Source organism: Pseudomonas sp. B8(2017) (assembly GCF_002113575.1).
In the GTDB taxonomy this organism is placed as follows: Bacteria; Pseudomonadota; Gammaproteobacteria; order Pseudomonadales; family Pseudomonadaceae; genus Aquipseudomonas; species Aquipseudomonas putida_Z.
Window position 1 is genome coordinate 57029 of the sequence record NZ_NEIO01000002.1, and the last position, 461373, is coordinate 518401.

The following is a 461373-nucleotide window of genomic DNA, read 5'->3' on the forward strand; positions in this document are numbered from 1 at the left end:
GTCTTCATGGATCAGCGTGTCCAGGTCCAGGCCCTGGATCTCGCACCAGTCGTAGACATCTTCGAACAGCGGGTCGAATTCGTTGGCGGCATCGATCGAGAACGACTGGCGGCCGCTTTCGGCACGGCCGGAACGCCCCAGCGGCACTTGCAGTGGCAGGTCCGGGTCTTCGCAGCGCTGGGTCAGGTAGAACTCCATCTCCGGTGCCACGATCGGCTGCCAGCCTTTGTCGGCATACAGCTTGAGCACTTTCTTCAGCACGTTGCGCGGCGACAGCTCGATGGGGTTGCCTTGCTTGTCGAAGGTGTCGTGGATCACGATCGCGGTCGGCTCGATCGCCCACGGGATCTGGTACACGGCGCTCGGGTCTGGGCGGCAGACCATGTCGATGTCGGCGGCATCGAGCAGGTTGTAGTAGATGTCATCGTCAACGTAGTCGCCGGTGACCGTCTGCAGCAGCACGCTCTCGGGCAGGCGCATGCCACGCTCGTGGAGAAACTTGGCGGTGGGCGCGATCTTGCCGCGGGCGATGCCGGTCAGGTCGCTGATCACGCATTCGACTTCGGTGATCCGGTGTTCTTTCAGCCAGGTGGACAGCTGATCGAAGGGGGCGTTCATACAGACCTCTTGGTTGGGTTTTAGTGTGGGAGCAAGCGTGCCAGCGTAAACCGTTCTACGGTTTCGAAGGCGTCCCGCTTCCCAGGTGACGCGCTGGAGACTATCTTGGTCGCAGCCCGCATGGCTGATCTATCCACTTTCTCCGGCAATGAATGCACCAAAAGAGTGCAACTAGGACCGAGCGTGACAACCGCCAATGCCCTGCAAGTCCAGGCTTTCCACACCACCGACGTGACCGAACAAGTACGTGCCACCCCTGGGTGGCAGCAGCAGTACCGGCAGATGTCGCCCGGGCATTTCAGCGGAGAGCTGCGTTGCCTGGGGCTGGACGGGGTGGAGGTCTACGAGGAGCGGTTGAACACCCGGGTGGAGCAGTTTTTCCGCGCACCCAGCGGTTCGCTGGCGTTCTGCTTCGACCGCAGCGAGAACAGCCTGTACCTGCTGAACGAACAGAGCCGCAACATCTGGATCACCCCGGAGAACTACCAGGAAGTGGCGGTCGTGTTCGACCAGGCCTTCCTGGCCCGCCACGGGCTGGACCCGCAGCGCCTGGAAGGGTTGTTCATGGTGCCGCTGGGCAGCGGCCAGAACGCGCTGTTCGGCAGCTGGCTGAGCGCGACGCTGACCCGCCTGGGCCAGGCGGATTGCCCGCTGCAGGGGCAGGCCCTGGCGGAGCAACTGCTGGAAGACTGCCTGTTCATCCTCGACAACGCCTGCCAGCGCCTGCAGGGCGTGGCATTGGGCCGGCGTGACGAGGAACGGGCGATCATGCGCCGGGTGAGCGAGTGGGCGGCCGACTGCCCGGAGGAGACGCTGAACCTGGTGGAGCTGGCGGATGTTGCCGGGGTTTCCCTGCGTCAGTTGCAGCAAGCCTTCAAGGCGTATACCGGGATGCCGCCGGCGCACTGGTTGCGCCTGCGCCGGCTGAACGGTGCGCGGCGCGATCTGCTGCACGGCGGTGAAGTGACCGTGGCCGAGGTGGCGATGCGTTGGTCGTTCTGGCATTTGGGAAGGTTTTCAGAGAGTTACCGGCAGTTGTTCAAGGAGTTTCCCAGCGAGACCTTGAAGCGGGGCAGGGGCTGAATCTGGTGGTGTAGCTGCTGGCCTCTTCGCGGGCTCGCCCGCTCCCACAGGGACCTCACAATACCTGGCCCTGAGGTGATCCTGTGGGAGCGGGCAAGCCCGCGAAGAGGCCGGCCCAGGCAATACACAACCCAGCATTCCACAGCGAAAATTGCTATCGTGCCGCCCTGATTCCACCCGAGGTGCCGATGTTCTACCTGCCTTTGCCCAGCGACCAGGCCGACCGCCTCGCCAGCGAGCCCACCACCGACTTCTTCACCACCGCCAGCGTCCTCGACGCCGCCGCAGTGCTGTTCGTGCAGAACCTGCCGCGCCAGCCCGCCACCGCCTCGGCGGATACGCAGGAACGCCGCTTTGCCGAAATAGTGCGCATTGCCAACGAGGTCGAAAGCGCCGCGCCGGGGCGCTTCCCGGGCCAGGTGGCGCAGCACTTCGATCGCGAAGCCTTCGCCATGGGCCTGGGCATGCTGGGCGAAAACGGTATCGCACTGCTGTCGACCGAGGTGGAGTACCAGGCCGACGAACTGCTGGACGCCGAGGGCCAGTGGAACTTCCAGTTCGCCGACAGCTACCGCCAGCGGGCAACCCCGCTGCACCCGGTGTACCTGCCTTCCCTGGCCAGCGACCTGATGCTCAGCGACCAACAGAACCGCCTGCTGCGCGAATTCCTCAGTGGTATCGATGAGTCGGTGGCGGTTCAGGGCTTTGCCGGCACCGGCAAGACCTTCCTGATTCACCAGTTCGCCCGTTTGCTCGAGCCGCAGCGCACGCTGTTGCTGGCCTTGACCGAAGGCCAGCTGCGCGCGCTGCAGGCGCGGGTCAAGGATGCCGCCGCCTACACCGCACTGACCTTCGGCCAGCTGGCCGACGAGCTGCTCAACCGCGACCTCACCAGCAATGGCTGGCGCCTGCGCGACCCGTATCGCACCAAGCTTTCGTGGCGCCCGCAGGATGCGCAGGTGGTACGTTGGCTGGCCATTCCCGACATCGGCCCGCTCGCCGCGCGCGATGTGGTTGCCTTGTGCATCCGCGCGGTGCGCACGTTCTGCCACAGCGCCGACACCCAGCTGCAGTTGCACCACCTGCCCTGGGCCGGGCCGGGGACCACGCCACTGGACCAGGAAGTGTTGCTGGAAAAGGCACGGCTGTACTGGCAGGAGCTGATTCGCCCGTCGGCACGGGAAATCCAGTTGCCGGTGCGCGACTACCACCGGGTCAAACTGCTGTCGCTGACCGGTTATGTGATCGACAGCCGCTACACCCATGTCATCGTCGACGAGGCCCACGAGCTGTCGGCACCGATGCTTGCCGTGCTCGATCGCAGCCCGCAGTCGATCATTGCCCTGGGTGACGAGCTGCAGAACCTAAACGGCCTCAGCGCGCACCATGGCGGCTTCATCCGCCAGCGTTACATCGACCACTCGCTGCGGGCCGGCCCGGCGATGGACAACGTGCTCAACCCGCTGATCCAGGCCCACCCGGCGGCGATCCAGGCAGCCTTCAGCGGCAGCGCCGAGCATTACACCCGGGTCAGCTTCTTCGATGCGGTAACGGTGCCGGAACAGCCCACGGCGTTGATCGTCGACGATGAATGGGGCCTGTTTGGCTGGTTCCAGCGCCTGACCCACCAGGGCGTGCCGTTCGTGCTGCTGAAAAGCGCGCGCAAGGACTTCGAGCTGTTCGTCGAAGACTGTATCGAGCTGTACCGCCATGGCACCCGGCCGCGTCACCCGATGCTGTTCCGCTATGCCAGCTGGCAGGCGCTGGAGCAGGACAAGGGTGATGACAAGGCGTTCGTCGCCGTGGCCAACATGCTGCGCAAGGGCTACACGCCAGAGCACTTTGCCAGGGCCAAGAGCCGTTACCGTTGGGACAAGGCGCCCAAGCTGTTCCTGGGGCGGGTGCGGGATGTGAAGAACATGGAGTTCGCCCGGGTGATGGTGTCGCCGGAGCTGATGGTGGTGCCGCAGGTGGCGGGGAACCGCAATGAACGGGCGCGGATGCTGGCGGGGTTGTATACCGCCTGTTCGCGGGCGCGGCATGAACTGATCGTGCCGGGGGGGATGCTGGACTGGGTCAAGGACCAGGTTCGGGATTGAGCCCTGGGGCCGCTTTTTCAGCCCTTCAAAGTCCTTGTGGGAGCGGGTTCACCCGCGAACACCGGCGCAGCCGGTGCCGGGCACCGTGTCGCCTGATTCGCGGGTAAACCCGCTCCCACAGGGCTGCAAAGCAGCCCCAGGGTCATGAATCAGTTACGGTCCAGCCACACAGTCTGGGCATTGGTGAACTCACGCACACCAAAGTGCGACAGCTCACGCCCGAAGCCGCTCTTCTTCACCCCGCCAAACGCCACGCGGGGGTCGGAAGCGCAATAGCCGTTGATGAACACGCCGCCGGTATCCAGCGCCGCGGTCATGCGCTCGGCCAGCGCGTAGTCGGCGGTGTAGATGGTCGAGGCCAGGCCGAACTCGCTGTCGTTGGCCAGCTCCACCGCATGCTCCGCATCACGTGCGCTGATGATCGCCGCCACCGGCCCGAACAGCTCCTGCTTGAACGCAGTCATCTGCGGGGTGACGTTGGCGAACACGGTCGGCGCGTAGAAGTTGGCAACGCCATCGACCTTGTGGCCGCCCAGCAGCAGGGTGGCGCCTTCGGCGATGGTCGCCTGGACCTGGCCATCCAGCTCGTCGCGCAGGTCGTAACGGGCCATCGGGCCGATGTAGGTACCTTCTTCCAGCGGGTTGCCGACCTTCAGCTCGCGAGTGGCCTCGACGAACTTGCGGGTGAATTCGTCAACGATGCTTTCCTCGACGATCAGGCGCTTGGCCGCAGCGCAGACCTGGCCGGTGTTCTGGTAACGGCCGATCACGGCTGCTTTCACGGCGGCATCCAGGTCGGCGTCGGCCAGCACGATGAACGGGTCGGAACCGCCCAGCTCCAGCACGCACTTCTTCAGCGCGGCGCCGGCTTGTGCACCAATCGCCATGCCGGCACGCACGCTGCCGGTCAGGGTCACGGCGGCGATGCGCGGGTCGTTGATGGCGCGGGTGACGCCGTCCGGGGTCACGTTCAGCACTTCGAACACGCCTTCCGGCAGGCCGGCATCCTTGAACAGCTCGCCCAGCAGGTAGGCGCTGCCCATCACGTTCGGCGCGTGCTTGAGTACGTAGGTGTTGCCGGCCAGGATCGCCGGCACGGCGCCGCGCAATACCTGCCAGACCGGGAAGTTCCAAGGCATCACGGCCAGGATCGGGCCCAGCGGGCGGTATTCGATGCGGGCTTTCTCGACCTGGGTCGGCTCGGCGGCGAGCATGGCCGGGCCATGTTCGGCGTACCAGCGGCACAGGCCGACGCACTTGCTGACTTCACCACGGGCCTGGGCGACAGGCTTGCCGATTTCGCGGCTGATCATTTGCGCGAAGGCTTCGGCCTTGGTTTCGAGGGTGCTGGCCAGGGCAAGCAGGTACTCGCTGCGCTGACCCAGCGACACCTGGCGCCACTGGCGGTAGCCAACCTTGGCGCGTTGCAGCGCCGCTTCCAGTGCGGCGTCGGTGTCGAACGGGTAGGCGCCGATCTGCTCGCCGCTGTACGGGTCGAGGGAGATGGCGTGGGTCAGGCTGCTGATCGCGCTCATGGCGGGACACTCTCGTTGTTGTTGAACCGTGACGCCAGACTAGTGGGCTATGGCTTTAATGAAAACTGAATAATAATGAGCGAAACATTCACGTTTGGAGAAAGGCTGTGGACCTGGTGCAACTGGAGATCTTCAAGGCCGTGGCAGAGCAGGGCAGCATCAGTGCCGCCGCGCAGCATATCCATCGGGTGCCGTCGAACCTGACCACGCGTATCAAGCAACTGGAGGAGGACCTGGGCGTGGAGCTGTTCATCCGCGAGAAGAGCCGCCTGCGCCTGTCCCCCGCAGGCTGGAACTTCCTCGAATACACCCGGCGCATCCTCGACCTGGTGCATGAGGCGCGGTTGACCGTGGCCGGTGAAGACCCGCAAGGCACCTTCGCCCTGGGGTCGCTGGAAAGCACGGCCGCGGTGCGCATCCCGGCCTTGCTGGCGGCCTACAACCAGCGCTACCCCAAGGTCGACCTGGACCTGTCCACCGGGCCGTCCGGGACCATGCTCGAAGGCGTGTTGTCTGGCCGCCTGGTGGCGGCGTTCGTCGACGGGCCGGTGCTGCACCCGACGCTGGAAGGCATGCCGGTGTTCGAGGAAGAAATGATGGTCATCGCGCCGCTCAACCACGCCCCGGTAACCCGCGCCCAGGACGTCAACGGCGAAAGCATCTACGCCTTCCGCGCCAACTGTTCGTACCGCCACCACTTCGAGAACTGGTTCGTGCAGGACCAGGCAGTGCCGGGCAAGATCCACGAAATGGAGTCGTACCACGGCATGCTGGCCTGCGTCAGCGCCGGCGCCGGCCTGGCCATGATGCCGCGCAGCATGCTCGACAACATGCCCGGTTGCAGCACCGTCAGTGCCTGGCCGATGTCGGAGGATTTCCGTTACCTGAAGACCTGGCTGGTGTGGCGCCGGGGCACGGTATCGCGCAGTTTGAGCATGTTCGTGAAACTGCTCGAGGAAGGGCGCGCAACCTGATGTTCCAGCGCAATATCCACACCGTTGATGCGAATTTCATCAAGATGACCATGCATCAGCACGAACGCCGTTACGCCCGAAGGATCAGATAATAGGTAAGCCATCCTCGAAAGGAGGGTCGTACCATGCGTAACCATCACTATGCCCTCGGCGCGGCGCTGCTGATCGCCCTGGCGCTGCCATGGACCCTGGCGGCCGCCTCCGACCACAATGCCCCCATCGACATGCAGGCCGTGCAACTGCAACAGCAGGAGCAGAACGGCGTCCGCTACCTGCAAGGCGGCATCGGCCAGGATGAAGCCAACGCCCTGCGCAAGACCCCGGGCTATGACCTGCACGTGGAACTCTCCACCGGCCCGGAAGGCAAGTTCCAGAGCGGTGCCACCGTCGACATCCAGAATGCACAGGGCCAGCCCGTGCTCAGCCTTACGGATGCCGGGCCGCTGCTGTATGTGCAGTTGCCTCCCGGTAAATACAAAGTCACTGGCAACGCCCAGGGTGAGACGGTGCAGCAATTGGTGACCGTGAATGGCAAGACCCCCGCAACCGTGAACCTGAACTGGCGTTGATGGAAAAACGGGCAGGAGTACGGATGTGCTCCTGCCTGAAAGGAGCGCATCGCCATGAGCCTGGACCTTCAGCTGGAGATGTTGGACGAGCGGGGCTATGTGTTGCTCCCCGGTGTGCTCGAACCCTTGCGTATCGCCTTGTTGCGCTGCGCTATCGATGACCTGCAGCCCATCCACTGGGATTACCAGGGGCTGCTGGAACACTACAAGTGCGTGTTCAACCGCAACCCGTTGTGGTTGCCCTTTCTCGACCTGCCGCCGCTGATTGCCCTGGCCGAAGCGGCACTGGGCGCCGACTGCCATGTGATCGGCCAGACCGCCTGGCGCAGCCACCCGGGCTACCCCGGCGTGGCCCTGCACCTGGACCATCTGCCCATGCAGTTGCCCGACTGGCTCAGCGAGCGCGGCGACTTCACCCAGCCCCCGCAGATCCTGACTGCGCAGCTGTACCTGAGCGATATCGACCATCACATCGGGCCGACCTGGATTGTGCCCGGCAGCCACCGCGCGGCGCGGCCACCGCAGGCTGGCGAGCAACACTGGCAGGGCCGTGAGGCCCAGCCGGTGCTGTGCAAGGCAGGGGACGCGCTGGTGTTTCGCAGCGATGTCTGGCACAGCGGCGGGGCCAACTGCACCCAGTCACGCGAGCGCGACATGCTGCAAGTGCACTATGGCCGGCGCATGGTCGCGCAGAAGTTTTCGCCGTACCTGAACTGGCGTTTCAACCCGCAGGTGCTGGAGGAGGCCACACCCAGGCAAAGGCGCCTGCTGGGCGAACACCAAGAGGCGGAATACGACTGACCGCTGCTGTTCGGCATGGCAGATGCTGGCGCAGGGTATTAGCCAATGGTGGCAATTCACTTTCAACTTTCTGTTTATCTGGTCGATAATCAGAAAAGTATTACTTCGTGTGACCGGTCTGGATGCATCCGGTCACCACATAAGATCGAGGGGCCCAAGCCCCCACTTGCCGTATAGACCATCAGGAGAAGTCATTGATGAAAACCCGTCTAGCAGCTTCGCTGGCTGCTGCAGTGCTGGCCTTTGCCGGGGCGAATCTGGCCCAGGCAGCGCAGGTGAGCGGCGCCATTGGCGCCACTGGCCAAGGTGACATGACCTACCGTATCGGCCTGTCGTTCGACTGGGACAAGAAATGGCTGGAAAGCAGCACCGGTCATCTGACCGGATACTGGGATGCGGCCTACACCTATTGGGAAGGCGGTGAGGCCAGTGGCGCGCACTCGCTGTCGTTCAGCCCGGTGTTCACCTACGAGTTCAGCGGTTTCACCTATACCCCGTACATCGAGGCCGGCATTGGTCTGGCGGCGTTTTCCAAGACCGACGTGGGCGACCAGCGCCTGGGCTCGTCGGTCAACTTCGAAGACCGCATCGGCTTCGGCCTGAAACTGCCGGGGGAGCAGAAGGTGGGGATCCGCGCGATGCATTACTCCAACGCGGGGCTCAAGCAGCCTAACGACGGCATCGAGTCGTACTCGCTGTTCTACAGCAAAGGGTTCTGAGACCGGGGGCCGCTTTGCGGCCCATCGCCGGCAAGCCAGCTCCCACAGGGACCGCGTATGGCTGGGACGATGCGGTCGAGGTGGGAGCTGGCTTGCCGGCGATGGGCTGCAAAGCAGCCCCAAGAACGGTCAGAAGGTATACGAAACCCCAGCCTGCACCGTCCGCGGCGCACCCGGGTAGGCGTAGAAGTTGAATGCTCCCTCGTCGTATTCCTTGTTGAAGAGGTTCTTCAGGTCGAGATTGAGGCGAATGTTGTCGTTGACCTTGTAAAAGGCCAGCAGGTCGACAACGGTGTACTGGTCCATGTTGTAAGTCACTGCCTCGGTCTGGCCATTGCGGTCATCGACGTACTTCACCCCAACCCCCAGCCCAAGGCCTTTGGCCAATCCGTCCTGGAATTCGTAGGTGTTGAGCAGGCTGAAGCTGTTCCTTGGAATGTTCGCCAGCCGGGTGCCAGAGGGCAGGCGGTTGTCCTTGGTCACTTCAGCGTCAACGTAGGCATAACCACCGATCACGCGCCACTCCGGCGTCAGGTTGCCGGCGATGTTGATGTCCAGACCACGGCTACGTACTTCGCCAGCGGCAAGGTTGTAGTTGGGGTCCGCCGGGTCGCGTGTCAGCACATTTTCCTTGACGATGTGGTAGATCGCCGCGTCAACGCTCAGCTCACGGTCCGGCGCTTCCCATTTGACACCCAGCTCATACGATTTGCCTTTCTCCGGGTCGAAGCCCGAACCTTGCAGGCTGGCGCCGCTGTTAGGCTTGAACGAACGGGCGGTGTTGGCATAGACAGCGACAGTTTCGGTCAGGTCGTAGATCAGGCCAACGCGCGGGGTGACGCCATTCTCGCCTTTGCTGAAATCTCGGTTTGCGGACCGCTTGTCGTCGTAGTCATGCTCGAAACGCTCGAAGCGAACACCTGCAAGTGCCTTCAAGCGCTCAGTCAGGGCCACCTGGTCCTGGATGAAATACGCCCAGGTCTCGAGCTTCTCGCTGTCCCAGGTGGTTGGTACCGCTGCCAGCTCCGGCCTCGGCTGGCCTAGTACCGGGTTATAGATATCGATCGTGTAGGGCGCGGTGGAACGTCGAATGATCGAGCTGTAGTGATAGTTCTCGTACTCGACGCCGGTCAGCAGGGTGTGGCTGAACGCGCCTGTATCGAAATGCCCGGTGAGGTTCAGCTGCCAGTCGCGGTCGGTCCACTCCAGCTTGCGGTAATTGAAGTTGCGCTGCAGGGTACGGCCATCTGCGGGGGCACTGGTGGCCTCTACAGCATTGCCTTTGAGCGAGCCGTCAAGGTATTGGAAGCCTCCACCCAGCGTCCAGTTGTCGTTGAGCAGGTGCTCGAAGCGCACCTGGGCCATGTTGTTGTCATTGTGCAGCAGGTTGTCGCTGCCTTTCTCCCAGATGTAGGTATCGCGCGAAGCGCTGCCTGCCTGGGTCGGGTAGCGGGTCAGGCCTCGGTCCAACGGATGGTTGTTGCGCATGAAGTCGCCCTCGAAGACGATCTTCGTGCTGTCGTTGACCTGCCAGCTGACTACAGGCGCCACGTCATAGCGCTCGCTTTCCACATCGTCACGGAAGCTTTCGCCGCCTTCGCCCAGCAGGTTCAGGCGGTAGGCCAGCGAGCCGTCCTGGTTCAGCGGCCCGGTGGCGTCCAGGGTCGCACGGTGCATGCCCTGATCATCGAACTGGCTGCCCAGGGTAACTTTCGACTCTGGCAGCGGCTGCTTGCTGACCACGTTGAAGGTGCCGCCTGGGTCGCCACGGCCATACAGGCTGCTGGCCGGGCCACGGATCACTTCCAGGCGCTCGACGGTGTTGGCGTCGGGGGCGTTGGGGTAGCCGCGGTTGATCGGGAAACCATTGCGGTAGAACTCCCCGGTGGTGAAGCCACGCACGGTGAAGGTGGTCAGGCCCTGGCCGCCGAAGTTGTTGGCGCGGCCGACACCGCCGGCGTAGTCCAGGCCGTCCTGCAGGCGCGTGGCGCCGGTGTCTTCCAGTACATCCTTGGGCACCACGCTGACCGATTGCGGGGTTTCGTGCAGGGCGGTGTCGGTGCGGGTGGCGCTGGCCGAGCGGGTAGCCTTGTAACCCTCGACCGGGCCATCGGCACGTTCGCTGTCGGCGCTGCTGGTGATGTTCAGGGCCTGGAGTTCGATCTGGGCGGGTTCGCTGAGCGGTTCAGGCTCGGCAAAGGCCAGCGGAGAGACAGCATGAAGCACACAAAGCGAAACGAACGTGCGACGCATCGACGGTACGATCCTGGAGTAGGGCGCTGAGGGTAGGGTGGGCAAGCGCCGAGAAACTACTACGAATCATTATCAAGTGCATTCTTTTTATGTGGCACTGGTGTACCAGATACCAAGTGGAATTTGTGCTGGATTCTTCGCGGGTACGCCCGCTCCCACAGGTTCGTCACAGGCTCAGGCTTTGTGCATGACCTGTGGGAGCGGGCGCGCCCGCGAATAGGCCAGTTCAGGTGCAGCAGTTCTCAGCGAACCGCCTTGATCGCCAGCACATTGCACAGCGGATGCTCCAGCACATGCGCCGTGGTCCCGCCCAGGAACGTCTGCATGGCGTCATGCCGGTGGCTGCCCATCACGATCACATCCGCCCGGCTGTGCCCGACGAACTGGGCAATCGCCTTGATCGCGGCCCCTTCCAGGAAGTGCCTGCGCTCCAGCGGGATCTGGTGGTGGTCGCCCAGCCTGTTGAACGCCGCACGCTGCGCGGTGCGCACGCTGACATCGAAGCCAGGCATGGTCACCGTGCCGGCGCCGAAGTCGGCAATGTGGGTCTTGGCCGCGTCGCACACATGCAGCAGGTGCAGTTCGGCATTGCACTGCAGGGCCAGGGCATGGGCGCAATGGATCACCTGCTCATCCAGGTGCTCGCCGGCGCCATGGCTGTTCAGGTCCACCGCGGCGGCAATCTGCCGGGGCAGCGGCAGGCGGATATCGCTGACCAGGTGCACGGCGACCGGGCTGTCCTTCAGCAACTGCCAGTCCAGAGGCGTTACCAGCAGGCGCTTGAGCACCGGTTCGTGCTGCACGTCCTTGATCAGCAGGTCGCAACCCAGCCGTTCCACCCGCTCCAGCACGCTGCTCAGCGGGTCGCGGGTCAGCAGCAGTTCGGTAGATACATCCAGGCCGGCGTTGGCCAGTTGCTCGGCTTCGTCCGCCAGCCATTGGCGGTTGTCACTGAGCAGCCGTTCCCGCTCTCGGCTATCGCTCATCAAACCGAAGGTGTCGACATCGTCGACGAACACGTTGATATCCAGCAAGGCACCGCTGGATTCCGCCAGCGCCGCAGCGCGTTGCAGCGCCGGCGTGTGGCGCATCTGCGGGCCGAGCATGACGAACAGACGCTTGAACTGGCTCATCTCACACCTCCACGTGTGGCAGCCCCCCGGTGATCTGGTCTTGTTCAGTCTAGACCGCGCAGGGCCGCATGAGCAGCCGACGGAGGCTGGCGCGGCACGGTGTGTCGGGTATGATGCGGGCCCCATCATTTTCACGAGGCCCGCCCCATGTCCCTGAGTGCTGAACAGATCGGCGAATTCCGCGCCTTTGCCGAGCAGCTGGCCGATGCTGCTGCCGTGGCGATCAAGCCATACTTTCGCGCCAGCCTGGACGTCGAGGACAAGGGTGGGCGCCTGTACGACCCGGTGACCGTGGCCGACAAGGCAGCCGAGGACGCCATGCGCGAGCTGATCCAGGCCCGCTATCCCGACCACGGCATCCTCGGTGAAGAGGCCGGCGTGGCAGTCGGCAGCAGCCCGCTGACCTGGGTGCTCGACCCGATCGACGGTACCCGTGCCTTCATCACCGGCCTGCCGCTGTGGGGCACGCTGATTGCCCTGAACGACGGCACGCGCCCGGTGGTAGGGGTGATGAACCAGCCGTTCACCGGCGAACGCTTTGTCGGCACACCGGAAGGCGCCTGGCGCAGCGGTACGCCGTTGCAGACCCGCGCCTGTGCCGACCTGGCCTCGGCCACGCTGATGTGCACCACCCCGGACATGTTCGATACCGCCGCGCGCAAGGCTGCGTTCGAGGCCGTTGCCGGCAAGGCGCGCCTGATGCGCTACGGTGGCGATTGCTATGCCTACTGCATGCTGGCTTCCGGGTTTGTCGACGTGATCGTCGAGGCGAGCCTGCAGCCGTATGACGTGCAGGCGCTGATGCCGATCATTGAAGGGGCGGGCGGGGTGATCACGGCGTGGGATGGCAGCAGCGCGCAGAATGGCGGGTGCGTGGTGGCCTGTGGTGACCCGGCGCTGCATGCACAGGTGGTGGAGATGTTGCGTCACGCCATGTGATCGATGTGTTGCTTGTGCCGGCCCCTTCGCGGGCTTGCCCGCTCCCACAGGTTCATCACAGGTGCTGCGGGCTGTGCGGTCCCTGTGGGAGCGGGCAAGCCCGCGAAGAGGCCGGCACAGGTATCCACCCCCCCCGATCACCGCACTTTTTCCAATTTCCGGGCTCTATGTTTGGCCAGGCCACACTGATCCCCGGTGCGGCCGCCGAATATCGACCCGGTGCCGATGGTTGCAAGCAAGCCAAAATTCTTCCTCCGCCTGCTATTGGCAGGCACCCTCACGTGCCTGTGCGCCTGCACCCAGCAGCAGGGTCGCGACATGGTCAACCAGCTCGGCAACGGCAAGCCCAGCGAACTGTTCCAGACCAGCGTCGACCGCCTGGCCACGCTGTCCATGCGCGACAATCTGCAGAGCTTGTACCTGCTGATGAACAAGCTTTACCTGCGCAACCCCAACCAGTGGAAGCTGTCCGGCTACGTGGACGCTGCCACTGCCGAGCGGCAGATCCGTATCGCCATCGAACAACGCCAGCCCTTGCCGCAACTGGGCAACCGTCGCGACCTGGCCGCCTTGAGCTATGCCCTGAGCCCCGAGTTTCGCGGTGACCGGGTCGGCGCCTTCATCTACGCCATCGGCAGCATGCTGATCACCGCGCACGGCGGCCGTACCGAGTTCTACATGACCGATACCATCGACCCGCTGTTCATCAACAACGCGGCGCGCAATATCGAGAAGGCCACCTGGATGTTGAGCCAGCGGCAGGATGCCAACGGCGTGCTGCTGTTGTTCTCCAACGAAATCTCGGAAGAGGGCAGCAACCTGAGTTTTGCCGTGGAGTTCGGCAAGATCGTGGCACGGCTGGACTTGCTGGCGGAGTTGCTGGATGAGCGGTACAGGCGGATTGGCTTGAATTATGCGCAAAGCCTGCTGTTGATGAACTTCCTGCCAGTGCAGTGAAGTGGGCGGTTCCGGGTTGCCTGTACCGGCCTCTTCGCGGGCATGCCCGCTCTCACAGGTACTTCATCGCACTTCAGGCTGGTGATATCCCTGTGGGAGCGGGCGTGCCCGCGAAGGGGCCAGCACAGGCAACCGACATTCAGCGGGTACGCAACGACTCCAGCAACGGCTGAAACTCCGCCAGCAACCAGTCCCGCAAGCGGCAGCAACTGGAGTCATGGTCCTTGTCTTCGTTGAACGCCAGGAAGTGGAAGGTATCCTTGAGCACCAGTTCCTCTTCCACCGGCCTTGCCAGCAGCCCTTGGGCCACCAGCGGCTCTACCAGGTGGTGCCAGCCCAGCGCCACGCCCTGGCCACCCAGGGCCAGCTGCACCAGCAGGTTGTAATCGTTGGCATTGAAGAAGTGCGGGCCGGTGTTGGCGCGGCTTTTCAGGTCGATGTCATGGAACGCCAGCCAAACGTTCCAGTCCACGTGCTCGGCCACCTGCGAGCGGCCATAAGGGCTGAGGTTCAACAATGTGCCATCACGCAGCCCCTGCAGGGTACGCACCTCCGGGTGCTGCGCCAGGTACAGCGGCGTGCACACCGGGTAGATCACATCGTGGTTGAGCTGGTGCGAGCTGTAGCCCGCCTGCACCTTGCCCAGTTTGGTGATGTAGATGTCCGGGCGCACCCCGGGCTCCATGGCCAGGAAGTTCTGCGTGGTCACCAGGTTGATGTCGATGTCCGGGTTCTCATCGAAGAACCTCGGCATCCGCGGCCCCATCCACAAGGCGGCGAAGGCCGGTGAACAGCAAAGGGTGACCACCTGCTTGCTGTTGGTGTTGCTGCGAATGCGCTCGGCAGCCTGGGAAATGTTGACGAACGACAACTGCACCGCATCGAAGAAGATCGAGCCGGCCACCGTCAGCTCCACCGCACGGCCCACGCGGGTGAACAACTCGGCGCCCAGGTAGGTTTCCAGTTCGCGGATTTGCCGGCTGACCGCTGCCTGGGTCACGCACAGCGCCTCGGCGGCGCGGGTGAAGTTCTGGTACTTGGCGGCGGCGACGAAGACTTTGACCGCACGCAGCGAGGGCATCTTGATCAGCGTCTGATCGGGTTCGGAGTGTCTGACCATGTCGGTGGGGTGCAGGTCCTTTGTAGGAGCAGTCTTGTGCTGCGAAAGGGCCCCTACAGGCACCCATGGCTCAAGTGTATGAGCCGGTCTCTTCGCTGCACAAGGCTGCGCCTGCATTCAAGCGCACTGCGCCAGGCTGTGGCTCGGGGCTCAGGCCCTGATTGATAACTTCAGGTAATGGTTTGCGTGAAACAAATGTCGTTGGACCCGCTCTGGATCAAGGCCTAACGTTAAACCCACGGCGCGACATTCGAGACATCGATAGTCGGACAACTTTGAAGCAGGACATTCTGCGTGCCGGTTTTGACTCACGTTCGAATTTGAACGGACTGCCAAGCGTACTCGCACTGATCTCTACCCGCCTTATTGAAAGTGCGATGTTGAAAGATTGGTTAATAAGCATAATAAAGAGGGTCGTATGAGCCATGCCGATGAGATTCTTTCGGTAAAAAACATCTTCAAAGTGTTCGGTCCCAACCCGAACATGGCCATGGAGATGCTCCGCAAGGGGGCCGACAAGAACGAAATCTTCAGCAAGACCGGCCACGTCGTCGGCGTGTTCGATGCAAGCTTTTCCGTCAAGCGTGGCGAAATCTTCGTCATCATGGGCCTGTCCGGTTCGGGCAAGTCGACCATGGTGCGGCTGTTCAACCGCCTGATCGAGCCCACCTCCGGCAGCATTCACCTCAACGGCAAGGAAATCACCGGGCTCTCCGACAAAGCCCTGCTGGATGTGCGCCGCAAGGAAATGGGCATGGTGTTCCAGTCCTTTGCGCTGATGCCGCACATGAGCGTGCTGGAAAACACCGCGTTCGGCCTGGAAATTGCCGGCGTAGCGGAGGCCGAACGCCACAGCCGCGCCCGTGAAGCATTGAGCCAGGTTGGCCTGGCCGGCCATGAAAACAGCTACCCGCACCAGTTGTCTGGCGGCATGCAGCAGCGTGTAGGCCTGGCCCGGGCCCTGGCCAACGACCCGGCGATCCTGCTGATGGACGAGGCGTTCTCCGCGCTCGACCCGCTGATCCGCAGCGAGATGCAGGGCGAGCTGATCCGCCTGCAGGCCGAGCAGCAGCGCACCATCATCTTCATTTCCCACGACATCGAGGAAGCCATCCGCATCGGCCATCGCATCGCGATCATGGAAGGTGGCCGCGTGGTGCAGATCGGCACCCCGCAGGAGCTGATCAACCAGCCGGCCAACGACTACGTGCGCACCTTCTTCAAGAGCTTCGACAGCTCGCGGGTGCTCAAGGCCGGTGATGTGGCCAAGTTCGACCCGGCGGTGGTGTGCAAGGTCAACGGCAAGGCACCGAGCTTCCAGGCCGGCGTGCCGTTCGGCTACCTGGTCGACGACCGCGGGCAGTTGCTGGGCGTGGTCGACACCGACGCCAACGGCGCTACCGCCAGTGAGCGTTACAGCCTGCACGAGCAGTGCCCGGTGTACACCGATACGCCACTGCACGAAGTGCTCGGGGTGGCGGCCGACCTGCCGTACCCGGTACCGGTGCTCGACCGCCAGGGCGCCTTCAAGGGCACGCTGTCGAAGAACGAGCTGTTGCAGACCCTGAGCCGCCACTAATACCCAGAGGTACACCCTCATGTCCGAATTCAGCATTCTCGACCCGTTCCAGGCGGCCACCATCCCCTTGGGCGACTGGGTCACCGCCACCCTGAACTTCCTGGTGCACAACTTCCGCGAGGTGTTCCGCGCCATCCGCTGGCCGATCGACCAGGTGCTCAATGGCATCGAGTTCACCCTGCAGAGCATCCCACCCACCATCGGCATCATTCTCTCGTCGCTGCTGGGCTGGCAGCTGGCCGGCAAGCGCATGGCCGTGCTGTGCTTCGTCACCCTGACCCTGCTCGGCCTGATCGGCGTATGGGCCGAGTCGATGACCACCCTGGCGCTGGTGCTGACCTCGGTATTCTTCTGCGCGGTCATCGGCATACCGCTTGGCATCCTGTGTGCCCGCAGCGACCGCCTGGAGCGCATCATCCGCCCGCTGCTCGACGCCATGCAGACCCTGCCGGCCTTCGTCTATCTGGTACCGGTGGTGATGCTGTTCGGCATCGGCAACGTGCCCGGCGTGCTGGTGACCATCGTGTTCGCCCTGCCGCCACTGGTGCGCCTGACCAACCTGGGCATTCGCCAGGTGCCGGAAGACAAGATCGAGGCCGCCCGTGCCTTCGGCTGCACGCCGCGGCAGATGCTGACCCGCGTGCAACTGCCGTTGGCCACCTCGACCATCATGGCCGGCCTCAACCAGACCTTGATGCTGTCGCTGTCGATGGTGGTGATCGCCTCGATGATTTCCGTCGGCGGCCTGGGCCAGATGGTCCTGCGCGGTATCGGCCGCCTCGACATGGGCCTGGCCACGGTCGGTGGCGTAGGGCTGGTGCTGCTGGCGATCTTCCTTGACCGCCTGACCCAGGCCATGGGCGCCCGCACCAGCGCCGACCCGAGCCTGCGCTGGTACCACACCGGCCCGGTAGGCGTGGTCATGCGCCTGTGTGGCGTGGCGCAACCGCAAGGGCGGCGCAAGACCGCCTGAGCACTGCAAGGCTTTTGAGACGTTCGATCTGCCGCACTTGAAGATAAAAATCAGAAGAAGGTAAGCGACGATGCACGAATCCAAGTTCTCCCGCAGCATCCTCAAATGCGCCACTGCGCTGACCCTGGTGGCAGCCGCGCTGGGCGCGCACGCCTCGGCCGAAAAACCGGGGGAGGGCGTGAAGGTTACGCCGATCTTCCCCTCCATCGCCGAAGAGCGCTTCCGTGGCGAAGTGGCCATGGAAGGCCTGCGCGAGCTGGGCTACAAGGTCCAGGAGCCGAAGGAGACCGAGTACGGCGTGATGATGGTGGCCCTGGCCAACGGCGATGCCGACTTCACCGTGCACCTGTGGGACAAACTGCACAACCAGTTTTACCAGCAGGCCGGTGGTGACGATGTGATGGTCAAGACCGGCGACATTCTGCCGGGCGTGGCCCAAGGCTACCTGATCGACAAGAAAACCGCTGACCAGTACAACATCAAGTACATCACCGACCTCAAAAAGCCAGAGATCGCCAAGCTGTTCGACACCGACGGTGACGGCAAGGCCGACATGACCGGTTGCAACCCGGGCTGGGGTTGCGAGCTGGTGATTGCCCACCACATGAAAGCCTACGACCTGGACAAGAGCATCACCGTCAACCAGGGCTCGTACTTCGCGCTGATGGCCGACACCATCACCCGTTACAAGGAAGGCAAGCCGATCTTCTACTTCACCTGGGTGCCACAGTGGATCGCCAGCGTGCTGGTCGAGGGCAAGGACGTGGTCTGGCTGGAAGTGCCGAAGACCGACCTGCCGGATGGCAAGAATGATGTCGACACGATGTACCACGGCAAAAACCTCGGCTTTGCCATCGACAAGGTGGTGGCCGTGCTGAACAAGGACTTTGCCGAAGAGAACCCGGCAGCGCTGAAGTTCCTGTCGCTGGTGCAGATCAGCACCGACGACGAGAGCAACCAGAACCTGAAGATGCAGCAGGGCGAGAAGAAGCCTGCCGACATCACCCGCCATGCCAAGGAATGGGTAGCGGCGCACCGCCAGCAGTTCGACCAGTGGCTGCAGGCATCGCGTGACGCGGCTGCACAGGCCAGCAAGTAACCTGTTCCATCAGTGCTGGCTTCTTCGCGGGCTTGCCCGCTCCCACAGGATCACCACAGGCTTGAGTACTGTGGTTTCCCTGTGGGAGCGGGCAAGCCCGCGAAGAGGCCACCGCGATTTCCGCAGTAGAGTTAAAGCCATGAGCCACTTCGAAAGCATCCTCAAGAACACCAACCTGGCCCACCTGGACCCGGCCATCCGCACTTCGCTGTCGATGCCATGCCAGCGTGTCGCCTTCGTCCTGCGCGAGCACTTCTCGATGATGGCCTTCACCGCCGCCATGGACAGTCTGGTCACCGCCAACCTGATGAGTGCCACGCCGTTGTTCCAGATTCAGGTAGTGGGTGAGGGTACCCAGGTGATGAGTGACCTTGGCATCGCCCTGCCGATCAACACCCAGCTGGCCGACCTGGAGGTGCAAGGCCTGGACTGCCTGCTGGTGTGTGGCGGCTTCCGTGTGCGCCTGGAAACAGCACCGCTGCTGCGCGCCAGGCTGCGCCAGGCCGACCAGCACGGCTGCCAGCTGGGCGGATTGTGGAACGGTGCCTACTTCCTGGCCGAAGCGGGATTGCTCAACGACCATGATTGCGCCTTCCACCCCGATGGCCGGGCGATGATGAGCGAGCTGTTCCCCAAGGTGCGCATCAGCCGCCAGGCCCATGTGCTGGACCGCCGGCGCATGAGCTGCGCGGGCGCCAGTAGCGCCCTGGACATGATGCTGGCGCTGCTTGAACAGTGCGGTGGCGTAGCGTTGCGCCGCGCCGTAGAGCAGATGCTGGCGTGCGACCGGGCGCGGGTACTGAGTGATGCACCTGCCAGCTCGCCGGAAATCGACCCCAGCCTGCCCAACGGCGTGCGCCTGGCCCTGGAGCTGATGCACGCCAATATCGAAGACCCGATCGGCATCGACGAGATCGCCGAGCATGCCGGTTTGTCCAGGCGGCATCTGGAGCGCCTGTTCCGCCGGCATGTACAGGCCACACCGCCGCGTTACTATCTGGAGCTGCGGTTGACCCATGCACGGCAGTTGCTGCAGCACACCAGCAAGTCATTGACCGAAGTGGCGGTGGCCAGCGGGTTTGTCAGCTTCCCGCATTTCTACCGGCGCTTCCGTGAGCTGTTCGCCATTGCTCCGCGGCAGTACCGGGCAAGGAGCCAAGGGTGGGCAGGGCGGCAGGATGTGGCTGTGCACTGAGTTATCTACTGTTTGTGCCGGCCTCTTCGCGGGCTTGCCCGCTCCCACAGAGTCTTGCACAGGCCCAGAGGGCTGCGGCGATCCTGTGGGAGCGGGCAAGCCCGCGAAGAGGCCGGCACAGGAAAACACCGTTCGATAAACGAACACTGCCCCTGTCCTGGCTGTCCGCTATCCGCCCATCCATTCCCAAGGTCGCATTGCCCAACCCCCGCCTTTTTGCTTAAGTGTGCCCATCCACCGGTTGTCGCCTGCCCCCGCGACCCGCAGCCGGCTCGATAGAATGACCGTGACGACCGCAACCACAGCCCGCCGGGCCGTAGGAAGCGGCGACCAGAACAATAACGATCCGAGTGCCTTGCCTATGGAAAGCCGCCTGCTGAGCGAGCGCAGTAGCGTGTTTCATCACGCCGACCCTTATGCTGTGTCCGATTATGTCAACCAGCATGTAGGCCAGCATTGCATCGGTCTGTCCCGCACCACTCATCCGCAAGCCAGCCTCAGCCACCGCAAGTTCGCCGAACTCGACCTGTGCCGCATCAGCTACGGCGGCAGCGTGCGCGTTACCTCGCCGGCACTGGAAACCATCTACCACCTGCAGGTGCTGCTCAACGGCAACTGCCTGTGGCGTGGGCACAAGCGCGAGCACCATCTGGTGCCAGGTGAACTGTTGCTGATCAACCCTGACGACCCGGTTGACTTGACCTACTCGGAAGACTGCGAAAAATTCATCCTCAAGGTGCCGACCCGGCTACTGGACTCGATCTGCGACGAACAGCGCTGGCACCGCCCTGATGGCGGGGTGCGGTTCTTGCGCAACCATTACCGGCTGGACGAGCTGGACGGGTTCGTCAACCTGCTGGCCATGGTCTGCCAGGAGGCAGAGGTGAGCGATTCGCTGCCCAGGGTGCAGGGCCATTACAGCCAGATCGTCGCCAGCAAGCTGCTGACCTTGATGAGCACCAATATCCGTCGCGAAAGCCTGGGTTCGCCGGGTGCAAGTCTTGAACGGATCATCGAGCACATCGACCGCAACCTGAAGCTTGAACTGACAGCTGAAGCACTGGCGGAGCAGGCGTGCATGAGCCTGCGCTCGTTGTATGCATTGTTCGACCGGCATCTGCAGACCACGCCCAAGCAGTATGTGCGCCAGCGCAAGCTGGAGCAGGTACATGCCTGCCTGGGTGATGCCAGTTGCGCGGTACGCAGCGTGACCGAACTGGCCATGGATTATGGCTTCATGCACCTGGGGCGGTTTTCCGAGGTGTATCGGCAGCAGTTTGGCGAGTTGCCCTCGGAAACCTTGCGTAATCGTCGCTGAGCCGCACCGGCCTCTTCGCGGGTGAACCCGCTCCCCTAGGGCCCCGCAGAAACACCAGCCTGCACAAAACGGATAGCACCGCGCACAAACCGGATATTCCCGCCCAATACCAATCCCTAACCTGACCAGGTCTAAACAATAACAAGGGAGACCCTGGCCATGTCCCTGGGATTCGACTACCTCAATGCCTTGCTCGAGGACGACCGTGAAAAGGGCATCTACCGCTGCAAGCGCGAGATGTTCACCGACCCACGCCTGTTCGACCTGGAGATGAAACACATCTTCGAGGGCAACTGGATCTACCTGGCCCATGAAAGCCAGATCCCCGAGAAAAACGACTTCCTCACCCTGACCATGGGGCGCCAGCCGATCTTCATCGCGCGCAACAAGGACGGTGAGCTCAATGCCTTCCTCAACGCCTGCAGCCACCGCGGCGCCATGCTCTGCCGGCATAAGCGCGGCAACCGCTCCAGCTACACCTGCCCGTTCCACGGCTGGACCTTCAACAACAGCGGCAAGCTGCTCAAGGTCAAAGACCCAAGCAACGCCGGCTACCCCGACAGCTTCAACTGCGACGGCTCCCACGACCTGACCAAGGTGGCGCGCTTCGAGTCGTACCGTGGCTTCCTGTTCGGCAGCCTGAATGCCGACGTCAAGCCGCTGGTCGAGCACCTGGGCGAGTCGGCCAAGATCATCGACATGATCGTCGACCAGTCGCCGGAAGGCCTGGAAGTGCTGCGCGGTGCCAGCTCGTACATCTACGAAGGCAACTGGAAGCTCACTGCCGAGAACGGCGCCGACGGCTACCACGTCAGTTCCGTGCACTGGAACTACGCCGCCACCCAGAACCAGCGCAAGCAGCGCGAGGCGGGTGAAGAGATCAAGACCATGAGTGCCGGCGCCTGGGCCAAGCAGGGCGGTGGCTTCTACTCCTTCGACCACGGCCACCTGCTGCTGTGGACCCGCTGGGCCAACCCCGAGGACCGCCCGGCCTACGAGCGCCGCGACCAACTGGCTGCCGACTTCGGCCAGGCCCGTGCCGACTGGATGATCGAGAACTCGCGCAACCTCTGCCTGTACCCCAACGTGTACCTGATGGACCAGTTCAGCTCGCAGATCCGTGTTGCCCGGCCGATTTCGGTGAACAAGACCGAAATCACCATCTACTGCATCGCGCCGAAAGGCGAGAGCGCCGATGCCCGCGCCAAGCGCATCCGCCAGTACGAAGACTTCTTCAACGTCAGCGGCATGGCCACCCCGGATGACCTGGAAGAGTTCCGCTCGTGCCAGACCGGCTACGGCGGCGGCACCGGCTGGAACGACATGTCCCGCGGCGCTGCGCACTGGGTGGAAGGCGCCGACGAGGCGGCCAGGGAAATCGAACTCAAGCCGCTGCTGTCGGGCGTACGCACCGAGGACGAAGGCCTGTTCGTGCTGCAGCACAAGTACTGGCAGGACACCATGATCCAGGCCCTGAAGGACGAACAGCAACTGATCCCCGTGGAGGCCGTGCAATGAGCCTTTATGAAGCCGTGCGCGATTTTCTCTACCGCGAAGCGCGCTACCTGGACGATGCCCAGTGGGATCAGTGGCTGGAGCTGTACGCCAGTGATGCCAGCTTCTGGATGCCGAGCTGGGACGATGACGACACTCTTACCGAAGACCCACAAAGCGAAATCTCGCTGATCTGGTACGGCAACCGTGGCGGCCTGGAAGACCGGGTGTTCCGCATCAAGACCGAGCGCTCCAGTGCGACCGTGCCCGACACCCGCACCTCGCACAACATCAGCAACATCGAGATCGTCGAGCAGGGCGAGGGCAGCTGCCAGGTGCGCTTCAACTGGCACACCCTGAGCTTCCGCTACAAGACCACCGACAGTTACTTCGGCACCAGCTTCTACACCCTCGACCTGCGCGGCGAACAGCCGCTGATCAAGGCCAAGAAGGTGGTGCTGAAGAACGACTACGTGCGCCAGGTCATCGACATCTACCACATCTGATCCAGGGTTTTGCGAGCGCTGCCCGGTGCGTCCTGCGACGTGCCGTGGCCCGGCTCGCCCGCGAGGTGCAACATGAGCTACCAGATCGCACTGAATTTCGAAGACGGGGTGACCCGCTTCATCGAGGCCACCGGCCATGAAACCGTGGCCGACGCCGCTTACCGCCAGGGCATCAACATCCCGCTGGACTGCCGCGACGGCGCCTGCGGTACTTGCAAGTGCAAGGCCGAGTCCGGGCGCTATGACCTGGGCGACAACTTCATCGAAGATGCCCTGAGCGAAGACGAAGTCGCCGAAGGCTACGTACTGACCTGCCAGATGCGCGCCGAAAGCGACTGCGTCATCCGCATCCCGGCCTCGTCGCAGCTGTGCAAGACCGAGCAGGCCAGCTTCGAGGCCGCCATCAGCGATGTCCGCCAGCTGTCGGCCAGCACCATTGCCCTGTCGATCAAGGGCGAGGCCCTCAGCCGCCTGGCTTTCCTGCCGGGGCAGTATGTCAACCTCAAGGTGCCGGGCAGCGAGCAGAGCCGCGCCTATTCGTTCAGCTCGCTGCAGAAGGACGGCGAGGTCAGCTTCCTGATCCGCAACGTGCCGGGCGGGCTGATGAGCAGCTTCCTGACCAACCTGGCCAAGGCCGGCGACAGCATGACCCTGGCCGGTCCGCTGGGCAGCTTCTACCTGCGGCCGATCCAGCGTCCGCTGCTGCTGCTGGCCGGTGGCACCGGCCTGGCGCCGTTCACGGCGATGCTGGAGAAGATCGCCGAGCAGGGCAGCGAGCACCCGCTGCACCTGATCTACGGCGTGACCAACGACTTCGACCTGGTCGAGCTCGACCGCCTGCAGGCGCTGGCGGCGCGCATCCCCAACTTCACCTTCAGCGCCTGCGTGGCCAACCCGGACAGCCAGTACCCGCAGAAGGGCTACGTGACCCAGCACATCGAACCGCGCCACCTCAACGACGGCGATGTGGATGTGTACCTGTGCGGCCCGCCACCGATGGTCGAGGCGGTCAGCCAGTACGTGCGCGAGCAGGGCATTACCCCGGCGAACTTCTACTACGAGAAGTTCGCGGCGGCGGCCTGATTCCTTTTATTCCAAGTAATACGCCGACCCTGTGGGAGCGGGCGTGCCCGCGAAGAGGCCAGCAGGTTCAACAACTTTGTCTGGTCGGACGCATTCGCGGGCATGCCCGCTCCCACAGGAACTGTGGCGAACCGGAGAGATGGATATGAACAACCGATTCCAAGGCAAGGTCGCCCTGGTCACCGGTGCCGCCCAGGGCATCGGCCGTGGCGTGTGCTGGCGGCTCAAGGCCGAAGGCGCGCAAGTGGTCGCGGTAGACCGCTCCGAACTGGTTCACGAACTCGCCGGCGAGGGCATGCTCACCCTCACCGCCGACCTGGAACAACACGCCGACTGCGCCCGGGTCATGGCCAGCGCGGTTGAAGCATTCGGCCGCCTCGACATCCTGGTCAACAACGTCGGCGGCACCATCTGGGCCAAGCCCTTCGAACACTACGAAGTGGACCAGATCGAAGCCGAAGTACGCCGTTCGTTGTTCCCCACCCTGTGGTGCTGCCATGCCGCACTGCCGTACATGCTCGAACGCGGCAGCGGCGCCATCGTCAACGTCTCGTCCATCGCCACCCGTGGCGTCAACCGCGTGCCCTATGGCGCGGCCAAGGGCGGCGTCAACGCGCTGACTGCGTGCCTGGCCTTCGAAACCGCCGGCCGGGGCATCCGGGTCAACGCCACCGCTCCCGGCGGCACCGAGGCGCCACCCCGGCGCGTGCCGCGCAACAGTGCCGAGCAGACCGAACAGGAAAGGCACTGGTACCAGCAGATCGTCGACCAGACCCTCGACAGCAGCCTGATGCACCGCTACGGCAGCATCGACGAGCAGGTCGGCGCGATCCTGTTCCTCGCTTCCGACGAAGCCTCGTACATCACCGGCGTGACCTTGCCGGTAGGGGGCGGCGACCTCGGCTGAGCGGCACCCACAAGGCAAAGAGCTTTCTTTCACAACAAAAACAAGAGCGACAGATGCCATGCGAACCCTTGACGTACACCCGATCATCGATAACGCGCGCTTTACCCCGTTCCACTGGATGGTCATGGCCTGGTGCGGCCTGCTGCTGATCTTCGACGGCTATGACCTGTTCATCTACGGCGTGGTACTGCCGGTCATCATGAAAGAGTGGGGCCTGACCCCGTTGCAGGCCGGTGCACTGGGCAGCTATGCGCTGTTCGGCATGATGTTCGGCGCCCTGGCGTTCGGCAGCCTGGCCGATCGCATCGGGCGCAAGAAGGGCATCGCCATCTGCTTCGCCTTGTTCTCCGGGGCGACCATCCTCAACGGCTTTGCCAGCAGCCCGAGCGAGTTCGGCATCTACCGCTTCATCGCCGGCCTGGGTTGTGGCGGCCTGATGCCCAACGCCGTGGCACTGATGAACGAGTACGCGCCCAAGCGCCTGCGCAGCACGTTGGTGGCGATCATGTTCAGTGGCTACTCGCTGGGCGGCATGCTCTCGGCGGGTGTCGGCATCTTCATGCTGCCGCGTTTCGGCTGGGAATCGATGTTCTTCGCCGCAGCGGTGCCACTGCTGCTGTTGCCGGTGATCCTCTACCACCTCCCGGAATCGATCGGCTTCCTGGTACGCCAGGGCCGTACCGACGAGGCCCGCAAGCTCCTCAAGCGGCTGGACCCGGATTGCGACCTGCAACCTGACGATGTACTGGTCGCCCCTGTGGGAGCGGGCTTGTCCCGCGAAAGGGCCGGTAAGTTCACCGCTGTAGTCGAACTGTTCCGCAATGGCCTGGCCATTCGCACCCTGGCGCTGTGGCTGGCGTTCTTCTGCTGCCTGCTGATGGTCTACGCGCTCAGTTCCTGGCTGCCGAAGCTGATGGCCAACGCCGGCTACAGCCTGGGCTCGAGCCTGTCGTTCCTGCTGGCGCTGAACTTCGGCGGCATGGCCGGGGCGATCCTCGGCGGCTGGCTGGGCGACCGCTACAACCTGGTCAAGGTCAAGGTGGCGTTCTTCATTGCCGCCGCGCTGTCGATCAGCCTGCTGGGCGTCAACAGCCCGATGCCGGTGCTGTACCTGCTGATCTTCATTGCCGGCGCCACCACCATCGGCACGCAGATCCTGCTGTATGCCGGCGCCGCCCAGCTGTACGGGCTATCGGTGCGTTCCACCGGGCTGGGCTGGGCCTCGGGCATCGGCCGTAACGGCGCCATCGTCGGCCCGCTGCTCGGTGGCGCACTGATGGGCATCAACCTGCCCCTGCAACTCAATTTCATCGCCTTCGCCATCCCCGGCGCAATTGCCGCGCTGGCCATGGCCGTGCACCTGGCCAGCGGCCGTCGGCATGCCCAGGCCATTGCGGCGCAGGCGTAACTCCAGAACAACAACATGAGGTAACCCACCATGACCGTGAAAATTTCCCACACTGCCGAGGTACAGCAGTTCTTCGAAGAGGCAGCAGGCTTTGGCAACGATGCCGGCAGCCCGCGCCTGAAGCGCATCGTGCAGCGCCTGCTGCAAGAGACCGCGCGGCTGATCGAAGACCTGGAAATCAGCGAGGACGAGTTCTGGCATGCCGTCGACTACCTCAACCGCCTGGGCGGTCGCGGCGAGGCGGGGCTGCTGGTGGCGGGGTTGGGCCTCGAGCACTTCCTCGACCTGCTGCAGGATGCCAAGGACCAGCAGGCAGGCCTGGTCGGCGGCACCCCACGCACCATCGAAGGCCCGCTGTACGTGGCCGGTGCGCCCATCGCCGAAGGTGAAGTGCGCATGGATGACGGTAGCGAGGAGGGCGTGGCCACGCCGATGTACCTCGAGGGCCAGGTGCTCGACCCACAAGGGCGGCCGTTGCCTGGGGCCACGGTCGACCTGTGGCATGCCAATACCCGTGGCACCCATTCGTTCTTCGACCAGAGCCAGTCCGAGTACAACCTGCGCCGGCGCATCATCACCGATGGCGAAGGGCGCTACCGCGCACGCTCCATCGTGCCGTCCGGGTATGGCTGCGATCCACAGGGGCCGACCCAGGAGTGCCTGGACCTGCTCGGCCGTCACGGCCAGCGTCCGGCGCATGTGCACTTCTTCATCTCGGCACCGGGGTACCGACACCTGACCACGCAGATCAACCTGGCCGGAGACAAGTACCTGTGGGATGACTTTGCCTATGCCACGCGGGATGGGCTGGTGGGCGAGGTGGTGTTCGTCGAGGGCGAGGCGGGGCGGCATGCCGAACTGAAGTTCGACTTCCAGTTGCAGCGGGCCCACGGCGGTGCCGATGAGCAGCGCAGTGGGCGGCCGCGGGCTTTGCAAGAGGCCTGAGCCACCGGGTTGGCTTCTTCGCGGGCTTGCCCGCTCCCACAGGATCACCATAGGGCTGAAACCTGTGTGATCCCTGTGGGAGCTGGCTTGCCGGCGATCAAGGGCGCAGCCCTTGCCATACATCACCGATGCGAGAGGTGCCATGAAAACCCTGATCAAGGACAGTTCACTGTCCGCCATCGTCGCCGGCTGCATCGCCACGATGATCTCCTACGCAGGCCCCCTGGTAATCATCTTCCACGCCGCAGAAGCCGCCGGCCTGTCCCATCGGCAACTGTCCTCCTGGGTCTGGGCAGTGTCCATGGGCAGCGCCGTGCTCGGCGCGCTGCTCAGCCTGCGGTATCGGGTGCCGGTGGTGATCGCCTGGTCGATCCCTGGCTCGGCGCTGCTGGTCACCGCCTTGCCGCAACTGGGCCTGGAACAGGCCGTTGGCGCCTATCTGGTTGCCAACCTGGTCCTGCTGCTGATCGGCATCAGCGGGGCCTTCGACCGCATCATCGCGCGCCTGCCGGGCTCCATCGCCGCCGGCATGCAGGCCGGCATCCTGTTCAGCTTCGGCATCGAGGTGTTCCGCGCCTTGCCGGTGCAACCGCTGCTGGTACTGGCAATGTTCGTCACCTACGTGCTGATGCGCCGGCTGCAGCCGCGCTACGCCGTGGCGGCGGTGCTGTGCGTGGGCACGGTGGTGACCGTGGCCAGCGGGGCGTTTCGTAGCGAGGCGTTGGTGCTGGAGCTGGCGTCGCCGCAGTGGGTCACCCCGCAGTTCAGCCTGGCAGCGGTATTCAGCCTGGCAATGCCACTGGTGCTGGTGGCCCTGACCGGGCAGTTCATGCCGGGCATGGCGGTGCTGCGCAACGCCGGCTACCCCACGCCGGCCAGCCCGATCATCAGTGCCAGCGCCCTGGCCGGTGCCGCGCTGGCACCGTTCGGTTGCCACGGGCTGAACCTGGCGGCGGTCACCGCCAGCCTGTGCACCGGCCATGAAGCCCATGAAAACCCACGGCGGCGCTATGTCGCGGCGGTGGCTGGCAGTGCGGTGTACCTGCTGCTGGGGATCGCCGGGGCCACGCTGATGTCGCTGTTCGCAGCATTCCCCGCCGCCCTGGTCGCCGCCCTGGCCGGGCTGGCCCTTTATGGCGCCATCAGCGAAGCCCTGGCCCGCAGCCTGGCGGAACCAACCGAGCGCGATGTCGGGCTGTTCACTTTTCTGGTCACCGCTTCGGGGGTGGCCTTCCTGGGCCTGTCGGCAGCGTTCTGGGGCCTGCTGTTCGGCCTGCTGAGCCATGGATTGCTCAGGCTGCGCCAGCCACGTGCCCGGGAGGTGCTGCGTCGTACCCCATGAACCGCCGTGCTTCCAACGCTTTACCCATAAAAACAAGATCAAGAGAGCTTCGGAATGAACCACACCCCTTGCGTCGCCCTGGGCCTGACTTTGCTCAGCCAACCGTTGCTGGCCGCCGAAGGCGGCTTCTTCGAAGATTCGAAGGCCACCCTGAGTGCCCGTAACTACTACTTCAGCCGCGACTTCTCCGACATCGTCGGGGCCAACCGGCAATCCAAGGCCGAGGAGTGGGCCCAGGGCTTCATCCTCGACTTCAAGTCGGGCTACACCCCGGGCACAGTCGGCTTTGGCATTGATGCCCTGGGCCTGCTGGGCATCAAGCTCGACAGCAGCCCCGACCGCACCAACACCGGGTTGCTGCCGGTGCACGGCGATGGCCGCGCCGCCGACGAATACAGCCGCCTGGCGCCCACCTTCAAGGCCCGGTTGTCCAGGACCGAATTGCGCGTCGGCGAACTGCAACCCAACCTGCCGGTGCTGACCTTCAGCGACATCCGCCTGTTGCCTCCCACCTACCAGGGCGCAAGCCTGAGTTCGGCGGAAATCGACGGCCTGACCGTGCAGGCCGGGCACCTGAAAAGCACCCACCTGCGCAACGAAGGCGGCGACGGCAAGATGAACGCCATGCTCGGCCATGTGCCGATGCGCCAGGCAGAAAGCGATGCCTTCAACTACCTGGGCGGGGACTATGCGTTCAATGCCAACCAGAGCAGCGTCAGCCTGTGGTACGGGCAGCTGGAGGACATCTATGAACAGGGCTTTGTCGGCCTCAAGCACAGCAAGCCCGTAGGCAACTGGGTGCTCAGCGCCAACCTGGGGTATTTCACTGCACGCGAGGATGGCGATGCGTTGCTCGGCAACATCGACAACCAGGCGTTTTTCTCGATGTTCACGGCCCGGCATGGCGGGCACAGTTTCCATGCGGGCTACCAGGGCATTTATGGCGACAGCCCGTTCCCACGGGTATTCGCCAACATCTCGCCGCTGGGTAACGAAGTGCCGACCTATGAGTTCGCCTACACCGACGAACGCTCGTACCAGGTGCGCTACGACTACAACTTCGCGGCCATGGGCATGCCGGGGCTGACGGCCACCGTGCGCTACATCACCGGCAACAATGTCGACACCGGGCTGGGTTATGAAGGGCGCGACCGCGAGCGCGACCTGGACATCGGTTACGCCGTGCAGGGCGGGGTGCTGAAGGGGCTGGGGATCCGGGTGCGCAATGCCATGGCCCGGTCCAACTACCGCAGCGACATCGACGAGAACCGCTTGACGCTGGTGTACACCTGGCAGTTGTTCTGAATCATCCATAGAGGCATGTGCAAACCCGGTGGGAGCAGCTGTCTTATGTTGCCTGCACTGACCTCATCGCCGGCAAGCCAGCTCCCACAGGGATAGCGCATACCTTGAGGTCAACGCGGTCGGGGTGGGAGCTGGCTTGCCGGCGATGAGGCCAGTGCAGGTAGCCCGTTACAGATGCACCTTCAAGAAGAATTGCGCATTGGGCCCGGATGAAGTTAGCTTCCGGAAACCTCCCTTTCAGGAATGCCACCCTTGGACTCCATCACCCAGGCCGTACTCGGCGCGGCCCTGCAAGGTACCGTACTCGGCCGCATCCAGGGCCGCCGCTCGCTGCTGTATGGCGCGGCGCTGGGCACGCTTCCCGACCTGGACGTGATCATCCGCTACGCCGACCCGGTGTCGCAGATGACCTACCACCGCGGCTTTTCTCATTCCCTGTTCGTGCTCACCGGGCTGGCCTTGCTGCTGGCCTGGCTGGTCAACAAGTGCTGGCCAGGCAAAGGCTATACCTTGCCCAGGCTGTTCCTGGCGTTCTGGCTGGTGCTGGTCACCCACCCGCTGCTCGATGCCTTCACGGTCTACGGCACGCAGTTGTTCTGGCCCTTGCAGGCCACCCCGGAAAGCTGGGCAGCGGTGTTCATCATCGACCCGGTCTACACCGTGCCGCTGCTGGCCGCGGTGATCTACGCAATCATCAAAGGGCTGACGCGCAAGGCTACGCAGTTACTCACCTTGGCCCTGGTATTCAGCGTAGCCTACCTGGGTTTCGGCCTGGCCGGACGCATGGCGGCCGAGCAGCGTTTCCAGGCTGCCCTCGATCGCCAGGGCATCGCCGTCAGCCAGGTACGTGCCGTGCCGATAGCCTTCAACAGCCTGGTCTGGCGGGTGCTGGCCAAGACCCCGGATGGTGATTACTACGAAGGCATCAGCAGCGGGTTCGACCAGCAAGCGCCAGAAATGCAGCGTTTGCCGCGTAATCTGCAGCTGGCGCAAGCGCTGGCCGGGCACCCGTTGCACCAGCGTTTGCGCTGGTTCACCGATGACTGGCTGCGCTACGACCAGGTCGGCGATGCGCTGGTAGTCAGCGACCTGCGCATGGGCATTCCGGGGAACTACACGTTCCGCTTCAACATGGCCCACCGTGACAGCCAGGGGCACTGGATTGCCGATGTGCCGTCGATGTGGAAGGGCGCTGGACCAGGGGCGGCGTTCAACGGCGACGACCTGATGCTGATCTGGCGACGGATCGTCGAGCAGCAGCCACCTTTGCCGCTGGCTGCCTGGACCGACCGCTACCTGGGGCCCGCCACAGTCGAGCCCGGGCGCTGAGGCATGCGATCAGCCGGGCTGGACCTGGTCAAGTGGACGGCGATGCTGACCATGGTTGCCGACCACCTGCGTTTCCTGTGGCCTGCTGCCGATGGCCTGTTCGTACTGGGCCGGTTGGCGTTTCCGCTGTTCTGCCTGGCCATTGCAGTGAATGTGGGGCGTGCCAGGGGCGGGGCGCTGTATACCCGCGGCAACCTGCGTTATCTGGGGTTGATGCTGGTGTTCGCGGTGCTGTCGGAGCCTGTATACCGTTGGCTGGAAAGTGGTTCGCCAACGTTCAGCGTGATGCCGACCCTGGTGTTGGGCTTGCTGGTTGCCTGGGGCGTGCATCATCCGTCGAGGTCGGCGCGCGTTCTTGGCGTTGCCGGTCTGCTTGCAGGGTGGTTGTTCAGCGAACAGCTGATGTACGGGCTGCCGGGGGTGATGCTACCGGGCGCCTGGTTGATGGCCCGCCGCAAGGGAGGGGCGGCCTGGGTGTTGCCTTGCCTGTTGGCCATGGGTGGGAACCTGACCAACAGTTGGTTGCGGGAACATCTGTTGGCGCCCATTACCGTGCTGACGCTGATTGCTGCAGCCTTGGCGATTCCGGTCGGGTTGCTGTTGCTGCGTCATGATGATTGGCGGGTGCCAGCAGTGGGACGTTGGGGCTACCTGTTCTATCCGGTGCATTTATTGGTGATCAAGGTCCTCGCTTGATCGCTCTCGACGGTCCTGCTTGCATTTCACAAATCCATACCCATCTAAACCGGCCGCACCAGACTCAGGAACCCCCATGGAACCCAACCGCTTCGGCGACATCGCCGCCTTCGTCAGCGCCGCGAAGGCCGGCAGTTTTACCGCCGCCGCCGCCACCTTGGGCCTGACGCGTTCGGCGGTGGGCAAGAGCATCGCTCGCCTGGAGGCGCGCATGGCCGTGCGCCTGCTCAACCGCACCACGCGCAAGCTGAGCCTGACCGACGAGGGCCTGGTGGCCTACGAGCGCTGGCGGCAGATTCTGGATGACCTGGACGAGGTGGAAAGCACCATGGCCCAGCGCCGTGGCAAGCCCACCGGCACCCTGCGCCTGACAGCACCCCTGTCGTTCGGCCAGCGCCATGTGCTGCCGATTCTCGACCGCTACCTGAAGCAGTGGCCCGAGCTGCGCGCGGATATCCGCTTCACCGACCGTTTCGTCGACCTGGTCGAGGAGGGTATCGACGTTGCGGTGCGTATCGGCGCACCGAAGGAAGACTCGCAACTGTTGACGCGCACGCTGGCCTGGCAGCAGTTCGTCACCTGCGCCTCACCCGCATACCTGGACGCACGCGGCGTACCGCAGGTGCCCAGCGACCTCTACGGCCACGACAAGATCGCCTTCCTGGCTGGCGAAAAGGCCATGCCGTGGCGCTTCCATACCGAAGCGGGGCTGCACCTGTGCGAAGACCCCGGGCGGCTGAACATCGACAGCTCCGAGGCGATGCTAGACGGCGCGCGGGCGGGTTTCGGGCTGATTCACCTGCCCACCTACATTACCGGCGACGACCTGCGCGCCGGCACCCTGGTGGAGGTGCTGCAAGCCTATCGGCCGCCAGCGGACCCGATTCGCATCGTCTACCCAAGCAAGCGCCACCTGTCGCCACGGGTACGCGGCTTCATCGACCTGCTGGTAGCCAGCTGGGAACCGGGCGTGCCCTGGGAATACTGATTGGGGAATGGCAGGCCCCTATGCCGGGCCTGAAGCCGGGTTTATCACTGGCTGCGCAGCAGGGAAACTGGCAGTCACTGATAATCCCTGTGGAGACCCCATGACTGCACTGTCCGTACTGGACCTGGTCATGATCGGCGAAGGCAAGACCTTCGCCGACGCGATCGAAGAGTCCCGCCAACTGGCGCGCCATGTCGAGCAACAGCACTACAGCCGCTACTGGATCGCCGAACACCACGACATGCCGGGCATCGGCTCGGCCGCCACGTCACTGGTCATCAACGAAATCGCCAACGCCACCCGGCATATCCGCGTCGGCGCCGGTGGCATCATGCTGCCCAACCATGCGCCGCTGGTGGTGGCCGAGCAGTTCGGCACGCTCGACACCCTGCACCCTGGCCGCATCGACCTGGGCCTCGGCCGTGCGCCAGGCAGCTCCGGGCCGACCGTGCGCGCCTTGCGTGGTGCTGCGCCAGAGCGCGACTTCAGCCAGGACATCGCCGAGCTGCGCGACTACCTGGCCGACAACGGCCAGCGCCGCGTGCGCGGCGTGCCGGGCAAGCATGACATCCCGGTGTGGATCCTCGGCTCCAGCCTGTTCGGCGCCGACCTGGCAGCGAAACTGGGCCTGCCCTATGCCTTCGCCTCGCACTTTGCCCCGCGCTACCTGCTGCAGGCCATTGCCCACTACCGGGCCAACTTCCAGCCTTCGGCACAACTGGCCAAGCCGTATGTGATGGTGGGCATGAACCTGTTCGCCGGCGATAGCGACACCGAGGCGGATTACCTGGCCAGCTCCCATCGCAAATGGATGCTGGACTTGCATGTCGGGCGCTTCGGCCTGCTGCCCAAGCCGCAGGAGGGTTATGTCGAGAGCCTGCCGGACCATGAGCGCGCGGTACTTGAGCAGGTGATGGCCTGCACCGTGGCCGGCGGGCCGGAGCGGGTAAGGGAAGGGTTGCGCACGCTGATCGAGCAGACCGGCGCGGATGAACTGATGATCGACTGCCGCATCCACGACCCGCTGGCGCGGCAGCGTTCGCATGCCTATGCCGCGCAGGCCCTGGCGCAGCTGGGTTAAAGCTACCGGCCTCTTCGCGGGTGAACCCGCTCCCACAGGATCACCACAGACTTGAACTTTGTGGGATCCCTGTGGGAGCGGGTTCACCCGCGAAGAGGCCGGCACAGGTAACAAAAAAGGGAGCACATGAGCTCCCTTTTTCAGCATCAAGCCTGCTTGAGGAACGGATAATCCGTATACCCCTCAGCCCCATTGGCATAATCGAACTGCGCCCGGTGCGCATTCAACGGCGCCTGCACCCGCAGCCGCTCTACCAGGTCCGGGTTGGCAATGAAGCTGCGCCCGAACGCTACGGCATCGATCAAGCCACGCCCGATCAGGTCTTCACCTTTCTCGGCGGTGTAGGCACCGGCAGCAATGATCACCCCCGGGTAGGCCGCACGAATCGCCTGACGGAATTCGTCACGCAGCGGCTTGCCGCCGGCCCAGTCCGGTTCGGACAGGTGCAGGTAGGCAAGGTTGCGCTTGGCCAGTTCGCGTATCAGGTACAGGCCTGCGGCTTCCTGGTCCTCGCCATTGTCCACGCCATTGAAACCACCCAGCGGGAACACACGGATACCCACGCGCTCGGCACTCCAGTTGGCAATCGCCGCGTCCACTGCTTCAAGCACGATACGCGCACGGTTCTCGACGCTGCCGCCGTAGCGGTCTTCGCGTTGGTTGGCGCTGGGGGTGAGGAACTGGTGCAGCAGGTAGCCGTGGGCGGCGTGCAGTTCGATGAAGTCGAACCCGGCTTCACAGGCATTGGCCGCCGCCTGGCCGAAGTCGGCAACGATGCCGGCGATTTCCGCCTCGCTCAGCGCCCGCGGCGCAGAGGTTTCCACACGCATCAGGTTGCCGTGCTCGTCACGCAGGGTAGTGCGGGCAGCGGCCGGCAGCGCCGAAGGTGCCACCGGTGCTTCGCCGCCGGGTTGCAGGGAAGTGTGCGATACCCGCCCGGTGTGCCACACCTGCACGGCGCTATGGCCGCCATCGGCGTGGATGCCTTCGTTGACACGCTGCCAGGCGGCGATCTGCTCGGCGCTGTGGATGCCCGGCGAGCCGGAATAGCCTTTGGCCTGGAAGGAAATCTGCGTGGCTTCGGTGATGATCAGCCCGGCGCTGGCGCGTTGGCGGTAGTACTCGGCCATCAGCGGGGTAGGTACGTCACCCGGCTCGAGGCTGCGCAGGCGGGTGAGGGGGGCCATGAATACCCGGTTGGGCAGGGTGAGCGGGCCGACTTTCAGGGGTTGCAAGAGTTTCATTGCTGCTCCAGAGGTGGAAAACCAATGGTGCGCACGATACCGAGGTGATTGGGGAAAGGGGGGACCGGGAGCCCGGCATTGGGCTCCCCAATGGCTGTTCCTGATGCTTCTGCACTGCCTGTTCCGGCCTCTTCGCGGGCTCGCCCGCTCCCACAGGGACCCCACAATTCCCCAGGCTGTGATGATCCTGTGGGAGCGGGCGTGCCCGCGAAGAGGCCAGGACAGGAGAACGATCAGCTACGGGCCAACCGCCCACTCACATAATGCGCCACATCATTGAACCCCGGCGTCGACGAATGCCCCGGCGTGACCAGCGAATCAATGAACGCTTCATCCTCCGCGGTAATCTTCACCGCCAGCGCGCCGCCATAGGTATCCCACTGTTCTTCCGTACGCGGCCCGACAATCGCCGAACTGACCAGCCGATTGTTCAGCACCCAGGCAATCGCGAACTCGACGATACCCACGCCCTTGGCCTCGACATAGGCCTGGATCTGCCGCGCAATGGCCAGCGACTCCTGGCGCCATTCCACCGCCATGATGCGCTTGTCCTGGCGCCCGGCCCGGCTACCGGCATCCGGCACCGCCCCCGGCGCATACTTGCCGCTGAGCACGCCCCGCGCGAGCGGGCTGAACGGCACCACGCCCAGGCCATGGGCTGCCGCAGCGGTAAGCTGTTCCGGCTCGGCCTGGCGGTTGACGATGTTGTACAGCGGCTGGCTCACCACTGGCCTGGGCACGCCCAGGCGCTCGGCAATGTGGCAGGCCTCGGCGATGCGCCAGCCGCGGAAGTTGGACACGCCCCAGTAGCGGATCTTGCCCTGGCGCAGCAGGTCGCCGATGGCCTGCACGGTTTCTTCCAGCGGCACCTTGTGGTCTTCGCGGTGCAGGTAGTAGATGTCCAGGTAGTCCATGTCCATGCGCGTCAGCGTGGCCTCCAGGGCATTGAAGATGTGCTTGCGCGACAGCCCGCTGCGGTTGGGCAGGCCATCGGCCGGGCCGAAGCCCACCTTGCTGGCCACGATCCAGTCCTGGCGATGGCGAGCCACCGCTTCGCCGACGATTTCCTCCGCGCGCCCGGCGTTGTACACGTCTGCGGTGTCGATGAAGTTGATGCCCTGGTCCCAGGCCTTGTCGATGATGCGCAGGGCGTCCTCGGTGCTGGTCTGCTCGCCGAACATCATGCTGCCCAGGGTAAGGGCGGAAACCTGCAGGCCACTGTGGCCGAGGGGGCGGTAGATCATGCGCTTGGGTCCTTGTGCAGTCGGCTGATCTACCCGTTTTACACACAACCGGGGCGCAATGAAAGGCAGCCTCAACCGATCAGCGCCAAGGCCTCCTGCAAGGTCAACGGGCGCTTCAGGCGTTGCGACAGCGTCGCCATGGCATCGGAATAGCCCTTGGCGATGACCGCCTCGACCCGCTCATCCACGCATTGCAAGGCGATGAAGTCGCCTTTTTCCGGTTCGCCGACGAACTCGATATGGTTCCAGTCCCGGGCGTGGCCCAGTACTTCGTAGGTGCGGCCGTGCTGGTAGGTCCAGAAGAACGGCACGTCGGCATAGCGGCGCTGCTCGCCAAGCATGTTGGCGGCGGCGATCACCCCATGTTGCTGGGCCAGGCGCCAGTGTTCGATACGCACCGGGCGCCCGCTGAGCGGAAAGGTGGCGATATCCCCTGCGGCCCACAGGCCATCTGCAGCGCGCATTTCAGCGTCGACCTGCACCGACTTGTCTTCGGTCAGCAGCACCCCCTGGATGAAAGCGGTCGCCGGTCTGACCCCGGTGCCCAGCAGCACCAATGGCGTCTGTAGCCGTTCACCGTTGGCCAGCAGCACGGCCTCGACCTTGCCCTGGCCCTCGATCCGCTCGACCTCGGTGGGGCCGTGGAAGGTGACCCCCTTGCGTTCGTGCAACTCGCGGATGCTACGGCCGATGCGCTCGCCCAGCTGCCGGGCCAGGGGGACCTCATGGCGGGTGACCAGGTGCACCTGCACACCGTACTTGCGCAAGGCCGAGGCGGCCTCAAGGCCGATGAAACCGTCGCCGACGATCACTGCCGGCTGGCCGGGCTCGGCAGCGTCCAGCAGGTGTGCGGCATCTTCCCGTGAGCGCAGGGTAAATACCCCGGGCAGGTCGACGCCCGGGATATCGGGCCGCAGCGCCTTGCCGCCGGTGGCCAGCAGGCAGGCGTCATAGTCGATCTGCTGGCCGTCGGCCAGGATGATCTGGCGTTTCTGGGTGTTCAGGGTGCGGACTTTGCCATGCTTGCGCTCCAGCTGGCCTTTGCGCAGGGCGTCGGCGTCGAGCAGGGCCGGCACTTCATCGGGCGGCATCTGCCCGGCGATCACGAATTTGCTGAGGGAAGTACGATCGTAGGCTGGCTGGCGCTCCTGATCGACCCAGACCAGGCGGCCGGCAAAGCCATGGGCCAGCAGGGTGGCGACTGCGGCGCTGCCCGCGGCACCGGCGCCGACCACCACGAAACAGCGGGCGTCGCTGTGGCGGGGCGGCTCGGTTCTGGGCAGGGGTTGGTCGTCGACCCAGACCTCGTCGCCCTTGACCCAGGTTTTGTAGCGGCGCAGGTCGGCCAGGGCCGGCGGCTCGCAGACCGCGCCCTCGTCCACGGCGAACGCGGCCTTGTGCCAGGGGCACACCAGCAGGCCGCCGCACACCACGCCTTCATTGAGTGGCGCGCCTTCGTGGGGGCAGTTGCCCTGGTAGGCGTGCACCTGGTCACCCTGGCGGATGAGGATGATCTCCTCGCTGCCGGCCTGGACGCGCAGGGGGCGGTGTTCGTCGAGTTGGGCCAGGCGGGCCACGGCGTGCTGGGTCATGGGGGTTCTCCAAAGGGACCTTTGGAACCATTTGACGCCTGGGCTGGGGAGGGGATGCGTTGAGCTGACGATCGGTGGAGGGTGTGGATTTTATGTGGCCTGGGCTGGCCTCTTCGCGGGCTTGCCCGCTCCCACAGGGATACCACAGTGTTCGAGCTTGTGGTGATCCTGTGGGAGCGGGCGAGCCCGCGAATGGGTTCAACTGGCCCTTGCAGTACTCAGCGCACCAGCCCGGGTAACCCGCAAGGCCACCAGGCTACCCAGCACGATCAACGCCGCCAGCGAATACAGCGCGGCATCGGTCGAGCCGGTCTGGTCCTTGATGAAACCGACCAGGTACGGGCTGAGGAAACCGGCCATCTGGCCCACCGAGTTGATGATCGCCAGGCCCGCGACAGCCGCGCCGGCGCTGAGCAGCGCGGTGGGCATCGGCCAGAACATCGGCAGGCCGGTGAGCGCGCCCATGGTGGCGATCGACAGGCCGAGGATGGCGATGGCCGGGTTGCCGGCGAAGTTGACCGCGATCAGCAGGCCGATGGCGCCCATCAGCATCGGCACCACAAGATGCCAGCGGCGCTCGTTGCGCAGGTCGGCCGAACGCCCGCACAGGATCATGAACACGCCGGCCAGCAGGTACGGGATGGCGCTGAGCCAGCCGATCAGCAGCGGGTTGTCGAAGCCCATGTTCTTGATGATCGACGGCAGCCAGAAGTTGATCGCGTACACACCGCTCTGGATGCAGAAGTAGACAAAGCCGAAGGTCCAGATCAGCGGGTTGGTCAGCACGGCGAGCACGCCGTCGCCGGTGGTGCTCGGCTTGCTGGCGGCATCGGCGTCCAGGTCGGTGGCGATCAGCTGACGTTCGGCCGGGCTCAGCCAGGCGGCTTTCTGGTAGCCGTCACTGAGCAGGAGCACCGCCAGTACACCCAGGGCAACGGTCGGCAGGCCCTGGATCAGGAACATCCATTGCCAGCCGGCCAGGCCGTGCTGGCCGGCGGCGAAGTGTTGGAGGATCCAGCCGGAGAACGGCCCGCCGAGCAGGCCCGAAACCGGGATCGCCGACATGAACAGGGCCATGATGCGACCGCGCCGGGCCGCCGGGAACCAGCGCGAAAGGTACAGCACCACGCCCGGGAAGAAGCCGGCTTCGGCGGCGCCGGTCAGCAGGCGCAGGGCGTAGAACTCGGTGGGTGTTGTGACGAACAGCAGGCAGGTGGAGAGGCTGCCCCAGGCGATCATCATCAGCGCGATCCAGCGCCGCGGGCCGAAGCGGTTGAGTGCCAGGTTGCTCGGCAGGCCGCAGAGCACGTAGCCGATGAAGAAGATGCCGGCGCCAAGGCCGTACACCGTTTCGCTGAATTTCAGGGCGTCGAGCATCTGCAGCTTGGCAAAGCCGACGTTGACGCGGTCCAGGTAGTTGAACAGGTAGCAGATGAAAATGAACGGAATCAGCCGCAGGGTGATGCGCCGGTACAGCGCGTTGCGGTTGGTGTCCGTGCCTTGGTCAGGGGCGGGGCTGTATGCCATGATCGGGTTCTCTGTTGTTATGGTTGTCGCCGCGTCGCCTGTTCCGGCGCTCGCTCTGACGAGTCTCGGGGACTGCGGCGTGCCTGTCTTTGTGCTTTTGCACAGCACTTGCACCGGGCTGCTGTGCCCGAGCCCAAAACCCTGACACCCAAAGGACCGTTCAATGTTCGAACTCGACCATGACCTGGCGCAGGATATCGTTGACCGCGCGATGGCCATTCTGCCATGCAACGTCAATGTCATGGACAGCCAGGGGTTGATCCTTGGCAGTGGCGAGCCGGAGCGTATCAACACCCGCCACGAGGGCGCGCAACTGGTGCTGGCCAACGGCCGCATCGTCGAACTGGATACCGACGCGGCCAAATGCCTGAAGGGCGTGCAGCCCGGGGTGAACCTGCCGCTGATGCTGGATGGCCGATTGATGGGTGTACTCGGCCTGACCGGTGACCCGCAGCAAGTGCGTACCTATGGTGAACTGGTACGCATGACCGCCGAAATGCTGCTGGCCCAGCGCCATTTGCAGGCCGACCAGCAATGGCGACGGCAGCGCTGTGACGATTTGCTGGCCCTGCTGCTGGGCGGCAGCGGCGATTCTCCGCGGTTGCTCGACGAGGCCCGGCAACTGGGCCTGAAACCCCAGTTGCCACGGGTACCGTGCCTGTTCGAACTGGCCTCGGGGCCAGCCGCCGAAACCCTGGCGGCATGGTTGATGAGCCGCTACCCGGACAGTTGGTGCGTAAGCCCGGCCCGCCAGTCGTTGTTGTGGTGTCGCCCGGCAGGCGTGGTGCTGGACGAACCTCGCCTGCTGGAACGCCTGCAGCGCCATGGCTGGGAAGTGGAGCGGCTGGCCCTGGGCAGTGCCGCGCAAAGCCTGGAGCAACTGCGCCGAGGTTATCGCCGGGTGCGCGACCTGCTGGCCTATGGGCGCGAGGTACTGCCGGGCGAGCGCCTGCTCAGCCTGCAACGCTACCGGTTACCGGCATTGCTGTGGCGGCATCGCAACGATGATGCGCTGGATGAATTGCTGGAGCCGTTGCAGCGTATTCGCAGCAAGGACAGCAGTGGGCAGTTGCTCACCACCCTGCGCGCCTGGTGTGCCCATGACGGCCAGAGCCAGGCCTGTGCCGATGCCCTGGGCATCCACCGCAACAGCCTGCGCTACCGCCTGGAGCGGATTGCCGAGCTGGGCGAGGTCGACCCGCTGCGCATGGAAGGGATGCTTAGCCTCTACCTGGGGTTGCAGCTGCTGCCTGCCGATTGACATGAGACATGTAGGAGCAGCCTTGTGCTGCGAAGAGGCCCGTACTGACAATGCACATCTGTTGCCTGTACCGGCCTCTTCGCAGCACAAGGCTGCTCCTACAAAGGTGGAGGCAGCCGCGAAGGCATCTGCCCAAACAACCCGCCCGGCGTTTTGTGCATTTGACCGAGGCCTCCTTGGCAGCCACCTGTCAGCATGCCGCTCATCAGGACAGGAGAAACCCCATGAAGATCGTCATTGCCCCCGACTCGTTCAAGGACAGCCTCGACGCTGCCGGTGTCGCCCGCGCCATTGCGGCGGGCCTGGGCGAGGCCTGGCCGGAGGCCGAGCTGGTCGAGTGCCCGATGGCCGACGGTGGCGAAGGCACCATGGATGCGATTCTCGCTGCCAGCCACGGCGAACTGCGTCGTCAGACCGTGCGCGGGCCGCTGGGGCAAAGCGTGGAGGCGGGCTGGGGCTGGCTGCCGCAAAGCCGCACGGCGATCATCGAAATGGCCCAGGCCAGTGGCCTGCAGCTGGTGCCGCCAGGCCAGCGCGATGCCTGCCGCAGCAGCACCTGGGGCACCGGCGAGCTGATTGCCGCTGCCCTGGCCGCCGGCGCGCAACGGGTAGTGCTGGCCATCGGCGGCAGCGCCACCAACGACGCGGGCAGCGGCATGTTGCGGGCGCTGGGCCTGCGCCTGCTGGACGCCGATGGGCAAGCGCTGGAAGAGGGCGGCCTGGCCTTGGCCAAGCTGGCCCGCATCGATGCCAGCGACCTCGACCCGCGCCTGGCCGAGGTGCAGTTCGAAGTCGCAGCAGACGTCGACAACCCGCTGTGTGGCGCCAATGGCGCCTCGGCGATCTTCGGCCCGCAGAAGGGCGCCAACTCACAGCAGGTGCAGGCGCTGGACCAGGCCCTGGGGCATTTTGCCGACCATTGTGCGCTGCTGCTGGGTGAGGATGTGCGGGACTACCCTGGCTGTGGCGCTGCCGGCGGCATGGGGTTTGCGGCCCGGGCATTCATGGGCGCGCAGTTCCGCCCTGGGGTGGAAGTGGTGGCCGAACTGGCCGGCCTGGATGCCTTGGTGCAGGGCGCAGCCCTGGTGGTGACCGGCGAAGGGCGCTTCGACGCCCAGACCTTGCGTGGCAAGACACCGATGGGCGTGGCCCGGGTTGCCAAGCGCCACGGGGTGCCGGTGGTGGTGCTGGCCGGGACCTTGGGTGAAGGCTACCAGCAGCTGTATGCCCATGGTGTCGATGCTGCCTTTGCCCTGGCCAGCGGGCCGATGAGCCTGGAGCAGGCATGTGACAATGCCGCTGGGCTGCTGCGGGCGCGGGCTTGTGATATCGGGCGGCTGTGGCGCTGCGCAACTCGAACTTGATCGAGATCCAGATACTGGCGGTGAACCCTGTGGGAGCGGGCGTGCCCGCGAAACAGGCACTGCGGTTTCATGGCACCGGCTTCGCCGGTGTTCGCGGGCATGCCCGCTCCCACAGGTTTTATGCGAGGTTCAGAAGCGCGGTTACTGGGAGCGGGCAAGTTGGGACGCCGCCCCGCCCAGGTTCTCGAACATGGCAATGAAGTTGGCCAGCGCCGGTGAAGCATTCCGGGCGTTCCATTTCATGTACAAGCCCAGGCCCGGGGTGGGCTGGTCGTCGATTGGCAGGATTGCTCGGAACTGCACGCGCTCGCGCGGTATGGAGCCGATGAACGAGGCCGGCACCAGGGCCACGCCAAAACCACAGGCCACCAGGCCGAGCAGGGTGTGGACCTGTGCCGCTTCCTGCACCACCCTGGGGTAGAAACCCGCCGCCTCGCACAGCGCCGTCAACTGCGCGTGGTAGCCGCTGCCCAGGGCTTGCGGGGTGAAGACGAAATCCTCATCGGCGAACTCGCGCAGGTCTACCGCCCCTTCCTGTGCTTTGGCGTGGCGGGCGGGCAGGGCCATGACGATTTGCTCGTCGAGCAGCAACCGTGACTCGAGGGTGCCAGCCGGCAACGGCAGCCTGCGCATGAAGCCGATATCCGCCTCACCGGCCAGCAGGGCCTTGGCCTGCGAGGCCGATGGCATCTCGCGAATGGTCAGCTGCACGTTCGGGTACGCCTCGCGAAAGCGGCGCAAGGTGGTAAGCAGCGACTCGTAATAAGCGATGGAAATGGCAGTGATGTCCAGTTTGCCGCAGATGCCGGCGGACACATTGCGCGCATACTCGATGCCCTGTTCCAGCTCGGCCAGCGTGCGGTAGGCGGTGTCGAGGAAGGCCGTGCCCGCAGCAGTCAGCCGTACCCCGCGCTTGTTGCGCAGGAACAGGCTGAAACCGAGCTTGTCCTCGAGGCGACCAATCGCCTGGCTCAGCGGTGGTTGCGCCATGTGCAGGCGCTCGGCGGCCTTGTGGAAGTGCAGCTCTTCTGCCACGGCAACGAACTGCCGAAGCAAACGTGTCTCGATCATCCTGCGGTCCTTCGGCCCGGTGAACCGGCGGTGATATCCATGAGATATCAAAGTTACATGCTTTTAATATTAAGTCATTGATTTTTTTGTTGTTATCGTAGAAAGGAGAATCGAAGGTAGCCAGCAAATGCCCGTCACAGAGCCTTTCCACGACAACGTTGCGGTCTTCACCGATGCCGCACAGGGCCTGGGACTGGCCTGTTCCATGACGCTGGCGGAGGTGGGCGAACTGCGTAATCGCCTCAAGGCATGCAGCCATGTGCCAGTCAACGTCGCCAACACCCGCGCCGACCTGGGCGAAAGCCTGGTCTGGGATGAATGCAGCGGCGCGTTGTACTTCGTCGATATCTCAGGCGGGCGGATCAACCGCCTGACACCCGATGGCGAAGCCGAATGCCTGTACGAATCCGCGGCACGCATCGGCGCGTTGGCGTTGACCGACCAGGGCAACCTGATTTTCACCGAAGACGCCAGCGTGGCCATCTTCGACGTACCGCTGCGCAAGGTACGCCGGCATTCGGTCTCGGTTCACCCACGTTCGACCTACCGTTTCAACGACGGCGCCTGCGACCCGCAGGGCCGCTTCGTAACCGGGCTGATGGACGATGCCCTGAGTGGCAACACCGGGGCGCTGTTCCGCTTTGACGGGCAGTTGAGCGACCAGGTGATCCACGACGACATGGCGTTGCCCACCGGCCTGGCCTGGTCGCAGGATGGCCACACGGTGTACTTCGTCGATTCGGCGGCGCGCTCGATCTACCGCGCCAGGTACCTGGCCGAAGGCCGGCTTGGTGCGGTCACCCTGTTTGCCGAAACCCCTGCCGAACTGGGGCGCCCGGACGGCCTTGCGCTGGACCGCGAAGGCGGCCTGTGGGTGTGCCAGTACCATGGCAGTTGCCTGCTGCGCTATGACAGCAACGGCCACCTGACCGACCAGGTGCTGATGCCAGTGCCGTGCCCCACCAGTTGCTGCTTTGGCGGGGCGGGGATGAACACCTTGTTCATCAGTACCGCGCGCTTCGGCATGAGTGCCGAAGACCTGCACCATTACCCCGACGCTGGCGACCTGTATGCCATCAGCCCGGAAATTGGCGGCATCGCCCGCCACACCTTCAAGGAATGAGCTTTTGCGCCTGGCTGGCCGGTAGCACGGCCAGTTCGCCAAAGCGCTGTGCCGCGTCGATGTAGCGCAATGCCGACTTGGCGTCTTTCCAGCCCACATAGCTCATCAGCGCCTTCAACTCCCAACCGTTGGCCGTGGCCCAGGTGGCGAAGCCACGGCGCAGCGAGTGGCCGGTATACAGCGCCGTCGGTACCCCGGCGCGTTCCAGCATGCGCCGCAGCAGGCCGACCAGGCTGTTGCTGTTGAGCGCGGTGTCGCCGAGGTTGCCCCAGCGGTCGAGCTTGCGGAACACCGGCCCATGGGCGATGCCGGCGACTTCCAGCCATTGCAGGTAGGCCGTGACCGGGCACAAGGCCTTGAGGGCCGGGGTGCGGTGTTGTATGCCCAGGGCCTCGCGGTCACCTTTGCTGCGCGGCAGGAACAGGGTGATGCCGACACCAGCCTCGGCCTGGATGTGCTCCACGCGCAGGCGTGCCAGTTCATCACCCCGAAAACCGCGCCAGAAGCCCAGCAACAGCAGCGCAGCGTCGCGACGCGCCCGGCGCAGGGTGGCCAGGTCATGCTGTTCCCGGGCCAGGCGGGCTTCTTCTTCGAAACATTCCACTGCGCTTTGCAGGTGCTGCAGCAACAGCGGCGCGGCCTGCCTGGGCGGTGTCGGGTGCAAGGTGCGGATGCCGCGCAGCACCTGGCGCACCAGCGGCGCCTTGGTCGGGTCGGGGAAACCTTGGGCGACGTGCCATTGGCTGAGCGCCGCCAGGCGCTGGCGCAGGGTGCTGACGGCATGCTGGTCGGCGTGGTCGGCCAGGTAGCGGGCGATGCTCTCGGCCGTGGCCGGCAGAAAACCGCCCCAGTGGGTTTCGAAATGCTCGATGGCGGCCTGGTAGCTGCGCCGGGTGTTGTCACGGGTGGCGGCGCGGAGGTAGCGCTCGATGTCGGTCATGGTGCGGGGGCGAGTGGATGATGGGCACACGATAAACCGAAATGGGTTGCCTGTCCTGGCTGCGATGCTGGCGGGATTGTCGGGGGCGCTTTGCGCCCCTTTCGCGACACAAGGCCGCTCCCACAGGGTTGCGCTGCCTGCAGGTCCAGCGCTGTACCTGTGGGAGCGGCCTTGTGTCGCGATGGGCTGCGAAGCAGCCCCAATCTGGCTTGCGTTACACGCAGGCCTTGTCCTCGACACCGTTGAAGAGCGGGTAGTCACGCAACTGCGCCGGCGACAGCGGCCGGCTGAAGTGGTAGCCCTGGGCGATATCGCAGCCGGCAAGCTTCAGGCACACCACTTGTTCGCGGGTTTCCACGCCTTCGGCCACCACTTCCAGGCCCAGGCGTTTGGCAAGGATGATGGTGGACGACACGATCGGGCTGTCGTCGTGGCTGTTGGACAGCGGCGCAATCAGCGAGCGGTCGATCTTCAGTTTGCTCAGCGGCAGCGAGTGCAGGTGGGCGAAGCCGGCGTAGCCGCGGCCGAAATCGTCCAGGCTGATGCCCAGGCCAGCGTCGCGCAGGGTGTGCAGGTGCGCCACCGCCGTGCCTTCGGGGTCGAGGATGGTGGTTTCGGTGATTTCCAGCTCCAGCTGCTGCGGGGCGATGGCGTACTGCTGCAGTTTGCTCAATAGCCGTGCAGCGAAGTCCGCCTGGCGTAGCTGCAGGGCGGATACATTGACCGCCAGCCGAGTCTCCCGGCCCTGGGCGTGCCAACCCGACAAGGCCTCGCAGGCCAGGCGCAGCACCTCCCAGCCCAGTTCGACAATGAAACCGCTGCGCTCGGCAAGGTCAATGAACCGGTCCGGGTACAGCAGGCCGAACTCGGGGTGGTCCCAGCGCACCAGCGCTTCGTAGCCCAGCACCTGCTGGGTGTCGAGGCGGATCTGTGGCTGGTAGTGCAGCACGAACTGGCGCTCGGCCAGGGCGCTGCCGAAGGCCTGTTCGAGGGTGAAGGCGTGGATGTCGGCCAGGTTCAGCGACGGGTCGAAGAAACGGTACTGGGCGCGCCCGGCCTGCTTGGCCGAGTACATCGCGGCATCGGCACTGCGGATCAGGCTGTCGATGTCCTGGCCATCGCGCGGGCAGATGCTCACGCCCACGCTGGGGCTGGTGTTGACCTCCTGGCCGTCCAGCGCGTAGGTGGCCGACAGCTTCTGCACCAGTACACGGACCCAGGCATTGATCTGTTCCTCGCTGCGCTCGCCGGCCAGCAGCACCACGAACTCGTCGCCACCAAAGCGCGAAGCCTCGTCGCCTGGCTCCAGCAGACGCTGGATACGCCCGGCCACGGCCTGCAGCAGCAGGTCGCCGATCTTGTGCCCGAGCGAGTCGTTGATCGACTTGAAACGGTCCATATCGATGAACAGGATCGCCATCAGCCGGCGCTTGCCGCGTTGCCGGGTCAGCGCCTGGCTGGCCACCTCGACGAACTGGCGCCGGTTGTGCAGGCCGCTGAGGTGGTCGGTGGCCGCGGCATGGCTGCTGCGCCGGTGTTCGTCCTCGAGGCGGCCGATCAACTGCTGGTTGACCTGCTGCGCCTGTTCCAGCGCGTTGAAGGCCTCCTGGCGCTTGCGCAACAGGCGCAAGGTCCACAGCAGGCTGGCGAGGATCATCAGGGTCATGCTCAGGTTCAGCCAGAACTGCCGGGAATAGGCCAGCGTCGAAGGCGCGAGGATTTCGTCCTGGCGCTGGCTGACCACCACGCTGAAACCCCGCTCGGGCAGGCGCCGGTACAGGCTCTGGTACGGGTCGCCGGCTGCGTACTGGGTCAGCATGCCTGCTTCACTGCCGCTGTCCGGCAGCCCGGGCAGCAGGGCGTCGCCGGCCACCACCACGCCGCTGCTATCGATGCGCAACCGCTCCAGGCCGTCATCCTGCAGCAGGCGCACCAGCCCGCTGCTGCCCAGGTCGATGTGCTGTAGCAGCACCGCCAGGTAGCCGATATCCAGCTGCACCACCAGGATATTGTCGATTTCGCGGCCGGGCAGGTTGGTCAGCGGCAGCAGGAAGGGCAGGTGCCAGTTGGGCAGGGTGGCCGGTTGGCCGGCGGGCTGCACGCTGGGCAGGAACGGTTTGAAACCGTAGCGGGCAACGTGCCGCTGCAGCTGGCGCAACCAGTCTTCGGGCAGCTCGGCGGCTTCGTCGGCATGGCTGGCCGACAACAGCCGGCCTTGCCGGTCGTACAGGCTCATGCGCTTGAAGACCGGGTCTTCGGCAAGCATCCGCGCCAGGCTTGCGCTGCCCTGGCGCAGCACCTTCATGTCGTCCTGGGTGACCCGGCCCACGGCCTGGGCACGATCCACCAGCTGGCGCAGGCTTTCGCCGACGATACTGGCCAGGTTCAGGTGCTCGGCGGCCTTGGCCGACAGCGCGTCCTGGCGGGCGGCGGCCTTCTGCGAAACGTGCAGCCCCCAGAGAAAGGCCAGGGTGGCTGCACAGAGCATCAGGATCAGCAGCCGCAGAAGGCTGGCGGATGAAAGCGAACGGCGAATCACTGCTGATAGTTCCCGACCCTGGGTGATGGTCGAAAAATACGACAGTAAGATGACAGCCTAATGACTAATGGCTAATTGCCTCTAAGGATTTCCCTTATCGGCCAGCGGCGTCTGCAGGCGCGCGGTTTCTTCCTCCATGTAGCTCATCAGCGCGCTGACTTCGGTATCGCCCAGGCGCATGTTGGGCATGGCCACGCGGTTGTATTGTTCGTACAGCAGCATGGCCAAGGGGTCTTTCTGGGCCAGCATCAGGTCGGGCTCCTTCAGCCAGCGGGTCAGCCAGCTGGCATCACGCTGGCGGGTCACGCCCAGCAGGTCGGGGCCGATGCCGGGCTGCCCTGGTTCGGCGTTGCCCAGGGTGTGGCAGGACGAGCAACGGGTACGGAACAGCTGCTCGCCACTGCTGGGGGCGCGCACCTCGGGAGCCTGCGCGTAGTCGTTGGCCATGGCGCTGGCCTGTTTCCAGTTGTGCAGGCTGTTGCCCAGGCGGTCGGCGAGGATGTACGGGCTTTCGAAGGGCGAGGCTTTCATCCAGCGGCCGGTGGCCTGGTTGCCGATGATCAGGCTGAGGTTGTGGTCTTTTGAGCGGCCGTTTTCCAGGCCATCGATGTACAGGCCCAGGCTGCGGCGCAATTGTTCGATATCGGCTGGCTCGCCGGTGAGCAGCGTCCAGCCGGGGCCGATACCGAACTTTTCGGCGTAGCGCTTGAGGGTGGCGGGGGTGTCGTTGTAGGGGTCGATGCTGATGGAGTAGAGGAAGATGTCCTTGCCGACCCGGTCACCGAGGATTTTCTGCACCTGGCGCAGGCGGGCGGTTTCCACCGGGCAGGAATCGGAACAGCCGGTGAAGATGAAGTTGATGGCGACGACCTTGTCCTTGATCAGGTCGTCGAAGAAATGCACCTTTTCACCGTCCTGGGTGAGCAGCGGGATGTTGGGGAAGTAGTCGGCACCCCAGGGCGTTGCAGCTTCCTCGGCCACGGGTTGCTGCGGTTGCAGCGGCCAGAACGGGATGCTGGCGGCGAACAGCGAGAGCACTAGCAGGAAACGCCATGAGCCGGACATGATGCGGTCCTCGTCGATAACGGGATCGGGGCTGCCATGCAGCCCATCGCCGGCTAGCCAGCTCCCACAGGGACTGCACATGGCTTGCCTGCGATGGGCCGCATGGCGGCCCCCGCTTTACCCTCACTTGTATCTGACTGGCGCGGTCACGCTCTGCCCCAGCGCCGACTTCACGGTCACCGTCGCCGGCGTGGCCGGGCCGTAGCCGGACGTGGTTGCCACCAACCGCCAGCTGGCACCGCTGCCCGTGGCGGTCATCGTGGCGGTGCCCAGGTTCACCGGGCCGCCGGTAGTGGCCGCGGCCACAGTGATGCTGTTGCCCGTGGCCACCGAGGTAGTGCCAGCAATTTCCCAGGTGAAACGGTTGCTGCTGAGCACCTGTACCGTGGCACTGGTGACCTGGATCTGGTCGACCACCGCTGCCGAGCCTACCGCGATGCTGACCGTGGCCGGTGCTACCGATTCGGCGCCCTTGGCGTCACGCGCCGAGTAGTTGAAGCTGGCGGTGAACGGCGTGGTGACAGTGGCCGGCGGGGTGTAGGTCACCTTGGTGCCATCGGTGCTGGTATTGCCTTGGCCGGAGTCCGGCTGGCTGAGGCCGACGACGGTCAGCGGCAGGTTGCCTTCCGGGTCGGTATCGTTGGCCAGCACGTTCAGGGTGATCGGCTTGCCGGCCGTGGTAGCCGCGCTGTCGTTGGCCGCGACTGGCGGTTTGTTGGCCGCGTCGTCGTCGTCATGGTCTTTGGTGCGGAAGGTCGGCAGGCCAACCGAAGCGACGTACTCCACGCCATCCCAGCCTGGCAGCGGGGTCGGCATCACCTGGAACTGGCCTGGGTGCTCCAGGTCCCAGCGCAGCAGCATCGACGAGTCTTCATGCTGGGTGTTGTGGCAGTGTTCCATGTAGGTACCGGCAAACTCGCGGAAGCGGATCGCCACTTCCACTTCTTCCGAAGAATCGATGTCCGGCCCGATGCGATACACGTCCTTGCGCGCCCATTTTTCCCATTCTGGCGGTGCCTTGCCGTCGCGGCTGAGCACCACACCTTCCTCGAAGTGCACATGCACCGGGTGGCTCCAGCCATTGCCGCCGTTGATGATCTTCCACACTTCCAGGGTACCGTCGCCGCTGAAGCCGGCATCGGTGGACTGCTGGGCCAGCTGTGGCGCCGCGCTGATGCGCCGTGGGTCCATGCTGTAGCCAAAGCCGCCATCGGTCTTGATGGTCCAGGGCTGGGTGTCGGTGCCGTCGGAGCGACCGAAGATGAACTCGCGGTGGCGGGCAGCCTTGAGTTTGGCCTGGTCGGTGGCAGAGTTGCGGTCGATCGGCAGCGGCAGCATCTTCATGCCTGCGGCCTTGCCCGGTTTGGCCGGTTCATAGGCTGCCGGGTTCATGCTCAGGTCCTGGCCGCTGTAGGGCTGTACCACAAGCTGCAGGAACTTGCCGATCCCCGGGTCGCCGTTTTCCCAGCGTGGGCCTTTGCTGGTCTGCTTGATCACTGGCTTGTACTTTTCCGACAGCACGTCGGCCAGCGAGATGGCGCCTTCCGGGCCCTTGCCGCTCTGGTGTTCCTCAAGGTTGACGAAGTACAGCTTGTCGCCGACCTTGATGCCGTTCTTGGCGAAGTTGATGATGATGTCGTAGCGCTCGGCGATGCCTTGCAGCGGCAGGATACCGTTGTTGTCCTGCAGGTTGCCGTCACCGTTGAGGTCCATCGTCCCGTCGAACGGCACGGTGTGTTCCATGATGTTGCCGTCGTTGGCGATCATGTGGAACGGCACCCGCGCATACGACAGGTTGGAGCCGGTCGGGCCTTTGAACTCGCCACTGGTACCGGCAATTTCACGCACCACGGCGAACTTGAAGTAGCGCGACACCGAGCCATTGAGGATACGGAAGCGGTAGCTGCGCGCGCGTACCTTGAGCGTGGGCCGGTACTGCCAGTTGACCAGTATCTGGTCGCCGAGGAAGCCGTCGGTGTTGAACGGGTTGAACCACAGCTGGCCGTTGGCATCCCAGGCCTTGTCGGCGATCACCAGGTTGACGTCGTAGTCGCGGTTGCCCCACGGCATGCCCGAACCGCTGGGGAAACGCAGGTTGACGCCATCCTGCAGGGCCTCGTTGCCGCGGTCCAGGGCACTGTAGTAGTTCATCATCACGGCGTTGCCTTTGTAGACGTTCTGCGCCGTGAAATCCAGCATGTGGTCGTGGAACCAGTGGGTGCTCATGGTTTCGCGCCAGTCACCACGGATCTTGATGCTGCCGTTCTGGCAGGTTTTCAGGCCTGGCGAGGCGTCATTGACGAACAGGGTTTCACCCGGCGAGCAGGGGAACGCCGCGCGCGGGTCCTGGGCGCGGGTGTTGATAGTGTCGTAACCAGCCAGTTGCAACGGCCAGCGGTAATCGTAGTACTGCCCAGGGAAGAAGTAGGCGTTGGCGAAGCCGTCGCTCTCGGCTGGTGAGTGGCCGTTGTGCTCGTGAGTGGAAAGGGTGTGCAGGCCAAAGCCGTTGTTGGCCGCAGGGTCGATCGGCAGGGCGTTGTAATGGCGCATCAGGATCGGCTGGCCATAGCGCACCATCAGCAACTTGGGTGGGAAGGTGCCGTCGAAGGTCCATACCGATTTGTGGTTTTGCAGGGGCATCTTCGGATGGAAGCGGGTGTCGATGCCCTTGGTGGTGCCCAGCGTGTTCGGGATGTCAGAGGTCTGGTAGTACAGGCCGCCCGGGGCGAACTCGCCAACTGCATAGTTGTGCAGTTGCTTGCGGTCACGCAGGCCGAGGTTGATGCGCGCGCCGGCCTGGGCGGTCTTGAAGCCCGCCTGCGGGTAGAACTCGTTCCAGCGCTGGTGCGACCAGCCTTTTCCTGGTGGCCGGCCTTCCGCCGGGGAGCCGACCGGCTGGCGGTTGAGGAACATCTCGATCTGCGCCTTCCACGGGTTGCGGTCGAGCACGTTGGAATACTGGGTCGGGAAGGGGTACAGGCCCGGCTGTTTGAGGAAGGCTTCCAGGGCCGTGCCGCTAGGGCCGCTGCGCGCCACCACGTTGGGGTCCTGCGCCGGTGCTGCGCCCAGGGTGGGCACCGGGAAGGTCAGGGGCGGCTGCGGCAACGTGGGGTCGAGTTTCTCCGTGCCGAACTCCTCGAACAGCAGTAGCTGCTGGGTAAACGGCAATGCCCCGAACAGCGGGCTGGGCTTGCCATTGGTGGGGTATTTGTTGTCGGTTTGCAGGGCCGGTGGCAACACGTTGTTGGCGCGTACCGTGTCGCGGTCGCCATACACGCCATTGGTCAGCTCCAGCGAACCTTGGTTGGCCGGCGGCATGTTGAACAGGTCCAGCAAGGCCTGGGTCGGGTCGGCTGGCTGGTCGGTGTAGGCCGACGGGTCGGTCGGCGGTGGCATGCTGTTGTCGTCGAGGGGAGCGGCGGTAGCCGTGACCAGCCCGAGGCCGAGCATCAGCGTGGTGAGGGTGGACAGCTGGAATGCATGCCTGGCAGGGTGGATCACGGCAGGTGTTTTCATTGCCTTATGCCTCGCTCGCGGCCTTATGGCTTTCAGCCATCAGTGGCGTTTTGCCCGTTTCTGGGGCTGGAGCAACGGCTGTGCCAACCCAAATTCGAGGAATGTGTTTCTAAACAAATCCTTGTGGCGCCTGATGTGCGCTAAATGCCATTGCGTCAAAAATGGGTGAGGGGCCCCACTAGTGGGTCACCCATTGCCCACAGATTGGGTGGTGACAGCAGCGGCGCCCTGGGGTATACCTGAGCGCCACCAAGGGGAGCCCGGCATCGGGCTGAGAAACCGCTGGATGCTGCAGCGCGGTGACCCTTCGAACCTGATCCGGATCATGCCGGCGAAGGGATGGGACTTGAAACCTGCCTTTTTGCCGGCCTCACTGCGAGGCCCGTCCATGCCAACCATCGCGGTCTCGCTGTCACCCCCATCAAGGACAGCAACATGACCGAACGCTTCAGCCAGTCCCTGCGCCGCCGCAGCGAGCCGACCTGGTCGGCGGCCGTTGGCCACCGCTTCGTCACCCAATTGTGCGACGGCAGCCTGCCGGACCCGATCATGGTCGACTACCTGGTGCAGGACCACCGCTTCCTCGACAGCTTCCTGACCCTGCTGGGCGCGGCCATCGCCACCGCCGACACCTTCGAGGCGCGCCTGCGCTTCGGGCGCTTTGCCGGGATGATCTCCAGTGACGAGAACACCTACTTCCTGCGCGCCTTCGAGGCCCTGGGGGTAAGCCCCGCGCAACGCAGCGAACCGGCCGACACTGTGCCAACCGCAGGCTTCAAGGCGATCATGCGCGAAGCGGCGGCCACCCGGTCCTATGCGGCCGCGCTGGCGGTGCTCAACGTCGCCGAAGGCCTGTACCTGGACTGGGCGCTGAAGGCGCCAAAGCCGATGCCGGACAACTTCGTCCACGCCGAATGGATCACCCTGCACGACAACCCGGCATTCCAGGACTTCGTTGCCTTCCTGCAAGCCGAACTCGACCGCGTCGGCCCGCAGGAAGCCGCGCTGGCGGCTGACTTCTACCAGCGCACCGTGGCGCTGGAGCTGGCCTTCTTCGATGCCGTCTACCCGGAGGACAAATGAGCATGGATATCTTCGACCGCCTCAAGGCTGCCGCCACGCCGCAGTGGAACAGCTATGTCGACCACGAATTCGTGCGCCAGATGGGCGAGGGTACGCTGAGCGAAGCCGCCTTCCGCACCTATCTGGTACAGGATTACCTGTTCCTTATCCAGTTCGCCCGCGCCTGGGCGCTGGCCGCCTACAAGAGCCGACGCCCGGCCGACATCCGCGCCGCGCAGGCCGGGTTGGCGGCGATTCTGGATGAAACCGAGCTGCACTTGCGCCTGTGCGCACGCTGGGGCCTGACCCAGGCTGATATCGAGGCCGCGCCAGAACACCAGGCCACGGTTGCCTATACCCGCTATGTGCTGGACTGCGGTGCCGCGGGTGACCTGCTGGAGTTGCATGTGGCCTTGGCGCCTTGCGTGATCGGCTACGCCGAGATTGGCCGGGCGTTGTCCGAGCGCATTGGCGATCTGAGCAATCACCCGTACCGCGAGTGGATCGCCGAGTATGCCGGTGAAGGCTACCAGGGTGTCGCCACCGCGGCGCGCAAGCATCTGGACGAGCTGGCAGCGCGGAGCATGACCGAGCAACGGTTTGCTGAACTGGTGGGGATTTTCGGCCAGGCGTCCAGCCTGGAGGCGGACTTCTGGCAGATGGGGTTGGACGGAGCCTGATTTGCTGCCTGCGCCGGCCCTATCGCCGGCAAGCCAGCTCCCACAGGTACTGCGCAGACTTCAGGGCTGTGGTTTACCTGTGGGAGCTGGCTTGCCGGCGATAGGGCCAGTAGCAAATACCACAACGCTTGGGCCACTATGCTGGTAGGGCCACCCGCAAAGCCCAGGGAGAAGCATCATGAACATCATCAACGCACGCCTGCGCGGCAAGCCCGGCCTGTTCCGCATCGAGCTCAGCGGCGAACGCATCGCCGCCATCGTGCCCCAGGCCGAAGGGGTGGCGACGCGCGCTGCCGATGACCTGGATGCCGTGCAAAACCTGGTGGTAGCGCCCTTCATCGAACCGCACATCCACCTGGACGCCACGCTGACCGCCGGCGAGCCGCGCTGGAACATGAGCGGCACCCTGTTCGAAGGCATCGAGTGCTGGGCCGAGCGCAAGGCGATCACCACCCACGACGACATCAAGAACCGCGCGAAAAAGACCATCGGCATGCTGGTGGAGCATGGCATCCAGCATGTGCGTACCCATGTCGATGTCACCGACCCCACCTTGACTGCGCTCAAGGCCATGGTCGAAGTGCGTGACGAAGTGCGCCACCTGCTCGACCTGCAGATCGTCGCCTTCCCCCAGGAGGGTATCGAGTCTTATGCCAATGGCCGGGCGCTGATGGCCGAAGCGGTTGCCATCGGTGCCGATGTGGTTGGCGGCATCCCGCATTTCGAGAACACCCGCGACCAGGGCGTATCGTCGGTCAAGTTCCTGATGGACCTGGCCGAGCGTGCCGGCTGCCTGGTGGACGTGCATTGCGACGAGACCGACGACCCGCAGTCGCGCTTCCTTGAAGTGCTGGCCGAAGAGGCGCGGGTGCGCGGCATGGGGGCCCGGGTGACAGCCAGCCATACCGTGGCCATGGGCTCGTACGACAATGCCTACTGCTACAAGCTGTTCCGCCTGCTCAAGCAGTCGGGTATCAATTTCGTGTCCTGCCCGACCGAGAGCATTCACCTGCAAGGGCGTTTCGACAACTACCCGAAACGCCGCGGCGTCACCCGCGTGGCCGAGCTTGACCGGACCGGGATGAACGTGTGCTTTGGCCAGGATTCCATCGTCGACCCTTGGTACCCGCTGGGCAATGGCAACATCCTGCGTATTCTCGAGGCCGGCCTGCACATCTGCCACATGCTTGGCTACGAAGACCTGCAGCGCTGCCTGGACCTGATCACCGACAACAGCGCCCGCACCCTGAACCTGGGCGAGCGCTACGGTATCGAAGTGGGGCGGCCGGCCAACCTGTTGCTGCTGTCGGCGCCGGACGATTACGAAATGGTGCGCAGCCAGGGGCATGCGCTGGTGTCGGTACGCAACGGCAAGGTGCTGATGCGTAGAACGCCTGCCAGGGTCGAACACTACACCTGACGCTCCCTGCGTCAGCTTTTGCAGCGCCCCGCCGGCTTGAAGCCGAGCGGGGCGTTTTGCTGTCTGGCGTACTGTTTTATTCCCTTGCGCGGCGTTCATGAACCACTTACATGCGATAAGCCGTGATTATTCCACCATAGGAAATGTTTGCATGGGCAATGACCTTTCTCCATAATTGGTACGTAATTACATGGTACATAACACGGTACAAAATCGTAGGAGCAAGCATGGCCCGGGGCGGTATCAACAAGGTTGTAGTGCAGCAGGCGCGTCAGGCGCTGATTGCCCGGGGCGAGAACCCCAGCATCGATGCCATACGTATCGAACTGGGCAACACCGGCTCCAAGACCACGATTCACCGCTACCTGAAAGAGTTGAACGGTCAGCAGCCTGTGGCCGCCGAGGGCGGCATTGCGCTGAGCGACGTGCTGAGCCGAATGGTCGGGCAGCTGGCAACCCAGTTGCAGGACGAGGCCGACCTGAAGATCGAGCAGGCCGAAAGCGCCTTCACTCGACAGCGCGAACAACTGGAGGCGCAACTGGCGATTGCCCAGCAGGCACTGGCTGCGGCGCATCAGCAGCATCAGATTGACGCGGCCGCGCTGGCGGCCGAATCGGAGAAATTGCTCTCCACCCAAAGCACCCTTCAAGCCGAACAGCTGCGCAGTGCCAGCCTCAACCAGTCGCTGGGCGAGCTGCAGGTGCGCCTGGCCGACAAGGACGAGCAGGTCAAGTCACTGGAAGACAAGCACCGTCATGCCCGCGACGCGCTGGAGCATTACCGCAACGCCAGCCGCGAACAGCGTGAACAGGAACAGCGCCGCCACGAGGCGCAGCTGCAACAGTTGCAGGTGGAGGTGCGTCAGCTGCAGCAAGGCTTGATCGTCAAGCAGGACGAGCTGACCCGCCTGCACCGCGACAACGAGCGTTTGCTGGGTGAGCATCGCCAGGCTGCCAGCGCCTGCAGGGCGCAGGATGAATTGCTGGAACAGCGTGATGCACAGATCCAGGGCTTGCGCACGATCCTGGCCCAGGCGCAGGGTGCCAGCGAGGAAATGCGTCGGCAGCTGGATGTACAGGCACAGAGCCTGGAGGCCAGGCGCGACTTGTGCACGGAACAGGCTCGCCAACTGCAGCAACTCGAGGAGCAACTGAAGCAACGTGATGCAGCGTTGGTTCAATGCCGTGCCCAGCTAGCGGTGGATACAGATTAATCAAACTTTTCCTGACCGGTGATTTCTTCCCTAGACACTCACCGGAGATAGCCTCATGCCTGAACCACAACAGCCAGAAAAACATCCCCAAGGGCCCCATTCGTCCGAGCAGGCGAACAAACGCCAGGACTTGGGTTTCGACCCCGATTCGCCAGATGTGGAGGATCCGCAAGTCGACCCTCAAGGGCCTGCCAAGCCACCGCGGGACGTCGAAAAATCCCCGTGAAGGTGGCATTTGTCGCAAAGGGGCCGCTCAGCGGCCCCCGCGATCAACACGGTACTGCTTGGGGCGGGCTGTCTTGAGCCCTTGGCCAGGAAAGCTACGCTCGCTTGACTCAGGGCTCTGCCTTCCTGGCTGCCTCCACGCCCGCAGCCGAGAGCTTGATGGGGTAGTTCACGCTGATCTGATGGTCGCTGCTCACCGCCACGCTGCCATCCTGGATCAAGCCGGCCTCCTGCAGCGTCTTGAGCATGCCGGCCACGGCTTTCTCGCCCCGGTAGTTGTCCAGCACTTCCTTGCCCAGCCCCTGGGGATGAGCGTGCAGCAGGCGAGTCAGCACTTCGGCTTTCAATGCATCGTTACTCATGGCGGGCCTCACTTGCCGTGTTTGGCCTGAAGCGCCTTGGCATGCTCCAGATGCTGTTCTAGCTTGGGCAGGGTTTCGCTGGCAAAGGCCTTCAATTCAGCCTTGTCAGAAGATGCCGCTTCCTTCTTGAACAACTCCACCGCCTTTTCGTGAGCGTCGACCTGGTTGTTGACGTAGGACTTGTCAAACGACTCCTCCCGCCATTCCAGGATCATTTTCTTGACCTTGTCGGTTATTGCCGCCTCATCGGGTACGGATATATCGAGCTTGCGAGCGATGTCGCCGAGTTTCTGATTGGCCTGGGTGTGGTCGGTGACCATCTGCTGGGCGAAGGTCTTGATTTCGGCATTCTGAGTTTTTTCCAGAGCCAGCTTGCCAGTGACCACTTCGGCAATACCGGCCTCGGTGGCCGCTTCGACGAAGTCATCGGAACTCGCCGCCATCGCGTGTACCGATGCCAGGCCCAACACCATCGAAAAACCGACGCGCTTGATGAAGAGACTGCTCATGCTTCACTCCTTAAACCGTGGCGCGACCTCAGTGTCGCGTACGGTTGAGGGTGAATGGGCGGCAAAGGTTTAATCTTTTTCCTGGCCGGCTGCGCCCAGGTGGTGCTGAACTATAGTGAAAGGCGGCGAACGCGGTATGGCTAGGGATTTCAATGTGTGCAGCCAGGAAACAGGATGAAGACGGGTTCTTCGCGATAACAGGCGAGGGCCGCGCCGTGGCGCTGTTCCGCCTGGTACTGGCGTTCATGCTGGTGGTGATGCTGGCCTTCGTCGTGGTGGAAGGCTGGCGTATCTGGCGCGACTACCGGCACGCCTTCACCAACGCCGAAAACATGGTCACCAACCTGGCCCGGGCCACGGCGCAGCATGCCGAAGACGCCATCCGCCAGGTCGACGCAATTACCGCGGCGCTGGCCGAGCGCCTGGAAGGCGACGGCTTCGAGCACATCGACCGGCCGCGTCTGCATACCTTGCTGGTGCAGCAGAAAAGCATCATGCCGCAGTTGCACGGGTTGTTCGTGTATGGCCCGGATGGCAGCTGGATCGTGACCGACCAGGCGGCAGTCCCGCCCAATGCCAACAATGCCGACCGCGACTACTTCATCTACCACCGCGACCATACCGACCGTGGGGTACACATCGGTTCGGTGGTGCGCAGCCGTTCCACTGGCGACCTGATCATCCCCATTTCACGGCGCCTGCAATATGCCGATGGCAGCTTCGCCGGGGTGTTGCTGGGAACCATCAAGGTGGAGTGGTTCGTGCGCTACTACGGCGACTTCAAGATCGATGAACGTGGCGCGCTGGTGCTGGCCAAGCGCGACGGCACCATCCTGGTACGGCGGCCGTTCGTCGAGCAGGTGGTGGGCCGCAGCCTGAGCAGCAGCGAGATCTTCCGCAAGCACCTGCCGTATGCAAGCGAAGGGGTGGCCGAGGCGGTCGCCGTGGTGGACGGCACGCCACGGCTGTATGGCTTTCGCGCGCTGGGCAGCTACCCGTTGGTGGTGGAGGCGGGCTTGTCGCGGGAGTCGATCGTTGCGCCCTGGCGGCACGATGCGATCAAGTCGGTGGCGGTCTTGCTGCTTTTACTGGTGGGGCTGGCGGCCTTTGGTGGCGTGGTGTTGCGCCAGTTGCGCGAGCGTATCGTCATCGAGCGGGCGCTGCACCAGGCACACCAGACCCTGAAGGCCCTGGCACTGACCGACAGCCTGACCGGCCTGGGTAACCGTCGGCGGCTGGATGCAGTGTTCGAGCCGGAGCTGCGCCGGGCGCGACGCCAAGGCTATCCGCTGGCGCTGGTGATGCTCGACCTGGATTACTTCAAGGCCTACAACGACCGTTACGGGCACCCCGCGGGCGACCAGTGTCTGCGGCGCTTTGCCGAGGTGCTGCAGCAGGCACTGAAGCGGCCGGCCGACCTGGCTGTACGCTATGGCGGCGAGGAGTTCACATTGCTGCTGCCTGATACCGATGTTCGCGGGGCGGAACTGCTGATGCAGGAAGTGCAACAGCTGTTGCGTCGGCAGCCGCTGGAGCATGCGGGCAGCCCACTGGGGCGGGTGTCGTTCAGTGCGGGGATTGCCGTGGGTGACCTGGCGCGGGAGGGAGTGACGGCCGAGCGCCTGATGGCGGCAGCGGATGCGGCGCTGTACCAGGCCAAGCGCCAGGGGCGGGATGGGTATCGTGTGGCAGAAAGTTCGGTGGTGGGTGTAGATGAATGAAGGCCCCGGGTTGCCTGTACCGGCCCCATCGCCGGCAAGCCAGCTCCCACGGGTAATGTGCATCTCTTTGGCACGGCGCGGTCCCTGTGGGAGCTGGCTTGCCGGCGATGGGCTGCAAAGCAGCCCCGGGGTCTAATTATCTACGCCAAGGCGCATCGCACAACGGCCCGCAAGCCCATGGGCACGCTCGTCGGCCAGAATCTGCTGCAAGCGTGCATCCAGCAGCCCCTCATCAATCACCTCGAACCCCAACCGCGCATAGAACGGCGCATTCCACGGCACATCGGCAAAGGTGGTCAAGGTCAGCTCCCGCGCCCCCGCCTGACGCGCCGCATCGACCACCTGCTGCAGCAGCTTGCGCCCGACACCTTGCCCCTGAGCCTCCCGGCGCACCGAAATTTCATGAAGATGCAGCGCCTGATCCTCGAACCGGACACAGGCAAACCCCAGAATGCGCCCATCCGCCCCCTCGGCCACCCAGCTACCGCCAGCTTCGACAAATGCCTGATGGGTGCCGCAGTCCATCACATCTCCTTGCGCCAGCCATGTCAGAGCCGGCCGGGCGGCAAAAGCCTGGGCCGCCGAGCGCTCGACGTCCGGGAGCCATTGAATATCGCGCTCAAGGGTAGGGCGGATGCGCATCAATCTGTCCTTTTCAAGTTTTGTACGTCCTGGTCTGCCGCCAGCACCTGCGGCTGCAATTGCAGCGCACCGAGCTTACACCTTTCGTCAACCGGTCACGCCTGCATGGAAAAAAACGCCGGCAATCGGTACCCTTGCGCCTTCCCTCGCCATCCCCCGGACCGTTCCATGCTGTTCAATCTCGCCGTGCTGTTCGGCACCTTGGTGGCCATGGAGGGCGTTGGCACGCTGGCTCACAAGTACATCATGCATGGCTGGGGCTGGTGGCTGCACCGCTCGCACCATGAGCCGCAACTGGGCATGCTCGAAACCAATGACCTGTACCTGGTGGCCCTGGGGCTGATTGCCACGCTGCTGGTGGCCCTGGGCAAGGGTGGTTATGCGCCCTTGCAGTGGGTGGGCGGCGGGGTGGCGGGGTATGGCGTGCTGTATGTCGTGGCTCACGACGGGTTCTTTCATCGGCACTGGCCACGCAAGCCACGGCCGGTCAACCGCTACCTCAAGCGTTTGCATCGCGCGCACCGGTTGCATCACGCGGTGAAGGGGCGCACGGGGAGTGTGTCGTTCGGGTTTTTCTATGCACCGCCGTTGAAGGTGCTGAAACAGCAGTTGCGGCGTAAGCGCAGCCAGTTGTAAAAACCTGTACCGGCCCTATCGCCGGCAAGCCGGCTCCCACAAGGACAGCGCCAGCCTTCAGCCCTGCACCGTACCTGTGGGAGCTGGCTTGCCGGCGATAGGGCCACAGGCGGCACCTTCAATTGACGGTTTCACCCTTGGGCTGCGCCGCCACATGCCCGCGGCTCACCCACCAGCCAAACGCCGCCGCGGTGAAGAACATGATCAGGCTGTACAGCGCCGCCGGCACCGCCATGGTGGCGTTGTTCAGCAGCGAAGGGCTCAATGCCAGGGCAATCGCCAAGGTGCCATTGTGGATGCCGATCTCCATGCCGATGGCAATCGCCTGGCGCTTGGGAATGTTCAACAGGCGCGGCACCCAGTAGCCCACGCTCAGGCTCAGCAGGTTGAACAGCAGCGCGGCCAGGCCCACCACCGGCGCGTACGCAACCACGGTCTGCCAGTCCTTGGCCAGCGCCAGGACGATGGTGAACGCCAGGAACAACGCGGCCACCAGCTTCATCGGCTTCTCCATGCGCGCGGCAAAAGCGGGTGCGAAGCGGCGAACCAGCATGCCCAGCGCCACCGGTAGCAGGACGATGGCGAACACCTGCATCACCTTGGCAAATTGCAGCGGTATGGCCTGGTCCGATGCCATGAACCAGCTCAGCGACAGGTTCACCAGCAGTGGCATGGTCAGGATCGCGATCAGCGAGTTGACCGCCGTCAGGGTGATATTCAACGCCACATCGCCATGGGCCAGGTGGCTGAAAAGGTTCGCCGTGGTGCCTCCAGGCGAGGCGGCCAGCAGCATCAACCCCACCGCCAGGGCCGACTCCAGGCCAAAGCCGTTGGCAATCACGAAGCACACCAGCGGCAGCAGCAGGATCTGGCAAATCAGGCCTACCACCACCGGCTTGGGGTATTTCACCACGCGGGCGAAGTCGGCCAGGGTCAGCGATAACCCGAGGCCGAGCATGATGATGCCCAGGGCCAGCGGCAGAAAGGCGGTGAGCAAAGGTGAGGCTGTCATGGGCGGTCTCTCGGGCGAAGGATCCCGAGCAGTGTAGGTCGGCACTGATTGATAGCTAATTGCAAAGCGCCAGCCCTTGGTAACCGTTTGTTACCAAGCGCAGCGGCCAGCGAGGCTGTATGCCGCGTTGCAGTAGGCCTGCAGGCGCAGTAGCATTCCGGTTTTTACCGAGGATTAGCCTGTCATGCCGTTCCAGCAAGGTCTGCTTGCCACCCCGGTGCCGGCCCACGCCCGTCACCTGTTCTTCACCCTGCAGTCGCCCGAGGCCCTGCCTGCTGCCCTGGATGCCTTGCTGCCGCAGGTCGATGGCGAACAGCTGATCCTGGGTGTCGGCGCCCCGCTGGCCAAGGCCCTGGGCCGTGAAGTACCTGGCTTGCGCGCCTTCCCGCAGCTGGATGCTGCAGTGGAGAACCCCAGCACCCAACACGCCCTGTGGCTGTGGCTGCGCGGCAACGAGCGCGGCGACTTGCTGCTGCGGGCCCAGGCCCTGGAGCTGGCATTGGCACCGGCCCTGCGCCTGGCCGACAGCGTCGACGGCTTCCTGCACCGTGGCGGCCATGACCTGACCGGCTATGAGGACGGCACCGAAAACCCGGTGGACGAAGAGGCCGTGCAAGCGGCCATTGGCGCCGATGGCTCCAGCTTTGCCGCGTTCCAGTTGTGGAAGCACGACCTGGAGTACTTCAAGTCGCTGCCCCAGGCCGACCAGGACAACATCATCGGCCGCCGCCTCAGCGACAACGAAGAGCTCGACGACGCCCCCGAGTCCGCCCACGTCAAGCGCACGGCCCAGGAAAGCTTCGAACCAGAAGCGTTCATCGTCCGTCGTTCGGTGGCTTGGGCAGACCAACGTGGCGCTGGCCTGGCCTTCGTGGCCCTGGGCCACAGCTTCGATGCGTTCGAGGTGCAGCTGCGGCGCATGAGCGGCCTGGAGGACGGTATCATCGACGGCCTGTACCGCTTCAGCCGGCCACTGACCGGTGGATACTACTGGTGCCCGCCCATGAGCGAGACGGGTGTCGACCTGAGCCTGCTGCTGCAAGCCTGATCGCTAAACATCCAGATACAGAAACACCGGACGCAGCGGGGTACAGCGGCTAGCCTTGAAAGTTTCCGCTTCGTGACGGGAGCTTTTCCATGTACGCACGTCGTGATGTCCTACGTGCGGGTGCTACCTTGGGCTTGCTGGCCGCCAGCCCCTGGTTGCACGCCGCTGCCCCGGCGGGCTTGCTGACCCGCAACGTGCCGAGCACCGGTGAAGCGCTGCCGGTGATCGGTGCCGGTACCTCCGGCAGTTTCGAAGTGCAAGCCGGTTCGGCCCAGTACCAGCAGCTGAAAGTTGTACTGAAGGCGTTCTTCGAAGGCGGTGGCCGGGTCATCGACACCTCGCCCAACTACGGCGGCGCCGACAGCATTCTCGGCGAGCTGCTGGAAGAGGGCGGTTGGCACCGGCAATGCTTCATCGCCACCAAGATCGCCGCCGACAGCCGGGCAGACGCCGAAGCGCAATGGGCCGGCAGCCTCGAGAGCCTGCGCACCGACAAGGTCGACTTGCTGCAGATCCACAACCTGCGCAACTGGCAGACCCAACTGCCCTATGCCCGCGAGTTGAAGCAGCAGGGCAAGACCCGCTATGTCGGCATCACCCATTACCTGAACAGTGGCCAGGACGAGGTCGCCCGCATCGTGCGCAGCGAACCGCTGGACTTCATCCAGATCAACTACTCGGTCAATGCCCCCGACGCCGCCCGCGAACTGCTGCCGCTGTGCCAGGACAAGGGCGTCGCCGTGCTGATCAACCGGGCATTCGACGATGGTCGCCTGTTCGCCCGGGTGAAGGACCAGGCCTTGCCCGGCTGGGCCGCAGAGGCGGGTATCGGCAGCTGGGCGCAGCTGTTTCTCAAGTTCGCCATCAGTCACCCGGCGGTGACCACGGTCATCCCCGCGACCAGCCGACCCGAGCGCCAACTTGACCAGCTCAAGGCCGGGCATGGGCCGTTGCTGACCCAGGCGCAGCAACAGGCGCTGATCAAGCAGTTTGCCTGACACCATGGCAGCCTGGCGGCGGCGCCTGGACCAGGGGCTGAACATCCAGCCCGGCGAAGGGCCGGCGGTGATCGCCGGTTTGCTGCTGTTCTACCTGTTGTTCACTGGCTATTTCATGCTGCGCCCGGTGCGCGAAACCATGGGCGTTGCCGGTGGCGTGGACAACCTGCAATGGCTGTTCACCGGCACCTTCATCGCCACCCTGGCGTGCCTGCCGTTGTTTGGCTGGCTGGCCTCCAAGGTGCAGCGCCGGTACATCCTGCCCTGGACCTACGGCTTCTTCGCCAGCAACCTGCTGCTGTTCGCCGTGCTGTTCGCCCGCAATCCGGAAGCTTCGTGGACGGCACGGGCCTTCTACATCTGGTTGTCGGTGTTCAACCTGCTGAGCATCTCGCTGGCCTGGAGCGTGCTCGCCGACCTGTTTTCCACCGCGCAAGGCAAGCGCCTGTTCGGCCTGTTGGCGGCCGGGGCCAGCCTGGGTGGGCTCAGTGGCCCCATCCTGGGCACGCTGCTGGTGGCGCCGCTGGGCCATGCCGGGTTGCTGGTGCTGGCCGCGGCGTTGCTGCTGGGCAGCATCGGCGCCACGTTGTACCTGCAACGCTGGCGAACGCGGCATCCACTGCCGGCGCAAGCCGAGCGGGCAGGTTCCCGGCCACTGGGCGGCAACCCGTTTGCCGGTGCCACTGCCGTACTGCGCTCGCCCTACCTGCTGGGCATTGCCCTGTTCGTGGTGTTGCTCGCCAGTGTCAGCACCTTCCTGTATTTCGAACAGGCGCGCATCGTCAGCGAAACCTTCACCGACCGTACCCGGCAAACCCAAGTGTTCGGCCTGATCGACACCGTGGTACAGGCCTTGGCCATCCTCACCCAGGTGTTCCTCACCGGGCGCCTGGCCCGCCGCCTGGGTGTGGGCGTGCTGCTGGTGGCGGTGCCGCTGGTGATGGCTGCGGGCTTCCTGTGGCTGGCACTGGCCCCGGTTTTCGCCGTGTTCGTGGTGGTGATGGTGGTGCGCCGGGCCGGTGAGTACGCGCTGGTGCGACCGGGGCGGGAGATGCTGTTCACCGTGCTGCCCGCCGAGGACAAGTACAAGGCCAAGAACTTCATCGACACCGTGGTCTACCGCGGCGGTGACGCGCTCAGCGGCTGGGTCAAGCGGGGGCTGGATGTGATGGGCGAGTACCCGCAACTGGCGATGTTGATCGGTACGCTGATTGCTCTGGGCTGGGCGATGACCGGAGGTTTGCTGGGAAGGCGACAGGCACGCCTGGATACCACATCGCGCGACTGACAGGCGCGCCAAATATGCTGATGCCGCTTATTTAATGCCGTTGGTCCGAACGCTTCGCATTAAACCGAATCCGCCGAAATGACCGAACTCCCAACTGGTGTACGGCAGGTAATGCCGTGCATTCCGAAGTCATACGAGGTTTAAGACCATGGCCAACAAAGAGAACAGCCGCACCGGCAACCAGCAAGGCAGCCAAGGTGGCAACAAGAACCCGGGCAACTTTGCCAATGACCGCGAAAAAGCCTCCGAAGCTGGGCGCAAGGGCGGCCAGCAATCCGGTGGTGGCCGTACCAGCGAATCGGGCCGCAAGGGCGGCCGTTCGTAAGTGAGGCTACGCAGTGCCCGGGTGATCGGGCACTGCGATTCTGCACATGAGGAGAACCCCATGCGATTGATCCCTCTCATAGCGCTGGTGGGCACGCTTGGCTTGCTGGGTGGCTGTTTCGACCGGGACAACGACCACCCGGCAAAGGATGCCGACCAAAGCAAACCTTCGCTGCAGATGCAGCAACCCGACGACAAACCTGCTCCCCAACCTGCGCCGGACCCCGAGCCGATGCCTGGCCAGAAACCCAGCCAATAAAACGCGGACAAGGACTACGGCATGACGGTAATGACCCGCAAGACCGGCGCGGTGATACCGGCTTCGGCAAATGGGCCAAGCCTGAAGGAGCGTTACCACAAGTTGCTCGTGGCCCACGACACCACGAGCGCGGCGTGGCTGAGCGAACAATTGGCACGCGCGCAGCGTTTGCCGGATGACCTGCCTGCCGACCCTGCTCAGCTGGAAGCCTGGAGCGCTAGCCATGCAAGCCAGGTGGCCGAGGCCTATGCCAGTTACCTCGAGCAACGCCGCCAAGGCGCGCCGCGGCGCTATTTTGCCAACCGCGCCCAGGCGTTGTGGTTCCTGCAACAAGTGGCGCCCACCAAGGCAGTGGACGGGGCATGGCTGCACAGTACCTTGCGACAGTGGGGCGATCCGCGCTATCACGGCCTGATTCGCACCTACCTGGAAGAACTGGGCGGCGGTGATCCGCGCTGCAACCATGTGCTGATCTACCAACGGCTGTTGAGCCGGCTGGGTTGCCTGGGTATGCCAGAACTGGACGACCAGCGTTACCTGCAGGGCGCCTTGCAGTTAGCATTGGGGCGCCACGGCGATGATTTTCTTCCCGAGCTGATCGGCTACAACCTGGGCTATGAACAACCACCGTTGCATCTGCTGATCACCACCTACGAACTGGCGGAATTGGGCATCGATGGCCATTATTTCCAGCTTCACGTGACCATCGACAACGCGGCCAGCGGGCATGCGCATCTGTCCATCCAGGCGCTACGCCAACTCTGCCCGGCCGACGAAGCTGGCCAGTTCTACCAGCGGGTGCGCAGTGGGTACCGCTTGAACGACCTGGGGCTTGATACACCCAGCCTGATCAGCAGCTTCGATCTTGAATCCGAATTGCTGTCGGCACTGGAGTACAAGCGCAATTTTGGCCAGTTCATGCATTCCGACCATTGCCGCCTGCAAAAGCGTACCGTCAACCAATGGCTGGCCGAACCCGGCGCCATGCCCGCGTTTCTGCAGGCCCTGCAGGCGCAGGGCTGGATCCGCCGTGGTGAAGCACCCGCCAACAGCCGCTGGTGGGGGCTCATCGACGGCCCCTCGGCACCGATGTATGGCGTGTTCACAGCGTATGAAAAACAACTATGGTACGACTGGATCGCGGCAGGTTGGCAAGCCCGGGGGCGCCGCGTGCTGCCTGGCAGCTGGGAGGTGCAAGTGCAATCGGATGATGCGCTTTCGACTCCTGCCGCGGACGCCGATATCGAGACGTTGATCGACACGATGTCCGGTAACCGCCATGCAACACCGGAAGGCTTGCTGGCCACTCGGCGCTATATGCGTGCTACCGGCCTTGTTCAGGAGATGACCCGCTGATGCTGCTCGATCCGCAACAGATCCAGGCTGACCAGGCAATGCTGCAACTGGGCAGGCGCCTGCGCGCCGACGGCTACCGCTTCACCTGCGTCACCCCGGCAACCCATGCTCGCGTGAATGCGCGCCCGGAAGCCGGGCAGGCCAGGACAGTGCGCGATGTGTTCGGCTGGAACCGTCCGTTCCGTTCGTCACTGGTTTCTGCCGATGAGCTGGATCAGATGCGGCAGGCCCAGGTACTCGAGGAGCACGGTGATTTGCTGATCAGCAGGGTGCGCTGGTCCACGCTCGACGACCTGCTGCTGGTGCACTCTGCGTACCCCACCCAACAATCCGACGCGGTGTTTTTCGGCCCCGACAGTTACCGTTTCGCCCAGGTCATCCATGATCACCTGCAACGCACGCCGAAGCGTGTCGAGCATGCCGTGGATATCGGTTGCGGCACGGGTGTCGGCGCCTTGCTGATTGCCCGGGCGGCTCCCCATGCCCAGGTCAGCGCCGTGGATATCAACCCGCTCGCGCTGCGTTACACCGCGATCAACGCGGCATTGGCGGGCCTGAGCAATGTGTCCGTGGAGCCAAGTGACCTGCTCGGCGGCATTACCGGGCTGTTCGACCTTATCGTTGCCAACCCGCCGTACATGCTCGATGCCAGCGAACGTACCTATCGGCATGGCGGCGGTTCGCTCGGCGCGCAGCTTTCGCTGCGGATCGTCGAACAAGCCTGTGAGCGGCTCGGCTCGGGGGGCTCGCTACTGTTGTATACCGGCGTGGCGGTCGTCGAGGGCCGGGACGCCTTGCTCGAAGCCATTCGCCTGCGCCTGGCGGGCCCGGCATGGTCCTGGGTGTATCGGGAAATCGACCCGGACGTGTTCGGCGAGCAACTGAACGAACCCGGTTACGAGCAGGTCGAGCGCATCGCTGCGGTGGTGCTCACAGTTACCCGCAACAGCTGAGGCAGCATGGCCCGACCCTGCACGTTCGGCATCGAGGAAGAATACCTGCTGGTGAACCTGGACACAGGACAGGTGCCAGCTACACCTTCGCCGGCCGTGCTGGAGCGTTGCAAGGAGACCTTGGGCCAGCACTTTGCCCAGGAAATGTTCCGCAGCCAGATCGAGGTGGCTTCGCCGGTGTTCGCCAACCTGTTCGAGGCACGCGATTTCTTCCAGCACAGCCGCCAGCAGCTGAACACAGCGCTGGCCGAAGAGGGCATGGGCCTGTACGGTGCGGCGAGCCACCCCAATGCAGCCTGGCTGCGGCAGAAACCTGCTACCCCGGCGCACTACCAGCAACTCTTCGCTGACTACCGGCATGTGGCGCGGCGCAGCCTGCTCAACGGCCTGCATGTACACGTGGGCGTACCGCCAGGTTGCGACCGCATGCAATTGATCAACCGCGTACTGGGCTGGTTGCCCCTGTTGCTGGTGCTGAGTGCGTCATCCCCGCTGTGGGCAGGCCAGTGCACCGGCTACATGAGCTATCGGCGGGTGATTTGCGGGGAGTGGCCGCACATGGGCTTGCCCGAGCCTTTGCCGGATTGGGCCGCCTACGAGCGCTACCGTGCATTGCTGCAACGCACAGGGTCGCTGGCCGCGGATGGCGACTTCTGGTGGGCGATCCGGCCTTCGCGGCGCTTCCCCACGGTCGAGCTGCGCATCTGCGATGGCTGCCCGCGGCTGGAGGACGCGCTGTGCATCGCTGCGCTGTTTCGTCACCTGGTGGAGCACAGCATCGTGTACCGGCATGACCCGGCGGCCTGCAACCGCGAACAGCGCTGGATCACCCAGGAAAACTACTGGCGCGCCATGCGTCATGGGCGCCAGGGCGGGTTCATTGGCCTGCATGAGCAACAGCCGGTCACGGCCGAAGGTTGGTTGGCCCAATTGCAGGAGCAGTTGCCGATCGACACCGCAGACGCCGAGCGCGCCTTCCACCATGCACAACGCCTGCTGCGCGACGGCACCCATGCCGACCAGCAACTGCAATGCCTGGCTCAGGCCAGCGCTGCCGGCCTGGGCAGGGCGCAGGCGTTACGGGCCGTGGTGGCCGCCGGGGCTTGCAATTAGCCGGGGTTTGCCGAAAATGGCCGCGCCTTTCGCAGCCACTCGGAACCACCTGCGCCATGATGCTGATCAAGCAATTCCCCGACATTTCCCTGGACGACACGTTGTTTGTCTTCGCCCTAGAAGCCGAGGCCGGCGATGTATTCGCTGACGTCAACACCGTGTTCACCGGCATCGGCAAGGTCAATGCCGCCATCGCCCTGACCAAGGCCATTGCCGCGCGCCGGCCCAGGCTGATCGTCAACCTCGGCTCGGCCGGCAGCCAGCGCCATGGCAAGGGCGAGGTGGTGTGCTGTACCCGCTTCGTGCAGCGCGACATGGACGTGACCCCGCTGGGCTTCGCCCGCTACCAGACACCTCTGTCGGACATCCCGGTGGTGCTGGAACATGGGGCGCAAATCCCCGGCCTGGCCCTGGAAACGTGCGGCAGTGGCGACAGCTTCGAGATCAACCATGGCGATGCACCTTATGACGTGGTCGACATGGAAGCCTACGTGCTGGCGCTGATCGCACGCGGCGAAGGCATCCCGTTCGTGTGCCTGAAATACATTTCCGATGATGCTGGCAGTGACGCGGCGCAGGACTGGGCGGTGCAGGTTCACCTGGCTGCTGAGGCTTTCAGGCAGGTGCTGTTCAGCCAGGCGTGACTGCTGGCAGGCGCCGACACGTGCCTTGGCCTGATATTCGGTGTTTGGAACTCAGGCAAACCGGACTAGTCTTAATATGTGGGAATATTTCCCACGCAAAGATGCTGACTGGCTCTGAAGGATCGTGCGAAACCGAAGCTGCTCGCTGACACTGCAGATCTATGGCCGCGCCGGTTGGCTGTCCGCTCCATGGGCGGTTGCGAACTCATTGGTCATTGCGTTCGATACGGAGATGACGACGCAACTCCAAGCGGAGGTGCATCATGTTGCTCAAGAAATGTTTGTTGGCATTGGCAATAGGTGGCGTCCTGTCGGCCTCGACCGTGCTGGTGCCCGATTACATCGGTAGTTTCTCCAGCGTGTATGCCAAAGACGGTGGCAGCGGCGGCGGTGGTTCTGGAGGCGGCGGCGGTCACGGTAGTGGCGGCGGTGGCTCTGGAGGTGGCGGCGGTCACGGTGGTGGCAGCGGTGGTTCTGGAGGCGGCGGCGGTCACGGTAGTGGCGGCGGTGGCTCTGGAGGTGGCGGTGGTCACGGTGGTGGCAGCGGTGGCTCTGGAGGCGGTGGCGGTCACGGTGGTGGCAGCGGTGGCGGAGGCAGTGGTCACGGCGGTGACGGCGGTGGCGGTCATGCCGGCCATGGTGGCCCGGGGGCCGGCGATGGTGACCATGGTGGCATGGCCGGCAGAGGCCCAGGCGATGCGCATGACAACGACAACGACAACGACAACGACAACGATGCGGCAGATGCCGCCAGGGACGCAGCCCGAGACGATGCTGATGCAGCCAGAGACGCTGCAAGGGCTGAAGCAGATGCCGCCCGGGATGCGGCAAAAGCTACTGCAGATGCCGCCAGAGACGCTGCCAGAGCCGAGGCGGATGCAGCCCGTGACGCCGCAAAAGCTGCTGGCGTAGCCGGCGCAGATGAAGCCAGAGACGCTGCCAGGGCCGCGGCAGATGCTGCCCGGGACGCAGCCAGAGACGAAGCTGATGCCGCCAGAGATGCTGCCAGGGCTACGGCAGATGCCGCCAGGGACGAAGCCAAAGTCGCTGCCAATGCAGCCAGAGACGCTGCAAGGGCGGATGTGGACGACGCGCCAGATGCTCCAGACGCGCCAGATGCACCGGATGTCGACGCAGCTGAGGTACGGAACTAGTCACTTTGAGTGACGTATCGACCGCTGGTCAGTGTTTGGGCCAGTCGGAAAAAACCATCGATGGCGGTTTACCTCGAAATCGGTAGAACGGCCTTCGCGGGCTTGCCGCTCCCACAGGACTACCACCAGTTTCAATACCTGTGGGAGCGGGCAAGCCCGCGAATGGGCCAACACCGGTTTCACCAGAGGAGTGGCCCCCATGCCCAGCAAACCGCACGACCAGTTCAGCATGCAGAACCCGCTGACCCAGTACCCGCACCCTCCGTTCCCGGCCCAAGGCCAGCCAGCACCAGGGCTGGACGCCAACATGCAGCCCGAACCAGACCACGGCGAAACCACCTACAAGGGCTTTGGCCGCCTTGCGGGGCGCAAGGCGCTGATCACCGGCGCAGACTCGGGCATCGGCCGGGCAGTGGCCATTGCCTTCGCCCGCGAAGGTGCCGACATTGCACTCAATTACCTGCCCATCGAACAACCCGATGCCCGCGAAGTCATCAAGCTGATCGAAGCCGAAGGCCGCAAGGTGGTGGCCCTTGCCGGTGACCTGAAGGACGAGCAGTTCTGCAAGGAACTGGTCGACCAGGCCCACGAGCAGCTCGGCGGCCTGGACATCCTGGTCAACGTCGCCGGCAAGCAGGAGGCGCGCAAGGACATCAGCCAGGTCAGCCACGAGCAGTTCGACCACACCCTGAAAACCAACGTCTACGCGCTGTTCTGGCTGTGCCAGGCGGCCGTGCCGCTGATGCCGGCGGGGGCGACCATCATCAACACCGCCTCGATCCAGTCCTACCAGCCTTCGGCCACCTTGCTCGACTATGCCACCACCAAGGCCGCGATCGTTGCCTTCACCAAGGCCTTGGCCAAGCAGGTGATCGAGCGCGGTATCCGGGTCAACGCCGTTGCCCCTGGCCCCATCTGGACCGTGCTGCAGCCCAGCGGCGGCCAGCCACCGGAGAAAATCCCCGACTTCGGCGCGCATACACCGATGAAGCGACCGGGGCAGCCCGCCGAATGTGCGCCGGTGTATGTGTTGCTGGCCAGCCAGGAGTCCAGCTACATCACCGGCGAGGTGTTCGGCGTGACCGGCGGCAACCCGCTGCCGTAGGGCGGGGCGGCTAAACCTTCGCCGCCCGTTGCAGTCGATTCAGGTATTGGCAGGCAACCTGGGAGCACCTCCATGGCTAGGGCAATCTGGAAAGGCGCCATCAGTTTCGGCCTCGTGCACATCCCCGTGGCCTTGAATACCGCGGTGCGCACCGAGCGGGTCGATTTCGACTGGCTCGACAAGCGCAGCATGGAGCCGGTCGGCTACAAGCGGGTGAACAAGGTCACCGGCAAGGAAATCGACAAGGACAACATCGTCAAGGGCGTCGAGTTCGAGAAGGGCCGCTACGTGGTGATCAGCGAGGAGGAAATCCGCAAGGCCCGGCCCGAGGCGACCCAGACGATCGATATCTTTTCCTTCGTGGAGGCTGGCGAGATCCCGCTGCAGCACTTCGACACGCCGTACTACCTTACCCCCGACCGCCGTGGCGGCAAGGTGTACGCCTTGCTGCGCGAAACCCTGGCAAAAACCGGCAAGGTGGCGCTGGCCACGGTGGTGCTGCACACCCGACAGCACCTGGCGCTGTTGCGCCCGCTGGATGATGCGCTGGTGATGATCACCCTGCGCTGGCCTGAAGAAGTGCGCGGGCTGGAAACGCTGGAACTGGACAGCAGCGTCACCGAGGCCAAGGTGGACAAGCGCGAACTGGACATGGCCAAGCGGTTGGTGGAAGACATGAGCGGGCCCTGGAAGCCCGCGGAGTACCATGATGCATTCCGCCAGACCATCATGGACCTGGTGGAAGAGAAGGCCAGCAAGGGCAAGATCGAGACTGTGGAGAAGGGCGAGGCGACGGAAGCGGGGAAAAGCGCCGACATCCTCGACCTCACCGAACTGCTCAAGCGCAGCCTCGGTGGCAAGAAGCCGACGAAGAAGGCACGCAAGGCGTCGTGAAAGGAATCGTCACCGCAAGCCAGCTCGCATGGAACTGTACATAACGCGGGCCCCTGTGGGAGCGGCTTTAGCCGCGAACACCGGCGCAGCCGGTGCCATGCACCGCGTTGAATTCTTCGCGGCTAAAGCCGCTCCCACAGGTACAGCGTTGCTCTCGAGGTTGTCGCTGTACCTGTGGGAGCGGCCTTGTGTCGCGAAAGGGCCGCAACGCGGCCCCAGGATTGATGCGCAACAGTTGAAATCGCCGGGGCTGCTTTGCAGCCCTTTCGCGACACAAGGCCGCTCCCACAGGGATTGCGCCAACTTTAGAATTTGAGCAAGACAGTTGCTCCCACAGGGTACGCGCCGCTTGCGAACCAGGATCAGACCTGCGTCTGCAACCCCGCCAGATAATCACCAAACCCTTCGCGGGCGCGGCTGTCGCGCCGGCTGCTGGTGGCCACGCTGTGCCTGGCGGTCCATACGATCTGCGCACCACTGGCCTGCAGGTCGTTGACCAGTTGCACATCCTCATGTGCCGCCAGGGGCTGGAAGCCGCCCACTCGATCATAGGCGTCGGCACACACACCCAGATTGGCCCCATGCACATGCCGATGCCCCTCACGTGCCTGGTAACGGCTTTGGTACAGCTTGCGCAAGGCCGCTGTCTGCCAGGGTTGCCAGTACTCGACATGCACCGTGCCGCACACCACCTCGGCACCGCAGGCCAGTTGCGACAGCAGCCAGTGCGCTGGCACCCGGCTGTCGGCATCGGTGCACGCCAGCCACTGCGCGCCGCGCTCGAGCATGTATGCCGCGCCCACCCGGCGGGCCATACCGACGTTGCCGGCATCCACCGTCAGCACCTGTACACCGAAACGCCTTGCCACGGCGGCGCTGCCATCGCTGCAGCGGTCCAGCACCACCAGCACCTCCACCTGGTGCCCCGCCTGCTGCGCCTGCAGGGCGGCAGCCAGTACTGCCCGCAGGCAGCGCCCAAGGCGCCGGGCCTCGTTGTGGGCCGGGATTACCACGGCAATCATGGGCAGGTCTCGTCGAGGTCGACCACGCTGGGCTGAGAGGCCCAGTACTCCAGCACGAAGTCCGCCTCGTCATGCTGGAACTGCAGATACAGCGGCAGGTGCCGGGCCAGCATGCGGTGCACTTCACGCCCGTCCTGCGGGCAGCCGGCGATGGGATGCTTCCAGTGGCAGGCCAGCAGCCCGCCGTCGTAGGTCAGGCTGGCCACCGACTGTTCGATCACCTGCAACCAGTCGGTCGGGTCGAGGTAGTAACCCACCTCGCTCAGCACGATCAGGTCGAAATGCCCATGCGGCCAGTCCGAGGGCAGCCGCGCCAGTTCCACCGAGACATTGCTCAGTCCAGCCAAGCGTTCACCGGCCAGCGCTACCGCAGTAGGGTCCAGGTCCTGGCACAACAGGTTGGCACAACGCTCGGCCAGCAAGGCGCTGAGCTCGCCATTGGCGCAAGCCGGCTCGAACACGCGCTGGTAGCACTGGCGCGGCAGGCTGGCCATGACCAGCTCGCGCTTGCGCTTTTCGTACCAGCGGGTGCGAAAGGCCCAAGGGTCTTCACTGGTGGCGTACAGGTCGGCGAAATACTGTGGGTCGAGGCTCATGACAACTCCATTTACAGGAACACCAGTTCGAAAGGTTGCAGCAGACAATCCAGCAAGTTCGGCGGCAGTACGGGCGGGCGCTGGCCATCCGGCTCCAGCTGGCTGACATGGGCGGCCAGGGCCTTGCGCTTGCGGGCCAGGCTGGCCTCGTCCAGCTGGATGCGGTGGGCCCGCGGCCAAGGCAGGCGCGGGTCGTCCGGTTGCGCCCAGTGCCAGGCCCACACGGGTACCTCCAGGCATTGCACCTTGCGCATCCGGGCTGCCTGCGCCGCAGCCCGACCCACTGCCTCGTGGTCACAGTGGCCATCGCCGCTCCAGGTGGCCATCAGCAGGTCGTCAGGCCTGAGCAACTGGCTCAGGTGGTTGAGCAGAAACGCCTCGTCACGTGGCAACGCGCCGTCCTTGAGGTGGAGCCGCCGCCAGTCCAGGCGGCCGAGGTCGAGGTCAAGCTTTTGCAGCGCATGGCGGCTTTCCAGCGGCCTTTGCCGGCGCAGGCGATGTTCGCTCCAGTGGGTAGAGCCGGGGTGGCTGGCTTCACCATCGGTGGCGGAGATCAGCACCAGGTCGTCTTCCCGGCCATGAAAGCCCGCCAGCAGCCCGCCGGCCATGAGAATTTCATCATCGGGGTGCGGAGCCAGCAGTACCAGGCGGCGGCCTGGCGGGCACAGCTGCTGCGGGGTGATCCAGGTGGCCCTGGCCAGGTGCGCGGCCTGCTGCCAGGCCGCCCACGGCGTACCGCTGGCCGCCTGGATCAGGTTCTGCCTCATAGCTGCCATACTCCCGCCGGCCGTTGTGCCAACTGCTCGCCGAGCGCCGCCAGGTCGCGCTCGGCATGGCTCTGGCGCAGGAACACCGGCAAGTCGGCGCTCAGCCGGGCAAAGTGGTTGTCGCGGCAGAAAGGCGTGGCGCCCAGCGCCCGGCCAACGTGGTGGATCACCTGCTCCACGGCCTGTTCCACCTGGGCGCGAGTGCGGCGCACTTCGAAGCTGGCGTCTGCGCCTGGCTGGCGGTCGATCCACGCCGCGCATTCGCGCAGTGCCGCCCTGGCGCCGTACAAGGCTGCATCGACCGCGCCCAGGTGAGCATCGGCATGTGGGTCGGGGCGGGGGTTGCGGCAGTGTTCGCGCAGGTAGTCTGCCAGGGCTTCGGCGGCGCCGTACCAGCAGGCCGCAATGCCAGCACCGCCATGCCAGAACCCGGGGCGTGACAGGTATTGCCCGGGGCGGCCGATGGCGATGCCGGGGGTATGGTTGAATTCGACTTCGACACTGGCGGTGGTGGCCATGCCGATAGCCTGCCAGCGGTCTATGGCAAGGCCCTGGCTGGGATGGGACAGTTCGATGGCCACCAGCTGGGGCTGGTCGTGCTGGTCCCAGGCCGTGACCAGCGCCCGGTCGATCTGCAGTGCGCCCGAACACCAGGCCTTGCGACCCTCCAGGCGGACCTGGTCGCCATCACGGGCGACGATGCAGGCGCGGGCACCTGGCGGTTCGGCGGCCCACACACCCCATATACCCTCGGCTGCGTAGTGTGCCGCAGCGCATTCGGCAAGGATCGCCAACGCGTCGGTGTGGCCCTCGTACAGCTTGGCCAAGGCAAGGTCACAGCCTGCCACCCGGGCCAGGGTTTGCCAGCGCCGTAGCGTATTGCCCTGGCCGGGCAGGGGCAGCAGGTCGAGGTGGTCGGCTTGCAGTGCCTGGATCAGCTGCGGCAACTGGGTATCCAGGTTGAGCGGTTGCTGCCGCTCGCTGAAAGCTCGCAGCAGGCGATCGAGGTTGGTCAGGTCAAAATCCTGGACGATGCTCATGGGCTCGGCTCCTTGGTGAGGCACTGCGGGCGTAGGCGTAGCGCTGGAGACAAGCCGCCATCAGGCCAGCCCCAGCTGCTTGCGCATGCCCACGGTGATCGATTGCCTTGTCTTGCCATACTCCGCCCAGGGGTCGTCCACCTCGCCCAGGCGTTCAAGCACGTTGCCGATGTTCCACTGGTTGGCGCCCTTGAGTTGCGGCAGTTCCTCGCGCCAGATCGGCACGGATACCGGCAGGCCTTCGCGGGCGCGCAGGGTATAGGCGCAGGCGGTGGTCGCGCCCTTGCCGTTGCGCAGGTAGTCGATGAAGATGCGCCCGATGCGATTTTTGGGCCCGGACACGGCACTGAGCCTGTCGGGGAACAGCCTGGCCAGGTAATCGACGATGCTGTGGCTGAACGCCTTGACTTCATCCCAGCTGGCCCGCCGGGTCAGGGGCACGACCAGGTGCATGCCTTTGCCGCCACTGGTCTTGAGAAACACCTTCAAGCCCAGTTCATCCAGCAGCGTCAGGGCCAGTTGAGTGGCTTCGAGCATGGCCTTCCACGGCAGCGCCGGGTCCGGGTCGAGGTCGAGGACGAAGCGGTCGGGCTTGTCGAAGTCCTTGTCGGTGGCGTTCCAGGTGTGCAGCTCGATCATGTTCATCTGCACGGCACCCAGCAAGGTGTCGGCGCGGTTGACGACCATTGCCGCCTGGCCGGCCTCGGCCTTGTCGTAGCTGAGCACGTTGGGCAGATGCAGTTGGCCGGCGTTCTTCTGGAAGAACAGCTCCCCGGCCAGGCCATCCGGCGCGCGCACCAGCGCCACCGGGCGGTGCTCGAGCTGGGGCAGTATCCATTGGCTGACAGCGGCGTAGTACTCGGCGACCTCACGCTTGGTAACGCCGCTGGTGGCGTCGACCACCCGCTCGGGGTGGGTCAGGCGCAGCTCGCCCAAGGCCTCGGGGGCCTTGGCCTGCTTGCGCTTGGGCAGGGTCTTGGCGGGCATGCTGCGCTCCAGGTCGATCGCGGTAGCCGGTTTGTCATCGCGCAGGCCGTGAAACACCGAGTGGCGCACGATGCCGTCACGGGTCATCTGGGCGTAGGCGACTTCGGCCAGCAGTTGCGGTTTCAGCCAGTGCACGCCCCGGGCTTCGGCCCCGGTGGGCGGGTTGGGCAGGGCCGGCCTGGCGATTTCCAACGGTTTCAGCCGGGCATGAATGCTGGCCAGCGTGGTTGCACTGAAGCCGGTGCCGACCTTGCCGGCATAGCGCAACTCGCCGCTGTCGTTGTCGTGCAAGGCCAGCAGCAGGGCACCGAAACCGCTGCGGCTGCCTTTGGGGTCGGTGTAGCCGACGATCACGAACTCCTGGCGCTGCTTGCACTTGAGCTTGATCCAGTCGGGGCTGCGGCGGCCGCTGTAGGGGCTGTCGATGCGCTTGCCGATCAGGCCTTCGAGTTGCAGCCGGCAGGCGCTGTCGAGCAGGGATTCGACGGGCTGGTCAAAGTCGGCGGAGTACTTGAGTACGTCCGATTCGTTGTGTTCCAGCAACTGCTGCAAGGTGTTGCGCCGGTCCTGCAGCGGTAACTGACGCAGGTCCTGGCCGCCCAGGAAGGGCAAATCGAACAGGTAATAGGTGATGTGCTCGTCATGCTCGGTGTCGAAAGCGTTCTGCAGCGCCTGGAAGTCCGCCGTGCCGCCTTCGCCAGCCACCACCACCTCGCCATCGAACCAGGCCGAATCGAGGCCCAGCGCACGCAAGGCGGCAACCTGCCTGGGCATCTTGCCGCTCCAGTCATGGCCATTGCGGGTGAACAGGCGCACGTCATCACCGTCGATGCGGGCAAGGATGCGGTAACCGTCGAACTTGACCTCGTAGCGCCAGTCGCCACTGGGCGGGGAGTCGACCAAGGTCGCCAGTTGTGGCTGCAGCTGTGCCGGCAACGGCACCTTCCGGCCTTTGCTGGCGGTTTTGCGACGTGGCGCGGCGGCCTTTTTTGCTGCCGGCTTGCGCGGCACCAGCGTGCGGTCGCTGAGCACGCTGTCGGGCTGGGCGTCGACGATGCTGTAGTCGGCTTCGCTGCGCGCTTGGCTGTCGTGCGACTTGACCAGCATCCACTGTTCCTTCTTGCCGGCCAGGTGGGTGCGGAACAGGTTCCATACACCGCCGAGCTTTTCGCCTTGCAGGCGAAAACGCAGCTTGCCCTTGGCATAGGCCTCACGCGCATCGCCTTCGGGCTCCCAGATGCCCCGGTCCCACACGATCACGTCGCCCGCGCCGTAATGGCCTTCGGGGATATGGCCTTCGAAGTCGGCGTAGTCCAGCGGGTGGTCCTCCACGTGCACGGCCAGGCGGCGCACCTTGGGGTCCAGCGACGGCCCTTTGGGGATGGCCCAGCTTTTCAGCGTGCCATCGAGCTCCAGGCGGAAGTCGTAGTGCAGGTGGCTGGCATCGTGCTTCTGGATGCAGAACTGCAGCGCGTGGGCCCGCTTGCCACGGCTGCGCTTGCCGCTGGGCTCGGGCGTGGCATTGAAGTCGCGCTTGCGCGCATATTCCTGCAGGGGCTTGGCCATGGCGGGCTCCGGGCGGTTCGCAGTCTCTAATCTGGGAGGCAGCGGCCCGGGCGGTAGTTCAAAAAAACTCTGAATCTTCCAGCAGCAGGTGCAGTCGACCGAATGAAGCCACCTGACGGAGAACGCACATGGCCCGAGCAGATGAACCGAAGCCGTATACCCCCACTGAAATCGACGACACCGAAGACCGCATGGGCAGCGTGCATGAACTGGACTTCGACGAGCGCCTGGATGAACGCGAGGGGCGTGTGGGTGACGAGCGACCGGCCGCGGACGTGGCCCGCGAGTTCCCGCCGCGGCGCGTGGCCGAAAGCGGCATGACCGGCGGCGAGGCGTTGAGCGACAGCCTGCACGAGGACAACGTCACCTACGACGACCTGAGCCCGGACACCTTGCTGGATGAAACCGGCGCCCGTGACCCGCACGAACCCGGTGGCAGCGGCGGCCCTGCAGACAAGACCCTGAGGCGGGTAGAGGCCAACGAGATTGGCGGCGGCATAGGCCTGGACGAAGCCGAACTGGCCCGCTCCGCGCCGCTGGATGGCGAACCGTGGAGCGATGATGTGATCGATGACGAGGAGAACAAGCCATGAACGAGGTACGTTGTGCCTGTGCGCATTGTTCCTGCACCGTGGATGCCAATGCCTTGCAGCTCGAAGGCAAGGTGTATTGCTGCGAGGCCTGTGCCAGCGGGCATCGCAATGGCGAGCCGTGCCGGATGCCGGACTGCCACTGTGGTGAAAAGACTGGGGAAAGCGCGGTGGACAATGCGCTGGACGAGACTTTTCCGGCGAGTGACCCGATTTCGCCCTGAAGCCTGAGGGGCCCCGCGGCCAGGACATCATTATTTGATGCAACTGTCGTGGATGCCTGTTCTGGCCCTATCGCCGGCAAGCCAGCTCCCACATCGACCGCATTGACCTCAAGGGCTGTGCTGTCGCGCAGATAACTGAATTCGCAAGCGATCCTCGTACCCTGTGGGAGCGGCTTTAGCCGCGAAGAATCCAACGCGGTGCATGGCACCGGCTGCGCCGGTGTTCGCGGCTAAAGCCGCTCCCACAGGGTCCCTGCTAATTCAATGAGTTATGTGCAGTTCTATGAGAACTGGCTTGCCGGCGATAGGGCCAGAGCAGGCAATACAGTTGGCTCAGTGAGTCTGCCAGATACCGTTGCTACGCTCGCAATCGGTGCGGGCCTGGCCCAGGCTGGGGGTGTCGTAGTAGTAGGTGATCACCCGCGCATCCTTGGGCAACGCCGGCTTGTCACCGCCAGCTGCCTTGGGGTTGGCCAATGCCTCCTGGGTCAACGGCGCGATGCAACTGCCGACGCTGCCATCCGCACAACGCGCGACCTTGTGCTTTTCGCTGTTGAGCATGTCCTTGCTCTCGTTGCTGCATGACCAGTTGATCGCTTCGGCGGGCAGGTTGCTGTAGCTGTAGCAGCTGTGCCGCTCCACCGGCGTTACCGCCTCGCTGGAGGAGCGGGTGAGCACATTGCAGGCTTCGGCCAGGGCCTGGCCGCTGACCAGGCTCGCCACCATCAGTATCAACATCGGCTTCAAGACAGCGCCACGCATTTGCCACCTCCCGGGCCAGCGGCCCTCGATAGGTCTAGGCAGGCTTGTCGCGCCGGCGCATGGCCTTGGCGCGTTTCTCCAGGATCAGGTAGGTAAGCACCGCCAGCAACAGCGGCACCAGGTAGTACAGCGTACGGTAGCCCAGCAGGGCCGCCACCAGTGTGCCCTGGGCAAGCTGCCCATGCAGCAGGGCCAGGAACACCGTTTCCAGCACACCCAGCCCGGCCGGGATATGCGCGACCACACCAGCCACGCAACTGATCAGCAGGATGCCAAGTATCGACGGGTAAAAGGCTTCGCCAGGCAGCAACCAGAAGATCAGCAGTGCCATCAGCGCCCAATTGCTGGCACCCAGTACCACCTGGCACAGCGCCAGGCGCAGCGACGGCAGCGTTACCTCATGGTCGCGCCAGCGCCAGGTGCGCTTTTTGGCGAAACCACAGGCCAGCAGGTAGCCTGCGGCAATCGCCAGCAATACCAGGCCGATCAGTTGCAGGCCGCTGGCGCCGACCGCCCAGTTGGCGGGCAGCTCGACCAGGCGCAAGGCGAACACCGTGCCAGCCAGCAGCATGTAGCCCATCCAGTTGGTCAGCAGGCCCAGGGTGAGGATGCGCGTGATGGTTGCCGTGTCCAGGCCCAGGCGGCTGTACAGCCGGTAGCGCAAGGCAACGCCACCCACCCAGGTGGTGAAATTGAGGTTGAAGGCATAGCACACGAAGGCCACTGGCAAAACCTGGCGAGCCGGCAGGTGGTGGCCGGTGTAGGCCCGGGCCAGCAGGTCGTAGCTGGCGAACGTCAGGTAGCTGCACCCGGCCAGCACCAGGCCGATGGCCAAGGTGCCAGGCTTGTAGGCCAGCAACGACTGGCGCACTTCGTTCCAGTCCAGGTTGCGCGCCAGCAGGTACAGCAGCGCAGGGATCAGGATCAGGAATGCCAGGGTGAACAGCCGCTTGCCCCAGGTTTGCCAGTGTTTTCGCGCCATCAGGTCTTGCCCTCGTGATAGTCAACCTGTGCCTCGGCCTCCGGCTGCAGCGAGCGCAGGTGCTGGCGGTGCGCCGGGAACCAACCGGCAATCCGCGGGAAATGGCGGATCACGTGGAAACACACGAAAATCAGCGGCGCCCGCCACCAGTAGCCGCGAACCATGCGTTCCAGGGTGACCGGCTTGCATTGTTCGCGGGCCAGCGCCTGCAGGTGCTGGTTGAGCTGCTGGTTGAAGGCGCGGTCACGGATGAACAGGTTGGCTTCCAGGTTGAACGACAGGCTCAGCGGGTCCAGGTTGCTGGAGCCGACCGTGGCCCACTGGTCATCCACCAGCGCCACCTTGCCGTGCAACGGCCGCTGGCAGTACTCGTGAATGGCCACACCGTCGCGCAGCAGGTAGTTGTACAGCAGCCGCGACAGTGCCCGCACCCAGCGCATGTCCGGTTGACCCTGCAGGATCAGCCGCACCTCCACGCCACGGCGGGACGCATTGCGCAGTTCACGCATCAGCCGGTAGCCCGGGAAGAAATACGCATTGGCCACCACGATGCGCTGCCGGGCACTGCGAAACGCCTGCAGGTAGTGGGCCTCGATATCGGTGCTGCGCACCCCGTTGTCGCGTTCGACCAGCACGGCGCTGCAGGTGCCGGCAGGCTCGGTCAGCGGCCGTACCGCGCTGGGCGGCTGCAGCACCGGCGACATCAGGCGCTTGCTGGCGGCATGCACCTGCGCCACCACCGGGCCGGCAACTTCCACGGCATAGTCCTGCTTGGCCATGGCACCAAAGTCGCCCAGGTGGTCGGCGCTGTAGTTGATGCCGCCAATGAAGGCCCGCTCGCCATCGACCACCACGATCTTGCGGTGCAGGCGCCGGAACAGGTTGGTGCGCATGCCCACCAGGCGCGGCTGCGGGTCGAAGGCGTGGAAACTGACCCCGGCATCGGTCATGGCTGCAATGAAGGAGTCGGGCAGGTCGGCCGTGCCATAGCCATCCACGGCCACCTCGACACGCACGCCGCGGTGGGCGGCATCGATCAGTACCTGCTGCAATTGCTGGCCAACCTTGTCATCGAAGATGATGAAGGTCTCCAGCAGGATTTCCTCCCGTGCCTGGGCCATGGCCTCGAACACGCGGGGGTAGTATTGCTCGCCATTGATCAGCAACTGCACGCTGTTGCCGTCTACCCAGGGTCGGTTCACAGTTTGATCTCCGAAGCCAGAGGGGCGTGGTCGGAAAGGTGCGACCACGGGTACTTGGACAGCACCTGGGCCGTGCCGGGCATGGCGTTGCGCAGGTAGATGCGGTCCAGGCGCAACAACGGCAGGCGCGCCGGGAAACTGCGTGCCGGGGTGCCGAAATGCTCGCCGAACGCTTCCACCAGGTGTTCGCACAGCACCGCGTCGGCCTTCAGCCGCCAATCGTTGAAATCGCCGGCAACGATCACCGGGGCCTTGGGCGGCAGGCTGTTTAGCAGGTCCAGCAGCAGCTTCACCTGGCGTTGCCGGTGGGCCTCGCGCAAGCCCAGGTGCACGCACACCGCATGCACCTGGTCATGGCCAGGCACTTCCAGCTGGCAATGCAACAGGCCGCGCTGCTCGTTGCCCTGCACCGAGACGTCCAGGTTGTCGAAGCGGCTGATGGGGAATTTCGACAGCAGCGCGTTGCCGTGGTCGCCATGGGGGTATACGGCATTGCGGCCGTAGGCGAACTGCGGCCACATGCTGTCGGCCAGGAACTCGTACTGTGGCGTATCCGGCCAGGCCGGGTGGCGCAGGGCATGCTGCTGGTGGCTGCCGTGCACTTCCTGCAGGAACACCAGGTCGGCGCCGGTGGCGCGCACGGCTTCGCGCAACTCGGGCAGGATGAAGCGCCGGTTGAAGAAGGTGAAGCCCTTGTGCACGTTCAACGTCAGTACATTCAGCCGACGCACGGCGGTGATCTTGTCGATGATGCAGTGCGGGGCAGGCAGGGTCCTGTTCACAGGGTCACCTCCGGCACCACGCCAGGCTCGGTCATCAGCTCATGGTCCAGCGACAGCTTCTGCAACAGGCGCCGGGCGTCATAAGGCGCATGGACTTTCTGGTCGTTGTCGAAATAGCAGTAGACGTCACGGGCGGCGCGCCGCGGTGGCGGCCCTGGCACCACCAGCTGGGCATCGTCGGCCTGGCGGCCCTGGCTCCAGTGCTGGATGCGCTGCTTCCAGCGCCGCAGCGCCTGGGCGGTATAGCCACTGCTGTACAGCTCGACATCGCCATGCAGGCGCATGTACACGAAGTCGGCGGTAAGGTCCTCGACATAGGGCCATTTACCGGCACTGTCGGCCACTACCAGCGCTACCCGGTGCTTGCGCAGCAACTTGATGAAGGCTTCGCACAAAAAGCTTTCGTTGCGGATTTCCACCGCGTGGCGCAGCCGTGCGTTGCCCTTGATATCGGTGCTGCCGTTGTCCTTCAGGCGTTGCGCACACCCCTGTGCGCATTCGCGGGCCTCCTTGCGGCTGTGCGGCAGCAGTTCGAGAAAACGGGCGAAGCGGCCCTCGTCGAACTTCATGTTCGGCGGAAACTGCCACAGGAACGGGCCCAGCTTCTTGCCGAGCAGCAGCGGCCCGGATGCGAAGAAATTGGCCACGGCTTCTTCGATGTCCTTGAGCCGCCGTACATGGGTGATGTAGCGCGGGGCTTTCACCGCGAACACGAACCCAGCCGGCGTGTCGTCACGCCAGCCCTGGTAGCGTTCGGGCGTTTGCAGGCTGTAGAACGAGCCGTTGATTTCAATGCTGTTGACCGCTCGCGAAGCGAACGCCAGTTCGTCGTCCTGGGGCAGGCCCTTCGGGTAGAAATCCTTGCGCCACGGGCCGTAGCGCCAGCCGGAGATGCCGATGCGGATATCGCTCACGCTGCCTTCCTCATTGCCGGGTCCTTGTTCGGTCACTCTGAAGGTGCGACCGGTCAACAGCGGCCAGGGTTCAGCACGGTTGACCAACGGAAAAGGCTGATGCCGCGTGGAACTTTGCGGCCTGCGGCGTTTCCACCGCATACCTGCTACGAGGAAGGGCGCCAGGATGAAATTCGACCGTTTCGCCCAATGGCTGGCCAATTGGGCCGGCCGCCCGCTGACTTTTGGCATCGCCTGCCTGCTGATCCTGATCTGGGCAGTGACCGGGCCGTTGTTCGGCTTCAACGACACCTGGCAACTGGTGATCAACACCTCGACCACCATCATCACCTTCCTCATGGTGTTCCTGATCCAGAACACCCAGAACCGCGACAACGACGAACTGCACATCAAGATCGATGAGCTGTTGCGCACCACCCAACAGGCGCACAAGGCGCTGCTGGACCTTGAAGACATGGACCCGGCCGAGCTGCATGCCCTGCGCAAGCAGTACCGGCAGATGGCCGGGCAGGGTGATGATGCGCAGAAACCCAAGGAATGACCTGCCAACCCTGGAGGCAAGCATGGCCAGACATATCGTCCACTTCACCGGGCCTATCAATTCATCCACCTGCGGCAACCTGATCAGCACCTGTTCGCGGGCGTTGCAGCAGGGGGCCGAAGTCCTGCAACTGAACATCGCCACCATGGGCGGCGAGTGCAGCTACGGGTTTACCTTGTACAACTTCCTGCGGGCGTTACCGGTCGAGGTGCATACCCACAACCTCGGCACGGTGGAATCCATGGGCAACATCCTGTTTCTGGCCGGGGATCGGCGCACTGCATGCAGTTACAGCAAGTTCCTGTTCCATCCGTTCCACTGGACCTTGCATGGCTCGGTCGACCACTCCCGCATGGCCGAATATGCGATGAGCCTGGACTATGACCTGCGGCTGTATGCACAGATCGTCGCCGAGCGGACTGAAGGGGCGGACGAGGTGCTGGATGTACCGCGGTATCTGATGGCCTACCCGCGGATACTCGGGCCCCGGGAGGCATTGGCGAACGGGATGATCCATGCCATTGATGAAATGCCGATCGAGGCAGAGGCGTGTCAGTGGAGTGTGCATGCCTAGCGGATTCCTGTGCCGGCCTCTTCGCGGGTGAACCCGCTCCCACAGGTTCAGCACATGCTTCAGACACGGTGGAGCACCTGTGGGGGCTTGCCCGCTCCCACAGGCATTCCACCGAACCTGTGGGAGCGGGCAAGCCCGCGAAAGGGCCGGCACAGGTGAAGAAGGTCTACCTCACTGACGCCGCCGTAGCCCGGTCACAGGCCAGCAACGAGCGGATCAGCAGCTTGATCTCGTCCTTGAGCATGGGCACCTGGTCCGGGTGAGCGAACCGGCAATCAGCAATTTCATGCAGGGCCTTGGGATGCGGGGCGTCGGCGAACTCCGCCTCGAACACATAATGCATGCGCTCTGCCGTTTCATGACGCATCAAGAGGGTCAGCGATTCTGCCTGCAACCCGGTTTCCTCAAGCAATTCACGCTCCGCTGCCTGCACCGGCGTCTCGCCGGGCTCTATCTTGCCGCCGGGCAGGGTCCAGGCGGCGTTGGGCTTTCTCACCCACAACCATTTATGGGTTTGTTTGCCATGCCGGCAGATGATGGTGGCGCGATGCTTGACTGGCTTCATTCAGGCTCCTGGGCGAATCCCTCATTCCATGTAGATTCGGCCCCCGGCAGCAATGAACGTTGCGTTTAAAGCGACCAACGGTCAGTAAGGCACCGAGCCGCTCAGCGCCTCGATGGCCTCCACCAGCTCGTCATAGCCCACCGGCTTGCTCAGGTGCCGGTCGAAGCCCGACTGGCGCGACTTGTACTGGTCGGCGCTGGCGCCATAGCCGGTCAGGGCGATGGCCGGGGTATGGCGCAGGTGCACGTAGCCACGCAGGGCCTTGATCAACGCATGGCCGTCCATCACCGGCATGCCGATATCGGACAGGATGATGTCGTATTCCTCACCCGCAGCGGCGTCCAGGGCCTCACGTGGCTTGCTGAAGGCATTGACAGTGGCGCTCTCCATTTCCAGCAGCTCCTGCATCACCGCCAGCACCTCTACGGAGTCATCCACCAGCAATACGCGAATTCCGTTCAGACGGCCCTCGCTCGGCGGCTCCGAGCCCTGCGTACGCTGCTGGGGCTGCGTTTCGCAAAGGGGCAGGGTGACCGTGAAGGTGCAGCCCAGGCCAAGCCCCGCTGATGTGGCGCGGACGGTACCGCCATGTGCCTCGACCAGTTGCCTTACCAGCGACAGGCCGATGCCCAGGCCTTCGCGGCTGTGGCTGGCCTGTTGCGACGTAGCCTGGCTGAACAGGTCGAAGATATGCTCGAGGCTGTCGTGGCTCAGGCCCACTCCATGGTCGATCACCTGCAGGCGGGCGTGGTCCTCGTCGTGGCTCAGCACCAGGCGTATCTCATTGCCCGCCGGGCTGAACTTCAGCGCGTTGTTGAGCAGGTTCCAGATGATCTGCTCCAGGCGGGTAACGTCACCTTCGATCATCACCGGCAGAGTGTCGGCGGGCAGCTCCAGGCGAACCGGGCAGGGGTGTTGCTCGCTCACCACCACATCGTGGATGCCCTGCAGGAGGGCGAGCAGATCCACAGGTTCGGTCTTGAGCTTAAGCTTGCCGGTGCGAATGCGCGCCACATCCAGCAGGTCGTCGATGATCCGCGCCTGGCTGGTTACCGCGTCGCAGATGGTACCCACGGCTTTGCTCGCTGCACTGATGTTCCGCAGCGACGGCAGGCGGCGCAGGATTTCGGCATTGAGCTGTATCAGGTTGAGCGGGTGCTTGAGTTCATGGGACATGACGGCGAAGAACTCGTCCTTCATGTGGCTGGTGCTCTGCGACTCGGCCAGTTGCTTGCTCAGGCGCTCTTCGCCCAGGCGCACGCGCTCTTCGGCGGCATGGCTGCTGCTGATGTCGATGAAGGTCAGCACCGTGCCGTCGATTTTCTGCTCGCTGGAGCGGTAGGGCAGCAGGCGCGCCAGGTACCAGTGATCGCCCTGGCCGCCGATTTCACGCTCGATGATGGCCTCGCCCTGGGCCACGGCGCGGGCATCGTCGGCCAGCGCCGGGTAATCCAGGCGGTGGGTGATGTCGAGCAGGGAACGGCCGGTATCGACCGGCAACATGTTGAACAGGTCGGTGGCGCGCGGGGTGAACCAGCGGATATGCAGGTTGCGGTCGACGAACACCGTGGCGATCTCGGTGCAGGCGATCAGGTTGCTGAGGTAGTCGTTGACCTTGTCGGTTTCCTCGACTTTGTTCTTCAACTCGTAGTTGACCGTGAGCAGTTCCTCGTTGATCGACTGCAGCTCTTCCTTGCTGGTTTCCAGTTCTTCGCTGGCCGAACGCAACTCCTCGTTGATGGCCTGCATCTCTTCGTTGGAAGCCGTCAGCTCCTCGCTGGAGACCTCTGACTGCTCGATGGTTTCCTGCAGTTGCAGGCGAGTGCGCTGCAGTTCGCGTTCGAGGTTTTGCAGCACCATGCTGTCGGTCTGGCGGATGACGCCGGGCAACGGCAGGGACGGGTCGGGCGCGCGTTCCTCGAATACCACCAGCAGGCAATCGCTGGCGCTGAGGTCGTCCTTGTACGGCTGCACGGTGATCTCCACCTGCAGTTTGCCCATGGTTTCCGCCAGGTCGACAGGGCGCGAAGTCACCGCCTCGGTCCCCTGACGCGCCTGGAACAAGGTGCTGCGCAGGGCCAGGCGCAGGGGCGGCAGCACCAGGTTGAGCAGGCTGCGGCTCGGTTCGCCACCGGCCACTTGCAGGAAACGCCCCACGCCTTCACTCATGTGCAGGATATTGCCGTCGATATCGACGATCAGGCTGGGCGGCATGCGGCGCGCCAGGGCGCGGTAGTGCAGGTCGGCGAACGATGGCTTGCGCCCCGGCTTGGCCTTGGCCAGCGTTTCCAGGGGCATGCTGGCGGCAGATGTGCCGGCCAGCTGACGGCCGGAACGGCGGCCGGTATTGCTGGCATCGAGTGCGCGGAAAATGCGATTGCGCTTGTCCACCGGGGCGAACAGTTCACTGGCCATGTCGGCCGACTCGGACGAACCGAGGAACAGGTAGCCACCCGGGCGCAGGGCGAAGTGGAACATCTGCAGGATGTCACGCTGCACTTCGCGGTCCAGGTAGATAAGCAGGTTGCGGCAGACAATCAGGTCGATCTGCGAGAACGGTGGGTCCGACAGCAGGTTATGCCGAGCGAACAGCACCTTCTCGCGAACTTCTTTGCGCACCCGGTAATGCTGGTCTTCCTTGAGGAAGAACTGGCGCAGCCGGCTGGGCGGCACGTCGGTGACGATCGCTTCGGGGTAGGAACCACTGCGGGCGATACCGATGGCGCGTTCGTCCAGGTCGGTGGCGAACACCTGTACCTTGTGCGAGCGCTGCTCCAGTGCCAGCTGCTCGCAAACCAGCATGGCCAGGCTGTACGCCTCTTCGCCGGTGGAGCAGCCGGCCGACCACACGCGTATCTCGTCGGCGCCCTCGGCCGGGTCGCGTTCGCAGACCAGCTGTGGCAACACATGGCGCTCCAGTGCTTCGAACGCTTCGCGGTCGCGGAAGAAATTGGTCACGCCAATCAGCATGTCGGCCAGCAACGCCCGGGATTCCGCGGGGTGCTGTTCCAGGTAATGCAGGTAGGCCGCCAGGTCTGCCTGGCCGGTCACATGCAGGCGGCGCTCGATGCGCCGCAGCACCGTGGCGCGCTTGTAGTGCTGGAAGTCGTGGCCGGTATTGCTGCGCAATTGCAGCAGGATCTCCTCGAGCATCGGCTCGCTGGCCTGGGCATCGCCGACACGGGTGCCCAAGGCCGGTGGCAGGGTGTCGTCCTCGATTTCCGGGAGCCGGACCTGGCGGGCATTGCGCCACAGTTCCAGCAGCTTCTGCGGCATTTCTGCCGCCGGCAGCACCAGGTCGACCATGCCGGTCTCGATGGCGGCGCGGGGCATGCTGTCGTACTGGGCGTCGTCCGGGTTTTGCGCCAAGGTCACGCCGCCTTGCTCCTTGATCCGCGAAAGGCCCACGGCGCCATCAGCACCGGTACCGGACAACACCACGCAGAAGGCGTGGTCCTTGTGCACGTCAGCCAGGTCACGGAAGAACAGGTCGATGGCCACGTGGTCGCCACGGCGCCGGTTGGCCTGGGTCACGCGCAGGTAGCCGTCGTTGGTGGACAGGCGATTGGCCGGTGAAATCACGTAGATGTGGTTGCGCTCGATCGGCACCGGCTCGGTCACCTGGCGCACCGGCATTTGCGTGGTCTCCTGGATGATGCGGTCGGCGACGCTCTGGTGGTCGGGGGACAGGTGCAGGACCACGACGAAGGCCATGCCGCAATCGCTGGGCATTTGCCGGAACAGCGTACAGATCGCTTCCAGGCCGCCTGCCGATGCACCGATGCCCACCACCGGGAAATCCAGGTGGCTGGGGCTGAGCGCCGGGTTCTGGGGCGAGGCAGGTTGCTTGGGGGACGACTTCATGGACGGAGCCTTGTGCAGACCGGAACGTTCCGCCCGTAGCAGCATCATCGGGCGTGTGTGTGGCGGGATTATAGGCCGTCGCCATGTTGTTGAGACCTCCGCAGGCACAGGAAAGTGCGACCCGCCTGCTTCCGTCACGCCAACCTTTTGCCGACCCATGTTTGGTGCCACTGGTCAGTTGCCGGCAAAACCATTGAGCAGACTATGTGATCGGCGGCTCGGAACCAAGGCATGGCAAGCATCCATGCGACCCATCCATCGCAAGGAGAAACCACATGGCGCAGGATCAAGAGCGCACCAGCCAGCGCGGCGGTACCAAGGAAACCAACCCAGGCAATTTCGCCAACGACCGGGAACGGGCCTCCCGTGCGGGGCACAAAGGCGGGCAGGCTTCTGGCGGCAACTTCGCCAATGACCGCCAACGGGCATCGGAGGCCGGTCGAAAGGGCGGCCAGAACAGCCACGGCGGGGGCCGCCAGCAGTAAGTTGAAGGGTTGCTGGACACCCGGTATCCGCAGGTACCGGGTGCCGGCCAGGCCCTGCGTAACGAGGCTGCAATAGCCTCTGGTACCTGTTGTTCGACAATTTTTTGAATCTTCTGGCCGTGCCCCGATCAATCAGGGTGTCATCCATGGAGAAGAGGAGGCCCCTGCGATGCCTAGCCCACAGCTGTACATCATCGATTACCAACTGCATGGCCAGCCGCGCAGTTTCATCATTCGTCTGGAGACGCTGGACAATGCCGAGGCCTGGCATTGGGCGAGTTGCGATGCGGGCATCGGCATCATTCCCAAGTTCGGCCGGGAGAAGATCAGGAAAGTCAGCAGGCCGATGGCCGAGCGCTATGGCATTACCGCGGTGAGCTGGCGGGTATCCGGCGGCAAGCCGAACCAGTCTGCGGCGACAATGTGATTCCCGATTGCAAGACCTTGCGCAATCCTTGTATGAACAACTGTCTTGCTCAAAGCACCGCGTCGCCTGCTTCGCGGGCATGCCCGCTCCCACAGGGACACCACCAGCTCAAGGAGTGCGCCATACCTGTGGGAGCGGGCGCGCCCGCGAACACCGGCACAGCCGGTGCCATGCACAGCGTTAGGTACGCGCAGGCCGTCTAGGCACCGGACTCGGGGTCGCTGGCCGGTACGCCCGGGCGGTTTTCTTCGTCATCTGTCACATTGGGGTCGGCATCCGGGTCATCTGCCCGGTCATTGCGCCGGTCCGGCTCGAGCTCTGGCCAGTCATCCTGTGCGCTGCCGCCACCCATGCCAAGCATGTCCTTCATCTCGCAACCCTCGCTCTCGATGAAAAAAAGGCCCGCGATCAGGCGGGCCCAATACAGGAGTGAGAGGCGAAGCCATTGACCACCCCTCATTGAATGAGAGCGGCAACAGCCAGGGGAGGTCGGTTGGATCTCCACTGCCCCTGACCAACGGCACTGTCAGGGCTGTTTCAGCACCAGGGTGAGAATGTCGTAGCTGGCGACCAGCTCGCCCAGCTGGTTGGTCACCTCCACATCCCACGCCACCACGCCCTGGGGCTGGCCCAGCGGGCTGGTCTTGCCCTGGTCGATCTTGCGCTTGCAGGTCAGGCGCGCCTGGATGGTGTCGCCGATGCCCACCGGGTTGATGAAGCGCAGGGTATCCAGGCCGTAGTTGGCCAGTACCGGGCCTGCACCCGGGGAGACGAACAGCCCGGCCGCTGCCGACAACACGAAATAGCCGTGGGCGATGCGCTTGCCGAACTGCGATTGCTTGGCGGCGATCTCGTCGAAGTGCATGTAGAAATGGTCACCCGACAGGCAGCCGAAGTTGACCAGGTCGGCTTCGGTCACGGTGCGCCGGTGGGTGAGCAGCGACTCGCCGATGCGCAACTGCTCGAAATAGCGGCGGAACGGGTGCACTTCGGTTTCGATCACTTCGCCACCGCGCACGTATTCGCCGGTTACCGCCGTTAGCATGCTCGGCGAACCCTGTACAGCGGCACGTTGCAGGTAGTGCTTGACGGCACGCAGGCCACCCAGCTCTTCACCACCACCAGCGCGGCCCGGGCCGCCATGCTTGAGCTGCGGCAATGGCGAGCCATGGCCTGTGGATTCCTTGGCTGCCTCGCTGTCGAGTACCAGCAGGCGGCCATGCCAGGCGGCGGCCACCGGGATGGCCTTGGCTGCCACGCTGCGGTCGGCGGTGACCAGGGTCGCCACCAGGCTGCCTTTGCCCCGCGCGGCCAGCGCCAGGGCTTCATCGAGGTCGTCATAGGCCATCAGCGTGCTGACCGGGCCGAACGCTTCGATATCGTGGGCACCGCCTTCGGCATGCGGGTCACGGGCCTGAAGCAAGGTAGGGGCGAAGAACGCGCCCTCGGCCACACCCTCGCCACGCGGTGCAAAGCCATCGCTGGCGCCGAACAGCTGGTCGCAGCTCTGCAGCAGGCTGCGCACTCGCTCGGCCACATCGTGCTGCTGGTCGTGGGAGGCCAGGGCGCCCATGCGCACGCCTTCCAGCGACGGGTCACCGACCACCACCTTGGCCAGCCGCTCGCGCAGGCGCGTGGCAACGGCGTCGATGTGCCTGGCCGGTACGATGGCGCGGCGGATGGCGGTGCATTTCTGCCCGGCCTTGGTGGTCATTTCGCGGACCACCTCCTTGATGTACAGGTCGAACTCTTCGCTGTCCGGGGTCACGTCCGGGCCGAGGATGGCGCAGTTCAGCGAATCGGCTTCGGCGGTGAACGGCACCGAGTTGCGTACCAGGTTCGGCGTGACGCGCAATTTGGCGGCGGTGTCGGCGGAACCTGTGAAGGTCACCACGTCCTGGCCTTGCAGGCGGTCGAGCAGGTCGCCGGTGCTGCCGATCACCAGTTGCAGGCTGCCTTCGGGCAACAGCCCGGATGCATTCATCAGGCGCACCACGGCCTCGGTCAGGTAGCTGGTCGAGGTCGCCGGCTTGACGATGCACGGCATGCCGGCCAGGAAGGTCGGGGCGAACTTCTCCAGCATGCCCCAGATGGGGAAGTTGAAGGCGTTGATGTGCACTGCCACGCCGGCGCGCGGCACCAGGATGTGGCTGCCGGCGAAATGGCCTTGCTTGCCCAGCGGGATGGCCGGGCCTTCGTGCACCAGGTTGCCTGACGGCAGTTCACGGCTGCCGATGCCCGCATAGGAGAACAGCGTGGCGTTGCCGCCTTCGATGTCGATCCAGCTGTCGGCACGGGTGGCGCCGCTGTGGTGGGACAGGGCATAGAGCTGCTCCTTGCGCTCGGCCAGGTACAGGGCCAATGCCTTAAGGCGGGCAGCGCGTTGCTGGAAGTCCATGGCCATCAGCGCGGCCAGGCCGCGGGCGCGGGCAAAGTCCACGGCTTCGGCGAAGTCCGGGCGTTCTTCGTGGCTGTAGGCCAAGACGTGGCCATCCAGGGCGCTACGCAGGGCCTGGGCGCCGTGCTGGCCAAGCCAGCGGCCGGCGATGAAGCTTTGCAAGGTAGGGGCGGCAGACATGCTGTTCTCCAATGTAGAGGGGGGCGCTGTTACCACAGCGCCACGGTGTAGCCGATGATCAGGCGGTTTTCGTCCACGGCGTTGGTCAGGCCATTGCCGGAACGGAAGGTGACGTTGCGCCAGCGCAGGCTGACGTCCTTGAACGGGCCGCTCTGGATGACATAGGTGATGTCGGTGTCGCGCTCACGCTCACGGCCATTGCTGACAGTGGCGGTTTCGGCGTGGCGGCCATCGGTGTAGCGGGTCATGAAGCTCAGGCCGGGGATACCCATGGCGACGAAGTCGTAGTCGTAGCGCACCTGCCACGAGTCCAGCCCGGCGCGGGTGAAGGTGTTGTAGGTGACCAGGTTGACGGTGAACGGGTCGCCGCCGTTCACGAACGGGAAGGCACTGTCGCCGGACATCTGCTGCCAGGCGGCGGTGAACTTGTGGGCCCGTACGCCGAGGGTGAACATGGCGTTGAAGTTGCGGTTGTCGATGTTGCCGGCACGCTCGGCGCCGTCGTTGCGGCTGTCGAAGTAGCGCAGGTCGGTGCGCAGGCTCAGGCCTTCGCCCAGCGGGCGGGTATCGATCAGGCCGACGAACTGCTGGCGGTAGATGTCCTCGAGCTTGGCGTAGTAGTAGCTGACGCTGGTTTGCGGGGTGATGGCGTAGCTGCCGCCGCCGAAGTCCAGGTGGTCGCTGCTGGCGGCGCCGTAGCCGATGTCGTCGCGGCCCGAGGAATCACGCAGGTTGGCCTTGGTCAGGCGGCCGGCGTTGAAGGTCAGGCCGGCCAGGTCCTGGCTGGTGAGCAGGCCGCCCTGGAAGGTGGAAGCCAGCAGGCGAGTGTCGTTGTACACCACTACCGGCAGGATCGGTTGCAAGGTCCCCAGGCGCAGGGTGCTCTTGGCCACCCGCACCTTGCCGGTGAGGCCCAGTTCGCTGTAGTCATCGACCGGTTCATGGCTGTTCGGGCCGAAAGGCAGCAGGCCGGTATTGCGGCGGTCACGGCTGGAGTCGAGCTTGATGCCCAGTTGGCCCATGGCGTCGACACCAAAGCCGACCGGGCCTTCGGTGAAGCCCGACTCCAGCTTGGCGGTAAAGCCCTGGCCCCATTCCTCGGCCTTGGCCTGCGGTGCGTTGCTCTGGCGGAAGTCGCGGTTCAGGTAGTGGTTGCGCAGCTCCAGCCGGGCGTGGCTGTCGCCGATGAAGTCTGCCATCGCCGGCATCGGCAGGGCGAGGGTCGCCAGCCAGGCGGCCGAAATGAAGTGCGTGCGGTTCATTGTTGTTGTTTTACCCGACATGGTTGTTCTTCCCTGAGAGTCAGTGCTTGCTGGCGCCGGCAGCGCCGATTCCGGTCATGGAACGGATGAACTGGGCCAGGTAGCGGCCACGTTCCTGGCTGGCGCGTTCGGAACTGTCAGTGACCGAGAACACCCAGGCGCCGAGGAAGGCCAGGCTCATGGAGAACAGCGCCGGGTTGCTGTAGGGGAACAGCGCCTTTTCGTGATGCAGCACGTTGACCCACACCGCCGGGCCCAGCACCACCAGCAGCACAGCCGAAACCAGGCCGGCCATGCTGCCGCACACCGCGCCGCGGGTGGTCAGGCCTTTCCAGAACATCGAAAGCAGCAGCACCGGGAAGTTGACCGAGGCGGCCACCGCCAGCACCAGGCCGGAGAGGAAGGCGATGTTCTGCGATTCGAACATCAGGCCGAGGATGACCGCCAGCAGGCCGATCAGCAGGGTGGCGATACGCGACACGCGCATTTCCTCCTGCTCGCTGGCCTTGCCCTGGCGCACCACGCAGGCATACAGGTCGTGGGAAACGGCCGATGCACCGGACAGCGCCAGGCCGGCGACCACCGCCAGGATGGTGGCGAAGGCCACGGCGGAGATGAAACCGAGGAACAGATTGCCACCCACGGCCTGGGCAAGGTGCACGGCGACCATGTTGCCGCCGCCGATGATCGCGCCGGTGGCGTCACGGTAGGACGGCTCGGTGCCGACCATGACGATGGCACCAAAGCCGATGACGATCAGCAGCAGGTAGAAGTAGCCGATGAACCCGGTGGCATAGAACACGCTCTTGCGCGCTTCCTTGGCATCGCTGACGGTGAAGAAGCGCATCAGGATATGCGGCAGGCCGGCGGTACCGAACATCATGCCCAGGCCCAGGGAAATGGCGTCCACCGGGTTGGACAGCAAGCCGCCCGGGGCCATGATCGCCTGGCCCTTGGCATGCACGGCCACGGCGCTGGCAAACATCGCCTCGGTGCTGAAGCCGAAATGCTTGAGCACCATGAAGGCCATGAAGCTGGTGCCCGACAGCAGCATCACCGCCTTGATGATCTGCACCCAGGTGGTGGCGAGCATGCCGCCGAAGGTGACGTAGGCGACCATCAGCACGCCGACCAGCATCACCGCGTACAGGTAGCTGATGCCGAACAGCAGTTCGATCAGCTTGCCGGCACCGACCATCTGCGCCACCAGGTACATCAGCGCCACCACCAGGGTGCCGAAGGCCGAGGTCAGGCGCACCGGGGTTTGCGCCAGGCGGTAGCTGACCACGTCGGCGAAGGTGTACTTGCCCAGGTTGCGCAGGCGTTCGGCGATCAGGAACAGGATGATCGGCCAGCCGGCCAGTACGCCCAGGGCATACAGCAGGCCGTCGTAGCCGTTCATGAACATCATTGCCGAAATGCCCAGGAACGACGCGGCGCTGATCATGTCGCCGGCGATCGCCAGGCCGTTCTGCATGCCGGTCAGGCCCCCGCCGGCGGTGTAGAAGTCGCTGGCCGAGCGGGTGCGCATGGCAGCCCAGCGGGTGACCAGCAGGGTGAAGCAGACGAACACCATGAACATCGAGATGGCGGTCCAGTTCATTGTGCGCACTCCTGCTTGACCTTGTCGTTTAGCGGGTCGAGCACGTTGTTGGCGCGGTGCACGTAGATACCGGTCAGGGCGAAGGACAGCAGCACCATCAGCACGCCCACCAGCATGCCGACGGTGGTGACGCCACCACTGAGGGACTGGCCGAGGGTGCTGGGGGAGAACGCCACCAGCAGGACGAAGCCGTAGTAGATCACCAGCATGGCCAGGGTCAGGCTGCCGTTGAGGCGGCGTTTGCGCTGCACCAGGTGCTGGAAGTCGGGGTGGTTGGCGATGCTTTCGATGCGTTCGGGTGTCATGGGTTGCGATCTCTGGGTGTTGTAATTGTTTTGTTGAGGTCACGCGGGTGTTGCGGTGTTGCTTAGGGCCTCTTCGCGGGCATGCCCGCTCCCACAGGTGCGGCGGTGTGCTTGAGACTTGTGCTATCCCTGTGGGAGCGGGCGCGCCCGCGAAGCCGGCGACGCGGTTTCAGAGCTGGTCGAAATCGAGCACCACCTTGTCGCTCACCGGGTAGGTCTGGCACGACAGCACGTACCCGGCCGCCACTTCGTAATCCTCCAGGGCATGGTTGCTGTCCATCTCCACTTCGCCCTCGATTACCCGGCACTTGCAGGTCGAGCACACGCCGGCCTTGCACGAGTACGGCAGCTCGGCGCCGATGGCGTTGCCGGCGTCCAGCACGTTCTGGGTATTGCGTGGCAGGTCGAAGGTAAGCGCGCGGCCGTCGCTGATCACGGTGATGTGGCTGAGCGCCGAGTCCACCTGGCGCGCCGCCTCGCGGGCTTCACGACGGGCTTCGCTGCCGGCTGCGGCGAACAGCTCGAAATGGATGCGTTCCTTGGCCAGGCCATTGGCCCGCAGGCTGTCGCGCACCGTCTCGGTCATCGCCTGCGGGCCGCAGATGAATGCGGCATCCAGGTTGGCAACGTCCATCCAGCGCGCGAACAACTGGCCGCACTTGTCGGCATCGATGCGGCCGTTGTACAGGTCGACATCCTGCTGCTCGCGGCTGAACACGAAAATCAGGTTCAGGCGGTCGAGGTAACGGTTCTTCAGGTCTTCCAGCTTGTCGCGGAACAGTGCGCCAGAGCTGGAGCGGTTGCCGTACAGCAGGGTGAAGCGGCTGTGTGGCTCGCTGGCCAGGGTAGTGGCGATGATCGACAGGATCGGGGTGATGCCGCTGCCGGCAGCCACGCCCAGGTAGTTGCCCTGGCGGGCCGGTTCCAGTGGCACGAAGAAGCTGCCCGACGGCGGCATCACTTCCAGTTGCTGGCCGGCCTTGAGCACGTCATTGGCAAATGCCGAGAAGCGCCCGCCAGGCACGCGCTTTACCGCCACACGCAGTTCGCCGTCCTGCACGGCACTGCAGATGGAGTAGGAACGGCGGACTTCTTCGTTGTCCAGCTGGGTACGCATGACCAGGTACTGGCCCTGGGTGAAACGGAACTGCGCCTGCAGGTGCTCGGGCACGTCGAAGGCGATCGACACCGCGTCGCGGGTCTCGTTGCGCACTTGCTTGATGGTCAGGCTGTGAAACTGGCTCATGGCGTTCTCCACGGCTCAAATGCATTTGAAATAGTCGAACGGCTCCAGGCACTCGCGGCAGCGGTAAAGCGCCTTGCAAGCCGTGGAACCGAACTGGCTGAGCAATTCGGTATGGGCGCTGCCGCACTGCGGGCAGCACACCTGCGGCGCTTCGCCGAGCAGGCTGCGTTTGCTGGCGCTGCCCTGTGGCGGGGCGATGCCGTAGGCGCGCAGGCGCTCGCGGCCCAGTTCGCTGATCCAGTCGGTGCTCCAGGCCGGGGTCAGCCGGCGCTCCAGAGCCGGGGCGGGGAAACCGGCCTGTTCCAGCGCCTGGCGGATATCCCCTTCGATCACCTCGGTGGCCGGGCAGCCGGAATAGGTCGGCGTGACGACCAGGTGCAGGTGCCCGGCGCGCCAGTCGAGGTCGCGCACGATGCCCAGGTCGACCACGCTGACCACGGGCACTTCCGGGTCCATGACCTGGGCCAGTACCGCCCAGGCCCGGGCCAGGTCGTCGCCGCGTGGCGCGCGGGCGCCACGGTCGCCGGCAATCAGCTCACCAGGTTGCATCGGGGTACGCCCTTGGCAGGAACTGCATCTCGGCCAGCAGCAGGCCGAGGTGCTCGGTGTGCAGGCCTTTGCGACCGTCCAGGTAAAAGTGGCTGGCGGCCTTGGGCAGCGGCAGCTCGACCGAAGCGAAGGTCTCGCCAACCTGCTTGAGCCAGGCCGCGCCGACGGCAGCGGGGTTGGCGGCGATACCCGCTTGCGCCAGGTGCACTTCATTGTCGCTACCGGCAGCCAGCTCGACGGTGAAGCGCCATAGTGCCGGGATGGCCGCGAGCATGCGCTGGCGGCTTTCTTCGGTGCCACCGCCCAGGCGTTGCACCCACTCGCTGGAGCGGCGCAGGTGGTAGGTGACTTCCTTCAGGGCCTTGGCGGCGATACCGGCGATACGCTCGTCGTTCGAGCCGACCAGGCCCTGAAGCACGGCGAAATGCCAGGCGTCATAGAAGAACTGCTTGGTCATGGTCACGGCGAAATCGCCGTTGGGCTGCTCGACCAGCAACAGGTTGCGATAAGCGCGCTCGTCACGGCGGAAGGCCAGGGCGTCGGCGTCACGGCCATCATCGAGCAGCTCGGCGGCGTACTCCAGCCAGTTGCGCGCCTGGCCTACCAGGTCGAGGCCGACGTTCATCAGGGCCAGTTCTTCTTCGATGGCCGGGGCGCGGCCACACCATTCGCAGAGGCGCTGGCCCTGCACCAGGGCACTGTCGCCGAGCAGCAGCAGGTAGGGGACAAGGGTTTCGTTGTGCATGGCCAACCTCACATGTGTCCGACTTCGTCGGGCAGTTCGTAGAAGCTGGCATGGCGGTAGACCTTGTCGTCCGCCGGGGCGAACAGCGGGTCTTTCTCGTCCGGGGAAGAAGCGGTGATCAGTGCCGAGGGCACCACCCACAGGCTCACGCCTTCGCTGCGGCGGGTGTACAGCTCGCGGGCGTTTTCGATGGCCATGGCGGCATCGGCGGCGTGCACGCTGCCGACATGCTTGTGGTTAAGGCCGTGCTTGCTGCGCACGAACACTTCGTAGAGGGTCCAGACAGACATTTTCGATCTCCGCATCAATCGCCGCTCAGGCGGCGTTCTTGTTCTGTTGCTTGCGCGCGTAGGCCACGGCGGCCTCGCGTACCCAGGCGCCGTCCTCGATGGCCTTGCGCCGTGTGGCGACACGTTCCTGGTTGCATGGGCCATTGCCCTTGATCACTTCGTAGAACTCGTCCCACTGGATTTCGCCGAAGTCGTAGTGGCCGCGCTCGGCGTTCCACTTCAGCTCGGGGTCGGGGGCGGTGCAGCCGAGCAGTTCGAGCTGCGGCACGGTCTGGTCGATGAAGCGCTGGCGCAGCTCATCGTTGGTCTGGCGCTTGATCTTCCAGGCCATGGACTGGGCGCTGTTGGGGGAGTGCTCGTCGCTGGGGCCGAACATCATCAGTGCCGGCCACCACAGGCGGTCGATCGCGTCCTGGACCATGTCCCGTTGGGCCTGGGTGCCGTGGCGCATCATGGTCAGGAGGATTTCGTAGCCCTGGCGCTGGTGGAAGCTCTCTTCCTTGCAGATACGGATCATCGCGCGCGAATACGGGCCGTAAGAGGTGCGCTGCAGCACCACCTGGTTGACGATGGCGGCGCCGTCCACCAGCCAGCCCACTGCGCCCATGTCGGCCCAGCTGAGAGTGGGGTAGTTGAAGATGCTCGAGTACTTGGCCTTGCCGCTGTGCAGCTTGGCGATTTCTTCGTCACGGTCGGCGCCCAGGGTTTCCATGGCGCTGTACAGGTACAGGCCGTGGCCGGCTTCGTCCTGGATCTTGGCCATCAGCTGCAGCTTGCGCTTGAGGCTGGGGGCACGGGTGACCCAGTTGCCTTCGGGCAGCATGCCGACGATTTCCGAGTGGGCGTGCTGGGAGATCTGCCGGATCAGGGTCTGGCGATAGGCCTCGGGCATCCAGTTCTTGGCTTCGATCTTGATTTCGGCGTCGATCTTTTCCTGGAAGTTGCGCTCCTCGGGCGACATCTCTTCCAGCGACTTGACGCGCTTGACTCCGGTTTCCACTAGCTGTGCGTACATGTGTTCCGACTCCTGCTAAGGCATGAGTCATTTGTAAGCGATACAAAACATAACGTCAAACAGTTTTATGTGTATCGAATAAGTTTTGTGTATCGCTTTGCTGGTCAAGGGGGCTGCTGTGCAGCCCTTTCGCCGGCAAGCCAGCTCCCACAGGGACAGCGTCCATCTCCAGGGCAACCGCTCTCCTGTGGGAGCTGGCTTGCCGGCGAAAGGGGCGCAAAGCGCCCCCAGCAATTTCCCAGGCAAAAAAAAGCCCCGGACGATGCCGGGGCCGAAAAGGCAGCCGAATGAATCAGCTGGCCAACCGTTTGTCGAACACGTGGCAGGCCTTGCCCTCGGAACGCTTGAGCGTGCCGCAGGGCTGCAGGCGCACCTGGGTGCTGATGCCGATGTAGGTCTTGATCTGCTTGGTCAGCTCCCCGGTCAACAGCTTGCGCTGGCCTTCATCGAGGTGCTGGCACTCCGCACGCAGTTCCACATGCACCTCGACACTGTCCAGGTTGCCATTGCGATACAGATGAATCTCATAAAGCTCAGAAAGCTGTTTTATTTTTAGTACCTGCTCCTCGATCTGAGTCGGGAACACGTTGACCCCGCGAATGATCAGCATGTCATCGCTGCGGCCGGTGATCTTGCCGATCCGCCGCATCGGCCTGGCGGTACCGGGCAGCAGGCGAGTGAGGTCGCGGGTGCGGTAGCGCACCATGGGCAACGCTTCCTTGCTCAGCGAGGTGAACACCAGTTCGCCCAGTTGGCCGTCCGGTAGCACCGCACCGGTGACCGGGTCGATGATCTCGGGGTAGAAATGGTCCTCCCAGATGGTCGGGCCATCCTTGGTTTCGATGCACTCCATCGCCACCCCAGGCCCCATGATTTCCGACAGGCCATAAATGTCGAGGGCATCGATGCCCAGCCGTTGCTCGATCGAGCGGCGCAGCTCGTCGGTCCAAGGCTCGGCGCCGAATATGCCCAGGCGCAGCTTGAGGTCTTGCGGGTCGATGCCCTGGCGCTCGATCTCGTCGGCCAGGTTGAGCATGTAGGAGGGGGTGACCATGATGATGTCGGGCTGGAAGTCGCGAATCAGCTGCACCTGCTTCTCGGTCTGGCCACCGGACATGGGGATCACCGTGCAGCCCAGGCGCTCGGCACCGTAATGCGCGCCGAGCCCGCCGGTGAACAGGCCGTAGCCGTAGGAGACATGCACCTTGTCCCCCTTGCGCCCACCCGCAGCACGGATCGAGCGGGCGACCACATTGGCCCAGGTATCGATGTCGTTCTGGGTGTAGCCCACCACCGTCGGCTTGCCGGTGGTGCCACTGGAGGCGTGCAGGCGTACCACCTCTTGCTGGGGCACGGCGAACATGCCGTAGGGGTAGTTGTCGCGCAGGTCGTTCTTGCCGGTGAAGGGGAACTTCGCCAGGTCTTCCAGGCACTTGAGGTCGTCGGGGTGGGCGCCGCACTCGGCAAAGCGCTGGCGGTACAGCGGCACGTTGTCGTAGGCGTGCTTCAGGCTCCAGCGCAGGCGCTCCAGCTGGTGCTGGCGCAGGGCGTCGACACTGGCGGTTTCCATCGGGTCCAACAGGGCACGATCGGCATCATGGTACATGTTCATGGCTTCACTCGAATTGTTCTTGTACGCCGCGCGGTACCGGTTGCAGGCCGCGTGGTGAGTGTCATGGAAGCAGCATATACGGCTGCGTTCGGTTCGGTAACAAGCCTGTGGTCTGAGCCGCTCAGAGGCGTTCGATGACCATCGCGATGCCTTGGCCAACGCCGATGCACATGGTGCACAGGGCGTAGCGTCCGGCGGTTTCTTCCAGCTCGTGCAACGCGGTGGTGACCAGGCGTGCACCGCTCATGCCCAACGGGTGGCCGAGGGCGATGGCACCGCCGTTGCGGTTGACCCGCTCGTCGTCGTCAGCCAGGCCGAGCTCGCGCAGTACCGCGAGGCCCTGGGCGGCAAAGGCCTCGTTGAGCTCTATGACGTCCATGTCGGCCAGCGACAGCCCGACAAGCTCCAGCACCTTGCGGGTAGCCGGCACCGGGCCGATGCCCATCAGCCGTGGTTCGACCCCGGCCACCGCCATGCCGACGATGCGGCCGCGAGCCTTCAGGCCATGACGGCGGGCGGCGGCGCTACTGGCGAGCAGCAGGGCGCAAGCGCCATCATTGACCCCGGAAGAATTGCCAGCGGTGACGCTACCGCCCTCACGGAACGGGGTACCCAGCCTGGCCAGTTGCTCGAGGGTGGTGTCGCCGCGGGGATGTTCGTCGTGCTCGATCACTTTGGCCGGGCCTTTGCGCTGCGGGATCTCGACTGGCACGATTTCCCGTGCCAGGCGCCCGCGTGCCTGGGCGGCGGCGGCCTTGTGCTGGCTGCGCAGGGCAAAGGCGTCCTGGTCGGCGCGGGAAATACCAAACTGCTGCGCAACGTTCTCGGCCGTTTCCGGCATCGAATCGGTGCCGAAGGCCGCCTTCATCAGCGGGTTGACGAAACGCCAGCCGATGGTGGTGTCGAACAGTTCGGCCGCGCGGCCGAACGCCTGCTCCGCCTTGCCCATGACGAACGGCGCGCGTGACATCGACTCCACGCCGCCGGCCAGCATCAGCCCGGCTTCGCCGCAGCGCAGGGCGCGGGCTGCATTGCCGATGGCGTCCAGGCCGGAGCCACACAGGCGGTTGATGGTGGTGCCCGGCACTTCGATCGGCAGCCCGGCCAGCAAGCTGGCCATGTGCGCGACGTTGCGGTTGTCCTCGCCAGCCTGGTTGGCACAGCCGAGGATGACGTCGTCGATGGCTTTCCAGTCCAGTTCGGGGTGGCGCTGGATCAGGGCCTTGAGCGGGATGGCGGCCAGGTCATCGGCGCGCACGCCGCTCAAGGCGCCGGCATAACGGCCGATGGGGGTGCGCACGGCGTCGATGATCAAGGCATCGGCCAGGGTGTGTTCAGTCATCTTGGGTCTCCTGCGCCAGCACGGTGCCGCGCACTTTGTAGGATTTGCCTTGGAACATCGCCACCAGCTCACCGCGCTGGTTCTCGATGCGGACGTGGTACAGGCCGGTGCGGCCCTTGCGACTGACCTCGCTGGCGCGGGCGGTAAGCACGTCATCACGCAGCGCCGGGGCCAGGTAGTCGATGCTGCAGCCCAGGGCGACGGTGGCCTGGTCGTGACTGTTGCAGGCGAAGGCAAACGCCGAGTCGGCCAGGGCGAACAGGAAGCCGCCATGGCAGGTGCCATGCCCCTGGATCATGTCGGCGCGTACCGGCATGCGCAGGCATGCCTGGCCCGGACCGGCCTCCAGCAGGCGGATGCCCAGGCCCTGGGTGGCCTGGTCGCGGGCGTACATGGCCTCGGCACAGGCTTGTGCCAGTTCGACTTCAGTCATGCAGGGTGCCTCCTTTGGCTTCGCAGCGGCGTAACAGCAGGGAAGGGCGGTAACGGCTCTCGCCGTAGCTGCGCTGCAGGTTGTCGAGCACGCGCAGGGTGTGGGGGATGCCGATGTTCGCGGCCCAGGCCAGCGGGCCGCAGGGGTAGTTGACGCCGGCACGCATGGCCAGGTCGATGTCGGCGGCGCTGCCGACACCTTGCAACACGGCATCGGCGGCCTCGTTGGCGAGCATCGCCACGGTGCGCAGCACCACCAGGCCGGGCAGGTCGGCGACCGCCGTTACCTTCAGGCCGGCACGCCGCAGCAAGGCCACCGCCTGGTCACGAGCGTTGTCGCTGGTGTCGGCCGACCAGCTGATGGCGAGGCGGGTGGCGGTGGTGTAGTCCAGGGCCAGGTCGAGCAGCACCAGGTTGCGCAGGCCGTCTTCCCGGGCGCGCTGGCTGGCCAGGCGGCCATCGGACAGCGCCAGGGTGGCATCGCCCACCTGGATCAGGCCGCTGCCGGCGCGCTGGGTCACGGCGACGCCGCGTTGGCGCAGGCGCTCGACCAGCGGCTGCATCACCCCCAGGTCGCCTTCGACGACGCAGGCATCGACGCTGGCGGGGCTGCGCAGTTCGGCTGGCTGCGGGCGTTCGGCGCCTTCGGCATAGCTATAGAAGCCTTGGCCGGTCTTGCGCCCGAGGCGGCCTGCGTCCACCAGTTCTTTTTGCACCAGCGAAGGCTGGAAGCGGAAGTCGCCGTAGAACGCATCGAAGACCGAACAGGTAACGGCGTAATTGACATCGTGGCCGATCAGGTCGGTGAGTTCGAACGCGCCCATGCGGAAACCGCCGGCATCACGCAGCAGCGCATCGAGGCTGGCGCAATCGGCTGCGCCTTCCTGCAGCAGACGCAGGCTTTCAGCGTAGAACGGCCGCGCCACACGGTTGACGATGAAGCCCGGCGTGGAGCGCGTGTGCACCGGCTGCTTGCCCCAGGCCTGGGCGGTGGCATGAATGCATGCGGCAACGGCCGGGGCCGTGGCAAGGCCCGAGACCACTTCGACCAGGGCCATCAGCGGCGCCGGGTTGAAGAAGTGCATGCCAACCACCTGGTGCGGGCGTTGCAGCCCGGCGGCGAGGCTGGTGATGGACAGCGACGAGGTGTTGCTGGCGAGGATGCAGTCGGTGGCGCACAAGGCTTCCAGCTGGCTGAACAGCGCCTGCTTGACCTGCAGGTTCTCGACGATGGCCTCGATCACCAGGCGGGCATCGGCCAGGGCTTCAAGGGCGTCTACCGGGCACAGCCGGGCGCTGATGGCTTCCCGCTCGGCAGCCTGCAACTTGCCTTTTTCCACCAGGCGGGCAAGTTGCCGGTCTATGCCGGCCACCGCCTGGGCTGCAGCGCCCGGGCGGTTGTCGTAGAGCTTTACCGGGTGGCCGGCCTGGGCCGCAACCTGGGCGATGCCTGCGCCCATGGCGCCTGCACCGATCACCGCCACCTGGGCATTGCTTGCGAGTGCGCTCATGATCAACGCCCCTTGAATGCCGGCGTGCGCTTGTTCATGAAGGCACTCACGCCTTCGCGATAGTCCTCGCTGCGCCCGGCCAGGCGCTGCAGGTCGCGCTCCAGCTCCAGCTGTTCATCGAAACCGTTGTCGAAACTGGCGTTCAGGCTGCGCTTGATCAGGGCCAGGCCGTAAGTGGGCTGGGTGGCGAGCTGGCGGGCGAGGGTGAGGGCTTCGTCGCGCAGCGCGGCATCGTCCACCACGCGGTGGATCAGCCCCCATTGCTGGGCCTGTTCGGCGCCCAGGCGCTCGCCCAGCATGGCCAGGCCCTTGGCCCGTGCCATGCCGACCAGGCGCGGCAGCAGCCAGGTGCCGCCGGAATCGGGTACCAGGCCGATCTTGCAGAAGGCCTGGATGAAGCTGGCCGAGCGGGCGGCCAGCACCAGATCGCAGGCCAGCGGGATGTTGGCACCGGCGCCGGCAGCCACGCCGTTCACCGCGCAGACCACCGGCAGCGGCAGGTCGCGCAGGGTGCGCACCAGCGGGTTGTAGAACTTGTCGATCGATTCGCCCAGGTCCGGCATCTCGGCGCCCGGGGCGACGTTGCGGTCGGACAGGTCCTGGCCGGCGCAGAATCCACGGCCTTCGGCAGTCAGCAACAACACCCGTGCTTCGCTGCTCTGGCGTACTTGCTTGAGTGCCTCGCGCACTTCCAGGTGCATGGCGGTATTGAAGCTGTTCAGTTGCTCGGGGCGATTCAACGAGAGGAGGGCGACGCCGTCCTCGATGGAAAACAGGATGTGCTGGAAAGTCATGACAGACTCGCTCCGTCAGTCGAGGGAAAGATGATCAGCGGCCCTGGAAGCGGGCCTGGCGTTTTTCCTGGAAGGCACGGATGCCTTCGTCGCGGTCGGCGGTGCCGGCCAGCAAGGTGAAGGCATGGCGTTCGAAGCGCAGGCCGCTGGCCAGGTCGGTATCGCCGGCCTTGAGCAACGCTTCCTTGGCCAGGCGCACCGCCAGTGGGGCCTTGGCGGCGATGCTGCGGGCGATGTGCAGGGCGCGTTCTACGGTGAGTTCCGGCTGGGTGATTTCGCTGACCAGCCCGGCCTGCAAGGCATGACGGGCGGTGATGGCTTCGCCGGTCAGCACCATTTGCATGGCCAGCGGCTTGCCTACTGCCCGCAGCAGGCGCTGGGTGCCGCCGGCGCCGGGGATGATGCCGAGGTTGATTTCCGGCTGGCCGAAACGGGCGTCACTGCCGGCGATGACGATGTCGGCACACATCACCAGTTCGCAGCCGCCACCCAGGGCGTAGCCGTTGACGGCGGCGATCAGTGGCTTGGCGAAGGCGGCGATGCTTTGCCAGTGGGCCACCCGCGGGTCGTTGAGGATGCCGACCAGGTCGCGCTCGGCCATCTCGCGGATATCGGCGCCTGCGGCGAATGCCTTGCGGCTGCCGGTGAGCACCACCGCGCGGATCTGTTCGTCTCGCCCGGCCGCTTCCAGCGCAGCGGCCAGCTCTGCCAGTAGCTCGGTGCACAGGGCGTTGAGCGCCTCGGGCCGTTGCAGGGTAATGAGCTGGACGCCCTGTTCGGGCGCCTGCACATCGAGATATCGCGGCATGTCGGGTTCCTCTGGCTGCACGCACGGCACATCGTGGGGCCGGCATTTCTTGGAATTGTTTGCAGGGGCGTGATGCGGGGATCACGTCCAGGTGGAACCAGTATATGCATTACGCGATACAACTATGCAACATTCAAAATTGTTTCATGTATCTCTTTTGCGTGAGTGACAACTGCCTCAGCAAAGGGTTTCATGATGGTGAATCGCTTCATCACCTTGTATTCAACGCAAAATGCTGAATTTAAGGGAATGCGATGACTCCAGCAAAAGCGATACACGACCATGCTGATTGACGCACCACAATATTGTGATACAAGATCAGGCGCATTTGAAATCATTTCAGGAGATTTGCCATGCCTTGCTATCGACTGGACGGCCTGACGCCCGTGGTTCATCCGACAGCCTACGTGCACCCCAGCGCCGTGCTGATTGGTGATGTCATCGTCGGCCCTCGTTGCTACGTCGGCCCGCTGGCATCACTAAGGGGGGATTTCGGCCGAATCGTGCTGGAGGAGGGCGCCAACCTGCAGGACACCTGCGTGATGCATGGTTTCCCGGGTGGCGATACGGTGGTCGAACGCAACGGGCATGTTGGGCATGGCGCCGTGCTGCACGGCTGTCGCGTGGGCGAAGACGCCTTGATCGGCATGAACGCGGTGGTAATGGATGGTGCCTATGTGGCACCACGCTGTATCGTCGCGGCCACGGCATTCGTCAAGGCGGGCTTCGAATGTGCGGCACAAAGCCTGGTGATGGGTTCGCCAGCCCAGGTCAAGCGCCCACTGACCGAACAGGAACTAGCCTGGAAGCAACGCGGCACGGCGGAGTACCAGCACCTGGCGCAACGCTGCATGAACAGCATGGTCGAATGCCCACCACTGACCGAGGTCGAGCCCGAGCGCCCACGCATGGAAGACACCGGCGTCAGGCCCAAAGGCCAGGCATCGGCATGAGCCTGGCAGCGTCACGCAATGGTCAGGCGGCCCGCCGCGCAGGTATAGTCGGTGCTTTAACCGCGCACAGTTCGCCCATGAGCAATCTCGCCCCACTGAACAACCTGATCACCCGCTTCCAGGAACAGACGCCGATCCGCGCCAGTTCCCTGATCATCACTTTGTACGGCGACGCCATCGAGCCCCACGGCGGAACCGTCTGGCTGGGTAGCCTGATCAACCTGCTGGAGCCGATCGGCATCAACGAGCGCCTGATCCGCACATCGATCTTCCGCCTTACCAAAGAAGGCTGGCTCACCGCCGAAAAGGTTGGCCGCCGCAGTTACTACAGCCTGACAGGGACTGGCCGCCGGCGGTTCGAGAAAGCCTTCAAGCGGGTCTACAGCCCCAGCCAACCAGCCTGGGACGGCGCCTGGACGCTGGTGTTGCTCTCGCAACTGGAGGCCGGCAAGCGCAAGGCTTTGCGTGAAGAGTTGGAGTGGCAGGGCTTCGGGGCCATGGCGCCGAACCTGCTGGGCTGCCCACGGGCAGACCGCGCCGACCTGGCCGCCACCTTGCGTGACCTGGAGGCGAGCGACGACAGCATCGTCTTCGAAACCCACACCCAGGAAGTGCTGGCATCCAAGGCCATGCGTGCTCAGGTGCGGGAAAGCTGGCGTATCGACGAACTGGGGCAGCAGTACAGCGAGTTCATCCAGCTGTTCAGGCCGCTATGGCAAGGTTTGAAAGAGCAGCAACAGCTCGATGCGCAGGATTGCTTCCTGGCACGTACGCTGCTGATTCACGAATACCGCCGGCTGCTGCTGCGCGACCCGCAACTGCCGGACGAGCTGCTGCCTGGGGATTGGGAGGGAAGGGCCGCGCGACAGCTGTGCCGTAACCTCTATCGGCTGGTGTTCGCCAAGGCGGAAGAATGGCTGAATGCAGCGCTGGAGACGGCTGATGGGCCGTTGCCGGATGTGAATGAAGGCTTTTACAGGCGTTTTGGCGGGCTTGTTTGAGGATTGGGTGCAGAGGCGGGTTCTATATAACTACGCTAAATGAGTATTTAGTGTAGTTATATCTTATTTGCATATACAGCATGGCAAATGGGGGGTATGTCTGGCCCTCAGGTATCGCGCGGTCCTCATGTATCTTTCGTCGCTTGTACTGATCACATCGCTTGCAGGCCAACACCCACAGGGATGGTTCGTGGCTTGAGGTCTGCGTGAGATGTAAACAACTGTCTTCTCAATCCTGCAGGCCCTTGTAGGAGCGGCCTTGTGTCGCGATGGGCTGCGCAGCAGCCCCCAAGGTTTCAAAGCAGACGCATGAATTGCTGGGGCTGCCTTGCAGCCCATCGCGACACAAGGCCGCTCCTACAATTGACCGCGTTAACCGATCGACCGGGAGTTGGGTTGCCGGCGATGGGCAGCGTGGCAACCTCAATGGCGCTGGCTGACAGGCGCTAGTCGACAGGGTGGTCATGCATGCGCTGGATTTGTCCTGGCAAACAAGGTCGAGGGTAACCGTACCAGGTTTCTTTCAAGCACTCAGGGTACAGGTGCAAATGGCTGGCCTGATGTCCAAGTCGCGGTAGCCAACAGTCAAAAGGCAAGGCTAACGCATCTGGCACCAGGTCGGCGCTTGTGATCGTAAGCGAGCGATGGATCAGGGCGGATTATCTAGACCAGGGAGCTTTCCCTGGTCCCAAAGTGCCTCATCGTGGTCCGGTGACCAAATATAGACTAGCGCATAATGAGTATTATGTTAAATGACGTATTTGGAAGTGCCCGTCCGTATTCTGTCCCCATTCAAGCGCTCAGAACTAAACCTGCGAAATGTGTAAACGTTGAAATCAAAGTGGAATCCGCTGAAGTGACCGGAATCTCAGTTCCAGTGCACCCTTACGTCCCGCGCTTAAGGTCAATTCTCCATCAGGCCAAGTCAGCCGTTGAAATCAGATCGGACAGCAGATTTCGCTAACTCGTTGAAGTGAGGACGCTTTCGCAGATTCCGACGAAATTGCCGGATCCTGTGAGCGCCTTAACCTACCATGCGGAATAAAATCAGAAGAAAGATTCGTGGCGTCAGCCCACGGCCATCTAAACTGCTGAGTTTGCGGAATTCTTAGACGTAGCCATTCAATTCAAGAAAATCACCCGTCGGAATAAAATCGGAAAAATCATCGAAGGTTCTCCGCGCCAGGCGGTGCTTACGCACTATTTGCAAGGCGGTGCCGATTTCGTTTGGATATGGCTCTTGCGCGGACTTGGTTGCTGAGCTATTAATTCAAGTCTCCACAACTATTCCGCCTACGCATCTATTCTTATGAGCCAGTCACCTAGATCGATCCTCAGCGAGTCTGGAGTTCCGTTTCAGTTCGCTTCTATAAATGCTAGCGACCCTGATAGTGTCCTGGATCAGGAGCGGCTTGTGTGGGCGTACCTTGGCACTTTTCCTGAAGAAATTGATGCATTCGAGACCTATAGGCTGTTTGCCCAGCACATCAATCGTTTCTCACTCCATAACAACGCCGGTGATGTAGCTGGTAGGTTCCTTGAAAAATACGTATTGTGGCTATTATGCGTAGCGCAGAAATCCCTAAAAGAGTTAAGGCTATCCGATTTGAGAGAGTTTTCTGAATTTTGCAATTCCCCACCGCACTGTTGGTGTGGAGCGCGCGCCCCCAGGTTTACGGAAAGGCAATCAGCATTAGAGCACAACCCTGATTGGAGGCCATTTGTTCGACCGATAAACATCACGTTAAGCAGTTATGTTTACAGGTTGAATAGATTCATGAGTGAAATTTCACCACAGCTAGAGTTTCAACTGAGAATTAGTCCTTCCGAACACAAGGTCGAGTTGCAGGAGCCATATGTTGAGCAGGATGAGATAAATGCGGAGCGGTATTTAGAGTATGTGGCCACCTTTCATAGGTCTAACGAGCGAATGGAACGAAGCCTGTTCCTTTATGCGACATGCTTCTATTTGAATATACCCGCGCTGGAGCTTATTTCGAATTGCGAGATTTTTTGTATGGCCTGCTTCTGGTTTTCGGATACTGACAAAGCAAAATTCTTAATGCGAGGCGTTCAAAGTTCTTACAGCCTGGAAGTGCCGTCACCGCTAATATTCTATATAAAACGATATCGCACCTATATGCGACTTCCATTAATTCCATCATGCAGCGAGGTCGAGCCGCTGTGGTCGACTAATAATTTTAAGCGCTTCATTTCAAGATTGCCTTGGATGCAAGAGTTACCTTACTCGCCAGCGATTATCCTTAAAAGAGCTATTAGGTATCGGACAAATACCAACCCGCATGAGGCTCGGCGTAATCGTAACAGGGTCGAGGCGAATCGCTTGGGTAGAGTGCACTGGGAAAGAAAGTCGATTGCTCAAGCAAAATTGCTGCCTGAATACTCAGGAGCCCGTGCATATCCTGAAAATGCGCCCTCACCTCCTCCCCTGTTCGCCTTGGACATACGTGAAACCCTGATAATATCGTCGGAACTCGCGGACAGCTATGTGGACAAAAACTTTCCATCTCACTTGAGGGGGCGGGCACTGGAGGCCTTAGATATGATCCGCTCGTACGCTCGATTGAATAAGGAGCGATTGAAGCTAGCCGCTCTGGAGAAGTGGCTACTTTGGGCGATTTACTTCACTGACAAACCTATTAGCGCTCTCACCAAGAATGATGCCAAAGACTTTTTGAGGTTCTGTATGAGTCCGCCAGCATCATGGCGTGGCGGGAGTGCCCAACCCAGGTTTAACTCAATCTCACGGCTGGCGATCAATAGTTATTGGACTCCCTTTCATGTGTTTGAGGATTCTTGGGAAAAGTCAATCTTACGAACAGCTAGAATAAGGGGTTGGTGTAAATCAGCTTACAGAAAATTGATTGAGAATAATCATAAGCTTCTTAATGTTTTCAATGACCACTAAATAAAGCGCGTGCGAACGTGTTTTGGCCCTTCGTCGAGTGGCTTGAGGTGATATACTCAAGATCACATTCGGAAAGTGAGTAGCTCCTCCCTGCTCAACCTCTACATCATCATGCTGATCGTCTGCACGGCATTACTGTTTTTATCCAGCCTAGCCGTTGCAGCGGTCTACTGGATCATCGTAGCAGCCCCGTCGTACCTGGCTCGGCATGGCCATCCAGCTCATCCGCGTGATTTGGCTGCTCATACGTGCATGAGCTATGCCTATCGAGCGCGCAGTCAGGTATGGCGCTTCACTCATGACGATGGCAGCGAGCACGATGTAACACCTCGTGGCCCTCTACGCGTCACCAACTCGGATGCATTGGTCGCGCCCTTGCTGGCGGGGGTGGCGATTGCTGAGCTTCCGGAGTTCATCGCCGCCGAATATCTGGCCGATGGACGTTTGCAGCACATCCTGCCTGATTGGCACATGACGCAAGGCGGTCTGTATTTCGTGACCCCATCCGCGCGTGCACGGCCAAGAAAGGTTCAAGCCCTCTCTGATTTCTTTGCTGAACACCTTTCAAACCCGGCCTGGCAGCAGTAAGTGCCAGGCTTGCGCTGGGTGTTATTGAAGGACGATCGCAAGTACTCCTTTGTCCGATTCCGCATCCACCGCACTTGTCTGAGCTACGCCTTCAAGTAATCGGCGTCACTGGAAGCTCGCAATTGCGTGATTTCAGCTTCAGCGCTTGCGAGCTTCTGAACCAAATCATCTTCCCTCCGTTGCGCTGCAGTGGCCTCGGAGCGAGCTTCGCTAGCCTCTTTGGTCTTGGTTTCGAGCTGGTGCGTGAGCAGCTCTTTAGCACCATCGGCGCGTGCAGTCGCCGCGTTGGCGATACCCAGGTCGCTCCTCAGATGTTCGATAGCGTCACGATGCTGGTTGGCTTCCTTGGCGTGCTGGCGGTTCTCTGCGATCAAGCGTTCGTTGTCGCGGATCATGCGGGTGGCCTCTTCTTGTTTAACCATCAGCGTCTGCTGGAGGACACTTACTTCTTGCTGCATCTGATAGATCTGAGACTCGTGACGGTTGAGATCCTGGTCACGCTGTTCCTTAACCGCTACACGGTAGTGCTCAAGAGCTTCCCTGGCGTGCGTATGCTTTTCTTCCAGAGATTGGATCTGCGTGTCCTTCTCTTGGAGTCGAATCTCAAGGTTGCTACAGCTCTGGCTAATCCGGGCGTTACGTGTGATCTCGGATTGCAGACTGGATTGAACCGTCTTGAGCTCCTCATCCTGAGTCTGCAGTGCTGACTGCAACTTGGTGATCTCCCGCTGTGCCTGTTCCAGGTGTCCCTGAAGCGTACTGCTCTCGGCTTTCATAGCCTTTCGCTCTAGCTCGAACGCTGCTCGCTCATGCGCCAAAGCTTCATTCCCTTCCACCAGAAGACGCTCGAGCATCTTGCCCACGAGCTCTGTGAGCTCCTCACTCAAGCGCGAAGGTGAAGCCGAAGGGCGAGGATCGTGTGAATCAATCTCCTTCAAATAGCGCTGAATTGTGGTCTTTGAGCCGGTATTTCCAAGCTCAATACGAATTGCGTCGATGCTCGGGTTTTGCCCTCTAGATAGCAGCGCCTCGCGAGCTTTGCGCACCAGTGCCAGGTTAATGCCGCCTCTAGCCATCTCTGTTCCTACGATTTCGTACTGTTTTACGTGTCATGTAATTATGTGCCATCTTAACACGTAAAATTACATTCATATGGCAAATTACTGGTAAGACATAATCGAGCATTATCTCTTGTCAGCTATTTGATGGGGGGTAAAATGGGCGGTAATGCAGTATTCAGGGCTAGATAGCGCGACGGTGGCCCGTTGGCGCACCATTGCAAGGTGGGGCATGAGCAAGGCGGATCGGTATTTAGAAGCCAGCGTTCGGGTTAACACCTCAAAGAGCTACGCAGCTGCGATCAACCACTTCGAGGTGGTGTGGGGCGGCTTCTTGCCCACCACCACCGAATCTGTCGTGCGCTACATCGCTGAGTACGCCGATCAATTGGCCGTCAGCACGCTGAAGCAGCGCTTGGCAGCATTGGCTAACTGGCACCAGACCCACGGATTCCCCGATCCAACCAAGGCGACTAAGGTTCGGCAGCTCCTCAAGGGCATCCGTATGCTTCATCCCGTCCAGCCAAAGCAGGCGGCTCCCCTGCCCGTAATGCAGCTGGAAAAGGCCGTTGCTTTCCTGGAGCGGGAAGCGGTTGATGCGCGAGCCAATGGCGATATGCAGGGCGTGTTGAAGTCGACCCGGGACATAGCACTGCTCACGATCGGTTTCTGGCGAGGCTTTCGAGGTGATGAGCTGTCCAGGTTGACAGTCGAGAACACTCACGCGGAGCGTTACGTGGGGATCAGGTTCTACCTGGCGCACAGCAAGAGCGATCGACAGAACGTTGGGCGCGAATACAAAACGCCCTCACTCAACACGCTGTGCCCTGTTGAGGCCTACCTGAACTGGATTGAAGCTGCCGGCATTGTGCGAGGCCCTGTGTTCAGGGGGATTGATCGGTGGGGCAATGTCAGCAAGCAGGCTCTTGCGGCTCACAGTTTGATTCCTTTGCTAAGGGGTACTCTCGAGCGTTGTGGCCTGCCCTCCGAGATCTACAGCGCGCACTCGATGCGCAGGGGCTTTGCTACCTGGGCGGCCAGTTCGGGCTGGGACATGAAGACGTTGATGGAATATGTGGGTTGGAGTGACCTCAAGTCCGCCTTGCGCTATGTCGAGCCGGCGCAGCAGTTCGGAGGACTCGTCCGGAGGCTGGAAGGTTAGCCACGTATATCTTCGTGATGTGTAAACAAGCAGGTCATGCTTCGGTACATGATTGTTGTCCTGAGCTCCACCCGCAAACTTACCGCAAAGGTTCGCGGGTTTTCTCGATGACACCTGTCTGGCAATTCCTTAAGGATAGAAGTTCCAGGTTGGCCCAATCCAACCAGCCATCACCGCAGCTCGCCATGGTTGAGGTACCTTTCCTCCGCTGCTGAACAGCCGTTCCTCGACTTGGTGAGCAGGCCATCCGAGGCTCGCCGCCAGTCCATTCACCTGATTGCAGTAGTCCACATAATCAGCTGATGTCACTTTATCGTCGACGATTACACGAAGCACTTCAGGAGCTTTGAGTCTCTGAGCTTTCGCGGCCGAGGTGTAATCCTTACGTACGGCTGGGTACGCACCCTGGCCACTCAGTAGGTGCATGCTTCGCGCTGTCCATTGATCCAGGATGTAAGCGTTCTGCGATGGCGCGGCAAAAAACAGAATCTTGGTGAAGTAGGCGGGCCCCATGCCTGGCAGGCTTTTCTTGTCCCTGAGCAGGGAGAACGCCTGAAATCCTGAGGCGGGGGTATGCCGCCCTGCCCGCACATCGGTACAGACCGCTAGGCAGTTTTCGCGCGCAGCCCAGATCCGCCGACCGTTACCCCGCTGCATCCCTCCCCAAGCCATCGTGCTCAAAAAGCAGGTTTCGACCGAGACTGAGGTATTTGCCCAAAGCGCTCTCAATGCCGAACGGGACAGTGGGGTCTTGGACAGGCCATGCAAGCTGCCCAGTCCGGGCAGCACAGACTCCGCCCAGTCGTGCGGTGATGCGCCAGCCCAGGTGGTTGGAGGTGTAATGTTCAAACGCTGGAATAGTGAGACTTTAGCGGGATCGAGTGCGGGAATCATGGCAGGGCCTGGATCGTCCTTGTGGGTGCCAGCATTATGGCATGCCGCCTCTAGCTTCAGTACTACTAACCACTGCAGCGAAAATCATGTGGCACTCTTCATTTAAAAGAGATTGAGTCAGGCGGCAGCCGTCGGCCATACCGAAGAGTGGTTGCGTTCCACCACTCTAAGCATCAAGCGGTGATGTTACCGGGCTTTACAAGTTCGGCACCGGAAACTGGAGTATCGGGCTGCGGGAGGAAATGGTGAGCGAGTGCCTAGCCCTGGAGATGGCCACGTAGAACAGCTTTGCTGCAGCGAATTGCTGCCTGACGAAGTGGTTAGCATCCGGGATCAGAACATGATCAAACTCCAACCCTTTGAGCAACAGCGGGGTCGATATCGTTCGAGCAACAGGCGCCCTGCCTACAATGCTCAAGCGGTGCCTTACCGCTTCGCACGCTGCGACCATACTGCTATGCCTACTGGCGGCCACATCGCTGATCGCCCGCCTTGCATCACCAAGCAACTCACCACGGAAAGCGCGGGCGGTGACTTGCGCTCGCTCTAGCCTGATCACCTCAAGCGCATCACGTGCCAGGCCCGTCTGACAGAGATGGTGCCAAGCAGATGGCAGCGTGGCGTCCAGGGTAACCGCCGTCGTCGGAGCATGGGTCATGACGTCGCTCAGCAACGTCCTCAGCGCCTGACCGCGCATGTGGGGATTTTCTTGCGCCGCGTCCCATGCCGACGCGAAATCGATCAGTCGCTGCGCTGCAATTTCCTCAATGGACTGATAGGCACCACGTGTCACCTTCGCGAGCTCGTTGCATGTATTGCGCCAGCAGTAAATGGCGGCGGTCGAACCGACGCGCTCATTCATACCATCGAAGAACAGGCTCATGTCGAACGGATCACTGCTCTGTACATACGTCAGCGGCCCATCGCGCAGATCGATAGCCTGACCGTTCTGAAGCTTCAGCCTAGTTTGTGCAATCCAATCGCCCAGGGCTGGATTGCTGTTTGTCCAGCGATGAGGCACCTGCAGCTCGTAGGCGTGGCTGAAGTAGTTTTCAACACTGCCAGCCCAACTGATCCTGGAGGGTACGAACTCGAAAATACCTTGCATCGGATCCCCAAAGACCACCGTGGGGACGATGGACGATAGCTGCATCGCAATCGCGTGCTGGTATTGCTCGCAGTCCTGATACTCATCGATCAGGATCCGATCATATGAGGCCCGGATCACTCGCTGGACAACCGGGCTAGTGAGCATCGCCAAAGCGCCCAGATAGACGGCATCCCAGTCCCGTCCCCTGGGATTGAGCGGGGGCTGATTCGCACGGCGCGGGAAAGCTTGTACGTAGCGGCATGCCCAAGAAGCGATGGTGTCCACCGAGACAGCCTGGCTTGGAACAAGCAGGCGCTTGAGTCTTGCCCTTATCGCATGGACACCGGCGTGGGTATGAGTCAATACCAACGTTCGCCGTCCCAGGGCTACAGCCTTGGCGATGAGCTCTGTCTTACCATGTCCGGCTGGGGCGATGACGGCTTGGCGACTCAGCGCGAGAATGGCTTCAGGCGTCGACATAGAACCACTGCTCAATACTTAGGAGACACTGCGCCAGCGGTGAGCCAGGATTTTCCTGGATGATTTTCAGCACTACAGGCGCTATTGCTCGACCGCGCTCTTCGTTTTTTAACCATCGCTTATCGATCGCCAGGGCCGCCAAGGTTTGTCGATGTGCCCAGCCGCTACCTTCTGGGCCCCAGGCATCAAAATCTTCATCGACCGGAACCCCGGGGAACGCACCACGTAGATGATCAAGCAGGGTTGGCTCACTGATACCCTCTACAACGACGCCAAAGAGATCTTCCACACTGCGGTCAGAAGCCGCCAGAAACACGGCCTGCTCAGTATTAAGAGCGTTTACATACTCAAGCACGCGCACCTGCACGCTCGCGAGATACGCGGCCCACCTTTGATCCAACACTCTGTCCGAGTCTCTGAACAATGCGACCTGGTAGCCCAGCCCTGCCAGAGCTGCGGCCAAGGGTGGGGCCGCAGCACCCTGTCCATTAATAATGGCGCCGCCTAGTTGTTCGATCGGCACATCGGCATGCCTGCCTGCATAGGTTTCTCGTAATCCGAGCATGAGCCCTAGCTCAGTGGCCCCCTCGCAAATCAGGATCCGTCGGGCGAACAAGGCACGGGGCGCGTGCTTCATGATCCGTGATAATTCCCCTCCTTTGCTGGCCTGTTTGATTTCGGAAGAGGACTGGGGTGTTCGGTGTGCCACGAACAGCGCCGGTGGTGGGAGCTCGCCAATGACGACATCTGAGTGGGTCGTCATGAGGATCTGTCCTCTGGGGAGGTAACTCGCCTCTGCTTCTGCTTGCCACTTTCGTAGCTGTGCCATTGCCCCCATGACGCGATGCGGTTCAAGGCCCTGCTCAAGCTCATCAACCAGCACGATGGCACCTTCACTGATCGCAGAACGTTGGACGGCCAACGTGGCCAGCCGTCGCGTACCTAGACCTGCAAGCCGGAGGGGCACCACGCCATCATGCAGGGCAATTGAACCTGCATTGAATCCACCTCGGCCCAGCTCCAAGTCAGGGCCGTACTCGGAGCTGACATATGCACCGAGCTTACGCGCGGCTTTTTCGGCCTCGCTGGCCGCCTGAGAAAGCTCAGGCACCGACTTCAAGTTGGCGCTTGTCCTGGCCGTCCGATAAGCCTTGGCAAGCAACTGAGCGGTTTCGTCGTTCGCGCCAGTGATCTTTGAAAGCACGGAGCCCTGAGCCCACGTAAGGTGCCTTGCCTCATCGCCAGCCAGGCGGACGAGGCAGAACATCGCCCTGTCCCTGTTGGACAGTATCCTGGGGACAGGATAACGATCACAAACAAGCGACCAGACGGGCTCCATCGTGGCGTCGACAGACAGACGAACCGTCAGTACCGGCTGATCAGCATCCTCCGGCTCATCATTGATGTTCCCATCAGTGGCAAGGCCACGTAGGTACAGCCCGAACCTGCCGTCGGAGAGCAGCGTATTCGAAAGCTCGCTAATCGTGACCTCAACCAGGATCTCTTGGCTTGTGTCGACCTCATGGAAATCAGCTTCGTTGAAGGTGATCCAGCGCGGAGACAAAGCAGCTTCTGCAGCATCTAGAACCGTGGTCTTGGCGCTGTCGCCTACGCCGATAAGGCAGCAAATGGATTGCCCCTGCAGCGACCAATCGAGGTTCTTGATACCCCGAAAATTCCTTACCAGTAAGCGCTCGATCCGCATTGTGCACCTGACTGATGGCCCAGTGCAGTCAAGCGTAGCCGCTCATCCTTGGGATGCACAAATGGGAAACGCCTGTGGAGAGTTGGCAGTGTTGTTTAGAGCGTAATCGTCCGGCGAACTCACCTTCCGAACGCCAGCTTTAAGGGAGAGTGTCCGAAAAATCCTGTAAGCACCATGGGTGTATGGCGCGAGAAGCGGTGTTAGCTGGATGGATACGATCATTGGCCGTAGCTTGAGACTTTGACCATAGCGTCGTTTTCCGGCACTCATGACGATGCTAGACGCCCGAAAAGTTTGCGAGCGGCGTTATATCCCTAGCCTCTACGATGACACATCCCCCGTCTTTGCGTGCTGCATTGAGCATCGCCTTACCAACGCTTTCTGTGGTCACGATTGCTCCAGGCGCGATCCAGCGGACGAGCGAAAGCAACGGTCTGGCCAAGGCGTAAAAATAGCGGTAGGACGGCGTCTTGGAGCGGAGCCCATGGAGCGGTTGAATCACACCTGGGCGAAACAGGTAGACACCTTTGAACGGAAGCCTCTGCAAGGCGTTCTCCGTTCTGCCTTTCACGCGAGCCCACATGCTCCTTCCCTTTTCGCTGCTATCCGTGCCAGCTCCAGATACGTAGACGAAGGTCATCTGGGGATTCAAGCGTGCGAGTAACTCAGCTACATGCATGGTCAACCCATACGTGATTTGGCTGTATTGCTCTTCGTCCATGCCTGAGGACGAAACGCCCAGGCAGAAAAAGCAGGCGTCGTAACCCTGCAGCTCAGTCGCTCCACTCTCCAACGTCATTAGGTCAGCTTGCACAAACTGTCGGAGCTTGGGGGCATCCAGCGCAAGCAGCGAGCGGCCAGGCCTCTCGCACGAGCGTCGACATACAACATCCTCAGTTTGGCGGTGGTTTCATCGTGTCGAACGACGAAATAGACATCGAAGGATGCTCCGCATGGCATAGCTCAGCAGAGTGGGCGGCTAGCTTCTACGGTGTCTTGTAGACAGTAAACTTACGAGCATGGGCAACATACGCTAATGGCTGCCTCGGATTCGCACCCCGGGCGGCGCGAATCTGAGACACTACTTCAAACGCTAACGGAATGATGCCAAGAGCTGCCACTGCCTTACCTTGAAGCCCACCCTCACCGGAGTAACTCAACCCTGCGGCCACCATGGGGATCAGAGATGAGCAGATGATTCTTCCAAAGCTAGGCTTCATGGCGGACTCGATTTCTTTGATCTGCTCTTGGCAATCCATGATGAACAGACGCGTTCTCTCCAGCCGTTCTTCCGCGTTCGTTACGCCAGCCATCTGGATACAGTGCTGCTCAACCGCTAAGCGAAACCTAGGCAGCAGATGCCCATGACGATGCTTGAACTGGGCAAGTTGTTGAACAGAAACACCCTCTACCGGAGTAGGCAGTAAATTCTCGAGTACCACTTCACGGGCTTTCCTTACATGAGGGCTGCGTCGGATCGTGGATGGCGACGGTGAGCGACCTGGAAGCGCCCATCCATCTGTCACTGGCACAGCGTCGATATGGCCCAGCGCGCCCAACGTCACCGCAAGGTAGAACATGAAGTCTCGAGCCACATCTTCTCGCACGTTGTACCAAGTGTAATCAGCCTGAGATGCCAACTCGTGCTGGACTAGGTAGTCGGTAATTCTGTGCAGTTTTTCAGCGTGGATTCGCGTGTAGCGAAAAGGCTGTTGCGTGGATGCTTTAAAGTTGACAGCCTGGCGGTGGGCCTCAAGATACTCGATGAAATGGTCAGAAAATCCCGGGCAATCATAGAGGTGGATGCCAGGAACAACTTGCTTCACGAGCCCTTCAGACAGCAGCCCTCGCATGAATTGACTCAACTGCTCAGGTCTGTCCAGGTGATCCATAGGTACGATCGTGGCCAACCCGTCCCAGTAGAGTAGCGACCTAGCACTCCAAGCATCCTGCGGCAGATTTATGTAAGGGAAGTACAGAGCGTTATTGCTCATGAATTAATCCTTCACCATCAAGATTCGAGTCCCGGCCATGCCGGGTACCGAGAAATCTAGAAACCCATGAAACTTTATGCCATCCACCTTCCGCGAACCTGCCAGTGCTTTCTCGATATCGACATCGTCGATCGAAGCTCGAAACACTTCTTAGGTCGTCAGTGAAAGGTGTCGTCACGACGTCCCATGACCCGCTGCTGGAACTCAGAGACGGCCTGAAAGAGACTCTCAGCCTCCAGGCGTAAACGTTCAAGCTCGACCTCAGAAGCCTTCGCGGCTTGAGCCTCGTAATAGCGCTTCATCGCGTCCAACGCCTGAGTCATCAGCGGGTTGCCCGGCTCCAGAATCGAGAAGATGTGCTTGTTCATTCGCCGGAGTCCTCCTTGCTTCAAAACCTGAGACCCTAGAACCCAGCAATCCTGCTGGAGCGGATCACCCCACGATGTCACCCAGGATGCATAATGCGCGTTATGTCAGGGCATGACTCGACGCTTCATGAAATCTTCATCGATCGCAACCCCAAAGAGAAAGCCGCAGAGCAGGCGTTCCTGGCGCTCGCACAGAACGGCTATGTGCCCATCGCACCAGACCCCGCCGACAAGGCCTTCGAGATAGCAAACAAACACAAGCGTCAGGCGACAAACTTACGACCAGCCGAAGACCCAGAGTCTGATCCAGATGACACCTGATCCCCCCGCTCCCCTGAGAACGACTCAGGAGATCCCACAACGCAGCATAGACTCCTCCTGCACGCAGAGAACTAAACATGATCACTTTCGATTTGAACACAAACGACGCCGAGGCCCTGCTCCGCCATTGCGAGCAATTCATCCCTCAATCGAGCGACGCCCGGGAAGACCGTCGTTTGGAGGATGCCCTCCTCACCTTGGCAGAAGCGCTGAGAGCTCACCTCGAATCTGAGTAATTTTTTGAGGTCGGGAACCCTCGGCCCCTCTCCTCTCTCGCAAATGGCGCGACTTTGCCATAACGCGTTACCGCTGTGGCCTCGCGAACTACATCGTCTACGATTCGCTGCCACTCGACAATGCGCCAATAGCCGGCCTTAGCTCGCCCTTGAAGTCAGACCAAATCAGCACCAGCGAGGCGATTTTTCTCCCGGCTCTATGAGCTCCGCGCCCATCTGCGCCATTTCTTGTTTGGGCAAAAAGTATCGATGCCCCTAGAGTCGTTCTCCGGCGAAGAAAGCGAAGCAGTCGTCGTCAAGCACGTCGTGATCAGACCTCGAAGACCCAACGGCATAACAGGAGTACAAATGTTCTCCTTCTAGGAAAATGGCCTATACTGTATGCATCAACAGCTTCTCGACGGATGTGTAGGCCTAATGTGCCGATCGTAAAAAGATCTGAGCCGTCAACGCCGTTGATACCGAAAGCACCGTGATAGACTGCCGCAGAGCTTATTACCGGGGGGATGACAGGCTGGAATTACCTCAGTTTGAGTGTAAGGGGGCACAACTGGATGCGCGAAACGATCGAGCACTTAGGAGCATCGCATGACGCTTAGAACGTCGTTCTCTACTGTGCTACGTGCCCTCAGGGCTAAGCGGAACATCTCGCAAAGGGAATTTGGCGACACCGCCAGTCGCACGTTTCTATCCAAACTCGAGGGGGGACGAGCTAGCCCTACACTCGATAAGCTCGAACAGATCAGTCAGCGCCTAGATCTGAGCCCACTGTCGCTGTTAACTCTGACCCTGAGTGCAGATTCAGGCCTGTCTGTAAGTGACTTGATCAAGACACTCAGAGCGGAGATGGAAAGTCTGGAGCGGGACGGTGGAATCACCGGCCTGGAGTACGAAATGCGCGGGATAATTGCGCCACCGGCATCGACCGTTTCACGAAAGCGCCTCTCTGCAGTGCAATCAAGTCAGTCAGAGCTGCAATTTTTAGAGTAGGAGCCCAGTTACGGAAAATAGGCCCGACGCAGCACCAAAAAGCATGAACAGATCCGCTACAGCACCGTGCGTCAGCACATGCATGGTCTAACTCGCCAGGCAACAAACCATAACCTGGCCCAAAAGCCCCCGCCTCAAGGGGCTTTCGATGGCAGACCCCAATCTTATTTGGCTACCCAGCCTTCAACCTCATCGGCACCGTACTGGGCTTTCCACTCTTTCAACAGTTTGTGGTTGCCGCCCTTAGTTTCAATGATCTCCCCGTTGTGGGGGTTCTTGTACTGCTTCACTTGGCGGGCGCGACGCGGTGATTTCTCAGCCACAGCTGGGGCGCTACGACGACCAGCTTGAGGATCCAAGAGGTTGATGATGTCCCGCAGGCTGAAGCCGTATTTGTTCAGCAAATCACGAAGCTTTTCTTCAAATTCGATTTCCTTTTTCAGCTCGGTGCTGCCCTTCATCGCTTCGAGCTCAGCGAGCTGCGCGGCCAAGGTCTGTTCAAGCTTTCGGAATTCTGCCAAACGAGACATATATAATCCTCAGGTGCTTTAAAAAGTGCTTACAGATTAACCCAAATTTAGCATCAGGCCTAATGAATTTGATACTGCAACGCGTAGTTAGTTCACCACAACAGCAACATAGGGAACTATATCCATCCTACTAACTAGGCTCGTATCGCTTCATGCACCTACCCGAGCGAAGCGCTGCGCGTCCAAGGATGTTACCGCCGAGAAGCCAGCACCTTTTTTAAAGCTCATATTGTGAACAAAGTTGTTCACCGCATCCGAAGGGTCGATGGCTTCGAGGTTAAGACCTTCGACAGTGGCACGGGAGAATGCAACGCTGAGGATGGGCTGATCTTCCATGTGCCCGGTAGAGCTGTTCAGCACGTTATCCATCGCAGTAACGATGACCAGGTCGTCCGGCAAGATGGCCAGCAGCTCGCGGCCTACCCGCAGTGCGCAACTGCATACGTAATCCTGGTGTAGTTCGTTGAAGCGGCCTGCAGGCATCGCCTTGGTCGACAGTTTTCCGCTTTTGAGCAGCGATTTGATCTCGGTGGGAATGACGTGCGAGCCGTGAATAGCCAGCTTTGCCTCTAGCACGCCTCCCTCATGGACGATCATCTGAATGGATGAGCCGAGGTGCGCAATTTCCTCGAATGACTCGAACGCTTCGATAGCGTCGAGCTTTGCCTGGCGATCGCCATCAAGAATCCGCAGGGCAATGTCCCGCTCCTCCGACCAGTCAGAGTGCTGAGTCTTCCACTCTTCAAACTGCCCTTGGAATACCCGCTCATCTTCGGCTTGGGCAGTGGCGATTTTCGAAATGAGCGCTGCGCGCTGACGACTCTCTAGCTTGAACAACCTAGCCCAGAAGCTCGGACGATAGGTCGCCGAGGCGTGCATGGCAGCCTGCTCGAGGGCTCCGCTTTTCAAAGGCGGCTTGGGCTCCGGCTTGGATAAGATTTTTTTCCACTTCACTGGCTCGGCGCATTCCTTATGCATCGAAAGCAGGATATCGATGTGGTTCTCATACACGTCGACTTCATAGGCGGCCTGCTCTAGGGCCTCCATTTTCGCGAACTCCTTTTGACGCTTTTCAAGCTCGCGCTGCCGTCGATGCGCATTTCGCTCTGCCCGCCTGGCAGACGCATGTAACGAACGCACTGTCCCTTTCCAACCCATCACGATACTCCCTGCCGATTACGTGATAGCACATTAACATAACCAATGATCGCGCTTGAACAAACCAGCTACCCGCTCTCGCACTCCCAGACTCACTCAGCTTGGAGGCGGTTCCTCCCTCGGTTCAACCTTGCCTCATCCTGCCTGAGCTCTTTCTTGAGACCCGCCCAAGTAGGGTTGCGATTTCTCGCGGGAAGCTGGTCAGCTCTTCCCCCATCGGGGCCGGCGCGTGGACAAAAGTGATGTATAGGCCCGTTGCCCAGCATTTCATTTAGCGTTAAGCGGATTCTCAAAGCAGCTACAATGACGAAAGTCAAGAGGCCTGCTTTTTAAAGAGCGCACGAGGGAAAGCCATGGAGTGAATAGGGCCTGCCTCACTCATCAGAGATGAGCAAGGCAAATATTCGGCGTCAATTAAAATGTCAACATTGGCATGCTAATTTAAACGACTTCGCGGGTTCACTTTATGAGTTGCGCCAAAACCTGAACCGGCTTTCGCCTCTTGAAACTTTCATCCCTAGATCTCGACGAATATCTTGCCAAGCCTGTTCAAGCACATCGCTGGCTTGCGAGTTTAGTTTGTTAAGAAGAGCCCCTAGCTCGGTGCGCCCCGACTTCAATTCCCGCACGACTTCTTCGATAGTGCGCGTCAGCTGCTTTGAGGACTCCTTGCGACTGTCCAGCATGAGCTCAATAATGCTTTGGATATAGATAAGCTCGCTAAATATCTCATCCGAGGCGTCTTTATTCAAGTAATCTTTATCATTATCTAGCTTGTAGTGAATGAGCGCCACTTTGGAAGAAAATTCCGCAATTTTCGATCTAAGACCACTCTGCCATTCATTCCGGAAATTTGCGGCCGAAGATTTAATTTGGCTTTGCTGTGACTGCTTGGCAAGCCAGGCAATTGCTAGCCCAACCACAAGGGAGGCAATGACCGCTGGCCAATCGGTATCATTTTCTACTTTTACGGTATAAACTTTCTTGTCGGAAATACCCAGAGTCGATTGCAGCGCACCTTCGGCCTTTGGATTCGGTGGTAGAAGTTGGCCGATATTAATGCTAATGCTGCGGTCATCGCTCACGCTTTGGGAGTGATCTGCCGATTCTGGCGGACAAGATGGCGCTGGTGCAGCTTTGAAGACTGGCTTTTGCGGGATGGGGCAGTCCATGATTTAGCTTTGAAATCCTTCAGTGTGATTATAAATTCGATATCACCGCCTGCAACGGGCGTATTGCTTAGCGGTCTCAATTTTCAGCCAAGATAACTTCTTATCTTATTTTTGCCACCTACATCTCAGAGAGTTACTGCTTGGCACGTAGTGACCTAGAATTTCAAGCCATCGACTTACGAAAGCTGCGAAGACATGCATTATGAGCTTTCTTTTCACTCAGCATTTTTATCCACTGGGCATGTAACGACTAGTATCAATGCGCCATTATCGTGCATGGACTGGGAAAAATTCAACTGTAAATATCCGTTAACCTACTGCTAAAGGGGCCATGATCGCTCCAGTTTGAAAGCTTCCGTTGGGCTATCGATTCAACGAAGCTCCCGCATACAGACAAAAAAGCCCGAATGGATTCGACCATTCGGGCCCCAGTGGCGCTGCAACCCGACGCTAGGGAGCAGTAGATGTTTGGATCAGAGCATCACCCTTCTTTAGGGAGCTGTCCTTGCTGGCAGTCATCAAATGAGGTGCTGTCTCACGCGCAAAACTCACCGCAATGAAGGTCAGTAAACCTCCGAACATGATGTAGAGAGCCAGCGGCCAAGAACCACCTGACCAAGCGACCAGAGTGGTGGCGATGAAGGGCACAGGCCCGCTGTGGATCATGCCCCCGCCGTGATAGCCAATGGCAGAGCCGGTATACCGCAGCTGCGTGTCGAACTGTTCTGTTACGAAGCTTGCAAGCGGGCCATAAGTGGCGGCATGAAGAACTGGCAAGCAGAGCATCAGAGCCATATAGACGTGCAGCGTCTTGCCAGAGTCGACAAGCCAGAAAATGGGATAAGCAAAGATCATAGTAAGCACGCAACCGGTCATCAGCACAGGGCGGCGTCCGTACTTATCAGCCAGAATCGCAATGAACGGGATCGTGAATACTTGGATAAATGACGCTAAACAGACAGCCCCTAGGACAGTCGATCGTGGCATACCCAAGGTCTTCGAACCGTACTGAAGGATGAAGACCGTTGCGATGTAGAAGATGATGTTTGGAGCGGCCATCGAGAACATGGTGATGAGTACCGATCGCCATGCCTTCGTCACAACCTCGGTTATCGGGAACCGAGCCTCCCGCCCTTCCCGCTTGATCTCGGCGAACTCTGGTGTCTCGGTTATCTTTAGCCGGATGTAGAGGCCGAGGACAACCAAGAGTGCGCTTGCTATGAACGGAACTCGCCATCCCCAGCTCATCATCTGATCGTCAGGTAGCAACTGCACCAGATAGAACGATGAAGTCGCCAGGACGAGACCCGCGGGGATGCCGCACTGAGGCCAGCTCCCATAGAAGGCGCGCCGACCTGGAGGAGCATGCTCTACCGCCATTAAAACTGCGCCACTCCACTCTCCTCCAATCGCGATGCCTTGGATCAGACGTGCAGTCAAAAGCAGGATGGGAGCCAACACACCGACCTGCTCATAAGTCGGCATTAATCCCACGGATAGCGTGGACAAACCCATCATCAACAAGCTCAAAACCAGCATGGCTTTGCGTCCAAGCCGATCCCCGAAGTGCCCGAAAATTACGCCACCCAGAGGCCTGGCTACGAACGCAGCACCGAAGGCGCCAAATGCGGCTAGTGTACCGAGCAGCGGATCCAGTGTCGGAAAGAAGACCTTATTGAAAATCAGGGCTGCGGCGGTACCGAAGAGAAAGAAGTCAAAGTACTCAATCAAAGTCCCGATGAAGCTGGCAAAAGCCACCCTTACAATCGGTGAGCGGTGCGGTGTATCGCTGAGGTGACTCATGGGCACATCTCCACTGGAGGTCTCTTGTTGTGTTTGTGAACCGTCCTGCTGCTCGAAGTACTGAGCAGCCAAAGGGGAGATTGCAAGGGGCGTACCAGCACAAATATTCAATCTAGGTTATTGTTTTTAATAGAATTAAATTGTGACTTTATGCCCAGCCTCGGTAAAACTGTCCTCGACGAAGACACATTAATCTGCAGGGCTACATAAGCAAAAACGGCCCCGCGGGGCCGTTTTGGAAGAGAGCTGGGAAATCCTAGAGCGCCATGCCTTGCCCACCATCGTAATAGATGGTTTCGCCAGTGAAGTAAGGCATGTTTTCCTTAAAGAGCATGGCTATCAACCCTGCCACGTCCTGAGCAGATCCTGGGCCACCTACTGGGATACGGGATGCGAGGTAGTTTTTGATTTTTTCCGACTGGAGAAACTCTTTGTTCAGATCCGTTTCGATGTATCCGGGTGCGACTGTCAACACTCGAATCCCTTTGGAGGCCCACTCCACGGCCAAGCAACGCCCGACGGCAGCAATCGCTGCTTTGGAGGCGGCATAGGCCGCATTGCGTTTCACCCCCATTTTATCGAAAAACGAACCAACGTTCACAATCAAGCCACCACCGTTTTTTTCCAGAAACGGATAGACCTGCTGACAGGCAGAGAACGTCCCCGCGACGTTCGTCTGGATCACTTCGTTGAAATCTGCTAAGGGCTGCTGCGCAGAAGGAGCTTCCGCTTGGATGCCGGCGTTATTGATCAGGCCATGGATGGATCCGACTTTGGCGGTGAAAGCCTCCATCGCGCCTGCAATCGACGAAGAATCTGTGACATCGCCCTTGAGGAAGATCAGTCGGTCGCGGAGCTCATCGGGTACCAAGGAGGATTCAGGGCCCACGCCTTTTCGCGAGAAGCAACCAACGGTGTGGCCACGATTGGCGAGCTCCACCGCGAGCACTGCTCCAATGCCGCGACTCGCACCGGTAAGGAATATGTTCTTAGCGCTCATGTTCATTGATCCTTGAATTGAGGGGCACGTTTCTCAACGAAGGCACTCATGCCCTCTGCCGCGTCTGTAGTCTGGAAGGCAAGCGTGGCGAGGTCTGCTTCGATGCGAAGTCCGTCGACGAGCGTCCCGCTAAGAGCTCGCTGAACAGCTTCACGCGCGAAGCCTGTAGCGAGCTTGCTATAACCTCGGAATTGATCTGCAAAGGCTATTGCAGCTCCCACCACCTCACCCTCAATGACTTGGTTCACAAGCCCGATGGAGTGCGCTTCGCTTGCTTCTACAGTGCGCCCTGTCAGGATCAACTCCATCGCTCTAGCTTCCCCGATCAGTCTCGGAAGACGCTGCGTCCCGCCGTAGCCAGGCATCAGGCCCAGCTTGACCTCAGGCAAACCCATTTTTGCTTTCGATGAGGCAATTCTGAAGGTACATGCCAGCGCGAGCTCTAGCCCGCCACCAAAGGTGTATCCGTTAATGGCAGCAATTGATGGGACAGGAAAGCGATCCAGCCGGGAAAACACAGCCTGCCCCAGTTCCAGCCCCTTTCGTTGCTGTACAAGCGTGCGGTCTTGTAGCTCTTTGATGTCAGCGCCAGCACAGAAAGCTTTTTCTCCTGCGCCAGTGATGATCAATGCGCTGATGTCCCAGCGAGCTGCTTCGTCTAAGGCGTCCCCGATTTCGGCCAGTATTGCAAAGCTGAGCGCGTTCAGCGCTTCAGGACGATCCAGTACCAGGTGAGCATATGGCCCTTCCCGGGTGAGAGATACCGTCATCGACTTTCCTCGTTTTTGTTTGACTCAATGCGCTTCGAGTTCAGGAGTGCGATAAACCTGCCCGGCATCGGCAGGTACCCATGATGCTATCCGCAAACTACGTGCCATGCCGTGGTGAATTCCTCGAAACCAAGCCGTACGCGGTGAGCACAGGTACATCGCACGCTCCTCAAGACCAGATTGTCTTCGTTGCCGACAAAACTGCGTCTTGGCGTGTTTTTAGAGCGGACACTTTCATTCAAGAAACTCATGGTTCAGTCACTCGAGGCAAGCACAGTCGAGCCGGGTTGTCGCTTGGCACACCCCTTGCGAATGGATGCTTTGAACCCTATTGGAGAGTCCGTATGCATTCGACTAGCCCAGTGATCATCCAGCAAGAACGCTCACTACGGATCATGGAGGTAGCAGCTCGACTGTTTCATGAACAAGGATATGAAGCAGTATCGCTACGCGAGATCGCTAAAGGCTCTGGCATCAGTTCAGGATCGCTGTACCACTACATCGAAAGCAAACAAACGCTGCTTCTTGATCTCATGGATGAGTCCCTAAGCGCCCTCTTGACAGCTGTGACGGCCACAGAAGTTTTTCGCCAGAAACCTAGGTATCAATTAACAGCGCTCATGAAGGTTTTTCTGCATCAAGCAAAGAAGGATCGCCTCCCTCTTGCTCTTGCGTACAGGGAGCTTGGACGGCTGCCGAAAGATAAGCGCGCCGAGGTGGAAGAACTCCATCGTCGCTTCAGGCATCTTTTAGGACAGGCAATATGGGCACGCTGCGGTCTGGACATGTCGCAAGCCAAGCTCTCTGGCGTAACCAATAGCATCTTGGCCATTCTGAAGAGCCATCTGTATGACGATCCGTGGCTCGTGGAAGATTGCCACTGCGACTTGCTCTGTCGGCTTGTAGATACGCTGGTAGTCGAACTCGCGGAACCATAGGGCGATCACTTCGAGGCTGGGCAGCACTCGTAGCCCCGTCAGCCAGGCAGCGTGAGAACGAAGACCTGGAGGCGTTGAAAATGGCTACCCCAGCTAGCGAGTAGCTGGGGTAAGCAATAGACGCCCAATGACCTACTTGATCGTAAGTCCGCCGTCCACAACGAAGGAGGCGCCGTGGATAAATTGGGCTGCATCGCTTGCAAGGAAAAGGGCAACGTTGGCGATATCTTGAGGTGTCCCGACGCGGCCAGCAGGAACGCTTCGTACAACCTTGCCGAATTTTGAGTCACTATCGGCAAGCACATCTCTAGTCATGCTGGTTTCAATCATTCCAGGGCAGATCGCGTTAGCACGGATACCTTGGCGACCATAGTCGTAAGACAGCTGTTTGGTGAAACCCAACACTGCATGCTTGCTGGTTGTGTACGCTGCTCCTCCCCCTCCTGCAAACAATCCGGCGGTGGAGGAGATATTTACAATAACCCCAGCACCATTTGCCAGCATGTGAGGCAAAACCTCCCGGGTAAGCCGGAAAAGGCTGCCCACGTTGATGTCGATGGTACGATCCCAGAGCTCATCGTCCGTATCCAGACAGCGGTTGAAGCCGTCCAAAACTCCTGCCGTATTACACAGGATGTCTATTCCTCCTAGCTCTTGCTGAACGGCCTCGACACAGGCCTTTACCGAATGAGGTTCGCGAAGATCAACTGGTAATGTCAGCATATGATCATCCTGCGATGCCAACAGCGCCTCGAGCCCGTGAGTATCGATATCCAGAGCCGCGACTTTCGCCCCGGCTGCTCTGAACAATTCTACCTGGGCGCGTCCAATACCAGAGGCAGCACCGGTGATCAGCGCAACCTTCCCATCCAGTCGTAACAGGGTGTCAACAACATCGCGATTGATGGTCATGCGCTGGCCACCTCTGCGGTACCGCTCCAGCGAACAGCGGTCGGCTTTAGATGGCCGTCCTTGACCTGCTCAGTCAATTCTCGCTTCAGAATTTTACCGCTGGCGGTCATTGGGAAGGCTTCAACACACAGATAGTATTCAGGCATATCAAATCGAGAGAGACCAACCTCATTGAGGTGATGGAGGATTTCATCGCCAGTGGGCTGAGTACCTGGTGCTGGAATGATTGCAAGGCACACTTTTTCGCCTAACCGAGGATCGGCTACTGGAAAAGCAGCAGCTTTCGCAACCACTGGGTTTCGAAGAGCCAGGTTTTCGATCTCTGCGGGGTAGATGTTGTGCCCCCCACGGATAATCAGGTCTTTCGACCGTCCCACAATCTCGAGATTGCCCTCCTCATCCATTCGTCCTAAGTCACCACTCATGAACCAGCCGTGACGGTTGAACGACGCTTGAGTTGAGGCGTGATTTCCGAAGTACCCGAGCATTAGAGTTGCACCGCGGCCACCGATCTCTCCAACCTCCCCAGGTGAAGCTTCAATGTCGCGATTGTCGGCTTTCCAAATTTTCACTTCATAGGCCGGATTGCCACGGCCTACAGGTTTCCCAACAGTCCTGGTCAGCGTTTCAACGCTATCGGAGGGAACCGTCGCATTGTGTGACCCGTTCTCACTCATGCCATAGATGTTCTGAGGCATCACACCAAGCGCTACTAGCTGCCTTGCAACCTCTTCAGGGATCGCAGCACCCGCCAGGTAGAATGTTTTCACCCGACCAAGTTGCTTAAGCCCCCTTCTGCGCACTTCTTGAAGGATATCGATTGCATGGGTAGGCACGCCCATGACGTAAGCCGCGCCACATTCAATGATTCGGTCAAGGGGTTGAACCCCCTTGAGTTGATCGTTGACCACGAATTCACAGCCGGTAACCAAGCATTGCTCCAACCCCACCGTCGCCACATGGTGACTAAGGGGGCCCAAGCAGTACATGACCGTTTCACGGGACAGTGCCCAGTCAGCGACGAGCGCCCTGCCATTCGCCAGCAATGTGTTGTCGCTATGCATCAGTGCCTTGGGTTGACCGGTAGTGCCCGAGGTAAATGCGATGTAAACAATCTTGTCTGGGTTATCGTCGCACGGCGGTAGTTCATGTCCGGCCAGATCCCGAGGGAAATGCTCTGCGGATTGCGGCAACTCGAAATCTAAGCTCCTTGGGGCCGCAAGCGCATATGCTCGACAGAAGCCTTTAAGCCCTTGCAGCCGAGGAAAGATGTCCATCCTGTCAGAATCTGCACCGTATCCGGGCTGACCGACAAACGCCCGTACATCGCACCGTTCGATCAAGGTGAAAACTTCATCAACGGTGTGGTTCTGATGTAACGCTTGCATCGAAACATAGCCGTTGCGCGAACAGGCGAGGAACAAAACCACGCATTCGACTCGGCTTGGCAACCATCCTGCCACGCGGTCACCGCTTTGCAGACCAGCGCTATGCAATGCAGCGGCTACGCTATCGGCCCAGCTTACTAGCTGCGCCCAGGTCAGACGGTGCTGACAATCTTGAATTGCAAAGCGGTCTGGGTGCGTAATGGCATGACAGGCAGCCATTCCGTAGAGTGTCACGTCCTGCCACAGACCACGGGAATAAAAGTCCCGCGCGAGCTGGGGATCGTGCAAGGTCATCAAAGTCGAGCGCATGGTGCCTCCAATCTTATTTCTATTATTTGCGAAGGTTGAGTAGCCAGAGCGGCCTGGCGTGCAGTCAGGCTTTTTGTAAACTGCCTCCGCTCGCTGCCAAACGTCGCAACAGCGCCGATGGGCGATACCGATCTTCCTGATAGTTATCTTGCAGGCCTTTGAGCACTCGATAGATGTAACCCGTCCCTAAGCGGTCGGCCCACGCCAATGGCCCTTGGGGATAGTTCACCCCGAAACGCATCGCTTTATCGATGTCCTCGGCACTTGCAACGGACTGCAAGAGTGCGTCGGCTGCCTCGTTCGCCAGCATCGCCACAGTGCGTAGCACTACGAGGCCAGGACTGTCTTCAACTACGCTGACTTGCCAGCCAATCGACTGCAAGAAACCTGCAGCAATTTGCAGGCTGCGCGGCGATGCCTGATCAGAGGTCGCAATGGCAATTCGCCCAGGTTTTCCATAGTCAAACGCCAAGTCAAAGAGCACCAAATCAGGGACGTCGTCTTCGGCGCTACGAATAGTGGCAGTGCGGCCATCACTTAAAGCAAGCGTACAGCCCTCCAGTCGAATCACACCACTGCCTGAGCTCCGCTTGACCGCGATGCTGCTTGGAATACCCGACACCAAAGCCTCACCGGGGCCGAGGTCGCCTTCAATTATCACCACGGAAGGCGCCGGTTGAATGGGCAATTCTGCGATAACGGGGGCTTCTGCATCCGGGCCATAGGGATAAAAGCCACGCCCCGACTTCCGGCCCAGATAGCCCGCCATCACCAGCTCCTGCTGAGTGAGGGAAGGTTTGAAGCGAGGATCTTGGAAATAGGCGTTGAAGACAGAGCATGTCACAGCAAAGTTCACGTCATGGCCGATCAAGTCCATCAGTTCGAAGGGGCCCATCGGAAAACGTCCACCCTCACGGAGCAGTGCATCCAATGTAGAAGCACTGGACACCTGCTCTTCCATCAAACGTAAGGCTTCGGCATAAAAAGGACGGGCGACTCGATTGACAATAAACCCAGGTGTCGACCGCGTATGAACCGGCTTTTTGCCCCAACCCTCTGCGGTTTCGTAAAGGGTCTGAGCGACATCTGGAGCAGTGGCCAACCCTGACACGATCTCAACCAGCGCCATCAAAGGTGCAGGGTTGAAAAAGTGAAGTCCAGCTACTCGGTGAGGATGCTCAAGCTTGGCGGCAATTGCCGTGACAGAGACTGAGGAAGTATTGGTCGCAAGTAATGCTCGAGGATCAATGACGGCTTCCAGCTCAGAAAAAAGCTGCCGTTTGGCTTCGAGATCCTCAACGATAGCCTCAATTACCAAGCCCGCTTGTGCGACATCTTCGAGTGCGGTCGCGACCTTGAGAGCCTCACCTGCTAGCGCAGCGTGTTCTGAGGTCATCTTGCCCTTTTCAACCAAGCGGGAAAAAATTGCGCGTATTTGCTGACGGCTTTTCTCCGCTACTCCGTCACGAGCGTCATACAGCCAAACCGGATGGCCCGCAGCTGCGGCAACTTGAGCGATGCCACTCCCCATTGCACCAGCACCGATTACGGCGATCTGGGTCGATGTGTTCAGAGCCGCCATGTCATACCCCCCTTCCCATGGAAACCACAGCTTTGCCTTGCACCTTGCCTTCCTTTACCAAGGTCAGGGCTTCACAGGCGCTGTCAAAATCGAACAGACGCATGATGCGCGGCTTTACGGCCCCCTTGCGCCATAGCTGAAAAAGCGCTTGCTGCGCGGCCTCTACCTTCTCAGGTGTCCGATCGCGGTAATCGCTCCATTGCAAGCCACAGACGCCAATGTTCTTCAAGAGCAGGTAATTGACTTTCACTGAAGGAATTTCACCGGCGGCAAAACCGATGACGACTACCCGCCCACACCAGGCGGTAGCGCGTATAGCGCCAGCGAAAAATTGATCACCTAGTGGATCGATGACTACATCAGCACCGTACCCATCCGTGACCGCATAGACCTGCTCTCGAATAAGATCTTTGAGGTTGTTTCCAGACAGATCAATGATGTGATCGGCCCCTGAGTCCCTGGCTACCTGCGCCTCTACGTCATTTCGTACGCCCGCGATAACGGTGGCGCCAAGACCTTTGGCGATTTGAACAGCGGCCAACCCAATGCCGCCTGATGCACCGCCAATGAGTACCGTCTCCCCGGCTTTCAACTGCCCTCTTTCAGTCAGCGAGAAGTAAGCTGTCTGGTACACAAGGCCCATCGCTGCTGCTTCAGGGAAGTCGAGTCCGTCTGGCATGTGGAAGCTTTGAGCAGGCGTAGTGATTGCCTGCTCTGCAAATGCACCCCACTCGATCTGTGACATGATTCGATCACCAGGTGCATAACCCACTACGCCCGGGCCCACTGATCGGACGACACCGGCGAAGTCCTTACCAGGCGTGAATGGACGCGGTGGAAGCAGTTGATACTTTCCAGAAATGACCAGCACATCAGGAAAGTTGATCCCAGCCGCTTTTACATCGACAACGATCTCCCCAGCTTTCGGCTCAAGCTGAGGCAGCTCATCTATCTGCAAGATGTACGGCTCGCCATGTTCATGGACGCGATAACTACGCATCAGTCGTCTCCCGTTCAGATGAGCAAAAGTGGGTCTTGGGTTTCGTTCAGCCGCGGCGCATTTGCGCACGTCTGCATTGAGCGGAAGAGTGGTGACACGGGGGTCGGCAGAGCTGGAATCTTGCGACCACTCGTCTCAACCTGACGATCGAAAAGGCACCGGGCAGCGACCTGGGCATCGCGTACGCCTTCCTCCAAAGTTGCCACGATCGAGCAACAGACATCTTTGCCATCAAACACCGTTTTCCAGTGTTCAGCGGTGTGACGGGCAATACGCTCCGCCACTGCCGTTTTTACCGAGTCAGGAGCCGCGTGTTCCTCTCGCAACGACTCTGGCAGATCTATCAGTTCGCAGAACAGTGACCAGAACTTGGGCTCAAGCGGGGCTGCTGCAAGGTAACGGTCGTCTGCAGTGCGATAGATCTGATAGCGTGGCGAACCGCCTGTGACGATTTCGTCACTTGTCCCGGGCCAGCGATTCAACGCAAATCCATTACCAAGTCCCCAGTACATGAATGCATAGAGGTTGTCAGCCATGGAGACGTCAAGATGGCAGCCGAGCCCGGTACGATCTCGCTGGGCGAGTGCAAACATGATGTTCATCACTGCTGGATAGGCACCACCACCAATATCGGCAGCAAGCACCTGCGGAAGCACTGGGACTGAGTCGATCCCGCTTACGCTCAGTACCCCGGTCTCAGCCATGTAGTTGAGGTCATGCCCAGCATTGCGGGCTTTAGGGCCAGTCTGTCCCCATCCGGTTATCGAGCAGTACACCAATTTTGGGTTCATGCGGCGTACGGCCTCGAAGCCCAGCCCCAAGCGTTCCATCACACCTGGCCGGAACTGCTCAATCAGCACATCTGCGCGTTCGATGAGTGGCTTGAGTCGCTGAACCGCATCGGGCGATTTGAGGTCGATTGCGATCGACTGTTTACCACGGTTGAGTAGTGCGAAGTTGACGCTGTCGTCACCGAGTTTGGGTTCATAGGTGCGCATCTCATCACCGCGCTCCGGCTTCTCGAGCTTGACGACCCGTGCGCCGGCGTCGGCAAGAATCAAACTCGCCATAGGCCCAGGGAGCAGCGTGCTGAAGTCGAGAACCAGCAGTCCTTCCAACGGTTGCATAGCATTCACCTCTTATTGGACTTGTGGGTGAAACACGCCTTAGCGTTGTGATCGAGCCAGCGCGACTTGTGCTCGGCGGGCGGGTGCATAAGCGGAATCACCCAGTGCACGGTGCAAGGCCTCAGTAGTTACGCAGTGCTCGGCAAGGCCGCTTCGCTCCAGGAGTTCAATGGGCCCTTCCGGGTAGCCCAGACCAAGCTTCAACGTGAGGTCGAGGTCGTCCGCGGTAGCCAGACCAGAATCGAGTTTGGCAAGTGCCGCGTTGTAGTAAGGCCGAACCAATCGGTTAACGATTCGTCCAGGAAAATCCGCGCAAACCGCGGTCTTCAACCCGTGAGCCTCAAACAGAGCCTGAGCAAGCGAGACCGACTCGGACGGCGTGGCCGGCTGGCGGACGATTTCAACCAGAGGAGTCGGCTCCGCGTGCCCCAGCCGGAACCGTGCGAAGCCAAGTACCTGACTTCCCTCCAATCCTCGTGTTTCGCCGGTATGGACGCCTAAACACTCATCCCCAAGCTCGATGAGAATCAGTCGGTAGCGATCGGCATCGCTCAGTTCTGCATAGGCCTGACCAGCCTTTTCCCCGGTCAAAACGAGTATCTCTGTATTGGCCTCGTGTGCCTCGATCAGGGGATGGGCAGTTGGAAACGAACGGCTGGTGCCTGCAGCTTGGATAGTGCATTTCATGGATTAGCTCCCGAAGATTTTGTTGGAGTCGTACTCAAGGAAGCCTCGCTGTGTTTTACGACCCAAATGCTTGGCGGCTACCATCCTTCGGAGCAATGGCGGGCAAGCGGCACGCGGTTCATGGGTGACACCGTGCAACGCCTCGCACAACAGTACTTGGGTATCCAACCCGACCAGATCCAGTAACTCCATCGGCCCCATCGCATACCCCAATGCGCCCTTGATGGCTTTATCAATCTCCACAGGCGCCGCCACACCCTGCTCTACCAAGCGAATTGCGTCATTGTTGAACGGCACGAGGAAGCAGTTCAGGATGAAACCCGGCTGATCTAGGGTCTTCACCGGTCGCTGACCGATCGACTCACAAATCGCCCAAGCTTGGGCAAACGTATCGTCAGTGGTTTCGATGCCTGGCGACATTTCAACGAGCTTCATCAGCTGCGCCGGAAGGCAAAAATGCATGCCGACAAATCGATCAGGTCGACCACTGATTGCTGCGATTTCAGTAATGGACAGCGTGGAGGTATTGGAAGCAAATAGCGTCTCGGGGCTGCAGTGTTCGTTCAGTTGTTGGAACAATGCACCTTTGATATGCAGGTCTTCAAAAACCGCCTCAATTACCAGGTTGCAGCTCGCTACCTGAGAAGGGTCGGTGGTCACGCTTACGCGCCCCATGATTTCTGTGACCTGCTCGGCGGATAGTTTTCCCCGCGCAACCGATTTCTCGAAGAAGCCCGCCATTTGAGCGCGCGCGGCTTCGAGACGAGCTGGATCAAGGTCGTACAGGACGGTCGTTGCACCGCCACGGGCAGCGACGATCGCAATACCCGTCCCCATAGTGCCGCAGCCAGCTACGCAGATTGATAGGTTTGACATTGTTCTTTTCCTATGTGAAGGCCGATCAACGCTCGACGAAACTGCGGCCGATTATTTGTCGGTGGATCTGATTGGTACCTTCCCAGATCTGCTCGATTTTGGCGTCTCTGAATAACCGCTCAACTCGGTATTCCTTGCAGTAGCCGTAGCCGCCATGGAGCTGAATAGCCTCTGTAGCCATGCGCATGGCAAGATCGGAGGCACGCAGTTTGAGAATTGACGCTTCTACGCCGATATCATGGATGCCGCTATCCACAAGGCGTGCGACGTTCAGCAACCACCCTTCGCACAACGCGAGCTCAGAGGCGAGGTCAGCTAGCAAGAATTGAATTCCTTGGAACTCAATAATCCGTTTCGAGGACTGACGACGCCCGTTGATGTAGGCCACCGCGTCGTTGAAAGCGGCTCGGGCGATGCCAAGCGAGTGAGCGCCAACGCTGGGCCTGGATTTGTTCAAGGATGCAATCAGCATCTTCAGGCCATGGCCAGGCCCTCGTATCAGGTTGCTTCGCGGAACACGGCACTCATCAAAATTCAGCGTTGCAGTGCTGGAAGCACGGTGACCAAGCTTGTCTTCAAGACGGGCCACGCTCAGCCCCGGCGTACCCTTTTCGATGACCAGACAGGAGATAGCTTGCTTGGGGTCGTCTACCCCTGCCCACTTCCCAAAAACGAGGTAAATGTCGGCTACATCGCCATTGGTGATGAACGTTTTGCTACCGCTGACGACGATGTGATCGCCATGCTCACGAAAACTGGTTCGCATTCCCGTAGCATCAGAGCCTGCATCAGGCTCGGTAATGACCAGCGCACCAAGTCCGCCATTTGCGATGACGGGCAGTAACCGCTCCTTCTGTTCCTCTGTACCAAATTCAATGATTGGCTTGATCGCATGGTAATTGGTTGCCCAAATGATGCCGGTGCTTGCACAGGCAGCACTGATCTCACGAACGCATGCCAGGTAGACCAGGTAGGACAGGCCAGCGCCCCCATATTCTTCTGGAATGAACATTGCGTTCAGCCCCAGACGATTGATGGCCTCAACGTTGGCCCAGGGGAACTCCTTCGTCTCATCGTAGTGAGCAGCTCGAGGAGCGATTTCATCTCGCGCAAGCGCCTTAACAGACTCAAGAAGCATTGCCTCTTCGGGATTAAGGCCCAGCTGGCTATCCAGCCTTTCGATTACATTCATGGAAGACTCCAACAACCCAGGAAAGATGGATCAATGCCCGAACTTGCTCGCATCTGGCTTACGGCGAGCGGCGAAAGAGTCCTTGAGCTCATGAGCCTCCTCCGACTCGAGATAAGGGCGCAGTAAAAGGTCGTGTGAGACCCGCGCCAGACCGGCAACGCCGTTATGACGGGCCGTGAACGCGGCCTTCAACGATGCCAAGGCGAATGCACCACGCTCAGCCACGGCTAACGCCATTTCCCGGGTTGCGGCTTCCAATTGATCGTCCGGCACGACTTTGTTGATCAGCCCATACTCAAGTGCTTGTTGAGCGGTCAGCTTGTCGTTCAAGAACCACATTTCTTTCGCACGCCGCTTGCCGACCAGATCCTCCAGATACCATGTGCCGTAGCCAGCGTCGAAGCTGCCCACCATCGGGCCAACTTGGCGGAAGATGGCGCTTTCCTTCGCAATGGACAAATCACACACCACCTGAAGGACGTTGCCACCACCTACTGCATAGCCATTCACACTCGCGATCACAGGCTTCTGAAGGCGCTCAATCGCGTCGTACATCTCAAGGGTCGGAAGAACCCCTGCGTAGAGAAGTGAATCCTCCATTCCATCCTTGCGGCCGCCAGTACAGAAGAAGCGATCGCCAGCGCCGGTGATAACCAGGACGCGGGTGCGCGTCTCGGTGCGGATCGATTCGATGCAGTCACGGATTTCGAGGCACATCGTTTTAGTGAACATGTTGCCGTCATCGGGGCGATTCAGCGTCAGAGTGCCAATCGGGCCGTCTTCTTTGTACAGGATGGTCTCGTATTGCATGGGGTTATCCTTCAGTACTGGAACTGTTCAAATGACGTTGTCGTTACGCAGGATCTCGCATTGCGCTGGTGAGTAACCCAGTAAATCCGCGAGTACCTGCTGGGTATGTTCACCCAGCCGTGGTGGAGCGTTTCGGTATCCAGCGGCTTTGCCGTCGAGCTGGATGCCGAGGCCCACTTGTGGCAATGCATAGCCGTTGCGAGGGATCTGGAAGAAAAGATTGCGGTCATGGAAATGATCGTCTTCGGTGACTTCGTCGACCCGATAGATCGGGCCTGCAGGTACCCCAGCTTCAGCGAGCATGTCGAGCCATTGCGCACGAGGTTTTGTAACCAGGATCTCTTGGATCACAGACACAATCTCCTCTCTGCGCTCGCGTCGCTGGGCGTTGTTAGCCAGGGCAGGATCGATCCCAACCTCCGGGCGCTGCACAAGATCCCAAAAACGCTGCCAGATACGATCGGTGCCAAGGCTCAGGGTGAGTGGCTCATCAGCCGTGTCAAAGGTCTGATAAATGGCAATGACGCTGTCCCGACCGCCTGTTCGACGCGAAACCTCTCCAGAGCCTAGGTAAGGGACAATTCGAGGTGACGTAAATCGCACCATGCTCTCGGTCAACGCGATGTCCACGGTCGCCCCCTGACCGGTGTGCTGACGTCGATAAAGCGCAGCTAGCACCGCCATCGCGGCGTCACCTCCAGCCAGCATATCTGCCGCGGGAGCTCCTACCTTTTGTGGGGCTGCATCCGATGGCCCCGTGAGATCCATGATGCCGCTGTAGCCCTCGGCAATCAGGTCATAGCACGGCTTGCTCGAATTTCTTCCAGACAGCCCAAAGCCGGTAATGCTGGCCACAATCAACCGTTCACGGCTCGAACGGAGTTCAGCAGGCGTCATGCCGAGTTTTGCCTGGACGTCTTTGGTCTGGTTGGTGACGACGACATCTGCTTTGTCCAACAACGCCTCAAAGACGGCCCGGCCAGATGCGTTGGTGAAATCGAGTTTGACGCTGCGCTTGTTTCGATTGACGCTCAAAAACCACAGCGACTCACCATCTATGAAGGGCGGCCCCCAGTAACGTGCATCGTCTCCAGTCGGACGTTCAATCTTGATTACGTCAGCACCGAAATCGGAAAGCAGCATGGTCGCGTATGGCCCTGCTATCGAAGTGGTCAGGTCTAGCACCCGCACCCCTTCCAGGATGGAGAATGTCGGCTCGGAATGACCGATAGGGAGTTCGTTGGCGTGCATGGGATTCCCCTTTTGTCTTTGGGAGGTGTTTTGCAACGGCCATGCCACCCTAAAAAACCCCTTATTTATCAACGTGATGCTGATTAATTGGAGTAAACACCAGTTGACAGGTGCCTCTGAGATCATCGAAGTTGTATCTCAAGAAGACACAAAATTCCTCTAAACTGTCTACTCCATGGACAGTGCGGTGACCACAAAAATAACGAGGTGTCGTAATGCATCCTAGCTTCGAGTTGGTCGTTTTCGATGCCAACTATGCCGTCCAATTTTGCACGCCCGGCGCCGTCGACTCCGCGTTCCAACATCGGCTAAAAGACCTGATCACTGGGCTATCTGAATCGAAACAACTCATTTCACTGGGCGATGAGGACAAGCGCATCGCGCTGTGTCTGCGGCACACGAATCTGACAATGGTGATCGTCCATGACGAGCTTGCAGACCACGCCTTGTTGGATTTCATCGGCACCGTGGACATCGCTTTCGATATCCTCAAGCACTTCATCACGAATCCCTACGAAGGCATTACCGTTGTAGATCGTGACGCCGTCCTGCGATACATCAGCCCAGTGCATGAGAGGTTTTTCGGTTTCAAACCAGGAGGCGCGGTCGGCCAGCCTGTCGTCGATGTCATTGAAAACACCCGACTTCAAGATGTAGTTCGCACAGGGAAAGCAGAAATTGGTCAGGTGCAGCAAATGCGCAACACCTCACGGGTCGTGAACCGGATCCCGATCACCCGAGGTGATGAGGTCGTCGGTGCGATCGGTCGAGTGATGTTCCGTGCGCCGGAAGAAGTCCATGAACTGAGCCGGCAGATCTCCTCACTTCGAGCAGAGGTCAACTATTACGAAACGGAATTGACCCGGTTGCGGCACCGTACATTCGGCCTGGACGAGATCGTTGGGGAAAGCGAGGCCATTCAGCGACTGAAAGCGCAAATACGTAAGGTTGCGCCCCTCGATGTGCCCGTGTTCATCGCGGGCGAAAGCGGTACCGGCAAAGAGCTCGTCGCTCACGCGATCCACAATTTGAGTCGCCGTGATGAGAAGCCGATGGTGGTAGTCAACTGTGGCGCCTTACCCGACACGTTGGTGGAAAGTGAATTGTTCGGATACGACCAGGGTGCCTTCACGGGGGCGAAACGCGAGGGGCGCGTAGGTAAATTCGAGCTGGCAGATCGCAGCAGCCTTTTCCTTGATGAGATCGGCGATCTACCGCTGGAAGCGCAGGTGAAACTCCTCCGCGTTCTGGAGGGGAGCAGTTTTGAACGAGTAGGTAGCAACAAGGCGCGTACCGTTGACTTCCGTCTGATCAGCGCCACAAACCGAGACCTCAAAGAGGCCATCGCAGCCCAAGACTACAGGGCAGATCTCTACTATCGCATCAACGGCGTAACCCTCACTATTCCTCCGCTGCGCGAGCGCCGAGAGGATATCCCGCTGCTTACTCGTCATTTCATCGCCCATATCTCTCAACGAGTCGGTTCGAACGTGCGAAGCATCAATCCGAACGCCTTGGTTTTGCTGCAGCGATACCCATGGCCAGGCAACGTGCGCCAGCTCTATCATGAGGTTCAACAAGCGATCATTTTTGCCAACCATCATGAGTTGGAGGCCAAAGACTTTGCTCACCTGGGTAACGGAGACGAGGTCTCAAGCGAGAGCCAGTCGACCGAGGCCTCTGTATTGACGATGAAGGACACCATGGACAATGTTGAGCTGAACCTGATTCGCGATGCTCTCAAGAAGTACGATGGGAACAAGAAACGCGTCGCCGCGGAGCTCGGCATTTCAAGGTCATATCTCTACAAACGGCTGGCGGATTTAGGACAGGCTTGAGCGTCGTCAAATTGCTGCGAAGGCGCTAACTGCGCGTGGCAATCAACAGCGGGATGATGGACTGCATGCCCATCATCCCTCAGCACACCAACATTGATCTTTGTCTAGTGCAACGCGGCTAATACGGCGTAGCGATTGCATGTAGAATTTTGGTTACAGTAACTGCCCGCCAGAGATGTCAAAGGTCGTCCCGTTAGCCCAGGCCATGTCATCAGATAGGATTGCCGCAACCGCACTACCGACATCGTCCGGCAAACCTACCCGACGCAGCGCGATACCCTGTGCCACATAGGCGTTGACATCTTTGTTGTCACGTACCGTGCCACCACCGAAATCGGTTTCGATGGCGCCCGGTGCAATTGCATTCACCCGAATTTGTCTCGAACCTAGTTCTACAGCCATGTAGCGAGTGAGCACTTCAACGGCGGCCTTCACGGCCGCGTAAACGCTGTACCCCGGCAATGTAAAACGCACGAAGCCGGAGGAAACGTTTAGGATGCGACCGCCGTCTTCCAAGAGAGGTAACAGCTTCTGAGTTAGGAAAATCGGGCCGCGAAGATGCGTGGAGACGAGTGAGGCAAATTGGTCTTCGGTCGCGTCAATAAAGTTTGCAAAGAGGCCATTTCCTGCATTGTTGACGAGGAAGTCGAAGCGCTCACGGCCGAAGTCGGTCTTCAGCGTGTCAGTCAGGGCGCTTGAAAAAGCCTGGTAGCTGGCGGTATCAGTGATGTCGAGCGACAACATTGTTGCCTTGCCGCCCCGCTCTTCGATTTCCTGCTTCAGCGTCTCAGCTTCAGCGGCGCCGCTAAGATAGGTTCCGATGATATGAACGTCTCGCTTGGAGAGGTGAAGGGCCATGTTGCGGCCAAGGCCACGGCTGGCCCCAGTGATGAGTGCGATCTGGTTGGTCATGAGCTGTCTCTACTAGGATTAGGCGCGGTGTCCCGCGTTTTTTTGACCTGCTCAAGATAGGCAATGACCGGTTTTTAACCCACGCCCAATCAGCTCAATTTATTGCCTGATTGTCTCAACCACCTTGCTTAGAGGCCCGCCATTGGCATAATTGTCCTATGACCAATCAGCTAGCTCCGCACCTTGATATAGCCCTGCGCCATGCTGCAGCGGGCTTGACTACTACGATGATCCCGCGTGTAGACATCTGCATCGGCCAAGGCTCTACAGATAAGGCGCCATGCCTGTATCGGTCGATGATTTGTTTTATCCTGCAAGGCTCAAAGCGCGTTGCGATTAACGATGACCTTTTAAGTTACGACAGCGAGCAATATCTTATCAGCGCTTTGGATCTGCCCCTGATCGGGCAAATTCTTGATGCGGGAGACGGACAGCCCTACGTTGCAATATCGCTCGAGCTGGATGCTGCCGTACTGGCGGAATTGGCGGCAACCATGCCTTCAATTCGCGAGAAAGAACAAACTGGGATGGGCATCGCGATACATCCGATGACCGCTCCGCTTCGCGACACGTTACTCCGCTTGTTGTCATTGCTTGACACACCTGCCGATATCCCCGTTCTCGCCCCAATGGTCGAACGGGAACTGCTCTATCGTCTCCTCCTGGGCCCTCAGGGCCGACAGCTGCGCCAGATTGCCCAACCCGATGGGGCACTGGGTAGCATCCGGCGGGCTGTTGCCTGCATTAGGGACAATTACAACTCTCGGCTGCACATCGAGGCGTTGTGCGACGCAAGCGGCATGAGCCGGGCAAGTCTGCATCGTCATTTTCTGTCGATGACAGGCCTAAGCCCTATCCAGTATCAGAAACAGCTTAGGCTGCAGGAAGCTCGCCAGCTTTTGCTGGCTGGCGAGCATCGCGTTTCTGACGTGGCGTTCGCTGTCGGTTATGAAAGCGCATCTCAGTTTAGCCGCGAATACCTAAGGCAATTCGGCGCATCTCCTACCCGCGACGCGCGCGAAATGCGTCAAGCAGTCTCTGGCAAGGCTCTTCAACACGGCGACAACGCTTGAGAACCATGAGTTTCACCAAGCTTGATCAAGTAGCGCGTCAGCCTGCAGCGCCTGTTCGTTCAAATGGCTTTTGTACGCGATACGGATCGGAAAACTTGCGGTGGCGGTGGACTATCAACCGATTCTATACCCAGCGAAGACTTCGCAGAGTAGCTTGCCGTTCCAGCCGTGGTCGGTGGCGGTTTGACCACTTTCAACTCATCTCCGATAGCGGCAATATCAGTCTCGCGCAGCTCGCTTAGCAAGCCCCTGAGTGAAACTTGTTCGCTGTGCTGTGCGTAGAATTAAGCGCCCCTCACGCCAATACCATTTTGCACACATTAACTCCTTCTAGATCTTTATGGAGAAGCGATTTCGTGGTTACGCCGTGCTCCATTCGAGATGAGACACATCGAGAAACGGGAATGATCTTACCACCAAGCATTGAGTGCGAATTTTACTAAGTGAGTTGACTGACAGTCGCCAATCATTGTTAATAAATCAATTTTACTTAACTTCACTGAACGCTCAAACAAAAACAAAAACTTTTACGTCTCGATTGTGGCACTAACAAGGTCGAACCTCTCACTCGAGGTGAAAACCTAGTAACGACGGGGCTTAGAGCTTATTCAGACGGTACCCGGCATAACATTTGGAGGCTTCATCCGATGCGAAAACTAGGCGATCGGTACCTTAACTCGCTACCTTGCCCGGTTTTTTTCAGCACCTTGAAAGTCGACTCGGCCATGCACGAACAAGGCATGGATCATTGGAAGAAAATATGAGCACTTGCTTCTGAGCGGTGTTTGCCAGTACATTTTTTGCGCGCCGTATTAACACCAGCTCTCAAGCCAGATTATCCTTCTGCTCAGCAAGGAGGTGGCTCTATGAAGGTAATAAAAATGAGCGAATTAACTCCTGCAACAAAACGAACTTGGCCCGCTTTATTCGGCTTTATTCTGCTGCTGTGCGGCTTAGCGTTGTTAATTGGTGGAGTTCAACTCCTGAAATTAAGTGGCTCAGGGTATTATGCGTTTGCTGGGATTGTGTGCCTGGTTAGCGGCTATCTTTATGTGAAAGCAAAGCGCTCAGGTTTCTGGGCATTTTGCGTACTGTTCGTCGGCACCCTCCTGTGGGCCCTCACAGAGGTCGGACTGCAGTTCTGGCCACTTGTACCCCGCTTGTCTGGTGTTCTGGTACTGGCAGTACCTGCACTACTAATCGCCCCCCATCTCTCCGGCCCAGCCTCATCGACCCGCCCTTGGTACAGCGCGGCAGCAGTAACGGCGGTTGCCATCATTGGAGGGTTTGCTGCGATGTTCGTACCCCATGGGGTGATCAGCGTTTCGCAGGAAGTGACAGTAAATCCATCCGCGGAACCCTCTGCCTCCAGCGACTGGGCCGCCTATGGCCGAACCGGTGCAGGCACACGCTTCGTTCCCGCCGATCAGATCAACAAAACTAACGTAAGCCAGCTAAAGGTTGCCTGGACTTTTAGAACAGGTGAGCTGCCGGTTAACGGCTCTGAGTATCAAAATACGCCTCTGCAGGTTGGAGATACTCTGTACGTGTGCACTCCGCTCAACCGCGTGATAGCTCTGAATGCCGATACGGGTGAAGAGCGCTGGCATTTTGATCCGAAAGTGCAGAGCAACGGCAAATGGCAGCGCTGCCGCGGTGTGAGTTACTTCGATGCCACCGTCTCGCCCGCCGGAGCGAGTGTGAACGCTTCGGTTGATCAATCATCCCAAGCCTGCAGCAAACGGATTATTACCAGCACAGTGGACGCACGGCTGATCGCCTTGGATGCCGCCACCGGCAAACCATGCGAAGAGTTTGGCGATAAAGGCAGCGTCGATCTGAAGCGCGGCTTGGGCCAAATCAAAAATGCATTTTACATTCCGACGTCGGCGCCGACGGTGGCTAAAGGGCTGATCCTTGTCGGTGGTTGGGTATACGACAATCAGGAAGTGAGCGAACCATCGGGGGCTTTCCGTGCCTTCGATGCCCGCACCGGGAAGATCGCTTGGGCATGGGATGTTGGTAATCCGAATCTGCAGATGCCGCCGGCAGAGGATTATCAGTACACCCGCGGTACTCCTAACGTCTGGAGCACGCCAGCTTTCGACGAAAAATTGGGCCTGGTTTACCTGCCAACTGGCAACGCGACTCCGGACTACTACGGGGGCAAACGGCGTGACTTCGACGAGGAAAATTCATCCTCGATCGTGGCTCTCGACATTGCCACCGGTAAGGTCGCATGGCGATTCCAGACAGTTCACCATGATCTCTGGGACTATGACGTTCCCGCGCAACCGGCACTGTACGACATTCCCGCGCAAGATGGGAGCAAGACACCTGCCTTGGTGCAAGTGACAAAGCGCGGCCAGATTTTCGTGCTTGATCGTCGCGACGGGAATCCAGTCCGAAAGGTTGAAGAGAAACCTGTGCCACAAGGAGCTGCACCAGGTGATCACTTGTCGCCTACACAACCGTACTCAGTTGAGATGCCAGTCATCGGCGTCAAGCATCTCAAAGAAGCAGATATGTGGGGTGCGACGATCTTTGATCAGATGCTCTGCCGGATAACCTTCAAGAGCGTCCGCTACGAGGGTGACTTCACCCCTCCTCGGCCCGAGTCTACCGGGCTTCAGTTCCCCGGCAACTATGGTGGTATGAACTGGGGCAGCGCATCGATCAATGAAGATACCGGCACACTGATCGTCAATGACATCCGCCTTCCACTGCTTACGACTCTGGTCGAGCCGCGCGCACTCGGCGATGCACAAAGCACCGGCGTCCATGACGGCAAAAACCTCTACTCGCCACAAGCAGGACTTCCGTATGCAGTGGTGACGTCTCCGTTCATGTCCCCACTCGGTATCCCGTGTATCGCTCCGCCGTTCGGGACGGTGTCAGCAGTTGATTTGAATACCGGCAAACTACAGTGGCAGCGGCCAGCAGGTACAGTGCGAGATATCCGCATGGCCAACGTTCGCGTAGGCCTCCCTGTACCTCTCGGCATGCCTACATTGGGCGGGCCATTCACCACGCGCACTGGCCTGGTTTTCCACTCCGGCACACAGGACTACTACCTGAGGGCTTATGACCAGACGTCTGGCGATGAGCTCTGGAAAGCTGAACTGCCGGTTGGTTCACAGGCTACGCCCATGAGCTATGTCTCACCTACAACCGGTAAGCAGTATGTGGTTGTTGTTGCGGGCGGGTCTCGCCAGTCCCCAGACAGGGGTGACTACGTGATTGCCTACGCGCTGCCAGAGAAGTAATCGCTAAATGGGATGTAGCTCTCGCGGAGCTGCATCCCTATATATCACTTAGTCCTCGTCCTCCCCTCCCAGCCGCATCTGCGCCACGGCACCTACTCCTAAAACTGACCTCTGAGATCACCAGCGAGGGATCAGAATTCTGGCGAATACCCGTCGGATATGTCATATAGCCGCTACTCATATGACGATGCATGGGCACCAATGGTGTGCATGCTTACAGGGGCATTGGTAGCTGTACGCGCCAGGCGCGGCACGGACGCCAGAAATCGGGATCAAGGTAGATGTTTGGACGTATCAGGCGCGGCCTGGGCCGCTGCTGGTGGGCGCTTGTGGCAGGCGGGAGAGCTACTCGCCGGTCGTTTCTCGCAGGTCGTAACGAAGATGAGCCATTCTTCGAACCTTTGACGCCAGTCTTGGTCGAGAGTGGAAGAGTAGAGCGATACGAGCGTGAGCTTTTGCGGGCGCTGCAAAGCGATGAAGTTCTTAACCTTGCTGTCACAGGGGGTTATGGCGCCGGCAAAAGCAGTGTGTTGAAGACGTTTTTCGAGCATCACCCGTCGTTCAACCACATCTTTGTCTCCCTGGCCACTTTCAGCAAGCAGCGTCCGGCAGGTGCCCCTGAGCTGAACACCGCTGGAGCGCCTGATGCCCCCGGGGATGCTGCAGCGACCACAAGCACTACAACCGCCACCTCCGAAAACGCCGACCTGATCAATCGAATCGAAGAGACAATCGTCCAGCAACTGCTCTACGCCGTTCCGGCGAAGGATGTGCCAAAAACGCGGTTAAAACGCATCACCCAGGCTTCGACACTGCGGATAAGTTGGCAGACGATACGCATCGCGTTCATCGTAATGTGTGCCTTACGATTGTGGGCTCCGAAGCTTAAATCGCTGGCCAACGTTTCATTGGAATGGTTCCTGGAATGGCTGATGCTTGTGCCTGAGCCTCTTGCTGTGATTGGCGTAATCGGAGGCGGTTGCTGGGCGCTGTATGCCGGGCTGAGGCTTCTCTCGCTTTTCAGTATTGATGGTCTGACGCTCAAAGGTGGCAAGCTCGAGGCAACCCAGCACGGCTCCGTGCTGCACAAGAACATAGATGAGATCATCTACTGTTTCGAACGTAGCGAAATCAATGTCGTGGTGATCGAAGACCTGGACAGATTTGACATCCAGGACATTTTTTTCAGGCTGCGCGAAATCAATTTCATCATTCGGCGATCGCCTCAAATCAAGCGTCCCGTTCATTTCATCTACGCCATCCGCGACGAAATGTTCACAGTCACCGACAAGACCAAGTTTTTTGACCTCATCATTCCAATTATCCCGGTGGTGAACTCGGAGAACTCGCGGGAGAAACTGGTAGAGCTGATGAGGGATCGCAAGGTCGCGAGCAGACCGCTCAGCGATGGGCTGAAGCCCAAGCTGATCGAGACTGTTTGCTATTACGTTGATGAAATGCGACTCATCAAAAATATCGTCAACGAGTACGACATCTATGCCAATCTGCTCACGCAGGATGGCCTAGTGCTCGATCCGAACAAGCTTTTCGCAATGGTCGCCCTGCGCAATCTTTACCCTGAAATCTACGCTGACCTGCTGAAGCGCAAGGGTGTAGTTCATACGATCATCGAAGGTTACGCCGCATGGGTAATCGGCGAAACCACCAAGATGGCGATGGCCGTCACTAACCTGCGAAAACGAAGAGCGGAGCGAGAGCTTGAGGTAGCCAGCGACGTGGCTCATCTGCGCGCCTGCGTCTGGTATGAATTCATGCGCAGGGGCGAGCTTAATTCTGCCAATAGCCTGTGGCTCCAGGATCAGTCGACACTCACTTTGGTTGAGTTCGTCACCGATGAAGGATTTGAAAAGGCTTGTCGCTCAGCGAACGTTTGGCCCCTGTTTGATTTGAACAGGTATGGCAGTCCTAAGGGGAGTGCGTTGCAGCCTATGGCTGTTCTCAAAGAGCTTTCGTACGAAACACGGGAAGCTCGCCTCGACATCTCCCTGGAAGAAATCGACACAGAGCTTGCACTGCTGCAAAAGCAAATCACGAAGCTGAAAACCATGCCTTTCAGGGAAGCTAGCGTCAGCGGATATGGGGAGATCTTCGCCGAACAGCTAAAAGACTGCAAGCTCATTACCTACCTGCTTCATCGCGGTTTCCTGGACACGGATTACAGCGACTACCTCGGCTATTTCTATGAGGGCTCACTCACCCAGTCTGACAAAAACCTGATCCTGGCTTTGGGTCGGGGCGAAACGCTTGATGTAGGTACCCCAATCACTAACCCAGAGCGCGTCGCCGGTAAACTCGACCTCGATTCCCTGGACAAAGGTAAAGGGATATTGACGCATCTGATCACGGAGCTGACCCGCCATCGCGTCGAGGACGCTGAGAACCGAAATGCTCAGCTTTCATTGATACTGAAAAGCGGTCATCAGCATATGGATCGTTTGGCGACAGCATTCGACCTAGCGTTTGTTGAGGAAGACCGTAGCGCCTTCGTCAAGGCGATGTACAGAATTGATCCGAACTTGATTCTTCAGCTGCTTACCTATGAAAAATCGCTCACTGCGCACGAGGATCTCGTGGTTGCGGTGCTGCATGCCTTGACGGCGGAAGAAGCCGAGCAGCTTCAAGGTCGTCGAGGTACGTTCCTGAAGATCATCAATGAGCTATCCGATGTGTCGAAGCTGGTGCCCCACCTAGAGGTCGGGCAGATGGGCTGGCAATGGCTCAAAGACAAACCGGCGCGCTTCTTCAATATCGGAGAGAAGACTTCTCCCAATGACCTTAAGCGCCTGATCGAATGGGGCTGCATCGAACCGTGCCTAGCTATGCTTCGTCTGCTGTGTCGAAAGCTCGATCCAAATCCAGATGATGAGCAAATCACCTACTATCGACTGAGAAAGCTCGACACACCACCCCTCGACACCATCATCGCGCATTCACCAAGGGGCTTTGTGGAAGCACTGCTCAGTCAAGAGGGCAAGCTGCACGAGAACTCAGAATCGCTACTTGCGCTACTGGAACTTTTGGACAGCGAAGAGGATGAAGAGCTACGGACAAGTGTGTTTGAACGGACTACGGGCACAGTGACAAGGATGGGGTTCATTGCGCCATCTCTATGGCTACCAGCGATGAAGTCTGACCGGCTAGAGCACCCTGGAGAAGCCGTGTGGACGTTCTTCAACAGCGTCATTCTTGCGCCTGCAGATTCACCTGAACACGTAGATCTGGATGACCCGTCGAGGTCGATATTCCATGATTACGTGGAATCAAATGCGTCGACTCTAGCCGGTCAGCTCTGGGGAAAGGCCGAAGCTGACTCTGAATTGCAAAGCTTCTTCATCAACAGTGGCCGGGTCGACAACACCACGTTGAGCACCCTTTTCGCACCTATCATCCTGACAACATCAGTAGTCGTCGGAACCTCCGCATCGATGCCATCAACCCGCTGGAAGCTCTTTGCAAACGAAGACTTTGTTCCTTACAGCCCGGAGATAGCGCAGCTTTTTGCGCAAAACTCGCCTTCTTTGGAACCAATGTACATTGTCAAGCGTTGGAAGGATGCCCGTGTCCACCTCAGCCTCGACGCGATGCCGGTGCATTTGGTGACCTGGCTCAGTCGCTATGAAGTAGGCTCCATCACCGAAACCTTCAAGATGTGGTCAGGCGTGAGCCTGGAAATGTTCAGCCAATGCGAGGACTCCGTAGCCGAACTAGCCAACACGTGCGCTCGGGCGAACAGGGAGCAAATGACTTTCCCCACCAGCTACTTGCCCGTCATTCTGCATTTTATTACCGATGACAGATTGACCGCCACGAACCGACTGGAAATGCTGATCCAGGCATTGCAAATGAACTGCCACTGGGGAGATGTTGTACCAGTGCTGCCGTTGATCGGACAGGAACATGGCGCGCTATTGCATAAACGACGCGTGAGCTTTTCCACGTCAGATGATGACCGTCGCCTTGCCGAAGCCCTGAAAAATCGCAATTTTGTGGGTGCGGTGAAACCTGAGGCCAAGCGGATCATCATTTATAGCCGGCGCAACCAGCTGGCCTAGGCCTCCAAGGCTCATGCACGCGCTGGCTTCATCAAACGCAGTGGCCGCATCGGAGGCGGCCACTGCTTAGTTGCTTATACTTAAACCGAACCCACGGTTCGTAGATACGAATCGTAGTCAAGCGCCATACTTCGATCAGAAGATAGAGATTGGGTAGTCAACGATGACCCTCACTTCATCATCATCCACGTAGCGATACCCGGTCGAGGAGCGGTGTGTGGCCTGGCGAACACGGAACGAGAGGTCTTTGGCGGGGCCTGATTGCACGACGTACCGTGCCTCGATATCCCGCTCCCAGTGCCGTACATCCGCGCCGTCAGGATACACATACCGACGGGTGTAGAAGGTGTTATGGCTATCGCGGTTTTCTACTTGATCGCCCCTGACGTAACGGGTCATAAACGACAAGCCTGGTACGCCGTAAGGTGCCATGTCCAAGTCATAGCGCAACTGGAACGACCTCTCGTTCGGCTCGGTGAACGTCGCAAACTGTACAGCGTTGCCCAGTGATACCGAACCGCCCATGGTAGTAAATGCAGCCCAGTCCATAGGTTCATCGCTATCGACTTTTTGGGCAGCAACCGTGAACGTATGGGCCGAATACTTATAGGCGACCGACAGAGACCAAGTCGTGTTATTAATCACGCTGGCTAATTGCCGCCCTGTATCCAAGGTTCTATAGATATTGCCATCAACCGTGACGGACTGGGCAGGATCAATCAGATAGCGATAGTTGACGTTACCGTAGTATTGACGCCATGTATCCTCGAGCTCGGATCCGTACAGTGACACTTTGAGATTGTCGCTGATTGAATACTTACCCCCAACATAGCTTACCGAATCAATCGCGATAGGGAGACCGTAATCCGTAGTGATTGGGTCGTCATTGTTAGTAGAAGCGACACCCCCTTGCCCATAGAAATGACCCGCATCAACGTGCAGCTTCTTTATGTCCCAACCAAACATCCACCCAGTCGCCGAGCTAGGAAAAAGACGAACAGTATTGACGGAGAATACCGGGACAGCTGGGAAAAGATTTCCGTACTGAAAGAGCGCTCCATCATAGCGAACCTTGACCGAAGCGCCGGCCTTGTTAAAGTTGTCCTGCGGCCTTCCATCCTCTTGGATGGGTATCAATCGTAAGCCCGTCCTTCCCCCACCGCTGTCGAGCTTTATGCCAAGGAAGCTGTATGCATCCACACCGAAGCCTACTGCGCCCGGGGTAAATCCAGAGGTAAAGTTTGCCATGAAGCCTTGAGCCCACTCTTCTGCGTAACCATTGCGATCACTAGCTGGCTTGAAAGCGTTCGTCCCAGTGCCACTACTCGCACCATTACGATAATCGCGATTGAAATAAAAATTTCGGGCCGTGACCGTCAACTTGCTGTCACCGATAAAATCGGAATTTTGTTCTGCTTCTGCCCTTCCCTCGAAAATGACAAAGGGAATGATTGCCAAGCACGCAACTCGGTTCGCAGCCATAGAATGCACCATCTATTATTTTTGTATTGAGATACGACGAAAAAGATATTCCCTAGCCCACCTGCTACTGCCTTACAGTTTCCTGATCAACCCCTCTTGAGCAACGCTGGCGACCATTTCGCCATGCGCGTTATATATACTTCCTCTCGACAGCCCCCTCCCTGAACCAGACCACGGGCTGTCCATGACATATAAAAGCCACTCATCTGCCCTAATGTCTTGATGTATCCAAAGTGCGTGATCCAGGCTTGCGACTTGAGTATCGTCTTGTAAATCCGAAACTCCATGGGGCAGGAGTGACGTTATGAGTAAGCCGATGTCAGAGGCGTACGCCAACATGGATCGATGCAGAGCGCGGTCTTCAGGTAAAGCCCCTGCTGCCTTGAACCAAAAGCGTTTTACTGGCTCTTGAGCTACTGGCTCGCTCGGATCGATCAAGTCCACGATACGAACTTCGATCGCCTGGGCGGCAGAGAAGCGTAATCTGACCTGTTGGGCCAAGAACTCATTCCCTTTCAGCAAATCAATCTCCAGTGGAAGCCCCTCTGGCCCAGGTACCTCTGGCATCGTCGCTTGGTAACTCAAACCCTGCTCAGCTATGTGGAATGATGCCGAAGCAGTGAAGATCGGTTTTCCATCCTGGCTCGCGGTGATTTGGCGCGTGCTGAAGCTCCTTCCATCATGCAGCGAGTCGATCTGATAAAGCACCGGCCTGGATGCTCTCCCTTTTCTGATGAAGTAGCCGTGGATGGAGTGCAGTATTTTCTCACTAGAGACCGTCAGGCTCGCCGCCGTTACAGCCTGCCCAAGCACTTGCCCACCGAAAAGCTGAGGTAGGTGAAGTTCCTGGCTAGCGCCACGAAAAATGCCTTGCTCGATGGTCTCGAGCGAGAAGATTTTTACGAGCTCAGCAAGTGCGGTCGACATAGAGTACCTATTGCTGATAGAAAAACGGATAATCGGTGTAGCCCTCGGCACCTCCACCGTAGTACGTCGATGAGTCAGGCTTCGTCAGGGGCAATCCCAAGCGAAATCGCTCAGGTAAATCAGGGTTGGAGATAAACGGACGTCCAAATGCCGCTGCGTCAGCCAGATTTTGATCAAGCAGCTCCTGAGCACTCTGCGCACCGTAATGGCCGCAGTAGATCAGAACACCAGGGAACTCTCGTCTCACTGCGTGGCGGAAATCATCCCCAAGCTTGACTTCACCCCCTCGCCAATCAGGTTCGTTGATATGCAGGTACGCCACTTCTCGACGAGACATTTGCTGAGCCAGGTACAGCGTCATCTCCTCCGAATCTGTGTCGGTAATGTCGAAGATGTCAGTAAGCGGTGAGAGACGGACACCGACCTTGTCGTATCCAACAGCGATACCGATCGCATCGACAACGTCCAGGACGATCCGGGCTCTGTTTTGAAGTGTGCCTCCGTACTGATCCTGCCGAACATTGGTGCCTGTAGCAGTGAACTGGTGCAACAGATAGCCGTTCGCCGCATGAACCTCGACCATGTCGCAACCCGCACGAATGGCACGAATTGCGGCTTGGCGATAATCGTTGACAATGGCATGTATTTCTTCGACGGAGAGCTCCCGCGGCGTACTTGCAGGTGTGGGCCCGGAGGTGCCGTCAGCGAACTCGACGAAGGCCTTGGTCGTATTGCCTCGGATAGCACTCGGTGCAACAGGTTGTGCCTGTCCTGGCTGCACCAGTTCGTGCGATACGCGACCTACATGCCAGAGCTGCATCGCCAAACGGCCACCCGCGGCATGTACCGCACGGGCAACACCACTCCATCCCTTCTCCTGTTCGTCGGTATAGATCCCCGACGTGTATACGTAGCCGACTGCAGTCGGCGAGATATTCGTGGCTTCTGAGATAACCAAGCCAGCGCTAGCGCGCTGACTGTAATAACGCTCTTGCAGCGGCCCAGGGATCGTATTCGGCGTGCGAGCCCGGGTGAGTGGCGCCATCAAAATACGATTTGGAAAAACGCATGAGCCGCATTTCAAGGGTGTGAAGATGTCCATTCGAGTTCTCCTCAGATGCCCTGGTAAACGGGCGTCCGTTTTTCCGTGAATGCAGCGATACCTTCCTTGAAGTCTTCACTAAGCAGTACTCGCCGAAATGCAGTGCGCTCAAGCTCGAGCGCGGCATCGAGACCGCAGTCTGCACCGCGGCGGACTACCTGCAACGAAGCTCGTACAGCCAGCGGGCCGTTTCGGACAATAAGTTCCGCAATTTCCATTGCGCGCGGCATCAATTGCTCGGGATCAACCAACTCGCTGACCAGCCCCTCCATCAGCGCACGGTCTGCCGATATCGGCTCGCCTGTCACAATCATGTGCGTCGCCAATGACACTGGCACGGCTCGGGCAAGGCGGGTTACCCCCCCCGCACCAGCTATCACCCCCCATTTCGGCTCAGGAAGCGCAAATCGAGCATGAGTTACAGCGATTCTGATGTCGCAAGCGAGAGCAATCTCGAGCCCACCTGCGTATGCAAGACCATTTATGGCAGCAATAATTGGCTTGGTGGTAGGCGGCTTGCGATTGATGCCGCAAAAATCACCATCGTCGACTTCGCGCTGGGCCCGCTCACGCAGATACGGGAGGAAAGTACCGATATCAGCGCCCGAGCAGAATGCTTTACCGCCGGCTCCTGTGATGACAACTACATGCACTTGGTCATCTGCGTTCACCTTTGCCCAGACCTGTTGAAACGCGAGATGCGACTCCAGATCAATAGCATTCATAGCCTGAGGTCGGTTGATCGTAACCAGGCCGACATGACCTACCTTTTCAAAAATGATGGACATGGTGAGCTCGCTCAAGTGGCTGGCTGGAAGCGCTGACGCAATTCGCGCTTGAGAATCTTGCCGTTATGGTTGAACGGCATCTCCTCGTAAGTGATGTACTCGATGCGCTTCGGTACCTGATAGCTAGCCAGCAGCTCCCTGGCATGAGTCACCAGAGACTCCTGATCCGGCTGCCTGTCTGCTTTCAAGACGATGATTGCCGTAACCTCTTCTCCCCATCGCTCGTTGCTCAGGCCTACTACCGCGACCTCTCGAACATCGGGGTGCTTGGCCAACACCGCTTCCACTTCTTGCGAATACACATTGAGCCCGCCTGTTTTGATCATGTCTTTGAGGCGGTCGTAGAAGTAGACGTAGCCATTGCTGTCCATGTGGGCCAGGTCGCCCGTATGCAGCCACCCATTAGCGTCGAGGACTTCAGCTGTGGCATCCGGACGATTGTGGTAACCCAGCATCACTGTCGGCCCACGCAATACGATCTCACCAATTTCGCCAGGTGCTGCCACTTGGCCGTTGGCGTCGTGGATCTCTACTTCGATGTTTATGAACGCCCTGCCAATCGAGTCAGGCGCTTTGTGGTAATCCTCTTCCTTGAGCACAGTAGCGATCGGGCCAGCCTCAGTAAGGCCATATTGATAAAAGATCTCTACCCCGGGGATGCATTCCTTCATTGCCTGACGATCAGCAGCGGTCAAGATGCCACTACCAACGTACCAGCGCTTGAAACTCGAAAGGTCGAGGGACTTGGATAGGGGGTGAAGGATGAATTCTCGTGTCAGCGAAGGCGGCATGAACGTGTTGGTAACACGCTCTTGCGCAATCACCCGCAGAACATCCTCGGTCGAATATTTTTCGAGAATGGTGGCAGTGGCCCCCAGGTAGAGATGTGGTAACAGCCAGCAGTTAAGCGCGGCCGAATGATGCAGAGGGGTCGCGATGAGCGTGTTGTCACTCTCGATCATCCGGGTATCGATGATCTCATCCATGCTGTTCCAATACAGATTTGCATGGCTCAACAAAACCCCTTTCGATCTGCCAGTCGTACCGCCGGTATAGAGAATGACAGCTGGGTCGTTCGGATCGATCGAGGGAGAGGCGAATTGATCGCCAGCAGCCTCCTGAGCAAAATCGGGCAACGCTTCCAAGGCCACAACTGGAATTGTGAGATTGGTCAGCAGCTGTGCGAATGTCTCCTGATGGTGGTGTGAGACAAAAAGCAGCTTCGCTTCACAGTCATCCAGCAAAGCGGCGAGTTGCTCGCCTGTCTCTCGGTAGTTCAAGGGCACGGCGACCGCGCCAGCCTTGACGATTCCGAAGAACGCCTCAATCCAGTTGCGACTGGCTGAGGCAATGAACGCCACCTTGTCGCCGTAGCCTATCCCGGCAGCGCCCAAAGCATTGGCGACCTGGTTCGCGCCATGCTCAAGCTCTGCGTATGTGGAACGTCCATATTTATCAACCAGAGCCACCTTATCCGGGTAACGCCGGGCATTGTGGGTGATGTGACCACCAAGCAGCATACGACTCGACATGAGATCTCCTTTTTAATTGTTATGACGCCGGCGTCTCCCGCACGCAGGGACTCCACAAATCTCTAGCGCCAAGAATACCTAACGCACGTTCGTTTTCAAGCCCAAAATTTGAAAACGTCGACGAACAGCCTTATCACGGGCTTTTGATGGGTATTTGCCTCATCCGCCAATGCAGATGCTTTGAACGGTTGTAAAAATCCTAAAAGCAGCTAAAAATAACGCTTGTTAGTTTCCACACAAAAACAATAGAGGCTTGCCAATGGATTCTCTCTCCTTCGATTTCGCAGACCAGGTCGTACTGATCACCGGCGCAGGCCGTGGCAACGGAGCAGTTCTGGCTCAAGGATTTGCGCAGGTAAAAGCCACCGTCCTGGTTGCGGATATTGACTATGAAACTGCGACCCACACTGCAGCCGCGATAAGGGAGGCAGGTGGTTCAGCCCACGGCTACGCGCTGGACGTCACGGACGAAGCAGCCTGCCGTAACTTAGCGGCGGAGATAGCGCAGCGTCATGGAGCTATCCATGTCCTCATCAACAACGCTGGCGTGCTCTTCCGGGCTCGCTTTGAAGAGCCTGAAGCACTCAAACACTGGAAACAAACCGTCGACGTCAACGTTACAGGTGTCATTAACGTGACTCATGCATTCCTGGCACACCTCAAAGAAACGAAAGGATCCATCCTGAACATCGCTTCAATTTGCTCCTACACACCCGGCGACACGCTGTCGATGTACAGCACATCGAAAGGAGCGGTGCTTCAACTGACCAGAGCAATGGCTGCCGAATTTGCAGACCACGGAATACGGGTCAACGGCCTTGCGCCGGGCTCATTCCCGACTGCAATGTCGGCAGCGACCTTGGCCAACCCTGATAAATTCCAGAACTATCTCAACCATACCCCCATGGGGAGAACCGGCAAGGCCGATGAGCTTGTCGGCCCGTCCGTATTCCTCTCCTCCCCGCTGGCAAGCTATATTACTGGCGCGGTGGTTCCTGTGGATGGCGGCTATCTCACACGTTGAGCCGCTACCCTTTTTTGAAAGAGACCCTTAGATGCGACCTGTAGGTGCGAAACGAGAAGTCACCGAATTAGCCATTCATACTGCTGGCGTGGATCTGATTGCCACGTATGGCTACGAAGCGATGACGCTTAGGACGCTTGCAGAGAAGGTTGGCATCAAAGCCGCCTCTCTCTACAACTATTTCAGCAACAAGCAGGAATTTCTGGCCACCGTTCTCAAAGCCGTGATGCGCGACTTGCTGATGGAGTTCACCGAAAAGGTGGATTTTCAAACCACCACCTACAAGCGCTTCGAAGCCATGATCGGGGTGCACATTCACTTCCATACGGAGCGTCGGAAGGAGGTCTTCATTGGCAACATGGAGCTTCGCAGCCTTGATGAAGACAACTACCGAATGGTTACTCGGTTACGCTCGGAATATGAGCGCCGTGTTCGTCAAATCATTGAGGACGGTGTGAAGGAAGGAATTTTCAACGTTTCTGACTGTAATCTGACGACCAAAGCGCTGATTTCCATGCTGACGGGAATTTGCACGTGGTATCAGCCTCAAGGGCGTCTCGGCCTGGAAGAGCTGGAGAAGCAGCACGTCGAGCTTGCCCTGAGGATGGTCGGTTTCTCACTGACGTAAATGCCCCCCCCCACCTGTTCAAGTGGGGGGGGGTAAGCGGTTAATCAAGCATTCCGATATCGGCTCAAGCTACCACCGTGCATGACCTTGCCAGGCAATTGGCGACCAAAAATATCTTCTGCCAGATGCGCCACCTTGATCAGCGCGTCGAGATCCACACCAGTTTCGATGCCCATTTCTTCACACATAAACACCAGGTCTTCGGTGCAAATGTTACCTGCTGCACCACGATGCCCTGCGAAGGGGCAACCACCCAATCCCGCGCACGAGCTGTCATATTTGGCGACACCCATTTTGAGGGCAGCATAGACGTTCGCCAGCCCTGTGCCGCGCGTATCGTGCAAATGAAGCCCCAGAGCGAGATCGGGCCACCGCTCTCGAACAGCTCCGATAGTTCGCTCCATCATCAGGGGGTTGGCCCACCCAACAGTGTCGGCCAGATATACGCCCTTCAACTGGACATCTGCCTCGGCAGCCAGGTTAAGCACCTCATCAACCATCCGCACAACCTGTGGAATGGGCATATAGCCCTCGTAGTTGCAGCCGAAAGCGGTCATGACGTACCCCCACTCGACAGGAACGTCATGCTCTGTGTATGACCTCAGCCAGGCACGCTGCTCATCAAGGGTTTCCGAAATATTCTTGTTGGTGTTGTTGACGGAAAACGCTTCAGATGCAGTTACCCGGATCGCTCCGATGATGTCCAGCTGTGACTTGTAGGCACGCTCAAGCCCCTGTTGATTGAGCCATAAGCCGGTATAGCGCACACCCGTTTTTTTGTGAATACCGGCTGCGAGCTCGTCCGCATCCGCCATCCCCGGGACACGCTTCGGGTTAACAAAGGAAACACAGTCGATCTGCTTCAAGCCTGTCTCTGCCAAGGCCTCGATCAGCTCTACCTTACGTTGCAACGGAATGGGGGTTGGCTCAATCTGGAAGCCTTCACGCGGCCCTTCTTCGTTGATCCAAATTTGTTTGGGCAGGTCGCTCATTTTATTACTCCAAATTTTGGCCAGCGTGTTCGCCTTCAAGGAATTTGTTCGGGCGAAGGAAGAATGAGAGAACAAGCGCACCATTCGGTGAGCGTGCAAGGTGGCGGTTACCCCGAGGCCTCCAAACAAAATCGCCCGCCACCACTTCTCCTTCATCATCCACAATGCTGCCTTCCAGCACGTAGGTCTGCTCTACCTCAACATGCTCATGCAGAGGCAGACGCGTGCCCGGCGCCCATCGAAAAAGTGCGGTCAGTAATCCACTCTCTTTGTCCTGAAGCAGAATTTTCATATCGATGCCAGGCGTAGGGGTCGGCTTCCATGGAAGGGACTCCACATCGATGTAGCGTGATGCCAACTCAGCAAGGCCTTCGATCCCGGGTACGTTAGGCGTAGTAACAGCCATGGCTTTCTCCTTAAACCGACTGAGCAGCGGCAACCGCGAAAAGACTATCGCTGTGCTCATCAATGAAACGTGTGTGGACTTTGGCTTCGAGGTAGGCAGGCTCTGCGAGTACGCGAAGCAGGAACTGACGATTGGATTTGAGCCCTGATATCCTTAGCCCTGAGAGGGCTTTCTCCAAGCGAGAGACCGCTTCAGCTCGATCTCTGCCATGAGCGATGATTTTCATGATCATCGGATCGTAGAACGGCGTGATGCGATCGCCGGCGACAAATCCGCTGTCAATCCGAACGCCTTCTACCTCGGGCACGACCAGTTCCTCAATGAGGCCAGGTGCCGGCAGGAATTTCTTCTCGGGCGACTCGGCATACAGCCGCGCCTCAATGGCATGACCACGTCGCTGAATCGACTGCTGCGTCAACTTTGAAGCAACATCCTCTCCTAGGGCGTGGCGAATTTGGGCTTCAACCAAATCAATGCCGGTGACGGCCTCAGTGACTGGATGCTCGACCTGGATACGGGTATTCATCTCCAGAAAGAAGTACGACTTTGTCTTGTCGTCATAGAGAAATTCGACGGTACCAGCACCATCGTAACGGCAGAGCTTAGCTAGGTTCACTGCGGCATCCGCCATGTGAGCCAACACCTCCTGCGGCACGTTAGGTGCGGGCGATTCCTCGAGCACCTTTTGGTAGCGGCGCTGGATGGAACAATCTCGCTCGAACAGGTGCACTGCTTCACCATTGCCGAAACCGAAGACTTGTACCTCGATATGACGTGCGCTTTCGATCAGCTTTTCCAGGAAAACTGTACCGTCCCCGAATGCGCGCTCGGCCATCCGCTGAGTCGCGGCGACCGCCTCCACCAGGTCGGCTGGTGAGTGGACAGGCTTCAGACCAATACCTCCGCCCCCTGCAGATGCCTTCACAAGAAGCGGGTACCCCACAACCCTTGCCGCGTTGATCAAAGCCTCTGGATCCTCGGCCGTCACGTTCTCCGCAGCGGGTTGAACCGGCACCCCCGCTTTGATCGCAAGGTGTCGCGAACGCTGCTTGTCGCCCATCGCCTTAATGACTTCAGCAGTTGGGCCAATGAAGGTGATCCCGGCTGCGGCGCAGGCCTCAGAAAAAACTGTGTTCTCAGAGAGAAAGCCATAGCCTGGATGTACCAGAGTTACGCCGTTTTCCTTGGCCACACGAAGCACTTTTTCGGCATTAAGGTAACTATCAGCGGCCTTAGACGGCCCAATTAGGAATGCCTCATCTGCTGCTTTGACGTGCTGCGACTCCGCATCTGCCTCGGAATACACAGCCACGGTTGGAATCCCGAGAGCTTTGGCGGAGCGAATCACCCGGCATGCGATCTCGCCGCGATTCGCGATCAGTAGTTTTTGTTCTGTCACGATCTTCTCCTAGAAACTAACAGTTGTAAGTCACCCGCCTCGCTGCGCCTAATCCCTGGAAAGCTCAACAAACCCAGCATCAATAGCTGTTACGGCGCTGGACTGGAAAATTCGCAACCAGGCTTGTGCTGGATTGGAAGCCTAGCTATATTCTCGGAAACTAACAACGGTTAGTAAAACAAAAAAGGAGATTCCCCTTGAGCACAACCAAGCTCTTAGTCGAGCGCCAGGGCCCGCGTGCAACCATCGTCTTTAGTAACCCGCCTAAGCGAAACGCAATCGCTACCGCGACTGCGAGCGCACTAGTTGAAGCATTGCTGATGCTGGATGGAGAGCAGGACGTCCGGGCGATCGTGATCACTGGCGAAGGTGACTGCTTCTCTTCCGGAGGTGATCTGGATGAGTTTCTTTCGACTGTTGACGCAGGTGGAACTCAGCTTTGGGAAACGGGTGATGCATGGCAGCGCCTGTTCAGCGTCATTCCCACCCTTACCAAACCTGTCATTGCACGAGTCGTAGGCTCGGCAATGGCCGGCGCTTGCGGTCTGGTCGCCGCAAGCGACTTCGCATACTGCACCGATTCTTCCAAATTCGGATCACCGGAAATCAAAATCGGCCTCTTCCCTCTCTTCATCCTGCCAGCACTGGTAAATCGCTTGGGTGAGCGGCACGCCCTGGATCTTGCATTGACTGGACGAACCATCGACTCGCAAGAGGCCTACCGCATGGGCCTGGTCAACCGGGTCGTCTCGACTGATGAGATCGACGACGTGGTTGACCAGATGGTTGCTAGTTTCTCGGCCCTGGAACCGGCCACGGTTCGCCGAGGCAAGCACGCATTCAACAAAATCTCGTCCGTCAACCTGACAGAAGGCTTGGAGCTGGCACGGGGCATGCGCCCCGCCTTCATGTGCTCCGAAGAACTGCGTCGCGGTATTGAGAAATTTTTTGCCAAAAAAGAGGTGAAGGCATGAGCGGTTACGAGAACGTGAAAGAACTACAACGTCGTGTTGAGATTGCGCGCGCTGGGGGTTCTGACAAGGCAAAAGAAAAACACCAAGCTCAGGGCAAGATCCTGGTTCGCGATCGCCTCAACATGCTCTTCGACAATGGCGAATACCTTGAGGACGGCCTACTGGTTGGCGCCTCCCGCGGCATGCCAGGTGACGCTGTGGTCACTGCGATCGGCAAGATCAATGGCCAGGAAGTCGCGGTCATTGCAAACGACATGACTGTCAAAGCCGGCACCTGGGGTTATCACACCTTCCGCAAAATCGTGCGCATGCAAGAAATTGCCGTCGACGCCAAAATGCCCATCATCTACCTGGTGGACAGCGCCGGCGCACGGATCGACAGCCAGTTCGATTGCTATCTCGGACGTATCGCCTGGGGGAATATTTTCTATACCCAGGTGCAGGTATCGGGCGTAGTACCGCAGGTCTGCGTGATGTTTGGCCCTTCGCCGGCGGGTTCGGCCTATGTGCCAGCACTCTGCGATGTAGTAATCATGGTTGATAAGCAGGCTACTGCTTACCTGGGATCCCCACGACTCGCTGAAGCAGCCATTGGCGAGAAGGTGACCGAAGAACAAATGGGCGGTGCGCGCATGCACTGTGCCGTTAGTGGCCTGGGCGATTACCTCGCGCAGAATGAAGAGGAAGCGCTTAAGGCCGCTGCCGATTACCTACGTTATTTCCCAAGCCACAATAGCCAGCTGCCTTCACTGCGCGAGGCTAAACTACCTGCCTCTAAACGATCCATCACCGAGATCGTACCTGTCGATCAAAACCGCCCCTTCGATGTGAGAGAGCTTGTCGAATCCCTGGTCGACGAAGGCTCGATTTTTGAAATCAAAGCGCTTTTCGCCAAGGAGATGTTCACAGCATTCGCCTATTTGGGCGGTCGCCCTGTCGGCATAGTAGCGAACAACTCAAAAAACAAAGGCGGCGTATTGTTCAACGATAGCGCAGACAAAGCCACACGGTTCATTTGGGCCTGCAATGCGTTCAACGTGCCTTTACTCTTCCTTCAGGACATCAGCGGCTACATGATCGGCAGCGCTGTCGAAAAGGCCGGCATCATCCGCCACGGTGCCAAGCTGCTTCATGCCGTATGCGAGGCGAAAGTGCCGCGGATCTCGGTCATGATTCGCAAGGGCTACGGCGGCGGCTATCTCGGCATGTCTGGCGCCCCCACAATGCCAGATGCACAGCTTGCCCTACCTGGTGCGATGCCAGCACTCATGGGCCCAGAAGCGGCCATCAACGCTATCCACTTCAACGAAATCCAGGCACTGGAAGGCGAAGCTCGGGCAGCGTTTATCGATGAAAAGCAAAAGGTTTACGCTAAAGACATCAACGCCTATGACCCCGCTGACCAGTTCTCCTTCGAAGCCGTCGTTGAACCTGATCACTTGCGCGATGAGCTGATTCAACGCTTCACCCTCTATAGCCGCCGGGAGATTCCACGAATCGATCGTCGTAACGGCATCTATCCAGTTTAACTACATATAAAAAGGATTTAGCTGATGAGCGCAATCAAAGCTCCCATGGCAGGTAACATCTGGAAGATCAACGTGCAAGTAGGGCAAGAGGTCAACTTCGGGGATGAGGTCATCATCATGGAGTCGATGAAAATGGAGATTCCTGTCGAAGCAGATGATTCCGGCATCGTTAAGGAAATCAAGGTAGCCGAAAACGACACCGTCGATGACGGGCACATCCTGATCGTGCTCGGCTAACTGCGAGAATACTGCCCATGAAAATTGCATCGTTCGTACACGACGGGCGTCGTTCGTATGGCGTCGTCCAGGAAAGCACCATTCTGGACGCAGGCGCCGTCTTAGGCCAGCAGTTTCCTGATCTACGCTCTTTGCTTGATTCCAGTGAGGGGTTGGTAAGACTCACTGATCTGCAGCACGCACCATTGCTGGCCATACAGGATGTTCAATGGCTGCCGGTCATCCCGAATCCAGATAAAGTATTGTGCGTAGGATTGAACTACCTCAAACATATTGTGGAGACAGGAAGAGAAGTACCGAAACACCCTACCCTCTTTACCCGGTTTGCCAGCGCTCAAGTAGGACATGAGCAGCCAATGATCATGCCCAAAGCTTCCACCTCTTTTGATTTTGAGGGCGAACTGGCGATCGTCATCGGAAAGGCTGGTCGCCATATCGCCAAGGGTGACGCGCTGGAGCATGTTGCTGGCTACAGCTTGTTCAATGACGGCTCCATTCGTGACTGGCAACGCCACACGTTGCAATTTACTGCAGGTAAGAATTTTGTCGGCAGTGGCAGCTTCGGGCCATGGTTGGTAACCAAAGACGAGATCCCCAACGTGGATCATTTAGTACTGGAAACTCGATTGAACGGCGAGGTGGTTCAACGGGAAGGTCTCGATGATCTGCTGTTCAAGATTCCTGATTTGATCGAGTACATCTCGACCTTCACCGAACTGCTGCCTGGCGACGTCATCGCTACTGGCACCCCCGGCGGCGTTGGCGCCTTCCGGGAACCTCCTCTCTGGATGAAAGCTGGTGATCTGGTTGAAGTAGAGGTCAGCGCCATAGGCGTGCTACGGAACCGAATCGCCGCCGAGCAGTAGTTCACCAGTTCAGCGTGGGGCCAACAGGCCCCCCTTTGCAGTCCAAGACAATAACAATACGGGACACTGAAATGGAACCCACCACTGATAGCTCTCAGTGGGTGCATGCGGACGCGCGCACTCCCTCATCTCCAAAAGCTTTATTCCGCAAAATCACTTGGCGTGTCATGCCACTAGTGTTCATCGCCTATGTGTTTGCATTTTTGGACAGGGTGAACATTGGCTACGCTAAGTTACAAATGGCACCAGAGCTTGGGCTCTCTGATAGCCAATATGGCCTTGCGGCTGGAATATTTTTCATTGGCTATGCCCTTTTTGAGATTCCTAGCAATATCCTGCTCGACAAGGTCGGCGCACGAAAAACGATGACTCGAATAATGATATTGTGGGGGATCACGTCCGCCATGACCATGTTCGTTACGACATCCCAACAGCTGTATGTACTGCGCTTTTTCCTAGGCGTTTTTGAGGCAGGATTCTTTCCTGGAGTAATTCTGTACCTCAGCTACTGGTATCCAAGCTACATGAGGGGGCGAGCTACAGCGACGATCATGATCGCCACGCTGGTAGCACCGATTTTGGGAGGCCCGGTGTCAGCGCTGATTATGGAGCACTTTCATGGCGTCGGCGGCTGGTCAGGATGGCAGTGGTTGTTCCTTCTCGAAGCTCTGCCGATCATCATCATTGGTGTCGTTTGCTTCTTCGTACTGTGCGATAGACCTTCCCAAGCGCGCTGGTTATCAAAGGATGAGCAGGCCCTCCATTACCAGGTCATGCAGCAGGATATGAAAGGCCTAGAGGTCAGCTCTGGTTCTCACCAAGACAAGGATGCGCTTCTCGCAGCCTTCCTTGATCCAAAGGTCTACGTGCTCGCATTCCTCTATTTCAGCAGTGCTCTAGGTACCTACACATTCAATTTTTGGCTACCCACCACCATTCAAAAAATGGGCGTAACTGATTTAACCCACATTGCACTGTATGCCATGTTTCCCTTTTCTTGCGCCGCACTCGGAATGTTTCTGGTTGGCCGAAGCTCCGATCTGCGTCGAGAGCGACGCTGGCATTACACCTTTAGCATCCTTTTCGGTGCATTGATGCTGACGCTATCAACCCTCTGGGACGACTCTTTAGTGCTGACTTTGTTGATCTTGGGCGCCGCCGCCTTTGGGTTCAGTGGGGCGATCATTGTCTGCTGGGCAATCCCATCCACGTATCTCAAAGGCAAAGCTGCACCGGCCGGCATTGCGTTGGTAAGCAGCCTCGGAGTCACGTGTGGCTTCGTGGGGCCGGCCCTCATCGGGTTCGTCAGGGATATATCGGGGAAAGACCATGCAGGGCTGTACGTGATCAGTCTGATCATGGTGGTTGCTGCATTCGCAATGGTATTCCTCACGCCGAAGCGGGCAATCCATGTGGGTAGTTCAGAAAGCTGAGCTTACCGCCATTAAAAAAAACGGCACGCATTGCGTGCCATTTTTTATCTCCTACATCGCGGCTGATTTGTTGTTCAGCCATACACATGCCCTATCTAGCAGTCTATGGCGTCCACCCTTGGTTGCGCTCGATACGCTGGATAGTCGATGTAACCTTTTGAACCGCCACCGTAGAAGGTTTCTCGATCAGCTGGGGTGAGTGGCCAGCCATGTTGGAGGCGAGCGACCAGGTCAGGGTTGCTAATGAACGAATGCCCAAACCCTGCTAGGTCAATAAGTCCCTCCGAAAGAAGTTCTTCAGCTCGAGCTCGTGTCAGCCCGCCCGCCAGGATCAGCGGAATACCTTTTAACTCAGCCTTGATTTTCTTGAGCAAAGCGAACAAGCCCCCGCCTACTGAACCTTGGACACCGCGGTCAATCCGCTCAAAGCTATCTTGATTCATTACATGCACGTAGGCGAGCTTGCGCTTTGCAATCTCACGTGATAGCGCGAGGTAGGTTTCTTCAATCTGATCGTAGAGTGGCATGTCGAAGAGTTGGCCGTAAGGCGAAATTCGTATGCCTACCTTATGAGCGCCGATTTTTGCGACCACGGCGTCGATCACCTCAAGAGTGAAGCGCAGCCTATTCGCTAATAGATCCCCCGAATATTTATCGGTGCGATCGTTCACCTTAGGATTCAAAAACTGCTCGTGGAGGTATCCGTTCGCGCCATGGATTTCGACACCATCGAAGCCTGCCTCAACCGCATTCACCGCAGCTTGCGCGAAGTCATCAACAATACGCTCAACCTCGGCGGTCTTGAGTTGACGAGGTGCAGGAGGCTCGACACGATCGGGTTCTCCTTGCTCGTTAAATCCGTAGGCCGTCGCTCCCTCTGCTTTCCTAGAGCTTGGACTCACGGGTAGCTTGCCGTTCTCTTGAATTGAGGGATGCGATATACGCCCCACATGCCACAACTGGGCAAAGATATGGCCGCCTACCGCATGAACTGAATCAGTGACCAGCTTCCATCCTGCGATCTGTTGGGCGGTATGGATAGCAGGGTTGAAAAGGTAGCCTTGCCCCTCCCTCGAGATGCACGTGCCCTCGCTCACAATCAGACCTGCAGTTGCACGCTGGGTGTAATAAAGCGCAGTCAGTTCATCTGCGGCATCGTTGGTAGCTCTCGAGCGGGTCATAGGCGCCATCACAATTCGATTTCGAAGGGTCAGGCCAGCCAGGTCATATGGATTGAATAATTTGGTCATTTGGTAACGTTCCTGTAGGTCGCAGGCGAGAGGAGTTGGCACCATCGTAGGCAGGCACAATTGATGCAACAACAGCTACAGTTAACAAAATTCAATTGCTAAAATAGCAATTTATATCTCCCCCTAAAGAACACAGGGAATTCATGCAGATCAAAGCCCTACGCTATTTTCTCATGGTGGCAACGACGGGAAGCTTCCTCGCTACGGCTAGGCATTTCGAGGTGCCAGCGTCATCAGTCTCCAGGTTCATCGCAGCCTTAGAAAAAGACCTTGGTCGCCAGTTGTTCTACCGCAGCACGCGGGCGGTGAAACTCACTGAGGATGGGGAGCGGTTCTACCTGCAGGTGCAGGAAGCCATTGGTATGCTCGATGCTGCAGCGGAAGACCTGGCGCAGGCAGACGAAGGATTGAAGGGACTCATCAGGATCAATGCGCCTGTCGCACTGGGTCGGCTTCACGTGGCCCCTCTTCTAGCCCTCCTGCAAGAGGAATACCCTGAGATCGTATTGGAGCTTACTCTCACAGACGCTCTCATTGATCCAGTCCAGGAAGGAGCTGACATCACCATCCGGGTTGGCCATGTCATCGATTCAGGTTTGATCGGGCGCACTATCAGTGGTCAACGCTACGTGCTTGCCGCCAGTCCCGCCTACCTCGAAAAACACGGCGAGCCCAATTCTCCCGATGATCTAAGTGATCACGCATGCCTGCTCTATAAGGGTGAACAGGGCGCACAACGCTGGTATTCCAAACGCCCTCTCGAGGAGACGTTTAAAATGTTGGAGGTGAGCGGCCCGCTAAGAAGCAATAACGCCGAGGTATTGGTTGCTGCCGCCATGGCAGGTCAGGGCCTCGTTCTATTTCCAAGCTGGTTATTCGATCCGTTGAGCTTCCGAGAGGGTCGTCTTATTGAGCTCCTCACCGAATGGGAGGTTTCTGCTTCTGCCGAACAAATGCAGGTACAAATCCTTTCCCCAGAGAATAGACTTCGCTCAAGGAAAGTACGTGAGGTATCTAACTTTATCATCGAGAAAATCGGCTCTCCGCCATATTGGGAGAGCCTTTAATTTGTGCTAAGTGGCCCGAGCGCGACTAGACGGCCTTTTTGCTTTGACTCCACGAAAGCATCGTTTTTCTGGTAGGTCGCCTAACTCGGCACCAATGCCCGAACCCTCAAAAGATCGATATTGGATAGTCGATGATCACGCGAACTTCGTTGTTATCCGCATATCGATACCCTGCCGTTCCTCGGTGGGTAGCCTGCCTCACGCGAACGGAAAGCGCCTTGGCTGGGCCAGATTGTACGACGTACCTTGCTTCAATATCTCGCTCCCAATGGCGCACGTCGTCACCTTCGGGATAGACGTACCGACGCGTATAAAAAGTATTGTCGCTGTTCCGGTTGCTGACATTATCCCCTCTTGCATACCGCGTCATGAACGAGAGACCTGGTATTCCAAACGGTGCCATATCGATGTCATAACGAATCTGAAAAGAGCGCTCATTAGGTTCAGTGAATGTCGAGTACTGGATTGCATTTGCAAGCGAAACTACGCCCGGGGATGTTCCAAATCCCAGCCAGTCCATGGGCTCATCGCTCTGAACCTTTTGATACGCGACCATAACTGTATGAGCGTTGAACCGATACGCAAGGGATAACGAGTAGGTTGTGTTATCAATAACGCCAGCTAGTTTACGACCAGTATCAACCGTACGGTATAAGTTGGCGTCAACCGTAACGGACTGAGCAGGATCGATCGCATGGATGTAATTGCCATTGAGGTAGTACTGCTTCCAAGTATCCTCCGCTTCAGAAGCATATACAGACGCTTTCAACGCACTTCCAAAATTATACTTTGCGCCTACGTAGCTGACGGACTTGATTGCGATTGGCAAACCATAGTCCGTCGTAAAATCATCATCATTGTTCGATGAGTCGACACCACCCTGCCCATCAAAGTGAGCCGCGTCGAGATGCAGTTTATCTATATCCCATCCCAGCATTGTTCCTGTAGCCGAGCTAGGGAAAAGCCTGACTGTATTAACCGACAATACTGGAACGTTTGGAAAGAGGTTTCCGTATTGAAGCAGCCCACCACCATAACGCAACTTTAACGCTGCCCCTGATTTACTGAAGTGGTCGCGGGGTTCGCCATCACTGGCTAACTGTGTCAGCCGTACTCCTGCTCTGCCGCCTCCACTGTCTAATTTCAAGCCCAGAAAGCTGTATGCATCAAAACCTAAGCCGACGGCACCAGGTGTAAAACCTGACGAGAAATTGGCCATAAATCCCTGCGCCCACTCTTCGGCGTAACCGTTCCGCTCCCCAGATCCTTTGAAGGCATTGGTACCACCGCCATTGCTCATCCCGTGTCGGAAATCCCGATTGAAGTAGAAGTTTCGGGATGTGATAGACAGCTTACTATCCCCAAAAAAATCAGGAGAAGATTTTTCGTCAGCCTGGACTTCGGAAAAGCAGACAGAAAGCAGTACAAAACAGGTTGCTTTATTTAAAGCCATCTTATTCATCCATCTATTGTTTTTGTAGTTTGGAGGGCAAAGCAGCACATATGTGGCAACTGTGAAAACTTAGATCAATTTATTCGCATTGGCCGTGCTCACCGGATTTACCGGCGCCTGAAAACTCTAAAGCTTATTATTTCGATGACCCTGAGCGGCTCAGCCTATAAAGCTGATGGCGGGCTCAGTGAACTTGAACTTAATTAAGTAATACTCACGCTGCTCGCTTCCATTTTTTCGGCCCAAGGTATAAGAGTGCCTGCAGCACCGTAGGAACTGCAGGACGATCTTGTGCCGAGTCGAGTAACGTCGACTTAAGGATACTTTGGCCGGCTATTTTGGACTTCACGCGGTTGTACGGTATCGGACACTGCCTCCGCCTTCTCAGGTGACACTGAACTCGGACTGGCGATGTTCATAGCAAAGATGCCCGAAAGCACCGCAGGAACAGCCGCAAGCAGCATTACACCTACGAAGGGGATGTGCATGGCTATTAGCATTGCTCCAACGAGGGGGCCCGCGATTGCGCCCAGCCTCCCTACACCCAGCGCCCAGCCCACACCAGTTGCGCGAATATGGGGCGGGTAGAAGTTGCTGATGACCCCGTTCAATGTGAGCGAGCCTCCAATCAGACAGAAGCCGGCCACCATAACGGCAATGACGGTGAGGGTGGGGTTCCCATGCTCGAAGCCAACCAAAGCAGTAGCGATGCCGCAGATCACCATAACTTTACCTACCAACCAAACCTTGCTTCTCACCTTATCTGCCAGGTATGAGAGCGAGACCGCTCCAAGCGTACCTGATGCCAGGAAAGCAGAAGTGGTAAGGCTTGCAGCGCTGGACGAGAAACCAGTATCTCGCAAAAGTGTAGGGAGCCAACTTACTGTGAAATACAAAACGGTGAAGCTGGCAATGCATGAGCCCCAGATGAAAATCGTAGGTTTCAGATAGCCATAGCGGAACAAGTCAACGATAGTAACCTTCTGAGGCTTCCCGTCCGACACAGGGGCTGGCGGCGTCCACTGCGGCAAGAATTTGTCGAGCATAACCCCCAGCGCAGCGCGCAAATGTGTTGCCCTGAACAGCCTCGAAAGAGACTCTGGTAGCCAGAGGTAGAGGAAAGGCATCAACAGCAGAGGCGCCACACCACCGACTATGAAAATGCTATGCCAGCCGTACGTTTGCATGATGCTCGCAGCGATAAAACCGCCAACTGCTCCACCGAATGCAAAGCCTGCAGCAGCCATTGTCACGAAAAACGTCTTCATCCTTGGCGGCGAATAATCTGCCATTAAAGCCATAGCGCTTGGCATCGCGCCACCCATCCCGATCCCGCAGAGAAAGCGTATGGCTGCGAGGGTATAGATATCGTCTGCCCACGCAGACAAAAGCGTCAGCCCAGAAAACAGCAATACACAGGTCAGGAGTGTTTTTCTGATACCGAAGCGATCAGCCAAAGGGGTCAACAGCAGAGAGCCAACGGTCAGCCCAAGCAGGTTACAGGTAAAAACAATACCGAAGGCCGCTTTCGGCGTTTCCCATACTTGCGCAAGAGTGGGGACAACAAAGCCCAATAGCTGAGCATCGTATCCATCACAGATAAGTAATAGAACCAAGAGTACAAGTGTTTGGATCTGATGCCGCGATAGCGGCCGTTGATCCAGTGCAGCACGAAAGGCGTCAATTTGGTTATTCATCATGGCATTCCGATTATTTTTGTGAGGCCACGTAAGAATTTGTCGTCACTTCTACGACGGTCGGGTGTTGGCCTGCCCCTCAGGGCAGGGAAACTGAAATACAGGGTGCATGGCCGCCGGATGGTGGCGACCAGCATTTTGGAAACGCAGCACTGCTGGGATCTGAGCGCCTGGCACACACCATCCAGGCAGGTCTCATCACCTAGGCCCCTCCAATAGGCCCGCCTAATGCCTCTACCGCTCCAAATCCGCCGCAGAACCTGCCTTGGATCAATGAATTGAGCGACGCGTCCTCATCCTGCCGATCATAGACCGATTTCCCTATACACACCCTGAGAAGGCGTTTACTACTACGGGTCGCGTATGCACAGCTGGAGAGCTTTCCAGCACCAGGAGCCACAAATGAGAGCAGCGAAGCTGCTCCCATTGCTAAAGCATGACGCCAAACAACTTCTTGATACTGATCAGAAAAGCGAGTGGGCGTATGCACGGTGGGCACGTAGTTAGTCGCCCTGCAGTTCTGCCCAGATTTCTTTGTCCAGCTTATCTGTCCAAATAACTGGCCAGTCAATTTTCGAGCACTCGTCCCATACCCTTTTGACGTCGAATGGCAGGCAATGCTCAAAGATCGGCCAGTGACCATATTCAGCATTAAGCTTATTATGGGTGGCTTCGAAAGCCTCCTTCAAAGAGCCACCGCGCTTATGCACCTTTTCCACTTCTTCAATCATGCTTAGAATAAAGTGGCGCGTTTGCTCAATAGCTGCGTCGGTGTTAGCAACAGTCTTTGCTACTGGCCCACGCCCGCCGAGGAGGAATTCAGCCCGGTAGGCTTTAACCGCATCCAACGTTTTTCCTGACCAGTCGTAGTGGAAAGCATCACCCGTATACAAAGCGGCCTCGGCTTCAACCAAATCCCCTGCGAAGAGTGTCTTGCTCTTCTCATGCCACACCACCAAATCACCAGCGGTGTGCCCACGGCCAACAAATTTGACTTCAAGTTTGCCGCGATCGCCACCCAGATCAATTGTGTAATCGTCGGTGATTTTAGTTGGTCGAGTAAGCCCAGGAATACCTTCAGGTTGCTTGAACAGTCGCGGCATGCGGCCAAATTCACTGTCCCAGTCCTGCTGGCCACGCTCTTCAATCAGCTTCGCAGTATTGGTACTAGCCAGGATATGTTCTGCATTAAAAGCGCTAGCGCCCAAAACCCGGACGGCATGATAATGGCTCAGAATCAAGTATTTGACCGGCTTGTCGGTGTGCTTACGCAGTTCGCTCAGCCAGATATTAGCTGAGGCGGGAGTTGCGCGAGCATCAAAGCAGACAACAAAGTCCTCACCTTCGAAAGCACCGACGTTTGGATCCCCTTCGGCGGTATAGGCGTACACACCATCTGCAAGGACTTCAAGGGTTTCGATTTTTTCAGCAGTGTCATTTGACGAAGCAAAGGCTTTGGCCATGGATCTTCTCCTTAGAATAATTAAGAACACACCTGTTTTTAGGGGCCCTCGGCGCCACGTACTATGACGAGGGAGCGGGCCCGGTTTAGTGTCCTGAATCCATACTAAAGAGCTAATCTGGTGAGATATATAGGGTCACCATCGCAAGAGTGTTGACTGCCAGTCGTCAATGGGCAGCGCTGCACAATCTCTTCCTTAGCCCACGCCTACGGCCTAGAGACGATGCGATCTAGATGGCGCTTAGCCGTGATAATGGACGCGGGCAGTTCCTCCACACAATCGATCGTGGTTCAGCTTGACGACAAGCCAATGCATCCCTGATTTTTCTCGACTGGGCCAGACGTTCGACGGGGAATAGTGAGTCGTCCCCTCCCCAGTCGAACATAGCGGCTCCCGGCCCCATGTGGATGGCTCCCGCCTAGCTAATCCCTCACCTCCCAAGGTTGTTCGGGCAAGAATCGTTCAGCCAGGAGGTCGACTACATGCCGAACCTTTGGCGACAGCAGTTGGTTACGTTGCCAGACCGCATGGATTGGAAAACCCACGGTTCTTACTTCCGGCAACACCACTGAGAGCCTGCCGGCAGCGAGATGCTCGTTCACCAGCCAGTCAGCAATCAGAGCAATACCGAAGCCTGCGAGAGTGGCGATCAGGATGGCGCCGCTATCGTTTAATCCCACCCGCCCTCGTATCGCCATTGAGTGGCTGTGTCCGCTTTCATCGAGGAAGTACCACGACCGTGATTGCCCACCACTGCCGAAAGTGATGCACGCATGGGAATGCAGATCGTCAAGCGATGCCGGTGCTCCATTGGCCGCGAGGTACTCTGGAGTGGCGCACAACACTGCTCGTTGGACACCCAGCGGCTTGGCAATCAACGTGGCGCTATCGTGCAGTGGGCCAATCCGGATCGCAAGGTCAACCCCCTCCTCCACCAAGTCGACCAGTCTGTCCGTGAGGTTGATGTCGAGCTCAAGCGCCGGATGCTGTTTAGCAATATCAAGCAGCTCAGGGAGTACCCAACGCTTTCCCAGCACCATAGGGAGCGTAACCCGCAAACGACCGCTCAATTCCTGCTGCTGAGCTAACAACTGCGTTTGCGCTTGTTTGAGTTCATTCAGAGATCGTCGACATCCTTCACTGAATCGAGCGCCCTCGTCTGTCAGCGTCAGACTGCGGGTCGTTCGGTGAAAAAGGCGAGTACCAAGCGTGCTCTCGAGTTTGGAAATGCTTTTCGCCACGCCCGATTTGCTCATGTCCAGGCGTTCAGCGGCGTCCGTGAAGCTCCCTGCGTCCACGACCTCGAGGAAGATGGAAATACCACGGAATGGATCTGACGTATTCATTGGATAAACCCGATTGACGACCAGTAGTCAACTCTATTGCGATCACAGCATGGTATATCGAAATCAAAATCGTCAATAGCATATGCACAACAAGGCGCCCTTTCCTCGGCGCGCCACTGTAAGTGAGTAACGGAAGGAAAATGAACGCGGCAACACCCTCGAAGCTACCCCTGAACATTGAGCTTTTTCTGCTCGCCGTTTGTTCAGGTCTTGGCGTAGCGAACGTCTATTACCTCCAGCCGAGCCTCCAATTGGTGAAGTCCGACCTGGGCGCGACCATTGAGCAGATAGGCTGGGTACCTACCCTTACACAGATCAGCTATGCCTTGGGCATGCTTCTCTTGGCACCGCTTGGTGACGTGATCTCTAGACGCAAGCTGATCATCATAAAATCACTCATCCTGGTGTTGGCACTCATCGCAACAGGCTTGGCGCCCAACCTCAATATCCTGCTTCTGTCATGCATGGTGGTAGGTTTGCTCGGGAGCGTTGGCCAGGACTTCATTCCCGTCGCGGCTCAGGTGGCACCGGAGAAATCTCGTGGCCATGCTGTGGGAATGGTGACAACCGGACTACTGACCGGCATTTTGCTCTCTCGAACGCTTGGCGGCTTCGTTGCTGACAGTTTGGGTTGGCGCGAAATGCAATTCTTGGCTGCAGGGTTGATGCTGGTTGTCATTCTCATCACGTCATTGACGCTTGCCCCTACTCCGCCACCGTTGCGTACGCCCTACTCCAGGCTGCTCACCAGTCTATGGACGCTATGGGGTGAACACCGCGCCTTAAGGCTCTCCATGGTTGTGCAAGGACTGCTGGCGGCGACATTGGGTGCGTTCTGGTCGTGCCTTGCGCTAGTGCTTGCGGCGGAGCCGTTTCACCTTGGCGCCAGTGTTGCTGGGGCGTTCGGTATAGCGGGTGCAGCCGGCGCCTTGGCCGCACCACTGTTTGGGCGTCTGGCTGATCGTCGTGGGCCGCTGATTGCAATCCGCGCTGGATGCGCCTTGGTAATTGTATCGTTCATTGCCATGGCAGCCTTGCCACCGAGCCTCATGTTGCTGGGCATAGGCGCTGTCTTATTTGACTTGGGCGTCCAAGCGGGTTTGGTATCGCATCAGAGCATCATCAACAGCCTCGATCCACTCGCCCGAAGCCGTTTAAATGGTCTGATGATGGCCGGCGCTATGGCCGGCATGGCGGTGGGTGCAGCCTTAGGTACCGTCGCATTCACTCACTATGGGGCCCGCGGCATGTTCACGTTTGCTGCAATCGCTGGCATTGCCGCCTTGGCCATAACTTATCTTCACCATGCACCGAAACGGGAACAGCGTTATGCATAAAGACACACAGGATCGCCTGCTGCGTACCCCTTACATCGAGCCCAAGTTGGCCGGCAGGAAACCGCTAACCGTCTTGTTCTCGCTGCTCTCCCGCTCTGACAATACACCGCTGAACGAACGCAGCCGAGCTCAAGGATTTGGTCTGGATAACGATGGCAATGTCATTGAGGATCCCGCTGCAGAACCATCGAGTAACGCTCTTGAAGGCAACCCTAATCTTAGCTTCGAGCATTGGGGAGAATACTGGCGCAAAGTGCATGGCCCGCGTTTTGTGCATGTCGAGGAGTCAGATGATAGATCGCTGGAGCGGCTCCTAAGGTATGAACAGCTACACCGTTTTGCACCTGGGCCGACCAGTTTCAATGCGCCACCCTATCGATTCCCGACGGACGACGAAGGAAAGCTATGGCCAACGATCGTGGGACATGTGCCCCCATATCATCGCCCTGCATGGGACGGCGTCGCTTACCTGCATTTCGAACGCATGGAAGACATGGGTGTGGTTTTCGGGAATGAGCGTATACGTGAAAAAATCGCTCCTGAGGATCATGCGATGTTCAGGAATATTGCGCCGATCCCAGCGAAACAATTCATCGTTCTACCCAGCATATCGGACAATGACCCGATCACCCTAGTTAAGCTCCATGTCAGGAAGGCCGGTACGACCCGTGCTCAATTCCAGCACTGGTGGCTGCACGAACACGCTGCGGTGGTCATGCAGCATACCGGAGGCTTGGTGCGGCGCTATGTTCAGCTGCATAGCATTGGCCCAACCGAACCAGGCGAGCCTTTCTACCATCCAGACGCGAGTAAATTCGACGGGGTGAGCTTGCTGAACTTTGCGAGCATCAATGACTTGGAAGACTTCCTGCGCAACGAGGACTACTTGGCGATTTCACGAGATGAGCAACTGATGATCGACACCAGCGCCGGCGAATGGTGGACATCCATCAGCATGACAATCGTCAACCGCATCAGCTATGAGAAGACCACTTCGGTCGACGATCAGGCCCTGATATTCAACGGTTTGGATTCGCTTTGATCACAAACGGGTGAAGGTAATCCCTTCACTCCATAGAGTTCATGCTCTCAACCTGAGGTCGCTTACCACGCATTTGCGGCATCAGGATGAGAGCGTGGCGTTAGAGCCTCTTGGCATCAGCCGGTCGCCAACACTCCGCGCGCAAGCACCTGGCAGAGCACGTGATTCTGATATCGTTGTGTCCGAGCAAGAATGCTCCGTTCTACACTGCACGTTGCAAGAAAACCTGGATCAGAATTTGTGCGGTGTATTCAGCATGATCTTCTTTAGGTAGATGTCAATAGATCGCAACATCCAAGATCATGATTCAGTTCCCTAGCTGCTTGATCATAGATCTGAAATTCCTGACTGTTCAACGCTGCGCCAAAGCAAGATACTTGATTAACCACATGGATAACCCAGATGGTTAGAACAAAGCCCTAAGTACAACGCTGATAGATGATTTGAAATTGCCAGCAATCACACTGTTTACGAAACCATGTGACTAATTACACTGCAGGCTCGACTTTGGTCATCGTGGTGCCTTCGCCCCCTTCACCACCAGGAACAGCTTTCTCCAATAGTTTAACTTAGGTCACTAGCGCCCCACCATCGCCGCGATAGCCATTCACGCTGCTCAAACAAGGCAGCCAAGAGCTTACCACCCAAAACAATATTGGCTCGTCTCATCATCCTGATCCGCAAACCTGCTTATGACAAGCGCTGTAAATACCCATAGTTTTTGGCCGCTGCCATATCAAGGTACTGCGACAATAAACTGAGCGAGATCGATAGTAAGGGCTGGGAGTGCGGTCGAGGGATCTCAATTCCTAGCTCAGACATGGCACAGCCTCTTATTTAGCAGGTATCGCTGGCATCTTATCTACAACTCAGATATTGAGATGATAAAAATACTCAGAAGAGCCTTGAGATGACTTCAAATAAATAGCGCTTTACATTTTCGCCGTGCCCCCTTACTCGTCTCAACTTACACGAAACGATCAAGTATAAAATCCTGGCAGGAATAAGCTAAAATCACTTGCCGCCACTTGCTAAGCAGCCTTCACTTCGCGCTGATTCGACGCTAAGAAATCGCAATTCAGATTAACAGGGATTATTAGTTAAAAAAAGAGCGGCCGAAGCCGCTCTGTTGGGACAAAGCCCGAAGCTCATAGCCGTCAAAACTTCAAGCCATCCACAAAATATGTACTAACATCCTTCAGCTTGCTACACCAGGCCATTCAAATTTCCACATTCGCCCCACACGCAATGAAGGTCAAACGGCGGATATTGTCCCGTGACCTTGTCGCCCCTGAATCTCTATGAGTTATTTAACCGAAATTTGGGGTCGCGATAAGTCTAGGCAGCGTAACTTAGACCATTCTAATACAACGACCGAATGAGATACACACTGCAGATTTCGCAAGAGTGTTGACCCCGAGCCTTCGCTTCGCACGCCCATTAGTTTTGGCTATTTTTCACAAACAAGCACACTTAGCGTGCAAATAAAAAACCCCGCCGCGAACAAAGCACGACAGGGCGAGGTAAATCATCTGTACAGTGCCTGCTCACGCTTGGAATTGATTACTTAAAAGTTCCAAGCGCGGAATCAGGCTCATCGAGCTCTTTCAGCTTTTTTGACTGTGAAGCCTTCGGATGTGAGATCTTAATAACAAACAATGCCGCCAAAATCGCTGGAACCGCTGCCAGCAACATCGTTTTAGTCATCGGCAATTGCATAGCGATTAATATTGCCCCCACAAGCGGGCCGGAGATAGAGCCTAAACGACCAATCCCGAGCGCCCACCCCAGCCCTGTGGCGCGGATATGAGGGGGATAAAAATTACTGATTACAGCGTTCAAAGTAAGCTGGCCACCGATTAAGCAGAAGCCCGCCACCATAACAGCCACTACAGTCAACGCAGGTGTTCCATGGTTGTACCCAATAGCCGCTGTAGCGATGCCGCACACAAACATGATCTTGCCCAGCAACCTGACCTTACTCGTAACCTTGTCTGCGAGATACGAGAAGGCAATGGCACCCACCGTACCTGATGCAAGGAAGGAGGACGTGGTTAAACTCGCAGCGCTGGACGAGAAACCTGCTTCTTCCAGCAAAGTCGGCAACCAGCTAATAATGAAATAAAGCAGGATAAAACTTGAGATACATGTACACCACATGAAGATAGTGGGTTTCAAATAACCATCGCGGAACAAATCAACGAAATTAACCTTCTGAGATTTTCCATGCTCCATAACAGGCGCAGGAGGAGTCCATTGAGGTACGAGAACGTTGAGCATTCTGTTGAGAGACGAACTCAGATGCTTGGCGCTGAATAGCCGGGCAAGCGATTCTGGCAACCACATGAACAGGAAGGGCAGCAGCACCAAAGGCGCCATGCCACCAACGATAAACACGCTCTGCCAGCCATAATGTTCCATCATCGCAGCAGCAATGAACCCTCCGGCAGCTCCGCCTAACGAGAAACCACAAGCAGCCAAGGTAACGCATAACGTCTTCCACCGCGGTGGCGCGTAGTCGGCCATGAGAGCCATCGCACTAGGCATCGCGCCGCCCATACCGATGCCGCATAAGAACCGGATGGCTGCCAAAGTCTCAATATTGTGAGCCCAGGCAGATAGTAGGGTTAGTCCTGCAAACAGCAGTACGCAGGACAGTAAGGTTTTCCTGATTCCAAACTTGTCTGCGAGCGGTGTCAATAAGAGCGACCCTATGGTCAAGCCGATCAAATTACAGGTAAAAATAATGCCGAACGCAGCTTTCGGCGTATCCCAGGCTTTTGCCAAGCTTGGTACAACGAAGCCAAGAAGTTGGGCGTCGTAACCGTCGCAGACCAGCAACAGAATTAGTAGCGCAAGGGTTCGGATCTGGAACCGCGAGAACGGTCGTTTGTCCAGTGCCGCACGAAAGGCTTCAATCTGGTTATTCATCATGGCAGTCCGATTATTGTTGTGAGGCCACGCGACTTATTAATGCTGTCCGTTATCGTGGAGGTGAATCTATTTGATTGGCGGGATGCGCCTTCTGGAAAGCTGGATGAGTCTTGGCAAGCTCAGCAATGCGGGCTATTCGCGGGAAGGGGGTCAGATCTAGGCTAAAACGTTGTGCGGCATACACTTGAGGCAATAAGTAGACATCGCATAATCCCGGATCATCACCCAGTGCCCAACCTTGGTCACCAATCAAGTTTTCGACGGCAGTGAAGCCATCAGTAATCCAGCTATGGATCCATTGATTGATAAACCCTTCATCATGACCCGACGCCCGCAGCTTGTTCAGCACTGACACGTTATGCAGCGGATGGATGTCACATCCAATAAGGCTGGCAACCGAACGAGCCAGGGCCTGATCGGCCTGGCTCCCTTTCAGCAAAGGGCTCGCCGTATACACGGCCTCCAGGTATTCGATGATCGCAGGCGACTGAATGACCGTAACGTCACCATCAACCAAGGTCGGAACCCGACCTTGGGGGTTCAGTTCAAGGTAGCCGCTACTGCGATGCTCGCCACCATCCTTGATCAGGTTCACTGGCTTTACGGTGTAATCCAGCCCCTTCAATTCCAAGGCGAGACGCACACGGTATGAGGATGTCGACCGATAGTAGGAGTACAAAATCACGAGGCATGCCCCCGCGCCGGAAGGACAACTGCTCGACACTCACCGAATCCAATGGAGCCAATGCCTTCACGGCTGCAGCGGGCTTTTATGATGATCTCGTCACCGTCTTCCAGGAACGTCCGCGTTTCGCCAGTAGGAAGCTCTACCGGATGTTTACCGCCTTCGGTCATCTCAAGCAGCGAACCCATCGAATCTCGATCCGGGCCAGACAGCGTGCCAGTACCGAACAGATCACCTGGATTAAGTTGGCAGCCGTTGACGGTATGGTGAGCTACCATCTGAGCGAACGTCCAATACATGTTGCGGGTGTTGCTCAAGCTCAACCGCGCAGGCGCTACACCCTTCTCTCGCATCGCTGGAGTGAGGATGAACACCTCAAGGGCAATATCGAACGCGCCAGTGCTTTGATCTTCAACATCCAGCAGATAAGGAAGCGGACTAGGATCACCCGCGGGCCGTGCAGGTTGAGCGCAGCGGAACGGTTCCAGCGCTTCTGGCGTCACGACCCATGGTGAAATAGTGCTAGCGAAACTCTTCGAGAGGAATGGGCCCAACGGCTGATATTCCCATGCCTGAATATCTCGTGCCGACCAGTCGTTCAACAGGCAGAACCCTGCAATGTGCTCACGCGCATTGGCGATGTCTACTGGCTCGCCCAGTGTGTTCCCTGGGCCGACCCACAGTCCGACTTCAAGCTCATAATCGAGTCGACGGGAAGGTGCATGAATGGGTGCATCGCTGTCCGGCAGTTTGATTTGCCCTGACGGTCGGACGAACGCTTGCCCAGAAGCGACGATGGTCGAAGCCCGGCCGTGGTACCCAATCGGAACGTACTTGTAGTTCGGCATCAAGGGGTTATCTGGACGGAACAGCTTGCCCACGTTTTCTGCGTGATGGATCCCTACGTAGAAATCGGTGTAGTCCTGAATACGAGCAGGTACGTGCAGAACGCATTGGGTGGCATCAACCAACAAACGATCACTGATTTTTCGTTGAGCGGCCGCTTCCTCACTTCCTTCAACCAAAAGTTCGGTCAGTCGCTCGCGCAGAGCCTTTCGCACTTCGCGCGGAAGTGCGAAAAAGTCATTGAGTTCTCCACCGACAGCGGCGCTCGCAGCATCCAAAGATGCCCCCTTGAAAAGACCGGCATCGAGCGCGACTTGAAGATCGTAAATCTGGTCGCCAACCGCGACGCCGGTGCGCCGCTCACCACCCAGCAGGCTGTAAACGCCAAAGGGAAGGTTTGCCAGAGAGAAATCAGGATGGCCATTGGCCGAAGTAACCCAGCTATTCATTTACAACCCTCTCAAATAGGAATCAGTTATCGAACTTTCCGACTAGCCCTTCCCAACAGGCATCGTAGTTCTTCTGCAAAGCGGCGGTTGTCATCGCGAACTCAGTTGCACGAAGCACCTGGGAGGTCTCAAACATGAATGCCATGGTTCCATCCAGCTTTTGCGGCTCAAGCGAGGCAGCCATAGCCTTTTCGGAGGTTTGCGCGTCAGGGCCGTGTGCGCTCATGCAGCTATGTAAAGAGGAGCCTCCAGATGTAAAGCCGTCGGCCTTCGCGTCGTACTCACCTTCGATCAAACCCATATATTCGTTCATGAGGTTGCGGTGAAACCATGGTGGCCGGAAGGTGTTTTCTGCCACGAGCCAGCGTGGCGGGAAGATTACGAAGTCCAAGTTGGCAAGCCCTGGCACGCTGGTTGGCGAGGTGAGAACTGTGAAGATGGATGGATCGGGATGATCGAAGCTAATCGAGCCAATTGTGTTGAAGTGACGGAGGTCATACTTGTACGGCACGTTGTTGCCATGCCACGCGACGACATCAAAGGGTGAATGATCGAGCTCAGCCTCCCAGAAACTTCCTTGGAATTTCTGCACCAGACGGGTTGGCCCTTGGTTCTTTTCAAACCATGCATTCGGGGTCAAGAAGTCACGTGGATTAGCCAGGCCATTGCTGCCTATAGGGCCAAGGTCAGGCAGGCGAAGCGGCGCCGAATGGTTCTCAGCCACATAGCCGCGCGCAGTTGCATCAATCAGCTCAACCTTAAACTTCAACCCGCGAGGAACAACGGCGATCTCGAGAGGCATCAGCTCAATACGCCCCAACTCCGTGACCAGCAGAAGCCGACCCTGCTGGGGAACAATTAGTAATTCTCCATCAGCACTGTAGAAGGCTCGCTCCATCGAGCGATTGGCCACGTAGTGATAGACAGTTACGCCATTCGGTCGGTCTAGGCTGGAGTTCGCCACCATCGCGCGCAGGCCGTCGATGAAATCTGTCGGCACCGATGGAATTTCCAGTGCATCCCAACGCAGTCTGTTGGGGTTTGCAGGCGCCAAGGAGGTTTGAGGGATCGGCGACCCGATTGCCTTGAAGGTTGGGTGCGCCGCAGATGGGCGAATGCGGTACATCCAAGTGCGACGACTCTCATGACGAGGCATCGTGAAGGCAGTCCCAGAGAACAGCTCAGCATACAGGCCGTGGGCCACACGCTGCGGTGAGTTCTGCCCAATTGGTAGCGCGCCTTCAACTGCTTCACTGGAAAACTCGTTACCAAATCCAGACTGGTAACCGATGCTTTGGTCGGTGCTCATCGTTCCTCCTGCGGCGCTACGTGCGTTTTATTTATCGTAATTCAATTACGCTAATCGTAATTACAAGCCAGGGTGCGGTCAAGCGTCGCAGGTGTGATTTCACCCGTTTGGCTCTGCGCCAGGTTCTACGCAGTCAATGTCGTCCCATTCGCTCAGGCGCAACGTTGGTGAAGGACATAGCGGTCTTCCTTCACTGAGTCAGTCAGCAAAGGGCCTATCGATGAGAGGTGGGAACGGGTGTGTGATGAGAAGGGTGATCGCGATTCGCTACCTTCGTCGGCCGGCGTCCGCTGACTGCGTATGTAGATGGTCAGCATTGCACCGATCCATCATCCCAATGAGCATTATCGCCTAACAGGCTGTCAGCGCTTCAGAGTGACTAGCCGACAACGGTTTGGCGGTTGGGTCACCAGTACCAAAAAGGGCGCCTTATCAGCGCCCTTCTCTCTCCTACTCAGCAGATTGTCGTATCGCCCTTTCAATGCGTTGGCGGCCCGCGTGAGCGAGCTTGTTTACTCCAGCTTCTTTGGCGACTGCGTAAACGAGCGCATCCCCTTGGAACCCCCTGTTTAGCATTTCGTCTACCAACGCTCGAAGCTCCTGCAGGCAGATCTCGGCCAATCCTCGCACTGGATCATCGTCACCAGGTCGGCGGAACGTGACTTCACTGTCAGAGCCAAGATGATCAGGCCAATAGAAGGCACCGATCTGTTCTTCGTCGTGAGAGCGGAATCGTGCTCTGGCAATCTGATCGACGCGATCACGAATGCGCGACCCCGTTCTTACCCAGCCATGAGCGCGAGCAATTCGACGGGCAAGTGCGATATCCAGGACAGGCCCCTCCTCAGAAACGACCTGCGCAACCAATTTCTGCAGCGTCGGATCGTAGCTTTCGTCGAAGAACTGGTCAGGGTTGATCCCTTCGGCTCCTTCCGAAAGAACCGCCTCCCTGTAAACCAGTTTCTCAGTTGGAGGAGCCAGGGCTACAAAATCTTCAGATACAGCCGCAGACGCTGCCTTCGCATACTTGAGCTCAGGCAGCGCGCCTTGCGGATCCTTGGCCTCAGTGGCAATCGATGCACCAGCGACGACCGTGAGGTGATCTACAACCTCAATCACTTCAGCCGTTAACGCATCGACTCTCAGACGCTCAGCTTCATGGGCTGCGTCGATGACTGCCTGCTTGACCCGCGACTCAGCGAGCAACTCTGTGAGGCGCTGATGCACTTTCTCAGCAGTACCCACGGCATCAACCCACCAATCGGTCGACCAGATTCGGACGATTTCCCAGCCAAGTCCACGCAGCACAAATTCACGCAGCTTGTCACGATCTCGTGCGGTGGCACTGCGGTGATAGGTAGCCCCATCGCACTCCACCCCAGCAAGGAACCGTCCAGGTGCATCAGAGTCAACAACTCCCAAGTCGACTCGGAACGACGACACCCCAATTTGGGTATGGATCTGCCAACCTTTTTTGGCCAGGGCTGCAGCCACCGCTTCTTCGAACGGGCTATCGAATCCACCCACGCTGCCAAAGTTAGCCTCTGCCAAGGCCTGTGGCCCACGCTCGGCAAATTCCAAGAAGTGCTTCAGGTCACGAACACCAACGGCCTGCGTGCGGGCAAGGTCAATGTGCTCAGGGCGCAGAGTGGAGAACAGTACAAGTTCCTGACGAGCACGCGTGATCGCAACGTTGAGTCGGCGCTCGCCTCCAGGACGGTTCATCGGGCCGAAGTTCATCGACATTACGCCGGCAGCATCCTTGCCGTAGGTGGTCGAGAAGTAGATGATGTCTCGCTCATCGCCCTGCACACTTTCCAGGTTCTTGACGAACACAGGCTCAAGCTCAGATTCAGCGAAATACGAGTCAAGCGACGGATCTTTCCGACATGCATCATCGAGCATGTCCATGATGAGCTTCTGCTGCTCACCATTGAACGTCACAACACCCACGGTACGACGGCTCTCACGGAAGGACGGCGACTGGAGGCGCGCCACGAGGTCAGCGACCAGCGCTCTTGCTTCAATAAGGTTCGTACGTGAACCGCCCTTGTCGTAGACACCAGCCACTGGGCACAACCGCACGGCCTTGTCAGCTGTGAACGGCGATGGGAAGGTCACCAGCTTCGAGCCATAGTAACGCTGGTTTGAGAAGGCGATCAGGCTCTCGTGGCGGCTGCGATAGTGCCAGTTCAGGTTACGCATCGGCAGGTTCGCGCTGATGCATTCATCCAGGATGCTCTCGAGATCGGCTTCGACATCCTCATCATCAGCCGTGGACTCGGCACGGTCGAAGAATGAGGTCGGCGGGAGCTGTTTCGGGTCGCCCACCATTACCACCTGCTTCCCTCGCGCCATCGCACCAATCGCATCCCAGACCGGAATCTGAGAGGCCTCATCGAAGATGACGAGGTCGAACGGTGTTGAGGCTGGCGGCAGGTATTGGGCAATCGAGAGCGGGCTCATCAGCAAGCAAGGCGTCAACTTGGTGAGGGCTTCTGGTGCCCGTGTCATCAACTCACGCAATGGAATATGCTTGGTCTTCTTGCCCATCTCATGGCGCAGCAAGCCCCACTCAGAGGAGCGGCTCACGCTGTCCTGACTTGGCAGGTCAGCACACAGCCGAGCACGGAGCCAATCCTTCGTCAGCTCGGTGAATTTGTCATCCAGCGCTCGGAAATCGCGAATACGCTGTTCGTGCTCAACGCTGACAAATGTCCGGATCACTTCCTCGTTATCAACAGTGGTATTTAGCCACCAGCGAGCGTAATTCACCTCAAGGACGCGGCGGACTTTTCCGGAGGTGATCGCTCCACTTTCCATCGCCTGGACAATTGGGGCGAGGCCAACCGCGAAGGCCTCATCGCGCACCTTCCGCCAAGCGCACCATGCCTTGAGTCGCGCCTCGGAAGAAACTACGGTCTCGCAATTTTTCTTGAGGTCATTCAGCGAAAGGTGAACAGTCTCATCAGCACCGGCTTCGGTGAAGTGACCGATCGAAGTCAGATGGGATGAACGCTCCTGCAACACCCCAAGCTTCTCACGCAGGCCAACGCCCGCGAGTGCTATCGCACCTTCCGGCTCCAGCAGCGCGTTGCCATCGCCCAACAGTGTTTGCAGGGGAGCTTTGTAAGCTGCAATCTGCTCCGGGTTCAGCGCGAGCTTCGCAACAGCAGTCGCTATCTGCCCTTGAAACGCAACAGCCTGGCGGGCTATCTCAAGCTTGGTCTTCAAGTCGCTCCAGACAGGTACCAACTCTCGCAGGTCAGCCAGATCGGATAGATCACGCTCAACCGCTGCCCGCTGCTTCAACAAGTCGAAGTCGGCTTTCAGCAACGAACCACAGCGGCCCTCTTGCACATCGGGGTGATCATCAACAAGGCGACCGCGCTCTTCGATATCCCTACGCTCGGCCTGGAAGCGCAGCGCTGCGTTGAGGTGGTCAATGTTAGTGTCCTGACCGCTCCATAGCTGTTGAGTGCTTGAGCCAAGGTCGGGCAAGGCGGCCATATCGGCATCAAGGCGAGTCAAAGTGCGAAGGCGCCGGAGCTCTTCCTTCAGTGCCTCTCCCAACTGGCCCTGCTCGACCAACTGGAATCCATCATCGATCCAGTCCGAGCCTGCTTTCTGGAGGCGAATGGCTTCTTGAAGCTTGATCGACGTCGAAAGCTGCTCAGCCTCAGACTTTGAACCTTGCCAAACGGCAATGCACTGATGCCCGGGCTCAAGCTCATTAATAGCGCGGCGCACGGCGCGGATTTCTGCCCAGATGGCCAAATCTTTACCGTGATCAGCCTCGCTCGCAGTGGTTTGAGTTAGGGCTAGCAAACCCGCAATACGACGCTTTCCGAACCAGGATTTTGGCCAGAACGATTCCTCAGCCTCCTTCCACTCGCGCAGCAACAGATCGATGTCGAGCGATTCGATCGTATCGCCATAGGTCGCACTGAGCTGCTGCTTGAGCTCTACTATTTGGCCAAGCAGTGCCACCGCCTGAGCAAGCACATCGGTGACACTTTCCGGCCAGGCCGGGCTGAGTTCACCGAATACGGTGCGACGTTGCTGCAGCAGTTCAATACCCTGCTTCGCATCCGCCACAACGCGAGAAGGCCAGAGCGGCGAAAGCTTAGTGTTGAGCTCTCGGTGCTGTTCAACCCACGCACAGCCATCGCTCAACCGTTGAGAAATGGAGCGGGCATCAAGCCGCAACGCGAAGCGCCAATCCTGTCCTGCTGCCGCGGGCAGTACCTGGGAAAGAACTGACAGCCCCTCCAGTACACTCGGGGTGTATTCCGAAGCTGGAAGCCCAACTAATTCAACGAACCGATCAGCCGCACGCTGCACATCCAGCACAGCAGGCAACACATCACGAGCTGCCTGCACGAACTGTTGCTGCCAATGAGGTGACCATTCCGCTTGGCCAACCGCAGACAACGCATTGCCAGCAAGCTGGCCGTAGCCCACAGCCTGCGCGTTTACTTCGAGACGATCGGCCAACTCCCGTAGCTCGAGCATGGCCTTCTGGTCATGCGTGTCAGGTGACACCCAACCAACAGGAGCAACAGCTTCATCGCCACCCGAAGTGACGGTGCCAATCGCATCGTAAATGGTGTAACCGTTGCCATGGCGCCGATGCAGTCGCTCAACGTAAATGTTCAGGCTGTCGCGCAGCGTTGCGAGACGCTGAGCCTCAACCTCCCATGCAGCCGAATCGACCTGCCCTTTCGCCTCCCAAGCGGACTGCAGTTGAGCAAGCACATCAGTTTTCCGAGCTTTGCTTGAGTGAAGCTCCAGACAGAATTCACCTAAGCCTATCTCACGCAGGCGACGGTATACGACATCGAGCGCGGCGATCTTCTCCGAGACGAACAGCACGCGACGCCCTTGAGCGATCGACTGGGCGATCATGTTGGAGATTGTTTGGCTCTTACCGGTACCAGGTGGGCCGATGAGCACGAAGTCTTTGCCCTTGGCTGCCGCCATCACTGCAGCCAACTGAGATGAGTCAGATGGCAGTGGGCAGAAAACATCGGTCGGGCCGTAATCACGATCCAGTGATTGCGCCTCTGGGAACGGTGTATCCGAAATGAACGAGTCGCGTGGGGTATCCAGGAGGTGCTGAACCACTGGGCTCTGCCGCAGGTGCTCGGCGTTCTCGGCCAGATCCTTCCACATGAGGTATTTGGCAAACGAGAACATCGACAGCACGACGTCTTCGCTCAACTCCCACCCAGGGATGTCCTTGATGGCATGGCCGACCTTGTTCCAAATGCCGGCGATATCAAGACCAGAATCGTCCCGAGGCAACTCGTGCTCCAGGGAACCCAAGCCCAACTCGAAGTCCTGCCGAAGCATCTCGATAAGGGTTGGGTTGAAGCGCGGCTCATCATCGTGGAGCACCATGGTGAATCCGGAGCGAGCGCTCTTGCGCTCCAGCGTAACCGGAACCAAAACCAATGGCGCCTTGTACTTCTGCCCTGCCCTGTCCTCACGAGTCCAACTCAGGAAGCCGATGGCCAAGAAGAGCGTATTGGAGCCGCCTTCCTGCAGCGCAGTGCGAGCACCTCGGTACAGTTCGGTGAGTCGAACATCCATCTCGTTGGATGTCAGCGCAACGAACACCTCTCTGCGCTTAAGCGCATCCTCGGCATGCCGGCGACGAACATCCTCACGCTCGCGTTGCTCATACAGAGCGCGCTCCCTCGGATCAGCACCATCCATGAGGTCTGGACGGGTGAGCAGCTTCAGCGACTGACCACTGGCCAATACATCCTCAAGAGCACCCGGATCTGGGGACTCGATCTTCAGCGCCCGCTTGCCCGTCTTGAAATTCAGAAGGTTGTTTCGAAGCGAGAGATCCAGGAGCTTGCGCTGCCAACGGCCAAGCCGATCTGCAGGGTCGAGCTTAGAAAGGTCTTCTACCACCACCTCGTGGATTTCATCAGGGATGTCCGCGCCTTTCTCAACCAGGAGCGGTGGAGCTTCGTCCGTCACCTCTGAAGCAACTCGGGCGATTTGAGCTTCGGAGCTTGCCAGCGGTTTAATTCGTTGCAGTCGAGCCCGGCGAATGTCCAGGAGCATTTCAAAGGCGCTGTCCGCGTCTTCGGCAATCTGCTTCTCCCCTCTCTCAACTGCATAGGAGAAGGATGGGACGAGGTTCTGGGTGATGAGCGTGGTTTCAAATAGCACCAGCTCACGCAGCTTCACCCGTTTGCGCACTGCTGTCACATCATCGACCAGAGCAGTGGTGAACTCTTCCGGCTTCATCCACAGGCCCGTGAAGGCGTGCCCCCGGGTAAACACGATCACCGGGTTGAGTCCGATCTGTTCGAGAGCTGCGCAGAACAGCAGGGTGAGATCCATGCAGGTGGCCAACCCGGTATCTGCAATCTGGCTAGGGCTACGTACCTTTTGTCCTGACTGCTCAAAGCTTGCCGGCGGTAGCGCGTAATCAAGTTTCATGCGCGCCACAGCGCCCCAGACGGCAGAAGCCAGCTGCCAGGCCCGCTTAGCCCCGCCTTCATATCCATCGAGTGACGAAGGCAACTCACTGAGCCGAAGCAGCTCAGCCGTCTGCTTCAACAAGCGATCGACAGCAGGATCGTTGGGCTGGACGAAGGCAGCGGTCATATCGGGGATATGGCGCAGACCACCCCACTGATTTCGCGGCAAAAGGTCTACAACCTGCTCTAGGCGAGCAACTTCCTTCCGACCACTCTCGGACGCCTTGTGATCAGCCTCAAGTGCAAAGGTAAAAGTGGAAAGCTCGGCCTCTGTAAGGCGACTGAGCAAGGGGCCATCCAAGACCAGATCAAGCCCCGGAATAATTCGAAAGCTGTCAGGTGCGACTTCGTCGATTCGCCAGACCTTGGCCTTGAACACCTCAGGCTCTGAGGTCAATGTCAGGGTCACATTGACGAAGCGGTCTTCGGTCTCGTTCGCGATGCGAAGCTCGCGAATCACGGGAATGGCGTTCTGGAAGTCGGCAAGGTTCAGCTTCGCCACCAACGTGGCCAGAATCTTGACTTCTTTAGGCGGGATTTCTTCTTGAGCAGCGAGGGGCTGAACGATGTCGTCCATGCGCAACCTTCCTTGTCGTTATGCCCAAGGGAGTGCCGGAATAGGCCGGCCAAGGAGCCCCTCTTGAGCTGATGGCGGGATGATAGCGCTTCCAGCTTCAGGCGTAATGATCCTTTGGTCGTTGTAAAGCGCTCGAATCCATCCAACAGCCAGGATAGGCAGGTGAGCCAAGAAGAGAAATCTGGGGCATGTCGATCGGCCAGGTGACCGCAGCCCCCTATCCGTGACCGACTTCATCCAGAATAAAGAAAAGTGTGACAAGCATCACACTTTGAAAATAAGTCGCCGATTTGCCCTGTCAATTTTTTTTGCGAGACGGAGTTCTATATTTGAGACCCAAAGAAAAGCGAGATCTGCGCCGCTCCATTTCTTCCGTCTCTTCCGCGATCTTGGCGATATGCTTTTCGGTACAGTTTTGCTTCTGATCTCGTGATGCAACGATGGTACTGATGCAGATCGGCCCCTTGGGGCTCGGGGCAGTCGCTTCTTTGGCCGCAGGCCGCTGCTTTTCATTTTGCGTTCAAAGCCAAGGCGCGCAGCGCTCGATGGATCAATCCGTTCACAATGAACTGAAATTTCCGGTCGGTGACAGACAACAGGATATAAGCCTGGCGATGATTTGCTTAGAGCTGCCATGAATACCGCATCCCGCCCAATGGATCGCATCAAACGCCGATTTCGAAAGCCAGGAGATCCTCAGTGATGGCTTCCGGCGCGAACCCACTCAACACAAGTCGATGCTGTATGCCCCTGCAGATGTGCGCCCAGAGACGTGATCGCAACTCGATGTGCCATCCATGGTCGAAATACCTGACATTCCGCCGAGACTTCTCATTCAGGGCTATGACTAGGGAAGAGTAACCATCCTGGCCTACCCATTCGGCAGTGATCCGAACAGGCTCGTCCTTGCCGGGTTTGCGCTCATATTCGTCGAGCAACCCGTTCAAAACATGAACGAATTCGTCGCCGCAACAAGCCGAGGCGCGCCTCCAGATTTCAGTGAGGATGGTGCTATCCATTTCACGAGCTCGGTCGCCCAGGAGGCCATGATGGCTGCGCAGGGCAAAAGGCCATCAATATACCCCAAAACATTGCTTTCCAATCCGCTAGGGAGATTTTGAAAAAACCTACCGGAGACAGCCAACTCAAGCTCGCCCAGCTTAACCTCTAACAACACCAATGAAAGCGCGAGATTGCACTAATGCAGCATGCCTATCTCAAGTGGAACGTGACCGATTGGTACCCCCCTCTAAGGCATTAGCCAATTCACCAAGCGCATCACGCAAATGGCAATCTTCCTGGGCATGATAAGGCTCTGACAGTAACTGGCGCGCGTGTGTGATTAGCGCTTCGAGGTGCTTGGCACTCAGCTCTAGTTCAATCAGGACGGGGGGATCATATGTGAATTCACCAACATGCTCGAAGAATATAGGGATCACACGAGTGTTACCGAACCCCGCAATTTTTGGCGATCCCAGTAAAAAGCCGTAGCAAACATTGCCTTGGATCACGACCACAATTAACAATTTGTTAGGCTCGCGGTTCCTGTCCATAACCCAAGTCTCCAGAAACCTCGGCGATTCGGTAAGTTTCGCGACAAAGGCATCTAGTTTGTCCATCGAGGTGGGCCATACGTCATGCGCCCACCTGAGGTCGTCAGGAATACGGAGCAACAAGGCATATCCATCCCTTAAGGTCGCGACCACCCCCATCTGGCGGGGGGTAGGGAGCGGTTCGCTTTCACCCGCAGGTACTGTAAACAGTGTACATCTCATTTGCTTACCGCCAGAAAAACTGGCCGCAATCCTAACCTCTGTAGGCCCATCAATTTGTGGAAGCTCAACGCGAGCACTGGTAATTTCGGAGGTTTCTCCAACCGCTCGATGCCGAAGGCAAAACCGGGCCCACTCAGCGTTTCTGACCTCGCCGTCGTCTTCGCCGGAAAGGGTGTCTAAGCTAGCTTCGTTCAAAGGGCTTGCAGTGGCAGACAACTCGTTTTGCAGATCAGAGGATTCATTAGCTTTCATGCTGGTTCGAAGAGCCTCGTCTTTGTAGTTACGATGGTGCGAAGCACAACTTCACAAGCGGGATTTCCTGTAGTTTTTAAGCTATCGGGCCAATCAGACCAAAAGCACCGTTCACATCAACAGGCATAGCCGTGATCCAGTCGATCGAGTAGCGCTTTTACTCTCAAATATCCAACCTCATTGCCAGCACATTCCAGAGCGGTTAGGCCACCGAATTCGTCACGAGGGGCAGCCAGCCAAACATCTGCTTTGGCTTTGCTGCCAAACACTTGCTCGGCTTGATGCTGAATTAGCTTCTCAAAATTCATGGCTGCTCCGAGCACGCTAACGTCGAGCATGGGGGTGGATGAATTCCAAGAGTTTTCATGACGCCACCTTGCTTCATAGCTCTAAGAAGTCGATAAAGCGATAAAATTTGGCGCAGTGTATGGTCAGATCTCTATCACGAAATCAGGAGCAAACCCCGTTCTCTCACCTGGATAGCCCTTGGGATTCGAGACCAAGCGGCAGCCCAAGACTTCAGTGTCGATAGCATGATGTGTGTGACCGAAAAACCACGCATCCGCCTGCTCGATCAAGTCGTGCCATTGGTTGTAGTAAGCCGCCGCAAGGTGGCCTTCATGGCCATTTCCGGCTACCTCTGCAATCGGGCAATGGTGTGTAACCACTACGGTCTTGCCGTCAAAATTCTTGGCCAATTCAGCGAGCAGGAACTCACGACTGGCGATGTTCCTAGCAATGAGGTCGGCTGGCCGAAGCTTTCTGTAATCCTGTCCGATTCGGATACGCCTGAAGTCACTCATCCACTCAGCACAGCCTCTCATCGCAGCTTTGTAGTCGCCCGTCGAGGTAAAGTCTGTCCACGCGGTCGTCACCAGAAACCGGGTGCCACCGATGATCAGACTTTGGTTATCTAGGACATGGACGTGCTCCTCAGCTGCAGCTCGCATTTTGATCAGCGTTCGATCAATGTGCGATTTGTAAAATTCGTGGTTGCCGCAGACATAGATCACCGGGCATCGGAACGCCTCATTTGCCCATGTCACCCCGCGACAACGCACCGATATGTCGCCAGCTAATACGACCAGATCAACCTCTACCGGAGGTGGCTCAAAGCCAACAAACTCCAAGTGCAAGTCTGAGTAGATCAGAATCCTCATCAGGTGCCCGTGCTCCGTGTGGCTTTGGGTGAGTCGCCTCTTCAAGTCGCGTCCTGGACAACCTCGCCCACGTTATCGAGCGTAAGCACTGCCGTTAGACTCGTGTGCTTTCGAAAACCCGGCCCTGCCAGGTAGTAAAGCGTGTCCTTGCTCTCGAATACCGACTCAACCAGTGCATGCATGAAGCTCGATCTCAGCCCACCTGGCCGTGAGCCTTGCGTGCGACTGTCGAAAACGATCTCGCGTCCTAGCATGACTGTAGGATGTAGGCCCTGATCCCCCAGGGTTCTTTCGTCTTTGTCCGAGACCATCACGTCGAGCAGTATCCAGCTCCTTATCACGCAGAAGGGTTTTGCTCCGGAGCGCTTCTTGGCCACCTCAACCAGCTCGTCATCCGCCAATGGCAGCCCCTCCACTTGCTCTGCGCCATCGAGAAAGAAATGCGCCAATTGTGCTGCTTCCACATACCCACCTTTCTTGTTCTCAGAACCGACGCCTGAGTGTTTAGACGTCGCTGTCATTCGCGATTTGCCAGAATTATTTCCACCGGCTATCAAGGGCTCGCGCGAGTTTTCAACGCTTTGTCTGCGATCAATCCGCCGACCGTGCTCGCTGGTATCCGTGCCATAAAGGCTGAAACTCGCAGCCTCAGTGCCGCTGGGATCCATCAGATCTCAACCTCGAATTCAGGACGGAACTGCAGCCCCTCACCGGGATAGCCCCTGGGGTTCGAAACCACACGGCAACCATATTTGACGAGGTCGACCGGGTGATGCGTGTGACCAAAGATCCACAGATCTGCCTGCGCAACGAGATCCGACCAATGATTAGCGTAAGCTGCCATCAGGTGATCTCGTGGCCCACCGACTAAACCGATCAGCGGGGCATGGTGTGTTACCACTACCGTACGCCCGGGAAACGGAGTGCATAGCTGCTGGGCAAGCCAGGCGCGCGATGCTGCATTACGCACGACCAAATCTCCAGGCGTTAAGCGGCGGTCGCTGGTATCGACGCGAATGGCCATAAAGTCGCTCATTCGCTCATAGGCCGTTCGCATCCCAAGATCCCTGGAGCCCGTTGATGAAAAGTCAGTCCAAGTGGTAGCGCCCAGAAACCGGGTTCGTTTCGAAATCCAGCATTCCTTCTCCAACACGTGCACGTGTGGTGCTGCGACCGCCTTCATTTTTTCGAGAGTTTTGTCCAGGTGACCACCGTAAAATTCGTGGTTTCCACAGATGTAAATGACCGGGCAACTGAACGTCTCGTTGGCCCACTCTACTCCCTGTGCTTTAGTGCCGATGTCACCGGCCAGGATTACCAGCTCAGCGTCCGTCGCCGGCGGCGTGAAATCTTCGAATTCGGTATGTAAATCGGAATACACCAAAATTTTCATGCAGCTACCCGCAGGACTGACTTTCAGTCCCGTAACTTCGATTAAGCGATATATTGAAATCGCCCCTGGCTTGCGTGTGGACAGGCCGATCTGGTCTTCCGGACGCGCAGCAAATCGCAACAGTTCCAATCATTTGACTATACGACATTGAGTGGAACTGCGCAAACCGGGCATACAGTCGGATTTTAGGGATACGCCCGAATGCTCAGGCAAGCGATCGCCGCAGCGCTGACCCACGTTCGCCAGCAACAGCAAATACTGCTGACCGATCTTGAAGAAGGCGTAACCGCAGCCCACCTTAGTCGCATCGAGCGCAGTGAGCGTGGGGTTACGGTTGAAAAGCTCGATGCGATCGCGCGGCAGCTTGGTGTGCATCCCCTCACCCTCCTCGCACTGGCATACGGCGCCGATGAGGTCGTTCGCCCTACGGAGCTGTTGAAGCAGGTGTCTAAAGAGGTGGCTACCCTAGGTGGGTCGATAGCCCCGCTCGCGATCAAGCCAGAGTCCAGGACACACTCACGGGTGGCAGCGGCCAATGAACGCCGGGAAGAGGTTCAACGCCTGAGGGGCCAAGGGCTGACCAAGGCTGAGGTGGCTCGGGAGCTAGGCGTTTCAAAACAGACGGTGGCGAGGCATTGGTAATTACGGCAAACACCACCACCCAGTAGTCATTGCTTCTGGACACCAGGACGGCACAACGGATTGTCAAGCAGCCACACCAGTGCTAGTCTCCGCGGCCAGGTACTCGGTAGGTGCCTGCAGTCCACACCCGCGAAGCTCTAGCACTATCGTGACAGTTGAATTACCCGACCTGACATCAATCAGGTTGCCTCGTAGTGGACGCCAGGCCAGCCCTCCCGAGAGCTGAAAAAATGCAAGTCACCTCCAGCCACATCAAGCAAGTCAAACGTGTCGCCAAGGAATTGAAAGACACCTACCCCTGGCTAAAGCTGGGTCAGCGTCAAGACAAAGCTGCAGTCCAGGAATTAGGCGTTAGAAATTACCATGAGGCGATCCGCCTTTATGACAAGTGGATCATGCTCCATGTGCACGTCTCTCCTGACCCTCATGGCGTTAGCAAGTGTTCCCTCTGCGATTACAGCTTCGCCTTCGACCTCAAAGAAGATCGCGAATCTCACCGTGAAGTGCATGAGCAATTTCATGAGGCAAGCAAGGCGATGGGCTATTGCCCAGCAAATTTTGTGCTGCGCGAGCAGATGAAAGACAGGGGAAGTAAACAGGCTTTCTCGGATCAGGGCTTGGAGGCACGGATCGAAGGCGTGCTACTGCTTGTGCGTGGTTGGTATGACCGCTCCCTCGCCCATGCGATCTATGGTAACTACTGGCGCAAGCACCCGTCTTTCGAAGCGTATGTTTCCATGATCCAGGATACCCTGGGGGGCATGTATCAGGAGCAGAAAGCCGAACTCAGAATCAGATATGGGTACTGCCCAGGCCATATCCGTCCTGGCGACAGTAACTGGTACCCACGCCCTCACTAAACCTCCCCCAATGGTAGGGGGCTTCCCAGACCTCACTCTGTAACCGGAGTGGGGTCAACAGATCCCACCCTGCCTGAACCTTCACGATCGACGCCTCAGCTATCCAGACGATGCGCCTGCATTCAGTCGCATGTGAAGCCAGTCAGCGGCCAAGCAGCCGGTGCTGTCCACGCAGCGCTCGCGCTACCTTCTTAGCTTGTGCAGTGATCGCTACTACCAATGCGCAGCAGACGATGTAGGGAAGTGTTTCAGCAAGACCCTGCTCAACCGTCAGGCCGTACGTTATGCGTATGAGGTTACGAGATTCACCTCCCGCCTGGATGAGACATAGCGGGATCAAGGCCCAGGCCACAAGTCGCTTGGCCAGACGGTTTTCTATAATGCGGTTAAGGATGGCTTTCATGGTCATGCTGCTCCTGTTAGCGATGCTAGGGTTTGTACGAAAAGTCGCCGAGCGGCGATCAGGCAAGGCGAAAACAGGCGAGGAACGGTCAGAGTCGCGCTCGACTTTGCTGGTGGCAAATGAGCATTTCGAGCCTGTTTTCAACGCAGCATGATCGGCGCGCAGGCACTTTTCGTACAAAGCCTAGGGCATTCATACTCACACGCTAAATCCTGCTATGCACGCCAAAACAGGCCCTCCAAAATCACGGTACAGAGCAATGCTCTCATTGCCTGTTACGTAGGCTTGGCCAGACATCAAACCGTCATAGTGGTAAGCGTTTGTGTCTGCGACTTGAATACCAGCAGATAGCCACCACGTCTGGCTTACCGGATGCGATAAGGATTTCCCAGGATCGCCCGGCTCAGGAACGTAAGACATGGCCAAGGCTAAGACCATCAGCGACATCAACGCCAAATACAGCTACAAGGATGAGAACCCAGGCGGTAAGCGAGACGCCTCACTGGTGTCGTGCGCTCAGTGTGAGGATTACAACGAGTTGAGCTACATCTACAAGACGAAGCTCAAGCCGTTGATCGATGATGACGAGATCACCCACGACGAGGCAATTCAGGCGCTGGACGAAGCCTGTGCCGAACTCAAAAATCCTCGTAGTCGCGAGAAGTTCTACGAGCTGTTAACCAGCAAGCTTGGCCAGACCATCGACGAATAACCCATGCACTAACGCCTTCAAACTGGGGGCTGCCGCAAGGATCTGCTCCCAGTCTCGTCCACGCAAACCTCTTCCCTGCATAGCACCTTTGCGCGCCATATAGTGGCTCGCTCCTTCTCCATTAGAGACCCGCTTGCCTGCTGACTCAGGCTGTCGGATTATGCCAAACAGCCACCATCCCTTAACACATTGGAAAATGAGAGCGTCACATGGAATACGACGAAGGCCGGGAGATCACTCGCCTGATCGCTGAAGAAATGCTTAACGTAGGACGTAGCTTCCCAAACATTTCATCAGAGAAAATCAATCTCCTCGCCGCGTTGCACCTGACAAAGGGGCTGATCCTGGAAGACAGGTACCGAAGCATTTTTGAGGATGCCAGGGTACATGTAACCGAGTTGATGAAGCTGAACGAATTCGATGATACAGACGTCAGGGCAGCGTTCAACGAAAAGCTGCTGCACATCCGAGCGGTGTCTAGTGGCACGATGGATCGGGAGGTCAGGGTAAAAACGGCGACACATCTCATCGATCTCTTCATCTTTGAGTTCTACAAGATTGCCCCGAGCCATCCAATGGTGGTCGCAGCCTTGGTCGGAAGTATTCATTCCACCTTGTACTCGCCTATTGTCGAGATTGCGCCGACGACGGCTGAGCTGTCTATTGGAAAGTCCTCTGAAATAGACAGCAGTTCGTTCCCGATGCTGTCCCCGACCTCTGCTGGTTTGAAGGCGCTGATTTCCTTAAAACTCATCATCAACCAGATCTACCCTGATTTTATTCATCGTCACGTTCCTGACAGGGTCGCCGACAGTCAGCCGAGCTACCTCGTTGACGCTGGCCCGCAATTCAAATTCATTGCCGTGACGGGACTCACGAACCTCGCCGCATTTGCCTTACAGTACCCTCAAGCTGCGCGATTCATGCTCGTACTGCCAGCCAGCAAAGCGAAGTACGCCGGGCTACGCAAAGAGCTTGCACCGGCGATCCCCAACGGTCTGCGCTTTGACGCTGCTATCTGTTTTAGCTCCAGCGAAGCGACAGCCGCCGCGCATGACCAAGTCCTGCTGATTTTTAGCCAGCATATTCACTTGATGCGCAAGCCAGCGCTGTACATCGACGTCTCAAACGCTAATAAATCCCTGGAGCGGCTGGATCTTGAAGAACGCGCGATCCTAGCCGGTCATATCTTTAACATCCATGAATCACGCAACATCGACGACCTGCCCAGGAGCATTCCTCCGAAGGTCGAAACTATCTTGAATGCGCAGTTTTCAGAAGGTTTCAAGGATGTAAAGGGGCTGTGTATCGAGGACAAAAGCGAGCATCAGGAAGCCTGGAAAATCTATTCGCCCAAAAACTTCATCCGAACCAATCAGCTTCAGGGAAGTGTTTTCAACCTCGCGGCCAACCCACAGGAGATTCTCAAGCTTCTGAGTGATCCGACTGAGCCTGCCTGCATCTATATCATTGGTAACAACGGTGCAGGGAAGACCCAGTTGCTGTGTGAACTCATCGACAGGGTCGGTGAGCTTGATCGCAGAACAGTTGGCATTTCGACAGGGGTACATGATCGTTTCCCGCTCGGACGCAGCCAACAATACAAACGTTTTGAGTATCGCGGTGCCCGCACCAGTGCAGATGCCATCTCACCCTCCAGGTTGACCAAAGCCGTAACCGCCTTGGCGGCCAGGGTCTTCGTCGATCAGCACATGCTTGAGGCCTTGAAAGAGTGCCAAACGTGCCTGGGCTTCGCCCCACGCTTCTACTTCATGCTTCGGCCAGAAATGGCACTGGACAATGCCCCTAATGAAATTCGCACCTTGAGGATGTCAGATCACGCTGCGGATAACCATGTTCCTGACGAGCTGGCCAAATACGAGTTCGGCGTCGTGCGCCCGGCAATTGACGATCAAAAGGAGCGGATTGTCTCCTACTCATCGCTGAGTTCTGGAGAGCAAAACATCAACCAGTTGCTGCTCAACATCATCACGTCAGCCGAACCAGGGACGGTCTTTCTGGTAGACGAGCCAGAAATCAGCTTGCATCTGAAATGGCAGCAGACACTTCCAAGGGTGTTCCACCTGCTCTCCCGCCGCTTCGGTTGCTCATTCGTCGTCGCAACCCATGCTCCGACCCTCATCACCAATGCGAACGACCAAGGCAGTCACAGCTTCATGCTCGACACGGGCAAATTGCCGAAGCTGAATGACAAGGAGCGGTACTCCGTTGAATCGATCATTCTCGAAGGCTTCGGTACCTACACCCCGCACAACCGCGCGGTGCATGAGGCCTGTGCTCGTATCGTTGCCAAAACGATTGAAACAAAAGGCAAGCTTCGAGCTGACCAGCCCTCACCTCTCAAAGAGCTGAATGACATGCTCAAGAAGATGCCGACTCAACCTGGAGCATACGTACCTCCGGGTCAGGAGGAAGACATCGACCTGATCAAGAAAGCCTACACCGCGATTGAGCTACTACTGCTCGACCAGGAAGCGGCAAGCAAACGTACCGACGAGGCTCAGGTGTAGCATGGCGGATTACTATGTGCTGAAAGATGCCGACATGAAGCCTGCCTACGACGAGTACAAGGCGCAGTGCCATGCCGAGGAGCGCTTCCATAAGGTCGTAATGTTCAACATCCACCGTTTCCACCTAATGGCTCTGCAGCGATTCAAGGCAAAACAGGCTGGCGAAGCGATCAAGAAGCGAAACCTCTGGAACGAATTTTCGAATCCTAAAAAGCCGGTGCCTGCAGCTACAGTGGCCGCAGCGCCTGGCGCGATCGCCGCCCCTGGCACGGTCGCTGCACCCGGCACGATCGCTGCACCTGGCTCACCTGGGGCTGAAGCTGCAGGTTCCCCTGCACCTGCTGAGACGCCCAAGCGCAAGCGAGGCCCAGCGAAGCCGACCGTCAGTGACATCAAGGGGGCTTTCAGGCAGTACATCGCTAAGCAGCAAGGTAACCGTTGCTGCTACTGCCGGCGGTGGTTATTCAACAGCGGTTACTCGAAGCCAATCGAGCACATCCTTCCACGCGAAAGCTACGAACAATATTCCTTCCACTTTTGGAACCTGTCGGTCGCCTGCGTTGACTGCAACAGTCTGAAGACTGACGACGACTGGGCTAGCCCCACCAAACAGGGCTTGGAGGCGTACCCTGCGCCCAATTCTTTCACGGAAATGTTCCACCCTCGCTTCCATCGCTTCGACGATCATGTTCGCTTCATTCGGGTGCAAACCAATGATCACAGCGTCACGCTATACCGAGGCATCACGCCGCAAGGGCAGAAGCTGTGTGAGGATCTGCTGAACAAAATCGCGGGTAAGGAAGTGATTGTGAACGCGAACGCCGACCTCAAAAGCTCGCTGGAAACCATTGAGCAGTTCGAGGTTGAGGAAGGCAGTGAACTGGAGAGCGCCTTGAAAAGCCTGCATGGTGCCCTATCGGGTCGCACGTTCGAGCTGGTGCAGAGCTAATGGGCCAGACGAAGCGAAACGGGTGGGAATTTTTCCACCCGTTTCGCTTCACCATGCCTTCCCGTGAGATCAACGATGATGACAATGTCTCCGGGTTTTACCGGACATATCAACCGTGGGTCAGCTTGCCGCTCTAGCATCCAACTCATTAATCACCCAGCCCTGTGCCTGCAGGGCCGCCCTTCGCTCAACTCTCGCCTCCCCCTCACCCAGCGCGCTGCTTCGAATCGCTAGACAAAGCAGATGCGTAGGCCGGGTCATGCCGACATACATGAGCATCCTGTTTTTCCGGTAAGTCACCTGATGTTCTTTCTTAACCAAGGGCTTTCCTTCAAGCCAAGGCAACATCATTTCCAGAAAGTGCTGTCCACTGAACGTTTCCAAGATCAGCGTCGCCGAATGCGTCTTCCCTTTGACGGAATGCATGGACGCCAACTGAACGTCGACAGGCTCGTGCCCCCCGGCCTCCCAGCGGTATGTGTTAATGGTTTTGCGGGGCACCTGCGACTCGACCTCGACCGTATCGCCTGGTTCTGCCCACGCCAGATAGGCTTCCACATCGGTAGTCATTGAAACCTCCTCCCCAGGATGGAGCTCCTGGATCAGCCGCTTGAGGAGCCCAACGTGGGTCTCAACCCACCGTTTCTCTCGTAGTGGATGCGGATAGAACAAGTAGAGGTAGATACCTCGCTGGTAGGCTTTCAGAAGCTTCGCGTTAGCTGCCAAGCTTCGCTCGATGTAGCGGTGTAGCCTTGTTCTGATCTGGACTGGCTTCCTCAACCCAGCACGCTCAGCGAGATGGAGCAGGCACCTCGCGATCATCTCAACGCTTTCGTGCGCGTGACCGCTGATCGCCAGGTGGGCTCTGGCCCTGCGAACACCCTCAATGAATGTCTTGGGCGCATACGTCGAGCCATTAGCGTCTGAGCGGTAGGCGCTCCAATAGTGCTCCAGGGCCTTCGGGAATTGGTTGTCTTTGTACTTCCTCAGTCGGTGAACAGCACCGAGCGCATGCACCCCATCCTTGCGCTGGGTGATGGGTACATGCCGTGACACAAGCTCTGCAAATGCGCCTAGCACACCGCTCGTATCGTCGTCTGGAAAGACAAAGAGGGTGTTCGGACAGTCTTCACCCGTTCTGGCCCGACCGACCAATCCGCCCGTAATGGGAGCGACTGCAAAGCTGTTCGCCAGCGTGGCAATGGCCTGGTTGAATCGAAAGCTTGTGGAGATCTCGATTGTCCCGCCATGCGGGAATGCCCCATCAGACTCTCCGTCACCCTCGAATATCTGCTGATTGGGATCACCCACCCTTATCACCACTGTATTCGCTGCATCGCGCGGAAATACGTGGTTCAAAAGGCGATTCTGCTTCAAGTCCGTGTCTTGCATTTCGTCGATGAGTACACAGGGGAACCGGGCTTGCAGTGATTGAGCAACATTCGGTTCTTGCTCAATCATGGCCTGGCCAAGCGTGAAAACCTCGTCATAGCAGAAGTAGCCTTCCGAAGCGGCAGCGCCCATGGCTCTGCATAACTTTCCATGAGTAGGTGCATCTGGCGAGCAAATGTAATGCTTACCTTGAAGAGGGGTAGAAAAATCTACCGAGGGCAGCCGAAGATCAGCGAGCGTCTTTTCTTTTTGATCGAGAAAGTACTCTACACCCCAACGATCTTTTCCCAGCGCCCTTCCCCTTGCTCGCCCGGTTGCCTCGTCATCCACCACCGTCAGCGGGTAGCCATTCGAGCGCAGCCAGGGCGACGCAAGAAACCGCATGACAAAACCGTGGATGGTGTCGATGAAATGTGGGTAGCGCAGCAGCCTCTGACCAATCTCTGTGGCGCCCAGCCGGCTCTCAATTTCCTCACGCGCTGCATTGGTGTGCGATAGCACGCAGATCCCCTGCGTTCGACTACGCCAGTGACGACCAAGAATGGCCAGCTTGGCAACCACGAGTGTGGTCTTACCGCTCCCCGGGCAGGCCGCTACATCGAGCGTATCGAGACGCTTGAGGAACTCCCTCCGAGGCTCATCCAGGTCGCGCAACGACATAAGCGCGCTCACCCACTCGATGTCTGCATCCGTGACTGGAGGCACAAGATCCTGGAGCCGCATTACGCCAACTCCCCTGCTTCAAGCGCCTCTAGCGGCGTCTCCGCGATGTTTGTGGCCGGCTGCTCCGGCGCCGAAGGCATGATCCGGCCTCTTGTGGCGTATTCGATCGCTTCAACCACGTAGGGCGGTAACGCTGCACGCAAGCTTGCCTGGTCGAGCTCACCTTCATCAAATGCCGACTGCAGCAGGTCGACCAGATGCTGTGCAGTAATCGACTTGGAGCCCGAATCAACCTGCCGGTAAACCTCGGTGGCACGCTCTTCATTGGTGAGATACTGAGACTTAAGTGCCGCCAGCGCCTTCGTCGCCCTCTCGAGGACTTTCTGTCGCGTCAGCTTTCTCTCGTTGATTTTTTCATCATGTAAGGCCAACGTGGCGGCACGGTGTACCCAATCCATAAGCCCTTCGACAGCCAGGTCATACTCGAGCGTCCAATGATCGGCCACGAAGGTCTTCACGTTTTGGCCATCGCCACGTGTCCGTTTCTGACGATGAGCCGCAAGCTTCGGTTCGCGCTCAATCTCGGTAGCGCCAAAGTCACTGAGCATCCGCCATTGACGACGCGCCGGTTTACCCTTGGCGTTGAGCTTGTGCGGATCCAGCCCCATGATAGCCGGCGCGCAATCCGGCATCACATCCATGTCGGTGATGCAGGCCGTTGGGATCTGGATTACGCCCTCTGTAGCATCAGCTCGCTGCATGATGTGTGCGTAACGGCGTAAGCCAACGCCACCTACATTGACGATTGACACACCATGCTCAGTCAAGTCACGCCCAAGCAGCCTGGCCAGTGCCGGCAGCAGGATCGCCTCTGCATCCCCTTCAACGATGAGTAGCCCTTTCGCAAAGAACAGGCTGGCCTTGGTGACATCCAGAAAACGACTCAGGAAGCGATAGTCGTCAGCGGACAGCCTGGTTCTCCCCTGTGCCATGGAGAAGGCACGCTGGCCATGAATGAGCACCAGATTCTCCAAGGCAATCTTGGAGCTCAGGTTGGGACTGTGTGTGGTAAGGATCACCTGCACGGGACGTGTATGCGCTGGTTCCGCTTGGGTTTGATCTGGCTGTTGTGTTTGATCTTGCTGCTGGGTTTGATCTTGCTGTTTGGTTTGATCTTGCTGTTGGGTTTGATTTTGCTGTTGGGGGCGAGGCTGCGATGCGCGCTCGAGGAACTCCATCAGTCTAAGTTGGCGCTGCGGGTGAAGATGCGCCTCTGGCTCCTCGATCAGCAGCAGCGGCAGCCCATCCGGTTCCTTGCCGAGCAGTAAGAGCTCGCATGCCATGAACAGCAGGTTATTCGAGCCCAGACCATAGCTACCCCTCGCATTCCCCGATCCCTTGTCCAGCAAACCCAACTCCAGGCGCTCAAGGATCTGCTTGAGCTTTGTGGTTTCACTGCCGGTATCGCCGAAGCCAAGATGGCTATGAAGCGGCTGTCCTGCTAAAGAGAGAGGCTCCAGATATCGTACGTTGATTGTCGCCTGGGCAACCTTGATGGCTTGATGTCCTCTGACCAGCTCGCGCATGTAATCACCCATGCCCGAAATGCTCAGGCCAGTGGCTTCAGCTGCCGACGCCGGTGGAGCAATATCGACATAGGGCTCACCGGCGTCTATACCCGGGAAGCTCGACAGGACTTGGGACAAGCGCGAGTTGCGACCCGGTGACATCTCCCGTTCGGCATCTCGCAATGGCTTCAGGTATGCGGTTGCCAGCAACTGGCGCGCGCCGATGTCCAAGGCAGGCCCTTCTCCCCGCTCACCACAGCGAACCTGGATGTCCACCCAGCGACGCGACGCTGTCGGCATCGCGAGTCGACGCGCCGACCAGTGCACATGGAGCAGCCCCTCCCCGCGTGAAAACGTGACGTATTCGGCGAAGGCTCCAAGTTCCAGTGTGGTCAGCCCTGCCAGCGTGCAAACCATAGTAATGTCGGTCGCAGGCTCGCCGTCACTCCCGACATGGAAGTCCTCGAGCTCTAGTCGCAGGAAGTCTGAATCCCGGGTTTGCAGGACATACCGGATGGCGTCGATCACCGCAGTCTTCCCAGCATCATTCTCGCCTACAAGCGCAGTGACGCCCTCGTTGAAGTGGAGGGTGAAACCCGGAGTCAGATCGCCAAACTGGCGGAAATTACGGATCGACAGTGCTGAAAGGTACATCCCCACTTCTCCCTAAGCCTGGCTTCTGTCGGCGCTATTGGCCACTTCTCGCTTCTTCTGGCCTCTTTTGGCCAGTGTTGGCTTGGTGGAGTCCTGGCCAAACGCAATGTTACTGGCTATATGCCACAGACTGGGGGCGAGACGCTATCTCTCGCGATAAACGTCTGTTCGACTGGAATGTGTGGAATCAAAGCGTGTGACCGCCAAACGCTGGTCTCGTAAGTCTACCCGCTGTTGCGCATTGGGATGTTGCTTGAAGCCAAGTGATTGATTAATCGATTGACACTATGCTCTAACTAGCTCCCATTCGGATACCATGAGATTTCGCGAGAGCCGCAGCGACCCTCAGGTGAATTTTATGTATGCTTGCCTGATAGAACGCTGCGCGAGAGCCAAACATACCTGGCCCCCATTGATAGAACTCAAAGAGAATGAAATCCGAGAATTCTCTTATTGAACGATATGCTTCACCGGCTGGCCAGGGCGAGTAGATATCCTGACGATTCAATAGCCAGTTTGAACCGCTATGTTTAACTGCTGGGATCAACCCAATAGCTGTACATGCTTTGTGAAGGACTTCAGCCCGCGCAGCCTTTGAGCCCCAATGTATCGAGTACTGGAAGACGTGTATCGTTGGCAGGGAAATGGTACACGAAAGCCAAGCCTCATGATTCACACCACCAACTCCAACGCCGACAACACCCAAAGGCAGTGTCACATTCCCTATATAGGAGTATTTTACCGGCATGACAGCCCCCAAACATTCTATACTCACGACCGAATAGATACCTCAGAAAACCCCTCGATGAATTGTTGCAACAGAGCAGGACTAGGAGTTGGCATCCACTCGCGCAGTCGTCTAGCTATAACGTCACTGTGCAGGCTATTGAACACATTACATGCTGCTCCCAAGCTGCGTGCATCATGAAATCCTGCTATAGCGCCTGCGCGCTCGATGAACGATTCAACATCAGTGCTTTCGCGGGGTGTAAATAGCTCAAATAGCCATCCGAGCATCAGCATGCCGGCCCATCTTTGAGCTATTCCTGCAACCAATGGCCCAGCGTTAAGAGTCTGTTGAAATAGGGTAGTAATACGATATGAGCTTCGAGGAGCTATAAAACGATTCACCAAGCCAAATCGTGGATACAAAAAAATTGACAGCAAAAGGCGTGGCAGGCCCGTATGCGGCTCACTGCATGACCACATTCCGTTTTGATCAGCTTGCTGCTGAGAAGCTTCCAAGGCTTGAAAAAATAGTTGAGTCTTATAAAGCGCAGTAAACTGTTCGTCAGCATCATGGCTACGAGACGCAGCAACGCATTGAGAAGGATCCTCGGAATATGCCTTGAGGATGCGCATGGCCATACTCGGACTTGAAGCAACAATACCACTTGCATCGAGCAGGGAACACTTGTGAATTTGACATACGACCACACCAACAGAGCACCACTCTTTCCTGTATGAAGGGAGTGAAAAATTCGCAATGTGCTCCTTCATGCAGCTGTAGCAAAAGCTGCGTCTGAAGTATCGAGGTATAACCCATTGACTATTCGGCTGGAAGATCTTTGCCTGCTCCTCCCTTGGAATATCCAGCATTTCGCACGCCGCTCGTGAGAATTTGGCATCGTGCGTAAAGTCAGGGTCAAAGTCTTCTGACTGTACGCACGCATGCCAAAGCTCCGCAAGCCTGCTCCTATCGAGCAATGTATGCTGGGAACATAGGCTTTGCCTGTAAACCCAGCAAGAGAAAGCCTCACCATCAAAAATGGGGACATCAGGAGCATTCATTGAAGGGATGACTCCCGTTGACTGCGATAGCCTGGATGGAAGAGCTCCAGCATCGTCCACGCCAAATTGCCGTTTCGTCGATGATAAATGTCATGCAGCAACAGCTTGTCAGCTGCTCGTCCCAGTCCTGACTTCTGATCAATCAATGCTTCAAAAAAGGCTGTAAACTCTGTCCGATCCGCGAATGCCCCTAACTCAACAGGCGAGTAGGCACGCTCGTGAGCTCGACACAGTCCGACCATCTCAGCCTGATAGTCAGGACTGCTGACGATGACAAAACTACTATCAGGAAGCGCCTTCAGCAGCCATCCCAGTTGCTTCAATGACTTTTCTTTGGCAAGCGCCGTGAGGGCAAATTTTTCGAAGTCGTGGATGAATATGGTCGGATCTCCTTTCATGGCGCAAAGCTCAGTAACCAATGCAGGAACACCCGACTGTGGCTGAAACTCAAAATCAACGTGTATCTCTTCATAGAACTGACCCAGCAAATCCAGTCCCGCAAGGTCTACGTGATCCCCAACAAAGACTGTAGAGCCGGTAATTTGGCTCAGAACGGCATTGGTGCAGGTGGTCAGACCATTGCCAGGATCAGACATCAAATGGCATACCACGCTACCGTCCTTCAGCGCAGAAACTACACTTTTCACAGCAACGGCTTGGAAAGGCGCCAATGTCATTCTGAAACCTCCTTATCCTTGGGATGGTGCAGTTTGTAACCATAGAGCCTGGTCATCGGTTCAAGATTCTGGAACTGACTCGGCGTAATCTGCTCCGTCCCATGCTTGATTGCATCCATAGCAGTGGACTTGATAATTTTGACGATATTGTCAAGGATCCCGTGTGAGTTCACATGAATAAGCGTTCGCAGCTTAGGGCTTGCAAGGTTAGAGGGCAATTTGAGTGGAAGGTAGGTCTCGTATGTAGCAATGAAATCCACAAAATCCTGATCAAGTTTCCAAGGCTTCAGATGCCACGGCACGAATCGCCGATCAATTATTCGATCCAGTGAGATGATTTCACTCGCAACTGAGTTCCCGAACGCAATAACACAGAGCTTACCATCACCCTCTGCGAGTCCACGAAGCAGCGACAATATAGATTTTTTATGGGAATACGCTTCGAGCATGCAATCAGACAACTCATCAACAACGATCGCGCCGATTCCAAGGGCCTTTATCTTCTGTATGATGAGCTTAACACGATTGACCGCAGTGCCACGCTTGCCAATCGGAACATCGAAGACATCGCACAATGCATCGTGTAATTTAAAACGGTTAACGTTTTCGGTAAGTGTAATAAACACGAACCTTTTACCTTCAAGCTCACCGAGAGCCTTAAGCCGGTTGAATAAGGCCGTTTTACCGTCGCCTCCATCCCCATGGATGAAAATGCTAGCGGACTGGATCTGGTTATCGGTATAGAGCATGTTCCTCAAGCTTTCGAAAAGAGGCGCGTAGCGAGGCGTATCAATCCATATATCATGTCGACATATCTTAATTCGCTCCTTCGCAGGCAGATCAGCGTTATTTCTAAGATCGTGCTTGATATGTTCGTAAGCCATCATAGCTCTCCAAGTTAGTCTTTATGCTTATCAACTATAATTACAGGAAGAAAATCAGGCTGATCTGAATGCTCTCTTATGATGCGCGGCACAAAAACATCGTGAGCGTTTTCGTCCTGGGTTAAGATTGTCGGGATAAAGTCTTGCGTGTCTTCGATAAGCCAGTCCTCAACGGGTTCATTGGTTACTGCTTCGGTTGCAGTGATTAGAGTGCTCTGTGGAGCCGGCAGACCTTTAGGCGGTAGATTGGCCATGAAAGCAGTTTTAATGTCAACGGCCTCTTGAACGATCACTGTCTGATTGGCAAGAGCAGCGTGCGCGAACTCATCGTCGACAGTACCAGGGGGCAGGTCTTTGAGCAGTGCTTTACGCTTCGAAAGTTGTTTATGGTTCGAGTAGGAATCCCAAGTGTTAGCTAGCCCCACCCGATTATAACTACAAGGAACTTTCAGAAATTTGCCTGGGAGCTTGACCCAGACGTAGCTCAGATCGTGCCGAAGGTACTTGATATCAAAACGCTGACCCACGTAGGGGGCAAGCTCGTAACATGCGTATCTACGGCCAGCAAAATTTATTCCGTAGGGATGCACCTTGTGATCGAAGCTTGTCGGTGAGAAATCAATCAAAAACCTCATTTGATCGTTTGATGCAATGACACGATCATGATCATAAAGACCTTGATTAACGTAATGATTCCAAGCTTCACGCGGAGTGCATTTTAGCGACGAGTGGATTTTGCCATGATAAACAGTTACTTGATTTAGGAACCATACAGCGAACTGCTCATAATCCATCGTTGCATTATATTCGCTATTGAAGTCCTCTCGCTGAACGACGTTACTCCCGGTTGCGCCGGGAAGGAAGTGGACTTCTGTCGTCATAAACGTGCCAATCAAGCGTTCTATAATGCCTCCATACCATTTTTTCCCTATAGGGCGGTGTTCCCAATCCATACCCCACGCCTTGCACTGCTCAATGAACTTTTCACTTGTAAACTCAGCGGCATTGTCGGTAAATATAACAAATGGAATACCAAAGAATGGATACTCATTCGGATTAGTCAAGAAGCGGAATAGATGAAAATCTTTGTTCATCACTGCAAAAGCAAGGGCGGCAGCGACGGTATCAAGGTTAGGGGGATCTAGACTAAGAAAAAAACCTAAGATCACTCTCGACTTATCGCAGATTAACATCGTTACCCATGGCCTACCGATGATAATATTTCTGTTCTGCTCATCGACCAACAAGATGTCGACCATCGTGTGATCCATCGATACTCTGTGCAAAAGCCCATCGATCACAAACTTGTGAGGCTTGAATCCATATTTATGATCCGTCTTTTCTTTCCCGTACCGCTTGAAATAAACCTCTCTTTCCGGCTTGGACATTAAGAATTGCCTGGCCCTATAGCGCGTGACATTTTCACCCTCTCCCTTGAAGTACTCCCGCGCCCACTGGTGGAGCTTACTGAGGGATGCCTTGGGGCCTTCAAATTTCTTCTCGTAGGCTTCTTCAAGAGCAGCGATTTGTGCGTCACTGGCCCAGCAACTTCCTACAACCCTACCTTTCTTGTTTCGCTGAATACTTTCTTTTTTTCTGTGCTTGCGCAGCAAGTTATAAAATTGAGAGTGGCCGAGGCCAAGAACTTCCATGCCTCGCTTGACGGTCATCCCGTTAAACCGCTCAATGACCTGGTCAAAAACGGATGCACGCTCTTTAGCCACTTCTTGCTCGCGCGCGTCATAAGTTATTTCCTGGTAGGGAATGTACTCACCTCCAGGAGGTACTCCTGACTCTTTCCAGTCTCTGGGTACTCTTACCTTTGCTTTTTCTTCCGATTCACTAGGGCCTGCAGGCAAGTTGAGTTCATCATCCATCTTATCCGGTACCTGTCCGATGATCTGGATAGGTGAGAATAGTGGAGCGGTAGATGCGCGCAAATTTCGGCTAGGCAGCTTCCAAGCGGTGGCAAGGCCAGGAGGAAGTTGAGTATTAGATATATTGAAATTTCTTCAGAAATTACAAAAAAACTCCAACTAAAAAAAGACCATAGAGATCATCAAGTTAAAATTCACGAAATTCACGCACATTCAATATATATTTAACTCGAAGACTTAAGTCTTGAGCATAAAGGTCGCCTTTTTCATTCCTAAACCGTCTAACCTCCGAACGTAAATATTCGGTCGTTGGAGCAGATCTTGGACGGGAATGGCATTTCCCATACCTGTCGTATTGCGACATACGCATAAAAGTGCGCTTGTGGATCTGCCGTTGGGGCCGGTGTGTTTCTCGGCTTGGTACGACGGTTGGTTCCTGGTAGCTACCTGCGGTAGGCGGAACGAGGGAAGAGTTGTGACGGATCTGGTATTGGTACTGCGTTCTTGTTGTTCATTGTTGAACGCACCGTGCTGGGCGAGTAGAAGGCGCACACCTTGTCATTACGGTTACGTCCTAGGTTTCAGGGCTTGCGAGCTACCAAGCGCTAACAATCTTCAACGGCTTATCTGGTGTTGGCGCCATACACATCACCACTTTTCTCCTGGTTTACGGGTTTTCGAGTGCTCCCGGATACCCGATGAAAGACGTCTGGGGTCGTAGGGCTTTATCGCCATTGCGCCCATTGGGCTATCCAACCAATCCATGAAGCACCTGCACACCTGGAACCACACTGCGGGCTTAGGAGTACATCGAACCCGTGCGACATAAGACCGGAAGACAGACTCTTATGCGGGATAAGCCCGGAAAAAAGACTTCGTTTTTCCGCCGATATAGCGACAGGATGGGTTAACATATTGTTTTTAATAGGGATTGTGGGCGTCCGATTTTATTTCAACGTTTACAAAATGCAAAAAACTAAAGATTCAAAACCGGACTCCCTGCATGTTTTGAAATTTTTAGTACTCGCCCGCGAGCTGTGTAGATTTTCGGGTGTGCGTTCGCTGGTCAAAGTCACCCTGACCTCGTAACGACATCGTGCTGAAAACTGTGTATTCTGAACTTGCTTGCTCCGAGACTTGTTGGCGATGAGCCTCCCCTTGGAGACGTTCGATAGCCCGCCTACCAAGGCGGGCTTTGTTTTTGAATCGCTGTTCAAGCCTAGGGTTTGGAGCTCAGACGGTAGGATTTCGATGGTTCAATGCATCAGGCCGCTTGAGACGTACGACGACTGATTATGGCCTTTGACTCGCTCGCCCCAAAAGCATTTCGGCACTCCTCGGGACCCTTCTGACCGGTCAGCGTCTGCCTCCATTTGATCAAGGGCTACGCATCATCCCGACTATGGACGCGGGAATGGCACACTTGCGAATGCTGAAATTCGGCACTTTCCATATGGGACTCGTACGGCCAGCCGCAAAATTCGTCAAAAAGCGCAGATATCAGGCCCAGCGCCGAGCATGCCCAACGCCACTTCAAGCTGATGATACGCTGGCGGCCGAAAGCTCAAAGCCAGCTGGAAATGGCGTTTTCGCACGGTGGCGAGCAAAGGAAAGGGATACTGATCAGTAAAGCGTTGGGCCTAGTTGTGGCGCCACACTTGGGAGGCCTGTCCAGCGAAGCTATGTTCGCCCAGCTCGACTTATTTTACCGAGAAGTCCAAGCACCCGGAGCATTGGTCGCGTACATCTATTTCGCCGACACCGATCCTGTTGCCTCCCTTGTCGAGAAGACTTTGCGACATGCGCTACAGCACCAAGATGCCAAGTTCGTAAGCTATGCCGCTTATGCGATCCGCGAATGGCGCACGCGAGTCGACAGCCCCATCACCCACCGGCTAGTGAGCTTGCTTGTCATGCTTTTTGGCCCGCAGCGCCTGAGCGCACTGCCGGAGATCATCGAGTCATTGCGTACATTGCTTGAGCGCGGTCGGCTCTCGGCAGAGGAAGCCGGGTCATTGATCGACACACTGCCGGTGGTGTTTGATTGCACCCGCTATGACGCGACCGGCGACCTTGGGCATGAGGCAGCTACTATTTCGATTGTCAGGACCAAGTGTGTGCAACTGGCCCGCAGCCTCAGCGTAAACCGTGCCGAACCTTGCGGGGAGCTCGCTCGCGTCATGGCCGAAGCCAAGGGGATCCGTTGCCTGAAGTCCGGTTCGCCTAGGCAAGAGCGCACACCTAATAGTCTGGGCGATGCTGCCGACAGCGCAGTACGCTCTTGATCCGTTAGGCGGACTTGGTCTTGTGTTTGCGCAGCGCTCGCGCTTCGCTCGGTGCCTTTCTGATTTCGGCCAGCTGTTGGGCCAGCGCGTCTGCGCGGTGACCTTCTAAACCTCATTCGAAACATCATTCAGGACCGCGAACGCTCACCGCTGCGCACCCCATCATGATCAGCGAAAATGCCAGTACCATCGGAGCAATACCGAAGGTATGAACAAGTGCTCCCAGTGCCAGCGGAAAAACGGTCTGCAGACAGTTATTAACGGTCATGGACAATCCCACCGATTCATTGACCCGCTCTGCCGGCGCTGCGTCATAAATCATTGCCAAGGAAACAGGCACGCCCACACCCAGTGGCATCCCTAGCAGTAGGCTCAGAACGCTCAGGGTGACGACTTGATGGGCGAACGGTATCACGGCATAAATGACAGCACCGATGATCATTGCCACCACCAGCGTCGGTCGTGGCCTGGCATACCGCGTCAAGACGGGTGTGAAAAACCTGGAGATGAATGCCCCGCCGGCAAAAGCGCCGAGTAACCAACCCGCCTCGATGGGCGAGATGCCATTGGCAACGGCATGCAGTGATATCACGAACGGGAAAATGGTCTGCGCAGCGAAGAAGAGGCTGCTCACCAGTATCCAGACCATCAATCCAGGCACACGTAACAGCGGATAGATGCCTTGGCGGGCCAACCTCACCAAAGGCCCACGACGCTCGTGCTTGAAATGATGCAGACGAAGACCGATTGCGAGAATGGACAGTACAGAGAACCCTCCCAGCAACGTGATTGCAGCGTTTGAACCATGATGCTGGTACATCGCCCCCGCCAACACTGGAGCCACCAGTTGGAATAGCGAATAACTAAGGATCAGGTACCCCAGATAGCGAGGGCGTTGTGCTTCTGTCGCGATTGAGCCGACAGCACGAGTGGCGGCCATATGGGTAAATACTGCACCCGCCCCCACGAGACCTGCGACGATCACGAGCGCGTACCGACTCGGAAATACCCAGAACGTCGTCGTTGCGCCAACGATGAGCAGCGCGGCGCTCATGATCGGCATCAAGGTCCCCGCGCGGTCCAGCCAGCGCCCGAATGACACGCTGAACACCATGGGGGCAGCTGTGAATGCTGCGGCAATGACGCCCACCAGCGTAGCGCTTGCCCCCAGCGAGAGCGCGATCAAGGGTACTACCAGGCGCGCCGAGCCCAGGGCAGAAATATTCAGCCCTGCGATCGCCAAGGTACCCATGAAATTTATCCTGTCACGGATGCTCATCCGGTCTGGTCGATACTGCTGGATCTGCCCCATAAGACCTTGCTCCACTCCAATCCCGTCGAACCAGGCAGCAACATACGCGCTGGTACGGGGGCGGCATCTCGCCTCGACCCAACCCCGTCAGGTATGACCAAACATCATGTGATGCTTAGAAATTGTTGTTGGATGGTTAGCGATTGCAGCGAGCTATCCAATTGGCAATGTATGAAGTGCCGCTTCTCAAGCAATGAATCGACCTTAACCTCTCGTAAGACCGCGCCGTTCTCCGCGAAGCGCGCAGCGTAGAACGTAAGGACCCGTTCATTTCGAAACGAGAGGTTTGAAAAAATAGCCGCCTTCTTCAGTTGAGCAAATCTGACCGAACGAAGGTGTGCTGAAATGAATCCCCGCAAGTAATGTCGACGTATCAGCGCAAGCCGAGAGCAGCGCCTCCCTTGTCATCGTGGACTGACGCTGGTCATGATCACTCACGGTTGCCCAATGCGGCCTTGCGACTTGGCACGGGTGGTGAAACGCATCGCCCGCAATGATGATGTCGCCACAGCCGCTATCGATCATGACGGCGATATGCGAGTGCGTATGCCCAGGGGTCGCCAGGATGGAGATGCCGTCACCAAGCTCACACGGTGCCTCGATGAGATTCACTAGCCCAGCCTCGACCACCGGGTGGATGGACTCGCCAAACGAGACAGAATGCATGTCTTGCGGGCACTGCTGAGCAGCCTCTAGCCAATACTCATATTCACCGCGGGCAAAATGGTACTTGGCATTGGGGAAGGTAGGCAGCCACCTGCCCTCGTGTAGATAGGTGTTCCAACCTACATGGTCGATATGCAGGTGGGTACACAGGACATCGGTAACTTGGCCACGATCGATACCGGCGCGCTCCAGCGCTTCGAGAAAACCGGTCTCCATATGCTCCCACTCGGCGAACTCCGTGACGGTCTTGTCATTGCCGATGCAAGTGTCCACGACTAGCGTGCGCCCATTCAACCTGACGATGAAACATTGAGATAGTGCATTCAATGAAAAGTCAGCATTACGGTAGGGAGGCTTCAACCATTCGATTGCACGAATATTGTCAGGCGTCGTATCAGGCAGGAGCCAAGCCAGTTGCGGGCCTATTTCCAACTCGATGACCTGGAAGATTTCAGCGGCACCTATCTGCGTACGTACTACCTCTAATGCCATGACACATCCCCTTAAATGGGCCATTTCCAATGTTCAATGTTAGCCCCATGCAATGGCACTTCACGCGCACGCCTGACGCTCGAACGCCAGGCGTGCGGCGATCAGGGGGTCATGCCAATACGATGGTTTTCGACTCCATGAAGGCCAACAAGCCCTCTACCCCGCCCTCACGACCAATCCCAGACTGCTTGAAGCCGCCAAAGCCGATCGAAAAATCAGTGCGTGGCCCATTGTGCCCCACAGTACCGGAGCGAAGCTGCCGTGCCACTTGCAACGCCTTTTCACGGTCGTTGGTGAAGACTGCGGCATTAAGTCCGAACGGCGTGTCGTTCGCCATACGAATGGCATCCGCCTCACTGTCGGCGGGAATGACACAAAGCACCGGGCCGAAAATCTCTTCCTGGGCAATGGCGGAGCGATTGTCGACGTTGGCAAAGACCGTAGGTTCGTAGAAGAACCCTTTTTTCGGGCTTTCAGGACGCTTCCCTCCCGTCACCAGCGTAGCCCCTTCAGCAATACCTTTTGCTACATAACGCTCCACGGTTTCCCGCTGACGCGCGCTGGCGAGCGGGCCGGAGGTCGTATCGTCGGCAAACGGGTCGCCGATGACGATCTTGCGCGCGATGTTCGCCAGCGCGTCGACCATCTGGTCGTGCTTCGCCCGTGGAACGATCACCCTGGTCAGGCTATGGCAGATCTGGCCGGTGTTATAACCAAAATAGGAGTTGCCCAAGGTGGTGGCGGCCGTTTCGATGTCATAGTCGTCAAGCACCACGGCCGGCGACTTGCCTCCCAGCTCAAGCGTTACGCGGGCGACACGATCTCCAGCGATGGAGGCTATCCTACGGCCCGCTCCGGTCGACCCGGTGAAGGTAATCTTGTCCACGCCCGGATGGCGAACCAACTCTTCGGACACATCCCTGTCCGCCGTCACGACGTTGATGACGCCTGGAGGCAGTCCGATCTCCTCGCAGATCTGCGCGAGCAGGTACGCCGAACATGGCGCTTCCGGCGGTGATTTGATGACCATCGTGCACCCGGCCAGCAGCGCCGGCGCGGTCTTGTAGGCCATCAGCCCCGCAGGGCCATTCCAAGGAATGATCTGCCCCACTACACCGACCGGTTCATAAACGCGATAGGCCGGATTTCCGGTCACCGACTGATGTGCCTCGCTGAAGGCAAAGCTCGAGGCCATCGCCGCGTATTGCCGAAACGCGCCACTGATGAACAGGCCGATACGCGGTTGAGCGACCTTGTAGACAATGCCTGTTTCGATAGACCAGATGCGCGCGAACTCATCATTCAGCGCCTCAAGGCGCTCGGCAATTTTTTCCAGGTAGACGGCACGCTCCTGTGGGCTCAAGCGCGGCCAGGGCCCGTCGTCAAAGGCCTCACGCGCCGCGTTGATCGCCCGCTGCATATCCTCGGAAGAGGCTTTCGCTACAGTGGCGACGACCTCTTCGGTCGAGCAGTCGAGTACATCGAAGGTTTCAGAGGTGGCGGGCACCACCCACTGCCCACCGATGAATAGCCGATCGGGGTGTTTCAGGGAAATGGTTCTTTCGGTCATGATGATCTCCATTGGGCACCACTGCGCCACTGAACGGGTTGGCCAGAACATCGGGCGGTCAGAAGACGATCACGCCCTTGCCGCCTGCCTGCTGGTTGAAATCGGCATAGGCCTCACCGGCCTGCTCAAGGGACCACTCGCTGGAAAACAGCTTGTCCACCTCGACACCATGGGCCGCGATGAAGCGCGCACAGTCGCTCATGCCGACCTCCGAAACCGTGAATGAGCCCACCAAGGTCCGCTGCTTGCCGATGAGGTCCTTCATGACATCAAGGCTCAGGTTACCGCCCACCGACACTAGGGCAATCCGCCCCCAGATACTGGTGCTGCGCACGGCTTGGCTACGGGGTATCTCACCACCGGCACACTCCATGGCGCAGGAGGCGCCTTTGCCGGCCGTGAGCCTGTGAATCTGCTCGACCGGGTCAACTCGGCTGGCATCGATGGCATGCGCTACACCAAACGCCTTCGCGTTCTGCACGCGTTCGGCGTTGATATCGACGCCGATCACCTCTACGCCCATGGCCGCCGCCAACTGCGCGGCGGAAAGCCCGACGGGCCCCAGGCCATAGATCGCCAGCGTGTCGCGGGCGGTGACGCCAAGGCGAAGCAAAGCGCCATAGGCCGTACCCGTGCCACAAGCAATGGCGGCACCGCCCTTGAACGAAATGTCTTGAGGTAGATGGATCAGCGAAGACACCGGGACCTTCATGTAGGTGGCATGCCCGCCGTGGTTGAGTACGCCATAGATGTCGGCGCCGTGATCGCACAACTGGGTCCAGCCGCTGCGGCAATGCTCGCAGTGGCTGCACCCCTTGTAATGAAAGACGATGACCCGATCGCCGGGCTTGAATGCCCGCGCATCGACACCGGCTCCCACCGCGGCGATTACCCCACAGGGTTCATGCCCACCGATGATGTCGTCGCCGCGCATGCGCTCCTTCAGGCCGAGCATACCAAGTGCCTCGTGCATGCCGTGCCGGTAGTAATGCAGGTCGGTACCGCACATGCCGGAGGCCTTCATCTCGATGATGGCCTCGCCCGGTCCTGGGGTGGGGTCCGGGAAGTCCTTGACCTGGACTTCGCACTGCCCCTTGAAAATCATGCCTCGCATTCAACGCCCTCAGCATCTGCTTGATTGTTGTTGGTGGTCAGGTGCTGTCGTTGCGCTCGAATATCCCTGTGCAGTTGCCAGGGAACGAAACACGCCGCGCATATGGCCAGCACCGGGACAGGCAATATCCCTCTGGCTTGAGGCTAAGAGCATCTCGGGCGTGGGGCAAACGCGATAAATCGAAGCGTCAATTCGTTCTGGGCGAAGCAGTTTCAGGGTTCGCCAGGAGCGAATCGGGGCTTGCGAATTCTTCAGCCGAAACAGCAGGCGCAATTGGCTGCTCTGCTTCATCGTTATCCCGCTATCGCACCCGCGCACAACCACTGCCCCGGGACGTTGCGTACACGGTGATTCAACGCAGAGGAGTGACCCAGTGACCTGACAGGCCCGATCAACTCGACGACACCCAAACAGGAATAGAAACAACAACAAGATCATTCCAGTTTCAGAGGTACAGCCATGTTGTTCCGTTCGAAGACACAGTCAAAAACCCGTGCGCCTGCACGGCCACCCGCCATTCAGTCGCGCCCCGCGCTCCAGCGCCCTTCGGTACTTCAGTGCGCGACGGTACTGACCCTTGCCGGTTTGTGCAGTGCGTTCCCCGCCGTGGCAGAAGACCAGATCAACCTGAAGTTCACTCACCGCTTCTCATCGAAACACTATGCCTGGACCCACGGCGGTGGCGTATTCACCCAGGCGGTGGAGAAGGCCTCAAACGGCAGGGTGACGTTTGAAACCTACCCCGCCGCACAATTGGGAAAAGACTATTTCAGCCTGCTCCGCTCGGGGTTGGCCGATATAGCTGTTTTCATTCCTGCGTATGAGTCGGACAAACTTCCGATGTCCACGGTCGCTGAACTGCCGAACATGTACAGCAATATATGCCAGGGCACCCGCACGCTGGCGACCATGGTCAGTGACACAGGCACCATCGGCAAATCCGAGTACAACCGCCACGGGCTTCACGTGCTGTTCGTGACCCTGATGCCGCCCTATACCTTCATGACCTCGAAGCAACCTACCGCCAGCCTGGAGGCGATGGAGGGGTTGAAGATCCGCGGGGCCGGGGCGGCCATGACCAAGACGGTACAGGCTCTGGACGCGGTGCCTGTGCAAATCTCCGCTTCGGAGGTGTACGAGGCGCTGTCGCGCGGCACCATCGACGGCGCCGTCTACCCCTACAACGCGCTGACGCCCTACGCCCTCGAAGACCAGCTCAAGTACTCCGTCGACGGTGTAAGCCTGGGTGGAACGGCCGTGGTGTATGCGATCAGCAGCAAAAGGTGGAATGCGCTGCCCGCGGAAGTGAAAACCATCATGAACCAAGCGGCGCAGTCCACCCAGGCCTCGATGTGCCAATGGCTGGACGAGGAAAACGTCAGGATCAAGAACCTGATCGTCAGGGACAACGGCCATATAGTGACGCAGTTGCCCGCCGAGGATCTGGCCAAGCTGACGCTTGCCATGCAGCAGGTCAAGAAGAGCTGGGCGCAGGTCATGGATGCGGCCCATCACGACGGCAGTGCACTGCTTGAGGAGTACCACCAGCTGTTCGTGGCTTCAGAACGATAACCTGCCGCTTACCTGAGAGCCTTTCCATGAAATCGATAATTCAAGTACTAGAGAAGTCCAGCACGCTGCTCGCGGGTATCTGCCTGCTAATCACCATGTTCCTCATCAGCGCCGACGCGGTTGCCCGCTACATGTTCCATTCGCCCATTCCCTGGACGATGGACGTCATCAGCTATTACCTCATGGTGGTTATTTCCTACCTGGCGATCTCCGATACATTCCGGCATGGCGACCATATCCAACTGGACCTGTTCCTTAACCGCATGAGCCCGCGCACAAAGCTGATTTCAGATACCGCGTGCTCGCTCTTGGCGGCCTGCGTGTTCGTGGTTATCGCCATTGGCAGCACCCTCAGCATGATCGAGTCGTTTCAGGCAGACGAGTTTCTCACCGGGTATGTCAACTGGCCGGTCTGGCTGAGCTACTTGCCCATCAGTGCAGGCAGCGCCCTGCTGTCTTTGCGCCTGATCCATCACTGCTCGCTGCTATTGAGCAGTGGCCAGGATGCGTCTCTCGAACAACCCGAGGAAGCCTGAGATGATTGCCGCTGCTTTTTTCATTGCCCTGTTGCTGCTGATCTCCCTGGGTTCCCCCATTGGCTTTGCCATGGCGATCGTGGGTGGCCTTGGGCTTCTGTGGGCCGGGGGTACGGATGCGTTGGTCATCATGCTCGGCTCGATGCCACGCGAATCGGCAGTAGTCTACGAGTTCGTGACCATACCCATGTTCCTACTGATGGCTGAGTTCGTGCTCCGCTCCGGCGTGACCGACGACCTGTTCAAGGTCGGCGCAGCCTGGTTCGGTCGCATTCCCGGCGGGCTCGGTATTGCAACGGCCTTTTCCGGGGCAGGTTTCGGAGCGATCTGCGGCTCTTCTTCCGCGGCTGCGGCGACCCTGTCGGCCACGTCCCTGCCAGCAATGCTCAAGCACGGCTATGAGCCGCGCCTGGCTGGTGGCTGCGTGGCGATTTCCGGGACCCTAGCGATGCTGATCCCTCCCAGCATCGCGATGGTGGTCTATGGCCTGATTGCCGACGTGAACATCGGTAGGCTGCTGATGGCAGGGGTAGTGCCCGGCATCCTGGTGACCCTGACGATCGTCATCACGGTCTATAGCCTGGTCAAGCTCGACCCCTCGCGCGCACCGTTGTCGGAACCGGTCGCCCTGATCGAGAAACTGCGCCTGCTCAAGAGCGTCCTGCCAGTGTTGCTTCTGTTTGCCGCGATCACCGGGGTCATCTACACCGGCATCGCAACACCCACCGAAGCCTCCGCGCTTGGCGCATTGCTCGCCGGCGTGCTGTATGTCGCCCGTGGTCGCGCGTCCCTGCCCGATCTGCAAGGGCTGGTCGGACGGGCGGCGCGAACGTCCTGCATGTTCGCCATCATCATCCTGGGCGCGAAGTTGTTCGCCATGGTGTTCGCGCTGACCCACGTCACCCAGGACCTGATTGCCTGGGTGGGTGCGTTGGATGTATCGCCCTGGACCATCATGCTCGGGCTCGTGCTGCTGTACCTGGTGCTGGGCTTCTTCATGGACCAGATGGCCATCCTGGTGCTCACCGTGCCCATCGTGGCGCCCTTGGTGTCCTCGCTGGGCTTCGACCTGGTCTGGTTCGGCATCATCATGATCGTCGTCGCCGAAATCGGCATGGTCACCCCGCCGGTTGGCCTGAACTGCTTCATCGTGTCCAAGTATTCGAAGACACCGGTATCGCAGATATTCAGAGGGTCGTTCCCTTATGTGATCACCCAGTTGGCCGCCATCGCGATTCTCCTGGCCTTCCCTCAGCTGACGCTCTGGCTACCGCAAAACATGTAAGCGCTCAGGTGCGGCGAAAGTCTTTCGCCGCACCTGTTTCACCCCAAGGCGCAACTTCAATACGACCGAATCAGGGCTTCGTAAAGCACAAGTTGGATCGGGCCGTGTCGGCGCCTACCCTTGGGTTTGATATTCATCAAACCTGCGTGGTGCGTGGCACCGCCAGTTTCGACCATGCAGTCAGGAGCTTTGGAGCAATGAACAATCTCGAAGGTAAGGTCGCCATCGTTACCGGTGGCACGGGTGGTATTGGTAAAGGTGTGGCGTTGCAACTCGCCGCCCGTGGTGCCCGAGTGGTTATCAATGGCCGGGACGAAAGGAAGGCCCAGGCCGTGCTCGAGCAAATCCGCGCCTTGGGCGGCGAAGGCTGCTTCGTTGCAGGCGACGTGCGCTCGAAAAGCGACATGCAGGCCGTGGCTGCTGAGGCGGCGCGCCGCTTCGGGGGAATAGACATCGTGGTACCTAACGCCGGGGGCAACGACGATGAGGCCCGGCAACCACAAGTACGTGGCCCGTTTGCCGACATCGACCTCGAACGGGTGACCCAGTTCGTGGCGCAAGCCGTGGCGGCGAAGCTGCTCGTGGTGCAGGCCGCGGTGCCTTACCTGCGCCAGCGCGGCGGCGGCAGCATTGTATTCGTCACCTCCGAAGGCGGCAGGTCGCCTACCCCTGGGCAGACCGCCATCTCCACGTTCTCCGGCGGCCTGATCATGGCCAGCAAAGTGCTGTCAAAAGAGCTCGCCCGGGACAAGATCCGGGTCAACTGCGTGTGCGTTACCGTGGTGCGTGACACCCCGTCGTGGGACGCAGCCTGGGGCCAGGAAGGCGGTGTTTCCGAACATCACCGCAAGCAGTACGAAAAGATCGTGGCCAGCAGCCCATTCGGCGTCGCGGCACCCGGTGACATCGGGGGCGTCGTGGCCTTTCTGGCCTCCGACGATGCCGCCTACCTCACAGGTGCCACGGTCAGCCCCACCGGAGGCCTGACCATTCATTGAACCGCCTGGCTCACCCGGCAGCGGACTGACGCAATTACAAGAACAGGAGCAATGCGGTATGTCGAATCAATGTGCCATTGATCACCCCCTGACCGATCACACCAAGCTGGTCGGCCCTTTAAGCGGTTTGCGGGTACTGGATCTCACCTCGAACTTCATGGGGCCATATGCATCCCTGCTACTGGGGGACATGGGCGCGGATATCTGCAAGATCGAGGCGCCTGAAGGCGATACCACCCGCAACGTCGGCCCCAGTCGCAACAAGGGCATGGCGGCGATCTTCCTGCACCTGAACCGCAACAAGCGCAGCCTGGTGCTGAACCTCAAGACGCCCAGCGGCCTCGCAGCGCTCAAGCGCATGATCGCCACGGCGGATGTCCTGCTCTTCAGCCTGCGCCCCAATGCGATGGCACGGCTCGGGCTCTCCTACGAGCAGGTCCAGGCCATCAACCCGCGGATCATCTACTGCGGTGCCTTCGGTTTTGGACAGCGCGGCCCCTACGCCGAGCGTCCGGCGTATGACAACCTGATCCAGGCCGCCGTTGGCGTGCCGATGGTACAAAGCCGCAAGACCGACGGCCCACCCAGCTATGTGGGTACGGCAATTGCGGATCGCATCGTTGGCATGGCCACCAGCAATGCCATCCTGGCGGCCCTGCACTACCGAGGGCAAACGGGCCAGGGCCAGTCGGTGTCGGTGCCGATGTTCGAAACCTTCGCCCACTTCGTGATGGGCGACCACATGTATGGCCATACATTCGTGCCTGCGCTGGGCGACTGGGGCTATGCACGCATGACCAGCCCCGAACGGCGCCCCTTCCCCACCTTGGATGGCTACCTGAGTGTGGAGATCTATACTGATCGCCACTGGCAACGGCTGTTCGAAGCCGTGGGCCGCCCGGAAATGGCCCAGGATGCGCGTTATCGTGACGTCCACAGCCGGGCGCTGCACATGAGTGAGCTGTACGAGTTCCTTTCGCACACCTTCGAGACCCGAACCAGTGCCGAGTGGGTAAAACTGCTGATCGAAGCGGATATCTGTGTGATGCAGATGAACACGCCTGAATCGCTGCTCGACGATGAGCACATGAAGGCCGTGAACTTCTTCGAAGAGCAGGACCATCCAAGCGAAGGACGCATTCGCACCATTGGCCTGGCTCACGAATGGAGTGCCACTCCCGGAGCGCTGCGTTTTCCCGCACCGCGCCTGGGCGAACACACCACCGAACTGCTGCACGAATATGGCTTCGCCCAGGAGGAAGTGGCAGCCGTATTGGAATCAGGCGGGGCGCTGGCAGCTGCCAACTGAAGGCTCATGCCGTATTCACTGATCACACGCTACGAGGTGAATGACCATGGAAACTGTGCAAATCCCCAACCTGTACTGGAACATCGCCGCCGACCTCCACTTTCCGCCTGGCTTCGATGCCCAGAAAAAGTACCCCGCAATTATCAGTGCCCACCCCATTGGCAGTTGCAAGGAGCAGACGTCCGGCAACGTCTATGGCACGGCGCTCGCCAAGGAAGGGTTCGTGGTCATCGCCTTCGACGCCAGCTTCCAGGGCGCCAGCGGCGGTGAGCCGCGTTTCATCGAAGATCCAAGCCACCGTGTAGAGGATTTCCGGGTGGTAGCCGACTATCTGACAACCCTGCCCTATGTGGACGAGCAACGCATTGGCGTACTCGGCCTCTGTGGCGGAGGCGGCTATTCAATCAATGCTGCGATGACCGAACGGCGCATCAAGGCCGTGGCCACTGTCACCGGTGTGAACTATGGCCGTCTGATGCGTGAAGGATTCAGTGGCTTCAACCCCATCGCCCTACTCGAATCCATCGCCCAGCAGCGCACTGCAGAAGCCCGTGGCGCCGAACGCCGGGTGGATGACCTGCTGCCGCCTTCTCCAGAAGAAGCCAAACGCGTGGGCGCGACTGAAATCGACGTATACGAAGCCACCGAGTACTACCGCACCCCACGCGGGCAGAAGCCCAATGGTTTGAACCGCTCACTGCTCTCGCATCAGGGCAATGCCGTGGGCTGGGATGCTTTCCACCTTGCCGAAGTGTTGCTGACCCAGCCGCTGATGGTGGTGGTGGGTGACAAGGTCGGTGCATTCGGTGCCTACCGCGACGGCTGCGAGATCATCGGTCGTGCGGCTTCGAAGACCAAGGAACTGGTGGTGGTCGCAGGCTGGTCGCACTACGATCTCTATGACAAGCCCGAGCCTGTGCGCCAAGCCTTGGCCAAGCTGGTGCCTTTCTTTAAAGAGCACTTGTCCTGAGGCGTTCGGCAAGGCACGTGCCGGACTCAGCAAGCCCGCGGCAGCCAGACCAGCGTAAAGAGAGACGGCACCACAGAGTGCCGTCTCTCTTTACGCTCACAAATGCCTGTCAAAATCAGGGTATTGTTGAATTTTTTCGTAGAGAAGCGCGAGCGGCTGTCGGCGAAGACGCAGTAACGGACGAGGGATATGCCGACACCGCAGCGCGCCATCCACCACCCAGGGCTCGGAACAAATCCACTTGATCAAGCGCCACCTGTGCATCGGATGCCGCCAGCTCTGCCTCGGCTGTCGCCAGCGTGCGATTAGCATCGAGACTGGACAGGTACGGCGACTGCCCCGCCCGGTACAGACGGTCTTCGTCCACGGCCGCGCCTTTGGCATGGTCGCGCGCATCCTGCAGGTCAGCGTTGCGAACCAGCGCCCTCGAGTAATTGGTCAACGCTGTTTCGGTTTCACGCAATGCACCCAGCACCACACCGTCAAAATTCGCCAGCGCCGCTTCGCTGTCAGCTTCAGCGGCCTTGACGCGGGCACGAGCGCCACTGTCGGGTATCGTCCAGCTCAGCAGCGGGCCGAAAGCGAAATGCGATGCCGACTGTTCGGCAAGGTCGCCGAATCGCCCGGCCAGCCCCGCCGATGCTCCAAGTCGGATGTCCGGATACAAATCTGCCATGGCCACGCCGATACGCGCGGTAGCGGCAGCCAGCTGGCGCTCGGCCTGGCGAACATCCGGGCGCCGGCGAAGCAGCGCCGCACCATCCCCCGCGGGAATAGGCTGGGCCAGACGTGGCTCTCGCGAGCAGGTTGGCCGCTGATTGGAGAATTGTGCTGAGGTCTTGCCCTGCAGCGCAGCAAGGCGGTACGCGGCCCCATCACGGGCTGCCTCGAACGGCGGCAGGTTTGCACGCAGGCTGGCCAGCTGGGTACGCGCCCGGTCAACATCGCTCTTGCTACCACTGCCCACCGCCGCCAAGCGTTCAACCACATCCACACTACGCGCCTGCAGCGCCAACTGCTGCCGTGCCACGGCCAGCTGATGCGTCGCCGAGCAGCCCTGAACATAGGCACTCAGGGTCTGCGCCACCACTGCAGTGCGCGCCAGCTCCAGCGCCGCCAAGGCACTGTCGCTGTCGGCACGGGCCGCCTGCTCGGCACGCGCCAGCTTGCCAAACAGGTCCAGGTCGTAACTGATCGTCAAACCCACACCCGCGTCGTTCACCACACCTGGGCGCACGCCAAGCGGTGAGGACTCGAGTGCATCCTGGTGACGACGTGCATCGGCTTCGACGCTGGCGCGTGGATGGCTGTCAGCAGCCACCGAGGCTTCCACCGCCAGGGCTTTGCGCAAATGGGCAGTGACGACCCGAAGGTCGGTATTGGCTGCCAATACCTCGCGCACCAGCTGCTCGACTTCGGGATCATCGTAAAGCCGCCAATGCTCCGGCACCGCTTGATCTCGCGTCCCTGGCGCCTGGAATGGCCCGTTGGCTGCCTCTGTGCGTACCAAAGCAGTATCGGGCACCCTGTAATCTGGCCCTACAAGACTACAACCGCCCAGAGCCACAGCGACGACAATGGCAAGGATCTCAGGCTTCATCGGGCCAGCTCCTGTCGCACAGACACGGTAGCGGTGCGCCCGGCCACCATGCGCAGATCTCCAGGTACGTCATCCAGCGCTACCCGCACCGGCACACGCTGGGCCAAACGCACCCAGTTGAAAGCCGGGTTCACATTAGGCAAGAGCGCCTCGCCCGAACTACGGTCACGGTCATCGATACCAGCAGCCACGCTCTGTACGTGGCCGTGCAGCAAACCATTGCTGCCCATCAGGCGTATTTCCACTGGCTGGCCGATATGTAAACGCTCCAGCTTGGTTTCTTCGAAGTAGCCAACCACATGCAGCGAGTGTTCATCGATAATCGAAAGCACCGGGCGCCCGGTGGTGATGTAGTCACCGCTACGCGGAACTTGATCATTGACATAACCATCCACCGGGCTACGCACTTCGGTGCGGACCAGGTCCACCTGTGCCAGGGTCAATACCGCTTCGGCTGCGGCCAACGCGGCCTGGGCCCGCTCGACCCGGGTATCGCCCTCTTCCAGTTGCTGACGCGCCACCAAGTCGGACACCACATGGTTGCGTCGCGCCTGCCGTTGAGCCTGGCCCAAGTTCGCTCGTGCCCGCATCAGGTTTGCCTGCGCCTGTTTCACCAGGGCCTCGTAACGGCTGCGATCGATCCTAAACAGCAACTGCCCGCGCTTGACCAATTGGTTGTCTTCGACCGCCACCTGGGTGATCAGACCGGCAACGTCCGGCGCCACCTGCACGACCTCGGCTCGCACGCGACCGTCGCGTGTCCAGGGTGAGTTGCTGTAGTAGTCCCATAAATGGACCGCCACCGGGATGGCGATGGCCGCCAGCAGCAACGACGGGATGAAGGGAAGCAGTTTACGCAGCTTGCGGGTCATACGGGCCAATCCGATACCAGGAAAGTGGCAAAGCCAAGAACGATCACGTACAAGGCCAGGTTGAAGAGAAAGGGATGCCACAGTCGTCGATAAAGCCCCAACCGGGCCAAGGCCACTCGCAACAACGTACTCACGACATAGGCAATCGCCAGCATTGGCAACAGGCTGGGCAGATAGATACCGTACAGATCGACCTCACCTAACATGGACGAGCGCTCCTGAGAAATCCGGCGCGGGTGCATCGGGATAGCAGATGAGGCGCAGTTCCACCAGTGCGCTGCTGGCGTCTTGAGTCGTAATGGCGGTGCCCGCCAGCACTTGGCCCAAGGCCCGATCGATGAGCATCAGCAGGCGACTGTCGAAGGGGCTCAGCTCCCCATTCCCGGCGCAGATAAGGAAAAATCGTCCAAGTCCGTCCAGCAGTTCCTCGACGACCCTGCGAGCAGTGACGTCGATCGAGGGCAGTTGGCTGCGCAGGTGCAACAAGGCCAGCCCCAGGCGCACTTCGGCAATGCCGTCGATGCCCGGTTGACGGGGCCAGGTCAGTTCCTGGCGATCATGCAGGCGCGCGGTGAGGCGTGGGTAGTCGTAGCCACCACGCAGTGCCAGTTGGGCCAGCGCCCTGAAGGTGGACTGGCGCAGCCGTGCCAAGGTTATTTCACGACCGAAAGGCCGAATCAGCATCGTCCACAACAAGGCCACCAGGGCCCCCCCGATACTGGCCAGGCACCCCTCCAGGAACCCAGCGAAATCAGCCTGATATGCGCCGTGCAGGCCGAGCGTGCTGCCAGTAAAGACAATCATCAGCATCGCTTCGGTGCTGAACTGCGGACGCAGGATCAGTACCCCGAATGCCAGGCACGGCAGCAGGAAGCACGCCACCAGAGCCTCGAACGTCTCCACCTGAGGCAACACCACGAACAACAGCAGACCACCCAGCACACTGCTGGCCAAGTTCACCGCGAGAAAACGCAACATTCTCGGTGCAGGTTCGTCCAGTGCGCAGAACAGTGCACAAGCCACGATACCCAGCACCATGGCATTGGCCCCTGCCGTCCAGCCAGAGATCAGCCAGAGCAGGCCACAGAGGACAATGCCCAGGGCGACCGAACTGGCATAGAACAGCACCAAACCATGGTCCAGGTGATGAGCGCTCCCAGCCAAGCGGTCATGGGGATACAGCAAGGGTCTGCCTTCCAGGCTCACATCGGCCAGACGGTCACGCAACTGCTGACAGTCATCGTTGAGTGCATGGAAGTGGGCCAAGCGTCGGCGCGTTACCCACGCCAGGATCCCAGGCCAACTCTGCCCTGGAGGGTCATCGGAAAGCTCGACGACAGCCTCTGCGGTTGCGGCGCCAGTCAATTGCGCAGCCACTTGGCTGAACTGCACCTGCAATAGCGGATCGAGGCCGCCCTCTCGCTGCAGCGCCTGGCGCATCGCCGCCAGCGATGACAGCAGTGGCAGTAGGCGACGCATTCGCGCGCGCAGCTGCAACATCAGCGGTACAGCGTGCCGGTGAGGGGTATCGAAAGCCAGATGGGTAGTCAATTGCTCCAGCGTCGACAGCTCCACGACCAACTGATGTCGGCTGCCCGAGCCCACCTGCCCTGTCATCAGTTCTTGTGCCCACATGGCCACGTGGTCGAACCACTGCGCAAGACGCTTGCGGATCACCGGACTGGCTCGCTGCACCAGGGCAACACCAGCAACCAGGTTGGCGCAAAAGATACCAACCAGGATTTCCTCGGTCCTGGCCAGCGCGATGTCGAACACCAACTGGGGTGCATGCACGGAGGGAAAGACGATCAGCGGCAAGGTATAGGCCGGTAGGCGAAACAGATACGTGCGAGGGCTGCGATCGAGCATCGAAAAGAACAGGAACATCCCCGACCATAGCGCTACAGCGAAGATCAACAACACCGGTTCGGCGCTCAGAGGCGGGACCAGCAGTAGGGCTCCAGCCGCCCCGGTCAAGGTCCCGCCGATACGATAGAGCGTCTTCGAGCGCATCGCGCCGAGCAGCGGTTGCGAGACGATGTAGACGGTACCCATGGCCCAGATCGGATTGGCCAATGACAGATCGAGCGCAATGTACAACGCCAGCATCGAGGCAATGAACGTACGCAGGGAAAACCACAGATCCTCTCGGCTCGGCAAGCGAAGCATCATGATTCGCCATCCCTGATGGAGCCGACCATGATCCAGACAGCACTCGCCATGATGATCAAGGCCCATACCCACACCATGGAAGCCACGCCAAGGCCAGTTGCCGCCACACCGATGATCATGGGGAAAACGGTCTGCAGGAGGTTGTTGACGGACATCGAGATCCCAAGCGCTTCGTTCACCCTACTCGCCGGCGCCACGTCGTAGATCAGAGCCAGTGACACAGGTGCGCCAACGCCCAAGGGTAACCCCAAGACTCCACTTAGCGTGATCAGGGAAGTCGTGTGATGCGCTAACGGTATGACGGCATAGACCCCTGCTGCTGCGATCAACGCCAGGATCAATATCATATTTGGGCTGACGCGTTTGATCAGCAGCGGTGTGAAGAACCTCGAAGTCAAGGTGCCAAAGGCAAATGCGCCCAGCATCCAGCCAGCCTGCGAAGCGGGGAGACCGATTTGCGCGGCATGCATAGAAAGGATGAAGGGAAACAGCGTCTGGTTCGCGGTGAAGACACTGCTGATGACGATCCACAGGCGCAGGTCACCGATCCCCAGCAGGTCGTAGGATTTGCGAGGGGCGCTGGCATTGGCGGCACCTTGCCTTTCGCGCGTGTAGAAATGAGGCAGCTTACGGATACCAACGATCGAAAGGACCGCAAACAGCCCTAGCACGCCAATGGCCAGGGTAGCGTCGTAATGCTCAAAGGCGTGCGTCGTGAGCACGGGGCCGAAGAAATTGAACAGCGAATAGCTGAGTACCAGATAACCCAGAGACTTCGCACGCTCGGCATGTTCGACCCCAAGCCCGACTGCGCGTGTCGCAGCCATGTGCGTGAATACACCGGCAGTCCCGATCAACCCGGCAACGGCCAACAAGCTGTATTGGCTTGGCATGACGCCATACAGCAAGGCGGCCAGGACAATCATCGTGGCCGAAAGCATGACAGCCGGCAGGGTTCCAGTACGATCCATCCACCGCCCGAACGGCACACTCAGCAACATCGGCGACGCGGTGAACAGTGCTGCAGCCACTCCGATCAAGAGGCTACTGGCCCCCAATGATAAGGCGATCAGCGGAATGAGCAGGCGGGACGACCCCAACGCCGCCATGATGAAACCAGAAACCAGGAACGTCCCTGCAAGCCTGGACGACTTGGCCTGTTCAAACAGAGGTGACTGCTCGTTGTCTATCGTGCGCATCAACACCCCCCTCCCGCGTGGTCATGCAAAGATCTGCGCACTGCTGCATTAATAGGGGGGTTGGGGAACTGCATGGGCATACCGTTGAACATCGATGTGAAAACCACCTTGGTCTGGAAAGCCCAGTGCGCAAGGCAATTTATGGAGAGGGAGGCGAGCTCGATGCTGGAGGTAGCCATCACTTTATTCAATACGTGAATTTCAAAGCGCCAGTTCGATAAGATCGAACTACTGCCAAGGCCATCCTTCTTGCGCCGATACGATGTTCAATTCGGCGGCGGTGAAGCTGCGCTTGCGAAATATTCATTTGTTCCACGCCCCAGCAAGACCAAACATCAGGCTGACGACAGGTCCAGACATTCCGACGCCCCTATGAATACACCACACCTTGCACCGCTCGACGCCCAGGCACCCGACCTGACTTCATTGATCCGGTCCGGCGATACCATCATGTGGGGACAAGCCAACGCGGAGCCCCTGACCTTGATCCAGGCGTTGGTGAATCAGCGCCACGCGATAGGCCGCGTACGCGTATTCCTCGGTATCGGGCAGAACAGCCTGCTCGAACCTGGGCATGCCGACGCCATCGACTTTCTGGCCTACTGCGCTACAGGCTCCAACCGCAAGCTGGCCCAAGCGGGTCTGTTGGATATTCTCCCCGCCCACTATTCTCAATTCCCACGCCTGATCGAACAGAAGGCACTGCGGATCGATGTCCTGATGCTTCAGGTACCGCCCCCCGATGCGCTGGGCCGTTACAGCCTGGGCATGGCACGGGAGTATCTGGTTCCGGCACTCAAATCGGCGCGAGTGGTTCTGGCAGAGGTCAACCCGTCCATCCCCTGGACATATGGCGGTCCCTACCTGCAGGAAGACGACTTTGACTTGTTGGTCCCCTGCGCAGTCCAGTCACTCACCCCCTCAGCCTCCTCCCCTGGCCCCATCGAGGTCGCGATCGGTCGCCACGTCGCGAGCTTCGTCGAAGACGGTGCGACCTTGCAGACCGGTATAGGCAATATTCCCGATGCTGTGCTGGCGCAATTGCACGACCGGCGAGAGCTTGGCGTGCATTCCGGCGCGATTGGCGACGGCATCGCTGGGTTGGCGATGGCGGGCATTATCACCAATGGTTGCAAGAGCATCGATGTCGATGTGTCCATTGGTGGTGTACTGATCGGCGGCGAGTTGGTGCGCCGCTACGCCCATTTGAACCGTGCGTTGGAGCTGCGCGGCACGGACTACACGCACAACCCACAGGTGCTGGGGAAGATCGACCGGTTTGTGGCGATCAATTCGGCCATCGAGGTCGACCTCAGCGGCCAGGTGAACTCGGAAGTGGCTGGAGGTCGGTACCTGGGCGGGGTTGGCGGCATCGTCGATTTTATTCGCGCAGCCCAGTCAAGCCGCGGCGGCGTGCCGATCATCGCCCTACCCTCCACGGCAGGTAGCCAGAGCCGAATCGTCACTGCGCTGTCGGGGCCTGTCACGGTGCCTCGTAGCGATGGCTGCGTCATCATCACCGAGCATGGCGTCGCCGACCTGCGTGGACTCTCACTCGCCCAGCGGGCAGCCAGGCTCATCGCAGTGGCGGCGCCGGAACACCGCGAAGCACTCGAACGCCAAGTACATGCTGGAAATCTAAGCTAGCAATCACGAGGACTGACCGTGGACAGCAATGTCCACGGCCAGACAGGTCAACCTTCTACAGCCCCTGAAGTACCTGCCAGGTACTCCAACAGCGTACGAGCGGCTGGGCTCGGCAAACGCCCGTGAGGCGTCGCAATCGAGATGATGCGCTTGGCCCAGGGCTCAGCGAGGTCGAGCACCGCGATGGTATCGAGCATGTCCCGGCTGACATGACACTCTGGCTGTACCGTCACGCCAAACCCCGCCTGCACCAGGCTGATCGCAACCCCGGTGCTGCGCACATTGAAACGGGGCTGGAACTCCTGGCCCAACCGTTTTGCCGCTACCCGGAACGCCGGCATCATGGCTTTCACCGCGACGATGTTTTCCGGCGCCAGATCTTCGAAGGTCACACTCTGCCGGCCCGCGAGCGGGTGCTCCCGAGGCACGATGGCTACCATCCGGTCCTTGCGATAAGGGGTGACGTCGACACCACTCAGGTCGATTTCGTGGGCCATTGCAAAGACGCCCACATCAGCCTCACCGTGCGCCACCGTACGCACGATCTCCGCATTTTCCACCTCACTCAGCTGCAGCTCGATCAGGGGATAGTCGTGGGCATAGTTGCCTAGCTCACGCGCCAGGAATGGCGCAATGATCGAACGAGCCGAAGCGACATGGACCTCGCCACGAACCCCTTCGGTGAAGGAGGAAATCTCCGCTCGCATGTCGTCCAACTGGCCGAAGATCGAGCGCAGGTAGCGTACCAGCACCGCCCCGGCCGGGCTTGGCTGCACGCCCTTGGGGTTGCGCTCCAGAAGCTTTACGCCAGCGATCTCCTCAAGGTCTTGGATGCGTTTGGTCGCGGTCGAGGCCGCGATGTTCTCGCGAATCGCCGCAAGCCCGATCTGCTGCTCTTCGACAGCAGACAGGAACAGCTTCAAGGTAAACAGATCTACCTGGCGGATGAGGTGCATCTTGTTGAAAGTCATAGGCGCTCTGAAGGTGTCTGTGTCGTCTTGTCTTTATTGATCGGCGACGGCTGGAACCTGTCGTCCAGCCGTCCTCCTGCACTGCTTCACGCTACGACTGACTATACCCCTTCGCTCGTTATATCGCTTGCCTATTACTGCTCCATGCAAACCCGCCCCTTCCTTCGCCAAGCCCCTGACCACGCGGCTTTCAGACCGCTTCAGCCAGGCTGAATCAGCGCTTCAGGAATGGTCACTTGAGCGACCATCCCAGCCCTTCAATAGTTACTCCACGGACCGGCCCCGGCGTGCATGCGCCTGGCCAAGAGCGCCATGTCCGTTATTCGAGAAGCCCGCTGATCGTCGTCGGCAAAGTCATTGCCGACGCGGGTACGCGTTCACCTAAAAAAATAAGAAGAGGGTTGTAGTGTGGCCGAATCAAAGTTGTATCCGCTCGTCCTGATCATGGCGTTGAGCCCAATCGTCCCGATGACCGCCCGTGCCGACTTCGTGGCTGACAGCAGGCTGAACCTGGGCTTTCGAACGCTCTATTACAATAATGATTTTCGCGATAACACCAGTGGCCCATCCAAGACCGCTGAATTGGCACAAGGCTTCAAGCTCGACTACCAGTCCGGCTATACAGATGGCCCGATTGGTGTGGGCGTCAATGCCCTCGGTCTGCTGGGTGTGACGCTCGACAGCGGTAGAGGGCGCCACCAGGGCAGTTCCATGATTCCTTCGGACGGCGATCACCCGGCGGACGAATGGAGCAGGCTTGGCCTGACCTTCAAGGCCAGGGCATCCAAGACGGAGTTGCTGGCCGGTTCGCTGTACCCCAAGCTGCCCATCCTGGTCGCCAACGACGGTCGCTTGCTGCAACAGCTCTTTCAGGGCGCGATGGTCACCTCGAACGAATTCGATGGGCTAACCCTGGTCGCTGGCAAGTTGAACAAGGTAACGGGGCGCGGCTCGAGCGATCGTACCGGGCTGGCCGTTGGCGGCGGACGTGAGCAGAGCGACAGTTTCACTTTCGCGGGGGCCGACTACACGCTGGGGAGCAACCTTCTGCTGCAGTATTACCATGCCTCGCTGAAGGACTATTACCGCCAGGATTTCCTGGGGGCGGTGCATACGCTACCCATTGGCGAAACGCAGAAGCTCAAGACCGATCTCCGGTATTTCCGCAGTCGGGCGCAAGGAGCTAACGCCTCGGGTGATGCGGGCTATCAGGTGGCGGGCTTCACCCAAGGCGGCGATGGCGAAATCGACAACGATACCTGGAGCGCTACCTTCACCTATACCGTCAACGGACACAGCTTACTGGCCGGCTACCAGAAGGTCTCAGACAACAGTGCCTTCGTCCAACCGAACCAGGCCAGCCTGAGCAATGGCGTCGAGGCAGCTGGCTCCAGCACCTACCTCTACACCGACCGACTCGCCTCCAACTTCACCCGCGCAGGTCAGGCCACACGATACGTGCAGTACGCCTATGATTTTGCCGCTGCCGGTGTGCCTGGCCTGAACGCGTCGATCATGTACCTGGATTCCGACTCCATCAAGACGGCCAGCGGCAGTAACCAGCGGGAGTGGGAACGTGACTTGTCACTGGGCTACATCATCCAGAGCGGCCCGCTCAAAGGCCTGGGATTCGTCTGGCTCAATGCTCTGCTGCACAGCGAGGCGGTGCCGAACCAGGACCAGAATCGATTGCTGGTAACCTACACCTTGTCGTTGTTCTAAATCCCCCCGGGCAGCGGCCTTATATCGCGGAAGGGCTGCACAGCGGCCCTCAGGTCTTGAAGTCGGCATAACCACTACCAGGGCTGCTGCGCAGCCCTTTCGCGACAAAAGCCCGTCAAGCCAATCAGCTCAGCGCTCGATCTGGCGGATGAAATCGATCGCTACTTGGCCAAAGGCATCGTTGTCGTCACCCGTCAGCATATGCCCCGCGCCAGCCACTTCGATATTCCGGGCTTGAGGGCACAGCGCCAGAAATTCGCTGACCGCCTCACGCGTCAGCACATCGGAATGCTCGCCACGCACCACCAGCGTCGGCACATCGAGGCGACGCGCGCATTGGCCAAGCCGTGCAGCCCGCTCGGCCAAGTCGCCCCGGGCATCGAGAAAACGCGGATCCCAGTGCCAATAGAGGCGGCCATCGGCGGCGCGGCGCAAGTTCTTGCCCAGCCCGGCTGTGCTGCCCTGACGCCGCACGTCCCCCCGGTATTGCGCGATAGCGTCGGCTGCCTCCTCGAGCGAGACGAAACCCTCGGCATGGCGCGTCATGAAATCACGCACCCGCCCAACACCACCTCCGGACGAAAGATGAGCGACATCGGCCAATATCAATGCTGCCGCATCCACCACACCACCGCCTACAGCCTGCAGGCTGGTCATGCCGCCCATCGAGGCGCCGATCAACACGGGACGCCCGGCAAGAGTGCGGATCACGCAGGCAAGATCCTGAGCCATGGCCACCTCGCCATAATCACCATCTGCCACCCAATTCGAGTCGCCATGGCCGCGAGCGTCGTAGGCCACCGCATGAAAACCCGCTCGTGCCAAGCTGCGGGCAGTGTGCCGCCACGAATGCCTGGTCTGCCCGCCCCCGTGCAATAGCACCACAGGCCGTGCCAAAGGGTCGCCCCAGCTATCGCCGCACAGACGATTGCCATGAGCGCCGGTCCAGGTGTGCATTGGGAGGGGCGTACCGGGAAGCGAGGTTCGTGGATTCATGTAGGAAGTACCAAGACAAGGCGCCAGGTGGACGGTACTGCCGACAACAAGCGACCTTACGCGGCGCCCACGCCCGTCGCGGTCTTCAGTATCGCGATGAACGTCATCTTCAGGACTCCACCAGGCACCTCCAAGTCATGATTTTCGAAGCGCCACTTCAGGATTCGTCAAGCCCAGCCGCTTACGACGCCTGAACCAGGTTTGATAGGGTGCAGATTCAATAAGCACAACAAAAACCACGGAGGGGACATGATTCCGTTCGCGAAATTGCATGTCCATCTGACCGCCCCGCAGACAGAGGCGTGCGATGGAAAACTATGACTATATCGTCGTCGGTGCCGGCTCCTCGGGTTGCGTGGTGGCGAGCCGTCTCAGCGAGGACCCGCACGCCCGCGTTCTATTGATAGAAGCGGGTGGCAGCATGGACGACTTCTGGGTCAATACACCTGCGGGCATGGCCAAGCTCTTTGGCAGCGAGCGTTTCAACTGGCGCTTCAAGACCGCACCCGTGCCCACCCTCGACGGGCGCCAGGTGCAATGGGATCGGGGCAAAGGCCTAGGTGGCAGCAGCGCCATCAACGGCATGATCTACATGCGCGGCCAGCCCGAGGACTACGATCATTGGGCGCAACTGGGCAATCAGGGCTGGGGCTGGGACGATGTGCTGCCCTACTTCAAGCGCTCGGAAAACAACGTACGCGGCGCCAACGCCTTTCATGGCGACCAAGGCCCATTGTGCGTGACAGACCCGGTCGAGATTCACCCAGCGGCGCACGACTTCATTACCGCCTGCGTCAATAGCGGCATCGAACGCTCCAACGACCTGAACGCCCCGCCATACCCTGCCGTCGGGGTTCGCCAGTACACGATCAGAAAAGGTCAACGCCACTCGGCATATAAAGCTTTTCTCGAACCCGTGCTCCATCGCCCCAACCTCGAAACCCTGACCAACGCGCAGGTCACCCAGGTGCTGTTCGACGGCGACGAGGCCTCGGGTGTTGAAGTCGTGCTTAACACTCAACGTCGCGCCATCGGGGCTACGCGCGAGGTGATCCTGTGCGCCGGCGCCCTCGCCTCCCCCCAATTGCTCATGCTCTCGGGGATCGGTGACGCGGCGCAGTTACAGCACCACGGCATCGCTGTGCGACGGCACCTGCCGGGAGTGGGGCGTAATCTCCAGGACCACTGGTATGCCTCGCTTGCCTGGCGCTGCACGCCTGGCAGTTCGGTCAATCACCGTCTGAGCGGCCTGCGCAAGTACCTGGAGGGCGCGCGCTACGTGCTCACACACAGTGGCTACCTTGCCCTGGGCGCCGCCCCCGTGACGGCGTACGCCAGAAGCGAGCCGGGCGAACGGGTCGACCTGCAGCTTTCCCTAAACCCTATGAGTTTTTCGGCCACCGCATCGGGCGAGGTCGCCGCCGACAGCTATCCAGGCCTGTCCGCCTCGGTGCTGCTGCTATCGCCTCGCTCGCGCGGCTATCTGGAGCTGGCGAGCGCCGACCCGCTGGACGCTCCCCTCCTTCACCCCAACTACTTCAGCGATGAAAGCGACATACGTCGGCACATCGCCGGGCTGCGCCAGCTGCGCCAGATCCTGCAGACGCCGCCGCTTGCACAACGGGTTGTCGAGGAAATCAAGCCCGGCCCGCAGTGTACGAGCGACGATGAATTGTTCGACTACCTCAAGCGCTTCGGCGGCACAGGCTGGCACCCGGTAGGCACCTGCAAGATGGGCAACGACAGCGATGCCGTGGTCGACGCCCAGCTACGGGTGCACGGCCTTCGTCGGCTACGGGTTATCGATGCCTCGATCATGCCGGTCATTCCCACGGGAAACACCAATGCCCCCTGCATCATGATCGGCGAAAAGGGTGCGGACATGATCCGCGCCGACGCGCTCACCGCCCGTACTTTGGCAGCCTGACACTTCAAGGACCCCTCGTCATGACTCACCCAGGTCAGACCCTTAACATCCCCCATGCCGATTGCCTGTTCATCGGAGGGCAATGGGTCAAACCCGCCACAGTGGACACCTTCGCGGTGCTCAACTGCGCCACCGAAGAAACCGTCGCCCACGTGGCCAAGGCCCAGGAGGCCGACGTGGCCGCCGCCGTGCTGGCTGCCCGCCAGGCATTCGACCACGGCCCCTGGCCGCGCATGAGCCCCGCCGAACGTGCCGGCTACCTGGAAAAGATCGCCCAGCGCCTGGAGACACTAAATGACGAGTTCGCCCGTATTTGGACGGTCGAGTCCGGCATCCTCTACCGCATCGCCCAACCTCGCGTAGGCCAATACCTCAGTGGTGCTTTCCGTCAGTATGCGGCAATGGCCGACACCTACCCGTTCATCAAGCCAATCACCTCCACCAGCGGTCACCGGGGTTATGCCGTGCAGGAGCCCGTGGGGGTAGCGCTGGCCATCGTGCCGTGGAACGGCCCGGCGGGGCTGATCGCCTACAAGGTTGCGCCCGCGTTGCTGGCCGGTTGCACGGTCATCATCAAGAATTCCCCAGAGGCCCCCTGCTCCGGCTACTTGTTCGCGCAGGTTTGTCAGGAAGTCGGCCTGCCACCTGGAGTGGTAAATATGGTGACGGCCGACCGCGACGTGTCGGAGACACTGGTCAGCAATCCCGGCGTGGACAAGATCACCTTCACAGGCTCCACCGCTGCTGGCCGGCGCATCGGCGCGGTAGCATCCGAGCGTGTGGCGCGGGTCACTCTGGAACTGGGCGGTAAGTCGCCCGCCGTGGTGCTTGACGATTACGACATCGAGACCGCCGCCAAGGCACTGGGTACGCCGTATTTCAGCTACCTGACAGGGCAGGTGTGCGCTAGCCTGACGCGGATCATCGTGCCACGCAGCAAGCACGACGCGATGGTCGAGGCGCTCGTGAGCGCCGCGCGCGAAGCCGTGCCAGGCGATCCGTTCGACGCTGGTACCACCATGGGGCCCTTGGCCTCTTCGCGCCAGCGCAACAGCGTGGAGCGCATGGTGGCCCAGAGCATTGCCGACGGTGCCAAACTGGCGACCGGCGGCATCAGACCGAAGCATCTGCGACGTGGATTTTTTTTCGAGCCCACAGTGTTCGCTCATGTCGATAATCGCTCCTTCGCGGCCCGACATGAATTCTTCGGGCCGGTTCTGTCGGTCATTGCAGCCGACAACGAGCAGCACGCAATCGACATGGCCAACGACACCATCTTCGGCCTCAATGCCACGGTGTTCACTCAGGATTCTGAGCGGGCCATGCGCGTGGCACGGCAGCTGCGCGCGGGTACGGTCGGCCACAATGCATCACGTTATGACTTCGCGATCGGCTTCGGCGGTTTCAAGCAGTCGGGCCTAGGCCGCGAAGGCGGTGAACGCGGGCTCGAAGCGTTCCTGGAATCCAAGGCCGTGGTGCTCGACCAACCTGCGTCTTGACTCCCTCCGTACAGGCTCTTTCGCCCCGCCCACGGGGCGACAGGCCACTCTTCGCTTTGCATGGCGAGCGCCACTTCAATCTTCTCGAAATCCGACTTCAAAATTCGCAACTTGGTTTGCCAGGCCCTGCGGCCTAGCTTACGGGGTGTCTACTCAACAACATAAAAGGACCCCGGCCATGGCCAACTTCCTCGACCAATCGCAACAGATGTGGCTCGACAGCGTGAACCGTTTCATGGACAACGAAATCACCGTCGAATACATCCGCAAATGCGACCAGAACCGCGACTACCCTTATGAGGCCTACGAGAAGATTGCCCAGCAGGGCTGGCTGGGTCTGCTGTTCTCCGAAGAGGAAGGCGGCGCTGGCGGCAGCATCTTCGACTACGTGCTGATGTCCGAAGGTCTCGGTAAATACGGCTTCGACTTCGCCGCCGCCATCCTGGTACCGACTTTCACCGCGATGAACATCGCCAAATATGGCACCCAGGCGCAGCGAGACAAATACATCCAGCCCTTCATCGAAGGCAAGATCCGCTTCTCGGTGTCGATGACCGAGCCCGACGCAGGTTCGGACGTGTTCGCCACCAAGACCCACGCGCGCCGTAACGACAACGGCGACTGGGTCATCAACGGCGCGAAGATGTTCTGCTCCGGTGCACAGGCCGACAACACCGTCATCGCAATGCTCGTGCGCACTGACATGAAGGACAAGCACGGCGGCCTGACCATGCTGCTCATCCCGAACGACACCCCAGGCATGGTTATCAACAAGCTGCCTACCCTGTCTCGCCATGCGACAGGCACTACCGAGATTTTCCTCGATGACGTCATCGTCCCCGGGGATGCGATTCTGGGTGTCGAAGGCCAGGGTCACGAGATCATCCTCAATCACCTGGAGCTTGAGCGGTGTGCCGTTGCCGGCGCCTACACCGGCAACGCGCAGGAAGCGGTGAACAACGCAAACCGCTACGCACACCAGCGCACCCAGTTCGGCCAGCCGATCTTCAACTTCCAGGTGCTCAAGCACATGCTGGCCGAGAACCAGACCCGCGTCGATGCGGCCCGCCTGCTGGTCTACCGCGCAGCTGCGCTCAAGTCCGAGGGCCTGCCCGCGCCGAAAGAGACCTCCATGGCCAAGCTTTACGCCTCCGAAACCCTCAAGCAGTGCGCACTCGACGGCATGCAGATTCTCGGCGGCTTCGCCAACCTGCCCGAAGCGGACATGGAGCGCTACCTGCGCGAAAGCGTGCAATGCACCATCGGTGGCGGCACCTCGCAGATCCAGCGAACCATCATCGCCAAGTCCATGCGCCTGAATTAACGCCGTATTCAGTCACCAACCAAGGAAACAGCCATGAGTCTGATCAACAACCAGATCAACCAGACCTTCGACGAACTGGAAGAAGGCCAGGTGTTCGCCTCCGGTGGCCGCACCATCACCGAAACCGATGTGGTGAACTACTGTGCACTGACCGGCAACTGGATCGCGATCCATTCCAACACCGTCTATTCGTCCAAGACCCGTTTCGGCAAGCGCCTGGTGCAAGGTGCCCTCACCTATTCCATCGCCACCGGCCTGGTGCAGTTCGGCCTGGGCTTCCAGGCCAACTACGGCATCGACAACATGCGCTTCCTCAAGCCAGTGCTGATCGATGACACCGTCTACGCTCGCGCCACCGTGATCGGCAAGAAGGTCAAGGATGACAAGTACGGTGTGATCAAATTCCTGATGCAGGTGCTGAACCAGGACGGCGATGTCGTCCAACAGGGCGAATGGAGCCTGCTGATGTTGCGCAAACGCGAAGACCTCGACGCACTGGTCGCCTCCACTCTGCCAGCACCGAAGGGCTGATTGCCATGAAGACCATTCGTATCGGCTCCGGAAGCGGGTTCTGGGGTGACAACCTCGACCCCGCGATCGAGATCGCCAAGCACGGTAACGTGCAGTACCTGGCCTACGATTTCCTCGGCGAGCCGACCATTCCGCTGCTGCAGAAGATGCGCCAGAAGAACCCGGAACACGGCTTCGTGCCGGCCATCCGCGCCGTTGTGCGCGGTGTGCTGCCGATCTGCCTGGACAAAGGCATCAAAATCCTCACCAATGCCGGCGCGGCCAACCCCCAGGCCTGCGCCGACACCATCCTGGCCGCAGCCAGAGAGGTGGGCATCACCCGACTCAAAGTGGGTATCGTTACCACCAACGACATCCAGCACAAGGTTGAGGAACTGCTCGACAAGGGCGTGCGCTTCACCAACCTGGATACGGGCGACAATGACTTGGGCCAGGTTCGCGAACGCATCGTCGGCTCGTACGTGTACTCCGGAGCCTATGGCTACGTGGAAGCGCTGCAAGCAGGTTGCGACATCATCATCTCCGACCGTGCGACGGATGATGCCGCCATCCTGGCGCCGTTGGTCCACGAGTTCGGCTGGAAATGGGACGACTGGGACAGGCTGGCCATCGGCATCACTGCCGGCCACCTGATCGAGTGCGGCGCAGCCTGCTCCGGTGGTATCACCAGCCTCTGGAAAGAAGTGCCCGAGCCTTGGAACATCGGCTACCCCATCGCCGAGGTCAACGAAGAAGGCGAGTTGTTCATCACCAAGGTGGACGGTACCGGCGGCCTGGTCAACAAGGTCACGCTCACCGAGCACCTGCTCTACGAAGTGCACGACCCAGGCAACTACCTGATGCCCGAAGTCGTCACCGACTTCACCAACGTGCAGATGGAAGAAGTCGCCAAGGACCGCGTGAAGGTCTGGGGCGCCCGCGGCAAGCCTGCGCCGGCCACGCTCAAGGCGGGTATTGCCTACACCGACGGCTACATCGGCGAGGTGGAGTCTTCCGTGACCTGGCCCGACGCCGTGGCCAAGGCACGGCGCTCGTTCGAGATCATCAAGAAGCGCTTCGAGATGGTCGACCTCAAGGCCGAGGAAGTGCGCTTCGACATGATCGGCGTCGACTCCTGCCACTGGTCGGCCTCTCCTGAGCCTGATGAGGACATCAACGAAGTGCGCATCCGCGTGGCCGCCAAGTGCGCGAACCGCGCCGAAGCCAGCAAAGTCGCCCGTGAGTGCGTGATGCTGATGGGCACTGGCCCTATCGGTTCCACCGGCCAGCTGAACACGCCCGCCCCGCGCGAGGTGTTCGCCCTTTGGCCCACGCTGATCGCACGCGAACAAGTCGTGCAGAACGTCGAGATTCGGGAGCTTTGACATGGCCAAGTTGCAACTGAAAGATCTGGTATATGCCCGCTCCGGCGACAAGGGCGACATCAGCAACATCGCCGTCATCGCCAAGGAGCCGCGCTTCTACCCCTTGCTGCAAAAGCACCTGACTGCAGAACGGGTCAAGGCCTTTTTCGGTGAGATGTCCAAGGGCCCCGTGGAGCGCTATGAAGTGCGTACCCTGCACGCGATGAACTTCGTGCTGCGCAATTCGCTCGGCGGCGGCGCCACGCGCAGTCTGCGCATCGACTTCACCGGCAAGACCATGTGCCAGGCTATCCTGCGCATCGTCCTGGATGTCGATGAAAGCGACCTGCACCTGATGCACTGAAGGAGAACCGACATGGGCAATAAAGCCAGAATCATTGGCGTGAACATGGTCAAGTTCGCCAAGCCTGGGGCGCATGAGCCCTACGAAATCATGGGCGCCAAGGCCATTCAGGGCGCGCTGGAAGACGCCGGCATCCGCTACGACCAGGTTCAGCAGGCCTTCGCCGGCTACGTCTATGGCGACAGCACCTGCGGCCAGCGTGTGGCCTACGGCGTGGGCATGACCGGTATCCCAGTGTTCAACCTGAACAACTACTGCGCCTCGGGTTCCTCGGCGCTGTTCCTGGCGCGGCAAGCGGTTGAGGCCGGCATTGTCGAGTGCGCGCTGGCCTTCGGTTTTGAAGAGATGAAGCCCGGTGCGCTGGGCAGCGCCTTCAGCGATCGCACATCCCCCGTGGGCTGGATCCATGAGCGCCGGGAACAGTTGGCACCGCAACTGCCAGAAGAGCCACCTCGCGCCATCAAGGCTTTCGGCGCGGCCGGATGGGAATACATCAATCGCTTTGGAGCCAATCCGGACATCTTTGCCAAGGTGGCTGTGAAATCACGCACCCATGCGATCAACAACCCCTACTCGCTGTTCAACAAGCCGTTGACCGTCGAGGAGGTGATGCAAGCGACACCGATGTATCCTTATTTGACCCGCCTGATGGCCTGCCCGCCCACCTGCGGCGCTGCGGCTGCGATCGTCTGCAGTGAAGCGTTCGCAACGAAGCATGGCATTAGCAATGCGGTCGAGATTGTGGCGCAGTCGATGACCACCGATACCGAGGCCACCAAGCTCGACCTGCTGAACCTGGTGGGGGCTGACATGACCCGCCGAGCCGCCCAGCAGGTTTACGAGTCGGCCGGTATCGGGCCAGAGGACGTCAACGTCGTGGAATTGCACGATTGCTTTACGCCTAATGAGGTCATCAGCTACGAAGGGCTGGGCTTGTGCCCGGAGGGCGGCGCTGAGCGGTTCATCGTTGATGGCGACAACACCTATGGCGGCAAGTATGTCATCAACCCGTCAGGCGGCTTGATGTCCAAGGGCCACCCACTCGGCGCGACGGGCTTGGCCCAATGCACCGAACTGGTCTGGCACCTGCGTGGCCAGGCAGGTAACCGTCAAGTGGAGAACGCTCGCATCGCCCTGCAGCACAACATCGGTCTGGGTGGCGCCTGCGTAGTGACGATGTACCGGCGTACCTGACGATGCCCGACCGGGCCCGGCCATCGGGCCGCGCCCGGTCTCAGGGCTACGGCTAACGCTTTGATATCCAATAACAACAATCGGAGTAAGCGACATGGCAGGACCACTTGCCGGGGTACGGGTACTTGACCTGACCTCGAACTTCATGGGCCCCTATGCCTCGCTGCTAATGGCAGACATGGGCGCGGACATCTGCAAGATTGAGGCGCCCGGTGGTGATCCTACGCGAGGCGTCGGGCCCTGCCGCAACTCGGGCATGAGCGCGATCTTCCTGCACCTGAACCGCAACAAGCGCAGTGCTGTGCTGGACCTCAAGCACCCGCAGGCGGCGCAGGCACTCCAGCAGATGCTGGCATCGGCCGACGTGGTGTTACACAGCCTGCGTCCCAAGGCCATGGCCAAACTCGGGCTGACCTACGACGATGTCAGGAAGATCAACCCACGCATCATTTACTGTGGCGCCTTTGGCTTTGGACAGAATGGCCCATATGCTGACCGCCCTGCCTACGACGACCTTATCCAGGCAGCCGTGGGCATGCCCGTACTTCAAGCACGCAAAGCTGGCCCCCCCTCCTACGTCGCCACCGCCATCGCTGACCGAATCGTCGGCATGGCAACCTGCAACGCGGTGGCGATGGCGCTGTATTACCGCGAAAAGACCGGGCATGGGCAATCGGTGGAAGTGCCGATGTTCGAAACCTTCGCGCACTTCGTGATGGGCGACCATCTGTACGGCCATACCTTCGAGCCGCCGATTGGCGACTGGGGCTACGCCCGCATGATGAGCGCCGAACGGCGTCCTTATCAGACGCAGGACGGCTACCTGGGCGTGAACATCTACACCGACCGCCACTGGCAGCGCTTCTTCCTCGCCGTCGGTCGCCCCGACATGGCTGACGACCCTCGCTACGGCACGATCTTCGGCCGCACCGAGAACATCGGCTATCTCTACAAATTCCTCGCCGACACCTTCGAAACCAAGACGACGGCCCAGTGGCTGAGCATCCTGACTGAAGCCGACATTCCCGTTATCGAGATGAACACCCCCGAAACACTGCTGCATGACCCGCACATGGAAGCCGTCAACTTCTTCCAGGTGCAACAACATCCGAGCGAAGGCATGTTACGTATGCTGGGTATCCCTCAACAGTGGAGCGAGAGCCAACCCGAGCAGCGCTACCCCGCTCCGCGCCTGGGCGAGCACACGGTGCAATTGCTGAGCGAGTATGGCCTGACGACAGAACAGGCCCAGCAAGTGGTGCTGTCCGGTGGTGCCGTGCAAGCCTCCATCGACACGGCCAGCGCGTGAGCAAGGAGCCTCCCATGCAAAATGATTCCCGAGCAGACCTGCCCCTGGCTGGCATTACCGTGGTCGAACTGGGTGATAGCGCTTCTGCTCCATTCGCCGGCCACATCCTCGCTGGTTTGGGTGCGCAGGTCTGGAAGGTGGAACGCCCGGCCGGCGACTCTTCCCGCGGTTGGGGGCCTAGTCAATGGAAAGGCAGCGGCGCCGCGTTCCACGCCATCAACCGCGGCAAGCGCTCCATCTGCCTGGACATCAAGGATCCGGTGCAACTGGCCACGCTGCATGACCTCATCGAGGGCCATGCCGATGTCTTCCTGCACAACCTGCGCCCAGGCAGCGCCGAGCAGTACCACCTAGACCCCGAGAACCTGCGCCAGCGCAAGCCTGAACTGGTAGTGTGCGAAGTCGGTGCCTATGGGCATCTGGGCCCCTTGAGCAAGCTGCCCGGGTACGACCCGTTGATGCAGGCCTTTTCCGGCATCATGACGCTCACCGGCGAGGACGGCCAGGCGCCTGTGCGCGCCGGTGTCTCCATCTGCGATTTCGGCACCGGCATGTGGGCCGTGATCGGTATCGCCGCAGCCCTTGTGCGTCGTGAGCGCAAGCAGATCGGCGCGACCGTCAACAGTTCGCTGCTGGAAACCGCGATCGCCTGGATGTCCATTGGCATCGCCAACTACGCCGCCGATGGCAACCCCGGTGGCCGACATGGTTCGGGCGTGGCCTTCATCGTGCCGCACCGTGCCTACGAGGCGGCAGACGGCCATGCCATCATCAGTGCGGCCAACGACACGCTGTTTGCCCGCCTGTGCGATGCCCTGGGTCATCCCGAATGGGCCACCGACCCCAGGTTCGCCACCAATGCCGGGCGCATCGCCAACCGCAAGGCGATCGACGGGCTGATCGGCGAGCGCATAAAACAGCACACGCGCGATCACTGGCAGAAACACTTCGATGTCCTCGGCCTGCCCTGTGCCTCGGTGCAAACCACCGAAGAGCTCTACGCCCATGAGCAAACCCGTGCCTTGGGTATCCTGGGCAGAACGAGCGAGGACGAGATCGAGTTGGTGGGCATGCCCCTTTCGTTCGACCGCCAGCGTCCACCCGCCCTGGCCTCGGCCCCCAAAATCGGCCAGGACAACGCACGTCTACACCAGTTGCTGCAAGGTGCCTGATTAATGCGGGCACCCGCGCACCTTCATTCCTCATTGGACGGATTCATGAACAAGCAAGCTCAAGGCCCGTTGAAGGGTGTCAAGATCGTCGAAGTAGGTGGCATCGGCCCGGCCCCGTTCTGCTGCATGCTGCTGGCCGACCTGGGCGCGGAGGTAGTGCGCATCGACCGGCCTGCGGGCCATGATGGCGGCGCCCCTGTCGATGCCCGTTTCGACCTGCTCAATCGTAGCCGGCGCAGCGTGCAGATGAACCTCAAGCAGCCCGAGGCAGTGGCCGCGGTGCTGCGCATGGTGGAACAGGCCGACGTGCTGGTCGAAGGCTTTCGCCCTGGTGTGATGGAGCGCCTGGGGCTGGGCCCCGAGGTCTGCCTGAGTGCCAACCCTCGCCTGGTCTACGGCCGCATGACCGGCTGGGGCCAGGACGGCCCGCTGGCCCAGGCGCCGGGGCATGACGTCAACTACATCTCGCTGACCGGTGCCCTGCACGCCATGGGTCGCGCTGGCGAGGCGCCGGCGATTCCGCTGAACCTGGTGGGCGACTTCGGCGGTGGCTCGCTCTACCTTGCATTGGGCATCCTCAGTGCTCTGCTCGAGGCGCGGACCTCAGGCCAGGGCCAGGTGGTGGATGCGGCCATGGTTGATGGCGCCGCTTCGTTGATGACCCTGGTCTATGGCTTCCATGCCGCGGGGTACTGGAAGGATGAGCGCGGCACCAACCGGCTCGACTCCGGCGCCCCCTGGTACAACGTCTATGAAACCCAGGATGGCAAGCACGTCAGCATCGCCGCCAACGAAGGGCGCTTCTACCGCGAAGCCCTGGGCGTGCTGGGCCTGAAGGAACAGGATCTGCCAGCGCAGCACGACCAGGCCGGCTGGCCGCTGATGAAGCAGCGCTTCGCCGAGGTATTCAAGACCCGTACGCGTGATGAATGGACGGCGCTGGCCGCGGGTACCCAGTCCTGCATCGTGCCGGTGCTGTCACTGGCCGAAGCCCCGCAGCACACCCACGTACAGCAACGCGGCAGCTTCGTGGAAGTTGATGGTGTGCTCCAGCCTGCACCGGCACCACGCTTTAGCCGTACCCCCGGCGCTATCCAGAACCCACCACCACACCCTGGCCAGGATGCAGACGCAGTGCTGGCCGACTGGGGCTTCTCGGCGCAGGAGCAACAGTGCCTACGCACGGCAGGCGCCGTGCTCTAGTCAAACCTACCTGGGCCGCCGTGCGGCCCTTCGCGGGTAAACCCGCTCCTGCAGGCCAGGTGTTAGCCACGACATACGCCGCCACTGCAGGAGCGGGTTTACCCGCGAGGGGCTGCCAACTCAACTGATTCGAGAACGTAACGCCATCGTTCCTGCTTCAGAGGTATGACGCCATACGCCTATCTGCATGGCGAAGGCGCGAACGACAACGCCGATCAAGCAACGGTCTCAACCTTCTTACGCACTGGAATCCACCCTGGCGCCGCCTCCACAGCTCGCAACAAGCCAGCGGGAATAGATAACACCGCGCGCTTTTCCAGATCCAGTTCCTGGCAGATTTGCGCACCGCAGCCCGACTGTGCCAATCCCACCCAGTCAGCGTTCATTACCAGCCCCTTGCCTACACCTGCAAGCGACAGCCCCAGGTCAAGCGCGGCCTGGGCCTGCTTGGGTGTGCGCAGCATGCCTGCCGCAAGTATCGGCACGCGCTTGTCGACGTGAGCGATGACCTGCTCCACGGTGAGGCGGGAGTCCGCGCCGAGTGGGCGCGCGCCCAGAACGTCATTGAGCGAGACATGCAAATAGTCGATGCCTTCGGCAATCAGCCCATCCACCAGCGCGCAGATGTCCGGCACTCGATAGCCACCATCCTCGCGTTCCTCGGGTGAGATGCGGTAGCCCAATACAAACGGCCCCTTGGCGTGCGCGGCAATCACCCGCTTCGCCTCTCGCACCACAGCCAGCGCGAAGCGCATGCGATTTTCCGGTGAGCCACCCCATTCGTCATCGCGCAGGTTGTAGCGTGGCGAGAAGAAGTTCTGCAGCAAGAAACCGTGCGCACCATGCAGCTCTATCCCATCGAACCCGGCTTCGATGGCCCGGCGGGTAGCTTCGCCGAAGGCATGCACCATCTCAAAAATCTCGTCACGGGATAAAGCTCGGGGTGTCACATCGCCCCGGTTGAAGGGACCAGCCAGTGCATTGACGGCACTGGCACTCACCAGCTCACCTCCTGGTACTGCCTCCACCACCGCCTTGTTGCCCGCATGGAAGATTTGCAGGACCGCCGCAGCGCCGCCACTCTTGGCGGCCTCAGCCAGCCGTTGCAAGCTGGGAATGAAGCGGTCGTCGTATGCGGCGAACTCGTCGGTGAAACCGATGCCGTTCTCCGTCACATGCGTGCACCCCGTGATGACCATGCCCACGCCCTGGGCGCGGCGGTGGTAATAGTCCACCTCCGCATCCGAGAGGGTGCCATCTGGGTTCGCAGACCAAGTGGTCATGGGCGCCATTACTACACGGTTGCGCAGCGTCAAGCCGCTATGGAGGACGAAAGGTTGGAACAAGGTGGTGTGTTCAGAAGTCATTTGAAAACCTTGGCGCAACGCAGGCGCCCCAAAAGAAAGTCACAAGAACTCCAATTTGAGGCTAAAGCGGCCGCATGCCAAGATTTCCAATCTACACAACAGTATTCAGTCCAGATTGACAATGAGGCGCAAGAACGCCGCTCAGCGCACCCGTTTCTTCTTGGAAAGCGGCTGTCGCAGGGCTGCCATGCCCTCGCGCTTCTCGACCAGAAAGTCAATCAAGGCACGCACCTTGGCAGGCATCTGCGCGCGGGTCGGCGCATAGATGTAGAAACCCGCGAAGGGCTTGCACCAGGGCTGCAGCACACGTACCAGCGCGCCCGATTCCAAATGTCGCTGCACGGCAATGTCGATGTGCTGGATAAGGCCCACGTTCTGCAATGCGGCGCAGATCATGCCGTCATCGTCGTTCGTGATGACACTGCCCTGCGGCTCTACTGTGAAGGCGTGCCCGTCTTCTCCCGGCGCAGTGAACTCCCATGGCAGGATCGCCCCACCCGGGGTCCGAAACCGCAGGCAGTTGTGCTGCGCAAGATCGGCGGGGGTGGACGGTTGTCCATGGCGCATGAAATAGGCGGGCGTGCCCACCACCGCCATCTCCAGCGCCGGCGTGATCGGCACGGCCACCATGTGCTCGGCCAGGCTCTCGCCCACGCGGATGCCCGCATCGCAGCCGTCGGCCACGATGTTGGCTAGCGCATCGTCGGCAACCAGCTCCAGTTGGAGTTTGGGGTAGCGGGAGCAGAATTCCTCCAGATGCGGCTCCAGCAGGGTTTTGGCCGCCACGCGGGAGGTATTCACCCGCACCAGGCCCGAAGGCTCATCACGTGCGTCATGCATGGTGCGCACTGTGCGCTCCACCGCAATCAGCGCCGGATACCACACGTCATAGAGCCGTTGGCCTTCCTCGGTCAGCGACATGTCCCGCGTCGTGCGGTACAGCAGCTTGACGTTCAGGCGCCGTTCCAGCGCCTTCACGTTCTGCGACAGATTGGCCCGCGAGACGCCCATTTCCGCCGCGGCCTTGGTGAAGCTACGGTGGTGGGCGACGTGCGCGAACCAGGCCAGGGAAGGAAGTAATGACGGATCCATGCGGCACTCATTGTAAATTTGAAAATACAACTGTAGTACAGATTGATGGCTATGACGAATCAATCATCCAGCCTAAAGTGGCTCCACCGCTGCTTGGCCGCACGCCATTTTGAAGAACGCGACCCGGCAATTTCCACTCAACGGCCTATCAACGGCTACAAGGAGTCCATCATGCAAAGCGTCAAGATCAAGACCACCTACTGGGACATCGCAGCAGACCTGCATTTTCCGCCTAACTTCGACGAGAAGAAGAAACACCCAGCGATCATCAGCGCCCACCCCATCGGCAGTTGCAAGGAGCAGACCGCTGGAAACGTTTATGGCAAGGCACTGGCAGAAGCCGGGTTTGTCGTCATCGCCTTCGACCGCAGCACGCAAGGCCAGAGCGGCGGCGAGCCCCGCTACACTGAAGACCCGGCCATGGCCGTGGAAGACTTCAGCCGGGTCATGGACTACCTGGTCACCTTGCCGTACGTGGATGCCGACCGCATTGGCGTGCTGGGCATCTGTGGCGGCGGTGGCTATGCCATCAATGCAACCATGATCGAGCGGCGCATCAAGGCCCTGGTCAGCATCACCGGTGTCAACTACGGCCGCCTGTGCCGCGAAGGCTTCAGCGGCTTCGACCCGATTGGCCAGATGGAAGCGGTGGCCCAGCAACGCACCGCCGAAGCCCGGGGCGAGGCGCTCAAGGTTGACCTGTTCGTTCCGCCCTCCATGGATGCGGTCGCCCAGGCGGGTATCACGGACATCGATGTTCTCGGTGCCACGGACTACTACCGCAACCGCTGCGTCAACGACAACGCCGGCACGCGCGGGCTGTTCTCGCGCCGCGCTGCCTCCGCCGGCTGGGATGCCTTCCATCTGGCCGAGACGCTGCTGACGACACCGATGATGGTGGTGGTCGGCGACAAGCCGGGCGGTTTCGGCGCCTATCGCGACGGGCTGGAGATTTACGCGCGCGCTGCGTCGAAGGTCAAGGAACTGGTCGTCGTCGAGGATACTTCGCACTACGACTTGTATGATCAGCCGGCCCCTGTCGGCCAAGCACTGGCCAAGCTGATCCCGTTCTATCAGCAAAACCTCTAAGCGAGAGCAGCAGGATGAAAACCATCTTTATCACCGGCGCCTCCACCGGCTTGGGCAAGGCCACCGCCCTTTTATTTCAACGCCGAGGCTGGAGTGTCATCGCCACGATGCGCGATGTCGAAAAAGGCGCCGATCTGGCAAAACTGGACAACGTATCCGTACTGCCACTGGATGTCACCGATCCGGCACAGATCGAAAAAGCCGTTGCCAGTGCGTTGGAGATCGGCCCGATAGATGTCGTGTTCAACAATGCCGGCTATGGCCTGGGCGGTCCGCTGGAAAATCTGACGGACGCGCAAATCGTGCGCCTGTTCGATACGAACATGATGGGGACGATTCGGGTCACCAAGGCATTCATCCCTCATTTCAAGCAGCGCGGGCAAGGGCTATTCATCTCCACCACCTCGATGGCGGGATTGATGGCGGTTCCCTTCAACACGATCTACAACGCTTCAAAGTTCGCCATTGAGGGTTGGACGGAAGGCATGGTGCAGGAACTTGGGCTGTTTGGCATCGGGATCAAAACCGTTGCGCCCGGCATCATCCAATCGCAGTTTGGAGAGAACGCGATTTGGTCTGTCGCGGATGAGTACAAGCAAGCCTTTGAACGATCAATGGCGCATTTTGATTTCCAGAGTTACTTCTCCACTCCGGAAATGATTGCCGATGTCGTGTATGAGGCAGCCACGGATGGGAAAAATCAACTCCGATACATCGCCGGTGAAGATGTGAACCGGCATTTTGCCGAATATCAGAAGCTGGGCAGGCAGGCTTATGTCGATCAACTGGCAAGGACAATCGACAAGTGAACGACACGCCCATGAATGAAGGAGTGACTGAAATGACCAAAGTATTGATCCTGGGCGCCAGCGGCCAGATTGCCCGCCATGCTGTGCAGATGCTGGGCGAGCACCAGAATGTCAAGCAGACGCTGCTCGTGCGCGATCCCAAGAAGCTGACTAGTACCGAACCCGCTAATGCCACGATCGCGATCGGCGATGTGATGGACAACAAGCTGCTGCCCCAGCTCATGGAGGGGCAGGACGTGGTTTATGCCAACCTGGCGGGCGATGTGGACCAGCAGACCGCGCACATCCTGGCGGTGATGAAGGCCAAGGGCGTCAAACGTTTGATCTTCGTTAACTCGCTGGGCATCTACGACGAAGTGCCTGGCAAGTTTGGCGAATGGAACCGCAATGAGATTGGACAATACCTGCCGCCGTACCGTGCATCCGCGGATCTGATCGAGGCCTCGGACACTGACTACACCATCCTGCGCGCCGCTTGGCTGCAGGACGAGGACGAAGTGAACTACGAGATCACCAGCCGCGATGAACCCTTCAAGGGCACCGAAGTATCGCGCAAGAGTGTGGCCGCACTAGTGACCAAGTTGGTGATGAGCCCCGGCCTACTGGTGCGTGCCAACGTGGGCGTGAACAAGCCCAACACAGACGGCGACAAGCCCGCCTTCGTGTAAGCGAGCCGTTCTTCTCGACGCGATCGACCACGCGACTGCTTCGGCTCGGGCATTAGCCCGAGCCAGCAAATCGGGCCATCGGTGGATCTATTCATCAATGATCACTGCATGAGAAAGCCCATGTCTGTACTGCACTGGATTCTTAGCGCGCTGGCGCTCGCGCTGCTGTCGGTGTTCGCCTACCTCTATGCTGTGACCTGGATCGAAAGCCGCCAGGCTCGGCAATTGGAAAGCAAGCACTCCAACGCATCGGTCACCGCGGACATTGCGCCCACCTCACGAACGGCGGTGGTGTATTTCTCGCGCTCGGGGAACACTGCATTGGTCGCGCGCCATGTAACCCAACGACTCAATGCGACACTGTTTCCTCTGGATGCGCCCGACTACCGGTTAGGTATGGGTGGCTTGGCGCATGCCGTCATGGACGCGAACACACGCAGATCGAAGCCCGAGGTACTGCCGGACATCACCCCGCGCACCATCGACCTGAAACCGTTCGATACGGTCTGGCTTGGCTCGCCCGTTTGGCTCTATAGCCCCGCACCGCCGATCTGGGCGTTTGTCGAGCACAACCGCTTCGACGGCCAACGCGTGGTGCTTTTCAACACCTTCAACAGCCACATCGGTGATGACTACATCGTCAAGCTCAAGGCAAAGGTGATGGAGCGTGGCGCCCGGTCTTTCGAGCATAAGCGTGTGCTGCGCGGGCGCATGACGCAGCAACTCACGTCCGAGCAGATGCTGCAGGCCATTGATGAGCAATGGTTTGGCCCGCAAGCCGGGTCCTGAGTGCACTCACTACAACCTTGTCCAGGACGAGCAGGGTTCGGCCAATGCACTGGCAATCGAGCGCAGCGCGGGCGGCGCTCGATTGCCATCCCCGGTTCCGCGAAGAACTATAAATCCTCGGGACAACGTATTGGGCGTTGCAGAAAGCGGTCAGGCTTCCTGGCAGTCCTTGCCCGCTGCGTCTGCCGTTTCAAACCTGGAAACCGGGTTAGGAATAAAGGACACGACTACCGCCGCAATCACTGCTGGCAACGCGAAGGCATAGAAATTCCATTGATGGTCAAGGTTGGCGCCCACGATACAGCCACCGATCATCGGTCCCAGGATCGCCCCCGCTCGCCCGATGCCCAATACAGCCCCCACCGCCGCACCGCGACATGAGGTCGGGAAATAGGCCCCGAGGAACCCATACAGCAAGGTGGTCGAGCCGATGGTGCCAAGGCCTGCGCCAAACACCGCGCACATCAGCCAGAACGCATCGAGCTTCTGGCTCAACGCCAATAGCGATAGCGCGCCAATCAGGTAGTACGGCACCACGACTTTCTTCGAGCCGACGCGGTCGGCGAACATGGCGCCAGCCAGGTTGCCGACGACCGCACCCAGTTGCAGCACCAGCAGAAACTGCAACGACGACCCAAGTGCATAGCCCGCAGCACGCATCAGGTGCGGCAACCAGGTATTGAGCCCGTAAATGATCAGTTGGGTGCAGAACATCCCGCAGATGAACAGCACGGCAACACCACGAAAGCCGCTGGAAAATAGCAACCTGTAGCCAATTTTTCCCTCAGAGGCGGGTTGTACCTTGCGCTGGAAAGCCTGCTCCTGCAGCACCTGGTCGAAATCCATCCCGTAACGGTGTGCCAGCTCTTTCGCCTCATCGAGACGACCTCGACCAACCAGGAAGTTCACCGACTCAGGCAGCAAGAAGTACATCACCGGCAGAATCACGATGTACAAACCACCCAAGGCATACAACGTGCGCCAACTGTGCTCCGGTAACAGGGCGAGTGCGGCCAGCGCCGAAACGATGCCGCCCACCGCGTAACCGCTCAGCATGATGCCGTTGTACAACTGGCGCCGTTGCCGTGGGGCGTATTCGATCGTCAAGGCCACCGCGCACGGCACCACACCGCCAAGGCCAATGCCACACAAAAAACGGAAGACGCCCAGCATCTGCGGCGACTGCGCGGTGGCGCACAAGGCCGAGCCCACCGAGAACCAGAGCACACCAATCATGAGCAGGTTGCGACGGCCGAGCCGGTCGGTCAGCCACCCCGTCAAGAGAAAGCCCACCATCAGACCGGCCAGCGTCCAGCCTCCGATCATCCCTGCTACCGCCGGTGTCATGTTCCAGCCGGGTTCTTCCATCAGGCTAGGGACAGTCGCCCCGTAAATGATCAGGTCGTAGCCGTCCGCCACGATCGTCAGAAAACACAAGATGACCACGAACAGCCCACTACGGGGTGAAGCCTTTTCTTGCCTCATTGCGCTTGCCTCCGGCCAGGCACGGCCGACCTTGACCGCACAGGACAAGGAGGACCGGGCCCGACATTTCAGGTAATTGTTTTTGTTGTTCGATGGGTATCGACCAGAGGATCGGCCCATCCACGTGGCAAACCGTTCTTCGTGAATCGCGACAGGTGCTCGGCCTATCGCTCCACGCGCTCGAAGATAGCGGCCAAGCCCTGGCCACCGCCGATACACATGGTCTCCAGGGCATAACGCCCCTGGCGACGCTGCAACTCATGCAGCACCGAGGTCATGATGCGCATGCCCGTGGCGCCCACCGGGTGGCCCAGGGAGATGCCCGAGCCGTTTACGTTAAGTCGGTCTGGGTCGTTCCAGCCCCAGCCCTTGAGCACCGCCAGTACCTGGCAGGCAAAGGCCTCGTTGACCTCCACCAAGTCCATCTGCTCGAAGCCAAGGCCGGTGCGGGCGAACAGCTTGTTCACCGCCGGCACCGGGCCGATGCCCATGGTCGCCGGCTCGCAGCCGGCCGCCGCCCAGCTGTGCAGGTAGCCGATCGGCTCCAGGCCCAGCTCGTCCAGCTTATTCTCGGCCACCACCAGGCAGGCTGCCGCGGCATCGTTCTGCTGTGAGGCGTTGCCCGCGGTGACCGTGCCGCCCTTGCTCAGGGTGCGCAGGCCGGCCAGTTTTTCCAGCGTGGTGTCGCCACGTACGCCCTCATCGCGGGTCACCAACAGCGGCTCGCCACGTTTCTGCGGCACACTGATCGGTACGATCTCGGCATCGAAGCGCCCGGCCTCCCAGGCTGCAGCGGCGCGCTGTTGGCTGCGCGCGGCGAAGGCGTCAGAGGCTTCACGGCTGATGTCGTATTCGCGGGCCAGGTTCTCGGCGGTCTCGATCATCCCCGAGATACGGCCGAAGCGGTGCTCCGGCTGCGAGCGCTCACGGCCCCGGTCCAGGCGGTCGTGCAGAGTCACGGACCCGGCCTTGGAGCCCCAGCGCATGTCAGTGCTGTAGTACTCGATGTTGCTCATGCTCTCCACGCCACCGGCCAGCACCACGTCGGCGGCGCCGGTCTGCACCATCATCGCCGCACTGACCAGAGCCTGCAGGCCGCCGCCGCAACGGCGATCCAGTTGCATGCCCGGCACGCTCACCGGCAAGCCCGCCTCCAGAGCGATCCAGCGGCCTACGCAAGGCGTTTCGGAGCTGGCGTAGGACTGGGCGAATACCACATCGTCGATACGCTCTGGGTTCAACCGTGTCTGCGCCAGGATAGCCTTGACCACCTCAGCCCCCAGTCGCTCTACCGGTACACCACGCAAGCTACCGCCGAATGCACCCACCGGCGTACGCCGGGGTGCCACAATCGCTGCTCTTCTCATGATGGATCTCCTCAGAGTGCGGCTTGCAGTTGCGGGACCAACTCGAACAGGTCGCCCACCAGGCCATAGTCGGCCACCTGGAAGATCGGTGCTTCTTCGTCCTTGTTGATCGCCACGATCACCTTGGAATCTTTCATGCCCGCCAGGTGCTGGATGGCGCCGGAGATACCGACCGCTATGTACAACTGCGGGGCGACGATCTTGCCGGTCTGACCGACCTGCATGTCGTTAGGGGCATAACCGGCATCGACCGCGGCGCGCGAGGCGCCCACTGCTGCCCCTAGTTTGTCCGCCAGGTTGTACAGCAGACTGAAGTTGTCGCCGCTTTGCATGCCGCGGCCACCGGACACCACGATCTTGGCGCCTGTCAACTCTGGGCGATCCGACTTGGCCAGTTGCTCGCCCACGAATCGGGACCGGCCTTGCTGGAATGTGGCGTCAATCACTTCGATGATTGCGTTGCCGCCTTCGGCTGACACTGGGTCGAAGCCGGTGGCGCGTACGCTGATCACCTTGACTGCAGCAGAGGACTGCACGGTGGCGATGGCGTTGCCAGCATAAATTGGCCGCTTGAAAGTATCCGGACTGACCACCTCGATGATCTCGGAGATCTGGTCCACATCGAGCAAGGCAGCAACCCGTGGCAGGTAGTTCTTGCCATTGGTGGTGGCCGGCGCCAGCACATGGCTGAAGCCTTTACCCAGCGACGCCACCAACGGCGCCACATTCTCTGCCAGCAGATTTGCATAGGCCGTGTTATCGGCGACCAACACTTTGGTGACCCCATCGATGCGCGCCGCCGTCTGAGCGACTTGGTCGACCTGTTGACCCGCCACCAGAACGGCAATGCTGTCGTCGATTTTCCGGGCTGCGGCCACGGTGTTCAATGTAGCGGCGCTCAAGACGCCATTGCTGTGTTCAGCGATTACCAGGACAGCCATCAGATCACCTTCGCTTCGTTCTTCAGTTTTTCGATCAATTCGGCCACGGTTTTCACCTTGATACCGGCGCTGCGCACTGCGGGGGCCTCGACTTTCAGAGTTTTGATCGTCGAAGTCGTAGCGACGCCGAGTGCCGATGGAGTCAGCGTCTCGAGGGGTTTCTTCTTGGCTTTCATGATGTTCGGCAGCGATGCATAACGCGGCTCGTTAAGGCGCAGGTCGGTGGTGACGATCGCTGGCAGGCTGAGCTCAAGGGATTGCAAACCGCCGTCGATTTCACGCGTGACATTCAGCTTGTCACCCACCACTTCGACCTTGGAGGCGAAGGTGCCTTGGGCATAACCGCTCAGCGCGGCCAGCATCTGGCCAGTCTGGTTGTTGTCGCTATCGATGGCCTGCTTGCCAAGGATCACCAACCGCGGCTGTTCCTTGTCGACCACAGCCTTGAGGGCCTTGGCGATCGTCAGCGAGCTCAAATCATCGGCCGCCTCTACCAGAATGGCGCGATCGGCGCCAAGAGCCAGGGCGGTGCGCAGTTGTTCCTGAGCCGCGTTCGACCCTACTGTCACCACCACCACTTCTGTTGCAATGCCCTGTTCCTTCAGCCTTACCGCCTCTTCCACAGCAATTTCGCAGAAGGGGTTCAGGGCCATTTTCACGCTGGCCAGTTCAACGCCGGACTGGTCTGCCTTGACGCGGACCTTGACGTTGAAATCGACCACGCGCTTGACTGCAACGAGGACTTTCATGCTTGGGATTCTCCAACAGGGCTGGAACGGGAAAGGATTCGACGGGCGCGTTCGATCAGAGGGCGATCAACCATCGCACCGTCGACTTGAACGGCGCCGCCATTTTCGACGGCCTCAAGCACTCGACATGCCCAGTCGATTGCCTGGGCATTCGGTTGAAAGGCTTCCAGAATCGGTGCTACTTGCCGGGGGTGGATTGCCAACTTGCCGCCAAAACCCAAGTCGGCAGCGATCTGAGCTTCTTGGTGAACTAACGCTGGATCGTCAAAACCAGTAGTGACTCCATCAATCGGCGAAGGCAAACCAGCAAGGCAAGATCTCAGTAGCAATGCACCACGGAAATACGCCAATGCTTCACGGCTTGGCTGGCAACCCAGATCGAGGGCCAGATCTAGTGAACCGAAGGCCGCTTGCACAACGCCAGGCTCAAGCATCAGCCAAGTCAGGTGTTCATAGGCTGCGGCAGTTTCTACAAGCGCAATTACCGGCACCTGACGACCAAACAACGCATGCACCAGACGGATATCTGCTGGGGTTTCAGCCTTGGCCAACATCAGTGCATCGAAATGTGTGTCGCGAAGCGCTGCCACGTCGGCCTTAAAATGTGCGCTGGCTGTTGCGTTGATCCGGATGATGACCGGTACATTGTCAATGCCATGGTTGGCTACAGCCTCTCGAGCCTGTTCTCGGAACTGTGGCGCGACGGCATCTTCCAGGTCCAGGATCACTGCATCAGCGCCGCTGTAAGCTGCCTTTGCAAAACGTTCAGGACGGTCGCCCGGGACGAACAATGGGGCTATCGGGGCTCTGTATTCACTCAACATGATGCGCTTGCCTCCATATTCAGGTTGCCATCAGCATCTTGGGTCCAGGCCTGCAGGCTATCGCCCTCCTCTTTCCAGGACACCGCCGCACGGAATACCTTCCCGGCGATCAGCGGTACCTGCCCGCGATAGGCAAAGCGGGCAGGTACCCGGCCTGCGTGCCGGGCTGCCAGGTTGAACAACAGGCTGGCCTGCAATGGCCCGTGCACCACCAAGCCCTGATAGCCCTCCACTTCGGTGGCGTAGGGCAAGTCGTAATGGATGCGGTGGGCATTGAAAGTCAGTGCCGAGTAGCGCATCAGCAAAGTCGGCGGGGTCTCGACCCAGTGCTCCAGTTCGCCCACGCGCTCCGGTCCGCCCGCATGCGTGGCACCCGGCTCGGCCGGCGCACGGTAGACGATGTCCTGCCGCTCGCGGATGGCCAGCACGCCTTCGCAGGACAATTCATGCTCGACGGTGACGAAGCACAGTTTGCCGCTGCGGCCCTCCTTGAAACGGATGTCGCGAATGGTCGACAGCCGCTGGATCGGCTTACCGATTGGCAATGGCGCCAAGGTTTCCACCTCGCCACCGGCCCACATGCGCCGTGGCAGCAATACAGGGGGCAGGAAGCCACCACGGCGTGGATGACCATCTTCACCCAGCTCCGCCATGCTCGCTGTTGCCGGGCTCGGCGCCAGGCACCAGTGCAAGCCTGGCGGCGCAGCGCCCTCTGACTCCCACAAGTGCGGTGCGAACGTGGCCTGATAGGCGTCGAACATCTGCGGCGTGATGATCGCCTCGCAGCGCTCCTGACGCCCCAGCCAGTCCTGGAGTTGGCCCAGATCGTTATCGCTCATGATCATGGCCTCAATAGGAACGCGGCATGCCCAGCAAGTGCTCGGCGACGTAGCTGAGAATAAGGTTGGTAGAGATCGGCGCCACCTGATAGAGGCGGGTTTCGCGGAACTTGCGCTCCACGTCGTATTCGTTGGCGAAACCAAAACCACCATGGGTTTGCAGGCAGGCGTTGGCGGCTTCCCAGCTGGCCTTGGCCGCCAGGTACTTGGCCATGTTGGCGGCGGCGCCGGCATTGCGGCCGCTGTCATACTCTTCGCAGGCACGCCAACGCATCAGGTCGGCCGCCTCGATTTCGATATGGGCCTCCGCAATCGGGAACTGCACGCCCTGGTTTTGCCCGATAGGGCGACCGAACACCACACGGTCGCGAGCATACTGGCTGGCCTTCTCGACGAACCAGCGACCGTCACCGATGCATTCGGCGGCGATCAACGTGCGCTCGGCATTCAAGCCGTCGAGGATGTAGCGGAAGCCCTTGCCCTCTTCGCCAATCAGGCTACTGGCAGGTATCTCCAGGTTGTCGAAAAACAGCTCGTTGGTTTCATGATTGACCAGGTTGGCAATGGGCTGCACGGTCAAGCCATTGCCAATGGCCTCACGCAGGTCGACCAAGAAGATCGACATGCCATCGACCTTCTTCTTGACCTCCGCCAACGGCGTGGTGCGGGCCAGCAAGATCATCAGGTCCGAATGCTGCACCCGGGAGATCCACACCTTCTGCCCATTGATGACGTACTTGTCGCCCTGCCGCACAGCGGTGGTCTTGATCTTGGTGGTGTCGGTACCGGTGGTTGGCTCGGTCACGCCCATCGATTGCAAACGCAGTTCGCCGCTGGCCAGCTTGGGCAGGTAATAGCGCTTCTGCTCCTCGCTGCCGTTACGCAGCAGGGTGAACATGTTGTACATCTGGCCATGGATGGTGCCGGAGTTGCCACCGCAGTGGTTGACCTCCTCCAGAATTACTGAGGCTTCGGCCAGGCCCAGGCCCGAGCCGCCGTATTCCTCCGGGATCATCGCGGACAACCAGCCCGCCTCGGTCATGGCCTTGACGAACGCCTCCGGGAAACCTTTTTCCTCGTCGATCTTGCGCCAGTATTCGGTTGGGTATTCCGCGCACAGGGCACGAACACCCTCTCGAATGTCCTGATAGCGCTCTTGGGCGTGTGTGGCATTCATAAAACTCGACCTCATGAAATTCGTTAAACCGGATCCCAGCAGAACACGTCAGCGCTGACCTGCAGCGGTGTGAAAGCGCCTGACAATGCCGGCATGCCGTGCTCGGCGATGGCCTGGGCGGACCAGCCTTCCCCCTGCTGCACCGAGCGCACCGGGCGGTTCTGGCTCATCAGGAAGATTTCGTTGCGACGTACGGTGAACACCTGGCCGTTCACGTCCTTGGCCTGGTCCGACAGCAGGTACACCGCCAGCGGGGCGTTCTTTTCCGGGGTCATCTGCTTCAGGCGCTCGACCCGGGCCTTTTCTTCCGGGGTGCTGTCGGGGATCGCGCTGGTCATCCGGCTCCAGGCGAATGGCGCCAGGCAATTGGAGCGCACGTTGAAACGCTGCATGTCCAGGGCGATGGACTTGCTCAGCGCCACCATCCCCAGCTTGGCCGCCGAATAGTTGGCCTGGCCGACGTTGCCGATCAGCGCCGAGGTGCTGACCATGTGCACGAAGGCACCGCTATTCTGTGCACGGAAGCGTTCGGCGGCAGCACGGCTGACGTAGAAGCTGCCGTTCAGGTGCACGTTGATCACCGACTGCCAGTCCTCCACGCTCATCTTGTGGAAGATCACGTCACGAATGATCCCGGCGTTGTTCACCACGCCATCGATGCGGCCGAAGCTGTCCATAGCGCAGGTGATGATGTTCTGCGCGCCGCTCCAGTCGGCGACGCTGTCGGTGTTGATCACTGCGCGGCCACCGAAGCCTTCGATCAGTTTCAGCGTTTCTTGGGCCGGGGTGGACGAGCCGCCCTCACCGCCCAGCGACACGCCCACGTCATTGATCACCACCGAGGCGCCGGCACGTGCCATCTCCACGGCGATGGCGCGGCCAATGCCGCCACCGGCACCAGTGACTACCACTACTTTGTTGTCGAGCATGTCGTTCTCTCCGTCGTTCGGTTACAGGCCGAGCATCGCCTTGGCCAGGATGTTGCGCTGGATCTCCGAGCTGCCGCCGTAGATGGTCGCGGGACGCGCCTGAAGGAACAGGCCGGTAGGATTGAGGTTGCCGTTGCCTTCGATTGGCTCCAGGTACGCCGCGTACTCGCCGCTGATCTCCAGCATGTAGTCGGTGATGCGCTGGAACAGCTCGGTCTGGTGCACCTTGAGCAACGACACGTCGGCACCCAGGTTCTCGCCTCGGCGCAGGCGCTCGGCGAAGGTCTCGAACAGCAGCTTGTGGTCGTCCAGGTCCAGGCGCAGGCGGGTCAGGCGGTCGCGGAAACCCGGCTCGTCGTGAAGGCCCAGGTGCTCACCGAGGACTTCCAGGCGGGTCAAGGCATTGGCCGACTGCTTTGGCGAGCCGAGGAAGATCCGCTCGAAGCCCAGCAGCGCCTTGGCCATGGTCCAGCCGGCGTTCATTTCGCCGACCAGGTTGGCCTTGGGCACGCGCACGTCGTCGAAAAACACCTCGCACAACTCGTCGTGCAGGTCGAGGTTGAGAATGGGCCGTACGGTCACACCGGGGCTGTCCATCGGCACCAGCACGAAACTGATGCCCTCTTGTTTCTTGGCCGCTTTGTCGGTGCGTACCAACATGAAGATCCAGTCGGCGTCGGTGGCCAGCGTGGTCCAGATCTTTTGGCCGTTGATCACCCACTCGTCACCGTCCAGGACTGCCTCGGTACGCAGGCTGGCGAGGTCGGAGCCGGCGTTCGGCTCGCTGTAGCCCTGGCACCAGATGTGCTCGCCGCTGAGGATGCGCGGCAGGAAATACTGCTGCTGTTCGGGCGAGCCGTAGCGGATCAGCAGCGGGCCGAGCAGCATGATGCCGTGGTCCGGGGTACGGGCCACGCCGTGGTTCTCGAACTCCTCGGTGTAGATCAGTTGCTTGGCCGCCGACAGGCCCATGCCGCCGAACTCGCGAGGCCAGCCCGGGCACAGCCAGCCATGTGTGGAGAGGGTCATGTACCAGTCCTTGACCTCCTCCCAGTGCAAGCGCTTGGGCAGGTCGCGCAGTTCTTCCGGGAAATGCGCGTGCAAGAACCCGCGGACCGTCTGGCGAAATGCGTCGTCGCTCAGGGCGTTGAAATCGGGCAGTTGTGGTTGTTCATTCATGGTCGTGTCCTCAAGCGCTGGCCAGGCGTGGCATGCAGGCGTCGTAACGGCGACGGTGCTGGTCGGATGAGCCATACAGGTTGGCCAGGGTCATGGCCTTGCGCAGGTACAGGCCGACGTCGCACTCGTCGGTGTAACCAATGGCGCCATGCAGCTGCACCGCCTGGCGGGTGACCAGCAAGGCGGCGTCGGCGGCACGGGCCTTGGCTCGGGAAACGGCCGCACGACGTTGGGTGGCGGGCGCGCCGGCATCGCACGTCGCTGCCGCCGCTTCCAGGCTGGCGCGCCACAAAGCCAGTTGCAGCTTGAGGTCCACGGCGCGGTGCTGCAGGGCCTGGAAGTTGCCGATGGTCTGGCCGAACTGCTTGCGGGTGCGCAGGTAGTCCAAGGTCAGAGTGAACGCCTGTTCGGCAGCGCCCAGCAGGTAGGCGGCGGTGCCCAGGGCGGCTTCGTCGAGGGCGTCGGACAAGGCCTGGGCCTGCAGGGGCAGGGTTTCAGCGGGGGCGTTGTTCAGGTGCAGGTGGCCGAAATGGCCGCCGTCCTGGGTGGTGATGATCTCCAACTCCACACCGGGCGCCTTGGCGTCCACCAGGGCCAGGCCATCGGGGGTGCTGACCAGGAAGCCGTCGGCACCAGCGGCCATGGGAATGCACAGCTTGCGCCCCCGGACCTTGCCGTTGTGCAGGCGGGTGCCGCCTTCGGTGGCCTCCAGGTTGTCGACCTGCTCTTGCAAGGCCGGCAGCAGCAGGCGCTCGCCGCTCAGCTGCGCAGCCCGTTGCTCGCCATCGAGCAGGCGCGCCGCCAGCACCGCCGGCACGAAGGGCTCGGGCAGCAAGGCGGCGCCGAACACTTCCAGCAAGGCGCAGTACTCGGCCATGCCCAGGCCAATACCGCCCTGGGCCTCGGGTAACGACAGGCCCAGCCAGCCGTTATCGGCCATCTCGCGCCATACCGCACCGTCGAACCCCGGCACCTGGTAGCGCAGGCCGCGCACCCGAGCCAGCTCACTGGCCGGGGCGAACGCCACTGCGCTGTCGCGGATCATGCGGATGTTTTCCAAACGTTCTTCAGACGAATGCATCTCGGTCTCCTGATAGCCTGGTAATGAATTCAGTTCTGAGTGGAGGTCGGGGCAAATGTCGCCAGGCCGTTGCTCACCACCAGGGCGTCACGTTCCAGGACACGCGCACGGAAGGAGCCGTCGCGCCAGATCTCGCTGCGAATGGTTTCCCCCGGCAGCACCGGTGCGGAAAAACGCAGCGCCATGCTGCGCAGGGCGCCGGCGTCATAGTCGCCAAGGGTCTTGAGTAGGGCGTGGCAGACCACGCCAAAGGTGCACAGACCGTGTAGGATCGGCCGGCTGAAGCCCGCCGCACGGGCCACGGCCGGGTCTGCGTGCAACGGGTTGTCGTCACCATTGATTCGGTAGTAAAGGGCCTGCTCCGGGCGGGTGGGCAGGTCCACGCAGAAGTCGGGCTCGGTGTCCGGCACCTGGTGGCTGCCACACAGTGGCGTGCTGTCACCACCAAAGCCTCCGCCACCACGCAGAAAGGTCGTGCTCAACGTGCTCGCCAGCAACTGCCCACTCTGCGCGTTACGCACTTCTTTTTGCGTGTAGAGCAAGGCTCCCTGTCCCGCCCCCTTATCAGCCACGCCAAGGATCCTGGTCGCGCCGATCACTTCCCCTTCCACAGGAAGCGGGGCATGCAGGGTAATTTCCTGCTCGCCATGCACCACACACTTCGGGTCCACCCCCGAGCGCGGGTCGCCCAGCCAGAAGCCAGGGTGCCCGAGTACCAGTGCCATCGAAGGCATGGCGTGCAGGTCGCGACGGAAGTCGACATAGCCCAACTGCCGCTCGTCCAACGGGTCGCAACCCATCCCGACGGACAGTGCATAGAACGCCGTCTGTTGTCGGGTCAGGGTTTGGCGGACCACAGGGATCGGATAATCAAGCAGCTTTTCAATCTCGATGGGCATGGTGCCATCCCCTTGTTCTTGTTGCTGTTCATGACTTGAGGGGATGTTTCAGCAAGCGAACTTCCAATTCAATTTACGAATTCGAAAGTGCCTCCTCGGTGAAACCGCATTGCAATTCATCGATCGTCAGGGACACGCATAGCCCGCTGTTGACCTGGCATCGGCATTGATTCTGTTCAACGAATCGGAAGTGCCACTTGGCGTTTCATAAATTGAATTCCCGTATTACCTGCCGAATCATTCAACTCAATAAGCCGTGCCTGGGCATGCCTGGGTGGATATCGAATCGCTACATCGCTACAGAGAGGTCGAGCAGTGGAACGGGAATCAATGGAGTTCGATGTCGTCATCGTCGGAGCCGGCCCATCGGGCCTGGCCGCGGCTTGCCGACTGAAGCAGAAGGCGTTGGAAACGGGCCAGCAGATCAGTGTCTGCGTGGTCGAGAAAGGCTCGGAAGTCGGCGCCCATATCCTGTCCGGTGCCATCTTCGAGCCCCGTGCATTGAACGAGCTTTTCCCGGATTGGCAAGCGCTCGGCGCCCCGTTGATCACACCGGTGAAACGCGACGATATCTACTTTCTCCGGGACGCTGAACGGGCCAGCAGAGTCCCTGGTTTCTTCGTTCCTCGTACCATGCACAACGAAGGCAACTTCATCATTTCGCTGGGTAACCTGTGCCGCTGGCTGGCACAACAGGCTGAAGCCTTGGGTGTGGAAATCTACCCTGGGTTCTCCGCTCAAGAAGCGCTGCTCGATGAAGATGGCCGGGTTTGCGGGATCGTCACAGGCGATCTGGGCGTGGACCGTGAAGGCCAACCCAAGGCAGGCTATTACACACCTGGCATGGAGCTGCGCGGCAAATACACGCTGTTCGCGGAGGGTTGCCGCGGGCATATCGGCAAGCAACTGATCAAGCGCTTCGACCTCGACAGTGAGGCCGATGCGCAGCACTACGGCCTTGGCATCAAGGAAATCTGGGACATCGACCCGGCGCGACACGAGCCTGGCCTGGTGGTGCACACCGCAGGCTGGCCGCTGAATGACGAGAACCCCGGCGGCTCGTTCCTCTACCACCTGGAAAACAACCAGGTGGTGGTCGGACTGATCGTCGACCTGTCCTACAGCAACCCGCACCTGTCACCGTTTGACGAGTTCCAGCGCTACAAGCACCACCCGGTGATCAGCCAGTACCTGGAAGGCGGCAAGCGGGTCAGTTATGGAGCCCGGGCAATCTGCAAGGGCGGTCTGAACGCATTGCCCAAGATGGTGTTCCCCGGCGGCGCGCTGATCGGCTGTGACCTGGGTACCTTGAACTTCGCCAAGATCAAGGGCAGCCATACCGCGATGAAGTCGGGCATGCTTGCGGCAGAGGCCGTCGTGCAAGCACTACAGGCAGGACGTAGCGGAGACGAACTTTTCGAGTATGTCGAAGGGTTCAAGGCCAGTTGGCTGCATGACGAATTACTGCGCAGTCGTAACTTCGGCGCCGCCCTTCACAAGTTTGGGGCGATCGCAGGCGGCGCCTTCAATTTCATCGACCAGAATCTTTTCGGCGGCAAACTCCCGTTCACCCTTCGCGATACCCGCCCTGACCACAGCTGCCTCAAGCCGGCCAGCGAGGCACCGCGGATCGAGTATCCAAAACCGGATGGCAAGCTGAGTTTCGACAAGCTCTCCTCGGTGTTTCTTTCCAGCACCAACCACGAGGAAGACCAGCCGGTTCACCTCAGGCTTGCCGACCCGAACCTGCCTATCAGCAACAACCTGCCCCTTTTCGATGAGCCTGCACAGCGCTATTGCCCTGCGGGCGTCTATGAAATAGTCACGGCCGAAGGTGGCGACAAACGCCTGCAGATCAATGCGCAGAACTGCCTGCACTGCAAAACCTGCGATATCAAGGACCCCGCCCAGAACATCACCTGGGTCGCCCCAGAAGGCACCGGCGGCCCCAACTATCCCAACATGTAACCTTTTCCCGACAGGACGCACACCATGAAAACACTCGCAGCCCTCCTCGCAGCCATGGCACTAGTAGGTTGCTCAAGGGGATTTTTGGAATCCCACTCCACAGGTTTCACTGGCGACAGTGAAAAGACCGCACAGGCGTACGTGCAGTGCCTGGAGCCCAAGTGGCAAGCACCGGCCACCTCGCTTTCGAAAACCAAGACGCCTACCGGCTACACACTGGAAGTGTCCGCTTTGCATATCGGCCCCATTGCATTGGCCGTGATCCATGAACAGACACCGGGGATCCGCGTCGAAGTCTTCTTGCCGACGGCGCAGGGCCGGGCAGAACGGTGGGAAGAAGCTGCGAGGGCGTGTTTGTAGACGAGACGGGGCAGGTCTGAACGAACGCTTAACGGTCATCGGTAACGACGTAGCCGGCTCGCGAGTGAGCCCGTCAGAAGACGCTTAGTCTAGAGGGCGAGGGTGTCAACGATAAACCGTCGCAGCACTGGGCACGGCATCTCCATATCTTGTGCTGAGCGACTAGCGGCCGCGTCAGATTGAAGAACGTTGGAAACGTCGTCAGCCAACTTCAACCGATGACCGAGTTTCTGGCTCGGGTTGTAGGTAATGGACTGTAAGTAGTGGAAAAGCGGCCCACTTGAGCTGAGTGGCGCTTGCTATATGAAGGGTTGCTTGCAGGTTCATGCTTCGCCGCTCCGACAACCTATGCGCGCGCCGCTTGTGGGCTGGTTTGACGATGCAGGGCGGGGCTGCTGGCGAGTAGCCGAGTAGATTGCTCAATTGATGGAAAAGCTGCGGGCCGGGTGTTGCGATACAAGGTTCAAATATCGTGCCCGAGGTGCAGAGGCTTAGGAGCGCCGAGGCGCTCTACCTTGCCCAGCCAGTTGCCAGCGCTCCATGCCTCAGTCGTTGTCCGCCGCCCAAAGGTTTCGACAGTTAACCTAGGCGCCATCTTCTCCCTCGCAAATACGAATGCATTTTCGCATTGAAGGCAACTGCATCCGCGTGCACTAGGCCAGCTCGGCGGTGCTGCTTAGGATTGATTCGGAAAGTAGCTGACCGACAACTGATGTCCTGATGCCAGCCCCTCCACAGATGGGGATTTGATGGTCCCCTTCTTGCTGGCAATCCCGATCAAGGCCAGCGGTTGACTGTATTGCCAATGATCAACTCACGTACGCCATTGGCATGCTCGATCTGCTCCCCCAACATAACCATGCGCTGATTGACGCCATAGTCATGAGACGCCCTCGCCTTGTCGATCAATGACAAGTCCAAGGTCACGCCGTGCCGCGACTCGCCGCGCCCAGCCTCGAACAGCGTTCGGCCATACGGATCTACCGCTAGACTAGCCCCCACGAACACACTGCCATCCTGCCCGTCACCGACCCGGTTGGCTGCCACTGCGAATACCTGGTTCTCCATCGCCCGGGCCATTACCGACACGCGATGCACATGATCCTCAGGCTCTGCCAGGCCGTCGGTGATCAACATCAACTGTGCCCCGAGGGCCTTCAATCCGCGCGCGGTTTCGGGGAACTCGCTGTCATAACAGATCAACAGTCCCAGACGCACACCGCGCCATTCAACGGTGGCAAAGCGGTCGCCCGGTACCACGATGCCGTGTTCCGGCACCCACAGGTGAGTCTTACGGTAGGTAAGCAAGATGCCTTCAGGGGCAATGAAAAGAGTCGTGTTGTAGAAGGTGCCATTGGCATTCTCATACAGGCCCAACACTACCGCTACATTGCGCTGGCGTGCCTCAACGACTACGGCCTGCACCGCGTCGCCGTCAATGGCTTCGGACAGCGAATCCACATCATCTGCGGTAAGGAATCCGGTCAGATGCGATTCGGGAAACATCAGAATATCGGTGTCCGACTCACACCGGGCCATGGCCTTGAGAATGCCTTTGAGATTGTGGGCGGTGTCGCCGTCGCGGGTTTTCGTCTGTACCACTTCGATCTTCATGGGTAGTCCATCTCGCTGCGCCCGACCCTTCCGCGGGCTAGGTGACATTCGCGAAGGGTGATGCAAGTATGAAAATAATCGCCCACAAAACAATCACTTCGACGGGTTAACCCGGGGGTAGGCATGAGCTTCAACTTGCAGGATCTTTCGTGGCACCAAGGCGTGGGCCAATGCGTCGAGCACCTGGACCGGCCGAGCTTCTGGCACACCTTGGCCACAGTGCTCGCCGACTTCGTAGAGGTGGACACCTGGGTGGCGCTGCTATTCAGCCACGACAAGCCGCAGATCTTTGCCCAAAGCCCCTACAAACACGAGGGTATCGACCCACTGGTGAGTGAATACGCCAATCGCCTGTACCTGCTTGACCCTTTCTATATCAACAGCCGTGAGCAAGCATTGACTGGCCTTGTGCGCCTAGCCGACGTTGCGCCGGAGCAGTTTCAACAGACCGACTATTACCGCTTGTACTTCACTCACAACGTGGTCGCCGACGAAGTCCAGTTCAACCTGGCACTCGGCGATGGACGCACGCTGTGCCTGTCACTGGGTGGGCGCTCACGCTTCGACACCCAGGCCATCGCTCAACTGGAGTTGGTGCGCCCCTGGCTTATCGGCCTGCTTCGCCAGCGCCTGCACTTCGAGCAGTTGCCCGAACGCACACCGGCAAAACCCGGGCCTCGCCTCGCCCAAAGGCAGGACGATGCATGCCGCAAGCTAGAGTCGGCCCTCACGGCTCGGGAACTGGATGTGGTAAGGCTGATTCTTTCGGGGCACTCCAACAAGGAGACGGCGAACAAGCTTAAGTTGTCCGCCGAGACGGTGAAGGTCCATCGGCGCAACGTCTATCGCAAGCTGAATGTGAACTCCCAAAGCGAGCTGTTCTCGCTGCTGTTCCTCGCCGGTGATGACTTGGCCAACCTGAACCCTGCGCCCCAGCCACCGCGAGCCATTACCCCGGGTTAATCATTCGTCGTTATAGAAATACTTGCCGGTCCCCGCATACTAGACCGGCAGTAGCTCACAAGCGCTCACCTGCCCCCACCACTCCCCGGCTCCTGGCCTTGGAGTTCCAATTCAGCCTCCTAGAAAAAACACAAAAGAGGATGAAGCATGGCTCATTTCGTTCAAAGCCCGGTCCGTGGCATAACCACTGCGCAGCAAGAGGTCGCCCATGCCTGATGCTACGCCCACTAAACTTTCTCTGACATCCCTGACGGCCTTCGGCCTGGCCTACATGTGCCCAAGCCTGGCCATGGTCATCTTCGGCGTCATCTCCGACCGTAGCGGCGGTATCGCCCCGAGCGCCTTCTTGCTGGCCACCGGAGCCATGCTGCTGTCGGCCCTGAGTTACGCCAAGCTGTCACGCCTGTTTCCAGTGTCCGGTTCAGCTTACTACTACGCAAAACGCCTGCTCGGCCCAGGCTGTGGCTTCGTGGTCGGCTGGGCGGTGCTGCTGGCTTATCTGTTCATGCCCATGGTCGCGTGGCTGTTACAGTCAGTGTTCCTCAATGCCCAGTTTCCACAAATCCCCACCTGGGCTTGGCTGCTGATTAACATTGGCCTGACCACGGCAGTGACCGTCAGCGGCATGGCCTTGACCGACCGCCTGAACAAACTGCTGACATCCCTGAGCGTGGCCTTGGTACTGCTGTTTATCGGTTACTGCCTGCGCTATGTAGCCGGCCTGCCTCAAATCGGCTTCACCCACGCTGCGTGGAACGATCACAGCACACTGACTGGCCTCACCGCCGCTGCCGCGATCGCGGCTTATTCATTTCTCGGCTTCGACGCCGTGACCACCTTGGCCGAGGAGGCAGAGCAGCCCAAGCGCGATATTCCCCGGGCGGTGCTGTTAGTGATCTGTCTGGGCGGGCTGTTGTTCACGGCGGTGGCTTACCTGATGCAACTGAGCCACCCCGGCGGACAGTTCGCCGACCCTGAGACAGCGACTTATGCACTGTCGCTTGAAGTCGGAGGCCAATTTTTCGCTGACTTCATCAACCTCGGCGGCATTGTCGGCGGGTTCGCCTCCTGCCTGGCGGTGCAAGTCAGCGCCAGCCGGTTGCTGTATTTCATGGGGCGCGAAGGTGTGCTACCTGCACGCTACTTCGCTCGACTGCAAGGCAAGGCGCGCACACCAGTGTTCAACCTGCTGTTGATCGCCGGGCTAGGGCTGATAGGAATCTGCGCGGATGTGAGTTCAGGCGCATCATTGATTAATTTCGGTGCTTTTCTCGCGTTCGCAGCGGTGAATACCTGTGTGATCACCTATTACCTGCGTGAACGGCACAGGCAGCGACTGAGCAGTGTAGGGTTTGTGGTGCTTCCGGTGCTGGCTATTGGGGTTAACCTCTATCTGCTGTCACTGTTGAGCACAATGGTGATATTGGCCGGGGTGGCCTGGTTGGTGTGCGGTGGGTTGTACCTCACATGGCTGACAGCGGGTTTTTGCAAACCAACACCGGGACTGGTGGAGGTTGAGTCTTGAAGTACCCGTTAGAGCACACCCACATCCGCGTAATAGCTGGCCAACCACCACGCTGATCAGCGAGTTACTTCAGTTACTACTTCATGACGATCTGGGCGACTGCCTGCGGGTGCCAGTCGCCAGTTGCTGCGCGACGGATATCTGATCGGCGTCGCAGCCAGGGGCGCCTGGCTGCCCTCCTTTCACCTCGGGTGAACGGCACTGGAAACGCGAGTCTTTCATTCGTAACTACCCCCAGGGTTACCCCTTCGATGGGATAGGAAATTGCCAGGCAAAACGCATACTGACTGCGCGTTGTGCAATAAAAACATAATGTTCTGGTGTCAGTACGCACCAATGGGGCTTCTCGAATCGGCCCTGTGCCACCAGACGCAATGATCAGCCTGGAGCCCCTTATGCTACTTTCACGCCTCATCAAATTTGGCACAGTCTCATTACTGAGTATCCAGGCTCTTGTCGCCTGGGCAGAGCCTGCCACCGTGCACTTGTACAACTGGTCGGATTTCCTTGCGCCTGAAACGGCCAATGAACTCGAAACAACCACCGGTACCCGCCTGGTTCAAGATGTCTTCGACAACGCAGAGGTGATGGAAAGCAAGCTGATGGCCGGGCGTAGCGGCTATGACGTGGTCATGGTGCCGGACGACCTCCTGCCAAACTTCGTCAAGGCAGGTGTGCTACAACCGCTGGACCGCTCGCAATTACCCAACTGGTCACACCTGGCACCCGAAGTTCTGCAAAAGCTGCAAGTGAACGACCCTGGCAATCGTTATGCCGTCCCCTATATGTGGGGTACCACAGGTATCGGTTACAACGTGGACAAGGTGTCCAAGGCCCTGGGCGTGAATGCCCCCGTGGACTCCTGGGATCTGCTCTTCAAAAAGGAAAATATCAGTAAGCTCAGCCAATGTGGCGTGGCAATGCTCGATGCACCAGTGGAAATCATCCCCATTGCCTTGCACTACCTGGGTCTTTCGCCCAACAGCAAGAACCCGGCCGATTACGACAAGGCCGAAGCGTTACTACGTGAAGTCCGGCCCTATGTTCGCTACTTCGATTCTTCGAAGTTCCCCACCGACCTGGCCAACGGCGAAATCTGCGCGGTGATTGGTTGGAGTGGTTCAGTGTACAGCGCAGTACAGACGGCCGAGCGGGCAGGAAATGGTATCAAGATCGCCTAAAACATACCGCGGGAAGGCGCACCGATATGGATGAACAATATGGTGTTGCTCAAGGACGCGCCACACCCGCAACAAGGATACGTGCTGATGAACTATATCCTGGAGCCGCAGATCACCGCCCGGAATTCCAACTATGTCGGTTACCCGAATGGCAGCAAAGACTCCAATACCCTGATCGATGCCAAATTGCGTGATAATCCGACGTTGTACCCGACCAAGGCGGTCATGGATACCTTGTACCCTTTGGAGACCTTGCCTCTGCGGCTCGAACGCGTGCGGACCCGTCTCTGGACCAAGATCAAGTCAGGCACCTAACCTGTTCAGGCAATTATCCTCAACGCCAATACCGGTGATCATCCACCACCCGCTGGTGCTCGGCAAACAACAACGGTAGTTGCTCCTTGAGGAAATCCAGCCAGGTGCGCACCTTGGCATCCAAGTAGTGGGGGCCCACTTGACGACTTTTCTTAGGGACGGGAGAGTGCTGGAAAATGCCTATACCTATTTGAAGGGCCATCCACTCAACCCCTTCAGCGAGCAAGACTTCATCGACAAGTTCCGCTTGTGCGTCCCCTACTCTGTGCTGCCATTGCCCGATGCGGTGGTGGATAGGATGACTCACGACATACTGCAACTCGAGCGTTTCGATAATGTGGTGCCTGTGCTGATCGACCCGTTGGTCCCCTAAGCACGTGCCTAGGCTTTGCGGGGGCAGGTTCCCCGCGCCCGCAGGGCCCTCGCCTAGTCAGCAGCCGTATTGGTTCGCCCAGCGCATTCGGCATCCGCGTGCCTTGGGCTGCTCCTCTTTATTCACCACTTCGCGCCACCAGCGCTCACCCGCACGCGGCGAGCGCAGGTCGACCCGCTCACCCATTCTGGGGGTAGCCACAGGAACGCCTTGCTGCCCTGCCCACTCCAGCACTTGCTCAAAGGGTTCGTACCAAGCATGCAGTGCAAGGTCGAACGTGCCGTTGTGGATCGGCAGCAACCAGCCTCCATCTAGGTCCAGGTGGGCCTGTACGGTCTGCCGAGGATGCATGTGCACATAGGGCCAGTGCTCATCGTAGGCGCCCGTTTCCATGAGCGTCACATCGAACGGCCCGAAACGCCGCCCTATTTCGGCAAAGCCATCGAAATAGCCAGTGTCGCCACTGAAGAACATCTGCAACTCCGCTGCCTGGATCACCCACGAGCACCACAGCGTGCGGTTGCCATCTCGCAGCCCCCTGCCGGAGAAATGCTGCGCGGGTGTCGCCGTCAGGCGCAAGCCACCCACCTCGATGCCTTGCCACCAGTCGAACTGATGAATCTTGGCTGCCGGCACACCCCAGGCCAGCAGCCGGTCGCCAACACCCAGCGGCGTGAGAAAGCACTCCACCTTGGGCGCCAGTGCCTTGATCGTCGCCCGGTCCAGGTGATCGTAGTGGTCGTGGGAAAGGATAACGCCTCGAATCGGTGGCAGCTCATCCAGGGACAAAGGAGGTGCATGGAACCGCTTCGGGCCCGCAAACGTGAATGGCGAGGCACGTTTGGAAAACACCGGGTCCGTCAGCCACCAGCCCTCGCCCAGCTTGAACAGGACCGTGGAATGCCCCAGGCGGAACAAGCTGGCGTGCGGCGCAGCATCGAGCTGTGCACGGGTCAACTGCAGCACCGGCACCGGCGCACGCGGCACCGTGAACGTTGGCTTGTTGAACAGCGCGTTCCAGATCGTCCTGGCGTCGGGTTCAGGCATGTCTGCAGGGCGCGGTGACAGATTGTGAAAGCGCCCCTCGCGAGATTGGGGAGAGTCGCCGTATTCGAGAATCGGTGTGCGCATCAGTGAAGGGCGTTTCAAGTTGCAGACCTCGTGCGGGCGCAGTGGTTGAGCAGACAGTATAAAAACGGTCACTCAAACGGGTTTGCCCAATTCAACGAGCTGCATGCCTGATCCTGCTGCCCACTATCGCACTCGTTTCATTTGTGCAAGAAGCTCGTGGAATCGGGCAAGGAAAGCCATGGCCGGCTTCGTAGCATGCAGTTGTCCAACTGCCTCGGAAAACGCGCCATGAACTCCCCTGTACATTTCGACTGCATTGCCGGCTGCGGCGCTTGCTGCAAGGGACGCTTCGTACCCCTGACCCTCGCGGAAACCGAAGCCTGGCTGGCCCGTGGCGATGATGTGGTCGTGCTCCTGGAGGCATTTTCCACCCTGGGTGCCAACGAGCAATCTCCAGAATACCGGCATAACCACGCTCGCTCAGCGGCGGCGCGCTCCGGTTCGGCGGACATTCAGGTCATTGCGGTGTTCGCGGCGGCCAATCTGCAGGGCTGCCCCAACCAACTCGCCGATACCCGATGCGGGATCTACACCGAGCGACCACTGGTATGCCGAATCTATCCGATGGAGGTCAATCCGTTCATCGTACTGAACCCGGCAACCAAGGAGTGCCCGACAACGGCATGGTCACAGATGGATGGGGAGCCCTTGATCGCTTCGGATGGGCTGCCACCACCCGCCTTGCTTCAGTTGATCGACGCCTCGCGGCAGGCCGACCGCGAAGATGCGCTGGCCAAGGTCAATATCTGCCGCCACCTTGGTTTCACCACCACGGCCTGGAAAGGCAATGGATTCACGGTGTTCTTTCCAACCAACGAACAGCTGCGCCTAGCGATAGCCCACCAGAGCAGCTCGCAGGCGCCAGACACCCAGTGGGATGTGCGCGCCCATGGCGAGGCACTGCATTTGGAGCTTGCCCAACTGGGCATTCAGCTGGCGAGTGAAGCGCCGGATCAGGTTTTCATTCCACTGGCCAGTTAACGATCATGCCCGCCCGTTACCACTCAGACGATCCGCAGCACTTCGCTCAGTGCAGCGCGGCTGGTGCGGAAGCTGTTCACGGGGTGCTCGCTATCGGCGTAGCCGAAAGAGATGCCGCAGACCATGGGACAATCCTCGGCTGTCCCAAAGTAGTCACGAATGAACCGGGCATGCCGTGCCAATGCCGCTTGTGGCGCGGTGGCCACACCGTGGGCCTGGGCTGCAAGCAGGAAGGCGCTGATGAAGCCACCACAATCCACCGCCGCGTATGGACCCAACTCGGCCCGTGTGGTCAGGATGGCCACGTGCGGTACGGCATATCAACCGCTGCATGGATGCACTGCCTGAAGGCGCTACAGCCGAGGATTGTTTCAAGGCTGCATTGATGGGGCAGTTGCTCGGTGGCGCGTTCAACTACGTGGACCAGAACTGGTTCGGCGGCAAGCTGCCGTTCACCCTGCACGACACCAAGCCAGACTACGCCTGCCTGAAGCTGGCGGCCGACTCGCAGAAAATCGAGTACCCGAAACCGGACGGCAAGCTCAGCTTCGACAAGCTCAGCTCGGTACGGGTATCGAGCGAGCCTCCCCACTGGTCGTTTAGTTGGTTCAAGGCCGGCGACAAGAAGTTCTGAATCAGAAAGCCGTGTGCTCCATGCAAATCCACACCATCGAAACCTGCCTCTATGGCGCGCCGGGTAGTTTGGGCAAACGCCTCTACCAAACCGAGGATCTGCGCTTGCGTCAGCGCCCGCGGTGTTACATCACCGCTGTTGAACGGCCCCGCGGGCGCCCTGACAGCACTGGCACTGACGATTTCGCCATCTGGCGCTTGTTCCGCTATGGCCTTGCTGCCCGGGTGGAAGATTTGCAGCACTGCGGGCGCCCCGCCACTTTTCGCGGCCTGGGCAAGGCGCCGCAAGCTAGGCAAAAAATGATCGTCCCATGCGGCGAACTCATTATCGAAGCCGATGCCCTCGACGCTCACATGGGTGCAGCCAGTGATTACCAGGCCCACGCCTTGCACGCGGCGGCGATAGTAAGCCAGTTCCTGTTCGGAGGTGCTCGCGTCGGGATTGGCGGACCAAGTGGTCATGGGTGCCATGGCCAGGCGATTGTCGACGCTCAGGCCATTGGCGAAATGCAGAGGACGAAAGACGCCGGGGTAGTTCGGTTTCATGGTGCGTTCCAGAAAGAGTTGGCGTGGCGGTGCCAGCAAATGACAACGGGGGACTTCAGTTCAGGCGCAATCGACGGATGTCGCGCTGGGGCGGTTCGCCGAACAGCCGGGCATACTCACGGCTGAACTGCGATGCACTTTCATAGCCGACCCGCGCGGCAGTCACGCTTGCATCCAGGTTCTGCGTGAGCATCAATTGGCGGGCCTCCTGCAGGCGTAATTGCTTCTGGTACTGCAGCGGGCTCAAGCCGGTTATCGTGCGAAAGTGCTGGCGGAAAGTCGAAGCGCTCATGTGGCAACTGGCGGCCAGTTGCTCGATCTTCAGCGGTTCGGCGAAATGGCGCTTCAGCCAGTTGATGGCACCGGCGATCTGCTGGCTGGGCGCACCCTGGTTGATCAGGTGGCGCAGCTGGGCACCATGGGGGCCGGTCAGCAGACGGTAAGCGATCTCACGCTGAATCAATGGCGCCAGGTAGGGAAACAGCACAGGGTCCGACAGCAACTGCACCAGGCGCAGCACTGCATCCAGCAGCCCATCGGTCAATGGCTCCACCGCCATCGAGCAGAAGCCACAATCGCGGGTGGGTGACGGCAGACGCAGTTCGGTAGCCAGTTGCAGGATGTCCTGGGGGGCCAGGTGCAACATCAGGCCGAGGAACGGCTCTGCGTGGCTGCCTTGGACCACAGTGGATACCACCGGCAGATCGACGGCCGTCAGCAACGATTGCCCCGGCCCGAAATGCAGGACCTGGTCACCCAACACCACCTGCTTCTCGCCCTGGGCAGTAATCCCCAGCCCCAGGCCATAGATACAGTGCATCGGCTGGGTCACCGCGCGGCGCCGGTGCAAGGTCAGGCCGGGGATGGCCGTCTCGTAGTCGCCGTCGGATGGCGCGATGCGGGCAATTGCCGCGGCCAGGGCGCGACTGTTAGTAACAGACGGCCGCGAGGGTTCGAAAGGCGCGTTCATGGGCTACCTCGGTAAACGTTGGCAGGTCAGTGGGTGGGGGTTGGCGTCGCGTTCGCGGGCAACCAGTCCTGATCGATGCGTCGCAACATCTGTTCGCGAGTGAGCTGCCGAGTCATGCGCCCGCGTAGCACCGAACGGTGCTCGAAACTGCTGGCGCCTTGTGCCATGACGCGATCACGAAACGCCGCGATGTACTCGGGGGCGAAATGACTGTTGTAAGTGTTGAATAGCACCACACGACGTTGTAGGCGTTGATCGTTCATCGTGGTTTGCTCCTCTGGCGGTAACTGCCAGACGTTGAAAATGTTGAAGCCAGTATAAGGACGAAGGTCAAGCCGACTTTGCCTATTCCAACGGTAGACTTGCTCGATCTGTTTGAATTTTTGGCAAGCTATCCCTTCAAAATCCAGGCTTGTCTAGGATGCTTTGAAGTCGTGCTAAAGGCGGGGATGAAAAATTTTGCCTAAATCGGCAGATTCGGCTTGAGCGGGCCAGTGCATGACACACTGGCCCACCAGCACTGTTACAGATGTTTGCGCAAGAAGGAGACCGCCTGAGCCATAGCCAGCGCCACGGGCTCCGGTTTGTCGTACAGGTCGTAATGCGACCAGCCTTCAGCGACATAAATCTGCTTATCGGAAGACGCGGCCCGCCCATAGATTTCCCAACCATCGCGGTAGGCCCCGAAACCGCCTGGCTTGTCACCAATGACCACCAGCAATGGCTGGGTCAACAGCGATTCGGCATGCAGGAAAGCATCCCAACCAAACGCTGCGCTGTTGAACGAGAACAGACCGCTGGTGGCGCCATTGGGCTGTTGCCCACGTGCAGTCTTGTAGTACTCGGTCGCCTCGAGCACATCGATATCGGTAATCCCGGCTGAACGACCCTCCTCCACTGATCCTGGGAGGTAGTTGATCACGTGCCGAGCGCCACCTTGAGCTTCGGCGGTGCGTTGAGCGGCCATGGCCTGTAGCGCTGCTACCGGCTGGAAATTACTGAAGCCCTCACGAATCAGGCGGCCGAAGTTGACCCCGGTGATCGATACCAGCGCTTTGATGCGGTGGTCAGTTATGGCGGCATGCACCGTGTAAGCGCCACCGCCACAGATACCAAGGGCGCCAATGCGCGCCGGATCGACGTAGGGCAACGTCACCAGGTAGTCGATGGCATAGCGGATGTCGGACACGCGAATCGACGGATCTTCCATGAAGCGAGGCTCGCCGCCGCTGGCACCCTGGAAGCTGGCATCGAAGACGATGACCACGAAGCCCTCTCGTGCCAGGCCAGCGCCGTAGACGTTACCGGCGGTCTGTTCCTTGCAGCTTCCGATTGGATGGGTACTGACAATCGCGGGGTATTGCTTGGAGGGATCGAAGCCTGGCGGCAGGTACAGATCCGCTGCAGTTTGCCAGCCCAGGTTCTGGTAATTGACGTGCTTGACAGTGATATCGCTCATGGGATTCTCCAATTAGGTCGTATACACAGGGGGCAGTGGGTTATATGAACGCCGGCTTGTCGCCGTCACTGCCGGGTTTGTTGACGCCAACGTTGTCACGCGACAGCCAACTGGGCGTCTCGATTATCCGAACGATCAGTGCCGCAACACTCTTGCGGGAAACCTCGGTGCCCTGGAAAGGGTCATGTCGGCCAGTGGTCTCGTAATCCACTTCATCGTGGTCGCTGAGCCAGGCTGCACGTAGAATGGTGTAGTCCAGGTCGCTGGCCTCGATCAGATCGGCCGATCGCCGGTATGGGGGAAGGTATTGGCCGATTTCACGGCGGTTCCACTCGCCGAACTTGCCGGGAATCTCGTCATAAATGCCCAGTGAGTTGACGAAGATAAGGCGGCTGGGGCCTGCCGCGTGCATGGCGGCAATGATGCGGTCGGTCTGTTCATCGATATCACCCGCCAGGTTGGCGTAGACGATATCCTGCCCAACCATGGCGCGAACCAGGGCGCGTGAGTCCAGCGCGTCACCTTCAATGACGGAAGCATTGGCCGCAACAGGGTCTTGCAGTTTGCTGGCGTCACGCACATAGAGGGTTAGTTTTACGTCCTCACGCCCGGCCAGCATGGCCACGACCCAGCGCGCAATCTGCCCGGAGGCACCGATTACCAGTACGTTTTTCATCTGTCGATCCTGAAATCTTCATGGGGTAGATGGCGGCGCCTGGTCCGGTGCCGCCCGGCACAATCAGAGGTTGGCCTGGAAGAACGGCGTCAGGTGCGTCATGGCCGTATCGACGCCTGGGCCGTCGTACAGGTCCATGTGCGCCAGACCGTCAAGCACCACCAGTTCCTTTTGCCCCAGCGCCTTGGCATGCAGCTCCTGGCTGTGCCATAGGGAGCCGGCTTCGCTGCCCGCAATAACCAGCGTGGGCTGGGTCAGCAATTGGTCGATCAGGTCGAAGGCATCGAAGGCGACCCAGGCGCCGAGGCCGTTCATCAGCATCTTGTTCTGCGCATTGGGATGCTGGGCGCGAGGCGTCAGGTAGTAATCGGCCGCTTCCTGCAGGTCCCGCGGGGCACTGGTATCACCCAATTGCGGAACATAAGGGGCATACACCGGTTCCGCACCAGCTGCTTCGGCCGAGCGCTGACCTGCCAGTGCGTCGAGCACCGGCAACAAGTCGTTGATGGACCCTTTGCCCTCCCAGCCTTTGCGCGTGGCCGTACCTACGTTAACCGCACTGGCGGTAGCCAGCGCTTTGATGCGGCGATCGACCGAGGCCGCCTTGGCGGCAAAGCCACCACCGGCACAAATGCCCAGCACACCGATGCGCTGGGCATCGACGAAGCCAAGGGTGGCCAGGTAATCAACAGCGCTGTAGACATCAGCGACGCGATTCATCGGCTCGTCCAGGAAGTGCGGTTCGCCGCCGCTCGCTCCTTGGTAGGAGGCATCGAACGCCAGGGTTACGAAACCTTGCTCGGCCAGCAAGCGTGCATAGGTGCCTGCGGTTTGCTCCTTTACACCGCCGCCCGGGTGAACGGTGATGATCGCGGGATATTTTTGGCTTTCAGAGAATGCTGGCGGCAGGTAGAGGTTGCCTGCCATCACGATGTTGCGGTTGTTGAACTGGATGTCTTGCATGGTGTTGCCTCCAAGTGGGCAGCGCTTCTGCCCTTCGTTGGAGACAAGTATAGGAACGGGCAGACTCGGATTTTTGCCTAATCGGTCGGCTTGCTTGCACGTTCCAAGGTGATTGCACAGTCGTGTGAAAATGCATGATTCAGGCTGAACGCATGCTATTGCTGGCCAAAAGCTCAGCGACAGCGATGTTTGGGTTAATGAACGGCAGTGCAGTGATTGCCTATTGCACTGAACTCAAGTCATGCTGCGCATACGTCGAACGTCTCGTTGCGGGGGAGCACCAAACGCCCTGCTGTATTCGCGACTGAACTGTGAGGCGCTTTCGTAGCCAACCATTCCAGCCGCCTGCCCTGCATCCAGATGCTGGTTCAGCATCAGTTGCCTGGCCTCCTGCAGCCGCAGTTGCTTGTGAAATTGCAAAGGACTTACGCCGGTCAGCGTGCGGAAATGTTGACGGAAGGTCGACGGACTCATATGCACACGTTCAGCCAGGTCGTCGATTCGCATGGGTTCCGCCAGATTCTGCTTCAACCAGGCAACGACTTTGGAAATCTGCTGCATCGGAGAGCCTGCGGCGACCAGGTGCCGCAGCGCTATGCCGTGCGGACCGACGAGCAATCGGACGATGATTTCCTGTAGGACCAACGGAGCAAGATGATCAAACAGTACGGGTTCATCCAGCAGTTTCAACAGGCGCTCAAGTGCTCGCACTACATCACTGTCGAGCTCGGCGATGACGATCGCTTGGTGCGTGCTTTCCTTTGGCGGTGGCGGCAGTTGCAGGTCAGAGACAGTTCGCATGACCTGGTTGGGGTCAAGCGTCAGCATCAAGCCCAGAAACGGTTTTGCGACTGAAGCCACTGAAACGTGGGACACCACCGGTTGGTCGATACTGGTCAACATGCCCTGACCCGCTTGGTAATGCAGCACCGCTTCCTGCTGCATGACCTGCTTGCTCCCCTGCGCAACAACGCCAAGGCCCAAGCCATAGATGCAGGGCATGGGGTCAGTCGGCGAGGCCCTGCGATGCAGGCTCAGCGCGGGCAAACGAGTCACTAAGTCACCCGTACCAGGAACATGTTTGGCAATCAGAGCGGCCAAGCCTGACAGGGTTGTTTCGGCGTAGTCGCGCGAAGGCTCGAGGCGGGTCATGAACTTCTCCATCAGCACTTTCGTCATGCAGGGACTAATGATGAAGGGTTTTAGGTAAATCAACCACTGGTGGTCTTCTACAAGACGTTCCAGACACCCTGCTCCTACACGCCAATTGGGAGGATTGATAATCCCGATGGCCTGGCTCAGATGTTAGGAATCCACAAGGTACGCATTAAATTTTCCGGCCAATGAAGCGGCGGCGTGCTTGCTTGAGTCAGGTCTGGAGCTGATCGCTCCGGAGCGCTTCCAGTACCACCCTGAAGGCAGCCGTTTGCTGCCGGCGTGTAGGGTAATAGAGGTGATAGCCTGGGAACGGCTCTGACCATTTACCAAGCACTTCCTTGAGCGCGCCGCTGGTGATGTGTTCCTGCACATGGGCATCGGGCAACTGCGCCAACCCTACGCCTGCCAGGCAGGCATCCAGGATCTGAACCACGCTATTCATGATCAGTGGCCCCTGCACACGGACACGAAACTCGGCGCCGTCGCTGGTAAATTCCCATGAATAGAGTCCGCCATGTGTCGGCAGTCTAAGGTTGATGCAGCGGTGAGTCATCAAGTCCTCAGGTTGCTTCGGAGCACCATACCGTTTGAGGTAAGCCGGTGAAGCCACGGTCACCATTCGCATAGGTGGCCCTATTGGTACGGCAACCATGTCAGCATCAATGATCCCTCCGAGACGCACCCCCGCATCAAACCGCTCAGCGACGATGTCAGTCAGGCCGTAGTCCGTCATCAACTCTAAAGTCACATCGGGGTAATTTTCGATCACCGACTGCAGCTTCGGCCAAAGAACCTGGCGCACTGCGAATTCATCTGCAGTTATGCGCACCAGGCCAGAGGGTCGCTGGCCGAATTCCGACAAAGAGCCAAGGTGCCCCTCGATCTTGTCCAGAAGCGGCGCTATCTCTTGAAAGAGCCGCTCCCCTGCTTCCGTTCGTGTGACGCTTCGAGTAGTACGGGTGAGCAGTCGCACCCCAAGCCGCTCTTCAAGCAGACGTATTGTCTGGCTGACGGCTGAAGGTGAAACCGCCAAGTGGGCCGCCGCTCGGGTGAAATTGCTTTCGCGCGCTACAGCGACGAAGACCGCCAGATCACTGAGATTATCCGCCCGCATTATTAAGCTCCGCTTCAAACCGATTTCTGGATTTTGCTGATACTCGAATTAAAACGCAGTAGGTACAGTTGACTCAACCATACATTGAGGTAAGCGTCATGACTGATATCGACACCGCCAACGCAGACATGCAGATTCATCGCGCAGGCTCCAGCAAAGCAATCGAAGGGCCGGCAGGCTGGTTCACCGGTCGCGTACGTATTGACCGCGTTTTCACTGCTCCAGCCCCAGCACGCGTTGGCATAGCGGTCGTCAATTTTGAACCAGGTGCTCGCACCAACTGGCACACCCACCCGCTGGGTCAAGCCCTGCTCGTGACAGATGGTGTGGGTTGGACGCAGTGTGAGAACGGGCCCAAGACTGAGATTCGCGCTGGCGATCTGATTTGGTGCAACTGTGGACGCCGTCACTGGCACGGAGCCACCGATACCACCGCGATGCAGCACGTGGCTATCAACGAGTACCTTGACGGCAAACCTGTCGACTGGTTGGAACCTGTGTCCGACGAGGTCTACTTGAATGGGCCGGTCAAGAAGGACTAACAGCTCGCGTTACGCCCACCTAGCACGGGCTGTATGTGCCCACGGTTGAATCATGCTGACCTTGCCGACCAGGAGTCGCGACGGCTGTAGCCACAAGGTTACATCGAAACAGATCCTGATTGAGCTCGGCTTCTTCGCTCCGGTGTTTGCGACATCTCTTTTGGTACAGAGCCTAGAACTCCACCTTGCCCCGACCCGCCTTGACAGTGCTGCGCCTGGCTTTTCCTTCGAGGCGACGGGTCTTCGAGCCAAGGGTCGGCTTGGTGGGACGGCGTTTCTTCTCAGTCTTGCCGGCATTGATGATCAACTCGGCAAGACGCGCCAGTGCGTCAGCACGGTTCTGCTCTTGTGTGCGGTATTGTTGTGCCTTGATGATCAACACGCCGTCGCCGGTGATGCGACTGTCACGCAGCGCCAACAGCCGCTCCTTGTAATACTCGGGCAGCGACGAGGCGTGAATGTCGAAGCGCAGGTGCACGGCGCTGGACACCTTGTTGACATTCTGCCCACCTGCGCCTTGCGCGCGGATGTATGTCAGTTCGATGTCGGCATCTGGCAGATGCACGTTACTAGAGATGGTCAGCATGGCATGGCCCTTGTGATTCCCCTCCATTATCCAGGTTCGCCAAGCAATCCGGGAAGTCTGTTCGATCCGAGAGACCGAGGCTCAAAGATGGCCATTTGATGGTATTCTGGCCGCTAATACAATCTGGCGCCGCTGGTCATACTCACTTCCGGGTGCCTAGCCTTACCCAATGGATCGAACATGCTTAGAGTGGTTGGTGAAGAGATAGACATCCGTTCCGCGATCAACAGATTCAATTCCTCTTACCATGAAGACTTTTCTCGGGTGAGGAAAATTTCAGCAGCCTACCTGACTGCACTCACGACGCAAAACGCCACAGCGCTGGCCGACGCGCTTCGAAGTGCTTTGATGAACTGGGGCGCAGGCGCGAGAAAGGCTCCGATGCTGCACCTGCCTTCTCAAGCTGCAGCAAGGCTTTGCGACCCGAACCTACACGCTAAGCTTGTCCGTTTTGACAGTCACCAACTGAGTGGATTCGCGCTGTCATCCGCAGATAAACGGATCTTCACCACCGAGGCGCTTTATCCGTCAGCGGCTCATTTTGATGCAGATCTGCTCGGGGTCTTGAAGATGCTGGCCGAGGCGCTGTTCGTCAATAACACCAATGTCACTTACCCCATGAAAGCATTACTGCTGATAACGGGATTCATGCCGGCATTGGATAGCCAGGTAAGAAAAGGATTGCAGCACGCGGGTTTTCAAGGATTCAGCAGTTCTCGCTACCTGCTCCCCAGCGACACCCACAAAGCTGCCGGACAAAAGCTCTGCAGGCTGCCCTTCACGCTTGGTCAATGCTGGGAGCAAAACAAGGAGCTATTGACTGAAGCCGTTTTGAAGAGCGATCACCCTGCCCTTCAATTCGAGCCTGGACGGGTCTTCGACATCCTGCTCTTCATGCAGCAAGATCCGAACAGGAAGCTCATCGCCGTTTAAGCGTATGCCCACATCCGGCTCAGACGTAAGACACCCACTGATGTGAAGGCGGCCGCGTTTCGCGAACCGCCGCGGGTGGAATGGAGTCAGCGCACCATACCCAGTTCGGCATCGTCCATAAGCGCCTTGGCCAACGCGCTCAGGTAATGCGCAGCCCAGATCATCATCGGCTTTTCATCCATCAACCCGACAATCGTCAGTTCCCGCACGTACCCCATCAATTCCGAAGACTGCTCCCGAGCGCTCTTGCAAGGAATGCCGGCTTCGATGCGAAACAACGGATGGGTCTGGTTTTCACCTTGGTAGAACGTGGTCTTGCCTACGGTGGTTTTCTCGTTCGATTCGTCAGTAGTCAATTGCTTATTACCTTTATGAGTGCGCCACCTGGCTGCTGTCAAACAGAAGGGTGGCAGCTGTACGTAGGTTGACAGACCGGCGGAATAAGCAAGTTCCGGCGCACGCAAGCGTGCCCCACGCACAGCCACCATAAAGGGAAAGCCGAATGCTTAAACCGTTACGGCCTGTCAAAGCCGTGTCACTGATGAGCAGCGACAGGCCCAGACTAGAGCCCTGCCAGGGCACCCGCAACGGAAAATAGGCGGCAACAGTATCTTTGGGAAATGCCCTACAAGAAAGCGAAAAAATCTGATTTTTCGAGGCTAGTTGTAATCAATGAACAACGAACGATTCATCATCACATCAGGCAATAGAATTCCCTAACCTCTGCCACAATCTCTCCCTTCGCATCATAAAGCCTCGCCTCTGGCGTCATGGCCATGGAGCGGGCCTCGAGCACGTAGCGCTGCCCAGCCTTGAAATGCTCGTAGTCGAGGGTCAGGTAGCATTGCCTTACCGTGGTGCCTCCCATCAGGCTGATGCCACCGCCCCCATTTACTTCGTAGTCGAACCTGACGACCAATTCATGGCTGCCGGGGCTGACCTCAAAGAAGCGCCCGTCGCGCAGGCGTTGTTTATCCAGGCGTTCGGCCAACAGCACACGGTCATTCGGGAATGGCGTCGAGAGATCGACCCAAGCCATCTGTGGGTTGGCAGTTGGCATCGGCGCCTGACAACCAGCAAATGCGGCGATCGCCAACAACAGTGTCAACTTGCGCATGAGTAGTTCCCCAAAGGCTCTTGGCTCAACAGACAGGATAACGCCGACAAGTGTCGATGTGCGCATGAAGGGACGACCGAAGCCCCCTCCTTCGCTTTCATGCTGATACTTGGTTCACGCAGCCCCTTCTCGTATGATCGTCGCAATCTGATCTGGAACGGATTTCGTGAAGTCGTTACCTGGAAATGTCCCAATTGCCCCGGTTGCCCCCAAGGACGTGAAATGGAACGTGGGCGAGGCTGCCAACCAGCTCTCATGGGACGACCTGCGGATCATCAAAACGCTCAGTGAGTGTGGCAATCGCGCTGCCACAGCCAAGAAGCTCGGCATCAACGTGTCCACCGTCTCGCGCAGGGTCTCCCAGGTTGAAAAAACACTTGGCGTAGCCTTGTTCGATCACCGCAAATCAGGCTATCTGCTCACCATCGAGGGCGCGGAATTGCGTGCCCTCGCCGAGCGCGTGGAGCTGGACATTGTCAGCGTGACCCGGCGTGTCTCACGTGCCGGCCAGGGGCCACTCGGAAAGCTTCGTATCACCACCAGCGACTCACTGCTGCTTTACTTCCTCACCCCCATCATCGCGGACTTCAAGGCCCTCAATGAAGGAATCACGATTGAGGTGCTGGTGGGCAACGAATCACTGAGCCTTGCGCGAGACGAGTCGGATATTGCGGTTCGGGCGACCAGGAAACCCGCCGAAAGCCTGGTGGGCCGCAAACTGGCCACAATCGCCTGGGCTCCCTACGGCCGCAGCAACCACACGTCGCCTACTCCTCTGTTCACGGAAGGCCAGGCATGGGTTTCCTATTCCGCGGCGCTACGCGGGCTCAAGGCAACGAGCTATGTCGAAAACAGGGTCGCTGCCGAGTGCATCTCGTACCGCACCGATTCGGTTGCGGCGGCAAGTGCTGCAATCGCGGCGGGCCTGGGGGTGGGTTTCTTGCCCTGCATGCTGGGTGATATCACGCCTGGGCTTGAACGCGTCGGCCCTGTGGTGCCGGAGCTGCAGGATGAGCTGTGGCTGCTGACGCACCAGGACATCCGCAAATCGTGGCGGGTCAAAGCATTCATGACGTTCTGTGCAGCTGCCGTTGCCAACCAGAAGCCGTTGATCGAGGGCCAACTGGTACTCCCGGTCACGTAGAGCGAAACCGGGAGTGCGGGTCACTCAGCGCGTGAGCCAAGTACCGCTTTGCAGGCGATTTCGATCAGCTGTGGGCGCTGGGCAAGCCTCGAGACGCCGATGATGTTGCTGGCGCATTGAGGCCGTTCCGTGCCGTAGGCGGCCTTGCGCACCTTGCCGACCACGGCAAAGGCCGCGTCCATGTCCAGTACGTAGAGCGTCTCTTCCACGACATCTTCAAGCGTCGCGCCATACAGCGCGAGCAGCTTGGCGATATTGTCGTAGGCGGCGCGCATCTGATCCCCCATCGAAGAGAAATCACAGGGCCTGCCGTCACGATCCAGGGGTGCCGGCGCGACCAGGTTGCCTTCTTCGTCATGATTGAACTGGCCCGATACGTAGATCTCGTTCCCTACCCGCCGTGCCTGCGGATACCCGTAAGAATTCTCCCACGGAACGCCCCAATAGGCGGTTTGTTTGTTGAGTGGTTGTGAAGCTGCCATCGCTTTCTCCTGGCGTAAACCGGATCAGGTAGATCCGCGTTTGCGTGCGAATCCTAGCAGCAGGATGAGCAAGCAAATGGCGCATTGATGCGCTCCTGAGAGCGCAAAAGTGCGCCACCGCTTCGCTCTGCGATTCGCTATCTTGTGCTCGGACTCAAGCAACGGGCATCACTGAGGACGTCATCCAGTGCCTCAGCACAGTCTGCACAAAGCAGGCGCCGTGACTTGTGCGATGACCATCATCCAGCTGACAGGGAACAAGAATGAACAATCCAAAAACTGAAGTACTGACCCCATTCAACAGCCAACTGATCTTCATCGATCAGCAGCCACAGATGGCCTTCGGCGTTCAGAGCATCGACCGCCAGACCCTGAAAAACAACACCGTAGGCCTGGCCAAGGCAGCCAGGATCTTCAATGTGCCCACTACCATCACGACGGTCGAGACTGAAAGCTTCTCTGGGCACACCTACCCTGAGCTGCTCGCCGTCTTCCCCGACGCTCCGCTGCTGGAGCGAACCTCCATGAACTCCTGGGATGACCAGAAGGTGCGTGACGCGCTCAAGAAAAACGGGCGCAACAAGATCATCGTTTCCGGCCTGTGGACGGAGGTGTGCAACACCACCTTCGCGCTGTCGGCGATGAACGATGCCGGCTATGAAATCTACATGGTTGCCGACGCCTCCGGTGGCACCACCAAGGAAGCCCACGACTACGCCATGCAGCGCATGATTCAGGCAGGCGTGATTCCGGTGACCTGGCAACAAGTGCTGCTGGAGTGGCAGCGCGACTGGAAAAACCGCGACACCTACGATGCCGTCATGGAACTGGTGAAAGAACACTCCGGCGCCTACGGCATGGGTGTCGACTATGCCTACACCATGGTGCACAAAGAACCAGAGCGCGTTCAGCACGGCCCAACCCTGGCCCCGGTTGCTGCCGCTGTCTGACCATTGCCAGCCCCTGCATCCAGGGGCTGTTCCTTGACCCGCTGATGGGTACGCCGGCTGGCTGAGCCAGGCCATCGAATCGAGCGTTATCGTCTGTAGCCCGCCCGAGGCTGCAGTGGCCTGCTCTGCCCACTCGAAACGTGCGTGCCCACTTCATTGATTAATGGATTTGTATGAACAGCGATCACTGCACTGTGCTGGCGACTGTCGCACTGAAAACGACCGGGCTGCTCAAGCCCTGGCAGGTCACGACTGCCAAGAGGTTGATGCTGGAGAACCTGGACACCGGCATAACTGTTACGGAACTCGCCCAAGCCTGCTCGCTGTCACGTAGCCATTTCACACGAATGTTCAGGGATACCCTGCATGTGCCCCCGCAGCAGTGGATGCGTGAACAACGGTTGCGCAAAAGCAAGGAACTACTGGGGGGCTCGGGAATGATGCTCGCTGAGATCGCACTGGAGTGCGGTTTCTGCGATCAGTCCCACTTTTGTCGCACATTCGTGAAGGCCGAGGGGATGTCGCCGCAGGCCTGGCAGCGACAAGCGTCTATTCAAACTGGGCCTTTGCTCAATTAGGGAGCACATTTGTACTCTATCGATGCCGCCCTACCCTCATGGTCAAGGCAGTCGCTACCAAGAGCATCATCCCACTGGCGATGAAGGTCGCCTGGTACCCAACGCCGTCATATAGCACCCCACCTAAGGTCGCGCCTACGGTGATCGCCAGTTGTATCACCGCGACCATCAGGCCTCCCCCGGCCTCGGCGTCCTCGGGCAGCATCCTGGCCAGCCAGGTGAACCAGCCCACTGGCGCACAAGTGGCAATCAAGCCCCAGCCACCAAGCAGCACCGCCGTCGGGACGACCCAGGAACCAGTCGAAATCACGGCGAATGCGATGACGGCCATGAGCAGTGGAATACCGGTCAGCACTCTGAACAGATGCCGGCCTACGAGCGAACCTACCATCATCGTTCCTACCAGCCCCGCGACGCCGATGATCAGCAGAAGCAGCGACAACGTGGGCACGTCCACCTGTGTCACGGTTTCCAGGAACGGGCGAAGGTAGGTGAACAGCGTGAACTGCCCCATGAAGAGGAATGCAACTGCAGCCATGCCAAGCGCAACCTTGCTGTCTAGCAGCAAACGCAGGGATGCGGTCGCCGAAGCCGTACCACGCTCGCCAGGCATCGCCGGCAGCGTGAAGGCCTGCCAGATCAACGCGATTGCGGCCAAAGGTACGACGCAGAAGAAGGCCCCTCTCCAGCCGATCAGGCCGCCCAGGTAACTGCCGACCGGGGCCGCGATCGCCGTGGCCAGCGCAGTACCGCCCTGCATCACGGCAATGGCCTTGGGAACGAGGGCTTCAGGTGCGATACGCATCATCACTGCGGTGGACATCGACCAATATCCACCAATGGCGATCCCAAGCACGGCCCGCCCCAACATCAAGGTCGGGTAGTTCGGGGCAAACGCCACCATTGCACCGGAAACCAGCATTAGCGCCGTGGTGGCCAACAGGACAGGTTTTCGATCAATACCCTGCGTCAGGGTGGACAGCAACAAACTGGTGACTACGGCGAAGAAACCCGAGATCGAAATGGCTTGACCGGCCTGGCCTTCGGTAAGCGACAAATCACTGGCAAGTGGTGTAAGCAGGCTCACCGGCAGAAATTCGGACGCTACCAGGGCAAAGGCGCAGAGTGACATTGCCAGCACGGCGCCCCAGACCTGTCTGCTGGAATGTTGAAGGGGGATCGCTGAGCTGGTCATGGTGGTTCTCGTGCAGCAGGTTATGAAAAGCGGGTGCCCTCGCGTTACTCGAGCACTATGGCAACATTGCCTGCCGCCCATCTTCCTTGCGAAAAACGGCGTATCAGTAGATCAAACGACCAGTTTTCTTGCCTGATTCTCCAGACCCTGTCGACGGGGCATGGACAGCGGAAGTGACGCGCGAGTAGTGTCTTTCCAAGAGATGACCTGAGGCTTCCTATGTCCGCCCCCACACAACCGACCTCACACGCGCACCCGATGGCCACGCTGTGCAAGGTCATCGGCGCCCACGCGCCAACGGCTGGCGATTTCGCGACACGCATCGCGGACCTCAGCGTCTACCGACGCAACGCACCGGCCCCACCGGTCACCTGTATCGTCGAGCCAAGCATCGTGCTGGTCGTGCAGGGCGCCAAGGAAATGGTCATCGGCGGCGACGTGTTCCCTTATGACTCGACCCGGTTCCTGGTCACCTCGCTGAACATCCCCGCCCATTCGGCAGTGACGATGGCCAGCGAAGGCGCACCTTGCCTGGGCCTGGTGTTCAAGCTCGACCTGCGCACTCTGGCAGAGTTGATCGCCCAAGACGGCCGCCTGCCGGCGGGCAGCCAGTCTGTTCACGCAAGCGCCGGCGTGGGTTTGCTAAGCCCGAAGCTGCTGGAGAGCTTCAGCCGACTGATCGGGCTTTTGGAAGAGCCTGATGCGATACCCGTGCTCTGGCCGCTGATTCAGCGAGAAATCCACTATCGGTTGCTACAGAGCGACCAGGCCCCCCTGCTCCGCTACATCGCCTCGGTCGGCAGCAAGGGGCATCGAATCGCCAAGGCCATCGACTGGCTGAAGCTGAACTACGCCGCGCCGTTGCGGGTAGATGAGTTGGCCTCTCGGGTGCAGATGGGGCTTTCAACCTTCCATCAGCACTTCCGCCAGCTCACCGCGATGAGCCCGCTGCAGTATCAGAAATGGTTGAGGTTGAACGAGGCAAAACGGCTGATGCTCAATGAACACCTGGATGCTGCCACGGCAGCCTTCAAGGTCGGCTATGAAAGCCCTTCGCAGTTCAGTCGCGAATATGGGCGGCAATTCGGTACGCCGCCGAAACGCGATATTTCGGAATTGCGCCTGGGTGCAGAAAGAATGGAACAGGGCGACTGCCTTCCTTGGCCTTTGACTACGAAATAGCGACCGCCTGGTGCCTTGGGATACACAGCGCGTTGGCTTCTTCGCGGGCATGCCCGCTCCCACAGAGACCGCGCATGTCTTGCAACGATCTTCTGGCCTGCGCGGGTCCTTGTAGGAGCGGCCTTGTGTCGCGAAAGGGCTGCGAAGCAGCCCCCAGGGTTTCAGCGCAGATGCACAAATTGCCGGGGCTGCCTTGCAGCCCTTTCGCGACACAAGGCCGCTCCTACAACAGCTGACCGCGTTGCGCTGCCATGGCTTTCTGTCAGGCATCGACAGCCTGCTGCAGCCCTCCTCCCAGCGGCAATTCATACGATTTCTTCACCGTGCGCACCACCAACGTCGAGGAATAAGTGCGAATCGGAATATCCCGGTAAGTGTCGAGAAACCGGTAGATATAGTCGGTGTACTCGGTGGCATCGCGAAACTTGGCAACCATCACGAAGTCGAACTCGCCCGTCATCAGGTAGCAGTCCTGAATTTCCGGGTGGCTGGCCAGGATGTGCTGCATCTTGCGGTCAATGTCGTTGCTGTCGCGGTCCAGCTTCACCAGAAAGAAGGCCGTCACCTGAATGCCAAGCTTGCGTTCGTCCAGTATCGCGACCTTGGCCTTGATGATGCCTGCGCTCTCCAGGCGCCTGATACGCCGGTAGCAACTGGTGGAAGACAGCCCGACGCTGTCGCTCAGCAACTCCAGATTCTGGCTGCAATCCTTTTGCAGCTTTCCCAGAATCTTCAGATCCATGGCGTCTGTCATTTTTCACGTGTCTTCCTTGAAAAACTGCAATGAATCCGCCGCAAGGACGCGCCAATTTGCACGATTCCCTGCGCGCCAGCTCTTTACCATCAACTGAGCTTAGCAGCCCGCCTGCGGGGCGCATGAGAGGGACCTTATGATCATCGCGAAACCGACATGGACCGCGGACATCCACGGCCTTTTTACCGCTCCCTACTGGATCCCCGCTGCGCAGCGCGCGGCCGTGGCAGCCTCCTGGACCGGGTGCATGAACGCCTATTTCGTCTACCTGGACGACCCGGACTCGGTCAAAACCTGGTCAGAAACCATTTACCAGCACCTGGCCTCGCGCAACATGCCGCTGACCCTCGACCAGCAACAGTTCTGGCCGATCGATGCGCTGGAAACCTTCAGGTTGTGGGTCAACCAGGGCTGGCGCCTGGACGCCGATTCTCCCTTCGATCTGGCCGAACGCATTCCGCCACCAGACCTGCCCCAATCGGTCAGGCGGGTGAGAAAGGACATCCGCGCCCTGAGCCTTGAGGAGCTGAACCTGTACCGCGCCCGCCTGGACGACGTGATGCAGGTGGGCGACCCCGACAGTGGCTCGCCTTGGCAACGTTACGCCTACATCCACACCAACTGGTGCCTGCATTACCAGGAGGCGTTTGCCCTCTGGCACCGGGCCTACCTGTTGTACCTGGAACAACTGATCGACTGTGCCATTCCCTACTGGGACTGGATGGCCGAAGATGCCAGCGTCGACGGCAGCCCGCAGGCCGGCCTGCCCCAGGCGTTTCTCGATGAAACCTATGTGCACCCGCACACCGGCGAAACCCGGCCCAATCCCCTGCGCTACGCGGCCGCCAAGGACGGTTGTTCCAAGGTGTGCGCCAGCGGCGCGGCCAAGGGGGTGGACTGCCGGTATGTGCAACGCGACCGGTTGTTCTACACCCACGGTGACGACTCGCGCTCGGATCGCGCCCGTTTGTACGGCATGAGCCGGATTTTCCAGCAACAGGTGGTGGATGCCCTGAAGTTCACCACCTTCAGCCAACCACAGGGTGTGCCCGGTTATCCGTGGGCCAACATCCCGGTGTTCGACCCGCCCCAGAAGGACAGCCTGTACCCCAATCGTGCCCTCAACTTCGACGGCCTGTACGAGCAACCCCACGACAACTATCACGGCTGGATCGGCGGCGACATGGCCGACAACGCCTACACCGCCTTCGACCCGGTGTTCTGCTCCTACCACGCCAACATCGACCGCATGCTCGAGGTCTGGATCAGGGCCAACCCCGGGGCGCAATACACCACGCAGTGCCTGCTCCAGCCGTTCTCCGGCCACGACGCCACGCAGCTCACCTTCACCAGCGCCGACGCCTGGCGCTACACCACCATCGGCGACATGGCCCAGGACAGCCGGCACATCGGCTACGACTACGGCGTGCCGGTGGCCCCACAGTTCGGCGCGCCCAAGGCGGCCACCGGCGCCTGCTGCAAGCACAGCGCGAAAGCCGGGCCTGCCGCGGGCAACGCCGCAGGGCCCGGGCCGTGGGTGGTGTTCGATCATGTGCGCTGCACCCATGACACCTATCTGATCGATGTCTTTCTCGACCAGCCCGACGCTGCCACGCAGCACGTCAGCGCCGACAACCCCCATTACGTGGGGCGCTTCAGCCGTATCGGCATGGGGCTGGTGGACGACAAGGGCCGGTGCATCACCCACGGCGTGTCCCGCGCACTGAATGCGGCCCGCAACGCCGCTGCGCTGGGCCTTGCCCGCGGCGATGCGGTGCAGTTGTCGCTGGTGGTGACTCACCTCGACAGCGGCCGCGTGCTGACGCCTGACGAATACACGACCCTGCCCGGTTTCATCGCCCAACTGGTGTGGGACGACCCGCGCCAGACCCTCGCCGGCCCGCCCCCGGTCGCCGGCTGCTGCTCTGCTTCCACCTCACGCACATCAGGAGAACCGACATGAGCACGCCCTTCAAGCAGTTCACCTCTCCCGCCGGCCAAGCCCCCAAGGACTACAACAAGCTGGGCCTGGAAGACCAGTTGCCGCAGTTTGAAACCGACTGGAACAACAACCTCACCGGCTGGACCGAATCGTCCATCATCGGCAACCCCTGGTCGGGCCTGAACGACGCCCCCCGCTCGGGTTACTACAACCCGCTGGTGGAAGGCTTCGGCGACGTGACCGCCCCGGCGATCACCTGGGCGCCCTTCCCCAACCGGCTCTGGACCTTCTTCTACAACAACGGTGCGGCGGTCATTCCCCAGTTGGGTGGCAAGGCCATGACCCTGGACCAAGTGATGGAGTTGACCGACCACGGCCAGATCACCCTCGACAACACCCTCTACATGCTCTACGACCCCAACAAACAAGGTACCGTGCTGCAACTGCCGGCCAAGCGCTGCCCGAGCATCGACTGGAACGGCAAGTACACGGCGTTCTCGCCTTCCGGCCCACGGGGCTGGCTCGACGAGTACTGCGAGTGGTCGATCGTGCGCGATGCCAACGGCAACATGCGCAAGATCACCTTCACCTGCGAAAACCCCGCGTACTTCCTGACCATGTGGCGTATCGACCCGAACGCAGTACTGGGCCTGTACCGCGACTACATCGACCCGAACGTGCAACTCGAAGACCTGTACCTGCGCTACACCACCGACGGCCCGACCGGCAAGGCCGGCGACCCGGTCATCGACCCCACCACCGGCAAGCCGGCCTACGACACCGTCAACAAATGGAACGCCGGAACGGCCTGTGTGCCCGGCCAGTTCGGCGGTGCGATGCACCTGACCTCCGGCCCCAATACCCTCAGCGCCGAGGTGTACCTGGCCGCCGCCGCCACCATCCTGCGCCCGGTGAGCAGCAGCCAGAACGCCCAGTCGTTGATCTGCTGCGCGCAGTACGGGCAGAACTATCGCAACTCTGATCCGCACATCGGTTTCATGGCCAATACCACGGCGGTGAACAACCGACTGTCGCTGACCAACCCCATTGGCCTGTACTTGCAACAGCCCACCGATTTCAGCGCCTGGAAGGGCCCGCAAGGCCAGGACGTGAGCCAGTACTGGCGCATCACGCGCGGTACGGCCAAGTCGGCTGCCAATGGTTCCGACCAGATCCTGCAGGCGGTGTTCGAAGTGCCGGAAAGCGCCGGCTTCTCGATCAATGACATCACCATCAACAACCAGAAGGTCAACTATGTGTGGGTCATCGCCCAACAACTGCTGGTCGGCCTGAGCGTCACCGTCAAGCCGCTCAGCGCCATGCCTCAAGCATTTCCGTGCGTGCAGGAACGGGTGGCTGGCCTGCAACCCTGGCCAGTGCAACTGCTGCCGCTGGACCTGTTCTACGGGCAATCCCCAACCGACCTGCCCGCCTGGCTTGCACCGGGCAGCAGCAACCAGTTCGTGCTGGTGGTGCAAGGTGCCGACCCGACTACCACGGCGCAGAATGCCAGGGTGCAATTCTCCAACCCCGGGGTGACGGCGCAGGTCACCCAGTACCTGCCCGACGCGTCGGCCATTCCCGGCCAGACCAACTCGGGCGGCACCCAGGCCTACATCCTGACCATCACGGTCAGCCCCTCCGCAGCACCCGGCCTGGTGACAGTGCGTGCCCTTAACCCGGGTGAAGACGTGAACGTGAGCGCGACAGACCACCCTTGGGAATCTGGCCTGGCGCTGGTGCCTGGCGCCTGAGCCACGCCAGTCACGCCACTTACGCCCCTCTACCGCCGCACCTTCGGGTGCGGCTTCACAGCTTGCAAGGAGCGCAATGATGTCCAGGTCACGCTTGAGTCTTCTGTCGCTGCTGTGCGGCATTCTACTGTGCCTGTCGACCCTGCAACCCGCCACGGCGGCCACGCTGTCGGACGCCGATACCTGTGTGCAGCAGCAATTGGTATTCAACCCGGCCAGCGGGGGATTCCTGCCGGTCAACAACTTCAATGCCACCAGCCAGGCGTTCATGAACTGCTTTGGCTGGCAGTTGTTCATTGCCTTGAACTGGCCGGTGAACCCCGGTTGGCCGGCCACTGCCAGCCTGGCGGGCGAACCCGACATGCAAAGCACGCTGGCGCAGTTCGGGGTTCCCTCCGCACCGGGTCAACCCATGAGCGTGGCCCCGGTATGGGCCAGCTACAAGGACGCCAACGACATCTTCCTGCCCGGTGCCCCCACGCCCACCGGCTGGGGCGTGCAAACCCTGGTGCCATCCGGCTGCAGCACCCAGGGTAGCCTCAAGGCACTCAAGGTCGGCGCACGCAAGTTCATGAACGCCACCTCCGAAGGCGCGATCAATGCCTTGCACGGTTTCCACCTGTCGACCGGGACACTTGCGTCCATTCCCGACCCGGTCATGGAGGCGTCCGGCGGCTGGCTGACAGACCAGGCGGGCAAACTGGTGTTTTTCGAACGCAAGGTGGGCAAGGCCGAGTTCGACTACATCGTCGACAAGGGGCTCTACGACGCCGCCAACCAGTTGAAGGTCGCGCAAAACCTCGACGGCCAGACACCGGAGGGGCTGTCGTTGCCCATCGGCGAACCGATGCGCTCACTGCCAACCTCCCCAGTGCCACAGGAGCAACTGGGCGCGATCGAGCTCAAGGCCGCCTGGCGGGTGCTGACCGGTAAACCCGAGCTGTTCGGGCGCTACCTGACTACCGTCGCCTGGCTCAAACGCCCCGACACGCTGGAGTGTACCCAGGAGGTGGTGGGGCTGGTGGGCCTGCATATCATCAACAAGACCCAGGCTTCGCCCAACTTCATCTGGACCACCTTCGAGCAAGTGGACAACGTGCCCGAACCGGCCCAGGTTCCGCCGCAACAAACCCCGCCAAACGGGTTTGCCTTCAACAACCCTGACTGTGGCAACGGCCCCGAGTGCACACCAAACCAAGCCCGTATCCAGTGCAAGCAAACGCATCCCGACAAGGACTGCACCGATCTCTTCCCACGCGACCAGCCGGTACAGACCACCCGCGAACACCCCGTGCCCGGCGACCTGCAAGCCCTCAACAGCGCGGTGCAAGCCAACTTCGCGCAGCACAGCCAAGGCAAGTCGGTGTTCCAGTACTACAAGCTGGTCAACGTACTGTGGACCCTCGCCCCCAATCCGCCCAGCCCGGAACCGGGCGCCAACGCGCAGGTGCCGTTGTCGTACGGGCCGTTCATCAGCCAGGGCAATGTGCCGGTGGCCAACACCACCATGGAGACCTACGTGCAGGGTGACGACTGCAACCAGTGCCATCAGTACGCGACGATTGCCGGCAGCCCTTCGTTGGCCTCGGACTTCTCCTTCCTGTTCAACAGTGCCGGTTCCGCCAGCAACAAAAGCCTGATCAAAAGCATCAAAGCCTTCGAAACCCTCAAGGACCGACCCTGAACAGCAAAGGGGCGATCACCGATCGCCCCGAACAGGGATTCGCCTATCGCGCTTTGCCCTTCAGGTAGGTGCCTGGCCACACACCAAAATTTCGCACCCTTGAAATTAATGCGTTTAGTCAGCTTGCCAAATATTCCTTGCACACCGCGGGAACGGGCTTCGGTCATAACAGTACACACAGACCTTCCTGTGTCTGACCTGAGGTAAGCGATCATGGCAAACAATCAAGACAAGGGTGGCAACCAAGGCAATGCTGACACCGGCATGGGTAACAACACTGCCGGCACCGGCCAGCAAGGCGGCCAGGGTTCGGGCGGCCGGATGCCCGGCCAACAGCAGCAAGGTGGCAGCCAGTCCGGCCAGAAACCTGAGGACAAGATGAACAAGGACTGGGAACGTTCCCGTGACACAGGGAGCCAAGGCGGCCAACGTACGACCGACAAGCAGAACCAGAACCTGACAGACAAGGACCGCATGGGCGGCCAGCAAAACCAGGCAGATGATCCGCAGTGGGATAAAGATCGCTGATCAGCAGCGGCGGGCATCAGGGTGATATCTGCCCTGATGCCACCTCCATCGTACAGGAGGCTCCTGATGAACAACTCCAGAGAACGACATTCGACGGTCATTTGCCTGCAAGCAGGACGCATCCTTTTCGTGCGCAAGCAAAGCGCTGAATGGTCGTTGCCAGGCGGGAAAATAGATCCAGGCGAGCATCATCTGGACGCCGCGCAGCGCGAGCTGATGGAGGAGACTTGCCTACCCTTCAATGGTGCTCGATTCCTCAACCATTACGTGCTCGCAGGCGAGGAACACTACCTCTATCAGCTGCCTGTCGAGCCTGGCGCAAAACCTACCGCAGATCACGAGATCGTGGAGTGTCGCTGGTTTACAGCGCCTGAACTTCACGAAGTGCAGGTCAAACCGTCCAACATCCAGCTTCTTGAACGAGAGCACCTGCTCCCTGTGTAGGGGTACCCGATTATCAGCGAAACGCGGAAAGTGTTCCGGCACCAGCTTGCACGCAAGCGTACGCCCACAGGGCAAGCTTGCGCTGTAGATAGCAGTGGAGATAACACCATGAAATTCGCGCTGTTCTGCCAATGGCTCGCCAAGCACGCTGGTAAACCCAGTACCTTCCTCATCGCCGTGGTGCTCATCACCCTGTGGGCTGCGTCCGGGCCCTGGTTTCACTACAACGACACCTGGCAACTGATCGTCAACACATCGACGACCATCATCACTTTCCTGATGGTCTTTCTGATTCAGAACACCCAGAACCGTGACAATGACATCATCCACGTGAAGCTCGACGAACTGATCCGCGCTACAAAGTCCGCAGAGCAATCGGTACTAGGTCTCGAATCTCTCGACAACCGAGAGATCCATCAACTACGCAAGGAGTATCAGGCGATGGGCCGAAACTGCGAAACGGCCCCACAGTCGCCTCACGAACAGCAGGCAGACGATGCCGCTCGGGACAACCTGCAGCGCTAGAGGTCCACGGGCATTGAGGAGTTCGGTCAACAACGCGTCGATCTTCAAAGCAGAGCCTCCCTGATTCAAGCTGCAAGCGATTGTCCGGCACACAGATAGCCGCCGGCCCTCTGCCGGGGCAGTTGGGCCGACGACGAAGGTGCCGCAGCATCAGGAATTGAAGCCCAACCCTGAGGAAAGGTCGGAGTCTTCAGGCCTGCGCTCTGCCTGTGTCGACGCTTTACCACCCGCCTGATCGAGCGACTCTTCGACCGACGCCTTCACCTCGCGACCCTTGGCCTTGAGTGTGTCGGTCAAGCGATCGCTGCTGGCGCCCATCAGCTGGTCTTCCTTGCGGGTACTGGGTAGCGCCGCCCCCAATGCCGCACCCAGTGCTATCCCCAAAGCGGCCAATACCAGCGGTTGCTCCTGAAGCAGATGATCGAACTGGCCTTTCAGAGCCGTGGCCTGGTCTGCGGCCTTGTGTGCCGAATGGCGCAGGGTATCTGCAGAAGCCCCCACGGAGTCGCGGGCGCCGCTGCCAAGCTCGCTGGCCCGATCGCGCATGTCATGGGCTTTCATGCGCACCTTCTGGCTGGCGTCGTGCACGGCCTCCCCCGCCTGCGCGAAAGCGCCCTTCACCGTGTCCACCGCGTCGCCGAGCTTTTCGCCCAACCCCGGGCCCTGGTGCGCAGGCCCGGGGTTGAAGGGGCGGTTCTGGTTCAGGCCCAGCCAAGCCAGGCCCAGTACCGTCAGGGTAGCGGGTACGGGGTTGTTCTTGAGGGTGGTGCCCAGGTTCTGGAAGAACTCGCCGCCATTGCCTTTGGCATAGGCCAGGACTCGGTCGACTATCTGGCCCGGGCTCAGGCGCTGTTCGAGGGCGTCCACCAGATCGCTGATGTGCTCGCGCTTGGCGTTGATTTCCTGCTCGAGCAAGTCAGGGTCTTTGTGCGCTTCATGTTCGAAGGAAGTGGTCATGGCAGTTTCCTCTTCAGCGTGTCCTTGTCCTGCTGCATGGCATGCAAGGTGCGGTCAGGGGCCAGGTGCGTGGGTTCGAACTGTTTCTTGCCCGACTGCAACATGATGAACCCGATCACCAAGGTGACCGCGCCCACGATCAAGGCTGCCAGCCAAGGCTCGACCACCATCGCCAGGGCGTAGACTGCCGCCAGCAACAGGATGACGAAGCCCGCCAGCATCACGATCGCGCCCGCCGCCACCGCAGCCGTACCGGCCTTGAGGGCGGTGAGGTTCTGCTGAAGCTCTGCCTTGGCCAGCGCCAGCTCTTTGGTAAACAGGTCCGGTACTTCCCGCATCAGCTGGCGCAACAAACCGCCAACACCGACGGCGTCGTCTTCCACCGTGTGCAAGCCTGGGGTGGTATGCAAGGGGTCTTTGTTCATCATTCACCTCCTTTGAGTGGATCGCGCTCGAACGGGCTGCCACTGACCGGCGTGCCTGCACCAGGGCCGACTGGGTCGACGGGGGTGAAAGGTTCACGGTTGGATACGTCGCTACCACGATCAGGCACGGGCTGCGCGGGGCGGGACTGGCGCCAATCAGCGGACGACGCAGGGGTAGTGGACTCATGGCTGGTGCTGGCTCGCATGAAACGCGATACGGCAAACCCGATGGCGACGCTACCGGCCAGGAAGAGCGCCGGGTTGCTCCTGGCCAACTGAGCACCACGCTGCAGCAGGCTTTCGGCACTTTCATGGCGTACCTGCTCGGCAAACTCACCCACGCACTCTGCTGCCTGGTTCAGGTACTGCGACAGCCCGAGACTGTCGTTGCCTTGCAGCGCAGCAGCAGCCGAGCGCGCCCCCTCCTCAAGCGAATCAAGCTGATCGGCTGCGTTATCGCGGTAGTGTTCGAACTGCTCGCTGCCTCTGTGCCTGGCCTCGCCAAGCAGCGCACCGGCGTCATCGATCAAGGCATGTTCCTGGGTGCTGCCGGGTGGAGAGGTCGAGCTTTGATTGGTCTTGTCCATCGTTTCGCCCTCGAAGCTGATTGTTGGGTGGATGCCGTCTTTACTGAGGCATTCATTCGAGGGACGCAGGTGAGGCGGCAGGAGTTCAGCGTTTGTGATCTATGACATTTGCTTGGAGACCCAGAGAAAATGGCGCAATCAACCCTGGTTATTGGTACCGGAGCAAAGGCTTTGAAGGTGGCGGTAATCAGCGTCGACAACGATTGGAGCACCGCGTTGTCTCGGGGGCAGCCGAGCTGCTCAGGCCAGCTGGATGAAGACCGCGTAAATACCGAGAATCATCCAGAAGACCAGGAATATCCAAGGTGTACGCAGCGAAAACAACAACGACTTGCGGTGCCCGGCCAGGGAGGTTTCCGCCTCGCTGAACAGTGGCGATTCGTCATATGCCAGACCCATCAGTGGCTCGCTGCGCAGAAGGTGGCTCTGTTTCAATTGCCAGTGCTCGATGATCTTGTAGGCCGCGCGAATGCCCGGCCAGGCATTGAGTGAACTCAACACCCCCAGCAATGCGAGAAACGGCGGAACCACCAGCGTGAACATCTCGCCCCAGCTCTGGTTGAGGTTACCCATCGACGATACGAAGGCGATCACCAGAAACGACTGTGCGGCAAGATAGGCGTCAGTGCGGTTGGCGAGGATGCTGGTCTCGTACTGGATTTCACGGCGGTAGAAATCAAGGCGCTCTTTTGGCGAACCGAACATACGGGCGTTCCGCTCGCTGATCTCGTGTTCAGGGGTGCCTGGAGTGATGATTTGCGGCACGTACTGGCTCCTGAAAATGAGAATGATGGTGCCTCGAAACTTGAGAAGTGAACCCATGAATGAAGGCCTGCCTGAAGATTTCAGGCAGGTCCTGGTCACGACAAGCTTCAGGTACCGCCGGTACCGCTATTGGAGAATTTCTTTACATCAATGGTCGGTGCGACGAACTCCGGCCCGTCGCCCGATACCCGCCAGCGCACATTGTTGATGCCGTAGCGCTCAGCCATCGGCCGGCTGACCTTCTTGATCTTGTGCTGGCCGAACCGTGGAATGATACCCACGCCAGCATCGCAACTTGCCCAGTGCCAGGCTTCGGCGTTGTCCATACGCTCAAGCCGGATGATGAAGGTGCGAAATTCCCCATGAAGCTCGTACTCGATCACATACAACTGCTGTCCAGCCATTGCACTCTCCTTCACCAATTCAGACTAATGGAGCGAGCAACGTGTAAAAAGATTCATTAATTTTGACTGGTTGGTCATCGGTCTTTTCCATCGCCATGTTTCCATCACGTCCTCAGTGCAAATGCCGCTCCAGAGCCAGTGCATCGGCTATCGCAGCACCGGAGGCGGTGTTGTCGAAAATGCACCAGGTGGGCACTCCAGCGGCAAGGCTGTGCTGCAAGCGTTCAGCCAGACGCTGCAGATATTCGTCGGGATACTCGCTGTGGTAGATCCTCGGTTCGCCATGCAGGCGCCAGTAGACCAGCCCTGGCCAACCAGCCGGTTGCGCATCGGTAACGAAACGCGACGGGCTCGCGGCAACCTGGGCGATGCGCAAATCGACCAGCATCGGCTGCGCCGATTGCCAGCTGGCGTGCCTGGGCTCCAGCGCTACCGGCCCGTCATACCGTTGCCGCAGGCTTTCGAAGAAACGTCGCGCATGCTCGGGGTCATGGCCAAGCGATGGCGGCAGTTGTACCAGCAGGCAACCCAGGCGGTCGCCCAACTGCCCGCATTGAGCAAGAAACCTGTCCAGCGCATCCTCGCACCCGCAGAGCCGCTGCTCATGGCTGATGGCCTTGGGCACCTTCACCGCAAAGCGGAAATGCTCAGGCACGGACGCAGCCCAACGGGCGTAGGTTTCGGGGCGATGGGGTCGGTAGAAGGAACTGTTGATTTCCACCGCATTGAAGCGGCTGGCGTAGCGTTGCAGGTGGCTACCGGGCTGCGCAAATGCCTCGGCGTAACGGCTCGACAGGCTCCAGCCAGCGCAACCCAGATGAATCATTCAACTACCTGCTGGTTCGCTACGCAACGCCTCGCACTCACCCGCGACGCGCCGGGCATACCCAACACCCCACAGCAGCGCCCGCCTCATGGTTTCCCCTGCGCGCTGGTCGTAGATCCGTTCGTATAGCACCGAACCGTCGGTGCGATAGACCCCGATGAACAACTGCGTGGCGCCTGTGCGTGACAAGCGCGTCTGCACCTCCAGGCAGGTGCCGGTGCCGAGCGTTTCCTCATGGGTTTGATGGTGCAGGATCGGGTCGCACCACCGTCTGTAGGTTTCACCTCTTCGTTTCATCTGCCAGCCCTCACCTTTTCATGGCTGCTGATAATGCCCCGGCGATGTGCCTGGCTCATGGTCGTGCTCCAGACGCTGCACCTGCACGTCAGTGAAAGATGACGCTTCGTTGCGGTGCATGCCTTGCAGGTAATCGCGCGCCGCTTCGCGGCTCAGGTCCTCCTGGTCGCTGCGCAACTCGCAGGTGCCGGGTTGGTTGTCGAGGATGTAGCTGATCAGGTACAGGTACTTGGCCATCGCTGTAACTCCTGCTGGCTGAGTGAAATCGGGCGACTCAGCTCGATTGATCCTGGCTTGAGTGCAGCCGTTCAGCAGCGACGACGACCGGCTCAGGAACTCAGCGCCAGGCCGTCATCAGGGCGCCACGCGTGCCGTTGACCGGGTCTTGTGCGGGGGCGGGCACGGAAGCGATTCGCGCCAGCGCCTGCTGGTGCGCTGCGCTTTCTGGGCGCTGGATATCGTAGTTTTCCTGCCCCTTGGGATAGGCGCCGACCACCAGAAATTCATCGCTGCTCTCGACGCAGCGATGGCCCGTTCCTGCCGGTAGTACCAGCACGTCGCCACACTTCACGCTTATTGTCTGCCCCGCTTCGCCGCCCAGCGTCACCCGCGCCCGGCCGCATGCGACGCCCAGAACTTCATGAGCATTGGGGTGGAAGTGATGGTAATCGAAGATCCCGCCGCGCCACAGCGGCACCCACTGGTGTGCGGTGAACAGCGCCTCGAAGGCACTGGCGCAGTCTTGCGACGGGTTGAGTTGCAAGCGGTACAGCAATACCGGGAAACGGCTGTTCGGCGTTGCACCGTCGTCCTTGAAATACAAGGTCTGCACGGTGGAACCCGCAGTGTCTGTCGCATTCATGTCGAGCATCCTGATCCTGTTGTCCGTTCACTTGCGAACCCGATGGCTCATGCAAGGTTCCAGTCGGTAGACCAGTGCGCACACGCTTGAAACTTTCCCGATCCGAGCCAAGTCCAGACCCTATCGGTCACAGGACGGGAGAAGGCAATGACCAGCACGGTAGGCGACTTTCTGGTGGAGCGTTTGTATCAATGGGGGGTGCGGCGCATCTTCGGCTACCCCGGCGACGGCATCAACGGTGTATTCGGGGCGTTGAGCCGGGCCGAGGGCAAGATCCAGTTCATCCAGGCACGCCACGAGGAAATGGCTGCCTTCATGGCCAGCGCCCATGCCAAGTTCACCGGCGAATTGGGCGTGTGCATTGCCACCTCCGGCCCCGGCGCTTCACATCTGCTCACCGGCCTGTATGACGCGCGCATGGATCACCAGCCAGTGCTGGCCATCGTCGGTCAGCAGGCGCGAGCAGCGCTTGGCGGGCATTACCAGCAGGAGCTGGACCTGCTGTCGATGTTCAAGGACGTCGCAGGTGCCTTCGTCCAGCAGGCTTCGACCCCGGAACAGGTGCGCCACTTGCTCGATCGCGCCGTACGTACCGCCGTCGGCGAACGCCGGGTCACCGCCATCATCCTGCCCAACGACCTGCAGGACCTGCCCTACCACGAACCACCGAAAGCCCATGGCACGGTGCATTCCGGCATCGGCTACAGCAGGCCCAGGGTGGTGCCTTTCGAGCAGGACCTGCAACGTGCCGCCGAGGTACTCAACGCTGGACGAAAAGTGGCGATCCTGGTCGGAGCCGGCGCACTGCAAGCCACCGAACAGGTGATCGCGGTAGCTGAAACGCTTGGTGCAGGCGTGGCCAAGGCGCTGCTGGGCAAGGCCGTAGTGCCAGACGACCTGCCCTGGGTCACCGGCGCCATCGGGCTGCTAGGTACCGAACCGAGTTATCGGTTGATGAGCGAATGCGACACCTTGCTGATGATCGGTTCCGGCTTCCCCTACGCCGAGTTCCTGCCTGAGGAAGGCCAGGCCCGTGGCGTGCAGATCGATTTGCAGCCAGACATGCTCAGCCTGCGCTACCCCATGGAGGTCAACCTGGTCGGTGACGCCAGCGAAACGCTGCGGGCACTGCTGCCATTGCTCGAACACAAGACCGAGCGCCGTTGGCGCGACAAGGTCGAAGGCTGGCGCACAGACTGGGACAAGACCTTACAGAAACGCGCCTTGGTCAAGGCCGACCCGATCAACCCCCAGCGCGTGGTGCACGAACTCTCCCCTCGCCTGCCCGACCACGCCATCGTCACCAGCGACTCCGGGTCCTGCGCCAACTGGTTTGCCCGCGACCTGCAGATTCGCCAGGGCATGCAGTGTTCGTTGTCCGGTGGCCTGGCCAGCATGGGCGCGGCGGTACCCTATGCCATCGCCGCCAAGTTCGCCCATCCGCGGCACAGCGTGGTGGCATTGGTGGGTGACGGGGCGATGCAGATGAACAACCTGGCCGAGCTGATCACCGTCGCCAAGTACTGGCGCCTGTGGGAAAACCCCCAGTGGATCTGCGCGGTGTTCAACAACGAAGACCTCAACCAGGTGACCTGGGAGCAACGGGTAATGGAGGGCGACCCCAAGTTCGAGGCCTCACAGACGATTCCTGATGTGCCCTACCATCTGTTCGCCATCTCCATCGGCTTGCAAGGCATCTATGTGGAACGCGAAGAAGACATTGCCGGCGCCTGGGAGCGAGCCCTGGCGGCTGACCGGCCGGTGTTGATCGAGTTCAAGACCGATCCGGACGTACCTCCCTTGCCGCCGCACATCAAGCTTGAACAGGCGAAGAAGTTCGCCAGCAGCCTGCTCAAGGGCGACCCGGACCAGGCTGGGGTCATCGTGCAGACGGCCAGGCAAGTTCTCGGTTCGGTATTGCCGGGCAAGAGATGAGATGTGCGCGGCAGCGGGGCCTTACACATCTGCCCGGCGAAACACCAATACCTTTGAAACGGTGGTTTGGCATACGGCATCGTCCTGATTGAGCGTGATGCTTTCAAGGACAGCGAAGCCCCGGTCAGGCTTAGACTTCGACGTGGCAAGCTCCCTTATGGTTGTGGTCACTCGCAGCAGGTCACCTGGTCGCACGGCCCTTGGCCAGGTGATTTCGCTGCCGGCCCCGATGAGCCCTCCGGCCACAGGAACACTCTCTACCAATAACCGCATCGTGACTGCGGAGGTATGCCAGCCGCTAGCAGCCAGCCCAGCAAAAAAGGTTTTTGGGGCAGCATCGGGGTCCGTATGGAATGGCTGGGGGTCGAACTCCGAGGCGAAGCTCAGGATCCGTTCCTGGGTCATTTCATACGAGCCGCTCATGAAGGACTCACCTACTTGCAAGTCCTCGAAAAAGAGCCTTTCAGGTGCAGAAGCCATGAGTTACCTCCGGGGTATGCAGGCAGCGACGGCAAAGCGAAACGCGCTGGAACTGGCGCCAGTTTAGCCCTTTCCTACCTGCCTCCAAAAGCCACGCTCACGCTAGCGCTGCTCCCGTACGAACTCGATGAAGGCCCGCAGCGCCGCAGGCACCTGGCGGCGGCTCGGGTAGTACAGATACAGCCCCGGGTAGTAGTGACACCAGTCCCCCAGCACCTGCTGCAGATGGCCACGCTCCAGGTGCTCCTTGGCCATGTCTTCGAACACATAGGCCAGGCCGAGCCCTTGCAAGGCAGGCGCCAGCATCAGGCTGACGTCACCCAATACCAAGGGCCCCTGGACATCGACCTCCAGTTGCACGCCCCCGCGCTCGAATTCCCATCGATAAAGTGCGCCACCTGGGAAGCGGTGCCCGATGCAAGGTAGCTGCTTCAAGTCTTGCGGGTGCTGTGGAACAGGATATCGATCGAAGAACGCGGGCGCCGCCACCACCACCGAACGAAGGTAAGGGCCGATGGGCAGCGAAACCATGTCCGCCTGGAGTCGCTCCCCCAGGCGCACGCCGGCGTCAAAGCCGGTGCCCACCATGTCCACCAGCGCATCGTCACTGACGATTTCCAGGCGTATATCCGGATACGCCAGCAGAAAGCGATTGGCCAGTGGCAGTAGCGCGAGCTCAACTGCGGCGCGCCCGGCGGTGATACGCAGGTTGCCTGACGGTTTGTCACGGAAGTTGTTGAGGTCCTCCAGCGCGTCGGCGATGTCCCGAAAGGCCGGTTGCAGCCTCTGGTAAAGACGCTCCCCGGCCTCGGTAAGCGCCACACTGCGCGTGGTGCGGTTGAACAGGCGAACATCAAGACGGGTTTCCAGGGCCCGCAGCGCATGGCTGAGGGCCGAGGGCGTAAGGCCCAGCTCGACCGCCGCGCGGCTGAAGTTCAGGTGGCGGGCAATGCACAGGAACAGGGACAGGTCGGCGGTGCTGGTTGGCTTCATTGCTGAAAGCTACTCAAAGGCCTATGTAATATTCATGGGATTATCACAGCAATCCGCAGATTTTAAAGTTCGCTCAACTCATCGAGAAGGCCCGCATGGTGCAGGGTCGGATACAGGAGGAGTTGACATGCGTACCTGGCTCATTACTGGCGCTTCCCGCGGTTTCGGCACCCTGATCGCCCAACAGGCCTTGGCAGCGGGTGACGCCGTCATCGCAACGGCGCGTAACCCGGAAGACATCGAGGCTCGCCTTGGCCGGCACCCGAACCTGTTGGCCGTGCGCCTGGATGTGACCCGCGAAGAGGACGCCCATGCGGCGGTCGCTGCTGGCATCAAGCATTTCGGGCAAATCGACGTGCTGGTCAACAATGCCGGTTTTGGCGTGCTCGGCGCGGTAGAAGAAACCAGCGCCAGCGAAACCGAACGGCTGTTCGCCACCAACGTTTTCGGGCTGCTCAACGTAACCCGCGCCGTACTGCCCCACATGCGTCGCCAACGCAGCGGCCACGTGATCAACATCTCGTCGCTCGGCGGCTACCAGGCCTACATGGGCTGGGGGGTGTACGGTTCGACCAAGTTCGCGGTCGAAGGCATCAGCGAAGCGATGCACCAGGAGCTGGCCCCCTTGGGGATCAAGGTGACCGTGGTCGAGCCGGGCTTCTTCCGTACCGACTTCCTGGATGACCAATCGCTGGTGAAGACGGCGCTGGAGCTGCCTGACTACGCAGCCACCGTCGGCGTCATGCGCCACTACGCCGAGGCGGCCAACCATGCCCAGCCCGGCAACCCTGCGAAGCTGGCCGAAGCCCTGCTGGCCCTGGCCAATGCGGCGAACCCGCCACTGCGCCTGGCGCTGGGCAGCGACGCCGTCGCGCGCATCGAGGCCAAGAACAGCGCGGTCGAGCAAGAACTGGCCCAGTGGCGGGACCTGTCGCTATCTACCGACTTTGCCGCGTAGCCGTCGCTGGCCTGCCAAACCTGAACCGGGTGCGCCGGTTCAGGTTGTCAGTGGCATTGAACAGCCGCCTCGACAATCAGCTGGACCAAGAGCGTAACCTGCACGCTCAAGGCAACGTTTGCAGGGTGAACCAGGCCAATGTCGCGATGAAACGTGTGGCCGCCAAGATCATAGGCGCGCACGGAGGCAGGCCAGGCGTCTCGGCTGACTGTTTGTGGCACCAACGCTACCCCCACACCCTTCCCGACCAGTTCGGTGATGGCATCCAGTTCGTCCAGTTCGCACACGTCTCTGGTATTGAAATGAAATTGTCGAAGGAAGCGGTCGACCTGGCGCCCACCAAATGACGAGCGATCGTAGCGAATGAAGGGTTGGGTCGAAAGCATTTCGCTCCACTCGGCATCCGCGAGCCCGGCTGGAACTATCAGCCTGTAAGGCTCGCTTGCCAACGTTGTCCAGTGAAGATCGCTTTGCAATTCGAACGGCGGCCTGATGATCACGGCGATGTCGATTTCCCGGGCATCTACCGCACTCAGCAGCTCCAGCGACAGGCCAGGGATGATCCGCGTGCGACATTCAGGCCGGGCGCCATGAAACTGCGCCAGTGCTTGTGGCAGCAGTGACCTCTGTACCGACGCGATAGCGCCGACCTCTACCTGCACGGTAGGCGCCACACCCTGAGCACTGGAACCCAGGCTGTTGTAGAGCCTGACGAGCTCCTGGGCCTGCTCCAGAATCTGCTGCCCGCGCCTGTTCAGCTGGGCGTTGCGGCCTTTGCGTTCAAAGATTTCATACCCCAGTTCGGCCTCCAGCCTCTGCATCTGCGCGCTTACGGCCGCCTGGGTCAGGTTCACCTTGAGCCCGGCTGCAGCGAACGTGCCCTCCCGGGCCACGGCAATCAGGGTCTTGAGCTCGCGGATCATTCACAATTTTCCTTTGTGTTTTTAAGAAAAATATATTGATTTTTTTATTATTTGGCCACTCCTAGAATCGGCAAAAACGAGAAACAAGCCCCCCCCCCAATGACGACCTGTTGCTTCACAGGTCGTTACCCATAGCCCTCAAGGAGTTTCTGATGAGCCTGTCCCCCTTCCATCTCGCCATTCCGGTTTACGATATTCCCGCGGCTCGCAAGTTCTACGGCGAGGTGTTCAACCTTGAAGAAGGACGTTCCGCAGCCCAATGGGTCGACTTCAACTTCTATGGCCATCAACTGGTCATCCACGAACATCCCAAGATGCCCTACCAGGAACATGCGCTGAGCAACCCGGTAGACGGCCACAATGTGCCAGCCCCTCACTTTGGCGTGATTTTGCAGTGGGACGAGTGGGAAGCGCTTGCCAAGCGCCTGACCGACCTGGGTACCGAATTCGTCATCGAGCCCTACGTCCGCTTCAAAGGCCAGGTGGGCGAGCAAGCCACCATGTTCCTCTTCGACCCGTGTGGTAACGCGCTGGAGTTCAAAGCCTTCAAGGACATGGGGCAGATCTTCGCCAAATAGCGTTGTTTGCCCGCGTGCCCCCGGGCGTGAGCCCTTCGCTCACGCCTTCAATTACTGCCAACAGCGCAGCACACCTTAAATCAATAAAAATAGGCTGGCGTCATGAAAAAAGTCCCACTGGTCTGGCAGATCGTTATCGGCTTGTTGCTCGGCATCGGCGTTGGCTGGTTCTTGAATACACACCCGGAACATCAACAATGGGTCAGCAGTGAAGTGCTCAAACCCCTGGGTGACATCTTCATCAAGATGATGAAGATGATTGTCGTGCCCATCGTCTTCTGCTGCATGGTGCTCGGCATTGCAGGGGGTGGCGACAACAAGTCGTTTGGCCGTATGGGGGTCAAGTCCCTCGGCTACTTTTTCGCAATCACCACCTTGGCCATCATTGTCGGGCTCGTGCTGGCCAATCTTCTGGAGCCTGGTTCAGGTACGGTGATCGCCGGCATGGCGGGAGGCGATGCGAGCATTAAATCGGAACCTGCCAAAGGCGCTTTGCTGATCCTGCAGAACATTGTGCCGGACAACCTCTTCCAGTCGCTGTCCGAAGGCAAGCTGCTTTCCATCCTGTTCTTCGCGGTACTGTTCGGCATGGCCCTGAACGCCTTGCCGCGCGAAAAGAGTGCGCCAGTCGTGGCAACACTGCAGGGCACCGCCGACGCAATGTTCAAGCTGGTGAACTATGTCATGGCATACGCGCCCATTGGGGTGTTCGGCATGATCGGTTCCACCGTGGCAACCTTCGGCTTCGCCTCCCTGCTGCCATTGATGAAGTTGATCGGGGTCGTTTACCTGGCACTGATCCTCTTCGCACTGATCGTACTTGGCGGCATCTGCCTGTTGATCGGCGAGAACCTGTCGAAGCTTGTCCGCTATTTCAAGGATGAGCTGATCCTGGCGTGCTCGAGTGCGGCATCCGCGGCGGTAATGCCACAGCTGATGGAGAAGCTTGAACACTATGGTGTTCCCAGGCGTATCGTCAGCTTCGTAGTACCGGTCGGGTATGCGTTCAACCTGGATGGGGCGTCGATTTTCCTGGGAGTCGCGACGATCTTCATCGCCCAGCTTTACGGTATAGACCTCACACTGTCCCAGCAAATACTGCTGGTCGTGACCATGGTGCTCACCTCCAAGGGCGCAGCCGGTGTTCCAGGCTTCGCAATCATCATCCTCTCGGCCACGCTGGCATCTGCCGGGCTTCCCCTCGATGCTGTGGCGCTGGTGGCAGGCATCTTCCGAGTGATCGAAAGCGGGACTACCACGCTGAACGTGCTCGGCAATGCAATAGCGCCACTGGTGATTGCCCGCTGGGAGGGGGTTCAGTTGAAACCATCCCGGCGTGAGGCGGCGAGTAAAGGTTGACGGGCCAATTGCCCAGCCCTTCGAGCTGCGCTGTCGCGCAGGGAACAGTATTCGAGAGCGGGTCACATCCCCTGTGGGAGCGGGCGTGCCCGCGAACACCGGCGCAGCCGGTGCCATGCACCGCGGTGGCCGTTTCGCGGGCTCGCCCGCTCCCACAGTAACGGTGTATGCCTTCAGGGCTTACAAACAGCCAACATGCTTGCAGCGTCGCTGCACTCGAACTTGCCGGGTGCTTCGACCGCGATGTGCCTGACCACCAGGTCGTCGACCAACATGGCATAGCGTTGCGAACGCCGGCCCATGCCGCGTGCCGAGAGGTCCTGGATCAGGCCCAGCGCCTCGCTGAACTCACCGTTGCCATCGCCAATCATCCTGACCGCCTCGCCCACCTGCAGGCTCGCGCCCCAGGCATTCATGACGAATGCATCATTGACCGAAACACAGAGAATTTCGGCAACCCCGGCAGCGAACAGATCTTGTGCCGCAGCCACGTAGCCCGGAACATGCCGCTCCGAACAGGTTGGCGTGAAGGCACCAGGCAAGCCGAAGATCACCACTTTTTTCTGCTTGCAGCGCTCGTGCAGGGAAAACGCGTTCGGGCCGATCGCACAGCCGCCCTCGCCGTTGCTGTACTGGTAAAGCGTTACGTCGGGCAGTGTATCGCCAGTCTTGATCATCGCTGTCTCCCTGGGGCGGTAATTGGCCGGGCATGATGCAGCAATCCACCAGGGTTCGTACATGGTGCACCGCTTTGACAATGATCAAAGCAACAGATCCAGTTGCTCGAGGCACCGCCGCTCATCAATTGCGGTAACGCCCTTCAATGTACTCGCGTCCAGTAGCGGTGTATTGAACAGCGCCAGCCGAATCACCCCGTTGCGATCCAGAAACGTCTGTGCCAGGCACTGGCAGACCGGATTTGCCACCTGTGCGACGATAGGCGCGTTTTGCGGAACAGCGGCCTGAGCCTGGAAATTGGCCTCGCACGCATTGACGATGTTCTCCACGGTACGCCCGGCCAGCCATAGCGTGCCTGCGCCAAACCCTGCCATCAACGCCAACATGGCCAACAGAATGTTCGACTCCCTGGCCACCGCCCGGATGCGCTTGAGCCTTGCCTGCCAGCCGATGGCGCCACCGGTGAAAATGGTATTGCCAACCATGCGCTTGACGCTGCGCTGCACGGCCCATCCGACTGCTGCGCTCAATGCAAACAAAGCCAGCAGCACTGCCGGGGTACGCATTGGCAGCCGCCATACCGGGCTCAGCGCCTGGTAAACAGAGGCCACCAGCACCAACGTGGCGATCGCTGCGATCCAGCCAAAACTGCCCCGGGGGCGTTTTAACCAGGCCCTGAGCTTTGCCCTTGCTTGTGTATCCATGACACCTCCCGCATCGCCGTCAATGCACGGGGGCTGGCGCTACGGCTCCCACGTATCGATTACACGGGGATGAACCGCCAGCACACTGCATGGCGGCTTGCTGACGATACGTTCGGTGGTATCGCCCAGCAGCTTGTCCAGCCCCTTGGGCTGAACGACGCCCATCACCACGACATCGATATCCAAGGCAAGCACTTGCTCGCGAATCACCTGCACCGGCGGCCCCTCCTTGAAGTGCCGGCGCTCCTGGGGAACGCCTTGGCTATCGGCCAGCGTGTCGAAGCTCGCCTGCAAGGCATCGCGCATTTCATCGATCCACGTCTGGGTGAGGTTGATATCGGCGGCGAAAACCCCGGCCAGGTTGTATGCCGATAACAGGTCCAGCCGAGCGTCGCACTGCAGTGCCAACGCTCGTGCTGACTGGATGAGCGCCCGATTGAACGCAGCCTGGGCGTCGGGGGTTTCGCTCAAGGCGGTATCCACGGCTACCAGTATGCGTTTCGGCAATGCCGTGGCGGCCTTGGGCACAAAGTGCGTCAGCCCCTTGGTCGCGCGCATCAGCATACAGTCCAGCGGTGTGCCGAACACGCGCGCCAGTACCGGTGTGGCCTCGCTGTCCTTGATGACCATATCGGGCTGGAGCTCGGTGATGTAGTCGATGGCCTCGCTACGCAGGTCGTCGGCGTACACACTGTCGTGCGTCAGCGGGACACCACCGGACCGGTGCCGCTCGATCAGCCCCGCAAGCCGCTCCCGAAATTCCTCGTACTGGCGCTGTTCATCGGCCTCATTCAAGCGCTCTTCGCGCAGCAGATGTTCCTCGACGGGCTCGAACAACCCGAGCACATGCACGGCGGCGCCGCTTGCATGCGCCAGGGCCAGGGCCCTGCGCAAAGCGGCCGAATGCGGGTCAACGTCGGTGAGCAGCACCAGCAGTTGTCGATAATGGCCCATGGAAAACCTCCGGCCGGATGTGGCGATGATCAATAGCCTCTGGCTACGGATAGCCAAGGCCCCTGCCGTTCAACGCTCGGGCGAAACAATCAGCACACTGTTGCCCAACCGGTGCAGTACCCGCTCGGTGGTGCTGCCAATGAACCAGCCGACGCCATGGTGATGATGGCTTCCCATCACAACCACATCGATGGCGTTGGCTTCCATGAACAGTGCCAGGACCTTGGCCGGGTCCCCTACCCGCATGTGACGTTGTTCGGCGGCGATCCCGTTGCGCTCCGCCAATGCCTGGAAAGCGTCGCTCTGGGCCTCGTGCAGGGTCTGGGCCAGGTTTGAATCGAACAGGAACGAATGTTCCCGATTGCCGCCAGCATCCAGGTACATGGAGCCCAGATCGTAGGCATACAGCACGTCCAGGCTTGCGTTGCATTGCAGCGCAAGTTTCAGCGCTTCGCTGATGATCCGGTCGTTGAACCCCGCATACTGATCGTCCGGCCGGGACAGGTCCACGGCTGCGAGAATCCTGCGCGGCAGGGCGTGCTCGGCCTTGTGCACCAGGTGCAGTGGAACATGTGCTTCGCGCAACAACTGGATATCGAGCGAGGTGAACATCGCGCGCATCCACCATGGTTCGTGCTCGAACGCCTTGACCAGCATGGCGAACGGCTGCTCGCGCAGATGCACCAGGATTTCATCCAGCGGATGCTGGGCCCATACCACCTCGGTGGTCACTGTCACGCCGTTGCGCCGCATCGACAGCGCCTGGGATTCCAGCCATTGGCGGTGCTGTTGCACATACCCGTCGCGCATGGTGGCCAGTGCCTGGTCATTGACCAGGCCCGCCGTGGCCAGCCCTTCCAGGTAATCGAATGCCACGATGTGCAGCGCCATTCCCTTGGCCTTGGCCAGCGCTGCGGCACGGTCATAGACCGGGGTGCGACGCATCAATGGTGACGCGATGAGCAGTAGTCTTTGCGGGTTGGACATGGCACACCTCTGCGGCCTGGATGTGTCACTCGATCATGTGCCAGCGGCGCCCTGCCATATTGATGTCTATCAATAGTCCAGCCGGTTTTCTCAGGCAGCCCGACCATCAGCTAGCACGGCGAACCTGAAGCCACTGGAACAACCCCATGCCACCCAGCATCGCAGCGACGAACAGCCAGGCCTGCCAGTACCCTGCAGGCAGCAGCACCAAAGCCGGCCCCGGGCAGATGCCCGCAAGCCCCCAGCCAATGCCGAATACCAGGCTGCCACCGATAAGACGTCGGTCCACATCACGTCGGCCGGGCAATTGCATCGCCCCACCCAGCAGTGCCATTGAATGACCGCGCGCCCAGCGCATCGGCAACCATGCCGCGGCAATCGCCCCGATCATCACCAACGCCAGCGAAGGGTCCCATTGCCCGGCAATGTCGAGGAAACCGAGCACCTTGGCGGGGTCGGCCATGCCTGCCAGCAGCAACCCCACGCCGAACAGCAGCCCGGCGATAAAACCACTGAACACTGGCATGTCAGGCCCCTTGTACGAGGTGGCGGACCACATACACCGTGGCAAAACCGGTGGCCATGAAGCACGGCGTTGCCACTGCCGAACGGGGTGACAGGCGCGACAGGCCACAGACGCCGTGGCCGCTGGTGCAACCGCTGCCGTAGCGGGTGCCGAGCCCTACCAGCAGGCCCGCTGCGATGAGTGTCCACGATGCGGTGGTGAAGCGCGGCGACGGCAGCGTGGCAAATATCCCCCACAGCAGCGGTGCTGCCAGCAACCCCAGAAGAAAGGCCAGTTTTTCCCTGCGCCCTTCCCCGCCTCGCTGCAGCATCGAACCAAGCAAACCGCTTATTCCCGCAATACGGCCGTTCACCACAGCGAACAGGCCAGCCCCCAGCCCGATCAACACACCACCGGCCAGCGCGGACCATGGCGTAAAGGCCAGCGAATCGATTGTCATCGTATTTCTCCCTGGGACAGGAACATGACTGGATTAAAGTTTCAGTGCTCGCAGCGCAAGCGATGACGTGGTCGAAGCACGCCATCGATCTCGGCCACTACCTGCCGCGTTGCATCCTCGATGGCCCCTTCATTACGGCACAGTACCCAGCCGTGTTCCACAACCGCACGTTCGAACGCCTCGGTACAGGCAACCTGCTCGTCCAGGCTATGGATCACCGTACTGCCCAACCCGCGCGTTCGTGCCGCGGCCCTTGTCCATGAAGTATCAGGGGCCGTGACAACGCCGACATGCAAATCGGGCACTTGCACATTTCGCTCGAGGTTCAGGCGCAGGATCTCGTCGAACGCCACGCTACGGCGAAATGCGGCATCAGACGGGTACCAGCGATCGATCAGGATGATGCTGTCTACTGGCTGCCTGGGCAGCACGTGCCGGGAAATCCACGCACGGCTTTCGGCGAAGCGCTCGCAAACCCTCAATTCCAGGTCCCGGGAGGGGTTTCTGACCAGTTGATTGACGAGGGCCATGGTTTCCCCCCGGTAGGGGTCGCTTTTTTTCTCGCAAAGCCGGATCACTTTCTTGTTGTCAGCCCTCAGGGCCTTGGTAACCGCCTCCAGAAGCGTGGTCTTGCCGGTGCCCTTGGGCCCATCGATGGAAACAAACAGCGGGCGGGTCATTTCTGATTACCAGTCGAATCTGAAAATGCAGCGCAGGCCTGGGTGCCAGCGCGGTCCTTGTGGGAGCGGGCATGCCCGCGAAGCAGGCGACGCGGTGGATGGCACCGGCCAAGCCGGTGTTCGCGGGTAACCCCACACACAGGGTCCCTGCCAAAGCAACAAGTCATGTGCAGCCCCATGAGAGGGGGCATGAAGTTGGCCGGAATCAACCCAGCTGGGCCTGAAGAAACAGCGAAAACAGCTCCGACTGCGATTTGATACCCAGCTTGCTGTACATATGCTTGCGGTGCACTTTCACTGTCTCCACGGAGATTTCAAGCTTGCGCGCGATCTCTTTGCTGGAACACCCGCTGAGCATCAGCCGGCCCACCTCCAGCTCACGCCCGGTCAGCGGCGACTCCATCTGCTCGACCCTGTCCTCCATGCGGCTTTGCCAGTGCGGCGCGGGCTTGGTGGCCTCTTCCAGCAACTCCCGCTCGAAGGTCATCCGCTGGCGCATCAGCGCAGTGACCCACGGCCGCAACAGTCCCAGCAGGGTGACCTGCTCGATGCTGAACCGGCGCTTGCTACCCAACGACAGGCACAGCGTGCGCTGCGCATCCAGCTGCACGTTGAACTGAATTTCATCGGCAACCACGTTAAGCCGGAAATAGCGCTGGTAGTAGTCCGTCTGCTCGAAACACTCAGGGGCCACATCCGCCAGGCGCACCAGGCCGGACGCCGCAGCCTCTCGGCTGGCCACGTAAAACGGGTCCAGCAGGTACAGGCCGTTCAGGTAGTCCTGGAACAGCGGGTCAGGGTTGCCGTCTGCACTGGGGCATTCGGCGAACACCTGCGGGCGCCCTGCGGAAAACAGCAGCGCAACCCAGCTGTCGCAGGCAACGTACTCGTTCAGCAACCGCACCAGGGCTGTCCAGAAGTGGTCCTTGTCGAGGGTTTCGATCAATTGGCCTACCGATCGGTGCCAGGCGATGTCGTGCAGCGTAAAATTCATCCTCTACCCCTGTTGGGTTACCACGTGGGCGTAATACCCCCCGCCATGATGACCACCCCATAATCCGGGCTAGCTTACGCTGAGCGAACCTGTACCGGGATCGTTTTTTACACCCCATGCCGCCAGGGCATGGCGGTCGAAGCCGTTAGTCGAGGATTGGAAATGAAGGTAGAGCTTGTCCAACTGGCCGGTCGCGATGGCGATACCGCATACAACCTGCAGCGCACCATCGAGGCGATCGGCAACTGCGGCGCCGATACCGATCTGCTGGTCTTTCCGGAAACACAGCTGATGGGCTTCCCAACCGAAGAAAACATCGGCCGCATCGCCGAGCCACTGGATGGCCCGAGCATCACGGCAGTCCAACAGGCCGCACAAGCGCAGAATGTTGCCGTGGTCGTCGGGATGGCCGAAGCCGCAGGCGACGGCCGTTTCTACAACACCACCGTGCTGGTCACGCCTGAAGGCGTAGCGCTCACCTACCGCAAGACCCACCTTTGGGCATCTGACTGCGGGGTTTTCACCCCAGGCGACCGTTTTGCGACAGCCCTGTTCAAAGGCATCCGTGTCGGCCTGCTGATCTGCTTTGACATCGAATTCCCTGAAACCGCCCGCGCCCTGGGGCAGCTGGGCGCAGAACTGATCATCGTCACCAACGGCAACATGGACCCGTACGGGCCCACCCACAGAACCGCCATCACCGCACGCGCCATGGAAAACCAGGCCTTCGCGGTCATGGTCAACCGCGTAGGCGACGGTGATGGCGGCCTGGTTTTCGCTGGCGGCAGTGCCGTCGTCGACCCGTACGGCCAGTTGCTGTGCGAAGCCGGCCGTGGCGAGTGCCGCATGACCGTCGAGCTGGCCATGGAGCAACTGCAGCAGTCACGGCGCGACTACACCTACATCGCCCAGCGCCGCATCCAGCTGCCGGGGGAACAGGTCGAGCACGCCAACGGCCTTCGCGAACTGATCATCCCCTCCTGAATATTCCACCCTTCCAGGCTCTCTTACTGGAATGCAAGGCCGCCAGGGACGGCAGCGTGTTCGACTCTGAATAACAATCACAAGCTGGAGCAAGCAGTAATGGCCACACTCAAGCGAACGCTTTCGCTGGGCTCGGTGGTGCTTTTCGGCATCGCCTACATGACCCCCATCATCGTCCTGGGCACATTCGGTATCCTGGCCGAGACCACGGGAGGGAGGGTACCCGCAGCCTACCTCGCTGCCGCCATCGCCATGCTCTTTACCGCCTTGAGCTACGGCCACATGGCGCGCGCCTTTCCGGTCGCCGGGTCCGCCTATACCTACGTGCGCAAATCGATCAGCCCGCAGCTGGGCTTCATCACCGGGTGGGCGGTGTTGCTCGACTACCTGTTCCTGCCCATGGCGATCTGGCTCATTGGCGCGGCCTATCTGCACTCGGCGTTCCCGGGCGTGCCGCAAGCCATTTGGGTGCTGGCATTCATCGGCATCACCACGACGATCAATGTGATCGGCCTGCGGCTGGCCAAGACCGTCAATGGCCTGTTGATGTTCATCCAGCTGCTGGTGCTGGCCGCGTTCGTTGCACTCGCGGTGCATTATGTCTGGGGCGACCCCACGGTGCCGCTGTGGACCCTCGAGCCGTTCTACAAGGAAGGCACCCAGTTGCCGCTGATCATGAGCGGTGCGGCGATTGCCTGCTATTCATTCCTGGGCTTCGACGCGGTCAGCACCCTGACTGAAGAAACCAAGGAACCACGCAAGAACATCCCGAAAGCCATCCTGCTGATCACCCTGATCGGCGGCGGGTTGTTCATCGCCTGCAGCTACTTCGTTCAGCTCGCTCACCCGTCCACCGACTTTGCCAACGCCGACGCGGCGGCTTATGAAATTGCCCAGAACATCGGTGGCGACATCTTCGTCAGCATTTTCCTGCTGGGGCTGATCGTCGGCCAGTTCACTTCGGGCCTGTCGGCGCAAGCCAGCGCCTCCCGGCTGCTGTATGCAATGGGGCGTGACGGCGTGCTGCCCAGGTCATTCTTCGGCAAGCTGAGCGAGCGCTTCAGCACGCCGGTGCCCAGCATCATCCTGTGCGGGGTGGTCGCCCTGCTCGCCTTGCGCATGGACGTGACGACCTCTACCTCGTTCATCAACTTCGGTGCCTTTCTCGCCTTCAGCCTGGTCAACCTGGCGGTGATCTTCCACTACTGGGTTGCCATGCAGCAGCGCGGTGCCAACGCGCTGCTGATGTACCTCGCATTCCCCCTGGTGGGCTTTGCCTCCACCTTGTGGCTGATGGCGAGTCTCGATCACCTGGCGATCTACCTGGGGGCAGGCTGGCTCTGCCTCGGGGTGCTCTACCTGACCGTGATTACCCGTGGTTTCAAGCGCAAGCCACCGGAGATGCATTTCGAGGAAGCCTGAGCGGCCCTCTAGACCACTCGCCTGGCATCCCTGCGCACCGCCTGCGGCGGCACCCCAAACCCGCGGATGAACACCTCGCGCAGGTGCCGGCGGTCTCTGAAGCCGGTCTCCCTGGCCACCACGTCCAGGCTGTGCCGGCTTTGCTCGATCATCAGGCGGGCAGCCTCCAGGCGCAGGTTCTCCACGGCCTTGGCCGGGGACTGCCCGGTTTCGGCAGTGAACACCCGGGTGAACTGCCTGGGGCTCAGGTGCACCACACCGGCCAGCTCTTCGACACTGAGCGGGCGGCTCAGGTGCTGGCGGGCGTATTCCAGGGCGCTCTGGACGCGGTCCGACTTCGGCGCCAGGGCGAGCAGTTCGGAATGTTGCGACTGCCCGCCCGAGCGCCGCTGATGCATCACCAGCTTGTGCGCCACCGACCTGGCCAGCTCTGCCCCCAGGTCTTTCTCCACCATGGCCAGCGCCATGTCCAGCGCTGCGGTCATTCCCGCCGATGTCCAGACCGGCCCATCGATGATGAAGATCCGGTCATCGTCGACCTCGACCTTGGGGTGCAGGGTGCGCAGTGCCTTGGCATAGGCCCAGTGGGTGGTGGCCCGGCGATTGTCCAGCACGCCGGCCTGCGCCAGCACGAAGGTGCCAGTACACAACCCGGCGGTCCTGCGCGCACTGGCAACAAAGCCTTGCACACACGCCAGCACCTCATCGGCGGGGGGCGTCTCGGGGGTCAAGGTACCGCTGACCATCCAGGTGTCAGCCAGGCCTGGTGCAGCCATCGGCAGGGTTTCGATGGGCATGCCCAGCGATGAGCGGACCATGCCGCCATCTACCGAGAAGTTCTGCACCCGGTAAAACGCCTCCCCGGCGACGAGGTTGGCGACCTCGAACACCGTCTGCGTGGCCAGGCCCATGATTTGAAAACCTTCGGTGATCAGATAGCCGATGCGATGCATGACCGGGCTCCGTCTGGTAGCGTCCTGAAACACTACCATATACGTCATTTGAGCCAGTGAAAATCTACCGCATCATGGCCCCAGTCCCCCAACCACTGGAGCTTGAATCATGACTCACTCGCACAAAGGCACCGCCCTCATTACCGGCGCCTCCTCGGGTATCGGCGCGGTATACGCCGAGCGCCTGGCCCGCCTCGGCTATGACCTCGTGCTGGTCGCACGCAACCGTGACCGCCTCAATGCGCTGGCCAGCCGCATCAGCCAGGAAACCCGGCAAAGTGTCGAAGTCTTCCCGGCAGACCTGGCAAGCCCCGATGAACTCGCCCGGGTCGAGCGCAAGTTGCGTGAAGACGCGAGCATCACCCTGCTGGTGAACAATGCCGGTATCGGCACCCATACCCCCCTGCTGGAAAGCGATGTCGAACGCATGGCCGAGATGATCAGCCTCAACGTCACCGCCCTCACCCGCCTTACCTATGCCGTGACGCCAGGCTTCGTTGCCCGCCAGCAAGGTGCAGTGATCAATATCTCGTCGGTCGTCAGCCTGGTCCCGGAGCTGCTCAATGGCGTTTATGGCGCCAGCAAGGCGTACGTCACCGCCTTCACCCAGTCGCTGTACAAGGAACTTTCGCCACACGGCATCCAGGTCCAGGCCGTGCTGCCGGGCGCCACGGCCACCGACTTCTGGGCGATTGGCGGCTTGCCGGTGGAGAACCTCGACCCAGGTATCGTGATGTCGGTTGACGACCTGGTCGAAGGCGCCCTGCAGGACTTCGAAAACAAGGTACTGATCTCCATCCCTGCCCTGCATGACCTGCAGCGCTACACAACCTACGAGAGCAACCGTCAGGCCCTGTTCGGTGAGCTTTCCAGTAACCGGCTGGCACCGCGCTACAGCGCCAGCTGAAACTGGTTGCCTGGTCGAAGGCCCGCGCGAGGGATACATTTGTGCTCCTCTTCGCGGGCGGGCGGTTCAAGCTGGCCGGCCGTGACGCGCCAGCGCCCCTTCCAGCGCCTCGAGAAACACTTTCACCCGTGCCGGTACGTAGCGACGGGTCGGCATCACCGCCCAGACGGCCAACTGCTCCATCTGTGCGTCCTGCAGCGTGATCTCCACCAGCAGGCCGTCACGGATGTGCTGGAACACGTCCCAATGAGCCAGCATGGCGATGCCTAATCCTTGAACAGCGGCCGACCTGACAGCCTCCACGCTGCTGGTACTCACCCGCGCCTGCATGCGTCGATGCTGCGGGCCCCCGTCGACCACGAACGGCCAGCGTGGCACAGCCTGCAGCATGATGCAGGCATGTTGCTCCAGGTCCGCCAGCGTGCGCGGCTGGCCGTGCTGCTGCAGGTAAGCGGGCGCTGCGCACAGCACCCTCGGGTTGGGGGCAATCTTGCGCGCCACCAGTTCCGAGTCGGCCAGGGGCGCTACGCGCAAGGCCAGGTCAAGGCCCTGCCCGACCAGGTCCACCAGTTTGTCCGACACATCCAGGTCGATGCGCAGGTCCGGGTACCGAGCGAGCAGTTGCGGCAGCAGCCCAACCACGATGCCCTGGCCGAAAACACTGGGCGCTGTAATACGCAACAGCCCTTTGACGGTGCTTGATGACGGCCGCAACTCGCCAAGCGCGCTGTCCTCGGCTTCCGTCATGGTCCTGGCATACGGCAGCAGCGCTTCACCCTCAGCCGTCAGGGCCACGGCACGGGTGGTTCGATGGAACAGGCGCACGCCAAGTTCTTCCTCCAGCGCCGCAAGCCTGCGTGATACCTGCATGGGCGACACATCGAGCTGGCGGCCTGCCGCTGACAGGGTGCCGGCGGCGACGACAGCGAGGAAAACCCGCAGGTCGGCAACGAGCATGATCATATCCTTTGGCGTTATACCGGCTTCTCTGCGGCCTACCTTGGTCAGGCGTACATCCAACAGTAGCCTCAGTACATAGGCGCCATAGTGTGCGCGCCCTGATCCTAGAGAAATCCGATGACAGCTTTCAAAACACGCACTTTAACGCAAATAGATATTGCTGGGCTGGCATTGCCCAATCGCCTGGCGGTAGCGCCCATGACCCGCGTCAGCGCGAGCGAAACCGGTGATGCCACGGCAGCCATGGCCCACTACTACGAACGTTTCGCAAAGGGCGGCTTTGGCCTGGTCATCACTGAAGGCCTGTATACCGACCAGCAGTACTCGCAGGGCTACCGGTACCAGCCCGGCATGACGGATGAGCAGCAGGCAAGTACCTGGCGACCAGTCGTCGAACGGATACACGCCCACCAGGGCGCGGTGTTTGCGCAACTGATGCATGCGGGCGCGTTGAGCCAAGGCAACCGTTTCAAGCGCGAAACCACGGCGCCTTCGGCGGTTCGGCCCAAAGGCGAGCAGATGCCGTTCTACCATGGGGATGGGCGCTATGCAGAGCCCAAAGCCATGACCGATGAAGACATTGCCGATGCCATCACCGGTTTCGCCAATGCCGCAAAACGGGCCATGCAGGTCGCCGGTTTCGATGGTATCGAGATTCACGGTGCCAACGGTTACCTGCTCGACCAGTTCCTTACCGACTACAGCAACCAACGGAGCGATCGCTGGGGTGGCAGCACCGAGCGGCGCGTGCAACTGACGCTCGAGGTGGTCAGGGCCGTTCGCGCCAACGTGGGTGATGTGCCGCTTGGCGTGCGTATTTCCCAAGGCAAGGTCAACGACTTCGGGCACAAGTGGGCGGGTGGCGAGCGGGACGCGGAAGCCATCTTTGGCTCGCTGCGTGATGTGGGCGTCGACTTCATCCATGTCACCGAGCACGAAGCCTGGCAACCTGCATTTTCCAGCAGTGCTGCCAGCCTGGTAAAGCTGGCACGGCGTTATGCGCCTGGGGCCCTGCTGATTGCCAATGGTGGCTTGCAGGATGTGCAGCGTGCCGACAGTGTTCTGGATGAGGGTGCCGATATCGTTGCACTCGGCAAGGCAGCGCTGGCAAATCCGGACTACCCGCGGCGCCTGGCGAGCCAACAGGCGCTTGCGCCGTTCGACCCAGCCATTCTCGGCCCGATTGCCAATATCAAGGACACCGAACTCGCCCTTTGAGCGATGCTGTCAAGGATTCTGAGGCAGGTCGCTGTCCCTGTAGGAGCGGCCTTGTGTCGCGATGGGCTGCATGGCAGCCCCGGCGATTGTGGCGTTGACGCTGAAATCTGGGGGCCGCTTTGCGGCCCATCGCGACACAAGGCCGCTCCTACACAGGTTCGGCGCCAGCCTTCAGGTGGCGCCGTACCTGTCAGGCCTTACACCGCCAGCGCGCGCTCACGCAGCTCGCTGTTGAGGATGCGGTCGTTCTCGCTGTAATCGACCGGGCAGTCGATCACGTGCACGCCCGGGGTCTTGATGCAGTGCTCGAGCAGCGGCAGCAGGCCTTCGGCGCTTTCCACGCGGTGGCCGTTGGCACCGTAGGCTTCGGCGTACTTGACGAAGTCCGGGTTGCCGTAGTCCAGGCCGAAATCGGTGAAGCCCATGTTGGCCTGCTTCCAGCGGATCATGCCGTAGCCGTCGTCACGCAGGATCACCACGGTGATGTGCATGCCCAGGCGTACCGCAGTTTCCAGCTCCTGGCTGTTCATCATGAAGCCGCCGTCGCCGCAAACCGAAATCACCGGGCGGTCCGGGTGCACCAGGTGCGCGGCCATGGCCGATGGCAGGCCGGCGCCCATGGTCGCCAGGGCGTTGTCCAGCAGTACGGTGTTCGGCTTGTGCGCCTTGTAGTTGCGGGCGAACCAGATCTTGTAGATGCCGTTGTCCAGGGCAACGATGCCTTCGGACGGCAGCACGCGACGGATGTCGGCGACCATGCGCTGCGGGTAGACCGGGAAGCGGTTGTCGTCGGCACCTTCGGCGATCTGTGCTTCGTTGGCTTCACGGATGGCCATCAGGCGGGTGAAGTCCCAGTGCGATGTGTCGTTCAGCGCTTCGCTGATCTGCCATACGGCGTTGGCGATGTCGCCGATCACTTCCACCTGCGGGAAGTACACGGCATCGACTTCGGCGGAGCGGAAGTTGATGTGGATGACCTCGGTGCCGCCACGGACCATGAAGAACGGTGGCTTCTCGATCACGTCGTGGCCGATGTTGACGATCAGGTCGGCAGCTTCGACGGCGCGGTGCACGAAGTCACCCGACGACAGCGCGGCGTTGCCCAGGAAGCGCGGGTGACGCTCGTCGACCACACCTTTGCCCATCTGGGTGGTGATGAACGGGATGCCGGTCTTGTCGATCAGCTGCTTGAGGACCTTGGCGGTCATCTTGCGGTTGGCGCCGGCGCCGATCACCAGGATCGGGTTGCGGGCGTTCAGCAGCTTTTGCACGGCAGCGTCGATCGCCACGTGCTCGGCCAGCGGACGGCGGTGCAGGCTTGGCGGGATCGGCAGTGCGTCGGTCTGCTCGGCGGCGATGTCTTCCGGCAGCTCCAGGTGCACGGCCCCCGGCTTTTCTTCTTCAGCCAGGCGGAAGGCTTCGCGCATGCGCGAAGGGATGTTGTCGGCGGAGGCGAACTGGTGGGTGTACTTGGTGATGGGGTCCATCATGCCGCACACGTCGATGATCTGGAAACGGCCCTGCTTGGACTTCTTGATCGGCTTCTGGCCGGTGATCATCATCATCGGCATGCCGCCCAGGTAGGCGTAGGCGCTGGCGGTGACCAGGTTGGTGGCGCCAGGGCCGAGGGTCGACAGGCTGACGCCGGTCTTGCCAGTCAGGCGACCATAGGTGGCAGCCATGAAACCTGCGGACTGCTCGTGACGGGTAAGTACCAGCTTGATCTTCGACTTGCGCAGGGATTCGAGCAGGTCGAGGTTTTCCTCACCAGGAATGCCGAATACATACTCGACACCTTCGTTTTCCAGGCATTGCACAACGACATCGGCGGCCTTGGCCATTTGGGGTACTACCTCAAAATCTTTGTGGGATTGCAGATTTATTAAGCTGCGTGACTGAGATGTTGCAGGATGTCTCAGTGGCGCGCATCGTAGGCCCTCTGGTTAATAATAATAAATATATTGTTATGATGCTTGGCATCACAGTTTGTTATGAACGGTAAACCCCCTCAATGAACCTCAAGGCATTGCGCTGCTGCGTCGAGATCGTGCGCCAAGGCAGCTTCACCAAAGCCGCGCAGCACCTGCATATTGCCCAGCCGGCACTGAGCATGGCTGTTACCCGCCTGGAAGAAGAACTGGGCGTCACCCTGTTCAACCGCACCACGCGCAAAGTCATCCTCACAGCCGAGGGCGAACGCTTCCTGCCACGTATCGAATCGGCCCTGCGCGAAATGGATGTGGCCCGGCAAGAACTGCGCGACATGGCCGACCTGAAGCGCGGCGAGGTGCGCCTGGGTATCCCGCCGATGTTCGGCCTGCATTATGTGCCCGGCTTGATGAACGCCTTCCGCCAGCTGTACCCGGGCATTGCCATGACCGTGTTCGAAGGCAGTGCCGAGGACATTGGCCATCGCCTGGAACAACGGGAAATCGACCTGGCGCTGCTGGAGTCCAGGCGCGTGCCGCCCGACAAGGAATCGATCCTGCTGGGCAGCGACGAGATGCTGGCGTGCATGCACCCTGACCATCCCTATGCCGGCAAGGCCTTCCTCACGGCCGAGGACCTGCGCAATACCGACATGGTGGTATTCGACCGCACCTTCGTGCAGCGCCACCTGCTGGATGCGTTCTTCGCCGAACATGGCATCACGTACCAGGTAGCACTGCAGAGCAACTTCGTATCGCTGGTGGTACAGGCCGCGCTGGACAACATGGGCGTGGCGACCCTGCTGCGCTCGGTGCAACAACGCACGCCGGGCATTGTCGGCGTACCGTTCCAGCCAGCGCAGCAGATGAGCTTCCGCTTGTGCTGGCGCTCGGGGGAATACCTGTCGCTGGCCAGCAAGCGCTTCATCGATTTTGCCGCGCAGACCCATTACCTGGAGCGTTGATACCAGCCTGTTCCGGCCTCTTCGCGGCTAAGGCCGCTTCCACAGGGGTTGTGCATACCGCAAGCCTGCACTGATCCCTGTGGGAGCGGCTTTAGCCGCGAATACCGGCGCATCCGGTGGCAAACGATTTGACGGGGCCAGGCAGCAAATGTCAGGCAATGCACCCGTCAAATGCCATTACAAACCTGTCAATCGTTGCAATCCGTCAGGTTCTTGCCTGCGCTTCGCCTCCCTACAATGGCCTCACAACAACAAACGAGCCCAGCTCCGTGAGGCACGACCCCATGTACAGAGACCATATCGTCAAACCGCGTGCGACCGACAACCCTGCGTTCATGGCCCTGGCCACCGCCGTGATCTTTGCACTCGCCCTTTTCTACGGTGTGGGCGACGGTAGCCTGGCCCGGCTGATGGGCCCGATCGTGCTCGACCTGCAGGCACCGCTAATGCGCAACATCGCCGTGGCCGGCACCTTGGCCGTCACCCTGGTGCTGAATCTGTTCATCCTCGGCCGCTTTGCGCTACGGGCCCAGGTAATTACCGTCTGGTTCGAACTGTTGCTGCTGTTCCTGCTGTTCTTCGACACTTTCGACCTGTCTTACAGTTTCATCGCCAGCAAGGTCGGCTTCATGATCACCCAAGGGGTGTTCACCACCGTCTACGTGTCCACGATCTCGATCGCCATCGCGTTCGTCCTGGCCCTGATGGGTGCGACTGCACGCTTGTCGTCCAACGGCTTCGCCATCGCCATCGCCAGTTTCTATACCTCGTTCTTCCGCGGTGTACCGCTGCTGATCCAGATCTACCTGATCTATCTCGGCATCCCCCAACTCGGCTACGTGGTCGGTGCAGTGCCGGCGGGCATCCTGGCCCTGTCGCTGTGCTATGGCGCCTACATGACGGAAATCTTCCGCGCCGGCATCAGCAGCATCCCGCGCGGGCAGTGGGAAGCCTCGCGAGCAATTGGCCTGACCCCCTTCCAGGCAATGACCCGGGTGATCCTGCCGCAGTCGATGCGACTGATCATCCCGCCCACCGGCAACCAGTTCATTTCCATGCTGAAGGACAGCTCGCTGGTGTCGGTGATCGGCGTGTGGGAGTTGATGTTCCTGGCTCGCACACAGGGCCGCGCAGAGTTCCGCCACCTGGAAATGCTGATTACCGCCGCCGTCCTGTACTGGGTGCTGTCGATCCTGCTCGAAGCCGTGCAGTCGCGCCTGGAAAAACGTTTCGACCGCGCCCACCGCTGATCGAGGAGCATCACGATGAACCAAGTAGTCACCCCAGCTGCCGCCCAGGCCGCCGTATCGATCCGCGGTCTGCAGAAATGGTACGGCGACTTTCATGTACTCAAGGGTATCGACCTGGAAATCGCCAGCGGCGAGATCGTGGTGGTCTGCGGCCCGTCAGGCTCAGGCAAGTCCACGCTGATTCGCTGCCTGAACCTGCTGGAGGACTTCCAGAAAGGCCAGGTGCTGATTGCCGGCAACCCGCTTGACCGTGATGCCGCCAGCGTGGCCGCCATTCGTCGCCAGGTCGGCATGGTGTTCCAGCAGTTCAACCTGTTCCCGCACCTGACCGTGCTGGAAAACCTGATGCTCGGTCCGCGCCTGGTCAGCAGGCTCAACGAGGCCCAGGCCCGCGCCCTGGCCCTGGAGTACCTGGAGCGGGTGCGCATCGCCAGCCAAGCCGACAAGTTCCCCGGCCAGCTTTCCGGTGGCCAGCAACAGCGGGTAGCCATTGCCCGCGCGCTGTGCATGAAGCCGCGGATCATGCTGTTCGACGAACCCACTTCGGCACTGGACCCGGAAATGGTCAAGGAAGTGCTCGATGTGATGGGCGAGCTGGCCCAGGATGGCATCACCATGCTCTGTGTCACCCACGAAATGGGCTTCGCCCGCCGGGTCGCCGACCGCATCATCTTCATGGACCAAGGCCAGGTCATCGAGCAGGCCCGGCCCAACGACTTCTTCGACAACCCGCGCCATGCCCGCGCCAGGGAGTTCCTTTCGCAGATTCTCAGCCACTGAGGCCTGTGTCTACCGCTGTGCCGACACCACAACAACAATTGCATACCCGGAGACTTACCGAATGAACCCACTTGCACGCTTGTTTGCCCTCACTGCCGTCGCCGGCAGCCTGGCCCTGATGACCGGCGCCGCCTGGGCGGGCGCCACCCTGGATCGCATCCACCAGAGCAAGGTCATGAAAGTGGCCACCGCCGCCAACTGGCCACCGCAGTCGTTCCTTGGCGAGGACAACACCCTCAAGGGCTTCGACATCGATGTTGCCAACGAAATCGGCAAGCGCATGGGCACCACGGTAGCGTTTGTCACCCCCGAGTACGGCATCATCACTGCCGGGCGCTGGGCCAGCCGCTGGGACCTGTCGGTCGGTTCGATGACGCCTACCACCGAGCGTGGCCGCGTACTCGACTTCCCGGCCATCTACTACTACACCCCCTACATGTTCGCAGTGCACAAGGATGCCGCCGGCGCCAGCGCTGCCGACCTCAATGGCAAGACCATCGGCGTCGAGGCCGGCACTACCTCCGAGGACTACATCAACCGCCGGCTGAAGATCGACGCGGCGGACGTACCTGCATTCAGCTACACCGTGGAGCCTGGTGATGTGCAGACCTACGGCGACAGCATGGGCCCGCTGGATGACCTGCGCATGGGCAACGGCATCCGCCTGGATGCCGCACTGTCGCCGCTGCCGACCATCATGGGCGCGATCAAGGCCGGTTACCCGATTGCCCCGGTGCAGGGCAAGCCCGCCTACTACGAACCGCTGGCCATCGCCACCGACAAGGGCGACGACGCCTTCAATGCCGAACTGGCCAAGGCCGTCGAAAGCATGAAGGCCGACGGTACGCTGAAGCAGCTGTCCGAGAAGTGGTACGGCGCCGACCTCACGCAAGTGCAATAACCCCATCACCCACAGGCCAGCGCCCCTCAGCTGAAGGGCGTGCGGCCCCCGCGTGCCCGTAGAACCTGCAACGCTCAGTAAAAGGATGACCCAGCCGATGTCCAGCTACAGCAACAACTACTACACCGGAACCATGCGCCCGGCCTCGCAGCGCCCGGCTTTGGCCGGCGAAACCCGGGCCGATGTATGCGTCATCGGCGGCGGCCTGGCGGGCCTGAGCGTAGCCTTGGAACTGCTGTCGCGCGGGCGCTCGGTGGTATTGCTGGAAGCCGCGCGAGTGGCCTGGGGGGCCTCAGGGCGCAATGGCGGCTTCGTGCTGCAGGGCTGGTCCGAAGGGCTGTCGGCCATCGAGCGGCGCTGCGGCAAGCCGACAGCAGCGGCATTGTTCCGGCTGTCACTGGAGGGCGTCGATATCGTCCGCGACACCATCGCCCGCCACCAGCTGCCAGGCTGTGCCGCGACCACCGGCAAACTCAGCGTGGTGCGCTACGACGACGCCGACAACCTGCAGCGCACCCGCGACCGCATGGCCCGTGACTTCGGTTTCGAGATGGAATACCTGGATACCCCGACGCTACGTAGCCACCTGAACACCGACCGCTACTACCAGGGGCTGCGCGACAGCCATGGTTTTCATTTCCACCCGCTGAACTACTGCCTGGGCCTGGCCGAGCTGGTCGAGCTTGCCGGCGGCTGTATCCACGAGCAATCGCCCATGCTGCGGGTAACACGCGTGGCCGGGCGCCACCGCGTAACCACTGCCCACGGCGCGGTCACCTGTGCCGATGTGGTGTACTGCTGCGGCGGTTACGGCGGCGCCGAGTTCGGCCGGCTGCGCCGAGCTTTCCTGCCGATCGCCACCTACGTGGTACTCACCGAACACCTGGGTGAACGCCTGAATGCCGTGGTACGTACCACGGATGCCGTCGGCGACAACCGCCGCGCCTCGGATTACTACCGCATCGTCGAAGGTGACCGCCTGCTGTGGGGTGGCCATATCACCACCCGCAATCTGCAGGACGAACAACGCCTCGGGCAGTTGCTGACCCGTGACATCCTCAACGTTTATCCGCAGCTGCAGGGTTTGAAAATCGCCAAGGCCTGGTCCGGGCTGATGGGCTACGCCCGCCACAAGATGCCGCACATCGGCCCTCTGGGCCCGGGGTTGTGGGCCTGTACTTCATTTGGGGGCCATGGTATGAACACCGCACCCGTGGGCGCCAGGGTAGTCGCCGAGGCGGTGTGCGGCGAAACCGACCGTTATCGCCTGTTCGATGCCTATGGCCTGGAATGGAACGGCGGACCGTTTGGGCCTGCTGCGGCACAAGCGGTGTATGCCGGGCTGAAGCTGATGGACCGGTTCCAGGAAGCGCGCTCGCAGTACAACAACTAGAACGACAACCAGGAATCGCCATGGACCCCCTCCCCCCCGGCGCGCTGTTCAAACTTACCGAAAAGGACCGCCAACTGCTGGCGCTGCTGCAGGCCAACGCCCGCGAGCCCACCGCCTCGCTGGCACGCAAGCTGGGTGTGTCGCGCTCGGCGGTGCAGGAGCGCATCAACCGCCTGGAGAATGCCGGCGTGATCACCGGCTACAGCGTGCGCATCGACCAGGACAAGCTGCAGCAGGTGATCAACTGCTTCACCATGACCTCCTGCAGCAACAAGAGCTACACCGACGTGATGACCACCTTGCGCAAGATGGAGTCGGTGCAGGCGGTGTACGCGGTATCGGGCGAAATGGATTTCATCATCCACCTGACCACCCACACCTTGGGCGAACTGAATGCCGAACTGACCCGTATAAACATGATCAAGGGTGTGACCCATACGGCGTCGCACATTGTCATGGAGACCAAGTTCAGCAAGAAGCTGACGTTGTAATCCCCCTCCCAGGCTTATGCAGAGCCTTGTGGGAGCGGGCGTGCCCGCGAACACCGGCGCAGCCGGTGCCATCCTCCGCGCTGGATTCTTCGCGGGCATGCCCGCTTCCACAGGTGCTGTTCATGCCGCAGGTCCAGGAAGCCGGCCAGCTTCCTCGACGTCACCGTCACGGATTGACTATGATCCCGCCTTGAACGTTTCAGCATGTTTCAACAAGGATCCAGATGTCAGTTCAGGAATTACCCCCTCTCCCTAGCAAAACTACCGTCGCGAAGATGGAAGCCGCCATGGCGCTGGGCAGCTTTGCCATTGGCACCGGCGAGTTCGCCATCATGGGCCTGATGCCCGATATCGCCAGCAACCTGCAATTGAGCGAGCCCCAGGTGGGCCATGCCATCAGCGCCTATGCGCTGGGGGTGATGGTCGGCGCCCCGACGCTGGCGATCATCGGTGCCCGGCTGTTGCGCAAGCACATGCTGCTGTTGTTGATGGCGCTGTATGCCCTTGGCAACCTGGCTACCGCCTTCGCCCCCTCGTTCGGTGGCCTTGTCGCCTTCCGCTTCATCAGCGGCCTGCCCCATGGCGCCTACTTCGGCATCGCGGCGGTGGTGGCGTCGAGCATGGTGGCCAAGGACCAGCGGGCGGGGGCCGTGGCCCGAGTGATGATGGGCCTGACCCTGGCCATGTTGCTCGGCAACCCGATCACCACCTTGCTGGGCCAGTACTTCGGCTGGCGCTCGGCGTTCGTGCTGGTTGGCGCGATCGCCCTGTGCACCATCGCCCTGGTCTGGCGCTTCGTGCCCCAGCGCCACGATGAAGTGCGCAGCGACCCGCGCAAGGAACTGCAAGCCTTCACCCTGCCGCAGGTGTGGATGGCGCTGGGCATCGCCTCGATCGGCTTTGCCGGCATGTTCTGTGTGTTCAGCTACCTGGCGCCGACCATGTTGCAGGTGACCCAGGTGTCGCCGCAGTGGATTCCGTTCGGCCTGGCGGCGTTCGGCGTCGGTGGCATTGTCGGCAACATCGCCGGTGGCAAGCTGTTCGACCGCCTGCAGTTCCGCGCCGTCGGGCTGGTGCTGGTGTGGTCGATTGCCGTACTGCTGTTCTTCAGCTTTGCCGCGCAGGCGCTGTGGAGCCTGCTGCTGGGCATTGGCCTGGTCGGCACCATGATTGCCCTGGCGGCGCCGTTGCAGATCCGCCTGATGGACATTGCCCATGAAGCGCCAAGCCTGGCGGCGGCGTCGAACCATGCGGCTTTCAACCTGGCCAATGCGCTGGGGCCGTGGCTGGGTGGCATGGCGATTACCGCAGGCATGGGCTGGACCAGCACCGGGTACATCGGCGCGGCTACGGCGCTGGTCGGGCTGGGGATCTACCTGGTGGCACGGCGGATGAAGGGTGGGCACTAAGGTTGAGGCCTGACAGATAGCGTGAACGGGGCTGCCATGCAGCCCATCGCCGGCAAGCCAGCTCCCACAGAGACCGCACAATACCTGAAATTTGTGCGGTCCCTGTGGGAGCTGGCTTGCCGGCGATGGGCCGCAAAGCGGCCCCCGAATCAACCATCAACGCGGCAGGCTGACCCTGGCCACCTCGGCAAAATAACGGGCCCCGGTTGCCAGGATCGCATCGTTGAAATCATACGAAGCGTTGTGCAACGGCGTAGCCCCCGCCTCGCCCTCTGCACCATTGCCGATGAACACGAAGTTGCCCGGCACCTGCTGCAGAAACGCACCGAAGTCCTCGGAAATCATCATCGGCATCACTTCGGCATTCACCGCCTGCACCCCCACCACATTGCGCGCCGCCGCCACGGCAATTTCCGTGTTCGCCGCCCAGTTCACCGTCGGCGCAAACTCGTGGCTGTACTCGAACCGGCAGGTTGCACCGTGCAGGTGGCAGATACCCTCGCTGATCTCGCGCATGCGCTTTTCCAGCAGGCGTTGCACCTCAGGGCTGTAGCTGCGGGTATCACCCTTGATCGTGACATGGGTCGGTATCGCATTGCGGATGCCATCAGTGATGAACTCGGTGCAGGAAACCACTGCCGACAGGCTCGGGTCGACATTGCGCGCGACAATGGTCTGCAAGGCCAGCACGATCTCGGCGCCGATCACCATCGGGTCGATACCCATGTGCGGCCGGGCGGCATGGGTGCCCTTGCCCTGGATGTGAATGACGAAGTTGTCCTCGCTGGCCATGATCCCACCGGCCCGCGTGGCGATATGGCCAGCCGGCATGCCCGGCATATTGTGCGCGCCATACAGGGCATCGACCGGGAAGCGCTCGAACAACCCATCGGCCATCATCGCCTTGGCCCCCCGCCCATGCTCCTCGGCCGGCTGGAACACGAAACGCACGGTACCGTTGAAGTTACGCTCGCGGCACAGCAGGTCTGCGGCACCCAGCACCATCGCCATGTGCCCGTCGTGGCCACAGGCGTGCATCTTGCCGTGGTTGCAGGACGCATGCGGCCGTTGATGCGCCTGTTCGGTGATGTTCAGGGCATCCATGTCGGCACGCAGGCCGATCACGCCCGGGCCGTCACCGACAGTGAGGCTGGCAACCAGGCCGGTGCCACCGATGCCACGGTGCACTTCCAGGCCAAGGCTGGCGAGGATGCTGGCGACCTGTTCGGCGGTGTCGAACTCTTCAAAGCCGGTTTCCGGGTGCCGGTGAAACGCGTGCCGCCAATGCTTGAGGCGCAGTTCGAATGCAGGGTCGTTGCTCATGCTTGAAGCTCCTGTTACTGGGCCAACGTCGGGCGTTGACCGGAAGGCTGGGGTTCATCCGCAGGCGCTTGGCCGTGCCAGATGACGCTTTCGCTCAGGTATGGCGTGCGGTAGCCGCTGCCCACACCCAGGCGGTAGAACGCGAAGGCAACTGCGCTGACCACGACCATGTCCAGGCCCTCTGGCAGCAGGCCGATACCGCCGAACGCCTCGCTGCCCAGCCACGACACCAGGGCAATCGCCGGGAGATAGCCGATCAGCCAGGCAGCGGCGCGCAGCTCGCGAGCGAACCCCGCCCAGCCGGCTTTGGCCTGGTAGTAGAAATAGATAGGCAAGGCGCCGATCACCAGGAGGATCACCTGGCCGGTCAGCGGCCAACGGGCCCAGTACAGCACCAGTGAGGCACAGATGAAGGCGAATGGCGCAATGATGCCCATGCCCTTCAGGCGCAGCGGGCGGTGGATTTCCGGCGCGGTAGCGCGCAGCGACATCAGGCTGATCGGCCCGGTCAGGAACGAAATCACCACGGCCACCGAGATCACCGCCGCCAGTACGCCCCAGCCACGGAAGAAGAACAGGAAGATGAAACTCACCGCCAGGTTCAGCCACATTGCCTGGCGCGGCACGCCATACAGCGGGTGCAGGTTGCCGAAGATTTTCGGCAGGGTGTTGTTCTTCTCCATCGCATAGATCATGCGCGCAGTGGTGGCGGTATAGATGGAGCCGGTACCCGAAGGGCTGACGAACGCATCCAGGTACAGCAGCATGGCCAGCCAGTTCAGGTTCAGCGCCAGTGCCAGTTGCGCCAGGGGCGAATCGAAGTTCAGGTTGTGCCAGCCTGCAGCGATGCTCGCCGGGCTCAAGGCCCCGATGAAGGCCACCTGCAACATCACGTAGACCACCAGCGCAATCAGCACCGAGCCGACCAGGGCGAACGGGATGCTGCGCCCGGGGTTGCGCGCCTCGCCGGCCAGGCTGACCGGGCTCTGGAAGCCGTTGTAGCTGAACACGATGCCACTGGCGGCCACTGCCGTGAACACTGCAGACCAGCCATACGGCGCAAAGCTGGCAACCGAGCCGTCGCCGAAGTTCTGTGTATTGAACTGGGTCGAGATCAGCGCGACGGCGGTCAGCGCAGGCACCACCAGCTTGAACACGGTGATTGCGGTGTTGGTCTTGACGAACAGCTTCACGCCCCAGTAGTTCAGGCCGAAGTAGACCAGCACCAGGCCCGCACTGGCCAGCAGCCCGCCATGGGTCAACTCGCCGTGGTGCACCAGCGCCTGGGCCCACGGGAATGGCCAGGAGGCCATGTACTGGATCGAGGCGATCGCTTCGATGGGGATCACCGACACGATGGAGATCCAGTTGGCCCAGGCCGCCAGGAAGCCCACCAGCGAGCCGTGGGAATAGCGCGCATAACGCACCATGCCGCCGGACTCAGGAAACATCGCGCCCATTTCCGCATAGGTCAGGGCAATCGCCAGCACCACCACCGCACCAATGACCCAGGCCAGGATCGCCGCCGGCCCGGCGATGGCCGATGCATGCCAGGCGCCGAACAGCCAGCCTGAACCGATGATGGAGCCAAGGCCGGTCAGCATCAGCGACCAGGGGCTGATGTCACGTTTGAGTTTGTTCATGGAATCTCCGCTTGTTTTTCTTGTGTGGAGCTGACGGAGGGCAGGTAATACCCGGCCCTCAGGGGTGGATCAGGTACGTACCCAGGCTTGCTGGCGGGCCAGTACCGAGCTGGCCGACTCGCCCAGCAGGTCGGCATATACGCCGGGGGCGGTGGCGCCTTCGGTACTGATGAAGAGGATGCGGGCGTTGCCGTCGATACCCAGGTCGGCAGATGCGCCAGCATCCGTTACCAGGTGGGCAAGCCCGGCCAGGCCGGCGACGCCGGACTCACCGGCAACCAGCGGAATGTCGCGAGCGCTGCCAGCAGCCAGACGGCGCATGGCGGCGACAGCTTGGTCATCGCTGATGGTCATGAAGTAATCGACGCTCGGCTCCAGGAAGCGCCAGGCCAGCGGCGATGTCTCGCCGCACGCCAGGCCTGCCATTACCGAGTCCACCGCGCCGGTCGCCCTGGCCGGCTTGCCGAGCAAGGCGCTCTGGTACAGGCAGTCCGCCTGCTCCGGTTCGACCATGACCAACAGCGGGCGCTGTGCGCCGTAGTGCTCCCACAGGTAGCTGACGATGCCGGCCGCCAGGCCGCCCACCCCACCCTGCAGGAACACGTGGGTGAACGGCGGTTGCCCGGCAGTGGTTTCGATGATTTCCGCAGCGATGGTGCCGTAGCCCTGCATCACGTCACGCGGGATCACTTCGTAGCCTTCATAGGAGGTATCGGAAACCACGGTCCAGCCATTGCTGGTCGCCAGCTCCGCAGCATGCTCGACCGACTCGTCGTAATTGCCGGCAATGCGCACGATCTGCGCACCATAGGCCGCAATCGCCTGTTCGCGCTCGATGCTGACGTTGGCATGCAGCACGATCACGCAGCGGCAGCCGATGCTTTGCGCGGCGGCCGCCAGGCCCTTTCCATGGTTGCCATCGGTGGCGCTGGCCACGGTGAACTGCGCCAGCAGGTCGGCGTACTGGCCTTCCAGCAAGCCACGCGGGTCGAACTGCTGCGCGGGGAAGGTACGCCGGATCAGCCGGACCAGGGCAATCGGCGCGCCCAGGGCCTTGAAGCTGCCCAGTTCCGAGCGCACCGATTCATCCTTCACCGACACCTGGGCAACACCCAGCTCGGCGGCCAGGTCAGGCAGGCTGTACAGCGGCGTAGCGCCAGCGTTCAAGCGCGCCCAGCCGGCCAGCCACTGGCGGCTTTCTTCAGCCCTGGCAATGCTCATCACCTCTTGCAACGCTTGCGGGTAAGGCCGGCGGCCAGCCTTGGGGTTGGAAACAAACATGCGGTACTCCTTTCTGCAGGCAACAGGAAGCCCATGCCGCTGAAACCAGGCTTCAGCGGGCGGGGCATTACAGTGGGGATCAGGGGTGGATCAGGCGACGGCTGACCACATCCAGCAGCACCTGGGCGCCCTGGATCAGTTGTGCGTCGTCGGTATGCTCGCGCGGGTTGTGGCTGATACCGCCCTGGCTGGGCACGAAGATCATCGCGGCGGGGGCGATACGGGCGATCATTTGCGCGTCGTGGCCAGCACCGGAGGTCATGCGCCGGTGGCTGAAGCCGAAACGCTGCGCCGAGGCTTCTATGGCATCGGCCAGGCCTGCGTCGAAGATCACCGGTTCGAAACGCACCAGGCGCTCGGTGGTGATGGTGACCCCTTCGCGCTCGGCAAGCGCCTCCAGGTATTGGCTCAGGCGGTTTTCGGCGTAAGCCAGGCAAGTTTCGTCGGGGTCGCGCAGGTCGACGGTGAAGGTGGCCTTGCGCGGGATGACGTTGATCACGTTCGGCTCGAACTGCATGCAACCGACGGTGGCCAGGGTCGTACCGGAGTCCACGGCCATGGCGCGCAACTCGGCAACGATGGCACTGGCGACGAAGCCTGCGTCATGACGCAGGTGGGTCGGCGTGGTGCCGGCATGGTTGGCGTGCCCTTTCACCTCTACTTGCTGCCAGGAAATGCCCTGCAGGTTCTCGACCACGCCAATCAGGGTGTTCTCGGCTTCGAGGATCGGCCCCTGCTCGATATGCAGTTCGAGGTATTCATGCGGCACGATGGCGCCAGGCTCCAGCGTGCCGGCATAGCCGATGCGCGCCAGTTCATCGCCAAGCCGCGTACCGTCGGTGCCAAGGGTGTCCAGCGCCTGCTGCAAGGGCAGGCCGCCGGCATATACCAGTGAGCCCATCATGTCGGGCTGGTAGCGCACACCCTCTTCATTGGTGAATGCGCCGACCGTGATCGAACGCTCAGGCAAGCGCCCGGCATCACGGTAGGCCCGAATCACCGCCAACCCGGCCAGCACGCCATAGCAGCCATCCAGGGCTCCGGCGTTGGTAACGGTATCGATGTGCGAACCCATCATCAGTGGGCGTTGCTCACCGCTGTCGGCGGCAGCGCGCAAAGTACCGAAAATGTTGCCGATGCGGTCGACCTGCACGTCGAGGTCAAGTTCGCGCATCCAGCCGACCAGCAGGTCGCGCCCGGCCTTTTCGGCATCGCTCAGGGCGATCCGGGTGCGCCCGCCGTGGGTGGCGTCAGCGCCTACCTGGCCGAGTGCACGGATCTGCTGCAGCAGCAAAGCGCCGTTCAGTTGCAGTGGGGTACTCGCATTCATCAACCGTTTCTCCCTGGGTGCAAAGCCTTGGCTCTACACCGCCGTTTTTGTTCATGGGAGAATTCTATTCGCTCGCCATGTACGAAAACCTTGATTTTTGGCCTTCGCGCGCACTTTTATTACGCATTCCCGGCGTTTACCGCTGTTTACCTACAGAGGCCCCTTCATGCCCCTCGATCACTTCGACCTGGCCCTGCTCGATGCCGTGCAGCGCGACGCTGGTACTTCACAGCTGGACCTCGGTGCGCAGGTCAACCTGTCCTCGGCAGCGGTCAATCGGCGGCTGAAGAAGCTGACGGCCGACGGCGTGATCCGCGGCACGGTGGCACAGGTGAATCCAGAGCAGCTTGGGTACACGCTGACGGTGATAACCGAGGTTGAAGTGGAGAACGAGCGGCTGGACCTGCTGGACGAGATGAAACGCACCTTCCTCGCCTGCCCGCAGGTGCAGCAGTGCTACTACGTGGCCGGGGAATGCGATTTCGTGCTGATCATGCTGGTGCGGAACATGGAGCAGTACACCCAGCTGACCCGTGAACTGTTCTTCGAGAACAACAACGTCAAGCGCTTCAAGACGCTGGTGTCGATGAGCAATGTGAAGACGGGCATGTTCGTGCCGACCCTCACGCCTTGAAGCCTTGTTGCAATCCCCTGTAGGAACGGCCTTGTGTCGCGAAAGGGCTGCGTAGCAGCCCCAGCTATTGTTGCGCTGAAGCCGAGATCGCCGGGGCCGCTTTGCGGCCCTTTCGCGACACAAGGCCGCTCCTACAGGAGATCGCGCACTCTTCAAGTCTTACTATTAATTGTCATGTTTGTAATATCACAGCAATCGGCAACTGTGCATCATGAAAAAAGTTGCCAAGGTGCGTGCCAGTGCATTTATCAAAATAACAATTACCAGGCGGGTCGACTTGCTCTTCCTGCCCCACAACCGTGTCTGGAATAAAATGACAACTCAAACAGGCGCCTTCCAACAAAAAGGTTATCGAAGAATCATTCCGTCGATGACCGCCTTGCTGCAATTCGAAGCCGTGGCCCGGCTCAACAGTTTTACCCAGGCAGCCATTGAGCTGGGCGTGACCCAGGCGGCGGTCAGCAAACAGATCAAGGCCCTGGAGGAAAACCTCGGGGCGCTGCTGTTCCATCGCTCGCACCGCAGCATTCACCTGACCGAAGGCGGCGAAATCCTCTTTGCCAGCATCTCCGAATCACTGCAGCGGGTGGCCAGCGCGTTCGACCAGATCACCCACATCAGCCACCATCAGGAAATCGTGCTGGGCTCCACCGCACCCTTCTCGCAACTGCGCATCATGCCCCGCCTGAACGCCCTGGCCGACGGCCTGCCGCAGGTGCAGCTGCGCCTGGCCACGCAGATGTTCACCGGCGATCTGCGCAAGCGCGATTACGACCTGGACGTACGCTACGGCAACGGCCAGTGGGACGACGGCGAAGCCATCCTGTTGTTCGAGGAAGAAATTTTCCCGGTCTGCGCCCCTGCCTGGCTGGCCCGCAACAACCTGCCCGTCACCCTGGAGGAACTGGCCGGGGCCGGGCTGCTGGATGCCGACTCCACCTCCGAGGGCTGGGTCGACTGGCCTGGATGGTTCCGCGAACTGGGCCTGGCCCCGGCAGCGCCCCGCTACAACCTGCGCTGCAGCCTGTACACCGATGCCATCAACGCGGCATTGGCCGGCTACGGCATTGCCTTGGGCTGGGGGCGGCTGGTGGAGCACCTGGTGAGTACCGGGGCCCTGGTGCGGTTGGAGCCTTTCACCGTACGCACCCGCGAATCCTATTACATCGTCGTACCGCACGGTCGGCCGGCATCGGTGTACACCCGTGCGATTGCCCATTGGCTGCAAAGCCCGGCGCCTGCGCACGACAACCCGTTCCTGCATAACCTCAGGTAATGGGAAATGGAAAATTAAGCGCATTGACGCTATTCGAGGGCACTTCAATAATTCGCCGCACATGGCTTTATCAATTAAAAATAAAAGTGCCTGAGGACAACAATGAGCAGCCCAATCAATAAAACCCATCGCGAACTTGTCGATGCGCGGCAACCGGGCTTCGGCATGCCTGGCGAGTTATACAGCCGCCAGGATATCTTCGACACCGATATGGATATCTTCTTTCACAAACACTGGATACAAGTAGCCGTTACTGCCGATGTCGATGAGCCCGGCGATGTGTTTACCGTGGATATCGGCAAGGCTTCGGTGCTGATCCTGCGCGACGATGACGAACAGATCCGCGCCTACCGCAATGTCTGTCGCCACCGTGGCGCACGCCTGAAAGAGCCTGGCAAGTCCACCGTCGGCATGCTGGTGTGCCCCTACCACCAGTGGACCTACGACCTCGATGGCAGCCTCAGGCACGCCAGCCACATGGGCAAGGCCTTCGACCCCAAGTGCCGCAGCCTGATCCCGGTGCACTGCAAGGTCATCGGCAGCCATGTGCTGGTGTGCCTGAGCGACACCCCACCGGACGACATCAGCGACCTCGAAGAAGTCATGGGTCCACGCTTCACCCCCTTCGACCTGACCAATACCCGCATCGCCTACGAACTCGACTACATCGAGAACGGCAACTGGAAGCTGGTGATGGAAAACAACCGCGAGTGCTACCACTGCGCTGGCACCCACCCGGAACTGATCGTCTCGTACCAGTCCGAGGACCTCGGCGTCAGCCTGGAGGAGATGAGCGACGAAGCGCGTGCCTCCTATGATGCCTATCAGGTGCGCAAGGCCGGCATCGAAGCCGACTGGGCCAGCGCCGGCCTGCTGTACGAGACCGTCGAACACCTGCAGGACAGCTCGCCCACCCAGTTCCGCACCCAGCGCATGATCATTGCCGGCAGCGGCGAGTCGCAAACCCTCGACACCAAGGTGGCCTGCAGCAAGCTGCTGGGCAACCTCACCCGCCGCGACCTCGGCGACACCCACCTGTGGGGCAACAACGCCTGGGCTCACGTGATGAGTGACCACGCCATGATCAGCTGGATCATCCCGCTGTCGCCGGAGCGCACCCTGGTGCGCACCAAGTGGCTGGTGCACCGCGACGCTATCGAAGGTGTCGACTACGACCTGCAACGCCTGATCGAAGTGTGGGTTGCCACCACCCAGCAGGATGCCGCGCTGGTCGCCATCACCCACAGCGGTACCCAGGACCCCGCCTTCGAGCCGGGCCCCTACTCCACCTTCACCGAGCCGTACGTCGACCAGTTCGCCCGCTGGTACGCCTCGCGTCTCGCCGCACACGGGGTTTGAAGGCCATGACCGCATTGCACAGCATCGCCGGCCTGCGCGCCGACCAGCGTTTTACCGACAGCGACCACTGGGCCGCCCACGGGGCGCAATGGGCCAGTGGCGAAAGCCGGCGCATCGAATGCCTCAGCGTGGTGGACGAAACCCACGACGTGAAGACCTTCACCTTCCACAGCCCGGATTACCATGCCCTGGCCTACGAACCCGGGCAGTTCCTGACCGTGTCGCCGGTGATCGGCGGGGCCAGCGTGTCGCGCTGCTATACCCTGTCTTCCACGCCAACCCGGCCGTTCACCTTTGCCATCACGGTCAAGCGGGTGCCGGGCGGTACGGTGTCCAACTGGCTGCACGACAACCTGCGCCCGGGCCAGGCCCTGGCTGCCTCAGGCCCGGCCGGGGTGTTCACCCCGGTGGCAGGCCCGGCGCGCAAGTTGCTGTACCTGTCGGCCGGCTCCGGGGTCACCCCGCTGATGGCCATGACCCGCGCTGCCGCCGACCTGCACGCGGAGCTGGACATCGTCTTCGTGCACAGCGCCCGCACACCGAAGGACATCATCTTCCGTGAGGAACTGGCGCAGCTGGAGCGTCGCATGCCACAGCTGCGCACCTTGTTCTTCTGCGAAAACCAGGGTGACGAGGCCGACTGGAACGGCCCGCTCGGGCGCCTGTCGCTGGAAGCGCTGCAACGCGAAATCCCTGATTTCAAGGACCGCGCCGTGTTCACCTGCGGGCCCAAGGGTTACATGGACGCCACCAAGGCGCTGCTGGCCGGTGCCGGATTCGACCTGGCCCGCTACCACCAGGAAAGCTTCGACATCAACGCCGATGCCGAACCTGAACCCGCTCCGGTTGCCCCGGGCCAGGCCCTGGATACCTTCACGGTGCACCTGGCCCGCTCGGGCAAGACCTTCACCATGCGCGCCGACCAGACCGTGCTGGCGGCTGCCAAGCTGGCAGGCGCCGTGGTGCCTTCGTCCTGCAGCCAAGGGGTTTGTGGTACCTGCAAGACGGCGCTGCTGGAAGGCAGCGTCGACATGAAGCACAACGGCGGCATCCGCCAGCGCGAAATCGACAAGGGCCTGCGGCTGCTGTGCTGCAGCCGCCCCACCTCGGACCTGGTGGTCGACCTCTGACCGACACCCAGGGCGCTTGAGCTTCAGGCGCCCGTTTTTCATCTGCAGTCCCTTCAACCCGCAACGCCGCCAGGCGGGTGCGTTCGCACCTGCCTGCCAGAATAAAAAGGATATAGCCGATGCGTGCAAAAGAAGGCCTGTTCAAGGGCCTGAATCCTGTTGTGACCGTTGGGTCGCTTTCCATTGTCGTGGCCTTCGTGGTGCTCTGCGCCTCCTATGGCGACCAGGCCGCCGGGGTATTCAAGGCCGCCTCCGACGCCATCCTCGACCATCTGAAATGGTTTTACCTGGCGCTGGTCAGCGGCATCCTCGGGGTGCTGGTGTTCATCGCCTTCAGCCGCTTTGGCACCTTGAAGCTCGGGCGTGCCGACGAAAAACCGGAATTCAGCTTCGCCGCCTGGATCGCCATGCTGTTCAGCGCCGGCATGGGCGTGGGGCTGATCTTCTGGTCGGTGGCCGAGCCGGTGCTGCACTATGCCAGCAATCCGTTCACCCCAGGGCTCACCGACCAGGCCGCATCCATGGCCATGCGCATCACCTTGCTGCACTGGGGCCTGCACCCGTGGGCAATCTTCACCGTGATCGGCCTGGGCCTGGCCTACTTCGCCTACCGTGAGGGGCTGCCGCTGGCGTTGCGCTCGATCCTCTACCCGCTGATCGGCAACCGCATCTACGGGCCGATCGGGCATGCCGTGGACATCATCGGCGGCGCGGTCACCGCCTTTGGCGTCTCGCAGTCGCTGGGGCTGGGCGTGGAGCAGATCAACATGGGCATGCACCAGGTGTTCGGCACCCCGGTCACCCTGTCGTTCAAGCTGAGCATCATCGCCATCGTCACCGTGATTGCCTCGATCTCGCTGGTGGCCGGCGTGTCGCGCGGCATGAAGCGCCTTTCGACGCTGAACATGTGGATTTCCCTGGGGCTGATGCTGGTGGTGCTGGCACTGGGCCCGACCAACTACCTGATGAACCTGCTGTTCGAATCGGCTGGTGACTACGCGCAGAACATCATCGGCATGAGCTTCTGGACCGACGCCCAGGCCGACAGCGCCTGGCAAAAGAGCTGGACTGCCTTCTACTGGCCGTGGTGGATGACCTGGGGCCCGTTCGTGGGGCTGTTCATTGCACGCATCTCCCGTGGCCGCACCATCCGCGAACTGGTGTTCGGCGCCCTGCTGGTCCCGACGCTGGTGACGATCCTGTGGATGGCGGTGTTTGGCGGTACAGCACTGAAGGATGAGCAGCAGGCGCGACAGGCCTACCAGCAGTTGCCGGTCGCCGAACAGGCAGCCGCCGGCCCGTTCCAGGGTGGCCCGATACTGGAGGCCACGCGCAAGGAGACCACCACAGCCATGTTCACCCTGCTCGACCGCCTTGACGGCCCGACCTTGGGTGCGGTGCTGAGCGTGATCATCTGCCTGTTGCTCGCCGTGCATTTTGTTACGGCCGCCGATGCGGGAACGCAGGTGCTGTGCATGCTCAACTCGCTGGGCAGCATCAACCCACCGCACTGGATCCGGGTGCTGTGGTGCGTGCTGGAGGGGGCGATCGCCGCCAGCCTGGTGATTGCCGGCGGGTTGCTGGCGATCCAGATGGCCAGCATCGTGGTCGGGTTGCCGATTGCGTTCTACATGTTGCTGACCGGGTATAGCCTGATGCGCAGCCTGTTTGCCAGCGAGCAGGTCATTGCCCGCGAAGTGCCGGCGAATCTGGCGGCGGAGCCAGCCCGCGCGACCGGTGAAGTGGCGTAGATAGCCGGGGCCGCCTTGCGGCCCTTTCGCGACACAAGGCCGCTCCTACAAGGGATCGCGTCAGGCCGGGACTGTGCGTAATGTCCGGGTCTGTGCGCGATTCCCTGTAGGAGCGGCCTTGTGTCGCGATGGGCTGCAAGGCAGCCCCAGGGGCTCAAGTGTGGATCAGCAAGCTGGCCAGCCCCAAGGAAACGATTACAATGCGCGCCCCAACCTGAAATATGTTTTTCCCATGAAATCACTGCTTTACGCCGTATCCTTACTGTTTTCCTTCACCCTCCCTGCCCTGGCCAGCCCGCCGGCGACTTTCACCGAGGCCAAGGTGGTGGCCAAGCAGAAGGTGTACATGGACCAGGCCAGCAGTGCCATGGGCGACCTGTACTGCGGTTGCAAATGGGCCTGGGTGGGCAAGTCTGGCGGGCGTATTGATGCCGCCTCGTGCGGCTATCAGACCCGCAAGCAGCAGAACCGCGCCGAACGCACCGAATGGGAGCACATCGTGCCGGCCTACACCTTCGGCAACCAGCGCCAGTGCTGGAAGAACGGTGGCCGCGAGCATTGCGTGGATGACGACCCGGTATTCCGCGCCATGGAGGCCGACCTGTTCAACCTGTACCCGGCAGTAGGCGAGGTCAACGGCGACCGCAGCAATTTCAACTACGGCATGGTTGCTGGTAATGCAGGGCAATACGGGCAGTGCTCCACCAAGGTCGACTTCGTGCAGCGTGCTGCCGAACCACGTGACGAAGTGAAAGGCCTGGTCGCCCGCACCACCTTCTACATGTACGACCGTTACAAGCTGAGCATGTCGCGCCAACAGCAGCAGTTGCTGATGGCCTGGGACAAACAGCACCCGGTGTCGGCCTGGGAGAAAGAGCGTGACCGGCGCATTGCCGCGATCATGGGGCATGCCAACCCCTTCGTGACCGGGGAACGCAAATGGACCGCCAACTACAAGCCGGTCGGCAGTGGCGTGGTGCAAGCGGTGCCGGCGAAGGCTGCCAAGCCAGAGGCCAAGCCGAGCCTGGCCAGTGCCGGGTCGGTGGGGGCGGTGCTTGGCAACCGCAACAGCCACGTCTATCACCTTTCCGTCGGCTGCCCGGGCTATACCCAGGTTACCGCGAAGAACCAGGTCACCTTCGCCACAGAGGGTGAGGCGCAGGCAGCAGGTTATCGCAAGGCGGGCAACTGCCGCTGATCGCCTTCCTCGGGGCCTGCGCGGCCCCTTTGCAACCGAGCGGGCTGCACGGCAGCCCGCAACAATGACCATCCGTCGCCCAGACGGCACCCCACTCCCCGCCCCCAGCCCAACGAATGACAGATCATCCGCAAAGGAGACGTTCCATGATCCGCATTCGCCCACTCTCACTGTGCCTTGCCCTTGCCCTGGCCAGCGTCACTGGCACCAGCTTCGCCGCCACCGACACCGACACCGACAGCCGCCCGCAAACCGACCAGTACGGTGGCAAGACCGCCGGTGAAGACAGCAGCGTCAACAGCCCAGGCAGCAGCAAAGCCAACGACAGCAGCGACACCGGCAGCAACAGCGATGCCGCCGACGGCGCCGCTGGTGGCTCCAACAGCACCGGCGAAGCCACCGGCTCCGGCGCCGGGCACTCGGGAGGCACCGCCGAGGACCAGGACAGCCATTGAGGCCGACCTGGGCTACACTGCGCCGGAACGCCCTGCCAAGGATTCACCATGAACCTCAAACCCTGGCTGCTCGCCGCCCTGCTGCCGTGCAGCGCCCTGGCCGTCGCTGGCGGCCAGGGCGCACTGTCGATCAGTTCATCGTCGTTCACCGATGGCGGCGTGATCGCCTTGCAACAGGTTGGCCCGGACCCGGCCTGTGGTGCCGGCGAAGAGCGCACCCCGCAACTGAGCTGGGACAACCTCCCCGCAGGCACCCAGTCGCTGGCCCTGATCATGTTCGACCCGGACGGCGGCAAGGGCATTGGCGTGGTCCACTGGATCGCCTACAACATCGACCCGGCCCAGGATGGGCTTAAGGAAGGCGTCGCCGGGCTGACCGGGCAAGGCGTCACCGTGGGGCGCAACTCGCGGGGCACGCTCAGCTACCGCGGCCCCTGCCCACCCGCCGGCGACAACCCGCACCACTACGCATTGACGCTGATCGCCACCGACCTGCCATTGGGCACCCTGCCCGAAGGCCTGGACCGCAGCGGCCTGCTGCAACTGCTGCAAGGTCACGCGCTAGGGGCGCAGAGCCTGGTCGGGCGCTATGGCCATTGAACCGTGCTGTACAAAAACAATTGATCACCCCCATAGCATTTATCCATTGAATGGCCCGGCCGAACTGAAGTAAGCTCGGGCTCATTCACTGGAGAGCAACATGCCGAAACACACCCGCAACCACGCCAACCACACCGGTCGCAGCCTGCGCCCTGTGCTGGCCGTTGCCGGCTGCGTGGCACCTGCCAGCTATTACTTTGGGTATTGGTTTAGCCACTAGGCGCCGATACCCACACGGCGCCCACCTTCGAGGGGCCGCCGAACATGAGAATACTCAAACCCCCGGTCGGCTCCCCGACCGGGGGTTTTGCTTTTCAGGCCTTTGAACAACACCGATTCACATTGAGGACAGATTCATGAACTACGCCACTTATTACTACGCAAACACCTACGCCTGGCGATTTAGCCAATCCCGTTCGGGCCAGCCTGCCGCCTCCGTTCGGTCTTCCACAGGTGGCAATGCAGCAGCCAATACGAATTCAACGATCTGTCGAACACCTCGATAGGGCCGACCACGCGGGCCAGAACCCGCCGTCCGCCCAGGGAAAAAACGCCATGCAAGCTTCCAGCCTCGCCCTGACCCAGCCGCAAGCGGCCAACACCACCGTCAGCCAGCGCCTGCCCAGCCCGCACCTGCTCAAGCAGCAAATGCCGCTGTCCAGCGAACTTACCCAGCAAGTCCATGCCCACCGCCAGGCCATCCGCGACATCCTCGAAGGCCGCGACCCGCGCCTGCTGGTGATCGTTGGCCCGTGCTCGATCCACGACCCGCGCTCGGCCCTGGAATACGCCGACCGCCTGGCCGCCCTCAGCCGCGAAGTCGACGACAAGCTGCTGCTGGTGATGCGCGCCTACGTCGAAAAACCCCGCACCACGGTCGGCTGGAAAGGCCTGGCCTACGACCCGCACCTCGATGGCAGCGACGACATGCACGCCGGCATCGCCCTGTCCCGCGGGCTGATGCTGAACATGATCGAACGCGGCCTGCCGGTTGCCACCGAACTGCTGCAGCCAATGGCCGCCGGCTACTTCGATGACCTTCTGGCCTGGGCCGCGATTGGCGCGCGCACCACCGAGTCGCAGATCCACCGCGAAATGGTCAGTGGCCTGGAGCTGCCGGTCGGCTTCAAGAACGGCACCGACGGCGGCATCGCCATCGCCAGCGACGCCATGCGCAGCGCCGCCCACCCGCACCGCCACTTCGGCATGGATGCGCAGGGCTACCCGGCCATCATCGAGACCTTGGGCAACCCGGACACGCACCTGGTGCTGCGCGGCGGCCACAAGGGCCCGAACTTTGACGCCAACAGCATCGCCATGGCCCGCCAGGCGCTGGCCAAGGCCGGGCTGCAGGCGCGGATCATGGTCGATTGCAGCCATGCCAACAGCGGCAAGGACCCGGCGCGCCAGCCGGCGGTTTTCAACGATGTGCTGGAGCAGCGCCTGGCCGGCGACCGTTCGATCGTCGGCGTGATGATCGAAGGGCACCTGTTCGACGGCTGCCAGGCGCTGGGCAAGGGCGCGCTGAAATACGGCGTGTCGATCACCGACGGTTGCCTGGGCTGGGCTTCGACCGAAACCCTGTTGCGCGAGGCGGCACAAAAACTCTAGGTAGCGGGATGCAAGCCTGGCGAGACATACCCCGGACAAGTGCGCTAGGCTTGCCTTTTTTACCCCAAGGAGCAGTACCCATGGCCCGTGCAACCGCCCGCCACATCCTGGTCAGCAGCATCGATAAATGCAACGAACTGAAAGCCCAGATCGAAGCAGGCGCCGACTTCGCTGAAATCGCCAAAGCCAACTCCACCTGCCCGTCCAGCCGCCAGGGCGGTGACCTGGGCTCGTTCGGCCCGGGCCAGATGGTCAAGGAGTTCGACACCGTGGTGTTCAGCGCCCCGGTCAATACCGTGCAAGGCCCGGTGAAGACCCAGTTCGGCTACCACCTGCTGGAAGTGACCAGCCGCCAGGACTAAGTCCTCGCAGCCGATGAAATACCCTGTGGGAGCGGGCATGCCCGCGAATAGGCCAGACCAGGCAATCTCATTGTCTGATCTGACGCATTCGCGGGCACGCCCGCTCCCACAAGTACTTTGGGGGCTTGTGTTTGCGTGCATGAGCTTGATGGCCCACGCCGCCTCCACCCACGCCCTCACCGTTTACGGCGAAGCCCCCCGCTACAACGCCGGCTTCCAGCATTTCGACTACGTCAACCCCGATGCCCCCAAAGGCGGCATCCTGCGCCGCTCGGCCATCGAGATTGGCCAGTTCGACCATATCCTGCCGTACATCGACAAAGGCATCGGTGTCAGCGAGGTCGATGGCCTGCTGTACGCGCCACTTGCCGTGCGCTCGTTCGATGAACCCTACACCGTCTACGGCCTGATCGCCCGGCGCATGGAGCGCGGCCCGGAGGATGCCTGGCTGCGGTTCGAGATCGACCCGCGCGCCACCTTCGCCGATGGCAAGCCGGTGCGCGCCGAGGACGTACGCTTTACCTTCGAGCTGCTGATGAGCAAGGGCAGCCTCAAGTACCGCACCCAGTTCGCCGATGTTGTCGGCGTCATCGTGGAAAGCCCGCACAGCGTGCGCTTCGACTTCAAGCCCGACCACGGCCGCACCCTGCCGCTGGACCTCGCCAGCCTGCCGGTACTGCCCGAACACGACTGGCAGCAGCGCGATTTTGCCAACGGCGCCGGGTTCGACAAGCCGGTCGGCAGCGGGCCGTACCGTATCGGGCGCATCGACAACGGCCGCAGCATCACCTTCGAGCGCGACGCCAACTGGTGGGCGCGCGATCTGCCGGTCAGCCGCGGCCGCTACAATTTCGACAAGCTGCGCATCGAGTACTTCGGTGATACCGAAGTGGCGCGGCAGGTGCTCAAAGGCGGCGGCTACGACTACAACCGCGAATTCTCCGCCACCGCCTACACGCTGGGCTACAACGGCGCACAACTGGACGACGGCCGCCTGCAGCGCGCCCACCTGGGCCCGGCCAAACCGCAGGTTGCCCAAGGCTTCGTGTTCAACCTCGACCGGCCGCAGTTCAAGGACCGTCGCGTGCGCCAGGCGCTGGGCATGCTGTGGGACTACGAGTGGAGCAACCGGCAGATGATGCGCAACATGTACATCCGCCAGCAGAGCGTGTTCTCCAATACCCCGCTGGCCGCCCGCCAACTGCCGGATGCCGGCGAGTTGAAACTGCTCGAACCGTTGCGCGGCAAGGTGCCGGACGAAGTCTTCAGCACCGTGTTCACCGCCCCGGTCACCGATGGTTCGGGGATCATCCGCAAGCAGCAGCTGCAGGCACTGGCGCTGCTCGAACAAGCCGGCTGGCGCCCCGAAGGCGACCGCCTGGTGAACAGCCAGGGCACGCCGCTGGCGTTCACCTTCCTCAACGGCCAGGCGGGCATGGAGCGCCTGCTGCTGCCGTGGAAGCGCAACCTGGCCCAGATTGGCGTGACCCTGGACATCCGCAACGTCGATTCGGCCCAGTACGTCAACCGCCTGATGGCACGTGACTACGACATGATCGTCACCGGCTACCCGGTCACCCTGTCGCCCGGCGCCGAGCTGTACAACTATTTTGGCTCGGCAGCCGCCCACGACCCTGGGTCGAACAACCTGATGGTGCTTCAGGACCCTGCCGTGGACCGCCTGATCGACGGCCTGGTGCGCGCCGACACCCAGGCCGACATGCTGCACCACGCCCATGCCCTGGACCGGGTGCTGCAATGGAACTACTACTGGATCCCCAACTACTACCCACCGGGCAGCTCCACTGCCTGGTGGAACCGCTTCGGCCTGCCCAAGGTCCAGGCTGCCTATGACGAAGGCCTGGACACCTGGTGGGAAGTCAGCCCCACCGCGCTGACCAACGCGCAAATGGCCGAGCGCCGGAAATCCTCGCCATGACCACCTACATCCTGCGCCGCCTGTTGCTGATCATCCCGACCCTGCTGGCGATCCTGCTGGTCAACTTTGCCATTGTCCAGGCCGCGCCGGGTGGCCCGGTGGAGCAGGCGGTGGCACGCCTGCAGGGCATCGGCGGCGGCGCCCCAGGTGCCCGGGCCGAGGTGGTGCACGGCGAGTCACGAGCCACCCGTGGCCTGGACCCGAAACTGATCGAGGAGATCAAGCGCCAGTACGGCTTCGACAAATCCGCCCCCGAGCGCCTGTGGTTGATGCTGGGCCAGTACGCCCGGCTGGACTTCGGCAACAGCTTCTTCCGCGGCGCCAAGGTCACCGACCTGATCCTCGACAAGTTGCCGGTCACCCTGTCGCTGGGCTTCTGGGCCACGCTGATCACCTACCTGGTGTCGATCCCGCTGGGCATCCGCAAGGCAGTGCGCCACGGCAGCCGCTTCGATGCCTGGAGCAGTGCACTGATCGTGGTCGGCTATGCCCTGCCCTCGTTCCTGTTCGCCCTGTTGCTGATCGTGCTGTTCGCCGGCGGCACCTCGCTCAGCTGGTTCCCGGTGCGCGGCCTGGTCTCGGACAACTTCGACGAGCTCAGCCTGCTGGGCAAGGTCGCCGACTACTTCTGGCACCTGGTGCTGCCGGTCGGTGCCCTGGTGATCGGCGGCTTCGCCACCCTGACGCTGCTGACCAAAAACGCCTTCCTCGACGAGATTTCCCGGCAATACGTGGTTACCGCCCGCGCCAAGGGCCTGAGCCAACGCCGGGTGCTGTATGGCCATGTGCTGCGCAATGCCATGCTGCTGGTGGTGGCCGGGTTGCCGCAGGCGTTGATCACGGTGTTCTTCGCCGGCTCGTTGCTGATCGAGGTGATCTTCTCGCTCGATGGCCTGGGCCGCATGAGTTACGAGGCGGCCGTGGCGCGGGATTACCCGGTGGTGTTCGGCACGCTGTTCATCTTCACCCTGGCGGGCCTGCTGATCCGCCTGATCGGTGACCTGTCGTACACCCTGCTCGACCCGCGTATCGACTTCGACACGAGGGCGCGCTGATGCTTTCACCGATCTCGCGTCGTCGCCTGCAACGCTTTCGCCGCAACCGCCTCGGCTGGGTTTCGCTGTGGCTGTTCGCCGCCCTTCTGCTGCTGAGCCTGTGTGCCGAGCTGGTGGCCAACGACAAACCGCTGCTGCTGGGCTACAAGGGCGACCTGTACGTGCCGGCGCTCAAGCGCTACACCGAGCAGCAGTTCGGCGGCCAGCTGCCGTTCCAGCCAGACTACCGCAGCGCCTATGTACGCCAGCTGATCGAGCAGCAAGGTGGCTGGATGCTGTTCGCCCCCATCCCGTTCAGCGCCGATACCCCCAACTACGACCTGCAAGTGCCCACCCCCAGCCCGCCGAGCGCGAGCAACTGGCTGGGTACCGACGACCAGGGCCGCGACGTGCTGGCCCGGGTGCTGTATGGCACCCGGGTATCCTTGCTGTTCGCCTTCGCCCTGACCGTGGTCAGCGTGCTGATCGGGGTGGCGGCCGGTGCCCTGCAGGGCTACCACGGCGGCTGGGTCGACCTGGTCGGCCAGCGCCTGCTGGAGGTGTGGTCGGGGTTGCCGGTGCTGTACCTGCTGATCATCCTCAGCGGGTTCGTCGAGCCGGACTTCTGGTGGCTGCTGGGGATCATGGCGCTGTTCTCCTGGCTGACTCTGGTCGATGTGGTGCGCGCCGAGTTCCTGCGCGGTCGCAACCTGGAGTACGTGAAGGCCGCAAGGGCGCTGGGGTTGCCAGACAGCCAGGTGATGCTGCGGCACATCCTGCCCAATGCCATGAATGCAACGCTGACCTATGTGCCGTTCATGCTGACCGGGGCGATCACCACCCTGACTGCGCTGGATTTTCTCGGTTTCGGCATGCCGGCCGGGAGTGCTTCGCTGGGAGAGCTGGTGACCCAGGGCAAACAGCACCTGGAGGCGCCGTGGCTGGGCTTTACCGCGTTCTTTGCGCTGGCGGTGATCCTGTCGCTGCTGGTGTTTATCGGGGATGCCTTGCGCGAGGCGTTCGACCCCAGGGGATAGGTTTTCAGGTCTGGCCTCTTCGCGGGCTTGCCCGCTCCCACAGGTACCCCGCAGTCCTCAGGATTTGTGGTGACCCTGTGGGAGCGGGCAAGCCCGCGAAGAGGCCGGCCCTGCTTACACAGATTTCAGGATTTCTACCCATGCACGACAGCGACAGCCTCAAGGACTACCCCCAGGTACGGCAACTGGCGATCCGCTCGTTGTTCGAGATCATCGAGCAGTCCAGCGAGGGCACGGTAATCGTCGATCGCCAGGCGCGCATCGTCTGGATGAACGAGCGCTACGCCCGGCGCTTTGGCCTGGCCGACGCCGCCAGTGCCATCGGCCAGCCATGCGAGGCGGTGATCCCGGGCAGCCTGATGCGCGAGGTAGTGAGCAATGGCCGGCCAATCCTGCTGGACATGCTCGACACCCCGAACGAGCCGCTGGTGGTAATGCGCCTGCCCATCCACGACGACCAGGGCGCGCTGATCGGCGCCATCGGCTTTGCCCTGTTCGATGAGTTGCGCAGCCTGTCGCCGCTGCTCAAACGCTACTCCAGCATGCAGCAGGAGCTGGCCTCGACCCGCTCGCAATTGCGCGCCCGCCAGGCCAAGTACAGCTTCGCCCAGTTCGTTGGCAGCAGCGCCGCCAGCCTGGAGGCCAAGCGCCGCGCCCGGCGTGGCGCAAGCAGTGATTCGCCGGTGCTGCTGCTGGGCGAAACCGGCACCGGCAAGGAACTGCTGGCCCATGCCATCCATGCGGCGTCGGCGCGGGCGCACAAGGCGTTTGTCAGCATCAACAGTGCGGCGATCCCCGAGACGCTGCTGGAAGCCGAATTCTTCGGCACCGCCCCCGGCGCCTTTACCGGCGCCGATCGCAAGGGCCGCAGCGGCAAGCTGCAACTGGCCGAAGGCGGCACGCTGTTCCTCGACGAGATCGGCGACATGCCGCTGGCCCTGCAGAGCAAGCTGCTGCGGGTGTTGCAGGAGAAGGAGTACGAGCCGGTTGGCTCGAACCAGATGCTGCGCAGTGATGTGCGCATCATTGCCGCCACCTCCATCGACCTGCAGGCCGCCATCGCCCGCGGGGCATTCCGCGCCGACCTGTATTACCGGCTGAATGTGCTGCCGATCGAGGTGCCGCCACTGCGGCAACGGCTGGAGGACCTGCCGGTGCTGTGCGAGGCCATCCTGGGGGAACTGGGCAGCCAGTATGAGCTCGAGGCCGAAGCGCAGCAGCTATTGGCGCGGCATGCATGGCCGGGGAACATTCGCGAGCTGCGCAATGTGCTGGAGCGGGCCACGCTGCTGGCGGATCAGCCGCGGTTGGGGATGGCGGATCTACGAGCGGCATTGGGGCCGTTGAGCCCGGTGGCGGCTGCGCCTGTGCGCCAGACTTACCGTGAGGCGTGTGAAGAGTTTGAGCGTGAGCTGATTGTTGGGGCATTGGCCGAGTATGCGGGAAATGTGCCGCAGGCCGCGCAGGCATTGGGGTTGGGGCGGTCGACGTTGTACAAGAAGATGGTAGCGCTGGGGATTTCGTCTCTAACTTGAGACTTATGTTTCTGATTTGAGATCGCTGCGAGGGCTTCGCCCTCGATCGCCGGCAAGCCAGCTCCCACAAGGTATTGCACCGCTTTCAGAACTTTTGGATAACCCTGTGGGAGCTGGCTTGCCGGCGATGGGCTGCAAAGCAGCCCCTACAGTCTCAAAATGTAGACAAGATATTTAGAAAAACAAAATTAATCATTTAAAATCATCAACTTACAGATCTGGCACGATTCCCGCTATCTCCTGTTCACCGATAAAAACAAGACTCACCCAGGAGACCCACCCCGATGACCGTGCTCATCGCCCTCGCCGCTCTGGCCCTGCTGATGCTGGCTGCCTACCGCGGCTACAGCGTAATCCTCTTCGCCCCCATCGCCGCCCTCGGTGCGGTACTGCTCACCGACCCGTCTGCCGTGGCCCCCGCATTCACCGGGGTGTTCATGGAGAAAATGGTCGGCTTCATCAAGCTCTACTTCCCGGTGTTCCTGCTGGGGGCCGTGTTCGGCAAGCTGATCGAGCTGTCCGGCTTCTCGCGCTCGATCGTCGCCGCCGCCATCCGCGTGCTCGGCACCCGCCAGGCGATGCTGGTGATCGTGCTGGTCTGCGCCCTGCTCACCTACGGCGGCGTGTCGCTGTTCGTGGTGGTGTTCGCGGTTTACCCGTTCGCCGCCGAGATGTTCCGCCAGAGCAATATCCCCAAGCGCCTGATCCCGGCAACCATCGCCCTGGGCGCGTTCTCGTTCACCATGGATGCCCTGCCCGGCACCCCGCAGATCCAGAACATCATCCCCAGCACCTTCTTCAACACCACCGCCTGGGCCGCACCCTGGCTGGGCCTGATCGGCACACTGTTCGTGTTCTGCACCGGCATGGCCTACCTGCAGCGCCAGCGCAACAAGGCCCAGCGCGCCGGAGAAGGCTATGGCAGCGACTTGCGCAACGAACCGGAAACCGCTGCCGACCTGGCGCTGCCCAACCCCTGGCTGGCCCTGTCGCCACTGCTGCTGGTGGGGGTGATGAACCTGCTGTTCACCCACTGGATCCCGCAGTGGTACGGCCCCAGCCACAGCCTGCAACTGCCCGGCATGAGCGCGCCGGTGCAAAGCGATGTGGCCAAGCTCACGGCCATCTGGGCAGTGCAGGCGGCGTTGCTGGTGGGCATCCTGATGGTGCTTGTATGTGCCTTCGGCGCCATCCGCACCCGCCTGGCCGAAGGCACCAAAAGCGCCGTGGGCGGCGCCTTGCTGGCGGCCATGAACACCGCCTCGGAATACGGCTTTGGCGCGGTGATCGCCTCGCTGCCGGGCTTCCTGGTATTGGCGGACGCCCTGCGCGGCATTCCCAACCCACTGGTCAACGAAGCCATCACCGTGACCTTGCTGGCCGGCATCACCGGCTCTGCCTCGGGCGGCATGAGCATCGCCCTGGCTGCCATGGGCGACAGCTTCATCGCCGCCGCCAATGCCGCCAACATCCCGCTCGAAGTGCTGCACCGGGTGGCCGCCATGGCCAGCGGGGGCATGGACACCCTGCCGCACAACGGTGCGGTCATCACCCTGCTGGCCGTGACCGGGCTGACCCACCGCGAGGCCTACAAGGACATCTTCGGTATTACCCTGATCAAGACCCTGGCGGTGTTCGTGGTCATCGCCACGTTCTACGCCACCGGCATCGTCTAAGGAGCTTTGCATGACCCTCAAAGGCAAGACCGCACTCGTCACCGGTTCCACCAGCGGCATCGGCCTGGGCATTGCCCAGGTGCTGGCCCGCGCAGGCGCCAACATCGTGCTCAACGGCTTCGGCGACCCTGGCCCGGCGCTGGCCGAGATCGCCCGGCACGGGGTGAAGGCAGTCCATCACCCGGCCGACCTGTCGGACGTGGCCCAGATCGAAGCGCTGTTCGCCCTGGCCGAGCGCGAGTTCGGCGGCGTCGACATCCTGGTCAACAACGCCGGTATCCAGCACGTGGCGCCGGTGGAGCAGTTCCCGCTGGAAAGCTGGGACAAGATCATCGCCCTCAACCTGTCGGCCGTGTTCCATGGTACGCGCCTGGCCCTGCCCGGCATGCGAGCGCGCAACTGGGGGCGCATCATCAACATCGCCTCGGTGCACGGCCTGGTCGGCTCCACCGGCAAGGCGGCCTATGTGGCGGCCAAGCACGGCGTGGTCGGCCTGACCAAGGTGGTAGGCCTGGAAACCGCCACCAGCAACGTCACCTGCAATGCCATCTGCCCCGGCTGGGTGTTGACCCCGCTGGTGCAGAAGCAGATCGACGATCGTGCTGCCAACGGTGGCGATCCGCTGCAAGCGCAGCACGATCTGCTGGCAGAAAAACAGCCATCGTTGGCCTTCGTCACCCCCGAACACCTGGGTGAGCTGGTACTATTCCTGTGCAGCGAGGCCGGTAGCCAGGTTCGCGGTGCCGCCTGGAACGTCGATGGTGGCTGGTTGGCCCAGTGACGGGCGGCCTGGGCCTGGCGACGGTCTTGCATTCGTTTATCTGCAAGGAGGCCCTATGCGCCCAACCCCGATGACCGCGATCCTGGCCCTGACCCTGGCTGCCGCCGCACCCGCGATGGCAGCCAGCCTGAAGGACGTCGCGCCCTACCCCGAGGCGGAAAAAGGCTTCACCCGGCAGGTCATCCACCTGCCGGCCCAGGCTGATGAGTCGGCCTATCAACTGGAAATCCTCGCCGGCAAGACCCTGAAGGTTGACTGCAATCGCCAGCGCCTGGGCGGCAGCCTGGAGGAGCGTACCCTGGAAGGCTGGGGCTACAGCTACTACCGCCTGGACAAGATCAGCGGCCCGGCCAGCACGCTGATGGCCTGCCCCGATGGCAAGAAGACCGAGGCCTTCGTGCCAGTGGTCGGCGAAGGCTTCATGCTGCGCTACAACAGCAAGCTGCCGGTGGTGGTGTATGTGCCCAAGGACGTCGAAGTGCGCTACCGCGTCTGGACCGCGTCGCAGGACGTGCAAAAGGCTAAAGTAGAGTAAAACGCAAGCCTTTGGCCTTGATGGTGCCTTCATCGCCGGCAAGCCGGCTCCCACAGGTTGGTCACTGCACTCAATACCTGTGAGGTTCCTGTGGGAGCTGGCTTGCCGGCGATGGGGCCCTTGCAGGCAACAGGAGGTTCGGCATGAACGATGTGCTCTGGCGCCCCTCCACGGCGCAGATCGAGGCCAGCCGGATGGATGCCTTCCGCCGCCGGGTCAACCTGCGCTACAACCTGCAACTCGACGACTACCAGGCGCTGCACCGCTGGAGCATCGAGCAGCGCCCTGCCTTCTGGCAAACCCTTGCCGACTATTTCCACGTTCACTGGCATACCCCGCCCAGCCATGTGCTCAGCGAAGGGCCGCAGATGCCCGATGCCCAGTGGTTCAGCAACGCCACCCTCAACTTCGCCGAACACCTGCTGCGCCGCCGCGACGACCGCCCGGCCCTGGTCGCCGTGCGCGAAGACGGCCAACGCCAGCTGTTCACCCATGCCCAGCTGGCAGCCCAGGTGGCCGGCCTGCAAACAGCCTTCAAGGCCGCCGGCATCGTCCCCGGCGACCGGGTAGCCGCGGTCATGCCCAATACCTGGCAGACACTGGTCGCCATGCTCGCCTGCACCAGCCTCGGTGCGGTGTGGTCCAGCTCCTCGCCCGAGTTTGGCGTACACGGCATCATCGACCGCTTCGGCCAGATCGAGCCCAAGCTGCTGATCGCCTGTGCCGGGTACCAGTACGCCGGCAAGGCCATCGACCAGGTGGACAAGGTCAACCAGGTGTGCGCGCAGCTGCCCAGTCTGCAACGGCTGATCGTGGTGCCCCATACCCGCAGCGGGACGCGCGCCGACGAATTCCAGGCCGCCAACGTCAGCCTGTGGGACGAGTTCTTTCAGCCCGGCGGCGAGCCCCGCTTCACCCCGCTGCCCTTCGACCACCCGCTGTACATCCTGTACTCCAGCGGCACCACCGGTGTGCCCAAGTGCATCGTCCACCGCGCCGGCGGCGTGTTGTTGCAGCACCTGAAGGAACATGGCCTGCACAACGATCTGAAGGCCGATGACGTATTGTTCTACTACACCACTTGCGGCTGGATGATGTGGAACTGGCTGGCCAGCGGCCTGGCGGTGGGCGCCACGCTGGTGCTGTACGACGGCTCGCCGTTCCATCCCGGCCCCGAGCGGCTGCTGGACCTGATCGACGCCGAGGGCATCCAGGCCTTCGGTACCAGCGCCAAGTACCTGGCGGCATTGGAGCAGGCGGGCCTCGAACCTGCGGCAAGCCACCGCCTGGAACGCTTGCGCCTGCTGCTGTCCACCGGCTCGCCGCTGTCGCCACACAGCTACGACTACGTGTACCGCAAGATCAAGGCCGACCTGTGCCTGGCGTCGATGTCCGGCGGCACCGATATCGTCTCCTGCTTCGTGCTGGGCAACCCGACCCTGCCAGTGCGCCGTGGCGAGATCCAGTGCAAGGGCCTGGGCATGGCGGTGGAAGTGTGGAACGAACATGGCCAGCCGGTGCAGGGCGAAAAAGGCGAGCTGGTGTGCACGCGCAACTTCCCGTCCATGCCGCTGGGGTTCTGGAAGGATACGGACGGCAGCCGCTATCACGACGCCTACTTCAGCCAGTTCCCGGGGGTGTGGGCCCAGGGCGACTATGCCGAACAGCGTGCCGACGGCGGGCTGGTGATTCATGGCCGCTCCGATGCCGTGCTCAACCCCGGCGGGGTGCGCATTGGCACGGCGGAGATCTACCGACAGGTGGAAAAGGTCGAGCAGGTGCTGGAAAGCGTGGCCATCGGCCAGGACTGGCAAGGCGACGTGCGGGTGGTGCTGTTCGTTCGCCTGCGTGACGGCCTGCAACTGGATGAGGCCCTGCGCCAGCACATCCGCCAGGTGATCCGCCAGTACACCACCCCCCGCCATGTACCGGCGGTGATCGCCCAGGTCGATGACATCCCGCGTACCATCAGCGGCAAGCTGGTGGAGTTGGCGATTCGCAATGTGGTGCATGGCTTGCCGGTGAAGAACACCGACGCCCTGGCCAACCCCGAGGCGCTGGAGCAGTTCCGGGATCGGGAGGAGTTGCAAACCTGACCCTTGTCACCGTCCCTGTAGGAGCGGCCTTGTGTCGCGATGGGGCGCGAAGCGGCCCCAGGTTTTCAGCTTCGCAGCACAAGTTGCCGGGGCCGCTTCGCGCCCCATCGCGACACAAGGCCGCTCCTACAAGGACGCGTAATCGCCTCAGCACAATACTATGAGGCATAATGCCCACCTTTTTCGCCCCCGAAGCACAGGTACCCCATGAAAGCCCAAGCCCGCCACATCCTGGTCAAGACCGCTGACGAAGCCGAAAAGCTCAAGCAGCGCATCGCCAATGGCGAGGCTTTCGACGTGCTCGCAAAAAAGTTCTCCACCTGCCCTTCGGGCAAGCGTGGCGGCGACCTGGGTGAAATCCGCCCCGGGCAGATGGTCGGCGCCATCGACCAGGTGATCTTCAAGAAGCCCCTGCGCGTGGTGCACGGGCCGATCAAGAGCAAGTTCGGCTATCACCTGGTGCAGACGTTCTACCGCGACTAAGTGCCGAGTACGCAGTTCTAGCGCCGCGCAGCCAGCAGCCCGAGGCCGGCGCAGCCCAGCAATGAGGCGCTGACCCGGTTGAACAGCCGGCGTGGGCCAGGCTGGCTGAACCAGCGCTGCAGGTACGCCCCCAGGCCGGCGTAGATGGCGATGGCGGCCCATTCCAGCAAAATGAACAGCACACCCAGCCAGAGGAACTGCTCGCTCACCGGGGTGGCGCTGCCGACCGAGACGAACTGCGGCAGGAAGGCGGTGAAGATCAGGATTGCCTTCGGGTTACCAGCGGCCACCCAGAACTCCTGACGTGCCAGGCGCCAGGTGCCGCGTGGGTGATCGCTTGCCACCACCGCCTCGCCCACCGGTGCCCGCCACAGTTGCCAGGCGATATAGAACAGGTACGCCGCCCCCACCACCTTGATGGCCAGGAACAGGTATTCGCTGGTGTGCAGCACCACTGCCAGGCCCATGGCCGCCAGGGCGATCATGCCGCTGAAGGCGACGATACGCCCGCCACCGGCCACGCAGGCCGTGCGCAGGCCGTAACGGCTGGCATTGTGCAGCGACAGCAGGTTGTTCGGCCCCGGCGCCATGTTCAGGGCGAAGCAGGCAGGAATGAAAAGCAGCAGGCTTGAGAGGTCCATTATTGTTTTCCTTTGGCAACAGGCGTCTATTTCGGCGGGTAGCGGGCCTTGCGGTCAAGTTACAGCCAGCGGAAAAAACTGTATGGGTGCGCGGCGCCTGATAAGCTGCCGCGCATACCGAGGACCCTGTGATGCACCGTTCCCATGCCGCGCTGTGGCGCGACCCGGCCCTGCCGCATGTCGAAAGCCGCCGCGCCTGCCATAGCCGCGCCTGCTACAAGGCCCACAGCCACCCGACGTTTTCCATCGGTGTGGTGGACGCCGGCCACAGTCATTTCACCGGTGCCGGCAACGGCCAGCAACGCCTGTCACCCGGCACGCTGGTGCTGGTCCCGGCCCGCCGGGTACATGCCTGCAACCCCGAGCCCGGGCAGGCGTGGAGCTACCAGATGCTGCATGTGGATGCCGACTGGCTGGCACAGCTGCACCTGGAATCAGGGCTGGATGGTGCCGGGCCCGGCGAGCCGGCACGTATCTGCCAGGTGCCGGAGGTGTATCGGCAGTTCTGCGAAATGAACAGTCTGCTGTTCTCCAACGCCAGCAGTGGTGAGAAGGATGCGGCGCTGATTGCCTTTCTGGGTGACCTGGACTTTGCCAGGCACGCGCCGCTGGCACCGGCACCGGCCCTGGGGGCGACCGCGTTGAGTGGGCTGATCGCCCACATCGAAGGCCAGGACCCGGCGCAGTTGAGCCTGGCGGTACTGGCCCGGCAGGCCGGGCTTGGGCGCTACCAGTTGATTCGCGCATTTCGCGCGGCCACCGGGTTTACGCCGCATGCCTACCTGCTCAATGCCCGGGTCAACCGTGGGCGGCAATTGTTGGGTGAAGGGCAGGCCCTGGCGGAGGTGGCCTATCGGCTCGGATTTGCCGACCAAAGCCATTTCCAGCGGGTGTTCAAGGCCCATGTGGGGGTGACACCGGGGCAGTATCGGGATCGGCTTCGCCTTTGAGGTTTTGGGCTCACGTTGTACCTGTGGGAGCGGGCGCGCCCGCGAACACCGGCTACGCCGGTGCCATTCTCCGCGCTGGATTTTTCGCGGGCACGCCCGCTCCCACAGGTACCGCGCCTGCTGGCTGAGCCTGCAATATTGTTCAATACGGCATTTGCGCTGAGGGGCAGAGTCAGGCTTTCCTCCAGAGCAGCCACACCCCAATGCAACAGTTCCTGATCATCGCCCTCGCCCACTTCCTCGCCCTGCTCTCTCCCGGCCCGGACTTCTTCCTGGTCTCACGCACCTCGGTCAGCGCCGGCTGGCGCGTCGCGAGCGGCGCCTGCCTGGGTATCGCCCTGGCCAATGGCGTGTTCATCACCATGGCTTTCACCGGCCTGTCGGTACTGCAGGAAGGCAGCCTCTTGTTCACAACCCTGCAACTGGCCGGCGCCGGCTACCTGCTGTACATCGGCACCCTGTTCCTGCGCCATGCCGGGCAAACCAGCCTGGGCGCAGTCGCTGGCAAGCAGACCGCCCAAGGGTGGTGGCGGGGATTGGGCATGGGGTTCCTGTCCGGCATCCTCAACCCCAAGAATGCGCTGTTCTATGCCAGCCTGGTCAGCATGGTCGCCAGCGCCAGCATTGCCTGGAAAGCAACCTGTGCCCTGTGGATGTTCAGCATCGTGCTGCTGTGGGACCTGCTGGTTGCCGTGGCCATCGGCAACCCGCTGGTGCTGCGGCGCTTCGCCCGCTGCCTGCCGTGGCTGGAGCGGGCCTCCGGGGTCATGCTGGTGCTATTGGCTGCGGCACTGTTGTTTCACCTGGCCTGGGGCTGACCAGTTGCAGGGTCCGCATGTCCATCAAGGTGAAATGGCCACTGGCCCAACCCCCGGTATCCAGGTGCCAGACATTGCCCAGCAGCTTGGCTTCCAGTACCGGCGTGTGGCCCACCAACAAGGCACGCAGGCCCTGCACGGGCTCGGTATCACCTACCTTCAACCGCCGCCGCGACCATTGGCACACTTCCCGTACTTGCGGGTCGTCATCCAGTTCCAGCCAGGTCCTCAACACCGTCCAGTCGGCATATGGGCTGTCGGCATGCAGCAGCCCTACCAGGCCCGCCGCACTTTCAACCTCTATCGCAATCGGCAGCTCCTCGAAGCGCTCCACGAAACGCAACTGCCGAGCCCTCGGCAGGTCCAGAAACCAGCCACCCCCGGCGGCGCGGTACATGTCCAGATCGAGCCGCCCTCCGCGTACGCGGGTGATTGCCAGGGCCTCGTGATTACCCTGCACGGCATGGAACCAGGGCTGCGCCAGCCATTCCAGCGCCGCCTCGCTGTCCGGGCCACGGTCGACCAGGTCCCCCACGCTGAACAGGCGGTCCACGGCCGGATCGAACCCCACCCCTTCCAGGCATTGCTGCAGGCGCTGGAAGTGACCATGGATATCGCCCACTGCCAGGTCACGCCCCCGCAGGTTGGCAATCAGACGCCGAAACCGTGCCATTACAATCTTCCTCTGCTGGTGCCGCCATGCCAGGGGTAAAATGGAGGCACACGCAATCTGCCCCGGAGGTGCATCATGCGTACCGCCCTCGTGTGTGCCGTGCTCATGGCGCTGTCACTGGACAGCATGGCACAAGGTGCCCCGGCCGCGCAGGTCGAGGTACGTTTCGACCATCCGGAAAAATTCCGCGATGCCAGCCTCGACAGCCACGGGTACGAGCGTGGCGCCGACACCTATGTGATGAAAACCCTGACCCAGTACCTGCAGAAGCTTGGCCAACGCTACCTGCAACCTGGCCAGCAACTGGTCATCGACATTCGCGACATCGACCTGGCCGGGCGTTTCGAGCCCTGGCACAGCCAGGCCTACGATGTACGTTACATGCGCGAAATCACCTGGCCGACCATCGACCTCAGCTACACCCTCAGCCAACCGGGCAAACCCGACCAGCAGGCGCAGGAACGGGTCAGCGACAAGATGTACCTCAGCCGCCCGGGCCGGGTCACGAGCAGCAGCGACCGCCTGTATGCCGAAAAGGCCATGCTCGACGACTGGTTCCGCCAACGCTTCGCCGTCCACCCGGCATCCTGAAAATCCCTTCACTGGTACAGGCGTTGGTGCCGGTAGTATGCTCGGCCCTTCAACCTGTACCAGGGAAGGGTTTTTCATGAAGTTGTGCGCCGTGCAACTGGCGTCGCTCAAGGGCGATGTGCAAGCCAACCTCGAACGCCACCTGGCCTGCATGGAACAGGCCGCGGCCCTTGGCGCCGAACTGGTGGTATTTCCCGAACTGTCGCTGACCGGCTATGAGCCAACCCTAGCGCGCCAGGCCGCCCTGCCCGTCAGTTCGACGCGGCTGGACCCGCTGCAGGCAGCCTGCGACCGGCTTGGTATCACCGTCGCCGCAGGCCTGCCACTGCCGACGCCTGATGGCATTCGTATCGGCATGCCAATCCTCAGCCCCGGTGCACCGCGCCAGGCCTATGCCAAGCGGCGCCTGCATGATGATGAACTGCCCTGGTTCACCCCAGGTGATCAAGCCTTGCTGCTGCAGGTGGGCGCGCACCGGGTAGCGCCTGCGATCTGCTACGAATCGATGTTCATGGCGCATGCGGCAGCCGCACGGGAACACGGTGCCGACCTGTACCTGGTCAGCGTGGCGAAAACCGCCAAGGGCATCCGCGAGGGTTACCAGCACTACCCCGAGGTGGCTCGTGAGCTGGGCATGACGGTGTTGCTAGCCAACTGCGTGGGGCCAGCCGACACCTTCATCGGCGCCGGTGGCTCGGCGGCCTGGGACAGCCAGGGGCGCTTGCTGGCCAGCCTGGACGACCACAGCGAAGGGCTGATCGTGCTGGACACCGCCAACGCCAGTGCCATGGCGGTGCCCCTGGCCCCGCACCCGACATGATCTATCTGTTTCTGGCGTTGCTGAGCTATGCCTGTACCTACTACCTGACGGGGCTGCTCATTCAGGGGCAACTGGCCGATGTGGCCGAGGGTTTGCGCCACCGGCCCGACGCGCCGACACCTGGCGAGTACCTGCGCGCAGTCAAGCCTCATGCGCGCCGGGCTCATCGACAGTACACCCTGATGGCCGGCACGACGTTGGCCGTGCTGGTCTGCCTGGCCGCCAGCTGGTTCTGCTGACGCCTTACAGGTCCAGTGCCAGGCTTTGCCGGCCCTCCAGCGCAAGCAGGTACTGCTTGGCCGCCAGGCCACCGGCAAAGCCGGTGAGGCTGCCCGAAGCACCGATCACCCGATGGCACGGGGCGATGATCGAGATCGGGTTGCGGCCATTGGCGGCGCCTACCGCGCGCACCGCGCTGGGGTTGCCGATCTGCCGGGCGATGTCGCTGTAGCTGCGGGTTTCACCGAACGGTATCGCCAACAGCGCGGCCCATACCTGACGCTGGAATTCGGTACCGGCAAAATCCAGCGCCAGTTCGAAGCGCTGGCGTTTGCCGGCGAAGTACTCGCCGAGCTGGCGGGCGGTTTCCAGCAGTACCGGGCACTGGTCATCACGGTGCAGGGCGCCAAGGCGCACGCGGTTTTCCCGCTCCTCCTCCCAGAGTACGGCAGCCAGGCGCTCGCCACGGGCTACCAGGGTCAAGGTGCCGACGGGCGACTGCATGAAGGTGAATGCGCTGGACATAAGCAGGCTCCTGCCAGGTTGCGATCAACCTACTGTACGCATCCACAGCCCTGCCTGCATCCGCTTTCTTGCTCAGGCAATCATGCAAGCGGAACATCGGCGTCGGCATATTGCCCGGGCCAGAGTGCCATCCACCGCGTCGCCTGCTTCGCGGGTGAACCCGCTCCCACAGGGATCCCATCAGCTGAAGGAATGCGCCATACCTGTGGGAGCGGGCGCGCCCGCGAACACCGGCGCAGCCGGTGCCATCCACCGCGTCGCCTGCTTCGCGGGCATGCCCGCTCCCACAGGGATCCCATCAGCTGAAGGAATGCGCCATACCTGTGGGAGCGGGCGCGCCCGCGAACACCGGCGCAGCCGGTGCCATCCACCGCATCGCCTGCTTCGCGGGCATGCCCGCTCCCACAGGGATCCCATCAGCTGAAGGAATGCGCCATACCTGTGGGAGCGGGCGCGCCCGCGAACACCGGCGTAGCCGGTGCCATCCACCGCATTACCTGCTTCGCGGGTGAACCCGCTCCCACAAGGTGCCCACCAGCTGAAGGAATGTGCCGTACCTGTGGGAGCGGGTTTACCCGCGAACACCGGCGCAGCCGGTGCCATACACCGCATTGCCTGCTTCGCGGGTGAACCCGCTCCCACAGGATGCCCATCAGCCGAAGGAATGCACCGTACCTGTGGGAGCGGGCGCGCCCGCGAACACAGGCGTAGCCGGTGCCATTTACCGCGTCGCCTGCTTCGCGGGCATGCCCGCTCCCACAGGGACCTCACCAGCTGAAGGAATGTGCCGTACCTGTGGGAGCGGGTTTACCCGCGAACACCGGCGTAGCCGGTGCCATCAGCCGGTGCTGCCAGCATTCAGAGATATGCCTGCCGGATCCGCTTCTTGTCGATCTTGCCAACGCTGGTCTTGGGGATCTCGTCCACGCAACGCAACTGCCGTGGTATCGCCCATTTGTTCAGGTGCCCGCTGTCGACAAACGGCTGCAGATGCCCGACCAATCCCGCCTGGTCGAACTGCATGCCGTCACAACAGACTACCAAGGCCAACGGTTGCTCACCCCACTGCGGGTCCGGGATGCCGATCACCGCCACCGACGCGACAGCCGGGTGCTGGCTGATCAGGTTTTCCAGCGCCACCGAGCTGACCCACTCGCCTCCGGTCTTGATCACATCCTTGATCCGGTCACGAATACGCACCACACCCGCCGGGTCGATGCAGGCCAGGTCGCCGGTATGCATCCAGCCCCCCAGCCACAACGCGGCACCCTGCTCCGGCTCATGCAGGTAGCCCTGGGTCAGCCACGGTGCACGCACCACGATTTCACCCAGGCTTTCGCCGTCACGGGGCACATCAATGCCTTCAGCGTCGACGATGCGCAGGTCCACCAGGGCAATCGGCACGCCGGCATCGATACGCAGCGGCAACTGTTGCGCCATGGGCAGTGCCAGCAGCTCGGCGCTCAGGTGGGTGATGCTGAGCAGCGGGCAGCTTTCCGACATGCCGTAGCCACAATGCACGCTGATGCCGCGCTCGCTGGCACGCTGCGCCAGGCCCAGGGTCAGGGCGCTGCCGCCCAGCAGCATCTTCCAACCGGTCAGGTCGGCGCGGCGCCCTTCTTCGCTGTCGAGCATCATCTGCAGCACCGTGGGCACGCAATGGGAGAACGTCACGCCCTCGTCACGGTACAGCCGAACCAGGCGGTTGGGCTCGTAGCGCCCGGGGTAGACCTGCTTGATGCCCAGCGCCGTGGCCACATAGGGCACGCCCCAGGCATGCACGTGGAACATCGGCGTGATGGGCATGTACACGTCGCCGCTGCGCAGCAGCGGTACCTCGCCGCAGGCAGCCAGGGTGCCCTGCTCGACCAAGGTATGCAGCACCAGTTGCCGGTGGCTGAAGTACACGCCCTTGGGGTTGCCGGTGGTACCGCTGGTGTAGAACAGCGTGGCCAGTGAGTGCTCGTCGAAATCGGCGAAGTCGAATTGCGGCTCGGCAGCCGCCAGCAGTGCTTCGTACTCACCCAGCAGCGGCACCTCTTGCGTTGCGGGGTCGCCTTCGCCGAGGCGAATGAAACCCTCCACCGTCGGCAAGTCATCGCGCAATTGCGCCATCAACGGCAGGAAATCGTCATGTACCAGGACCAGGCGGTCCTCGGCATGGTTCATGGTGTAGCGCACCTGCTCGGTGGACAGCCGTACGTTCACCGTGTGCAGCACCGCACCCAGCATCGGCACGGCAAAGAAGCACTCCAGCGCCCGGTGGCTGTCCCAGTCGAGCAAGGCCACGGTGTCGCCAGGCTTGACCCCCGCAGCGGTCAGCACATTGGCCAGCCGCTGGATGCGTTCGAGCAGCGTAGTGTAGGTGTAGCGCAGCTTGTCGGCGTAGACGATTTCCTGGTTGGGCTGGTAGCGCACGCCCGACAGCAGCAGGCGCTTGATCAGCAGCGGATAGGCATAGGCCTGCTCGGCCGCGGGCATGATGCGAGTGGTGATCATGTCGGCGGCCTTCACAGTTGCCCGGCCTCGAGCAGGTACAGGCTGTCGCTACCGGCCCTGACGCTGGCGCTCAGCGAATGAATGCGTGGCAGCAGGCGGGCAAAGTAGAACCGCGCGGTGCCCAGCTTGCTCAGGTGGAACGGCTCGGGGGCCGCATGACACTGGCATACCACGGCCATGCGTGCCCACAGGTAGGCGTAGAAGGTGTAGCCAAACACCTGTAGGTACTCCACCGCCGCCGCGCCAAGCTCGCGCGGGTTGCCCTGCGCGCGGTCGAGCACCCAGGCAGTCAGCTCGTCGAGGTTGCGCACGGCAGCCAGCAGCGGCGCGCCGAACTCGGCGCACGCCGCGGGCAGCGTCTCGACAAAGGCGGTAATTTCGTCGGACACGCTGCGATAGGCCTGGCCGCCATCGGCAAACAGTTTGCGCCCCACCAGGTCGAGGGCCTGGATGCCGTTGGTGCCTTCGTAGATCTGGGTGATGCGGCAGTCGCGGATCAACTGCTCCTGGCCCCACTCGCGGATATAGCCATGGCCGCCCAGCACCTGCTGGCCGTGCACGGTGGTTTCCAGCCCCATGTCGGTGAGGAAGGCCTTGGCCACCGGTGTGAGCAACGCCACCTTGGCCTCGGCCTGGGCGCGTGCCACCGGGGCCTCGCTGTATTTGGCCAGGTCCAGCTGCAGAGCCACATAGGTAGAGAAGGCCCGCCCGCCTTCGTTCAGCGCTTTCATGGTCAGCAGCATGCGCCGCACATCCGGGTGGACGACGATCGGGTCAGCGGCTTGCCCCGGCGCTTCGGCGCCGGTCAGCGCACGGCCCTGCTGGCGATCACGGGCATAGGCGATGGCGCCCTGGTAGGAGCGTTCGCCCAGGGCCAGGCCCTGGATACCTACGCCAAGGCGCTCGTAGTTCATCATGGTGAACATCGCGTTGAGGCCCTTGTTCGGTTCGCCGACCAGGTAGCCGATTGCACCGTCGAAGTTCATCACGCAGGTGGCCGAGGCCTTGATGCCCATCTTGTGCTCGATCGACCCGCAACTCACCGCATTTGCGTCGCCCAGCACGCCGTCGGCGTCAACCAGCACCTTGGGCACCAGGAACAGCGAGATGCCCTTGGGCCCGGCGGGCGCATCCGGCAGCCGCGCCAGCACCAGGTGGATGATGTTCTCGGTCAGGTCCTGCTCACCGCCAGTGATGAAAATCTTGGTCCCGCTGATGCGGTAGCGGCCATCGGCAACCGGCTCGGCGCGGGTGCGAATCAGGCCCAGGTCGGTGCCAGCGTGCGGCTCGGTCAGGCACATCGAACCGGTCCAGCGCCCTTGGTACATGGGCGGCAGGTAGAGCGCCTTCAACGGCTCGCTGGCATGGTTGAGCAGCGCCAGGCAGGCTCCGGCCGTGAGCATCGGGTACAGGCCGAACGACAGGTTGGCGGCATTGAGCATTTCTTCGAGCTGGGCACCGATCACTTTCGGCATGCCCATGCCCCCATATTCCGGGGCACCAGCCACACCCACCCAGCCATCTGCGGCAAATGCCCGGTAGGCATCGGCGAAGCCATCGGGGGTGTGTACCTGGCCGGCCTCCCAGCGGCAGCCCTGCTCGTCGCCACTGCGGTTGAGCGGCGCCACCACCTCGGCAATCAGCCGGCCGGCCTGTTCGAGCACGGCCCGGGCAGTGTCGCCATCGACCTGCTCGGCCAGGGCGGGCGTTTGCGCCCACCAAGCCGGGATGTCGAACACTTCGTTGAACAGAAAATCCATGTCGCGCAGTGGCGGAAGGTAATCAGACATGAGGCGAACACTCGGTTTCTTGGGTTTGCGGAAGCGACGTGGCCTGGGCCTCGGCAGGTGCCGGGGCGGCCTGGCCACGCAGGAGGAAATGCGACAACGCAGGGATCAACACCAGCGCACCGAGCATGTTCCACAGGAACATGAAGGTCAGCAGCAGGCCCATGTCGGCCTGGAACTTGATCGGCGACCAGGCCCAGCCGACCACGCCGGCTGCCAGGGTGATGCCGACCAGCCCGACCACACGGCCGGTGAAGGCCACAGCTTTCTGGTAGGCCTGGGCCAGGCTCAACCCGGCGCGCTGGTAGTGCAGTTGCACGCTGAGCAGGTACAGCGCGTAGTCCACGCCGATGCCTACGCCCAGGGCGATCACCGGCAAGGTGGCGACCTTGACGCCAATGCCCATGGCTACCATCAGCGCCTCGCACAGCACCGAGGTGAGCATCAGCGGCAGGATCGCCACCAGCGTGGCGCGCCAGCTACGGAAGGTGAACAGGCAGAACAGCGTGACCGCCAGGTACACCAGCAACAGCATGCGGTGGTTGGCCTCGCGGACCACTACGTTGGTGGCAGCCTCGATACCGGCGCTGCCGGCGGCCAGCAGGAACTGCTGTTCGGCGCTGCTGTTGGCCTGGGCAAAACGCTCGGCCACGGCGGCCACCTGGGCCAGGGTGTCGGCGCGATGGTCCTTGAGGTAGGCGATTACCGGCATCAGCGAGCAGTCGTTGTTGAACAACTCAGGGGCGTTGACCGAAGCCTGCTGGGCGGCGTAGTTGAGCACGTCCTGGTTGCGCTGCAGGCTGTTCAGGCGCGGGTTGCCTTCGTAGGTGCCGGCGGTGATCTGGCGCACTGCGTTGGCCAGCGACACGGTGGTCTGCACACCCGGCAGTTGCTGCAGCTCCCAGGCCAGTCGGTCGGCAAGGACCAGTGTCTGGTATTGCAGGCAGCCTTCCGGAGCGGTCTTGACCATGACCGCGAAGGTATCGCTGGACAGCGCGTAGTGCTGGGTGATGTAGGCGTTGTCGAGGTTGTAGCGGGAGTCGGCGCGCAGCTCGGGGGCACCGCTGTCGAGGTCGCCGATTTTCAGTTGCAGGCTGCCCCAGATGCCGAGGGCGCCCAGGGCCAGGGCCACCAGCAGTGCGGCGCTGGCCCATTTGCGTTCGGTAAAGCGGTCGAGCAGGCTCCATGGATTGATTGGGGCTGCGTTGCAGCCCTTCGCGGGCATGCCCGCTCCCACAGGGACCGCGTCAGCTTCAAGTCTATCGCGATACCTGTGGGAGCGGGCATGCCCGCGAAGGGCCGCAGAGCGGCCCCAACGAGCATCAATTTCCAGGGCCCGCTCGGCAGCCTTGCGGCCAACACCAACATAAGACAGCGCCACCGGCATCAGCAGCAGCGAGGTGAAGATCAGCACCGCCACGCCGATGCTGGCGGTGATGGCCAGGTCCTGGATCACCGGGATGTCGATCAGCATCAGCACGGCAAAGCCCACCGCATCGGCCAGCAACGCAGTCACCCCGGCCACGAACAGGCGGCGGAAGGTATAGCGCGCTGCTACCTGACGGTGGGTGCCACGGCCGATGTCCTGCAGGATGCCATTCATTTTCTGCGCCGCGTGGGACACGCCGATGGCAAAGATCAGGAATGGCACCAGGATCGAATACGGGTCGATGGCGTAGCCCAGCCAGGCGACGATGCCCAGCTGCCACACCACCGCGGTCAGCGAACACAGCACCACCAGCAGGGTGCTGCGCACGCAACGGGTATAGCAGTAAATGATCAGCAGGCTGGTCAGCACCGCCAGGGCGAAGAACGCCATCACCTGGATCAGCCCGTCGATCAGGTCGCCCATCAGCTTGGCGAAGCCGATCACATGGATGCGGTACTGGCCGCTGGCCTGATACTGGCTGCGCAGTTGTTCAAGCTTCTGCGAGAAGGCGTGATAGTCGAGGCCCTTGCCGGTGGCCGAATCCTGGTCGAGCAGCGGCACGACCAGCATGCTCGACTTGAAGTCGCGCGCCACCAGGCTGCCGACGATATTGGCGCGCTCGATGTTCTGCCGCAGCTGCTCGATGTCACCCGCAGCGCCCTGGTAGCCGTCAGGCATCACCGGGCCACCCTGGAAACCCTCCTCGGTCACCTCGGTCCAGCGCACCGCCGGGCTCCACAGCGACTTCACCCAGGCCCGGTCCACGCCCTGGCTGAGAAACAGCTCGTCGTTGATGTGGCGCAGGGTCTGCAGGTAGCCCGGGTCGAAGATGTCGCCCTGGGTGTTCTCCACCACCACCCGCACCGCGTTGCCCAGGCCACGCAGTGATGGGCGGTTTTCCAGGTAGTTCTGGATGTAGGGGTGGCTCTGCGGCAGCATCTTGTCGAAACTGGGGCGCAGCTCCAGGCGGGTCAGCGCCATGTAGCCCAGCACCAGGGTCGCCAGCAGCATGCACAGCAGGAACGGCAGGCGATGGTTGAACACCAGGCGCTCCAGGCAATTGCCCGAGCGTGGGTCGAAATCGTCGAGGTTGCGGATTACCGGCAGGGTGTCTTGGCGGGTAGCGGCCATCAGGGTCTTCTCTTGTTATGGGTGCAGCGTGGGGTTACCGGGCTGGTTGCGCACGCCCCGCTCGCCCACCAGTACCAGGCCGTTGCCGGTATCGGTGGCGAGCGCGGTCACCGGGCCACGGGCGCTTTGCGGCACCGGGCTGAAGCTTGCGCCATCATCCCGGCTGAGCAGCAGGTCGCCAGCCTGGCTGGCCAGCCACAGCTGGCCATCACGGTCGACGCCGGCGGCGGTGAGGCTGGTGTTCACACCCGTGCTGACCGGTTGCCATTGCCGGCCGCCATCGGTGCTGCGGTAGGCATGCCCACGCAGGCCGTAGACCAGCAGTACGCCAGGCTTGCCGACAGCACCGAACAGTGTGCCGGCGTAGGGTGTCTCGACACGGCTGAAGCGCTCACCGTCCTGCTTCAGCAACAGGCCTTGCTCGCCGGTGATGTACAGCTCGTCACCCACCGCGGCCAGGCTGGTCAGGTGCAGGCCTTGCGGGTTATCGCTGTGGTCGAGCCAGGGCTGCCAGTGCTCGCCGCCATCAACGGTGCGCAACAGCAGGTTGAACACGCCGACCGCATAGCCATTGCGGGCATCGCTGAACCAAACGTCGAGCAAGGCATTGTCGCTACCTGTGCCCGGCAGTTGTTCGACCAGCGCCCGGCCATCCAGCTGCTTCTGCCAGTGCACGCCGCCATCACGGCTGTGCAACACCACGCCATCGTGGCCAACCGCCCAGCCCAGCTCGGGCGTGGCGAAGCTCACGGCATTAAGGTCGGCGCTGACCGGCACCTGGGCCTGCTGCCAGTGCGCGCCGTGGTCGTCGGAGTACAGGATGTGCCCACGCGGGCCCACCGCGACCAGGCGCTGGCCGGCCAGGGTTACATCGCGCAAGGCGCTGCTGGCGACCAGGGCGCTGGGCATGGCGGGCAGGTCCAGCACATCGGTGAAGGGCGCAGCCTGGGCCGCGCCCTGCAGCGCGGCCAAAGCCAGAACTACCACGCTGCATCGTTTGAAGACAGACATTGCCACCTCTGCTGCGTGCGTTCAGCGAATGCCGTTGCCGGCCAGCGACTCAGGCGACCACTGGGTTTTCGACAGCGGGTCGATGTAGCGGATGCCGCCGTAGGCACCGACCACGCCATTGAGGTTGTAGGTGCCGCCGATCAGGTCGTAGATCATGAACGGCGTGGCGTCCGGGGTCTGCTTGTCATAGCTCTGGGTGAGGAAGGCGAACGAGCCGCGGTACAGCTGGCCACGGGCGTCGTACTGGTCCGAGGCCAGGGCGATCCAGCTGTCTTCGTCGAGGTAGAAGCGGCGCTTGTGGTAGATATGACGCGCACCGTCCTTGAGCTTGCCTTCCACCACCCACACCCGGTGCTTCTCCCAACGCACGAACTGCGGCGCCAGGTGGTTGGGGGTAATCACCTGCTTGACGTCGGTGTTGTAGGTCAACTGGTAGGTGTTGTACGGCACGTACATTTCCTGCTTGCCGACCAGGGTCCAGTCGTAGCGGTCCAGCGCACCGTTGAAGACGAACACATCATCGTAGGTACCCGAACCCGAGGTACCCGGGTTGGGCGTGTCGTAGGCCAGGTTCGGCGCCAGCTTGACCCGGCGCTGGCCCGGCAGGTACTGCCAGGCGCTGCGTGGTTGCACCAGCGGGTTGGCGGCATCGCGCAGCATCATCGCTTCGCCGGCACGGCGTGCGGGCCCGGTGTATACCAGCTTCATCTGGTAGTAGGTGTCCTTGGCACCGATCGGCTTGGTCATGTCTTCGTAGATCGGGTAGCTGATATTGGCCTGGCCGGTGGTCGACAGCGATGGCTTGCCAGCAGCGTCGACGTTCCACGAGTCGTACTTGGCAGTCATGCTCACGCCCTGATAGCGCAGCAGGAAGTTCCACATGGCCTCGGCGCCGTTCTGCGGAATGGGGAACGGGATGCCCGGCAGCACGTTGTCTACCGCAGTGCCGCCCTCCTTGCTGTTGGCGGCAGTGGCGTTCTTGCGGGTGTTGTCGAGTACCGCTTGCGGCAGCGCCACGCTACGGTGGGTCGGGTACACATCGACGCGGTAGCTGGGGTAGCGCTTGAGCAGTTCCAGGGTGGTGGCGGTCAGCTGGCCCTTGTACTGCTCGGCGTTCTTGCCATCGATCACCAGCAGCGGCTTGTCGCTGGCGAACGGGTCGGGGCGCATGCTGGCGCCGCTCTGGTAGCTGGCTGGCGGCGTCAGCAGGCCGCCCTGGTAGGCCGGGATCGAGCCATCGGCGTTGCCGGCCTTTTCCGCGCCGATGACGGTCAGGCTGGTGCCCAGACGCGCGGCCTGGTCAGTGGAAACGGCGGCCTGGGCAGCGTTCAGGGCGGCCAGTGACAGGCACGAGGCCAGCAGGGTACGTACGAAATTCATGATGGTTGTCTTCCTGTGTAGGCTGTAGGAAACATGACTCAGAAGGTCGTCTTGACGGTCAGGTACAGGGCGCCACGGTCCTCGGTGGTGGCACCACCGCCGGAGAAGGAGGCGTAGCCGCCGCCGTAGCAGGTGTAATCCTGTTCGCCGTCCAGGGCGTTGGGGGTGCTGCCGTCGGTCTGGCCGTCCTTGCAGGCCTTGGTCTCACCGAAACTGTCGACGTACTTGAGGTCGACGAAGTACTGGTTGTAGATCGCGGCGCTCACGCCCACCGCATAGTTGCCGGTGTTCTCGGCGCCACCGCCCTGCACCGGCGACACGCCGTCGAGGCCGACGTTGACCGACAGCGGCATGCTCAGGTCCATGCCTGGCAGCACCTGGTACCAGGTAGGGGTGAAGTTGACGGCGATGCCCCAGTTGTCGCGGGTGGCCTTGTCGATGCCGCGGTAGCTGCTCTTGCCCTTGTACAAGGCCTCGTTGTGGCTATCGAGCTTGAGCAGGTTGCTGTAGAACAGCTCGCCAAGCAGGGTTGCCGAATCGAACAGTGGCGTATCGCCAATGGTCATCAGGCCGTTCAAGGTCCAGTGCAAGGTGTCGCCGGTGGCGCTCAGGCCGTCGCCATCCTTGGGCACGTCGTAGATCACCCCGCTGCTGGGCAGGCGTGCCGGCAGCAGGCCGAAGCCGCCGCCCAGGCCACCCTGGCCGGGGGCGCTGACGATTGCCGGGATGCTCGCCAGCGGCATGTTGTGGCGGATGTTCAGGTCGCTGCCGACACTGATGCCGCCCACATCCTTGGACAGGCTCAGGCCATAGATGTCGATGTCGTCGGAGTAGGCGAACTGGTAGGTAGTGCTTTGCAGCGAGTTGTACAGGTTGCCGACTGCGCCTTGGCGGCTGCCCGGCGGGTTGCCGAACGGGCCATTGGCGACGGTCATACCGCGCGCGTCGAGCCAGGCCTGCGGGAGGATCTCGGAGGTCTTGCGGTAGTAGAAGCCGAGGGTGCCGCCCAGCCACTCGGGCGACCACTTGGCCATGATGCCCCAGTCGCCGCTCTTGCCCGGGTTCAGGTCATGGCCACGGCGGATGGTGGTCAGCGCGCCGCGCACCGGGATCAGCCCCGGGGTACCGGTGTGGCCGAGCAGGAAGCTTTGGGCGCCCTCGCCTACCACGTCCGAGCCGCCATAGTAGGTACCGGCTTCGGGCAGGCGGGCGGCGTCCCAGTCGAAGAAGTACTGGGCGCCCAGGGTCAGTTCGGAATTGACCAGGAACGAGGTCGACAGCTGGTTGCGCGGCACGAACAGCTCCTTGGCCTCGGTGCCCGGCGAGGCGGCCAGCTTGGCCAGGTCGAGGCCCGACTGGCCGTAGCTCAGCGAGTGCACCGGGTTGAGCAGGGTTTCACCCCAGAACAGGTTGTGCTGGCCCAGCTTGGCGCTGACCTGCGAAGCCTCGCCGACTTCACGGCTGAAGAACACGAAGGCATCCAGCACTTCACCGGACGGGCCGCTGTAGTAACGCTGGGCGTAGTTGCTCAGGTGCGGGCTGCCCAGCGGCACACCGGTGCCGGGCAGGCCATTGAGGCTGGGGTTGATGCCGGACTGGTCACCGTTGCCGTTGACGAACGGGTTGCTGTTGGAACCGGTGTTGTCATAGGCCTTGTCGTACCAGCTGGCGGTGCTGACGCGGAACCCGGTGTTGCCCTGGTAGACCACATCCAGTTCGGTCAGCAGGTCGACCCGGTTGGTGATGTTGGTGCCGGCCTTGCGGAAGTTGTAGTCACCGTCGTTGCTGTTGGGCGTGCCCAGCATGCGCTTGTCGGCGCTTTCGGTGCGTACGCCGTAGTTGTACTTGACGGTGTTGTCGAAGCGCACGGCCCAGTTTTCATTACCGGTATCGACTTCGAACGCCTGGGCGGCGGGCAGCGTGAGCAGGCCGATGGCGCAGGCGAGCAGGCAGCGCTGTGGTTTCACAGCACGGTGAATGCGGTCTTCTGGCATTACGATGGCTCCACGTATTGTTATTGTTTTTTTCGCCGCCCGTCTTTTGCGAGCGTGGCTGGGGCGTCCATGCGCTATTGCAGGTTGGGCTGGTCCAGTCGCTGGATGAACGCCTCGGCCTGCGGCCAGGGGCCGAAGCCGGAGGCCGGGTTGAGGTGGCCGACGGCCCCCAGTGCAACCAGTTCGCTACCCCAGCCTTGGGCCAGGGCGCTGGCTGCGGCAAAGCTGGCCAGGTGGTCGTTGCTGCTGGCCGCGACAATGCTGGGGAACGGCAGCGGCTGCTGGGGCAATGGCGACCAGCCGTGCTCGGCCAGGCTGGCCGGGCTTGGGTAGTGGACCGGCCATTGCGCGTTCAGGTCGGGCGGCGCCGCCAGCAATGCACCCTTGATCGGCCGCCGGTAGCGCGCCGCCCAGTGGGCGACCATCAGCACGCCAGCGCTGTGCGCCACCAGGATCACTTCACCATCGATCTGGTCCAGTTCGCGCTGGATCGCTTCGACCCGGGCTGTGCAGCTCAGGCCGTCGACCTGCAGCGGCGGTACGCTGCGCACCTTGGCCAGGCGGCCTGCGAGCAGGGTCTGCCAGTGTTCGGCGACATGGTCGCGCAGGCCGGGGACGATCAGCACGGTGGCAGTGGTTTGCAGTTTTTCCACGGTGAACCTCGTGTGCGGTGTAGCTCTTGAGGTTCACAGTAAACAGCCCACCCACCGGGTGCTTCACATTGGGCGTCAGGGGCTTTTCATTTGATGACAATGGCCAAGACAGGGCTTTGCTTTTCAATTCATGACACGCAGGCTATAAAACACAAAACGCATGTCGGCATACCCAACAACAAGAAACCGCATGGAAAACAACAAAAGATGCCTGCCCTAGTCCGTGCCGCCAGCTTGACCAATTACCTTGAGGTGTCCCGCCACCTGGGCCTCAATCCCCATGCACTGTTGGCACAGGTTGGCCTCAGCGCCGCGTTGCTCGATGACCCCAACCGGCGTATCCCGGTTGCCAGCGTCATCACCTTGCTGGAAGCCTCCGCCAGCGCCACCCGTTGCGAAAGCTTCGGCCTGCGCATGGCCGAGTTGCGGCAACTGTCGGACTTCGGCGAAATCAGCCTGCTGCTCAGCCACCAACGCACCCTGCGTGATGCGCTGCAGGTGATCGTACAGTACCGTCACCTGCTCAATGACGCCCTGGCCATTCATATCGAGGAAGCCGGCAAGACCGTGGTCATCCGTGAGGAGGTGATCAACGAACGCGCGCCCTGCAGCCGCCAAGCCACCGAGCTGGCGATCGGCGTGATGATGCGCCTGTGCGCGGCGCTGCTAGGTGCGCATTGGCACCCGATCAGCGCCAACTTCACCCACGCGCCTCCCGCCGACCTGGCCACCCACCGGCGCATTTTCGGCTGCACGCTGGTGTTCGGCAGCGAGTTCAACGGTATCGTCTGCCCGGCCGCCGACCTCGACAGCGCCAGCCCGCAGGCCAACGAGGCCATGGCGCGCCTGGCGCAGCGCTATCTGGACAGCCTGCCGGCGGGCGGCACGCCGTCCCTGGAGCTGGAGTTGCGCAAGACCATCTACCTGCTGCTGCCCATGGGCCGCGCCACCATCGAGCAGGTGGCACAGACCCAGGGCATGAACGTGCGCACCCTGCAGCGGCGCCTGGAAGAAAGCGGGTTGACCTTCAAGGACCTGATCAACAGCGTGCGCCGTGACCTGGTGATGCGCTACCTGGAAAACCCCGGCTATTCGCTGGGGCGTATCGCCGACATGCTGGGTTATTCGATGCCCAGCTCGTTCACCCGCTGGTTCATCGCCCAGTTCGGCATGCCGCCGGCCAGTTGGCGGGCACAGCGGGCTGGCCCATTGGGGCTGCCATGCAGCCCATCGCCGGCAAGCCAGCTCCCACCTCGACCGTATTGACCTCAAGCCATGCGCTATCCCTGTGGGAGCTGGCTTGCCGGCGATGAGGCCAGAACAGGTATGGTACAAACCCTCGACCCAGCGCGGGCCCTGTGGGAGCGGGCATGCCCGCGAAGCAGGCGCCGCGGAGTGTTGTCACCCACGGTCACCTTCTAAAGGCCCCAGTGCATCAACGCCAGCACCAAAAGCACAAGAAACACGCTCTCCCCCACCATCAGCGCAATGGGTTTCAACCCGACCGAAGCCAGCGCCTTGAGTTGGGTTTTCATGCCCAGGGCACTGATCGCCACCACCAGGCAGCCGCGCGACAGGTCGTTGATACCGGCTTGCACCGCGGTGGGTACCCAGCCTGTGCTGTTGACGCACGCCAGCAGCAGGAAGCCGACCGCGAACCATGGCAGCAAGGGCGGCCGCTGGCCACCGGCCTCGAGGCCCTGGCGCCGGGTGATCATGGCCGCGCAGACAATGACCGGCAACAGCATGGCCACCCGCATCAGCTTGACCACCGTGGCGATGTCGCCGGTCTCGGTAGACATGCTGTAGCCCGCCCCCACCACCTGCGCCACGTCGTGGATGGTCGCACCGAGGAAGACCCCGGCCTGCGCTGGGGACAGGTGCAGCCACTGGGCAATCATCGGGTAGAGGATCATCGCCAGGGTCGACAGCGCCGACACGCCGATCACGGTGAACAGCGTTGCATGCTCCTTGCGCGGGTGCTGTGGCAAGGCAGCTGCCAGCGCCAGCGCCGCCGAGGCACCGCAAATGGCCGTGGCACCGCCGGTGAGCATGCCGAACAGCCGTGAAAACCCCAGCACCTTGGCCACCACCACCGAGACCAGGATGGTCACCACCACCAGGGTCACGACCAGGGCCACGGGCTTCCAGCCCAGGCTGGCAATCTGGTCCAGGGTGATACGCATGCCAAGCAGCGCCACGCCCAGGCGCAGTACCGTGCGGGCGGTGAACTCGATACCGGCCTTGCAGGGGCCGTCGACCGCGAGAAAGTTCAGCGCCATCCCCAATAGCAAGGCAAACAGCATGACCGGGGCCGCGTAATGCTCACTGAGGAAACTGGCGGCCGCACCGACGATAAGGCTGACCACCACCCCCGGGGCAAGGGTACGGATACGCTGATGGGTAGCGCCAAGTGCCAGTGTATTCATTGCCCCGCCTCCTCACTGTCAAACACGATGTAGACCTGCCCGCCCTGCTGCTCGACCGGGTAGCTGGCAACCTTCAAGGCCCTGGAATTGACCAGATAGCCGCTGGCCAGGTCAAAACGCAGGCCATGCGCGCAGCACTGGATGACACGGCCTTCCAGCCGCCCGCCGCACAACGACGCGCCCTGGTGCGGGCAGCTGTCGTCAATGGCATAGAGCGAGTCGGCAACGTTGAACAGCGCCACGCTGCGCCCTTCGCAGGCCAACAGCACACGGCCGTCACGTTCCGGCACCTGATGGGGGGCCAATGCAATGCGCCGGGTCATGCCCTCTCAACCTCTTGCAGCGCTTCGGTCATGGCCGCATACAACACCTCGGCAGGCTGTGCACCCGCAACGAGCGGCCCCTGATTGAAACGGAAACGCGGCACGGCACTGCCAGCGCGCCCGGCCCCATCGAGGAACGGGCTGCCGTCGTCACGCAGGCAGTCGACCACCTGCGCGGTATCCAGCCCGCAACATTGGGCGATGTCGAGCAAGGTGCGGCTATCCCCCAGGTCGCGGCCCTGGTGGAAATAGGCGATGAACAGCTGCGCCAGCAAGGCTTCCAGTTGCGATGGTTCGAGCAACTGGGCAGCCCGTTGCAGCAGCCGATGGGCATTGCCGGTGTTGGGCATGCGGCGAATACGCGAGAAGTCGATGTCCTCGCCTACCACACGGGCAGCGGCGCGCACCTGGGCCTGGCGCTCGCGTACCGCCTCCTCGCTGCCCAGGCGTTGCAGATAGAAGGCATGGAACGGCACGCCACCGGCTGGCAAGCCAGGCAACAACTGCACACCTCGCCATTGCAGTTGTACCTGCACTTGCGGCTGTTCGCGCTGCAACAGCAACAGGGCGGCCTGCAGGTGCCGCTGGCCAATCAGGCACCACGGGCAGACGAAATCGAAGAACACTTCGACGGACAACAGCTGTTTCACGGTTTCAACTCCCGGTGTGCGGCAGCGTCGCCTGCCGGTGCATGCAGACGCTCCATGTCGCGGTGGTAATGACGTTTGGCGAGGAAAAACACCGCCGCCGCGCCGATGCTCATCAGCGGCACCAGCTGGAAGGCAGCATGCAGGCCGATCAGGTCGGAAACGCGCCCGGTGATCAGCGGCCCGGTGGCCAGGCCCAACAGGTTGTTGGCCAGGGTCAGGGTGGCAAACGCGGTGCCGTGCACCGAGGCGTGGGTGAGGTTGGCGACCATGGCACTGGACGGGCCGTTGGTGCCGGCGGCGATCATCATGCCCAGGCAGATCAGCACCAGTTGGGCGGTGCCGGCTGGCAGCGCGAAAGCGAGGGACAACAGCGCGCAACTGCCCAGGCAGTAGGCGATGGCCAGGCTGATCTTGCGGTCCGGGCGCTGCCGCCCGAGGCGGTCGCAGAGCATGGCGCAGAGGATCATGCCGATACCGCTGCACAGCACGATGACTGCCGCGATAGCCCCGGCGCGGTCTGTGCCCATGGCGTAATAGCGGTTCAGGTAGCTGGGCATCCACACGATCACGGTGCCGCCGACGAACAGCTGCAGCCCGCTGCCGACGTAGGCCGCGATGACCGAACGGCTGCTGTACAGGGTGCGCAACGGGCGGCCGGCCTTGCCTTGCGACTGCTGCGCGCATCGAGGCGCAATACGCGCCTCCTTGACGATCATCGGGTACAGCATCGCCAGCACCAGGCCGAACAGCGCCATGCCGGCGAATGCCCAACGCCAGCCCAGGTGCTGGGCCAGTACACCGCCCAGGGCCATGCCCAGCACCGAGCCGAACATGCCACCGGCCATGAACGCGCCGGCCAGGGTCGAGCGCATGTCGCGGGGGAACACGGCGACCACCACGGCGATGCCGACACTGCCGTAGGCCGCCTCGCCTACCCCGACCAGAAACCGCGCGATGAACATTTGCGGGTAGTTTTCCGCCAGGGCGCAGCCGAGGGTGGCCAGGCTCCACAGTACCGCCATCAGCACCAGGCTGCGCACCCGGCCGAAGCGGTCGGCCAGCAGCGATAGCGGGAAGGTCAGCAGGCCAACCATCAGCGCGACGATACCGCTGAGCAGGCCGAGCTGGCTGTCGCTCAATGCCCATTCGCCCTTGAGCAGCGGGAACACCGCGTTGAGCACCTGGCGCGACATGTAGTCGGAGATCAACAGGCCAAAGGTGAGAGCGAAGACCACCCAGGCATAGCGCCGGGGGACGCTGTGGGCGGTGTCGGTGCCGGAATCTTCGGCACTGGCGAGATAGGTGGCCATGTTGCCTCCTTGGGTGCGGGGCGTGAGGTTGTTCTTGTTGTTATGGTTACAGCCAACATTCATGTTGCTTTTGCGGGCCTCTTCGCGGGCTCGCCCGCTCCCACAGGGACAGCGTCGACCTTTGGGCCAGTGCCGCACCTGTGGGAGCGGGCATGCCCGCGAAGAGGCCGGGCCTGCCGTACTAGCATCAGCCGCGCTGCGGCACGCCCTTCACGCCCGGCTGGCGATTCGGCGCCATGCCGTTGGCCTCGAGGGTCTGCTCGATGCTGTCGTACTGCTGCCCGATGCGGTAAATGGCGCGTGCTTCCTTGCCGCTGGCAATCTCGCGGCCCAGCTCATGGGCCACACGCACGGTCTGCTGGATCTGCTGCACCGAGGTGAAGCGCTTGCCATGCTGGTCGATGATGGTGTCTTCGTTGCCGCAGCGTGGGTGCAGGCCCATGGCCAGGGCCATGGCGTTGAACGGCAGCACGTTCTTCAGCAACGATTCGGCGGTCAGGGTGCAACCGTCCGGCGCGCGGTGGATGAAGTTGAAGAAGTTGAACGGGTTGGGGCCGTCGAAACCGCCGCCAATGCCGATCCAGGTCAGGTTCAGCGGGCCCATGTAGTCACCACGGCGGACGATGCGCTCGAGCGTCTCCAGGGCATGCATGCCGGTCAGCTGGAAATGCGGCTGGATGTTGCTGGCCTGCAGGCGGCGCAGGTGCTCGCGGACCCAGGCCGGGCCGGCCGGCACGGTCATTTCACTATAGGCGGCATGAATCGCCGGGCTGGCCAGCGAGGTGCCTTCCAGGTACTCGGGGTACAGCAACTCCATGATGTTCATCTGCGTGGTGTTGATGGCGACGGTCACCTGGTCGGGGCGCGGCGTCAGCTCGGCGAGCATGTGCCGGGTGTCGTCCGACAGCCACTTGGCCGCCTCGCCTTCGCTTTCCGGGGCAAAGGAAATCGATCCGCCAACCTGGATGATCATGTCCGGCACCGCTTCGCGCACCCCGGCGATCAACTCGTTGAACTTGGACAGGCGCTTGGAGCCCTTGCCGTCCAGTTCGCGCACGTGCAGGTGCAGTACGGTGGCGCCTGCCTCGTAGCAGTCGACAGCCTTCTGCACCTGCTCGTCCATGGTCAGGGGAATGTCTTCAGGGAAGTCTTCAGGCATCCACTCCGGGCCATAGGGGGCCACGGTGATCACCACCTTTTCCATGTTTTCCGGGTGCAACGAATCGTCGAAGAATTGCATGCTGTAGTCCTCGCTATTGTTATTGTGCGGTTGCCGCCAGCGACGGCGACGAACTCAGAACGTGGGGCTGCCCTTGATCCCGGCGCGCTCCATCTTGCGGTGGCACGGCGGGTAGTCCATGACGGCGTAGTGCTGGGTGCTGCGGTTGTCCCAGATCGCCACGCTGTTGGGCTTCCAGCGCCAGCGCACCTGGTACTCCGGCAGGTAGGCCTGGCTGATCAGGTAACGCAGCAGGTCGCTGGCACCGGGGTTGGCGTCCTGCCCGAAGCGCACCCGCTGCGGGGTGTGGTAATTGCTGAAATGGGTGGTGAAGGCGTTGACGAACAGCACCTGCTCGCCGGTTTCCGGGTGGGTGCGCACCACCGGGTGCTCGGCATCGGGGAACTGCGCCTTCAGCGCCAGGCGCTTTTCCAGCGGCATGGCGGCGCCAAAGCTGGCCTCGATGCTGTGACGGGCGCGCAGGCCTTCGATCTTGGCCTTCACATCGCCTGGCAGGTTTTCATAGGCCAGCACCATGTTCGCCCACATCGTGTCGCCGCCCACGGGCGGGCATTCGATGCAGCGCAGCACACAGCCCATCGGCGGGGCCTCGCGCCAGGTGGCGTCGGTGTGCCAGGCATTTTCATAGCGGTCGTTGGGCTGGTCCGGGCGCTTGTAGATCTGTACCAGGCCCGGATGCTCCGGGTCGCTGCCGGCGACCGGGTGGTCCTCCAGGTCGCCGAAGCGGCGGGCGAACGCCACGTGTTCGGCGCGGCTGAAGTGCTGGTCGCGCAGGAACAGCACACGGTGCCGGAGCAACTGCGCGCGAAGCTGGGCGAACAGGTCGTCGTCGTGGATCGCGTCGGCCAGGTTGACCCCACTTACCTCGGCACCGATCGCGCAGGTCAGTTGTTCGATGTGCATGCTGTTGCCCTCTTCAGATGACGAAGATCGACGAGCCGGTGGTCTTGCGCGCTTCCAGGTCACGGTGGGCCTGGACGGCATCCTGCAGTGCGTAGTGCTGGTTGATCTCGATACGGATGCGCCCGCTGCCGACGTGATCGAACAGCTCGCCGGCCAGGTCGGCCTTTTCCGCCGGGTCGGCGATGAAGTCGGCCAGAGCCGGGCGGGTGAGCTGCAGCGAGCCCTTGATCGCCAGCAACTGCGGGTCGAACGGCGGGATGGTGCCTGACGCCGTGCCGACGCAAACCATCAGGCCGCGACGCTTGAGCGAATCGAGCGAGCCCATGAAGGTGGTCTTGCCAACGCTGTCGAACACCACGTTCACCCCTACCCCGTCGGTCAGCTCACGCACGCGCGTGGCAACGTCCTCGACGCTGTAGTTGATGACGTGGTTGCAGCCATGGGCGCGAGCCACTTCAGCCTTGGCTTCGGTGGACACCGTGCCGATCACGTTCAGCCCCAGCAGCTGCGCCCACTGCGCGACGATCAGGCCGACCCCGCCAGCGGCAGCATGCAGCAGCACGCTGTCGCCGGGTTTGAAGTCATGCAGCCGACGCAGCAGGTAGGCGGAGGTCAGGCCGCGCATGGTCATGGCGGCGGCGGTTTCGAAGGCGATGGTATCCGGCAGCTTGATCAGCGCGGCGGCAGGGATCAGGCGCTCGGTGCAATAAGCGCCCAGGGTGTTGAGGAAGCCGGTGTAGGTGACCCGGTCACCGACCGCCACCTGGGTCACGCCCTCGCCCAGCGCCTCGACCACGCCAGCCGCTTCCACGCCGATGCCATTGGGCAGCGGGATCGGGTAGGTGCCGTTGCGGAAATAGGTATCGGCGTAGTTCAGGCCCACCGCCACCTGGCGCAAGCGCACCTGCCCCGGGCCGGGCTCGCCGACCTCGGCGTCCTCGTAGCGCAGCACCTCGGGGCCACCGGTCTGATGGAAACGTACGACTTTGGACATGCTTGTCTCTCCAATCATCGATCTGGACGCATGGCGTCAGTTCTGGGTGATTGGACTGTATGCCCTTGGGGTGCGGGGTGCTTCGCATCGGACGACAGCGGGTTTTCATTTGATGACAGTACGTGCGTCGACCTGCCGATCAAGAAAACCGGGTTTTATTCATGAGTCTCCTTGATGGTTATCCATGGCCAGACTAATACTTAAGTCTCTGCCTGGGGAGGCACGAAAAATGCAACCAAGATTCGTTATCGTTCCCGCTGTGCCGATCGAAAAGGAGTCGTTCCGCGTGGGTAGCCGCTATTACGCCGCTACCGTTTGTGGGGGGTTCGACATTTACGATAACCAAGCGAAGGAGCGGCTCAAGCCCAGTTATCCAAGCAGGACGGATGCGCTGATGCAGTGCGAGCAGATGAACAAGCGCGATGTAGGCTGATCGCGCAAGCAATAGCCTTGCTCGATCCCTGTGGGAGCGGCCTTGTGTCGCGATGGGCTGCGTAGCGGCCCCGGCAATCTGTGCATCGACGCAAGATCCGGGGGCTGCTACGCAGCCCATCGCGACACAAGGCCGCTCCTACAGGGGGTTACGTGTTCGTGGCCTCGCCCTGCTGCCAACCGGCAATCAGGCGCTGGGCATTCTCCTCGCAATCCATCCCCTGCGGTTTGTTTTCCATGCCTGCAATAACCGCCAGCAACTGCGCGCGGTTGTGCGCCAGCCGCTGCTGCATCGCTTCGATCTCCGCCACCTTGCGCTTGAGGCTGCCCAGCAATAGATCATGCCCACCCGCCGCAGCCCCGGAGGCGTCGGTGAGTTTGCGCATTTCTTCCAGGCTGAACCCGGCCTGCTGGCCGCAGGTGATGATCTCCAGCGCCCGCACCACCTGCTCCGGGTAATCCCGGTAACCATTGCCCAGGCGCCGCGCAGTAATCAGTCCGCTGGCTTCGTAAAAGCGGATACGCGATGCACTAAGCCCCGTGCGTCGCGCCAGTTCACCAATTTTCATAGCGGCAGCATTCCCCTCTTGACCTTAAAGCTGACTTTAACCTTAGCCTTCTCCCGAACCTAGCCCACGCGCGCAAAAACCGATGCGTGGCAACCCTTTGCGGAGATCGCCATGACGCCGTTCCAGCCCCTGCACCTGCCCAATGGCAGTGTCATCCCAAACCGCATCGCCAAGGCGGCGATGGAGGAAAACCTGGCCAACCCGGACCAGACCCCTTCCGACCAGCTGCTGCGCCTTTACCAGGCTTGGGCCGAGGGCGGTGCCGGGCTGTTGCTGACCGGTAACGTGATGGTCGACCCTGGCGCCATGACCGGCCCGGGTGGCGTGATGCTCGATGCCAGCCAGCCACTGCAACGTTTTCGCGACTGGGCGCGCATCGGCCGCGCCCACGGCGCGCAGTTCTGGATGCAGATCAACCACCCGGGCCGGCAGATGCAGGCCAACCTCGGCCAGCCCACCGTGGCGCCTTCGGCCATTGCCCTGGACATGGGCGGTTTGTCCAAACTGTTCCCCCTGCCCAAGGCACTGGACGAAGCCGAGATCGGCGCGTTGATCCAGCGCTTCGCCCGCACTGCGGCGCTGGCTGAAGAAACTGGTTTCAGTGGCGTACAGATTCACGCTGCCCACGGTTACCTGCTGAGCCAGTTTCTTTCGCCACTGAGCAACCAGCGCCAGGATCGCTGGGGTGGCAGCCTGGAAAATCGCGCGCGGTTGCTGCTGGAGGTGGTCAAGGCCGTGCGCGAAGTGGTTTCGCCCGGTTTCGCCGTGGCAGTGAAACTGAATTCGGCGGATTTCCAGCGCGGCGGTTTCGAACCGGCGGATGCGCGCCAGGTAGTGCTGTGGCTGAATGAATTGCCGGTGGACCTGGTGGAGCTGTCGGGCGGCAGCTATGAGGCACCGGCGATGCAGGGTGATGCCCGCGATGGGCGCACCCTGGCTCGCGAGGCCTACTTCCTGGAGTTTGCCCGGGAAATCGCCGCCATCGCGAAGATGCCGGTGATGGTCACCGGTGGTATCCGGCGGTTGCCGGTGGTCGAGCAAGTGCTGGCCAGCGGTGTGGCCATGGCGGGGATTGCCACGGCGTTGGCAGTAGAGCCTGCCCTGCCCCGACGCTGGCAGAACGGCGAGCCGACGGCAACCGCCGAGCTGCAGCCCATTCGCTGGAAGCGCAAGGCATTTGCCGCACTGGCCTACATGGCCCTGGTGAAATTGCAGATGCGCCGCCTGGCGGCCGGCAGCCGGCCCAAGGCGCATGCGTCGCCCTTGCGCGCCTTGTTGCTGGAGCAAGGCTGCACGTTACTGCGGGTGCGGCAGTACAGGCGTATGATGAAAAGCCGAGCGGATTGATGGTGTGATCGCAGAGCCAGGGGTCGCACATTCGCGCGGGGTGCACCTGCCTTCATCGGCGTCCTCTACCGGAGCACTGCCATGAACAAACCCTTTCACGCGCTGATCCTTGCACTGGCAGCGCTTTCTGCCTGCTCGTCCAACTCCGCGCTGTACCACGACCAGCCGCTGGTGGCGAAAGTCGCCAACGGCATGAGCAGAGACCAGGTCATGCAGGTCGGCGGCAAGCCCGATGCCGAGACCGAACGCACCGTGGTGCCCGGTACCTGCTTCGACTACATGCTGACCAAGGCCGACAACCGGCAACCCTACAGCGTGAGTTTCGACGGCACCGGCAAAGTGGACAATACCGCTTTCATGACCTGCGCCGAGTGGAGCAATGCCCAGCGCAGGGCCCGCCTGCCCAGCATGGGCGGCTCTAGCGGATCGGGTTACTGAGTCAGTCCAGGCATTCCTTGGCAGCCTGGCGCAATTTGTCGCCAGACAGGAAGCTGCCTTTGTAGAAGGTCGCGCGGCTGCCCTCGCGGGAATCGACTACGTCCAGCACATCATCGGATGCCACGGCGCTGGGAGCCGTCAACCGGTAGCCGTGGGCGATCGATTTCTGCGTGGCCTGTGGCGCCAGCGCTTGCCACTTGGGCAGTACGCAGGCGGCATACTGCTGGGGCGATTTGTGGGTCAGTTTGCTGGCAGTGGGTTTGCCAGGGGTTGCGCAGCCGGCAAGGCCGGTGACCAGCACAGTAGCGAGAAAGATACGAAACGTAGACATTTGCAATTGGCCATCAAGGATACGCGGCATTTTAACGGGGGGTTGTATTGGCTTACCAATCAACCAAAGTCTCGCTGCACGGGCCGCAACTGATATTTCTGCCAGTGGCCTGGGTGAGTGAAGGCTGGGAAAGTGTATCTGCCAATAGCCTTCGGAGCACACACCATGCAAAGGAACACCAACAGAACGCAATTCTTCTATCAGAATGGAAAACTGATCACCCTGAGGGTTGGTGAACAAGGTCGCAGCATTTTCCGTACTACAGATGTGCCACTCGCCGAACTGCAAACGGAAGGCACGCACTCCAGCGGCTTGCTGGCCACGGACGATAAGGGTTCAGTACTGAACGTGCAGGAAAACACCTGATTCTGAGGAACAGGCGCTAACGAGAACACCTGCGTAGCCGGTATCAGCCACCGCGTAGCCTGCTTCGCGGGTGAACCCGCTCCCACAGGGACCCCATCAGCCGAAAGAACGCACCGTTCCTGTGGGAGCGGGCGTGCCCGCGAACACCGGCGCAGCCGGTGCCAGCCACCGCGTCGCCTGCTTCGCGGGCATGCCCGCTCCCACAAGGACCCCACCTGCCGAAGGAATGCGCTGTCCCTGTGGGAGCGGGCGTGCCCGAGAACACCGGCGCAGCCGGTGCCAGCCACCGCGTCGCCTGCTTCGCGGGTATGCCCGCTCCCACAAGGCCCCCACCTGCCGAAGGAATGCGCTGTCCCTGTGGGAGCGGGCGTGCCCGCGAACACCGGCGTAGCCGGTGCCAACCACCGCGTCGCCTGCCGGGGGCGCTCGCTGACACCTGCGCCTGACGTCAATCCAGCGCGCCGTTCAACACCTCGTAGATAATACCCGTAGCAACTGCCACCAGGATCAGGTCCGCACCCGCCTGCATCCATTCATAGCCATCGTAATGAGGCAGTTGCCCCAGCAGCCTGCCATCGAGCTTCTTGGCGATACCCGGCGGCAGCGGTTTGCCACGGGCCAGGTTCTTCTGAATGCCGGGGGGCAGCGCCGGCCCTGCGCTCCAGTAGCCACGGTGCCCGTCAAGAATGCCAAGCACATCGCCACGGTTTATCGACGGCCCACCATACGAGCCCCCGTGGCCTTGACCATGCTGGCCCTTGTCCTTGCCGTGGCCCTGCCCTTTACCATTACCCGGGTCGGCATAAGTGAGCGCCGGCCCCACTGCCAGCGCGATCGAGGTAGCGATAACAGCCCATCGACGCTTTGCCATAGCTGTTTCCTTACACCAGAGACGTCCCAGCACTGTAGACCAAAACCCGGTTCAGGGTGAAAGTCCCCAAACCCGGGTCAGGGCTTGGCACTCCGATAGAGCATGATGGCTGCCACATCGAGTGCCAACACGGCAACGGCGAAGAGAAACATGAAGTACAGATCTTCTGGAAACATGGCCGTATCCCCAAATGGGCAGGTTTTCAGGGATGCAGCAATTCCCGTTCCAAACGCCTGGCTGAACGAGCCTCCCCTCTGCTATCGAGATGATTGCTCCGTAACCACCACATCAGCCGGTAATGTTCCAGCGCGGCTTTCCCATTTGGCGACCACGATCGGCGCCAGGGCATTGCCGAGTACGTTCAGTGCCGTAACGGGCATGTCCATCAATCGATATACCCCTGCAATCAGGGCCACGCCTTCCAATGGCAAACCTGCCGCTGTCAGGGTTGCAGTCAGAATCACAAACATGAACCCGGGCACTCCGGCAGCGCCTTTGGACGTCAATACCATGATGAATACCAGCATGACCTGGTCGGCCAGGGCCAGTTCAATATTGTAGGCCTGCGCGATAAACAGCGTACCCAGGCCCGCAAACAGCGACGCGCCATCCAGATTGAATGAATAACCCAACGGGATCACCAGCGACGTGATCGCTCGCGGCACACCCCGAGCTTCGGTCTTGGCCATCAATTGCGGCATGACGGTGGCGGAACTCGCGCTGCTGAAGGCCAGTATCAGTTCATCCTTGAAGGCCTTGATGATCTCGAAGATGTTCTCGCCAACAGCCCTGGCAACAAGGCCCAGCACGGCAATCGCGAAGAACAGTACCGCCACATAAGTAATGGCTATCAGTTTTGCCAGCGGCATCAGTGAATCAATCCCGAAGGTCGACACCGTGACAGCTATCAGCGCAAAGATGCCGATCGGTGAGTAGGCCATGACCATATGAGTGACCTTGAACATGGTATCCACTACCGTCTGCAGCACGGCAACCAAAGGCTGCCTCCTGGGTTCATCCAGCGTAGACAGTGCCACCCCGAACAAGATGGCGAAGAACAGTACCGACAACAGCTTCGCCTCTGCCATTGCGGCCACTACATTGTCAGGAATGATGCCCAACAATACCTTGCCGAGCCCTGCCGAACCATTTTGCACCGGTGGCACTGCTTCACTCGCCGATGAAACGACGAAGCCCGCACCGGCGCCTGGCTGGAGCACGTTACCGACCAGCAGGCCGAAAATGATTGCGACCCCGGTCACGACAAAGAAATAGACAAGACTCTTTGTTCCCACCCGCCCCAAGGCGCGTTTGCCAGAGCCGGCTATGCCTACCACCATGCAGGAAAACACCAGCGGCACGATGATCATTTTCATCAGTTTTATAAACGCGTCGCCCGCCGGCTGTAGCACTTGCTCGATCCACCCCCCCTTGTAATCGGGAAAATGATTCAACAACACGCCAACGCATATACCGACAGCCAGACCAATTGCAATTTGCGTGATTAAATTTATTTTTATTCTCACAGGACTGATCTCTGTTTTTATAATACACTAGAAAGCAAAGACTGCATTCAAATTCTTGAACCCCTTGATTTCGATCGGGTTACCACTTGGATCCAGGAAAAACATTGTCCTCTGCTCGCCAGGCTCACCCTCGAAACGTACAACCGGTGGAATTTCGAACTGCACGCCCAGAAATTCAAGGCGTTCAGCCAAGGCTTGCCAGCGATCCAGAGGCAATATCACCCCGATATGAGGCATCAGTACAAGGTGCGGGCCGACCTTGCCAGTGCGGCTGGTTTCAAAGGGCTTGCCCACATGCAGAGATATCTGGTGACCAAAGAACTCGAAGTCTACCCACGTATCAGTGCTACGCCCCTCGACACAGCCAAGAACCTCTTTATAGAATTTTCTTGCTTCATCCAGATCTTTGACATGATAAGCAACATGAAAGGGTGTCAACATGATGGTACTCCTCGAACGGAGCCACTATCCTCACACCGCCCGGCATTCATGTACACCAATTGACACTTGGTCTGAGCATAAGCATTACTTATGGACATTCAAAATCTGGAAAGCCTCATATCTGTTGTTGAATGCGGCTCCATTGCGGGTGCGGCAAAGAAAGCAAATGTTTCAGCCGCCGCAATAAGTTTGCGCATTCGAAACCTGGAGAAACACTTGGGCTGCACTCTCTTCAATAGAGAGGCACACGCGATAAGGCCGACAGAAAAGCTGCTGGCATTGATTCCACGGATACGTTGCATCGTCGAGCATGCCAATCAGCTCAGGAACGACCTGAACGCCGATACGCTGACCGGGGAACTGCGCATTGGCGCCATATCAACCGCCCTCACCGGCCTTGTACCGGCAGCACTGGAGCATTTGTCATCCTCCGCGCCCGACCTCAAACTCACCATCACGCCCGGTGACTCGAAACTGCTTCATGACAAGCTGATCAATCAGGAACTGGATGCGGCAATTCTGGTGGCGCCACCCTTCAAGACAGCAAAATCGTTGAGAACGCTCACGTTGCGCAGCGAACCGCTGTGCTTGTTGGCACCTGCCGCGGCCTCCCGGGCTGAAGCGCAGGCAATGCTGGCCACCGGGCCCTATATCCGATATGCCGTGGACTCCTGGGGCGGCCTGATAACCCAGCGTTATCTGGACGATCTGGGCCTCGCGCCCAGCGTGGCTTGCGACCTGGATGCGCTCGAGGCCATCAGCCTGTTGGTGTCGCTGGGGCAAGGTGTTTCCTTGGTACCGCAATGGCCGTCATTGCTGGAGCAATCGCCGAACGCCCGGATTCTGAGCGAAGAACCCAGGTACTGCCGCGACATAGTGCTGGCCTACAGTGCCGGCCATCACCGCACATCGGCAATCAAGCTGCTGGCATCCGTACTGATGGCCTGACACCCCAGTTCAGTACAGACGGGCCTTGATCAGCGGGCGCAGCAAGTAATTGAGCACGCTGCGCTTGCCGCTGAGGATATCCACCTCGGCAACCATGCCGGGGATGATCGGCAACACCTCCTCGCCGCGCTTGAGCTGGCTGCCGTCAGTGCGGATCAGCACCTGGTAGAACGACTCCTTGCCATGGGGCGTGTCCTCCTCGATGGTGTCGGCGCTGATCTGCTCCAGAGTGCCCTTGAGGTCGCCATAGATGCTGAAGTCGTAGGCGGTGATCTTCACCTTGGCCGGCATGCCCGGCACCAGGAAGGCCACGTCGCGCGGCTTGATCCTGGCCTCGACGAGCAGGCGGTCCTCCACCGGGATCACTTCCATGATCGCCTCGCCGGGCTGGATCACCCCGCCACGGGTGTTGATCAGCACGGTGTTGACTCGCCCACGCACCGGCGAAACGATCCCGGTACGGCGCAGCTGGTCCTGGCGCTGCTGGACAATCGGCTCCAGGGCACTGAGGTCGGCCTTGCGCTGTGAGCGTTCGGTATAGGCATCCTGGAAGTAGCTGCTCTTCAGCTCGGTCAGCTTGCCGTTGAGGGTAGCGATGTCCTGGCTCAGCCGCAGCGCCTCCATCTGGCTCACCGCACGCTTGGCCACCAGCGGGCGGACCAGGTCGAGCTGGCTCTGGGCCAGGCTGATCTGCCTCTGGATCGCCTGGCTGCCTTCGAGCAGCTTGTCCCGCCGCGACTTGAACAGCTCGCGCTCGGAACGTGCCAACGGCCCTTGCGGGTCGATGTCCGGCGGGAACTCGATGGCCGCCTTGCCCAGCACTTCGGCGTCCAGCCGGGCGATGGCCGCGCGCAGCACCCCGGCCTGGTTGGCCGACTCCTGGAAATTGGTGAGAAAGCGCGTCTCGTCCAGGCGCAGGAGCGGCTGGCCGACCTCCACCAGGTCGCCCTCCTGCACCAGCAGACGGTCGAGAATGCCCCCTTCCAGGCTCTGGATCTTCTGGATACGGCTGAACGGCACCACCCGCCCATCGCCGCGCGTCACTTCATCGAGCTCTGCCCAGGCGGCCCAGGCGACGAACAGCAAGACGCTGCCGAGCAGGGTCCAGAGCAGCGGGCGATAGACCGGGTGAGTGGTCGCCAGCAACGGGTCGGCCAGTTGCCGGCGCAGCACTACAGAACTTTTTTCAGCTGCCATGGCCGGCTCCTTCGGCGACCTGTGGCGCCTGCACCTGGTTGCCCAGCACCACCTGGTTCAGCGGGCCGTCCATGATCACCTGGCCGTTGCGCAGCACCACCGCACGGTCCACCAGCGCCAAGACGCTTTTCTTGTGGGTGGTGATGATCAGGGTACGGCGGCCCAGCCATTTCTGCAGGTAGTCGATGACCTGCTTCTCGCTGTTCTGGTCGAAGGCCGCGGTCGGCTCGTCGAGCAGCAGGATCGGCGGGTCCTGCAGCAGCACCCGGGCCAACCCCACCGCCTGGCGCTGGCCACCGGAGAGACTGGCGTTGCCCTGGATCGGCATGTCCAGCCCCAACGGGTGGGCGCGTACGAAAGTGCCCAGCCCCACGCCATCGAGGGCTTCCAGCAATTCCTCGTCGCCCAGCGCGGCGTTGGCCAGGTTGAGGTTTTCCCGCAGGCTGCCGTGGAACAGCGCCACGTCCTGCGGCAAGTAGCCGATGCCGCGCTGGCGGTCGGCCGGGTCGAGCTGGCTCAGGGCGATATCGTCCAGCAACAGCCGGCCGGATTGCGCGTCGAGCAGGCCGCTGAGCAGCCGCAGCAGGGTCGACTTGCCGGCGCCGTTGCCGCCGAGCAGCGCCACCCGCTCACCGGCCTGGATGTTCAGCGCCTGCACGTCGACCACCGGTGGGCTGTCGCCGTGGGCCAGGCGCAGCGCCTCCAGGCGGTAATGCCCGTGGAGCCGGTCGCGGTGCACGAAGCGCTTGCCGGCGGGCCGCTCCTGCTCGGCGGACATCAGCTGGTCGAGGCCCTCCAGCGCCACCTTGGTGTGCTGCCAGCGGCCAAGAATGGCGGCAGCCTGGGACAGCGGTGCGATGGCCCGCGAGGCCAGGATCGAACAGGCCACCAGGGCACCGACGGTCATCGCGCCGTCGCTTATCCGGTAGACGCCGAACACCACCACCCCGACATAGCACAGCTGCTGGACGATGCTCGCCGAATAGCTGAGGGTCGAGGCCAGGGCGTGGGTCTTCATTGCGGTACCGGCCAGTTCCCCGGTGAGCGTCTCCCACTGCTGGCGGCAGCGGCCTTCGGCACGCGCGGCCTTGACCGTCTCCAGGTGTTCGAAGGCTTCCAGCAGCACGCTGTTCTTCATCGCCCCCTCGCGCAGGTTCTGGCGCGACAGGTGCCCCAGCAGGCGCTGGGTCAGCAGCCCCGGCAGCAGCATCAACACGCAGGCCACCAGCGGCACCCAGACCACATGGCCACCGATCACGGCAATGATCAACAGGAAGATCACCACGAACGGCAGGTCGCTGATCAGTGCGGCGCTGGACGAAGTGAAGAATTCGCGGACCGACTCGAACTCACGCACCTGGGTACTGAACGCGCCCATCGACGCCGGTTTGGCGGCGATCCGGGTGCTCAGCACACGCGCGAACAGCAGGCTCGACAACTGCAGGTCCAGGCGCTTGCCGAGAACGTTCAGCAGGTGCCCGCGAAGGATCCGCAATACCCCGTCGACGATGATCGCCAGGGCCACGCCGCTGGCGAGTATCCATAGGGTATCGAAGGCCGCGTTGGGTACCACGCGGTCGTACACCTGCATGGCGAACAGCGCCGAGGCGACGGCCAGGACGTTGGCCACCAGGGCCGCCGCCGTGACTTCCGCATAAGAGCGCCAGAGCCGCTTGAGCGGCCCGAAGAACCAGTGTTCCGGCAGGCCGCTGGCGTAGTCGCCCACCCGCCCGTCGGGGTGGTAGCGGCACTTGGCGAACACCGCCGTGCCGCTGTAAAGCGCCTCCAGAACGGGCAGCGCCATGCACTCACGGCCGCCGTCGCTCTGCGGCACCAGCACCTCGTACTGCTCACCCTCGATGCCAACCAGCAGCAGGCTGCGGCCATCGTCGAGCAACAGCAGGGCCGGCAGCAGGTAGGCGTCCATCTGCCGCAACGGCAGCTCCGCAACCCTGGCAGTGATGTCGGCGCGGCGCAGGGCGCGGGCGACCAGGCGCAGCGGCAGGCGTCCGTGCTCCAGCGCCAGGCCGTCGACCAGCTCGGCGTCGCCCAGCGGCCGGCCCAGTTGCCGGCACAGCAGCAGCAGGCCCTGGCGCAGCGGGTCGTCGTGGTTCAGGGTCACGACATTATCCGGGGTTTGTTCAACTTCCATGATTCAACCGATTCTCCAGTAATGCCCCCAACAGCCCGACCTGCGCGGCCGCCCGGTACTCGATGCGCTTGCGCTCGATGTGCAGATTGATCAATTGCCGCTCGGCCTCGAAGCGTTCGCGCTGCACATTGAGCAAGTCGATCACGTCGCGCCGGCCGACCTCGAACTGCTCGCGGTACAGCTCGCCCACCTGCTCCGACTCCGTCACCTGCTGGCTCAGCGACTGCTCCCGCCAGCGCAGCGTGTCACCGTTGTCGAACAGCGTCTGCAACTGCCGGCGGATGTCACGTTGCATCGCATCGGCCGTCCATTGCGCCGACTCCAGACGCTGTTGCGCAGCGGTCGGCCGGCGGAAGTTGGAAAGCCCCTGGAAGGTATCCATGCGAAAGCGCAGCGACATCACCGAGTCGCTTTCCGGGCGACCGCCGATCTCCCGGCGCAACGCGGAGGCCTCCAGGTTCAACTGCGGCAGCAATGAAGCCTTGGCCTCGCGGACTTGCGCCTCGGCGACATTGGCGTCCTCCAACGCCTTGCGCTGCAACGGTGACTCGCGGATCACCCGCGTCATGTCGCTGGCAGCCAGGTAGCGCTGCAGCGACATCGGCTCGGGCTCCACCAGCTCGGAGGGGTCCTGGCCAACCAGGATCGCGTACTGGTTGCGCGCGTCCTGCAGGTTGCCCTTCTCCAGCGACAGCTGTTCCTGGGCACGCGCCAGTTCGAGGTTGGCGCGGTCCAGTTCGCTGCGGTCGGCGTAACCGTCGCTGCCGCGCGCCTGGGTCATCTCGCGGATGCCGTCGAGGCGCTGGATGTGCTGGCGCACCGTCTCCACCCGGCGCTCCGAAGCAAGCACATCGAGATAGGTCTCGACGATATCCAGCGCCGCATCGTCGCGCGCCACCAGCACCGCCTCGGACAGCTTGCGCCGGGTGGCACTGGCGCTGTCGACCTTGCTCGTCACCCTTCCCCAGTCATACAGCATCTGCGAGACGGTGACGTCGTAGACGACCTCGCCAACGTCGAACTCCTGCGGCCCTCCGGACATGGTGACAGAGGGGTAATAGCCGCCCTTGGCGATCTCAACCTCGGTGCCCGCACGGTCCGCCTCGGCCATCGCCGAACGCACCTGCGGGTGGATCGCCAACCCCGCCCGCACCGCCTGGTCGAGCGGGATGGCCGGGGCGGACAACGGCAGCCCCAGGCACAGGAGCCAGAGGGCTCCCGCGCCACGGCGCCGTCCCTTGAGCACGGACAGGCCGCGCATCAGACCACGACCTGTACCGTGTTGTCCTCGATCAGCAGGGTACTGCTGCCAAAGTTGTAGACATCGTAGGTAATGCCGTTGAGCTGCTGCGTGGTCCCGGTGTTCACGGCACCCACCACGTTGAGGGTGTCGTTGCTCTCGCCGGTAATCTGCAGCACGTTGTTGGCATCGGTGATGGCGTCGACCTCCGCCGCGGTCAGGGTCAGCACGCTCCCCGAGTCGCCCTTGCCGAGGTCGATACGCTCGATGTTGGAGAGCGTGCCGACGCCGACCGCGTTGTAGTCAAGGTCGATGCCATCGGCCAGGATCAGGGTGTCGAAGCCCGCGCCGCCGTCGATGCTGGTGAAGTTGGTCGCAGTGATCTGGATGGCGTCGTTGCCGTCGCCGGCCACTACCTGATCGCCGGTCCCCACGTTGAAGATCAGGTCGTTGCCATCACCTCCATTGATGTGCTCCGAACTGCCGCTCGCCCCGGACATGACATCGTCCCCCGAGGTGCCGTTGACGTCGATCTGGCCGATATTCAGCGACAGCCCGTTGGGGGCCAGGGTGATGCCGTAGGCCGAGCTGTCGTTGCCGTTGGTGTCGGTGGCGACGATGTTGAACGAGATCTGCGAACCGAGGTTGAGGATATCGGTGATGTTCAGCCCCAGCTGGGTGAGGACGGTCGGGCTCAGCAGGTTCAGCGAGAAGTTGCCCGAGCTGTCCGCCTGGATCGGCAGCAGTTCGACGTTCAGCGCAGGGGTGATGACACGGATCACCACGCTGGAGTCCGGCTCGGTGGTGCCGCTGAAACCGAACCGCGGGTTCAGCGGGTTGAGGCTGACATCGACGCCGAAGTTGCCGATGGTCACTGGCTGCTCGATGCTGCCGCCAACGCCGATGGTTGCCACATTGCTCGTGTTGCCGGCCGGATCCTCGCCGGTTACCGAAACCTGGGCGTTGAGCAACTGGTCCAGGGTAAGGTCGATGTCCAGGTCGGTGAGCAGGTTCAGCGAAGCCAGCCCGCTGTTGTCGGCTGTCACCGTGGCGGTGGCGGTGACGCCGCCGATGTCCACTTCAACCGTAAGTTCGGTTCCCGGATCGGTGGAGATGGTCAGGATGCTGCCCACCAGCGACAGCACCGGGGTCGCAGGCGGGATGGTGTCGACGGTGAACGGCACCGGGGTCGAAGCAGTACCGCCATTGATGTCCGCGGTGACGGTAGAGGCGCCCTCCGGGAACGGCCCCATGCCACCGCCAGGGGGAATGGTCACGGTGACGCTGCCGGCCAGGATATCGCTGGCGGTGATGGTGTGCGTTGCCTGCGTCTCGTAGCCGTTCTGCCCGGCGAAGGCGACGGTGATCACCTGGCCGACCTGCATGGTCGGGCGGATCGTCACGTCGACCTGGATGCCGTCGCTGATTTCCGCAGCGTTGATCCAGGTGTCGGAGGCTTCCGGCACACTGATGGTCGGCGGCGCCAGGTCCGGCGCGTTGATCGTCGCCGGGCCGCTGATGTTACCGGCAGCGTCGGCGGTAACCCCGCTGATCAGCTCGCCGGTGATCAGCGGTGGCGCCAACGGCAGGCTGAAGTTACCGGCGCCGTCGACATTCACCGTGATCGGGTTGGCGGTATCGCCGTCGATCACGAGGCGTACCTGGCTGTTCGGCTCGGCGGTACCGGTCAGCAGCGCACCGTCGGCACTGATGCTCAACAGCGGTGCCGACGGCGCCACCGAGTCGACCGTGGTACTGGCCGGGCCACTGCTGTTGCCGGCGGCGTCCTCGGCCACCGCGTTGACCACCGTGCCATTGGCCAGCGGCGTGGTTGGGGTGAAACTCCAGTCGCCACTGCCGTCGGCGGTCGTCTCGCCGATCGGGTTGCCGCCACCATCGGTGAGGATGACGGTGGCGCCGGGCTCAGCAGTACCCGTGAGGACCACACCATTGCTCGGCTCGATAGTCGGCGCGGCCGGGGCGATGGCGTCAACGGTGACGCTGCTCGGCCCGCTGGTATTGCCGGCCGGGTCCTGGGCCACGGCGTTGATCACCGTGCCGTTGGCCAGCGGCGTGCCGGGCGTGAACGACCAGTTGCCACTGCCGTCGGCGGTCGTCTCACCGATCGGGTTGCCGTTGCCGTCGGTGAGGATCACCTTGGCCCCGGCTTCGGCGGTACCACTGATCTCGGTGCCGTTGCTCGGCTCGATCGTCGGCTGGCCGGGGGCTACCGCATCCACCGTGGTGCTGACCTGTGGGGTGCTGGTGTTGCCGGCGGCGTCCTGGGCCACGGCGTTGATCACCGTGCCGTTGGCCAGCGGCGCACCAGGCGTGAAGGCCCAGTTGCCAGTGCCGTCAGCGGTCGTCTCGCCGATCGGGTTGCCGTTGCCGTCGGTGAGGATCACCTTCGCCCCGGCTTCAGCGCTACCCGTGATCACGGTCCCGTTGCTCGGGTCGATCGTCGGCTGGCCAGGTGCGACTGAATCCACCGTGGTGCTGCCCGGCAGGCTGGTATTGCCGGCCGGGTCCTGGGCCACGGCGTTGATCACCGTGCCGTTGGCCAGCGCAGGCGCAGGCGTGAAGGTCCAGTTGCCACTGCCGTCGGCGGTCGTCTCGCCGATCGGGTTGCCGCTGCCGTCGGTGAGGATCACCTTGGTCCCGGCTTCGGCGGTACCACTGATCACCACCCCGTTGCTCGGGCTGATAATCGGTGCGGCCGGGGCGATGGCGTCAACGGTGACGCTGGCCGGCCCGCTGGTATTGCCGGCCGGGTCCTGGGCCACGGCGTTGATCACCGTGCCGTTGGCCAGCGGCGTGCCGGGCGTGAACGACCAGTTGCCGCTGCCGTCGGCGACGGTCTGGCCGATCGGGTTGCCGCTGCCGTCGGTGAGGATCACCCTGGCGCCGGCTTCAGCGGTACCACTGATCTCGGTACCGTTGCTCGGCTCGATCGTCGGCTGGCCAGGAGCTACCGCATCCACCGTGGTGCTGACTTGTGGGGTGCTGGTGTTGCCAGCGGCGTCCTGGGCCACGGCATTGATGACCGTGCCGTTGACCAGCGGCGTAACGGGCGTGAACGACCAGTTGCCGCTGCCGTCGGCAGTGGTCTGGCCGATCGGGTTGCCGCTGCCGTCAGTGAGGATCACCTTGGCCCCGGCCTCAGCCGTACCACTGATCACCACCCCGTTGCTCGGGTTGATGACCGGTGCGGCCGGCGCGACGGCGTCAACGGTGGCACTGGTCGGCCCGCTGGTGTTGCCGGACGGGTCCTGAGCCACGGCGTTGATCACCGTGCCGTTGCCAAGCGCAGGCGAAGGCGTGAAGGCCCAGTTGCCACTGCCATCGGCGGTCGTCTGGCCGATCGGGTTGCCGCTGCCGTCGGTGAGGATCACCTCGGCTCCGGCTTCGGCGGTACCACTGATCACCACCCCGTTGCTCGGGTTGATGATTGGTGCAGCCGGGGCGATGGCGTCAACGGTGACGCTGGCCGGCCCGCTGGTGTTGCCGGCCGGGTCCTGGGCCACGGCGTTTATCACCGTGCCGTTGGCCAGCGGCGTGCCGGGCGTGAACGACCAGTTGCCGCTGCCGTCGGCGGTAGTCTGACCTATCGGGTTGCCGCCGCCGTCGGTGAGGATGACAGTGGCGCCGGCTTCGGCAGTACCACTGATTTCCGTGCCATTGCTCGGCTCGACCACCGGAGCGGCCGGCGCCACGCCGTCCACGGTAATGACCGCCGGTGCACTATCGGTCCCACCGGGGTTGCGCGCCACCGCGTTGACCACGGTGCCATCCGGCAACGGAATGCCGGGTGTGAACGACCAGTTACCGGTGCCGTCGGCGGTGACCTGGCCGATCGGGTTGCCGCTGCCATCGGTGAGGATAATGGTGTTACCGGCATCGGCAGTACCGCTGATCACCGAGCCGTTACTCGGGTCGACCTGCGGAATCGACGGCAGCGACGAGTCCACGGTGGTGCTACCTGGAGCACCCGTATTGCCGGCGGCATCGGTCGCCGTGGCGTTGACCACGGTACCATTGGGCAGTTGCGTGCCCGGGGTGAACGTCCAGTTGCCGCTGCCGTCGGCAGTGACTTCGCCAATCGGATTACCATTGCCATCGGTGAGAGTCACGGTGCTGTTCGGCTCGGCAGTACCGTTGATCACGGCGCCGTTGCTCGGATTGACCACTGGCGCGGCGGGTGCGATCGAATCCACCGTGGTGCTGCCCTGCGGGCCAGTGTTGCCGGCTGGGTCCTGGGCGACGGCGTTGACCACCGTGCCATTGGCCAGCGGCGTGGTCGGGGTGAAGCTCCAGTCGCCGTTGCCGTCGGCGGTGGTTTGGCCGATGGGGTTGCCGCTGCCATCGGTCAGGATGACGGTGCTGCCCGGCTCGGCGGTGCCGCTGATTTCGCTGCCGTTGCTTGGCTCGACGACTGGTGCGGCCGGGGCTACCGAGTCCACTGTGGTGGCGGCCTGCGGACCGGTGTTGCCGGTCGGGTCGGTTGCCGTGGCGATGATTACGGTACCGTTGGCCAGCGGCAAGCCGGGGGTGAAGCTCCAGGTGCCGCTGCCGTCGGCGGTGATCTGGGCGATCGGGTTGCCGCCGAGGTCGGTCAGGGTGACGGTGGCGCCCGCTTCAGCGGTACCGTTGATGGTCGCGCCGTTGGTGGGATTGATTACCGGTGCAGCCGGCGCGCTGGAATCGACGGTGACCGTCGCTGCCGGGCTGGTGTTGCCCGCCGGGTCGCTCGCCGTGGCATTGACCACGGTGCCATCGGGCAACGGCGTGGCTGGGGTGAACGTCCAGTTACCGCTGCCGTCAGCGGTGGCTTCGCCAATCGGATTACCACTGCCGTCGGTGAGGGTCACGGTGCTGTTTGGCTCGGCGCTGCCGCTAAGAATGCTGCCGTTGCTGAGATTGATGGTAGGTACGCCCGGGGCCACGCCGTCCACGGTGGTGCTGGCCGGCACGCTGGTATTGCCGGCCGGGTCGGTCGCCGTGGCGTTGATCACGGTTCCGTCGGCCAGCGGCGTACCGGGGGTGAAGCTCCAGTCGCCGCTGCCGTCGGCAGTGGTCTGGCCGATCGGGTTGCCGCTGCCATCGGTCAGGGTGATGGTACTGCCTGGCTCGGCGGTGCCGCTGATTTCGCTGCCGTTGCTCAGTTCGACCACTGGTGCGGCCGGGGCTACCGAGTCCACCGTGGTGGCGGCCTGCGGACCGGTGTTGCCGGTCGGGTCGGTTGCCGTGGCGATGATTACGGTACCGTTGGCCAGCGGTGTGCCGGGGGTAAAGCTCCAGTTGCCGCTGCCGTCGGCGGTGACCTGGCCGATCGGGTTGCCGCTGCCATCGGTCAGGGTGACGGTGGCACCCGCTTCAGCGGTACCGCCGATGGTCGTGCCGTTGGTGGGATTGATCACCGGTGCAGCCGGCGCACTGGAGTCGACGGTGACCGTCGCTGCCGGGCTGGTGTTGCCGGCCGGGTCGCTCGCCGTGGCATTGACCACGGTGCCATTGGGCAGCGGCGTGGCTGGGGTGAACGTCCAGCTGCCGCTGCCGTCGGCGGTGACTTCGCCAATCGGATTACCATTGCCGTCGGTGAGGGTTACGGTGCTGTTTGGCTCGGCGGTGCCGCTGAGGCTGCTGCCGTTGCTGAGGTCGATGGTGGGCACACCCGGGGCCACACCGTCCACCGTGGTGCTGCCCTGCCCGCTGGTATTGCCGGCCGGATCGGTCGCCGTGGCATTGACCACGGAGCCATCCGGCAACGGTGTGCCTGGCGTGAACGACCAGTCGCCGTTGCCGTCGGCGGTGGTTTGGCCGATGGGGTTGCCGCTGCCATCGGTCAGGGTGACGGTGCTGCCCGGCTCGGCGGTACCGCTGATTTCGCTGCCGTTGCTCGGCTCGACCACCGGCGCGGCCGGGGCCACCGAGTCCACTGTGGTACTCGATGGAGCGCTGGTGTTGCCGGTCGGGTCGGTCGCGGTGGCGTTCACCACGGTGCCGTTGGGTAACGGGCTGCCCGGTGTGAAACTCCAGTTGCCACTGCCGTCGGCGGTGACCTGGCCGATCGGGTTGCCGCTGCCATCGGTCAGGGTGACGGTGGCACCTGCTTCAGCGGTACCGCCGATGGTCGCGCCGTTACTCGGATTGATTACCGGTGCAGCCGGCGCGCTGGAATCGACGGTGACCGTCGCTGCCGGGCTGGTGTTGCCAGCCGGGTCGCTCGCCGTGGCATTGACCACGGTGCCATCGGGCAACGGCGTGGCTGGGGTGAACGTCCAGTTACCGCTGCCGTCAGCGGTGGCTTCGCCAATCGGATTACCACTGCCGTCGGTGAGGGTCACGGTGCTGTTTGGCTCGGCGCTGCCGCTAAGAATGCTGCCGTTGCTGAGATTGATGGTAGGTACGCCCGGGGCCACGCCATCCACGGTGGTGCTGCCCTGCCCGCTGGTATTGCCGGCCGGGTCGGTCGCCGTGGCATTGACCACGGAGCCATCCGGCAACGGTGTGCCAGGGGTGAACGACCAGTTGCCGCTGCCGTCGGCAGTGGTCTGGCCGATCGGGTTGCCGCTGCCGTCGGTCAGGGTGATGGTGCTGCCCGGCTCGGCGGTACCGCTGATTTCGCTACCGTTGCTCGGCTGGACCACCGGCGCGGCCGGGGCCACCGAGTCCACTGTGGTGCTTGATGGAGCGCTGGTGTTGCCGGTCGGGTCGGTCGCGGTGGCGTTCACCACGGTGCCGTTGGGTAACGGGCTGCCCGGTGTGAAACTCCAGTTGCCACTGCCGTCGGCGGTGACCTGGCCGATCGGGTTGCCGCTGCCATCGGTCAGGGTGACGGTGCTGCCCGGTTCGGCGGTGCCACTGATCGTGGTGCCATTGCTGGGGTTGACCACTGGTGCGGCCGGGGCCTGCGCATCCACTATCGTGCTCGTCGGAGCGCTGGTGTTGCCAGCTGCATCCTGGGCCACCACGTTGATCACGGTACCGTCGGGCAGCGGTGTCGCGGGGGTGTAGCTCCAGTTGCCACTGCCATCGGCCGTCACCTGGCCGATCGGGTTACCGCTACCATCGGTGAGGGTCACGGTGCTGTTCGGCTCGGCGGTACCGCTGAGGCTGCTGCCGTCGCTCAGGTCGATGGTGGGAGCGCCCGGCGCCACGCTATCCACGGTGGTGCTGCCCTGCCCGCTGGTATTGCCAGCCGCGTCCTGGGCCACCGCGTTGACCACGGTACCATCGGGCAGCGGGGTCGCGGGGGTATAGCTCCAGTTGCCGTTGCCATCGGCCGTCACCTGGCCGATCGGGTTACCGCTGCCATCGGTGAGGGTCACGGTGCTGTTCGGCTCGGCGGTACCACTGAGCTCGGTACCATTGCTCGGGTTGATTACGGGTGCCGCTGGCGCCACGCCGTCGATGATGATGCTGGCGGGCGGGCCGCTGTTACCGGCGGCATCCACTACCACTGCTTTGACCACCGTGCCATCGGGCAGTGGGCTATCGGGTGTGTACGACCAGTTACCGTTGCCGTCGGCAGTAGTCTGGCCGATGGGGTTGCCGTTGCCGTCGGTGAGCACCACGGTGCTGCCCGGCTCGGCGGTACCGCTGAGGCTGGAGCCGTTGCTCGGGTTGATTTGCGGCGCGTCGGGGAAGTCAGGGGCCTGCACGGTCGCGGGCGGGCTGCTATTGCCGGCCGGATCGGTCACCACCACGGTAACCGTTTCACCGTTGGTCAGTGGCGGATTCAGTGGAATCTGGAATTTGCCGTCAGAGCCGACCACCACGCTGACGTCGGTTTGCCCGTCGCCGTTGCTGTCGATGCCCACGGTGGCGCCCGGCTCGGCCGTGCCGCTGATGCTGCTGCCATCCGGGGCAATCTGCAGTCCGCTGGCGGGCGCCGGAGCCGTGGTGTCAGGCGGCACACTGTCACCGCCGCCGCCACCACCACCGCCATCGTTGCTGTTGGCGATCGCGACGCCGCCGCCAATGATCGCAGCCCCAGCCAGCAATGCAGCGCCGGGGCTGAGCCCGGCAATGGTGCCGTCGGCGCCAGTGAGCGACTCGAACCCGGCCGCAGTTTCCTGGGGCACATAACCTGCCACCAGCGGCCCATCGGCAGCGACCGGTGGCAGGTCGACGGCAAGCAGCTTGTCCCGGTCTACCAGGTACAACTGGCTTACCGGCTGCCCCTCGACATAGAAGTTGGCAATGCGCAGGCTCTCGCCAGACTTCAGTTGTACGATCAGGTCCGCCCCGCTTTTTGTGTAGCTCGTCACGCTTTCGGGAGCAATATCCAGAACAATGTTACTGCTCTGAGTAAGCGTCAGGATTCCGTTATCGGGGATTGCGATGGGGGCGGCAGAAGTAACACTTTGAGCGAGGGGAGATACCTTGGCCTGAATCGACATACGTGACAGTCCTTTTGTCTACAGCACGACCGAGCGATCGCACGCGTATATCCACAAATAGCACGACCCCGATAAAACGCCAGACGGGCCTTAAAATATTTAAGGAAGGTGTCTTGCGGGGAGGATTATCATCAAGGTTCGCAAAAATCTACTTGGTCTATTACTTTTGAGTTAGCCCTTCCTCACCGCAGGATGGCGTAACTGAAAGTTGGTGTTAACAGGAAGGTATTAGTTGAAAAGTAGCCGCCCCCACACCTTGATAAATGCAAACAAATCGTGTTTGCTTCCAGCTCCTGACGGACCTTTCAACTTGAGCCTGGGTAAGCCCGACAGCAAGGCAGATTATCGAGCAACATGAGACAGTAGGCCGCTCGGTGCTGGCCTTCGAGCGGCTCGTTCAGCGTTTCCTTAGTTGAACTTGAGCTTTGCCACTTTGCTCAGTGCCCACCCACTGAACACGTAGAACGCGTCCAGATAGAAGCGGCCTTCGTAGTTCGGTAGCGGTTCACGATTCAACAACAGCTCGGGCATGTCGGGCGACGGGGGAAACAGCGCATAAAAGCCGTTGGGCAACACCGCCAACGCGATGAGCAGCAGGTAGGTCACGGTCCGCAGCATGGTGGCGCGGTTATCGGACTGCTCGGCCCATTTCAGGCCGAACCAGGCGACCAGGCCGGCAACCGGCAACACCCAGAAATGCGTCGGCATTCCAATGAACATTTCCGCGACAATGCTTCTTGCTTCCAACCTGGTGCTCTCCGTTCAAATGAGCGGATTATTGCCGCTGGAGTCAGCAAATGCAAAAAGCCCGCTCTCGAGGGCGGGCATTTTGTTCGCGAGGGTCAGTTGATCATGCTTTAGAACACATCAGCGCGGCGTCCAGCAGCCTGCCATGGTCGTACCAGGCATCGCGTTGATAGGCCGCGAACTGGCGCTGGTTACCCGTGCCCCGCACCTCGACCAGGCCACCCGCCTTGTCGGGGTCGGTACTATCGACGAACAGTCTGACCGAGTTATCACCATCGACCTGGTAGGTTTTCACATTCCCTTGAAGTTCGCTTTTGACGCATCCCAGATACGCCGGCGTACTTCTTTCCGTGGCTCCGGCCGCATACCCATGGCCCTCACGCACATCGGGGTCATGTGCGCAGCCTGCCATGAACAGTGTGGCGAAGGTGGACATCAGTATTGCACCTGCTACCGATCTTGAGCTCTTCACGCGACACGCTCCTGCCGCCCCATCGAGTAACTTGGGAAAGTGTTGCCAAGCCGCATGCACCTTTTTTGTTTTTGTTTGCCCATGTTACTGCTCAACGTCAGCCGGGCAATATGCTTGTTTGCTATATCGGTTTCAGGGCGGGCGTTCCCCGCGAAGTTAACCTTCGTTCATGGATAAGCGGGCAAGTTCCAGACAGGCCAGCCTGGGCGAGCATGCGTAGTCTTGCAGTGTGTTCGCACAGGCGTGGCCGCTAGCGGAAGGGATTGCTGCCTGCATCAATAGCGGCGGTAGTCCTGACCACCATGGTGTCCATCGTTGAAATGCCGGTGATGGCCGCCGCCGTGATGCCCACCGTGGTGCCAATATGGCCAGCAACCACCGAGCAGCAGCAACCCTGACAACACTACGACCCATGCAGTCTTGCGTTTCATGTGCGTACCTCCGGCCAGGTGAAACCAGGCCTTGCTTACGTTGGACCGCACAAAGGAGGGATGTTCAGGCAGAGGAACGCCGCTGGTCATCTTGCGGGCGAGATTTCAGCTGGCGGTCGACTCAAGGGCGTGCAGCGCCGTGTGGCCATGAACCAGACAGGGGGCGGACAAAACTTGTCCCAAACCGGGTAGTCACTCTGCAGATGACCCCGATTTCGGGTACAACCAGGCCCACAAACGGGGGTCAGGCGATTGCCTTGAGAAACACAAATGTCGCCGCCAGATCCAGGACCAGTACAGCAACCACAACGAAGATCATGTAGTAGCGGTCATTCTGAGTCATTTCTGCGTACTCCGCATGATCGATGCCCCAGAGGGTCACAGCAATTTGCATTCCACTTCCCTGCTGCTCTCAGGCCGACCGGGCCTGATGGATGGGCAGTTCGACCCTGAATGTCGTACCGACTCCCACCTCGCTGTCTACGCGGATCTCGCCACCATGACGCTTGATGATTCCGTACGAAAGTGACAATCCCAGCCCGGTGCCCTGGCCGATGGGCTTCGTCGTGTAGAAGGGATCGAAGATCTTTTGCAGGCTTTCGGCAGGAATGCCACAACCATTGTCTGCGACTTCAATCCACACCCACTTGTCACTGGCACCGGTTCGCAGGGTAATTCTGCCACGCTCGGCACCCATCGCCTGGGTGGCATTGACCAGCAGATTCATGATTACCTGATTGATCTGCGAAGGCAGGCACTCGACCGGCGGCAATGGGCTGTAATCCTTGACAAGGTCCGCCTTGTGCCTGAGTTCGCTGGCAACAATGTTCAGCGTTGACTCTATGCCTTGAAGCAGGTCTGCCACTTGCCAGTCATGGCTGCTCTCTACTCGCGAAAAGTCCTTGAGGTCCTTGACGATCCGCGCAACGCGACTGATACCGTCCTTGGATTCGCGGATCAGCGCCGGAATATCCTCCAGCAAGTAATCCAGCTCGATTTCCGTGCGCAACTTCGCCAGCTCCGCGCCGAGCGCGTTCGGAACCAGAGTATTTTCCGCGTCGGCATATGCCTTCAGCATGTCCTGCAAACGGCCGAAATAATCATCCAGTGCACCGAGGTTGGAAGAGACAAACCCAATCGGGTTGTTGACTTCATGGGCTACGCCGGCTGCCAGCTGACCGAGCGAGGCGAGCTTTTCGGACTGGACCAACTGGTTCTCGAGCAACCGGCGTTCATCCACCTCGCGCTGCAGTGCTGCGCTGGCTTGGGTAAGTGCCTGGGTACGCCGTTCGACCCGCTGTTCCAATTCGTCGTTGGCACTCACCAGCGCTCGGTTTACACGGTTTATTTCGGCGTAGCTACGCATCAACCACATCCCCATGTACAGCAATAGCAATACCAGCAGCGTGGAAAACACCAACAGATAGAAATGGTATCGCTGAGCCGTCAGCGCTGCTGCTTGCTCGTCGCGGTCCAACATCAGCGCAATGGCGTCCAGACTCTCGGCAATCGGAACCGCCTCGATCGCTTCGAGCAGTTGGTCGACCTTGGGTTGCTCACGAAGAATCAACTCTATGTGTTTGCTGATGGTATCGATGGGCACCTGAAAATCGACGGGCAAGCGCTCCTTGTTGACCGAAAGATTGTTCAGTCCGACAAGGATGTCGGCAGCTTTTTCATCGGTTGTGGTCTGGGCAAACTCAAGGCTGCTCAGCATCAAGTCATAGGTATCGCTGGTGATTCTGCGCAGGCGCAGTGTATCGGCATCGACCAATTGACGAAGGTGCACCTGTATTACATCGGCTGCAGCCGGGAGAAAAGCCAGGGAATTTCGCAGGATCGCATTGTGCGTCTTGAAGCGCGAGACCAGCAGGACCTTGTCGTCAAAGGACTGTTGGTAATCGCGAAAAGCCTTTTGCCAAGCGAGCATTTCTGCTTTTTGATGACGCCCTTCCAGCGTGTCGAATTCCCGCCATAGGCGCTTCATTTCAATCAACGGCAGCACCAGCGGGTCGTAGTTGTAATTGGTGGTGGTGCGCGCCTTGAGCACCGCACCCTCCCACTGCGCATCGTACTGCTTGATCTGGCGAATCAGATCGCGCGCCTGGGCGTAGTTGGCACTCTCATCGGACCTGGACATCCAGTACAGGTAGACCAGCACGGAAGCCAGCGACATGGCGCACGCAGCCAACAGCAGCAGACTGCGCCGAGCGTTCAACCTCATAGCGGTTTACCCTCCCATTGGCCGGTGAGGGTCTGGAGAAACTTGATGATCAGCGCTTTATCATCGTCGCTCGGCGTACGTCCCAACTGATAATGAAACATGGCATCGACGGCTGCTTCCAAGGTGGGCGCCGAACCGTCATGAAAATAAGGGGCGGTCACCTCCACGTTTCGCAGGCTTGGAACTTTGAACAGGTGGAGGTCATCCGGGTCACCTGTCACGTTGTAGCGTCCCCGGTCTGCCCCGGTAACATTGCCACGGTTGGTGAAATAATCATCGAAAACACCGAACTTCTGCAGCATGTTGCCGCCGATATTCACGCCCTGGTGGCAGGCTATACAACCGTACTCCTGGAAGCGCTGATAGCCATGCTTCTCTTCCAGGCTGAGGCTGCTGGTATCTCCTTTCAGATAGCGATCGAAGCGTGAATCGGGTGTCAGCAGGGTGCGCTGGTACGTAACCAGGGCATCTTTGACATCGATGGCGGTCACTGGTTTGCCATAGGCTTCGGCGAACCCCGTCTGGTAGGCCGGATCGTCAGCAATTCGTTGAACCACGGTAGCCCAGCCATCTTCTTTGCCGTCCGTATTACCGGTTGCCAGGTGCACCAGGCCGTCAAACGATTGCGCGCGCCCATCCCAGAACTGCAGGAAGTTCAGGCTGGCGTTGAAGACGCTGGGTGTGTGAACTGGCAAGGGTTTGCCATCTGCATCAGGCGAGCGCGCCTGCCCGTCCGCGCCACCACGATCCAGGCGATGGCAATCAGCACAGGACTGGCTGTTATCGAGGGACAAACGCGAGTCATTGAACAGTTTGCGCCCCAGCTCCACCCGGGCAGGGTCAAGCTCAGGCACCGCCGGCAATGGCGTGAGCGGCCCACCAATGCTCTGGGCCAGCCCCCATGCCGGCAAAACGACAAGCATCGAGGCAACGATGCGAACCTGCAGACTAGTCGGCACAGCACAACCCTCCCTGGCGAGATGCACCTGCCTCCGAGCATAGTGAGGCCAACAGACAAAAGCTAACGGCGGGGGCAAATATCATCTAGGCTGTGGCCAGGGAGTAGTCTGGCCGAGACCGGCAGGGAGGGACCCATGGAGCTACCCGTTACCGATGGCGCAGCAGCCAAGCCGGTGATACTTCTGGTTGACGACGAGCCCTCGATTCTCAGCAGCCTTCGTCGTCTACTTCGCAACCAACCCTACGAACTCCTCCTTGCCGAAAGCGGTGCCGACGCCCTGCAACTGCTCCAACAACGCCCAATCAATCTGGTGATGAGTGATGCGCGCATGCCAAACATGGACGGGGCAACACTGTTGGCCCACGTACATGAGCGTTTTCCCGACACGTTGCGCATTCTGCTTACGGGTTACGCTGACACGGACACCATTGCGAAAGCCATCAATGATGGGCACATCTATCGTTACATCAGCAAACCCTGGAATGATGAAGAGCTGTTGGTCACATTGCGCCAGGCATTGGCCCACCAACATTCGGAAAGCGAACGAAAGCGACTGGAACAGCTGACTCAGGTTCAGATCAAGCAACTCAAGGCGCTTAACGAAAGCCTTGAACAGCGTGTAGCGGCGCGCACCGCCGAGTTGCAGCAAACTGCCGACATGCTTGACCTTGCCTATGAAGAACTCAAGCGCAGTTACGTGACCAGCACCGAGTTCTTTTCGCAGTTAGGCAACCTGCGTCTGCCCAAGGCCAAGCAGACCAACCGGCAAGTCATAGAATTGATACGGGTGTATTGCACCAGCCATGGGCTGGACGAAGGTAGCTGTCGCAACCTGACCATGGCTGCAGCCCTCTACAACATCGGCAAGATGAGCTGGACCGACAGCATGCTCACCTGCCCTGCCGATCTCATTCCTCCACCAGAGCGCGAACTGTACCGGTCATACCCGAAACAGAGCGAAGCGCTGGTCATGACCCTGGAGCCAATAAAAGAGGCTGCACAACTCATACTTCACCACCAGGAACGCTGGGATGGCAGCGGTTTTCCGGGCCACCTGAAGGGCGCGGCAATTCCACTGGGCGCCCGCTGGTTGAAAATGGCCGTGGATTTCATCGAATTGCAGCGCGGACTGGTCCTGGATCGCCAGCTCAATAGCGATGAGGCACTGCTCTACATACGCAAGTATGCTGGAAAGCTGTATGACCCAGATCTGGTGGAAGACTTCGTCAACGTCTGTGCCGAGTACATGCGCGACATTACCTTGACCGACCCGGCGATCAAGGTATTGAGCACGCACGAACTGGCAGAGGGCATGATACTGGCGCGTAACCTGAATGCCGACAATGGCATGCTGCTATTGAATGCCGGCAAGGTACTGAACGGTGCGCTGGTGAAAAAACTGATTGCCTTCGAAGAAATGGAAGGTGGCAGATACAACGTGTTCATCAGGGTTCCCGAGCAGGCAGGCAGCCTGCAGCCATCGCCCGCAACGGCAGGCTGACCCCGTTGCGGGCAGGCGCTGAAATCCGTTCGCCCTGCATCGTGGCAAGCGGAGAGCCTGGCCGTCCCCGTATGACTGCCGGCACTACTACCAGCCAACGGCTATCCTTCAGGTTTCGGTAGGAGGGCGTATGTGCGGAAGGCTCAGCCAGTACCGTGGCATACATGACTTCGTTGAAACCCTGAGCCTGCCAGAGGCCTGGCGGAACAACGTCGGCGACCAGCCGCTTGGCCGGTACAACATCGCGCCGACCACGCTGGTGGCAGTACTGCGGATGGATGACGCAGGCCCACGAGCGGACCTGGTGAGGTGGGGATGGCGACCGCACTGGGCGAACGATCGCGCTGCGCCGATCAACGCGCGGGTCGAGAAGGTGGCGCATGGCCCATTCTTCCGGGCGATCTGGCCGCACCGGGCCATCACCCCTGTCGACGGCTGGTACGAATGGGTTGATGAAGGTGGGCCGAAGAAGCAGCCGTACTACATCCGCCGCCAGGATGGGCACCCTGCCCTTTGCGCCTCGATCGGCCAGTTCACCGGCACCGAGCACGACGGGTTCGTCATCATTACCGCCGACGCTCAGGGCGGAATGGTCGACGTTCACGACCGCCGGCCTGTCGTGTTGTCGCCAGAACTGGCGTACGAGTGGATCGCGGCAGCAATGCCCAGCGAGCGCGCAGAACAACTGGTGCTCAACCTGGGTGAGCCGGCCGAAGCCTTCGAGTGGTACCGGGTGGGTATCGCCGTGGGGAATGTGCGTAACCAAGGTGCCGAGCTGATGAACCCGCTTCAGCGTATGATTTGAATGCGCAGCGATGCAGGATCGTAAGCGCGGCGCCTGCGATCATTGCGATGACGATCGTATCCCTGCCATCAGCCATACAGAGCTGGCCAAGCACAGAATGAGGATGGAGATCGAAGCAGGCAGGTGAAACTGGTGATATCCAGCCAATCCGAAGCCGGCATGGATAAGGAACGTGATCAGGCCTAGGCCGGCACAAACTTTGGCGAAGAACACCGCGTTAACCTTACCCAGCAACACGCTTCGATAACCAACCAGCAACACGGGTATTGCCAAGATATTGAACAGGAGGAAGCCCTGTACCCCACCCGGTAGGAAAAACATCTCCCATTCGTGCCAATACGCGGCATCTATTTGATGAAGAATCAGTGCAAGCATCGTTACGAAATAGCTTCTTTCCATGTAAGCAATCCCTTCAGCTAGTGATCATCCCTGAGTAAAGCGCTGACGATGATATCTCACGCCTCTATGCGACGCTTGGAAGTATTTGCAGATCAGTGCTGCTCAACGAGCGCGCGCTGAATGCCATCCAGCAGGCCTAGAGGATGGCAACTCTCAAGCGCATGACATCCCAAGCCAGCGCACCCGATCCGCCCATTTCTGTTCCAGCCGAGCAAAGGTGGGCTGTGGATCAACGAACCAAGTGTTACAATCCGCCACTTCAAATCGGCGCCCAAGGCGCTGAACATCCGTGAACGCCGTCAGTACGACACCCGCCACACCTACGCCACCCTATGCCTGATGTCTGGGATGAACCCGCGTTCATCGCGAACCAGCTTGGTCACAGCGTCGAGATGTTGCTTTCTACCTACGCGAAATGGATCAGCTCCTCCTCGGACTGGAGGGAGCTGGAGAAGCTGCCGCCCCGAGTCGAATTGGCCCAAAATTGGCCCAAGACTGACGAGATGGCCTAAATACACCTCTGGAACCCCCGCAGGACAAGCACTTGATTTCTACCGCCAACATCACCATGCAGTTCGGCTCCAAGCCGCTGTTCGAAAACGTTTCCGTCAAATTCAACAACGGCAACCGCTACGGCCTGATCGGCGCCAACGGTTGCGGCAAGTCGACCTTCATGAAGATCCTCGGCGGTGACCTGGAGCCGTCCGGCGGCCAGGTCATGCTCGAGCCGAACACCCGCCTGGGCAAGCTGCGCCAGGACCAGTTCGCCTACGAAGAATTCACCGTGATCGACACGGTGATCATGGGCCACGGCCAACTGTGGAAGGTCAAGGCCGAACGCGATCGTATCTACTCGCTGCCGGAAATGACCGAGGAAGACGGCATGGCCGTCGCCGAGCTGGAAACCGAATTTGCCGAAATGGACGGCTACACCGCCGAATCCCGTGCCGGTGAACTGCTGCTGGGCCTGGGTATTCCGCTGGAACAGCACTTCGGCCCGATGAGCGAAGTGGCACCGGGCTGGAAGCTGCGTGTCCTGCTGGCCCAAGCGCTGTTCTCGGACCCGGACGTGCTGCTGCTCGACGAGCCAACCAACCACCTGGACATCAACACCATCCGCTGGCTGGAAACCATCCTCACCGCGCGTAACAGCACCATGGTGATCATTTCCCACGACCGGCACTTCCTCAACAGTGTCTGCACCCACATGGCCGACCTGGACTACGGCGAGCTGCGCGTATTCCCGGGCAACTACGACGAGTACATGACCGCTGCCACCCAGGCCCGCGAGCAGCTGCTGTCGGACAACGCCAAGAAGAAAGCCCAGATCGCCGAACTGCAGACCTTCGTCAGCCGCTTCTCGGCCAACGCCTCCAAGGCCAAGCAGGCCACCTCGCGGGCCAAGCAGATCGACAAGATCCAGCTGGCCGAGGTCAAGCCGTCGAGCCGGGTGAGCCCGTTCATCCGCTTCGAACAGACCAAGAAGTTGCACCGCCAGGCCGTCACCGTCGAGAAAATGGCCAAGGCCTTCGACGACAAAGTGCTGTTCAAGGACCTGGGCTTCACCATCGAGGCTGGCGAGCGCGTGGCGATCATCGGCCCCAACGGTATCGGCAAGACCACCCTGCTGCGCACCCTGGTCGGCGAAATGACCCCGGACAAGGGTGAAGTGAAGTGGACCGACAGCGCCGAAGTGGGCTACTACGCCCAGGACCACGCCCACGACTTCGAAGACGACATGACCCTGTTCGACTGGATGGGCCAGTGGACCTCCGGCGAGCAGGTGATCCGCGGCACCCTCGGGCGCATGCTGTTCTCCAACGACGAGATTCTCAAGTCGGTGAAGGTGATTTCCGGTGGTGAGCAAGGCCGCATGCTGTTCGGCAAGCTGATCCTGCAGAAGCCGAACGTGCTGGTGATGGACGAGCCGACCAACCACCTGGACATGGAATCGATCGAGGCGCTGAACCTGGCGCTGGAAAACTACCCGGGCACCCTGCTGTTCGTCAGCCATGACCGTGAGTTCGTGTCGTCGCTGGCCACGCGCATCATCGAGCTGTCGGCTGATGGCGTGGTGGACTTCAGCGGTACCTACGACGATTACCTGCGTAGCCAGGGTGTAGTGGTCTGATTGATGCGGCGGCCTGGCCATCTTGTATGGCTGGGCCGGCCTCTTCGCGGGTAAACCCGCTCCCACAGGGACTGCGTAGCACTTGAGCCCAATGCAAATCCTGTGGGAGCGGGCGAGCCCGCGAATGACGATTACCTGCGTAGCCAGGGTGTAGTGGTCTGATTGATGCGGCGGCCTGGCCATCTTGTATGGCTGGGCCGGCCTCTTCGCGGGCATGCCCGCTCCCACAGGGACTGCGTAGCACTTGAGGCCTATGCAAATCCTATGGGAGCGGGCGAGCCCGCGAATGACGATTATCTGCGTAGCCAGGGTGTAGTGGTCTGATTGATGGGGCGGCCTGGCCATCTTGTATGGCTGGGCCGGCCTCTTCGCGGGCATGCCCGCTCCCACAGGGACTGCGTAGCACTTGAGGCCAATGCAAATCCTGTGGGAGCGGCCGAGCCCGCGAATGACGATTACCTGCGTAGCCAGGGTGTAGTGGTCTGATTGATGCGGCGGCCTGGCCATCTTGTATGGCTGGGCCGGCCTCTTCGCGGGCATGCCCGCTCCCACAGGGACTGCGTAGCACTTGAGGCCTATGCAAATCCTATGGGAGCGGGCGAGCCCGCGAATGACGATTATCTGCGTAGCCAGGGTGTAGTGGTCTGATTGATGGGGCGGCCTGGCCATCTTGTATGGCTGGGCCGGCCTCTTCGCGGGCATGCCCGCTCCCACAGGGACTGCGTAGCACTTGAGGCCAATGCAAATCCTGTGGGAGCGGCCGAGCCCGCGAATGACGATTACCTGCGTAGCCAGGGTGTAGTGGTCTGATTGATGCGGCGGCCTGGCCATCTTGTATGGCTGGGCCGGCCTCTTCGCGGGCATGCCCGCTCCCACAGGGACTGTGTAGCATTTGAGGCCTATGCAAATCCTGTGGGAGCGGGTTCACCCGCGAAGAATCCACCGCCGATCCCACAGGCTGGCACTGCCCGACGAATAATTCGTTAGCCTGCTTTCATTTCCTTCGCGCAACGGCCATGATGGGGCCACGCCCAACCGCCCGCCCGCGAACGAGCCCATGACCGCGCAACAACCCGCCCCCGCCAGCAACACGCTGCAAATTACCCTGCAGATCCTGTCGATCGTTTTCTACACCTTCATTGCCTTCCTCTGCATCGGCCTGCCGATCGCCGTCTTGCCCAGCCATGTGCACGACCAGCTGGGGTTTGGCGCGGTGGTCGCCGGGCTGACCATTGGCCTGCAATACCTGGCCACGCTACTCAGCCGCCCGTTTGCCGGGCGCGTGGCCGATACCCTGGGGGGCAAGCAGGCGATTCGCTTCGGCTTGCTGGGGATTGCCGGCTGCGGGGTGTTGACCCTGCTATCGGCCTGGACCCTGACGCTACCGCTGCTGAGCCTGGCGCTGCTGCTCGGCGGGCGCCTGCTGCTGGGCCTCGCCCAAGGGCTGATCGGCGTGGCCACGCTGAGCTGGGGCATCAGCCAGGTCGGGCCCGAGCACACCGCCAGGGTGATTTCCTGGAACGGTATCGCCTCCTATGGCGCCATCGCCATTGGTGCCCCCTTGGGTGTACTGGCCGTGGACGGGCTGGACTTCAGCGTGCTGGGGCCGGCATTGCTGGTGCTGGCGGTATCGGCCCTGCTGGTACTGCGCAAGCGGCCGGACGTGGTGGTGGTGCGTGGCGAGCGCCTGCCCTTCTGGTCGGCCTTCGGCCGGGTCGCACCCTGTGGCCTGGGCCTGACCCTGGCCTCTATCGGCTACGGCACGCTGACCACCTTCGTCACCCTGTATTACCTGGAGCGCGGCTGGGCGGGCGCGGCCTGGTGCCTGAGTGCCTTTGGCGTGTGCTTCATCATTTCCCGGCTGCTGTTCGTCAACGCGGTCAACCGTTTTGGTGGCTACAACGTGGCGGTCGCGTGCATGGCCACTGAAGTGCTCGGCCTGAGCCTGCTGTGGCTGGCACCGTCTCCGCCGTGGGCACTGATCGGCGCCGGGCTTACCGGTTTCGGGCTGTCGCTGGTGTACCCGGCGCTGGGGGTGGAAGCGATCAAGCAGGTGCCCAGCAGCAGCCGCGGCGCAGGGCTGGGTGCCTACGCGGTGTTCTTCGACATGGCCCTGGCCATCGCCGGGCCGGTGATGGGCGCGGTGGCCGCGCACCTGGGTTATGCCTCGATCTTCTGCGTGGCCGCCCTGCTCGCCCTGGCGGGTGTCGGCCTAACGCTGTTGCTGGCGCGGCGCGCCGCTCGCGGCTGAACGCTCGGCCGGCTGCGGCGCGCCCAACGCCTGGCTGAAGAACACCGCGGCTTCACGTTGCAGGGAATGGTGGATGTGCCGACGGTCCACGCCTGCGGCATCCTTGCACAGCACCGGCATCCGCATGGACTGCTCGGCATCGCAATGGGCCATGAACACGAAGTGCCCGGCGCCAGCCAGCAGGCGATAGTCCGGTGTGACCGGCAACTTGCGGGCCAGGGCTTCGGCGTTGCGGTCCACCGCCACCAACTGGTCGCTGTCGCCACTGTAGATCAGCGCCGGCACCTGCACCCCGGCCAAGGCATGGCGCCCGAACAGCAGGCTAAGCGGTGCCATCAGCATCACCGCCCCCACCCGCTGGTCGGCCTCTGGCACCAGCTCGCTGCGGTCGGCAATCAGCACACCGTGTGTCCTGCAGGCGTCGGCGTCGTTAGGGCGCTCCAGGCAATACTTGCGCAGGCGGTCCAGATCGGGGCGCGCGCCTGAGAGAATCAAGGCGGTTTCACCACCGGCCGAGTAGCCGATCACCCCAACCTTGCCACCGTTCAGGTAGGGCCCCAGCAAGGCATCATCGCGGGCAGCCGTAATCGCGGCACTCACTTGCAGCGGCCGGCCATACAGGTTGCTCAAGGTGCCCAGGCGGCTGTGGTCGCGGGCGTTGTCGCCGGGGTGCACCACCGCCACCACGATAAAGCCCTGGCGCGCCAGCGACGTCGCCAGGTAGTGCAAGGCCAGCGGGCTGCCGGTATTGCCGTGGGACAGCACCAGCAACGGGAACTGGCCCAACGCTACCGGCGCCTCTTCACTCACATCGATCGGGTAGCCGTCTATCCGGCTGCTGCGGGTATTGCCGATGGCCGGGTAGAACGCCAGCGCCTGCATGGGCCGGGCGTCGACCGGGTCGGCCAGGGTCATGTGGTGCAGGCCGGCAACCCAGGGCGCGGCCTCGGCGTGGGCCAGCAGGCTGCCGAACAGGGCCAGCGCCAACACGCAGCGTGGGAGAGTCATCGGCCGGCGGTTCCTTGCAGGGCGAAGAGATAGCTCAGCATAGAACTGGCCTGGGCTGCACCGGATGAAACCTGGATGAAACCGAAGTCATGCACTTCACGCCCGCGCCCTATGCATTTGCGCTTTTCGTCGAACCCGTGGCATAGATGCAGGTCCACGTCTCTACGTGACCGTTTCGCGCCATTGAAGGAGATTCATGCATGAGCAAGCCCGCCTACGTGCCACCCAAGGTCTGGCGCAACGACGCAGCGTCCGGCGGCCAGTTCGCCAGCATCAACCGCCCGGTTGCCGGCCCGACTCACGACAAGGACCTGCCGCTGGGCAAGCACCCGCTGCAGCTGTACTCCCTGGCCACGCCCAATGGCGTCAAGGTCACCATCGCCCTCGAAGAGCTGCTCGCGCTGGGCCACCCGGGCGCCGAATATGATGCCTGGTTGATCCGCATTGGCGAGGGTGAGCAGTTCTCCAGCGGCTTCGTCCAGGTCAACCCCAACTCGAAGATCCCCGCCCTGCTCGACCGCAGCGTCGAGCCGCCGGTGCGGGTGTTCGAGTCGGGTTCGATCCTGCTGTACCTGGCGGAAAAGTTCGGTGCCTTGCTGCCGAAAGCCCCAGCTGCACGCACCGAAAGCCTGAACTGGCTGTTCTGGCAAATGGGCGCGGCGCCTTATCTGGGCGGCGGCTTTGGCCACTTCTATGTGTATGCGCCGGAAAAGTTCGAGTACGCGATCAACCGCTTCACCATGGAAGCCAAGCGCCAGCTGGATGTGCTCGACCGGCGCCTGGCCGAAAGCCGCTACCTGGGCGGCGAGGAATACAGCATCGCCGACATTGCCGTGTGGCCGTGGTATGGCCAGCTGGTGCGCGGCAACCTGTATGGCGCGGCGGAGTTCCTGGCGGTGGACGAGTACCCGCATGTGCAGCGCTGGGCCGAGGAGATTGCCTTGCGCCCGGCGGTGCAGCGTGGCACACGGGTGAACCGGACCTGGGGGGATGAGGCCAGCCAGGTGCCGGAGCGGCATGCAGCGGCAGACCTGGACGGTTGACGCGGCACCCTTGTGGGAGCGGCCTTGCGTCGCGAAAGGGGTGCGAAGCGCCCCCAGGGTCTTCGTATCACAGTGAAATCATTGGGGCCGCTTTGCGGCCCTATCGCGACACAAGGCCGCTCCTACAAGGGTTCGCGCCGGGCTTGGGAGGCCCGACAATGCCCGCCTGCAAAAAACCATTTGCCCCCGCGCAAACCTGCGCCCGCCAAGCCCTTCTTGTACACTCCTCGCATTAGCCCCCACCTGCACATTTTTTTGGTGAACGCATGATCGAGGTAACCGAGGTTTCCATTGCCGAGCTGCGCGACGCGCTCGAGTCGGGCCGCACGACGGCGGTCGAGCTGGTCCAGGCCTACCTGGCGCGCATCGATGCCTACGATGGCGCCGACACCGCCACTGCCCTGAACGCCGTGGTGGTGCGCAACCCCGAGGCGCTGGAAGAGGCCGAAGCCTCCGACGCCCGTCGCGCCAAAGGCCAGGTCCTGAGCCCGTTGGACGGCATCCCTTACACCGCCAAGGACAGCTACCTGGTCAAAGGCCTGACCGCTGCCTCCGGCAGCCCGGCCTTCAAGGACCTGGTGGCCCAGCGCGACGCCTTCACCATCGAACGCCTGCGCGCCGCCGGCGCCGTGTGCCTGGGCAAGACCAACATGCCGCCCATGGCCAACGGTGGCATGCAGCGCGGCGTGTATGGCCGCGCCGAAAGCCCATACAACGCCGACTACCTGACCGCACCGTTCGCCTCGGGCTCGTCCAACGGTGCCGGCACCGCCACCGCTGCCAGCTTCAGTGCCTTCGGCCTGGCCGAAGAAACCTGGTCCAGCGGCCGAGGCCCGGCGTCCAACAACGGCCTGTGCGCCTATACCCCGTCGCGCGGGGTGATTTCGGTGCGTGGCAACTGGCCGCTGACACCGACCATGGACGTGGTGGTGCCGTATGCCCGCACCATGGCCGACCTGCTGGAAATCCTTGACGTGGTCGTAGCCGACGACGCCGACAAGCGCGGCGACCTGTGGCGCCTGCAACCTTGGGTGCCAATCCCGGCGGCTTCGACGGTGCGCCCGGCTTCGTACCTGGACCTGGCCGTGGATGCCAGCGCGCTCAAGGGCAAGCGCTTTGGCGTGCCGCGCATGTACATCAATGCCGATGCCGAGGCCGGTACTTCCGAGAAGCCTGGCATCGGCGGCCCGACTGGCCAGCGCATCAACACCCGCGCCACGGTGATCGACCTGTGGCAGCAGGCTCGCCAGGCACTGGAGGCTGCTGGTGCCGAAGTGCTGGAAGTGGACTTCCCCTTGGTGTCCAACTGCGAGGGCGACCGCCCGGGCGCACCGACCGTGTACAACCGCGGCATCGTCAGCAAGGAGTTCCTGCATGACGAGCTGTGGGAGCTGTCGGGCTGGGCCTTCGACGACTTCCTGCGCGCCAACGGTGACCCCAGGCTCAACCGCCTGGCCGATGTCGACGGGCCGCAGATCTTCCCCCACGACCCGGGCACCCTGCCCAACCGTGAGGACGACCTGGCCGCCGGCATGGACGAGTACGTCAACATGGCCAAGCGTGGCCTGAAGACCTGGGACCAGATCGAGACCCTGCCCGACGGCCTGCGCGGCCTGGAGCAGACCCGCAAGATCGACCTGGAAGACTGGATGGACAACCTGGGCCTGGACGCGGTGCTGTTCCCCACCGTGGCCGACGTGGGCCCGGCCGATGCCGACGTCAACCCGGCATCGGCGGACATCGCCTGGAGCAACGGCATCTGGGTGGCCAACGGCAACCTGGCGATCCGTCACCTGGGCGTGCCGACCGTGACCGTGCCGATGGGCGTGATGGCCGATATCGGCATGCCGGTGGGGCTGACCTTTGCTGGCCGGGCTTACAGCGACAATGCGCTGCTGAGCTTTGGTGCGGCCTTCGAGGCGACCGGGTCGCGGCGGATGATCCCACCGCGCACCCCGGCCCTGGGCTGAGGGTTAAAGGGGCCGCTTTGCGGCCCATTCGCGGGTAAACCCGCTCCCACAGGTTCACCACAGGTGTTGAATACCGTGGGGCCCCTGTGGGAGCGGGTTTACCCGCGAATGGGCCTGGAAAAGCAAATCGCCTAATTCAACTTTATGTGTAAAAATACACAAAACGTTGATTTTGCGATCTGCCATGCCTATCACCCCAAGCGAAGAACGCCAACTCACCCTCACCGTCCTCAAGGCCGCCATCCAGGCCCTGGGTAGCGTTGCCGCGCGCAACATGGAAATCCTCCTGCACGACCTCGATCACCCGGAACACTCCGTGGTGGCGATCGTCAACGGCCACCTTTCCGGCCGCAGCGTCGGTAGCCCGATCCTCGCCGCCCCGGAACAGGACCTGGGTTTCAAGGCACTGATGCAGGCCTCGGCCGATCAGCACGGCTGTGCGCCGGTGGTGCTGCCCGATTACCCCACCACGCTGAAGGGCCGCACGCTGCGCAGCGCCACGGCCATCTTCCGTGACAGCAACGGCCACCCCTTCGCCAGCCTTTGCGTCAACACCGACGTCACCGGCCTGGATGCCGCCATGAACTTTCTTCAGCAGTTCCAACCGCTGGGGGCCACACCTGCCGTCAGTGAGCCCGGCGACATGGAACTGCTGATGAGCGAGATAATCCAGGCATCCCTGCAGCGCAGCGGCCAGGGGCGGATGAACAAGCAGGCCAAGGTCGAGGCCGTGCGCGTGATGCAGGAGCGTGGCCTGTTCATCGTCAAGGGCGGCGTGGAAAAGGCCGCCAGCGCCCTGGGTGTGACCCGCTACACCGTTTACAACTACCTCGAGCAACTGCGCGGAGCCAGCCAATGACCTTGCATATTCATACCCCCCTGATCGAATCCCGCCCGCTGTCACTGGCCGCGGGCAGCAATATCTGGCTCAAGCTCGATGCCCTGCAGCCCTGCGGTTCGTTCAAGCTGCGCGGCGTGGGCCACGCCTGCGAGGTGCACCATGCCCGTGGTGCGCGGCACTTCGTGTCTTCCTCGGGCGGCAACGCCGGCCTGGCAGTGGCCTATGCCGGGCGCAAGCTGGGCGTGCCGGTGACCGTGGTAGTGCCCGAGACCACCACCGAGCGGGCCAAGGACCTGCTGCGCCTGGAGGGCGCCAAGTTGGAGGTGCATGGCAGCTCCTGGCAAGAGGCCAACGCCCTGGCGCAGACCTTGGTCGGCCCGGATGACGCCTTCATTCACCCATTCGACGACCCGCTGCTGTGGGCCGGGCATGCCAGCCTGGTGGATGAAGTCGCCGAGGCCGGCGTGAAACCGGATGCCGTGGTGTTGTCGGTAGGCGGTGGTGGTTTGCTCAGTGGTGTGGTCGAGGGGCTACAGCGCAACGGCTGGGGCGATGTGCCGGTGCTGGCGGTGGAAACCGAGGGCGCGGCATCGCTGCATGCGGCCATGCAGGCGGGGCATTCGGTGGAGCTGGAACGTATTGCCTCGGTGGCGACCTCGTTGGGGGCCAAGCGTGTGGCTGACCAGGCGCTGGTGTGCGTGAAGGAGCATCCGGTGCACAGCCACCTGGTCACTGACCGCGCTGCGCTGGAGGCGTGCGAGCGGTTCCTGCTGGACCATCGCGTGCTGGTGGAGCCTGCATGTGGGGCTGCTTTGGCGTTGGCCTATGCACCGGGCGCCCTGGCGCAGTACCAGAATGTGCTGGTGGTGGTTTGTGGCGGGGCAACCGCCACGCTGGAGCAGATCCAGGCGTGGTTGCAGCAGGTTGATTGAGGTTGCCTGTACCGGCCTCTTCGCGGGCTTGCCCGCTCCCACAGGAACCGCGCATTTTCTGAGCCTCGCGCTAAACCTGTGGGAGCGGGCAAGCCCGCGAACACCGGCGGAGCCGGTGCCATCCAATAAAACACTCATCGGATTCTCCTTGCGGCACCCGGTTGCTGATTACGATAGTCACATGCCGCTGTTCTACTGAGCCCGCCGCAACCGGAAAAATCCTCTCGCAACAGCGTCAACCACGACGAAATGCGTAACCCACCCTTTCGGTCTGCGGCAAGTGAAGGCACAATGCGTGTCCTTTTTTTGGCCGGCCTGGCCGGGGGCCTTTAAATGATCAAGACGCCGTACTACCTCATCGATAAAACCAAGCTGCTGGGCAACATGGAGAAGATCGCCTACGTGCGCGAACACTCCGGTGCCAAGGCGCTGCTCGCCCTCAAGTGCTTTGCCACCTGGTCGGTCTTCGACCTGATGCAACAGTACATGGACGGCACCACCTCTTCGTCGCTGTACGAGCTCAAGCTCGGCCGCCAGAAGTTCGCCGGCGAAACCCACGCCTACAGCGTGGCCTGGGCCGACGACGAGGTCGAGGAAATGCTCGAGAACTGCGACAAGATCATCTTCAACTCGATCGGCCAGCTGCAGCGCTTCGCCGAACAGTCCGAAGGCAAGGTCCGCGGCCTGCGCGTCAACCCGCAGGTCAGCAGCTCCGACTACCTGCTGGCAGACCCTGCCCGCCCGTTCAGCCGCCTGGGCGAATGGGACCCGGCCAAGGTCGAACAGGTGATCGAGCAGATCTCCGGTTTCATGTTCCACAACAACTGCGAGAACGGCGACTTCGGCCTGTTCGACAAGATGCTCACGCACATCGAAGAGCGCTTCGGTCACCTGCTTCACAAGGTCGAGTGGGTAAGCCTCGGTGGCGGCATCCACTTCACCGGTGAAGACTACGCGCTGGACGCCTTCTGCGCGCGCCTGAAAGCCTTCTCGGAAAAATACGGCGTGCAGGTGTACCTGGAGCCGGGCGAAGCGGCCATCACCAACAGCGCCTCGCTGGAAGTGACCGTGCTCGACACCCTGTACAACGGCAAGCACCTGGCCGTGGTCGACAGCTCGATCGAAGCGCACATGCTCGACCTGCTGATCTACCGCCTCAACGCCAAGATGGCCCCCAACGACGGCGCGCACACCTACATGGTCTGCGGCAAGTCGTGCCTGGCCGGTGACATCTTCGGCGAATACCAATTCGATCGTCCGCTGGCCATCGGTGATCGCCTGTCGTTCGTCGACGCGGCGGGTTACACCATGGTCAAGAAAAACTGGTTCAACGGTCTGAAAATGCCATCCATCGTGGTCAAGCAACTCGACGGCAGCGTCGAAGTGGTGCGCGAGTTCGGTTTCGAAGACTACGTTTCCAGCCTGTCGTAAGACCGGCTTTCAGTAAGGAGCAAGGGATAAATTGAAGAAGAACGTTCTTATCATTGGTGCAGGAGGTGTCGCCAAGGTGGTGGCCCACAAGTGCGCGCAGCATAACGACGAACTGGGTCGTATCGCCATCGCGTCACGGAACATCTCCAAATGCCAGGCCATCATCGACAGCGTCAAGGCCAAGGGTAGCCTCAAGGTACCCGCCGACATCCAGGCCTTCTCGCTCAATGCCCTCGATGTCGAGGCAACCAAGGCGCTGATCCGCGAGACCGAATCGCAGATCGTGATCAACGTTGGTTCCGCCTTCCTCAACATGTCGGTGCTGCGTGCCTGCATCGATACCGGTGTCGCCTATCTGGACACCGCCATCCACGAAGAGCCGGGCAAGATCTGCGAGACCCCGCCGTGGTACGGCAACTACGAGTGGAAACACCTCGAAGAGTGCCAGGCAAAGAACATTACCGCCATTCTCGGCGTCGGTTTCGACCCGGGTGTGGTGAACAGCTACGCCAAGCTGGCGCAGCAACAGTATTTCGACAGCATTGACTCGATCGACATCCTCGACGTCAATGCCGGTTCGCATGGCAAGTACTTCGCCACCAACTTCGACCCGGAAATCAACTTCCGTGAATTCACCGGGCAAGTGTGGAGCTGGCAGAACAGCCAGTGGACCAGCAACACCATGTTCGAGGTCAAGCGTACCGACGACCTGCCGGTGGTAGGTTCGCAGAACCTGTACCTGACCGGCCACGATGAAGTTCACTCGATTTCGAAGAACCTCAACGTGCCGAACGTGCGTTTCTGGATGAGCTTCGGCGAGCACTACATCAACGTGTTCACCGTGCTGAAGAACCTGGGCCTGCTCTCCGAGCAACCGGTGAAAACCGCCGAAGGCCTGGAAGTGGTACCACTGAAAGTGGTCAAGGCCGTGCTGCCGGACCCAGCCTCGCTGGCCCCGGGCTACACCGGCAAGACCTGCATCGGTGACCTGGTCAAGGGCACCAAGGATGGCCAGCCGCGCGAAGTGTTCATCTACAACGTGGCCGACCACGAAGAAGCCTACGCCGAGACCGACAGCCAGGGCATTTCCTACACCGCGGGTGTACCGCCAGTGGCTGCCGCCCTGCTGGTCGCCCGTGGCGAGTGGGATGCCAAGCGCATGGTCAACGTCGAGGAGCTGCCGGCCGAGCCGTTCCTCAAGGCGCTGGACGTGATGGGCCTGCCGACCCGCGTCAAGGATGAAAAAGGCGATCGTCCCTGGGACGCTGAAGCCTAAGCAGCAAGACAGAGGGGGCGCCATCGAGGCGCCCCTTCTGCTTTTGCAGGCCCGGCCTCTTCGCGGGTGAACCCGCTCCCACAGGTATTTCACAGGTCTGTGGGAGCGGGTTCACCCGCGAAGAGGCCGGCACAGGCTGACCTCTACTTCCGAGCCTCCAGAATCAGGTTGAACGGCGTCTGCGTCGCCCGCCGGAACCGGCCGAACCCCGCCTCCTCGAACACCGCCCGCAACCGCGCTTCCCCCGCCTGCGCACCCAGCCCCAACCCCACCTCCTGCGACAACGAATTGGGCGTGCAGATAAACGTCGATGCCGCATAGAACAAGCGCCCGACCGGTGTCAGGTTGCCCTCCAGCGAATCCTCGGCATAAGGCTCCACCAGCATCACCGTGCCGTCGGCCTTCAACGCACGGTAGGCATGCTTCGCAGCCCCCACCGGGTCGCCCATGTCGTGCAGGCAATCGAAGAAGCACACCAAGTCATGGTCATGCCCCGGGTAGTCCTTGGCGCTGGCCTGCTGGAAGCTCACCCGCCCCGCCAACCCCGCCTCACGCGCACGCTCGTTGGCGGTGGCGATGGAAGGCCCGTGGTAGTCGTAGCCGACGAAGGTGGATGCCGGGAACGCCTGGGCCATGACCAGCGTGGAAGCGCCATGCCCACAGCCCACATCCGCCACCTTGGCGCCCGCCTGCAGCTTGGCCACCACGCCCTCCAGCGCCGGTAGCCATTCGGCCACCAGGAAGGTGCGGTAACCCGGACGGAAGAACCGTTCGGTGCCGCTGAACATGCAGGGGTGATGGTCGCCCCAGGCCAGCCCGCCATCGCCGCGCATGGCCGCGACCAGCTTGTCCTTGTCGTGGAACAGCGCGGCCACCACCGCCGCACCACCGGCCATGTAGGCCGGGGAATCCTCCAGCGCCAGGGCCATGGCCTGCTCTTCAGGCAACACGAAACGGCCCTTGTCATGCACCATGTAGCCCGAGGCGGCCTGGGCGCTGAGCCATTCGCGCACCAGCCGCGGGTGGCAGCCGGTCTTTTCCGCCAGCGCCTCGGGGGTGGTCGGCTGGCTGTCGGCCATGGCCCGGTACAACCCCAGTTCGTCACCGAGAATCACGTTGGCCAAGGTCGCCGCCGCGCCCATGTCGCCCACCAGCTTGCCCATGAAGTCGTGAAGCCTTGCCTCGTCCATGACCTGCCCTCCTCTGCAAAGAAGGCCATCGCCAGCGAGGGACATCCGCTCCGGGGAGGCGGTGGTCGGTTGAATGGTATGGGCCTGCCGAGCGTTACCCGATGCAGGCCACTTGTAAGTCTAGATGCCTTGATCAGAGGGCTTTGCCTGCCGGGCCAACTTTTCCAGCAGTACCTTGGCCAGCGCCTTGTCCGAGAACGGGTTCTGCCCGGTGATCAGTTCGCGGTCCACCACCACATTGGGTTGCCAGGCCTTGGCGTAGCCCATGTCGCCCCCTGCCATTGCCATGGCGTTGGCCGGGTAGAACAACAGCCTCTGGTCCTTGAGCGAACCTTCGAACACCTGCTCCTCCGGGTCGGAGAAGATGGTCATCTTGTAACCCTTGTACAGCCAGTCTGTGGCTGCCGGCTTTTCACCACGCGCCAGCGCCGACTGGTAGCTCGCCGGGTCCTGCTGAGCCGAGAGCAAGGCGATGGGGCCGTGGCAGATGGCGGCTGTGGGCTTGCCGGCCTGGTGGAAATGCCGCAGCAAGGCGCCCACGTCCGGGTTGTTGGCCAGGTCGATCAAGGGCGCATGGCCGCCGGGGATGAACAGTCCGGCATAGCGGCCCAGGTCACCTGCCAGTACCTCTTTTACCGACAGGGTATCGTCAATGCCCGGCAGGCCTTGCACGACTTTCTCGATCCGGCGCATCTCCACCGCATCGCCGGCAAAGTAACGCGGGTCGATCGAACGCTGGTCGACGCTCGGGGCATTACCCTTGGGGGTTACCAGCACCAGCTTGTAGCCAGCCTTGAGCAATTGGTCGGCTGGCACGCCGAACTCGTTGAGGTAGTAGCCAGTGGCGTAGCGCTTGCCGTCCTGCAGGGGCAGCTGGTTCTCGCTGGACAACAGCACCAGCACCTCTCCTTTGGGCGCAGCTTGGGCGCCAGCGGCAAGCAGGGTGCTGGCAACAGCCAGGGCAAGCCGGGACATCTTGGTCATGCAACAATCTCCTGATCAGGCAAAAAGAGCCGTCCGCTCATATCGGCGGGATGCGTTCATGCTAATGGCAAGGCTATGATTCGATAATTCGAAAGCTCTCATGTCTGCGATCCAGAAAATGAATATCTCCAGCAAGGACCTCAACCTGCTGTACCTGTTTCATGTGCTGTATCAGGAACGCAACGCCACCCTCGCCGCCCAGCGCATGGCGCTGAGCCAGCCCGCGCTCAGCCACAAGCTCAACAAGCTGCGCCATCAGTTTGGCGACCCGCTGTTCGTCCGCGCGCCCAGGGGCCTGACCCCGACGCCACGCGCCCACGAACTGGCGCCCGAGGTAGAACGCCTGGTAGTGGGCCTGGAGGGCTTCTATGAACGCTGCGAAGGGCAGGACTTCCTCGCCCGCCCTGCCCGCCTGCACCTGTACAGCACCGATTTTGTCGAGCAGACCCTGTTGCCCAGGCTGTTGCCGATCCTGCGCAGCCAGGCACCGAACCTCACGCTGGTCACCTGTAACACCCGCGGCCAGCTGCCTCGCGAAGAACTGGAGAAAGGCACCTGTGACCTGGCCGTTGCCGGCTTCTACACCGACCTGCCGGAAACCTTCCACCAACAGCGCCTGCTCAGAGAACACTTGGTAGTGCTGGCCTCGCGCAGCCATTCCGGCCTGGAAAACGGCCTGGGCCTGGATACCTTCCTCGCCAGCGACCACCTGCTCACCACCCTCACCGGCGACCTCGATGGCCTGGTCGACCGCGCCTTGCGCAGCCAGGGCATGCAACGACGGGTCGTGGCTGGCCTGTCGAGCTTCGTGGCCCCCACGCGCCTGCTGCGCGGCACCGACCTGCTGCTCACCTGCCTGAGCTCGCTGGCCATCGAAGCCACCGAGCGTGATGACGACCTGCGCATGTACCCGCTGCCGCTGACATTGCCCGCAATCGAGGTGATGCAGATATGGCATGAACGCACCCACGCCGACCCGTTGCGGCGCTGGTTCCGCCAGCAGCTGTGGAACGTCGCCCAGGAAGCAGCGGCCTGCGCAAGTAACAATATCTAAACAACGTTGTGACATTTTTTTTCAGCTTTCTCGCCAAGGAGCTGTCAAATGAAGGTCACGGTTTTCGGTACCGGCTATGTCGGCCTCACCCAGGCAGTGTGCCTGGCCCAGGTGGGGCACTCGGTGTTGTGCATGGATGTCGACGCCGAGCGGGTCGCCAGCCTCAATGCAGGCCATTGCCCGATCTTCGAGCCCGGCCTTGCGCCGATGCTGGAGAAGAACCTGGCCTGCGGTCGCCTGCGTTTCACCACCGACGCCAGCGAAGCGGCCAACTACGCCAGGTTGCAGTTCATTGCCGTCGGCACCCCGCCACAGGCCGATGGCAGCGCCGACCTGAAGCACGTGTTCGCCGTAGTCGACAGCATCCTCGAACATGCCGACGGCCCCAAGCTGATCGTCAACAAATCCACCGCGCCGGTCGGCACGGTGCACCGCATCAAGGCGCGCATCGCCCAGGCCGTGGCCGATACCAGCCGCTTCCACGTCGTCAGCAACCCCGAGTTCCTCAAGGAAGGCTCGGCAGTTGATGACTGCATGCGCCCGGAGCGCATCATCATCGGTGGCGCGGAACCTGCCGAGGTGGAGTTGCTGCGCGAGCTGTACCTGCCGTTCAGCCGCAACCGCGAAAAGCTCATGGTCATGGATGCGCGCAGCGCCGAGCTGACCAAGTACGCGGCCAACTGCATGCTGGCGACCAAGATCTCGTTCATCAACGAAATCGCCAACCTGGCCGAGCACTTGGGCGCCGACATCGAAATGGTGCGCCGTGGCATCGGCTCGGACCCGCGCATCGGCTACGACTTCATCTATGCCGGCTGCGGTTTTGGCGGCTCGTGCTTCCCCAAGGACCTGCAAGCCCTGCGCCGCAGCGCCGAGGCCGAAGGCTTCGAGCCGCAGCTGCTGCGTGCGGTGGAATCGGTCAACGAGCAGCAAAAGGGCCGGCTGTTCAGCAAGATCCAGCGCCACTACCCACGCGGCCTGCGGGGCAAGGTCTTCGCCTTGTGGGGGCTGTCGTTCAAGCCCAATACCAATGATATCCGCGAGGCCTCCAGCCGGGTCCTGCTGGAAGCGCTGTGGGCCGCCGGCGCGCGGGTGCAGGCCCATGACCCGCAGGCCATGGAAGAAATCCAGCGGCACTATGGCCCGCGCGCCGACCTGCAACTGGTGCCATGCAAGGACGATGCACTGCGCGGCGCCGATGCCCTGGTGATCGTCACCGAATGGCAGGATTACCGCGTGCTCAACCTGGACAAGGTGCCGCAACAGCTGGCCGACCGGGTGGTGTTCGACGGGCGCAACCTGTTCGAACCCGAACACATGGCCGCCGCCGGCCTGACTTACTACGGCATCGGCCGTGGCCAGGTGCAGCCAGCATGCCCGTACTGATTACCGGCGTGGCCGGCTTCATCGGCTACCACGTTTCGCGGCGCCTGTGCGAAGCAGGCATCGAGGTGGTCGGCATCGACAACCTCAATGCCTACTACAGCGTCCAACTGAAGCTGGCGCGCCTGCAGCAGCTGTTCGGCTTTGCCAATTTCCGCTTCCACACCCTCGACATCGCCCACCCGAGCGAACTGCAACAGCTGTTCGCCGGCCAGGCGTTCAGTGAGGTGATCCACCTGGCGGCCCAGGCCGGGGTGCGCTATTCGCTGGACAACCCCGGCGCCTATGGCCAGGCCAACCTGGTCGGCTTTCTCAACATCCTCGAGGCCTGCCGCCAGCAGCCGCCCCGCCACCTGATCTACGCCTCCAGCAGTTCGGTGTACGGCGCCAACGCCAAGCTGCCGTTCAGCGTCGACGACCCGGTCGAGCAACCGTTGTCGCTGTATGCCGCCAGCAAGCGCGCCAATGAACTGATGGCGCACAGCTACGCGCACCTGTACCAGCTGCCGACCACCGGCCTGCGCTTCTTTACCGTATACGGCCCCTGGGGCCGCCCCGACATGGCGCCGTTCAAATTCACCCGCGCCATGCTCGAGGGCCGGCCGATCGAGGTCTACAACAACGGCCTGATGGGGCGCGACTTCACCTACATCGACGACATCGTCGAGAGCATTGTGCGCCTGCGCCTGAAGCCGCCACTGCCGGCCGAGGGGCAGCCGCCCTGCCAGCTGTTCAACATCGGCCGAGGCCAGCCGGTACGCCTGCTGCATTTCGTCGAATGCCTGGAGCGTGCCTTGGGCATCAAGGCCCGACGCGACTACCTGCCGCTGCAAGCAGGTGATGTGCTGGAAACCTGGGCCGACGTCGGCTCGCTGGCACGCTGGATCGACTACACCCCCGGCACATCGCTGGAACACGGCGTCAACGCCTTCGTTGGCTGGTACCGGGATTTCTACCGGGTCTGAGCCGCGCAATCACAACAAGATCACAGGTAGCCTCATGACAGATCCACTTGACCTCTCGGTGCTCATTCCCGCCAGGAACGAGGTCGACAACCTGCCGTCACTCTTGATGGAAATACGCATCGCACTGGCGGCCGAAGACCATGAAGTACTGGTGGTCGATGACGGCAGCAGCGACCGCACCCTGAGCGTACTGCTGCAACTGAAAAGCCAGGGCTACACGCAACTGCGCATCCTCCGTCACGAGCGCTCGCTGGGCCAGAGCACCTCGCTGTGGCATGCCGCCCAGGCGGCGCGCGGGCGCTGGCTGGCGACCCTGGACGGTGACGGCCAGAACGACCCGGCGGACATCCCCGGCATGCTGGCCCTGGTGCGCGCCAACCAGGACCTGGCCGGCGGCGTCAAGCTGGTGGCCGGGCACCGGGTCAACCGCCGCGACAGCGCCAGCAAACGCTGGGCGTCGCGGCTTGCCAACGGCCTGCGCAGCCGCTTGCTCAAGGACGCCACGCCAGACACCGGCTGCGGGCTGAAACTGATCGAACGCGCGGCCTTCCTGCGCCTGCCCTACTTCGACCACATGCACCGCTTCATCCCGGCGCTGATCCTGCGCCACAACGGCCGCATGCTGGTGCACCCGGTCAACCACCGGCCACGTCAGGCCGGGGTGTCCAAGTACGGCAACCTGGACCGCGCCCTGGTCGGCATCCTCGACCTGTTCGGGGTCTGGTGGCTGATCCGGCGCACCCGCCTGGACACGCGCCCCCAGGAGTTCGAAGGATGACCCGCGAAACCCTGTGGCTGGTCATCGGTTTCGCCGGCCAGGCCGTATTTACCGGGCGCTTCGTGTTGCAGTGGCTGTACAGCGAGTTCAAGCGCCGCAGCGTGATCCCGGTGGGTTTCTGGTACCTGAGCATGCTCGGCAGCGCGCTGCTGCTGACCTACGCCATCTATCGCCAGGACCCGGTGTTCATCATCGGCCAGAGCTTCGGCTTCCTGGTCTACCTGCGCAACCTGCAGCTGATCGCTCGCCACCAGGAACAGAAGGAATAGCCCTTGCCAAGGTTCAACACGCTCGGGGCCGAACGCCTGGCCCTGATTGCCCTCGCGGTGTTGCTGGTGGGCGCGGGTATCGGCTGGCGCCAGCCGATGAACGTGGATGAAGAACGCTTTCTCGGCGTCGCCCTGGAAATGCTGCAGAGCGGCAACTGGTTCATCCCGCACCGGGCGGCGGAAATCTACGGCGACAAGCCGCCGCTGTTCATGTGGACCGTGGCCCTGTTCAGCCACCTCACCGGCTCGCCCAAGGTTGCCCTGTACCTGCCTGGGCTGCTGTCGGCGGCGACCATTACCTGGGTGCTGCATGACCTGGGGCGGCGCCTGTGGAACCGACGCATCGGCGTGATCGCCGCCTTGCTGTTCCTGGCCACCTACCAGAGCTACAGCATCCTGCGCACCGGGCAGATCGACAGCTTCCTGTGCCTGTGGGTGGCACTGGGTTTCTACGGCATGCTGCGCCACTTGCTGCTCGGGCCGGCCTGGGGCTGGTTCTACCTGGCCTGCGCGGCGATGGGCCTGGGAATTATCAGCAAGGGCGTGGGCTTTGTCCCGGCGCTGCTATTGCTGCCCTATGCCTGGGCGGTGCGCCACCGCTGGCACGGGGTGGTGGCCATGCCCGGCCAGGGTTGGCGCTGGAGCCTGGGGCTGGCGTGGCTGCTGGCCGGTTGCGCGGTGTGGCTGCTGCCACTGCTGGTTTCGATTGCCCATGGTGGTGGCGCGGCGGAGCTGGCCTACCTGAAGGAAATACTCCTGCGCCAGACCGCCAGCCGCTATGCCAATGCCTGGGACCATCGCGAACCGTTCTGGTACTTCTTCGTCAAGGTCATCCCCAAATACTGGCTGCCACTGGTGCTGGCCCTGCCCTGGCTGGTACCGGCCTGGCGCCGGCAACTGCAAAAACGCGACGGGCGCTTTCTGCTGCTGCTCGGCTGGGTGGTGCTGGTGCTGTTGTTTTTCAGCCTCAGCAGCGGCAAGCGCAAGCTGTATATCTTCCCGGCGCTGCCGGGCCTCGTGCTGGCCATCGCGCCACTGCTGCCGTGGCTGCTCAAGCGCTGGCTGCAGCGCCGGCCAGCCTGGCGCAAGGCGTTCACTGCCGTGGCCCTGGCATGGTTCGCGCTGTGGTTCGCACGCGGCTTCGTCGAGCCGCTGAAGGAAGGCCGCAACCCGCATGAAACATTGATGAGTGAAGCCGCACGGGCCACCGGCGGCGCCGAGTTGGTGCTGGTCAACTGGCGCGAGGGGCATTGGCTGTTTGCCCGGCAACCCATCGTGCACTTCGGTTTCACCGGCCAGCCCAGGGCGGACACGGCCGCTTACTGGCTGCGCCACAACCCCACGGCCTTCGCCCTGGTACCGGCTTCGGAGCTGGGCCGCTGCTTCAGTGCCGACAAGGCACGCAGGCTGGGCGAGACCTCGCGCGCAGAGTGGTATGTGGTCGGTGCCGATGCCGATAACGGCCAGTGCCAGGCCACGGCCCCCAGCCACGTCTACCACTTCGCCTGGACGGGCTCGCCTTAGTGCCTGCCAACGTTTTTGCAGGACTTCGCGGGCACGCTTGCTCCCAAAGGTTTGGCGCCGAGCTCAGGCTACGCGCTAACCCTGTGGGAGCGGGCTGCCCGCCAAGGTAGTCGGGCATGGCCGGCGCACAATCGCTTGCAATCCGTCACATCTCAAAATACTGTATGAATATTCAGTATCACAGGTCAGCCCCATGCAACTCATCGCCAAACTCGGCATCCTTGCCGATGCTGCCAAGTACGACGCATCCTGTGCCAGCAGTGGCGCACCCAAGCGCAACTCGCGCGGGGCTGATGGCCTGGGTGCTACCAATGGCATGGGCATCTGCCACAGCTACACTCCCGACGGGCGCTGCGTCTCGCTGCTCAAGGTGCTACTGACCAACTTTTGCCTCTACGACTGCCAGTACTGCGTCAACCGCCGCTCCAGCAACGTGCCACGCGCGCGCTTCAGCCCCGAGGAAGTGGTCCGGCTGACCCTGGACTTCTACCGGCGCAACTGCATCAGCGGCCTGTTCCTCAGCTCCGGCATCATCCGGTCTGCTGACTACACCATGGAGCAGCTGATCCGCGTGGCGAAGCTGTTGCGCGAAGAGCACGACTTCCGTGGCTACATCCACCTCAAGACCATCCCCGATGCCGACCCGTTGCTGATCGAAGAGGCCGGGCGCCTGGCAGACCGGCTCAGCGTCAACATCGAGCTGCCGACCGACGCCAGCCTGAAACGCCTGGCACCGGAGAAACAGGCGCACACCATTCGCCAGGCCATGGGCGTGATCCACCAGGGCCAGCAAGCCGTGGCCCACGAACCCAAGGCGCCGCGCTTTACCCCGGCCGGGCAAAGCACCCAGGTGATCGTCGGGGCCGACAGCACCGACGACAGCACATTGCTGCGCAATGCCGAATCGCTGTACCAAGGCTACGGCCTCAAGCGCGTGTACTACTCCGCCTTCAGCCCCATCCCTGACAGCCCCGGCAGCGTCCCCCTGGCCGCACCACCGCTGCTGCGCGAGCACCGCCTGTACCAGGCTGACTTCCTGCTACGTGGCTATGGCTACAAGGCCGGCGAGCTGCTGGGCCAGAGCGGCAACCTGGCACTGGACATCGACCCCAAGCTGGCCTGGGCGCTGGCCAACCGCGAAGTGTTCCCGCTGGACGTGAACCGTGCCGAGCCGGCGCTACTGGCGCGCATCCCCGGCATCGGCCTGCGCAGCGTGCAGCGCCTGGTAGCCCTGCGACGCGAACGGCGCATTCGCTACGATGACCTGATCCAGTTGCGCTGCGTGCTGGACAAGGCGCGGCCGTTCATTGTCACCAGCGACTACCGCCCGGCCCAGGCCGAGCTGCGCAGCGGCCTGCTGAGGGCGCGCTTGCGTGAGCCGCAGGCGCCGGTGCAGATGGGCTTGTGGGGATGATCGCGCTCGACTGCGACGGCCTGTTCGCCACCTGGCGTGACCAGGCCCGGGCGTTGTTGGGGCATGGCATCGACCCCTCGGAGGTGACCTGGGCGCAAGGGCCGGTGGCTGATTTGCTGGCCGTACCGACAGCGCTGCCGGAAGGCTCCGGTCCTTTTCGCGCCAAGGTGCCAGCGGCGCTGTTGAGCCAGCTGGAACAGGCCGCCCGCTACCGTGGCGAGCACCGCTGGAACCTGCTTTACGAGGTACTTTGGCGGGTGGCCCATGGCGACCGCACTGCAATGCTGGCGGGTGACCGACTGGGCAGCGAGCTGCAAAGACGGATCAAGCAGGTCAATCGCGAAGCGCACCACCTGCATGCGTTTGTACGCTTCGTGCCACTACCCGAAGTATTGGCTGAACAGCTGCAACTCGACCTGGTGGCCTATCACGAGCCGGCGCATGACATTCTGGAAAGCGCCAGTGCGCATTTCGCCGACCGCCTGGGGCGTTTGCGCTGGATGATTGCCACGGCGCACGACGGCATACGCTTCGACGGCCAGGCATTCGACTACCAGCGCCAGTGCCCCGAGCCCTGGCGCCAGTGGGCCCGCAACGCCGAAGACCCTGGCGCCGAATTGTGGCGCACCTACTATCGCCATACCTTCAACCCTGCCCGCCTCAACCCCGACGCCTTGCGCCTGCACATGCCCGGGCGGTTCTGGCGACATTTGCCGGAGGGCATGCTGATTCCGCAGCTCGAAGGCCTGGCTCGGCAAGGCAAGCAACGGGATGGCCAAGCCCTGGAAGTCGCCTCCCAGGCTGGCAAACAGATCAGCAAGCCCACACGGTAGTTGCGTATTCGCAAACCTTGATCAGTGGGGATTTCTTCGCGGGCATGCCCGGTCCCACAGGTAGTGCACTGTTCTCAACGTGTGTGGAGATCCTGTGGGAGCGGGCGCGCCCGCGAAGCAGCCAAACCATACTCAAGCCGAACGATCAGCCGCCACAGCCGTCATAACCTGAGCCGCTGCCGACACGCAAAGAGGACGCGAAATGACCCAACCCGACCCGTCATACGTCAAATGGCTCGAAGACCGCGCCATGCTCAGGGCCTCCCAGCAACGCACCCACCTGTACTCGGGCCAGTCCCGCCTGTGGCAGCAGCCCTACGCCGAAGCCCAGCCCCGCCGCGCCACTGAAATCGCTTCGGTCTGGCTGACCGTCTACCCCGACGCCATCATCGCCCCCGAAGGCTGTTCGGTGCTCGCTGCCCTGGCCCACGAAGCGCTGTGGAAGCGCTTGTCGGAGATCGGCATCCAGGGCCTGCACACCGGCCCGATCAAGTTGTCCGGCGGCATTCGTGGCCGTGAACTCACCCCCAGCGTGGACGGCAACTTCGACCGCATCAGTTTCGACATCGACCCGCTGTACGGGAGCGAACAGGAGCTGATCCAGATGAGCCGCATGGCCGCCGCGCACAACGCCGTGACCATCGACGACCTGATCCCCTCGCACACGGGCAAGGGCGCCGACTTCCGCCTGGCCGAGCTGGCCCACGGCCCCTATCCGGGGCTGTACCACATGGTCGAAATCCGCGAGGAAGACTGGCCGCTGCTGCCCGAAGTGCCTGCCGGGCGCGACGCGGTCAACCTGCTGCCGGCCCAGTGCGACGAGCTCAAGGCCCGCCATTACATCGTCGGCCAGCTGCAACGGGTGATCTTCTTCGAACCAGGTGTCAAGGAAACCGACTGGAGCGCCACGCCGCCGGTGACCGGTGTAGATGGCAAGACCCGGCGCTGGGTGTACCTGCACTACTTCAAGGAAGGCCAGCCATCGCTGAACTGGCTGGACCCGACCTTCGCCGCCCAGCAGATGATCATTGGCGATGCCCTGCACGCCCTGGACTGCCTGGGTGCACGCGGCCTGCGCCTGGATGCCAACGGTTTTCTCGGTGTGGAGACCCGCGCCAGCGGCACTGCCTGGTCGGAAAGCCACCCGCTGTCGATCGTCGGCAACCAGCTGATCGGCGGCATGATCCGCAAGGCCGGCGGTTTCAGCTTCCAGGAACTGAACCTGACCCTCGACGACATCGCACAGATGTCCAGGGGCGGTGCCGACCTGTCCTACGATTTCATTACCCGGCCGGCCTACCAGCATGCGCTGCTGACCGGTGACACCGAGTTCCTGCGCCTGATGCTCAAGGAGATGCATGCCTTCGACATCGACCCGGCCTCGCTGATCCATGCCCTGCAGAACCATGACGAGCTGACCGTGGAGCTGGTGCATTTCTGGACCCTGCATGCCCACGACATGTACCTGTACAAAGGCCAGACCTTGCCCGGCGGCATCCTGCGCGAGCACATCCGCGAAGAGATCTACGAACGGCTGTCGGGCGAGCATGCGCCGTACAACCTGCGCTTCGTCACCAATGGCATAGCCTGCACCACGGCCAGCCTGATCGCTGCCGCACTGGGCATCCGCGACCTCGGGCAGATCGGGGTTGCAGAAATCGAGCTGATCCAGAAGGTGCACCTGCTGCTGGTCATGTACAACGCCATGCAGCCGGGGGTGGTGGCGCTGTCCGGCTGGGACCTGGTGGGCGCCCTGCCCTTGCCCGCCGAAGCGGTCGCGCAGCGGATGCTGGATGGCGATACCCGCTGGATTCACCGCGGCGGCTACGACCTGGCCGGGCTGGAGCCGCAGGCCCAGACGTCGGTGCGTGGCATGCCCCGTGCCCGGGCGCTGTATGGCAGCCTGGACAGCCAGCTGGAAAATGGCGATTCGTTTGCCTGCAAGGTGAAGAAGCTGCTGGCGGTGCGCCAGGCCTATGGCATCGCCACCAGCCGCCAGGTGCTGGTGCCTGAAGTCAGCAGCCCCGGCTTGCTGGTAATGGTGCATGAACTGCCGGCCGGGCGTGGCATCCAGATCACTGCGCTGAACTTTGGCCAGGAAGTGATTGCCGAGGAGCTGCAACTGACCGGGTTCACGCCGGGGCCGGTGGTGGACATGATCAATGAAACGGTCGAAGGGGATTTGACCGAGGATGGGCGCCTGATGGTGAACCTGGACCCGTATGAGGCGCTGTGCCTGCGGATCGTCAACAGCAGCGGCCATGTCTGAATTGCATTTGCCCCATTGCCTTCGCCGGTGAAGCTCAGAACGGTAGCCACGCGATACCTGTGGGAGCGGGCGCGCCCGCGAACACCGGCGTAGCCGGTGCCATCCACCGCGTCGCTTGCTTCGCGGGTAAACCCGCTCCCACAGGGCCCCAACCAACTGAAGGAATGCGCCGTACCTGTGGGAGCGGGTTCACCCGCGAACACCGGCGCAGCCGGTGCCATCCACCGCGTCGCCTGCTTCGCGGGCATGCCCGCTCCCACAGGGTGGACCCACCAGCTGAAGGAGTGCGCCATACCTGTGGGTTTCAAGTGTCCAGACAAATGGCCGGCTTGCTTTTACCGCTCCACGGGCATAGCGTTCGGAAGTTTTCTTTTCCGTGCCCAGGAGCAACTCCATGTACACCGGCATCGTCCAGGCCGTCCGCCCTCTGCTTGATGTGACCACCTACCCGGGTCACAACCAGTTCACCATCGACCTCACCCCCGAGCTGCTCGACGAGCTGAAGATCGGCGCCAGCGTCAGTGTCGAAGGCACCTGCCTGTCGGTCACCGAAATACACGGCACCCAGGTCAGGTTCGACGCCATGACCGCCACCCTCGATCGCACCAACCTGCGCAACTTCAAGGCCGGCCAGGGCGTCAACATCGAACGCTCGGCGAAGATGAACGCCGAAGTCGGCGGCCACCTGATGGCCGGCCACATCGCCACCACCGCAGAAATCGTCGAGCTGTCGATCAAGGAAACCGGCGCCTTCATCAGGTTCCGTATGCCACCGGAATGGGGCAAGTACGTGTTCCCGCGCGGCTTCATCGGGGTCAACGGCTGCAGCCTGACCGTAGCCGATGTCGAGGACAATGTGATCACCATCAACCTGATCCCGGAAACCCTGCGCCAGACCACCTTCCCCAGCTACAAGGCCGGCGAGCTGCTCAACATCGAAGTGGACCACCAGACAATGGTGCTGGTCGATGTAGTGGAGCGCACCATCAAGAGCACCCTGGCCCGCGAAATGCCTCGCTGAGTTCCCGAGGATGCTGCCCAACACCCTCCCCGCGCGCACAGCCAAGCGGCTGCGCCTGCAGATGCTGCGTGGTCGCGTGGGCCTCGGCCTGGTCGCCGGCCTGTCCGTACTGGCCGGCATGACCGATGCCATCGGCCTGCTGGCGCTGGGCGACTTCGTATCGTTCATGAGTGGCAACACCACGCGCCTGGCCGTCGCCATCAGCGATACGGACCTGGCCCTGGTGCTGCGCCTGAGTGCTGCTGTGCTGGGCTTCGTCGTCGGCAACGCCCTGGGCGTGCTACTGGCGCGCGCTTTCCGCCGTCGGGCGTGGCCGGTGCTGCTGGTAGTCGCCGCCCTGCTGGGCTTTGCAGCCGCATGGCCCTTGGCAGCCACCTTTCCAGCGCTGCTCGCTGCCACACTGGCCATGGGCATGATCAATGCCGTGGTCGAGCAGGTGAACGGCCTGCCCATCGGCCTGACCTACGTCACCGGCGCTCTGTCACGCTTCGGTCGTGGGCTGGGGCGCTGGCTGCTGGGCGAGCGGCGCGATGGCTGGCGGGTGCAACTGGTGCCTTGGGCCGGCATGCTGCTGGGCGCCTCGCTGGGTGCCTGGCTGGAGCACCACCTGGGCCTGCAGGCACTGACCGGCAGCTGTGCGCTGGCCTGCGTGCTGGCCCTGGTGTCGCGGTTCATTCCACGGACCTGGCAGCGTGGCTACATGCCACACTGATCACTCGATGCGCGGGTGCTGCTGCACCAGCAACTTGCGCTTGGCCTCCAGTTCGGCAATCTGCGCATCGATGTCCTCGATCCTTTGCTCGATGTTGTCGTGGTGCTCCTGCAGCAGCTCACGCGCTTCCTCGATATCCGATGCTGCCGGTGCCGCGCCGCGCAGCGGTTTGTTGGCGGTTTCCTTCATGGTCAGGCCGGTGACCAGCCCCACGGCGGCGATCACCATCAGGTAATAGGCCGGCATGTACAGGTTGCCAGTACTTTCCACCAGCCAGGCGGCGATGGTCGGGGTGAGGCCGGCGATCAGCACCGAGATATTGAAGGCGCTGGCGAGGGCGCTGTAGCGGATGTGCGTGGGGAACATTGCCGGTAGCGTCGAGGCCATCACGCCGATGAAGAAGTTCAGCATCACGGCAATGATCAGCAGCCCGGCAAAGATCACCCCCAGTACGCCGCTGTTGATGAGCATGAATGCCGGAATGGCCAGCGCAAACAGGCCGACGCTGCCGACGATGATAAACGGTCGACGGCCGAACTTGTCGCTGAGTAGCCCGATCATCGGCTGCACGAACAGCATGCCGACCATGATCGCGATGATGATCAGCACGCCATGGTCTTCGCTGTAGTGCAGGTTGTGCGACAGGTAGCTGGGCATGTACGTGAGCAGCATGTAGTAGGTGACGTTGGTGGCGATCACCACGCCAATGCAGGTCACGAGGCTGCGCCAGTGTTGGGTGGCCACTTCCCTGAACGACACCTTGGGCCCGGTCGCCAGGCCTTCGCGGTCGCCTTTTTCCAGCTTGTCGACGTGCTGCTGGAAGGCTGGCGTCTCCTCAAGCGCATGGCGCAGGTACAGGCCGATGATGCCCAGCGGCAAGGCGAGGAAGAACGGTAGGCGCCAACCCCATTCGAGGAACTTGTCCTCACCCAGCACCGTAGAAATCAACACCACCACACCGGCACCCAACACGAACCCGGCAATCGAGCCGAAGTCCAGCCAACTGCCGAGAAACCCCCGTTTTCGGTCTGGGGCATATTCGGCGACGAAGATCGACGCACCGGTGTACTCGCCCCCCACCGAGAAGCCCTGGGCCATCTTGGCCAGCAGCAGCAGGATCGGCGCCCAGATACCGATGCTGGCATAGGACGGTATCAGGCCGATGGCGAAGGTGCTGAGCGACATGATCACGATGGTCGCAGCGAGAATTTTCTGCCGCCCGAAGCGGTCACCCAAGGCACCGAAGAACAGCCCGCCCAGAGGCCTGATCAGAAACGGCACCGAGAACGTGGCCAACGCCGCGATCATCTGCACGCTCGGGTCGGCATTGGGGAAGAAAACCTTGCCCAGGGCGTAGGCGACGAAGCCGTAGACGCCGAAGTCGAACCACTCCATGGCATTGCCCAGGGCTGCCGCGGTGATTGCCTTGCGCATCTTGGCGTCGTCGACAATGGTGATGTCCTTCAGGCCGATTGGCTGGAGGCTTTTCTTGCGAGGTTTCATGTCCGTATCCCTGTCGATGAATGCTCTAAGGGATGAGATACAACGGGACACTAAATAATTCAGCGCTTACGGTTTTTTTGTGCTTTTCCTCACCGGTTGCGGCGCAGGCAAAGAAAAGCCGCTGCGATGGCAGCGGCTTGCATGGGCAACGGCTCGCGGTCAGATGCCTTCGCGGGCCAGGTCCATGGCGAAGTAGGTGAGGATCAGGTCGGCACCGGCACGCTTGATCGCGCCAATGCTTTCACGCACCACCCGGCCTTCGTCGATGGCGCCAGCCAGGCCGCCGAACTTGATCATCGCGTACTCGCCGCTCACCTGGTACGCCGCCAGCGGCAGGCGCGAGGCGGCACGGATATCGGCGATCACGTCGAGGTAGGCACCGGCCGGCTTGACCATCAGCACATCCGCCCCTTCCTGCTCGTCGAGCAGCGACTCACGCACGGCTTCGCGGCGGTTCATCGGGTTCATCTGGTAGCTCTTGCGGTCGCCCTTCAGCGCGGTACCACCGGCTTCACGGAACGGGCCATACAGCGACGAGGCGAACTTGGTGGAATAGGCCATGATCGCGGTGTCGTGGAAGCCGGCACCATCCAGCGCGCTGCGGATGGCCTGGACCTGGCCGTCCATCGCCGCCGACGGGGCAATGAAGTCGGCACCGGCAGCAGCGGCGATGACCGCCTGCTTGCCCAGGTTGGCCAGGGTGGCGTCGTTGTCCACGCCGTGGTCGTGCAGCACGCCGCAGTGGCCGTGGCTGGTGTATTCGCAGAAGCAGGTGTCGGACATCACCACCATTTCCGGCACGGTGTCCTTGCAGATGCGCGACATGCGCGCGACCAGGCCGTTTTCGTTCCAGGTGTCGCTGCCGACGGCGTCCAGGTTGTGCGAAACGCCAAAGGTCATCACCGACTTGATACCGGCGCGGGCATAGCGCTCGATTTCCTGGGCCAGCAGCTTCTCGGGGATGCGGTTGACGCCCGGCATGCTGGTGATCGGCACGAAGTCATCGATGCCCTCTTCGACGAAGATCGGCAGGATCAGGTCTTCAAGGCGGAACTCGGTTTCCTGGAAGATCGTGCGCAGGGACTCGTTCTGGCGCAGGCGGCGTGGACGAACGGACGGGAATTGGTTGGACATGACAGCTCCAGGGAATTTGAACGGCGTATACCTTATGCCTGTCACGCGCCAGTGAAAAGGCCAGATGACGAGATATTGTCTTGCGTCAAAGGCAATGGCTGCATTTTTCCTGTGCCGGCCTCTTCGCGGGCATGCCCGCTCCCACAAGTACTGCGCGAATCCTGTGGGAGCGGGCGTGCCCGCGAAGAGGCCGGCACAGGCAACACATTACTGCAGCCAGGGCGGCGCAGGCTCCTCTGCCCTGGCCGCCCCATGCTCAGCCTCGGCCCGCGCGGCGCGCCGGCGCGCATCATCCAGCCGGGCCGCATCGATCTCGCGCATCACCCCGGCCACGTCAGCCGCATGCTCGTCATCCTCGAACAGCCCCGTCAGCGGGCTGTCCGGGCGCAGTTCGCCCGCCTCGTACAAGGCCCACATTTCCTGCGCATACCGGGTGCTTTTCAGCTCCGGCGCAAAGCGCCCGAAATAATGGGCCATGTTGGCCACATCGCGCTGCAGCATGCTGAAGGCATGGTTGTTGGCCGCTGCATCCACCGCCTGCGGCAGGTCGATGATCACCGGCCCGTCCGGGCCAAGCAGCACGTTGAACTCCGACAGGTCGCCATGCACCAGCCCGGCACACAGCATCAGCACGATCTGGCGAATGACGAAGGCATGGAACGCCCGGGCATCCTCGGCCTCGAGGTGCACGTCGTTCAGGCGCGGGGCCGCGTCACCGTCGGCATCGGTCACCAGCTCCATCAACAGCACGCCGTCCTGGAAATCGTAGGGTTTGGGAACCCTCACGCCAGCGCCGGCCAGGCGGAACAGCGCCGCCACTTCGGCGTTCTGCCAGGCGTCTTCGGCTTCCTTGCGGCCGTACTTGCTGCCCTTGGCCATCGCCCGGGCCTGACGGCTGTTGCGAACCTTGCGGCCCTCCTGGTACTCGGCAGCCTGGCGGAAACTGCGCTTGTTGGCTTCTTTATAAACCTTGGCGCAGCGCACCTGGCTGCCACAGCGCACCACATACACGGCGGCTTCCTTGCCACTCATCAACGGCCGCAGTACTTCGTCGACCAGGCCATCTTCGATCAGGGGTTCGATTCTTTTGGGTGTCTTCATCAGGCTGCGTTCGGGGTCCTGGCTGTGATGACGGACATCCTCTCACAGCCTGATGCGACTTGCTCGTCTGTCTTCAGGCCGAACGGCTCAGGCGCCCTGCCCTACGCGGCCAACCACCACCTCGCGCGCCCGACGCCGTGTGACCAGAAGGCCCGAACACACCACCAGCACCGCCAGCACCATGGTCGATACCACTTCCAGGCGGTGGTCCGGGCGGAACAGCATCAGCACCAGCACGCCACTGATGAACAGGATCACGCCCCACGTCAGCCACGGGAACAGCCACATGCGGTAGCCCAGTGTCTTGCCCTGTGCGGTCAGGCGCTGGCGCAGGCGCAGCTGGGAAACGGCGATCACCAGGTACACCAGCAAGGCAATGGCGCCGGAGCTTGCCATGAGGAAGCCGAACACCTTGGCCGGTACCAGGTAGTTGGCGATCACTGCCAGGAAAGCTGCGCCAGTGGACAGCAGCACAGCTATCACGGGGGTGCCGCTGCGGCTGGTCACCTGGGCACAGGCCGGCGCATCACCGCGGCGGCTCAGCGAGTAGACCATGCGCGACGCGGTATACAGCGACGAGTTGAGGCAGCTGGTCACCGACGTAAGCACCACGAAGTCGATGATGGCCTTGGCATTCGGCACGCCCAGGGTGTCCAGTACCGTGACATAGGAACCTTCGGTGGCCAGGCGCGGGTCGGTCCACGGCACCAGCGCGATGACGATGAAGATCGACAGGATATAGAACAGGGTGATTCGCCAGATCACCGAGTTGGTGGCCTTGGAAATATGCTTGCCCGCTTCGTCGGATTCGGCCGCGGCGATGGTCACCACCTCGGCACCGAGGAACGAGAACATGGTAATCAGCATGGCGCTGAGCACCGCACCAAAACCGTTGGGCATGAAGCCGCCGCTATCCCACAGGCGCGACACGCCGCTGACACCAGAGCCTGGCAGCAGGCCGAAGATGGCGCACACCCCCAGCGCGATGAAACTGACGATGGCCACCACCTTCACCAACGCCAGCCAGAACTCGAACTCACCGTAGTTCTTCACGCTGAACAGGTTGGTGGCAGTCAGCAATAGAGTAATCACCAACGACAAGACCCAGATCTCCAGCTGCGGGACCCAGGAATTGATGATGGTGGCGGCGATATTGGCCTCGATGGGGATGATCAGTACCCAGAACCACCAGTACAGCCAGCCGATGGTGTAGCCGGCCCACTTGCCGATGGCGAGGTCGGCATAGGTAGAGAACGAACCGGTGTCCGGCGAGGCAACGGCCATTTCGGCCAGCATGCGCATCACCAGCACCACCAGCGCGCCGGCCAGGATATAGGCCAGGATGGTGGCTGGCCCTGCTTCGGCAATCGCACGGCCGGAGCCGACGAACAGGCCGGCACCGATCACGCCGGCAATGGACAGCATGGTGACATGCCGGGATTTCAATCCATGACTCAAATTGTTCTTGTGGGTTTGCATGGCGCTACCTTGTTGTTTTTGTCATGCCCACGCAGGGGCCGCCGGCTTGCACGTCACCGACGCAGGCGCGAAAAAGCCCGCCCTGCCCCAGGTGGTGAGTAGGGCAGTACGGGTTGAGTAAAACGAAACCGCAGAACGTATTACGGGTAGGTCAGCCGGCAGCCCGCTGACGGGGCGCCAGATCGGCCTTGGGGAAACTGCCGCCCTGGCGGCCGACCTGCTCGCATACCTTGTCGACGATGTAGGCGCCGATCGGGATGGCGGAGGTGGCGGCCGGCGACGGTGCATTGCACACGTTGACGCTGCGAGCGGTGTTGACGAACAGGAAGTCGTCGATCAGCTTGCCGTCACGCGACACGGCCTGGGCACGCACGCCGGCCGGGTAAGGCGTGAGGTCGGCCTTGGTGATGCTCGGGCAGTACTTCTGGACCTGCTTGAGGTAGCCACCCTTGAACAGCGAGTTCTTCATCTCGATCAGGCCAGGGCGGAAGTTCTTCGCCAGCACCTTGAGGATGCCGGGGGTGGTCAAGGTCTGGAACAGGTCGCCGGGGCTGATATCGCGCTTGCGGTAGCCCTCGCGCTTCATCGCCAGCACGGCGTTGGGGCCAACGGTGACGGTGCCGTCGATCATGCGTGTCAGGTGCACGCCCAGGAACGGCATGGACGGGTCGGGAATCGGGTAGATCAGGTGGTTGACGATCTGGTTGTGCTGCTTGGGCAGCAGGTAGTACTCGCCACGGAACGGGCAAATGACGAATTCGGTACGCAGGCCCAGCATGCTCACCACTCGGTCGGCCATCAGGCCCGAGCAAGTCACCAGGAAACGGCTGCGCAATTCGTCACCCTGCGTGCGCACGACCACTTCGCTGGCCAGCTCCTGCAGGCCGACCACCTCGGCGCCATAGCGGATTTCACCGCCGGCGCGCTGGAACTCGGCGCCCATGGCAGCAGTCACTTCGGCGTAATTGACGATGCCACTGGAGGGCACGAAGATGCCGCCCATGCCAACGATATTGGGCTCGCGCTCGCGCAGTTCGGCCGCCGACAGCCAGTAGCGCTCCAGACCATTGGCCGCGGTGCGCTCCCACAGCGCCTTCATGCGCTGCATTTCCAGGTCGTTGGTAGCCACCAGCAGCTTGCCGCATTCATCGAAGCGGATACCGTGCTGGGTGCAGAAAGCCTTGGTGGCCTTGTTGCCTTCCAGGCAGAAGCGCGCCTTGAGGCTGCCGGGGGTGTAATACACGCCGGCGTGGATCACGCCGCTGTTGTGGCCGGTCTGGTGGCGGGCCGGGCCGGACTCTTTCTCCAGCAGGAGAATCTTTGCATCCGGGTAGACCTTGATCAGGTGCATGGCCGTGGACATGCCCACAATGCCACCGCCAATGATGATGAAATCGTACACAGCCTTACCTCACACGCAGGCATTGCCTGACTGGCTCACCAAGGCCCGCGCGGGCCCTGGTGGCATCGTTTTGTGCAAAGACGCGTGGGCGGGCGCCCGCCCCGCGCCCTGTCATTATTGCCCGCGCTGGTACAGCGGTTTGGGGAAGGCCACGTAGCCGCGCTGGCGCATCAGTTCGCGGCGCAGGCCTTCGTGCGGCGTGAAGCGGTCGCGGCCATGCAGCCAGAACAGGTTGTTGATCAGCAGGAAGCTACCCACGCCAACCGGTACCGAAAGCTTCTTCTCGCTGCCTTCCAGCGATTCGGACAGGGCGTTCAGCCAGATGCCCTCCTCGTAGTTTTCCGGCTGCACGAACTGGTCGATGTAGCGCATGGTCGGGCGGCCTTCGGCATCGGTGTCGAATACCGAGTGGAATACATCCTCGGACACCTTCTTGCTCGGCGGTGCGGTCCAGCGCATCTCGCGACGGGCCAGCGGGTGGCGGAAGAATTCGTCGCACTGTTCCCAGTCGTCCAGGTGCAGCAGCAGCGAGTTGCCGCCTTCCATGTTCTTTTCGTCGATCTTCAGCATCAGCACGTAGTCGGTGATCTGGTTGACGAAGGTGCCGTCGTTGTGCAGCTCCATGACCCGGTGCGGCTGGCGCAGGTAGCTGTCGGAGTTGTCGGTGTTGACCACCACGAAGCGGGCATAGAACTGGCCGCTCATGGCGTCGTAGTTGGAGCGGCCGATCAGGTGTGCGCAGGCGGTGGTGAACTTGACCATGTCCTCGGCCTGGCTCACGTCATCCAGGCCGACCGGGGTGATCAGCATGCCGCCGCTGGCGCGGTTGAGGATGGTATTGAGCAGTACCGGCCGCAGGGTGCCCTGGCACAGCTCGTCGAGGATCTCGCCAACCCGGAAGCGCAGGAACGACTTGTACTCCAGCGCCTGCACCGGCCACTGGGCAACAGCCTGGACGAACGCTTCGACCGTTTCGCGGGCAAAGGTGAGCTCAAGCAGGCGCGGCGACTGTTTCGAGGGGGCGATGGTGAAACCACGCGGTTCGAGCGGCAGTGGCATCACAAGTTCGTCGATCTGCGTAAAAGCGTTCATGGCAGTGTCCTGGCAGAGAAAGTGAGTGGCGCCGTCCGGTCATGACCTGGATCAGTGCGGGCGAGCTAAAATTATCGCCATAAACGCAAAATGTCTACATTTTTATTTTTCACAGACAAAACACGTGTTTGTCCATTGTTTTTCGCCAGCGAACGCTTTCGGTATGATCGACAAAACCGTTTGAGGAACAGGACCTTGGAAGCGCTCGCCCCCCGACAAAACTCAGCATTCAGCGGGTATGAGAGGCTCAAGAAGGACATCATCCGCGGCGTGTTCAAGCCCGGAGAAAAGCTGCTGATGAGCACCCTGAAGGAACGCTACGACCTGGGCGTGGGCCCGCTGCGCGAAGCACTGTCGCAGCTGGTGGCCGAGCATCTGGTCAACGCGATCAGCCAGAAGGGCTACCGTGTGGCGCCCATGTCGCTGGACGAGATGAACGACATCTACGATGCCCGCGCCAACCTGGAGGCGATGATCATCACCCTGGCCATCGAACGTGGCGACGACGCCTGGGAGGCGTCGGTACTGGCCCATTCGCATACCCTGGCCAAGGTGGTGGAAGTGAAGACCCGCGAGCAACGCCTGGATGTATGGGACGAACGGCACAAGGCGTTCCACACGGCCATTGCCTCGGGCTGCGGCTCCAAGCACCTGCTGCAGGCGCGCACCTATCTGTTCGATCAGGCCGAGCGCTACCGGCATCTGTGGCTGACCCAGACGGTGTTTTCCGAACAGGCCCTGGAGCTCAAGCGCCAGGAGCATGCGGCATTGGTCGAGGTGATTCTGGCCCGGGACGCCAAGCGCGCAAGCGCCATGATGCGTTCGCACCTGATGACTCCGGTGCCGATCATTGCGCAGATCATGCATGCCGAGGGTATCGGCGCACGCTAGGGGGTTGCTTTGTACCTTTCAGGGCCCTATCGCCGGCAAGCCAGCTCCCACAGGTACTGCGCTGCCTTCGGGGCCTGTGGGGTCTCTGTGGGAGCTGGCTTGCCGGCGATAGGGCCAGTGCAGGCAAAACGCGCCAGATGAATTTTTCTTAAATCGCCGTTTGGCTATTCTTTGGCACAATCAAGTCTCCATTAGATGCCCGGGAACCAGCATGCCTCGCGTACTGACCATCGAAGACGACGCCGTCACCGGCCAGGAAATCGTCGCCGAACTTACCAGCCACGGCCTTGAGGTGGATTGGGCCGACAATGGCCGTGAAGGCCTGGCCAAGGCCATTGCCGGCGGCTACGACCTGATTACCCTGGACCGCATGCTGCCCGAGGTCGATGGCCTGACCATCGTCACCACCCTGCGCAGCCTCAAGATCGCCACGCCGATCCTGATGATCAGCGCCCTCTCCGACGTCGACGAGCGGGTACGCGGCCTGCGTGCCGGGGGTGACGACTACCTGACCAAACCGTTCGCCTCCGACGAGATGGCCGCGCGGGTCGAAGTGCTGCTGCGCCGCAACAGCGTGCCCATGACCCAGACCCGCCTGCAGGTCGCCGACCTGCAACTGGACCTGATCAGCCACGAAGCCCGCCGTGGCGAACAGACCCTCAACCTGCTGCCCACCGAGTACAAGCTGCTGGAGTACCTGATGCGCCATAGCGGCCAGGTGATCACGCGGATGATGATTTTCGAGGAAGTCTGGGGCTACCACTTCGACCCGGGCACCAACTTGATCGATGTGCACATCGGCCGCCTGCGCAAGAAAATCGACTCACCCGGCCAATCGCCGCTGATCCGTACGGTACGGGGCTCCGGCTATGCCATTGCTGAACCCGTCTAAGGGCTGGAGCTCCTCGACCAGCCGCCTGCTGGCGCTGTACAGCTTTCTGTTCGTGGCCTGGAGCAGCATCCTCATGGGGGTGCTGTACTTCGAGGTGTCCAGCTACCTGAACAAACTCACCCGCCATTCGATGCTGCAGCGCCAGCACCTGTTCGCGCACATGAGCGGCAAACAGCTGGACGACGCCCTGGTCGCCAGCCAGGCCTTCGAAGAGCGCAGCTTCGACGCCTACGGCCTGTTCGACAACCAGCTCAACCCGATCGGCGGGCGCATTCGCGCCATCCCGCCAGAGCTGGGGCTGGACGGCAAGGTTCACGAACTCAAGCGCTGCCTGGACGCCGACGACCCACACATGCCGCGTGACAGCTGCGACGCGGTGGCGATCAAGGTGCAGGATGGCCGCTGGCTGGTGCTGGTGCGCGACAACGGCTCGCTGTTCGTGGTCACCCGGATCATCCTGCATGCCCTGCTCTGGGGGATCTCGCTGACCCTGATCCCGGGCTTTGCCGGCTGGTACCTGCTAAGGCGCCGCCCGCTCAAGCGCATTCGCGCCATCCAGGCCCAGGCCGAACTGATCGTCGCCGGTGACCTTACCCACCGCCTGCCGCTGTCGGCCCGGCGTGACGAGCTGGACATGCTGGCGGCCATCGTCAACGCCATGCTCGACCGCATCGAGCGGCTGATGCACGAGGTCAAGGGCGTGTGCGACAACATCGCCCACGACCTGCGCACCCCGCTAACGCGCCTGCGCGCCCAGCTGTACCGCATTCGCCAGCAAAGTGACGTCGACTCCACCCAAGCCGAGGCACTGGACCAGGCCATCGGCGAAACCGACACCCTGATGGCGCGCTTTCGCGGTTTGTTGCGTATCAGCGAACTGGAAGACCGCCAGCGGCGGGCCGGTTTCGTCCAGCTTGACCCGCACGAACTGCTGGTGGAGTTGCACGACTTCTACCTGCCGCTGGCCGAAGACGTCGGCATCCGCCTGGAACTGCAGCAGCCAGCCGAACTGCCGGCATTGCACGGTGACCGCGAACTGCTGTTCGAGGCACTGGCCAACCTGGTGGGCAACGGCATCAAGTTCACGCCCGAGGGTGGGCTGGTGCGGATTACTGCGACCCAGGACGACAAGGGCCTGCGCCTGGCCATCGAGGACAGCGGGCCGGGTATTCCGGAAGAGGAACGGGCGGCAGTGCTGAAGCGCTTCTACCGTAGCGATGAAGGCCACCGCCATGCGGGGTTCGGGCTGGGGTTGTCGATCGTTGCGGCGATCGTCGACCTGCATGGGTTCGGGCTGGAGGTGGGGGAAAGCGAGCTGGGTGGAGCGAGGCTGGTACTGCACTGCCCGCTCGCCGGGCTAGCCAAATAGAAGCTGGGGCCGCTATGCGGCCCATCGCCGGCAAGCCAGCTCCCACAGGGAGTGCGCAGTTCTTCAGTATTGCGCGGTTCCTGTGGGAGCTGGCTTGCCGGCGATGGGCTGCGCAGCAGCCCCGATGACATCGATCAGTCAGCCAGACGCCAGGTAGTCCCACCCTTGCTGTCTTCCAGCACCACACCCATGGCGGTCAACTGGTCGCGAATGCGGTCGGACTCGGCCCAGTTCTTGTCCGCACGCGCCTGCAGGCGCGCCTGGATCAAGCCCTCGACCTCAGCGGCATCCACCTTGCCTTCGGCACCGGCACGCAGGAAGTCATCGGCTTCCAGCTGCAGCACACCCAGCACATCACCCAGCTCGCGCAGGCGACCGGCCAGGCCGGCAGCGGCCTCCAGGTCGCTGTCGCGCAGGCGGTTGATCTCGCGCACCAGGTCGAACAGCACGGCGCAGGCTTCGGGGGTGCCGAAGTCGTCGTTCATGGCCACGCTGAAGCGCTCGACAAACTCTTCGCCACCCTTGGCCGCCACCCGTGGCAAGCCGCGCAAGGCGTGGTAGAAGCGTTCCAGTGCGCCCTTGGCATCGCGCAGGCTGTCTTCCGAGTAGTTGATCGCGCTGCGGTAGTGGCTGGCCACCAGCAGATAACGCACCACTTCAGGGTGGTACTTCTCGAGCACGTCGCGGATGGTGAAGAAGTTGTTCAACGACTTGGACATCTTCTCGCCATTGATCCGGATCATGCCGCAGTGCATCCAGGCGTTGGCGTACTGCTTGCCGGTGGCCGCCTCGCTCTGGGCAATCTCGTTCTCGTGGTGCGGGAACTCCAGGTCGCTGCCGCCGCCGTGAATGTCGAAGCTTTCACCCAGGCAGCAGGTGGACATCACCGAGCACTCGATGTGCCAGCCCGGACGCCCCGGGCCCCATGGCGATTCCCAGCTCGGCTCGCCCGGCTTGACGCCCTTCCACAGCACGAAGTCCAACGGGTCCTGCTTGGCTTCGTCGACCTCGATACGGGCACCGATGCGCAGGTCTTCGATCTTCTTGCGCGACAGCTTGCCGTAACCAACGAACTTGCCGACGCGGTAGTACACGTCGCCATTGCCCGGTGCGTAGGCATAACCCTTGTCGATCAGGGTCTGGATCATCGCGTGCATGCCGGCGATATGGTCGGTGGCACGCGGCTCCTGGTCCGGCGGCAGGATGTTCAGGCGGCGCTCGTCTTCGTGCATCGCGTCGATCATGCGGGCGGTCAGGGCGTCGAAGCTTTCGCCGTTCTCGTTGGCCCGGTTGATGATCTTGTCATCGATGTCGGTGATGTTGCGCACATAGGTCAGCTCGTAGCCGCTCTTGCGCAGCCAGCGGGTGACCAGGTCGAAGGCCACCATGCTGCGGCCATGGCCCAGGTGGCAGTAGTCGTATACGGTCATGCCGCACACGTACATGCGCACCTTGTTGCCATCCAGCGGCTTGAAGGTTTCCTTCGCTTTGCTCAGCGTGTTGTAGATGGTAAGCACGGCGGTTCCTCAGCTGCCCCAGGAGTCACGCAGGGTGACAGTGCGGTTGAACACCGGGCGGCCCGGCTGGCTGTCTTTCAGGTCGGCGCAGAAGTAACCTTCGCGTTCGAACTGGAAGCGGTCCTCGGGCTGCGCCTGGGCCAGCGACGGCTCGGCACGGCAGCCGCTGAGCACTTGCAGCGAGCCTGGGTTGATGTTGTCCAGGAAGCTGCCGCCCTCCTCGGTCTTTTCCGGGTTCGGCGAGCGGAACAGGCGGTCGTACAGGCGCACTTCGCACTCGACGCTGCCCTCGGCCGGCACCCAGTGGATCACGCCCTTGACCTTGCGGCCTTCCGGGTTCTTGCCCAGGGTGTCCGGGTCGTACGAGCAGCGCAGCTCGACGATGTTGCCGTCGGCATCCTTGATCGCCTCGTCGGCGCGGATCACGTAGCTGCCGCGCAGGCGCACTTCACCGGCCGGTTCCAGGCGCTTGTAGCCCTTCGGCGGCTCTTCCATGAAGTCGTCGCGGTCGATGTACAGTTCACGGGAGAACGGCAGCACGCGCACGCCCATGTCTTCCTTCGGGTGGCGCGGCAGTTCGAGCTGCTCGACCTGGCCTTCGGGGTAGTTGGTGATGACCACCTTCAGCGGGCGCAGCACGCACATGGCGCGCGGTGCGGTGCGGTCCAGGTCGTCACGGATGCTGAACTCGAGCATCGACATGTCGACCACACCGTCGGAACGGTTGGTGCCGATCATTTCGCAGAAGTTGCGGATCGAGGCCGGGGTGTAGCCACGGCGACGGAAGCCGGACAGGGTCGACATGCGTGGGTCGTCCCAGGCTTCGACGTGCTTTTCGTCCACCAGCTGCTTGAGCTTGCGCTTGGAAGTGATGGTGTAGTTCAGGTTCAGGCGGCTGAACTCGTACTGGCGCGGGTGTGCCGGCACCGGCAGGTTGTCGAGGAACCAGTCGTACAGCGGACGATGCCCTTCGAACTCCAGGGTGCAGATCGAGTGGGTGATGCCCTCGATGGCGTCCGACTGGCCGTGGGTGAAGTCGTAGTTCGGGTAGATGCACCACTTGTCACCGGTCTGGTGGTGGTGGGCATGGCGGATACGGTACAGGATCGGGTCGCGCAGGTTCATGTTCGGCGAGGCCATGTCGATCTTGGCCCGCAGCACGCGCTCGCCATCCTTGAACTCGCCGGCCTTCATGCGGGCGAACAGGTCGAGGTTCTCGTCAACGCTGCGCTCGCGGAACGGGCTGTTCTTGCCCGGCTCCTTGAGGTTGCCACGGTATTCCTTGGCCTGCTCTGGGGTAAGGTCGCAGACGTAGGCCTTGCCACGCTTGATCAGCTCGACCGCCCAATCATGCAGCTGGTCGAAGTAGTCGGAGGCGTAGCGCACGTCGCCGGCCCAGTCGAAGCCCAGCCACTTGACATCGCTCTGGATGGCGTCGATGTACTCCTGGTCTTCCTTGGCCGGGTTGGTATCGTCGAAACGCAGGTGGCAGACGCCCCCGAATTCCTTGGCCAGGCCGAAGTTGACGCAGATCGACTTGGCGTGACCGATGTGCAGGTAGCCATTGGGCTCCGGCGGGAAACGGGTGACGATGCTGCTGTGCTTGCCCGAGTCCAGGTCGGCCTGGATGATCGGCCGCAGGAAGTTCGCAGGGACAGCGGGGGCGCCTTTGGCAGCGGCGTTGGGCGCGTTGTCGGCAGTGGGCTTGCTCATAGGATCCTTGAATGCACGTGTCCGGCCTGGGTAGGCCGATTGAATCAAAGGGCCTATCATAGCCGAAGCAGTCAAGCTGCTGACAGTCGGGCCCGGACAAACTGGCGTGATTTATCACGGCTTTTTGCCGCAGCCTGGCAAAATGGCCAGTGCGCGCCATGTGTCGCGATCGCCTGATCCTGCGTCAGGTGATAACCCGCGCCCTGCGCACCCTAATTCCGATTGCCTTGAAAGAGCGAGTTTCAGCATGTCCAAAGTCAAACTGAGCACCAACCACGGCGACATCGTCCTGCAACTGGACGCCGAGAAAGCGCCGCTGACTACCGAAAACTTCGTTCAGTACGTCAAGGACGGCCACTACAATGGCACCGTGTTCCACCGTGTGATCAAGGGCTTCATGATCCAGGGCGGCGGCTTCGAGCCTGGCATGAGCCAGAAGAAGACCCGCGCCAGCATCCAGAACGAAGCCGACAACGGCCTGAAGAACAAGAAGTACAGCATCGCCATGGCCCGTACCATGGAGCCGCACTCCGCCTCGGCGCAATTCTTCATCAACTCGTCCGACAACGACTTCCTCAACCACAGCGGCAAGAACGTGCAGGGCTGGGGCTACGCGGTATTCGGCGAAGTGATCGAAGGCCGTGAAATCGTCGACGCCATCGAAAAGGTCGCCACCGGTTCCAAGGCTGGCCACCAGGACGTGCCGAAGGACGACGTGGTCATCGAGAAAGCCGAGATCGTTGAGTGATCCTGCTGATCTCCGATCTGCACCTGCAAGAAGAACGCCCGGACATTACCCGGGCGTTTCTTGATCTGCTCGATGGCCGTGCCCGCCACGCCAAGGCGTTGTACATCCTTGGCGACTTCTTCGAAGCCTGGATCGGCGACGACGCCATGACGCCCTTCCAGCAGTCGGTCTGCCAGGCCATGCGGCGGCTGAGCGACAGCGGCACGGCCATCTACCTGATGCATGGCAACCGTGATTTCCTGATTGGCCAGGCCTTCTGCGACGCTGCGGGCTGCACGTTGCTGCACGACCCCAGCGTGATCGAGCTGGGTGGTGAGCAGGTGCTGCTGATGCATGGCGATACCCTGTGCACCCGCGACCTGGCCTATATGAAAATGCGCCGCTTGCTGCGCAACCCGCTTAGCCTGTGGGTGTTGCGGCACCTGCCGCTGTCGGCCCGCTACAAGCTGGCACGCAAGCTACGCAGCGAAAGCCGCTCGCAAACGCGGATGAAGTCCACCGAGATCGTCGATGTCACGCCGGAGGAAGTGCCGAAGGTGATGGCGGCGCATGGTGTACGTACCTTGGTGCATGGGCATACCCATCGGCCGGCGATACACAAGCTGTTGGTCGACGGGCAACCGGCACGGCGTATCGTGCTGGGCGACTGGGACCGCCGTGGCTGGGCCTTGCAGGTTGACGAGCAAGGGTTTCAGCTGGCGCCGTTCGAGTTTTCCTGAGCGACCGAGTCGCCTTCTTCGCGGGCACGCCCGCTCCCACAGGTACCGCACCGCTTGTAGCCCTGGTGCAGTACCTGTGGGAGCGGGCGAGCCCGCAAAGAGGCCGGCATGCCTTACTGCTGGACCACCGCCCCCTTGTCCCGCTCGCTGATCACCACTTCCCGATACTCCGGGTCAGCCTTGATCTGCGCCTCGGTAAACGGAATCACCGCCAGTTTTCCGGCCGCAAACGCCTTGGTCTGGTCACCGGCATGCACCGAAGCCGCTTCACTCGACTGGGAAAACGCCAACAGCCCACGGGCCTGCGGCCCCTTGTCGGTAAAGCTGACCAGTTGCAGGTAGCTGGTACCACTGACCACCAGCCGCTTGCCCTGCCCGTGCGGCACGCTGTAGATCGCGTTGTACACGCCCAACGCCTGCGGGCCACCCGGCACCGGCGTGCCATCGCTCGCCTGTTGCACCTGCCCCCAGCGCGCCTCCCCTGCCATGCCGCTGTCACGCACCTGCTTGAGCGACGCCAGCGCGGCCTGGTGCAGCAGCTTGCGCACGGCCGCCTGCTCTACCGCCAGCCCGCGCGGGGTGTGCTGCGGGTCGGCCGGGTCGAAGGCCACCCGCCAGCTTTCCGGGTGCTCGGCCAGGGCATCGAACAGGTTCTGGAAATGCACCAGGCCAATGCCGCTGCCCAGGTCAGCCTTGCCATTCCAGGCCGCCAGGCTGCTGCATACCGCCCGCACGTCCACGTCGGCACCCTTGCACCATTGCAGCAGGTCAGGCAGTAGCAGGCTGGCCAGGTAGACCTCGTCATCGGTCACCATGCGCTGCAGGTCGTCAACGCCCAGGCGGGCCGTACCCTGCAGGCGTTGCAGGGCAAAGCGGCCACGCATGCCCAGCGGCTGGTCACTGCGGCTTACCAGCGGCGAGTAACCGGTCAGCGGCTGCGCCGGGTTGGCCATCCAGGCCGGGTCGTTGGAGTTCTGCACGAAATCCTCGCGCTCCAGGCTCGGCAGCAGCCGCGCGGGGAAGATCCCCGGCTGTGCGGCCTGCGCATCGACCTTCCACTGGCACGCGCTGCGTGATCCATCCAGTACCACCAGGCGCCCTTGTGCCTGTGGGTTGCTGCACGCACTCAGCAGTTGCTGATCCACATAAGGCACCACTGACTGGTTCAGGTACAAGGCCTTGCCTGCCGAGTCCACCGCCAGTGTGTTGACCCAGGGAATACCCTGCAGCTGTTCGACCGAGCCTTTCAACGTAGCCAGGCTGTCGGCATGGTTGATCTGGTACCACTGCTGCAACACCCGAGTGTTCTCGAGGTTGGCGTCGCGCAGGCTGTAGGCGGCATGCGCATCCCAGTCCAGGCGACCCGGCCATTGCACCACCGGGCCGAACTGCGAGCTGTAGACCTGGCGCTGTACCTGGCTCAGGCTGCCATCCTCGGCCTTGACCGCAACGCTGACGGTTTGCCGGGCCAGCGGCAGCGACTTGCCATCGAGCAGGTAACGGGTCGGGTCCTTGGGGTCGAGTTGCAGGCGGTACAGGGTGAAGTGCTTCGATGTGTCGACGGTGTGCGTCCAGGCCAGATGCTGGTTGAAACCGATGTTGACCACCGGCAGGCCCGGCAATGCCGCCCCCATCACATCGAGCTGGCCGGGAATGGTCAGCTGCATCTGGTAGAAGCGCATGCCCCCCATCCACGGGAAGTGCGGGTTGGCCAGCAACAGGCCGCGGCCATTGGCCGAACGTTGCGCCCCGACGGCCACCGCATTGCTACCGCGTTCCGTGGCAAAACGCTGCTGCCTGGCCAGCGCCGCGGCAAACCCTGCCGGCGCCTGCTGGCTGGCCAGCGTTGGCGGTTGCGCCCCCGCCAGCGCTTCGACGAACTGCCCGACACCGCCTTCGGCGAGTAGCCGGCGGGTCAGCTTGATCAGGTCCTCGCTGCTGATCGGCCGCAGCCACTCGCCGTTGCCACATTCGGCAGGCAACCCCTGGCTGCGGCGCTCGGCGAGCGCCCGGTTGTAGCCGCTGGCATAACCTGCCAGCAGCGCCTGTACTGGCGCTGGCTGCGCCTGCAAGAACGCCTCGACTGCCGCCGGCGTGTTGAGCCAGGCGAAGAACACATCGCTGGCCAGGTTGTCACGCTGCTCCAGGGTCTTGCCCTTGGCACCGAAGTAGCGTGAGCGCTCGCCACTCACGGTCAGCACTTCATTGGCCAGCAGGCACAGGTTGTCCTGGGCGTAGGCGTAGCCGATGCCATAGCCCAGGCCGCGCTCGTCCTTGGCCACGATGTGCGGCACCCCGTAACTGGTTCGTCGAATCTGCGCACTGGCATCGGCGGCGGCGGACTGCACCGGCACTGCGCCGACGTTGAAGGCTACCAGGGCGGCGACCAGGCCAGCGCAAGTCATGGGACGGGAAAGTGGAAACACGGGCACTCCTCGGGTTCGGGGGTCATCCCGATCAGACGAATGGCCAGATGAAAATTTTACGTATTACCAGGCAATGAAACGTCTTGAACAGAACCAGGCTTTTTTTTGCGCGTGGGCTGCAGTTTTTCCGTTCTCATTCGTCCTAGTAAGTGAGGCACCCAAATTTCGGGTTCGTCCACGAAAAGGAGCATTCACATGTACAACCCGCAACCCTCGATCCAGGCTGGGCGCGTCCCAGGCAAAGCGCCCAGGGAACAGGACGTTTTTGCTGACGAACGCATCGGCAACGAACAAATCCGCGAGCTGTTGCGCAGTTTCGGCTTGCGTACCAGCCTGATCCGCCTCAAGGTCATCGATGCCTTGCACGCCGCCGACCGCAATGGCCGCAGCATTGGCGTGCGCGGCGTGCACGCGCAACTGGAACAGCTGGATATCCCGCTGTCGTTCCTCAGCGTGCGCGAAGTGCTCAAGCGGCTGTGCAGCGAGGGCGTCATCCAACTGGGCAGCGACAAATGCTACAGCCTCGACCCGCAGGCACGCGCCGTGCTGGAGCGAACGCCTGTGCGCTGAGCGCATGGCCGGCCATACCTGGCCGGCCCGCCAGGATCAGGGCTTGACCTTGCGCCGCAGGATGCCGTTGATCACCACGACCACCACGGCGATGGCAATGGCCAGCATCTGGAAGGTCTGCTCACTGATCGTGCCCTGCTTCTGCAGGTGGGACAGGCCCAGCATCAGACCCAGTACCACCAGGATGATCAGAAGGGAATATTTGAGGCGCTGCACGTGTGTCATCGAAGGTTCCTTGCAACATCAGGGGCAAATGGCTCGCAACGAGCCGCGGCAATGATACAACGGCCACCGGCCCCGGCGCTGCATTTCCTGCTGGGTGGGGCGGCGCCTGCCTGAAAGCATGGGGCTCCCAAGCACCCATGCCGGAGGCACCATGTACAAACCCCTTCTGTTCGCGTCGCTATTGCTGACCCCCTTTTCCCTTCATGCGCTGGACACCCGCCAGACCTCGGCCGAGCAACTGCTCGAACTGGGCCGCGAACTGGCTGGCCAAGCTGGCGCCAGCCAATGGCAACAACTGTGGCAGCGCGTGCGCCAGGCCGGTTACCTGCAGGCAAAAGGTGCGTCGGTGCATTTCAGTGTCCCCCTGGCGCAACTGCCCGAGCTGGCCCGGCAAACCCTGGCCCAGGCCGACCAGGTACAAGCGCAGCAGCAGACCCAGGCACTGTACCGCCGCAGCTTTGCCGACCAGGTCATCGGCCACCGTGACGGGCAGCCGCTGCATGCGCTGTGCCTGCTGGTCGATTGGCGCACGCTGCCACAAGGCATGCGCGACTCCCCCCAGGCCTACCTGCGCAGCGCCAGCCTGCTGAGCAGCTATCCGTGCGATTGAGGGTTACCACACCCAACGCGCTGCACAGGCAGTGACGTGATGGGAAATCACCCGCCACAGCCAAATGTTGAAGCCATGTCCTACAACGCCGGATATCGCTGCCTGCAAAACCTGTTCGCGGAAGCTACAAGCCCCAACCCATATGGCGCCTAGCGACATGCCTCGGCTGTCACAGAAAATTCAGCCACACCTTCGACATAACGCCGCTGGTGATCGGTTAGCACAGCCCATCCGTCCCGAAGGAGCGCCATAT

General features: G+C 61.1%; 412 protein-coding genes, 7 pseudogenes and 1 riboswitch (2 of these 420 only partly in view). Of the genes and pseudogenes, 202 read left to right on the forward strand and 217 right to left on the reverse strand.

Annotated elements, in window-relative coordinates; genetic code table 11:
• Positions 1-618, reverse strand: partial view of a glutamine synthetase family protein gene (locus CAG22_RS03755; RefSeq protein WP_085589569.1) — the 5' portion only. It extends 741 nt beyond the left edge of the window; the window shows 618 of its 1359 coding nt (coding positions 1-618); the start codon lies at positions 616-618; the stop codon falls past the left edge of the window.
• Positions 619-801: 183 nt separating this feature from the next.
• Between CAG22_RS03755 and CAG22_RS03760 the strand changes: the two genes are divergently transcribed.
• Positions 802-1701, forward strand: coding sequence for a helix-turn-helix domain-containing protein (locus CAG22_RS03760; protein WP_085589571.1), 900 nt, complete (start codon positions 802-804; stop codon positions 1699-1701).
• Between the two features lie 188 nt (positions 1702-1889).
• On the forward strand, positions 1890-3800 hold the full coding sequence (locus CAG22_RS03765; RefSeq protein WP_085704451.1) for an AAA family ATPase: 1911 nt from the start codon (positions 1890-1892) through the stop codon (positions 3798-3800).
• Positions 3801-3949: 149 nt separating this feature from the next.
• Here CAG22_RS03765 and CAG22_RS03770 read toward each other — a convergent pair whose 3' ends face one another.
• Positions 3950-5335 (reverse strand): aldehyde dehydrogenase family protein, encoded by a 1386-nt coding sequence (locus tag CAG22_RS03770; protein WP_039613622.1) that lies wholly within the window; start codon positions 5333-5335, stop codon positions 3950-3952.
• A gap of 107 nt (positions 5336-5442) precedes the next feature.
• Between CAG22_RS03770 and CAG22_RS03775 the strand changes: the two genes are divergently transcribed.
• The 4 genes from CAG22_RS03775 to CAG22_RS03790 all read left to right on the forward strand — a co-directional run bounded on the left by CAG22_RS03775 (position 5443) and on the right by CAG22_RS03790 (position 8398).
• The gene (locus CAG22_RS03775; protein WP_013972688.1) at positions 5443-6309 is read left to right on the forward strand and encodes a LysR substrate-binding domain-containing protein; all 867 of its coding nucleotides are present in this window, start codon (positions 5443-5445) and stop codon (positions 6307-6309) included.
• 125 nt (positions 6310-6434) lie between these two features.
• Entirely contained in the window at positions 6435-6878 is a 444-nt protein-coding gene (locus tag CAG22_RS03780) for a hypothetical protein (protein WP_085704453.1), read from the forward strand.
• A gap of 54 nt (positions 6879-6932) precedes the next feature.
• On the forward strand, positions 6933-7679 hold the full coding sequence (locus CAG22_RS03785; protein WP_085704455.1) for a phytanoyl-CoA dioxygenase family protein: 747 nt from the start codon (positions 6933-6935) through the stop codon (positions 7677-7679).
• A 197-nt stretch (positions 7680-7876) separates the two neighbouring features.
• A complete protein-coding gene (locus CAG22_RS03790) occupies positions 7877-8398 on the forward strand; it encodes an acyloxyacyl hydrolase (protein ID WP_085693210.1) in 522 nt (173 codons plus the stop codon).
• Positions 8399-8527: 129 nt separating this feature from the next.
• Here CAG22_RS03790 and CAG22_RS03795 read toward each other — a convergent pair whose 3' ends face one another.
• Together CAG22_RS03795 and CAG22_RS03800 are read right to left on the reverse strand one after the other, a co-directional pair.
• A complete protein-coding gene (locus CAG22_RS03795; protein WP_085704457.1) occupies positions 8528-10651 on the reverse strand; it encodes a TonB-dependent siderophore receptor in 2124 nt (707 codons plus the stop codon).
• A 242-nt stretch (positions 10652-10893) separates the two neighbouring features.
• The gene (locus CAG22_RS03800; RefSeq protein WP_085704459.1) at positions 10894-11784 is read right to left on the reverse strand and encodes a universal stress protein; all 891 of its coding nucleotides are present in this window, start codon (positions 11782-11784) and stop codon (positions 10894-10896) included.
• A 147-nt stretch (positions 11785-11931) separates the two neighbouring features.
• On the opposite strand from CAG22_RS03800, the gene hisN reads away from it, so the two are divergent.
• Complete coding sequence (hisN, locus tag CAG22_RS03805) at positions 11932-12723, forward strand: histidinol-phosphatase (protein ID WP_085693207.1); 792 nt, start codon at positions 11932-11934, stop codon at positions 12721-12723.
• 225 nt (positions 12724-12948) lie between these two features.
• Positions 12949-13680, forward strand: a complete 732-nt coding sequence (locus tag CAG22_RS03810; RefSeq protein ID WP_085704903.1) for a hypothetical protein — start codon at positions 12949-12951, stop codon at positions 13678-13680.
• Between the two features lie 139 nt (positions 13681-13819).
• On the opposite strand, the gene CAG22_RS03815 is transcribed toward CAG22_RS03810, so the two are convergent.
• Positions 13820-14800 (reverse strand): LysR family transcriptional regulator, encoded by a 981-nt coding sequence (locus tag CAG22_RS03815; RefSeq protein WP_025339032.1) that lies wholly within the window; start codon positions 14798-14800, stop codon positions 13820-13822.
• Positions 14801-15218: 418 nt separating this feature from the next.
• On the opposite strand from CAG22_RS03815, the gene CAG22_RS03820 reads away from it, so the two are divergent.
• The 17 genes from CAG22_RS03820 to CAG22_RS03900 all read left to right on the forward strand — a co-directional run bounded on the left by CAG22_RS03820 (position 15219) and on the right by CAG22_RS03900 (position 34048).
• A complete protein-coding gene (locus CAG22_RS03820; protein WP_025339033.1) occupies positions 15219-16379 on the forward strand; it encodes a glycine betaine/L-proline ABC transporter ATP-binding protein in 1161 nt (386 codons plus the stop codon).
• A 19-nt stretch (positions 16380-16398) separates the two neighbouring features.
• Positions 16399-17352, forward strand: a complete 954-nt coding sequence (gene proW, locus CAG22_RS03825) for a glycine betaine/L-proline ABC transporter permease ProW (RefSeq protein WP_025339034.1) — start codon at positions 16399-16401, stop codon at positions 17350-17352.
• Positions 17353-17422: 70 nt separating this feature from the next.
• Positions 17423-18451 carry a glycine betaine/L-proline ABC transporter substrate-binding protein ProX gene (gene proX, locus CAG22_RS03830; protein ID WP_085693205.1) on the forward strand — a complete coding sequence of 343 codons (1029 nt, stop codon included), beginning with the start codon at positions 17423-17425 and terminating at the stop codon, positions 18449-18451.
• A gap of 139 nt (positions 18452-18590) precedes the next feature.
• Positions 18591-19646, forward strand: coding sequence for a GlxA family transcriptional regulator (locus tag CAG22_RS03835; RefSeq protein ID WP_075045176.1), 1056 nt, complete (start codon positions 18591-18593; stop codon positions 19644-19646).
• 361 nt (positions 19647-20007) lie between these two features.
• Positions 20008-20964 carry an AraC family transcriptional regulator gene (locus CAG22_RS03840; protein WP_085704461.1) on the forward strand — a complete coding sequence of 319 codons (957 nt, stop codon included), beginning with the start codon at positions 20008-20010 and terminating at the stop codon, positions 20962-20964.
• Positions 20965-21123: 159 nt separating this feature from the next.
• On the forward strand, positions 21124-22482 hold the full coding sequence (gene benA / locus CAG22_RS03845; protein WP_085704463.1) for a benzoate 1,2-dioxygenase large subunit: 1359 nt from the start codon (positions 21124-21126) through the stop codon (positions 22480-22482).
• The gene (gene benB / locus CAG22_RS03850) at positions 22479-22964 is read left to right on the forward strand and encodes a benzoate 1,2-dioxygenase small subunit (RefSeq protein ID WP_085704465.1); all 486 of its coding nucleotides are present in this window, start codon (positions 22479-22481) and stop codon (positions 22962-22964) included. The genes benA and benB overlap by 4 nt, the downstream gene beginning before the upstream one ends.
• 72 nt (positions 22965-23036) lie before the next feature.
• Positions 23037-24047, forward strand: coding sequence for a benzoate 1,2-dioxygenase electron transfer component BenC (benC, locus tag CAG22_RS03855; protein ID WP_025339040.1), 1011 nt, complete (start codon positions 23037-23039; stop codon positions 24045-24047).
• A 145-nt stretch (positions 24048-24192) separates the two neighbouring features.
• Positions 24193-24954 carry a 1,6-dihydroxycyclohexa-2,4-diene-1-carboxylate dehydrogenase gene (locus CAG22_RS03860; RefSeq protein ID WP_075045179.1) on the forward strand — a complete coding sequence of 254 codons (762 nt, stop codon included), beginning with the start codon at positions 24193-24195 and terminating at the stop codon, positions 24952-24954.
• Positions 24955-25012: 58 nt separating this feature from the next.
• Entirely contained in the window at positions 25013-26362 is a 1350-nt protein-coding gene (locus tag CAG22_RS03865; protein WP_085589585.1) for an aromatic acid/H+ symport family MFS transporter, read from the forward strand.
• Positions 26363-26392: 30 nt separating this feature from the next.
• Positions 26393-27307: a catechol 1,2-dioxygenase gene (gene catA, locus CAG22_RS03870; protein ID WP_085704467.1), complete on the forward strand. Its 915-nt coding sequence runs from the start codon at positions 26393-26395 to the stop codon at positions 27305-27307.
• Positions 27308-27449: 142 nt separating this feature from the next.
• A complete protein-coding gene (locus CAG22_RS03875; RefSeq protein ID WP_085704470.1) occupies positions 27450-28649 on the forward strand; it encodes a benzoate/H(+) symporter BenE family transporter in 1200 nt (399 codons plus the stop codon).
• 54 nt (positions 28650-28703) lie between these two features.
• On the forward strand, positions 28704-29954 hold the full coding sequence (locus CAG22_RS03880; protein WP_085704472.1) for an OprD family porin: 1251 nt from the start codon (positions 28704-28706) through the stop codon (positions 29952-29954).
• Positions 29955-30206: 252 nt separating this feature from the next.
• Positions 30207-31283, forward strand: coding sequence for a metal-dependent hydrolase (locus tag CAG22_RS03885; protein WP_085704474.1), 1077 nt, complete (start codon positions 30207-30209; stop codon positions 31281-31283).
• A gap of 3 nt (positions 31284-31286) precedes the next feature.
• Positions 31287-31979 carry a TraX family protein gene (locus CAG22_RS03890; RefSeq protein WP_085704476.1) on the forward strand — a complete coding sequence of 231 codons (693 nt, stop codon included), beginning with the start codon at positions 31287-31289 and terminating at the stop codon, positions 31977-31979.
• A gap of 76 nt (positions 31980-32055) precedes the next feature.
• Entirely contained in the window at positions 32056-32967 is a 912-nt protein-coding gene (locus CAG22_RS03895) for a LysR family transcriptional regulator (RefSeq protein ID WP_085704477.1), read from the forward strand.
• A gap of 100 nt (positions 32968-33067) precedes the next feature.
• Entirely contained in the window at positions 33068-34048 is a 981-nt protein-coding gene (locus tag CAG22_RS03900) for an LLM class flavin-dependent oxidoreductase (RefSeq protein WP_085693201.1), read from the forward strand.
• Positions 34049-34194: 146 nt separating this feature from the next.
• On the opposite strand, the gene CAG22_RS03905 is transcribed toward CAG22_RS03900, so the two are convergent.
• From CAG22_RS03905 to CAG22_RS03920, 4 genes are all read right to left on the reverse strand, one after another.
• The gene (locus CAG22_RS03905; protein ID WP_085693200.1) at positions 34195-35292 is read right to left on the reverse strand and encodes an alkene reductase; all 1098 of its coding nucleotides are present in this window, start codon (positions 35290-35292) and stop codon (positions 34195-34197) included.
• A gap of 233 nt (positions 35293-35525) precedes the next feature.
• Complete coding sequence (locus CAG22_RS03910; protein ID WP_085704480.1) at positions 35526-36536, reverse strand: aldo/keto reductase; 1011 nt, start codon at positions 36534-36536, stop codon at positions 35526-35528.
• Between the two features lie 71 nt (positions 36537-36607).
• Positions 36608-38128, reverse strand: a complete 1521-nt coding sequence (locus tag CAG22_RS03915; RefSeq protein WP_085704482.1) for an FAD-dependent oxidoreductase — start codon at positions 38126-38128, stop codon at positions 36608-36610.
• 198 nt (positions 38129-38326) lie between these two features.
• Complete coding sequence (locus CAG22_RS03920) at positions 38327-39655, reverse strand: MFS transporter (protein WP_085704484.1); 1329 nt, start codon at positions 39653-39655, stop codon at positions 38327-38329.
• A gap of 163 nt (positions 39656-39818) precedes the next feature.
• Between CAG22_RS03920 and CAG22_RS03925 the strand changes: the two genes are divergently transcribed.
• Positions 39819-40916 carry a sugar diacid recognition domain-containing protein gene (locus CAG22_RS03925; protein ID WP_025339054.1) on the forward strand — a complete coding sequence of 366 codons (1098 nt, stop codon included), beginning with the start codon at positions 39819-39821 and terminating at the stop codon, positions 40914-40916.
• Positions 40917-41140: 224 nt separating this feature from the next.
• Positions 41141-42280, forward strand: coding sequence for a glycerate kinase (locus tag CAG22_RS03930; protein ID WP_085704486.1), 1140 nt, complete (start codon positions 41141-41143; stop codon positions 42278-42280).
• A gap of 141 nt (positions 42281-42421) precedes the next feature.
• Here the strand turns inward: CAG22_RS03930 and CAG22_RS03935 are convergent, their stop codons facing one another.
• Complete coding sequence (locus CAG22_RS03935) at positions 42422-43351, reverse strand: LysR substrate-binding domain-containing protein (RefSeq protein WP_085704488.1); 930 nt, start codon at positions 43349-43351, stop codon at positions 42422-42424.
• Positions 43352-43556: 205 nt separating this feature from the next.
• Between CAG22_RS03935 and CAG22_RS03940 the strand changes: the two genes are divergently transcribed.
• Positions 43557-44474, forward strand: a complete 918-nt coding sequence (locus CAG22_RS03940) for an SMP-30/gluconolactonase/LRE family protein (protein WP_256582412.1) — start codon at positions 43557-43559, stop codon at positions 44472-44474.
• Here CAG22_RS03940 and CAG22_RS03945 read toward each other — a convergent pair.
• The 4 genes from CAG22_RS03945 to CAG22_RS03960 all read right to left on the reverse strand — a co-directional run bounded on the left by CAG22_RS03945 (position 44464) and on the right by CAG22_RS03960 (position 52534).
• Entirely contained in the window at positions 44464-45414 is a 951-nt protein-coding gene (locus tag CAG22_RS03945; protein ID WP_085704492.1) for a site-specific integrase, read from the reverse strand. The genes CAG22_RS03940 and CAG22_RS03945 overlap by 11 nt on opposite strands.
• 214 nt (positions 45415-45628) lie before the next feature.
• Positions 45629-47953, reverse strand: coding sequence for a bifunctional diguanylate cyclase/phosphodiesterase (locus CAG22_RS03950; RefSeq protein WP_085692575.1), 2325 nt, complete (start codon positions 47951-47953; stop codon positions 45629-45631).
• Between the two features lie 81 nt (positions 47954-48034).
• Positions 48035-49018, reverse strand: a complete 984-nt coding sequence (locus CAG22_RS03955; RefSeq protein WP_085615673.1) for an SCO family protein — start codon at positions 49016-49018, stop codon at positions 48035-48037.
• Between the two features lie 123 nt (positions 49019-49141).
• The gene (locus CAG22_RS03960) at positions 49142-52534 is read right to left on the reverse strand and encodes an Ig-like domain-containing protein (RefSeq protein ID WP_085692576.1); all 3393 of its coding nucleotides are present in this window, start codon (positions 52532-52534) and stop codon (positions 49142-49144) included.
• A 242-nt stretch (positions 52535-52776) separates the two neighbouring features.
• Positions 52777-52891: riboswitch (TPP riboswitch) on the forward strand.
• A 78-nt stretch (positions 52892-52969) separates the two neighbouring features.
• Here CAG22_RS03960 and CAG22_RS03965 point away from each other — a divergent pair.
• The 5 genes from CAG22_RS03965 (at position 52970) to CAG22_RS28695 (ending at position 57136) form a co-directional block, all read left to right on the forward strand.
• A complete protein-coding gene (locus tag CAG22_RS03965; RefSeq protein ID WP_085589623.1) occupies positions 52970-53617 on the forward strand; it encodes a TenA family protein in 648 nt (215 codons plus the stop codon).
• Positions 53614-54276 carry a thiaminase II gene (gene tenA / locus CAG22_RS03970; RefSeq protein ID WP_084785179.1) on the forward strand — a complete coding sequence of 221 codons (663 nt, stop codon included), beginning with the start codon at positions 53614-53616 and terminating at the stop codon, positions 54274-54276. The genes CAG22_RS03965 and tenA overlap by 4 nt, the downstream gene beginning before the upstream one ends.
• 178 nt (positions 54277-54454) lie before the next feature.
• Positions 54455-55696, forward strand: coding sequence for a cytosine deaminase (gene codA / locus CAG22_RS03975; RefSeq protein WP_085589625.1), 1242 nt, complete (start codon positions 54455-54457; stop codon positions 55694-55696).
• Positions 55697-55923: 227 nt separating this feature from the next.
• Positions 55924-56910 (forward strand): DNA-binding protein, encoded by a 987-nt coding sequence (locus CAG22_RS03980; protein WP_085704494.1) that lies wholly within the window; start codon positions 55924-55926, stop codon positions 56908-56910.
• Between the two features lie 55 nt (positions 56911-56965).
• The gene (locus tag CAG22_RS28695) at positions 56966-57136 is read left to right on the forward strand and encodes a DUF6021 family protein (RefSeq protein ID WP_238066344.1); all 171 of its coding nucleotides are present in this window, start codon (positions 56966-56968) and stop codon (positions 57134-57136) included.
• Between the two features lie 109 nt (positions 57137-57245).
• Here the strand turns inward: CAG22_RS28695 and CAG22_RS03985 are convergent, their stop codons facing one another.
• The gene (locus tag CAG22_RS03985) at positions 57246-57497 is read right to left on the reverse strand and encodes a hypothetical protein (protein WP_085704496.1); all 252 of its coding nucleotides are present in this window, start codon (positions 57495-57497) and stop codon (positions 57246-57248) included.
• A gap of 8 nt (positions 57498-57505) precedes the next feature.
• Entirely contained in the window at positions 57506-58006 is a 501-nt protein-coding gene (locus tag CAG22_RS03990) for a DUF4142 domain-containing protein (protein WP_085692579.1), read from the reverse strand.
• 152 nt (positions 58007-58158) lie between these two features.
• Between CAG22_RS03990 and CAG22_RS03995 the strand changes: the two genes are divergently transcribed.
• Positions 58159-59727: a sensor domain-containing diguanylate cyclase gene (locus CAG22_RS03995; RefSeq protein ID WP_085704498.1), complete on the forward strand. Its 1569-nt coding sequence runs from the start codon at positions 58159-58161 to the stop codon at positions 59725-59727.
• Positions 59728-59859: 132 nt separating this feature from the next.
• On the opposite strand, the gene CAG22_RS04000 is transcribed toward CAG22_RS03995, so the two are convergent.
• Positions 59860-60369, reverse strand: a complete 510-nt coding sequence (locus tag CAG22_RS04000; protein ID WP_085704500.1) for a GNAT family N-acetyltransferase — start codon at positions 60367-60369, stop codon at positions 59860-59862.
• Between the two features lie 168 nt (positions 60370-60537).
• On the opposite strand from CAG22_RS04000, the gene CAG22_RS04005 reads away from it, so the two are divergent.
• On the forward strand, positions 60538-61005 hold the full coding sequence (locus CAG22_RS04005) for a sterol desaturase family protein (RefSeq protein ID WP_085589635.1): 468 nt from the start codon (positions 60538-60540) through the stop codon (positions 61003-61005).
• Between the two features lie 118 nt (positions 61006-61123).
• Here CAG22_RS04005 and CAG22_RS04010 read toward each other — a convergent pair whose 3' ends face one another.
• Complete coding sequence (locus CAG22_RS04010; protein ID WP_085589637.1) at positions 61124-62017, reverse strand: bile acid:sodium symporter family protein; 894 nt, start codon at positions 62015-62017, stop codon at positions 61124-61126.
• A 184-nt stretch (positions 62018-62201) separates the two neighbouring features.
• Between CAG22_RS04010 and CAG22_RS04015 the strand changes: the two genes are divergently transcribed.
• From CAG22_RS04015 to CAG22_RS04070, 12 genes and pseudogenes are all read left to right on the forward strand, one after another.
• On the forward strand, positions 62202-63065 hold the full coding sequence (locus CAG22_RS04015) for a Dyp-type peroxidase (RefSeq protein WP_085615693.1): 864 nt from the start codon (positions 62202-62204) through the stop codon (positions 63063-63065).
• Positions 63066-63154: 89 nt separating this feature from the next.
• On the forward strand, positions 63155-64063 hold the full coding sequence (locus CAG22_RS04020; RefSeq protein WP_085704502.1) for an aldo/keto reductase: 909 nt from the start codon (positions 63155-63157) through the stop codon (positions 64061-64063).
• A gap of 4 nt (positions 64064-64067) precedes the next feature.
• The gene (locus tag CAG22_RS04025) at positions 64068-65351 is read left to right on the forward strand and encodes an NTP/NDP exchange transporter (protein WP_085704504.1); all 1284 of its coding nucleotides are present in this window, start codon (positions 64068-64070) and stop codon (positions 65349-65351) included.
• 205 nt (positions 65352-65556) lie between these two features.
• Positions 65557-65676: pseudogene (locus tag CAG22_RS04030) on the forward strand (general stress protein); the annotation flags it as partial.
• Between the two features lie 60 nt (positions 65677-65736).
• Positions 65737-65934 (forward strand): hypothetical protein, encoded by a 198-nt coding sequence (locus CAG22_RS04035; RefSeq protein ID WP_085589645.1) that lies wholly within the window; start codon positions 65737-65739, stop codon positions 65932-65934.
• A 21-nt stretch (positions 65935-65955) separates the two neighbouring features.
• A complete protein-coding gene (locus CAG22_RS04040) occupies positions 65956-67290 on the forward strand; it encodes an iron-containing redox enzyme family protein (protein ID WP_085704506.1) in 1335 nt (444 codons plus the stop codon).
• Positions 67290-68243 carry a class I SAM-dependent methyltransferase gene (locus tag CAG22_RS04045; protein WP_085704508.1) on the forward strand — a complete coding sequence of 318 codons (954 nt, stop codon included), beginning with the start codon at positions 67290-67292 and terminating at the stop codon, positions 68241-68243. Before CAG22_RS04040 ends, CAG22_RS04045 begins: the two co-directional genes overlap by 1 nt.
• Positions 68244-68249: 6 nt before the next feature.
• Positions 68250-69356: a carboxylate-amine ligase gene (locus CAG22_RS04050; RefSeq protein WP_085704509.1), complete on the forward strand. Its 1107-nt coding sequence runs from the start codon at positions 68250-68252 to the stop codon at positions 69354-69356.
• 56 nt (positions 69357-69412) lie between these two features.
• Positions 69413-70000 (forward strand): nucleosidase, encoded by a 588-nt coding sequence (locus CAG22_RS04055; RefSeq protein ID WP_085615705.1) that lies wholly within the window; start codon positions 69413-69415, stop codon positions 69998-70000.
• A gap of 363 nt (positions 70001-70363) precedes the next feature.
• On the forward strand, positions 70364-70912 hold the full coding sequence (locus CAG22_RS28450) for a hypothetical protein (protein ID WP_158091151.1): 549 nt from the start codon (positions 70364-70366) through the stop codon (positions 70910-70912).
• Positions 70913-71353: 441 nt separating this feature from the next.
• The gene (locus CAG22_RS04065) at positions 71354-72259 is read left to right on the forward strand and encodes an SDR family oxidoreductase (RefSeq protein ID WP_075045213.1); all 906 of its coding nucleotides are present in this window, start codon (positions 71354-71356) and stop codon (positions 72257-72259) included.
• A 72-nt stretch (positions 72260-72331) separates the two neighbouring features.
• Positions 72332-73153: a Ku protein gene (locus CAG22_RS04070; RefSeq protein WP_085704513.1), complete on the forward strand. Its 822-nt coding sequence runs from the start codon at positions 72332-72334 to the stop codon at positions 73151-73153.
• A gap of 362 nt (positions 73154-73515) precedes the next feature.
• Here the strand turns inward: CAG22_RS04070 and CAG22_RS04075 are convergent, their stop codons facing one another.
• From CAG22_RS04075 to ligD, 5 genes are read right to left on the reverse strand one after another with little or no spacing between them, the layout of a single operon-like run.
• The gene (locus CAG22_RS04075) at positions 73516-74175 is read right to left on the reverse strand and encodes a glycosyltransferase family 2 protein (RefSeq protein WP_085704515.1); all 660 of its coding nucleotides are present in this window, start codon (positions 74173-74175) and stop codon (positions 73516-73518) included.
• On the reverse strand, positions 74172-74771 hold the full coding sequence (locus CAG22_RS04080; RefSeq protein ID WP_025339086.1) for a bifunctional 2-polyprenyl-6-hydroxyphenol methylase/3-demethylubiquinol 3-O-methyltransferase UbiG: 600 nt from the start codon (positions 74769-74771) through the stop codon (positions 74172-74174). Before CAG22_RS04080 ends, CAG22_RS04075 begins: the two co-directional genes overlap by 4 nt.
• 11 nt (positions 74772-74782) lie before the next feature.
• Positions 74783-75538 (reverse strand): PIG-L deacetylase family protein, encoded by a 756-nt coding sequence (locus CAG22_RS04085; RefSeq protein WP_085704517.1) that lies wholly within the window; start codon positions 75536-75538, stop codon positions 74783-74785.
• Positions 75535-76578, reverse strand: coding sequence for an acyl-CoA dehydrogenase family protein (locus tag CAG22_RS04090; protein ID WP_085704519.1), 1044 nt, complete (start codon positions 76576-76578; stop codon positions 75535-75537). Before CAG22_RS04090 ends, CAG22_RS04085 begins: the two co-directional genes overlap by 4 nt.
• A 60-nt stretch (positions 76579-76638) precedes the next feature.
• Positions 76639-79131 (reverse strand): DNA ligase D, encoded by a 2493-nt coding sequence (gene ligD, locus CAG22_RS04095; protein ID WP_085704521.1) that lies wholly within the window; start codon positions 79129-79131, stop codon positions 76639-76641.
• Between the two features lie 128 nt (positions 79132-79259).
• Here ligD and CAG22_RS04100 point away from each other — a divergent pair, with 128 nt between their 5' ends.
• Positions 79260-79724, forward strand: a complete 465-nt coding sequence (locus CAG22_RS04100) for a phosphotransferase system, HPr-related protein (RefSeq protein WP_085704523.1) — start codon at positions 79260-79262, stop codon at positions 79722-79724.
• Entirely contained in the window at positions 79721-79945 is a 225-nt protein-coding gene (locus CAG22_RS04105) for a metallothionein (RefSeq protein WP_025339091.1), read from the forward strand. Before CAG22_RS04100 ends, CAG22_RS04105 begins: the two co-directional genes overlap by 4 nt.
• Before the next feature lie 333 nt (positions 79946-80278).
• On the opposite strand, the gene CAG22_RS04110 is transcribed toward CAG22_RS04105, so the two are convergent.
• The 5 genes from CAG22_RS04110 to CAG22_RS04130 are packed head-to-tail and all read right to left on the reverse strand — an operon-like array spanning position 80279 to position 84587.
• On the reverse strand, positions 80279-80707 hold the full coding sequence (locus tag CAG22_RS04110; protein ID WP_025339092.1) for a hypothetical protein: 429 nt from the start codon (positions 80705-80707) through the stop codon (positions 80279-80281).
• Between the two features lie 34 nt (positions 80708-80741).
• On the reverse strand, positions 80742-81689 hold the full coding sequence (locus tag CAG22_RS04115) for a lysylphosphatidylglycerol synthase domain-containing protein (protein WP_085704525.1): 948 nt from the start codon (positions 81687-81689) through the stop codon (positions 80742-80744).
• A complete protein-coding gene (gene clsB, locus CAG22_RS04120) occupies positions 81689-82891 on the reverse strand; it encodes a cardiolipin synthase ClsB (RefSeq protein WP_085704527.1) in 1203 nt (400 codons plus the stop codon). The genes CAG22_RS04115 and clsB overlap by 1 nt, the downstream gene beginning before the upstream one ends.
• Positions 82888-83673, reverse strand: coding sequence for an endonuclease/exonuclease/phosphatase family protein (locus tag CAG22_RS04125; protein ID WP_025339095.1), 786 nt, complete (start codon positions 83671-83673; stop codon positions 82888-82890). The genes clsB and CAG22_RS04125 overlap by 4 nt, the downstream gene beginning before the upstream one ends.
• Positions 83670-84587, reverse strand: a complete 918-nt coding sequence (locus tag CAG22_RS04130) for a DUF72 domain-containing protein (RefSeq protein ID WP_085704905.1) — start codon at positions 84585-84587, stop codon at positions 83670-83672. Before CAG22_RS04130 ends, CAG22_RS04125 begins: the two co-directional genes overlap by 4 nt.
• Before the next feature lie 166 nt (positions 84588-84753).
• Between CAG22_RS04130 and CAG22_RS04135 the strand changes: the two genes are divergently transcribed.
• Positions 84754-85128: a low affinity iron permease family protein gene (locus tag CAG22_RS04135; protein ID WP_025339097.1), complete on the forward strand. Its 375-nt coding sequence runs from the start codon at positions 84754-84756 to the stop codon at positions 85126-85128.
• 22 nt (positions 85129-85150) lie between these two features.
• Complete coding sequence (locus tag CAG22_RS04140) at positions 85151-85702, forward strand: ATP-dependent Clp protease proteolytic subunit (RefSeq protein ID WP_085704529.1); 552 nt, start codon at positions 85151-85153, stop codon at positions 85700-85702.
• Positions 85703-85868: 166 nt separating this feature from the next.
• Here CAG22_RS04140 and CAG22_RS04145 read toward each other — a convergent pair whose 3' ends face one another.
• Together CAG22_RS04145 and CAG22_RS04150 are read right to left on the reverse strand one after the other, a co-directional pair.
• Positions 85869-86267, reverse strand: a complete 399-nt coding sequence (locus CAG22_RS04145) for an NUDIX hydrolase (RefSeq protein ID WP_085704531.1) — start codon at positions 86265-86267, stop codon at positions 85869-85871.
• Positions 86268-86348: 81 nt separating this feature from the next.
• On the reverse strand, positions 86349-90131 hold the full coding sequence (locus tag CAG22_RS04150; protein WP_085692593.1) for a CheR family methyltransferase: 3783 nt from the start codon (positions 90129-90131) through the stop codon (positions 86349-86351).
• 275 nt (positions 90132-90406) lie between these two features.
• Here CAG22_RS04150 and CAG22_RS04155 point away from each other — a divergent pair, with 275 nt between their 5' ends.
• Complete coding sequence (locus CAG22_RS04155) at positions 90407-90616, forward strand: general stress protein (RefSeq protein WP_003259459.1); 210 nt, start codon at positions 90407-90409, stop codon at positions 90614-90616.
• Positions 90617-90785: 169 nt separating this feature from the next.
• Positions 90786-91043: a DUF6555 family protein gene (locus tag CAG22_RS04160; RefSeq protein ID WP_025339101.1), complete on the forward strand. Its 258-nt coding sequence runs from the start codon at positions 90786-90788 to the stop codon at positions 91041-91043.
• A gap of 199 nt (positions 91044-91242) precedes the next feature.
• Here the strand turns inward: CAG22_RS04160 and CAG22_RS28455 are convergent, their stop codons facing one another.
• The 16 genes and pseudogenes from CAG22_RS28455 to paaF form a co-directional block, all read right to left on the reverse strand.
• On the reverse strand, positions 91243-91413 hold the full coding sequence (locus CAG22_RS28455) for a hypothetical protein (RefSeq protein ID WP_155951620.1): 171 nt from the start codon (positions 91411-91413) through the stop codon (positions 91243-91245).
• A gap of 156 nt (positions 91414-91569) precedes the next feature.
• Positions 91570-93621 (reverse strand): phenylacetic acid degradation bifunctional protein PaaZ, encoded by a 2052-nt coding sequence (gene paaZ / locus CAG22_RS04165; RefSeq protein ID WP_025339102.1) that lies wholly within the window; start codon positions 93619-93621, stop codon positions 91570-91572.
• A 29-nt stretch (positions 93622-93650) separates the two neighbouring features.
• Entirely contained in the window at positions 93651-94883 is a 1233-nt protein-coding gene (locus CAG22_RS04170; RefSeq protein ID WP_031324467.1) for an OprD family porin, read from the reverse strand.
• 40 nt (positions 94884-94923) lie between these two features.
• Positions 94924-96492 (reverse strand): annotated as a pseudogene (locus CAG22_RS04175) (cation acetate symporter); the annotation flags it as partial.
• Positions 96483-96791, reverse strand: a complete 309-nt coding sequence (locus CAG22_RS04180; RefSeq protein ID WP_004376242.1) for a DUF485 domain-containing protein — start codon at positions 96789-96791, stop codon at positions 96483-96485. The pseudogene CAG22_RS04175 and the gene CAG22_RS04180, both read right to left, overlap by 10 nt.
• A 169-nt stretch (positions 96792-96960) precedes the next feature.
• A complete protein-coding gene (gene paaE, locus CAG22_RS04185) occupies positions 96961-98037 on the reverse strand; it encodes a 1,2-phenylacetyl-CoA epoxidase subunit PaaE (protein ID WP_085704533.1) in 1077 nt (358 codons plus the stop codon).
• 15 nt (positions 98038-98052) lie between these two features.
• Positions 98053-98586 carry a 1,2-phenylacetyl-CoA epoxidase subunit PaaD gene (paaD, locus tag CAG22_RS04190; protein WP_025339107.1) on the reverse strand — a complete coding sequence of 178 codons (534 nt, stop codon included), beginning with the start codon at positions 98584-98586 and terminating at the stop codon, positions 98053-98055.
• A complete protein-coding gene (gene paaC / locus CAG22_RS04195; protein ID WP_085704535.1) occupies positions 98573-99331 on the reverse strand; it encodes a 1,2-phenylacetyl-CoA epoxidase subunit PaaC in 759 nt (252 codons plus the stop codon). The genes paaD and paaC overlap by 14 nt, the downstream gene beginning before the upstream one ends.
• A gap of 8 nt (positions 99332-99339) precedes the next feature.
• Entirely contained in the window at positions 99340-99621 is a 282-nt protein-coding gene (gene paaB / locus CAG22_RS04200; RefSeq protein ID WP_013972614.1) for a 1,2-phenylacetyl-CoA epoxidase subunit PaaB, read from the reverse strand.
• 25 nt (positions 99622-99646) lie between these two features.
• Positions 99647-100636 (reverse strand): 1,2-phenylacetyl-CoA epoxidase subunit PaaA, encoded by a 990-nt coding sequence (paaA, locus tag CAG22_RS04205; RefSeq protein WP_025339109.1) that lies wholly within the window; start codon positions 100634-100636, stop codon positions 99647-99649.
• 292 nt (positions 100637-100928) lie between these two features.
• Entirely contained in the window at positions 100929-102248 is a 1320-nt protein-coding gene (gene paaK, locus CAG22_RS04210; RefSeq protein ID WP_075045233.1) for a phenylacetate--CoA ligase PaaK, read from the reverse strand.
• A gap of 121 nt (positions 102249-102369) precedes the next feature.
• Positions 102370-103590, reverse strand: coding sequence for a 3-oxoadipyl-CoA thiolase (gene pcaF, locus CAG22_RS04215; RefSeq protein WP_085704537.1), 1221 nt, complete (start codon positions 103588-103590; stop codon positions 102370-102372).
• On the reverse strand, positions 103583-104023 hold the full coding sequence (gene paaI / locus CAG22_RS04220) for a hydroxyphenylacetyl-CoA thioesterase PaaI (RefSeq protein WP_085704539.1): 441 nt from the start codon (positions 104021-104023) through the stop codon (positions 103583-103585). Before paaI ends, pcaF begins: the two co-directional genes overlap by 8 nt.
• The gene (paaH, locus tag CAG22_RS04225; protein WP_085704541.1) at positions 104016-105533 is read right to left on the reverse strand and encodes a 3-hydroxyacyl-CoA dehydrogenase PaaH; all 1518 of its coding nucleotides are present in this window, start codon (positions 105531-105533) and stop codon (positions 104016-104018) included. The genes paaI and paaH (CAG22_RS04225) overlap by 8 nt, the downstream gene beginning before the upstream one ends.
• A 2-nt stretch (positions 105534-105535) precedes the next feature.
• The gene (paaG, locus tag CAG22_RS04230; protein WP_085704543.1) at positions 105536-106327 is read right to left on the reverse strand and encodes a 2-(1,2-epoxy-1,2-dihydrophenyl)acetyl-CoA isomerase PaaG; all 792 of its coding nucleotides are present in this window, start codon (positions 106325-106327) and stop codon (positions 105536-105538) included.
• Positions 106328-106361: 34 nt separating this feature from the next.
• Positions 106362-107135 (reverse strand): 2,3-dehydroadipyl-CoA hydratase PaaF, encoded by a 774-nt coding sequence (gene paaF / locus CAG22_RS04235; protein ID WP_085704545.1) that lies wholly within the window; start codon positions 107133-107135, stop codon positions 106362-106364.
• 353 nt (positions 107136-107488) lie between these two features.
• On the opposite strand from paaF, the gene paaY reads away from it, so the two are divergent.
• From paaY to CAG22_RS04250, 4 genes are all read left to right on the forward strand, one after another.
• Positions 107489-108088 (forward strand): phenylacetic acid degradation protein PaaY, encoded by a 600-nt coding sequence (gene paaY, locus CAG22_RS04240; RefSeq protein ID WP_085704547.1) that lies wholly within the window; start codon positions 107489-107491, stop codon positions 108086-108088.
• A gap of 77 nt (positions 108089-108165) precedes the next feature.
• Positions 108166-109089, forward strand: a complete 924-nt coding sequence (gene paaX, locus CAG22_RS04245; protein WP_075045237.1) for a phenylacetic acid degradation operon negative regulatory protein PaaX — start codon at positions 108166-108168, stop codon at positions 109087-109089.
• 1777 nt (positions 109090-110866) lie between these two features.
• Positions 110867-112018 (forward strand): hypothetical protein, encoded by a 1152-nt coding sequence (locus tag CAG22_RS27150; RefSeq protein WP_139833398.1) that lies wholly within the window; start codon positions 110867-110869, stop codon positions 112016-112018.
• 111 nt (positions 112019-112129) lie between these two features.
• Complete coding sequence (locus tag CAG22_RS04250) at positions 112130-112606, forward strand: substrate binding domain-containing protein (protein WP_371916847.1); 477 nt, start codon at positions 112130-112132, stop codon at positions 112604-112606.
• Positions 112607-112689: 83 nt separating this feature from the next.
• Here CAG22_RS04250 and CAG22_RS04255 read toward each other — a convergent pair whose 3' ends face one another.
• Positions 112690-113682 (reverse strand): DNA-binding protein, encoded by a 993-nt coding sequence (locus tag CAG22_RS04255; RefSeq protein WP_085704549.1) that lies wholly within the window; start codon positions 113680-113682, stop codon positions 112690-112692.
• A gap of 214 nt (positions 113683-113896) precedes the next feature.
• On the opposite strand from CAG22_RS04255, the gene CAG22_RS04260 reads away from it, so the two are divergent.
• On the forward strand, positions 113897-114826 hold the full coding sequence (locus tag CAG22_RS04260) for a tyrosine-type recombinase/integrase (RefSeq protein WP_170929264.1): 930 nt from the start codon (positions 113897-113899) through the stop codon (positions 114824-114826).
• A 129-nt stretch (positions 114827-114955) separates the two neighbouring features.
• Here the strand turns inward: CAG22_RS04260 and CAG22_RS27155 are convergent, their stop codons facing one another.
• The 6 genes from CAG22_RS27155 to CAG22_RS04285 form a co-directional block, all read right to left on the reverse strand.
• Positions 114956-115720 carry a hypothetical protein gene (locus CAG22_RS27155; RefSeq protein ID WP_139833399.1) on the reverse strand — a complete coding sequence of 255 codons (765 nt, stop codon included), beginning with the start codon at positions 115718-115720 and terminating at the stop codon, positions 114956-114958.
• 196 nt (positions 115721-115916) lie between these two features.
• Positions 115917-117290, reverse strand: coding sequence for a UvrD-helicase domain-containing protein (locus tag CAG22_RS04265; RefSeq protein ID WP_085704553.1), 1374 nt, complete (start codon positions 117288-117290; stop codon positions 115917-115919).
• Complete coding sequence (locus CAG22_RS04270) at positions 117277-118995, reverse strand: ATP-dependent endonuclease (RefSeq protein WP_085704555.1); 1719 nt, start codon at positions 118993-118995, stop codon at positions 117277-117279. Before CAG22_RS04270 ends, CAG22_RS04265 begins: the two co-directional genes overlap by 14 nt.
• Positions 118996-119272: 277 nt before the next feature.
• On the reverse strand, positions 119273-119716 hold the full coding sequence (locus CAG22_RS04275) for a hypothetical protein (RefSeq protein ID WP_218191941.1): 444 nt from the start codon (positions 119714-119716) through the stop codon (positions 119273-119275).
• Positions 119717-119981: 265 nt separating this feature from the next.
• Positions 119982-120989: a hypothetical protein gene (locus tag CAG22_RS04280; protein ID WP_085704559.1), complete on the reverse strand. Its 1008-nt coding sequence runs from the start codon at positions 120987-120989 to the stop codon at positions 119982-119984.
• A gap of 158 nt (positions 120990-121147) precedes the next feature.
• Positions 121148-121357 carry a hypothetical protein gene (locus CAG22_RS04285; RefSeq protein ID WP_170929265.1) on the reverse strand — a complete coding sequence of 70 codons (210 nt, stop codon included), beginning with the start codon at positions 121355-121357 and terminating at the stop codon, positions 121148-121150.
• Between the two features lie 93 nt (positions 121358-121450).
• Between CAG22_RS04285 and CAG22_RS04290 the strand changes: the two genes are divergently transcribed.
• The 3 genes from CAG22_RS04290 to CAG22_RS04295 all read left to right on the forward strand — a co-directional run bounded on the left by CAG22_RS04290 (position 121451) and on the right by CAG22_RS04295 (position 122904).
• Positions 121451-121678 (forward strand): hypothetical protein, encoded by a 228-nt coding sequence (locus CAG22_RS04290; protein WP_085704561.1) that lies wholly within the window; start codon positions 121451-121453, stop codon positions 121676-121678.
• A 77-nt stretch (positions 121679-121755) separates the two neighbouring features.
• Complete coding sequence (locus CAG22_RS28460) at positions 121756-121914, forward strand: hypothetical protein (protein ID WP_170929266.1); 159 nt, start codon at positions 121756-121758, stop codon at positions 121912-121914.
• 588 nt (positions 121915-122502) lie between these two features.
• Entirely contained in the window at positions 122503-122904 is a 402-nt protein-coding gene (locus tag CAG22_RS04295) for a helix-turn-helix domain-containing protein (protein WP_085704563.1), read from the forward strand.
• A gap of 164 nt (positions 122905-123068) precedes the next feature.
• Here CAG22_RS04295 and CAG22_RS04300 read toward each other — a convergent pair whose 3' ends face one another.
• The 6 genes from CAG22_RS04300 to CAG22_RS04325 form a co-directional block, all read right to left on the reverse strand.
• Positions 123069-123434: a histone-like nucleoid-structuring protein, MvaT/MvaU family gene (locus CAG22_RS04300; RefSeq protein ID WP_085704565.1), complete on the reverse strand. Its 366-nt coding sequence runs from the start codon at positions 123432-123434 to the stop codon at positions 123069-123071.
• 150 nt (positions 123435-123584) lie between these two features.
• Entirely contained in the window at positions 123585-124481 is an 897-nt protein-coding gene (locus CAG22_RS04305) for a hypothetical protein (RefSeq protein WP_371916846.1), read from the reverse strand.
• A gap of 575 nt (positions 124482-125056) precedes the next feature.
• Positions 125057-125764 carry a hypothetical protein gene (locus CAG22_RS27160; RefSeq protein ID WP_139833400.1) on the reverse strand — a complete coding sequence of 236 codons (708 nt, stop codon included), beginning with the start codon at positions 125762-125764 and terminating at the stop codon, positions 125057-125059.
• 450 nt (positions 125765-126214) lie between these two features.
• On the reverse strand, positions 126215-127567 hold the full coding sequence (locus CAG22_RS04315) for an MFS transporter (RefSeq protein WP_085704571.1): 1353 nt from the start codon (positions 127565-127567) through the stop codon (positions 126215-126217).
• Between the two features lie 256 nt (positions 127568-127823).
• Complete coding sequence (locus CAG22_RS04320; protein ID WP_085704573.1) at positions 127824-128567, reverse strand: SDR family NAD(P)-dependent oxidoreductase; 744 nt, start codon at positions 128565-128567, stop codon at positions 127824-127826.
• 2 nt (positions 128568-128569) lie between these two features.
• Complete coding sequence (locus tag CAG22_RS04325; protein WP_085704575.1) at positions 128570-129337, reverse strand: enoyl-CoA hydratase/isomerase family protein; 768 nt, start codon at positions 129335-129337, stop codon at positions 128570-128572.
• Between the two features lie 344 nt (positions 129338-129681).
• Here CAG22_RS04325 and CAG22_RS04330 point away from each other — a divergent pair, with 344 nt between their 5' ends.
• On the forward strand, positions 129682-130275 hold the full coding sequence (locus CAG22_RS04330; RefSeq protein ID WP_170929267.1) for a TetR/AcrR family transcriptional regulator: 594 nt from the start codon (positions 129682-129684) through the stop codon (positions 130273-130275).
• Between the two features lie 132 nt (positions 130276-130407).
• Here CAG22_RS04330 and CAG22_RS04335 read toward each other — a convergent pair whose 3' ends face one another.
• The 10 genes from CAG22_RS04335 to CAG22_RS04380 all read right to left on the reverse strand — a co-directional run bounded on the left by CAG22_RS04335 (position 130408) and on the right by CAG22_RS04380 (position 141409).
• Positions 130408-131187: an SDR family NAD(P)-dependent oxidoreductase gene (locus tag CAG22_RS04335; protein WP_085704579.1), complete on the reverse strand. Its 780-nt coding sequence runs from the start codon at positions 131185-131187 to the stop codon at positions 130408-130410.
• Positions 131184-132884, reverse strand: coding sequence for a class I adenylate-forming enzyme family protein (locus tag CAG22_RS04340; RefSeq protein ID WP_085704581.1), 1701 nt, complete (start codon positions 132882-132884; stop codon positions 131184-131186). Before CAG22_RS04340 ends, CAG22_RS04335 begins: the two co-directional genes overlap by 4 nt.
• A 64-nt stretch (positions 132885-132948) precedes the next feature.
• Positions 132949-134466, reverse strand: a complete 1518-nt coding sequence (gene paaH / locus CAG22_RS04345; protein ID WP_085704583.1) for a 3-hydroxyacyl-CoA dehydrogenase PaaH — start codon at positions 134464-134466, stop codon at positions 132949-132951.
• A 1-nt stretch (position 134467) separates the two neighbouring features.
• Positions 134468-135466 carry an NADPH:quinone oxidoreductase family protein gene (locus CAG22_RS04350; protein ID WP_085704585.1) on the reverse strand — a complete coding sequence of 333 codons (999 nt, stop codon included), beginning with the start codon at positions 135464-135466 and terminating at the stop codon, positions 134468-134470.
• A 14-nt stretch (positions 135467-135480) separates the two neighbouring features.
• On the reverse strand, positions 135481-136593 hold the full coding sequence (locus CAG22_RS04355; protein ID WP_085704587.1) for a CaiB/BaiF CoA-transferase family protein: 1113 nt from the start codon (positions 136591-136593) through the stop codon (positions 135481-135483).
• 39 nt (positions 136594-136632) lie between these two features.
• Positions 136633-137280, reverse strand: coding sequence for a 3-hydroxyacyl-CoA dehydrogenase family protein (locus CAG22_RS04360; RefSeq protein ID WP_085704589.1), 648 nt, complete (start codon positions 137278-137280; stop codon positions 136633-136635).
• Positions 137281-137283: 3 nt separating this feature from the next.
• Positions 137284-138156: a 3-hydroxyacyl-CoA dehydrogenase family protein gene (locus CAG22_RS04365; protein WP_085704591.1), complete on the reverse strand. Its 873-nt coding sequence runs from the start codon at positions 138154-138156 to the stop codon at positions 137284-137286.
• 25 nt (positions 138157-138181) lie between these two features.
• A complete protein-coding gene (locus tag CAG22_RS04370) occupies positions 138182-139348 on the reverse strand; it encodes an acyl-CoA dehydrogenase family protein (protein WP_085704593.1) in 1167 nt (388 codons plus the stop codon).
• Between the two features lie 30 nt (positions 139349-139378).
• A complete protein-coding gene (locus tag CAG22_RS04375; RefSeq protein ID WP_085704595.1) occupies positions 139379-140158 on the reverse strand; it encodes an enoyl-CoA hydratase-related protein in 780 nt (259 codons plus the stop codon).
• Positions 140159-140185: 27 nt separating this feature from the next.
• Positions 140186-141409: a CaiB/BaiF CoA-transferase family protein gene (locus CAG22_RS04380; protein ID WP_085704909.1), complete on the reverse strand. Its 1224-nt coding sequence runs from the start codon at positions 141407-141409 to the stop codon at positions 140186-140188.
• A 215-nt stretch (positions 141410-141624) separates the two neighbouring features.
• Here CAG22_RS04380 and CAG22_RS04385 point away from each other — a divergent pair, with 215 nt between their 5' ends.
• Entirely contained in the window at positions 141625-143247 is a 1623-nt protein-coding gene (locus CAG22_RS04385) for a sigma-54-dependent Fis family transcriptional regulator (RefSeq protein WP_085704597.1), read from the forward strand.
• A gap of 153 nt (positions 143248-143400) precedes the next feature.
• Here CAG22_RS04385 and CAG22_RS04390 read toward each other — a convergent pair whose 3' ends face one another.
• On the reverse strand, positions 143401-144159 hold the full coding sequence (locus tag CAG22_RS04390) for an SDR family NAD(P)-dependent oxidoreductase (protein WP_085704600.1): 759 nt from the start codon (positions 144157-144159) through the stop codon (positions 143401-143403).
• A gap of 158 nt (positions 144160-144317) precedes the next feature.
• On the opposite strand from CAG22_RS04390, the gene CAG22_RS04395 reads away from it, so the two are divergent.
• The 3 genes from CAG22_RS04395 to CAG22_RS04405 all read left to right on the forward strand — a co-directional run bounded on the left by CAG22_RS04395 (position 144318) and on the right by CAG22_RS04405 (position 152571).
• Positions 144318-145232, forward strand: a complete 915-nt coding sequence (locus CAG22_RS04395) for an AraC family transcriptional regulator (protein WP_085704602.1) — start codon at positions 144318-144320, stop codon at positions 145230-145232.
• 881 nt (positions 145233-146113) lie between these two features.
• Positions 146114-148498 carry a membrane-bound PQQ-dependent dehydrogenase, glucose/quinate/shikimate family gene (locus CAG22_RS04400; protein ID WP_085704911.1) on the forward strand — a complete coding sequence of 795 codons (2385 nt, stop codon included), beginning with the start codon at positions 146114-146116 and terminating at the stop codon, positions 148496-148498.
• A gap of 281 nt (positions 148499-148779) precedes the next feature.
• The gene (locus CAG22_RS04405; RefSeq protein WP_139833401.1) at positions 148780-152571 is read left to right on the forward strand and encodes a hypothetical protein; all 3792 of its coding nucleotides are present in this window, start codon (positions 148780-148782) and stop codon (positions 152569-152571) included.
• Between the two features lie 135 nt (positions 152572-152706).
• On the opposite strand, the gene CAG22_RS04410 is transcribed toward CAG22_RS04405, so the two are convergent.
• The 5 genes from CAG22_RS04410 to CAG22_RS04430 all read right to left on the reverse strand — a co-directional run bounded on the left by CAG22_RS04410 (position 152707) and on the right by CAG22_RS04430 (position 158402).
• Positions 152707-154029 (reverse strand): OprD family porin, encoded by a 1323-nt coding sequence (locus CAG22_RS04410; RefSeq protein WP_256582402.1) that lies wholly within the window; start codon positions 154027-154029, stop codon positions 152707-152709.
• 96 nt (positions 154030-154125) lie between these two features.
• The gene (locus tag CAG22_RS04415) at positions 154126-154980 is read right to left on the reverse strand and encodes an acyl-CoA thioesterase II (protein WP_085704608.1); all 855 of its coding nucleotides are present in this window, start codon (positions 154978-154980) and stop codon (positions 154126-154128) included.
• 7 nt (positions 154981-154987) lie between these two features.
• A complete protein-coding gene (locus CAG22_RS04420) occupies positions 154988-156082 on the reverse strand; it encodes an alkene reductase (RefSeq protein ID WP_085704609.1) in 1095 nt (364 codons plus the stop codon).
• An 11-nt stretch (positions 156083-156093) separates the two neighbouring features.
• Positions 156094-156870, reverse strand: coding sequence for an enoyl-CoA hydratase/isomerase family protein (locus CAG22_RS04425; protein ID WP_085704611.1), 777 nt, complete (start codon positions 156868-156870; stop codon positions 156094-156096).
• Between the two features lie 11 nt (positions 156871-156881).
• Complete coding sequence (locus tag CAG22_RS04430) at positions 156882-158402, reverse strand: class I adenylate-forming enzyme family protein (RefSeq protein ID WP_085704613.1); 1521 nt, start codon at positions 158400-158402, stop codon at positions 156882-156884.
• 259 nt (positions 158403-158661) lie between these two features.
• On the opposite strand from CAG22_RS04430, the gene CAG22_RS04435 reads away from it, so the two are divergent.
• The gene (locus tag CAG22_RS04435) at positions 158662-159426 is read left to right on the forward strand and encodes an SDR family NAD(P)-dependent oxidoreductase (protein ID WP_085704615.1); all 765 of its coding nucleotides are present in this window, start codon (positions 158662-158664) and stop codon (positions 159424-159426) included.
• Between the two features lie 31 nt (positions 159427-159457).
• Positions 159458-160054, forward strand: a complete 597-nt coding sequence (locus tag CAG22_RS04440; protein ID WP_085704617.1) for a TetR/AcrR family transcriptional regulator — start codon at positions 159458-159460, stop codon at positions 160052-160054.
• Positions 160055-160098: 44 nt separating this feature from the next.
• On the opposite strand, the gene CAG22_RS04445 is transcribed toward CAG22_RS04440, so the two are convergent.
• Genes CAG22_RS04445 through CAG22_RS04455 form a run of 3 tightly spaced genes read right to left on the reverse strand, consistent with a single transcriptional unit; the run spans position 160099 to position 162851 of the window.
• Entirely contained in the window at positions 160099-161046 is a 948-nt protein-coding gene (locus CAG22_RS04445; RefSeq protein WP_085704619.1) for a hydroxymethylglutaryl-CoA lyase, read from the reverse strand.
• Positions 161047-161050: 4 nt separating this feature from the next.
• Positions 161051-161452 carry a cupin domain-containing protein gene (locus CAG22_RS04450; RefSeq protein ID WP_085704621.1) on the reverse strand — a complete coding sequence of 134 codons (402 nt, stop codon included), beginning with the start codon at positions 161450-161452 and terminating at the stop codon, positions 161051-161053.
• 10 nt (positions 161453-161462) lie between these two features.
• Positions 161463-162851 (reverse strand): acetyl/propionyl/methylcrotonyl-CoA carboxylase subunit alpha, encoded by a 1389-nt coding sequence (locus CAG22_RS04455; protein WP_085704623.1) that lies wholly within the window; start codon positions 162849-162851, stop codon positions 161463-161465.
• 197 nt (positions 162852-163048) lie between these two features.
• Here CAG22_RS04455 and CAG22_RS04460 point away from each other — a divergent pair, with 197 nt between their 5' ends.
• From CAG22_RS04460 to CAG22_RS04480, 5 genes are all read left to right on the forward strand, one after another.
• Positions 163049-163825, forward strand: a complete 777-nt coding sequence (locus tag CAG22_RS04460; protein WP_085704625.1) for an enoyl-CoA hydratase/isomerase family protein — start codon at positions 163049-163051, stop codon at positions 163823-163825.
• Positions 163822-165354, forward strand: a complete 1533-nt coding sequence (locus tag CAG22_RS04465; protein WP_085704627.1) for an acyl-CoA carboxylase subunit beta — start codon at positions 163822-163824, stop codon at positions 165352-165354. The genes CAG22_RS04460 and CAG22_RS04465 overlap by 4 nt, the downstream gene beginning before the upstream one ends.
• A 24-nt stretch (positions 165355-165378) precedes the next feature.
• The gene (locus CAG22_RS04470; protein WP_085704629.1) at positions 165379-165591 is read left to right on the forward strand and encodes an acetyl-CoA carboxylase biotin carboxyl carrier protein subunit; all 213 of its coding nucleotides are present in this window, start codon (positions 165379-165381) and stop codon (positions 165589-165591) included.
• A gap of 17 nt (positions 165592-165608) precedes the next feature.
• Positions 165609-166457, forward strand: coding sequence for a fumarylacetoacetate hydrolase family protein (locus CAG22_RS04475; RefSeq protein WP_085704631.1), 849 nt, complete (start codon positions 165609-165611; stop codon positions 166455-166457).
• Between the two features lie 71 nt (positions 166458-166528).
• Entirely contained in the window at positions 166529-167890 is a 1362-nt protein-coding gene (locus tag CAG22_RS04480; RefSeq protein WP_085704633.1) for an MFS transporter, read from the forward strand.
• A gap of 95 nt (positions 167891-167985) precedes the next feature.
• Here the strand turns inward: CAG22_RS04480 and CAG22_RS04485 are convergent, their stop codons facing one another.
• On the reverse strand, positions 167986-169140 hold the full coding sequence (locus tag CAG22_RS04485) for an alkene reductase (RefSeq protein WP_085704635.1): 1155 nt from the start codon (positions 169138-169140) through the stop codon (positions 167986-167988).
• Between the two features lie 143 nt (positions 169141-169283).
• Between CAG22_RS04485 and CAG22_RS04490 the strand changes: the two genes are divergently transcribed.
• Positions 169284-170207 carry a LysR family transcriptional regulator gene (locus tag CAG22_RS04490; protein WP_085704637.1) on the forward strand — a complete coding sequence of 308 codons (924 nt, stop codon included), beginning with the start codon at positions 169284-169286 and terminating at the stop codon, positions 170205-170207.
• Positions 170208-170313: 106 nt separating this feature from the next.
• Here the strand turns inward: CAG22_RS04490 and CAG22_RS04495 are convergent, their stop codons facing one another.
• The 4 genes from CAG22_RS04495 to CAG22_RS04510 all read right to left on the reverse strand — a co-directional run bounded on the left by CAG22_RS04495 (position 170314) and on the right by CAG22_RS04510 (position 176166).
• The gene (locus tag CAG22_RS04495; protein ID WP_085704639.1) at positions 170314-171669 is read right to left on the reverse strand and encodes an OprD family porin; all 1356 of its coding nucleotides are present in this window, start codon (positions 171667-171669) and stop codon (positions 170314-170316) included.
• 305 nt (positions 171670-171974) lie between these two features.
• Entirely contained in the window at positions 171975-173357 is a 1383-nt protein-coding gene (locus CAG22_RS04500) for an aromatic acid/H+ symport family MFS transporter (RefSeq protein WP_085704913.1), read from the reverse strand.
• 503 nt (positions 173358-173860) lie between these two features.
• Positions 173861-174820 carry an MBL fold metallo-hydrolase gene (locus CAG22_RS04505; protein WP_085704641.1) on the reverse strand — a complete coding sequence of 320 codons (960 nt, stop codon included), beginning with the start codon at positions 174818-174820 and terminating at the stop codon, positions 173861-173863.
• Between the two features lie 422 nt (positions 174821-175242).
• The gene (locus CAG22_RS04510; protein WP_085704643.1) at positions 175243-176166 is read right to left on the reverse strand and encodes a LysR family transcriptional regulator; all 924 of its coding nucleotides are present in this window, start codon (positions 176164-176166) and stop codon (positions 175243-175245) included.
• Positions 176167-176306: 140 nt separating this feature from the next.
• Here CAG22_RS04510 and CAG22_RS04515 point away from each other — a divergent pair, with 140 nt between their 5' ends.
• Together CAG22_RS04515 and CAG22_RS04520 are read left to right on the forward strand one after the other, a co-directional pair.
• Positions 176307-177503, forward strand: coding sequence for an MFS transporter (locus CAG22_RS04515; protein ID WP_085704645.1), 1197 nt, complete (start codon positions 176307-176309; stop codon positions 177501-177503).
• Positions 177496-178545 (forward strand): EthD domain-containing protein, encoded by a 1050-nt coding sequence (locus CAG22_RS04520; protein WP_085704647.1) that lies wholly within the window; start codon positions 177496-177498, stop codon positions 178543-178545. Before CAG22_RS04515 ends, CAG22_RS04520 begins: the two co-directional genes overlap by 8 nt.
• Positions 178546-180108: 1563 nt before the next feature.
• Here CAG22_RS04520 and CAG22_RS04525 read toward each other — a convergent pair.
• The 5 genes from CAG22_RS04525 to CAG22_RS04545 form a co-directional block, all read right to left on the reverse strand.
• Entirely contained in the window at positions 180109-181476 is a 1368-nt protein-coding gene (locus tag CAG22_RS04525) for an aromatic acid/H+ symport family MFS transporter (protein WP_085704915.1), read from the reverse strand.
• Between the two features lie 52 nt (positions 181477-181528).
• Positions 181529-182164 (reverse strand): maleylacetoacetate isomerase, encoded by a 636-nt coding sequence (maiA, locus tag CAG22_RS04530; RefSeq protein WP_085704649.1) that lies wholly within the window; start codon positions 182162-182164, stop codon positions 181529-181531.
• A complete protein-coding gene (fahA, locus tag CAG22_RS04535; RefSeq protein ID WP_085704651.1) occupies positions 182161-183459 on the reverse strand; it encodes a fumarylacetoacetase in 1299 nt (432 codons plus the stop codon). The genes maiA and fahA overlap by 4 nt, the downstream gene beginning before the upstream one ends.
• A 22-nt stretch (positions 183460-183481) precedes the next feature.
• The gene (gene hmgA, locus CAG22_RS04540) at positions 183482-184768 is read right to left on the reverse strand and encodes a homogentisate 1,2-dioxygenase (protein WP_085704653.1); all 1287 of its coding nucleotides are present in this window, start codon (positions 184766-184768) and stop codon (positions 183482-183484) included.
• Between the two features lie 450 nt (positions 184769-185218).
• On the reverse strand, positions 185219-191848 hold the full coding sequence (locus tag CAG22_RS04545) for a DUF3320 domain-containing protein (protein WP_085704655.1): 6630 nt from the start codon (positions 191846-191848) through the stop codon (positions 185219-185221).
• Positions 191849-192297: 449 nt separating this feature from the next.
• Between CAG22_RS04545 and CAG22_RS27165 the strand changes: the two genes are divergently transcribed.
• Entirely contained in the window at positions 192298-192486 is a 189-nt protein-coding gene (locus tag CAG22_RS27165; protein ID WP_139833402.1) for a hypothetical protein, read from the forward strand.
• 27 nt (positions 192487-192513) lie between these two features.
• On the opposite strand, the gene CAG22_RS04550 is transcribed toward CAG22_RS27165, so the two are convergent.
• From CAG22_RS04550 to CAG22_RS28700, 7 genes are all read right to left on the reverse strand, one after another.
• The gene (locus CAG22_RS04550; protein WP_085704657.1) at positions 192514-192867 is read right to left on the reverse strand and encodes a hypothetical protein; all 354 of its coding nucleotides are present in this window, start codon (positions 192865-192867) and stop codon (positions 192514-192516) included.
• Positions 192868-193065: 198 nt separating this feature from the next.
• Entirely contained in the window at positions 193066-193875 is an 810-nt protein-coding gene (locus CAG22_RS27170) for a hypothetical protein (RefSeq protein ID WP_139833403.1), read from the reverse strand.
• A 116-nt stretch (positions 193876-193991) separates the two neighbouring features.
• On the reverse strand, positions 193992-194183 hold the full coding sequence (locus tag CAG22_RS04560) for an MbcA/ParS/Xre antitoxin family protein (protein ID WP_085704917.1): 192 nt from the start codon (positions 194181-194183) through the stop codon (positions 193992-193994).
• 123 nt (positions 194184-194306) lie between these two features.
• Positions 194307-195035 carry a metallophosphoesterase family protein gene (locus tag CAG22_RS04565; RefSeq protein WP_085704919.1) on the reverse strand — a complete coding sequence of 243 codons (729 nt, stop codon included), beginning with the start codon at positions 195033-195035 and terminating at the stop codon, positions 194307-194309.
• Between the two features lie 41 nt (positions 195036-195076).
• Positions 195077-195703, reverse strand: coding sequence for a hypothetical protein (locus tag CAG22_RS04570; RefSeq protein ID WP_139833404.1), 627 nt, complete (start codon positions 195701-195703; stop codon positions 195077-195079).
• Positions 195703-196428: a metallophosphoesterase family protein gene (locus CAG22_RS04575; RefSeq protein ID WP_085704663.1), complete on the reverse strand. Its 726-nt coding sequence runs from the start codon at positions 196426-196428 to the stop codon at positions 195703-195705. The genes CAG22_RS04570 and CAG22_RS04575 overlap by 1 nt, the downstream gene beginning before the upstream one ends.
• Positions 196429-196557: 129 nt before the next feature.
• Complete coding sequence (locus tag CAG22_RS28700; RefSeq protein ID WP_256582406.1) at positions 196558-196803, reverse strand: hypothetical protein; 246 nt, start codon at positions 196801-196803, stop codon at positions 196558-196560.
• On the opposite strand from CAG22_RS28700, the gene CAG22_RS28935 reads away from it, so the two are divergent.
• A complete protein-coding gene (locus CAG22_RS28935) occupies positions 196735-197070 on the forward strand; it encodes an XRE family transcriptional regulator (RefSeq protein WP_349816327.1) in 336 nt (111 codons plus the stop codon). The genes CAG22_RS28700 and CAG22_RS28935 overlap by 69 nt on opposite strands.
• Before the next feature lie 230 nt (positions 197071-197300).
• Positions 197301-197930 (forward strand): hypothetical protein, encoded by a 630-nt coding sequence (locus CAG22_RS04585; protein ID WP_085704667.1) that lies wholly within the window; start codon positions 197301-197303, stop codon positions 197928-197930.
• A gap of 142 nt (positions 197931-198072) precedes the next feature.
• Here the strand turns inward: CAG22_RS04585 and CAG22_RS04590 are convergent, their stop codons facing one another.
• The gene (locus CAG22_RS04590; RefSeq protein ID WP_085704669.1) at positions 198073-198339 is read right to left on the reverse strand and encodes a hypothetical protein; all 267 of its coding nucleotides are present in this window, start codon (positions 198337-198339) and stop codon (positions 198073-198075) included.
• On the opposite strand from CAG22_RS04590, the gene CAG22_RS28465 reads away from it, so the two are divergent.
• The 4 genes from CAG22_RS28465 to CAG22_RS04605 all read left to right on the forward strand — a co-directional run bounded on the left by CAG22_RS28465 (position 198332) and on the right by CAG22_RS04605 (position 202525).
• Positions 198332-198487: a hypothetical protein gene (locus CAG22_RS28465; RefSeq protein WP_170929268.1), complete on the forward strand. Its 156-nt coding sequence runs from the start codon at positions 198332-198334 to the stop codon at positions 198485-198487. The genes CAG22_RS04590 and CAG22_RS28465 overlap by 8 nt on opposite strands.
• A gap of 264 nt (positions 198488-198751) precedes the next feature.
• Positions 198752-199045 (forward strand): hypothetical protein, encoded by a 294-nt coding sequence (locus CAG22_RS04595; RefSeq protein ID WP_085704671.1) that lies wholly within the window; start codon positions 198752-198754, stop codon positions 199043-199045.
• A 209-nt stretch (positions 199046-199254) separates the two neighbouring features.
• Entirely contained in the window at positions 199255-201576 is a 2322-nt protein-coding gene (locus CAG22_RS04600) for an AAA family ATPase (protein ID WP_085704673.1), read from the forward strand.
• Between the two features lies 1 nt (position 201577).
• Entirely contained in the window at positions 201578-202525 is a 948-nt protein-coding gene (locus CAG22_RS04605) for an HNH endonuclease (RefSeq protein ID WP_085704675.1), read from the forward strand.
• A 120-nt stretch (positions 202526-202645) separates the two neighbouring features.
• On the opposite strand, the gene CAG22_RS04610 is transcribed toward CAG22_RS04605, so the two are convergent.
• The 6 genes from CAG22_RS04610 to CAG22_RS04630 all read right to left on the reverse strand — a co-directional run bounded on the left by CAG22_RS04610 (position 202646) and on the right by CAG22_RS04630 (position 212031).
• Positions 202646-204577 carry a UvrD-helicase domain-containing protein gene (locus tag CAG22_RS04610; RefSeq protein WP_256582407.1) on the reverse strand — a complete coding sequence of 644 codons (1932 nt, stop codon included), beginning with the start codon at positions 204575-204577 and terminating at the stop codon, positions 202646-202648.
• Positions 204578-204639: 62 nt separating this feature from the next.
• A complete protein-coding gene (locus CAG22_RS04615) occupies positions 204640-206802 on the reverse strand; it encodes an ATP-dependent endonuclease (protein ID WP_085704679.1) in 2163 nt (720 codons plus the stop codon).
• Between the two features lie 771 nt (positions 206803-207573).
• On the reverse strand, positions 207574-208164 hold the full coding sequence (locus CAG22_RS27175) for a hypothetical protein (RefSeq protein WP_139833405.1): 591 nt from the start codon (positions 208162-208164) through the stop codon (positions 207574-207576).
• Between the two features lie 425 nt (positions 208165-208589).
• Positions 208590-209270 (reverse strand): hypothetical protein, encoded by a 681-nt coding sequence (locus CAG22_RS04620; protein WP_085704681.1) that lies wholly within the window; start codon positions 209268-209270, stop codon positions 208590-208592.
• Positions 209267-210154 carry an ATP-binding protein gene (locus CAG22_RS04625; RefSeq protein ID WP_060511532.1) on the reverse strand — a complete coding sequence of 296 codons (888 nt, stop codon included), beginning with the start codon at positions 210152-210154 and terminating at the stop codon, positions 209267-209269. The genes CAG22_RS04620 and CAG22_RS04625 overlap by 4 nt, the downstream gene beginning before the upstream one ends.
• Before the next feature lie 14 nt (positions 210155-210168).
• Positions 210169-212031, reverse strand: coding sequence for a Mu transposase C-terminal domain-containing protein (locus CAG22_RS04630; protein ID WP_085704683.1), 1863 nt, complete (start codon positions 212029-212031; stop codon positions 210169-210171).
• Positions 212032-213611: 1580 nt separating this feature from the next.
• On the opposite strand from CAG22_RS04630, the gene CAG22_RS04635 reads away from it, so the two are divergent.
• The gene (locus tag CAG22_RS04635) at positions 213612-214316 is read left to right on the forward strand and encodes a hypothetical protein (protein WP_085704685.1); all 705 of its coding nucleotides are present in this window, start codon (positions 213612-213614) and stop codon (positions 214314-214316) included.
• A gap of 124 nt (positions 214317-214440) precedes the next feature.
• On the opposite strand, the gene CAG22_RS04640 is transcribed toward CAG22_RS04635, so the two are convergent.
• From CAG22_RS04640 to CAG22_RS04655, 4 genes are all read right to left on the reverse strand, one after another.
• Positions 214441-215628 carry an MFS transporter gene (locus CAG22_RS04640; RefSeq protein ID WP_085704687.1) on the reverse strand — a complete coding sequence of 396 codons (1188 nt, stop codon included), beginning with the start codon at positions 215626-215628 and terminating at the stop codon, positions 214441-214443.
• 267 nt (positions 215629-215895) lie between these two features.
• On the reverse strand, positions 215896-216786 hold the full coding sequence (locus CAG22_RS04645; RefSeq protein ID WP_170929269.1) for an MBL fold metallo-hydrolase: 891 nt from the start codon (positions 216784-216786) through the stop codon (positions 215896-215898).
• Positions 216787-216895: 109 nt separating this feature from the next.
• Positions 216896-218356 (reverse strand): aldehyde dehydrogenase, encoded by a 1461-nt coding sequence (locus CAG22_RS04650; RefSeq protein WP_085704691.1) that lies wholly within the window; start codon positions 218354-218356, stop codon positions 216896-216898.
• 58 nt (positions 218357-218414) lie between these two features.
• Complete coding sequence (locus tag CAG22_RS04655) at positions 218415-219470, reverse strand: zinc-binding dehydrogenase (protein ID WP_085704693.1); 1056 nt, start codon at positions 219468-219470, stop codon at positions 218415-218417.
• A gap of 459 nt (positions 219471-219929) precedes the next feature.
• On the opposite strand from CAG22_RS04655, the gene dctP reads away from it, so the two are divergent.
• From dctP to CAG22_RS04685, 6 genes are all read left to right on the forward strand, one after another.
• On the forward strand, positions 219930-221042 hold the full coding sequence (gene dctP, locus CAG22_RS04660) for a TRAP transporter substrate-binding protein DctP (RefSeq protein WP_085589697.1): 1113 nt from the start codon (positions 219930-219932) through the stop codon (positions 221040-221042).
• A 26-nt stretch (positions 221043-221068) separates the two neighbouring features.
• Positions 221069-221578 carry a TRAP transporter small permease gene (locus CAG22_RS04665; protein WP_085589699.1) on the forward strand — a complete coding sequence of 170 codons (510 nt, stop codon included), beginning with the start codon at positions 221069-221071 and terminating at the stop codon, positions 221576-221578.
• Position 221579: 1 nt separating this feature from the next.
• The gene (locus CAG22_RS04670; RefSeq protein WP_085704695.1) at positions 221580-222863 is read left to right on the forward strand and encodes a TRAP transporter large permease; all 1284 of its coding nucleotides are present in this window, start codon (positions 221580-221582) and stop codon (positions 222861-222863) included.
• 197 nt (positions 222864-223060) lie between these two features.
• On the forward strand, positions 223061-223861 hold the full coding sequence (locus CAG22_RS04675) for an SDR family NAD(P)-dependent oxidoreductase (protein WP_085704697.1): 801 nt from the start codon (positions 223061-223063) through the stop codon (positions 223859-223861).
• A 58-nt stretch (positions 223862-223919) separates the two neighbouring features.
• Positions 223920-225170: a CaiB/BaiF CoA-transferase family protein gene (locus tag CAG22_RS04680; protein WP_218191943.1), complete on the forward strand. Its 1251-nt coding sequence runs from the start codon at positions 223920-223922 to the stop codon at positions 225168-225170.
• Positions 225171-225216: 46 nt separating this feature from the next.
• Positions 225217-226140, forward strand: coding sequence for an alpha/beta hydrolase (locus CAG22_RS04685; RefSeq protein ID WP_085704699.1), 924 nt, complete (start codon positions 225217-225219; stop codon positions 226138-226140).
• 115 nt (positions 226141-226255) lie between these two features.
• On the opposite strand, the gene CAG22_RS04690 is transcribed toward CAG22_RS04685, so the two are convergent.
• Genes CAG22_RS04690 through CAG22_RS04710 form a run of 5 tightly spaced genes read right to left on the reverse strand, consistent with a single transcriptional unit; the run spans position 226256 to position 231983 of the window.
• Positions 226256-227740: an efflux transporter outer membrane subunit gene (locus tag CAG22_RS04690; protein WP_085704701.1), complete on the reverse strand. Its 1485-nt coding sequence runs from the start codon at positions 227738-227740 to the stop codon at positions 226256-226258.
• On the reverse strand, positions 227737-228612 hold the full coding sequence (locus CAG22_RS04695; protein WP_085704703.1) for an HlyD family secretion protein: 876 nt from the start codon (positions 228610-228612) through the stop codon (positions 227737-227739). The genes CAG22_RS04690 and CAG22_RS04695 overlap by 4 nt, the downstream gene beginning before the upstream one ends.
• Positions 228609-228818: a DUF1656 domain-containing protein gene (locus CAG22_RS04700; protein ID WP_085704705.1), complete on the reverse strand. Its 210-nt coding sequence runs from the start codon at positions 228816-228818 to the stop codon at positions 228609-228611. Before CAG22_RS04700 ends, CAG22_RS04695 begins: the two co-directional genes overlap by 4 nt.
• Positions 228808-230784 (reverse strand): FUSC family protein, encoded by a 1977-nt coding sequence (locus CAG22_RS04705; protein ID WP_170929270.1) that lies wholly within the window; start codon positions 230782-230784, stop codon positions 228808-228810. Before CAG22_RS04705 ends, CAG22_RS04700 begins: the two co-directional genes overlap by 11 nt.
• A complete protein-coding gene (locus tag CAG22_RS04710; RefSeq protein ID WP_025339131.1) occupies positions 230781-231983 on the reverse strand; it encodes an MFS transporter in 1203 nt (400 codons plus the stop codon). The genes CAG22_RS04705 and CAG22_RS04710 overlap by 4 nt, the downstream gene beginning before the upstream one ends.
• A 372-nt stretch (positions 231984-232355) precedes the next feature.
• Here CAG22_RS04710 and CAG22_RS04715 point away from each other — a divergent pair, with 372 nt between their 5' ends.
• Positions 232356-233630, forward strand: a complete 1275-nt coding sequence (locus CAG22_RS04715) for an acetyl-CoA hydrolase/transferase family protein (protein WP_085589714.1) — start codon at positions 232356-232358, stop codon at positions 233628-233630.
• Between the two features lie 47 nt (positions 233631-233677).
• On the opposite strand, the gene CAG22_RS04720 is transcribed toward CAG22_RS04715, so the two are convergent.
• Positions 233678-234601, reverse strand: a complete 924-nt coding sequence (locus CAG22_RS04720; protein ID WP_025339134.1) for a LysR family transcriptional regulator — start codon at positions 234599-234601, stop codon at positions 233678-233680.
• Between the two features lie 444 nt (positions 234602-235045).
• Here CAG22_RS04720 and CAG22_RS04725 point away from each other — a divergent pair, with 444 nt between their 5' ends.
• Entirely contained in the window at positions 235046-236323 is a 1278-nt protein-coding gene (locus CAG22_RS04725; RefSeq protein WP_085704923.1) for an OprD family outer membrane porin, read from the forward strand.
• Between the two features lie 129 nt (positions 236324-236452).
• Here the strand turns inward: CAG22_RS04725 and CAG22_RS04730 are convergent, their stop codons facing one another.
• Positions 236453-237319 carry an alpha/beta hydrolase gene (locus tag CAG22_RS04730; protein WP_085704709.1) on the reverse strand — a complete coding sequence of 289 codons (867 nt, stop codon included), beginning with the start codon at positions 237317-237319 and terminating at the stop codon, positions 236453-236455.
• 307 nt (positions 237320-237626) lie between these two features.
• On the opposite strand from CAG22_RS04730, the gene CAG22_RS04735 reads away from it, so the two are divergent.
• The 10 genes from CAG22_RS04735 to CAG22_RS04780 all read left to right on the forward strand — a co-directional run bounded on the left by CAG22_RS04735 (position 237627) and on the right by CAG22_RS04780 (position 249185).
• A complete protein-coding gene (locus CAG22_RS04735) occupies positions 237627-239246 on the forward strand; it encodes a GMC family oxidoreductase (RefSeq protein ID WP_025339137.1) in 1620 nt (539 codons plus the stop codon).
• Positions 239247-239266: 20 nt separating this feature from the next.
• Positions 239267-240745, forward strand: a complete 1479-nt coding sequence (locus CAG22_RS04740) for an aldehyde dehydrogenase (RefSeq protein ID WP_085704711.1) — start codon at positions 239267-239269, stop codon at positions 240743-240745.
• Between the two features lie 178 nt (positions 240746-240923).
• Entirely contained in the window at positions 240924-242069 is a 1146-nt protein-coding gene (locus CAG22_RS04745) for an acyl-CoA dehydrogenase family protein (RefSeq protein WP_025339139.1), read from the forward strand.
• A 33-nt stretch (positions 242070-242102) separates the two neighbouring features.
• The gene (locus tag CAG22_RS04750; protein ID WP_025339140.1) at positions 242103-242600 is read left to right on the forward strand and encodes a MaoC/PaaZ C-terminal domain-containing protein; all 498 of its coding nucleotides are present in this window, start codon (positions 242103-242105) and stop codon (positions 242598-242600) included.
• Between the two features lie 5 nt (positions 242601-242605).
• Entirely contained in the window at positions 242606-243964 is a 1359-nt protein-coding gene (locus tag CAG22_RS04755; protein ID WP_085589720.1) for an acyclic terpene utilization AtuA family protein, read from the forward strand.
• 1 nt (position 243965) lies between these two features.
• Entirely contained in the window at positions 243966-244307 is a 342-nt protein-coding gene (locus CAG22_RS04760) for a hypothetical protein (protein ID WP_025339142.1), read from the forward strand.
• 12 nt (positions 244308-244319) lie between these two features.
• The gene (locus tag CAG22_RS04765) at positions 244320-245501 is read left to right on the forward strand and encodes a lipid-transfer protein (protein WP_085704713.1); all 1182 of its coding nucleotides are present in this window, start codon (positions 244320-244322) and stop codon (positions 245499-245501) included.
• A gap of 94 nt (positions 245502-245595) precedes the next feature.
• A complete protein-coding gene (locus tag CAG22_RS04770; RefSeq protein WP_085704715.1) occupies positions 245596-246810 on the forward strand; it encodes a CaiB/BaiF CoA-transferase family protein in 1215 nt (404 codons plus the stop codon).
• Between the two features lie 14 nt (positions 246811-246824).
• Positions 246825-247982 (forward strand): CaiB/BaiF CoA-transferase family protein, encoded by a 1158-nt coding sequence (locus CAG22_RS04775; RefSeq protein ID WP_085704717.1) that lies wholly within the window; start codon positions 246825-246827, stop codon positions 247980-247982.
• Between the two features lie 45 nt (positions 247983-248027).
• On the forward strand, positions 248028-249185 hold the full coding sequence (locus CAG22_RS04780; protein WP_085704719.1) for a CaiB/BaiF CoA-transferase family protein: 1158 nt from the start codon (positions 248028-248030) through the stop codon (positions 249183-249185).
• A 215-nt stretch (positions 249186-249400) separates the two neighbouring features.
• Here the strand turns inward: CAG22_RS04780 and CAG22_RS04785 are convergent, their stop codons facing one another.
• Together CAG22_RS04785 and CAG22_RS04790 are read right to left on the reverse strand one after the other, a co-directional pair.
• On the reverse strand, positions 249401-250552 hold the full coding sequence (locus tag CAG22_RS04785) for an NADH-dependent flavin oxidoreductase (protein WP_085704721.1): 1152 nt from the start codon (positions 250550-250552) through the stop codon (positions 249401-249403).
• A gap of 141 nt (positions 250553-250693) precedes the next feature.
• Positions 250694-251644: a LysR family transcriptional regulator gene (locus CAG22_RS04790; protein ID WP_085589731.1), complete on the reverse strand. Its 951-nt coding sequence runs from the start codon at positions 251642-251644 to the stop codon at positions 250694-250696.
• Positions 251645-251815: 171 nt separating this feature from the next.
• Between CAG22_RS04790 and CAG22_RS04795 the strand changes: the two genes are divergently transcribed.
• From CAG22_RS04795 to CAG22_RS04810, 4 genes are all read left to right on the forward strand, one after another.
• Positions 251816-252733, forward strand: a complete 918-nt coding sequence (locus tag CAG22_RS04795) for an alpha/beta hydrolase (protein WP_085589733.1) — start codon at positions 251816-251818, stop codon at positions 252731-252733.
• A gap of 14 nt (positions 252734-252747) precedes the next feature.
• The gene (locus CAG22_RS04800; RefSeq protein ID WP_085692624.1) at positions 252748-253542 is read left to right on the forward strand and encodes an SDR family oxidoreductase; all 795 of its coding nucleotides are present in this window, start codon (positions 252748-252750) and stop codon (positions 253540-253542) included.
• Positions 253543-253574: 32 nt separating this feature from the next.
• Positions 253575-254210 carry an SDR family oxidoreductase gene (locus CAG22_RS04805; RefSeq protein WP_085589737.1) on the forward strand — a complete coding sequence of 212 codons (636 nt, stop codon included), beginning with the start codon at positions 253575-253577 and terminating at the stop codon, positions 254208-254210.
• Between the two features lie 120 nt (positions 254211-254330).
• Positions 254331-254999 (forward strand): flavodoxin, encoded by a 669-nt coding sequence (locus CAG22_RS04810; RefSeq protein WP_139833406.1) that lies wholly within the window; start codon positions 254331-254333, stop codon positions 254997-254999.
• A 150-nt stretch (positions 255000-255149) separates the two neighbouring features.
• Here the strand turns inward: CAG22_RS04810 and CAG22_RS04815 are convergent, their stop codons facing one another.
• The 11 genes from CAG22_RS04815 to CAG22_RS04865 all read right to left on the reverse strand — a co-directional run bounded on the left by CAG22_RS04815 (position 255150) and on the right by CAG22_RS04865 (position 266469).
• Positions 255150-256484 carry an aromatic acid/H+ symport family MFS transporter gene (locus CAG22_RS04815; RefSeq protein WP_085704723.1) on the reverse strand — a complete coding sequence of 445 codons (1335 nt, stop codon included), beginning with the start codon at positions 256482-256484 and terminating at the stop codon, positions 255150-255152.
• A gap of 164 nt (positions 256485-256648) precedes the next feature.
• Positions 256649-257851, reverse strand: coding sequence for an acetyl-CoA C-acetyltransferase (locus CAG22_RS04820; protein ID WP_085704725.1), 1203 nt, complete (start codon positions 257849-257851; stop codon positions 256649-256651).
• A gap of 11 nt (positions 257852-257862) precedes the next feature.
• The gene (locus CAG22_RS04825; protein WP_085704727.1) at positions 257863-258792 is read right to left on the reverse strand and encodes an electron transfer flavoprotein subunit alpha/FixB family protein; all 930 of its coding nucleotides are present in this window, start codon (positions 258790-258792) and stop codon (positions 257863-257865) included.
• A complete protein-coding gene (locus CAG22_RS04830) occupies positions 258792-259541 on the reverse strand; it encodes an electron transfer flavoprotein subunit beta/FixA family protein (protein ID WP_085704729.1) in 750 nt (249 codons plus the stop codon). Before CAG22_RS04830 ends, CAG22_RS04825 begins: the two co-directional genes overlap by 1 nt.
• Positions 259538-260365 (reverse strand): CoA ester lyase, encoded by an 828-nt coding sequence (locus tag CAG22_RS04835; RefSeq protein WP_256582409.1) that lies wholly within the window; start codon positions 260363-260365, stop codon positions 259538-259540. The genes CAG22_RS04830 and CAG22_RS04835 overlap by 4 nt, the downstream gene beginning before the upstream one ends.
• Complete coding sequence (locus tag CAG22_RS04840) at positions 260359-261204, reverse strand: MaoC family dehydratase N-terminal domain-containing protein (RefSeq protein WP_085704925.1); 846 nt, start codon at positions 261202-261204, stop codon at positions 260359-260361. Before CAG22_RS04840 ends, CAG22_RS04835 begins: the two co-directional genes overlap by 7 nt.
• 10 nt (positions 261205-261214) lie before the next feature.
• Positions 261215-262381, reverse strand: coding sequence for an acyl-CoA dehydrogenase family protein (locus tag CAG22_RS04845; protein WP_025339159.1), 1167 nt, complete (start codon positions 262379-262381; stop codon positions 261215-261217).
• 23 nt (positions 262382-262404) lie between these two features.
• The gene (locus tag CAG22_RS04850; protein ID WP_085704733.1) at positions 262405-263310 is read right to left on the reverse strand and encodes an SDR family oxidoreductase; all 906 of its coding nucleotides are present in this window, start codon (positions 263308-263310) and stop codon (positions 262405-262407) included.
• Positions 263311-263331: 21 nt separating this feature from the next.
• Positions 263332-264471 carry an acyl-CoA dehydrogenase family protein gene (locus CAG22_RS04855; protein ID WP_085704927.1) on the reverse strand — a complete coding sequence of 380 codons (1140 nt, stop codon included), beginning with the start codon at positions 264469-264471 and terminating at the stop codon, positions 263332-263334.
• A 28-nt stretch (positions 264472-264499) separates the two neighbouring features.
• Positions 264500-265570 carry an acyl-CoA dehydrogenase family protein gene (locus tag CAG22_RS04860; RefSeq protein WP_025339162.1) on the reverse strand — a complete coding sequence of 357 codons (1071 nt, stop codon included), beginning with the start codon at positions 265568-265570 and terminating at the stop codon, positions 264500-264502.
• A gap of 29 nt (positions 265571-265599) precedes the next feature.
• On the reverse strand, positions 265600-266469 hold the full coding sequence (locus CAG22_RS04865; RefSeq protein ID WP_085704735.1) for a MaoC family dehydratase: 870 nt from the start codon (positions 266467-266469) through the stop codon (positions 265600-265602).
• 315 nt (positions 266470-266784) lie between these two features.
• Between CAG22_RS04865 and CAG22_RS04870 the strand changes: the two genes are divergently transcribed.
• Together CAG22_RS04870 and CAG22_RS04875 are read left to right on the forward strand one after the other, a co-directional pair.
• Entirely contained in the window at positions 266785-268437 is a 1653-nt protein-coding gene (locus CAG22_RS04870) for an electron transfer flavoprotein-ubiquinone oxidoreductase (RefSeq protein ID WP_085704737.1), read from the forward strand.
• Positions 268438-268461: 24 nt separating this feature from the next.
• Positions 268462-268797, forward strand: a complete 336-nt coding sequence (locus tag CAG22_RS04875) for a hypothetical protein (protein WP_085589755.1) — start codon at positions 268462-268464, stop codon at positions 268795-268797.
• 777 nt (positions 268798-269574) lie between these two features.
• Here CAG22_RS04875 and CAG22_RS04880 read toward each other — a convergent pair.
• Positions 269575-270411, reverse strand: coding sequence for a carbon-nitrogen hydrolase family protein (locus tag CAG22_RS04880; RefSeq protein ID WP_085704739.1), 837 nt, complete (start codon positions 270409-270411; stop codon positions 269575-269577).
• Between the two features lie 123 nt (positions 270412-270534).
• On the opposite strand from CAG22_RS04880, the gene CAG22_RS04885 reads away from it, so the two are divergent.
• From CAG22_RS04885 to CAG22_RS04895, 3 genes and pseudogenes are all read left to right on the forward strand, one after another.
• A complete protein-coding gene (locus CAG22_RS04885; RefSeq protein ID WP_085589759.1) occupies positions 270535-271374 on the forward strand; it encodes a helix-turn-helix transcriptional regulator in 840 nt (279 codons plus the stop codon).
• Between the two features lie 208 nt (positions 271375-271582).
• On the forward strand, positions 271583-272899 hold the full coding sequence (locus CAG22_RS04890; RefSeq protein ID WP_085589761.1) for an APC family permease: 1317 nt from the start codon (positions 271583-271585) through the stop codon (positions 272897-272899).
• A gap of 395 nt (positions 272900-273294) precedes the next feature.
• A pseudogene (locus CAG22_RS04895) lies at positions 273295-274395 on the forward strand (polyamine ABC transporter substrate-binding protein).
• A gap of 19 nt (positions 274396-274414) precedes the next feature.
• Here the strand turns inward: CAG22_RS04895 and CAG22_RS27180 are convergent.
• Positions 274415-274525, reverse strand: a pseudogene (locus CAG22_RS27180) (LysR family transcriptional regulator); the annotation flags it as partial.
• Between the two features lie 36 nt (positions 274526-274561).
• Here CAG22_RS27180 and CAG22_RS04900 point away from each other — a divergent pair.
• Positions 274562-274768: an MmgE/PrpD family protein gene (locus CAG22_RS04900; RefSeq protein WP_139833407.1), complete on the forward strand. Its 207-nt coding sequence runs from the start codon at positions 274562-274564 to the stop codon at positions 274766-274768.
• Positions 274769-274825: 57 nt separating this feature from the next.
• On the opposite strand, the gene CAG22_RS04905 is transcribed toward CAG22_RS04900, so the two are convergent.
• Positions 274826-275899, reverse strand: a complete 1074-nt coding sequence (locus CAG22_RS04905; RefSeq protein ID WP_170929273.1) for an MBL fold metallo-hydrolase — start codon at positions 275897-275899, stop codon at positions 274826-274828.
• 195 nt (positions 275900-276094) lie between these two features.
• On the opposite strand from CAG22_RS04905, the gene CAG22_RS04910 reads away from it, so the two are divergent.
• On the forward strand, positions 276095-276880 hold the full coding sequence (locus tag CAG22_RS04910) for a YkgJ family cysteine cluster protein (RefSeq protein WP_085589767.1): 786 nt from the start codon (positions 276095-276097) through the stop codon (positions 276878-276880).
• A gap of 23 nt (positions 276881-276903) precedes the next feature.
• On the opposite strand, the gene CAG22_RS04915 is transcribed toward CAG22_RS04910, so the two are convergent.
• On the reverse strand, positions 276904-277185 hold the full coding sequence (locus CAG22_RS04915) for a nitroreductase family protein (protein WP_085589769.1): 282 nt from the start codon (positions 277183-277185) through the stop codon (positions 276904-276906).
• Positions 277186-277268: 83 nt separating this feature from the next.
• Between CAG22_RS04915 and CAG22_RS28705 the strand changes: the two are divergent.
• A pseudogene (locus tag CAG22_RS28705) lies at positions 277269-277457 on the forward strand (electron transfer flavoprotein-ubiquinone oxidoreductase); the annotation flags it as partial.
• 44 nt (positions 277458-277501) lie between these two features.
• Here the strand turns inward: CAG22_RS28705 and CAG22_RS04920 are convergent.
• The 7 genes and pseudogenes from CAG22_RS04920 to CAG22_RS04950 form a co-directional block, all read right to left on the reverse strand.
• Positions 277502-278059 (reverse strand): annotated as a pseudogene (locus tag CAG22_RS04920) (hypothetical protein); the annotation flags it as partial.
• Between the two features lie 55 nt (positions 278060-278114).
• The gene (locus CAG22_RS04925) at positions 278115-279029 is read right to left on the reverse strand and encodes an AraC family transcriptional regulator (RefSeq protein ID WP_085589773.1); all 915 of its coding nucleotides are present in this window, start codon (positions 279027-279029) and stop codon (positions 278115-278117) included.
• A gap of 26 nt (positions 279030-279055) precedes the next feature.
• Positions 279056-279292, reverse strand: a complete 237-nt coding sequence (locus CAG22_RS04930; RefSeq protein ID WP_085589775.1) for a hypothetical protein — start codon at positions 279290-279292, stop codon at positions 279056-279058.
• A 260-nt stretch (positions 279293-279552) separates the two neighbouring features.
• Entirely contained in the window at positions 279553-280488 is a 936-nt protein-coding gene (locus CAG22_RS04935; protein WP_085692634.1) for an alpha/beta hydrolase, read from the reverse strand.
• A gap of 40 nt (positions 280489-280528) precedes the next feature.
• Positions 280529-281164, reverse strand: coding sequence for an SDR family oxidoreductase (locus tag CAG22_RS04940; RefSeq protein WP_085692635.1), 636 nt, complete (start codon positions 281162-281164; stop codon positions 280529-280531).
• Between the two features lie 63 nt (positions 281165-281227).
• Positions 281228-282127 (reverse strand): alpha/beta hydrolase, encoded by a 900-nt coding sequence (locus CAG22_RS04945; RefSeq protein ID WP_085589781.1) that lies wholly within the window; start codon positions 282125-282127, stop codon positions 281228-281230.
• A 234-nt stretch (positions 282128-282361) separates the two neighbouring features.
• Entirely contained in the window at positions 282362-283279 is a 918-nt protein-coding gene (locus CAG22_RS04950; RefSeq protein ID WP_085704929.1) for an AraC family transcriptional regulator, read from the reverse strand.
• Positions 283280-283348: 69 nt separating this feature from the next.
• Between CAG22_RS04950 and CAG22_RS28470 the strand changes: the two genes are divergently transcribed.
• On the forward strand, positions 283349-283474 hold the full coding sequence (locus tag CAG22_RS28470; RefSeq protein ID WP_256573544.1) for a hypothetical protein: 126 nt from the start codon (positions 283349-283351) through the stop codon (positions 283472-283474).
• 22 nt (positions 283475-283496) lie between these two features.
• On the opposite strand, the gene CAG22_RS04955 is transcribed toward CAG22_RS28470, so the two are convergent.
• On the reverse strand, positions 283497-284399 hold the full coding sequence (locus tag CAG22_RS04955; protein WP_085692636.1) for a LysR family transcriptional regulator: 903 nt from the start codon (positions 284397-284399) through the stop codon (positions 283497-283499).
• A gap of 98 nt (positions 284400-284497) precedes the next feature.
• Here CAG22_RS04955 and CAG22_RS04960 point away from each other — a divergent pair, with 98 nt between their 5' ends.
• Positions 284498-284941 carry a cupin domain-containing protein gene (locus CAG22_RS04960; protein ID WP_085589785.1) on the forward strand — a complete coding sequence of 148 codons (444 nt, stop codon included), beginning with the start codon at positions 284498-284500 and terminating at the stop codon, positions 284939-284941.
• A 172-nt stretch (positions 284942-285113) separates the two neighbouring features.
• On the opposite strand, the gene arfB is transcribed toward CAG22_RS04960, so the two are convergent.
• Positions 285114-285527 carry an alternative ribosome rescue aminoacyl-tRNA hydrolase ArfB gene (arfB, locus tag CAG22_RS04965; RefSeq protein ID WP_085692637.1) on the reverse strand — a complete coding sequence of 138 codons (414 nt, stop codon included), beginning with the start codon at positions 285525-285527 and terminating at the stop codon, positions 285114-285116.
• A gap of 180 nt (positions 285528-285707) precedes the next feature.
• Between arfB and CAG22_RS04970 the strand changes: the two genes are divergently transcribed.
• Entirely contained in the window at positions 285708-286460 is a 753-nt protein-coding gene (locus CAG22_RS04970; protein ID WP_085692638.1) for a hypothetical protein, read from the forward strand.
• Between the two features lie 86 nt (positions 286461-286546).
• Here CAG22_RS04970 and CAG22_RS04975 read toward each other — a convergent pair whose 3' ends face one another.
• Positions 286547-286816, reverse strand: coding sequence for a DUF3077 domain-containing protein (locus CAG22_RS04975; RefSeq protein ID WP_085704741.1), 270 nt, complete (start codon positions 286814-286816; stop codon positions 286547-286549).
• Between the two features lie 338 nt (positions 286817-287154).
• Positions 287155-287577, reverse strand: coding sequence for a hypothetical protein (locus CAG22_RS04980; RefSeq protein WP_085692667.1), 423 nt, complete (start codon positions 287575-287577; stop codon positions 287155-287157).
• Between the two features lie 217 nt (positions 287578-287794).
• Between CAG22_RS04980 and CAG22_RS04985 the strand changes: the two genes are divergently transcribed.
• Positions 287795-288721: a LysR family transcriptional regulator gene (locus CAG22_RS04985; protein WP_085692668.1), complete on the forward strand. Its 927-nt coding sequence runs from the start codon at positions 287795-287797 to the stop codon at positions 288719-288721.
• Between the two features lie 20 nt (positions 288722-288741).
• Here the strand turns inward: CAG22_RS04985 and CAG22_RS04990 are convergent, their stop codons facing one another.
• Positions 288742-289203 carry a Rid family hydrolase gene (locus CAG22_RS04990; protein WP_025339175.1) on the reverse strand — a complete coding sequence of 154 codons (462 nt, stop codon included), beginning with the start codon at positions 289201-289203 and terminating at the stop codon, positions 288742-288744.
• Positions 289204-289466: 263 nt separating this feature from the next.
• On the opposite strand from CAG22_RS04990, the gene CAG22_RS04995 reads away from it, so the two are divergent.
• Entirely contained in the window at positions 289467-290153 is a 687-nt protein-coding gene (locus tag CAG22_RS04995) for a hydrolase (RefSeq protein WP_085704743.1), read from the forward strand.
• Between the two features lie 173 nt (positions 290154-290326).
• Positions 290327-290731 (forward strand): helix-turn-helix domain-containing protein, encoded by a 405-nt coding sequence (locus tag CAG22_RS05000; RefSeq protein ID WP_025339176.1) that lies wholly within the window; start codon positions 290327-290329, stop codon positions 290729-290731.
• Positions 290732-290747: 16 nt separating this feature from the next.
• On the opposite strand, the gene CAG22_RS05005 is transcribed toward CAG22_RS05000, so the two are convergent.
• Positions 290748-291926, reverse strand: coding sequence for an MFS transporter (locus CAG22_RS05005; protein WP_085704745.1), 1179 nt, complete (start codon positions 291924-291926; stop codon positions 290748-290750).
• 258 nt (positions 291927-292184) lie between these two features.
• Between CAG22_RS05005 and CAG22_RS05010 the strand changes: the two genes are divergently transcribed.
• Positions 292185-293108, forward strand: coding sequence for an AraC family transcriptional regulator (locus tag CAG22_RS05010; protein WP_256573545.1), 924 nt, complete (start codon positions 292185-292187; stop codon positions 293106-293108).
• A 262-nt stretch (positions 293109-293370) separates the two neighbouring features.
• Here the strand turns inward: CAG22_RS05010 and CAG22_RS05015 are convergent, their stop codons facing one another.
• Entirely contained in the window at positions 293371-293850 is a 480-nt protein-coding gene (locus CAG22_RS05015; RefSeq protein WP_003258733.1) for an Lrp/AsnC family transcriptional regulator, read from the reverse strand.
• A 148-nt stretch (positions 293851-293998) separates the two neighbouring features.
• Between CAG22_RS05015 and CAG22_RS05020 the strand changes: the two genes are divergently transcribed.
• From CAG22_RS05020 to CAG22_RS05045, 6 genes are all read left to right on the forward strand, one after another.
• Entirely contained in the window at positions 293999-295825 is a 1827-nt protein-coding gene (locus CAG22_RS05020; protein WP_170929271.1) for a tyrosinase family protein, read from the forward strand.
• Positions 295822-297558, forward strand: coding sequence for a hypothetical protein (locus tag CAG22_RS28890; protein ID WP_085704749.1), 1737 nt, complete (start codon positions 295822-295824; stop codon positions 297556-297558). Before CAG22_RS05020 ends, CAG22_RS28890 begins: the two co-directional genes overlap by 4 nt.
• 79 nt (positions 297559-297637) lie before the next feature.
• Positions 297638-299242 carry a hypothetical protein gene (locus CAG22_RS05030; RefSeq protein ID WP_085589806.1) on the forward strand — a complete coding sequence of 535 codons (1605 nt, stop codon included), beginning with the start codon at positions 297638-297640 and terminating at the stop codon, positions 299240-299242.
• A gap of 213 nt (positions 299243-299455) precedes the next feature.
• Positions 299456-299770 carry a hypothetical protein gene (locus CAG22_RS05035; RefSeq protein ID WP_085589808.1) on the forward strand — a complete coding sequence of 105 codons (315 nt, stop codon included), beginning with the start codon at positions 299456-299458 and terminating at the stop codon, positions 299768-299770.
• Between the two features lie 66 nt (positions 299771-299836).
• Positions 299837-300214, forward strand: coding sequence for an NUDIX domain-containing protein (locus tag CAG22_RS05040; RefSeq protein ID WP_085589810.1), 378 nt, complete (start codon positions 299837-299839; stop codon positions 300212-300214).
• 108 nt (positions 300215-300322) lie between these two features.
• Positions 300323-300739 carry a low affinity iron permease family protein gene (locus CAG22_RS05045; RefSeq protein WP_085664891.1) on the forward strand — a complete coding sequence of 139 codons (417 nt, stop codon included), beginning with the start codon at positions 300323-300325 and terminating at the stop codon, positions 300737-300739.
• 150 nt (positions 300740-300889) lie between these two features.
• On the opposite strand, the gene CAG22_RS05050 is transcribed toward CAG22_RS05045, so the two are convergent.
• From CAG22_RS05050 to CAG22_RS05090, 9 genes are all read right to left on the reverse strand, one after another.
• Positions 300890-301696: a DUF3618 domain-containing protein gene (locus CAG22_RS05050; RefSeq protein ID WP_085704751.1), complete on the reverse strand. Its 807-nt coding sequence runs from the start codon at positions 301694-301696 to the stop codon at positions 300890-300892.
• Positions 301693-302121, reverse strand: coding sequence for a phage holin family protein (locus tag CAG22_RS05055; RefSeq protein WP_085589818.1), 429 nt, complete (start codon positions 302119-302121; stop codon positions 301693-301695). Before CAG22_RS05055 ends, CAG22_RS05050 begins: the two co-directional genes overlap by 4 nt.
• Positions 302121-302708, reverse strand: a complete 588-nt coding sequence (locus tag CAG22_RS05060; protein WP_085589820.1) for a hypothetical protein — start codon at positions 302706-302708, stop codon at positions 302121-302123. The genes CAG22_RS05055 and CAG22_RS05060 overlap by 1 nt, the downstream gene beginning before the upstream one ends.
• A 240-nt stretch (positions 302709-302948) precedes the next feature.
• Positions 302949-303473 carry a hypothetical protein gene (locus CAG22_RS05065; RefSeq protein ID WP_075045260.1) on the reverse strand — a complete coding sequence of 175 codons (525 nt, stop codon included), beginning with the start codon at positions 303471-303473 and terminating at the stop codon, positions 302949-302951.
• Positions 303474-303580: 107 nt separating this feature from the next.
• Positions 303581-303877, reverse strand: a complete 297-nt coding sequence (locus CAG22_RS28475) for a DUF6555 family protein (RefSeq protein WP_025339190.1) — start codon at positions 303875-303877, stop codon at positions 303581-303583.
• A 112-nt stretch (positions 303878-303989) separates the two neighbouring features.
• Positions 303990-304703, reverse strand: coding sequence for a DUF72 domain-containing protein (locus CAG22_RS05075; protein WP_085589822.1), 714 nt, complete (start codon positions 304701-304703; stop codon positions 303990-303992).
• On the reverse strand, positions 304704-305000 hold the full coding sequence (locus CAG22_RS05080; RefSeq protein ID WP_085589824.1) for a hypothetical protein: 297 nt from the start codon (positions 304998-305000) through the stop codon (positions 304704-304706). It abuts the gene before it with no gap.
• Between the two features lie 18 nt (positions 305001-305018).
• Positions 305019-305237, reverse strand: coding sequence for a hypothetical protein (locus CAG22_RS05085; RefSeq protein ID WP_003258752.1), 219 nt, complete (start codon positions 305235-305237; stop codon positions 305019-305021).
• 100 nt (positions 305238-305337) lie between these two features.
• Positions 305338-305871 carry a cupin domain-containing protein gene (locus CAG22_RS05090; protein WP_085704753.1) on the reverse strand — a complete coding sequence of 178 codons (534 nt, stop codon included), beginning with the start codon at positions 305869-305871 and terminating at the stop codon, positions 305338-305340.
• Positions 305872-306009: 138 nt separating this feature from the next.
• On the opposite strand from CAG22_RS05090, the gene CAG22_RS05095 reads away from it, so the two are divergent.
• Entirely contained in the window at positions 306010-307797 is a 1788-nt protein-coding gene (locus CAG22_RS05095; protein ID WP_085704755.1) for a thiamine pyrophosphate-requiring protein, read from the forward strand.
• A gap of 21 nt (positions 307798-307818) precedes the next feature.
• On the opposite strand, the gene CAG22_RS05100 is transcribed toward CAG22_RS05095, so the two are convergent.
• Positions 307819-308277, reverse strand: coding sequence for a MaoC family dehydratase (locus tag CAG22_RS05100; RefSeq protein ID WP_085704757.1), 459 nt, complete (start codon positions 308275-308277; stop codon positions 307819-307821).
• Between the two features lie 102 nt (positions 308278-308379).
• A complete protein-coding gene (locus CAG22_RS05105; RefSeq protein ID WP_075045265.1) occupies positions 308380-309270 on the reverse strand; it encodes a LysR family transcriptional regulator in 891 nt (296 codons plus the stop codon).
• Between the two features lie 127 nt (positions 309271-309397).
• Here CAG22_RS05105 and CAG22_RS05110 point away from each other — a divergent pair, with 127 nt between their 5' ends.
• On the forward strand, positions 309398-310228 hold the full coding sequence (locus tag CAG22_RS05110) for an oxidoreductase (RefSeq protein ID WP_085704760.1): 831 nt from the start codon (positions 309398-309400) through the stop codon (positions 310226-310228).
• A gap of 47 nt (positions 310229-310275) precedes the next feature.
• Here CAG22_RS05110 and CAG22_RS05115 read toward each other — a convergent pair whose 3' ends face one another.
• On the reverse strand, positions 310276-311151 hold the full coding sequence (locus CAG22_RS05115) for a LysR substrate-binding domain-containing protein (protein WP_025339199.1): 876 nt from the start codon (positions 311149-311151) through the stop codon (positions 310276-310278).
• 152 nt (positions 311152-311303) lie between these two features.
• Between CAG22_RS05115 and CAG22_RS05120 the strand changes: the two genes are divergently transcribed.
• Both CAG22_RS05120 and CAG22_RS05125 read left to right on the forward strand, forming a co-directional pair.
• On the forward strand, positions 311304-311729 hold the full coding sequence (locus tag CAG22_RS05120; RefSeq protein WP_025339200.1) for a VOC family protein: 426 nt from the start codon (positions 311304-311306) through the stop codon (positions 311727-311729).
• A 102-nt stretch (positions 311730-311831) separates the two neighbouring features.
• Complete coding sequence (locus CAG22_RS05125) at positions 311832-313088, forward strand: cation:dicarboxylate symporter family transporter (RefSeq protein WP_085589836.1); 1257 nt, start codon at positions 311832-311834, stop codon at positions 313086-313088.
• Between the two features lie 173 nt (positions 313089-313261).
• Here the strand turns inward: CAG22_RS05125 and CAG22_RS05130 are convergent, their stop codons facing one another.
• From CAG22_RS05130 to CAG22_RS05165, 8 genes are all read right to left on the reverse strand, one after another.
• A complete protein-coding gene (locus CAG22_RS05130; RefSeq protein ID WP_085589838.1) occupies positions 313262-313765 on the reverse strand; it encodes a peroxiredoxin in 504 nt (167 codons plus the stop codon).
• Between the two features lie 84 nt (positions 313766-313849).
• On the reverse strand, positions 313850-314470 hold the full coding sequence (locus tag CAG22_RS05135; protein ID WP_085589840.1) for a hypothetical protein: 621 nt from the start codon (positions 314468-314470) through the stop codon (positions 313850-313852).
• 39 nt (positions 314471-314509) lie between these two features.
• Entirely contained in the window at positions 314510-315424 is a 915-nt protein-coding gene (locus CAG22_RS05140; protein WP_085589842.1) for a universal stress protein, read from the reverse strand.
• Between the two features lie 69 nt (positions 315425-315493).
• Positions 315494-316411, reverse strand: a complete 918-nt coding sequence (locus CAG22_RS05145) for a universal stress protein (protein WP_085589844.1) — start codon at positions 316409-316411, stop codon at positions 315494-315496.
• 106 nt (positions 316412-316517) lie between these two features.
• Positions 316518-316937: a DUF6691 family protein gene (locus CAG22_RS05150; RefSeq protein WP_085589846.1), complete on the reverse strand. Its 420-nt coding sequence runs from the start codon at positions 316935-316937 to the stop codon at positions 316518-316520.
• Between the two features lies 1 nt (position 316938).
• Positions 316939-317376 (reverse strand): YeeE/YedE family protein, encoded by a 438-nt coding sequence (locus CAG22_RS05155; RefSeq protein ID WP_085704762.1) that lies wholly within the window; start codon positions 317374-317376, stop codon positions 316939-316941.
• 41 nt (positions 317377-317417) lie between these two features.
• On the reverse strand, positions 317418-318056 hold the full coding sequence (locus CAG22_RS05160) for a dTMP kinase (RefSeq protein WP_085704764.1): 639 nt from the start codon (positions 318054-318056) through the stop codon (positions 317418-317420).
• A gap of 205 nt (positions 318057-318261) precedes the next feature.
• Positions 318262-319050 (reverse strand): LuxR C-terminal-related transcriptional regulator, encoded by a 789-nt coding sequence (locus tag CAG22_RS05165; RefSeq protein WP_085704766.1) that lies wholly within the window; start codon positions 319048-319050, stop codon positions 318262-318264.
• 162 nt (positions 319051-319212) lie between these two features.
• Here CAG22_RS05165 and CAG22_RS05170 point away from each other — a divergent pair, with 162 nt between their 5' ends.
• Together CAG22_RS05170 and CAG22_RS05175 are read left to right on the forward strand one after the other, a co-directional pair.
• The gene (locus CAG22_RS05170; protein ID WP_085704768.1) at positions 319213-320034 is read left to right on the forward strand and encodes a carbon-nitrogen hydrolase family protein; all 822 of its coding nucleotides are present in this window, start codon (positions 319213-319215) and stop codon (positions 320032-320034) included.
• 99 nt (positions 320035-320133) lie between these two features.
• On the forward strand, positions 320134-321456 hold the full coding sequence (locus tag CAG22_RS05175) for an APC family permease (protein ID WP_085589854.1): 1323 nt from the start codon (positions 320134-320136) through the stop codon (positions 321454-321456).
• Positions 321457-321464: 8 nt separating this feature from the next.
• Here CAG22_RS05175 and CAG22_RS05180 read toward each other — a convergent pair whose 3' ends face one another.
• Positions 321465-322409: a GlxA family transcriptional regulator gene (locus CAG22_RS05180; RefSeq protein ID WP_085692658.1), complete on the reverse strand. Its 945-nt coding sequence runs from the start codon at positions 322407-322409 to the stop codon at positions 321465-321467.
• Positions 322410-322518: 109 nt separating this feature from the next.
• Here CAG22_RS05180 and CAG22_RS05185 point away from each other — a divergent pair, with 109 nt between their 5' ends.
• Positions 322519-323316 (forward strand): SDR family oxidoreductase, encoded by a 798-nt coding sequence (locus tag CAG22_RS05185; RefSeq protein ID WP_025339211.1) that lies wholly within the window; start codon positions 322519-322521, stop codon positions 323314-323316.
• A gap of 66 nt (positions 323317-323382) precedes the next feature.
• On the opposite strand, the gene CAG22_RS05190 is transcribed toward CAG22_RS05185, so the two are convergent.
• The gene (locus CAG22_RS05190; RefSeq protein WP_085692660.1) at positions 323383-324273 is read right to left on the reverse strand and encodes a LysR family transcriptional regulator; all 891 of its coding nucleotides are present in this window, start codon (positions 324271-324273) and stop codon (positions 323383-323385) included.
• A gap of 120 nt (positions 324274-324393) precedes the next feature.
• Between CAG22_RS05190 and CAG22_RS05195 the strand changes: the two genes are divergently transcribed.
• Positions 324394-325494: an NADH:flavin oxidoreductase gene (locus CAG22_RS05195; RefSeq protein WP_085704770.1), complete on the forward strand. Its 1101-nt coding sequence runs from the start codon at positions 324394-324396 to the stop codon at positions 325492-325494.
• A 197-nt stretch (positions 325495-325691) separates the two neighbouring features.
• Here CAG22_RS05195 and CAG22_RS05200 read toward each other — a convergent pair whose 3' ends face one another.
• On the reverse strand, positions 325692-327335 hold the full coding sequence (locus CAG22_RS05200) for an acetolactate synthase large subunit (RefSeq protein ID WP_013972567.1): 1644 nt from the start codon (positions 327333-327335) through the stop codon (positions 325692-325694).
• 170 nt (positions 327336-327505) lie between these two features.
• Between CAG22_RS05200 and CAG22_RS05205 the strand changes: the two genes are divergently transcribed.
• The 7 genes from CAG22_RS05205 (at position 327506) to CAG22_RS05235 (ending at position 334611) form a co-directional block, all read left to right on the forward strand.
• Entirely contained in the window at positions 327506-328387 is an 882-nt protein-coding gene (locus tag CAG22_RS05205; protein WP_025339213.1) for a LysR family transcriptional regulator, read from the forward strand.
• 284 nt (positions 328388-328671) lie between these two features.
• Positions 328672-329637, forward strand: coding sequence for an amino acid ABC transporter permease (locus CAG22_RS05210; RefSeq protein WP_085692746.1), 966 nt, complete (start codon positions 328672-328674; stop codon positions 329635-329637).
• A gap of 15 nt (positions 329638-329652) precedes the next feature.
• Positions 329653-330417 (forward strand): amino acid ABC transporter ATP-binding protein, encoded by a 765-nt coding sequence (locus tag CAG22_RS05215; protein ID WP_085619546.1) that lies wholly within the window; start codon positions 329653-329655, stop codon positions 330415-330417.
• Between the two features lie 61 nt (positions 330418-330478).
• Entirely contained in the window at positions 330479-331318 is an 840-nt protein-coding gene (locus CAG22_RS05220; RefSeq protein ID WP_085692745.1) for an ABC transporter substrate-binding protein, read from the forward strand.
• Positions 331319-331415: 97 nt separating this feature from the next.
• A complete protein-coding gene (locus CAG22_RS05225) occupies positions 331416-332711 on the forward strand; it encodes an FAD-binding oxidoreductase (protein ID WP_085692744.1) in 1296 nt (431 codons plus the stop codon).
• A 20-nt stretch (positions 332712-332731) separates the two neighbouring features.
• Entirely contained in the window at positions 332732-333202 is a 471-nt protein-coding gene (locus CAG22_RS05230; RefSeq protein ID WP_075045277.1) for an Lrp/AsnC family transcriptional regulator, read from the forward strand.
• A gap of 224 nt (positions 333203-333426) precedes the next feature.
• Positions 333427-334611: an MFS transporter gene (locus CAG22_RS05235; RefSeq protein WP_085692742.1), complete on the forward strand. Its 1185-nt coding sequence runs from the start codon at positions 333427-333429 to the stop codon at positions 334609-334611.
• Between the two features lie 156 nt (positions 334612-334767).
• Here CAG22_RS05235 and CAG22_RS05240 read toward each other — a convergent pair whose 3' ends face one another.
• The 4 genes from CAG22_RS05240 to CAG22_RS05255 form a co-directional block, all read right to left on the reverse strand.
• Positions 334768-335934, reverse strand: coding sequence for a M20 aminoacylase family protein (locus tag CAG22_RS05240; RefSeq protein WP_085692741.1), 1167 nt, complete (start codon positions 335932-335934; stop codon positions 334768-334770).
• A 14-nt stretch (positions 335935-335948) separates the two neighbouring features.
• On the reverse strand, positions 335949-337577 hold the full coding sequence (locus CAG22_RS05245; protein WP_085593406.1) for an APC family permease: 1629 nt from the start codon (positions 337575-337577) through the stop codon (positions 335949-335951).
• Between the two features lie 69 nt (positions 337578-337646).
• Complete coding sequence (locus CAG22_RS05250) at positions 337647-338858, reverse strand: diaminopropionate ammonia-lyase (RefSeq protein ID WP_085692740.1); 1212 nt, start codon at positions 338856-338858, stop codon at positions 337647-337649.
• Positions 338859-338937: 79 nt separating this feature from the next.
• On the reverse strand, positions 338938-340188 hold the full coding sequence (locus tag CAG22_RS05255; protein ID WP_085692739.1) for a Zn-dependent hydrolase: 1251 nt from the start codon (positions 340186-340188) through the stop codon (positions 338938-338940).
• 166 nt (positions 340189-340354) lie between these two features.
• Here CAG22_RS05255 and CAG22_RS05260 point away from each other — a divergent pair, with 166 nt between their 5' ends.
• The 19 genes from CAG22_RS05260 to CAG22_RS05350 all read left to right on the forward strand — a co-directional run bounded on the left by CAG22_RS05260 (position 340355) and on the right by CAG22_RS05350 (position 361680).
• Positions 340355-340822: an Lrp/AsnC family transcriptional regulator gene (locus CAG22_RS05260; RefSeq protein WP_085692738.1), complete on the forward strand. Its 468-nt coding sequence runs from the start codon at positions 340355-340357 to the stop codon at positions 340820-340822.
• 370 nt (positions 340823-341192) lie between these two features.
• On the forward strand, positions 341193-342098 hold the full coding sequence (locus tag CAG22_RS05265; protein ID WP_256582411.1) for a LysR substrate-binding domain-containing protein: 906 nt from the start codon (positions 341193-341195) through the stop codon (positions 342096-342098).
• A gap of 102 nt (positions 342099-342200) precedes the next feature.
• Entirely contained in the window at positions 342201-343457 is a 1257-nt protein-coding gene (locus CAG22_RS05270) for an SRPBCC family protein (RefSeq protein WP_085692736.1), read from the forward strand.
• Between the two features lie 5 nt (positions 343458-343462).
• Positions 343463-344587, forward strand: coding sequence for a hybrid-cluster NAD(P)-dependent oxidoreductase (locus tag CAG22_RS05275; protein WP_085692735.1), 1125 nt, complete (start codon positions 343463-343465; stop codon positions 344585-344587).
• A 119-nt stretch (positions 344588-344706) separates the two neighbouring features.
• Positions 344707-346338 carry a BCCT family transporter gene (locus tag CAG22_RS05280; RefSeq protein ID WP_085692734.1) on the forward strand — a complete coding sequence of 544 codons (1632 nt, stop codon included), beginning with the start codon at positions 344707-344709 and terminating at the stop codon, positions 346336-346338.
• A 232-nt stretch (positions 346339-346570) separates the two neighbouring features.
• Entirely contained in the window at positions 346571-347536 is a 966-nt protein-coding gene (locus tag CAG22_RS05285; RefSeq protein ID WP_085616401.1) for an endonuclease, read from the forward strand.
• Between the two features lie 146 nt (positions 347537-347682).
• On the forward strand, positions 347683-347991 hold the full coding sequence (locus CAG22_RS05290; protein ID WP_075045285.1) for a hypothetical protein: 309 nt from the start codon (positions 347683-347685) through the stop codon (positions 347989-347991).
• Between the two features lie 48 nt (positions 347992-348039).
• A complete protein-coding gene (locus CAG22_RS05295; RefSeq protein WP_025339230.1) occupies positions 348040-348591 on the forward strand; it encodes a YbhB/YbcL family Raf kinase inhibitor-like protein in 552 nt (183 codons plus the stop codon).
• A 555-nt stretch (positions 348592-349146) separates the two neighbouring features.
• Positions 349147-350202 (forward strand): 3-deoxy-7-phosphoheptulonate synthase, encoded by a 1056-nt coding sequence (locus CAG22_RS05300; protein ID WP_085704774.1) that lies wholly within the window; start codon positions 349147-349149, stop codon positions 350200-350202.
• An 80-nt stretch (positions 350203-350282) separates the two neighbouring features.
• Positions 350283-350564, forward strand: a complete 282-nt coding sequence (locus tag CAG22_RS05305) for a peptidylprolyl isomerase (protein ID WP_016715592.1) — start codon at positions 350283-350285, stop codon at positions 350562-350564.
• A 13-nt stretch (positions 350565-350577) separates the two neighbouring features.
• Positions 350578-352503: an extracellular solute-binding protein gene (locus tag CAG22_RS05310; protein ID WP_139833408.1), complete on the forward strand. Its 1926-nt coding sequence runs from the start codon at positions 350578-350580 to the stop codon at positions 352501-352503.
• A complete protein-coding gene (locus CAG22_RS05315) occupies positions 352500-353558 on the forward strand; it encodes a microcin C ABC transporter permease YejB (RefSeq protein ID WP_085591089.1) in 1059 nt (352 codons plus the stop codon). The genes CAG22_RS05310 and CAG22_RS05315 overlap by 4 nt, the downstream gene beginning before the upstream one ends.
• Positions 353558-354574 carry an ABC transporter permease gene (locus CAG22_RS05320; RefSeq protein WP_025339234.1) on the forward strand — a complete coding sequence of 339 codons (1017 nt, stop codon included), beginning with the start codon at positions 353558-353560 and terminating at the stop codon, positions 354572-354574. Before CAG22_RS05315 ends, CAG22_RS05320 begins: the two co-directional genes overlap by 1 nt.
• Before the next feature lie 140 nt (positions 354575-354714).
• A complete protein-coding gene (locus CAG22_RS05325; protein WP_085704778.1) occupies positions 354715-356109 on the forward strand; it encodes a sigma-54-dependent Fis family transcriptional regulator in 1395 nt (464 codons plus the stop codon).
• Between the two features lie 284 nt (positions 356110-356393).
• Entirely contained in the window at positions 356394-357785 is a 1392-nt protein-coding gene (locus CAG22_RS05330; protein ID WP_075045288.1) for a GntP family permease, read from the forward strand.
• Positions 357786-357795: 10 nt separating this feature from the next.
• Positions 357796-358566 (forward strand): 3-hydroxybutyrate dehydrogenase, encoded by a 771-nt coding sequence (hbdH, locus tag CAG22_RS05335; protein WP_085704780.1) that lies wholly within the window; start codon positions 357796-357798, stop codon positions 358564-358566.
• Between the two features lie 55 nt (positions 358567-358621).
• A complete protein-coding gene (gene eco, locus CAG22_RS05340; protein ID WP_085704782.1) occupies positions 358622-359101 on the forward strand; it encodes a serine protease inhibitor ecotin in 480 nt (159 codons plus the stop codon).
• Between the two features lie 143 nt (positions 359102-359244).
• Positions 359245-361197: an acetoacetate--CoA ligase gene (locus CAG22_RS05345; protein WP_085704784.1), complete on the forward strand. Its 1953-nt coding sequence runs from the start codon at positions 359245-359247 to the stop codon at positions 361195-361197.
• Between the two features lie 207 nt (positions 361198-361404).
• Entirely contained in the window at positions 361405-361680 is a 276-nt protein-coding gene (locus tag CAG22_RS05350) for a peptidylprolyl isomerase (protein ID WP_013972552.1), read from the forward strand.
• 17 nt (positions 361681-361697) lie between these two features.
• Here CAG22_RS05350 and CAG22_RS05355 read toward each other — a convergent pair whose 3' ends face one another.
• The gene (locus CAG22_RS05355) at positions 361698-362321 is read right to left on the reverse strand and encodes a LysE family translocator (RefSeq protein ID WP_085692728.1); all 624 of its coding nucleotides are present in this window, start codon (positions 362319-362321) and stop codon (positions 361698-361700) included.
• A gap of 131 nt (positions 362322-362452) precedes the next feature.
• Between CAG22_RS05355 and CAG22_RS05360 the strand changes: the two genes are divergently transcribed.
• Both CAG22_RS05360 and CAG22_RS05370 read left to right on the forward strand, forming a co-directional pair.
• Positions 362453-363271 carry an AraC family transcriptional regulator gene (locus CAG22_RS05360; RefSeq protein WP_085704786.1) on the forward strand — a complete coding sequence of 273 codons (819 nt, stop codon included), beginning with the start codon at positions 362453-362455 and terminating at the stop codon, positions 363269-363271.
• A gap of 203 nt (positions 363272-363474) precedes the next feature.
• Positions 363475-364089, forward strand: coding sequence for a LysE family translocator (locus CAG22_RS05370; RefSeq protein WP_085704788.1), 615 nt, complete (start codon positions 363475-363477; stop codon positions 364087-364089).
• On the opposite strand, the gene CAG22_RS05375 is transcribed toward CAG22_RS05370, so the two are convergent.
• A complete protein-coding gene (locus CAG22_RS05375) occupies positions 364037-364762 on the reverse strand; it encodes a metallophosphoesterase (RefSeq protein ID WP_085704790.1) in 726 nt (241 codons plus the stop codon). The genes CAG22_RS05370 and CAG22_RS05375 overlap by 53 nt on opposite strands.
• A gap of 75 nt (positions 364763-364837) precedes the next feature.
• Here CAG22_RS05375 and CAG22_RS05380 point away from each other — a divergent pair, with 75 nt between their 5' ends.
• The 3 genes from CAG22_RS05380 to CAG22_RS05390 all read left to right on the forward strand — a co-directional run bounded on the left by CAG22_RS05380 (position 364838) and on the right by CAG22_RS05390 (position 366412).
• A complete protein-coding gene (locus tag CAG22_RS05380) occupies positions 364838-365353 on the forward strand; it encodes a DUF3016 domain-containing protein (RefSeq protein ID WP_085704792.1) in 516 nt (171 codons plus the stop codon).
• A 76-nt stretch (positions 365354-365429) separates the two neighbouring features.
• Complete coding sequence (locus CAG22_RS05385) at positions 365430-366173, forward strand: carbon-nitrogen hydrolase family protein (protein WP_085704794.1); 744 nt, start codon at positions 365430-365432, stop codon at positions 366171-366173.
• Positions 366170-366412 carry a hypothetical protein gene (locus tag CAG22_RS05390; protein WP_085704796.1) on the forward strand — a complete coding sequence of 81 codons (243 nt, stop codon included), beginning with the start codon at positions 366170-366172 and terminating at the stop codon, positions 366410-366412. Before CAG22_RS05385 ends, CAG22_RS05390 begins: the two co-directional genes overlap by 4 nt.
• Positions 366413-366416: 4 nt before the next feature.
• On the opposite strand, the gene CAG22_RS05395 is transcribed toward CAG22_RS05390, so the two are convergent.
• From CAG22_RS05395 to CAG22_RS05435, 8 genes are all read right to left on the reverse strand, one after another.
• Positions 366417-366917 carry a methylated-DNA--[protein]-cysteine S-methyltransferase gene (locus CAG22_RS05395; protein ID WP_085591111.1) on the reverse strand — a complete coding sequence of 167 codons (501 nt, stop codon included), beginning with the start codon at positions 366915-366917 and terminating at the stop codon, positions 366417-366419.
• Positions 366918-367775: 858 nt separating this feature from the next.
• Complete coding sequence (locus CAG22_RS05405; protein ID WP_085704931.1) at positions 367776-369416, reverse strand: fatty acid--CoA ligase; 1641 nt, start codon at positions 369414-369416, stop codon at positions 367776-367778.
• Between the two features lie 11 nt (positions 369417-369427).
• On the reverse strand, positions 369428-371206 hold the full coding sequence (locus CAG22_RS05410; RefSeq protein WP_085591114.1) for an acyl-CoA dehydrogenase C-terminal domain-containing protein: 1779 nt from the start codon (positions 371204-371206) through the stop codon (positions 369428-369430).
• Positions 371199-373763 carry an RND family transporter gene (locus CAG22_RS05415; protein WP_085591116.1) on the reverse strand — a complete coding sequence of 855 codons (2565 nt, stop codon included), beginning with the start codon at positions 373761-373763 and terminating at the stop codon, positions 371199-371201. Before CAG22_RS05415 ends, CAG22_RS05410 begins: the two co-directional genes overlap by 8 nt.
• 15 nt (positions 373764-373778) lie before the next feature.
• Positions 373779-374774: a YCF48-related protein gene (locus tag CAG22_RS05420; RefSeq protein ID WP_085704798.1), complete on the reverse strand. Its 996-nt coding sequence runs from the start codon at positions 374772-374774 to the stop codon at positions 373779-373781.
• A 21-nt stretch (positions 374775-374795) separates the two neighbouring features.
• Entirely contained in the window at positions 374796-376154 is a 1359-nt protein-coding gene (locus CAG22_RS05425) for a DUF1329 domain-containing protein (RefSeq protein ID WP_025339000.1), read from the reverse strand.
• Positions 376155-376192: 38 nt separating this feature from the next.
• The gene (locus CAG22_RS05430) at positions 376193-378148 is read right to left on the reverse strand and encodes a DUF1302 domain-containing protein (RefSeq protein WP_085704800.1); all 1956 of its coding nucleotides are present in this window, start codon (positions 378146-378148) and stop codon (positions 376193-376195) included.
• 74 nt (positions 378149-378222) lie between these two features.
• Positions 378223-378801, reverse strand: coding sequence for an alpha/beta hydrolase (locus tag CAG22_RS05435; RefSeq protein ID WP_085704802.1), 579 nt, complete (start codon positions 378799-378801; stop codon positions 378223-378225).
• 207 nt (positions 378802-379008) lie between these two features.
• Between CAG22_RS05435 and CAG22_RS05440 the strand changes: the two genes are divergently transcribed.
• Positions 379009-380067 (forward strand): AraC family transcriptional regulator, encoded by a 1059-nt coding sequence (locus CAG22_RS05440; RefSeq protein WP_075045146.1) that lies wholly within the window; start codon positions 379009-379011, stop codon positions 380065-380067.
• A gap of 152 nt (positions 380068-380219) precedes the next feature.
• On the opposite strand, the gene CAG22_RS05445 is transcribed toward CAG22_RS05440, so the two are convergent.
• The 7 genes from CAG22_RS05445 to CAG22_RS05475 all read right to left on the reverse strand — a co-directional run bounded on the left by CAG22_RS05445 (position 380220) and on the right by CAG22_RS05475 (position 386650).
• Positions 380220-381230 (reverse strand): YeiH family protein, encoded by a 1011-nt coding sequence (locus tag CAG22_RS05445; protein ID WP_085704804.1) that lies wholly within the window; start codon positions 381228-381230, stop codon positions 380220-380222.
• A complete protein-coding gene (locus CAG22_RS05450; RefSeq protein ID WP_013972534.1) occupies positions 381227-381553 on the reverse strand; it encodes a Rieske 2Fe-2S domain-containing protein in 327 nt (108 codons plus the stop codon). The genes CAG22_RS05445 and CAG22_RS05450 overlap by 4 nt, the downstream gene beginning before the upstream one ends.
• On the reverse strand, positions 381550-382203 hold the full coding sequence (locus CAG22_RS05455) for a DsbA family protein (RefSeq protein WP_085692713.1): 654 nt from the start codon (positions 382201-382203) through the stop codon (positions 381550-381552). The genes CAG22_RS05450 and CAG22_RS05455 overlap by 4 nt, the downstream gene beginning before the upstream one ends.
• On the reverse strand, positions 382200-383513 hold the full coding sequence (locus CAG22_RS05460; RefSeq protein WP_085704806.1) for an MFS transporter: 1314 nt from the start codon (positions 383511-383513) through the stop codon (positions 382200-382202). The genes CAG22_RS05455 and CAG22_RS05460 overlap by 4 nt, the downstream gene beginning before the upstream one ends.
• A 187-nt stretch (positions 383514-383700) precedes the next feature.
• A complete protein-coding gene (locus CAG22_RS05465; RefSeq protein ID WP_085704808.1) occupies positions 383701-384753 on the reverse strand; it encodes a 3-keto-5-aminohexanoate cleavage protein in 1053 nt (350 codons plus the stop codon).
• A 54-nt stretch (positions 384754-384807) separates the two neighbouring features.
• Positions 384808-385656 (reverse strand): TauD/TfdA family dioxygenase, encoded by an 849-nt coding sequence (locus CAG22_RS05470; RefSeq protein ID WP_013972530.1) that lies wholly within the window; start codon positions 385654-385656, stop codon positions 384808-384810.
• 13 nt (positions 385657-385669) lie between these two features.
• Positions 385670-386650 carry a quinone oxidoreductase gene (locus tag CAG22_RS05475; protein ID WP_085704810.1) on the reverse strand — a complete coding sequence of 327 codons (981 nt, stop codon included), beginning with the start codon at positions 386648-386650 and terminating at the stop codon, positions 385670-385672.
• 229 nt (positions 386651-386879) lie between these two features.
• On the opposite strand from CAG22_RS05475, the gene CAG22_RS05480 reads away from it, so the two are divergent.
• Positions 386880-387083 carry a hypothetical protein gene (locus CAG22_RS05480; RefSeq protein WP_085591132.1) on the forward strand — a complete coding sequence of 68 codons (204 nt, stop codon included), beginning with the start codon at positions 386880-386882 and terminating at the stop codon, positions 387081-387083.
• Positions 387084-387231: 148 nt separating this feature from the next.
• Here CAG22_RS05480 and CAG22_RS05485 read toward each other — a convergent pair whose 3' ends face one another.
• Complete coding sequence (locus tag CAG22_RS05485) at positions 387232-387651, reverse strand: MerR family transcriptional regulator (protein WP_085704812.1); 420 nt, start codon at positions 387649-387651, stop codon at positions 387232-387234.
• Between the two features lie 111 nt (positions 387652-387762).
• On the opposite strand from CAG22_RS05485, the gene CAG22_RS05490 reads away from it, so the two are divergent.
• Together CAG22_RS05490 and osmE are read left to right on the forward strand one after the other, a co-directional pair.
• Positions 387763-388998: an NADH:flavin oxidoreductase/NADH oxidase family protein gene (locus CAG22_RS05490; RefSeq protein WP_085692709.1), complete on the forward strand. Its 1236-nt coding sequence runs from the start codon at positions 387763-387765 to the stop codon at positions 388996-388998.
• Between the two features lie 81 nt (positions 388999-389079).
• On the forward strand, positions 389080-389436 hold the full coding sequence (gene osmE / locus CAG22_RS05495; RefSeq protein ID WP_025338987.1) for an osmotically-inducible lipoprotein OsmE: 357 nt from the start codon (positions 389080-389082) through the stop codon (positions 389434-389436).
• Position 389437: 1 nt separating this feature from the next.
• Here osmE and CAG22_RS05500 read toward each other — a convergent pair whose 3' ends face one another.
• Positions 389438-389797, reverse strand: a complete 360-nt coding sequence (locus CAG22_RS05500) for a hypothetical protein (RefSeq protein WP_085704814.1) — start codon at positions 389795-389797, stop codon at positions 389438-389440.
• A gap of 135 nt (positions 389798-389932) precedes the next feature.
• Here CAG22_RS05500 and CAG22_RS05505 point away from each other — a divergent pair, with 135 nt between their 5' ends.
• Positions 389933-390133 (forward strand): hypothetical protein, encoded by a 201-nt coding sequence (locus CAG22_RS05505; protein ID WP_025338985.1) that lies wholly within the window; start codon positions 389933-389935, stop codon positions 390131-390133.
• Between the two features lie 448 nt (positions 390134-390581).
• Here CAG22_RS05505 and CAG22_RS05515 read toward each other — a convergent pair whose 3' ends face one another.
• The 3 genes from CAG22_RS05515 to CAG22_RS05525 all read right to left on the reverse strand — a co-directional run bounded on the left by CAG22_RS05515 (position 390582) and on the right by CAG22_RS05525 (position 392971).
• Positions 390582-391004, reverse strand: a complete 423-nt coding sequence (locus tag CAG22_RS05515) for an anti-virulence regulator CigR family protein (protein WP_015270222.1) — start codon at positions 391002-391004, stop codon at positions 390582-390584.
• 257 nt (positions 391005-391261) lie between these two features.
• On the reverse strand, positions 391262-392530 hold the full coding sequence (locus CAG22_RS05520; protein ID WP_085704816.1) for a cation:dicarboxylate symporter family transporter: 1269 nt from the start codon (positions 392528-392530) through the stop codon (positions 391262-391264).
• A 27-nt stretch (positions 392531-392557) separates the two neighbouring features.
• On the reverse strand, positions 392558-392971 hold the full coding sequence (locus CAG22_RS05525; RefSeq protein WP_085704817.1) for a VOC family protein: 414 nt from the start codon (positions 392969-392971) through the stop codon (positions 392558-392560).
• A 90-nt stretch (positions 392972-393061) separates the two neighbouring features.
• Here CAG22_RS05525 and CAG22_RS05530 point away from each other — a divergent pair, with 90 nt between their 5' ends.
• Positions 393062-393919, forward strand: coding sequence for a LysR family transcriptional regulator (locus CAG22_RS05530; protein WP_075045131.1), 858 nt, complete (start codon positions 393062-393064; stop codon positions 393917-393919).
• 9 nt (positions 393920-393928) lie between these two features.
• On the opposite strand, the gene CAG22_RS05535 is transcribed toward CAG22_RS05530, so the two are convergent.
• The 10 genes from CAG22_RS05535 to CAG22_RS05570 form a co-directional block, all read right to left on the reverse strand.
• Positions 393929-395116, reverse strand: a complete 1188-nt coding sequence (locus tag CAG22_RS05535; protein ID WP_085704819.1) for an HlyD family efflux transporter periplasmic adaptor subunit — start codon at positions 395114-395116, stop codon at positions 393929-393931.
• Entirely contained in the window at positions 395106-397268 is a 2163-nt protein-coding gene (locus CAG22_RS05540; RefSeq protein WP_085704821.1) for a type I secretion system permease/ATPase, read from the reverse strand. The genes CAG22_RS05535 and CAG22_RS05540 overlap by 11 nt, the downstream gene beginning before the upstream one ends.
• Entirely contained in the window at positions 397258-398529 is a 1272-nt protein-coding gene (locus CAG22_RS05545) for a TolC family protein (protein WP_025338979.1), read from the reverse strand. Before CAG22_RS05545 ends, CAG22_RS05540 begins: the two co-directional genes overlap by 11 nt.
• Positions 398529-406910: an Ig-like domain-containing protein gene (locus CAG22_RS05550; RefSeq protein WP_085704823.1), complete on the reverse strand. Its 8382-nt coding sequence runs from the start codon at positions 406908-406910 to the stop codon at positions 398529-398531. The genes CAG22_RS05545 and CAG22_RS05550 overlap by 1 nt, the downstream gene beginning before the upstream one ends.
• 408 nt (positions 406911-407318) lie before the next feature.
• Positions 407319-407630 (reverse strand): hypothetical protein, encoded by a 312-nt coding sequence (locus CAG22_RS05555; protein ID WP_085591159.1) that lies wholly within the window; start codon positions 407628-407630, stop codon positions 407319-407321.
• Between the two features lie 130 nt (positions 407631-407760).
• On the reverse strand, positions 407761-408093 hold the full coding sequence (locus tag CAG22_RS05560) for a hypothetical protein (RefSeq protein ID WP_049866762.1): 333 nt from the start codon (positions 408091-408093) through the stop codon (positions 407761-407763).
• A 311-nt stretch (positions 408094-408404) separates the two neighbouring features.
• The gene (locus CAG22_RS28480) at positions 408405-408560 is read right to left on the reverse strand and encodes a hypothetical protein (protein WP_158090330.1); all 156 of its coding nucleotides are present in this window, start codon (positions 408558-408560) and stop codon (positions 408405-408407) included.
• A 244-nt stretch (positions 408561-408804) separates the two neighbouring features.
• On the reverse strand, positions 408805-408954 hold the full coding sequence (locus tag CAG22_RS28485; protein ID WP_158091101.1) for a hypothetical protein: 150 nt from the start codon (positions 408952-408954) through the stop codon (positions 408805-408807).
• A gap of 18 nt (positions 408955-408972) precedes the next feature.
• Positions 408973-410784 carry a DAHL domain-containing protein gene (locus tag CAG22_RS05565; RefSeq protein ID WP_085704825.1) on the reverse strand — a complete coding sequence of 604 codons (1812 nt, stop codon included), beginning with the start codon at positions 410782-410784 and terminating at the stop codon, positions 408973-408975.
• Positions 410781-411707, reverse strand: coding sequence for a cytochrome-c peroxidase (locus CAG22_RS05570; RefSeq protein ID WP_085591165.1), 927 nt, complete (start codon positions 411705-411707; stop codon positions 410781-410783). Before CAG22_RS05570 ends, CAG22_RS05565 begins: the two co-directional genes overlap by 4 nt.
• Before the next feature lie 171 nt (positions 411708-411878).
• Here CAG22_RS05570 and CAG22_RS05575 point away from each other — a divergent pair, with 171 nt between their 5' ends.
• Both CAG22_RS05575 and CAG22_RS05580 read left to right on the forward strand, forming a co-directional pair.
• A complete protein-coding gene (locus CAG22_RS05575) occupies positions 411879-413246 on the forward strand; it encodes an HD domain-containing phosphohydrolase (RefSeq protein WP_085692701.1) in 1368 nt (455 codons plus the stop codon).
• A gap of 130 nt (positions 413247-413376) precedes the next feature.
• Entirely contained in the window at positions 413377-414051 is a 675-nt protein-coding gene (locus CAG22_RS05580; protein WP_085704827.1) for an SOS response-associated peptidase, read from the forward strand.
• 39 nt (positions 414052-414090) lie between these two features.
• Here the strand turns inward: CAG22_RS05580 and CAG22_RS05585 are convergent, their stop codons facing one another.
• Positions 414091-414450: a DUF6713 family protein gene (locus CAG22_RS05585; RefSeq protein ID WP_085704829.1), complete on the reverse strand. Its 360-nt coding sequence runs from the start codon at positions 414448-414450 to the stop codon at positions 414091-414093.
• Positions 414451-414593: 143 nt separating this feature from the next.
• Here CAG22_RS05585 and CAG22_RS28940 point away from each other — a divergent pair.
• The 3 genes and pseudogenes from CAG22_RS28940 (at position 414594) to CAG22_RS05600 (ending at position 418832) form a co-directional block, all read left to right on the forward strand.
• A pseudogene (locus tag CAG22_RS28940) lies at positions 414594-414962 on the forward strand (integrase).
• 32 nt (positions 414963-414994) lie between these two features.
• Complete coding sequence (locus CAG22_RS05595; protein ID WP_025338972.1) at positions 414995-416581, forward strand: ABC-F family ATPase; 1587 nt, start codon at positions 414995-414997, stop codon at positions 416579-416581.
• 1057 nt (positions 416582-417638) lie between these two features.
• On the forward strand, positions 417639-418832 hold the full coding sequence (locus CAG22_RS05600; protein ID WP_085663651.1) for an MFS transporter: 1194 nt from the start codon (positions 417639-417641) through the stop codon (positions 418830-418832).
• On the opposite strand, the gene CAG22_RS05605 is transcribed toward CAG22_RS05600, so the two are convergent.
• Entirely contained in the window at positions 418794-419840 is a 1047-nt protein-coding gene (locus tag CAG22_RS05605) for a dienelactone hydrolase (RefSeq protein ID WP_085704831.1), read from the reverse strand. The two genes, CAG22_RS05600 and CAG22_RS05605, sit on opposite strands and share 39 nt — an antisense overlap.
• Positions 419841-420040: 200 nt before the next feature.
• On the opposite strand from CAG22_RS05605, the gene yghU reads away from it, so the two are divergent.
• The 6 genes from yghU to CAG22_RS05635 all read left to right on the forward strand — a co-directional run bounded on the left by yghU (position 420041) and on the right by CAG22_RS05635 (position 427333).
• The gene (gene yghU, locus CAG22_RS05610) at positions 420041-420883 is read left to right on the forward strand and encodes a glutathione-dependent disulfide-bond oxidoreductase (protein ID WP_025338969.1); all 843 of its coding nucleotides are present in this window, start codon (positions 420041-420043) and stop codon (positions 420881-420883) included.
• A gap of 266 nt (positions 420884-421149) precedes the next feature.
• Positions 421150-422853 (forward strand): amidase, encoded by a 1704-nt coding sequence (locus CAG22_RS05615; RefSeq protein ID WP_085704833.1) that lies wholly within the window; start codon positions 421150-421152, stop codon positions 422851-422853.
• 184 nt (positions 422854-423037) lie between these two features.
• Entirely contained in the window at positions 423038-423712 is a 675-nt protein-coding gene (locus CAG22_RS05620; protein ID WP_085704835.1) for a transcriptional regulator, read from the forward strand.
• Positions 423709-424626, forward strand: a complete 918-nt coding sequence (locus tag CAG22_RS05625; RefSeq protein ID WP_085704837.1) for a pyridoxal-phosphate dependent enzyme — start codon at positions 423709-423711, stop codon at positions 424624-424626. The genes CAG22_RS05620 and CAG22_RS05625 overlap by 4 nt, the downstream gene beginning before the upstream one ends.
• Positions 424627-424959: 333 nt before the next feature.
• Complete coding sequence (gene nspC, locus CAG22_RS05630; protein ID WP_013972889.1) at positions 424960-426057, forward strand: carboxynorspermidine decarboxylase; 1098 nt, start codon at positions 424960-424962, stop codon at positions 426055-426057.
• A gap of 31 nt (positions 426058-426088) precedes the next feature.
• Entirely contained in the window at positions 426089-427333 is a 1245-nt protein-coding gene (locus tag CAG22_RS05635) for a saccharopine dehydrogenase family protein (RefSeq protein WP_003248123.1), read from the forward strand.
• Between the two features lie 143 nt (positions 427334-427476).
• Here the strand turns inward: CAG22_RS05635 and CAG22_RS05640 are convergent, their stop codons facing one another.
• Both CAG22_RS05640 and CAG22_RS05645 read right to left on the reverse strand, forming a co-directional pair.
• Positions 427477-428523 (reverse strand): class I SAM-dependent methyltransferase, encoded by a 1047-nt coding sequence (locus tag CAG22_RS05640; RefSeq protein WP_075045114.1) that lies wholly within the window; start codon positions 428521-428523, stop codon positions 427477-427479.
• 120 nt (positions 428524-428643) lie between these two features.
• Entirely contained in the window at positions 428644-429507 is an 864-nt protein-coding gene (locus tag CAG22_RS05645; protein ID WP_085704840.1) for a type 1 glutamine amidotransferase domain-containing protein, read from the reverse strand.
• Between the two features lie 118 nt (positions 429508-429625).
• Here CAG22_RS05645 and CAG22_RS05650 point away from each other — a divergent pair, with 118 nt between their 5' ends.
• From CAG22_RS05650 to CAG22_RS05705, 11 genes are all read left to right on the forward strand, one after another.
• A complete protein-coding gene (locus CAG22_RS05650; RefSeq protein ID WP_085704933.1) occupies positions 429626-430561 on the forward strand; it encodes a LysR substrate-binding domain-containing protein in 936 nt (311 codons plus the stop codon).
• Between the two features lie 48 nt (positions 430562-430609).
• Positions 430610-431947, forward strand: a complete 1338-nt coding sequence (locus tag CAG22_RS05655; protein WP_085704842.1) for a UDP-glucose/GDP-mannose dehydrogenase family protein — start codon at positions 430610-430612, stop codon at positions 431945-431947.
• A complete protein-coding gene (locus CAG22_RS05660) occupies positions 431935-432909 on the forward strand; it encodes an NAD-dependent epimerase/dehydratase family protein (RefSeq protein ID WP_085704844.1) in 975 nt (324 codons plus the stop codon). Before CAG22_RS05655 ends, CAG22_RS05660 begins: the two co-directional genes overlap by 13 nt.
• Before the next feature lie 34 nt (positions 432910-432943).
• Positions 432944-433687 (forward strand): glycosyltransferase family 2 protein, encoded by a 744-nt coding sequence (locus CAG22_RS05665; protein WP_075045110.1) that lies wholly within the window; start codon positions 432944-432946, stop codon positions 433685-433687.
• The gene (locus tag CAG22_RS05670) at positions 433684-433956 is read left to right on the forward strand and encodes a lipid-A-disaccharide synthase N-terminal domain-containing protein (protein WP_025338958.1); all 273 of its coding nucleotides are present in this window, start codon (positions 433684-433686) and stop codon (positions 433954-433956) included. Before CAG22_RS05665 ends, CAG22_RS05670 begins: the two co-directional genes overlap by 4 nt.
• Before the next feature lie 3 nt (positions 433957-433959).
• Positions 433960-435480: a glycosyltransferase family 39 protein gene (locus tag CAG22_RS05675; protein ID WP_085704846.1), complete on the forward strand. Its 1521-nt coding sequence runs from the start codon at positions 433960-433962 to the stop codon at positions 435478-435480.
• Positions 435481-435673: 193 nt separating this feature from the next.
• On the forward strand, positions 435674-436894 hold the full coding sequence (locus CAG22_RS05680; protein WP_075045108.1) for a putative DNA modification/repair radical SAM protein: 1221 nt from the start codon (positions 435674-435676) through the stop codon (positions 436892-436894).
• On the forward strand, positions 436885-437727 hold the full coding sequence (locus CAG22_RS05685; RefSeq protein WP_085704848.1) for a TIGR03915 family putative DNA repair protein: 843 nt from the start codon (positions 436885-436887) through the stop codon (positions 437725-437727). The genes CAG22_RS05680 and CAG22_RS05685 overlap by 10 nt, the downstream gene beginning before the upstream one ends.
• Positions 437728-437929: 202 nt before the next feature.
• The gene (treS, locus tag CAG22_RS05690; protein WP_085704850.1) at positions 437930-439996 is read left to right on the forward strand and encodes a maltose alpha-D-glucosyltransferase; all 2067 of its coding nucleotides are present in this window, start codon (positions 437930-437932) and stop codon (positions 439994-439996) included.
• A 394-nt stretch (positions 439997-440390) separates the two neighbouring features.
• Positions 440391-441017 carry a riboflavin synthase gene (locus tag CAG22_RS05700; RefSeq protein ID WP_025338953.1) on the forward strand — a complete coding sequence of 209 codons (627 nt, stop codon included), beginning with the start codon at positions 440391-440393 and terminating at the stop codon, positions 441015-441017.
• A 10-nt stretch (positions 441018-441027) separates the two neighbouring features.
• Positions 441028-441729: a YoaK family protein gene (locus CAG22_RS05705; protein ID WP_085704852.1), complete on the forward strand. Its 702-nt coding sequence runs from the start codon at positions 441028-441030 to the stop codon at positions 441727-441729.
• On the opposite strand, the gene proP is transcribed toward CAG22_RS05705, so the two are convergent.
• From proP to glaH, 6 genes are all read right to left on the reverse strand, one after another.
• Entirely contained in the window at positions 441730-443232 is a 1503-nt protein-coding gene (gene proP, locus CAG22_RS05710; RefSeq protein ID WP_085591202.1) for a glycine betaine/L-proline transporter ProP, read from the reverse strand.
• A gap of 159 nt (positions 443233-443391) precedes the next feature.
• The gene (gene hemB / locus CAG22_RS05715) at positions 443392-444366 is read right to left on the reverse strand and encodes a porphobilinogen synthase (protein WP_013972900.1); all 975 of its coding nucleotides are present in this window, start codon (positions 444364-444366) and stop codon (positions 443392-443394) included.
• 207 nt (positions 444367-444573) lie between these two features.
• Positions 444574-445467 carry a PA4780 family RIO1-like protein kinase gene (locus tag CAG22_RS05720; protein ID WP_025338950.1) on the reverse strand — a complete coding sequence of 298 codons (894 nt, stop codon included), beginning with the start codon at positions 445465-445467 and terminating at the stop codon, positions 444574-444576.
• A gap of 87 nt (positions 445468-445554) precedes the next feature.
• Complete coding sequence (gene gabP / locus CAG22_RS05725) at positions 445555-446946, reverse strand: GABA permease (RefSeq protein WP_085692689.1); 1392 nt, start codon at positions 446944-446946, stop codon at positions 445555-445557.
• Between the two features lie 151 nt (positions 446947-447097).
• Positions 447098-448348: an L-2-hydroxyglutarate oxidase gene (gene lhgO, locus CAG22_RS05730; RefSeq protein ID WP_085692688.1), complete on the reverse strand. Its 1251-nt coding sequence runs from the start codon at positions 448346-448348 to the stop codon at positions 447098-447100.
• A 114-nt stretch (positions 448349-448462) separates the two neighbouring features.
• Positions 448463-449440, reverse strand: a complete 978-nt coding sequence (gene glaH / locus CAG22_RS05735) for a glutarate dioxygenase GlaH (protein WP_075045100.1) — start codon at positions 449438-449440, stop codon at positions 448463-448465.
• A gap of 195 nt (positions 449441-449635) precedes the next feature.
• On the opposite strand from glaH, the gene csiR reads away from it, so the two are divergent.
• The 3 genes from csiR to CAG22_RS05750 all read left to right on the forward strand — a co-directional run bounded on the left by csiR (position 449636) and on the right by CAG22_RS05750 (position 452592).
• The gene (gene csiR / locus CAG22_RS05740) at positions 449636-450331 is read left to right on the forward strand and encodes a DNA-binding transcriptional regulator CsiR (RefSeq protein WP_015270630.1); all 696 of its coding nucleotides are present in this window, start codon (positions 449636-449638) and stop codon (positions 450329-450331) included.
• A 211-nt stretch (positions 450332-450542) separates the two neighbouring features.
• Complete coding sequence (locus tag CAG22_RS05745; RefSeq protein WP_025338946.1) at positions 450543-451223, forward strand: response regulator transcription factor; 681 nt, start codon at positions 450543-450545, stop codon at positions 451221-451223.
• Positions 451201-452592: a HAMP domain-containing sensor histidine kinase gene (locus CAG22_RS05750; protein ID WP_085591211.1), complete on the forward strand. Its 1392-nt coding sequence runs from the start codon at positions 451201-451203 to the stop codon at positions 452590-452592. Before CAG22_RS05745 ends, CAG22_RS05750 begins: the two co-directional genes overlap by 23 nt.
• 134 nt (positions 452593-452726) lie before the next feature.
• On the opposite strand, the gene cysS is transcribed toward CAG22_RS05750, so the two are convergent.
• Both cysS and CAG22_RS05760 read right to left on the reverse strand, forming a co-directional pair.
• Entirely contained in the window at positions 452727-454109 is a 1383-nt protein-coding gene (gene cysS, locus CAG22_RS05755) for a cysteine--tRNA ligase (RefSeq protein WP_025338944.1), read from the reverse strand.
• Between the two features lie 9 nt (positions 454110-454118).
• Positions 454119-455822: a glutamine--tRNA ligase/YqeY domain fusion protein gene (locus tag CAG22_RS05760; protein ID WP_085704854.1), complete on the reverse strand. Its 1704-nt coding sequence runs from the start codon at positions 455820-455822 to the stop codon at positions 454119-454121.
• Positions 455823-456069: 247 nt separating this feature from the next.
• Here CAG22_RS05760 and CAG22_RS05765 point away from each other — a divergent pair, with 247 nt between their 5' ends.
• The gene (locus CAG22_RS05765) at positions 456070-456570 is read left to right on the forward strand and encodes a peptidylprolyl isomerase (RefSeq protein WP_025338942.1); all 501 of its coding nucleotides are present in this window, start codon (positions 456070-456072) and stop codon (positions 456568-456570) included.
• Positions 456567-457289 (forward strand): UDP-2,3-diacylglucosamine diphosphatase, encoded by a 723-nt coding sequence (locus CAG22_RS05770; protein ID WP_085704856.1) that lies wholly within the window; start codon positions 456567-456569, stop codon positions 457287-457289. Before CAG22_RS05765 ends, CAG22_RS05770 begins: the two co-directional genes overlap by 4 nt.
• Before the next feature lie 113 nt (positions 457290-457402).
• On the opposite strand, the gene CAG22_RS05775 is transcribed toward CAG22_RS05770, so the two are convergent.
• Positions 457403-459715, reverse strand: a complete 2313-nt coding sequence (locus CAG22_RS05775; protein ID WP_085704858.1) for an acylase — start codon at positions 459713-459715, stop codon at positions 457403-457405.
• A gap of 195 nt (positions 459716-459910) precedes the next feature.
• On the opposite strand from CAG22_RS05775, the gene CAG22_RS05780 reads away from it, so the two are divergent.
• Entirely contained in the window at positions 459911-460285 is a 375-nt protein-coding gene (locus CAG22_RS05780; RefSeq protein WP_025338939.1) for a fe2+ zn2+ uptake regulation protein, read from the forward strand.
• Positions 460286-460321: 36 nt separating this feature from the next.
• Here the strand turns inward: CAG22_RS05780 and CAG22_RS05785 are convergent, their stop codons facing one another.
• Positions 460322-460510 (reverse strand): hypothetical protein, encoded by a 189-nt coding sequence (locus CAG22_RS05785; protein ID WP_003248064.1) that lies wholly within the window; start codon positions 460508-460510, stop codon positions 460322-460324.
• A 151-nt stretch (positions 460511-460661) separates the two neighbouring features.
• Between CAG22_RS05785 and CAG22_RS05790 the strand changes: the two genes are divergently transcribed.
• A complete protein-coding gene (locus CAG22_RS05790; RefSeq protein WP_085616552.1) occupies positions 460662-461120 on the forward strand; it encodes a hypothetical protein in 459 nt (152 codons plus the stop codon).
• 251 nt (positions 461121-461371) lie between these two features.
• Positions 461372-461373, forward strand: partial view of a Mor transcription activator family protein gene (locus tag CAG22_RS05795; protein ID WP_046616589.1) — a 2-nt sliver only. The gene runs 379 nt beyond the window's last position; only 2 of the gene's 381 nt are visible here; its start codon straddles the right edge of the window (only 2 of its three bases are visible, at positions 461372-461373); its stop codon lies off the right edge, out of view.

Bases quoted from the DNA above. Each gene is read 5' to 3' on its own strand.
- CAG22_RS05090 (WP_085704753.1), bottom strand. From the start codon at position 305,871: ATGCTCGACATGAATGCGACAGACACTGCGGGTTCCACCGTGCAGACC.
- CAG22_RS04110 (WP_025339092.1), bottom strand. From the start codon at position 80,707: ATGCGTGGCGCTGTCTTGAAGCCGATGTTGATACTGATGGTGGCGAGC.
- paaH (WP_085704541.1), bottom strand. From the start codon at position 105,533: ATGAGCGCACTCGCAAGCAATGCCCAGGTGGCGGTGATCGGTGCAGGC.
- CAG22_RS04750 (WP_025339140.1), top strand. From the start codon at position 242,103: ATGAGTCTGATCAACAACCAGATCAACCAGACCTTCGACGAACTGGAA.
- CAG22_RS04755 (WP_085589720.1), top strand. From the start codon at position 242,606: ATGAAGACCATTCGTATCGGCTCCGGAAGCGGGTTCTGGGGTGACAAC.
- CAG22_RS03780 (WP_085704453.1), top strand. From the start codon at position 6,435: ATGCGTAACCATCACTATGCCCTCGGCGCGGCGCTGCTGATCGCCCTG.
- dctP (WP_085589697.1), top strand. From the start codon at position 219,930: ATGTTGTTCCGTTCGAAGACACAGTCAAAAACCCGTGCGCCTGCACGG.
- CAG22_RS05490 (WP_085692709.1), top strand. From the start codon at position 387,763: ATGACGCCGTTCCAGCCCCTGCACCTGCCCAATGGCAGTGTCATCCCA.
- CAG22_RS04805 (WP_085589737.1), top strand. From the start codon at position 253,575: ATGACCAAAGTATTGATCCTGGGCGCCAGCGGCCAGATTGCCCGCCAT.
- CAG22_RS04605 (WP_085704675.1), top strand. From the start codon at position 201,578: ATGGCGGATTACTATGTGCTGAAAGATGCCGACATGAAGCCTGCCTAC.
- CAG22_RS04160 (WP_025339101.1), top strand. From the start codon at position 90,786: ATGCCTAGCCCACAGCTGTACATCATCGATTACCAACTGCATGGCCAG.
- CAG22_RS05210 (WP_085692746.1), top strand. From the start codon at position 328,672: ATGTACAGAGACCATATCGTCAAACCGCGTGCGACCGACAACCCTGCG.
- CAG22_RS03800 (WP_085704459.1), bottom strand. From the start codon at position 11,784: ATGAGCCAGTTCAAGCGTCTGTTCGTCATGCTCGGCCCGCAGATGCGC.
- CAG22_RS03875 (WP_085704470.1), top strand. From the start codon at position 27,450: ATGAAAACCCTGATCAAGGACAGTTCACTGTCCGCCATCGTCGCCGGC.
- CAG22_RS04090 (WP_085704519.1), bottom strand. From the start codon at position 76,578: ATGAGCATCGTCCAGGATTTTGACCTGACCAACCTCGATCGCCTGCTG.
- CAG22_RS05420 (WP_085704798.1), bottom strand. From the start codon at position 374,774: ATGTCTGTCTTCAAACGATGCAGCGTGGTAGTTCTGGCTTTGGCCGCG.
- CAG22_RS04810 (WP_139833406.1), top strand. From the start codon at position 254,331: ATGTCTGTACTGCACTGGATTCTTAGCGCGCTGGCGCTCGCGCTGCTG.
- CAG22_RS05380 (WP_085704792.1), top strand. From the start codon at position 364,838: ATGCGTACCGCCCTCGTGTGTGCCGTGCTCATGGCGCTGTCACTGGAC.
- CAG22_RS03985 (WP_085704496.1), bottom strand. From the start codon at position 57,497: ATGAGTAACGATGCATTGAAAGCCGAAGTGCTGACTCGCCTGCTGCAC.
- CAG22_RS05660 (WP_085704844.1), top strand. From the start codon at position 431,935: ATGCCCGTACTGATTACCGGCGTGGCCGGCTTCATCGGCTACCACGTT.
- CAG22_RS04415 (WP_085704608.1), bottom strand. From the start codon at position 154,980: ATGTCGACCGCACTTGCTGAGCTCGTAAAAATCTTCTCGCTCGAGACC.
- CAG22_RS28695 (WP_238066344.1), top strand. From the start codon at position 56,966: ATGCCTGAACCACAACAGCCAGAAAAACATCCCCAAGGGCCCCATTCG.
- paaB (WP_013972614.1), bottom strand. From the start codon at position 99,621: ATGTCTGTCTGGACCCTCTACGAAGTGTTCGTGCGCAGCAAGCACGGC.
- CAG22_RS04435 (WP_085704615.1), top strand. From the start codon at position 158,662: ATGGATTCTCTCTCCTTCGATTTCGCAGACCAGGTCGTACTGATCACC.
- CAG22_RS05445 (WP_085704804.1), bottom strand. From the start codon at position 381,230: ATGAATACACTGGCACTTGGCGCTACCCATCAGCGTATCCGTACCCTT.
- CAG22_RS05050 (WP_085704751.1), bottom strand. From the start codon at position 301,696: ATGACCACTTCCTTCGAACATGAAGCGCACAAAGACCCTGACTTGCTC.
- CAG22_RS04525 (WP_085704915.1), bottom strand. From the start codon at position 181,476: ATGAATAACCAGATTGAAGCCTTTCGTGCGGCACTGGACAAACGACCG.
- CAG22_RS05085 (WP_003258752.1), bottom strand. From the start codon at position 305,237: ATGGCCAAGTACCTGTACCTGATCAGCTACATCCTCGACAACCAACCC.
- CAG22_RS04420 (WP_085704609.1), bottom strand. From the start codon at position 156,082: ATGGACATCTTCACACCCTTGAAATGCGGCTCATGCGTTTTTCCAAAT.
- CAG22_RS05215 (WP_085619546.1), top strand. From the start codon at position 329,653: ATGAACCAAGTAGTCACCCCAGCTGCCGCCCAGGCCGCCGTATCGATC.
- CAG22_RS05670 (WP_025338958.1), top strand. From the start codon at position 433,684: ATGACCCGCGAAACCCTGTGGCTGGTCATCGGTTTCGCCGGCCAGGCC.
- CAG22_RS05040 (WP_085589810.1), top strand. From the start codon at position 299,837: ATGAACAACTCCAGAGAACGACATTCGACGGTCATTTGCCTGCAAGCA.
- CAG22_RS04940 (WP_085692635.1), bottom strand. From the start codon at position 281,164: ATGAAAAACGTACTGGTAATCGGTGCCTCCGGGCAGATTGCGCGCTGG.
- CAG22_RS03910 (WP_085704480.1), bottom strand. From the start codon at position 36,536: ATGATCTACCGCCCCCTCGGCCACAGTGGCCTGCAGGTTTCCGCCCTT.
- CAG22_RS05080 (WP_085589824.1), bottom strand. From the start codon at position 305,000: ATGAAACGAAGAGGTGAAACCTACAGACGGTGGTGCGACCCGATCCTG.
- CAG22_RS05440 (WP_075045146.1), top strand. From the start codon at position 379,009: ATGCCTGCCCTAGTCCGTGCCGCCAGCTTGACCAATTACCTTGAGGTG.
- CAG22_RS03945 (WP_085704492.1), bottom strand. From the start codon at position 45,414: ATGACCGACATCGAGCGCTACCTCCGCGCCGCCACCCGTGACAACACC.
- hmgA (WP_085704653.1), bottom strand. From the start codon at position 184,768: ATGAGCACCGACCAAAGCATCGGTTACCAGTCTGGATTTGGTAACGAG.
- CAG22_RS04475 (WP_085704631.1), top strand. From the start codon at position 165,609: ATGAAAATTGCATCGTTCGTACACGACGGGCGTCGTTCGTATGGCGTC.
- CAG22_RS05760 (WP_085704854.1), bottom strand. From the start codon at position 455,822: ATGAGCAAGCCCACTGCCGACAACGCGCCCAACGCCGCTGCCAAAGGC.
- CAG22_RS05395 (WP_085591111.1), bottom strand. From the start codon at position 366,917: ATGTCCAGCGCATTCACCTTCATGCAGTCGCCCGTCGGCACCTTGACC.
- CAG22_RS05330 (WP_075045288.1), top strand. From the start codon at position 356,394: ATGACCGTGCTCATCGCCCTCGCCGCTCTGGCCCTGCTGATGCTGGCT.
- CAG22_RS05580 (WP_085704827.1), top strand. From the start codon at position 413,377: ATGTGCGGAAGGCTCAGCCAGTACCGTGGCATACATGACTTCGTTGAA.
- CAG22_RS05035 (WP_085589808.1), top strand. From the start codon at position 299,456: ATGGCAAACAATCAAGACAAGGGTGGCAACCAAGGCAATGCTGACACC.
- CAG22_RS04865 (WP_085704735.1), bottom strand. From the start codon at position 266,469: ATGCCCATCGAGATTGAAAAGCTGCTTGATTATCCGATCCCTGTGGTC.
- CAG22_RS04315 (WP_085704571.1), bottom strand. From the start codon at position 127,567: ATGAGTCACCTCAGCGATACACCGCACCGCTCACCGATTGTAAGGGTG.
- CAG22_RS05260 (WP_085692738.1), top strand. From the start codon at position 340,355: ATGCCCCTCGATCACTTCGACCTGGCCCTGCTCGATGCCGTGCAGCGC.
- paaD (WP_025339107.1), bottom strand. From the start codon at position 98,586: ATGCAACCTGGTGAGCTGATTGCCGGCGACCGTGGCGCCCGCGCGCCA.
- CAG22_RS05425 (WP_025339000.1), bottom strand. From the start codon at position 376,154: ATGAATTTCGTACGTACCCTGCTGGCCTCGTGCCTGTCACTGGCCGCC.
- CAG22_RS04005 (WP_085589635.1), top strand. From the start codon at position 60,538: ATGCTGTTCAATCTCGCCGTGCTGTTCGGCACCTTGGTGGCCATGGAG.
- CAG22_RS03785 (WP_085704455.1), top strand. From the start codon at position 6,933: ATGAGCCTGGACCTTCAGCTGGAGATGTTGGACGAGCGGGGCTATGTG.
- CAG22_RS04045 (WP_085704508.1), top strand. From the start codon at position 67,290: ATGCTGCTCGATCCGCAACAGATCCAGGCTGACCAGGCAATGCTGCAA.
- CAG22_RS05535 (WP_085704819.1), bottom strand. From the start codon at position 395,116: ATGGCAGCTGAAAAAAGTTCTGTAGTGCTGCGCCGGCAACTGGCCGAC.
- CAG22_RS05385 (WP_085704794.1), top strand. From the start codon at position 365,430: ATGAAGTTGTGCGCCGTGCAACTGGCGTCGCTCAAGGGCGATGTGCAA.
- CAG22_RS04115 (WP_085704525.1), bottom strand. From the start codon at position 81,689: ATGGCGCGAAAACACTGGCAAACCTGGGGCAAGCGGCTGTTCACCCTG.
- CAG22_RS05095 (WP_085704755.1), top strand. From the start codon at position 306,010: ATGACCAGCACGGTAGGCGACTTTCTGGTGGAGCGTTTGTATCAATGG.
- CAG22_RS03905 (WP_085693200.1), bottom strand. From the start codon at position 35,292: ATGAAACTCTTGCAACCCCTGAAAGTCGGCCCGCTCACCCTGCCCAAC.
- codA (WP_085589625.1), top strand. From the start codon at position 54,455: ATGAACATCATCAACGCACGCCTGCGCGGCAAGCCCGGCCTGTTCCGC.
- CAG22_RS27170 (WP_139833403.1), bottom strand. From the start codon at position 193,875: ATGAAAGCTAATGAATCCTCTGATCTGCAAAACGAGTTGTCTGCCACT.
- CAG22_RS04340 (WP_085704581.1), bottom strand. From the start codon at position 132,884: ATGCGCTCGACTTTGATGACCTTGCACGATCCCCAGCTCGCGCGGGAC.
- CAG22_RS05745 (WP_025338946.1), top strand. From the start codon at position 450,543: ATGCCTCGCGTACTGACCATCGAAGACGACGCCGTCACCGGCCAGGAA.
- CAG22_RS28890 (WP_085704749.1), top strand. From the start codon at position 295,822: ATGAGCACGCCCTTCAAGCAGTTCACCTCTCCCGCCGGCCAAGCCCCC.
- CAG22_RS27160 (WP_139833400.1), bottom strand. From the start codon at position 125,764: ATGGACTGCCCCATCCCGCAAAAGCCAGTCTTCAAAGCTGCACCAGCG.
- CAG22_RS05205 (WP_025339213.1), top strand. From the start codon at position 327,506: ATGAACCTCAAGGCATTGCGCTGCTGCGTCGAGATCGTGCGCCAAGGC.
- pcaF (WP_085704537.1), bottom strand. From the start codon at position 103,590: ATGACTGAACACACCCTGGCCGATGCCTTGATCATCGACGCCGTGCGC.
- CAG22_RS05010 (WP_256573545.1), top strand. From the start codon at position 292,185: ATGGCCACGCTGTGCAAGGTCATCGGCGCCCACGCGCCAACGGCTGGC.
- CAG22_RS04430 (WP_085704613.1), bottom strand. From the start codon at position 158,402: ATGTCGAGTCGTATGCTGCTTGGTGGTCACATCACCCACAATGCCCGG.
- CAG22_RS05115 (WP_025339199.1), bottom strand. From the start codon at position 311,151: ATGATCCGCGAGCTCAAGACCCTGATTGCCGTGGCCCGGGAGGGCACG.
- CAG22_RS04495 (WP_085704639.1), bottom strand. From the start codon at position 171,669: ATGAATAAGATGGCTTTAAATAAAGCAACCTGTTTTGTACTGCTTTCT.
- CAG22_RS03900 (WP_085693201.1), top strand. From the start codon at position 33,068: ATGACTGCACTGTCCGTACTGGACCTGGTCATGATCGGCGAAGGCAAG.
- CAG22_RS05195 (WP_085704770.1), top strand. From the start codon at position 324,394: ATGACAGCTTTCAAAACACGCACTTTAACGCAAATAGATATTGCTGGG.
- CAG22_RS05785 (WP_003248064.1), bottom strand. From the start codon at position 460,510: ATGACACACGTGCAGCGCCTCAAATATTCCCTTCTGATCATCCTGGTG.
- CAG22_RS05355 (WP_085692728.1), bottom strand. From the start codon at position 362,321: ATGGACCTCTCAAGCCTGCTGCTTTTCATTCCTGCCTGCTTCGCCCTG.
- CAG22_RS04425 (WP_085704611.1), bottom strand. From the start codon at position 156,870: ATGTCCATCATTTTTGAAAAGGTAGGTCATGTCGGCCTGGTTACGATC.
- CAG22_RS05585 (WP_085704829.1), bottom strand. From the start codon at position 414,450: ATGGAAAGAAGCTATTTCGTAACGATGCTTGCACTGATTCTTCATCAA.
- CAG22_RS04565 (WP_085704919.1), bottom strand. From the start codon at position 195,035: ATGAGGATTCTGATCTACTCAGACTTGCACTTGGAGTTTGTTGGCTTT.
- CAG22_RS03915 (WP_085704482.1), bottom strand. From the start codon at position 38,128: ATGACCCAGCACGCCGTGGCCCGCCTGGCCCAACTCGACGAACACCGC.
- CAG22_RS05620 (WP_085704835.1), top strand. From the start codon at position 423,038: ATGCCTATCACCCCAAGCGAAGAACGCCAACTCACCCTCACCGTCCTC.
- CAG22_RS04650 (WP_085704691.1), bottom strand. From the start codon at position 218,356: ATGACCGAAAGAACCATTTCCCTGAAACACCCCGATCGGCTATTCATC.
- CAG22_RS05110 (WP_085704760.1), top strand. From the start codon at position 309,398: ATGCGTACCTGGCTCATTACTGGCGCTTCCCGCGGTTTCGGCACCCTG.
- CAG22_RS03930 (WP_085704486.1), top strand. From the start codon at position 41,141: ATGAAGATCGTCATTGCCCCCGACTCGTTCAAGGACAGCCTCGACGCT.
- CAG22_RS05225 (WP_085692744.1), top strand. From the start codon at position 331,416: ATGTCCAGCTACAGCAACAACTACTACACCGGAACCATGCGCCCGGCC.
- CAG22_RS04905 (WP_170929273.1), bottom strand. From the start codon at position 275,899: ATGCGCACACCGATTCTCGAATACGGCGACTCTCCCCAATCTCGCGAG.
- catA (WP_085704467.1), top strand. From the start codon at position 26,393: ATGACCGTGAAAATTTCCCACACTGCCGAGGTACAGCAGTTCTTCGAA.
- proW (WP_025339034.1), top strand. From the start codon at position 16,399: ATGTCCGAATTCAGCATTCTCGACCCGTTCCAGGCGGCCACCATCCCC.
- CAG22_RS05255 (WP_085692739.1), bottom strand. From the start codon at position 340,188: ATGAATGCGAGTACCCCACTGCAACTGAACGGCGCTTTGCTGCTGCAG.
- CAG22_RS05415 (WP_085591116.1), bottom strand. From the start codon at position 373,763: ATGGCCGCTACCCGCCAAGACACCCTGCCGGTAATCCGCAACCTCGAC.
- CAG22_RS04255 (WP_085704549.1), bottom strand. From the start codon at position 113,682: ATGGCTAGAGGCGGCATTAACCTGGCACTGGTGCGCAAAGCTCGCGAG.
- CAG22_RS27155 (WP_139833399.1), bottom strand. From the start codon at position 115,720: ATGATTCCCGCACTCGATCCCGCTAAAGTCTCACTATTCCAGCGTTTG.
- CAG22_RS05375 (WP_085704790.1), bottom strand. From the start codon at position 364,762: ATGGCACGGTTTCGGCGTCTGATTGCCAACCTGCGGGGGCGTGACCTG.
- CAG22_RS04590 (WP_085704669.1), bottom strand. From the start codon at position 198,339: ATGACCATGAAAGCCATCCTTAACCGCATTATAGAAAACCGTCTGGCC.
- CAG22_RS04065 (WP_075045213.1), top strand. From the start codon at position 71,354: ATGCCCAGCAAACCGCACGACCAGTTCAGCATGCAGAACCCGCTGACC.
- CAG22_RS05000 (WP_025339176.1), top strand. From the start codon at position 290,327: ATGAACAGCGATCACTGCACTGTGCTGGCGACTGTCGCACTGAAAACG.
- CAG22_RS04815 (WP_085704723.1), bottom strand. From the start codon at position 256,484: ATGAGGCAAGAAAAGGCTTCACCCCGTAGTGGGCTGTTCGTGGTCATC.
- CAG22_RS05475 (WP_085704810.1), bottom strand. From the start codon at position 386,650: ATGTCCAAAGTCGTACGTTTCCATCAGACCGGTGGCCCCGAGGTGCTG.
- CAG22_RS04735 (WP_025339137.1), top strand. From the start codon at position 237,627: ATGGAAAACTATGACTATATCGTCGTCGGTGCCGGCTCCTCGGGTTGC.
- CAG22_RS04780 (WP_085704719.1), top strand. From the start codon at position 248,028: ATGAACAAGCAAGCTCAAGGCCCGTTGAAGGGTGTCAAGATCGTCGAA.
- CAG22_RS04365 (WP_085704591.1), bottom strand. From the start codon at position 138,156: ATGTCAAACCTATCAATCTGCGTAGCTGGCTGCGGCACTATGGGGACG.
- CAG22_RS05515 (WP_015270222.1), bottom strand. From the start codon at position 391,004: ATGGCAAAGCGTCGATGGGCTGTTATCGCTACCTCGATCGCGCTGGCA.
- paaX (WP_075045237.1), top strand. From the start codon at position 108,166: ATGAGCAATCTCGCCCCACTGAACAACCTGATCACCCGCTTCCAGGAA.
- CAG22_RS03960 (WP_085692576.1), bottom strand. From the start codon at position 52,534: ATGAAAACACCTGCCGTGATCCACCCTGCCAGGCATGCATTCCAGCTG.
- CAG22_RS04615 (WP_085704679.1), bottom strand. From the start codon at position 206,802: ATGTACCTTTCAGCACTGTCGATCCGTAATTTCCGCCAGTTTGGCGAT.
- CAG22_RS04395 (WP_085704602.1), top strand. From the start codon at position 144,318: ATGACCAATCAGCTAGCTCCGCACCTTGATATAGCCCTGCGCCATGCT.
- CAG22_RS05530 (WP_075045131.1), top strand. From the start codon at position 393,062: ATGGACATTCAAAATCTGGAAAGCCTCATATCTGTTGTTGAATGCGGC.
- paaH (WP_085704583.1), bottom strand. From the start codon at position 134,466: ATGGCGGCTCTGAACACATCGACCCAGATCGCCGTAATCGGTGCTGGT.
- CAG22_RS03940 (WP_256582412.1), top strand. From the start codon at position 43,557: ATGACGCTGGCGGAGGTGGGCGAACTGCGTAATCGCCTCAAGGCATGC.
- CAG22_RS04820 (WP_085704725.1), bottom strand. From the start codon at position 257,851: ATGAGAAGAGCAGCGATTGTGGCACCCCGGCGTACGCCGGTGGGTGCA.
- CAG22_RS05190 (WP_085692660.1), bottom strand. From the start codon at position 324,273: ATGCTCGTTGCCGACCTGCGGGTTTTCCTCGCTGTCGTCGCCGCCGGC.
- CAG22_RS04050 (WP_085704509.1), top strand. From the start codon at position 68,250: ATGGCCCGACCCTGCACGTTCGGCATCGAGGAAGAATACCTGCTGGTG.
- paaC (WP_085704535.1), bottom strand. From the start codon at position 99,331: ATGCACAACGAAACCCTTGTCCCCTACCTGCTGCTGCTCGGCGACAGT.
- CAG22_RS28465 (WP_170929268.1), top strand. From the start codon at position 198,332: ATGGTCATGCTGCTCCTGTTAGCGATGCTAGGGTTTGTACGAAAAGTC.
- CAG22_RS05275 (WP_085692735.1), top strand. From the start codon at position 343,463: ATGACCGCATTGCACAGCATCGCCGGCCTGCGCGCCGACCAGCGTTTT.
- CAG22_RS05220 (WP_085692745.1), top strand. From the start codon at position 330,479: ATGAACCCACTTGCACGCTTGTTTGCCCTCACTGCCGTCGCCGGCAGC.
- CAG22_RS04930 (WP_085589775.1), bottom strand. From the start codon at position 279,292: ATGAACGATCAACGCCTACAACGTCGTGTGGTGCTATTCAACACTTAC.
- CAG22_RS04550 (WP_085704657.1), bottom strand. From the start codon at position 192,867: ATGGATAGCACCATCCTCACTGAAATCTGGAGGCGCGCCTCGGCTTGT.
- CAG22_RS28475 (WP_025339190.1), bottom strand. From the start codon at position 303,877: ATGGCTGGACAGCAGTTGTATGTGATCGAGTACGAGCTTCATGGGGAA.
- CAG22_RS04485 (WP_085704635.1), bottom strand. From the start codon at position 169,140: ATGACCAAATTATTCAATCCATATGACCTGGCTGGCCTGACCCTTCGA.
- CAG22_RS04570 (WP_139833404.1), bottom strand. From the start codon at position 195,703: ATGGATCCCAGCGGCACTGAGGCTGCGAGTTTCAGCCTTTATGGCACG.
- CAG22_RS04980 (WP_085692667.1), bottom strand. From the start codon at position 287,577: ATGCGCAAGTTGACACTGTTGTTGGCGATCGCCGCATTTGCTGGTTGT.
- CAG22_RS05310 (WP_139833408.1), top strand. From the start codon at position 350,578: ATGAAATACCCTGTGGGAGCGGGCATGCCCGCGAATAGGCCAGACCAG.
- CAG22_RS04325 (WP_085704575.1), bottom strand. From the start codon at position 129,337: ATGACGGTATCTCTCACCCGGGAAGGGCCATATGCTCACCTGGTACTG.
- CAG22_RS04840 (WP_085704925.1), bottom strand. From the start codon at position 261,204: ATGAGCGATAACGATCTGGGCCAACTCCAGGACTGGCTGGGGCGTCAG.
- CAG22_RS04850 (WP_085704733.1), bottom strand. From the start codon at position 263,310: ATGCTCGACAACAAAGTAGTGGTAGTCACTGGTGCCGGTGGCGGCATT.
- CAG22_RS04880 (WP_085704739.1), bottom strand. From the start codon at position 270,411: ATGAAGATCGAAGTGGTACAGACGAAAACCCGCGACGGCGACACCGCC.
- CAG22_RS05150 (WP_085589846.1), bottom strand. From the start codon at position 316,937: ATGCCAGTGTTCAGTGGTTTTATCGCCGGGCTGCTGTTCGGCGTGGGG.
- CAG22_RS04010 (WP_085589637.1), bottom strand. From the start codon at position 62,017: ATGACAGCCTCACCTTTGCTCACCGCCTTTCTGCCGCTGGCCCTGGGC.
- CAG22_RS05200 (WP_013972567.1), bottom strand. From the start codon at position 327,335: ATGGCCAAGGCCGCCGATGTCGTTGTGCAATGCCTGGAAAACGAAGGT.
- CAG22_RS05615 (WP_085704833.1), top strand. From the start codon at position 421,150: ATGATCGAGGTAACCGAGGTTTCCATTGCCGAGCTGCGCGACGCGCTC.
- CAG22_RS05145 (WP_085589844.1), bottom strand. From the start codon at position 316,411: ATGTCCAACCCGCAAAGACTACTGCTCATCGCGTCACCATTGATGCGT.
- CAG22_RS04180 (WP_004376242.1), bottom strand. From the start codon at position 96,791: ATGACACCCGAACGCATCGAAAGCATCGCCAACCACCCCGACTTCCAG.
- CAG22_RS04070 (WP_085704513.1), top strand. From the start codon at position 72,332: ATGGCTAGGGCAATCTGGAAAGGCGCCATCAGTTTCGGCCTCGTGCAC.
- CAG22_RS03790 (WP_085693210.1), top strand. From the start codon at position 7,877: ATGAAAACCCGTCTAGCAGCTTCGCTGGCTGCTGCAGTGCTGGCCTTT.
- CAG22_RS05290 (WP_075045285.1), top strand. From the start codon at position 347,683: ATGATCCGCATTCGCCCACTCTCACTGTGCCTTGCCCTTGCCCTGGCC.
- CAG22_RS05750 (WP_085591211.1), top strand. From the start codon at position 451,201: ATGCCATTGCTGAACCCGTCTAAGGGCTGGAGCTCCTCGACCAGCCGC.
- CAG22_RS04380 (WP_085704909.1), bottom strand. From the start codon at position 141,409: ATGCACGCCAACGAACTCCCTATCGGTCATTCCGAGCCGACATTCTCC.
- CAG22_RS05645 (WP_085704840.1), bottom strand. From the start codon at position 429,507: ATGACCAAGATGTCCCGGCTTGCCCTGGCTGTTGCCAGCACCCTGCTT.
- paaF (WP_085704545.1), bottom strand. From the start codon at position 107,135: ATGCCGCGATATCTCGATGTGCAGGCGCCCGAACAGGGCGTCCAGCTC.
- CAG22_RS03865 (WP_085589585.1), top strand. From the start codon at position 25,013: ATGCGAACCCTTGACGTACACCCGATCATCGATAACGCGCGCTTTACC.
- CAG22_RS04620 (WP_085704681.1), bottom strand. From the start codon at position 209,270: ATGACATTGGCGCCTTTCCAAGCCGTTGCTGTGAAAAGTGTAGTTTCT.
- CAG22_RS04720 (WP_025339134.1), bottom strand. From the start codon at position 234,601: ATGACTTTCAACAAGATGCACCTCATCCGCCAGGTAGATCTGTTTACC.
- CAG22_RS04835 (WP_256582409.1), bottom strand. From the start codon at position 260,365: ATGTTGAGTGAATACAGAGCCCCGATAGCCCCATTGTTCGTCCCGGGC.
- CAG22_RS05315 (WP_085591089.1), top strand. From the start codon at position 352,500: ATGACCACCTACATCCTGCGCCGCCTGTTGCTGATCATCCCGACCCTG.
- proP (WP_085591202.1), bottom strand. From the start codon at position 443,232: ATGAAACCTCGCAAGAAAAGCCTCCAGCCAATCGGCCTGAAGGACATC.
- hisN (WP_085693207.1), top strand. From the start codon at position 11,932: ATGTCCCTGAGTGCTGAACAGATCGGCGAATTCCGCGCCTTTGCCGAG.
- CAG22_RS05665 (WP_075045110.1), top strand. From the start codon at position 432,944: ATGACAGATCCACTTGACCTCTCGGTGCTCATTCCCGCCAGGAACGAG.
- CAG22_RS05700 (WP_025338953.1), top strand. From the start codon at position 440,391: ATGTACACCGGCATCGTCCAGGCCGTCCGCCCTCTGCTTGATGTGACC.
- CAG22_RS04305 (WP_371916846.1), bottom strand. From the start codon at position 124,481: ATGGAGGCCCTAGAGCAGGCCGCCTATGAAGTCGACGTGTATGAGAAC.
- CAG22_RS04170 (WP_031324467.1), bottom strand. From the start codon at position 94,883: ATGAACCGCACGCACTTCATTTCGGCCGCCTGGCTGGCGACCCTCGCC.
- CAG22_RS05250 (WP_085692740.1), bottom strand. From the start codon at position 338,858: ATGTTTGTTTCCAACCCCAAGGCTGGCCGCCGGCCTTACCCGCAAGCG.
- CAG22_RS28450 (WP_158091151.1), top strand. From the start codon at position 70,364: ATGCCAAAGACGGTGGCAGCGGCGGCGGTGGTTCTGGAGGCGGCGGCG.
- CAG22_RS04105 (WP_025339091.1), top strand. From the start codon at position 79,721: ATGAACGAGGTACGTTGTGCCTGTGCGCATTGTTCCTGCACCGTGGAT.
- CAG22_RS03815 (WP_025339032.1), bottom strand. From the start codon at position 14,800: ATGGTCAGACACTCCGAACCCGATCAGACGCTGATCAAGATGCCCTCG.
- hemB (WP_013972900.1), bottom strand. From the start codon at position 444,366: ATGTCCAACCAATTCCCGTCCGTTCGTCCACGCCGCCTGCGCCAGAAC.
- arfB (WP_085692637.1), bottom strand. From the start codon at position 285,527: ATGCTGACCATCTCTAGTAACGTGCATCTGCCAGATGCCGACATCGAA.
- CAG22_RS05030 (WP_085589806.1), top strand. From the start codon at position 297,638: ATGTCCAGGTCACGCTTGAGTCTTCTGTCGCTGCTGTGCGGCATTCTA.
- CAG22_RS04765 (WP_085704713.1), top strand. From the start codon at position 244,320: ATGGGCAATAAAGCCAGAATCATTGGCGTGAACATGGTCAAGTTCGCC.
- CAG22_RS04595 (WP_085704671.1), top strand. From the start codon at position 198,752: ATGGCCAAGGCTAAGACCATCAGCGACATCAACGCCAAATACAGCTAC.
- CAG22_RS05300 (WP_085704774.1), top strand. From the start codon at position 349,147: ATGCAAGCTTCCAGCCTCGCCCTGACCCAGCCGCAAGCGGCCAACACC.
- CAG22_RS05460 (WP_085704806.1), bottom strand. From the start codon at position 383,513: ATGGCCACCTATCTCGCCAGTGCCGAAGATTCCGGCACCGACACCGCC.
- CAG22_RS04655 (WP_085704693.1), bottom strand. From the start codon at position 219,470: ATGCGAGGCATGATTTTCAAGGGGCAGTGCGAAGTCCAGGTCAAGGAC.
- CAG22_RS05130 (WP_085589838.1), bottom strand. From the start codon at position 313,765: ATGATCAAGACTGGCGATACACTGCCCGACGTAACGCTTTACCAGTAC.
- CAG22_RS04725 (WP_085704923.1), top strand. From the start codon at position 235,046: ATGGCGTTGAGCCCAATCGTCCCGATGACCGCCCGTGCCGACTTCGTG.
- CAG22_RS05370 (WP_085704788.1), top strand. From the start codon at position 363,475: ATGCAACAGTTCCTGATCATCGCCCTCGCCCACTTCCTCGCCCTGCTC.
- tenA (WP_084785179.1), top strand. From the start codon at position 53,614: ATGAGCATGGATATCTTCGACCGCCTCAAGGCTGCCGCCACGCCGCAG.
- CAG22_RS04405 (WP_139833401.1), top strand. From the start codon at position 148,780: ATGTTTGGACGTATCAGGCGCGGCCTGGGCCGCTGCTGGTGGGCGCTT.
- CAG22_RS03860 (WP_075045179.1), top strand. From the start codon at position 24,193: ATGAACAACCGATTCCAAGGCAAGGTCGCCCTGGTCACCGGTGCCGCC.
- CAG22_RS05045 (WP_085664891.1), top strand. From the start codon at position 300,323: ATGAAATTCGCGCTGTTCTGCCAATGGCTCGCCAAGCACGCTGGTAAA.
- CAG22_RS05790 (WP_085616552.1), top strand. From the start codon at position 460,662: ATGTACAAACCCCTTCTGTTCGCGTCGCTATTGCTGACCCCCTTTTCC.
- CAG22_RS05540 (WP_085704821.1), bottom strand. From the start codon at position 397,268: ATGGAAGTTGAACAAACCCCGGATAATGTCGTGACCCTGAACCACGAC.
- CAG22_RS04145 (WP_085704531.1), bottom strand. From the start codon at position 86,267: ATGAAGCCAGTCAAGCATCGCGCCACCATCATCTGCCGGCATGGCAAA.
- CAG22_RS04630 (WP_085704683.1), bottom strand. From the start codon at position 212,031: ATGGATGATGAACTCAACTTGCCTGCAGGCCCTAGTGAATCGGAAGAA.
- CAG22_RS03955 (WP_085615673.1), bottom strand. From the start codon at position 49,018: ATGTCCGGCTCATGGCGTTTCCTGCTAGTGCTCTCGCTGTTCGCCGCC.
- CAG22_RS04080 (WP_025339086.1), bottom strand. From the start codon at position 74,771: ATGAGCCTCGACCCACAGTATTTCGCCGACCTGTACGCCACCAGTGAA.
- CAG22_RS04385 (WP_085704597.1), top strand. From the start codon at position 141,625: ATGCATCCTAGCTTCGAGTTGGTCGTTTTCGATGCCAACTATGCCGTC.
- CAG22_RS04360 (WP_085704589.1), bottom strand. From the start codon at position 137,280: ATGAAATGCACTATCCAAGCTGCAGGCACCAGCCGTTCGTTTCCAACT.
- CAG22_RS05155 (WP_085704762.1), bottom strand. From the start codon at position 317,376: ATGACAATCGATTCGCTGGCCTTTACGCCATGGTCCGCGCTGGCCGGT.
- CAG22_RS05105 (WP_075045265.1), bottom strand. From the start codon at position 309,270: ATGAAGCCAACCAGCACCGCCGACCTGTCCCTGTTCCTGTGCATTGCC.
- benA (WP_085704463.1), top strand. From the start codon at position 21,124: ATGTCCCTGGGATTCGACTACCTCAATGCCTTGCTCGAGGACGACCGT.
- CAG22_RS03980 (WP_085704494.1), top strand. From the start codon at position 55,924: ATGGCCCGGGGCGGTATCAACAAGGTTGTAGTGCAGCAGGCGCGTCAG.
- CAG22_RS05465 (WP_085704808.1), bottom strand. From the start codon at position 384,753: ATGCAATTCTTCGACGATTCGTTGCACCCGGAAAACATGGAAAAGGTG.
- CAG22_RS04910 (WP_085589767.1), top strand. From the start codon at position 276,095: ATGCAGTTGTCCAACTGCCTCGGAAAACGCGCCATGAACTCCCCTGTA.
- CAG22_RS05175 (WP_085589854.1), top strand. From the start codon at position 320,134: ATGGCCACACTCAAGCGAACGCTTTCGCTGGGCTCGGTGGTGCTTTTC.
- CAG22_RS05560 (WP_049866762.1), bottom strand. From the start codon at position 408,093: ATGTCCACCTTCGCCACACTGTTCATGGCAGGCTGCGCACATGACCCC.
- CAG22_RS04800 (WP_085692624.1), top strand. From the start codon at position 252,748: ATGAAAACCATCTTTATCACCGGCGCCTCCACCGGCTTGGGCAAGGCC.
- CAG22_RS05640 (WP_075045114.1), bottom strand. From the start codon at position 428,523: ATGGACGAGGCAAGGCTTCACGACTTCATGGGCAAGCTGGTGGGCGAC.
- CAG22_RS04560 (WP_085704917.1), bottom strand. From the start codon at position 194,183: ATGAATTTTGAGAAGCTAATTCAGCATCAAGCCGAGCAAGTGTTTGGC.
- CAG22_RS04545 (WP_085704655.1), bottom strand. From the start codon at position 191,848: ATGGACGACATCGTTCAGCCCCTCGCTGCTCAAGAAGAAATCCCGCCT.
- CAG22_RS05545 (WP_025338979.1), bottom strand. From the start codon at position 398,529: ATGCGCGGCCTGTCCGTGCTCAAGGGACGGCGCCGTGGCGCGGGAGCC.
- CAG22_RS04035 (WP_085589645.1), top strand. From the start codon at position 65,737: ATGCGATTGATCCCTCTCATAGCGCTGGTGGGCACGCTTGGCTTGCTG.
- CAG22_RS05230 (WP_075045277.1), top strand. From the start codon at position 332,732: ATGGACCCCCTCCCCCCCGGCGCGCTGTTCAAACTTACCGAAAAGGAC.
- CAG22_RS03965 (WP_085589623.1), top strand. From the start codon at position 52,970: ATGACCGAACGCTTCAGCCAGTCCCTGCGCCGCCGCAGCGAGCCGACC.
- CAG22_RS04390 (WP_085704600.1), bottom strand. From the start codon at position 144,159: ATGACCAACCAGATCGCACTCATCACTGGGGCCAGCCGTGGCCTTGGC.
- paaY (WP_085704547.1), top strand. From the start codon at position 107,489: ATGCCTTGCTATCGACTGGACGGCCTGACGCCCGTGGTTCATCCGACA.
- CAG22_RS04685 (WP_085704699.1), top strand. From the start codon at position 225,217: ATGGAAACTGTGCAAATCCCCAACCTGTACTGGAACATCGCCGCCGAC.
- CAG22_RS03890 (WP_085704476.1), top strand. From the start codon at position 31,287: ATGCGATCAGCCGGGCTGGACCTGGTCAAGTGGACGGCGATGCTGACC.
- CAG22_RS05005 (WP_085704745.1), bottom strand. From the start codon at position 291,926: ATGACCAGCTCAGCGATCCCCCTTCAACATTCCAGCAGACAGGTCTGG.
- CAG22_RS04150 (WP_085692593.1), bottom strand. From the start codon at position 90,131: ATGAAGTCGTCCCCCAAGCAACCTGCCTCGCCCCAGAACCCGGCGCTC.
- CAG22_RS04075 (WP_085704515.1), bottom strand. From the start codon at position 74,175: ATGATTGCCGTGGTAATCCCGGCCCACAACGAGGCCCGGCGCCTTGGG.
- CAG22_RS04260 (WP_170929264.1), top strand. From the start codon at position 113,897: ATGAGCAAGGCGGATCGGTATTTAGAAGCCAGCGTTCGGGTTAACACC.
- CAG22_RS03840 (WP_085704461.1), top strand. From the start codon at position 20,008: ATGGAAAGCCGCCTGCTGAGCGAGCGCAGTAGCGTGTTTCATCACGCC.
- CAG22_RS04025 (WP_085704504.1), top strand. From the start codon at position 64,068: ATGGCAGCCTGGCGGCGGCGCCTGGACCAGGGGCTGAACATCCAGCCC.
- CAG22_RS05550 (WP_085704823.1), bottom strand. From the start codon at position 406,910: ATGTCGATTCAGGCCAAGGTATCTCCCCTCGCTCAAAGTGTTACTTCT.
- CAG22_RS05055 (WP_085589818.1), bottom strand. From the start codon at position 302,121: ATGAACAAAGACCCCTTGCATACCACCCCAGGCTTGCACACGGTGGAA.
- CAG22_RS04480 (WP_085704633.1), top strand. From the start codon at position 166,529: ATGGAACCCACCACTGATAGCTCTCAGTGGGTGCATGCGGACGCGCGC.
- CAG22_RS04275 (WP_218191941.1), bottom strand. From the start codon at position 119,716: ATGGACGAAGAGCAATACAGCCAAATCACGTATGGGTTGACCATGCAT.
- gabP (WP_085692689.1), bottom strand. From the start codon at position 446,946: ATGCAAACCCACAAGAACAATTTGAGTCATGGATTGAAATCCCGGCAT.
- eco (WP_085704782.1), top strand. From the start codon at position 358,622: ATGCGCCCAACCCCGATGACCGCGATCCTGGCCCTGACCCTGGCTGCC.
- CAG22_RS27150 (WP_139833398.1), top strand. From the start codon at position 110,867: ATGAGTGAAATTTCACCACAGCTAGAGTTTCAACTGAGAATTAGTCCT.
- CAG22_RS04825 (WP_085704727.1), bottom strand. From the start codon at position 258,792: ATGGCTGTCCTGGTAATCGCTGAACACAGCAATGGCGTCTTGAGCGCC.
- CAG22_RS04350 (WP_085704585.1), bottom strand. From the start codon at position 135,466: ATGCGTAGTTATCGCGTCCATGAACATGGCGAGCCGTACATCTTGCAG.
- CAG22_RS05140 (WP_085589842.1), bottom strand. From the start codon at position 315,424: ATGGGCCATTATCGACAACTGCTGGTGCTGCTCACCGACGTTGACCCG.
- CAG22_RS27175 (WP_139833405.1), bottom strand. From the start codon at position 208,164: ATGCGCATCCTCAAGGCATATTCCGAGGATCCTTCTCAATGCGTTGCT.
- CAG22_RS03795 (WP_085704457.1), bottom strand. From the start codon at position 10,651: ATGCGTCGCACGTTCGTTTCGCTTTGTGTGCTTCATGCTGTCTCTCCG.
- CAG22_RS04085 (WP_085704517.1), bottom strand. From the start codon at position 75,538: ATGAGGCAGAACCTGATCCAGGCGGCCAGCGGTACGCCGTGGGCGGCC.
- CAG22_RS05575 (WP_085692701.1), top strand. From the start codon at position 411,879: ATGGAGCTACCCGTTACCGATGGCGCAGCAGCCAAGCCGGTGATACTT.
- CAG22_RS03995 (WP_085704498.1), top strand. From the start codon at position 58,159: ATGTGTGCAGCCAGGAAACAGGATGAAGACGGGTTCTTCGCGATAACA.
- CAG22_RS05280 (WP_085692734.1), top strand. From the start codon at position 344,707: ATGCGTGCAAAAGAAGGCCTGTTCAAGGGCCTGAATCCTGTTGTGACC.
- CAG22_RS04355 (WP_085704587.1), bottom strand. From the start codon at position 136,593: ATGCAACCGTTGGAAGGACTGCTGGTTCTCGACTTCAGCACGCTGCTC.
- CAG22_RS04100 (WP_085704523.1), top strand. From the start codon at position 79,260: ATGGCCCGAGCAGATGAACCGAAGCCGTATACCCCCACTGAAATCGAC.
- CAG22_RS04730 (WP_085704709.1), bottom strand. From the start codon at position 237,319: ATGAATCCACGAACCTCGCTTCCCGGTACGCCCCTCCCAATGCACACC.
- CAG22_RS04775 (WP_085704717.1), top strand. From the start codon at position 246,825: ATGCAAAATGATTCCCGAGCAGACCTGCCCCTGGCTGGCATTACCGTG.
- CAG22_RS03925 (WP_025339054.1), top strand. From the start codon at position 39,819: ATGTTCGAACTCGACCATGACCTGGCGCAGGATATCGTTGACCGCGCG.
- CAG22_RS04370 (WP_085704593.1), bottom strand. From the start codon at position 139,348: ATGAATGTAATCGAAAGGCTGGATAGCCAGCTGGGCCTTAATCCCGAA.
- CAG22_RS03990 (WP_085692579.1), bottom strand. From the start codon at position 58,006: ATGAGCAGTCTCTTCATCAAGCGCGTCGGTTTTTCGATGGTGTTGGGC.
- paaA (WP_025339109.1), bottom strand. From the start codon at position 100,636: ATGTACGCACAGCTAGTGGAAACCGGAGTCAAGCGCGTCAAGTCGCTG.
- CAG22_RS03770 (WP_039613622.1), bottom strand. From the start codon at position 5,335: ATGAGCGCGATCAGCAGCCTGACCCACGCCATCTCCCTCGACCCGTAC.
- CAG22_RS04465 (WP_085704627.1), top strand. From the start codon at position 163,822: ATGAGCGGTTACGAGAACGTGAAAGAACTACAACGTCGTGTTGAGATT.
- CAG22_RS05705 (WP_085704852.1), top strand. From the start codon at position 441,028: ATGCTGCCCAACACCCTCCCCGCGCGCACAGCCAAGCGGCTGCGCCTG.
- glaH (WP_075045100.1), bottom strand. From the start codon at position 449,440: ATGAACGCTTTTACGCAGATCGACGAACTTGTGATGCCACTGCCGCTC.
- CAG22_RS04320 (WP_085704573.1), bottom strand. From the start codon at position 128,567: ATGAGCGCTAAGAACATATTCCTTACCGGTGCGAGTCGCGGCATTGGA.
- osmE (WP_025338987.1), top strand. From the start codon at position 389,080: ATGAACAAACCCTTTCACGCGCTGATCCTTGCACTGGCAGCGCTTTCT.
- CAG22_RS05410 (WP_085591114.1), bottom strand. From the start codon at position 371,206: ATGTCTGATTACCTTCCGCCACTGCGCGACATGGATTTTCTGTTCAAC.
- CAG22_RS04505 (WP_085704641.1), bottom strand. From the start codon at position 174,820: ATGGCCAAAGCCTTTGCTTCGTCAAATGACACTGCTGAAAAAATCGAA.
- CAG22_RS04950 (WP_085704929.1), bottom strand. From the start codon at position 283,279: ATGACCCGCCTCGAGCCTTCGCGCGACTACGCCGAAACAACCCTGTCA.
- CAG22_RS03765 (WP_085704451.1), top strand. From the start codon at position 1,890: ATGTTCTACCTGCCTTTGCCCAGCGACCAGGCCGACCGCCTCGCCAGC.
- CAG22_RS04000 (WP_085704500.1), bottom strand. From the start codon at position 60,369: ATGCGCATCCGCCCTACCCTTGAGCGCGATATTCAATGGCTCCCGGAC.
- CAG22_RS04745 (WP_025339139.1), top strand. From the start codon at position 240,924: ATGGCCAACTTCCTCGACCAATCGCAACAGATGTGGCTCGACAGCGTG.
- CAG22_RS05075 (WP_085589822.1), bottom strand. From the start codon at position 304,703: ATGATTCATCTGGGTTGCGCTGGCTGGAGCCTGTCGAGCCGTTACGCC.
- CAG22_RS04740 (WP_085704711.1), top strand. From the start codon at position 239,267: ATGACTCACCCAGGTCAGACCCTTAACATCCCCCATGCCGATTGCCTG.
- CAG22_RS04670 (WP_085704695.1), top strand. From the start codon at position 221,580: ATGATTGCCGCTGCTTTTTTCATTGCCCTGTTGCTGCTGATCTCCCTG.
- CAG22_RS04680 (WP_218191943.1), top strand. From the start codon at position 223,920: ATGTCGAATCAATGTGCCATTGATCACCCCCTGACCGATCACACCAAG.
- CAG22_RS04015 (WP_085615693.1), top strand. From the start codon at position 62,202: ATGCCGTTCCAGCAAGGTCTGCTTGCCACCCCGGTGCCGGCCCACGCC.
- CAG22_RS05570 (WP_085591165.1), bottom strand. From the start codon at position 411,707: ATGCTTGTCGTTTTGCCGGCATGGGGGCTGGCCCAGAGCATTGGTGGG.
- CAG22_RS04440 (WP_085704617.1), top strand. From the start codon at position 159,458: ATGCGACCTGTAGGTGCGAAACGAGAAGTCACCGAATTAGCCATTCAT.
- CAG22_RS04925 (WP_085589773.1), bottom strand. From the start codon at position 279,029: ATGAACGCGCCTTTCGAACCCTCGCGGCCGTCTGTTACTAACAGTCGC.
- CAG22_RS28455 (WP_155951620.1), bottom strand. From the start codon at position 91,413: ATGAAGGACATGCTTGGCATGGGTGGCGGCAGCGCACAGGATGACTGG.
- CAG22_RS03810 (WP_085704903.1), top strand. From the start codon at position 12,949: ATGGTTGCAAGCAAGCCAAAATTCTTCCTCCGCCTGCTATTGGCAGGC.
- CAG22_RS04400 (WP_085704911.1), top strand. From the start codon at position 146,114: ATGAGCGAATTAACTCCTGCAACAAAACGAACTTGGCCCGCTTTATTC.
- CAG22_RS05235 (WP_085692742.1), top strand. From the start codon at position 333,427: ATGTCAGTTCAGGAATTACCCCCTCTCCCTAGCAAAACTACCGTCGCG.
- CAG22_RS04020 (WP_085704502.1), top strand. From the start codon at position 63,155: ATGTACGCACGTCGTGATGTCCTACGTGCGGGTGCTACCTTGGGCTTG.
- CAG22_RS04140 (WP_085704529.1), top strand. From the start codon at position 85,151: ATGGCCAGACATATCGTCCACTTCACCGGGCCTATCAATTCATCCACC.
- CAG22_RS05525 (WP_085704817.1), bottom strand. From the start codon at position 392,971: ATGTTGACACCCTTTCATGTTGCTTATCATGTCAAAGATCTGGATGAA.
- CAG22_RS05185 (WP_025339211.1), top strand. From the start codon at position 322,519: ATGACTCACTCGCACAAAGGCACCGCCCTCATTACCGGCGCCTCCTCG.
- benB (WP_085704465.1), top strand. From the start codon at position 22,479: ATGAGCCTTTATGAAGCCGTGCGCGATTTTCTCTACCGCGAAGCGCGC.
- CAG22_RS05765 (WP_025338942.1), top strand. From the start codon at position 456,070: ATGTCCAAAGTCAAACTGAGCACCAACCACGGCGACATCGTCCTGCAA.
- CAG22_RS05360 (WP_085704786.1), top strand. From the start codon at position 362,453: ATGCACCGTTCCCATGCCGCGCTGTGGCGCGACCCGGCCCTGCCGCAT.
- CAG22_RS05120 (WP_025339200.1), top strand. From the start codon at position 311,304: ATGAGCCTGTCCCCCTTCCATCTCGCCATTCCGGTTTACGATATTCCC.
- nspC (WP_013972889.1), top strand. From the start codon at position 424,960: ATGATCAAGACGCCGTACTACCTCATCGATAAAACCAAGCTGCTGGGC.
- CAG22_RS04715 (WP_085589714.1), top strand. From the start codon at position 232,356: ATGAATACACCACACCTTGCACCGCTCGACGCCCAGGCACCCGACCTG.
- CAG22_RS04450 (WP_085704621.1), bottom strand. From the start codon at position 161,452: ATGGCTGTTACTACGCCTAACGTACCCGGGATCGAAGGCCTTGCTGAG.
- CAG22_RS03895 (WP_085704477.1), top strand. From the start codon at position 32,056: ATGGAACCCAACCGCTTCGGCGACATCGCCGCCTTCGTCAGCGCCGCG.
- CAG22_RS05270 (WP_085692736.1), top strand. From the start codon at position 342,201: ATGAGCAGCCCAATCAATAAAACCCATCGCGAACTTGTCGATGCGCGG.
- CAG22_RS05680 (WP_075045108.1), top strand. From the start codon at position 435,674: ATGCAACTCATCGCCAAACTCGGCATCCTTGCCGATGCTGCCAAGTAC.
- CAG22_RS04470 (WP_085704629.1), top strand. From the start codon at position 165,379: ATGAGCGCAATCAAAGCTCCCATGGCAGGTAACATCTGGAAGATCAAC.
- CAG22_RS05100 (WP_085704757.1), bottom strand. From the start codon at position 308,277: ATGGCTTCTGCACCTGAAAGGCTCTTTTTCGAGGACTTGCAAGTAGGT.
- CAG22_RS04280 (WP_085704559.1), bottom strand. From the start codon at position 120,989: ATGAGCAATAACGCTCTGTACTTCCCTTACATAAATCTGCCGCAGGAT.
- CAG22_RS05060 (WP_085589820.1), bottom strand. From the start codon at position 302,708: ATGGACAAGACCAATCAAAGCTCGACCTCTCCACCCGGCAGCACCCAG.
- CAG22_RS04935 (WP_085692634.1), bottom strand. From the start codon at position 280,488: ATGAGCGATATCACTGTCAAGCACGTCAATTACCAGAACCTGGGCTGG.
- CAG22_RS04445 (WP_085704619.1), bottom strand. From the start codon at position 161,046: ATGAGCGACCTGCCCAAACAAATTTGGATCAACGAAGAAGGGCCGCGT.
- CAG22_RS04960 (WP_085589785.1), top strand. From the start codon at position 284,498: ATGACTGATATCGACACCGCCAACGCAGACATGCAGATTCATCGCGCA.
- CAG22_RS04695 (WP_085704703.1), bottom strand. From the start codon at position 228,612: ATGACCCGCAAGCTGCGTAAACTGCTTCCCTTCATCCCGTCGTTGCTG.
- CAG22_RS03820 (WP_025339033.1), top strand. From the start codon at position 15,219: ATGAGCCATGCCGATGAGATTCTTTCGGTAAAAAACATCTTCAAAGTG.
- CAG22_RS05015 (WP_003258733.1), bottom strand. From the start codon at position 293,850: ATGGATCTGAAGATTCTGGGAAAGCTGCAAAAGGATTGCAGCCAGAAT.
- CAG22_RS04285 (WP_170929265.1), bottom strand. From the start codon at position 121,357: ATGAACAAGCACATCTTCTCGATTCTGGAGCCGGGCAACCCGCTGATG.
- paaK (WP_075045233.1), bottom strand. From the start codon at position 102,248: ATGAACATGTACCATGATGCCGATCGTGCCCTGTTGGACCCGATGGAA.
- CAG22_RS05780 (WP_025338939.1), top strand. From the start codon at position 459,911: ATGTACAACCCGCAACCCTCGATCCAGGCTGGGCGCGTCCCAGGCAAA.
- CAG22_RS04490 (WP_085704637.1), top strand. From the start codon at position 169,284: ATGCAGATCAAAGCCCTACGCTATTTTCTCATGGTGGCAACGACGGGA.
- CAG22_RS05600 (WP_085663651.1), top strand. From the start codon at position 417,639: ATGACCGCGCAACAACCCGCCCCCGCCAGCAACACGCTGCAAATTACC.
- CAG22_RS05165 (WP_085704766.1), bottom strand. From the start codon at position 319,050: ATGAATTTTACGCTGCACGACATCGCCTGGCACCGATCGGTAGGCCAA.
- CAG22_RS05480 (WP_085591132.1), top strand. From the start codon at position 386,880: ATGCAACCAAGATTCGTTATCGTTCCCGCTGTGCCGATCGAAAAGGAG.
- CAG22_RS04625 (WP_060511532.1), bottom strand. From the start codon at position 210,154: ATGGCTTACGAACATATCAAGCACGATCTTAGAAATAACGCTGATCTG.
- CAG22_RS04250 (WP_371916847.1), top strand. From the start codon at position 112,130: ATGCTGATCGTCTGCACGGCATTACTGTTTTTATCCAGCCTAGCCGTT.
- CAG22_RS28700 (WP_256582406.1), bottom strand. From the start codon at position 196,803: ATGCACACCAAGCTGCCGCGCGATCGCATCGAGCTTTTCAACCGTAAC.
- CAG22_RS04055 (WP_085615705.1), top strand. From the start codon at position 69,413: ATGATGCTGATCAAGCAATTCCCCGACATTTCCCTGGACGACACGTTG.
- CAG22_RS27165 (WP_139833402.1), top strand. From the start codon at position 192,298: ATGCAGATCGGCCCCTTGGGGCTCGGGGCAGTCGCTTCTTTGGCCGCA.
- CAG22_RS04155 (WP_003259459.1), top strand. From the start codon at position 90,407: ATGGCGCAGGATCAAGAGCGCACCAGCCAGCGCGGCGGTACCAAGGAA.
- CAG22_RS05020 (WP_170929271.1), top strand. From the start codon at position 293,999: ATGATCATCGCGAAACCGACATGGACCGCGGACATCCACGGCCTTTTT.
- yghU (WP_025338969.1), top strand. From the start codon at position 420,041: ATGAGCAAGCCCGCCTACGTGCCACCCAAGGTCTGGCGCAACGACGCA.
- proX (WP_085693205.1), top strand. From the start codon at position 17,423: ATGCACGAATCCAAGTTCTCCCGCAGCATCCTCAAATGCGCCACTGCG.
- CAG22_RS05720 (WP_025338950.1), bottom strand. From the start codon at position 445,467: ATGAAGACACCCAAAAGAATCGAACCCCTGATCGAAGATGGCCTGGTC.
- CAG22_RS04265 (WP_085704553.1), bottom strand. From the start codon at position 117,290: ATGTCGACGCCTGAAGCCATTCTCGCGCTGAGTCGCCAAGCCGTCATC.
- CAG22_RS04500 (WP_085704913.1), bottom strand. From the start codon at position 173,357: ATGAATAACCAAATTGACGCCTTTCGTGCTGCACTGGATCAACGGCCG.
- CAG22_RS05240 (WP_085692741.1), bottom strand. From the start codon at position 335,934: ATGAGCAACGACCCTGCATTCGAACTGCGCCTCAAGCATTGGCGGCAC.
- CAG22_RS04770 (WP_085704715.1), top strand. From the start codon at position 245,596: ATGGCAGGACCACTTGCCGGGGTACGGGTACTTGACCTGACCTCGAAC.
- CAG22_RS04645 (WP_170929269.1), bottom strand. From the start codon at position 216,786: ATGGCATTAGAGGTAGTACGTACGCAGATAGGTGCCGCTGAAATCTTC.
- CAG22_RS04375 (WP_085704595.1), bottom strand. From the start codon at position 140,158: ATGCAATACGAGACCATCCTGTACAAAGAAGACGGCCCGATTGGCACT.
- paaG (WP_085704543.1), bottom strand. From the start codon at position 106,327: ATGACTTTCCAGCACATCCTGTTTTCCATCGAGGACGGCGTCGCCCTC.
- CAG22_RS05285 (WP_085616401.1), top strand. From the start codon at position 346,571: ATGAAATCACTGCTTTACGCCGTATCCTTACTGTTTTCCTTCACCCTC.
- CAG22_RS05135 (WP_085589840.1), bottom strand. From the start codon at position 314,470: ATGGATACACAAGCAAGGGCAAAGCTCAGGGCCTGGTTAAAACGCCCC.
- benC (WP_025339040.1), top strand. From the start codon at position 23,037: ATGAGCTACCAGATCGCACTGAATTTCGAAGACGGGGTGACCCGCTTC.
- CAG22_RS05650 (WP_085704933.1), top strand. From the start codon at position 429,626: ATGAATATCTCCAGCAAGGACCTCAACCTGCTGTACCTGTTTCATGTG.
- CAG22_RS04795 (WP_085589733.1), top strand. From the start codon at position 251,816: ATGCAAAGCGTCAAGATCAAGACCACCTACTGGGACATCGCAGCAGAC.
- CAG22_RS04790 (WP_085589731.1), bottom strand. From the start codon at position 251,644: ATGGATCCGTCATTACTTCCTTCCCTGGCCTGGTTCGCGCACGTCGCC.
- CAG22_RS04330 (WP_170929267.1), top strand. From the start codon at position 129,682: ATGCATTCGACTAGCCCAGTGATCATCCAGCAAGAACGCTCACTACGG.
- CAG22_RS04885 (WP_085589759.1), top strand. From the start codon at position 270,535: ATGAGCTTCAACTTGCAGGATCTTTCGTGGCACCAAGGCGTGGGCCAA.
- CAG22_RS04635 (WP_085704685.1), top strand. From the start codon at position 213,612: ATGGCGTTTTCGCACGGTGGCGAGCAAAGGAAAGGGATACTGATCAGT.
- CAG22_RS05655 (WP_085704842.1), top strand. From the start codon at position 430,610: ATGAAGGTCACGGTTTTCGGTACCGGCTATGTCGGCCTCACCCAGGCA.
- CAG22_RS28480 (WP_158090330.1), bottom strand. From the start codon at position 408,560: ATGAAACGCAAGACTGCATGGGTCGTAGTGTTGTCAGGGTTGCTGCTG.
- CAG22_RS04295 (WP_085704563.1), top strand. From the start codon at position 122,503: ATGACGCTTAGAACGTCGTTCTCTACTGTGCTACGTGCCCTCAGGGCT.
- CAG22_RS04860 (WP_025339162.1), bottom strand. From the start codon at position 265,570: ATGCATTCGTCTGAAGAACGTTTGGAAAACATCCGCATGATCCGCGAC.
- CAG22_RS03920 (WP_085704484.1), bottom strand. From the start codon at position 39,655: ATGGCATACAGCCCCGCCCCTGACCAAGGCACGGACACCAACCGCAAC.
- CAG22_RS05500 (WP_085704814.1), bottom strand. From the start codon at position 389,797: ATGCCGCGTATCCTTGATGGCCAATTGCAAATGTCTACGTTTCGTATC.
- CAG22_RS05345 (WP_085704784.1), top strand. From the start codon at position 359,245: ATGAACGATGTGCTCTGGCGCCCCTCCACGGCGCAGATCGAGGCCAGC.
- CAG22_RS05485 (WP_085704812.1), bottom strand. From the start codon at position 387,651: ATGAAAATTGGTGAACTGGCGCGACGCACGGGGCTTAGTGCATCGCGT.
- CAG22_RS05555 (WP_085591159.1), bottom strand. From the start codon at position 407,630: ATGTTCATTGGAATGCCGACGCATTTCTGGGTGTTGCCGGTTGCCGGC.
- CAG22_RS05350 (WP_013972552.1), top strand. From the start codon at position 361,405: ATGAAAGCCCAAGCCCGCCACATCCTGGTCAAGACCGCTGACGAAGCC.
- CAG22_RS05320 (WP_025339234.1), top strand. From the start codon at position 353,558: ATGCTTTCACCGATCTCGCGTCGTCGCCTGCAACGCTTTCGCCGCAAC.
- CAG22_RS04705 (WP_170929270.1), bottom strand. From the start codon at position 230,784: ATGATGCTTCGCTTGCCGAGCCGAGAGGATCTGTGGTTTTCCCTGCGT.
- paaE (WP_085704533.1), bottom strand. From the start codon at position 98,037: ATGAGCCAGTTTCACAGCCTGACCATCAAGCAAGTGCGCAACGAGACC.
- CAG22_RS05325 (WP_085704778.1), top strand. From the start codon at position 354,715: ATGCACGACAGCGACAGCCTCAAGGACTACCCCCAGGTACGGCAACTG.
- CAG22_RS04785 (WP_085704721.1), bottom strand. From the start codon at position 250,552: ATGACTTCTGAACACACCACCTTGTTCCAACCTTTCGTCCTCCATAGC.
- CAG22_RS05450 (WP_013972534.1), bottom strand. From the start codon at position 381,553: ATGACCCGGCGCATTGCATTGGCCCCCCATCAGGTGCCGGAACGTGAC.
- CAG22_RS03880 (WP_085704472.1), top strand. From the start codon at position 28,704: ATGAACCACACCCCTTGCGTCGCCCTGGGCCTGACTTTGCTCAGCCAA.
- CAG22_RS04300 (WP_085704565.1), bottom strand. From the start codon at position 123,434: ATGTCTCGTTTGGCAGAATTCCGAAAGCTTGAACAGACCTTGGCCGCG.
- CAG22_RS05170 (WP_085704768.1), top strand. From the start codon at position 319,213: ATGAAGGTAGAGCTTGTCCAACTGGCCGGTCGCGATGGCGATACCGCA.
- hbdH (WP_085704780.1), top strand. From the start codon at position 357,796: ATGACCCTCAAAGGCAAGACCGCACTCGTCACCGGTTCCACCAGCGGC.
- CAG22_RS04575 (WP_085704663.1), bottom strand. From the start codon at position 196,428: ATGAAAATTTTGGTGTATTCCGATTTACATACCGAATTCGAAGATTTC.
- CAG22_RS28485 (WP_158091101.1), bottom strand. From the start codon at position 408,954: ATGCAAATTGCTGTGACCCTCTGGGGCATCGATCATGCGGAGTACGCA.
- CAG22_RS28460 (WP_170929266.1), top strand. From the start codon at position 121,756: ATGATCACTTTCGATTTGAACACAAACGACGCCGAGGCCCTGCTCCGC.
- CAG22_RS04690 (WP_085704701.1), bottom strand. From the start codon at position 227,740: ATGAAGCCTGAGATCCTTGCCATTGTCGTCGCTGTGGCTCTGGGCGGT.
- CAG22_RS05390 (WP_085704796.1), top strand. From the start codon at position 366,170: ATGATCTATCTGTTTCTGGCGTTGCTGAGCTATGCCTGTACCTACTAC.
- CAG22_RS04845 (WP_025339159.1), bottom strand. From the start codon at position 262,381: ATGAATGCCACACACGCCCAAGAGCGCTATCAGGACATTCGAGAGGGT.
- CAG22_RS04520 (WP_085704647.1), top strand. From the start codon at position 177,496: ATGCATAAAGACACACAGGATCGCCTGCTGCGTACCCCTTACATCGAG.
- CAG22_RS04640 (WP_085704687.1), bottom strand. From the start codon at position 215,628: ATGGGGCAGATCCAGCAGTATCGACCAGACCGGATGAGCATCCGTGAC.
- CAG22_RS04600 (WP_085704673.1), top strand. From the start codon at position 199,255: ATGGAATACGACGAAGGCCGGGAGATCACTCGCCTGATCGCTGAAGAA.
- CAG22_RS04990 (WP_025339175.1), bottom strand. From the start codon at position 289,203: ATGGCAGCTTCACAACCACTCAACAAACAAACCGCCTATTGGGGCGTT.
- CAG22_RS05160 (WP_085704764.1), bottom strand. From the start codon at position 318,056: ATGACCCGCCCGCTGTTTGTTTCCATCGATGGGCCCAAGGGCACCGGC.
- CAG22_RS04760 (WP_025339142.1), top strand. From the start codon at position 243,966: ATGGCCAAGTTGCAACTGAAAGATCTGGTATATGCCCGCTCCGGCGAC.
- CAG22_RS05125 (WP_085589836.1), top strand. From the start codon at position 311,832: ATGAAAAAAGTCCCACTGGTCTGGCAGATCGTTATCGGCTTGTTGCTC.
- CAG22_RS03935 (WP_085704488.1), bottom strand. From the start codon at position 43,351: ATGATCGAGACACGTTTGCTTCGGCAGTTCGTTGCCGTGGCAGAAGAG.
- fahA (WP_085704651.1), bottom strand. From the start codon at position 183,459: ATGAATAGCTGGGTTACTTCGGCCAATGGCCATCCTGATTTCTCTCTG.
- CAG22_RS04700 (WP_085704705.1), bottom strand. From the start codon at position 228,818: ATGTTAGGTGAGGTCGATCTGTACGGTATCTATCTGCCCAGCCTGTTG.
- CAG22_RS04675 (WP_085704697.1), top strand. From the start codon at position 223,061: ATGAACAATCTCGAAGGTAAGGTCGCCATCGTTACCGGTGGCACGGGT.
- CAG22_RS05295 (WP_025339230.1), top strand. From the start codon at position 348,040: ATGAACCTCAAACCCTGGCTGCTCGCCGCCCTGCTGCCGTGCAGCGCC.
- CAG22_RS04335 (WP_085704579.1), bottom strand. From the start codon at position 131,187: ATGACCATCAATCGCGATGTTGTTGACACCCTGTTACGACTGGATGGG.
- CAG22_RS04890 (WP_085589761.1), top strand. From the start codon at position 271,583: ATGCCTGATGCTACGCCCACTAAACTTTCTCTGACATCCCTGACGGCC.
- CAG22_RS04830 (WP_085704729.1), bottom strand. From the start codon at position 259,541: ATGAAAGTCCTCGTTGCAGTCAAGCGCGTGGTCGATTTCAACGTCAAG.
- CAG22_RS04585 (WP_085704667.1), top strand. From the start codon at position 197,301: ATGCAAGTCACCTCCAGCCACATCAAGCAAGTCAAACGTGTCGCCAAG.
- CAG22_RS04270 (WP_085704555.1), bottom strand. From the start codon at position 118,995: ATGCGGATCGAGCGCTTACTGGTAAGGAATTTTCGGGGTATCAAGAAC.
- CAG22_RS05625 (WP_085704837.1), top strand. From the start codon at position 423,709: ATGACCTTGCATATTCATACCCCCCTGATCGAATCCCGCCCGCTGTCA.
- treS (WP_085704850.1), top strand. From the start codon at position 437,930: ATGACCCAACCCGACCCGTCATACGTCAAATGGCTCGAAGACCGCGCC.
- CAG22_RS04135 (WP_025339097.1), top strand. From the start codon at position 84,754: ATGAAATTCGACCGTTTCGCCCAATGGCTGGCCAATTGGGCCGGCCGC.
- CAG22_RS04040 (WP_085704506.1), top strand. From the start codon at position 65,956: ATGACGGTAATGACCCGCAAGACCGGCGCGGTGATACCGGCTTCGGCA.
- CAG22_RS04970 (WP_085692638.1), top strand. From the start codon at position 285,708: ATGCTTAGAGTGGTTGGTGAAGAGATAGACATCCGTTCCGCGATCAAC.
- CAG22_RS04945 (WP_085589781.1), bottom strand. From the start codon at position 282,127: ATGCAAGACATCCAGTTCAACAACCGCAACATCGTGATGGCAGGCAAC.
- CAG22_RS05430 (WP_085704800.1), bottom strand. From the start codon at position 378,148: ATGCCAGAAGACCGCATTCACCGTGCTGTGAAACCACAGCGCTGCCTG.
- CAG22_RS05605 (WP_085704831.1), bottom strand. From the start codon at position 419,840: ATGACTCTCCCACGCTGCGTGTTGGCGCTGGCCCTGTTCGGCAGCCTG.
- CAG22_RS05265 (WP_256582411.1), top strand. From the start codon at position 341,193: ATGACCGCCTTGCTGCAATTCGAAGCCGTGGCCCGGCTCAACAGTTTT.
- CAG22_RS04955 (WP_085692636.1), bottom strand. From the start codon at position 284,399: ATGCGGGCGGATAATCTCAGTGATCTGGCGGTCTTCGTCGCTGTAGCG.
- paaI (WP_085704539.1), bottom strand. From the start codon at position 104,023: ATGACTGAAGTCGAACTGGCACAAGCCTGTGCCGAGGCCATGTACGCC.
- CAG22_RS03835 (WP_075045176.1), top strand. From the start codon at position 18,591: ATGAGCCACTTCGAAAGCATCCTCAAGAACACCAACCTGGCCCACCTG.
- CAG22_RS05565 (WP_085704825.1), bottom strand. From the start codon at position 410,784: ATGAGGTTGAACGCTCGGCGCAGTCTGCTGCTGTTGGCTGCGTGCGCC.
- CAG22_RS04515 (WP_085704645.1), top strand. From the start codon at position 176,307: ATGAACGCGGCAACACCCTCGAAGCTACCCCTGAACATTGAGCTTTTT.
- CAG22_RS04875 (WP_085589755.1), top strand. From the start codon at position 268,462: ATGAAAACACTCGCAGCCCTCCTCGCAGCCATGGCACTAGTAGGTTGC.
- CAG22_RS04510 (WP_085704643.1), bottom strand. From the start codon at position 176,166: ATGAATACGTCAGATCCATTCCGTGGTATTTCCATCTTCCTCGAGGTC.
- CAG22_RS05305 (WP_016715592.1), top strand. From the start codon at position 350,283: ATGGCCCGTGCAACCGCCCGCCACATCCTGGTCAGCAGCATCGATAAA.
- CAG22_RS05470 (WP_013972530.1), bottom strand. From the start codon at position 385,656: ATGCACATCGAACAACTGACCTGCGCGATCGGTGCCGAGGTAAGTGGG.
- CAG22_RS05505 (WP_025338985.1), top strand. From the start codon at position 389,933: ATGCAAAGGAACACCAACAGAACGCAATTCTTCTATCAGAATGGAAAA.
- CAG22_RS05180 (WP_085692658.1), bottom strand. From the start codon at position 322,409: ATGCATCGCATCGGCTATCTGATCACCGAAGGTTTTCAAATCATGGGC.
- CAG22_RS04995 (WP_085704743.1), top strand. From the start codon at position 289,467: ATGAACAATCCAAAAACTGAAGTACTGACCCCATTCAACAGCCAACTG.
- CAG22_RS05405 (WP_085704931.1), bottom strand. From the start codon at position 369,416: ATGATCACCACTCGCATCATGCCCGCGGCCGAGCAGGCCTATGCCTAT.
- CAG22_RS05245 (WP_085593406.1), bottom strand. From the start codon at position 337,577: ATGAACAAACTCAAACGTGACATCAGCCCCTGGTCGCTGATGCTGACC.
- CAG22_RS04665 (WP_085589699.1), top strand. From the start codon at position 221,069: ATGAAATCGATAATTCAAGTACTAGAGAAGTCCAGCACGCTGCTCGCG.
- CAG22_RS04610 (WP_256582407.1), bottom strand. From the start codon at position 204,577: ATGTCGTTGCGCGACCTGGATGAGCCTCGGAGGGAGTTCCTCAAGCGT.
- CAG22_RS04290 (WP_085704561.1), top strand. From the start codon at position 121,451: ATGCGCGTTATGTCAGGGCATGACTCGACGCTTCATGAAATCTTCATC.
- paaZ (WP_025339102.1), bottom strand. From the start codon at position 93,621: ATGTCTGCCGCCCCTACCTTGCAAAGCTTCATCGCCGGCCGCTGGCTT.
- ligD (WP_085704521.1), bottom strand. From the start codon at position 79,131: ATGGCCAAGCCCCTGCAGGAATATGCGCGCAAGCGCGACTTCAATGCC.
- CAG22_RS04710 (WP_025339131.1), bottom strand. From the start codon at position 231,983: ATGCGCACGATAGACAACGAGCAGTCACCTCTGTTTGAACAGGCCAAG.